The sequence below is a fragment of the Micromonospora sp. WMMD734 genome (assembly GCF_049178975.1).
Classification (GTDB): domain Bacteria; phylum Actinomycetota; class Actinomycetes; order Mycobacteriales; family Micromonosporaceae; genus Micromonospora; species Micromonospora wenchangensis.
Window position 1 is genome coordinate 6157844 of record NZ_JBMHMK010000001.1, and the last position, 454273, is coordinate 6612116.

The 454273-nt window shown below is 72.9% G+C and carries 426 protein-coding genes, 5 tRNA genes, 9 pseudogenes and 2 riboswitches (2 of these 442 cut by a window edge); of the genes and pseudogenes, 273 read left to right on the forward strand and 167 right to left on the reverse strand.

The window, feature by feature from the left end:
• The 5 genes in view from ACN267_RS26705 to ACN267_RS26725 are tightly spaced (at most 58 nt apart) and all read left to right on the forward strand, a layout consistent with a single transcriptional unit that may run on beyond the window.
• On the forward strand, positions 1 to 238 hold the 3' portion of the coding sequence (locus tag ACN267_RS26705; protein ID WP_421489928.1) for a CapA family protein. It extends 932 nt beyond the left edge of the window; only the last 238 of its 1170 coding nucleotides appear in the window; the start codon falls outside the window, past its left edge; the stop codon is at positions 236 to 238.
• A gap of 51 nt (positions 239 to 289) precedes the next feature.
• A complete protein-coding gene (gene nth / locus ACN267_RS26710) occupies positions 290 to 1078 on the forward strand; it encodes an endonuclease III (RefSeq protein WP_204957434.1) in 789 nt (262 codons plus the stop codon).
• Positions 1075 to 1770 carry a TlpA family protein disulfide reductase gene (locus ACN267_RS26715; RefSeq protein ID WP_421489929.1) on the forward strand — a complete coding sequence of 232 codons (696 nt, stop codon included), beginning with the start codon at positions 1075 to 1077 and terminating at the stop codon, positions 1768 to 1770. Before nth ends, ACN267_RS26715 begins: the two co-directional genes overlap by 4 nt.
• 28 nt (positions 1771 to 1798) lie before the next feature.
• Complete coding sequence (locus ACN267_RS26720) at positions 1799 to 2497, forward strand: NUDIX hydrolase (protein WP_421489930.1); 699 nt, start codon at positions 1799 to 1801, stop codon at positions 2495 to 2497.
• Positions 2498 to 2555: 58 nt separating this feature from the next.
• The gene (locus ACN267_RS26725) at positions 2556 to 3734 is read left to right on the forward strand and encodes a MarP family serine protease (protein ID WP_204957437.1); all 1179 of its coding nucleotides are present in this window, start codon (positions 2556 to 2558) and stop codon (positions 3732 to 3734) included.
• A gap of 50 nt (positions 3735 to 3784) precedes the next feature.
• On the opposite strand, the gene ACN267_RS26730 is transcribed toward ACN267_RS26725, so the two are convergent.
• The 4 genes from ACN267_RS26730 to eccCa all read right to left on the reverse strand — a co-directional run bounded on the left by ACN267_RS26730 (position 3785) and on the right by eccCa (position 10754).
• Positions 3785 to 4510: a phosphatase PAP2 family protein gene (locus ACN267_RS26730; RefSeq protein WP_204957438.1), complete on the reverse strand. Its 726-nt coding sequence runs from the start codon at positions 4508 to 4510 to the stop codon at positions 3785 to 3787.
• Positions 4511 to 4539: 29 nt separating this feature from the next.
• Positions 4540 to 5328 (reverse strand): phosphatase PAP2 family protein, encoded by a 789-nt coding sequence (locus ACN267_RS26735; RefSeq protein WP_204957439.1) that lies wholly within the window; start codon positions 5326 to 5328, stop codon positions 4540 to 4542.
• Between the two features lie 41 nt (positions 5329 to 5369).
• Positions 5370 to 6710, reverse strand: coding sequence for a type VII secretion-associated serine protease mycosin (gene mycP / locus ACN267_RS26740; protein ID WP_204957440.1), 1341 nt, complete (start codon positions 6708 to 6710; stop codon positions 5370 to 5372).
• Positions 6711 to 6785: 75 nt separating this feature from the next.
• The gene (gene eccCa, locus ACN267_RS26745) at positions 6786 to 10754 is read right to left on the reverse strand and encodes a type VII secretion protein EccCa (RefSeq protein WP_421489931.1); all 3969 of its coding nucleotides are present in this window, start codon (positions 10752 to 10754) and stop codon (positions 6786 to 6788) included.
• A 102-nt stretch (positions 10755 to 10856) separates the two neighbouring features.
• On the opposite strand from eccCa, the gene eccD reads away from it, so the two are divergent.
• Complete coding sequence (gene eccD, locus ACN267_RS26750) at positions 10857 to 12257, forward strand: type VII secretion integral membrane protein EccD (protein ID WP_204957442.1); 1401 nt, start codon at positions 10857 to 10859, stop codon at positions 12255 to 12257.
• Positions 12258 to 12322: 65 nt separating this feature from the next.
• Here eccD and ACN267_RS26755 read toward each other — a convergent pair whose 3' ends face one another.
• Positions 12323 to 12829: an inorganic diphosphatase gene (locus ACN267_RS26755; RefSeq protein WP_204927072.1), complete on the reverse strand. Its 507-nt coding sequence runs from the start codon at positions 12827 to 12829 to the stop codon at positions 12323 to 12325.
• Positions 12830 to 13341: 512 nt separating this feature from the next.
• Between ACN267_RS26755 and dacB the strand changes: the two genes are divergently transcribed.
• From dacB to ACN267_RS26775, 4 genes are all read left to right on the forward strand, one after another.
• Complete coding sequence (gene dacB / locus ACN267_RS26760; protein ID WP_374760068.1) at positions 13342 to 14850, forward strand: D-alanyl-D-alanine carboxypeptidase/D-alanyl-D-alanine endopeptidase; 1509 nt, start codon at positions 13342 to 13344, stop codon at positions 14848 to 14850.
• Positions 14851 to 14984: 134 nt separating this feature from the next.
• Positions 14985 to 16052, forward strand: a complete 1068-nt coding sequence (locus ACN267_RS26765) for a zinc-dependent metalloprotease (protein WP_281902289.1) — start codon at positions 14985 to 14987, stop codon at positions 16050 to 16052.
• A gap of 77 nt (positions 16053 to 16129) precedes the next feature.
• Positions 16130 to 17215, forward strand: coding sequence for a tRNA lysidine(34) synthetase TilS (tilS, locus tag ACN267_RS26770; protein ID WP_421489932.1), 1086 nt, complete (start codon positions 16130 to 16132; stop codon positions 17213 to 17215).
• Between the two features lie 9 nt (positions 17216 to 17224).
• On the forward strand, positions 17225 to 18853 hold the full coding sequence (locus ACN267_RS26775) for a gamma-glutamyltransferase family protein (RefSeq protein ID WP_421489933.1): 1629 nt from the start codon (positions 17225 to 17227) through the stop codon (positions 18851 to 18853).
• A gap of 22 nt (positions 18854 to 18875) precedes the next feature.
• On the opposite strand, the gene ACN267_RS26780 is transcribed toward ACN267_RS26775, so the two are convergent.
• Positions 18876 to 19838: a GlxA family transcriptional regulator gene (locus ACN267_RS26780; protein ID WP_281902294.1), complete on the reverse strand. Its 963-nt coding sequence runs from the start codon at positions 19836 to 19838 to the stop codon at positions 18876 to 18878.
• A gap of 150 nt (positions 19839 to 19988) precedes the next feature.
• Between ACN267_RS26780 and ACN267_RS26785 the strand changes: the two genes are divergently transcribed.
• The 4 genes from ACN267_RS26785 (at position 19989) to folE (ending at position 23884) form a co-directional block, all read left to right on the forward strand.
• Complete coding sequence (locus ACN267_RS26785; protein ID WP_169733054.1) at positions 19989 to 20126, forward strand: hypothetical protein; 138 nt, start codon at positions 19989 to 19991, stop codon at positions 20124 to 20126.
• Between the two features lie 99 nt (positions 20127 to 20225).
• The gene (hpt, locus tag ACN267_RS26790) at positions 20226 to 20801 is read left to right on the forward strand and encodes a hypoxanthine phosphoribosyltransferase (RefSeq protein WP_067302270.1); all 576 of its coding nucleotides are present in this window, start codon (positions 20226 to 20228) and stop codon (positions 20799 to 20801) included.
• Positions 20802 to 21179: 378 nt separating this feature from the next.
• Positions 21180 to 23186, forward strand: coding sequence for an ATP-dependent zinc metalloprotease FtsH (ftsH, locus tag ACN267_RS26795; protein WP_145922108.1), 2007 nt, complete (start codon positions 21180 to 21182; stop codon positions 23184 to 23186).
• A gap of 35 nt (positions 23187 to 23221) precedes the next feature.
• Positions 23222 to 23884: a GTP cyclohydrolase I FolE gene (gene folE / locus ACN267_RS26800; RefSeq protein ID WP_204958145.1), complete on the forward strand. Its 663-nt coding sequence runs from the start codon at positions 23222 to 23224 to the stop codon at positions 23882 to 23884.
• Between the two features lie 45 nt (positions 23885 to 23929).
• On the opposite strand, the gene ACN267_RS26805 is transcribed toward folE, so the two are convergent.
• Entirely contained in the window at positions 23930 to 24616 is a 687-nt protein-coding gene (locus ACN267_RS26805) for a hypothetical protein (protein ID WP_421490508.1), read from the reverse strand.
• 14 nt (positions 24617 to 24630) lie between these two features.
• Entirely contained in the window at positions 24631 to 27342 is a 2712-nt protein-coding gene (locus ACN267_RS26810) for an FtsK/SpoIIIE domain-containing protein (RefSeq protein ID WP_421489934.1), read from the reverse strand.
• Between the two features lie 358 nt (positions 27343 to 27700).
• On the opposite strand from ACN267_RS26810, the gene ACN267_RS26815 reads away from it, so the two are divergent.
• Complete coding sequence (locus tag ACN267_RS26815; protein ID WP_421489935.1) at positions 27701 to 28126, forward strand: hypothetical protein; 426 nt, start codon at positions 27701 to 27703, stop codon at positions 28124 to 28126.
• Positions 28127 to 28129: 3 nt separating this feature from the next.
• Here the strand turns inward: ACN267_RS26815 and ACN267_RS26820 are convergent, their stop codons facing one another.
• The 7 genes and pseudogenes from ACN267_RS26820 to ACN267_RS26850 all read right to left on the reverse strand — a co-directional run bounded on the left by ACN267_RS26820 (position 28130) and on the right by ACN267_RS26850 (position 37092).
• A complete protein-coding gene (locus ACN267_RS26820) occupies positions 28130 to 28732 on the reverse strand; it encodes a hypothetical protein (RefSeq protein WP_204927081.1) in 603 nt (200 codons plus the stop codon).
• Positions 28733 to 28745: 13 nt separating this feature from the next.
• Entirely contained in the window at positions 28746 to 29912 is a 1167-nt protein-coding gene (locus ACN267_RS26825; protein ID WP_421489936.1) for a M23 family metallopeptidase, read from the reverse strand.
• A complete protein-coding gene (locus ACN267_RS26830; protein ID WP_239484952.1) occupies positions 29909 to 30454 on the reverse strand; it encodes a hypothetical protein in 546 nt (181 codons plus the stop codon). Before ACN267_RS26830 ends, ACN267_RS26825 begins: the two co-directional genes overlap by 4 nt.
• Positions 30455 to 30458: 4 nt before the next feature.
• Complete coding sequence (locus ACN267_RS26835) at positions 30459 to 32411, reverse strand: MFS transporter (protein WP_204957452.1); 1953 nt, start codon at positions 32409 to 32411, stop codon at positions 30459 to 30461.
• A gap of 2 nt (positions 32412 to 32413) precedes the next feature.
• A pseudogene (locus tag ACN267_RS26840) lies at positions 32414 to 35017 on the reverse strand (ATP-binding protein); the annotation flags it as partial.
• Positions 35018 to 36401: 1384 nt separating this feature from the next.
• Positions 36402 to 36764 (reverse strand): hypothetical protein, encoded by a 363-nt coding sequence (locus ACN267_RS26845; protein WP_067302246.1) that lies wholly within the window; start codon positions 36762 to 36764, stop codon positions 36402 to 36404.
• 13 nt (positions 36765 to 36777) lie between these two features.
• Positions 36778 to 37092: a hypothetical protein gene (locus tag ACN267_RS26850; protein WP_088643869.1), complete on the reverse strand. Its 315-nt coding sequence runs from the start codon at positions 37090 to 37092 to the stop codon at positions 36778 to 36780.
• A gap of 355 nt (positions 37093 to 37447) precedes the next feature.
• On the opposite strand from ACN267_RS26850, the gene folP reads away from it, so the two are divergent.
• The 7 genes from folP to ACN267_RS26885 all read left to right on the forward strand — a co-directional run bounded on the left by folP (position 37448) and on the right by ACN267_RS26885 (position 42020).
• Positions 37448 to 38335: a dihydropteroate synthase gene (folP, locus tag ACN267_RS26855; protein WP_204957453.1), complete on the forward strand. Its 888-nt coding sequence runs from the start codon at positions 37448 to 37450 to the stop codon at positions 38333 to 38335.
• The gene (gene folB / locus ACN267_RS26860) at positions 38332 to 38691 is read left to right on the forward strand and encodes a dihydroneopterin aldolase (protein ID WP_204957454.1); all 360 of its coding nucleotides are present in this window, start codon (positions 38332 to 38334) and stop codon (positions 38689 to 38691) included. The genes folP and folB overlap by 4 nt, the downstream gene beginning before the upstream one ends.
• The gene (gene folK, locus ACN267_RS26865; protein ID WP_204957455.1) at positions 38688 to 39215 is read left to right on the forward strand and encodes a 2-amino-4-hydroxy-6-hydroxymethyldihydropteridine diphosphokinase; all 528 of its coding nucleotides are present in this window, start codon (positions 38688 to 38690) and stop codon (positions 39213 to 39215) included. The genes folB and folK overlap by 4 nt, the downstream gene beginning before the upstream one ends.
• Positions 39216 to 39234: 19 nt before the next feature.
• A complete protein-coding gene (locus tag ACN267_RS26870) occupies positions 39235 to 39759 on the forward strand; it encodes a DUF3180 domain-containing protein (RefSeq protein ID WP_281902317.1) in 525 nt (174 codons plus the stop codon).
• A gap of 100 nt (positions 39760 to 39859) precedes the next feature.
• Entirely contained in the window at positions 39860 to 41071 is a 1212-nt protein-coding gene (locus ACN267_RS26875; RefSeq protein ID WP_421489937.1) for an ABC transporter permease, read from the forward strand.
• A 77-nt stretch (positions 41072 to 41148) separates the two neighbouring features.
• The gene (locus ACN267_RS26880) at positions 41149 to 41454 is read left to right on the forward strand and encodes a hypothetical protein (protein WP_088643875.1); all 306 of its coding nucleotides are present in this window, start codon (positions 41149 to 41151) and stop codon (positions 41452 to 41454) included.
• 65 nt (positions 41455 to 41519) lie between these two features.
• Positions 41520 to 42020 carry a hypothetical protein gene (locus ACN267_RS26885; protein ID WP_204957458.1) on the forward strand — a complete coding sequence of 167 codons (501 nt, stop codon included), beginning with the start codon at positions 41520 to 41522 and terminating at the stop codon, positions 42018 to 42020.
• A 12-nt stretch (positions 42021 to 42032) separates the two neighbouring features.
• On the opposite strand, the gene ACN267_RS26890 is transcribed toward ACN267_RS26885, so the two are convergent.
• Positions 42033 to 43028 carry an ABC transporter ATP-binding protein gene (locus ACN267_RS26890; RefSeq protein WP_421489938.1) on the reverse strand — a complete coding sequence of 332 codons (996 nt, stop codon included), beginning with the start codon at positions 43026 to 43028 and terminating at the stop codon, positions 42033 to 42035.
• A gap of 2 nt (positions 43029 to 43030) precedes the next feature.
• Here ACN267_RS26890 and ACN267_RS26895 point away from each other — a divergent pair, with 2 nt between their 5' ends.
• The 4 genes from ACN267_RS26895 (at position 43031) to ACN267_RS26910 (ending at position 47618) form a co-directional block, all read left to right on the forward strand.
• Positions 43031 to 43717 (forward strand): ABC transporter permease, encoded by a 687-nt coding sequence (locus ACN267_RS26895; protein WP_204957460.1) that lies wholly within the window; start codon positions 43031 to 43033, stop codon positions 43715 to 43717.
• 81 nt (positions 43718 to 43798) lie between these two features.
• Positions 43799 to 44521, forward strand: a complete 723-nt coding sequence (locus tag ACN267_RS26900) for an ABC transporter permease (protein ID WP_204957461.1) — start codon at positions 43799 to 43801, stop codon at positions 44519 to 44521.
• Between the two features lie 152 nt (positions 44522 to 44673).
• Positions 44674 to 45678 (forward strand): glycine betaine ABC transporter substrate-binding protein, encoded by a 1005-nt coding sequence (locus ACN267_RS26905; RefSeq protein WP_204957462.1) that lies wholly within the window; start codon positions 44674 to 44676, stop codon positions 45676 to 45678.
• Positions 45679 to 45872: 194 nt separating this feature from the next.
• The gene (locus tag ACN267_RS26910) at positions 45873 to 47618 is read left to right on the forward strand and encodes a hypothetical protein (protein ID WP_421489939.1); all 1746 of its coding nucleotides are present in this window, start codon (positions 45873 to 45875) and stop codon (positions 47616 to 47618) included.
• A 39-nt stretch (positions 47619 to 47657) separates the two neighbouring features.
• On the opposite strand, the gene ACN267_RS26915 is transcribed toward ACN267_RS26910, so the two are convergent.
• Both ACN267_RS26915 and ACN267_RS26920 read right to left on the reverse strand, forming a co-directional pair.
• Positions 47658 to 48827 (reverse strand): NADH-quinone oxidoreductase subunit D, encoded by a 1170-nt coding sequence (locus ACN267_RS26915; protein WP_421489940.1) that lies wholly within the window; start codon positions 48825 to 48827, stop codon positions 47658 to 47660.
• Positions 48824 to 50008, reverse strand: a complete 1185-nt coding sequence (locus tag ACN267_RS26920; protein WP_421490509.1) for an SAM-dependent methyltransferase — start codon at positions 50006 to 50008, stop codon at positions 48824 to 48826. Before ACN267_RS26920 ends, ACN267_RS26915 begins: the two co-directional genes overlap by 4 nt.
• Before the next feature lie 46 nt (positions 50009 to 50054).
• Here ACN267_RS26920 and ACN267_RS26925 point away from each other — a divergent pair, with 46 nt between their 5' ends.
• From ACN267_RS26925 to ACN267_RS26960, 8 genes are all read left to right on the forward strand, one after another.
• Complete coding sequence (locus ACN267_RS26925; protein WP_421489941.1) at positions 50055 to 51335, forward strand: phytase; 1281 nt, start codon at positions 50055 to 50057, stop codon at positions 51333 to 51335.
• Between the two features lie 144 nt (positions 51336 to 51479).
• Positions 51480 to 52454: a Rossmann-like and DUF2520 domain-containing protein gene (locus ACN267_RS26930; protein ID WP_421489942.1), complete on the forward strand. Its 975-nt coding sequence runs from the start codon at positions 51480 to 51482 to the stop codon at positions 52452 to 52454.
• Between the two features lie 41 nt (positions 52455 to 52495).
• Positions 52496 to 53341, forward strand: coding sequence for a pantoate--beta-alanine ligase (panC, locus tag ACN267_RS26935; RefSeq protein WP_421489943.1), 846 nt, complete (start codon positions 52496 to 52498; stop codon positions 53339 to 53341).
• 31 nt (positions 53342 to 53372) lie between these two features.
• Positions 53373 to 53798, forward strand: coding sequence for an aspartate 1-decarboxylase (gene panD / locus ACN267_RS26940; RefSeq protein WP_204957468.1), 426 nt, complete (start codon positions 53373 to 53375; stop codon positions 53796 to 53798).
• 100 nt (positions 53799 to 53898) lie between these two features.
• On the forward strand, positions 53899 to 54804 hold the full coding sequence (locus ACN267_RS26945; RefSeq protein ID WP_204957469.1) for a septum formation family protein: 906 nt from the start codon (positions 53899 to 53901) through the stop codon (positions 54802 to 54804).
• 74 nt (positions 54805 to 54878) lie between these two features.
• The gene (locus ACN267_RS26950; RefSeq protein WP_204957470.1) at positions 54879 to 56576 is read left to right on the forward strand and encodes an L-aspartate oxidase; all 1698 of its coding nucleotides are present in this window, start codon (positions 54879 to 54881) and stop codon (positions 56574 to 56576) included.
• A gap of 56 nt (positions 56577 to 56632) precedes the next feature.
• A complete protein-coding gene (gene nadC, locus ACN267_RS26955) occupies positions 56633 to 57529 on the forward strand; it encodes a carboxylating nicotinate-nucleotide diphosphorylase (protein WP_204957471.1) in 897 nt (298 codons plus the stop codon).
• 71 nt (positions 57530 to 57600) lie between these two features.
• Entirely contained in the window at positions 57601 to 58359 is a 759-nt protein-coding gene (locus ACN267_RS26960; protein WP_088647577.1) for a type III pantothenate kinase, read from the forward strand.
• A 28-nt stretch (positions 58360 to 58387) separates the two neighbouring features.
• Here ACN267_RS26960 and ACN267_RS26965 read toward each other — a convergent pair whose 3' ends face one another.
• Positions 58388 to 59128 (reverse strand): class I SAM-dependent methyltransferase, encoded by a 741-nt coding sequence (locus tag ACN267_RS26965; protein WP_421489944.1) that lies wholly within the window; start codon positions 59126 to 59128, stop codon positions 58388 to 58390.
• 92 nt (positions 59129 to 59220) lie between these two features.
• Between ACN267_RS26965 and lysS the strand changes: the two genes are divergently transcribed.
• The 3 genes from lysS (at position 59221) to ACN267_RS26980 (ending at position 64142) form a co-directional block, all read left to right on the forward strand.
• Complete coding sequence (gene lysS / locus ACN267_RS26970; protein ID WP_204957473.1) at positions 59221 to 60729, forward strand: lysine--tRNA ligase; 1509 nt, start codon at positions 59221 to 59223, stop codon at positions 60727 to 60729.
• Positions 60730 to 60842: 113 nt separating this feature from the next.
• Positions 60843 to 61187, forward strand: coding sequence for a histone-like nucleoid-structuring protein Lsr2 (locus ACN267_RS26975; protein ID WP_168222573.1), 345 nt, complete (start codon positions 60843 to 60845; stop codon positions 61185 to 61187).
• 429 nt (positions 61188 to 61616) lie between these two features.
• Positions 61617 to 64142 carry an ATP-dependent Clp protease ATP-binding subunit gene (locus tag ACN267_RS26980; RefSeq protein ID WP_088647575.1) on the forward strand — a complete coding sequence of 842 codons (2526 nt, stop codon included), beginning with the start codon at positions 61617 to 61619 and terminating at the stop codon, positions 64140 to 64142.
• 203 nt (positions 64143 to 64345) lie between these two features.
• Here the strand turns inward: ACN267_RS26980 and ACN267_RS26985 are convergent, their stop codons facing one another.
• A complete protein-coding gene (locus tag ACN267_RS26985) occupies positions 64346 to 65251 on the reverse strand; it encodes an A/G-specific adenine glycosylase (RefSeq protein ID WP_281902355.1) in 906 nt (301 codons plus the stop codon).
• Positions 65252 to 65347: 96 nt separating this feature from the next.
• Here ACN267_RS26985 and ACN267_RS26990 point away from each other — a divergent pair, with 96 nt between their 5' ends.
• The 3 genes from ACN267_RS26990 to ACN267_RS27000 all read left to right on the forward strand — a co-directional run bounded on the left by ACN267_RS26990 (position 65348) and on the right by ACN267_RS27000 (position 67359).
• The gene (locus ACN267_RS26990; RefSeq protein ID WP_421489945.1) at positions 65348 to 65860 is read left to right on the forward strand and encodes a glycine cleavage system protein R; all 513 of its coding nucleotides are present in this window, start codon (positions 65348 to 65350) and stop codon (positions 65858 to 65860) included.
• Between the two features lie 55 nt (positions 65861 to 65915).
• Complete coding sequence (locus ACN267_RS26995) at positions 65916 to 66479, forward strand: peptide deformylase (RefSeq protein ID WP_204957476.1); 564 nt, start codon at positions 65916 to 65918, stop codon at positions 66477 to 66479.
• A 148-nt stretch (positions 66480 to 66627) separates the two neighbouring features.
• A complete protein-coding gene (locus ACN267_RS27000; RefSeq protein WP_421490510.1) occupies positions 66628 to 67359 on the forward strand; it encodes a hypothetical protein in 732 nt (243 codons plus the stop codon).
• An 11-nt stretch (positions 67360 to 67370) separates the two neighbouring features.
• Here the strand turns inward: ACN267_RS27000 and disA are convergent, their stop codons facing one another.
• The 4 genes from disA to ACN267_RS27020 form a co-directional block, all read right to left on the reverse strand.
• Complete coding sequence (gene disA / locus ACN267_RS27005; RefSeq protein ID WP_204957478.1) at positions 67371 to 68552, reverse strand: DNA integrity scanning diadenylate cyclase DisA; 1182 nt, start codon at positions 68550 to 68552, stop codon at positions 67371 to 67373.
• Between the two features lie 141 nt (positions 68553 to 68693).
• Positions 68694 to 70145, reverse strand: a complete 1452-nt coding sequence (gene radA / locus ACN267_RS27010) for a DNA repair protein RadA (protein WP_204957479.1) — start codon at positions 70143 to 70145, stop codon at positions 68694 to 68696.
• Positions 70146 to 70237: 92 nt separating this feature from the next.
• Entirely contained in the window at positions 70238 to 71035 is a 798-nt protein-coding gene (locus ACN267_RS27015) for a hypothetical protein (protein WP_421489946.1), read from the reverse strand.
• Positions 71036 to 71177: 142 nt separating this feature from the next.
• On the reverse strand, positions 71178 to 72017 hold the full coding sequence (locus ACN267_RS27020) for a UbiA family prenyltransferase (protein WP_421489947.1): 840 nt from the start codon (positions 72015 to 72017) through the stop codon (positions 71178 to 71180).
• Between the two features lie 46 nt (positions 72018 to 72063).
• Between ACN267_RS27020 and ACN267_RS27025 the strand changes: the two genes are divergently transcribed.
• The 4 genes from ACN267_RS27025 (at position 72064) to ACN267_RS27040 (ending at position 75933) form a co-directional block, all read left to right on the forward strand.
• The gene (locus ACN267_RS27025) at positions 72064 to 72822 is read left to right on the forward strand and encodes a methyltransferase domain-containing protein (protein WP_421489948.1); all 759 of its coding nucleotides are present in this window, start codon (positions 72064 to 72066) and stop codon (positions 72820 to 72822) included.
• Between the two features lie 44 nt (positions 72823 to 72866).
• Positions 72867 to 74033 (forward strand): acyl-CoA dehydrogenase family protein, encoded by a 1167-nt coding sequence (locus ACN267_RS27030; protein ID WP_421489949.1) that lies wholly within the window; start codon positions 72867 to 72869, stop codon positions 74031 to 74033.
• A 58-nt stretch (positions 74034 to 74091) separates the two neighbouring features.
• Complete coding sequence (locus tag ACN267_RS27035; RefSeq protein ID WP_421489950.1) at positions 74092 to 75153, forward strand: type III polyketide synthase; 1062 nt, start codon at positions 74092 to 74094, stop codon at positions 75151 to 75153.
• Between the two features lie 216 nt (positions 75154 to 75369).
• Positions 75370 to 75933 (forward strand): hypothetical protein, encoded by a 564-nt coding sequence (locus ACN267_RS27040; protein WP_204957485.1) that lies wholly within the window; start codon positions 75370 to 75372, stop codon positions 75931 to 75933.
• A gap of 9 nt (positions 75934 to 75942) precedes the next feature.
• On the opposite strand, the gene ACN267_RS27045 is transcribed toward ACN267_RS27040, so the two are convergent.
• Positions 75943 to 76674 carry a hypothetical protein gene (locus tag ACN267_RS27045; RefSeq protein WP_204957486.1) on the reverse strand — a complete coding sequence of 244 codons (732 nt, stop codon included), beginning with the start codon at positions 76672 to 76674 and terminating at the stop codon, positions 75943 to 75945.
• Positions 76675 to 77002: 328 nt separating this feature from the next.
• Between ACN267_RS27045 and ACN267_RS27050 the strand changes: the two genes are divergently transcribed.
• The 5 genes and pseudogenes from ACN267_RS27050 to ACN267_RS27070 all read left to right on the forward strand — a co-directional run.
• Entirely contained in the window at positions 77003 to 77488 is a 486-nt protein-coding gene (locus ACN267_RS27050) for a CarD family transcriptional regulator (RefSeq protein ID WP_007073334.1), read from the forward strand.
• A 54-nt stretch (positions 77489 to 77542) separates the two neighbouring features.
• On the forward strand, positions 77543 to 78238 hold the full coding sequence (ispD, locus tag ACN267_RS27055) for a 2-C-methyl-D-erythritol 4-phosphate cytidylyltransferase (protein ID WP_204957487.1): 696 nt from the start codon (positions 77543 to 77545) through the stop codon (positions 78236 to 78238).
• A 16-nt stretch (positions 78239 to 78254) separates the two neighbouring features.
• Positions 78255 to 78737 carry a 2-C-methyl-D-erythritol 2,4-cyclodiphosphate synthase gene (gene ispF / locus ACN267_RS27060; protein ID WP_088643252.1) on the forward strand — a complete coding sequence of 161 codons (483 nt, stop codon included), beginning with the start codon at positions 78255 to 78257 and terminating at the stop codon, positions 78735 to 78737.
• A 7-nt stretch (positions 78738 to 78744) separates the two neighbouring features.
• A pseudogene (locus ACN267_RS27065) lies at positions 78745 to 78942 on the forward strand (tetratricopeptide repeat protein); the annotation flags it as partial.
• A gap of 315 nt (positions 78943 to 79257) precedes the next feature.
• Positions 79258 to 80106, forward strand: a pseudogene (locus ACN267_RS27070) (hypothetical protein); the annotation flags it as partial.
• Positions 80107 to 80122: 16 nt separating this feature from the next.
• Here ACN267_RS27070 and ACN267_RS27075 read toward each other — a convergent pair.
• Positions 80123 to 81307, reverse strand: coding sequence for a homogentisate 1,2-dioxygenase (locus ACN267_RS27075; protein ID WP_204957488.1), 1185 nt, complete (start codon positions 81305 to 81307; stop codon positions 80123 to 80125).
• 95 nt (positions 81308 to 81402) lie between these two features.
• Between ACN267_RS27075 and ACN267_RS27080 the strand changes: the two genes are divergently transcribed.
• From ACN267_RS27080 to ACN267_RS27100, 5 genes are all read left to right on the forward strand, one after another.
• Entirely contained in the window at positions 81403 to 82275 is an 873-nt protein-coding gene (locus tag ACN267_RS27080; protein WP_204957489.1) for a hypothetical protein, read from the forward strand.
• Positions 82272 to 83468, forward strand: coding sequence for a fumarylacetoacetase (gene fahA / locus ACN267_RS27085; protein WP_421489951.1), 1197 nt, complete (start codon positions 82272 to 82274; stop codon positions 83466 to 83468). The genes ACN267_RS27080 and fahA overlap by 4 nt, the downstream gene beginning before the upstream one ends.
• 154 nt (positions 83469 to 83622) lie before the next feature.
• On the forward strand, positions 83623 to 83832 hold the full coding sequence (locus ACN267_RS27090) for a DUF397 domain-containing protein (RefSeq protein WP_204957491.1): 210 nt from the start codon (positions 83623 to 83625) through the stop codon (positions 83830 to 83832).
• A gap of 108 nt (positions 83833 to 83940) precedes the next feature.
• Complete coding sequence (locus tag ACN267_RS27095; protein WP_281902394.1) at positions 83941 to 84423, forward strand: SRPBCC family protein; 483 nt, start codon at positions 83941 to 83943, stop codon at positions 84421 to 84423.
• Positions 84424 to 84526: 103 nt separating this feature from the next.
• Entirely contained in the window at positions 84527 to 85774 is a 1248-nt protein-coding gene (locus tag ACN267_RS27100; protein ID WP_421489952.1) for a PQQ-binding-like beta-propeller repeat protein, read from the forward strand.
• 63 nt (positions 85775 to 85837) lie between these two features.
• On the opposite strand, the gene hisC is transcribed toward ACN267_RS27100, so the two are convergent.
• From hisC to hppD, 4 genes are read right to left on the reverse strand one after another with little or no spacing between them, the layout of a single operon-like run.
• Positions 85838 to 86941 (reverse strand): histidinol-phosphate transaminase, encoded by a 1104-nt coding sequence (hisC, locus tag ACN267_RS27105; RefSeq protein ID WP_421489953.1) that lies wholly within the window; start codon positions 86939 to 86941, stop codon positions 85838 to 85840.
• Complete coding sequence (locus ACN267_RS27110; protein ID WP_421489954.1) at positions 86938 to 88011, reverse strand: RDD family protein; 1074 nt, start codon at positions 88009 to 88011, stop codon at positions 86938 to 86940. The genes hisC and ACN267_RS27110 overlap by 4 nt, the downstream gene beginning before the upstream one ends.
• A 40-nt stretch (positions 88012 to 88051) precedes the next feature.
• The gene (locus ACN267_RS27115; protein ID WP_421489955.1) at positions 88052 to 88780 is read right to left on the reverse strand and encodes an RDD family protein; all 729 of its coding nucleotides are present in this window, start codon (positions 88778 to 88780) and stop codon (positions 88052 to 88054) included.
• 11 nt (positions 88781 to 88791) lie between these two features.
• Entirely contained in the window at positions 88792 to 89997 is a 1206-nt protein-coding gene (hppD, locus tag ACN267_RS27120; RefSeq protein ID WP_421489956.1) for a 4-hydroxyphenylpyruvate dioxygenase, read from the reverse strand.
• 139 nt (positions 89998 to 90136) lie between these two features.
• Between hppD and ACN267_RS27125 the strand changes: the two genes are divergently transcribed.
• The 6 genes from ACN267_RS27125 (at position 90137) to ACN267_RS27150 (ending at position 96475) form a co-directional block, all read left to right on the forward strand.
• A complete protein-coding gene (locus ACN267_RS27125; protein WP_204957498.1) occupies positions 90137 to 90625 on the forward strand; it encodes an Lrp/AsnC family transcriptional regulator in 489 nt (162 codons plus the stop codon).
• A 55-nt stretch (positions 90626 to 90680) separates the two neighbouring features.
• Positions 90681 to 90989 (forward strand): hypothetical protein, encoded by a 309-nt coding sequence (locus tag ACN267_RS27130; RefSeq protein WP_421489957.1) that lies wholly within the window; start codon positions 90681 to 90683, stop codon positions 90987 to 90989.
• On the forward strand, positions 90986 to 91384 hold the full coding sequence (locus ACN267_RS27135) for a hypothetical protein (RefSeq protein ID WP_421489958.1): 399 nt from the start codon (positions 90986 to 90988) through the stop codon (positions 91382 to 91384). The genes ACN267_RS27130 and ACN267_RS27135 overlap by 4 nt, the downstream gene beginning before the upstream one ends.
• A 224-nt stretch (positions 91385 to 91608) precedes the next feature.
• On the forward strand, positions 91609 to 93021 hold the full coding sequence (locus ACN267_RS27140; protein WP_204958148.1) for a PQQ-binding-like beta-propeller repeat protein: 1413 nt from the start codon (positions 91609 to 91611) through the stop codon (positions 93019 to 93021).
• 67 nt (positions 93022 to 93088) lie between these two features.
• The gene (locus tag ACN267_RS27145) at positions 93089 to 94756 is read left to right on the forward strand and encodes a fumarate hydratase (protein ID WP_204957499.1); all 1668 of its coding nucleotides are present in this window, start codon (positions 93089 to 93091) and stop codon (positions 94754 to 94756) included.
• Between the two features lie 318 nt (positions 94757 to 95074).
• Positions 95075 to 96475, forward strand: a complete 1401-nt coding sequence (locus tag ACN267_RS27150) for a class II fumarate hydratase (RefSeq protein WP_421489959.1) — start codon at positions 95075 to 95077, stop codon at positions 96473 to 96475.
• A 105-nt stretch (positions 96476 to 96580) separates the two neighbouring features.
• On the opposite strand, the gene ACN267_RS27155 is transcribed toward ACN267_RS27150, so the two are convergent.
• Positions 96581 to 96829, reverse strand: a complete 249-nt coding sequence (locus ACN267_RS27155) for a hypothetical protein (protein ID WP_204958149.1) — start codon at positions 96827 to 96829, stop codon at positions 96581 to 96583.
• A 647-nt stretch (positions 96830 to 97476) separates the two neighbouring features.
• Here ACN267_RS27155 and ACN267_RS27160 point away from each other — a divergent pair.
• The 3 genes from ACN267_RS27160 (at position 97477) to ACN267_RS27170 (ending at position 99164) form a co-directional block, all read left to right on the forward strand.
• Positions 97477 to 98289: a helix-turn-helix domain-containing protein gene (locus ACN267_RS27160; RefSeq protein ID WP_204957501.1), complete on the forward strand. Its 813-nt coding sequence runs from the start codon at positions 97477 to 97479 to the stop codon at positions 98287 to 98289.
• Complete coding sequence (locus ACN267_RS27165; RefSeq protein WP_307821045.1) at positions 98280 to 98492, forward strand: DUF397 domain-containing protein; 213 nt, start codon at positions 98280 to 98282, stop codon at positions 98490 to 98492. The genes ACN267_RS27160 and ACN267_RS27165 overlap by 10 nt, the downstream gene beginning before the upstream one ends.
• 90 nt (positions 98493 to 98582) lie before the next feature.
• Entirely contained in the window at positions 98583 to 99164 is a 582-nt protein-coding gene (locus ACN267_RS27170) for a GNAT family N-acetyltransferase (RefSeq protein ID WP_281902418.1), read from the forward strand.
• On the opposite strand, the gene ACN267_RS27175 is transcribed toward ACN267_RS27170, so the two are convergent.
• A complete protein-coding gene (locus ACN267_RS27175; RefSeq protein WP_204957503.1) occupies positions 99121 to 99669 on the reverse strand; it encodes a CGNR zinc finger domain-containing protein in 549 nt (182 codons plus the stop codon). The genes ACN267_RS27170 and ACN267_RS27175 overlap by 44 nt on opposite strands.
• Before the next feature lie 77 nt (positions 99670 to 99746).
• On the opposite strand from ACN267_RS27175, the gene ACN267_RS27180 reads away from it, so the two are divergent.
• From ACN267_RS27180 to ACN267_RS27190, 3 genes are all read left to right on the forward strand, one after another.
• A complete protein-coding gene (locus ACN267_RS27180; RefSeq protein ID WP_204957504.1) occupies positions 99747 to 100709 on the forward strand; it encodes an EamA family transporter in 963 nt (320 codons plus the stop codon).
• A 58-nt stretch (positions 100710 to 100767) separates the two neighbouring features.
• On the forward strand, positions 100768 to 101457 hold the full coding sequence (locus ACN267_RS27185) for an HAD family hydrolase (protein WP_204957505.1): 690 nt from the start codon (positions 100768 to 100770) through the stop codon (positions 101455 to 101457).
• 88 nt (positions 101458 to 101545) lie between these two features.
• Entirely contained in the window at positions 101546 to 103237 is a 1692-nt protein-coding gene (locus tag ACN267_RS27190; protein ID WP_204957506.1) for a S8 family serine peptidase, read from the forward strand.
• Positions 103238 to 103324: 87 nt separating this feature from the next.
• On the opposite strand, the gene ACN267_RS27195 is transcribed toward ACN267_RS27190, so the two are convergent.
• Complete coding sequence (locus tag ACN267_RS27195; protein ID WP_204957507.1) at positions 103325 to 104002, reverse strand: IclR family transcriptional regulator; 678 nt, start codon at positions 104000 to 104002, stop codon at positions 103325 to 103327.
• Positions 104003 to 104065: 63 nt separating this feature from the next.
• Between ACN267_RS27195 and cysS the strand changes: the two genes are divergently transcribed.
• Positions 104066 to 105481, forward strand: a complete 1416-nt coding sequence (cysS, locus tag ACN267_RS27200; RefSeq protein WP_204957508.1) for a cysteine--tRNA ligase — start codon at positions 104066 to 104068, stop codon at positions 105479 to 105481.
• Entirely contained in the window at positions 105481 to 106626 is a 1146-nt protein-coding gene (gene rlmB / locus ACN267_RS27205; protein ID WP_281902422.1) for a 23S rRNA (guanosine(2251)-2'-O)-methyltransferase RlmB, read from the forward strand. Before cysS ends, rlmB begins: the two co-directional genes overlap by 1 nt.
• Before the next feature lie 90 nt (positions 106627 to 106716).
• Here the strand turns inward: rlmB and ACN267_RS27210 are convergent, their stop codons facing one another.
• Positions 106717 to 107808, reverse strand: coding sequence for an ABC transporter ATP-binding protein (locus tag ACN267_RS27210; protein ID WP_088643228.1), 1092 nt, complete (start codon positions 107806 to 107808; stop codon positions 106717 to 106719).
• A gap of 366 nt (positions 107809 to 108174) precedes the next feature.
• On the opposite strand from ACN267_RS27210, the gene ACN267_RS27215 reads away from it, so the two are divergent.
• The 4 genes from ACN267_RS27215 (at position 108175) to ACN267_RS27230 (ending at position 109772) form a co-directional block, all read left to right on the forward strand.
• A tRNA-Thr gene (locus ACN267_RS27215) sits at positions 108175 to 108251 on the forward strand.
• Positions 108252 to 108419: 168 nt separating this feature from the next.
• On the forward strand, positions 108420 to 108824 hold the full coding sequence (locus ACN267_RS27220; protein ID WP_204957510.1) for a helix-turn-helix domain-containing protein: 405 nt from the start codon (positions 108420 to 108422) through the stop codon (positions 108822 to 108824).
• Between the two features lie 35 nt (positions 108825 to 108859).
• A complete protein-coding gene (locus ACN267_RS27225; protein WP_281902427.1) occupies positions 108860 to 109279 on the forward strand; it encodes a VOC family protein in 420 nt (139 codons plus the stop codon).
• 58 nt (positions 109280 to 109337) lie between these two features.
• Positions 109338 to 109772, forward strand: a complete 435-nt coding sequence (locus tag ACN267_RS27230; protein ID WP_421489960.1) for an ASCH domain-containing protein — start codon at positions 109338 to 109340, stop codon at positions 109770 to 109772.
• A gap of 18 nt (positions 109773 to 109790) precedes the next feature.
• Here the strand turns inward: ACN267_RS27230 and ACN267_RS27235 are convergent, their stop codons facing one another.
• Positions 109791 to 110477, reverse strand: a complete 687-nt coding sequence (locus tag ACN267_RS27235) for a hypothetical protein (RefSeq protein ID WP_281902433.1) — start codon at positions 110475 to 110477, stop codon at positions 109791 to 109793.
• A gap of 137 nt (positions 110478 to 110614) precedes the next feature.
• On the reverse strand, positions 110615 to 111157 hold the full coding sequence (locus ACN267_RS27240; protein ID WP_421489961.1) for a hypothetical protein: 543 nt from the start codon (positions 111155 to 111157) through the stop codon (positions 110615 to 110617).
• A 168-nt stretch (positions 111158 to 111325) separates the two neighbouring features.
• On the opposite strand from ACN267_RS27240, the gene ACN267_RS27245 reads away from it, so the two are divergent.
• Positions 111326 to 113713 carry a M4 family metallopeptidase gene (locus ACN267_RS27245; RefSeq protein ID WP_421489962.1) on the forward strand — a complete coding sequence of 796 codons (2388 nt, stop codon included), beginning with the start codon at positions 111326 to 111328 and terminating at the stop codon, positions 113711 to 113713.
• A 106-nt stretch (positions 113714 to 113819) separates the two neighbouring features.
• Complete coding sequence (locus tag ACN267_RS27250) at positions 113820 to 114584, forward strand: enoyl-CoA hydratase/isomerase family protein (RefSeq protein ID WP_204957515.1); 765 nt, start codon at positions 113820 to 113822, stop codon at positions 114582 to 114584.
• Between the two features lie 127 nt (positions 114585 to 114711).
• On the opposite strand, the gene ACN267_RS27255 is transcribed toward ACN267_RS27250, so the two are convergent.
• Together ACN267_RS27255 and ACN267_RS27260 are read right to left on the reverse strand one after the other, a co-directional pair.
• Positions 114712 to 115155 (reverse strand): HNH endonuclease, encoded by a 444-nt coding sequence (locus ACN267_RS27255; RefSeq protein WP_204957516.1) that lies wholly within the window; start codon positions 115153 to 115155, stop codon positions 114712 to 114714.
• Between the two features lie 330 nt (positions 115156 to 115485).
• Positions 115486 to 116454 carry a hypothetical protein gene (locus tag ACN267_RS27260; RefSeq protein ID WP_421489963.1) on the reverse strand — a complete coding sequence of 323 codons (969 nt, stop codon included), beginning with the start codon at positions 116452 to 116454 and terminating at the stop codon, positions 115486 to 115488.
• 223 nt (positions 116455 to 116677) lie between these two features.
• Here ACN267_RS27260 and adhE point away from each other — a divergent pair, with 223 nt between their 5' ends.
• Complete coding sequence (adhE, locus tag ACN267_RS27265) at positions 116678 to 119251, forward strand: bifunctional acetaldehyde-CoA/alcohol dehydrogenase (protein ID WP_421489964.1); 2574 nt, start codon at positions 116678 to 116680, stop codon at positions 119249 to 119251.
• Between the two features lie 32 nt (positions 119252 to 119283).
• On the opposite strand, the gene ACN267_RS27270 is transcribed toward adhE, so the two are convergent.
• Together ACN267_RS27270 and ACN267_RS27275 are read right to left on the reverse strand one after the other, a co-directional pair.
• Positions 119284 to 120810 carry an FAD-dependent oxidoreductase gene (locus ACN267_RS27270; protein WP_421489965.1) on the reverse strand — a complete coding sequence of 509 codons (1527 nt, stop codon included), beginning with the start codon at positions 120808 to 120810 and terminating at the stop codon, positions 119284 to 119286.
• Between the two features lie 58 nt (positions 120811 to 120868).
• A complete protein-coding gene (locus tag ACN267_RS27275) occupies positions 120869 to 121393 on the reverse strand; it encodes an MSMEG_6728 family protein (RefSeq protein ID WP_421489966.1) in 525 nt (174 codons plus the stop codon).
• A gap of 111 nt (positions 121394 to 121504) precedes the next feature.
• On the opposite strand from ACN267_RS27275, the gene ACN267_RS27280 reads away from it, so the two are divergent.
• On the forward strand, positions 121505 to 123298 hold the full coding sequence (locus ACN267_RS27280; protein ID WP_421489967.1) for an NAD-binding protein: 1794 nt from the start codon (positions 121505 to 121507) through the stop codon (positions 123296 to 123298).
• Here the strand turns inward: ACN267_RS27280 and ACN267_RS27285 are convergent, their stop codons facing one another.
• The 3 genes from ACN267_RS27285 to ACN267_RS27295 all read right to left on the reverse strand — a co-directional run bounded on the left by ACN267_RS27285 (position 123299) and on the right by ACN267_RS27295 (position 126032).
• The gene (locus tag ACN267_RS27285) at positions 123299 to 124531 is read right to left on the reverse strand and encodes an APC family permease (protein WP_421489968.1); all 1233 of its coding nucleotides are present in this window, start codon (positions 124529 to 124531) and stop codon (positions 123299 to 123301) included. It lies immediately after the preceding gene.
• 52 nt (positions 124532 to 124583) lie between these two features.
• The gene (locus ACN267_RS27290; RefSeq protein ID WP_421489969.1) at positions 124584 to 125099 is read right to left on the reverse strand and encodes a peptidoglycan-binding domain-containing protein; all 516 of its coding nucleotides are present in this window, start codon (positions 125097 to 125099) and stop codon (positions 124584 to 124586) included.
• A gap of 195 nt (positions 125100 to 125294) precedes the next feature.
• A complete protein-coding gene (locus ACN267_RS27295) occupies positions 125295 to 126032 on the reverse strand; it encodes a phosphatase PAP2 family protein (protein WP_421490511.1) in 738 nt (245 codons plus the stop codon).
• 144 nt (positions 126033 to 126176) lie between these two features.
• On the opposite strand from ACN267_RS27295, the gene ACN267_RS27300 reads away from it, so the two are divergent.
• Entirely contained in the window at positions 126177 to 127385 is a 1209-nt protein-coding gene (locus ACN267_RS27300) for a DUF4032 domain-containing protein (protein WP_204957522.1), read from the forward strand.
• A gap of 340 nt (positions 127386 to 127725) precedes the next feature.
• On the opposite strand, the gene nagA is transcribed toward ACN267_RS27300, so the two are convergent.
• From nagA to ACN267_RS27315, 3 genes are read right to left on the reverse strand one after another with little or no spacing between them, the layout of a single operon-like run.
• Positions 127726 to 128835 carry an N-acetylglucosamine-6-phosphate deacetylase gene (gene nagA, locus ACN267_RS27305; RefSeq protein ID WP_421489970.1) on the reverse strand — a complete coding sequence of 370 codons (1110 nt, stop codon included), beginning with the start codon at positions 128833 to 128835 and terminating at the stop codon, positions 127726 to 127728.
• Positions 128832 to 129770: an ROK family protein gene (locus ACN267_RS27310; RefSeq protein WP_421489971.1), complete on the reverse strand. Its 939-nt coding sequence runs from the start codon at positions 129768 to 129770 to the stop codon at positions 128832 to 128834. The genes nagA and ACN267_RS27310 overlap by 4 nt, the downstream gene beginning before the upstream one ends.
• On the reverse strand, positions 129767 to 130696 hold the full coding sequence (locus ACN267_RS27315; protein ID WP_421489972.1) for an SIS domain-containing protein: 930 nt from the start codon (positions 130694 to 130696) through the stop codon (positions 129767 to 129769). Before ACN267_RS27315 ends, ACN267_RS27310 begins: the two co-directional genes overlap by 4 nt.
• 197 nt (positions 130697 to 130893) lie before the next feature.
• Here ACN267_RS27315 and ACN267_RS27320 point away from each other — a divergent pair, with 197 nt between their 5' ends.
• From ACN267_RS27320 to ACN267_RS27340, 5 genes are all read left to right on the forward strand, one after another.
• Positions 130894 to 131679 (forward strand): DeoR/GlpR family DNA-binding transcription regulator, encoded by a 786-nt coding sequence (locus ACN267_RS27320; RefSeq protein ID WP_204957526.1) that lies wholly within the window; start codon positions 130894 to 130896, stop codon positions 131677 to 131679.
• A gap of 118 nt (positions 131680 to 131797) precedes the next feature.
• Positions 131798 to 132808, forward strand: coding sequence for an ABC transporter ATP-binding protein (locus tag ACN267_RS27325; RefSeq protein ID WP_421489973.1), 1011 nt, complete (start codon positions 131798 to 131800; stop codon positions 132806 to 132808).
• Positions 132805 to 133818, forward strand: a complete 1014-nt coding sequence (locus ACN267_RS27330) for an ABC transporter permease (protein WP_204957528.1) — start codon at positions 132805 to 132807, stop codon at positions 133816 to 133818. Before ACN267_RS27325 ends, ACN267_RS27330 begins: the two co-directional genes overlap by 4 nt.
• Before the next feature lie 179 nt (positions 133819 to 133997).
• Complete coding sequence (locus ACN267_RS27335) at positions 133998 to 134426, forward strand: DUF3263 domain-containing protein (protein ID WP_421490512.1); 429 nt, start codon at positions 133998 to 134000, stop codon at positions 134424 to 134426.
• Positions 134427 to 134559: 133 nt separating this feature from the next.
• Positions 134560 to 135072 (forward strand): GNAT family N-acetyltransferase, encoded by a 513-nt coding sequence (locus tag ACN267_RS27340; RefSeq protein ID WP_204957529.1) that lies wholly within the window; start codon positions 134560 to 134562, stop codon positions 135070 to 135072.
• Positions 135073 to 135169: 97 nt separating this feature from the next.
• On the opposite strand, the gene ACN267_RS27345 is transcribed toward ACN267_RS27340, so the two are convergent.
• From ACN267_RS27345 to ACN267_RS27375, 7 genes are all read right to left on the reverse strand, one after another.
• Complete coding sequence (locus tag ACN267_RS27345; RefSeq protein ID WP_421489974.1) at positions 135170 to 137503, reverse strand: AAA family ATPase; 2334 nt, start codon at positions 137501 to 137503, stop codon at positions 135170 to 135172.
• A gap of 112 nt (positions 137504 to 137615) precedes the next feature.
• Positions 137616 to 138287, reverse strand: a complete 672-nt coding sequence (locus tag ACN267_RS27350; RefSeq protein WP_421489975.1) for a hypothetical protein — start codon at positions 138285 to 138287, stop codon at positions 137616 to 137618.
• Between the two features lie 41 nt (positions 138288 to 138328).
• Positions 138329 to 139084, reverse strand: a complete 756-nt coding sequence (locus ACN267_RS27355; RefSeq protein WP_204957532.1) for a GTP-binding protein — start codon at positions 139082 to 139084, stop codon at positions 138329 to 138331.
• Entirely contained in the window at positions 139062 to 139529 is a 468-nt protein-coding gene (locus tag ACN267_RS27360; RefSeq protein ID WP_204957533.1) for a DUF742 domain-containing protein, read from the reverse strand. The genes ACN267_RS27355 and ACN267_RS27360 overlap by 23 nt, the downstream gene beginning before the upstream one ends.
• A complete protein-coding gene (locus ACN267_RS27365; protein ID WP_067305308.1) occupies positions 139526 to 139996 on the reverse strand; it encodes a roadblock/LC7 domain-containing protein in 471 nt (156 codons plus the stop codon). The genes ACN267_RS27360 and ACN267_RS27365 overlap by 4 nt, the downstream gene beginning before the upstream one ends.
• Positions 139993 to 142803, reverse strand: coding sequence for a nitrate- and nitrite sensing domain-containing protein (locus tag ACN267_RS27370; protein WP_421489976.1), 2811 nt, complete (start codon positions 142801 to 142803; stop codon positions 139993 to 139995). Before ACN267_RS27370 ends, ACN267_RS27365 begins: the two co-directional genes overlap by 4 nt.
• Entirely contained in the window at positions 142790 to 143977 is a 1188-nt protein-coding gene (locus ACN267_RS27375) for a hypothetical protein (RefSeq protein WP_204957535.1), read from the reverse strand. Before ACN267_RS27375 ends, ACN267_RS27370 begins: the two co-directional genes overlap by 14 nt.
• A gap of 370 nt (positions 143978 to 144347) precedes the next feature.
• On the opposite strand from ACN267_RS27375, the gene ACN267_RS27380 reads away from it, so the two are divergent.
• Together ACN267_RS27380 and ACN267_RS27385 are read left to right on the forward strand one after the other, a co-directional pair.
• Positions 144348 to 147218 (forward strand): alpha/beta fold hydrolase, encoded by a 2871-nt coding sequence (locus ACN267_RS27380; protein ID WP_421489977.1) that lies wholly within the window; start codon positions 144348 to 144350, stop codon positions 147216 to 147218.
• Entirely contained in the window at positions 147218 to 148120 is a 903-nt protein-coding gene (locus ACN267_RS27385) for an ABC transporter permease (protein WP_421489978.1), read from the forward strand. Before ACN267_RS27380 ends, ACN267_RS27385 begins: the two co-directional genes overlap by 1 nt.
• 86 nt (positions 148121 to 148206) lie before the next feature.
• Here ACN267_RS27385 and ACN267_RS27390 read toward each other — a convergent pair whose 3' ends face one another.
• Genes ACN267_RS27390 through ACN267_RS27400 form a run of 3 tightly spaced genes read right to left on the reverse strand, consistent with a single transcriptional unit; the run spans position 148207 to position 149311 of the window.
• A complete protein-coding gene (locus ACN267_RS27390; RefSeq protein WP_421489979.1) occupies positions 148207 to 148458 on the reverse strand; it encodes a hypothetical protein in 252 nt (83 codons plus the stop codon).
• The gene (locus ACN267_RS27395) at positions 148455 to 148718 is read right to left on the reverse strand and encodes a DivIVA domain-containing protein (RefSeq protein WP_204957539.1); all 264 of its coding nucleotides are present in this window, start codon (positions 148716 to 148718) and stop codon (positions 148455 to 148457) included. Before ACN267_RS27395 ends, ACN267_RS27390 begins: the two co-directional genes overlap by 4 nt.
• Entirely contained in the window at positions 148715 to 149311 is a 597-nt protein-coding gene (locus ACN267_RS27400; protein ID WP_421489980.1) for a hypothetical protein, read from the reverse strand. The genes ACN267_RS27395 and ACN267_RS27400 overlap by 4 nt, the downstream gene beginning before the upstream one ends.
• Before the next feature lie 243 nt (positions 149312 to 149554).
• Between ACN267_RS27400 and ACN267_RS27405 the strand changes: the two genes are divergently transcribed.
• Positions 149555 to 149785 carry a winged helix-turn-helix domain-containing protein gene (locus ACN267_RS27405; RefSeq protein WP_357536374.1) on the forward strand — a complete coding sequence of 77 codons (231 nt, stop codon included), beginning with the start codon at positions 149555 to 149557 and terminating at the stop codon, positions 149783 to 149785.
• 41 nt (positions 149786 to 149826) lie between these two features.
• Here the strand turns inward: ACN267_RS27405 and ACN267_RS27410 are convergent, their stop codons facing one another.
• Positions 149827 to 150999 carry a sensor histidine kinase gene (locus ACN267_RS27410; RefSeq protein ID WP_204957543.1) on the reverse strand — a complete coding sequence of 391 codons (1173 nt, stop codon included), beginning with the start codon at positions 150997 to 150999 and terminating at the stop codon, positions 149827 to 149829.
• Complete coding sequence (locus ACN267_RS27415) at positions 150996 to 151652, reverse strand: response regulator transcription factor (protein WP_204957544.1); 657 nt, start codon at positions 151650 to 151652, stop codon at positions 150996 to 150998. The genes ACN267_RS27410 and ACN267_RS27415 overlap by 4 nt, the downstream gene beginning before the upstream one ends.
• Before the next feature lie 125 nt (positions 151653 to 151777).
• Between ACN267_RS27415 and ACN267_RS27420 the strand changes: the two genes are divergently transcribed.
• The 4 genes from ACN267_RS27420 (at position 151778) to ACN267_RS27435 (ending at position 155418) form a co-directional block, all read left to right on the forward strand.
• Positions 151778 to 152320 (forward strand): hypothetical protein, encoded by a 543-nt coding sequence (locus ACN267_RS27420; RefSeq protein WP_204957545.1) that lies wholly within the window; start codon positions 151778 to 151780, stop codon positions 152318 to 152320.
• On the forward strand, positions 152317 to 153450 hold the full coding sequence (locus ACN267_RS27425) for a peptidoglycan-binding protein (protein WP_204957546.1): 1134 nt from the start codon (positions 152317 to 152319) through the stop codon (positions 153448 to 153450). Before ACN267_RS27420 ends, ACN267_RS27425 begins: the two co-directional genes overlap by 4 nt.
• A 28-nt stretch (positions 153451 to 153478) precedes the next feature.
• Positions 153479 to 154165 carry an ABC transporter ATP-binding protein gene (locus ACN267_RS27430; RefSeq protein WP_204958155.1) on the forward strand — a complete coding sequence of 229 codons (687 nt, stop codon included), beginning with the start codon at positions 153479 to 153481 and terminating at the stop codon, positions 154163 to 154165.
• Positions 154166 to 154242: 77 nt separating this feature from the next.
• Positions 154243 to 155418 carry an ABC transporter permease gene (locus ACN267_RS27435; RefSeq protein ID WP_204958156.1) on the forward strand — a complete coding sequence of 392 codons (1176 nt, stop codon included), beginning with the start codon at positions 154243 to 154245 and terminating at the stop codon, positions 155416 to 155418.
• A gap of 161 nt (positions 155419 to 155579) precedes the next feature.
• On the opposite strand, the gene ACN267_RS27440 is transcribed toward ACN267_RS27435, so the two are convergent.
• Positions 155580 to 157340 (reverse strand): hypothetical protein, encoded by a 1761-nt coding sequence (locus tag ACN267_RS27440; RefSeq protein ID WP_281902481.1) that lies wholly within the window; start codon positions 157338 to 157340, stop codon positions 155580 to 155582.
• Between the two features lie 974 nt (positions 157341 to 158314).
• Between ACN267_RS27440 and ACN267_RS27445 the strand changes: the two genes are divergently transcribed.
• Positions 158315 to 158764: a DoxX family protein gene (locus ACN267_RS27445; protein WP_281902483.1), complete on the forward strand. Its 450-nt coding sequence runs from the start codon at positions 158315 to 158317 to the stop codon at positions 158762 to 158764.
• A 48-nt stretch (positions 158765 to 158812) separates the two neighbouring features.
• Here the strand turns inward: ACN267_RS27445 and ACN267_RS27450 are convergent, their stop codons facing one another.
• Positions 158813 to 159556: a hypothetical protein gene (locus tag ACN267_RS27450; RefSeq protein ID WP_281902484.1), complete on the reverse strand. Its 744-nt coding sequence runs from the start codon at positions 159554 to 159556 to the stop codon at positions 158813 to 158815.
• 276 nt (positions 159557 to 159832) lie between these two features.
• Positions 159833 to 159968: riboswitch (SAM riboswitch) on the forward strand.
• A gap of 8 nt (positions 159969 to 159976) precedes the next feature.
• Here ACN267_RS27450 and thrC point away from each other — a divergent pair.
• The 3 genes from thrC (at position 159977) to paaN (ending at position 164470) form a co-directional block, all read left to right on the forward strand.
• Positions 159977 to 161263, forward strand: a complete 1287-nt coding sequence (thrC, locus tag ACN267_RS27455; protein ID WP_204957549.1) for a threonine synthase — start codon at positions 159977 to 159979, stop codon at positions 161261 to 161263.
• Positions 161264 to 161580: 317 nt separating this feature from the next.
• The gene (locus tag ACN267_RS27460) at positions 161581 to 162744 is read left to right on the forward strand and encodes a GNAT family N-acetyltransferase (RefSeq protein ID WP_421490513.1); all 1164 of its coding nucleotides are present in this window, start codon (positions 161581 to 161583) and stop codon (positions 162742 to 162744) included.
• Between the two features lie 52 nt (positions 162745 to 162796).
• Positions 162797 to 164470: a phenylacetic acid degradation protein PaaN gene (gene paaN / locus ACN267_RS27465; protein ID WP_281902489.1), complete on the forward strand. Its 1674-nt coding sequence runs from the start codon at positions 162797 to 162799 to the stop codon at positions 164468 to 164470.
• Positions 164471 to 164666: 196 nt separating this feature from the next.
• Here the strand turns inward: paaN and ACN267_RS27470 are convergent, their stop codons facing one another.
• Entirely contained in the window at positions 164667 to 165197 is a 531-nt protein-coding gene (locus ACN267_RS27470) for a GNAT family N-acetyltransferase (protein ID WP_204957551.1), read from the reverse strand.
• Positions 165198 to 165420: 223 nt separating this feature from the next.
• On the opposite strand from ACN267_RS27470, the gene ACN267_RS27475 reads away from it, so the two are divergent.
• The 3 genes from ACN267_RS27475 (at position 165421) to groL (ending at position 168972) form a co-directional block, all read left to right on the forward strand.
• Complete coding sequence (locus tag ACN267_RS27475) at positions 165421 to 165624, forward strand: cold-shock protein (protein WP_067305333.1); 204 nt, start codon at positions 165421 to 165423, stop codon at positions 165622 to 165624.
• Positions 165625 to 166398: 774 nt separating this feature from the next.
• Positions 166399 to 167070 (forward strand): hypothetical protein, encoded by a 672-nt coding sequence (locus ACN267_RS27480; protein ID WP_421489981.1) that lies wholly within the window; start codon positions 166399 to 166401, stop codon positions 167068 to 167070.
• Between the two features lie 279 nt (positions 167071 to 167349).
• The gene (gene groL / locus ACN267_RS27485) at positions 167350 to 168972 is read left to right on the forward strand and encodes a chaperonin GroEL (RefSeq protein ID WP_204957553.1); all 1623 of its coding nucleotides are present in this window, start codon (positions 167350 to 167352) and stop codon (positions 168970 to 168972) included.
• A gap of 111 nt (positions 168973 to 169083) precedes the next feature.
• On the opposite strand, the gene ACN267_RS27490 is transcribed toward groL, so the two are convergent.
• Complete coding sequence (locus ACN267_RS27490) at positions 169084 to 171606, reverse strand: S8 family serine peptidase (protein ID WP_421489982.1); 2523 nt, start codon at positions 171604 to 171606, stop codon at positions 169084 to 169086.
• A gap of 463 nt (positions 171607 to 172069) precedes the next feature.
• Here ACN267_RS27490 and ACN267_RS27495 point away from each other — a divergent pair, with 463 nt between their 5' ends.
• Positions 172070 to 173911 carry a glycerol-3-phosphate dehydrogenase/oxidase gene (locus ACN267_RS27495; protein WP_372445935.1) on the forward strand — a complete coding sequence of 614 codons (1842 nt, stop codon included), beginning with the start codon at positions 172070 to 172072 and terminating at the stop codon, positions 173909 to 173911.
• Positions 173912 to 173984: 73 nt separating this feature from the next.
• Complete coding sequence (locus ACN267_RS27500; RefSeq protein ID WP_281902497.1) at positions 173985 to 174479, forward strand: hypothetical protein; 495 nt, start codon at positions 173985 to 173987, stop codon at positions 174477 to 174479.
• Positions 174480 to 174494: 15 nt separating this feature from the next.
• Here ACN267_RS27500 and ACN267_RS27505 read toward each other — a convergent pair whose 3' ends face one another.
• Entirely contained in the window at positions 174495 to 175895 is a 1401-nt protein-coding gene (locus ACN267_RS27505; RefSeq protein ID WP_421489983.1) for an FAD-binding oxidoreductase, read from the reverse strand.
• Between the two features lie 35 nt (positions 175896 to 175930).
• Between ACN267_RS27505 and ACN267_RS27510 the strand changes: the two genes are divergently transcribed.
• A complete protein-coding gene (locus ACN267_RS27510) occupies positions 175931 to 176224 on the forward strand; it encodes a DUF4031 domain-containing protein (protein WP_204957556.1) in 294 nt (97 codons plus the stop codon).
• Between the two features lie 45 nt (positions 176225 to 176269).
• Here the strand turns inward: ACN267_RS27510 and ACN267_RS27515 are convergent, their stop codons facing one another.
• Positions 176270 to 176905, reverse strand: coding sequence for a metal-dependent phosphohydrolase (locus ACN267_RS27515; protein WP_204957557.1), 636 nt, complete (start codon positions 176903 to 176905; stop codon positions 176270 to 176272).
• A gap of 58 nt (positions 176906 to 176963) precedes the next feature.
• On the opposite strand from ACN267_RS27515, the gene ACN267_RS27520 reads away from it, so the two are divergent.
• Complete coding sequence (locus ACN267_RS27520; protein WP_374760102.1) at positions 176964 to 178223, forward strand: FUSC family protein; 1260 nt, start codon at positions 176964 to 176966, stop codon at positions 178221 to 178223.
• Between the two features lie 57 nt (positions 178224 to 178280).
• A pseudogene (locus ACN267_RS27525) lies at positions 178281 to 179796 on the forward strand (PrsW family intramembrane metalloprotease).
• 41 nt (positions 179797 to 179837) lie between these two features.
• Here the strand turns inward: ACN267_RS27525 and ACN267_RS27530 are convergent.
• Positions 179838 to 180005 (reverse strand): hypothetical protein, encoded by a 168-nt coding sequence (locus tag ACN267_RS27530; RefSeq protein ID WP_204924719.1) that lies wholly within the window; start codon positions 180003 to 180005, stop codon positions 179838 to 179840.
• 97 nt (positions 180006 to 180102) lie between these two features.
• On the reverse strand, positions 180103 to 180450 hold the full coding sequence (locus ACN267_RS27535) for a GroES family chaperonin (RefSeq protein ID WP_204924720.1): 348 nt from the start codon (positions 180448 to 180450) through the stop codon (positions 180103 to 180105).
• Positions 180451 to 180606: 156 nt separating this feature from the next.
• Between ACN267_RS27535 and ACN267_RS27540 the strand changes: the two genes are divergently transcribed.
• Complete coding sequence (locus ACN267_RS27540; protein WP_372445936.1) at positions 180607 to 181911, forward strand: AI-2E family transporter; 1305 nt, start codon at positions 180607 to 180609, stop codon at positions 181909 to 181911.
• 58 nt (positions 181912 to 181969) lie between these two features.
• On the opposite strand, the gene ACN267_RS27545 is transcribed toward ACN267_RS27540, so the two are convergent.
• Complete coding sequence (locus ACN267_RS27545; protein ID WP_204957560.1) at positions 181970 to 184150, reverse strand: ATP-dependent DNA helicase; 2181 nt, start codon at positions 184148 to 184150, stop codon at positions 181970 to 181972.
• Positions 184151 to 184291: 141 nt separating this feature from the next.
• Between ACN267_RS27545 and ACN267_RS27550 the strand changes: the two genes are divergently transcribed.
• The 4 genes from ACN267_RS27550 to ACN267_RS27565 all read left to right on the forward strand — a co-directional run bounded on the left by ACN267_RS27550 (position 184292) and on the right by ACN267_RS27565 (position 187636).
• The gene (locus tag ACN267_RS27550) at positions 184292 to 184798 is read left to right on the forward strand and encodes a DUF402 domain-containing protein (protein ID WP_204957561.1); all 507 of its coding nucleotides are present in this window, start codon (positions 184292 to 184294) and stop codon (positions 184796 to 184798) included.
• 81 nt (positions 184799 to 184879) lie between these two features.
• Positions 184880 to 185881, forward strand: a complete 1002-nt coding sequence (locus tag ACN267_RS27555; protein ID WP_239484959.1) for a PPK2 family polyphosphate kinase — start codon at positions 184880 to 184882, stop codon at positions 185879 to 185881.
• Positions 185882 to 186000: 119 nt separating this feature from the next.
• Positions 186001 to 186627: a DUF47 domain-containing protein gene (locus tag ACN267_RS27560; RefSeq protein WP_067311399.1), complete on the forward strand. Its 627-nt coding sequence runs from the start codon at positions 186001 to 186003 to the stop codon at positions 186625 to 186627.
• Positions 186628 to 186631: 4 nt separating this feature from the next.
• Positions 186632 to 187636: an inorganic phosphate transporter gene (locus ACN267_RS27565; protein WP_281902512.1), complete on the forward strand. Its 1005-nt coding sequence runs from the start codon at positions 186632 to 186634 to the stop codon at positions 187634 to 187636.
• A 52-nt stretch (positions 187637 to 187688) separates the two neighbouring features.
• On the opposite strand, the gene ACN267_RS27570 is transcribed toward ACN267_RS27565, so the two are convergent.
• Entirely contained in the window at positions 187689 to 188657 is a 969-nt protein-coding gene (locus ACN267_RS27570; protein WP_421489984.1) for a Gfo/Idh/MocA family protein, read from the reverse strand.
• Between the two features lie 136 nt (positions 188658 to 188793).
• Here ACN267_RS27570 and ACN267_RS27575 point away from each other — a divergent pair, with 136 nt between their 5' ends.
• Complete coding sequence (locus ACN267_RS27575; protein WP_204957564.1) at positions 188794 to 189714, forward strand: NUDIX hydrolase; 921 nt, start codon at positions 188794 to 188796, stop codon at positions 189712 to 189714.
• 641 nt (positions 189715 to 190355) lie between these two features.
• Here the strand turns inward: ACN267_RS27575 and pstB are convergent.
• The 7 genes from pstB to ACN267_RS27610 all read right to left on the reverse strand — a co-directional run bounded on the left by pstB (position 190356) and on the right by ACN267_RS27610 (position 197527).
• Positions 190356 to 191132 (reverse strand): phosphate ABC transporter ATP-binding protein PstB, encoded by a 777-nt coding sequence (gene pstB, locus ACN267_RS27580; RefSeq protein WP_145921987.1) that lies wholly within the window; start codon positions 191130 to 191132, stop codon positions 190356 to 190358.
• A 17-nt stretch (positions 191133 to 191149) separates the two neighbouring features.
• Positions 191150 to 192238, reverse strand: coding sequence for a phosphate ABC transporter permease PstA (pstA, locus tag ACN267_RS27585; RefSeq protein ID WP_204957565.1), 1089 nt, complete (start codon positions 192236 to 192238; stop codon positions 191150 to 191152).
• Positions 192235 to 193326, reverse strand: coding sequence for a phosphate ABC transporter permease subunit PstC (gene pstC / locus ACN267_RS27590; RefSeq protein WP_088643170.1), 1092 nt, complete (start codon positions 193324 to 193326; stop codon positions 192235 to 192237). Before pstC ends, pstA begins: the two co-directional genes overlap by 4 nt.
• Positions 193327 to 193368: 42 nt before the next feature.
• A complete protein-coding gene (gene pstS / locus ACN267_RS27595) occupies positions 193369 to 194472 on the reverse strand; it encodes a phosphate ABC transporter substrate-binding protein PstS (RefSeq protein WP_204957566.1) in 1104 nt (367 codons plus the stop codon).
• Positions 194473 to 194795: 323 nt separating this feature from the next.
• Positions 194796 to 195719: a mycothiol synthase gene (gene mshD / locus ACN267_RS27600; protein WP_421489985.1), complete on the reverse strand. Its 924-nt coding sequence runs from the start codon at positions 195717 to 195719 to the stop codon at positions 194796 to 194798.
• A gap of 27 nt (positions 195720 to 195746) precedes the next feature.
• A complete protein-coding gene (locus tag ACN267_RS27605) occupies positions 195747 to 196634 on the reverse strand; it encodes a polysaccharide deacetylase family protein (protein ID WP_421489986.1) in 888 nt (295 codons plus the stop codon).
• 176 nt (positions 196635 to 196810) lie between these two features.
• Complete coding sequence (locus tag ACN267_RS27610) at positions 196811 to 197527, reverse strand: winged helix-turn-helix transcriptional regulator (protein WP_088643167.1); 717 nt, start codon at positions 197525 to 197527, stop codon at positions 196811 to 196813.
• Between the two features lie 273 nt (positions 197528 to 197800).
• On the opposite strand from ACN267_RS27610, the gene ACN267_RS27615 reads away from it, so the two are divergent.
• From ACN267_RS27615 to ACN267_RS27635, 5 genes are all read left to right on the forward strand, one after another.
• A complete protein-coding gene (locus ACN267_RS27615) occupies positions 197801 to 198838 on the forward strand; it encodes a hypothetical protein (protein ID WP_204957569.1) in 1038 nt (345 codons plus the stop codon).
• A gap of 152 nt (positions 198839 to 198990) precedes the next feature.
• A complete protein-coding gene (locus tag ACN267_RS27620; RefSeq protein ID WP_204957570.1) occupies positions 198991 to 199770 on the forward strand; it encodes a DUF2993 domain-containing protein in 780 nt (259 codons plus the stop codon).
• A gap of 115 nt (positions 199771 to 199885) precedes the next feature.
• Complete coding sequence (locus ACN267_RS27625) at positions 199886 to 199963, forward strand: Ms5788A family Cys-rich leader peptide (RefSeq protein ID WP_323135737.1); 78 nt, start codon at positions 199886 to 199888, stop codon at positions 199961 to 199963.
• Positions 199964 to 200166: 203 nt separating this feature from the next.
• Positions 200167 to 201015: a sulfurtransferase gene (locus ACN267_RS27630; RefSeq protein WP_204957571.1), complete on the forward strand. Its 849-nt coding sequence runs from the start codon at positions 200167 to 200169 to the stop codon at positions 201013 to 201015.
• Positions 201016 to 201018: 3 nt separating this feature from the next.
• Complete coding sequence (locus ACN267_RS27635; protein ID WP_204957572.1) at positions 201019 to 201339, forward strand: DUF1416 domain-containing protein; 321 nt, start codon at positions 201019 to 201021, stop codon at positions 201337 to 201339.
• Between the two features lie 113 nt (positions 201340 to 201452).
• On the opposite strand, the gene ACN267_RS27640 is transcribed toward ACN267_RS27635, so the two are convergent.
• Both ACN267_RS27640 and ACN267_RS27645 read right to left on the reverse strand, forming a co-directional pair.
• A complete protein-coding gene (locus tag ACN267_RS27640) occupies positions 201453 to 201707 on the reverse strand; it encodes a hypothetical protein (protein WP_204957573.1) in 255 nt (84 codons plus the stop codon).
• Positions 201704 to 201928: a DivIVA domain-containing protein gene (locus ACN267_RS27645; protein WP_421489987.1), complete on the reverse strand. Its 225-nt coding sequence runs from the start codon at positions 201926 to 201928 to the stop codon at positions 201704 to 201706. The genes ACN267_RS27640 and ACN267_RS27645 overlap by 4 nt, the downstream gene beginning before the upstream one ends.
• A 521-nt stretch (positions 201929 to 202449) precedes the next feature.
• Here ACN267_RS27645 and ACN267_RS27650 point away from each other — a divergent pair.
• Both ACN267_RS27650 and ACN267_RS27655 read left to right on the forward strand, forming a co-directional pair.
• On the forward strand, positions 202450 to 202689 hold the full coding sequence (locus ACN267_RS27650; RefSeq protein WP_088643161.1) for a winged helix-turn-helix domain-containing protein: 240 nt from the start codon (positions 202450 to 202452) through the stop codon (positions 202687 to 202689).
• Positions 202690 to 202971: 282 nt separating this feature from the next.
• Positions 202972 to 203886: a pentapeptide repeat-containing protein gene (locus ACN267_RS27655; protein ID WP_421489988.1), complete on the forward strand. Its 915-nt coding sequence runs from the start codon at positions 202972 to 202974 to the stop codon at positions 203884 to 203886.
• A gap of 195 nt (positions 203887 to 204081) precedes the next feature.
• Here ACN267_RS27655 and ACN267_RS27660 read toward each other — a convergent pair whose 3' ends face one another.
• On the reverse strand, positions 204082 to 208464 hold the full coding sequence (locus ACN267_RS27660) for a S8 family serine peptidase (protein ID WP_421489989.1): 4383 nt from the start codon (positions 208462 to 208464) through the stop codon (positions 204082 to 204084).
• 300 nt (positions 208465 to 208764) lie between these two features.
• On the opposite strand from ACN267_RS27660, the gene ACN267_RS27665 reads away from it, so the two are divergent.
• Together ACN267_RS27665 and ACN267_RS27670 are read left to right on the forward strand one after the other, a co-directional pair.
• The gene (locus ACN267_RS27665; RefSeq protein WP_281902534.1) at positions 208765 to 209250 is read left to right on the forward strand and encodes a winged helix-turn-helix domain-containing protein; all 486 of its coding nucleotides are present in this window, start codon (positions 208765 to 208767) and stop codon (positions 209248 to 209250) included.
• Positions 209251 to 209365: 115 nt separating this feature from the next.
• The gene (locus ACN267_RS27670) at positions 209366 to 210142 is read left to right on the forward strand and encodes a hypothetical protein (protein WP_421490514.1); all 777 of its coding nucleotides are present in this window, start codon (positions 209366 to 209368) and stop codon (positions 210140 to 210142) included.
• A 13-nt stretch (positions 210143 to 210155) separates the two neighbouring features.
• On the opposite strand, the gene ACN267_RS27675 is transcribed toward ACN267_RS27670, so the two are convergent.
• From ACN267_RS27675 to ACN267_RS27685, 3 genes are all read right to left on the reverse strand, one after another.
• The gene (locus ACN267_RS27675; RefSeq protein ID WP_204958166.1) at positions 210156 to 212210 is read right to left on the reverse strand and encodes an amylo-alpha-1,6-glucosidase; all 2055 of its coding nucleotides are present in this window, start codon (positions 212208 to 212210) and stop codon (positions 210156 to 210158) included.
• On the reverse strand, positions 212210 to 212587 hold the full coding sequence (locus ACN267_RS27680) for an SCP2 sterol-binding domain-containing protein (protein WP_204957576.1): 378 nt from the start codon (positions 212585 to 212587) through the stop codon (positions 212210 to 212212). The genes ACN267_RS27675 and ACN267_RS27680 overlap by 1 nt, the downstream gene beginning before the upstream one ends.
• Before the next feature lie 74 nt (positions 212588 to 212661).
• Positions 212662 to 213036: a DsrE family protein gene (locus ACN267_RS27685; RefSeq protein ID WP_204957577.1), complete on the reverse strand. Its 375-nt coding sequence runs from the start codon at positions 213034 to 213036 to the stop codon at positions 212662 to 212664.
• 12 nt (positions 213037 to 213048) lie between these two features.
• Between ACN267_RS27685 and mtfM the strand changes: the two genes are divergently transcribed.
• Together mtfM and ACN267_RS27695 are read left to right on the forward strand one after the other, a co-directional pair.
• Positions 213049 to 213153, forward strand: a complete 105-nt coding sequence (gene mtfM / locus ACN267_RS27690; RefSeq protein ID WP_067315095.1) for a small membrane protein MtfM — start codon at positions 213049 to 213051, stop codon at positions 213151 to 213153.
• A gap of 114 nt (positions 213154 to 213267) precedes the next feature.
• A complete protein-coding gene (locus ACN267_RS27695) occupies positions 213268 to 213855 on the forward strand; it encodes an FABP family protein (protein ID WP_204957578.1) in 588 nt (195 codons plus the stop codon).
• 68 nt (positions 213856 to 213923) lie between these two features.
• On the opposite strand, the gene ACN267_RS27700 is transcribed toward ACN267_RS27695, so the two are convergent.
• Positions 213924 to 214766, reverse strand: coding sequence for an aminotransferase class IV (locus ACN267_RS27700; RefSeq protein ID WP_421489990.1), 843 nt, complete (start codon positions 214764 to 214766; stop codon positions 213924 to 213926).
• A gap of 91 nt (positions 214767 to 214857) precedes the next feature.
• On the opposite strand from ACN267_RS27700, the gene ACN267_RS27705 reads away from it, so the two are divergent.
• The 4 genes from ACN267_RS27705 to ACN267_RS27720 all read left to right on the forward strand — a co-directional run bounded on the left by ACN267_RS27705 (position 214858) and on the right by ACN267_RS27720 (position 218463).
• A complete protein-coding gene (locus ACN267_RS27705) occupies positions 214858 to 215262 on the forward strand; it encodes a Fur family transcriptional regulator (RefSeq protein ID WP_204958167.1) in 405 nt (134 codons plus the stop codon).
• Positions 215259 to 216371: a YgfZ/GcvT domain-containing protein gene (locus ACN267_RS27710; protein WP_204957580.1), complete on the forward strand. Its 1113-nt coding sequence runs from the start codon at positions 215259 to 215261 to the stop codon at positions 216369 to 216371. Before ACN267_RS27705 ends, ACN267_RS27710 begins: the two co-directional genes overlap by 4 nt.
• A gap of 185 nt (positions 216372 to 216556) precedes the next feature.
• Positions 216557 to 217384 (forward strand): 3-keto-5-aminohexanoate cleavage protein, encoded by an 828-nt coding sequence (locus tag ACN267_RS27715; RefSeq protein WP_421489991.1) that lies wholly within the window; start codon positions 216557 to 216559, stop codon positions 217382 to 217384.
• Between the two features lie 119 nt (positions 217385 to 217503).
• The gene (locus ACN267_RS27720; protein ID WP_421489992.1) at positions 217504 to 218463 is read left to right on the forward strand and encodes an asparaginase; all 960 of its coding nucleotides are present in this window, start codon (positions 217504 to 217506) and stop codon (positions 218461 to 218463) included.
• 16 nt (positions 218464 to 218479) lie between these two features.
• Here the strand turns inward: ACN267_RS27720 and ACN267_RS27725 are convergent, their stop codons facing one another.
• Positions 218480 to 219280: an alpha/beta fold hydrolase gene (locus ACN267_RS27725; protein WP_421489993.1), complete on the reverse strand. Its 801-nt coding sequence runs from the start codon at positions 219278 to 219280 to the stop codon at positions 218480 to 218482.
• Between the two features lie 111 nt (positions 219281 to 219391).
• On the opposite strand from ACN267_RS27725, the pseudogene ACN267_RS27730 reads away from it, so the two are divergent.
• The 4 genes and pseudogenes from ACN267_RS27730 to ACN267_RS27745 all read left to right on the forward strand — a co-directional run.
• Positions 219392 to 219988 (forward strand): annotated as a pseudogene (locus ACN267_RS27730) (helix-turn-helix domain-containing protein); the annotation flags it as partial.
• Between the two features lie 179 nt (positions 219989 to 220167).
• Positions 220168 to 220950, forward strand: coding sequence for a hypothetical protein (locus ACN267_RS27735; RefSeq protein WP_204957585.1), 783 nt, complete (start codon positions 220168 to 220170; stop codon positions 220948 to 220950).
• Between the two features lie 70 nt (positions 220951 to 221020).
• Complete coding sequence (locus ACN267_RS27740) at positions 221021 to 221335, forward strand: DUF2516 family protein (RefSeq protein ID WP_088643267.1); 315 nt, start codon at positions 221021 to 221023, stop codon at positions 221333 to 221335.
• On the forward strand, positions 221332 to 222219 hold the full coding sequence (locus tag ACN267_RS27745; protein WP_281902549.1) for an alpha/beta fold hydrolase: 888 nt from the start codon (positions 221332 to 221334) through the stop codon (positions 222217 to 222219). The genes ACN267_RS27740 and ACN267_RS27745 overlap by 4 nt, the downstream gene beginning before the upstream one ends.
• Here the strand turns inward: ACN267_RS27745 and ACN267_RS27750 are convergent.
• Entirely contained in the window at positions 222209 to 222919 is a 711-nt protein-coding gene (locus ACN267_RS27750; protein WP_421490515.1) for a DNA polymerase beta superfamily protein, read from the reverse strand. The genes ACN267_RS27745 and ACN267_RS27750 overlap by 11 nt on opposite strands.
• 58 nt (positions 222920 to 222977) lie before the next feature.
• On the opposite strand from ACN267_RS27750, the gene ACN267_RS27755 reads away from it, so the two are divergent.
• Complete coding sequence (locus ACN267_RS27755; protein ID WP_421489994.1) at positions 222978 to 223895, forward strand: SDR family oxidoreductase; 918 nt, start codon at positions 222978 to 222980, stop codon at positions 223893 to 223895.
• On the opposite strand, the gene ACN267_RS27760 is transcribed toward ACN267_RS27755, so the two are convergent.
• Complete coding sequence (locus ACN267_RS27760) at positions 223886 to 224881, reverse strand: helix-turn-helix transcriptional regulator (protein ID WP_204957589.1); 996 nt, start codon at positions 224879 to 224881, stop codon at positions 223886 to 223888. The genes ACN267_RS27755 and ACN267_RS27760 overlap by 10 nt on opposite strands.
• Positions 224882 to 224980: 99 nt before the next feature.
• On the opposite strand from ACN267_RS27760, the gene ACN267_RS27765 reads away from it, so the two are divergent.
• Complete coding sequence (locus tag ACN267_RS27765; protein WP_421490516.1) at positions 224981 to 225760, forward strand: EI24 domain-containing protein; 780 nt, start codon at positions 224981 to 224983, stop codon at positions 225758 to 225760.
• 52 nt (positions 225761 to 225812) lie between these two features.
• On the opposite strand, the gene ACN267_RS27770 is transcribed toward ACN267_RS27765, so the two are convergent.
• From ACN267_RS27770 to ACN267_RS27800, 7 genes are all read right to left on the reverse strand, one after another.
• Positions 225813 to 226862: a GNAT family N-acetyltransferase gene (locus ACN267_RS27770; RefSeq protein ID WP_421489995.1), complete on the reverse strand. Its 1050-nt coding sequence runs from the start codon at positions 226860 to 226862 to the stop codon at positions 225813 to 225815.
• Between the two features lie 444 nt (positions 226863 to 227306).
• On the reverse strand, positions 227307 to 228314 hold the full coding sequence (locus ACN267_RS27775; RefSeq protein WP_421489996.1) for a LacI family DNA-binding transcriptional regulator: 1008 nt from the start codon (positions 228312 to 228314) through the stop codon (positions 227307 to 227309).
• A 19-nt stretch (positions 228315 to 228333) separates the two neighbouring features.
• Positions 228334 to 229713 carry a GH1 family beta-glucosidase gene (locus ACN267_RS27780; protein WP_204957593.1) on the reverse strand — a complete coding sequence of 460 codons (1380 nt, stop codon included), beginning with the start codon at positions 229711 to 229713 and terminating at the stop codon, positions 228334 to 228336.
• Positions 229714 to 229771: 58 nt separating this feature from the next.
• Positions 229772 to 230605: a carbohydrate ABC transporter permease gene (locus ACN267_RS27785; protein ID WP_088646087.1), complete on the reverse strand. Its 834-nt coding sequence runs from the start codon at positions 230603 to 230605 to the stop codon at positions 229772 to 229774.
• Positions 230602 to 231588, reverse strand: a complete 987-nt coding sequence (locus tag ACN267_RS27790) for a carbohydrate ABC transporter permease (protein WP_204957594.1) — start codon at positions 231586 to 231588, stop codon at positions 230602 to 230604. The genes ACN267_RS27785 and ACN267_RS27790 overlap by 4 nt, the downstream gene beginning before the upstream one ends.
• A gap of 121 nt (positions 231589 to 231709) precedes the next feature.
• Positions 231710 to 233017 carry an ABC transporter substrate-binding protein gene (locus tag ACN267_RS27795; protein WP_421489997.1) on the reverse strand — a complete coding sequence of 436 codons (1308 nt, stop codon included), beginning with the start codon at positions 233015 to 233017 and terminating at the stop codon, positions 231710 to 231712.
• Between the two features lie 292 nt (positions 233018 to 233309).
• Complete coding sequence (locus ACN267_RS27800; RefSeq protein ID WP_421489998.1) at positions 233310 to 234071, reverse strand: maleylpyruvate isomerase family mycothiol-dependent enzyme; 762 nt, start codon at positions 234069 to 234071, stop codon at positions 233310 to 233312.
• A 71-nt stretch (positions 234072 to 234142) separates the two neighbouring features.
• Between ACN267_RS27800 and ACN267_RS27805 the strand changes: the two genes are divergently transcribed.
• Positions 234143 to 235234 carry a UDP-N-acetylmuramate dehydrogenase gene (locus ACN267_RS27805; protein WP_204957597.1) on the forward strand — a complete coding sequence of 364 codons (1092 nt, stop codon included), beginning with the start codon at positions 234143 to 234145 and terminating at the stop codon, positions 235232 to 235234.
• Between the two features lie 390 nt (positions 235235 to 235624).
• Here the strand turns inward: ACN267_RS27805 and ACN267_RS27810 are convergent, their stop codons facing one another.
• Together ACN267_RS27810 and ACN267_RS27815 are read right to left on the reverse strand one after the other, a co-directional pair.
• Positions 235625 to 236422, reverse strand: a complete 798-nt coding sequence (locus ACN267_RS27810; protein ID WP_421489999.1) for a class I SAM-dependent methyltransferase — start codon at positions 236420 to 236422, stop codon at positions 235625 to 235627.
• A 6-nt stretch (positions 236423 to 236428) separates the two neighbouring features.
• Positions 236429 to 237196, reverse strand: coding sequence for an SDR family oxidoreductase (locus tag ACN267_RS27815; protein WP_421490000.1), 768 nt, complete (start codon positions 237194 to 237196; stop codon positions 236429 to 236431).
• 182 nt (positions 237197 to 237378) lie between these two features.
• Here ACN267_RS27815 and mshA point away from each other — a divergent pair, with 182 nt between their 5' ends.
• The 3 genes from mshA to ACN267_RS27830 all read left to right on the forward strand — a co-directional run bounded on the left by mshA (position 237379) and on the right by ACN267_RS27830 (position 240160).
• Complete coding sequence (gene mshA / locus ACN267_RS27820; RefSeq protein WP_281902571.1) at positions 237379 to 238743, forward strand: D-inositol-3-phosphate glycosyltransferase; 1365 nt, start codon at positions 237379 to 237381, stop codon at positions 238741 to 238743.
• A gap of 60 nt (positions 238744 to 238803) precedes the next feature.
• Positions 238804 to 239319 (forward strand): YbjN domain-containing protein, encoded by a 516-nt coding sequence (locus ACN267_RS27825; RefSeq protein ID WP_204957601.1) that lies wholly within the window; start codon positions 238804 to 238806, stop codon positions 239317 to 239319.
• Between the two features lie 76 nt (positions 239320 to 239395).
• Entirely contained in the window at positions 239396 to 240160 is a 765-nt protein-coding gene (locus ACN267_RS27830; protein ID WP_281902573.1) for a hypothetical protein, read from the forward strand.
• Between the two features lie 1247 nt (positions 240161 to 241407).
• Here the strand turns inward: ACN267_RS27830 and ACN267_RS27835 are convergent.
• On the reverse strand, positions 241408 to 242751 hold the full coding sequence (locus tag ACN267_RS27835) for an MDR family MFS transporter (protein ID WP_421490001.1): 1344 nt from the start codon (positions 242749 to 242751) through the stop codon (positions 241408 to 241410).
• A 151-nt stretch (positions 242752 to 242902) separates the two neighbouring features.
• Here ACN267_RS27835 and ACN267_RS27840 point away from each other — a divergent pair, with 151 nt between their 5' ends.
• Positions 242903 to 243670, forward strand: coding sequence for a phosphoglyceromutase (locus tag ACN267_RS27840; RefSeq protein ID WP_421490002.1), 768 nt, complete (start codon positions 242903 to 242905; stop codon positions 243668 to 243670).
• 65 nt (positions 243671 to 243735) lie between these two features.
• Here ACN267_RS27840 and phoU read toward each other — a convergent pair whose 3' ends face one another.
• Positions 243736 to 244389 carry a phosphate signaling complex protein PhoU gene (phoU, locus tag ACN267_RS27845; RefSeq protein WP_421490003.1) on the reverse strand — a complete coding sequence of 218 codons (654 nt, stop codon included), beginning with the start codon at positions 244387 to 244389 and terminating at the stop codon, positions 243736 to 243738.
• A 212-nt stretch (positions 244390 to 244601) separates the two neighbouring features.
• Here phoU and ACN267_RS27850 point away from each other — a divergent pair, with 212 nt between their 5' ends.
• Together ACN267_RS27850 and ACN267_RS27855 are read left to right on the forward strand one after the other, a co-directional pair.
• Positions 244602 to 245912, forward strand: coding sequence for a sensor histidine kinase (locus ACN267_RS27850; protein WP_281902579.1), 1311 nt, complete (start codon positions 244602 to 244604; stop codon positions 245910 to 245912).
• Positions 245909 to 246592 (forward strand): response regulator transcription factor, encoded by a 684-nt coding sequence (locus tag ACN267_RS27855; protein WP_067314784.1) that lies wholly within the window; start codon positions 245909 to 245911, stop codon positions 246590 to 246592. Before ACN267_RS27850 ends, ACN267_RS27855 begins: the two co-directional genes overlap by 4 nt.
• 13 nt (positions 246593 to 246605) lie before the next feature.
• Here the strand turns inward: ACN267_RS27855 and ACN267_RS27860 are convergent, their stop codons facing one another.
• Positions 246606 to 247418: a hypothetical protein gene (locus ACN267_RS27860; protein ID WP_204957606.1), complete on the reverse strand. Its 813-nt coding sequence runs from the start codon at positions 247416 to 247418 to the stop codon at positions 246606 to 246608.
• Between the two features lie 73 nt (positions 247419 to 247491).
• On the opposite strand from ACN267_RS27860, the gene ACN267_RS27865 reads away from it, so the two are divergent.
• Together ACN267_RS27865 and ACN267_RS27870 are read left to right on the forward strand one after the other, a co-directional pair.
• Positions 247492 to 248436, forward strand: coding sequence for a Ppx/GppA phosphatase family protein (locus ACN267_RS27865; protein WP_204957607.1), 945 nt, complete (start codon positions 247492 to 247494; stop codon positions 248434 to 248436).
• 76 nt (positions 248437 to 248512) lie between these two features.
• The gene (locus tag ACN267_RS27870) at positions 248513 to 249319 is read left to right on the forward strand and encodes a sugar phosphate isomerase/epimerase family protein (protein WP_204957608.1); all 807 of its coding nucleotides are present in this window, start codon (positions 248513 to 248515) and stop codon (positions 249317 to 249319) included.
• A 197-nt stretch (positions 249320 to 249516) separates the two neighbouring features.
• Here the strand turns inward: ACN267_RS27870 and ACN267_RS27875 are convergent, their stop codons facing one another.
• From ACN267_RS27875 to ACN267_RS27885, 3 genes are read right to left on the reverse strand one after another with little or no spacing between them, the layout of a single operon-like run.
• Positions 249517 to 250065: a CGNR zinc finger domain-containing protein gene (locus tag ACN267_RS27875; protein ID WP_088646103.1), complete on the reverse strand. Its 549-nt coding sequence runs from the start codon at positions 250063 to 250065 to the stop codon at positions 249517 to 249519.
• 19 nt (positions 250066 to 250084) lie between these two features.
• A complete protein-coding gene (locus ACN267_RS27880) occupies positions 250085 to 251251 on the reverse strand; it encodes a glutathionylspermidine synthase family protein (RefSeq protein ID WP_421490004.1) in 1167 nt (388 codons plus the stop codon).
• Between the two features lie 2 nt (positions 251252 to 251253).
• Positions 251254 to 251529, reverse strand: a complete 276-nt coding sequence (locus ACN267_RS27885; protein ID WP_281902590.1) for a hypothetical protein — start codon at positions 251527 to 251529, stop codon at positions 251254 to 251256.
• A gap of 143 nt (positions 251530 to 251672) precedes the next feature.
• Here ACN267_RS27885 and ACN267_RS27890 point away from each other — a divergent pair, with 143 nt between their 5' ends.
• From ACN267_RS27890 to ACN267_RS27910, 5 genes are all read left to right on the forward strand, one after another.
• On the forward strand, positions 251673 to 252593 hold the full coding sequence (locus ACN267_RS27890) for a proline dehydrogenase family protein (RefSeq protein ID WP_204957611.1): 921 nt from the start codon (positions 251673 to 251675) through the stop codon (positions 252591 to 252593).
• A gap of 187 nt (positions 252594 to 252780) precedes the next feature.
• Positions 252781 to 252993 (forward strand): helix-turn-helix domain-containing protein, encoded by a 213-nt coding sequence (locus ACN267_RS27895; RefSeq protein ID WP_088646105.1) that lies wholly within the window; start codon positions 252781 to 252783, stop codon positions 252991 to 252993.
• Between the two features lie 206 nt (positions 252994 to 253199).
• Positions 253200 to 253301 carry a 30S ribosomal protein bS22 gene (locus ACN267_RS27900; RefSeq protein ID WP_007465623.1) on the forward strand — a complete coding sequence of 34 codons (102 nt, stop codon included), beginning with the start codon at positions 253200 to 253202 and terminating at the stop codon, positions 253299 to 253301.
• 118 nt (positions 253302 to 253419) lie between these two features.
• Positions 253420 to 254493, forward strand: a complete 1074-nt coding sequence (locus tag ACN267_RS27905) for an NAD-dependent epimerase/dehydratase family protein (RefSeq protein WP_204957612.1) — start codon at positions 253420 to 253422, stop codon at positions 254491 to 254493.
• Between the two features lie 155 nt (positions 254494 to 254648).
• Positions 254649 to 255503 (forward strand): lysophospholipid acyltransferase family protein, encoded by an 855-nt coding sequence (locus ACN267_RS27910; RefSeq protein WP_204958169.1) that lies wholly within the window; start codon positions 254649 to 254651, stop codon positions 255501 to 255503.
• 106 nt (positions 255504 to 255609) lie between these two features.
• Here ACN267_RS27910 and ACN267_RS27915 read toward each other — a convergent pair whose 3' ends face one another.
• The 3 genes from ACN267_RS27915 to ACN267_RS27925 all read right to left on the reverse strand — a co-directional run bounded on the left by ACN267_RS27915 (position 255610) and on the right by ACN267_RS27925 (position 258710).
• Positions 255610 to 256479 (reverse strand): HAD family hydrolase, encoded by an 870-nt coding sequence (locus ACN267_RS27915; protein WP_204958170.1) that lies wholly within the window; start codon positions 256477 to 256479, stop codon positions 255610 to 255612.
• 107 nt (positions 256480 to 256586) lie between these two features.
• Positions 256587 to 257450, reverse strand: coding sequence for a DUF5667 domain-containing protein (locus ACN267_RS27920; RefSeq protein ID WP_421490005.1), 864 nt, complete (start codon positions 257448 to 257450; stop codon positions 256587 to 256589).
• Positions 257451 to 257678: 228 nt separating this feature from the next.
• Entirely contained in the window at positions 257679 to 258710 is a 1032-nt protein-coding gene (locus tag ACN267_RS27925; protein ID WP_204957614.1) for an ECF subfamily RNA polymerase sigma factor, BldN family, read from the reverse strand.
• A gap of 708 nt (positions 258711 to 259418) precedes the next feature.
• On the opposite strand from ACN267_RS27925, the gene ACN267_RS27930 reads away from it, so the two are divergent.
• The 7 genes from ACN267_RS27930 to ACN267_RS27960 all read left to right on the forward strand — a co-directional run bounded on the left by ACN267_RS27930 (position 259419) and on the right by ACN267_RS27960 (position 266829).
• Positions 259419 to 259673, forward strand: a complete 255-nt coding sequence (locus ACN267_RS27930) for a glutaredoxin family protein (protein ID WP_145921833.1) — start codon at positions 259419 to 259421, stop codon at positions 259671 to 259673.
• A gap of 293 nt (positions 259674 to 259966) precedes the next feature.
• The gene (locus ACN267_RS27935; RefSeq protein ID WP_145921832.1) at positions 259967 to 260737 is read left to right on the forward strand and encodes a redox-sensing transcriptional repressor Rex; all 771 of its coding nucleotides are present in this window, start codon (positions 259967 to 259969) and stop codon (positions 260735 to 260737) included.
• Positions 260734 to 262125: a glutamyl-tRNA reductase gene (locus tag ACN267_RS27940; RefSeq protein WP_421490006.1), complete on the forward strand. Its 1392-nt coding sequence runs from the start codon at positions 260734 to 260736 to the stop codon at positions 262123 to 262125. Before ACN267_RS27935 ends, ACN267_RS27940 begins: the two co-directional genes overlap by 4 nt.
• Entirely contained in the window at positions 262122 to 263090 is a 969-nt protein-coding gene (gene hemC, locus ACN267_RS27945; RefSeq protein WP_421490007.1) for a hydroxymethylbilane synthase, read from the forward strand. The genes ACN267_RS27940 and hemC overlap by 4 nt, the downstream gene beginning before the upstream one ends.
• Positions 263087 to 264667, forward strand: a complete 1581-nt coding sequence (locus ACN267_RS27950) for a uroporphyrinogen-III synthase (RefSeq protein ID WP_204957617.1) — start codon at positions 263087 to 263089, stop codon at positions 264665 to 264667. The genes hemC and ACN267_RS27950 overlap by 4 nt, the downstream gene beginning before the upstream one ends.
• Positions 264668 to 264686: 19 nt before the next feature.
• Entirely contained in the window at positions 264687 to 265670 is a 984-nt protein-coding gene (gene hemB, locus ACN267_RS27955) for a porphobilinogen synthase (protein ID WP_204957618.1), read from the forward strand.
• A 541-nt stretch (positions 265671 to 266211) separates the two neighbouring features.
• Entirely contained in the window at positions 266212 to 266829 is a 618-nt protein-coding gene (locus tag ACN267_RS27960) for a helix-turn-helix transcriptional regulator (RefSeq protein ID WP_239484961.1), read from the forward strand.
• A 56-nt stretch (positions 266830 to 266885) separates the two neighbouring features.
• On the opposite strand, the gene ACN267_RS27965 is transcribed toward ACN267_RS27960, so the two are convergent.
• The 3 genes from ACN267_RS27965 to ACN267_RS27975 all read right to left on the reverse strand — a co-directional run bounded on the left by ACN267_RS27965 (position 266886) and on the right by ACN267_RS27975 (position 272854).
• Positions 266886 to 270158 carry a lamin tail domain-containing protein gene (locus ACN267_RS27965; RefSeq protein WP_421490008.1) on the reverse strand — a complete coding sequence of 1091 codons (3273 nt, stop codon included), beginning with the start codon at positions 270156 to 270158 and terminating at the stop codon, positions 266886 to 266888.
• 140 nt (positions 270159 to 270298) lie between these two features.
• Positions 270299 to 271315: a GNAT family N-acetyltransferase gene (locus ACN267_RS27970; RefSeq protein ID WP_281903376.1), complete on the reverse strand. Its 1017-nt coding sequence runs from the start codon at positions 271313 to 271315 to the stop codon at positions 270299 to 270301.
• Positions 271316 to 271387: 72 nt separating this feature from the next.
• Positions 271388 to 272854 carry a lytic murein transglycosylase gene (locus tag ACN267_RS27975; protein ID WP_421490009.1) on the reverse strand — a complete coding sequence of 489 codons (1467 nt, stop codon included), beginning with the start codon at positions 272852 to 272854 and terminating at the stop codon, positions 271388 to 271390.
• Between the two features lie 38 nt (positions 272855 to 272892).
• On the opposite strand from ACN267_RS27975, the gene ACN267_RS27980 reads away from it, so the two are divergent.
• Together ACN267_RS27980 and ACN267_RS27985 are read left to right on the forward strand one after the other, a co-directional pair.
• A complete protein-coding gene (locus tag ACN267_RS27980; RefSeq protein ID WP_421490010.1) occupies positions 272893 to 273120 on the forward strand; it encodes an FmdB family zinc ribbon protein in 228 nt (75 codons plus the stop codon).
• 169 nt (positions 273121 to 273289) lie between these two features.
• Positions 273290 to 276118, forward strand: coding sequence for an ATP-binding protein (locus ACN267_RS27985; RefSeq protein WP_204957622.1), 2829 nt, complete (start codon positions 273290 to 273292; stop codon positions 276116 to 276118).
• A 63-nt stretch (positions 276119 to 276181) separates the two neighbouring features.
• Here ACN267_RS27985 and ACN267_RS27990 read toward each other — a convergent pair whose 3' ends face one another.
• Positions 276182 to 276724, reverse strand: a complete 543-nt coding sequence (locus ACN267_RS27990; protein ID WP_421490011.1) for a phospholipase — start codon at positions 276722 to 276724, stop codon at positions 276182 to 276184.
• A 171-nt stretch (positions 276725 to 276895) separates the two neighbouring features.
• Positions 276896 to 278569: a family 10 glycosylhydrolase gene (locus ACN267_RS27995; protein WP_421490012.1), complete on the reverse strand. Its 1674-nt coding sequence runs from the start codon at positions 278567 to 278569 to the stop codon at positions 276896 to 276898.
• 462 nt (positions 278570 to 279031) lie between these two features.
• Here ACN267_RS27995 and ACN267_RS28000 point away from each other — a divergent pair, with 462 nt between their 5' ends.
• A complete protein-coding gene (locus ACN267_RS28000; RefSeq protein ID WP_281902608.1) occupies positions 279032 to 280534 on the forward strand; it encodes an amino acid permease in 1503 nt (500 codons plus the stop codon).
• A gap of 67 nt (positions 280535 to 280601) precedes the next feature.
• On the opposite strand, the gene ACN267_RS28005 is transcribed toward ACN267_RS28000, so the two are convergent.
• Complete coding sequence (locus ACN267_RS28005) at positions 280602 to 282113, reverse strand: alpha-N-arabinofuranosidase (protein WP_281902610.1); 1512 nt, start codon at positions 282111 to 282113, stop codon at positions 280602 to 280604.
• A gap of 127 nt (positions 282114 to 282240) precedes the next feature.
• Here ACN267_RS28005 and ACN267_RS28010 point away from each other — a divergent pair, with 127 nt between their 5' ends.
• A complete protein-coding gene (locus ACN267_RS28010) occupies positions 282241 to 283239 on the forward strand; it encodes a LacI family DNA-binding transcriptional regulator (RefSeq protein ID WP_421490013.1) in 999 nt (332 codons plus the stop codon).
• Positions 283240 to 283309: 70 nt separating this feature from the next.
• Here the strand turns inward: ACN267_RS28010 and ACN267_RS28015 are convergent, their stop codons facing one another.
• From ACN267_RS28015 to ACN267_RS28025, 3 genes and pseudogenes are all read right to left on the reverse strand, one after another.
• Positions 283310 to 284035 carry a methyltransferase domain-containing protein gene (locus tag ACN267_RS28015; RefSeq protein ID WP_204957626.1) on the reverse strand — a complete coding sequence of 242 codons (726 nt, stop codon included), beginning with the start codon at positions 284033 to 284035 and terminating at the stop codon, positions 283310 to 283312.
• A 185-nt stretch (positions 284036 to 284220) separates the two neighbouring features.
• Positions 284221 to 284466 (reverse strand): annotated as a pseudogene (locus tag ACN267_RS28020) (hypothetical protein); the annotation flags it as partial.
• Positions 284467 to 284504: 38 nt separating this feature from the next.
• A complete protein-coding gene (locus tag ACN267_RS28025; protein WP_421490014.1) occupies positions 284505 to 286142 on the reverse strand; it encodes an ABC-F family ATP-binding cassette domain-containing protein in 1638 nt (545 codons plus the stop codon).
• Positions 286143 to 286583: 441 nt separating this feature from the next.
• On the opposite strand from ACN267_RS28025, the gene ACN267_RS28030 reads away from it, so the two are divergent.
• On the forward strand, positions 286584 to 287354 hold the full coding sequence (locus ACN267_RS28030; RefSeq protein WP_204957628.1) for an ROK family protein: 771 nt from the start codon (positions 286584 to 286586) through the stop codon (positions 287352 to 287354).
• A gap of 92 nt (positions 287355 to 287446) precedes the next feature.
• A complete protein-coding gene (locus ACN267_RS28035) occupies positions 287447 to 287815 on the forward strand; it encodes a tetratricopeptide repeat protein (protein ID WP_088644718.1) in 369 nt (122 codons plus the stop codon).
• Between the two features lie 32 nt (positions 287816 to 287847).
• Here the strand turns inward: ACN267_RS28035 and ACN267_RS28040 are convergent, their stop codons facing one another.
• Positions 287848 to 288066, reverse strand: a complete 219-nt coding sequence (locus tag ACN267_RS28040; protein ID WP_421490015.1) for a hypothetical protein — start codon at positions 288064 to 288066, stop codon at positions 287848 to 287850.
• A 190-nt stretch (positions 288067 to 288256) separates the two neighbouring features.
• On the opposite strand from ACN267_RS28040, the gene ACN267_RS28045 reads away from it, so the two are divergent.
• Positions 288257 to 288451 carry a helix-turn-helix transcriptional regulator gene (locus tag ACN267_RS28045; RefSeq protein ID WP_067315487.1) on the forward strand — a complete coding sequence of 65 codons (195 nt, stop codon included), beginning with the start codon at positions 288257 to 288259 and terminating at the stop codon, positions 288449 to 288451.
• Between the two features lie 68 nt (positions 288452 to 288519).
• A complete protein-coding gene (locus ACN267_RS28050; RefSeq protein WP_067315484.1) occupies positions 288520 to 288774 on the forward strand; it encodes a Smr/MutS family protein in 255 nt (84 codons plus the stop codon).
• 6 nt (positions 288775 to 288780) lie between these two features.
• Here the strand turns inward: ACN267_RS28050 and ACN267_RS28055 are convergent, their stop codons facing one another.
• The 6 genes from ACN267_RS28055 to ACN267_RS28080 all read right to left on the reverse strand — a co-directional run bounded on the left by ACN267_RS28055 (position 288781) and on the right by ACN267_RS28080 (position 292855).
• Positions 288781 to 288891 (reverse strand): type II toxin-antitoxin system RelE family toxin, encoded by a 111-nt coding sequence (locus ACN267_RS28055; RefSeq protein ID WP_204957631.1) that lies wholly within the window; start codon positions 288889 to 288891, stop codon positions 288781 to 288783.
• Positions 288852 to 289043 (reverse strand): type II toxin-antitoxin system RelE family toxin, encoded by a 192-nt coding sequence (locus ACN267_RS28060; protein WP_204958237.1) that lies wholly within the window; start codon positions 289041 to 289043, stop codon positions 288852 to 288854. The genes ACN267_RS28055 and ACN267_RS28060 overlap by 40 nt, the downstream gene beginning before the upstream one ends.
• A complete protein-coding gene (locus ACN267_RS28065; RefSeq protein ID WP_281902619.1) occupies positions 289040 to 289420 on the reverse strand; it encodes a hypothetical protein in 381 nt (126 codons plus the stop codon). Before ACN267_RS28065 ends, ACN267_RS28060 begins: the two co-directional genes overlap by 4 nt.
• 120 nt (positions 289421 to 289540) lie before the next feature.
• Positions 289541 to 289990, reverse strand: a complete 450-nt coding sequence (locus ACN267_RS28070) for a GNAT family N-acetyltransferase (RefSeq protein WP_281902621.1) — start codon at positions 289988 to 289990, stop codon at positions 289541 to 289543.
• 63 nt (positions 289991 to 290053) lie between these two features.
• A complete protein-coding gene (locus tag ACN267_RS28075; protein ID WP_421490016.1) occupies positions 290054 to 290395 on the reverse strand; it encodes a type II toxin-antitoxin system HicB family antitoxin in 342 nt (113 codons plus the stop codon).
• Positions 290396 to 290458: 63 nt separating this feature from the next.
• On the reverse strand, positions 290459 to 292855 hold the full coding sequence (locus ACN267_RS28080) for a M28 family peptidase (protein WP_421490017.1): 2397 nt from the start codon (positions 292853 to 292855) through the stop codon (positions 290459 to 290461).
• 268 nt (positions 292856 to 293123) lie between these two features.
• Here ACN267_RS28080 and ACN267_RS28085 point away from each other — a divergent pair, with 268 nt between their 5' ends.
• From ACN267_RS28085 to ACN267_RS28115, 7 genes are all read left to right on the forward strand, one after another.
• Positions 293124 to 294341, forward strand: a complete 1218-nt coding sequence (locus ACN267_RS28085; protein WP_281902627.1) for a PP2C family protein-serine/threonine phosphatase — start codon at positions 293124 to 293126, stop codon at positions 294339 to 294341.
• Complete coding sequence (locus tag ACN267_RS28090; protein ID WP_421490018.1) at positions 294338 to 296182, forward strand: sensor histidine kinase; 1845 nt, start codon at positions 294338 to 294340, stop codon at positions 296180 to 296182. Before ACN267_RS28085 ends, ACN267_RS28090 begins: the two co-directional genes overlap by 4 nt.
• A complete protein-coding gene (locus tag ACN267_RS28095) occupies positions 296179 to 296631 on the forward strand; it encodes a response regulator (protein ID WP_088644726.1) in 453 nt (150 codons plus the stop codon). Before ACN267_RS28090 ends, ACN267_RS28095 begins: the two co-directional genes overlap by 4 nt.
• Positions 296624 to 297430, forward strand: a complete 807-nt coding sequence (locus tag ACN267_RS28100) for an inositol monophosphatase family protein (RefSeq protein WP_421490019.1) — start codon at positions 296624 to 296626, stop codon at positions 297428 to 297430. The genes ACN267_RS28095 and ACN267_RS28100 overlap by 8 nt, the downstream gene beginning before the upstream one ends.
• A gap of 260 nt (positions 297431 to 297690) precedes the next feature.
• A complete protein-coding gene (locus ACN267_RS28105) occupies positions 297691 to 298689 on the forward strand; it encodes a coiled-coil domain-containing protein (RefSeq protein ID WP_281902631.1) in 999 nt (332 codons plus the stop codon).
• Between the two features lie 36 nt (positions 298690 to 298725).
• Positions 298726 to 300279 carry a fused MFS/spermidine synthase gene (locus tag ACN267_RS28110; protein WP_421490020.1) on the forward strand — a complete coding sequence of 518 codons (1554 nt, stop codon included), beginning with the start codon at positions 298726 to 298728 and terminating at the stop codon, positions 300277 to 300279.
• A gap of 71 nt (positions 300280 to 300350) precedes the next feature.
• Positions 300351 to 302012 carry a protein kinase domain-containing protein gene (locus ACN267_RS28115; RefSeq protein WP_421490021.1) on the forward strand — a complete coding sequence of 554 codons (1662 nt, stop codon included), beginning with the start codon at positions 300351 to 300353 and terminating at the stop codon, positions 302010 to 302012.
• Between the two features lie 90 nt (positions 302013 to 302102).
• Here ACN267_RS28115 and ACN267_RS28120 read toward each other — a convergent pair whose 3' ends face one another.
• A complete protein-coding gene (locus ACN267_RS28120) occupies positions 302103 to 302771 on the reverse strand; it encodes a potassium channel family protein (RefSeq protein ID WP_239484964.1) in 669 nt (222 codons plus the stop codon).
• Positions 302761 to 304095 carry a TrkH family potassium uptake protein gene (locus tag ACN267_RS28125; RefSeq protein WP_421490022.1) on the reverse strand — a complete coding sequence of 445 codons (1335 nt, stop codon included), beginning with the start codon at positions 304093 to 304095 and terminating at the stop codon, positions 302761 to 302763. The genes ACN267_RS28120 and ACN267_RS28125 overlap by 11 nt, the downstream gene beginning before the upstream one ends.
• A 191-nt stretch (positions 304096 to 304286) precedes the next feature.
• Here ACN267_RS28125 and ACN267_RS28130 point away from each other — a divergent pair, with 191 nt between their 5' ends.
• Positions 304287 to 305420 carry a glycerophosphodiester phosphodiesterase gene (locus tag ACN267_RS28130; RefSeq protein WP_421490023.1) on the forward strand — a complete coding sequence of 378 codons (1134 nt, stop codon included), beginning with the start codon at positions 304287 to 304289 and terminating at the stop codon, positions 305418 to 305420.
• Between the two features lie 194 nt (positions 305421 to 305614).
• Positions 305615 to 305794, forward strand: a complete 180-nt coding sequence (locus ACN267_RS28135; protein ID WP_204957642.1) for a hypothetical protein — start codon at positions 305615 to 305617, stop codon at positions 305792 to 305794.
• Between the two features lie 164 nt (positions 305795 to 305958).
• Here ACN267_RS28135 and ACN267_RS28140 read toward each other — a convergent pair whose 3' ends face one another.
• Entirely contained in the window at positions 305959 to 306162 is a 204-nt protein-coding gene (locus ACN267_RS28140; protein WP_204957643.1) for a hypothetical protein, read from the reverse strand.
• Positions 306163 to 306392: 230 nt separating this feature from the next.
• Here ACN267_RS28140 and ACN267_RS28145 point away from each other — a divergent pair.
• The 3 genes and pseudogenes from ACN267_RS28145 to ACN267_RS28155 form a co-directional block, all read left to right on the forward strand.
• Positions 306393 to 307028: pseudogene (locus ACN267_RS28145) on the forward strand (DEAD/DEAH box helicase); the annotation flags it as partial.
• Between the two features lie 153 nt (positions 307029 to 307181).
• Positions 307182 to 308681 (forward strand): annotated as a pseudogene (locus tag ACN267_RS28150) (helicase-related protein); the annotation flags it as partial.
• A gap of 116 nt (positions 308682 to 308797) precedes the next feature.
• Positions 308798 to 309970 carry a hypothetical protein gene (locus tag ACN267_RS28155; RefSeq protein WP_421490024.1) on the forward strand — a complete coding sequence of 391 codons (1173 nt, stop codon included), beginning with the start codon at positions 308798 to 308800 and terminating at the stop codon, positions 309968 to 309970.
• 43 nt (positions 309971 to 310013) lie between these two features.
• Here ACN267_RS28155 and ACN267_RS28160 read toward each other — a convergent pair whose 3' ends face one another.
• Positions 310014 to 310430 (reverse strand): helix-turn-helix domain-containing protein, encoded by a 417-nt coding sequence (locus ACN267_RS28160; RefSeq protein WP_204957645.1) that lies wholly within the window; start codon positions 310428 to 310430, stop codon positions 310014 to 310016.
• Between the two features lie 217 nt (positions 310431 to 310647).
• Here ACN267_RS28160 and ACN267_RS28165 point away from each other — a divergent pair, with 217 nt between their 5' ends.
• On the forward strand, positions 310648 to 311085 hold the full coding sequence (locus ACN267_RS28165; protein ID WP_421490025.1) for a hypothetical protein: 438 nt from the start codon (positions 310648 to 310650) through the stop codon (positions 311083 to 311085).
• Between the two features lie 5 nt (positions 311086 to 311090).
• Here ACN267_RS28165 and ACN267_RS28170 read toward each other — a convergent pair whose 3' ends face one another.
• From ACN267_RS28170 to ACN267_RS28185, 4 genes are all read right to left on the reverse strand, one after another.
• On the reverse strand, positions 311091 to 312269 hold the full coding sequence (locus tag ACN267_RS28170) for a class I SAM-dependent methyltransferase (RefSeq protein WP_421490026.1): 1179 nt from the start codon (positions 312267 to 312269) through the stop codon (positions 311091 to 311093).
• Between the two features lie 136 nt (positions 312270 to 312405).
• Positions 312406 to 314124 carry a DEAD/DEAH box helicase gene (locus ACN267_RS28175; RefSeq protein WP_281902652.1) on the reverse strand — a complete coding sequence of 573 codons (1719 nt, stop codon included), beginning with the start codon at positions 314122 to 314124 and terminating at the stop codon, positions 312406 to 312408.
• A gap of 294 nt (positions 314125 to 314418) precedes the next feature.
• On the reverse strand, positions 314419 to 314646 hold the full coding sequence (locus ACN267_RS28180; RefSeq protein ID WP_088644741.1) for a DUF3107 domain-containing protein: 228 nt from the start codon (positions 314644 to 314646) through the stop codon (positions 314419 to 314421).
• A 66-nt stretch (positions 314647 to 314712) separates the two neighbouring features.
• Positions 314713 to 315351, reverse strand: coding sequence for a TetR/AcrR family transcriptional regulator (locus ACN267_RS28185; RefSeq protein ID WP_204957649.1), 639 nt, complete (start codon positions 315349 to 315351; stop codon positions 314713 to 314715).
• Positions 315352 to 315500: 149 nt separating this feature from the next.
• Here ACN267_RS28185 and ACN267_RS28190 point away from each other — a divergent pair, with 149 nt between their 5' ends.
• The 6 genes from ACN267_RS28190 to ACN267_RS28215 all read left to right on the forward strand — a co-directional run bounded on the left by ACN267_RS28190 (position 315501) and on the right by ACN267_RS28215 (position 324251).
• On the forward strand, positions 315501 to 318743 hold the full coding sequence (locus ACN267_RS28190; RefSeq protein ID WP_421490027.1) for a hypothetical protein: 3243 nt from the start codon (positions 315501 to 315503) through the stop codon (positions 318741 to 318743).
• Positions 318744 to 318789: 46 nt separating this feature from the next.
• Positions 318790 to 319827 carry an alpha/beta fold hydrolase gene (locus ACN267_RS28195; RefSeq protein WP_204957650.1) on the forward strand — a complete coding sequence of 346 codons (1038 nt, stop codon included), beginning with the start codon at positions 318790 to 318792 and terminating at the stop codon, positions 319825 to 319827.
• A 5-nt stretch (positions 319828 to 319832) separates the two neighbouring features.
• Positions 319833 to 320864: a DUF3152 domain-containing protein gene (locus ACN267_RS28200; RefSeq protein WP_421490028.1), complete on the forward strand. Its 1032-nt coding sequence runs from the start codon at positions 319833 to 319835 to the stop codon at positions 320862 to 320864.
• 123 nt (positions 320865 to 320987) lie between these two features.
• Positions 320988 to 321923 carry a DUF3152 domain-containing protein gene (locus ACN267_RS28205; RefSeq protein ID WP_421490029.1) on the forward strand — a complete coding sequence of 312 codons (936 nt, stop codon included), beginning with the start codon at positions 320988 to 320990 and terminating at the stop codon, positions 321921 to 321923.
• Between the two features lie 111 nt (positions 321924 to 322034).
• On the forward strand, positions 322035 to 323216 hold the full coding sequence (moeZ, locus tag ACN267_RS28210; RefSeq protein WP_204957652.1) for an adenylyltransferase/sulfurtransferase MoeZ: 1182 nt from the start codon (positions 322035 to 322037) through the stop codon (positions 323214 to 323216).
• 93 nt (positions 323217 to 323309) lie between these two features.
• Entirely contained in the window at positions 323310 to 324251 is a 942-nt protein-coding gene (locus ACN267_RS28215) for a prenyltransferase/squalene oxidase repeat-containing protein (RefSeq protein ID WP_204957653.1), read from the forward strand.
• A 33-nt stretch (positions 324252 to 324284) separates the two neighbouring features.
• Here ACN267_RS28215 and ACN267_RS28220 read toward each other — a convergent pair whose 3' ends face one another.
• Both ACN267_RS28220 and proB read right to left on the reverse strand, forming a co-directional pair.
• The gene (locus ACN267_RS28220) at positions 324285 to 325526 is read right to left on the reverse strand and encodes a glutamate-5-semialdehyde dehydrogenase (protein WP_204957654.1); all 1242 of its coding nucleotides are present in this window, start codon (positions 325524 to 325526) and stop codon (positions 324285 to 324287) included.
• 49 nt (positions 325527 to 325575) lie between these two features.
• Positions 325576 to 326733, reverse strand: a complete 1158-nt coding sequence (gene proB / locus ACN267_RS28225; RefSeq protein ID WP_281902661.1) for a glutamate 5-kinase — start codon at positions 326731 to 326733, stop codon at positions 325576 to 325578.
• Positions 326734 to 326746: 13 nt separating this feature from the next.
• Here proB and ACN267_RS28230 point away from each other — a divergent pair, with 13 nt between their 5' ends.
• Genes ACN267_RS28230 through ACN267_RS28240 form a run of 3 tightly spaced genes read left to right on the forward strand, consistent with a single transcriptional unit; the run spans position 326747 to position 330108 of the window.
• Positions 326747 to 327061, forward strand: a complete 315-nt coding sequence (locus ACN267_RS28230; RefSeq protein WP_204957656.1) for an MGMT family protein — start codon at positions 326747 to 326749, stop codon at positions 327059 to 327061.
• Between the two features lie 30 nt (positions 327062 to 327091).
• Entirely contained in the window at positions 327092 to 328663 is a 1572-nt protein-coding gene (locus tag ACN267_RS28235) for an MFS transporter (protein ID WP_421490030.1), read from the forward strand.
• Entirely contained in the window at positions 328660 to 330108 is a 1449-nt protein-coding gene (locus tag ACN267_RS28240; RefSeq protein ID WP_421490031.1) for a pyridoxal phosphate-dependent decarboxylase family protein, read from the forward strand. The genes ACN267_RS28235 and ACN267_RS28240 overlap by 4 nt, the downstream gene beginning before the upstream one ends.
• Before the next feature lie 43 nt (positions 330109 to 330151).
• Here ACN267_RS28240 and ACN267_RS28245 read toward each other — a convergent pair whose 3' ends face one another.
• Together ACN267_RS28245 and ACN267_RS28250 are read right to left on the reverse strand one after the other, a co-directional pair.
• Positions 330152 to 331357, reverse strand: coding sequence for a hypothetical protein (locus tag ACN267_RS28245; RefSeq protein ID WP_204957659.1), 1206 nt, complete (start codon positions 331355 to 331357; stop codon positions 330152 to 330154).
• Positions 331350 to 331898 carry a SigE family RNA polymerase sigma factor gene (locus tag ACN267_RS28250; RefSeq protein WP_374760075.1) on the reverse strand — a complete coding sequence of 183 codons (549 nt, stop codon included), beginning with the start codon at positions 331896 to 331898 and terminating at the stop codon, positions 331350 to 331352. Before ACN267_RS28250 ends, ACN267_RS28245 begins: the two co-directional genes overlap by 8 nt.
• A gap of 179 nt (positions 331899 to 332077) precedes the next feature.
• Here ACN267_RS28250 and ACN267_RS28255 point away from each other — a divergent pair, with 179 nt between their 5' ends.
• The gene (locus tag ACN267_RS28255; protein WP_204957661.1) at positions 332078 to 332638 is read left to right on the forward strand and encodes an NADH-quinone oxidoreductase subunit B; all 561 of its coding nucleotides are present in this window, start codon (positions 332078 to 332080) and stop codon (positions 332636 to 332638) included.
• 564 nt (positions 332639 to 333202) lie between these two features.
• Positions 333203 to 334519: a DUF2252 domain-containing protein gene (locus ACN267_RS28260; RefSeq protein ID WP_421490032.1), complete on the forward strand. Its 1317-nt coding sequence runs from the start codon at positions 333203 to 333205 to the stop codon at positions 334517 to 334519.
• Between the two features lie 16 nt (positions 334520 to 334535).
• On the opposite strand, the gene ACN267_RS28265 is transcribed toward ACN267_RS28260, so the two are convergent.
• The gene (locus ACN267_RS28265; protein ID WP_204957663.1) at positions 334536 to 335582 is read right to left on the reverse strand and encodes a glucose 1-dehydrogenase; all 1047 of its coding nucleotides are present in this window, start codon (positions 335580 to 335582) and stop codon (positions 334536 to 334538) included.
• 234 nt (positions 335583 to 335816) lie between these two features.
• Between ACN267_RS28265 and ACN267_RS28270 the strand changes: the two genes are divergently transcribed.
• Together ACN267_RS28270 and ACN267_RS28275 are read left to right on the forward strand one after the other, a co-directional pair.
• Positions 335817 to 336614: an NADH-quinone oxidoreductase subunit C gene (locus ACN267_RS28270; RefSeq protein ID WP_421490033.1), complete on the forward strand. Its 798-nt coding sequence runs from the start codon at positions 335817 to 335819 to the stop codon at positions 336612 to 336614.
• Positions 336614 to 337579 carry a complex I subunit 1/NuoH family protein gene (locus ACN267_RS28275; RefSeq protein ID WP_088644755.1) on the forward strand — a complete coding sequence of 322 codons (966 nt, stop codon included), beginning with the start codon at positions 336614 to 336616 and terminating at the stop codon, positions 337577 to 337579. The genes ACN267_RS28270 and ACN267_RS28275 overlap by 1 nt, the downstream gene beginning before the upstream one ends.
• Before the next feature lie 43 nt (positions 337580 to 337622).
• On the opposite strand, the gene ACN267_RS28280 is transcribed toward ACN267_RS28275, so the two are convergent.
• Complete coding sequence (locus ACN267_RS28280) at positions 337623 to 338939, reverse strand: S8 family peptidase (protein WP_204957665.1); 1317 nt, start codon at positions 338937 to 338939, stop codon at positions 337623 to 337625.
• 254 nt (positions 338940 to 339193) lie between these two features.
• Positions 339194 to 340240, reverse strand: coding sequence for a glutathione S-transferase family protein (locus ACN267_RS28285; protein WP_421490034.1), 1047 nt, complete (start codon positions 340238 to 340240; stop codon positions 339194 to 339196).
• 83 nt (positions 340241 to 340323) lie between these two features.
• Here ACN267_RS28285 and ACN267_RS28290 point away from each other — a divergent pair, with 83 nt between their 5' ends.
• Positions 340324 to 340746: an ester cyclase gene (locus tag ACN267_RS28290; RefSeq protein WP_204957667.1), complete on the forward strand. Its 423-nt coding sequence runs from the start codon at positions 340324 to 340326 to the stop codon at positions 340744 to 340746.
• Here the strand turns inward: ACN267_RS28290 and ACN267_RS28295 are convergent.
• Positions 340727 to 341302 carry a Uma2 family endonuclease gene (locus ACN267_RS28295; RefSeq protein ID WP_421490035.1) on the reverse strand — a complete coding sequence of 192 codons (576 nt, stop codon included), beginning with the start codon at positions 341300 to 341302 and terminating at the stop codon, positions 340727 to 340729. The two genes, ACN267_RS28290 and ACN267_RS28295, sit on opposite strands and share 20 nt — an antisense overlap.
• Before the next feature lie 130 nt (positions 341303 to 341432).
• On the opposite strand from ACN267_RS28295, the gene ACN267_RS28300 reads away from it, so the two are divergent.
• The 7 genes from ACN267_RS28300 to htpX all read left to right on the forward strand — a co-directional run bounded on the left by ACN267_RS28300 (position 341433) and on the right by htpX (position 349107).
• Complete coding sequence (locus ACN267_RS28300; protein ID WP_421490036.1) at positions 341433 to 342026, forward strand: NuoI/complex I 23 kDa subunit family protein; 594 nt, start codon at positions 341433 to 341435, stop codon at positions 342024 to 342026.
• Entirely contained in the window at positions 342023 to 342565 is a 543-nt protein-coding gene (locus ACN267_RS28305; protein ID WP_204957670.1) for an NADH-quinone oxidoreductase subunit J, read from the forward strand. The genes ACN267_RS28300 and ACN267_RS28305 overlap by 4 nt, the downstream gene beginning before the upstream one ends.
• 55 nt (positions 342566 to 342620) lie before the next feature.
• Positions 342621 to 343001, forward strand: a complete 381-nt coding sequence (gene nuoK / locus ACN267_RS28310) for an NADH-quinone oxidoreductase subunit NuoK (protein ID WP_421490037.1) — start codon at positions 342621 to 342623, stop codon at positions 342999 to 343001.
• On the forward strand, positions 342998 to 344911 hold the full coding sequence (locus ACN267_RS28315) for an NADH-quinone oxidoreductase subunit L (RefSeq protein ID WP_421490038.1): 1914 nt from the start codon (positions 342998 to 343000) through the stop codon (positions 344909 to 344911). Before nuoK ends, ACN267_RS28315 begins: the two co-directional genes overlap by 4 nt.
• Entirely contained in the window at positions 344908 to 346437 is a 1530-nt protein-coding gene (locus ACN267_RS28320) for a complex I subunit 4 family protein (RefSeq protein WP_421490039.1), read from the forward strand. Before ACN267_RS28315 ends, ACN267_RS28320 begins: the two co-directional genes overlap by 4 nt.
• A 55-nt stretch (positions 346438 to 346492) precedes the next feature.
• On the forward strand, positions 346493 to 348040 hold the full coding sequence (locus tag ACN267_RS28325; RefSeq protein WP_421490040.1) for an NADH-quinone oxidoreductase subunit N: 1548 nt from the start codon (positions 346493 to 346495) through the stop codon (positions 348038 to 348040).
• 188 nt (positions 348041 to 348228) lie between these two features.
• Positions 348229 to 349107, forward strand: coding sequence for a zinc metalloprotease HtpX (gene htpX / locus ACN267_RS28330; protein ID WP_204957674.1), 879 nt, complete (start codon positions 348229 to 348231; stop codon positions 349105 to 349107).
• A 59-nt stretch (positions 349108 to 349166) separates the two neighbouring features.
• On the opposite strand, the gene ACN267_RS28335 is transcribed toward htpX, so the two are convergent.
• Together ACN267_RS28335 and ACN267_RS28340 are read right to left on the reverse strand one after the other, a co-directional pair.
• Positions 349167 to 350387, reverse strand: a complete 1221-nt coding sequence (locus ACN267_RS28335; protein ID WP_204957675.1) for an MFS transporter — start codon at positions 350385 to 350387, stop codon at positions 349167 to 349169.
• Positions 350387 to 350524 carry a hypothetical protein gene (locus ACN267_RS28340; RefSeq protein ID WP_158224196.1) on the reverse strand — a complete coding sequence of 46 codons (138 nt, stop codon included), beginning with the start codon at positions 350522 to 350524 and terminating at the stop codon, positions 350387 to 350389. Before ACN267_RS28340 ends, ACN267_RS28335 begins: the two co-directional genes overlap by 1 nt.
• A gap of 188 nt (positions 350525 to 350712) precedes the next feature.
• Between ACN267_RS28340 and ACN267_RS28345 the strand changes: the two genes are divergently transcribed.
• A complete protein-coding gene (locus tag ACN267_RS28345) occupies positions 350713 to 351972 on the forward strand; it encodes an MFS transporter (protein WP_204957676.1) in 1260 nt (419 codons plus the stop codon).
• A 96-nt stretch (positions 351973 to 352068) separates the two neighbouring features.
• Here ACN267_RS28345 and ACN267_RS28350 read toward each other — a convergent pair whose 3' ends face one another.
• Positions 352069 to 352563 carry a YajQ family cyclic di-GMP-binding protein gene (locus ACN267_RS28350; RefSeq protein WP_088644769.1) on the reverse strand — a complete coding sequence of 165 codons (495 nt, stop codon included), beginning with the start codon at positions 352561 to 352563 and terminating at the stop codon, positions 352069 to 352071.
• Positions 352564 to 352711: 148 nt separating this feature from the next.
• Between ACN267_RS28350 and ACN267_RS28355 the strand changes: the two genes are divergently transcribed.
• Positions 352712 to 352795: transfer RNA gene (locus ACN267_RS28355), tRNA-Tyr, on the forward strand.
• A 63-nt stretch (positions 352796 to 352858) separates the two neighbouring features.
• Here ACN267_RS28355 and ACN267_RS28360 read toward each other — a convergent pair.
• The 12 genes from ACN267_RS28360 to ACN267_RS28415 all read right to left on the reverse strand — a co-directional run bounded on the left by ACN267_RS28360 (position 352859) and on the right by ACN267_RS28415 (position 363572).
• Positions 352859 to 354304: a tyrosine-type recombinase/integrase gene (locus tag ACN267_RS28360; protein WP_421490041.1), complete on the reverse strand. Its 1446-nt coding sequence runs from the start codon at positions 354302 to 354304 to the stop codon at positions 352859 to 352861.
• Positions 354301 to 354510 (reverse strand): helix-turn-helix transcriptional regulator, encoded by a 210-nt coding sequence (locus tag ACN267_RS28365; protein ID WP_282344959.1) that lies wholly within the window; start codon positions 354508 to 354510, stop codon positions 354301 to 354303. The genes ACN267_RS28360 and ACN267_RS28365 overlap by 4 nt, the downstream gene beginning before the upstream one ends.
• Positions 354511 to 354642: 132 nt before the next feature.
• A complete protein-coding gene (locus ACN267_RS28370; protein ID WP_421490517.1) occupies positions 354643 to 355362 on the reverse strand; it encodes a DUF3631 domain-containing protein in 720 nt (239 codons plus the stop codon).
• A 533-nt stretch (positions 355363 to 355895) separates the two neighbouring features.
• Positions 355896 to 356792, reverse strand: a complete 897-nt coding sequence (locus tag ACN267_RS28375; RefSeq protein WP_421490042.1) for a bifunctional DNA primase/polymerase — start codon at positions 356790 to 356792, stop codon at positions 355896 to 355898.
• Positions 356793 to 357323: 531 nt separating this feature from the next.
• Positions 357324 to 359525, reverse strand: coding sequence for a hypothetical protein (locus ACN267_RS28380; protein ID WP_421490043.1), 2202 nt, complete (start codon positions 359523 to 359525; stop codon positions 357324 to 357326).
• On the reverse strand, positions 359513 to 360838 hold the full coding sequence (locus ACN267_RS28385; protein ID WP_421490044.1) for a hypothetical protein: 1326 nt from the start codon (positions 360836 to 360838) through the stop codon (positions 359513 to 359515). The genes ACN267_RS28380 and ACN267_RS28385 overlap by 13 nt, the downstream gene beginning before the upstream one ends.
• Positions 360835 to 361044: a hypothetical protein gene (locus tag ACN267_RS28390; RefSeq protein ID WP_421490045.1), complete on the reverse strand. Its 210-nt coding sequence runs from the start codon at positions 361042 to 361044 to the stop codon at positions 360835 to 360837. Before ACN267_RS28390 ends, ACN267_RS28385 begins: the two co-directional genes overlap by 4 nt.
• A 16-nt stretch (positions 361045 to 361060) precedes the next feature.
• A complete protein-coding gene (locus ACN267_RS28395; protein ID WP_421490046.1) occupies positions 361061 to 361528 on the reverse strand; it encodes a Pycsar system effector family protein in 468 nt (155 codons plus the stop codon).
• Positions 361529 to 361623: 95 nt separating this feature from the next.
• A complete protein-coding gene (locus ACN267_RS28400; protein WP_421490047.1) occupies positions 361624 to 362484 on the reverse strand; it encodes a DUF2637 domain-containing protein in 861 nt (286 codons plus the stop codon).
• Complete coding sequence (locus tag ACN267_RS28405; protein WP_421490518.1) at positions 362484 to 362795, reverse strand: hypothetical protein; 312 nt, start codon at positions 362793 to 362795, stop codon at positions 362484 to 362486. Before ACN267_RS28405 ends, ACN267_RS28400 begins: the two co-directional genes overlap by 1 nt.
• 43 nt (positions 362796 to 362838) lie before the next feature.
• On the reverse strand, positions 362839 to 363201 hold the full coding sequence (locus tag ACN267_RS28410; RefSeq protein WP_420117491.1) for an RRQRL motif-containing zinc-binding protein: 363 nt from the start codon (positions 363199 to 363201) through the stop codon (positions 362839 to 362841).
• Entirely contained in the window at positions 363201 to 363572 is a 372-nt protein-coding gene (locus ACN267_RS28415; protein ID WP_421490048.1) for a DUF6284 family protein, read from the reverse strand. Before ACN267_RS28415 ends, ACN267_RS28410 begins: the two co-directional genes overlap by 1 nt.
• Positions 363573 to 364194: 622 nt before the next feature.
• On the opposite strand from ACN267_RS28415, the gene ACN267_RS28420 reads away from it, so the two are divergent.
• From ACN267_RS28420 to ACN267_RS28430, 3 genes are all read left to right on the forward strand, one after another.
• Entirely contained in the window at positions 364195 to 365061 is an 867-nt protein-coding gene (locus tag ACN267_RS28420) for a GntR family transcriptional regulator (RefSeq protein WP_421490049.1), read from the forward strand.
• Positions 365058 to 365753 (forward strand): HAD family hydrolase, encoded by a 696-nt coding sequence (locus ACN267_RS28425; protein ID WP_421490050.1) that lies wholly within the window; start codon positions 365058 to 365060, stop codon positions 365751 to 365753. Before ACN267_RS28420 ends, ACN267_RS28425 begins: the two co-directional genes overlap by 4 nt.
• A 131-nt stretch (positions 365754 to 365884) precedes the next feature.
• Complete coding sequence (locus ACN267_RS28430) at positions 365885 to 367510, forward strand: pentapeptide repeat-containing protein (protein ID WP_421490051.1); 1626 nt, start codon at positions 365885 to 365887, stop codon at positions 367508 to 367510.
• 318 nt (positions 367511 to 367828) lie between these two features.
• Here the strand turns inward: ACN267_RS28430 and ACN267_RS28435 are convergent, their stop codons facing one another.
• Positions 367829 to 368059, reverse strand: coding sequence for a GntR family transcriptional regulator (locus ACN267_RS28435; protein WP_204957678.1), 231 nt, complete (start codon positions 368057 to 368059; stop codon positions 367829 to 367831).
• Positions 368060 to 368257: 198 nt separating this feature from the next.
• On the opposite strand from ACN267_RS28435, the pseudogene ACN267_RS28440 reads away from it, so the two are divergent.
• Positions 368258 to 368524, forward strand: a pseudogene (locus tag ACN267_RS28440) (hypothetical protein); the annotation flags it as partial.
• A 302-nt stretch (positions 368525 to 368826) separates the two neighbouring features.
• On the opposite strand, the gene ACN267_RS28445 reads toward ACN267_RS28440, so the two are convergent.
• Positions 368827 to 369627 (reverse strand): hypothetical protein, encoded by an 801-nt coding sequence (locus ACN267_RS28445; protein ID WP_204957680.1) that lies wholly within the window; start codon positions 369625 to 369627, stop codon positions 368827 to 368829.
• A gap of 379 nt (positions 369628 to 370006) precedes the next feature.
• On the opposite strand from ACN267_RS28445, the gene ACN267_RS28450 reads away from it, so the two are divergent.
• The gene (locus ACN267_RS28450) at positions 370007 to 370549 is read left to right on the forward strand and encodes a DapH/DapD/GlmU-related protein (protein ID WP_421490052.1); all 543 of its coding nucleotides are present in this window, start codon (positions 370007 to 370009) and stop codon (positions 370547 to 370549) included.
• A gap of 101 nt (positions 370550 to 370650) precedes the next feature.
• Here the strand turns inward: ACN267_RS28450 and ACN267_RS28455 are convergent, their stop codons facing one another.
• The gene (locus ACN267_RS28455; protein WP_421490053.1) at positions 370651 to 371106 is read right to left on the reverse strand and encodes a hypothetical protein; all 456 of its coding nucleotides are present in this window, start codon (positions 371104 to 371106) and stop codon (positions 370651 to 370653) included.
• A 1333-nt stretch (positions 371107 to 372439) separates the two neighbouring features.
• Here ACN267_RS28455 and ACN267_RS28460 point away from each other — a divergent pair.
• The 57 genes from ACN267_RS28460 (at position 372440) to truA (ending at position 416417) form a co-directional block, all read left to right on the forward strand.
• Positions 372440 to 372586: a hypothetical protein gene (locus ACN267_RS28460; RefSeq protein WP_169733070.1), complete on the forward strand. Its 147-nt coding sequence runs from the start codon at positions 372440 to 372442 to the stop codon at positions 372584 to 372586.
• A gap of 63 nt (positions 372587 to 372649) precedes the next feature.
• The gene (locus ACN267_RS28465; protein WP_204957684.1) at positions 372650 to 375169 is read left to right on the forward strand and encodes a putative bifunctional diguanylate cyclase/phosphodiesterase; all 2520 of its coding nucleotides are present in this window, start codon (positions 372650 to 372652) and stop codon (positions 375167 to 375169) included.
• A gap of 96 nt (positions 375170 to 375265) precedes the next feature.
• Positions 375266 to 375338, forward strand: a tRNA-Thr gene (locus ACN267_RS28470).
• A 26-nt stretch (positions 375339 to 375364) separates the two neighbouring features.
• Positions 375365 to 375437 (forward strand) — tRNA-Met (locus ACN267_RS28475).
• Between the two features lie 132 nt (positions 375438 to 375569).
• The gene (gene rpmG, locus ACN267_RS28480; protein ID WP_013288652.1) at positions 375570 to 375737 is read left to right on the forward strand and encodes a 50S ribosomal protein L33; all 168 of its coding nucleotides are present in this window, start codon (positions 375570 to 375572) and stop codon (positions 375735 to 375737) included.
• Between the two features lie 135 nt (positions 375738 to 375872).
• Complete coding sequence (locus ACN267_RS28485) at positions 375873 to 376319, forward strand: MaoC family dehydratase N-terminal domain-containing protein (RefSeq protein WP_088644785.1); 447 nt, start codon at positions 375873 to 375875, stop codon at positions 376317 to 376319.
• Between the two features lies 1 nt (position 376320).
• A complete protein-coding gene (locus tag ACN267_RS28490; protein WP_204957685.1) occupies positions 376321 to 376713 on the forward strand; it encodes a MaoC/PaaZ C-terminal domain-containing protein in 393 nt (130 codons plus the stop codon).
• 127 nt (positions 376714 to 376840) lie between these two features.
• Positions 376841 to 376913: transfer RNA gene (locus tag ACN267_RS28495), tRNA-Trp, on the forward strand.
• A gap of 213 nt (positions 376914 to 377126) precedes the next feature.
• Positions 377127 to 377546: a preprotein translocase subunit SecE gene (secE, locus tag ACN267_RS28500; RefSeq protein ID WP_204957686.1), complete on the forward strand. Its 420-nt coding sequence runs from the start codon at positions 377127 to 377129 to the stop codon at positions 377544 to 377546.
• A gap of 38 nt (positions 377547 to 377584) precedes the next feature.
• Positions 377585 to 378307 (forward strand): transcription termination/antitermination protein NusG, encoded by a 723-nt coding sequence (nusG, locus tag ACN267_RS28505; protein ID WP_088644788.1) that lies wholly within the window; start codon positions 377585 to 377587, stop codon positions 378305 to 378307.
• 187 nt (positions 378308 to 378494) lie between these two features.
• Entirely contained in the window at positions 378495 to 378926 is a 432-nt protein-coding gene (gene rplK / locus ACN267_RS28510; protein ID WP_204957687.1) for a 50S ribosomal protein L11, read from the forward strand.
• Positions 378927 to 379005: 79 nt separating this feature from the next.
• The gene (gene rplA / locus ACN267_RS28515) at positions 379006 to 379722 is read left to right on the forward strand and encodes a 50S ribosomal protein L1 (protein WP_204957688.1); all 717 of its coding nucleotides are present in this window, start codon (positions 379006 to 379008) and stop codon (positions 379720 to 379722) included.
• An 83-nt stretch (positions 379723 to 379805) separates the two neighbouring features.
• Positions 379806 to 380630: an ABC transporter ATP-binding protein gene (locus tag ACN267_RS28520; RefSeq protein WP_281902719.1), complete on the forward strand. Its 825-nt coding sequence runs from the start codon at positions 379806 to 379808 to the stop codon at positions 380628 to 380630.
• Positions 380627 to 381313, forward strand: a complete 687-nt coding sequence (locus tag ACN267_RS28525) for a hypothetical protein (RefSeq protein ID WP_204957690.1) — start codon at positions 380627 to 380629, stop codon at positions 381311 to 381313. The genes ACN267_RS28520 and ACN267_RS28525 overlap by 4 nt, the downstream gene beginning before the upstream one ends.
• A gap of 302 nt (positions 381314 to 381615) precedes the next feature.
• Entirely contained in the window at positions 381616 to 382164 is a 549-nt protein-coding gene (gene rplJ, locus ACN267_RS28530) for a 50S ribosomal protein L10 (RefSeq protein WP_088644793.1), read from the forward strand.
• 54 nt (positions 382165 to 382218) lie between these two features.
• Complete coding sequence (rplL, locus tag ACN267_RS28535) at positions 382219 to 382608, forward strand: 50S ribosomal protein L7/L12 (protein ID WP_088644794.1); 390 nt, start codon at positions 382219 to 382221, stop codon at positions 382606 to 382608.
• Positions 382609 to 383198: 590 nt separating this feature from the next.
• Entirely contained in the window at positions 383199 to 386630 is a 3432-nt protein-coding gene (locus ACN267_RS28540; protein WP_204957691.1) for a DNA-directed RNA polymerase subunit beta, read from the forward strand.
• Positions 386631 to 386711: 81 nt separating this feature from the next.
• A complete protein-coding gene (locus ACN267_RS28545) occupies positions 386712 to 390602 on the forward strand; it encodes a DNA-directed RNA polymerase subunit beta' (RefSeq protein ID WP_088644796.1) in 3891 nt (1296 codons plus the stop codon).
• 112 nt (positions 390603 to 390714) lie between these two features.
• A complete protein-coding gene (locus ACN267_RS28550; RefSeq protein ID WP_421490054.1) occupies positions 390715 to 391083 on the forward strand; it encodes a hypothetical protein in 369 nt (122 codons plus the stop codon).
• Between the two features lie 641 nt (positions 391084 to 391724).
• Positions 391725 to 392096, forward strand: coding sequence for a DUF4190 domain-containing protein (locus ACN267_RS28555; RefSeq protein WP_145923052.1), 372 nt, complete (start codon positions 391725 to 391727; stop codon positions 392094 to 392096).
• 475 nt (positions 392097 to 392571) lie between these two features.
• Entirely contained in the window at positions 392572 to 392946 is a 375-nt protein-coding gene (gene rpsL / locus ACN267_RS28560; RefSeq protein WP_007465318.1) for a 30S ribosomal protein S12, read from the forward strand.
• A 1-nt stretch (position 392947) separates the two neighbouring features.
• Positions 392948 to 393418 (forward strand): 30S ribosomal protein S7, encoded by a 471-nt coding sequence (gene rpsG / locus ACN267_RS28565; protein ID WP_088647009.1) that lies wholly within the window; start codon positions 392948 to 392950, stop codon positions 393416 to 393418.
• Positions 393419 to 393493: 75 nt separating this feature from the next.
• The gene (gene fusA, locus ACN267_RS28570) at positions 393494 to 395590 is read left to right on the forward strand and encodes an elongation factor G (RefSeq protein WP_204924854.1); all 2097 of its coding nucleotides are present in this window, start codon (positions 393494 to 393496) and stop codon (positions 395588 to 395590) included.
• A 220-nt stretch (positions 395591 to 395810) separates the two neighbouring features.
• Positions 395811 to 397004, forward strand: a complete 1194-nt coding sequence (gene tuf / locus ACN267_RS28575) for an elongation factor Tu (protein ID WP_204924855.1) — start codon at positions 395811 to 395813, stop codon at positions 397002 to 397004.
• 354 nt (positions 397005 to 397358) lie between these two features.
• Positions 397359 to 397667 carry a 30S ribosomal protein S10 gene (gene rpsJ, locus ACN267_RS28580; RefSeq protein WP_007073037.1) on the forward strand — a complete coding sequence of 103 codons (309 nt, stop codon included), beginning with the start codon at positions 397359 to 397361 and terminating at the stop codon, positions 397665 to 397667.
• Between the two features lie 11 nt (positions 397668 to 397678).
• Positions 397679 to 398344, forward strand: coding sequence for a 50S ribosomal protein L3 (rplC, locus tag ACN267_RS28585; protein ID WP_088647006.1), 666 nt, complete (start codon positions 397679 to 397681; stop codon positions 398342 to 398344).
• Entirely contained in the window at positions 398341 to 399021 is a 681-nt protein-coding gene (gene rplD / locus ACN267_RS28590; protein ID WP_204957693.1) for a 50S ribosomal protein L4, read from the forward strand. The genes rplC and rplD overlap by 4 nt, the downstream gene beginning before the upstream one ends.
• Entirely contained in the window at positions 399018 to 399320 is a 303-nt protein-coding gene (gene rplW / locus ACN267_RS28595) for a 50S ribosomal protein L23 (RefSeq protein ID WP_067301418.1), read from the forward strand. Before rplD ends, rplW begins: the two co-directional genes overlap by 4 nt.
• 12 nt (positions 399321 to 399332) lie before the next feature.
• Positions 399333 to 400172, forward strand: coding sequence for a 50S ribosomal protein L2 (gene rplB, locus ACN267_RS28600; protein WP_204957694.1), 840 nt, complete (start codon positions 399333 to 399335; stop codon positions 400170 to 400172).
• A 12-nt stretch (positions 400173 to 400184) separates the two neighbouring features.
• Entirely contained in the window at positions 400185 to 400466 is a 282-nt protein-coding gene (rpsS, locus tag ACN267_RS28605; RefSeq protein WP_007073032.1) for a 30S ribosomal protein S19, read from the forward strand.
• A gap of 40 nt (positions 400467 to 400506) precedes the next feature.
• Positions 400507 to 400965 (forward strand): 50S ribosomal protein L22, encoded by a 459-nt coding sequence (gene rplV / locus ACN267_RS28610; protein WP_088647002.1) that lies wholly within the window; start codon positions 400507 to 400509, stop codon positions 400963 to 400965.
• The gene (gene rpsC, locus ACN267_RS28615; RefSeq protein ID WP_088647001.1) at positions 400965 to 401837 is read left to right on the forward strand and encodes a 30S ribosomal protein S3; all 873 of its coding nucleotides are present in this window, start codon (positions 400965 to 400967) and stop codon (positions 401835 to 401837) included. The genes rplV and rpsC overlap by 1 nt, the downstream gene beginning before the upstream one ends.
• 3 nt (positions 401838 to 401840) lie before the next feature.
• Positions 401841 to 402266, forward strand: a complete 426-nt coding sequence (rplP, locus tag ACN267_RS28620) for a 50S ribosomal protein L16 (protein WP_088647000.1) — start codon at positions 401841 to 401843, stop codon at positions 402264 to 402266.
• The gene (gene rpmC, locus ACN267_RS28625; RefSeq protein WP_013288628.1) at positions 402266 to 402502 is read left to right on the forward strand and encodes a 50S ribosomal protein L29; all 237 of its coding nucleotides are present in this window, start codon (positions 402266 to 402268) and stop codon (positions 402500 to 402502) included. The genes rplP and rpmC overlap by 1 nt, the downstream gene beginning before the upstream one ends.
• Positions 402499 to 402780 (forward strand): 30S ribosomal protein S17, encoded by a 282-nt coding sequence (rpsQ, locus tag ACN267_RS28630; protein ID WP_088646999.1) that lies wholly within the window; start codon positions 402499 to 402501, stop codon positions 402778 to 402780. Before rpmC ends, rpsQ begins: the two co-directional genes overlap by 4 nt.
• 100 nt (positions 402781 to 402880) lie before the next feature.
• Complete coding sequence (gene rplN, locus ACN267_RS28635; protein WP_007073026.1) at positions 402881 to 403249, forward strand: 50S ribosomal protein L14; 369 nt, start codon at positions 402881 to 402883, stop codon at positions 403247 to 403249.
• On the forward strand, positions 403246 to 403566 hold the full coding sequence (gene rplX, locus ACN267_RS28640; protein ID WP_194821781.1) for a 50S ribosomal protein L24: 321 nt from the start codon (positions 403246 to 403248) through the stop codon (positions 403564 to 403566). The genes rplN and rplX overlap by 4 nt, the downstream gene beginning before the upstream one ends.
• Positions 403566 to 404135 carry a 50S ribosomal protein L5 gene (rplE, locus tag ACN267_RS28645; RefSeq protein ID WP_204957695.1) on the forward strand — a complete coding sequence of 190 codons (570 nt, stop codon included), beginning with the start codon at positions 403566 to 403568 and terminating at the stop codon, positions 404133 to 404135. Before rplX ends, rplE begins: the two co-directional genes overlap by 1 nt.
• 1 nt (position 404136) lies before the next feature.
• Entirely contained in the window at positions 404137 to 404322 is a 186-nt protein-coding gene (locus ACN267_RS28650; RefSeq protein ID WP_007073023.1) for a type Z 30S ribosomal protein S14, read from the forward strand.
• A gap of 96 nt (positions 404323 to 404418) precedes the next feature.
• Entirely contained in the window at positions 404419 to 404826 is a 408-nt protein-coding gene (gene rpsH / locus ACN267_RS28655) for a 30S ribosomal protein S8 (protein WP_067301438.1), read from the forward strand.
• A gap of 16 nt (positions 404827 to 404842) precedes the next feature.
• Positions 404843 to 405385, forward strand: coding sequence for a 50S ribosomal protein L6 (gene rplF, locus ACN267_RS28660; protein WP_204957696.1), 543 nt, complete (start codon positions 404843 to 404845; stop codon positions 405383 to 405385).
• Positions 405382 to 405771 carry a 50S ribosomal protein L18 gene (gene rplR / locus ACN267_RS28665; RefSeq protein WP_110563093.1) on the forward strand — a complete coding sequence of 130 codons (390 nt, stop codon included), beginning with the start codon at positions 405382 to 405384 and terminating at the stop codon, positions 405769 to 405771. Before rplF ends, rplR begins: the two co-directional genes overlap by 4 nt.
• Before the next feature lie 33 nt (positions 405772 to 405804).
• A complete protein-coding gene (gene rpsE, locus ACN267_RS28670; RefSeq protein ID WP_088646996.1) occupies positions 405805 to 406419 on the forward strand; it encodes a 30S ribosomal protein S5 in 615 nt (204 codons plus the stop codon).
• Entirely contained in the window at positions 406419 to 406601 is a 183-nt protein-coding gene (gene rpmD / locus ACN267_RS28675; RefSeq protein ID WP_088646995.1) for a 50S ribosomal protein L30, read from the forward strand. Before rpsE ends, rpmD begins: the two co-directional genes overlap by 1 nt.
• The gene (rplO, locus tag ACN267_RS28680) at positions 406601 to 407044 is read left to right on the forward strand and encodes a 50S ribosomal protein L15 (protein ID WP_088646994.1); all 444 of its coding nucleotides are present in this window, start codon (positions 406601 to 406603) and stop codon (positions 407042 to 407044) included. The genes rpmD and rplO overlap by 1 nt, the downstream gene beginning before the upstream one ends.
• Positions 407045 to 407278: 234 nt before the next feature.
• Positions 407279 to 408607 (forward strand): preprotein translocase subunit SecY, encoded by a 1329-nt coding sequence (gene secY / locus ACN267_RS28685; protein ID WP_145921749.1) that lies wholly within the window; start codon positions 407279 to 407281, stop codon positions 408605 to 408607.
• Positions 408608 to 409261, forward strand: coding sequence for an adenylate kinase (locus ACN267_RS28690; RefSeq protein ID WP_421490055.1), 654 nt, complete (start codon positions 408608 to 408610; stop codon positions 409259 to 409261). It begins immediately after the preceding gene.
• A gap of 95 nt (positions 409262 to 409356) precedes the next feature.
• A complete protein-coding gene (gene map, locus ACN267_RS28695; protein WP_204957698.1) occupies positions 409357 to 410208 on the forward strand; it encodes a type I methionyl aminopeptidase in 852 nt (283 codons plus the stop codon).
• Positions 410209 to 410745: 537 nt separating this feature from the next.
• Positions 410746 to 411348 carry a DUF1707 SHOCT-like domain-containing protein gene (locus ACN267_RS28700; RefSeq protein WP_239484968.1) on the forward strand — a complete coding sequence of 201 codons (603 nt, stop codon included), beginning with the start codon at positions 410746 to 410748 and terminating at the stop codon, positions 411346 to 411348.
• A 251-nt stretch (positions 411349 to 411599) separates the two neighbouring features.
• Positions 411600 to 411821 (forward strand): translation initiation factor IF-1, encoded by a 222-nt coding sequence (gene infA, locus ACN267_RS28705; RefSeq protein ID WP_007073013.1) that lies wholly within the window; start codon positions 411600 to 411602, stop codon positions 411819 to 411821.
• Between the two features lie 93 nt (positions 411822 to 411914).
• Positions 411915 to 412028, forward strand: coding sequence for a 50S ribosomal protein L36 (gene rpmJ / locus ACN267_RS28710; protein WP_012184307.1), 114 nt, complete (start codon positions 411915 to 411917; stop codon positions 412026 to 412028).
• Positions 412029 to 412291: 263 nt separating this feature from the next.
• Entirely contained in the window at positions 412292 to 412672 is a 381-nt protein-coding gene (rpsM, locus tag ACN267_RS28715; RefSeq protein WP_088646990.1) for a 30S ribosomal protein S13, read from the forward strand.
• Between the two features lie 69 nt (positions 412673 to 412741).
• Positions 412742 to 413149 carry a 30S ribosomal protein S11 gene (gene rpsK, locus ACN267_RS28720; protein ID WP_030329919.1) on the forward strand — a complete coding sequence of 136 codons (408 nt, stop codon included), beginning with the start codon at positions 412742 to 412744 and terminating at the stop codon, positions 413147 to 413149.
• 14 nt (positions 413150 to 413163) lie between these two features.
• Complete coding sequence (gene rpsD, locus ACN267_RS28725) at positions 413164 to 413790, forward strand: 30S ribosomal protein S4 (RefSeq protein WP_067301470.1); 627 nt, start codon at positions 413164 to 413166, stop codon at positions 413788 to 413790.
• Between the two features lie 96 nt (positions 413791 to 413886).
• Positions 413887 to 414909 carry a DNA-directed RNA polymerase subunit alpha gene (locus ACN267_RS28730; RefSeq protein ID WP_007073009.1) on the forward strand — a complete coding sequence of 341 codons (1023 nt, stop codon included), beginning with the start codon at positions 413887 to 413889 and terminating at the stop codon, positions 414907 to 414909.
• A gap of 34 nt (positions 414910 to 414943) precedes the next feature.
• Positions 414944 to 415513: a 50S ribosomal protein L17 gene (rplQ, locus tag ACN267_RS28735; RefSeq protein WP_204957699.1), complete on the forward strand. Its 570-nt coding sequence runs from the start codon at positions 414944 to 414946 to the stop codon at positions 415511 to 415513.
• Between the two features lie 73 nt (positions 415514 to 415586).
• Positions 415587 to 416417, forward strand: a complete 831-nt coding sequence (gene truA, locus ACN267_RS28740) for a tRNA pseudouridine(38-40) synthase TruA (protein WP_421490056.1) — start codon at positions 415587 to 415589, stop codon at positions 416415 to 416417.
• Here truA and ACN267_RS28745 read toward each other — a convergent pair.
• Together ACN267_RS28745 and ACN267_RS28750 are read right to left on the reverse strand one after the other, a co-directional pair.
• The gene (locus ACN267_RS28745; protein ID WP_421490057.1) at positions 416414 to 417256 is read right to left on the reverse strand and encodes a TrmH family RNA methyltransferase; all 843 of its coding nucleotides are present in this window, start codon (positions 417254 to 417256) and stop codon (positions 416414 to 416416) included. The two genes, truA and ACN267_RS28745, sit on opposite strands and share 4 nt — an antisense overlap.
• On the reverse strand, positions 417253 to 418062 hold the full coding sequence (locus ACN267_RS28750) for a phytanoyl-CoA dioxygenase family protein (protein WP_204957702.1): 810 nt from the start codon (positions 418060 to 418062) through the stop codon (positions 417253 to 417255). The genes ACN267_RS28745 and ACN267_RS28750 overlap by 4 nt, the downstream gene beginning before the upstream one ends.
• A gap of 154 nt (positions 418063 to 418216) precedes the next feature.
• Here ACN267_RS28750 and ACN267_RS28755 point away from each other — a divergent pair, with 154 nt between their 5' ends.
• Positions 418217 to 418711 carry a GyrI-like domain-containing protein gene (locus ACN267_RS28755; RefSeq protein ID WP_421490058.1) on the forward strand — a complete coding sequence of 165 codons (495 nt, stop codon included), beginning with the start codon at positions 418217 to 418219 and terminating at the stop codon, positions 418709 to 418711.
• 79 nt (positions 418712 to 418790) lie between these two features.
• On the opposite strand, the gene ACN267_RS28760 is transcribed toward ACN267_RS28755, so the two are convergent.
• Complete coding sequence (locus ACN267_RS28760; protein ID WP_281902756.1) at positions 418791 to 419894, reverse strand: hypothetical protein; 1104 nt, start codon at positions 419892 to 419894, stop codon at positions 418791 to 418793.
• A 154-nt stretch (positions 419895 to 420048) separates the two neighbouring features.
• Between ACN267_RS28760 and ACN267_RS28765 the strand changes: the two genes are divergently transcribed.
• From ACN267_RS28765 to ACN267_RS28775, 3 genes are all read left to right on the forward strand, one after another.
• Entirely contained in the window at positions 420049 to 420654 is a 606-nt protein-coding gene (locus ACN267_RS28765) for a class I SAM-dependent methyltransferase (protein ID WP_204957705.1), read from the forward strand.
• A 41-nt stretch (positions 420655 to 420695) separates the two neighbouring features.
• Positions 420696 to 422375 (forward strand): ABC-F family ATP-binding cassette domain-containing protein, encoded by a 1680-nt coding sequence (locus tag ACN267_RS28770; protein WP_421490059.1) that lies wholly within the window; start codon positions 420696 to 420698, stop codon positions 422373 to 422375.
• An 86-nt stretch (positions 422376 to 422461) separates the two neighbouring features.
• Positions 422462 to 423424 carry an aldo/keto reductase gene (locus ACN267_RS28775; RefSeq protein WP_204957707.1) on the forward strand — a complete coding sequence of 321 codons (963 nt, stop codon included), beginning with the start codon at positions 422462 to 422464 and terminating at the stop codon, positions 423422 to 423424.
• Between the two features lie 156 nt (positions 423425 to 423580).
• On the opposite strand, the gene ACN267_RS28780 is transcribed toward ACN267_RS28775, so the two are convergent.
• Complete coding sequence (locus ACN267_RS28780) at positions 423581 to 424123, reverse strand: hypothetical protein (RefSeq protein WP_204957708.1); 543 nt, start codon at positions 424121 to 424123, stop codon at positions 423581 to 423583.
• Positions 424124 to 424198: 75 nt separating this feature from the next.
• On the reverse strand, positions 424199 to 430018 hold the full coding sequence (locus ACN267_RS28785; RefSeq protein ID WP_421490060.1) for a ThuA domain-containing protein: 5820 nt from the start codon (positions 430016 to 430018) through the stop codon (positions 424199 to 424201).
• Between the two features lie 337 nt (positions 430019 to 430355).
• Positions 430356 to 430465, forward strand: a riboswitch (TPP riboswitch).
• Here ACN267_RS28785 and thiE point away from each other — a divergent pair.
• The 7 genes from thiE to thiC all read left to right on the forward strand — a co-directional run bounded on the left by thiE (position 430460) and on the right by thiC (position 436230).
• A complete protein-coding gene (gene thiE, locus ACN267_RS28790) occupies positions 430460 to 431086 on the forward strand; it encodes a thiamine phosphate synthase (RefSeq protein WP_204957710.1) in 627 nt (208 codons plus the stop codon). (Overlaps the previous riboswitch by 6 nt.)
• On the forward strand, positions 431080 to 432150 hold the full coding sequence (gene thiO, locus ACN267_RS28795; RefSeq protein WP_421490061.1) for a glycine oxidase ThiO: 1071 nt from the start codon (positions 431080 to 431082) through the stop codon (positions 432148 to 432150). The genes thiE and thiO overlap by 7 nt, the downstream gene beginning before the upstream one ends.
• A gap of 10 nt (positions 432151 to 432160) precedes the next feature.
• Positions 432161 to 432361, forward strand: a complete 201-nt coding sequence (gene thiS, locus ACN267_RS28800; protein WP_204957712.1) for a sulfur carrier protein ThiS — start codon at positions 432161 to 432163, stop codon at positions 432359 to 432361.
• Positions 432362 to 432366: 5 nt separating this feature from the next.
• Complete coding sequence (locus ACN267_RS28805) at positions 432367 to 433137, forward strand: thiazole synthase (protein ID WP_421490062.1); 771 nt, start codon at positions 432367 to 432369, stop codon at positions 433135 to 433137.
• Positions 433134 to 433835: a thiamine phosphate synthase gene (locus ACN267_RS28810; protein ID WP_421490063.1), complete on the forward strand. Its 702-nt coding sequence runs from the start codon at positions 433134 to 433136 to the stop codon at positions 433833 to 433835. The genes ACN267_RS28805 and ACN267_RS28810 overlap by 4 nt, the downstream gene beginning before the upstream one ends.
• Positions 433832 to 434620, forward strand: a complete 789-nt coding sequence (gene thiD / locus ACN267_RS28815) for a bifunctional hydroxymethylpyrimidine kinase/phosphomethylpyrimidine kinase (protein ID WP_421490064.1) — start codon at positions 433832 to 433834, stop codon at positions 434618 to 434620. Before ACN267_RS28810 ends, thiD begins: the two co-directional genes overlap by 4 nt.
• Before the next feature lie 17 nt (positions 434621 to 434637).
• Positions 434638 to 436230 (forward strand): phosphomethylpyrimidine synthase ThiC, encoded by a 1593-nt coding sequence (thiC, locus tag ACN267_RS28820; RefSeq protein WP_421490065.1) that lies wholly within the window; start codon positions 434638 to 434640, stop codon positions 436228 to 436230.
• A 323-nt stretch (positions 436231 to 436553) separates the two neighbouring features.
• Here thiC and ACN267_RS28825 read toward each other — a convergent pair whose 3' ends face one another.
• The 4 genes from ACN267_RS28825 to ACN267_RS28840 all read right to left on the reverse strand — a co-directional run bounded on the left by ACN267_RS28825 (position 436554) and on the right by ACN267_RS28840 (position 440822).
• Entirely contained in the window at positions 436554 to 438692 is a 2139-nt protein-coding gene (locus ACN267_RS28825) for a hypothetical protein (protein WP_421490066.1), read from the reverse strand.
• 86 nt (positions 438693 to 438778) lie between these two features.
• Positions 438779 to 439087: a cupin gene (locus ACN267_RS28830; protein WP_204957717.1), complete on the reverse strand. Its 309-nt coding sequence runs from the start codon at positions 439085 to 439087 to the stop codon at positions 438779 to 438781.
• The gene (locus ACN267_RS28835; RefSeq protein ID WP_421490067.1) at positions 439084 to 440040 is read right to left on the reverse strand and encodes an LLM class F420-dependent oxidoreductase; all 957 of its coding nucleotides are present in this window, start codon (positions 440038 to 440040) and stop codon (positions 439084 to 439086) included. The genes ACN267_RS28830 and ACN267_RS28835 overlap by 4 nt, the downstream gene beginning before the upstream one ends.
• Entirely contained in the window at positions 440037 to 440822 is a 786-nt protein-coding gene (locus tag ACN267_RS28840) for an ABC transporter ATP-binding protein (RefSeq protein WP_204957719.1), read from the reverse strand. The genes ACN267_RS28835 and ACN267_RS28840 overlap by 4 nt, the downstream gene beginning before the upstream one ends.
• A 260-nt stretch (positions 440823 to 441082) precedes the next feature.
• Here ACN267_RS28840 and ACN267_RS28845 point away from each other — a divergent pair, with 260 nt between their 5' ends.
• Positions 441083 to 442114: an ABC transporter substrate-binding protein gene (locus ACN267_RS28845; protein ID WP_204957720.1), complete on the forward strand. Its 1032-nt coding sequence runs from the start codon at positions 441083 to 441085 to the stop codon at positions 442112 to 442114.
• Between the two features lie 101 nt (positions 442115 to 442215).
• Positions 442216 to 443079, forward strand: coding sequence for an ABC transporter permease (locus tag ACN267_RS28850; protein ID WP_281902781.1), 864 nt, complete (start codon positions 442216 to 442218; stop codon positions 443077 to 443079).
• 74 nt (positions 443080 to 443153) lie between these two features.
• Here the strand turns inward: ACN267_RS28850 and ACN267_RS28855 are convergent, their stop codons facing one another.
• Positions 443154 to 444335, reverse strand: coding sequence for an ABC transporter substrate-binding protein (locus ACN267_RS28855; protein ID WP_204957721.1), 1182 nt, complete (start codon positions 444333 to 444335; stop codon positions 443154 to 443156).
• Between the two features lie 279 nt (positions 444336 to 444614).
• On the opposite strand from ACN267_RS28855, the gene ACN267_RS28860 reads away from it, so the two are divergent.
• From ACN267_RS28860 to ACN267_RS28880, 5 genes are all read left to right on the forward strand, one after another.
• Positions 444615 to 444776: a hypothetical protein gene (locus ACN267_RS28860; RefSeq protein WP_168222566.1), complete on the forward strand. Its 162-nt coding sequence runs from the start codon at positions 444615 to 444617 to the stop codon at positions 444774 to 444776.
• Positions 444773 to 448042 carry a nitrate- and nitrite sensing domain-containing protein gene (locus ACN267_RS28865; protein WP_421490068.1) on the forward strand — a complete coding sequence of 1090 codons (3270 nt, stop codon included), beginning with the start codon at positions 444773 to 444775 and terminating at the stop codon, positions 448040 to 448042. The genes ACN267_RS28860 and ACN267_RS28865 overlap by 4 nt, the downstream gene beginning before the upstream one ends.
• Positions 448039 to 448446 carry a roadblock/LC7 domain-containing protein gene (locus ACN267_RS28870; RefSeq protein WP_030329975.1) on the forward strand — a complete coding sequence of 136 codons (408 nt, stop codon included), beginning with the start codon at positions 448039 to 448041 and terminating at the stop codon, positions 448444 to 448446. Before ACN267_RS28865 ends, ACN267_RS28870 begins: the two co-directional genes overlap by 4 nt.
• A 92-nt stretch (positions 448447 to 448538) precedes the next feature.
• Positions 448539 to 448901 carry a DUF742 domain-containing protein gene (locus ACN267_RS28875; protein ID WP_088647420.1) on the forward strand — a complete coding sequence of 121 codons (363 nt, stop codon included), beginning with the start codon at positions 448539 to 448541 and terminating at the stop codon, positions 448899 to 448901.
• Complete coding sequence (locus tag ACN267_RS28880; protein WP_204957723.1) at positions 448882 to 449505, forward strand: GTP-binding protein; 624 nt, start codon at positions 448882 to 448884, stop codon at positions 449503 to 449505. Before ACN267_RS28875 ends, ACN267_RS28880 begins: the two co-directional genes overlap by 20 nt.
• 102 nt (positions 449506 to 449607) lie before the next feature.
• On the opposite strand, the gene ACN267_RS28885 is transcribed toward ACN267_RS28880, so the two are convergent.
• The 4 genes in view from ACN267_RS28885 to ACN267_RS28900 are tightly spaced (at most 29 nt apart) and all read right to left on the reverse strand, a layout consistent with a single transcriptional unit that may run on beyond the window.
• The gene (locus ACN267_RS28885; RefSeq protein WP_204957724.1) at positions 449608 to 450696 is read right to left on the reverse strand and encodes a uroporphyrinogen-III synthase; all 1089 of its coding nucleotides are present in this window, start codon (positions 450694 to 450696) and stop codon (positions 449608 to 449610) included.
• Complete coding sequence (nirD, locus tag ACN267_RS28890; protein ID WP_421490069.1) at positions 450696 to 451043, reverse strand: nitrite reductase small subunit NirD; 348 nt, start codon at positions 451041 to 451043, stop codon at positions 450696 to 450698. The genes ACN267_RS28885 and nirD overlap by 1 nt, the downstream gene beginning before the upstream one ends.
• Positions 451040 to 453607, reverse strand: coding sequence for a nitrite reductase large subunit NirB (nirB, locus tag ACN267_RS28895; protein WP_421490070.1), 2568 nt, complete (start codon positions 453605 to 453607; stop codon positions 451040 to 451042). Before nirB ends, nirD begins: the two co-directional genes overlap by 4 nt.
• A gap of 29 nt (positions 453608 to 453636) precedes the next feature.
• Positions 453637 to 454273, reverse strand: partial view of an FAD-dependent oxidoreductase gene (locus tag ACN267_RS28900; protein ID WP_204957727.1) — the end only. It continues 797 nt past the right edge of the window; only the last 637 of its 1434 coding nucleotides appear in the window; the start codon falls outside the window, past its right edge; it ends in the stop codon at positions 453637 to 453639.

Genomic DNA, 454273 nt, shown 5'->3' on the forward strand with positions numbered 1-454273 from the left:
GCTCAACCCGACCGGCCGGCTCGGCTGGGGCGGGGTGCTGAAGGTCTCCCTCAAGCCCGACGGCAGCTTCGCCGGTGGCTCGTTCACCTCCACCCGGATGAGTTCGGTGGGCAAGCCAGGGCTGGACCCCGCCGGGCAGGGCCTCGGCCTGGTCAAGCAGCTCAGCACCAACGACTTCCCGCGTACCGCCGCCCGGTTCGACGGCAAGGGGAAGATCAGCCCGCCCGACGCCGGCTGACCGGGGGCGTGCTCCGGCGGCCCGTCGGGGCGGCGACGTAGGCTGGCCGGCGTGACCATCAGCTCTCCCGGCCGGGTCGAGACGGATCTCGGCCGTACCCGGCGTGCCCGGCGGATCGGCCGGGCGCTGACCGAGGCGCACCCGGACGCCCACTGCGAACTGGACCACACCACCGCGCTGGAGCTGGCCGTCGCCACGATCCTCTCCGCGCAGTGCACCGACAAGAAGGTCAACGAGGTCACCCCGAAGCTGTTCGCCCGTTACCCGACGGCGGCCGACTACGCCGGGGCCGACCGGGGCGAGCTGGAGGAGCTGATCCGGCCGACCGGGTTCTACCGCAACAAGACCGACTCGCTGATCAAGCTGGGGCAGGTCCTGACCGAGCGGTACGACGGCCGGGTCCCCGGCCGGCTGGCCGACCTGGTGACGTTGCCCGGGATCGGCCGCAAGACGGCGAACGTGATCCTCGGCAACGCCTTCGACGTACCGGGGATCACCGTCGACACCCACTTCCAGCGGCTGGTGCAGCGCTGGGGGCTGACCATCCAGACCGACCCCGTCAAGATCGAACACGAGATCGGGGCGATGTTCCCCAAGCGGGAGTGGACCATGCTCTCCCACCGGATCATCTTCCACGGCCGACGGGTCTGCCACGCCCGCAAACCCGCCTGCGGGGCGTGCACCCTGACCCGGCTCTGCCCGTCGTACGGGCTCGGGCCGACCGAGCCGGCCGCCGCCGCCAAGCTGCTCAAGGGGCCCCGCGCCCGGGAGCTCGCGGTCGCCGCCGGGGTCGACCCGGAGCTGGTGCCCGCGCAGGCCGCCGTTGCGGAGGCGCCGTGAAACCCCGGCTCGCCGCGCTGCTCGTCCCGGTGCTGCTGGTGCTCGCCGGCTGCACCGCCACCACCGGCCAGGAGGGCTCCGCCGCCGGCCCCACCCGCGCCGCGCGCCCCTCGCCGTTCGCCGACTGTGCCACCCTGACCGCCCCGACCGGCACCACCGCCGCCCCGTCCGGGTCCGCCGCCCGGTCCGGCCCGGCCGCCCCCACCGGGTCCGCCGGTGCCGGCGACGGCAGCGGTACGGCCGGCAGCCCGGCTGCGGCCGGCGGCGGCAGCCCCCTGCCCGAACTGGTGCTCTCCTGTTTCACCGGTGGTGCCCCGGTGGCGCTGCGTGACATCCACGGCCCGGCCGTGATCAACGTGTGGGCCTCCTGGTGCCCGCCCTGCCGCAAGGAACTGCCGGCCTTCCAACGGCTCAGCGTCCGCGCCGCCGGCCAGCTCCAGGTGATCGGGGTGAACAGCCGGGACAGCCGGGACGGCGCACAGGCCGTCGGCGAGGACTTCGGCATCCGTTTCCCGGTCCTGTTCGACCAGGGGGAGGCCCTGCAACGGGAGCTGCGCCGCACGGCGGTGCCGCTGACCCTGCTGGTGGACGCGCAGGGGCGGATCGCCCACACCGACACCTCCGGCGCGCTCGACGACATCCGCCTCGCCGACCTGGTCCACCGGCACCTCGGCCTGGCGGTGCCCGCGTGAGACCGACCGCCGGTGCCGGGCCGGTCCGATGAACCGCCGTCCACCGTCCTGGTTCGATCCACTGCTCGGCCGGCTCGGCACCGCCCGGGCCGAGGACTTCACCCGGCTGACCACCCCCGAGCAGGGCGGCCGGGAGAGCGCGGTGCTGGTGCTGCTCGGCGAGGAGCCCGGCGTCGGCCCCGACGTGCTGGTCCTCCAGCGGGCCGCCACCCTGCGCAACCACGCCGGCCAGCCGGCCTTCCCCGGTGGCGCGGCCGACCCGGGGGACGCCGACGCACGGGCCACCGCATTGCGTGAGGCCAACGAGGAGGTCGACCTCGACCCGGCCAGTGTGACCGTCCTCGCCGAACTGCCGAGGCTCTGGATTCCGGTCAGCGAGTTCGTGGTCACCCCGGTCCTGGCCTGGTGGCACAGCCCGCACCCGGTGCACCCCCGGGAACCGGCCGAGGTGGCGCACGTCGCCCGGCTGCCCGTCGCCGAACTGGTCGACCCGGCCAACCGGATGCGGGTCCGCCACCCCAGCGGCTGGACCGGCCCGGCGTTCTCCGTCCGGGGGATGCTGGTCTGGGGCTTCACCGCCGGGGTGCTCGCCGCGCTGCTGGAGATGGCCGGGTGGGCCCGCCCGTGGCCCCGCTCGCGGGTGGTCGACCTGCCGCCGTCCGGTGCCACCCCGGCCCCCTCCGCCGGCACCGACAGGGCCGACGAACTGGCCGGTCCGCTGACCTGATCATTACGTTCCGCAGCCGCAGCGCCGTACGGGTGTCCGGTGCACGTACCCTTGACCGGTGTCGGCCGTGGATCTCGTTCTGCTCCTGCTCATGCTCGTGTTCGCGATCAGCGGATACCGTCAGGGCTTCGTCATCGGGGCGCTGTCGTTCTCCGGGTTCTTCCTGGGCGCGCTCATCGGACTCCAGGTCGGGCCGATGCTCGCCCGCCAGTTCATCGACAGCGGGACGCGGGTGCTGGTCTCCCTGGTCGCCGTCTTCGGGCTCGCCGTCCTCGGCCAGGCGCTGGCCGGCTGGCTCGGCTCCCACCTGCGCCGCACGATCACCAACGACGTCGCCAGGCGGGCCGACGACATCGGCGGCGCGTTCGTCTCGATCCTCGCGGTGATGCTGGTGGCCTGGCTGGTCGCCGTGCCGCTGGGTTCCTCGTCGCTGCCCTGGCTGGCCGCCTCGGTCAAGAACAGCGCCTTGCTGACCGTGGTGGACCGGGTCCTGCCCGACCAGGCCCAGGAGTTGTCCACGGCGCTGCGCGACACCGTCGACACCAACGGTTTCCCCGACGTCTTCAACGGGCTGGGCCGCACCTCGGCCCGGCAGGTCGCCCCGCCGGACCCGGCGCTCGCCGGCTCGCAGGTGGTGGCGAACAGCCAGCGGGCGGTGGTGAAGGTGCTCGGGTCCGCGCCGAGCTGCTCGCGCCGGATCGAGGGTTCCGGCTTCGTCTACGCCGACGACCGGGTGATGACCAACGCGCACGTCGTCGCGGGCACCCGCTCCGTCGCGGTCGAGCTGCGCGGCGAACGGTACGACGGGGTGGTCGTCGTCTACGACCCGGACCGCGACCTCGCCGTGCTGCACGTGCCGGGGCTGCCCGGTCCGTCCCTGCGCTTCGCCGCCGGGCAGGCCGGCAGCGGGGCGGACGCGATCGTGCTGGGCTTCCCGCTCGACGGCCCGTACGACGCCCGCCCGGCCCGCATCCGTGACGTCGACCGGATCGAGGGCCCGGACATCTACAACGCCAGCAAGGTCAACCGGGAGATCTACACCATCCGGGCGCTGGTCCGCAGCGGGAACTCCGGCGGGCCGCTGGTCTCCTCCAACGGGCTGGTGCTCGGGGTGATCTTCGCGGCGGCGGCGGACGACCCGAACACCGGCTTCGCGGTGACCGCCGAGGAGGCCCGGCCGGTGGCGCTGGCCGGCGCGGAGCGTACCCGGGGAGTGGGCACCGGCGACTGCACCTGAGCCCCCGGACGTGGCCCGACGGCCGGGGCCGGGGCGTCGTCGCCGGGTGGTCAGCCGCCGGCCGGCGCGGTGGCCGGGGCGTCACCACCGGCCGGGGTGAGGCCGGGCAGCTTGGCCCGACCCCAGGTCAGCGACCTGTCGAGCACCGCCCGCGCCATGATCGCCACGCAGGTGCCGCCGTTGACGAAGGACGCCACCACGTCGCTCGGATGGTGCATCCCCCGGTACATCCGGGTCACCGCCACCCCGACCGGGACCAGCACCAGCAGCGTCCACCAGGTCACCTTGCCGGCGGTGCTCCGGGCCCGCAGCGCCAGCAGCAGCGCGATGCCGACATAGAGGGCGACCGACGCCGAGGTGTGGCCGGACGGGAAACTCGACGTCGGCGGCGAGACGTCCATGTGCTCCACCGCCGGCCGACGCCGGTCGATGGCCAGCGTGGTGAGCAGGAAGACCAGCGCCTGGGCGCTCACCGCCGCGCACAGGAACAGCGGCTCCCGCCAGCGGTGCAGCACCAGCCGGAGCACCAGCGCCACCAGCACGGTGACCACGACGATCAGCTGGGTGCTGGCCAGCGTGCTGAACACCAGTGAGACGTCGTTCCACCCCCCGGTCCGGTCGGCCGCCAGTTCGCGGTTGACCGCGTCCTCCACGGTGAACGGCCAGACGTCGTCGAGGACCCGGGTCACCAGCAGCCCGAGCAGGACCATGAACGAGAGCAGCAGGGCGACCGGAACGAGCACCCGCTTGGCGACCTGCGCAGCGATGGTGGACATGGCCGCCCAGTACCCGGAGCGCGGGGCCGCTACGCGTGCGGGTCGGTCTGCTCCGGCGCGACCCCGTCGACCGTGGCCCGGCCGTCGGGCAGCCCGACCCGCTCCCGCCAGGTACGGAACGCCGCCGCGGTGGCCGCCACCACCGCCACCCCGAGCAGGCAGCCGCCGAGCACGTCACTGACCCAGTGCACACCCAGCGCCACCCGGCTCAGACAGGTCACCCCGACGAGCAGCACGGCTACCGTCCACAGCGCCACCCGGACCGCCGGACGACCCCTGGCGAACGGCAGGAACACCAGCAGCAGCACCCCCGCCGCGAGGGTCGCGTTCAGCGCGTGCCCGGACGGGAAGGAGAACCCGGCGGCCCGCGCCACCGGATCGAGCAACTCCGGGCGGTCCCGGCCGACGAGCAGCTTCAGCACCGCCCCCAGCGCCCCGCCGACGGCCATCGTGGTGACCACCCAGAGCGCCAGCCGGCGGGCCCCGCGACGCCACAGCCACACCACCACGACCAGCGCGGCCACCCGCAGCGGTCCCGGCGAGGCCAGGTGCGTCCACGCCGTCATCCCCCGCACCCACAGCGGATGGTCGGCGGCGAACCGGTGCAGGGCGTCGGTGACCGCCGCGTCCAGGTCGTGCAGCGGCGGCCAGGCCCCGACCACCAGCACCGCCAGCAGCGCGAACGGCACCAGCACCAGGAACGCCGCCGCCGACGCCAGGGTCAGCCGCAACCCGAGCGAACGGTCCCGGTCCAGGCGGCGGTCCCGCCAGGACCGGGCCGACGGGGACACGGAGGTACGCGGACCGGAGGAACTCATGCGCCCTGCTCTACCCACCCGAACCCGCGCTCAGGCCCGGTTCAACGACTCCGCAGCCGGAACCGACGGACCATCATCGCGACCCCGGTGACCAGTGCGGCCACGACCGCGACACCCGTCCACAGCCGACGGGGGGCGTCCTCGCCGGCGGCACCGGCCGGCTGGGCCGTCCACCGGGTCTGCTGGCGGGGCGCGGCGAACCCGAGCGGGTCGCTGCCGGTGCCACCGGCGCGGGCGTCGTCGGCGGAACCGGGTGCCGGCCCGAACCCGACCACCCCGGGGGAGTCGTTGTCGTCCAGCGGGTTGTAGCCGATCAGCGGCACGTCGGCGGTGAGCGCGGCCACCGGGTCGACCCGGCCGTACCCGAAACGGTCGTCCCGGCCGACGGGGCCGATGTCCTTCGCGGTGCTCAGCAGCCGGTTCACCACGTCCCCGGCGGACATCTGCGGGTAGCGGGCGCGAACCAGGGCGGCGGTCGCCGTGACCAGCGGCGCGGCGAAACTGGTGCCCTGCACGCCCCAGTAGTTGCTCGGCGGGCGGGCCCCGACCAGACCGGTCGCCGGAGCGGTCAACGTAGTGGCGTGACCGGTGATCGAACCGGACCAGAGGTTCTCGCTGTCGCGTTCCAGACCGGCCACCGCGATCACCCCCGGCTCCCGCGCCGGGTACCAGACCTGCGAGGTGGTGGACGTGGCGACGTTGCCGGTGCAGGCGACCACCACCACGTCCCGGGCGAACGCGTAGTCCAGCGCGGCGGCCAGGGCCGGGCTGTCGCCGCTGCCGCCCAGGGAAAGGTTGATCACCCGGGCGCCGTTGTCGACCGCCCAGCGCACACCCTTGGCGACGATCATCGCGTCGTCGTAGCGGTTCTCGTCGTCGAGCACCCGGACGGGCAGGATGCGGGCGTCCGGCGCGAGCCCGACCACCCCCCGCCGGTCGTCGCCCCGCCCGGCGATCAGGCTGGCCACCGTGGTGCCGTGCCCCACCGGGTCCGGCTCGTCACCGCCGCCGGGGGAGACCAGGTCCATGCCGGGCAGCACCTGGCCGACCAGGTCGGGATGGTTGCCGTCCACCCCGGAGTCGATCACCGCCACCGTGACGCCCCGCCCGGTCGAGGTACGCCAGGCGGTCGCCGCGTTCAACTCGTCGAGCTGGAACTGGTCGTCGCGGACCCGGTCGGCGCGCGCCTGCACCGGGGCGAAGTCGGGCTCGGCCCGTGCCCCGACCAGGGTGGACGACGGCAGAGGCGCAGCGGACGCGGGCGGCGGGGCCGTGCCGAGCACGGTGACGGTGGTCGCCGCGACACCGAGCAGCGCCCGCCCGGCGAACCGGTGCAGCGCCGTCGGAGAGCCCTGCCGAACCCTGGTCACATCGTCAGCCATTCATCACGTGGGACACATGCTGCTCGGAGATTACCGGTTCCGGCTGCCGACACGGCACGTTCCGGCACACCCGGATCACGGTGGCGGAAGATGTGCCAGCTGAACGAGGCGGACCCCCTCGCGCCGGGTGACCAGCCGACCACGCCCCGCCGGCAGCGGACCGGGACGGACCGCGCCGACCAGCTGCCCCTCGTCGGGGCTGCCGCTCATCACCAGACCGGCGGTGGACAGCTCCCGCAACCGCTGCACGACCGGCTCGTACTGGGACCGGCCCGCGCCACCGCAGCGGCGGGCCAGCACCAGGTGCAGGCCGACGTCCCGGGCCTGGGGCAGGTGCTCCTCCAGCCCGCGCAGCGGGTTCGCCGGGCCGCTGGCCACCAGGTCGTAGTCGTCGACCAGGATGAACAACTCCGGGCCGGACCACCAGGAACGGTCCCGCAACTGGGCCGGGGTGACCTCCGGGCCGGGCAGCCGCCCGCGCATGTAACCGGCGACCGACTCGATCAGCTCGGTGGTGTGCGCCGCCGCCGTGCCGTACCCGATCAGGTGGTCGGTCTCGACCGTGCCGAGCAGGCTGCGCCGGTAGTCGACCAGGATCACCCGGGCCTGCTCCGGGGTGAACCGGGTGACGATCGAGGTGGCCAGCGCCCGCAGGAACGACGACTTGCCGCACTCGGCGTCGCCGAAGACCACGAAGTGCGGCTCGGTGGCGAAGTCGAGCAGCACCGGCCGCAGGTCCGCCTCGGCGATCCCGACCGGGAACGCCAGGCCGGTGCCGGCCGAGGTGTCCAGGTCGGCGTACGGCAGCACCGGCGGGAGCAACCGCACCCGGGGCGCGACCGGCCCCGACCAGGCACCCGCCACCGCCTTCACCAGATCTGCGGTGTCCCCGCCGGTGAGCTGCGGCAGGGCGGTCAGGAAGTGCAGGCTCTGCGCGGTGATCCCCCGCCCCGCCTGCTCCGGCACGCCGGCCGCCGCCACCCGCTTCACCACCGAGTCGGACGGGTCACCCAGGCGCAGCTCCAACCGGGACCCGAACAGGTCCCGGATGCCGGGCCGGAAATCCAGCCAGCGCACCGCGCTCGCCACGACGTGCACCCCGTAGGACAGGCCCCGGGTGGCCAGGTCGGTGATCAGGGGTTCCAGGTCGTCGTACTCGCCGCGTAGGGTGGCCCAGCCGTCGACGACGAGGAACACGTCACCGAACGGGTCGACAGGGGGCTGACCGGCGGCGGCCAGCTCCCGCCGCCGCTTGCGCCACGCCGCCATCGACTCCACACCCAGCTCGGTGAAGCGGCGTTCCCGTTCGGCGAGCAACGTGGCGACCTCCCCGACCGTCCGCCGGACCACGGTCGGGTCGGCCCGGCCGGCGACCCCGCCCACGTGCGGCAGTTCCCGCAGCGCGGTCAACCCGCCGCCGCCGAAGTCCAGGCAGTAGACCTGCGCCTCGGTCGGGGTGTGGGTGAGCGCCAGCGCGCAGACCAGCGTCCGCAACGCGTGCGACTTGCCGCTCTGCGGCGCGCCGACCACGGCCACGTGCCCGGCGGCCCCGCCCAACGCCAACCACAGCAGGTCGCGGCGCTGCTCGTACGGCTTGTCGACCACCGCCACCGGCACCTGGAGGCCGCCGTGCAGCTCCGGGTTGGCGAAGGTCAGCCCCCGTTCGGGGTCGACGCCGGGCGGGCCGAGCAGCTCGTCGAGGGCGGGTGCCAGGTCCAGCGGCGGCAACCACACCTGGTGGGCCGGCGGCCCCTGCCCGGCCAACCGGCCGACCAGCGTGTCGAGCAGGCTCCCCGACGCCTCCTCGACGACAGGTGGGGCCACCGGGGCGGCCGGTTCGGGCGCCGGCACGACATGGGTGGTGAAGGCGAGCAGCCGGGCCGCCCCACCGCCGCCCCCGACCGGACCGCCGTGCCGGCGCAGCGGACCGGACACGTACGCGGCCCGGAACCGCACCAACGGGTCGGTGCCGGCGCGCAGGTAGCCGTGCCCGGGGGAGCGGGGCAGCTCGTGCGCGTCAGGCACGCCGAGCACCGTGCGGGACTCCAGCGCCGAGAAGGTCCGCAACCCGATCCGGTACGACAGGTGGGTGTCCAGGCCGCGCAGCCGCCCCTCCTCCAGCCGCTGGCTGGCCAGCAGCAGGTGCACCCCGAGTGACCGGCCCAGCCGGCCGATCTGCACGAACAGGTCGATGAAGTCGGGCTTGGCCGAGAGCAGTTCGGAGAACTCGTCGCAGACCAGCAGCAGCGACGGCAGCGGGGCGAGCGGCGCGCCGGCCGTCCGGGCCCGCTCGTAGTCGCGCAGGCTGGCGAAGTTGCCGGCCCGGCGCAGCAGCTCCTGGCGGCGCATCAGCTCGCCGTTGATGGCGTCCACCATCCGGTCGACCAGCGGTAGCGCGTCGACCAGGTTGGTGATCACGGCGGCGGTGTGCGGCAGCCGGTCGAAGGAGGCGAAGGTGGCCCCGCCCTTGAAGTCGACCAGGACGAAGTTGAGCTGTTCCGAGCTGTGCGTGGCGGCCAACGCCAGGACCAGGGTGCGCAGCAACTCCGACTTGCCGGAACCGGTCGCGCCGATCAGCAGCCCGTGTGGGCCCATCCCGTCCTGCGCCGACTCCTTGAGGTCCAGCTCGACCGCGCCGCCGTCCGGGCCGACCCCGATCGGCACCCGCAGCCGGTCCCGGGGCGACCGGGGCAACCACCCCTGGTCGGCGGTGAACCCCTCCGGGTCGCCCAGCCCGAGCAGCTCGGGGAGGCCGGGCTCGGCCCCGGGGGCGGCCTCGGCGCCCCGGGCGACGGCGGCGAGCCGCAGCGGGGCGAGCCGCCGGGCGACCGCCTCCGCGTCGACCACGTCCAGCCGGTCGGCGGTGCCCACCTCGGCGTGCCCCTCGGCCGACCAGGAGTGCAGCCGGCCGGCGCGGATCTCCAGCAGCAGGGCGAACCGGTCCAGCAGGCGCGGCGGCGGGGTGTCCAGGTCGAGTACGGTGACCGCGTCGATGCCGCCGTCGCCGGTCAGTTCGGTGGCGTCGGTCAGGTCACCGCCGTCGAGGAGCACCACCACGTGCGGGCCGTCGGTGGCCGGCCCGGCCGGGCTGAACCGGGACCGGCTGGCCAGCACGTCGCCGAGGAGCCGTTCCAGGTCGACGGCGGAGCTGGTGACCAGCCGGACGGGACCGAGCGCGTCGACCCTGCTCGGGTGGTGGGCGTGCGGCAGCCACTTCACCCACTCCCAGTGCCGACGCCGTTCCGGGCCGGCGCAGACGGCGACGAGCAGCTCGTCGGGGGCGTGGAAGACGGCGAGCTGGAGGAGCATCGCGCGGGCCAGCGCCTGCGCGTCGGGCGAGCCGGTGCCGACGCTCTGCGCCGCCCCGCCGGGGCCGGCCGGCTGCCCACCCCGGACGAAGACCCGGGCGAAGCTGCGCAGCGACAGCGCCACCGGCAGGTCCGGCACCACCGAGTACGCGTCGAGGAACCGCCGCAGCGCCCCCGCGGTCATCGGTTCCAGCTCCTCCAGCGGTCGGGTGACCGGCGGCACCAGCGGGGTGGCCAACGTCTGCGGACCGACGGCGACCCGCACCACGCCGAAGTCGGGGTCGCCCGGCCGGCGTTCCCAGACCCGGTGACTGTCCACCGTCGACCAGAGCCGGCCCGGGTCGGGATGCCGGTAGTAGAGGCCGGCCCGCTGCTGCCGGGCGGTCTGCCGGACCCGTCGCCGCAGGGTGGTCAGGTGCCGCAGGTACTCCCGGCGGGCGGCCATCATCTCCGACTTCCCCGGGCTGCCGGTGGCGCTGCCCCAGGAGGTCATCAGCATCGCCACCGAGGAGAGCCCGAACATCGCGCCCACCACGTACGAGTAGGCGCCGCCGCCCCGGCCGAACATCATCGCCATCGCCACCGTGCCACCGAGCATCGGCAGCACCATCAGCGCCTGCTGCCAGCGTCCGCCGGTGACCACCGGGATCTCGGGCGGACCCGCCACGGGCAGCTCGCCGACCGGGATCTCCGGGGCGGGCCGGCGCGGTGGCCGCTTGATGACGACAGTGGACAAAAGCACCTCCCTGTGGCGCTCGGTAACCCGAACCTGGCTCATCGTAGGTAAAGTGCGCGTCGTCCGTCAGCCGCCGCTCCCGATCGATATGGAGTCCAGTCGATGACCATCGGGCTGGCCAGGGTCACCATCAGCGCGCCCGGGCGACGCGTCGACGTGGCCCTGCCGGAGCAGATCCCCCTGGCCGAGCTGCTGCCCGAGGTGCTCCGGCACGCCGGGGAGGGGCTGGCCGACGACGGCGAACGGCACGGCGGCTGGGTGCTGCGGCGTACCGACGGGGCGGTGCTGGTCACCGCGCAGCCGCTGCTCCCGCAGGGGGTACGCGACGGCGAGGTGCTGCACCTGGTGCCCGCCCACGACCAGTGGCCCGAACTGGAGTACGACGACGTGGTCGAGGCCATCGCCGACGGCGCGCGCCGCCGGGGTGCGGCCTGGTCGCCGGCGACGACCCGGGCGGCCGTGCTGGCCGGCGCGGCCGTCCCGCTCGCCGTGGGGCTGCTCGCCGTGCTGGCCGCCGGTCCGGGGCAGCCCGCCGCCTGGCCCGCCGCGGTCGCGGTCGCGCTGCTGCTCACCCTCGCCGGCACCGCCGCCTCCCGGGCGTACGGCGACGGCCCGACCGGGGCCACCCTCGGCGGCTACGCCCTGCCGTACGCCGCCGCAGCCGGTGCGCTCGCGGTCAGCTCGGGCGACCCGGTGGGGGCGTTCCGGCCACTGCCCTGGCTCGGCGCGCCCGAACTGCTCGCCGGGGCGGTGGCGCTGCTCCTGGCCGCCGTGCTGGGCCTGCTCGGCGTCGCCACCCGGCTGCGGGTCTTCGTGGCCGGCGCGACGGCCGGCACGGTGGGCACGCTCGCCGGTCTGGGCGGGCTGCTGCTCGACCCGGCCGGCACCGCCGCCGTGCTGCTCTGCGTACTGGTCTTCGTCCTCGGGGCGCTGCCGCTGCTGGCGATCCGGCTGGGCAAGGTGCCGCTGCCGCCGATCACCCTGCCGGCCGGCCCCACGGGCGGCCCGGACGGTGTACGGGACCTGCCGGACCGGGCCCGGGTGCACACGGCGGTGGCCCGCAGCGAGGAGATGCTGACCGGGATGCTGCTGGGGCACGCGGTCGCGGTGGTGGCCGCCGTGCTGGTGCTCGCCGCCGACGGTGGGCCCGCCGGACGGGTGCTGGTGGCCGTCGGCGCGGCGGTGCTGCTGTTGCGGTCCCGGACGTTCGTGGCCGTCCGGCACCGGGTGCCCCCGGTCACGGCCGGGCTGGCCGGGTTCGCGGTGCTCGGGGCGGTGCTCGCCGACCGGCCCGGTGCCCCCGGTCTGCTGGCGTTGAGCGGGGGCGGGCTGGTCGTCGCCCTGCTCGCCGTCGCCGCCGGCACGACGTACGCCAGGCGGCCGGTCTCGCCGTACCTCGGTCGGGTGGCCGACCTGAGCGACACCGCGCTGGTGGTGGCGGTGGTCCCGGTGGCCTGCGCGGTGCTGGACCTCTACGACGCGGCCCGGGGCCTGCTGGGTTGACCGCCGCCGGCCGGGCGACGACGAAGGCCCGGACCGTCAGGTCCGGGCCGCTCGCGGCAAGCCGGTCAGTGCGCGGTGCCGCCCTGCGCCTCGGCGTCGCGGGCCCGCTGGTAGGAGGCCAGCACCTCGGCCTCGGCCTCGACCCGGCCGACCCAGGTCGCGCCCTCGACCGACTTGCCCGGTTCGAGGTCCTTGTAGACCTCGAAGAAGTGCTGGATCTCCAGCCGGTCGAACTCGCCCAGGTGGTGGATGTCGCGCAGGTGCTCCTGACGCGGGTCCTCGTAGGGCACGCAGAGGACCTTGTCGTCGCCGCCCTTCTCGTCGGTCATCCGGAACATGCCGATGGTGCGGCAGCGGATCAGACAGCCCGGGAAGGTCGGCTCGGGGACCAGCACCAGCGCGTCCAGCGGGTCGCCGTCCTCGCCGAGGGTGCCCTCGATGAAGCCGTAGTCGGCCGGGTACTGGGTCGACGTGAACAGGGTGCGGTCCAGCCGGATCCGGCCCGTCGCGTGGTCCACCTCGTACTTGTTGCGGTGACCCTTCGGGATCTCAACCGTGACGTCGAAATCCATCTCCCACGCTCCCTCGTCTGCCCACGCTGGCTGAACGGAACCACTGACGTCCCCGGTGCGGATGAATGGCCACCCGTCGGCTCCGGACGCCGCATAGTCTTCGGACCGAAGTAGTGTCACCCAGGCGAGTTCGGCGGCGGGAGGAGGGGGTCGTGGGGAGGGAAGATTCACACTACCGCCCGGAGGGGCTTGACGGTCGGGGATCGGGCCGGTCCGTGACCGGCGGTGCCACCGGTCGGGTCTCGGTGCCCGACGCGAACGTCCCCCGTCGCCCCGAGTCGACGCCCGAACCGCCGGTCACCGGTCGGACCGGCGAGCACCCGCCACCGCCGGCCTGGCGTCCGCCGTCGGCAGCCGGTGACCGGCCGGCCGTCGGGTCCGCCCCGGTGTCGCCCCCGTTCCCCCCGTCCGGTGCCGCCCCGGCCGTCGGTTCCGCGTCGGTCGCCGGTTCCGCCCCGGTTGCCGGCTCTTCCCCGCACCGGGGCGCGGCCCCGGTCGTCGGCCGTCCGGACGTGGCGTCGCCCCCTGCGGAGCCGTCGGCCCGTCCCGGTTCCGCGCCGCCCGCCACCGGCGCGTCGCGTCGGCGTCGACGGTGGGTGCCGGTGGTGCTGGTCCTCGTGCTGCTGGCGGGTCTCGCCGGCGCGGCGGCGGTGCTCCGCCCGGGCCCGGTCGCCGGCTGGCTGGGCGCGACGAGCACCCCGTCGCCCTCCGCGCGTCCCCCCGAGCCCGACCCGGTGCCGGTGCTCGCCGGCCCCGACGCCGCCGCACCGGCGCCGACCCCCGCCGGGGTACGCGCCGCAGTCGAGCCGCTGACCGTTTCCGCCGCCCTGGGCAGCCGGGTCAACCTGTCGGTGGCCGACGTGGTCACCGGCGAACCGCTGTACGCCAAGGGCGGCGACGACGCCACCGTGCCCGCCTCGGTCACCAAGCTCGCCACCGGGGTGACCGTGCTCAAGGCGCGGGGTCCCGGCTACCGGATCGCCACCCGGGCGGTGGCCGGGGCGAGTCCGGGCGAGGTGGTGCTGGTCGGTGGCGGCGACCCGACGCTGGCCGTGGACAAAAACGGCTTCTACCCCGGCGCGGCCCGCCTCGACGCGCTCGCGACGCAGGTCAAACAGGCCCTCGGCGGCACCGCGCCGACCCGGGTGGTGGTCGACTCCACGCTCTTCCCCGGCCCGGTCCACGGCCCGGGCTGGGACGCGGACATCCCGACCGGCGGCTTCGGCGCGTCGATCACCGCGCTGATGACCGACGGGGCACGCCGGGACCCGGTGGGGGCGCGGAAGAACTTCGCCGACAGCCACGGTGCGGCCACCCGGTACGCCGAACCGGACCTGGCCGCCGGCCGCTCGTTCGCCCGGCTGCTCGGCCTGCCCGAGGGCGGGGTGGTCCGGGGCACCGCACCGGCGGACGGCGGCGCGACGGCGACCGGCGCGCCCGCGCCCGGCACCGAGTTGGGCAAGGTCGAGTCGCTGCCGATGGTCCGGCTGGTCGACATCATGATCACCGACAGTGACAACGTGATCGCCGAGGCCCTGGCCCGCCAGGTGGCCCTGGCCCGCAACCAGCAGGCGTCCTTCGCCGGTGGCGCGGCGGCGACGGACGAGGTGATCGGCGAGCTGGGACTGCCGGCCGACGAGATCAGCCTCGCCGACGGCAGCGGACTGTCCCGGAGCAACCGGATCAGCCCCTCGCTGCTCACCGACCTGATCGCGGTGGCCGGCAACGGCACCCACCCGGAGTTGACCGCGATCTTCGGCGGCCTGCCGGTGGCCGCCTGGTCGGGCACCCTCGGCGGTCGCTACGAGTCGACGGAGACCGCCGCCGGAGCCGGCGTGGTCCGGGCCAAGACCGGCACCCTGACCGGGGTGCACGCCATCGCCGGCCTGGTCACCACCCGCGACGGCCGGCTGCTCACCTTCGCCGTGCTCACCGACCGGGCCCCGGCGGGCGACCCGGAGGTGACCCGGGCGGCGCTGGACCGGATCGCCGGCGCGCTGGCCGGCTGCGGCTGCCGCTGACCGGCGGCAGCCGACCTGCCCGGTGGGCGCGGCCTGTCCGGACCGCCCCGCCGTGGGGTGCGTCCGGGTCGGCTGCCGGGCGGCCCGTCGCGCGCAGCCGGCCGGGGTGTCGCGGCGCGGGTACGGTGGGTGGCATGGCGCAGTTCGTGGACTGGGATCTGGCCGCCGCCACCGCGGGGGCGCTGAGCAAGTCGGGCCCCCGCGTGTCGTACGCGGAGGCGACCGGGGTGGTCGGCGATCTGCGCCGGCTCACCGACGAGGCGGCCGGGCACGTCGCCGACTACACGGGGCTGCGCCCACAGGTCAGCCACCCGCCGGTGCGGGTGGTGGACCGGCGGGACTGGGCGGCCACCAACATCGCCGGCCTGCGTGAGGTGATCACCCCGCTGGTCAGCCGGCTCTCCGGTGACAAGCCGCCAGGCGTGCTCACCGAGGCGGTCGGCTCCCGGCTCACCGGGGTGCAGGCCGGCACCGTGCTGGCGTACCTCTCCGGCCGGGTGCTCGGCCAGTACGAGGTCTTCTCGGCCGATCCGGGGCAGCTGCTGCTGGTCGCGCCGAACATCGTCGAGGTGGAACGCAAGCTCGGGGCCGACCCACGCGACTTCCGGCTCTGGGTGTGCCTGCACGAGGTCACCCACCGCACCCAGTTCACCGCCGTGCCGTGGATGCGGGCGTACTTCCTGGGTGAGGTGCAGGCGTTCGTGGACGCCTCGCAGGGCACCGAGCACCTGGTCGAGCGGCTGCGCCGGGGGGTGTCCACCCTGTCGGACGCGGTCCGCGACCCGGACAGCCGCACCAGCGTGCTGGACATCGTGCAGACCCCGGCGCAGCGGGCCGTGCTGGACCGGCTCACCGCGCTGATGACCCTGCTGGAGGGGCACGCCGAGTTCGTGATGGACGGCGTCGGCCCGCAGGTCATCCCCAGCGTGGAGCGGATCCGGGCGGGGTTCAACCGCCGCCGCGAGGCGGGCAACCCGCTGGAGAAGGCGATCCGCCGGCTGCTCGGCGTGGACGTCAAGATGCGCCAGTACGCCGAGGGCCGCAAGTTCGTGCACGGCGTGGTCGAGCAGGTCGGCATGCCCGGCTTCAACAAGATCTTCGGTTCGCCGCTGACCCTGCCCCGGCTCGACGAGCTGGGCGACCCGGCCGCCTGGGTGGCCCGGGTGCACGGGCCGGCCGGCGCCACCCCGACCGCCGGCTGACCCCGGTGGCCGGCCGGCCCACCCCCGCCGACCCGGTGACCGGGCCGCCCCCTGCCGCCCCGCCGACCGGGCCCGTCATGAAGGAGGCCGTGGTCGGGCGGCATGGCACCGGTGCCGCCCGCGGGCCGTCCCCCGATCCGGCGGTGGCCGCCGTCCGGGTCGCGGTACGCCGTGCCCTGGCCGGGCTCCCCGTCGACGGGCCGGTGCTGGTGGCGTGCTCGGGCGGGGCGGACTCGCTCGCCCTCGCCGCCGCCACCGCCTTCGTGACGTCCCGGCTCGGCCGACCGGCCGGTCTGGTGACCGTCGACCACGGCTTGCAGGCCGGGTCGGCCGGGCGCGCCGCCGCGGTGGCCGAGTGGGCCGCGAGAGTCGGCTTCGATCCGGTGGAGGCGGTGCCGGTGACGGTGGCCGGTCGTCCCGGTGGCCCCGAGGCCGCCGCCCGGCAGGCCCGCTACCAGGGGCTCTCGAACGCCGCCCGCCGGCACCGGGCCAGCGCCGTCCTGCTCGGACACACCCGCGACGACCAGGCTGAGACGGTGCTGCTGGCGCTCGCCCGGGGGGCCGGCCCGCGCGGGCTGGCCGGGATGCCCGCCCGGCGGGACCTGGCCGGGGTGCCGCTGCTGCGCCCCCTGCTCGACGTCACCCGGGCGCAGACCCGCGACGCGTGCGCGGCGCTCGGCCTGACCCCGTGGCAGGACCCGCACAACACCGATCCGTCGTACGCCCGGGCCCGGGTCCGCGCCGACGCGCTGCCGGCGCTGGTCGCGGCGCTCGGCGACGGGGTGGTGGACAACCTGGCGCGTACGGCCCGACTGCTCGCCGCCGACACCGCCGCCCTGGACGACCTGGCCACCGCCGCCCTCGGCACCCCGCAACCCCGGCCCGACGGGGTGGGGCTCCCCGTGCGCGACGGTGGGGGACTGTCGGTCGTGGCGCTGGCCGGGTTGCCTGGTGCGGTCCGCAGCCGGGTGCTGCACGCCTGGGCGCGGGAGCTGGGGGCCCCTCCCGGTGCGCTCTCCCACCGGCACGTGGACGCGTTGGACGCGCTGGTCACCGCCTGGCGCGGGCAGGGCCCGACCGCCCTGCCGGGTGGCGTACGCGTCGCGCGTCGGGACGGCCGGCTGCTCCCCGTCGACCTGGGCGGCCCCGCTGCGGTGCGGTAGACAGGGCTGATGGCGTACCCCCGCAGTGCCCTGTTCGCCCCGCACGGTGCCGTCTCGACCAGCCATCCGCTCGCGGCGGCGGCGGGCCTGGCCGTGCTGCGGCGCGGCGGCAACGCCGTCGACGCGGCGCTGGCCACCGCGATCACGTTGACCGTGGTGCAACCGCCGTCCAACGACATCGGCGGTGACCTGTTCGCCATCGTCTGGGACGGCGACCGGCTGCACGGCCTCGCCGCCGCCGGGCGGTCACCGGCCGGGCTGACCCGGGAGGTGGTGCTGGCCGCCACCGGCGGGGTGCCGGCGGAACCGGTTGCGGCGCTCGGTGGCGCGCAGGCGTCCGGGCCGGCGATGCCCGCCCGGGGCTGGTTGCCGGTGACCGTGCCGGGTGCGCCGGCCGGTTGGCGGGACCTGCACGACCGGTTCGGCGTGCTGCCCTTCGCCGACCTGTTCACCGACGCGGTCGGGTACGCCGAGCACGGCCACCCCGTCTCGGCCGGCACCGCCGCCACCTGGGCCCGCGCGCTGGCACAGCCGGTGCCGGCGGGCGCCGAGTTCACCGAGTTCGACCGGGTCTTCACGGTGGCCGGCCGGGCGCCCCGGCCCGGCGAACGCTGGCGCAACCCGGCGGCGGCCCGGACGCTACGCCTGATCGCCGCCAGCGGCGCGGAGGACTTCTACCGGGGTGCGGTCGCGCAGGCGCTGGACCGGCACGCGGCCCGTACCGGTGGCCTGCTCACCGCCGCCGACCTGGCCGGGCACACCTCGACCTGGGTCGACCCGGTCAGCGTCCGCTACCGGGGGCACGAGGTGTGGGAGCTGCCGCCGCCGGGGCAGGGGCTGGCGGCGCTGCAGGCGCTGGGCGTCCTCGACGGTCTCGACCCGGCCGCCGGCCCGGTGGACCGGGTACACCGGCAGGTGGAGGCGGTCAAGCTCGGCTTCGCCGACGCGCACGCCCACGTGGCCGACCCGGACCGTGCCGACGTGCCGACCGCCGGCCTGCTCGACCCGGGCTATCTGGCGGCGCGGCGGGCGCTGCTCACCGACCGGGCCGGCGACCCGGTGGCCGGTACGCCCGAGCGGGGCGGCACCGTCTACCTCTGCACGGCCGACGCGGGCGGTCTGATGGTCAGCCTGATCCAGTCCACCTACCTGGGGTTCGGTTCCCGGGTGGTGCTGCCCGGATACGGTTTCGCCCTGCAGAACCGGGGCACCGGTTTCCGGCTCGACCCGGGCCACCCCAACGTGGTGGGGCCGGTCAAGCGGCCCTTCCACACGATCATCCCGGGTTTCCTGACCCGCGACGGCGCACCGGTCGGCCCGTTCGGGGTGATGGGCGGGCACATGCAGCCGCAGGGGCACGTGCAGCTGGTCGCCGCGACCGTCGACGACGGCCGTGATCCGCAGGCCGCCCTGGACGCCCCCCGCTGGTACTGGCACGCCGGCCGGATCCTGCTGGTCGAGCCGGCCCTGGCGGCCGAGCCCGGCCTGGTCGCGGGGTTGCGCGCCCGGGGCCACGAGGTCACCGTCGCCGACGAGCCGTCCGTCTTCGGGTACGGCCAGGCGCTGTGGCGTGACCCGGCCGGCGGCTGGGTGGTCGGCGCGGAGCCCCGGGTCGACGGCGCGGCGCTGGGCTACTGACCCCCGGCGCGGCCCCGGCGGCTCAGGCGGTGGGGACCCGGTCGCGGAAGGTGGTGCGGTAGCCCTGCGGGGTGGTGCCGACCCGCCTGGCGAAGTGGTGGCGCAGGGCGGCGGCGTCGGGGAAACCCGAGCGGCCGGCGACGCTCTCCACGCTCAGCCGGGTCTCCTCCAGCAGCCGGCGGGCCAGCAGCACCCGTTGGTTGGTCAGCCAGTCGTGCGGGGTGGTGCCGGTCTCGGCCCGGAACCGGCGGGCGAAGGTCCGCGGTGACATGCCGGCGCGGGCGGCCAGCTCGTCCACCGTGGTCGGCCGGTCCAGGTGCCCCATCAGCCAGCTCAGCACCGGTTCGAGGGTGGGCGCGTCGGGGGTGGCCGGGATCGGCGCCTCGACGTACTGGGATTGGCCGCCGTCGCGGTGCGGGGGTACCACCATCCGGCGGGCCAGCCGGGTGGCGGTGACCGAGCCGTGTTCCTGGCGTACCAGGTGCAGGCAGGCGTCGATTCCGGCGGCGGTGCCGGCACTGGTCAGCACCGGCCCGTCGGCCACGTAGAGGTCGTTGCACCGGACCCGGGCCGAGGGGTGGCGGCGTTGCAGCTCGTCGGCGTACTTCCAGTGGGTGGTGCACTCCCGGCCGTCGAGCAGGCCGGCCGCGCCGAGCACGAACGCCGCCGAGCAGAGGCTGAACACGTACGCCCCCCGGTCGGCGGCGCGGCGTAGCGCGGCCAGCACCGCCTCGGGCACCTCACCCCCCTGGGTGTACGCGGGCACGGCGACCAGGTCGGCGTCGTCGACCGGGGCGAGGTCGGCGTGCGGGGTGAGGCCGAACCCGGAGGCGGTACGGACCGGGTCGCCGTCGGCGGTGCAGACGGTGAACCGGTAGCCGGGGAAGTCGTCGTCGGTGCGGTCGGTGCCGAACACCTCGGTGAGCACACCCAGCTCGAAGACGGCCACCTGGTCCAACGCGATGACGGCCACCGATCGAATCATGTGACGAGGGTAACCGGAGAGATGGCAGGAAATCGAGGGTGTGTGGCATGGCTGCCACTGTCCCGCCCTGGACCGCCGGCGGAAACTGGGATGAGTCCGGTGCGCACCGGCGGCGAAAACCACTCAGAACAGGAGAAAGTGAGCGCCGCCATGCAGTTCCTGTTGTTCCTGCTCTTTCTCGCCGCGCTGACCGCCGCCTCGGCGTTCGGCCTGACCGCCGACACCCGCGACTCGGCCGACTGGAAGCCCACCGAGGAGGGTCGCCGCTGGCGATCCCGCACCTGCTGAGGTGATTGATTCCGTTGTGCCGGAAAATTCGGGGCGGGACCGCGCCAAAAGCGGCGGCCCCGCCGACGCGGGCCCTCCGGCGTACGGCAGGCTAGGGCCATGGCTGACGGCTCCTGGTACGACGCCGACATCGATCACGTGATCATCTCCGAGGCGCAGATCCGCGAGAAGACGGCGGAGCTGGCCAAGCAGGTCTCGGCGGACTACGCCGGGGTCACCGACGGACTGCTGCTCGTCTGCGTCCTCAAGGGCGCGGTCATGTTCATGGCCGACTTCGCCCGCGCGCTGGGCCGGCAGGGTCCGCCCGTCGAGCTGGACTTCATGGCCATCTCCTCGTACGGCCAGGGCACCACCTCCTCCGGTGTGGTGCGCATCCTCAAGGACCTCGACCGGGACATCGCCGGCCGGCACGTGGTGGTGGTCGAGGACATCGTCGACTCCGGGCTGACCCTGTCCTGGCTGCTGCGGTACCTGGAATCCCGGTCGGCCGCCAGCGTCGAGGTGGTGGCCCTGTTCCGCAAGCCCGACGCGGTGAAGGTCACGGTGCCGGTCAAGTACGTCGGCTTCGACATCCCCACCGAGTTCGTGGTCGGCTACGGCCTCGACTTCGGTGAGCGCTACCGCGAACTGCCCTACGTCGGGGTGCTCAAGCCCGAGGTCTACGCCCGCGCCTGAGCTCTGCCCGGACCTGTCGTCGTCGAGCGGACGTTCAGCGGGCTCCCAGGCAGTCCGACTACGGTGGGTACTGGTGGCGTGGGACATCTCCGCGTCCGGGACCCCGACCCGCGTGACCGGGCGGTCGACGGTTCCGGTGCGCACGTTCCCCGGCACGCCGGCTGAAACCCCGGTTCGCCGTACGCGTAACTGCGGGGCTCGCAAGCTCCCGTGTCGCGTGCACGGTGTACCGTCGAATGACCGCGGTGCGGCAGTTCGCGCGCCTCGGGGTCGAGGCCGGCCCGCACGGCGGCTCGACGCCGCCCCCGGCGGCGACACCATTCAGACGGTCAGGACGTCGATCAGGAGGATGCGGGCGCCTCGGCGCTCGACAACAGCATGGAACGTACGCGTTTCTTCCGCCGACCGGTGGTCTGGATCATCCTGGTCATCCTCGGCGCCGTTGTGCTCAGTCAGCTGTTCACCGCTGGTCCCAGCTACCACCGGGTGGACACTTCCGTTGCGCTCGACCAACTGCACACCGCCAAGATCAACAAGGTCGTCTTCCAGGACAAGGAGCAGACGCTCCAGCTCAACCTGGCCGAGAAGACCAAGTTCGGCGACACCACGACCGACCGGATCGAGGCCCAGTTCCCCTACCAGGCCGGCGAGCAGGTCTGGAACGAGGTGCTGGAGGCCAAGGCGGCCAACCGGGTCACCGGCCCGGCCGACGCCAAGGTGTCGTCCGACAGCATCTGGGTGAGCCTGCTGGTCAACCTGTTGCCGATCGCGCTGCTCGTGCTCCTGCTGCTGTTCTTCATGTCGCAGATGCAGGGTGGCGGCTCCCGGGTGCTCAACTTCGGCAAGTCCAAGGCGAAGATGATCACCAAGGACACCCCGAAGACGACCTTCGCGGACGTCGCCGGGGCCGAGGAGGCGGTGGAGGAACTCCACGAGATCAAGGACTTCCTCCAGAACCCGGCGAAGTACCAGGCCCTGGGCGCCAAGATCCCGAAGGGCGTGCTGCTCTTCGGTCCGCCCGGTACCGGTAAGACGCTGCTGGCCCGCGCCGTCGCCGGTGAGGCCGGGGTGCCGTTCTACTCGATCTCCGGCTCCGACTTCGTCGAGATGTTCGTCGGTGTCGGTGCCAGCCGGGTCCGGGACCTCTTCGAGCAGGCCAAGGCGAACGCCCCGGCGATCGTCTTCGTCGACGAGATCGACGCCGTCGGCCGGCACCGCGGCGCCGGCATGGGCGGCGGCCACGACGAGCGGGAGCAGACCCTCAACCAGCTGCTCGTCGAGATGGACGGCTTCGACACCAAGGGCGGGGTCATCCTGATCGCCGCCACCAACCGGCCGGACATCCTCGACCCGGCGCTGCTGCGTCCGGGCCGGTTCGACAGGCAGATCCCGGTCGACGCCCCCGACATGGAGGGCCGCAAGGCCATCCTGCGGGTGCACGCCAAGGGCAAGCCGTTCACGCCCGACGTCGACCTCGACGCGGTCGCCAGGCGTACCCCCGGCTTCTCCGGTGCCGACCTGGCCAACGTGATCAACGAGTCGGCCCTGCTCACCGCCCGCAAGGAACAGCGGGCGATCACCAACGACTCGCTGGAGGAGTCGATCGACCGGGTGATCGCCGGGCCGCAGCGCCGGACCCGGGTGATGAGCGACCAGGAAAAGAAGATCACCGCGTACCACGAGGGCGGGCACGCGCTGGTCGCCTGGGCGCTGCCGCACGCCGCGCCGGTGCACAAGGTGACCATCCTGTCCCGGGGACGCTCGCTGGGGCACACCCTGGTCCTGCCGACCGAGGACAAGTACACCCAGACCCGGGCCGAGATGATCGACACCCTGGCGTACGCCCTGGGTGGCCGGGCCGCCGAGGAACTCGTCTTCCACGAGCCCACCACCGGGGCCGGCAACGACATCGAGAAGGCCACCCAGTTGGCCCGCGCGATGATCACGCAGTACGGCATGAGCTCGAAGCTCGGCGCGATCAAGTACGGCACCAGCGGGGACGAGCCGTTCCTCGGCCGCAACATGGGCCACGAGCGGGACTACTCCGACTCGGTCGCCGCCGAGATCGACGGCGAGATGCGGGCCCTGATCGAGCTGGCCCACGACGAGGCCTGGGAGATCCTGGTGGAATACCGGGACGTCCTGGACAACATGGTCCTGGAGCTGATGGAGAAGGAAACCCTCTCCACCGCCGACATGGCCCGGATCTGCTCCCGGGTGGTCAAGCGCCCGCCGATGGCCCCGTACAACGGCTTCGGCAAGCGTCTGCCCTCCACCGAGCCGCCGGTGCTCACCCCGGCCGAGAAGGAGAAGCTCAAGGCGCAGGCCACGGCCGACGGCATCTCCGTCGGCGGGGCCACGAACAACTCGGACGGTCTGCACTGAACACCGACGCCGCGGCCAGCCCCGACAACCCGGGGCTGGCCGTCTCGTCCACCGAGCCCGGTGACGAGACGTTGGACTACGTCGCCGCCCGGTTGATCAGCGGCAAGCTCAACGGTCGCCCGATCGAGGACACCATGGACCTCGGCCGGATCGAGAAGGCGGTCCGCGAGATCCTCATCGCGGTCGGCGAGGACCCCGACCGGGACGGCCTCCAGCAGACCCCGGCCCGGGTCGCCCGCGCGTACGCCGAACTCTTCGCCGGCCTGCGGGTCGACCCGTCCCAGGTGCTCAGCACCACCTTCGAGGCCAACCACGAGGAGTTGGTGCTCGTCCGGGACATCGACGTGATGAGCCTCTGCGAGCACCACCTGCTCCCGTTCCGGGGCAGCGCGCACATCGGCTACATCCCGGGCCCCGACGGCCGGATCACCGGCCTGTCCAAGCTGGCCCGGCTGGTCGAGGTGTTCGCCCGCCGCCCGCAGGTGCAGGAGCGGCTCACCTCGCAGATCGCCGACCTGCTGATGAGCAAGCTGGAACCGCGTGGCGTCATCGTGATACTGGACTGCGAGCACATGTGCATGGCCATGCGCGGCATCCAGAAGAGCGGCGCCAAGACCATCACCTCGGCGGTACGTGGCGTGCTCCAGCACGACGCGAAGTCCCGCGCCGAGGCGATGTCGCTGATCATCCCCCGCTGAACCCCCGCCTGGACGGCCCGCCGCCCCGCCGGGGGCGCGCCCCGGTCAACCGGCCAGCAACGCCAACGTGATCCCGGCGGCGGTCACCACCGCCGGAATCAAGCAGGTCAGCAACCCCAGCCGGGGCGTACGGTCCCACCGGCCGTCAGGCCCCGGCGGGAACAACCGACCCACCCCCACCCAGCCGGCCGCGAACGACACCGCCGGCAACGGCAGACCCACCAGCAGCGCCACCACGACCACCGGCCCGGTGCCGAGGGTCACCAGGAGCAGCAGCTGCACCAGCGGCACGACCAGCGCCAGTGGGCCGTACACCAGCAGGTTGCGCAACCGGGGCGGCCAGGCCGCCGACCGCAACGAACCGCGCGCCGCCAGCGCCGCGTCGGCACCCTCCACCCAGCCCTGGGCCGTCCGGAGGCCGGCCAGCACCGCCGCCGGACCGCCAGCCATCGCCCGGGTCGCCTCGGTCAGTTCCGGCGGCGTCGGGGTCAGCGAGATCGCCGGTACGCCCAACTCCCGCAGCCGGGCCTGCTGCGGCGTCAGGCGGGCACGCACCCCGTCCAACTCGGCACGGGCCCCCTCGACCGCCCGGGCCTGGTCGGCGGCGGCCGTCGCCGCGCCCCGGCGTACCCCGTCGAGCTGACGGGCGGCGGCCAGGTAGTCGGTCCAGGCGGCGGCCACCGACGGAGCCGGCCCGCCGCCGGCCCGCTGCCGGACCGGAGCCACCGTCACGGCGTCGTCGATGCTCACGGCCGATGTTCCTCCTCGTCGGCGAACGGCACCAGGACCGTGCCCCGGTCGTCGGTGGTGTCCCAGAGGACCACCCGGGCCGGCCGGGGCCGCCACTGCACCGGATGCCCGAAGAGCGCGGCGAGCTGCGCACCCGGTACGTCGACCGCCGCGACCGCCGTCAGCTTTCCCACCTCGCCGTCCGGCTCCACCAGCCCGGCCAGCGGCGGCACCGTCCGCCACCAGCCCAGCAGGTGCCGGCCCGCCGGCGGACCCTCCCGCAGCAGCGCACGCAGCCGGTCCACGGGCAACTCCTCCGCCGGGGGCACGTCCACCCCGAACACCACCAGGTAGGTCGGACCGGCACCCGCAGGAGCGGTCAGCAACCCCGGCCCGTCCACCGCCGACACCCGGTGGCGCTCGCCCAGCTCGGCGGCGAGGGCGGCGGCCAGCGGCGCGGACCCCTCGGCCAGCGGCGCGAGCACGAACTCCGCGCCACCCGGCGGATGGTGCGCGGCGGTGCTGCGCGCGGCCGTCGCCAGCAGCGCCGCCGCCCCCGGACCCGGCCCGAGGACAGCCAGGTTACGGCCGGCCACCGGGCCCAGCGGCACCGCAACGGTCGTCCGGGCCACGTCGACCGCCCGACCCAGCAGCGCCGCCGGTGCCCCGCACCCGCCGGCCACGGCGGCGCGCATCCGCGGATCGTTGCCCAGCAACGGCCGGGCCCAACCCGCGAACACCACAGGCGGTACGGCATCCTGCGGCCGTGCCGCGAACAGCCGGTGCCGCAGTTCCTGCACCACCTCCGGGGCGTCGTGTGGGTCCGGGAACCGGATCAACCGCTCGTGCCCGCGGGTCGCGCCGCGTGGGCCACCCAGCCCACCCGCGGTGTTGACCACGGCACTACCCACCGCCAGACCGGCGGCGGCGTCGTTGGTCGGCATCAGCACCGCACTGCCCCCGGCGAGCGCCACCCGCACCGGGAACTGCCCCAGCACCGAGTCCCGGGGGGCCGGACCCGCGCCGACACCCAGGTCACCCACGCCGGCCAGCACCAGGTGTACGCCGTACCCGCGACCCGACCGGGCCAGCCCGTCCAACCGGCTCAGCACCTCGGCAGCCACCGGATCCCGATCCGCCAGCAACAGCGGAAAGTTGTCGATGACGCAGACGACGCGCGGCAGCGCCTGATGCTCACGCAGCTCGGCGAAACGCTGACCACCGGCCCGCGCCGCCGCCTCCTCCCGGCGGTGGATCTCCGCCGCCAACTGATCGAAGAGGTCCCGCACGTACTCCGGGTCGGCGGCCATCCCCGCCGCGCGGACCTGCGGCACCCACGACCTGTCCCGCCGGGTCTGGAGGAACTCCACGAACGACTCCCCGGCACCCAGATCCACCAGGTACAGGGCCAGTTCGTCCGGACCGTACCGGGCTACCAGACCGAGCAGCGTGTTGGTCAGGAAGGCCCCCCGGTCCGCGTCCGACCGGCCGCTGACCAGCCAGTGCGGGGTCAACTCGGTGAAGCCCACGGTGACCGGCCGGCCGCCGGCGTCGCCCACGGTGGTGGACAGGCCGTCGACCGACGAGGACGCCCAGAGCGGCGCGTCCCCGGGCGGCAGCAACTCGGCGAGACCCAACCGGGAGCCCGCCTCGATCTGGTCGGCCAGCCGGCGGCAGACGGCCCCGATCAGCTCCGGGCCGGGGTCCTCGTCGACGAGGACGGGACAGTTGAGGCCGCCCGGCGGGTCGGTGCCCGGCCCGCTGAACGGGCTCCCCGGCGGATCACCCAGCAGCGCGTACGACGTGCGCAGCCGTACCGGGGTGGCCTGCGGCAGCGGTGGCCGGGCCGCCGGCCAGCCGGCGACCACCAGGTGCAGACCGGTGCCCCGACCCCGCTCGGCGAGCGCTGCGATCCGGTCCAGGTCACTCGGCCCGGACGACGCGGGCAGCCCGGCGATCACCAGCAGCAGCGTCCGGTCGTGCCGGCGGGGCCGGCCGGCCCCCGGGGAGACCCACTGCTCGGCCTCGGCGAGCACCGCCCGCAGCCCGGCCGCGTCAGTCGCCGGAGGCGGGAACAGGCCGGCGTCGGCCAGCGCGGTGAACGGGGCGAAAACGGTGCCGCTCCGGGTCTCCTGTGGTGCACCGTTGCGCGTTGCGGTGCTCGTGTTGTCGGTGACGGTGACGTTCCGGGGTTCGGCTCCTGCGGTGCCGGCTCTGCCGGTGCCTGGGCCGGGGCTGACGGTGGTGTCGTCCGTGCCGGTGCCCGCGGTGCCCGGTGCGGCGGTGCCGTCGACGCCCCGGACCAGCAGGCAGCCCGCCGGAGTGGCCGCCAGCAGACGCAACAACACGGCCCGGACGAGACCAGTCACCCGGGTGTCACGGACGTCCCCGTCGAGGGTCAGATGAGCCGAGCCGAGCAGCGGCACCAGCGCCGGGAAGCGCGCATCCTCCAACGGGGCCGCCGTACCGATCCGTACGAAGGGCGGATGCTCCTCACCACACGGGGCGTCGGGCGTCAGGTCCTCCAGGGCGTTCCCGGCCCAGCCCGGGGCGAGCAGGGCGGCGGCGTGCCGCAGGCGGGCCGCCAGCTCGTACTGTCGACGCTGGTCGGCGGGGGCCGGACGGATCTCGTCGAGGACCGTGACGGCAGCGGCAACGGTCGCAGCGGCCCGACGGTGCAGGGCTGCGGCGCGGTTCGTGCGAGCCTTGGGACCGGCCACCGCGTCCACCCCTCTTTCCGAGGCGCGTCCACCCCGCTGTTCGCGACGGGAAGCCTCCCCGACTGCAGACCGTATCCCAGCCCCCGCCGCTCCTCCGGGAAGCGCGGCGGCGGTGCGCCAGGCTTGTCGCAAATCGCGGCTAACTCTCACCTCCCGGGGTCGTCCTGTCACGATCCGCAGCTTCCGGGGCATTGGGAACGGAGCGTCCAGCCGATAGCCTCAGGGGGTGGAATCAGTGCAGCCCCCCGCCGGTTCCCAGGTGTCCCGAGTTCCGGCGCAGCGGACCCCACCGGAGCACTCGGCCCCCCCTGCGCCGCTGCCGGTGCCGCGGCGTCCGACCCGCCGGCTCCGGACCGTCCTCACCGTCGTGGCCGGGGTGCTGGCGTTGCTCTGCGTCGGCGGTGGGATCACCGGTTACGTGCTGTACGAGCGGGCCGCGACCCCGGACCGCAGCGCCCCGGACGTCGTCGTGGTCAGCTATTTGCAGGCTACCTTTGTGGCTCGTGACGACAATAGAGCGAAGCTCTTCACCTGTACCGGTTTACTGCCATCGGTTGATGATTTTCGAAACCAGATGGTGAGTCGGGAGCGGGAGCTGGATGCCGTCTTCTCGATCAATATCGAGGATGTCCACGTGACAATGACCAGCAAGTCGTCCGCTGCGGTACAGGTGGTCGTCAGGCGAAGTGCAACCATTGATGAGGTTCAGCAAAGCTTGGCCGACGCCTGGCGTTTTGAGGTCGTGGATCAAAAGGAGGGCTGGCGAGTCTGTTCAGGTGAACGCCTCAGATAGTTTTCATTCGATCCACAGTAGGTGGACGGGGATCTCCATCGTGGTGGGCGGCTGCCCACGCCAGGCCCAGCGGTACCACTCCAGTTCCGGCGTGACCCGGACGCAGATGTCGCCGTCGGCACCGGAGTAGGACTCGGTCACCGCACGCAGGTCGCGGTGTTCGACGGCGTCCTCGACGTGTACCACCCGTCGTCCGCTGACCGCGTCGGTCTCGAAGACCGGGGTGGGGGCCCGGTGGGTCGGCCCGTCCAACGAGACGAGCTGGATCCCCTGCTCGCGGACCGGTCCGGTGGGTGCAGGCCGGTCACCCAGGGTCTCCACCCAGACCCGTTCCACGGGGACGAGCGGGGCGAAGACCTCCACCTGGTCGGCCTCCGCCCGGTACCACTCGTGCTCGGGGATGACCGGCACGTAGGTCCGGCTGCCCTGCACCACCCGCTCGTCGGCGCGGAGGTCTCCCCGCCAACCGAGGCCGGGGAGCCCGACGAGGACCCGCCGGCCGCGCAGTTCGACCCGGCCGGTGGCGGGGACGATCTCGACCGGCCGTGGTGGAAGTGGTGCCCAGTCGGGCTGACCGGCGAACGGGTCCGGCAGTGGTCCGCTCATCGGGGCGACGGCCTCATGCCGAACCGTTCAGCGGCGCACCGCGCTGCCGCATGAACGGGACCGGGTTGATCCCCCCGGAGAAGCTGCGGTTGCTGTCGATGTGCACCTCGAAGTGCAGGTGCGGACCGGAGGAGTTGCCACTGCTTCCGACCAGCCCGATCACCTCCCCGGCCTTGACGAGTTGTCCGGGGGCCACCCGGGGCTTCTCGATCATGTGGCAGTACCGGGTGACGAAGCCGCCGGCGTGCAGGATGTCGACGAACCATCCGCACCCCCCCTTGCCGGGGAAACCGTCGACGTCACAGCTGCGATTTCCGCTGTGGTCCGGATCGCAGCGGGCCACCAGCACCCGGCCGGTGGCAGCGGCATGGATCTCGGTTCGCTTGCGGGCGCCGATGTCCACGCCGTTGTGTCGCGGTCGGCTGGCCGTGCGGAAGCCGGAGCCGACCCCGCCGTCGATCGGTGCGGTCCAGCCCGAAGCGGCGATGGTCCGCGCGGCGGCCCGGTCGCACACCGCCTGCTCGGCGATCTGGACCGTCCGGGCAGCCCCGCCAGCGAGCGCGTTGACGATCTGACTGGCGACCTCCTCGTGCTTGGCGTACGCGTCGGGGTAGGCGCTGATCTGCACCTTCTGCGCGGCCCGGGTCAGGGGCATCCGCTCCCAACCGTCGATCTTCACCAGTTTCTCGTAGAACTTGCGGGCCGCGTAGTCGGGGCTCATCCGTTGCGTGACGCTGCCCCAGCCGGCCCGCTGTTGAAAGAGACCGAGGGAGTCGTGGTCGGAGCCGACCCCCTCGTTCGGGATGCCGCGAGAGCCTGCGACGGTGCTGTTGGACAGGTTGCGCAGCGCCGACTCCTGCATCGCCGTGGCCACCGCGATCACCCAGCCCCGGGGTGGCACCTTCATATCCTGTCCGACCTTGATGATGACTGCCGCATTACGCATCTGTGTCTGTCCGTATCGCCCGAGCCGGGGGATGGTTCCAGACAATTTGACCTGGTGATCTTCTTCGCAGCTCATATCCGCAGCCGTCGGGGATTGCCGGGTGGTGCCCAGACTGGTCAGGAAGAAAGCAGCTGTTCCCCCGGTGCAACAGAGGAGTGACAGTAGGGCTATAGACAGCCCCAAGGCGAAACCCGTCCGGATCTTGCGGCGTGGTGATCTGGGCTTTGAATTCATTTTCGCTCCCAGTCCACGGCATCCACCAGCCATCGGCCATCGGGTGCAACCAGTTCGAGGCGAAGGATCCCGGCATCCAGTGGTATAACCACCTCAGCGAACGTTGCGTTTCGCGGTCGTACCTCTGGCTCGCCAGTAACGCGAGCTCGCGGGGCGCCATCAGGGCCTGCGCCGGCGAGTTTTTCCATCAATTCCGGTGTGGAAAACGGGTGCAATTTACTACGCCACTGGTCGGCCTCAGAGATTGTGTGGTCAAGCCATGCTGTGGTGAACCGGATTGCCGTCTGAGCAGGCGGTAGCTGGCCAGGGGCAACGACCGGGGCCTCCGGCGATGGCGCTCCTACGACCCCGTCATCACCCTCATCCGGTTCGACAGTGGTGATGGGTTCACGTGGCCTATTCAACCCCGTGTTGAATTCGCCTGGGCCAGCAACCAAGCGGGCTGCTCCGATTACTGCCAGGACCGACACGGCAAGCATGAGTGCGATGCCGATGCGAGAACGCAGTGCCCGGGTGACGAGGAAACTAAGTGCTCGCCGCATCGCGTCACCTGGCCTCGGAGCGTATACGGGGGCTGGGCTTCACGGGCGTCGGTGCCGGCGTGGCGGAGTCGGGTCGGTAGACCACGAAGGACGGGGTCTCCTCTGGCACGTCCGGCTCGGTCCAGCCCGCCGTGGCACGACGCCGGGGGCGGGGTGCGGCCGTGTGCCGGCTGTTCTCCCGCGTCGGTGGCTTCGCCTCGGTCTCGTCGGCGCGTTCACGTCCATCCGGGCGTTCCCGCTGCGCCGGCGTGCTGACCGTTGAGTGACTGGGGTCCTCCCGTCTGGCCTCGGGACGAAGGGTGGCCGGTTCCAGTCCGGCCCCGCGTCTGCGGGTGAGCTTCGGCTCGGCCGTACCGCCCGGCTCGGCCACGTCGATTCGGGCGGCGACGCGCATGTCCCGGAAGAACCGGCGATGCCACGACCCGGCCGAGCCGACCGCCTCGCTGCTGTCCTTGCCGCCGAGTTGGGTGATCCGCCGGTAGGGCCGCAGCAGCAACCAACCGACCACACCACAGAGCCAGACCAGCACCACCTGGAGCCAGCCCGGCAGGGTCGGAGTGCTCATGATCAGATCGACGGCGAACAGGTAGATCGCCGCTCCGGTGCCGAAGATGGCGATGTTGAACACAGCAGCGACCACGGCGTTCGCCAGCCGTCGCAGTCCAGCGCTGGCCGGGCGGAGCAGGCCAATCGTGCCCAGGATCGGCGCGGCGATCACCGCCCACCGGAAGATCATGAATCCGAGCAGCACCAACAGCGAGGCGGTGAGATCGAACATGGCGAAGAGCAACGAGGCCAGGACCGCGATGAACCCGGAACCGATCCGGTCCATGTCCCTTTTTCCTTGCAGATATTCGTACGCCTCGGGATCTTCTGCTTTGATCTGCTCGGAGACCTTCATCCACTGCTGCTTCTTCGCCTGAACCGTCGCATCGCGGGTGGCAGGGTTGCTGCGAATGGATTTGGCCTCACCCCAGGTCAAGGACCGGGCATCGTATAGGGCGGGGCCATATTTCTTGGCGGTTTCACTGTCGGCGGAGCCGAGGACGCCACGCAGCCAGTTGCGATAGAGCATGGTCTCCGCTGCGGTGTCACTCGCGCGGACAGCTGGAGGGCGGAGATCCTTACATCGGTCAGGATTGGGATCGATGCAACGGCCGGGCTCGGGATCCTTTGCTTGTGGTCCGACGGCGTCATGCACAACGCCGAGTGAGGCGATGAGCGTGCCGTCAGCTATATTGGCAGACTTCACCGGCCATGCTGCGAGCGCGGTTACGGCCACCATCACGAGTATTGCCCAGCCTGCGGTGGTCATTGCGTTGCTCATGTCGGACTGGCGAGAGCGCCATAGAAGATAGAGGCCCACTACGCACAGTGTGACGATTCCGAAGACACTGAAGACCTTTTGGTAGACAGCCTTGGTTGCCTTTTCTACAAGTGGGTCTGCCCAACCCCACATCGAGCTCGGATCCCAGGCGCGTTCACGCAGTGCGTTTGAGGCACCCACCACGGCCGTAGCGAACATGAATTCGCCGTTAGCCACTGTCGTGGTGAATTTGTAGTCTGCGTGAAGGACAGAGGCCCCGCACCCGAGGTCGTAAGTGTTGTAGTCGTAACCCGCGTAGCCGTAGAGGCTGTAGCGGCCGGCGACACCTCCCGCCGTCGCGGCAGCAGGCTCACTGGCAAACCAACCAGCGAGGCCAGAGTCAGGTGTACTGGGTGTAGGAGGTTCTAGGCAGGCGGCTCTGTCAGACGTAATGTCATCGAGCTTCTTGACGCAGGCGCGGAAGTCGGCCTGCCACTCCTTGGTGGTGCAGAGGTCGGCGGCCGCTTGTGCCGTCACGGGGGTACGGGCGTACGCCGGTGTGGCCCCGACCACCGGCCAGGCGATCGTGGCACCGGCGAGTACGCCGAGTGCGAGGAGGAGCGCCGTGATCCGTGCCCGGGCCCTCGCCATTGTCACGCCTCCAGATCAGCCAGGACGGTCGGCAGTATCCCGGCGGCCTGGGCGACCGCGGCGGGGGTGGTGTCGAGGTGATCCAGCAGCCCCTCGACGTACGACACGTCGACCCGGACCTTCTGCACCCGGCCGTCCACGTCCCGCATGACGAACTCGCGGAAGCCGAGCCGGGTGGCGGAGGTGGTGTCGACGGCGGACAGGGAGGCCAGGGTGGCCTCGTAGCCGTCGTCGACCGGCACCCGGAGCAGCCGGAGCGCCTCGGAGGCGATCTCGGTGTCCTCGGCGATGCGGCCGACGAAGACGGTGGAGACGAGGTTCTGGACGTCGAGGCCGAGGATGTCCTTCGGGTTCTGCGAGGCGACCAGGGCGGCGAGGTTCCACTTGCGGGAGTCCCGGGCGAGGCGGACCAGGAAGGACCGGCCGGAGCGCCAGCCCTCCATGAAGTGCGCCTCGTCCAGGCCGACGAGTTTGCGCGAGGACATCGACCCGCCGTAGCAGCGGCGGACGGCGAGCCGGTGCGCGGTGTGCAGCATCGGCAGCGCCAACGCCTCCTCGGCCGACCAGTACTCGCGTTCGATCTTGAGGTCGGGCAGGCGGAGGCCGGCCATGGTGATCACGGTGAGCGCCGCGCCCGCACCGAGCAGCCCCTCCGGCGGGCGGCCGAAGAAGAGCATGGCCAGCGGCATCTCGGCGGTGTCGAGCAGCAGGTGGGCCAGTTCCCGACCGGCGTCGTCGTCGAGCCCTTGCAGGCAGGCGACCACATCGTCCAGGGTGGACGTCTCCTCGGCCGGCACCTGGCGTACCGCGTGCCGGAACAGGGTGGCGGTGGACGCCTCCCGGGCGACCTGCGGCGGCACCAGCATCATGCAGATGTCCTGGACCAGCATGCGTCGTTCGGCCCGGGCGTTGGAGACGGCGATCTCGAACTCCCGGTCGCCCGCCGCCCCGGAGGTGAACTCGCTGCGCAGCGGGGTGGGGATGAGCGCGTACGGGGCCAGCGTCCCCGGCTCCGAACCGGTCAGGTTGAGCACCCGGGCGTACGGCTTGAGCTCCGGCATGGCGCAGAGCCGGGCCAGCGGACCAGACGGGTCGAGCAGGGTGACCTGCACGCCCCGCCGGGCGGCCAGGTAGCCGAGCGCGCCGAGCAGGGTCGACTTGCCACCACCGGGTTCGGCGACGAAGACGGCGAGCCCGGAGCGCTCGCGTACCTCCATCGGGAAGTGCAGGTCGAGGAAGACCGGCCGACGGCAGGTCCCGGCGGTACGCCCGATCAGGTCGCCCCGGCGGTCGCCGACGGTCGACGCCGCCTGGGGGAGTGCGGCGGCCAGCAGCGGCACCGGCATCCGGCGGACGTACCCGGTGTTGGCGATCGGTTCGCCGGGGATGAACTCCCGGGCCAGCCAGTCCTGGTTCTTCGGGTGTTGCAGGGAGATGCGCAGTTCCCGGGAGTAGAGCTGGATGAGCCGGCGGGCCCGTTCCATGCACTCCTCGCGGGTCCGGCCGCCCACGGCGATCCGGTGCCAGCCGTGTGCCCGGGCGGAGTCGACCGGTAGCCCGGTGGTCATCTCGTCGCCGATCACCAGCGCCCGCTTGGCGAGCCGTTCCAGCTCGGGCGGGGCGTCGATGCCGTGCTCGGCGTAGTCGAGCTGCTGCGACCGGATCATCCGCAGCCGGTGTTCGAGGTTACGGAAGGAGTCGCCGGAGCCGAGGATGTCGACCCGGGTGGAGATCTCCATCGGCCAGGGCAGCCGTTCGTGGAAGTGCAGCCACGGCTCGTGCCGTTCGGGGATCTCCAGCGGCTCCATCCGGCCGACCGCGAGCACGGCCACGTGCCGTTCCTCACCGGTCATCCGGTTGACCAGCTTGACGGTGGTGCCGTACGGGGTGCGGTACCGCTCGACCTGTTCGGTGAGGGCGAGCAGGTCGCCGCGTTCCCACCGGCCGTTGGTCACCGGGGAGAGCGCACCGGGCGGGGCCATGCACAGCGCCACCGAGCGGTAGAGCAGCCATTCCAGCTCCTGCGCGGTGACCCGCCTGCCCCGCATGCCGAAGCTGCCCAGTACCTCGTCGAACTGCTCGACGGTACGACCCAGCTTGCGGCGTTCGCCGTCGGCGGTGCCCTTGCCGAAGGCGCGCAGCAGGCGTTCGGTGAGGGAGTCGCCGAGGGAACGACGGGCGAAGGTGACCCCCAGGTAGGTCTGCCCCTCGGCGTGGTTGACCGACATCAGGTGCTGCTGGGCGGCGACCAGGTGGTCGGCCCAGCCCGGCGTGCCGGGGACGTCGGGCAGCGGCGACGCGGTGTGCGCGTCGATGGTGCGGGCCCACTCGTCGGCGGGGAACGGCCTGGTGGTGCGGCGCAGGTGCAGCCGGAAGCCGGCGAGGCCGGCGTACTGCTCGGAGATCGCGGAGAGCAGCGCCTCGCGTTCGGCGTCCGGGCGGAACGCCCACCGCACCTCGGGGAGCCAGTACCAGGCGGTGACCGTGTTGGGGGTGAACGTCAGGTGCCCGGCGATCTCGGTGATGGCCAGTTCGATCGACGGGTCCCGGTCCCCGAACTTGATCTTCGGTGGGCGTACCCGGACCGGTTTGGTCGCCGCGGTACGGCGGCTCGCCGCGCGTTCCCGGGGCGTGGCCAGTTCCCGGGGGCCGGAGTCCGCCGGCGCGATCCGGTCGGCGTCGACGGGTGCGGGCCGGGCCGGTTCGGCGGCCAGCGCGCCGGTCGGGGCGATCACGGCCTCCGCCCGGATCGGTTCGGCCGGCTCCGGCCAGCCGGGGGCGACGTCCTCCGGCCAGGCCGGTTCGGCCGTTTCCGGCCAGCCGGGGGTGGGCGCCACCGGGGTGGGCCGGGGCCGGGCGGTCAGCGTCGCGTCGCGTCGGGCCGACCCGGCGTTCTCCCGGCGCGCCTGTTCGGCGGCCTCGCGTCGGGCCTGTTCCGCGGCGTCCCGCCGGGCCTGCTCCGCCGCTTCGCGTCGGGCCTGTTCGGCGGCCTCGCGTCGGGCCTGTTCCGCGGCGTCCCGCCGGGCCTGCTCCGCCGCTTCGCGTCGGGCCTGTTCGGCGGCCTCGCGTCGGGCCTGTTCGGCGACGTCCTGTCGGATCTGCTCGTCGGCGTCCCGGCGCGCCTGTTCGGCGGCCTCGCGTCGGGTCTGTTCGGCCGCCTCCCGTCGGGCCTGCTCGGCGGCCTCGCGTTCGGCCTGCGCGGCGGCCTCCCGGCGGGCCGCGTCCGCCGCGGCCTGTTCGGCGGCCTCCCGGCGGGCCCGCTCGGCGGCCTCGCGCCGGGCGCGGTCGGTGGCCTCCCGGGCCCGTTCGGTGGCCTCCCGGCGGGCGCGTTCGGCCGCCTCCCGCGCGGTGAGCGGTTCGCCGGTGTCCCTGGGGAACAGGTCGGTGGGCACCCGGCGCGGTGGCCGCTGTGGTGCCTCGGCCCGGCGGTCGTCGGTCGGGGCCGCCGTCGACCGGTCGCCCTGCTGGTGCGGGACGCGGGTGCGCGCGGTGCGCCCGGCCGGTGGGGCCGCCTCGATGGCCGCCGGGGGGGCCTGCGCCTCGATGGCCGGCGGCGGGGTCGGCGCGGGGCTCGGTTGGTGCGGTACGGGGCGCTGCTCCCGGCCCGGACCCCGGCGTGCGGGGGTGCCGGGCGACGGGGCGGTGCCGGGGCGGGGGCCGCCACCGAAGAGGTCGAGGAAGGGGGAGTCGATGTCGGTGCCGTCACCCACCAGCATCGGCGCGGCAGGCGTCGGCTCGGCCTCAGGGGTGCCCCGGCCGGGGCTGGGCCGGGGGGCCTGGAACACCCCCACACCGCTCTGACCCGGGCCGGTGAGCAGGGAAGGGTCGTACGGCTCGTCGTCCCGCAGCTCCTCCTGGGGGTAGTCGAACGACCGCGCACGGTTACCGTGCGGGGCGCTGTGTCGTCCGGCCGGGAAACCCGGCGTGGAAGAGCGACTCATTCGACCGCCTCACCCGTGTGGTCCGACTGCCCGATTCGGGTACGCCCCGTCATGCCAGTTCCTCCCGGATCCTGATCCGGCTGCCGACCAGGCGGGGGTCCCGCAGTTCGGCGGCCGGTTCCCGGGTGCGTCGCCAGTCGGTGAGCGCGGTGCGGATGACCATCCGCGCCGGCCGGTCCGGGTCGACGTACCGGAAGATGAACGAGGTGCTCACGATGGCGAGCGCGATCTCCCAGGCGGGAAAGAGCTCGACCTGCAACGTGAACAGCCAGTGGATGAACATGTAGAGGGGTACGAGCAGCATGAACAGTCCGTACTGGGCGTACGGCAGGTGGACCGGAAGGGTGTAGCCGGGCGGCCCGAGGTAGACCAGGCGGGCCCGGTAGATGTCGTCGTCGGTGCGCAGCCGCATGTCTCGCCCGCGCCTATTCGAAGATCAGATCGATCAGGTAGTCACCGATGAAGAAGAGTGTTGCCGCGCCGGCGATGAAGGCCAGCCCGACGATCGCGATGGCCGAGCTGGTCAGCACCTTGGAGATCTCGCCCCGGCTGGCCCGGCCGATGAAGATGACGCCGAGCACGGCGAGCAGGATGGGCGCGATCTTGCTGGCGAAGAAGGTGACGACACCGTTGGTGTCGATGCCCTTGGGGGCCGGTTCGGCGAGTGGCGTCGTCGCCAGGGTGTGCAGCACCTGTGCGACGCCGGAAGACGTCGTCTCCATCAGCTCGAAGGCGATCACTGGAACCTCCCCATAACGCGGCCGGCGGTGCCGCGGTGGTGCAGTAGGCAAGCCTGGCGGGAATGTGCTCACTGTGCACGGCGTCGATGACGCGGCGCGGGTCTCCCACCACGGAGAGTGGCGAGATTTGGGGGGATTTTCCCGCTTCGGCCCTCCCTCCAGGCTTCGCCATCTCTTGATGCTGGGCAATTCCACAGCGTACGGGCCGCCCTCCTTTGCGACAAGCCGCGAAGAGTCGACCCGATTCGACCCGGAAGACCGATCGTACACCTGTTCCAACAGGCACGTCAGGGTGGCCGTGGAGGGGTCGGTGGGGGTGCCCGGAGCGGCCCGATGCGACCGGTACCGTCTAGTCGTGACCGATCTGGTACGGGCGCAGGCCCCGGTGGTGATGGGCGTCCTCAACGTCACGCCCGACTCCTTCTCCGACGGTGGCCGGTACGCCGACCTCGACGCCGCCGTCGCACACGGTGTGCGACTGCACCGCGAGGGCGCGCACCTGGTCGACGTCGGAGGCGAGTCCACCCGCCCGGGTGCCGACCGGGTCGACCCCCGCACCGAGGCGTCCCGGGTGCTGCCGGTGATCCGCGAACTCGCCGCCGCCGGGGTGCCGGTCAGCATCGACACCACCCGCGCCCCGGTCGCCGAGGCGGCCGTCGTCGCCGGGGCCGCCGTGGTCAACGACGTCTCCGGCGGGTTGGCCGACCCCGACATGGCCCGGGTGGTCCGCGACGCCGGCTGCCCCTGGGTGCTCATGCACTGGCGGGGACACTCCCGGGGGATGCGCGAGCTGGCCAGCTACACCGACGTGGTCACCGACGTCCGGGCCGAACTGGCCCAACGGGTCGACGACGCGCTGGCCGCCGGGGTGGCCGCCGACCGGCTGGTGATCGACCCCGGGCTCGGCTTCGCCAAGACCGCCGCGCACAACTGGGAACTCAGCGCCCGCCTGCCCGAACTGCTCGACCTCGGGCTGCCGCTGCTCTTCGGAGCCAGCCGCAAGTCCTACCTGGGCCACCTGCTCGCCACCCCCGACGGCACCCCCCGGGACACCGACGGCCGGGCCGCCGCCACCATCGCCACCAGCGTGCTCGCCGTCGCCGCCGGTGCCTGGGGGGTACGCGTGCACGACGTCCGGGGCACCACCGACGCGCTCGCCGTCTGGTCGGCCACCGGCCGCCCCCGGCTCGCCACCACCGGCAACGACCCGGCCCCCACCGGCCGGACGGAGGGAGGAACGTGACCGACCGGATCGTCCTGACCGGACTGCGGGCCCGGGGCCGGCACGGCGTCTACGACTTCGAACGCGCCCAAGGCCAGGACTTCGTGGTCGACGCCGAACTCGAACTCGACCTCGCCCCGGCCGCCCGCTCCGACGAGGTGACCGACACCGTGCACTACGGCGAGCTGGCGCAGCGGCTGGTCGCGGTGGTCACCGGTGAGCCGGTCAACCTGATCGAGACGCTGGCCGACCGGCTGCTCGCGGTCTGCCTGGCCGAGCCGCTGGTCACCGCCGCCACCGTCACCGTCCACAAGCCCGAGGCCCCGATCCCGCACACGTTCACCGACGTGGCCGTGACGATGCGGCGTACCCGGTGACCCGGGCGGTGCTGTCGATCGGCAGCAACCTCGGCGACCGGATCGACCACCTGCGGGCCGCGGTCGCCGGTCTCGGTGACGCGGTGCTGGTGGTCTCCGGCGTCTACGAGACACCCCCGTGGGGCGACGCCGACCAGCCGGCGTACCTGAACGCGGCGGTCATGGTCGCCGACCCGGCGGCGACCCCCGACGACTGGCTGGCGCGGGCGCACGCCGCCGAGACCGCCGCCGGCCGGGTCCGCGACCCGGCCCGCCGGTACGGGCCGCGCACCCTCGACGTGGACGTCGTCGCCGTCTGGGACGACGGCGGCCGGCCGGTGCTCAGCGACGACCCCGCGCTGACCCTGCCGCACCCCCGCGCCCACCAGCGCGCCTTCGTGCTCCGCCCGTGGATCGACATCGACCCGCACGGGCGGCTGGCCGGGCACGGCTGGCTCACCGACCTGCTCAACGCCGAACCGGTCGCCGGGGACGCCCTCGAACTGACCCCCCGCCCCGATCTTTCGTTAGAGTCGGACACATGAACCAGTGGAGCCGGCCGGTATGACGCCGTCCCGACCGCCCCGTGACCGGGAGCCCGACGGGTCGAGGATGGGCCCCACCCGGTTCTCGACCCTGTTGGTCGCCGTGCTCGCCGCCGCCGCCGTGGCCTGGTTGCTGATCAGCAGCTTCTACTACAGCGGCATCCCCCGGCTGCCCTGGCTGCCGGTGGTCACCCTGGCCGGGCTGGCCGTGCTGGAGGCGTACGCGGCGGTCAACACCCGGGGGCGGATCGAGCGCAAGCCCGGCCGGGAGCCGGTCAATCCGCTGCTGGTCGCCCGGTTCGTGGTGCTGGCCAAGGCGTCCGCGCTGGCCGGGTCGATCTTCCTCGGCTTCTACATCGGGCTGACCGGCTGGCTCTTCGTCGAGCCGACCAACGCCGCCATCGAGGACCGGCCGGCGGCCGGGGCGGGTGCCCTGGCCTCGCTGGCCCTGGTCGCCGCCGCGCTCTGGCTCGAACGCTCCTGCCGGGTCCCCGAGTCCGACGACGACGCTGACGACCCGGCGGACCGACCCGGGCGGCGCTGACAGGGGTTACGCCCGCCCCCGGCGCGCGGGTACGGTGCCTGGCGACCGGAACACAGTCAGCCGTCACCGGTGACGGCCGGTCACCTGGGAGGCGCGCCGCATGGTGTACGACGACCCGGGCCGGACCGCGTCGGCAGAGGTGCCCGCGACCGTACCCGAGAACGTCCTCGACGACCCGGAGCAGGGGGAACCCGGCCGGGACCGGCTCGGCGTGCACGTGGTCTGGGAGCTGGTGCTGCTGCTCGCCCTCGCCGCGTTGGCCTACCTGCTATGGCGGGACGACCCGGACGCGCTGCGTGGTGCCGGCCTGCGGCGGCTGCTCGTCGACGCGGTCGCGCTCGGCCTGCTCGTCCTCGCCGCCGGGCTGAGCCTGCGGACCGCCGCGGTGAATCTGGCGATCGGCCCGGTCGCGCTGGCCGCCGCGTTGCACTTCGCCGAGCAGGGTGACCGGGGGGTGTCCGCCGCGGTCGTCCCGGCCCTGGTCGTCGCCGCTCTGGGCGGGCTGGCCCTGGCCTGGGCGGTGGTGGTGCTGCACGTGCCCGGCTGGGCGGCCAGCCTCGCCGCCGCCGCCGGGGTGATCGTCTGGATCGAACGGCGGGACCTGCCGGTGGCGGTGCAGGCCGACTACGATCCCCGGCGCAACGCCTACTACCTGTTCGCCGGGTTGGCCGGGGTGGTCGTGCTGCTCGGCGCGTTCGGCGCGATCCGGACCGTACGCCGGCTGGTCGGCCGGTTCCGGCCGGTGGCCGACCCGGCCCGCCGACGCGGCATGGCCGCCGCTCTGGTGACCTCGGCCGGGCTGATCGCCTCCACCGTGCTGGCGATGCTCGCCGGGGTGCTCGTCGCCGCCAACGCGGAGGGCCCGGTGACGCCGACGTCGGGACTGGACTGGACGGTGCTCGCGGTCGGCGTGTCCATGTTCGGCGGCACCAGCGCGTACGGCAGGCGGGGTGGGATCTTCGGCGCCCTCCTCGCGGTCGGCCTGGTGGTGACCTACCTGGCCTGGGCGGACGGTGCCGGTGCGCCGACCGACAGGTGGGCAGTCGGCGGGACGGCACTGGCCGGTGGGCTGCTGGTCACCCGGCTGGTCGAGACGTACGGTCGGCCCCGCACCGTCCCGGGTGAACCGGTGGAGCTGCCGCCGGTGCGGGACGGGGCGATCAGCTCCGGTTGGTCGATGCCCCCGGGCGGGCAGGAGCGCAACTGGACCCCGGCCCTGCCGGAGCGGACGACCGACGACACCCCGCCCGACCCGTGGGAGGCCCCCCGCTGGCAGAGCGCGCCACCCCGCTGGGACGCCGGCGAGCGGTGAGCGCCCCGGCCCGGTGGGGTCGGCTACCGGGCGTGGACGACGGGCCGCCGACGATCTCGCCGGTTAGGCTCGCGGGCATGACCGAGACTCCTTCCGCCGGCACCGGCCACACCTTCGACCAGCTCGACGCCCTCTCCACCGAGGAGCTGCGCGAGCGGGCCTTCGCGCGGGCCCGGGAACGGCGGGACGTCGGGTTCTTCTGGTCGGTGCTGCGGCACCTGCCCAACGCCGACGAGGCCGCCGCGCTCGACGGGGCACCCAACTCGGTGGGGCCGACCATCGACGAGGCGGCGGCGCTGTGGCGGGAGCTGACCGGGCACGGCTACGAGGAGTCGGCGCCACTGCTGCGGGCGGCGTTCATCGACTACCTGATGAAGCACTGAGCGGCCGGCCCGCCGGCTGGCGGGAGAGGTTTGCCGGCCGTGGCGGGTCGGGAACTTCCCGCCGCATGGCCCTCACCCAACGCCCCCGCACCGTGCAGGGGTACGGCACCGCCGCCGGCACCGGCAGCCTCGCCGCGCTGATCCTCGTCGTCGTCTGTGGCAGCCCCTGGTACGTCGGCTGGGCCGAGGCCCACACCGATCCGAACTCCGCCGGGGGCTGGTACCTGCGGCTGCTCGCCTGGCCCGCCTGGCGGGTCGGGTCGACCGATCCGGAGCACGGGGTGCTCGCCACCGACCTGCGGGCCATCCTGCTGCTGCTGTTCGCCGCGGGCCTGCTCTACCTGCTGCCGGCGGGTCAGGTGGCCCGGGTGCCCGGGTCGGCCAGCCAGTTCTTCTCCGGTTGGGCCGCGTACACCCTGGCGGCGGCGGCAGCGACCCTGCTGGCGGCGCTGCTCACCGCGGACGGCCCGCTGCTGGCGGCCTTCGAGACCACCGGCACCGGGGCCGGCTACGGCTTCTTTGCCGGCTGGATCATCGGGCTGGCCAGCCTGGGCGGCCGGGCCTGACCCGCCGGGTGGCTAGCTGTCGGGCTGCCCGAGGTCGAGCACCCGGGCCCGGCTGAGCGTGCCGGCCGGCCGGCCGTCGGCGGTGACCACGACCGTGTCGGTGCCGGCGGTCAGCATCGCGGCCAGCGCGTCGTACGCCGAGCGGCCCAGCGGTAGTTCCGGCAGGGTGGCGTCGGTGGCCTCCCCGTCGAGCACCTCGCGGGTGACCGGGGTGACCGCGAGCCGACGGATGCCCCGGTCCGCGCCGACGAACTCCCGCACGAACGGCGAGGCGGGGGTGCCGAGCAGCGCCGCCGGGGTGTCGTACTGCTCCAGTCGGCCGCCCTCGGAGAGCACCGCGATCCGGTCGCCGAGCCGGACGGCCTCGTCGAGGTCGTGGGTGACCAGCACGATGGTCTTGCGGACCTCGGCCTGGAGCCGGAGGAACTCCTCCTGCAACCGGGTCCGCACGATCGGGTCGACGGCGGAGAACGGCTCGTCCATCAGCAGCACCACCGGGTCGGCGGCCAGCGCGCGGGCCACCCCGACCCGCTGCCGCTGACCGCCGGACAGTTCGTGCGGGTAGCGGCGTCCGAACTGGGCCGGGTCCAACCCGACCAGCTCCAGCAGTTCGCCGCTGCGCTGCCGGATCCGCTCCTTCGACCAGCCGAGCAGCCGGGGTACGGTGCCGACGTTGGTGGCGACCGTCTGGTGCGGGAACAGGCCGACGTTCTGGATGACGTAGCCGATCCGTCGGCGCAGTTTCACCGGGTCGACCCGGGTGATGTCCTCGTCGCCGAGCAGGATCCGGCCGCCGGTCGGCTCGATCAGCCGGTTCACCATCCGCAGCACCGTCGACTTGCCGCAGCCGGACGGGCCGATCAGCACCACGAGTTCGCCGGCCGGCACCTCCAGGCTCAGCTCGCGGACGGCGTCGGTGCCGTCCGGGTACCGCTTGCGGATGCCGTCGAGCGTGATCGAGGCGGCGCCGTGTCCTGCGTCGCCGGTGCCCCCGGGGGTAACGTCCACGTGTGTCCTTCCACCTGAGTTACCGGGCCGAGCCGGGTAATCCGTGGTTCTCCTGGCAGTACGTGCGGGACAACTCTGACACCATTCTCGCCGCGCTGCGCGAGCACGCCTCGCTGACCGGCCGGGCGGTGCTGCTCGCCGCCCTGGTCGCCCTGCCGCTGGCGGTGGTGGCCTACTGGTACGGGCGTCTCGCCGGGCCGATTCTCGCACTGACCGGCGTGCTCTACACGATCCCCTCCCTGGCCCTGTTCGCGTTCATCGCCCCCTACCTGGGCATCGGGGCGGTGACCGTGCTGACGGTGGTGGTGCTGTACGCGCTGCTGGTGATCGTCCGCAACGCGGTGGCCGGGCTGAACCAGGTGCCCCCCGAGGTGCGTGACGCCGCCGAGGGCATGGGGTACGGCCGGTGGGCCCGGCTGTTCCGGATCGACCTGCCGCTGGCCCTGCCCGGCATCCTCACCGGGGTACGCCTCGCCACGGTCTCCACCGTCGCGCTGGTCACCGTCGGGGTGGTGATCGGCCGGGGTGGCCTGGGGCAGCTGATCTTCGCCGGCTTCCAGAACAACTTCTACAAGGCCCAGATCATGACCGGCACCCTGCTCTGCGTCCTGCTCGCCCTGGTGCTGGACCTGATCCTGGCGGGCGTGGGCCGCCTGCTCACCCCCTGGCTGCGGAGCCGCCCCCGATGAGCGCGGCGCGGTGGAGCCCCGCAGTCACGACCAGGGGGCCGATCCGGTGAGCCCCGCAGTCACGAGCGAAAGGCAGACCCGGTGAACCCGGTGCAGCAGGCGGTGGTCTGGCTCAACGACCCGCTCAACTGGACCAACCCCGGTGGGGTGCTGGACCGGATCGGGGAGCACCTGAGCATGTCCGCCGCGGCGGTGCTGCTGGGCTGCCTGGTGGCCTGGCCGGTCGGCCTCTGGCTGGGGCACTCCGGGCGCGGCGGCGGCGCGGTCGTGCTGATCTCCAACCTGACCCTGTCCATCCCTACCCTGGCGCTGCTCACCATCCTGCCGCTGACCTTCCTCGGCTTCGGGCGACCGGCGGTGGTGGTGGCGCTGGCCGTGTTCGCGGTGCCGCCGCTGCTGGCGAACGCGTACACCGGGGTGCGGCAGGCCGACCCGGAGGCCCGGGACGCGGCGCGCGGGATGGGGTTGTCCGGGTGGCAGGTGTTGCGCCGGGTGGAGTTGCCGCTGGCGGTGCCGTACCTGGCCGCCGGGTTCCGGACGGCCGCCGTGCAGGTGGTGGCGACGGCGGCGTTGGCCTCGTTCGTCAACGGCGGCGGGCTGGGCCAGATCATCCGGGCCGGTTTCGGGCTGGACATCGCGGCCGGTGGCGGGCAGATCATCGCCGGCGGGGTGCTGGTGGCGGGGTTGGCGTTGGCGGCGGAGGGGGTGCTGGCGCTGGTCGAGCGGGCGGTGACCCCGCGACCGCTGCGGCGTACCCGGCGGGCGGCGAACCGACGGGCGGCGGACGCCACGGCGGGGAACTGATCCCGTTCCGTGACGATCACATGACGAAACTGGCTCAGGGTTTGTCGGTCGGCCCGGAAGGATATTGGCTGAACCCGCGGGCGGCGGCCGTCGCCCGTCGGATACGCGGCCGGCCCACTCCGGGTCGCGCCGGGACACGGAAGGCGGGCACGATGCGCGTACGGACACGGCTGGCGGTGGGCGCGGTGGGCGCCCTGACCCTGGCGGGTCTGTTGACCGGGTGTGGGGACGCCGGTTCGTCCGGCACCGACGCCCCGGAGCAGGGCGCCAGCGGTGCGGGCTGCGCCCCGGTCGCCGGTGACCAGCTCGTCGTTCTCGACGACGACAAGAAGCTCCAGAACACCGACAACATCATTCCGGCGGTCAACGCCAAGGTGGCCAACCCGCAGCTGCTCGCCGCGCTGGACAAGGTCTCCGCCGCGCTGGACACGCCGAAGCTGATCGCCCTCAACAAGGCGGTCGACGTGGACCGCAAGACGCCGAAGGCGGCGGCCGAGGAGTTCGCCTCGGCCAACGGGCTGACCACCGGCATCGCCAAGGGCCCGGGCGGGCAGATCGTCGTCGGCGCGGGCAACTTCTCCGAGAGCCAGACCCTGGCCGAGCTGTACAACATCGCCCTGACCGCAGCCGGTTACCAGGTCAAGGTGCAGCAGATCGGCAACCGCGAGCTGTACGAGCCGAGCCTGGAGAAGGGCGAGATCCAGGTCGTCCCCGAGTACGCGGCGACCATGGCCGAGTTCCTCAACACCAAGGCCAACGGCAAGGACGCCACCCCGGTCTCTTCGCCGGAGCTGGACAAGACGGTCAGCGCGTTGAAGTCCGAGGGTGACAAGGCGGGCATCACGTTCGGCACCCCGTCCTCGGCGCAGGACCAGAACGCCTTCGCCGTCACCAAGGCGTTCGCCGACAAGTACGCCCTGAAGACCATCTCCGACCTGGCGGCCAAGTGCTCCGGCAAGGACACCGTGCTGGCCGGCCCGCCGGAGTGCCCGCAGCGGCCGAAGTGCCAGGCCGGTCTGGTGGAGGTCTACGATTTCAAGGCCGGTTCGTTCAGCTCGCTGGACGCCGGCGGCCCGCAGACCAAGAACGCCCTGAAGACCGGCACCGCCAGCGTCGGACTGGTCTTCTCGTCCGACGGCGCGCTCGCCACCAGCTGAGCGTGATCCCGGTCGCGGTCGGCTGGTCCCGACCGCGACCGGGCCTGCCCCGCAACGGGCTGTTCGTGCCCCGCTGACCAGGCGGGATGCCGGTCCGCAGTGATCCGGTCGCGCCGACCGTACCGGCTGAGATCGGGGCAATTCTGCCCTGGGACCGTTCCCACTCCGCCTACATCTCGGTAGGCTGCACAGCCATGCCCTCCCCGGTCGTCTCCGAGAAGCGCAGGCCGCAACTACTGACCGTACTGTTCTGGATCGGGGTGGCGTTCGCGCCGATCGCCGCGCTGATCCTGCTGTTCGCCGACGGCAACGGCCCGCTGCGCCTCGCCGCGGTGCTGGCCATCACCGCCGTGGTGCTGATCGGCCTGTCCATCGCGTTGCGTGCCGACGGCGGTGTCCGGTCGTCCGACGAGACGGTGCTCGACGAGTTGGAGCAGCTCCGCCGCGAGCTGCGCAGCGAGATCGTGGCCGCCGCCCAGCGCGGCAACCAGGCGCTGGACCAGTCGCAGCGGGCCGAGGAGCAGGTCACCGCGTTGCGTCGCCGGTTGGACACGGCGGCCGAGCTGGCTGCCGCCGTCGCCGCCCCGCCCGCCGAGGATTCCGTCGCCGGTGCGGGCCGGGCCCGGGTCCCGGCCGCCGAGCCGGCACCGGAGGCCCCGGTGGGCCGGCGACGGGCCGCCGTCGAGGAGCCCCTGTCGGACTGGGAACACCCGGAGAGTTCCGCGCCGGTCGCGGCGGGTCGGGGGCGGGTCCCGGCCGATCGGGAGGCCGCCGAACCGACCGGCCGCCGCTACGCCCCGGAGCGTCCGACCGGGCAGGCCGGGGTGTACGGGGCGGCCACCCGGGAGCCGCGCGGCGGGGTGCCCGCCGCCGAGTCGACGTCCCGTCCGCTCGGGGTGGTGCGGCACACCGAGACCGTGCACGTGACCACCCGGCACACCGTCGTCGACGGCCCCGACCCGGCCGGCGGCTACGGCGGCGGGTACGCCGGCCGGTGGGCCTCGGGCGGGGACGAGTCGTCCTGGGCCGGTGGGGAGCCGGAGCGTTCCTGGTCGACGCCGGCCGAGCCGACCGGCCGGGGCTGGTCGGCCCGACCGGAGGACCGTTCCCGGGCGACCCGTCAGGCATCCCCTGACGACCGGGCCTGGCCGAGCGCCGCCGGCACCGGCTGGTCGCCGCCGGCCGCTCCCGGCCCCGGGTGGTCGACCCCGGGCGACGACCGGCCCGAGCCGGTCCGGCCGGAGTGGTCGGCGGCTGGCGGGGAGGCGGGTGCCTGGTCGGCGGGTGGCCGGTCCGACTGGGCGGAGGGCCGTACCGAGTCGCGCGCCGGTGACCGCCGGGCGCAGGACCGGGCCGATCCGCCGGCCCGTGCGGCGCGGGCCGGTGACCGCTGGGCCGACGTGCGCGACGAGGGACGGGCCCGGGAGGTACGGGTCGGGGAGCGCCGTGCGGAGGCGCGCGCCGACGGCGGCTACCACTACTCGGACCGGTGGGCCTCGGTGCGGCAGGAGGAGCCGTACCGGGACGGGACGGAACCCACCGGCGACCGGTGGGGTGGTGCTCGGCCGGAGCAGGCCGACCGTCCCGCGCTGCCGGCCGGCGGGGTGCCGGTGCCGCAGCAGTGGCGGGAGCCGGCGCGCAGCCACCGGCCGGCCGAACAGTGGCCTGACCACGTGACCCCACCGGCACCGGACCGGCCGGACGGGCAGTGGCCGGCCCGCGCCGAGCCGCAGCCCGCTCGTGAGTGGCCGGCGCGTGCCGACGACAGGCGGTGGGAGGGGCAGCGCGCCGAGCAGTGGCGGGACCGGGAGCCGGTGGTGTCGTGGCGCGACCCCGAGCCCGAGCCCGAGCCGCGCGAGCACCAGCAGTGGGCGGGCGGGCAGCGGTACGGCTACCCGCCGCAGGACGACGTCCCCCGCGCGGGCGGCCACTGGCGCTGACCGCCGGGGTGCACCGCCGACGGCAGGGTCAGTGGCGGTTCACTTGTCGATGTCGCCGACCACGAAGAACATCGAGCCGAGAATGGCGATCAGGTCGGGCACCAGGCAGCCGGGGAGCAGGGTGGCCAGCGCCTGCACGTTGGCGTACGACGCGGTGCGCAGCTTGAGCCGCCACGGGGTCTTCTCGCCCCGCGACACCAGGTAGTAGCCGTTGATCCCGAGCGGGTTCTCCGTCCAGGCGTAGGTGTGCCCCTCGGGGGCCTTGACCACCTTGGGCAGTCGGGTGTTCACCGGGCCGGTGAGCCGGTCGACCCGGTCCAGGCACTGCTCGGCGAGGTCGAGGGAGGCGTACACCTGGTCGAGGAGCACCTCGAAGCGGGCGTGGCAGTCCCCGGCGGTCCGGGTGACCACCGGCACGTCGAGCTGGTCGTACGCCAGGTAGGGGTCGTCGCGGCGCAGGTCGAGGTCGAGCCCGGAGGCGCGGGCGACCGGCCCGGACGCCCCGAACGCGGCGGCGTCGGCGGCCGACAGCACCCCCACCCCGACGGTGCGGGCCAGGAAGATCTCGTTGCGCCGGATCAGGTTGTCGAGGTCGGGCATCCGGCGGCGGACCTCGCCGATGGCGGCGCGGGCCCGTCCGGTCCAGCCGGCGGGGACCTCCTCCTTGAGCCCGCCGACCCGGTTGAACATGTAGTGGATCCGGCCGCCGGAGACCTCCTCCATGACCGCCTGGATGGTCTCCCGTTCCCGGAACGCGTAGAAGACCGGGGTGATCGCGCCGATCTCCAGCGGGTAGGAGCCGAGGAACATCAGGTGGTTGAGCACCCGGTTCAGCTCGGCCAGCGCCATCCGCAGCCAGGTGGCCCGCTCGGGGACCTCCATGCCCATCAGCCGTTCGACGGCGAGCACCACGCCCAGCTCGTTGGAGAACGCCGACAGCCAGTCGTGCCGGTTGGCCAGCACGATGATCTGCCGGTAGTCGCGCACCTCGAACAGTTTCTCCGCGCCCCGGTGCATGTATCCGACGATCGGTTCGGCGGCGACTACCCGTTCCCCGTCGAGCACCAGTTTGAGGCGCAGCACGCCGTGCGTGGAGGGGTGCTGCGGGCCGATGTTGAGCACCATGTCGGTGCCGAGCTGTTCCCCGCCGGCCCCGGTGCCGACGGTCAGCTCGCGCAGTTCACCGGTGTCCGTGGTCATGTCGGTCATCGTGCCATGAGCGCATCGACGGCGACGCCGACCGGCTGGAGCAGCCACCAGTGCCCGCCGAGCCCGGCCGGGTCGGTCAGCTCGGCCACCGCCGAGGCGGCGGCGAGGGCCCGCACGTAGCCGGCCGGGTCGGTGCCGGCCAGGCTCAGCGCCGGTCGGCCGCCGTCGGCCCCGAGCGCCCGCAACGCCTCCCGCTGCGACAGCAACGTGTACGCACACCCGGCGACCCGCGCGCCGGCGGCGGCGACGGAGTCCACGGCGACGTGCGCGGTGATGTCGCACGACCCGTCCGGCACCGGGGGGACCTGCCGTCCGTTCCGGTATCCGGTCAACGTTCCGCCCATCGGCCGCCGCTCGCGCAGGTGCCCGTAGTCCACGGCCAATGCCACCCCCCGCCGCACCCGCCCGACCACTCCACCCCAGGCGAGATCCCGCCCGCTGCCCACCTCCACCCGCCCCACCCAGGCCCGCTCCGCCTCCACCCCCGCTCCGGGCCCGGTGATCAAGAGGTTTGCGTCAACGGAAGGGCCCGAAGCTGACGCAAACCTCTTGATCACCGGGGCGGTCGCGGGGGGTGGGGGTGCGGGGGGTGGGGTGGGGGTTTGGGGTGGGGTGGGGGTTTGGGGTGGGGTGGGGTGCCAGGTGGTCAGCCAGGTGAGGTCCTCGGGGGTCAGTGGGGGGCCTGGGGTTTCCTCGCCGGTGCTCGGGTCCACCAGGTGGTAGCGCCAGCCGGTGACGGTGGGGACGGCCACGTCCAGGGGGACGTTGTCCAGCCATTCGGTGGCGGTCAGCAGGCCGGTGATTGCCCCCGGGGGCTCGGTCGTCCAGGCGATGGCGGGCGGCAGGTCCGTCGGGCGGGGGGCCAGTTCCACGGCCGTGAGGCGCAGGCGGTCAGACAGCGGCGTCGTAGCCGCGTCGGGCCCCGCCGAGCCGTGGGCGAGGGCGGCCAGGGCGCGCAGCAGCTCACCCCGGCCGGCACCGACGTCCACCACGTCGAACGGGGTGGGGAAGCCGAGGGCGGCGTCGAGGCGGGACACGAGCCGGAACACCGCCGCCGCGAACGCCGGGGAGGCGTGCACGCTGGTCCGGAAGTGGTCGGCCGGGCCGGACCCGGAGACGAAGAAGCCGTGCGGCCCGTAGAGGGCGGCGTCCATGGCGTCCCGCCAGCGAATCGCGTTCATCCCGTGTTCAGGGTCCGTCACCGTGCCGACCCTACGGTCTGCGGGCATGAGACGAATCGTGATCCCCGCGCTGGCGGTCGTACCGCTGCTGGTGACGACCACCGGTGCCGCCGCCGCGCCCGCCCGCCACGACGCGCCGCGTGCGGTCCGGGCGGTGGCCGAGACCCCCGCCCTGTTCGACGACGCCGCCGGTGGCGACGCCGACGCCGACGATCCGGCGATCTGGGTGCACCCGACCGACCGGGCCGGCAGCCTGGTGATCGTCACCGCCAAGAACGGCGGCCTGCGGGTGTACGACCTGAGGGCCCGGGAGCGGCAGGCGATGGCCACCCCGCCGGCCCCCGGTCCGGACGACGAGGCGGGCCGGTTCAACAACGTCGACCTGGTCAGCGGCTTCCGGTTGGCGGACCGGCCGGTCGACCTGGCGGTGGTCACCGACCGGGGGCGGGACCAGCTCCGGTTCTACCGGATCGACCCGGTGTCGCGGCGGCTGGTCGACGTGACCGCGCCGCAGCCGCCGTTCGCGTTCAGCCGGGACCAGGCGGAGGTGAACACCCAGCGCACCGCGTACGGGTTGGGCACGTTCACCGACCGGGACGGGGCCGCGTACGCGGTGGTGAGCCGGCGCAGCACCCCTGAGGTGGGGGTGTTCCGGCTGGTGGAGCAGGCCGGGCGGGTCAGCTACCGGCCGGTGGGGCGGCTGGTGCTGCCGTCGACGTTCACCCTGCCGGACGGCTCCGCCTGGTCGCCGTGCACCGACCCGGGGGACGGCCCGCAGGTGGAGGGGACGGTGGTGGACCCGGCCACCGGCGTGGTGTACCTGGCGCAGGAGAAGGTCGGCCTGTGGCGGACCCGACTGGTCGGTGGCCGGTTCGTGGGCGTCCCCCGGTCGGTGGAGCGGGTCCGCGAGTACGGCGTCCCGGCGGTCTTCGACCCGGCGGCCGACGACTGCGTCACCGACCACACCGCCGACCCGGGCTTCGGCGGGCGGATCGCCCAGGACGTGGAGGGCCTGACGATCATGCGCACCGGCCGGTACGCGGGCACCCTCGTCGTGTCCAGCCAGGGCGACGACACGTTCTTCACCTACGACCGGGTCACCAACCGGCCGACCGGGCGGTTCGCGGTGGTCGACGGCCGGTTCGACGGCGCGCAGGAGTGCGACGGGGCGGCGGTGACGGCCACGCCGCTGCCGGGCTTCCCCGGCGGGCTGCTGGTGGTGCAGGACGGCCGCAACACCCCGACGACGCCGGACGGGGACGACGGGGTACGCCCGGACAGCAACGTCAAGTTCGTCGACGCCGGGTTCCTGGCCGGACGGCGGTGAGTTGCCACACCGGGCCCCCGGCCGCCACCGGGGCGCCCGGTGCCGGCGGTCGGTGAACGTTTTCACACATCCTTGTTCGGGTTCCCTGCCCCCGGCGCATACTTGCCCTCGACCGGTACCCCCTTCGAGGACTGGATCGTTGCCATGAGCGCACCGCTGCGCCCGCGTCCGGCTGCCCCCGGCGTCGCCGTACCGCAGGGCCCCGTCGGACCCGGCGTCCCGTTCGTCCTTCCCGCGCAGCTCACCGTCGGTGTGGTCGGTGCCGGCCGGGTGGGGGCCGTGCTCGGCGCGGCGCTGGTCGCCGCCGGGCACCGGGTGGTGGCCGCCTCCGGCGTCTCCGGGGCGACCCGGGCCCGGATCGCGCTGCTCCTGCCGGACGCCGAGATCAGGTCGGCGACCGCGGTCGCCCGGGAGGCCACCGACCTGCTGTTGCTCGCCGTCCCCGACGACGCGCTGGCCGGTGTGGTCGCCGGGCTGGCCGACACCGGGGCGCTGCACCCCGGCCAGGTGGTCGCGCACACCTCCGGCGCGCACGGGCTGGCCGTGCTGGCCCCGGCCGCCGCCGTGGGTGCCCGGCCGCTGGCCCTGCACCCCGCGATGACCTTCACCGGTACGCCTGACGACCTGTCCCGGCTGGCCGGGATCTCGTTCGGGGTGACCGCCCCGGCGGAGCTGCGGGCGGCGGCGGCCCGGCTCGTCGCCGACCTGGGCGGGGTGCCGGAGTGGGTGGGGGAGACCGACCGGGTGCTCTACCATGCGGCGCTGGCACACGGCGCCAACCATCTGGTGACCCTGGTCAACGAGGCGGCCGACCGGCTGCGGGACGCCGGGGTGACCCAGCCGGAGAAGGTGCTGGCCCCGCTGCTGCGGGCGGCGTTGGAGAACGCCCTGCGGCTCGGTGACGACGCGCTCACCGGCCCGGTGTCGCGCGGCGACGCGGGCACCGTACGACGGCACCTGGTCCGGCTGGCGCAGACCGCGCCGGAATCCGTCGCCCCCTACCTGGCGTTGGCCCGACGGAGCGCGGACCGGGCGATCGCGGCGGGCCGGCTGCGCCCGGTCGACGCCGAGTCCCTGCTCGACGTGCTGGCAGGCGTCCACCGCGAGGTGGCGGCGTGAACCGGGTGCCGTGGGCCCGGCAGGCGAAGGAGGGCTGAGCAATGACGGAGCTGGTGCACACCCGGGCGGAGCTGGCGAAGGCGCGGGCCGGGCTGACCGGCACGGTCGGCGTGGTGATGACGATGGGTGCGCTGCACCCGGGGCACGAGACGCTGATCCGGGCCGCCCGGGAGCGGGCCGACCACGTGCTGGTGACGATCTTCGTGAACCCGTTGCAGTTCGGCCCGAACGAGGACTTCGACAGGTACCCGCGCACCCTCGACACCGACCTGAAGGTGTGCCGGCGGGCCGGCGCGGACCTGGTCTTCGCCCCGTCCGTGGCGGACATGTACCCGGACGGGCAGCCCGCGGTCCGGGTGAACCCGGGGCAGCTCGGTGAGGATCTGGAGGGGCAGAGCCGGCCCGGCTTCTTCCACGGGGTGCTGACCGTGGTGTTGAAGCTGCTCCAGCTCACCCGGCCCGATCTCACCTTCTTCGGGGAGAAGGACTACCAGCAGCTGACCCTGGTCCGCCGGATGGCCCGGGACCTGGACGTGCCGGTGGAGGTGGTCGGCGTGCCCACCGTCCGGGAGCCGGACGGGCTGGCCCTGTCCAGCCGCAACCGCTACCTGTCGGCGGACGAGCGGCAGGCTGCGTTGGGGCTGTCCGCCGCGCTGCGCGCCGGTGCGGAGGCCGCCGAGCGGGGTGCCGACGCCGGTGAGGTGCTGTCGGCCGCCAACCGGGCGCTGGGCGGGACGGCGGGCGTGCGGCTGGACTACCTGGTGCTCACCGATCCGGATCTGGAGCCGGGGCCGGTCACCGGGCCGGCCCGGCTGCTGATCGCGGCCTGGGTGGGCGGCACCCGGCTGATCGACAACCTGGCCATCGACCTCGCCCCCCGATCCTGACCACGCACCCCACCTGTCGAGAGGCACCACGATGCTCCGCACCATGCTCAAGTCGAAGATCCACCGGGCGACGGTGACCCAGGCCGACCTGCACTACGTCGGTTCGGTGACGGTGGACCAGGATCTGCTCGACGCCGCCGACCTGCTCCCGGGCGAGCAGGTGGCGATCGTGGACGTGACCAACGGGGCCCGGCTGGAGACGTACGTGATCCCCGGTGAGCGGGGCAGCGGCGTGATCGGCATCAACGGCGCGGCGGCGCACCTGGTGCACCCGCAGGACCTGGTGATCCTGATCTCCTACGGTCAGATGGACGACGCGGAGGCCCGGACGTACCGCCCCCGGGTGGTCCACGTGGACGCCGACAACAGGGTGGTTGAGCTGGGCGGCGATCCGGCGGCTGCGGCCCCCGGGACGGCCGGTGACCCGGTGCCGAGTCCACTCGCCGTCGTGGGCTGACCGGAATTCCGGTCTGTTACCGGAAGGTCATTTTTGGTTACCCTGGGCTGACCGTCGGATTGACGGTCGTCGGCTGGGGGAGGCCGCGTTGCGCCGTGCGATGAGGGTCCGCCGAGCGGTGACGCTCGTGATCGCCGCCGTGGCGGCGGGAGCGGTCCTGGCGGCCTGCGGCGCCCCGGGCGGCCTTGACGGCGATCTCACCGACGACTGGGCGGCCCTGCCGCCGGCCGGGCCGTTCACCCCCGCGGCAGGCGTGTGCCAGGTCGCCGACTTCACCGACACGGTCTCCCTGGCGGCGTACGCGCCGGTGGACTGCGCGGTACCGCACCGGGTGGAGACGGTGCACGTGGGCGTGTTGCCGGGTTCGCGGGCCACCGCGCCGGCCACCGGCTCGACGGAGCTGCGGGGCGCGTTCGCCGAGTGCGACACCCGGGCTGCCGGCTACGTGGGCGACGACTGGCGGGCCGGCCGGCTGCGGCTGGCGGTGGCGGTGCCGACCGCGCCGGGTTGGGCGGCCGGGGCCCGCTGGTTCCGGTGCGACCTGAGCGAGCTGAACACCGTCGAGGCGGCGGCCACCGTGGTCACAAGGACGGGCAGCCTGCGGGACGCGTTGAAGGGCCCCTCCCCGCTGCGGCTGGGCTGCCAGCGGGCCAAGAGCGGTGGTCGGGGTGCCGGGGTGCAGGTGCTGGTCCCGGTGGAGTGCGCGGCCGTGCACGAGGCGGAGTTCGTGGGCGTGTGGAAGGCCCCCGACCGGCCGTATCCGACCAAGGACGTCGACTGGCTGCCGATGTACGCCGGCTGCCGCGGCACGCTGGCCCGGTACGTGGGGGTGCCGAACGACACCAGCCTGCCCTTCCGTAGCGGGGTGGTGGTGCGTCCGCCCGGTCCTGGCCGGTGGCGGGTCGGTGACCGGGGGGTCCGCTGCTATCTGTGGTTGAGCGACCGGACGGTGACGGCCTCACTGAAGGGCGGCGGTCCGGCCGCCCTGCCGGTGCGGACGAAGTAGCGGACGGGGTAGCCGAAACCACTCGTCCCGCCCCCCGCCCCCCGTCGCGAGGATCGTTCGGGTTGACTGTGGTCATGGAACTTCGTCCGACCGTCGACCTGCCGGCCCTGCCCAGCCTGCTGGCTGCTCCCGCGCCCGGCTGGGTGGAGACCACCGACGTGATCGTGGTCGGCTCCGGGGTGGCCGGGCTCACCGCCGCGCTGCACCTGCGCGAGGCGGGCCTGCACGTCACCGTGGTCACCAAGGTCAACATCGACGACGGTTCGACCCGCTGGGCGCAGGGCGGGATCGCCGCCGTGCTCGACCCGGCGGACTCGCCCGCCGCGCACGCCCGGGACACCGAGATCGCCGGGGTCGGACTCTGCGACCCGGCGGCGGTCCGGGTGCTGGTGGAGGAGGGGCCGCTGCGGCTGCGGGAGCTGATGCGCATCGGCGCGGAGTTCGACCGCAACCCGGACGGTTCGCTGATGCTCACCCGGGAGGGCGGGCACCGGGCCGACCGGATCGTCCACGCCGGTGGTGACGCGACCGGGGCGGAGGTGCAGCGGGCCCTGCACGCGGCGGTCCGCCGCGACCCGTGGATCAGGCTGGTCGAGCACGCCCTGGTGCTGGATCTGCTGCGCGCCCCCGGCGACGGCCCGGACTCCCCCGGCCCTGCCTGCGGGATCACCCTGCACGTGCTCGGCGAGGGCAGTGAGGACGGCGTCGGCGCCCTGCTGGCCCGCGCGGTGGTGTTGGCCACCGGCGGCATGGGGCAGGTCTTCTCGGCCACCACCAACCCGGCGGTCTCCACCGGCGACGGGGTGGCGCTGGCGCTGCGGGCCGGCGCGGCCGTCACCGACGTCGAGTTCGTGCAGTTCCACCCGACCGCGCTGATCGTGCCCGAGCCGGCCCGGGTGCCCGGGGCCGGCCTGGCCCAGCAGCCGCTGGTCTCCGAGGCGCTGCGGGGCGAGGGTGCGCACCTGGTCGACGCAGACGGCAAGCGGTTCATGCTCGGCCAGCACGAACTGGCCGAGCTGGCCCCCCGCGACGTGGTGGCCAAGGGCATCCACCGGGTGCTGCTGGCCACCGGCGCGGATCACGTGTTTCTCGACGCCCGGCACCTCGGCGGCGACTTCCTCGCCGGGCGGTTCCCGACCATCGTCGCGTCCTGCCTGGCCATCGGGGTCGACCCGGCGACGGACCTGATCCCGGTCGCCCCGGCCGCCCACTACGCCTCCGGCGGGGTCCGCACCGACCTGCGCGGCCGGACCTCCATCCCCGGCCTGTACGCCTGCGGCGAGGTCGCCTGCACGGGTGTGCACGGTGCGAACCGGCTGGCCAGCAACTCGCTGCTGGAGGGGCTGGTCTTCTCCCGTCGGATCGCCGAGGACATCGCCACCGGGCTGCCCGAGCAGGCGCAGCCGGCGTCGACCGGCGCGTGGGTGGGCGGCGGGGGCGGGGTGCTGTCCGCCGATGGCGTGCCGGCGCTGCAACGGTCGATGACCCGGGGTGCCGGGGTGCTGCGGTCGGCGGCCAGCCTCGCCGGGACCGCCGCCACCCTGACCGGGCTGGCCGGGGACGCCGGCCGGGCGGGCACCGCCGGTTGGGAGGCGACGAACCTGGTCACCGTAGCGGCGACCCTGGTCGCCGCCGCGTACGCCCGGCAGGAGACCCGGGGCTGCCACTGGCGGGAGGACTTCCCGACGGCCGACGAGGGATGGCGCGGTCACCTGGTCGCGGCGGTCGGCACCCGGGGCGAGTTGACCGAACGCTGGGAGGCCGTGCCCTGACCACCCGGAGCGGGCCGGGTTTGCGAGCCCCGTAGTGGCGAACGGAAGGAAGTACATTGCGCGAACCGACGCGGCAGGCGTTGACGAGCGGTGGGCTGGACCCGGAACGGGTGCGGCGGGTGATCGTCGACGCGCTCACCGAGGACCTGGGGGCGGACTTCCGCGACGTCACCAGCGTCGCCACCATCGCGGCCGGGCAGACCGACACCGCCGACCTGGTGGCCCGGGAGGACGGGGTGGTGGCCGGGCTGGCGGTGGCCGCCGCGGTGTTCGAGCTGGTCGGGGAGGTGACGGCTGCGGAGCGTACCGTCGAGGTGGTCGTGGTGGCCCACGACGGCGCGCGGGTGGCCCGGGGTGACGTGCTGGCGACGGTGACCGGCCCGACCCGGCTGCTGCTCACCGCCGAGCGCACCGCGCTGAACCTGCTCTCCCGGATGTCCGGGGTGGCCACCCACACCCGGGCCTGGGCGGACGCCCTGGCCGGCACCAAGGCGACCGTGCTGGACACCCGCAAGACCACACCCGGCCTGCGGATGCTGGAGAAGTACGCGGTCCGCGTCGGCGGCGGCACCAACAAGCGGATGGGCCTGTACGACGTCGCCATGATCAAGGACAACCACAAGCTGGCCGCCGGTGGTGTCGGGGCGGCCTACCGGCGGGTCCGGCAGACTTTCCCGGAGGTGCCGGTGCAGGTGGAGGTGGACACCCCGGCCGAGGCAGTGGAGGCGGTCGAGGCCGGTGCCGACTTCCTGCTGCTGGACAACATGTCCCCGGCGACCCTGCGCGAGGTGGTCGCGGCGGTCGGCGACCGGGCCGAACTGGAGGCGACCGGTGGGCTGACCCTGGAGGTGGCAGCCGAGTACGGGGCGACCGGGGTGGACTACCTCTCGGTGGGCGCGCTGACGCACTCGTCGCCGATCCTGGACATCGCCCTGGACCTGCGCGAGCGGTGAACCGGCACAGGTCGCCGGACGCCGGCCCACTCCTCGCGTCCGGCGGCCCGGCCGGCGTCTAGGCTGCGTGCGTGCTGCTCTGCATCGACATCGGAAACACCAACACCGTGCTGGCGACGTTCGACGGCGACCGCCTGGTGCACTCGTGGCGGATCAAGACCGACGCCCGTTCGACGGCGGACGAGCTGGGGCTGATGTTCCGGGGGCTGCTGGCCGGTGACGCCGTCGAGATCACCGGGGTGGCCGCCTGCTCGACGGTGCCGGCGGCGCTGCGCTCGCTGCGGACCATGCTGGCCCGCTACTACGCCGACCTGCCGAGCGTGGTCGTCGAGCCCGGGGTACGCACCGGCGTGCAGCTGGCCATCGACAACCCGAAGGAGGTCGGCGCGGACCGGGTGGTCAACACGCTGGCCGCGTACACCCTCTACGGTGGCCCCTCGATCGTGGTGGACTTCGGCACCACCACCAACTTCGACGTGATCAGCGGCCGGGGGGAGTTCCTCGGCGGGGCGTTCGCCCCCGGCATCGAGATCTCCTTCGACGCGCTCGCCGCCCGCGCCGCCCAGCTGCGCAAGGTGGAGGCGAACAAGCCCCGCTCGGTGATCGGCAAGAACACCGTGGAGTGCCTCCAGTCCGGCCTCTACTTCGGCTTCGCCGGGCAGGTCGACCGGATCGTCGAGCGGATGACCGAGGAACTCGGCGAGGTCCGGGCGGTGATCGCCACCGGTGGGCTGGCCTCGGTGGTGATCGGCGAGTGCCGGACCATCACCCACCACGAGCCGATGATCACCCTGATCGGCCTGCGCATGGTCTACGAGCGCAACACCTGATCACGGCGGCCGGGCCGGTGGTGGCGGTTCAGCGCCGCCGGGCCCGGAAGACCAGCGTCTGGTACGACAGCTCGACGGTCGCCCGGCCGGCCAGGTCGGGGTGGGTGGCGAACAGCTCGCGCACTTCCCGGTCCATCCGTTGCCGCTGCTGCGGGGCGGCGACCAACCAGTGCGAGCGGGTACGCATCAGCCCGAGGACCTCGTCGGAGGTGACTGTCGTGCGGTGGGTGAACCGGCCCAGCTCGACCGGGCCGAAGGCCGCACCGAAGGTGGTCACCTTCACGGTCAGGTCGCTGATGCTCTCGCCCATCTGGGCGATCCGCCCCAGCTCGGCCACCCAGCCGACCGTTTCGTCCCGGATGTTCCAGATCGGGGCGAAGATGCCGTCCGGCTGGAGGACCCGGGCGATCTCGACGTGCGCGCGTTCCCGGTCGAACCAGTGGTACGCCTGCCCGACCAGCACCGCGTCCGCACTCGCGTCGGGCAGCGGGACCGCCTCGGCGCAGCCGGCGAGGGCGGTGGTCCCCGGGACGGCCGTGTCGAGCCGGGCCCGCATCGCCGGGTCGGGTTCGACCGGAGTGACCCGGTGGCCGAGGGCCCGCAGGTCACGGGTGAGCAGGCCGGTGCCGGCACCCAGGTCGACCACGTGCGCGTCGTCGCCCGTGCCGGCCAGCGCCCAGCGCAGCGCCTCGGCCGGATAGCCGGGTCGGAACCGGTCGTAGTCGGCGGCGATCGTGCCGAAGGAGCGTGCGCGGGTGTGGTCGACCATGGCGGGCAGGTTATCCCGTAACGGCCGCCCGGGGGCTTGAGTACGCTCATGGGCTGACCCCGCCGAAACTCCCGTAGCCGAGGAAGCGTGCCGTGACCGAGCAGAACGCCGTGCCAGTGGACCCCGCCGACGACCTTCCCGAGCAGATGAAGGTCCGCCGGGAGAAGCGGGACCGGATGCTCGCCGAGGGCGTCGAGCCGTACCCCGTCGGTTTTCCCCGGACCAGCACCCTGGCCGAGGTGCGCGAGCGGTACGCCGAGCTGCCCACCGACACCGCGACCGGGGACCGGGCCTCGGTCACCGGCCGGGTGATCTTCGTACGGAACACCGGCAAGCTCTGTTTCGCGACCCTGCGCGACGGTGACGGCACCGAGTTGCAGGCGATGCTCTCCCTGGACCGGGTCGGCGCGGAGCGGCTGGAGGACTGGAAGCGCCTGGTCGACCTGGGTGACCACGTCGGGGTCACCGGCGAGGTGATCACCAGCCGGCGCGGTGAGCTGTCGGTGCTCGCCGACGAGTGGGCGGTGACCGCCAAGGCGTTGCGTCCGCTGCCGGTGGCGCACAAGCCGCTGAGCGAGGAGGCCCGGGTCCGGCAGCGTTACGTGGACCTGATCGTCCGCCCGCAGGCCCGCCAGATGGTCCGGACCCGGGCCGCGGCGGTGCGCAGCCTGCGTGACTCGTTGCACGGTCAGGGATTCATCGAGGTCGAGACGCCGATGCTCCAGTTGCTGCACGGCGGCGCGGCGGCCCGCCCATTCGTGACCCACAGCAATGCACTCGGTACTGATCTGTATCTGCGAATCGCGCCGGAACTGTTTCTCAAGCGCGCCGTGGTCGGCGGGGTCGACCGGGTGTTCGAGATCAACCGCAACTTCCGCAATGAGGGAGTCGACTCGTCGCACTCGCCGGAGTTCGCGATGCTGGAGACCTACCAGGCGTACGGCGACTACGACACGATGGCCGAGTTGACCCGTAATCTCGTGCAGCAGGCGGCGGTGGCGGTCAGCGGCTCGACGACGGTGACGCACGCCGACGGGCGCGAGTTCGACCTGGGCGGGCAGTGGCGCTCAGTGACCCTCTTCGGGGTGCTTTCCGAGGCGCTCGGCGAGGAGGTCACGGTCCGCACCGACCGGGCCCGCCTGGTGGAGTACGCCGACAAGGTGGGGCTCGCGGTCGACCCGAAGTGGGGTCCGGGCAAGCTGGCCGAGGAGCTGTTCGAGGAACTGGTGGTGCCGGGCCTCCAGGCGCCGACCTTCGTGCGGGACTACCCCGAGGAGACCAGCCCGCTGACCCGGGCCCACCGCAGCGAGCCGGGCCTGGCCGAGAAGTGGGACCTCTACGTGCTCGGCTTCGAGCTGGGCACCGCGTATTCGGAGCTGGTCGACCCGGTGGTGCAGCGGGAACGCCTGGTCACGCAGGCGCAGCTGGCCGCCCGGGGCGACGACGAGGCCATGCGGCTGGACGAGGACTTTCTCCGGGCCATGGAGTACGGAATGCCGCCCGCCGGGGGTATGGGAATGGGAATCGACCGGCTCTTGATGGCGCTGACCGGCCTGGGAATTCGGGAAACCATCCTCTTCCCGTTGGTCCGCGCCGAGTAGCTCCCCGGTGGGACCTTTGCCGGGTCGTTACAGCGACCTATTGACGTGGCAAGCATCGGGCGGGTTATCGTGCTCCTATTGCAGGAGCACCCTGCTCGAAAGGAATGTGGGACGTGGCCAAGCAGATCATTCACAAGCTGGTCGATGACCTGGACGGCGGGGACGCGGACGAGACCGTCAAGTTCGCCCTCGACGGTGTTCAGTACGAGATCGACCTGTCGAACTCCAACGCCGACAAATTGCGGGATGTTTTCGCGCCGTACGTGGCCGCCGGTACCCGGGTCGGTCGCGGCGGTGTGGTCGTGGGTGGCCGGGCTGCCCGGGGCCGGGGCGGGGCGACCGCCGACCGCGAACAGAACAAGGCGATCCGGTCCTGGGCCAAGAAGAACGGCAAGGACATCTCCGACCGGGGTCGCATCCCGCAGGAGATCGTCGACGAGTACCACGCGACCCGCTGAGCGTCAGCGGCGAACCGACGCCGGGCCGGAGCACGTCTCCGGGCCGGCGTCGCCGTCTGCGGACGGGCCGGCGGGACCGGGCGGCGACCGCCGGGCCGGGCGGGAAGTTCTCCGGCCCCGGGGGCGTTGTCCACAGCCGGTGGAGACTTCGTCCACAGCCTGTGGACGACCCACGGGGCCCGGGGAGGGCGTTTGCACCCCGGGCGAATTTCGCTCTGCGCGTACAGCCTGGGGTGCCGGAACACCTCCTGAGCGCGGATGGTTGGTCAAAACGACGTCGGAACGGCTCGGTACGAGGAGACACGACCTCAGCGGAGTCGGTCAGCGGCGATAGAGTAAGGAGGCACGGACGCCCGTCCCGGACGTCCGAGCACCGGCCCCGCCAAGATCTCGCAGTCGAGGCGCACGGCACGTGAGGAGCACGAGGGCATGTTCGAGCGGTTCACCGACCGAGCGCGACGGGTTGTCGTCCTGGCCCAAGAAGAGGCCCGGATGCTCAACCACAACTACATCGGTACGGAGCACATCCTGCTGGGCCTGATCCACGAGGGTGAGGGTGTGGCGGCCAAGGCCCTGGAGAGCCTCGGCATCTCCCTGGAGGGCGTCCGTCAGCAGGTCGAGGAGATCATCGGCCAGGGCCAGCAGGCGCCGAGCGGGCACATCCCGTTCACGCCCCGGGCCAAGAAGGTGCTGGAGCTGTCCCTGCGCGAGGCGCTACAGCTCGGCCACAACTACATCGGCACCGAGCACATCCTGCTCGGGCTGATCCGCGAGGGCGAGGGCGTCGCCGCCCAGGTGCTGGTGAAGCTGGGCGCCGACCTCAACCGGGTCCGCCAGCAGGTGATCCAGCTCCTCTCCGGCTACCAGGGCAAGGAGCCGGCCGCCGCCGGCACCGCGCCGGGTGAGGCCGCGCCGTCGACCAGCCTCGTGCTGGACCAGTTCGGCCGCAACCTGACCCAGGCGGCCCGCGAGGGCAAGCTCGACCCGGTGATCGGGCGCGAGAAGGAGATCGAGCGGGTCATGCAGGTGCTGTCCCGCCGCACCAAGAACAACCCGGTCCTGATCGGTGAGCCAGGCGTCGGCAAGACCGCCGTGGTGGAGGGCCTGTCCCAGAAGATCATCAAGGGCGAGGTGCCCGAGACGCTCAAGGACAAGCAGCTCTACACCCTCGACCTCGGTGCCCTGGTCGCCGGCTCCCGCTACCGGGGTGACTTCGAGGAGCGCCTCAAGAAGGTGCTCAAGGAGATCCGCACCCGCGGCGACATCATCCTGTTCATCGACGAGATCCACACCCTGGTCGGTGCGGGTGCCGCCGAGGGCGCGATCGACGCGGCGAGCATCCTCAAGCCGATGCTGGCCCGTGGCGAGCTCCAGACCATCGGTGCGACCACCCTCGACGAGTACCGCAAGCACCTGGAGAAGGACGCCGCGCTGGAGCGCCGTTTCCAGCCGATCCAGGTGGGTGAGCCGTCGCTGGCCCACACCATCGAGATCCTCAAGGGCCTGCGCGACCGCTACGAGGCGCACCACCGGGTGAGCATCACCGACGCCGCCCTCGTGGCCGCCGCGACGCTTGCCGACCGGTACATCTCCGACCGCTTCCTGCCCGACAAGGCGATCGACCTGATCGACGAGGCCGGGGCCCGGATGCGTATCCGCCGGATGACCGCGCCGCCAGACCTGCGTGACTTCGACGAGCGGATCGCCCAGGTGCGCCGCGACAAGGAGTCCGCGATCGACGCGCAGGACTTCGAGCGGGCCGCCCAGCTGCGCGACAAGGAGAAGCAGCTCCTTGGCCAGAAGGCGCAGCGGGAGAAGGAGTGGAAGGCCGGTGACCTGGACGTCGTCAGCGAGGTCGACGACGAGCAGATCGCCGAGGTCCTGGGCAACTGGACCGGCATCCCCGTCTACAAGCTGACCGAGGAGGAGACCTCCCGGCTGCTGCGGATGGAAGACGAGCTGCACAAGCGCGTCATCGGCCAGGAAGACGCGGTCAAGGCGGTCTCGAAGGCGATCCGGCGTACCCGGGCCGGCCTGAAGGACCCGAAGCGGCCGTCCGGCTCGTTCATCTTCGCCGGCCCGTCCGGTGTGGGTAAGACCGAGCTGTCCAAGGCGCTCGCCGAGTTCCTGTTCGGCAGCGAGGACGCGCTGATTCAGCTGGACATGTCCGAGTTCCACGACCGCTACACGGTGTCTCGCCTGGTCGGTGCCCCTCCCGGTTACGTCGGTTACGACGAGGGTGGCCAGCTGACCGAGAAGGTCCGTCGTCGTCCGTTCTCGGTGGTGCTTTTCGACGAGATCGAGAAGGCCCACCCGGACGTGTTCAACACGCTGCTCCAGATCCTGGAGGACGGCCGGTTGACCGACGGTCAGGGTCGGATCGTGGACTTCAAGAACACGGTCATCATCCTGACCACCAACCTGGGCACCCGGGACGTCGCCAAGGCGGTGTCGTTGGGCTTCCAGCAGTCGGAGGACTCCGAGTCCACCTACGACCGGATGAAGCAGAAGGTCAACGACGAGCTGAAGCAGCACTTCCGGCCCGAGTTCCTCAACCGGATCGACGACACCATCGTCTTCCACCAGCTGCGTCAGAACGAGATCCTCTCGATCGTGGACATCATGATCCAGCGGATCGAGGGCCAGCTCCGCAACAAGGACATGGGTCTGGAGCTGACCGACAACGCCAAGAAGTACCTGTCCAAGAAGGGCTTCGACCCGGTGTTGGGTGCCCGTCCGCTGCGTCGGACGATCCAGCGCGACATCGAGGACAACCTCTCCGAGCGGATCCTGTTCAACGAGCTGACCCCCGGTCAGATCGTGGTGGTGGACTGCGAGGGCGACCCGGAGGACATCGACAAGTCGAAGCTGGTCTTCCACGGCTCCGACCGTCCGGCCGCAGTGCCGGACGCCGTCCCGGCCGACCTGGGTGGCGCCGCCACCACGGGCGAGTAGGCCCCGACGGGCCGGTAGGACATCGAGCACGAGGGCGGCGGCCCGGTGGCGTGAGCCACCGGGCCGCCGCCCTTTCCGCCTACCACCGGTCTTCCTCGGTGCACGCGGAGCCGCAGTCGCTGGTGACGGGCCGTGCGGGGCCTGCCCGGAGCGGGGGCGCGGTCAGCCGGGAAGCGGCCAGGCCGGCTGTTCCGGGGTCCGGGTCAGCCGGGAAGCGGCTGGGTGGCGGGGCCGTCCCCGATGAGCCGGAAGTGGTCCTCGCCGACCGGCTCCACCATGCCGTCCTTGACCAGCGCGGCGAGTGCCCTGGCCCGCTGCACGTCGTCGTGCCACACCTGGTCGAGCCGCTGGTGCGGCACCGGGCCGATGGCGTCCCGGAGCACCCCGAGCAGCAGCCCGCGTACCTGACGGTCGGTGCCGGCGTACCGCTGGATCTTGCGGGTCGGACCGGCGGGTGCCACCTGGCCGGAGGCCCGCCAGGCGCAGATCGACTCGACCGGGCAACCCGTGCAGCGCGGCGAGCGGGCGGTGCAGACGATCGCCCCGAGTTCCATGAAGGCGGCGCTGGCCAGCGCGGCGGCGGCCGGCTCCACCGGCAGCAGCTCCGCACAGGCGACCAGGTCGGCCGGGGTGGTGGCCGGGCCGGCATCCGGTGCACCGGCGACGGCCCGGGAGACGACCCGCCTGACGTTCGTGTCGACCACCGGGTGCCGCTGGCCGTAGGCGAACGCGGCGACCGCCCGCGCGGTGTACGTCCCGATGCCGGGCAGCGCCAGCAACTGGTCCAGCTGGTCGGGCACCCGCCCGCCGTGGCGTTCCACGATCGCCACCGCGCACTCGTGCAGTCGTACCGCGCGGCGGGGGTAGCCGAGCCGACCCCACATCCGGATCGCCTCGGCCGGGGTGTCGGCGGCGAGGGCGGCGGGATCGGGCCAGCGGGCCAGCCAGGAGTGCCAGGCGGGCAGCACACGTACCACCGGGGTCTGCTGGAGCATGACCTCGCTGACCAGGATCGGCCAGGCCCCGATGCCGGGCACCCGCCAGGGCAGGTCGCGGGCGTTCTGCTCGTACCACCGGCTGACCAGGGTGGTGAAGGTGGGTTCAGTCATCGCGCCGATGATGATGTCACGCGATGCCTTCCCGCTGGTTGGGCGGGCCGGGCGGGGCGTCGCCGGGTCGCCGGGCGGATCGGGCAGAATGCCCGGATGAGCGAGCTCGCGATCACCGTCATCGGTCGGGACCGGCCCGGCATCGTGGCCGACGTCGCCGAGGTGCTCGCCGGGCTCGGCGCGAACCTCACCGACTCCACGATGACCCGGCTCCGTGGTCACTTCGCGATGACCCTGATCTGTGTCGGCCCCGCCGCCGCCGAGGTCGAGGCCGCCCTGACCCCGCTGGCCGCCGACGGTCAACTTCTGGCCACCGTACGCGTGGTCACCCCGGACGGTACGGCGACGGCGGCGGGTGAACCGTACGTGCTGGCGGTGCACGGCGCGGACCGGATGGGCATTGTCGCGGCGATGACCAGGGTGATCGCCGAGGCGGGTGGCAACGTGACGGATCTGAGCACCCGGCTGGCCGGCACGCTCTACGTGGTGGTGGCCGAGGTGGATCTGCCTGCCGGCCGCGCCGACGAGCTGGCCGGCCGGCTCTCCCGAACGGCCGCCGACCTGGGGGTCGGGGTCTCCCTGCGCCCCGCCGACCCGGACCTCCTGTGAGCGCGAGGAGTGAGCCGGGGTTGCGAGCCCCGCAGTCGCGAACGGAGGCGAACCCGTGAGCGCGGAACCGTACCTCGGGCTGGGCGGCTGGACCCCGGCGGACCTGGGCGTGCCGGGGGAGGTGCGCCGGGTGGTCTGCGCCCCCGAGGCGGTGCTGAGCCGGCCGGGGCCGCAGGTGGATCCGACCGCCGAGGAGACCGTCCGGCTCGCCGCCGACCTGGTCGCCACGATGCGGGTGTCGCCCGGCTGTGTGGGGTTGGCGGCGCCGCAGGTGGGGGTGGGGGCGCAGGTGTTCGCGGTGGACGTGACCGGGCATGCCAAGGCGGTGACGGTGCACGGCACCTTCGTGCTCTGCAACGCCCGGGTGGTCGAGGCGAGCCGCTGGAAGCCGGGTCGGGAGGGCTGCATGTCGGTGCCCGACCTGACCGGTGACGTGAAGCGGGCCAGCCGGTTGGTGGTGGAGGGGGCGCTGCCGGGCAGTGGCACGCCGGTCCGGCTGGTCACCGACGGGTTCGAGGCGCGTGCCCTGCAACACGAGATCGACCACTGCGCCGGGCTGCTCTTCCTCGACCGGGTGGCTGGCGCGCACGCGGTCTACCAACGCAAGGTCTACCTGTGACCCGGCCGGTCGCCGCTCCGGTGGGGCCGGTTCCCGCTGCAGCGGGCCGGCCGACTGTCGTCAGTGGAACGTGGTTCGCCGCCCGGTGGCCGATACCCGGCGAGTCGTGGCCGGTCCACGTGCGCTGCGCCGCTACGGTGGGGGCATCATGCGTCTGACGGTCGGTCCCCTGCCTTCCGCCGTGTACTGGCGGCGTCGCGCCGTCGTACTCGGAGCGGGGCTTCTGCTCCTGGTTGTTCTGCTCTACTCGTGTGCCCGATCGGGGGACACCGGCGCCACACCGGGCGCCGGGGCCTCGTCGTCGGCTCCCGCCGCGGGCGCGGCCACACCGACGGCCGCCTCGCCGCCCGCCGGGTCCGCATCCCCGTCGGGTGGTTCCGATGCGGCGGGCCCGCCCGCCGGGCCGACCGCCGACCCGGACACGAGCAGCGCCCCGACCGCCGATCCGCCCGCCCCGCCTGTCAACCCGGCCCGGGTCGACGACGGCACCTGCACCGACAGTGAGATCGTGGTGACCCCGGTGGCGCTGCCTGCCGAGGTGAGCAGCGGTGCCCCGGTCGATCTCAGCCTCAAGGTCAGGAACAAGTCCCAGCGGACCTGTAACCGGGACGTCGGCGCGGACGCCCAGGAGTTGTTCATCAAGTCCGGCGCGGAGAAGGTCTGGTCGTCGGACACCTGCGGCACCGGCCGGGGTTCCGACGTGCAGACGTTCACCCCCGGCTTCGAGCGCTCCTACCAGCTCACCTGGAACGGCATGGACGCCAGCCGGTGCAAGCAGGGGGTGGCCGCAGGCCCCAACCCGCCGGCCGGCAACTACCAGGTCTTCGCCCGGGTGGGCACCAAGCTGAGCGAGCCGGTCAAGCTGGTCGTCACCGGCTGACCGGCCCCCGGTCAGACGTAACGTTCCAGGATGGACGCCTCGGCCAGCCGGGACAGCCCTTCGCGGACGCCCCGGGCGCGTGCGTCACCGACGCCCTCGACGGCCTGGAGGTCCTCCACGGTCGCCCCGAGCAGCCGCTGGAGGCTGCCGAAGTGCAGCACCAGCCGGTCGACGATGGACACCGGCAGCCGCGGCACCTTGGCCAGCAGCCGGAACCCGCGCGGGCTGACCGCCGCGTCGAGCGCGTCGGAGGCGGCCGGGTAGCCGATCGCCTTGGCGACCGCGACCAGGTCGATCAGCTCGGTCGCACCGAGCAGGTCCAACTCGACCAGCGCCTCGTCGAGGGTGCGCGACTTGCGGCCGGTGGGCAGGTAGTCCCGGATGACCAGGGTACGGTCGGCGTCGACACCGGCCATCAGCTCGTCGAGTTGCAGGGCGAGCAGGCGACCGTCGGTGCCCAGCTCGACCACGTACCCGGCGATCTCGTCGGCGATCCGCCTGACCATCTCCAGCCGCTGCACCACGGCGACCGCGTCGCGGACGGTGACCAGATCCTCGATCTCCAGCGCGGACAGCGTGCCGGAGACCTCGTCGAGGCGGAGCTTGTAACGCTCCAGGGTGGCCAGGGCCTGGTTGGCCCGGGAGAGGATCGCCGCCGAGTCGTCGAGCACGTGCCGCTGCCCGTTGACGTAGAGGCTGATGATCCGCATCGACTGGCTGACCGAGATGACCGGGTAGCCGGTCTGCCGGGCCACCCGCTCGGCGGTACGGTGCCGGGTGCCGGACTCCTCGGTCGGGATGGACGGGTCGGGCATCAGGTGCACCCCGGCCTGCACGATCCGGGTGCCGTCGCTGGAGAGCACCACCGCGCCGTCCATCTTGCACAGTTCACGGACCCGGGTCGCGGAGAACTCGACGTCCATCGGGAAGCCGCCGGTGCAGATCCCGTCGACGACCTTGTCGTAGCCGAGGACTATCAGTGCGCCCGTCCGGCCGCGCAGGATGCGTTCGAGCCCGTCGCGCAACGCGGTGCCGGGTGCCATCAGGGCGAGGTTGGCCCGCAGCGGGTCACCGGCGTTGCCGGTGGCCCCGGCCACGCTCACGCTGATCGGACGGGTGGGCGAGCCCACGGCGGCGGCGCGGGTGTGGGGCGTCGCGCCGGCAGGCTTGGCGGCGTCGCGGTCGGTCGGCACGGGCACAGTCTACGGACTGCCCTGCGGTGGGTGCTCCCGTGGTTACTGTGATGTGTCACGGCGTCGTCTTCCTCCACCTGCCGGACCTGCCGGACGTTGACCGGTATGGGCCGACCGGTACCCCGCCGTCGCCACCCTCGGTCACTCCGCGGATGCGCGGGCGACCGCCTGGAGCGCCGACCGGACGTCCGTGACCTCGGTCACCCGCATGTTCTCCGGGCCGGCGCCGGTGCTTTCCGGGCCGCAGCCGGGCGGCACCAGCGCCATCCGGAAGCCGAGCCGGGCCGCCTCGGCGAGCCGGCGGGGGACCGCGCCGACCCGGCGCACCTCGCCGGTCAGCCCGACCTCGCCGATCGCCACCAGGTGCGGCGCGATGGCCAGGTTGAGCCCGCCGGAGGCGACCGCCAGCGCGACCGCGAGATCGGCGGCCGGCTCGACCACCCGGATGCCGCCGACGGTGGCTGCGAAGACCTCCCGGTCGTGCAGGGTCAGCCGTTCGGTACGGCGTTGCAGCACCGCCAGCACCATGGCCAGCCGGGCCCCGTCGAGCCCCGAGACGGTACGCCGGGGCGACCCGGCCACCGTCGCGCCGATCAGCGCCTGCACCTCGGTCAACAGCGCCCGCCGCCCCTCCATCGCCACGGTGACGCAGGTGCCCGGGACCGGCTCGGAGTAGCGGGTGAGGAAGAGCCCGGACGGGTCGGCCAGGCTGCTGATGCCCCCCTCGTGCATCTCGAAGCAGCCGACCTCGTCGGCCGCGCCGAACCGGTTCTTGATTCCCCGGACCATCCGCAGCGAGGAGTGCTTGTCCCCCTCGAAGTGCAGCACCACGTCGACCAGGTGTTCCAGCACCCGGGGGCCGGCGACCTGACCGTCCTTGGTGACGTGACCGACCAGCACGGTGGCGATGCCGCGCTCCTTGGCGACCGCGACCAGGGCGGCGGTGACGGCCCGGACCTGGGTGACCCCGCCCTGCACCCCCTCGGTGCCGGTGGTGGAGATGGTCTGCACCGAGTCGAGGACGAGCAGGCCCGGCTTGACCGCGTCGAGGTGCCCGAGCACGGCGCTCAGGTCGCTCTCGGCGGCCAGCCAGAGCTGTTCGTGCAGGGCACCCATCCGCTCGGCGCGCAACCGGACCTGGCTGACCGACTCCTCGCCGCTGACCACCAGCGACGGGCTGCCGGCGCTGGCCGCCCACTGCTGCGCCACGTCGAGCAGCAGGGTGGACTTGCCGACCCCCGGCTCACCGGCCAGCAGGACCACCGCGCCGGGGACCAGGCCGCCGCCGAGGACCCGGTCGAGTTCGCTGACCCCGGTGGGGCGGGCCCGGGCCGGCGCGGCGCTGATCGTGGCGATCGGCCGGGCCGGCTCGGCCGGCATCCGGGAGCTGACCACCCGGCCGGAGACGACCGGCCCGGTGACGGTGGACTCGACCACCGAACCCCACTCGCCGCACTCCGGGCACCGCCCGACCCACTTGGGTGGCTGGTGGCCGCAGGCGTCGCACTCGTAGGCGGGGCGGGGCTCGCGGGCGGCCCGGCCCCGGGAGGTGCCGGCACCGCTGCGGGCGGGGGTCGATCGGGAGGTGGTCACCCCAGGACGCTAACCCCCACCGGTGACGAAAACACCGCCGGCGTGGTGGTCACCACGCCGGCGGTGTCGTCGGTGTCTGCGGGCCGGCCGGGTCAGCCGCCGTGGCCGGAGGTGCCCTCCTGGCCGCTCTCCTCGCCACCCTCGCGGTGCACGATCGGGGAGGGGCGGGCGGCCGGGCTCAGCGGCACGCCGACCGGGACCGGGGTGCTGACGGTACGGCCGTCGCCGAAGTCGAAGGTCAGGTTGACCTGCTGGCCGGTGCGCAACGCCTCGTTGAGCCCGATGAGCTGGAGGTGCTGGCCGTTCTGCACGTTGAGCTGTACGTAACCGAGCGCCGGGATCTCGATCCGGGCCGGCTGACCGGCCGGCGCGGACGGGCCGGCCGACGGCGAGGCCCCCTCGGACGGCGAGGCCCCCTCGGACGGCGACGCCCCCTCGGACGGCGAGGCCCCCTCAGATGGGGAGGCCCCCTCGGCCGGGGAGGCGCTGCCCGACGGCGACGGGCTCTCGGACGGCGACGCGCTCTCGGAGGGGGAGGCGGAGCCGGAGGGGCTGGCCGAGCCGGCGGCCCCGGTGAGCACGATCTGCCGGGCGCTGTCGGTGGTGACGGTGACGGTGACCGGGTCCCGGGTGTCGTTGTAGATCACGGCGTTGAGCGCGGCGTTCGCCCCGGCGGTGAGACCGTCCTCGCCCGGGTAGGCGACGTAGAGACCACGCACCTTGTAGGCGTTGTCCGACGTCTGGACGTTGACCCCCTGGACCGACGGCTGCTTGTTGGCGGTCTCGGACACCTGGCCCGCCCCGCAGCCCGTCGCCAGCAGGGCGGTCGCCCCCGCCAGGCCGGACAGCAGCAGGGTGGCCCGCCGGGAACCCCTGATCGAGCGCGTCACGTCGGTCCTCCTCGTCACGATCCCCACCCGGTGCGTGCCCCGGGCGTGGGGTGGTCATACCCGCGCAGACCGCGCTCCAGGGTAGTTGGGGCTGATCGAGGGCCGCACACGGACCCGGTGCCGCCACCCGGGCGGGTGCCGGTCAGACCACCCGACCGCTCGCCACCAGCAGCAGCACATCGATCAGGGCCACCACCAGCACCGCCCGGAAGGCCGCCACCGAGCGGCCGTCGCCCCGGGCGGTGGCGCGGCCCGCGTACCAGCCGGCGGCCGGCACCGCGACGGCCGCCGCGACCGCCGACCAGCCGACCCACGACGGCGGACCGGGTGGCCCGAGGACCAGGGCGACGGTGGCGGCGAGCAGCAGCCCGGCGGCGGCCAGCCGGCTGCCGGTGGCACCGAGGCGGTGCGGCAGCCCGCGCACCCCGGTCCGGGCGTCGTCGGCCAGGTCGGGCAGCACGTTGGCGAAGTGCGCCCCCGCGCCCAGGCAGGCCGCCGCGACGACCAGCCAGACCGGCGGCGCGGGCGCCCCCGGCAGGGCGAGCACCACGAAGGCGGGCAACGAGCCGAAGGAGACCGCGTACGGCAGCACCGAGACCAAGGTGGACTTCAGCGGCCAGTCGTAGAGCAGCGCCGAGACCAGGCCGACGGTGTAGCAGAGCGCGGCGACCGGGGTGGTGGTCAGCGCCAGCAGCGGGGTGGCGACCGCGGCCAGCGCGGCGGCCACCACCACCGTCCGGCGGCCCACCGCCCCGGCGGCGACCGGCTTGTCGGTACGCCCCACCGTGGCGTCCCGCCCGGCGTCCACCGCGTCGTTGGCCCAGCCGACGGCGAGCTGGCTGGACAGCACGGTGAGCACCACGGCGACCGTCCCGGCCGGACGGTGCCCAACCGCGACGGCGAGCAGCCCGGCCACCGTGGTCACGGCCAGGCCCGGTTCCGGATGACTCGCCTTGACCAGCCCTAACACCGTCCGCCACATAAGGGAAGTCTGGTCGTTACCGGCCGGTCGTGCCACGCTCGGTGCCATGGGTGACGGTCCGGTGTCCAACGGTGTAGGCGCGCTGCCCCCCAACGACCTCCGCCAGTACGACGATCTGGCCGGCGAGTGGTGGCGGCCCGACGGCGCGTTCGCGATGCTGCACTGGCTGGCCCGGGCCCGCGCCGCCCTGGTGCCGCCGGCGACCCGGCCCGGCGCGCTCCTGGTCGACCTGGGCTGCGGTGCCGGACTGATGGCGCCGCACCTGGCCGGCAAGGGTTACCGGCACGTCGGGGTGGACCTCACCCGGTCGGCGTTGGAGCAGGCGGCGGCGCACGGCGTCAGCACGCTGGTCGGTGACGCCACGGCGGTGCCGCTCGCCGACGGATGCGCCGACGTGGTGGCGGCCGGCGAGGTGCTGGAGCACGTGCCGGACTGGCGGGCGGCGGTCGCCCAGGCGTGCCGGCTGCTGCGTCCCGGCGGGCTGCTCGTGCTGGACACCCTCAACGACACGCTGCTGGCCCGGCTGGTCGCGGTGGAACTGGGCGAACGGCTGCCCACCGTGCCCCGGGGCATCCACGACCCACGGTTGTTCGTGGACGACCGGGAGTTGGTGGCCGAGTGCGGCAGACACGGCGTCGCCCTGCGGGTGCGCGGTGTCCGGCCGGGGCTGCGGGCGACGCTGGGCTGGCTGGCGCGGCGTACCCGTGGGGGTGCCGCCCGCGACGTGTCGCACGCCGGGCCCACGATCCGGCCGACCTGGTCGACGGCGGTGCTCTACCAGGGCCGGGGGGTCCGGCACGGGTAGCCGCCCCGGTTCGGGGTACCAGGAACACCCAGGAAGGGGACCGCATGACTGTGGACGCACCGGCGGTGGCCCGTCGGTTGGCACCGAGGTTCGCCGCCCGGGCCGCCGGGCACGACCGGGACGGCACGTTCCCGGTCGACGACTTCGCCGACCTGCGGGAGTCCGGGCTCTTCGGGCTGATGGTCCCGGCCGGGCTGGGGGGCGCGGAAGCCTCCTTCGCCGGGTACGCGGCGGTCGCCACCGAGCTGGCCCGGGGCAACGGCGCGACCGCGCTGGTGTTCAACATGCACGCCTCGGTCACCGGCGCGCTCGGTGCGGTCACCGAGGAACTGGCCGAGGCGCTGGGCGTACCGGACGAGGCGCTGGCCGCCCGGGACCGGCTGCTGCGCGCGGCGGCCGAGGGTGCCTGGTACGCGGTGGCGATGAGCGAACGCGGGGCGGGGGCGCGGCTGTCCCGGCTCAGCACGGTCTACGAGCCGGTCGACGGCGGTTGGCGGATCAAGGGGAGCAAGACCTTCTGCTCCGGTGCCGGGCACGCCGACGGCTATCTGGTGGCCGCCCGCAGCGCCGCCGACCCGTCGGTGGTCTCCCAGTTCCTGGTGCCCGCCGGGGACGGGGTGAGCGTGGAACCGACCTGGGACGCCCTGGGCATGCGGGCCACCTCGTCGCACGACCTGCACCTGGACGTGACGGTTCCGGCGGACCGGCTGCTCGGTGGGGTGGAGGGGCTGGCCCTGGTGGTCGCCCAGCTCATGCCGCACTGGCTGGTGGCCAGCTACGCCGCCGTCTACGTGGGGGTGGCCCGGGCGGCGGTGGACGCCGCCGCCGAGCACCTCACCGCGCGGGACCTCGGCGGACTGCCGGCGGTGCGGGCCCGGCTCGGCCGGGCGGACGCGGCGGTGGCGGCGGCGCAGCTGGTGGTGGCCGAGGCGGCCCGCCGGGTCGACGACGCCCCCGGCGACGCGGAGACCAACCGGTGGGTGTGGCGGGCCAAACTGCTCGCCGGCACCACGGCGGCTGAGGTGGCGGCGTCCATGCTGGAGGCGGCCGGCACCTCGGCGACCCGCCGGGGGCATCCGTTGGAACGGCTCTACCGGGACGCCCGCTGCGGCTCGCTGCACCCGGCGACCTCGGACGTGTGCGCCGACTGGCTCGGGGTGGCGGTGCTCGGGGGTGACCCGGACCGCGACGGAACGGCCCCTCGTTGGTGAGGGTGACGGGGGTCGGGGCGACCGCCGGACGGGCAGTGTCGACGAGAGGTGGGGACGGATGGCCGTGCCGTTGATCGCGGGGCTGGGGGCGGCACACCCGTCCGGCGCCGCCCAGGACGAGCTGTGGGCGGGCTACTTCGCGAAGCACTTCTCGGGTCCGACCCGGGCGCTGGCCGAGCGGATCTTCGCCAACTCGGGGGTGTCCCACCGGCAGGCGGCGGTCAACCCGCTGTTGGAGGACGTCTCCGACTGGCCTACCGACCGGCGGATGCGGCGCTACCAGGTGGAGGCGCTGCCGCTGGGCAAGGAGGCCATCGGTCGGGCGTTGACCGCCGCCGGGCTCGCGGCGAGTGACCTGGGGCTGTTCGTGGTCTGCTCCTGCACCGGTTACGCCACCCCCGGGCTGGACATCCTCCTCGCCCGGGACCTGGGCATGGCCCCGGACTGCCAGCGGATGTTCGTCGGGCACATGGGCTGTTACGCGGCCCTGCCCGGCCTGGGCGCGGCTGGTGACTTCGTGACCGCGCGGGGCCGGCCGGCGCTGTTGCTCTGTGCCGAGCTGACCAGCCTGCACATCCAGCCGTCCTCGGCCCGGATGGACACCCAGCAGATCATCTCGCACGCCCTCTTCTCCGACGCCGCGGTCGCCGCCGTGCTGGTCCCCGGGACCGACACCACCGGCCGGGGGTACGCGCTGCGCGAGGTCGCCTCGGTCACCGACACCTCCACCGCCGACCACATGACCTGGGACGTCACCGACACCGGCTTCCGGATGGGTCTGTCGCCGAAGGTGCCGCAGGTGCTCTCGGCGCACGTCCGGGGGCTGGTGGACGGCCTGCTGGCCCGGCACGGCACGACGGTCGCCGAGGTGGACGGCTGGGCGGTGCACCCGGGTGGTCCGCGCATCCTCAACGTGGTGGAGCGGGAACTGGCCCTGCCCGACGGCGCGCTGGCGGCCTCCCGGGCGGTCCTCGACGCGCACGGCAACTGCTCGTCGCCCACGGTGCTGCTGATCCTGGACCGGCTGCTGCGGGCGGCGGTACCGCCCCGGTGGATCGTGCTGCTCGCCTTCGGCCCGGGACTGACCCTCTACGCCGCCCTCCTCGAACGCCGCTCCTGAGCCACCCGCCACCGCACCCGGGCCGGCCCGGTCCGCCGCGGACCCGGCCCGGTCCGGCCCGCTTCGGACCCGGTCCGGCCCGGTCCGGAATCTGGCCGGCCCGGACCCGTCGCCGGCCGGTCGGGAACGCTCGGAGTGAGGTAGATGACCTGGTCAGGGCCGGTGGGGTCGGCGCTGCGCCAAGCGCCGCCGCCGGCTGCTGGTTACCCTCGCCGGGTGGGGATCGAGCGGGGCGGCGGTGATCGGCTGCGCGGTGCGGTACTGGCCGGCGTGGCCCTGCTCGCCCTGGTCGGGGGCGGCTGGTGGTGGTCGGCCACCGCCCCGGTGGTCGACCCGGCCGGCTCGGCGGCGACGGTGTCGCCGCAGGCGTCGGTCGGTGCGGAGGCCACCAGGCGGGTGGTGGTGATCGACGCCCGCACCGGGCGGCTGCTGGGCGCGACCGAGCTGCCCGGGACCTCCGGTGACCCGGACGTGGGGCTGCCGACGTTCACCGACACCACCTGGCGGGAGCGGATGACCCTGGTGTCCGGCCGGGCGCCGGTACGCCGGGAGTCGGCCCCGGACGGCGCACGGCACCTCTTCCAGTACCGCTGCTCGGGCGACGGGACGCTGCTGGTCTCGGTGCTGCACGACGATCCGCCGCAGCACCGGCGGACGGCCTGCGACGGCGAACTGGTCGCCTGGGAGCTGCACGGTCCGGACGGGGGCACCCGGTTGGAGTTCTCGGTGGTCGGGCCGGGCTCGGTCGAGCTGGAGGCGCAGGTCGTCGCCCTGCCCTGAGTGGCCCGGTCAGCCGGCGAGCCGGATCAGGTCGCCCCGGTAGTCGGCGGCGGCACCCAGCTCGGGTAGCACCCGGACGACCGTGCCGGCCCGGTCCACCAGCAGCGCCGGGGCGGCACCGGCCTGGGCGGGCAGGTGCACCGCGGCACGTAGCTCGCCGGCGGGGTCGGCGAGGGCGCGGACCGGCCCGCCGACCGGTGGCGCGGGGGTGACCTCCCGGCCGGCGGCGACGCTGACCACCTGCACCCCGTCGGGGGCGGCACCGGCGGCGGCGGCGACCTGCTCGGCGCAGGTACAGCCGTCGACCAGGATGATCATGGCGGGCAGCAGGCCGCGCAGCGGTACCGGCCGCTGGTCGACGTCGACCAGGTCCAGCGCGGGCAGCGACCGTCCGACCAGCGGCGTCGGCGTGCCCGCCTGCGGCAGGACGGTGGGTCGTTCGGTGCCCCGCGACGACCGGGGCCAGGTGACGGTGACCAGCCCGACGGCGGTGGCGAGCACCGCCACCAGGAGCATCAGCAGGGGCAGCCCGAGCGGTGGCCGCCCGTCGGGGCGGGCGGTCAACCCCAGCCGGCGACGCCACCGGCCGGACCGGGCCTGGCGGCGCAGTTCGCGGCGGAGTTGGGCGGCCTCGTCGGCGAGCGCGGACGCGTCGTCCGGCACCACCACCCGACCCCACTCCGGTGGCAGGTCGGGCAGCCCGTCGGTCGGACCGTTTCCCTCGGCGTCGGGCATGCCCATCGGACCCCCCGGTAAGCGGTGCGGCGAGCGGTGTGCGGTACCCCTCCAGCCTCCCGCACGGACCCTCCTGCCGCTAGACCTGGGCGGCCGGGACGCCGCCGGGCTACCATGGGAGGAGCGCACAGCTGGAGAAATCCGCGCTCCGATCACCCGTACCGGGTTGTCATCCGCTGCTCACGGAGCGTGTTTGAACCACTGGTTTGGCCGCCTGTCAAGCCGAAGCAACGCCTCTCACAGGGCCCCTGAGCTGCGCCAACGGTCAGGACGGCAGCGGGACATTGGTGCCTGAGCGTGTTACCCTAGACACAGCGAAAGGGGTTTCGAACCTATGGTTTTCAGCGTCGGCGAGACCGTTGTTTACCCCCACCACGGGGCCGCACTCATCGAGGCAATCGAGACTCGGGTCATCAAGGGCGAACCCAAGCAGTACCTCGTCCTGAGGGTCGCGCAGGGTGACCTGACGGTCCGGGTGCCGGCCGAGAACGCCGAGATCGTGGGTGTGCGTGAGGTGGTCGGCGAAGAGGGCCTGGGAAAGGTCTTCGACGTGCTCCGTGCACCGCACACCGAAGAGCCGACCAACTGGTCGCGGCGTTACAAGGCGAATCTGGAGAAGCTGGCCTCCGGCAACCCGCTGAAGGTCGCCGAGGTCGTCCGCGACCTGTGGCGTCGGGAGCGGGAGCGGGGCCTGTCCGCGGGCGAGAAGCGCATGCTCGCCAAGGCCCGCGACATTCTCGTCGGCGAGGTCGCGCTGGCCGAGAAGAGCACCAAGGACGAGGCGGAGACGCTGCTCGACAAGGTCCTCACCGAGGCCTGATCCCACCGCATCGTCGTACCCACCCCGCAGCGAAGAATTCCCGAGGACCGCGACGTGACCGCGCAGCTCAATCCGCGCGGTGACGTCGCGGTCCTCGTTCCTGCGGCCGGTGCCGGGGTACGGCTCGGGCCGGGCGGCCCCAAGGCGCTGCGGCTCCTCGGCGGCGAACCCCTACTGGTGCACGTGGTACGCCGGATCGCCGCCGCCCCGTCGGTGCACACCGTCGTCGTCGCCGCCCCGGCCGCCGAGGCCGACGCCGTCCGGCAGCTACTGACCCCGGTCGCCCCGGTCCTGGTGGTGGCGGGTGGTGCCGAACGTCAGGCGTCGGTGGCGAACGCGCTGGCGGCGGTGCCACCCGGCCCCGACATCGTGCTGGTGCACGACGCGGCGCGGGCGCTCACCCCGCCCGCGCTCGTCGAGGCGGTGGCGGCAGCCGTCCGGGCCGGCCACGACGCGGTGATCCCGGTGCTCCCCGTCAGCGACACGATCAAGCGGGTGGACGCTGCCGGCGTCGTCCTCGCCACCGTCGACAGGTCCGCCCTGCGGGCCGTGCAGACCCCGCAGGGTTTCCGCCGGGGGGTGCTCGCCGCCGCGCACGCCGCCGCCGGTGACCCGCTCACCGACGACGCCGGCCTGGTCGAGCAGCAGGGGGTGCCGGTGTTCTGCGTCCCCGGCTCGGAGTACGCGCTCAAAGTCACCCGCCCGTTCGACCTGACCCTGGCCGAGCACCTGCTGGCCGCCGGGCACTGACGCGTACCCTCGATTCATGATCGTTCCCAGGGTCGCCGTCGGCACCGACATCCACGCCTTCGCTGCCGGCCGGCCATGCTGGCTGGCCGGCCTGCACTGGCCGGGCGAGGACGGTCTGGCCGGGCACTCCGACGCCGACGTGGTCGCCCACGCCGCCTGCAACGCGCTGCTCTCCGCCGCCGGGCTCGGTGATCTCGGGGCGAACTTCGGGGTGGACCAGCCGGAGTGGGCCGCCGCCTCCGGGGTCACGCTGCTCACCGAGTCGGCCCGCCGGGTCCGCGCCGCCGGGTACGCGATCGGCAACGTCTCGGTGCAGGTCGTCGGCAACCGGCCCCGGATCGGGCCGCGTCGCGACGAGGCGCAGCAGGTGCTCTCCGCGGCGGTCGGCGCACCGGTCACCGTCACCGCCGCCACCAGCGACGGCCTCGGCTTCACCGGGCGGGGCGAGGGCCTCGCCGGCATCGCGGTGGCCCTGGTCTACGACGCGTCGGCCGGGTAGGGCCGCGATGACCGACGACGAGTCGCCGCTGGACGGCTACCGGCAGCGGGCCGGGCTCCTGGCCGAGCTGGGCCGCCACGACGAGGCCACCGAGGAGTTGGGCTTCGCGCTCGCCCTGGCCCCCACCGACCCGACCGCGTTGACGCTGCTGGCCCGGCTGCACCTGGCCGCCGGCCGCCCCGCTGAGGCACTCGCCGCCGCCGACGCGGCGATCGCCCCACCCCGCCCCGACACCCCACCGCTCCCCGCACCGCCGCACCCGCCTGTGCCCCGGGGGCCCGCCGTGCTCCCGGGGCCAGCCGTGCTCCCGGGGCCCGCCGTGCCGCCGGGGCCGGCTGCGCCCTCGGGCCCGGTTGACCGGGCAGGTGGGCCGGTGCCGGCCGGATCATGGGCGACGCCGGGACAGGCGGGCCCTCCGACGTCGCCCGACCCGTCCGGGTCGTCGCCGGACCGGCCCGCACCGCCGGTCGGCTCCGACCAGCCGGATGCACCCTCGTTCCCCGGTCCGGCCGGTGCACCCGCCCCCGCCGGTCCGGCCGGAGGAGCCGGCGCGCCCGGGGAGGCCGGGGCGAGGGTGCCGACCGCCGCGCTGGTCGTCCGGGCGATCGCCCTCGCCGACCTGGGGGAGTACGCCGAGTCGGCGCGTACCGCCGATCGGATCCTGGTGGCCGGGCCGGGTGACGCGTACGCCCAGCGGAGCGCCGCGGCGATCCTGGCCGAGGCGCGCAACGGCCAGCCGGCGCTGAACGCGGCCTGGCGCGGGGTGGAGCTGGCCCCCGACGAGCCGCAGGCGCATCTGGTGCTGGCCCTGGTCGCCGGCCGGCTGGAGTTGTTCGACCTGGCCGAGCGGGCCTACCGGGAGGCGTTGCGGCTCGATCCGGAGCTGGCCGAGGCGCGGCACGACCCGGGGGTGCTGCGGTTGGAGCGGCGGCGCTGGGTGCTGGCGCTGGAACAGGTGGCCGCGTTGGCGCCGGTGCAGCCGGCGCGGGCCGAGAAGCTGCCGCTCTGGGCCGGGCTGCGCCGGCTCGTCCTGATCGGCAGCGGCTGGTCGCTGGTGGCCAGCCTGCTGCTCGCGTTCCTGGCTGCCGGCGGCGCGGGGGCGAGTCGGGTGGTGGCGGTGCTGGCGGCGGCCGGTGGTGCGCTGCTGGCCTGGCGGTTGTCCCGGCGGGTGCCCGAGCTGGGCCGGGTGGTCCTGCCGGCGCTGCGCCGGGAGGACCGGGCGTTGGCGTTCGCCGTGTACGCCGTCCCGGCCGGCCCGGCCCTGCTGCTGCTGTTCGCCCTGGTGGGCAGCCCGTGGCCGCTGGTGCTCGCGATCGCCGTCGCGGTGCCGTCGACGCTGATCGCCGCCACCCGCGCGGGCGTCTCCTAGCCTCCAGGGCCCGGGGTCAGGGCTGGCGGTTCCAGGTCCAGGCGTAGCCCGGGTCCTCGCACTCGACGGCGGCGTCGCAGAGGTCGAGGGGGCGGAAGGTGTCGACCATGACGGCCAGTTCGTCGAAGAAGTCGACGCCGATCGAGCGTTCCGCCGCGCCGGGCTGCGGGCCGTGGGTGAAGCCGGACGGGTGCAGCGAGATCGAGCCCTGCCCGATGCCGGAGCCGCGCCGGGCCTCGTAGTTGCCGCCGGTGTAGAAGAGCATCTCGTCGGAGTCGACGTTGTGGTGGTGGTACGGCACCGGGATGGCGTCCGGGTGGTAGTCGACCTTGCGGGGCACGAACGAGCAGATCACGAAGTTGGGGCCCTGGAAGGTCTGGTGCACCGGTGGCGGCTGGTGCAGGCGGCCGGTGATCGGCTCGAAGTCGTGGATGGAGAACGCCCACGGGTACTGGTGGCCGTCCCAGCCGACCACGTCGAACGGGTGGTGGGCGTAGACGTGCCGGGTCCAGGCGGTGCCGGTGGCCGTCCGGGCGCGGTGGCGGACCAGCACCTCGACGTCGGTGCCGTCGACCAGCAGCGGCGTGTCCGGCCCCCGGACGTCCCGCTCGCAGTAGGGGGAGTGTTCGAGGAACTGGCCGCGTACCGACAGGTAGCGCTTGGGTGGGCCGATGTGCCCGGTGGCCTCGATGGTGAGCAGCCGGACCGGGGTGTCGCCGGTGGGGACCAGCCGGTGGACCGTCGAGGTGGGGACGACCACGTAGTCGCCGGCGACCAGGTCGAGCGCGCCGAAGGTGGACTCCAGGCGCAGGGTGCCCGCCTCGACGTAGAGGCACTCGTCGCCGGTGGCGTTGCGGTAGAGCGGGGACGGCCGGTCGGCCAGCACGTACCCGATCCGGACGTCGTCGTTGGCGAGCAGGTGACGCCGGCCGAGCACCGGGTCGGCACCCGCGCCGTCGAGCTTGTGGGTCTGTAGGTGGCGCGGCTTGAGCGGGTGGTTCGGCAGCCGGGTGTACCCGGGCGGGGTGAACTCTTCGGCGGCGACGATCGCGGTCGGCGGGTGCCGGTGGTAGAGCAGGGACGAGTCGGCGGAGAAGCCCTCCTGACCCATCAGCTCCTCGGTGTAGAGGCTGCCGTCGGGCTGGCGGAACTGGGTGTGCCGCTTGCGGGGCACCTCGCCGACGCTGCGGTAGTACGGCATGTCGCCTCCCGTATTGTCCCGATATCCGGCCGGTGGTGTCCGTTAATCGGACGTCGCTGTCCGTTCCTTGACAGCGTCCCGTAGATTCTTGTCTCGTGTCAACGCAGGTCCCCCGCCTCCTCGCCGGACTCGTCGACGACGCCGCCGTCTTCCCGCCCGGCAGCGCGACGCTGCCCGACGCGGTCGCGGCACACCGTGAACACCGCGCCTCCTGGTACGCCGACCTGGTCGGCCCGCTGCTGGTGCCCGCCTCCGCCGTCGACGCGTTGACCGGCCTGACCGACCCGGCGGAGGACTTCGTGGTCGGGTTGATCGGCGACACCGGTCCCGCCCGGCTGCCCGCCGCGCTGGGCCGCCTCGACGCCGCCGGCCTCGTGGTCCGGCAGGTCGAGGTGGCGGTCGCCCGACGTGGCGAGGACCCGCAGCCCGGTCTGGCCGAGCTGCTCCGGCTCGCCGCGGCGGACCCCGGTCGGGAGCCGGCCGTGCACTGGTACGCCGAACTGCCGCTGACCTTCGGGCTGACCGCCGCGCTGGACACCCTCGCCGAGGCCCGCGCGACCGGCCTGCCGATCGCCGCGAAGTTCCGCACCGGCGGACTGGCCGCCGAACTGTTCCCCACCCCCGTCGAGCTGGCCGCGGTGATCTGCGCCTGCCGGGACCGGGCGCTGCCGTTCAAGCTGACCGCCGGGCTGCACCACGCGCTGCGCCAGATCGACCCGGAGACCGGCTTCACCCACCACGGGTTCGGCAACGTGCTGGCCGCCACCCTCGCCGCCGCCGACGACGCCGAGGTGGACGCCGTGGCCGCGCTGCTCGCCGACACCGACCCGCTGCGGGTGGTCGAGCCGGCCCGGTCGGCCCGCGACACCGACCGTCCGCTGTGGATCGGGTTCGGCTCGTGCAGCGTGCGGGAACCACTGACCGATCTGATCCGGCTGGGGCTGGTGAACGGGGGATTCGACAGATGAGCTGGGTGACGGGCGCGGACGGCTCGCCGTACGGGGTGACCAACCTGCCGTACGGGGTGTTCCGGCACGACGGGCGGCCACCCCGGATCGGCGTACGCGTCGCCGACCTGGTGTTCGACCTGACCGGAGCCGAGGAGGCCGGGCTGGTCCTCGCCGCCGGGGCGTTGCGTCGGCCCACCCTCAACGACTTCATGGCGCTGGGCCGCCCGCAGTGGACCTCGGTCCGGCAGCGCCTCGTCGAACTGCTCACCGACCCGGCGCACCGGCCCGCCGTCGAGCCGCTGCTGCTGCCACTGGCCGAGGTCGAGCTGCTGCTGCCGTTCGAGGTGGCCGACTACGTCGACTTCTACTCCTCCGAGCACCACGCCGGCAACGTCGGGCAGATCTTCCGCCCCGGCCAGCCGCCGCTGCTGCCGAACTGGAAGCACCTGCCGATCGGCTACCACGGCCGGGCCGGCACGGTGGTGGTCTCCGGCACCCCGGTCGTCCGCCCGAGCGGGCAGCGCGCCACCGGCGAGGGCCCCACCGTCGGCCCGTCGGTACGCCTCGACATCGAGGCCGAGGTGGGCTTCGTGGTCGGCGTGCCGAGCGCGCTCGGCGACCGGGTGCCCACCGGCGACTTCACCGACCACGTCTTCGGGGTGGTGCTGGTCAACGACTGGTCGGCCCGGGACATCCAGGCGTGGGAGTACCAGCCGCTCGGGCCGTTCCTCGGCAAGTCCTTCGCCACCTCCGTCTCGGCCTGGGTGACCCCGCTGGACGCCCTGGCCGACGCGTTCGTGCCCGCCCCGCGGCAGGACCCGCCGGTGCAGGACTACCTGCGCCAGACCCCGCACCTGGGCCTCGACCTGCGGCTTTCGGTGGAGTGGAACGGTGAGCGGGTCACCGAGCCGCCGTTCGCCGGCATGTACTGGACCCCCGCCCAACAGTTGGCCCACCTGACCGTCAACGGCGCGTCCCTGCGGACCGGCGATCTGTACGCCTCGGGCACGGTCTCCGGCCCCGAACGCGGCCAGGTGGGCTCGTTCCTGGAACTGACCTGGGGCGGGGCCGAACCGGTCACCGTCGGTGGGGACACCCGCACCTTCCTCGCCGACGGCGACACCGTCACCCTGCGGGCCACCGCGCCCGGCCCGGACGACTCCACCATCGCGCTCGGCGAGGTCACCGGGCGCATCCTGCCCGCCCGCTGAACCGACGTCGGACGGTCGCACCCGCTGTCCGACCGTCAGGCGCTCCTGCCGCGTTTCTCCCACCGGATTCCGCCGTACGCCCCGCGCCGCCGTCTCCCGTCGGCGGCGCGGGGCGCGTCGGCGTGGCACGTCCCAGTGGAGAGGAGGTACGAGCATGAACGATCTCGTCGGCGCGGTGTGGCGCACCAGTAGCCGCTCGAACGACCAGGGGCTCTGTGTGGAGGTGGCGGACAACCTCGTCCGCACCCGGGCCGTGGTCGGGGTACGCGACTCCAAGGACCCGTCGGGCCCGGCCCTGGTCATCGGCCCACCGGGTTGGACGGCGTTCGTCGACGCCGTCCGGCAGGGGGCCTTCCGCCCCTGACCGGCCCCGTCACCGGCGTCCCACCCGGGACGCCGGTGACGGAAATTTCACCGTACGGCCCCCCGCCGGTCGCTCACCCGCCGTACGGTGGACGACACGGGAGGTGCCATGTCGACGGTCGCGGTCACCGCTGTCATCGAGGCGTCGGCCGTCGACGTGTGGGAACTCCTGACCGACCTGCCCGTCCGGGTCGACTGGCTCTGCACGGTCAGCGCCGCCGAGTTGCTCACCCCGGGGCCGTTCGGGCCGGGCACCGCCTGGCGGGACACCCGTACCCGCCCGGACGGCGGTGACCAGGTGGAGGAGTTCCTGGTGCTGGCCGCCGAGCCACCGCACCGGCTGGTGCTCGCCTCCCCGGGCAGCGGGGTGGACTACCGGATCACCTGGACCCTGCGCGCCGTGCACCGTCGCCGCCGCGCCTGCACCGCCGTCACCGTCGAACACCGGGCCCTGCCGACCACCCCGTACGGGCGGGTGATGGCGCTGCTCTTCGGCGGCCTGGCCGCCCGGACGGTCGAGGGCGCGATCCGGCACGACCTGACCGCGCTGGCCGCCACCGTGCGCAGCACCGGCCGGGCCACCGCCGCCTGATCCGCGTCCGGACACCGGCGGCCCGACTTCCTTCGCGCGACGCGACGCGACCTGACCGGTCCCCAGGAGGGATGCCTGGGTAGGGTGCCGGGCGGAGGTGGGCATGGGATTCCCGAAGGGACGGCGGCGACTCGTGGTCGCGGCCACCACGCTGCTCACCCTCGCGGCGGTCGCCGGCATCGGCTACCGGGTGCTCGCCCCCGCCGAGGTCGTCACGCCCGCCCGGGGCGCACCGCCGCCCGCCGGCACCCCGGCGGTCGGGGTGGTGGGTCGGCTGCCGGTCGCGCCGCTGGTGGTGGCGGGACGGCTGCGGGTCTACGCCGCCGAGCGTCAGCTCTACGCCGACCAGCCCGCCGACGGCCGCAACCGGGTCACCCCGTTCTGGTCGTACCGGCGCTGGCCGGCCACCCTCGACGGAGTGCTGGCGGCCGGCACGACGGTGCTCAGCCGCTGGTCGGACGGGAAGCTGGTGGCGCTGGATGCGCTCACCGGTACGGTCGCCTGGCGGGTCGACGGGCCGACGCCGTACGCCGTGGCCCCTGCCCGGCGCACCGGGGCGGCCACCGTCTGGGACCCGCGCGGCATCTCCGTCGCCCCCGCCCCCGGAAGCCGGACGGTGCTCGTCATCTCCGGCCGGAACGGCCTGCGCGGCTACGACCTCGCCGACGGGCGCGAGCTGTGGCGGGTCGACGACGGCCGGGACTGCCGTACCGACCTGGGCACCACCGCCGCCGGTCAGGTCTTCTCGGTCGACTCCTGCGCCGGCCCGACGACTGTCGAGTTCCGCGCCGTCGCCACCGGCACGGTGGGCACCCGCTGGCGGCCCCCGGACGCACCCGAGCGGTTCACCGTCACCCCGGTCGGCTGCCTCACCCCCCGGTCGCAGTGCCGGGGGCTGCGCACCGACGGCGGTGACGGCGGCCGGGGCTGGCAGGTCGGCCCGGGTGCGCCGATGGCCGCCCCCGCCCTGGACGCCGCCGACACCACCCTGGTCGGCGAGTTGGCCGTCGGCGACGACGGCGGGGTGCTCAAGGGCTGGGAGGCGCGCAGTGGCAAGGGCCGCTGGCAGCGCGGTGACCTGGGCCGGGTGACGGTCCTCGCCACCGAGGCGGGCCGGCTCTACGTGCTGACCGAACGCCGGGAACTGGTCACCCTCGATCCGGTCACCGGTGCCGAGCGGTCCCGCTTCCCGCTGACCCCCGGCCGGGACGGCATCGGCTGGAAACCGGGCCGGGCGTACGCGGCCGGCGGCTACGTCGCGGTGGAACGGCTGCGGGAGCGTGCCGGCCCGGACGACGACGACCAGGCGTACTTCCTGATGGCCGAGCCGGTGGTGCTCGCCGCGACCTGACCCGGCCCGACCGGCGTCCGGCCGCGCCCCGGCCGGTGGGCCGGGGCGCGGCCGGACGGTGGTTCAGGACAGGGCGGCCTCCGCTACGGCCAGGAAGGCGTCGTTCTCGGCCGGGGTGCCGATGGTGACCCGGACGCCGTCGCCGGGGAACGGGCGGACGATCACGCCGCGCGCCTCACAGGCCCGGCCGAACTCCACCGCCCCCTCACCCAGCGGCAGCCAGACGAAGTTGGCCTGGCTGGACGGCAGGTCGGGGACGAACTTGCGCAGTGCCGAGGTGACCCGCTCCCGTTCCGCCACGACCAGCGCGCAGCGGCGTTCGACCTCGTCGGCCTGGGCGAGCGCGGCCAGCGCCCCCGCCTGCGCCGCCGTGTTCGTGGAGAACGGGGTGACCACCTTGCGCACCGCGGCGGCCACCTCCGGGGCGCCGACCAGCCAGCCGATCCGCAGCCCGGCCAGGCCCCACGCCTTGGACAGGGTGCGCAGCACCACCACGTTGGGCCGGTCGAGGTAGGTCAGGCCGTCGGGCACCTGCGGGTCGGTGACGAACTCCCGGTACGCCTCGTCGATGACGACCAGCACGTCGTCGCCGACGGCGTCGAGGAAGCGGTCCAGTTCCGGCTTGTGCACGGCCGTGCCGGTGGGATTGTTGGGGTTACAGACCAGCACCATCCGGGTCCGGTCGGTCACCGCCGCGGCCATCGCCGCCAGGTCGTGCCCGTGCCCGGCGTCGTTGGGCACCCGCACGCTGCTCGCGCCGCTGGTCGCCGCGATGATCGGGTACGCCTCGAACGAGCGCCACGAGTAGAGCAGTTCGTCGCCGGGCAGGCAGGTGGCCCGGACCAGGTGCTCGGCCAGCGCCACCGACCCGCAGCCGGTGGCGATCCGGTCCGGGTCCACGCCGTACCGCTCGGCGAGCGCGGCGCGCAGCGCCACCACGCCCATGTCCGGGTAACGGTGCGACCCGGCGACCGCGTCGGTGACCGCCTCGACCACCCCGGGCAGCGGCCCGTACGGCACCTCGTTGCTGGCCAGCTTGATCGCCTCGGCCAGGCCCAGTTCGCGGGCCAGGTCGGCCGGGCTGCGCCCGGGGACGTAGTTCGGCAGGGCGTCCAGGTCGGCGCGGGTCAGCCGCAGCGGGGGCTGGTGCCGTCCGGTGTCGGTCATGGGGTGTCTCCCGGGGGCTCGGGGTCGGTGCGGTCGGTGGCGGTGTCGGAATCGTCGGTGCGGGTGTCCGGGTGGTCGGTGCGGGGCACCTGCACCACGACCGTCTGGGCCCGCTTGTCGTGCAGCGCCTGGCGCAGCGGGTGGTCGAACAGCGCGGAGACCGCGTCGACGAACTGGAGCAGCAGGCCGAAGCCGCAGCAGAACCAGAGCAGGGTGGGCATGCCCATGGTGCTCCACCGCCGGGTGGCCCGGCCGAAGCCGAGCGGCTGGTCGGCGTCGACGGGCACCGCCCGGATGCGCAGCAGCCGCTTGCCCAGGGTCTGCCCGCCGGCGGCCATCGTCGGCACCTCGTAGGCGAACCAGAGCGCGGTCGCGATGACCAGGATGGCGATCTGGAGGCCGCCGGCCTGCTCACCGATGGCGGGCAGCCCCTCCCGGGAGGAGTCGCCGGCCATCGCCCGCCGGACCGCCTCCCGCAGGTAGGGGGCGGTCTCTTCGAAGTACCGCCAGACGAACCAGCCGTTGACCACCGCGTTGAGCGCGAAGACGACCCCGAAGTCGATCAGCCGGGCGAGCAGCCGGGCACCGTAGCCGGCCAGCGGCACGCCGTGCGGCCTGGGTTCCGGCGGACGCCCCGGCCAGGTCGGGTACGGCCACCCGGGCGGTGGACCGCCGGGCTGCCCCACTCCCGGCTGGCCGGCCCAGGGCTGCCCGGTCGCGCCGGGCTGTCCCGTCCCGGGCTGTCCCGTCCACGGCTGACCGGGGCCGGGCTGGCCGGCGTCGGGTTGCCCGGCCCAGGGCTGGCCTGCGCCCGGCTGCCCCGCCCAGGGCGGGCCGGGTACGGCAGGCGTGCCGGGAGCGACCGGCGGGTGCTGGCCGGACACCGGGGTGGCCCCGGCGGGGGAGGTCGGGGCGGGCGGCTCGGCGGCGGGCTCCGGCTCGGGCGGGGGCGGCCCGTCGGGTGGCGTGGCGTCGACCGGGATCGGGGCGCCGATCCAGCCCTCGCCGTCCCACCACCGTCGGGTGGTCGGCTCGGCCGGGTCGACGTACCAACCTGGTTGCACGCTCACGGTCTCGCCCTGCGCTGTCCGGTGCGGTCGCTCTGCTCGCTCACCCGGCAACCTTAACGACGATGGTGCCGGCGAACTTGTCGTGGAGGCACTGCTGCCACGGCTTGTCCCAGAGCTGCCACAGCCCGTCGAGGTAGCTGAAGACGGGAATGACCGCCCCGCCGATCTGGTAGGCGGCCCACCGCTTGGCCGCGGCCGTACGGGTCAGCGTGGCGGCCGGGTCGAGCGGCACCACCTGGATCTTCATCACCCGCTTGCCGATGGTCTGCCCGGTCTTGAACATCATCTCGACCTGGTAGACGTAGCTCAGGGCGAACGCCACCACGAAGATCACGCCCTGCAACACCAGCATCGGAATCAGGAAGTTGGTGAACGGGTCGGAGGTGGCCCGGCCGTCGGCCGTGGTGGTCAGGTCGGGCAGGACCAGCTGGAAGAAGACGATGAAGGCCGGCACGATGAAGACCATGCTGGCCGCGATGAGCACCGCCCCGTCGATGAGCACGGCGAGCAGCCGGTCACCGAAGCTGGCCAGCGGCAGCCCACGCGGCGACATCCCGGGCGGCGGCATGCCGGGTGCCGGCGGCGGGTACCCGGGCATCCCGGCGTACGGGCCGGGTCGCGGGTAGCCGCCGGGCGGGGCGGCGTAGGGGCCGGGTTGCGGCGGCACGGCGTACCCCTGGGGGTGTGGGCCGGCGGGCGGGGCGAAGCCGCCGGCGGCGGGCCCGGGCCCACCGGCCGGCGGTGTCGGATAGCTCGGAGGTTGCGTCACGCGAGACAGTGTTACAAATTGCCGCGCGCTTCCTGCTCACGCTCGATGGCTTCGAACAGCGCCTTGAAGTTGCCCTTGCCGAAACCGAGCGAGCCGTGCCGCTCGATCAGCTCGAAGAAGACCGTCGGCCGGTCCTGCACGGGCTTGGTGAAGATCTGGAGCAGGTAGCCGTCCTCGTCCCGGTCGACCAGGATCTTGCGGGACTTCAGCTCCTCGATCGGCACCCGCACGTTGCCGATCCGGGCCCGCAGCTGCGGGTCGTCGTAGTACGAGTCGGGGGTGTCGAGGAACTCGACGCCGGCCGCCCGCATCGCGTCGACGCTGGCCAGGATGTCGTTGGTGGCGACCGCGATGTGCTGCGCGCCGGGCCCCTGGTAGAACTCCAGGTACTCGTCGATCTGCGACTTCTTGCGGGCCACCGCGGGCTCGTTGAGCGGGAACTTCACCTTCCGGGTGCCGCTGGCGACGACCTTGCTCATCAGCGCCGAGTAGTCGGTGGCGATGTCGTCGCCGATGAACTCCGCCATGTTGGAGAAGCCCATCACCCGCTTGTAGAACTCCACCCACTCGTCCATCCGGCCCAGCTCCACGTTGCCGACCACATGGTCGACGGCCTGGAAGAAACGCTTCGGCTGGAGGCCGGCGGCGATCATCGGCTGCCGGTCGACGATCGGGCCCCGGGCCACGAAGCCGGGCAGGAACGGGCCGGTGTAGCGGGACCTGTCGACGAGTGTGTGCCGGGTGTCGCCGTACGCGGCGATGGCGGCGAGCCGGACGGTGCCGTGCGCGTCGGTCACGTCGTGCGGCTCGACCAGGCCGGTCGCGCCCTGGGCCAGCGCGTGCGCGTACGCGGCGTCGACGTCCGGCACCTCCAGCGCGATGTCGTCGACCCCGTCGGAGTGCTTCGCGACGTGCTCGGCGCCGGCCGCGTCCGGGCGGACCGCGCCGGTCAGGACGAACCGGGCCGAACCGCTGGTCAGCACGTACTCGGCGTGGTCGCGGTAGCCCTGCTCGGGCCCCCGGTAGGCCACGCAGGTCATCCCGAACGCGGTGGAGTAGTAGTGCGCGGCCTGCTTGGCGTTGCCGACCAGGAAGTGCACGTGGTCGAGGCCCTTGACCGGGAACGGGTCACGGGTGATGTCGTGGTCGACTGCGCCGACGAGCGTGTCGACGTCGATGTTCTCGGTCGACTGGGGTCGGTCGATCGCCTGGGTCACGGTGGCCTCCCTCGGTTGCGGCCGGCGTCGTGGGCCGGTGGTCCGACAGCTCTTGCAGGGAGCATCGCGGGGCCGGGTTCACTGGGCAACCGTCACGTTTTCCGCTGGTCAGGTTGCGCAATCGGTAGGGTGTCCAGCCATGAATGCTGGACAGGGTGCACAGCTCGACGCGTTGGACGGCAGGCTGGTCCAACTCCTCGCCGACGAACCCCGGATCGGGGTGCTGGAATGCTCCCGCCGGCTCGGGGTGGCCCGGGGCACCGTGCAGGCCCGGCTGGACAAGCTGGTCGACCGGGGGGTGATCGGCGGATTCGGGCCGGAGATCCGGCCGGCGGCGATCGGGTTCGCGGTGACCAGCTTCGTCACCCTGGAGATCAGCCAGCGGCACGGCCACGACACGGTCACCGCCCACCTGGCGGCGATCCCGGAGGTGCTGGAGGCGCACACCATCACCGGGGCGAGCGACCTGCTCTGCCGGATCGTGGCGCGCTCCAACACCGACCTGCAACGGGTGATCGACCAGATCGTCTCGTCCGAGGCGATCCGCCGGGCCTCCACGATCATCGCGCTGGCCGAGCAGATCCCGTACCGCACGCTGCCGTTGCTGCGGTCCGCCGCCGGGTCCTGACCGGCCGGCGGCAAGTCGCACATCCGGCCGGTGCTACCTGGCGTATCGTTTCGGTATGACCGCACAGGTGAGGAAGCTGTCGATCTCCGTGCCGCCCGACGTCGCGGAACGTCTGGAGCAGGAACCGAACGCCTCGGCGTACGTCACGCAGGCCGTCCGGGACCGGATGCGGTTGGACGCGTTGGCCGCCGAGTTGGCCCACCAGGGCATCGAGGTCACCGAGCAGGGGGTGGCCGAAGCCCGCGCCCGGCGGGCTGCCGTCGACGCGGCCTGGCCGAATGAGCGGCGGCTGGCCGTCCGGGACCGGGTACGCCGACACCTGCTCGACGAGACGGCAGGCGGCACCCGGCAGTCGGTCGCGTGACCGGGGACGAGGACCGCCCGGTACGACTCCTGCTCGACCGGTCGGCGCTGCTCGCCTACGTCGCCGGCTCGGTGCACGTCGCCGAGCCACTGCACGAGGTCATCGAGGACCGTAACCGGTTCGGGGTCACTGCTGTCGTCGCCGCCGAAGCCCTGGCCGTCATCGACGATCCGAAGGACCGCGCCGCCCTGCACCGTCTCCTCGCCCTCGCCGCCTGCGTCGTGCTGCCCACCGACGGGAGCACCTGGCAAGAGCTGAGTTACTGGCGCACCTACACCGGTCGGGTCGATCTCGCCAGCACGGTCATGGCCAGCTTTGCGCACGACGCCTCGATCCTCACCGGGGAGGACCGCTACGGCCACGACGAACTCCCCGTCATCTATCTGCCTGAGTAGGTCTGTGGTCGTCTTCCCCGGCGGAGACGGCGGCGGCATCCTCAGGCAGGCCGCCCTACCGGGCCCGGCACCAGGGGTGTTTGTCGGGTTTGTTGCCACCGGACCCGGAGGCACCCGGGGTGCCGGGGAGAAAGCGGGGCGACACTCCGGCGCGGGGGCGGGGCGGGGAGGTGATCGTCGCTACGGTGTCCGGTGTGAAGGGCCTTGGCGGGGTGCGGGGAGGGCTGCTGCTCGGGCTCGTCATCGTGATCGCGCTCGCCGTCACCGGAGTGTGGAACCCCTTCCCCGGGGTGTGGGACTGGGTCGACCGCAGCGAGCCGATCTCCGAACCGGACGTGCTGTGGCAGCAGCGGGTCGGCGGCACCCCGAAGAGCGTCACCATCGTCGGCGACACCGTCGTGGTCGAGCAGCGTACCCGCACCGAGGTGCGCAGCCTCGCCACCGGCGCACCGCTGTGGGAACGCAAGGCGGACTGGTCGGCGGTGGCCGGCGGCGACCGCGACGCCGTCGTCGCCGTGGGCAAGCTCCTGGTCAAGGGGTACGAGCTGCTCGACCCCACCACCGGTGCGGTACGTCGACGCGACGGCGACGCGGTGGCCGTCTGGACGTACCGGAACATGCTGCTGGACGCCCGGTGCGTGGCCGCCACCGACTGCACGCTCAGCGCCTGGGACCCGCGCGGCACCCGCCCACTGTGGACGGCCTTCCTGCCCGGCGTCAGCAGCGGGCTGTTCGCCGACAACCCGGGTCTGCTCGGCACCCGGCGGCTCACCGCGCAGCGCATCGACGAGGGGGTGGCCGGGCCGGAGTCGGTGCCGCCGCTGCTCGGCTTCCCCGTCGACGGCCGGGTGCACGTGGTGGACACCGCCACCGGCCGGGTGGTGCAGGACGTCGAGCCGGGCCGGGACGAGCGGTTGTCGGTGGTCGGCGGCCGGCTGCTCAAGATCCGCGCGGTGTCGGTCGACGGCAGCTGCCAGTACACCGTCTCGGCCCGCGACCCGGCCACCGGGCAGGAGGTGTGGCGGCGCAGCGGGTTCAACCTGCGCACCGCCGACAGCGCCGGATGCGCGCAGCGGGAGGACCCGCAGGGGGCGCGCAGCGTGCTGATCGGGGTGGCCCCCGACGGGCGGGAGGCCGTCCTCGACGGCTACGACGGCCGGCTGCTGCTGGTGGACGCCGAGGGCGAGAAACTGCTCGCCGTCGACGACAGGTACGCCCTGGTCCGCAGCGCCGACAAGGAATCGGTGATCGCCCGGGAACTGGGCACCGGCAGGGCCCGCTGGACCCGGCCGGCCGGCGCGAAGGCGGGCGCGGCGCTCACCCCGTACGCGGCGGTGCTGACCGGGGACAAGCCGAACCGGCTGGTCGCCGTGGACCCGCGTACCGGTAGGGAACTCGTGGTGTTGCGGACCAGCGCCAACGCGCTCGCTGTCGGCCCGAACGGGATGGTCGTCGGCGAGGGGCGGGAGATCGGCTACGTCCGGTTCGGCGCGGGTGCCGGTGCGCCCCCGCCCGCCGCGCCCCCGGCCGGATCGGACGGTGGTGACGGGTCCGGCCCGGGGCGGACCGGCGGCGCGCCGGAGCCCGAGGACAGCTGCGGGCCGAAACGGGAACTCTGCGCCAACGGCAACGGGTGAGAGCGGCGTCCCACGACCCACCCGGCGGGTGTCACCGATCGCCCGGTCTGCCCTAGGCTTTTCCGTCATGAGCAGTGCCGCCGCGTTCTCGTACGCCCCCTTGCTGCCGACCGGTCCGGATCAGACCGAATACCGCCTGGTCACCGACGAGGGCGTCGACGTCGTCCACGGTCCGGGGGGTCGCCGTTTCCTGACCGTGGAGCCGGCCGCGCTGACCGCGCTGACCGCCGAGGCGATGCACGACATCGCCCACTTCCTGCGCCCGGCGCACCTGGCCCAGCTCCGGTCGATCATCGACGATCCGGCGGCTTCGCCGAACGACCGGTTCGTCGCGCTGGACCTGCTGCGCAACGCCAACATCGCCGCCGGTGGCGTGCTGCCGATGTGCCAGGACACCGGCACCGCGATCGTGATGGGCAAGCGGGGCCGGCACGTGCTCACCGACGGCGCCGACGCCGAGGCGATCTCGCGTGGCGTCTACCAGGCGTACACGCGGCTGAACCTGCGGTACTCGCAGCTCGCCCCGCTGACCATGTGGGACGAACGGAACACCGGCAGCAATCTGCCCGCCCAGGTCGACCTGTACGCCGAGGACCCGGACGGGCACCCCGACGCGTACAAGTTCCTGTTCATGGCCAAGGGCGGTGGTTCGGCCAACAAGTCCTACCTCTACCAGGAGACCAAGGCGCTGCTCAACCCGACGCGGATGATGCAGTTCCTGGAGGAGAAGCTGCGGCTGATCGGCACCTCGGCCTGCCCGCCGTACCACCTGGCGATCGTCATCGGCGGCACCAGCGCCGAGTACGCCCTCAAGACTGCCAAGTACGCCTCGGCGAAGTACCTCGACGCGCTGCCCACCTCCGGCTCGATGACCGCCCACGGCTTCCGGGACCTGGAGCTGGAGGCGGAGGTGCTGGAGCTGACCCGCAACTTCGGCATCGGCGCGCAGTTCGGCGGCAGGTACTTCTGCCACGACGTGCGGGTGGTCCGGCTGCCCCGGCACGGCGCGTCCTGCCCGGTGGCGATCGCGGTGTCCTGCTCGGCCGACCGGCAGGCGGTCGCCAAGATCACCCCGTCCGGCGTGTGGCTGGAGCGCCTGGAGACCGACCCGGCGCGCTACCTGCCGGACGTCACCGACGAGACGCTCGACGCCTCCGACGTGGTACGCGTCGACCTCAACCGGCCGATGGACGAGATCCGGGCCGAGCTGTCGAAGTACCCGGTGAAGACCCGGCTGTCGCTGACCGGCCCGCTGGTCGTCGCCCGGGACATCGCCCACGCCAAGATCGCCGAGCGGCTCGACGCCGGGGAGCCGATGCCCCAGTACCTGCGCGACCACGCCGTCTACTATGCCGGCCCGGCCAAGACCCCCGAGGGGTACGCGTCCGGCTCGTTCGGCCCGACCACCGCCGGCCGGATGGACGCGTACGTGGCGAAGTTCCAGGCGGCCGGCGGTTCCCAGGTGATGCTGGCCAAGGGCAACCGGTCGGGCCAGGTGACCCGCTCCTGCCAGCAGCACGGCGGGTTCTACCTCGGCTCGATCGGCGGCCCGGCGGCCCGGCTCGCCCAGGACTGCATCAAGCACGTCGAGGTGCTGGAGTACGCCGAGCTGGGCATGGAGGCGGTCTGGAAGATCGAGGTGGAGGACTTCCCGGCGTTCATCGTGGTCGACGACAAGGGCAACGACTTCTTCGCCGAGGTCACCAAGCCGGTCCTGACCGTGGGCCGCCGCTGACGAGCCAGTTCGCCCCGCACACGCCCTAACATCGCTGAGTGTCCCGACCGACGTACCCGATTCGTACGGCGCGGCTCACCCTGCCTCCGGTCACGCTCGACGATCTCGATGACGTGTGCTCCTGTCAGCGTCAACCGGAGGTCTTCGCCGATCATGGAGTTGTGGTGGGTAACAGAACGCCCGTAAGGCCCCCAAAGTCGGCACCACAACTCCATGATCGTCAAGCGGGCTCACCCCGTTCTGCTTGATCTTGTTCTGTCGTCCGTTTTCTCCTGAGCCTCGCTGCGAGCAGGGGGAGCGCGGGGCAGGATGGGACGGGTGACGACTCCAGACGCAGCGGGCTACCGGATCGAACGCGACTCGATGGGCGAGGTGGAGGTGCCCGCCGAGGCGTTGTGGCGGGCGCAGACCCAGCGCGCGGTGCAGAACTTCCCGATCTCCGGCCGGGGCATCGAGCCGGCCCAGATCAAGGCGCTGGCCCAGATCAAGGGGGCCGCCGCCCTGGTCAACGGCGAGCTGGGGGTGATCGGCGCGGACGTCGCCGAGGCGATCGCCACCGCCGCCGCGCACGTGGCCGACGGCGGGTACGACGACCAGTTCCCGATCGACGTGTTCCAGACCGGCTCGGGCACCTCGTCGAACATGAACACCAACGAGGTGATCGCCACCCTGGCCACCCGGGAGTTGGGCCGGGACGTGCACCCGAACGACGACGTGAACGCATCGCAGTCCAGCAACGACGTCTTCCCGTCCTCGATCCACCTGGCCGCCACCCAGTTCGTGGTGGAGGACCTGCTGCCGTCGCTGCGCCACCTGGCGGAGGCGTTGGAGGCGAAGGCGGCCGAGTTCGAGACGGTGGTCAAGGCGGGGCGTACCCACCTGATGGACGCCACCCCGGTCACCCTGGGGCAGGAGTTCGGCGGGTATGCCGCACAGGTGCGCTACGGCGCCGAGCGGTTGGAGTCGGCGCTGCCCCGGCTGGCCGAGCTGCCGTTGGGCGGCACCGCCGTGGGCACCGGCATCAACACCCCGCTGGGCTTCGCCGGCAAGGTGATCGAGAAGCTGCGCGCCTCGACCGGGCTGCCGTTGACCGAGGCCCGTAACCACTTCGAGGCGCAGGGGGCGCGGGACGCGTTGGTCGAGACGTCCGGCCAGCTGCGTACCGTCGCGGTCGGGCTCTACAAGATCGCCAACGACGTACGCTGGATGGGGTCCGGCCCCCGGGCGGGCCTGCGGGAGCTGCGCATCCCCGACCTCCAGCCCGGCTCGTCGATCATGCCGGGCAAGGTGAACCCGGTGGTCGCCGAGGCGGTGCGGCAGGTCTGCGCGCAGGTGATCGGCAACGACGCGGCGGTCGCGTTCGCCGGCAGCCAGGGCGACTTCGAGCTGAACGTCATGCTCCCGGTGATGGGCCGCAACCTGCTCGAATCGATCAAGCTGCTCTCCGCGTCCAGCCGGCTCTTCGCCGACCGGCTGGTGGCCGGCCTGGTCGCGGACGCCGAGGTCTGCCTGGCGTACGCGGAGGGGTCGCCGTCGATCGTCACCCCGCTCAACCGCCACCTCGGGTACGACGAGGCCGCCTCGATCGCCAAGGAGGCGCTGGCGAAGCAGGTCAGCATCCGGGAGGTGGTGATCTCCCGGGGGCACGTCGACTCCGGCAAACTCACCGAGACCCAGCTCGACGAGGCCCTCGACCTGCTCCGGATGACCCACCCCTGACCCGCGCCACCCTGCCTGACCCCGCCCCTGCTTGATCGACTCCTGTGGGCCGATGGAGCGGTGTCAGGCGGATTCGACAGCGCTACATCGGCTCTCGTGAGTGGATCATGGCTCGGTCGGTGGGCGGGTACGGGGAACCCAGGCGAGGAAGCGGGCGAAGAGGGTCGCCGGGTCGGGGCCGGTGTCGGGATAGAGGCGGTACAGGTCGGCGGTGGCGTCGTGCAGCACCGTGCAGAGGTAGATGTTGAGCGCGACCCGGTCGTGGGCGTACTCGGAGACGAGGGTGAGTCGGGCGGTCCCGCAGGGCCACGGCGCGGCGCACACCCGGCACAGCCAGAGCGGGCGCAACGGCAGGTGGGGGCGCGGATTCGCCGGCCCCGGCCCACCACGGCCGACGGGGTCGGGTGGTCCGCCGGGGCGGCGCGGCCCGTCCGGGCCGGCCGCCGCGCTCACCGGCGTCCCCGGTTGGCGCGCCATTCCTGGGCCAGCGTGAGCCAACCGACCCGCCCCACCCGGGGAAACGAGATGGTGGTGTCCTCCCACCCGGGCGGACCCGACCCGGTGCCCGGGGGTACCTCCGCTCCCGTGTCCGGGGTCGGATGGGCGTCCGGTCCGCTGGCCCGGTAGGGGGCCGGGTGGGTGGCTGGACCGGCGGACGGGGGAGTGGGCTGGGTGGGTTCGGTCGTTTCGGGAAGCCGGGCGGGTCGGAATCTGCGGGCAAGCCGGTGTCGCCAGGTGAGCCGGGGCATCGCGTCGCCTCCATGATGGGTCGGCTGGTCGTCTCCCCCGGCGGTGGGACCGCCGGCCGGGGAGCAGGCCGTCCCACCGCGACACCGGTCCGCCCGGAGGGAGAGCGGTCGATGTCGCACTTCACAGTCTGCTGATGAAACCACTACCGTGTGAAGGGTTGTTGTCGGCTTCCGGTCTTGTCCTGTGTCAGCGGCGTCCCTGGTCGGCGTGGTGTCGGAGTCGATCGTCGGCGCGGTGGAGGGCGGCTGGAGATGACGGACGGGCGGATGACGGCGGCGGCCTTCCTCGTCGCCGAGCTGCGGCGGGCCCGAACCCGGCGGGGCTTGAGCCAGGACGACCTCGCCAAGGCGGTCAACTACTCGGCGTCGATGGTCAGCGCGATCGAACTGGGCCAGCAGCCGCCCACCGCCAAGTACCTCGAACTGGCCGACAGGGCCCTCGACACCGGCGGCATCTTCAGCCGGATGCTCACCGACCTGGTCGCGCTCGACCGGGCCCGGGTGTGGCAACTCGGCTGGCGGGCACTGATCGAGCAGGCGCGCGCGGTCCGCTGGTACGAGCCGCTGTACGTGCCCGGTCTCTTCCAGACGGAGGCGTATGCCCGAGCCGTCTTCGAGGCCGGCGCGTTGCTCGACGGGCCCGAGGTGGAGCGGCGGCTGACCGACCGGCTGGAGACCCACGCGGTGCTGTACCGCGACCAGCCGCCGCAGGTGGTCGCGATCCTCGACGAGGCTGCCCTCCGCCGTCAGGTCGGCAACCGGAAGGTGATGGGTGAGCAGGTCGCGCACCTCGCGCGGGTGGCGACGGAGCACCCCCGGGTCCGGCTGCACCTGGTGCCGGGCACGGCCGGGGAGTACCCGGGGCTCGCCGGGGGTTTCGTGCTGGCGACCCTGCCCGACGGCGTGGAGCTGGGGTGTGTCGGCGGGCAGGTCCGCACCCAGGAGTTCACCGAGCCCGACGTGCTGATCCGGATGCGGGAGGTCTGGGAGTCGACCCTCGGTGAGGCGTTGCCCCCGGCAGAGTCCATCGAGTTGATGCGGGAGGTGGCGGAGTCGTGGAACTGACCGGTGCGGCAGGTCGTGCGGTTCCCGGGCCGACCGGCCCGACCTGGCGCACGAGCACCCGCAGCAGCCAGAACCACGACTGTGTCGAGGTGGCGAACCTGGTCGGGGTGGTCGGGGTGCGGGACAGCAAGGACCCGACGGGCCCGGTGCTCACCTTCCCGGCGTACTCCTGGCGGATCTTCGTGGCCGCGCCGCCGCGCTGACGGGACCGGCTCGCGGCGGACGGTCGCCGCAGGACCGGCCGCCGGGATAACTGGTCGACCGGGCGGCTCGCGGGCGGCATGATCCGGGGTGTGACCGGCTCGGACGGGGTGTTGCTGACGACGGCCCGGCTGCGGTTGCGCCGTTTCACCTCGGACGACGTGCCGCATCTGGTCGAACTGGACAGCGACCCGGAGGTGATGCGGTTCCTCACCGGCGGCCGGCCGACCCCGCCCGCCACCGTGCGGGACGAGCAGCTACCCCGGATTCTCGCCGGCTACGACCGCTACCCGGGGCTGGGCCGGTGGGCGGCTGAGGACACCATCGACGGTGCTTTCCTCGGCTGGTTCGCGCTCGACCCGTCCGACGACGGCACCGGGCCGGAGCTGGGTTACCGGCTGCGTCGGGCGGCCTGGGGGCGGGGCCTGGCCACCGAGGGGGCCCGCGCGCTGGTCGGCCACGCCTTCGACACCCCGGGGGTACGCCGGGTGTGGGCGCAGACGATGGCGGTGAACGTGCGCTCCCGGGCGGTGCTGGCGAAGGCCGGCCTGCGGTACGTCCGCACCTTCCACCTCGACTGGGCCGACCCGATCCCCGGAACGGAGCACGGCGAGGTGGAGTACGAGTTGCTCAGGGGCGACTACCGGCCGCCTTGCGGGCCCGGTACGCGCTGACCGCGACCCGGTTGCCGCAGCCCGCATCGCAGAACCGGCGGGACCGGTTCCGGGACAGGTCGACCAGCACGTTGGGGCATTCGGGGTGGGCGCAGTGCCGCAGCCGGCCCAGCTCGTCGCCTCGGACCAGGTCGGCGACGGCCATCGCCGCCTCGACGGCCATCCGGGTGGCCAGCGGGGCGTCCCGGGGCACCGCGTGCACGTGGTACGGCTCGTCATCGTGCCGGATGAGCTGCGGCAGCGCCCGGGACTCGCGGAGCAGGTCGTTGACCACGGTGACGACGGTGTCCGGGTCGTCGTCCCAGAGCCGGCGCAGCCGGGGGCGCAGGGCCCGGACGGCGTGCAGCTCGGCGTCGGTGCGCTCGTGCCGGCCGGTCCACCCGTTCGCGGTGACGAAGCGGTCCAGCGCGGCGATGTCGGGCAGCCCTTCGCCGTCCCGGCCGTCGGTGTTGACCAGGGCGGTGGCGGCGGTCAGCCCGCACTCCGTGTCATGGGCGAAAAGCAACTTGACCCCTGTCGTCGTCGGCGGCTAGCGTCACTGGCGTAAGCCTACTTTGCTGATGTCACGTCCGAGGAGCCCCGATGCCGCACCGACCCGTCGCCGGCACCGGCCTGGCCCTTGCCCTGCTCTCCGCCGTCACGTTCGCCACCTCCGGCATCTTCGCCAGGTCGCTGATCGGGGCCGGCTGGTCGGCCGAGGCGGTCGTGGTCGCCCGGGTCGGCCTGGCCGCCCTGGTGCTGGCCGTCCCCGCCGTGCTGGCGCTGCGCGGCCGGGCCGGGGTGCTGCGCCGCAACCTCGGCCCGGTCACCGTCTTCGGCCTGCTCGGTGTCGCCACCGCACAGGCGTGCTTCTTCAACGCCGTCCGCTACCTGCCGGTCGGGGTGGCCCTGCTGCTGGAATACCTCGGCATCATCCTCGTGGTCGGCTGGCTGTGGCTGGTGCACGGGCAGCGCCCCCGCCGGCTCACCGTCGCCGGCTCACTGGCCGCCCTGGTCGGGCTCGTCCTGGTGCTCGACCTGACCGGCACGGGCCGGCTCGACCCGGTGGGCGTGCTCTGGGGCCTCGGCGCGGCCGTCGGGCTGGCCGGCTACTTCGTCCTCGCCGCGCGGGTCGACGCCGACCTGCCCTCGGTGACCATGGCCAGTGGCGGGATGGCCGTCGGCGCGGCCGTGCTCGCCCTGCTCGGCCTGGTCGGGGTGCTGCCGCTGCGGGCCACCTTCGGCGCGGTCGACTTCGCCGGGCAGCGCACCAGCTGGCTCGTCCCGATCGTCGGGCTGTCACTGGTCGCCGCCGTGGTCGCCTACCTGACCGGGATCGCCGCGACGCGCCTGCTCGGCGCCCGGCTGTCGTCGTTCGTCGGGCTGACCGAGGTGCTGTTCGCGGTGCTCATCGCCTGGCTGGTGCTCGGCGAGCTGCCGGTGCCGGTGCAACTCGCCGGGGGTGCGCTGATCGTCGCCGGGGTGGCCCTGGTCCGCCTCGACGAGCTGCGCGCGGGCCGCACCGAACAGCCGGCGGCCCGGACGGAACAGCCGGCACTGACCTGAGCCGGGATGGTGGCCTGCTCGACGTGGCCGGGCGGGGGAACGTGAGAGGGTGTCGGGCATGCTCAGCGTGGTGGTGTTCGACGCCGACGAGACCCTGATCGACCTGCGCCCGGCGGTCACCGGCGCCCTGGTGGCCGTACTGGAGGAGATGCGTCGCCGGACCCCGGTGGCGGCCGGGGTGACCTTCGCCGAGGTGGAGTCCGACTGGCAGGCGGTGTTCGGGTCGATGACCGCCGCGCCGGTGATGGAGATCCGCCGGGCCGCGCTGGCCCGGTCCCTCGACCGGGCCGGGCTGGTCGGCCAGCTCGACGAGTTCGCCGAACTCTTCTTCACCACGCGCTACGCGCTCAGCCACCCGTACCCCGACGCCCTGCCGGCGCTGGCCGCGCTGCGCGCCGACTTCACCCTCGGGTACGCCACCAACGGCAACAGCCGCGCCGAACGCTGCGGCCTGCCCGGAGAGTTCGCCTTCGAGTTGTACGCCCACGAGGGCGGCCTGCCCAAGAAGCCCGACCCGGCGTTCTACGCGGCGATCGTCGCCGCCGCCGGGGTGCCGGCGCAACGGATCGCGTACGTCGGCGACTCGATCTCCCACGACGTGCTCGGCCCCCAGCAGGCCGGAATGCGTGGCATCTGGCTCAACCGACGCGGACTGGCCCTCCCCGCCGGGGTACGCCCCGACGCCGAGGTGGGCACGCTCACCGATCTGCCGGCGGCCCTGCGCAGCCTGCAACCGACGAATGCCTGATGCGGGACCAATTCGGATTTGTATCTGGCGGAATTCCCGCCAGTGCTATGGGATGGCGCCACGTCCCTCAACGAGAGGATCTGATGTGGTGAGCAAGCGCTTCACCGCCGGAGCCGTCGCGACCGCGGCGGCCCTGGCACTTACGGTGACCGGCCTGACCGTCCCGGCGAACGCCGGGCCGACCACCAGCCGGACGTTCACCGTGGTGGCCGAGGACGGCGTCTCTGCGGACGCGGCGATCGCCGCGATCCGTGCCGCCGGCGGCACCGTCGTGTCCCGTACGGACGACGTCGGTCTGTACCAGGTCACCAGCGACCGGGCCGACTTCGCCGGTCGGGTCACCGCCGCCCCCGCGCTGGTCGGCGCGGCCGAGCAGCGGGCCATCGGCCGCAAGCCCAAGCTGGACCGGGTCGAGCAGGAGAACCTGCTGACCCGGGCCGGGCAGGCGGCCAAGGCGAAGGGCAACGCCAACGGCAAGAAGCTCGACCCGCTCGACGACAAGCTCTGGGGCCTCGGCATGATCGGGGCCGACAAGGCCCGCAAGGTCATGCCCGGCGACAAGCGGGTCACCGTCGGCGTCCTGGACACCGGCGTCGACGCCAGCCAGCCCGACCTCGCGCCCAACTTCAACTGGGCGCTGTCCCGCAACTTCGCTCCGGACATCGTCGACATCGACGGTCCGTGCGAGGTGGCGAGTTGCCTCGACCCGGTCGGCACCGACGACGGTGGGCACGGCACCCACGTCGCCGGCACCATCGGTGCGGCGGCCAACGGCTTCGGCCTGTCCGGTGTCGCCCCGAACGTCTCGCTGGTGGAGCTCAAGGGCGGCCAGGACTCCGGATACTTCTTCCTCAACCCGGTCGTCAACGCCCTGGTGCACGCCGGCAAGTCCGGCCTCGACGTGGTGAACATGTCGTTCTACGTCGACCCGTGGCTCTACAACTGCACCGCCAACCCGGCCGACTCGCCCGAGTCGCAGGCCGAGCAGCGGGCTGTCATCAAGGCGATGAAGCGGGCCCTGAACTTCGCCCACAACAAGGGCGTCACCCTGGTCGGCGCGCTCGGCAACAACCACGAGGACCTCGGCGCGCCCCGCACCGACGTGTCCAGCCCGGACTACGGCGCCGACCCGTACCCGCGCCCGATCGACAACGAGAGCTGCTGGGACCTCCCCGCGGAGGGCCCGCACGTGATCGGCGTGTCCGCCGTCGGCCCGTCCGGCAAGAAGGCCGACTTCTCCAACTACGGCACCGAGCAGATTTCGGTCGCCGCGCCGGGTGGCTGGTACCGCGACGGCTTCGGCACCGACACCTACCGCACCGACGCCAACATGATCCTCTCGACGTACCCGAAGAAGGTGCTCCAGGAGGAGGGATCGGTCGACGAGAACGGCAACGTCGTGCCGGGCTTCGAGAACTCGGTGTTCAAGCAGTGCACCACCGCCGGTGAGTGTGGCTACTACACCTACCTCCAGGGCACCTCGATGGCGTCGCCGCACGTCAGCGGGGTCGCCGCGCTGATCGTCAGCAAGTGGGGCAAGAAGGAGGGCAAGGACGGCTACGGCCTGGCGCCGGCCAAGGTGGAGCAGCACCTCTACCGGACCGCCACCGAGCACGCCTGCCCGGAGCCGCGTCTGCAGAGCTACGCCAACGAGGGGCGGTCGACCGAGTTCGACGCGTACTGCGCCGGGTCGCTGAACTTCAACGGCTTCTACGGGTACGGCATCGTGGACGCCAACGCGGCGGTCCGCAGCCCGCTCAAGCCGAACGTCACCCCCTGACGTTCGACAGCACGGCCTGAACCGCTCGACGGAGAGGCCCGGACGACCCCTGGTCGTGCGGGCCTCTCCGCGCATCTGCCCGGCGGCTCAGGACAGGGCGGTGGCGATCGTCCGGGCGGCAGTGGTGACCTGCGGGCCGACCGTGTCGACCGGCAGCGGGGCCAGCGAGATCACCCCGACGCTCGCCTCCAGGCCGGGCACCCCGAGCACCGGCGCGGCCACCCCGTACGCCCCGGCCTGGAGTTCCCCGGCGGTGCTCACCGGGCCCGCGTGGCCGGCCCGCCCGGCGAGGACGGCCCGCCCGGCGGCCCCGCGCTCCAGCGGGTGCCGGGCCCCCGGCCGGTACGCCACGTGGAGCGACGTCCAACTCGGCTCGACCACGGCCAGGGCGACCCCCTCGCCGCCCTCCACCACGGTCAGGTGCGCGGTCGCCCCGGTCTGCTCGGCGAGCCGCCGCAGCGCCGGCAGGGCCCCCTCGGCCAGCAGCGGCTGGGCCCGTCGGGCCAGGTGCAGCACGCCGACACCGAGGCGCAGCCGGCCGTCGCCGCCCCGGCGCAGCATGCCGTGTCCGGTCAGCGCGCTCACCAGCCGGTAGACGGCGGCCCGGCCGATGCCGAGCCGGTGGGCGGCCTCGGTGACGGTCAGTCCGGCCGGCGCGTCGGCGACCAGGTGCAGCAGGCGCAGGCCCCGGTCCAGGGTCTGCGCCGTCTCGCCACCCGCAGGCGTCTGGTTGCCCGGCTCGCCGGGGGCCGCCGTCGTCTCCACAGCAGGCAGCGTACGACCCGGCTCGGGCCGACCCGGGACAGCACGGACAGCTACCCTGGTACGGTGACGCTACGCCTGTATGACACCGCCGCCCGATCGGTGCGGGACTTCGTTCCGCGGGAAACCGGCAAGGTGGGGGTCTACCTGTGTGGTCTCACCCTCCAGGCGCCGCCGCACATCGGTCACCTTCGCTCCGGCGTCAACTACGACGTGTTGCGGCGTTGGCTGTCGGCCGCCGGCTTCGAGGTCACCTTCATCCGCAACGTGACCGACATCGACGACAAGATCCTCGTCAAGGCGCAGGAGCAGGGCCGCCCGTTCTGGTCCATCGCGTACGCCAACGAGCTGGTCCTGGCCCGGTCCTACCGGGCGTTGAACGTGCTGCCGCCGACGTACGAGCCGCGGGCGACCGGGCACATCCCGGAGATGCACGAGCTGATCGCCAGGCTGATCGAGACCGGTCACGCCTACCCGGCCACCGACGGCTCCGGCGACGTCTACTTCGACGTGTCCTCCTGGCCGGCGTACGGGTCGCTGTCCGGCCAGTCGCCCGACGACATGCAGTCCGCCGGGGACGCCCCGGAGCGCGGCAAGCGGGACCCCCGGGACTTCGCGCTGTGGAAGGGCGTCAAGCCGGACGAGCCGGCCGACGCCTACTGGCCCTCGCCGTGGGGTCGGGGCCGGCCCGGCTGGCACATCGAGTGCTCGGCGATGTGCCTGCGGTACCTCGGCGCGGAGTTCGACATCCACGGCGGCGGGCTCGACCTGACCTTCCCGCACCACGAGAACGAGATCGCCCAGTCGCAGGCCGCCGGGCTGCCCTTCGCCCGCTGGTGGGTGCACCACGGACTGCTCAGCATCGGCGGCGCCAAGATGGGCAAGTCGCTGGGCAACGCCCTCGACCTCGACTACGTCGACTCGCTCGGGGTGCGTCCGGTGGAGCTGCGCTACTACTACGCGGCGGCGCACTACCGGTCCCGGATCGACTACTCGGAGGACGCGCTGCGCGAGGCCGCGGTGGCGTACCGGCGGATCGAGGGGTTCGTGCAGCGGGCCGTGGAGCGGGTCGGCGCGGGGCAGCTCGGTGAGTTGCCCGCCGGGTTCGTGGCCGCGATGGACGACGACCTGAACACCTCGGCCGCGCTCGCCGTCCTCCAGGCGACCCTGCGGGACGGCAACACCGCGCTGGCCGACGGCGACGATGTGACGGTCCGCACCACCCTGGCCGCCACCCGGGCGATGCTGGATATCCTCGGCGTCGACCCCCTCGACCCGGCCTGGACCGGTGGCGGTCGCGTCGACGACCTGCGGGGCGTGGTGGACTCCCTGGTCGCACTGGCCCTGGAGCAGCGCGCGCAGGCCCGCAGCCGCAAGGACTGGGCGGCTGCGGACGCCGTACGCGACCAGCTCAAGCAGGCCGGCGTGGTGGTCGAGGACACCCCGCAGGGCCCCCGTTGGACTATTGGAGAGCAGGACTGATGGCCGGCAACTCGCAGCGCCGTGGCCGGCGACTGACGTCGAAGGCGGGTGCCCCCAAGGGCTCCGGCGGCAAGAACAAGGACTCCCTCGCGGGCCGGGGCAAGACCCTGCCCGCCGACGAGCGGCCCTGGCACAAGGCGTACTCGGGGACCGAGAAGCTTCCCCAGCGCACCGCCTGGAAGCAGGACAAGGAGCGCCGGGCGGCAGCCGAGGAGGGCCGCGCTCCCAAGATCGGCCAGCCGGGCACCAAGGACACCACCTGGGGCAGGGGCACCCGGGGCGTGGCCCCCGCCCGAGCCGGCGGTGGTGGTCGGTCCGGCGCGGGTGGCCGGGGTGGCGCCGGTGCGGGCCGCAGCGGTCCCCGGGTCGCGCCGGGGCGCAAGTCCAACCCGTCGCGGGACAGCCCGGAGCTGCTGGTGGGCCGCAACCCGGTGCTGGAGTCGCTGCGCGCCCAGGTGCCGGCGACCGCGCTCTACACCGCGCTGGGCATCGACGCCGACGACCGGGTCAACGAGATCACCCGGACGGCCGCCGACCGGGGCATCGCCATCCTGGAGATCAGCCGGGCCGAACTGGACCGGATGACCGGCGGTGTGCTGCACCAGGGTGTCGGCCTCCAGGTGCCGCCGTTCGCCTACGAACTCTTCGAGGACCTGCTGGCGGCCTCCCTGGAGCAGCCCGCCCCGCTGTTGGTGGCGCTGGACGGGGTCACCGACCCGCGCAACCTGGGTGCGGTGATCCGGTCGGCTGCCGCGTTCGGTGCGCAGGGTGTGTTCGTACCGGAGCGGCGGGCCGCCGGAATCACCGCGACCGCCTGGCGGACCAGTGCCGGCGCGGCGGCGCGGGTGCCGGTCGCCCAGGTCACCAACCTGACCCGGTCGTTGAAGGCGTGTCAGGACGCCGGGTTCATGGTGGTCGGCCTGGACGCCGACGGCGACACCGACCTGTACGACCTGGAGGCCGCGGTCGGCCCGCTGGTCGTGGTGGTCGGCTCCGAGGGGCGCGGGCTGTCCCGGCTGGTCGGGGAGACCTGTGACCTGACCGTCAGCATCCCGATGATCTCCGACGTGGAGTCGTTGAACGCCAGCGTCGCCGCCGCCGTCACCCTCGCCGAGGTGGCCCGCCGCCGCGCTGCGGAAGGCTGATCCGGCGCGGGCACCCGGCCCGCCCGGGACGAGAACACGACGAAAGGGGCGGCCCGCCGAAGCGGACCGCCCCTTTTCCGTGCGGTGGGATCAGATGCGGTGGCCGGTGGCCGCGTTGAAGACGTGGCTGCGGCCGGCACGCGGCTTCACGAACACGGTGTCACCCATGTTCGGCATGTTCCGCCGGTCGGTGCGGACCACGAACCGCTCCTCGTGGCCCTCCAGCGCGGCGTGGCCGTAGACGTTCGCGTCCGAACCGAGGTCCTCGACCAGCTCGACCACGACCGGCATGCCGCCCTCGGTGGGGCTGACCAGGTCGCAGTCCTCCGGGCGGAAACCGACGGTGACCCGGTTGTCGCCACCCTCGCTGCGGGCCGCCTCGACCTGCTCGCGGGTCAGCGGGATGTGCATCTCGGCGAACGCCGCACCCCGCTCGTTCAGCGGGACGGTCTTGATGTTCATGGCGGGGGAGCCCATGAAGCCGGCGACGAACACGTTGGCCGGGGTGTCGTAGAGCGCCCGCGGGGTGTCCACCTGCTGGAGGACGCCGTCGAGCATGACCGCCACCCGGTGACCCATGGTCATGGCCTCGACCTGGTCGTGGGTGACGTAGACCGTGGTGATGCCCAGCTTGGCCTGGAGCGACGCGATCTGGGTACGGGTCTGCACGCGGAGCTTGGCGTCGAGGTTCGACAGCGGCTCGTCCATGAGGAAGACCTGCGGCTCGCGGACGATCGCCCGGCCCATCGCGACACGCTGGCGCTGACCACCGGAGAGCGCCTTCGGCTTGCGGCTGAGGTACTCCTCCAGCTGGAGCAGGCCGGCCGCCTCCTTGACCCGCCGGTCGATCTCGGCCTTGGGGGTCTTGCGCAGCTTGAGGGCGAACGCCATGTTCTCGTACACCGACATGTGCGGGTAGAGGGCGTAGTTCTGGAAGACCATCGCGATGTCGCGGGCCTTCGGCGGGAGGTGGGTGACGTCCCGGTCGTCGATGTAGATCGCGCCGTCGTCGACGTCCTCCAGGCCGGCGAGCATCCGCAGGCTGGTGGACTTGCCGCAACCCGACGGGCCGACCAGGACGAGGAACTCCCCGTCGCCGATCTGGAGGTCGAGCTGGTTGACCGCGGGGCGTTCGGTGCCCGGGTAGATCCGGGAGGCCTTCGCGTACGTGACCGTAGCCATGGTGGTGCGCTTCCTTTCACCGGCAGGAACGTGCCGGACGATCCGAGTGAAGGAGCTGTCGGCACCCACGGTGCCGACCCGCGGACGCCATCCGCAGGGCAGCCGTGGCCGACCCCGGGTGTCATCCGTGTCACTGCACGGTAAACGGGATTTCCATCCCTGCCAAGACGGGATACACCGAGTGGGACGGACGGCATACGCATTTCGGTCAGGCGGGCACGGCCGGGCATCAATCCCCTCGCCTGACGGGGCTCCGGCGCGTCGATTCGTCGGTGGTACGGGCATGAGATTGACGTTTTCCATGCTCGGGCACCCTGCCGGCCGGGATTTCCCGACGTCAGTCGCTATGCTGACCTCGCACCACGCGCCCCTGTAGCTCAGCTGGCCAGAGCACTCGCCTTGTAAGCGAGATGTCGCCGGTTCGATCCCGGCCGGGGGCTCCAATTCCACAGCACGGCCGCCACTGGCGTTGCCGCTTGTCGATCCGTCGGCGGTGCGCGGGCGCGGACGACCGTCCGTGCCGCCGTCCCCGCCCGTCGCGGGACCCCGCCGGCCGGGCCCGGCTGGGTAACCTGATCCGGCGCGAACGGGGACGACGGGGGCGGGGGCCGATGAGTCGTGCGGTGGAGCAGTCGAACCGGGCCATGCTGCGGGCCCGGGACGCGATGGACCGGGCATACGCCGAACCGCTGGACATCCCGGCGCTGGCCCGGATCGCGCTGGTGTCCGAGGCGCACTTCATCCGTACCTTCCGGGCAACCTTCGGCGAGACGCCCCACCGCTACCTGCAACGACGTCGGGTGGAGCGGGCGATGGCGCTGCTGGTGGAGACCGGCCGGGACGTCACCGACATCTGTTTCGCCGTCGGGTTCAGCAGTCTCGGCTCGTTCAGCCGCACCTTCCGGCAGATCGTCGGCGAGTCACCCAGCGAGTACCGCAGCCGCCGGTCGGCCGGCGACCCGACGGTGCCGAGCTGCTTCACCAAGGCCTGGACCAGGCCCAGCAGTTTTGGATAAGCAGCAGGTCAGCGGCCTGGCATAGCGTCTGCGGCATGACGATGAACGCGATCACCCGCTCCCAGCTCTATGTCCTCGACCAGGACGAGGCGCTCGACTTCTATGTCGGCAAGCTGGGCTTCGAGGTCAACACCGACCAGGATCTGGGCTTCATGCGGTGGCTGACGGTCAACGTGCCAGGCGACCCGCAGCGCGAGGTGCTGCTGGAGAGGCCCGGCCCGCCCGCGCTGGACCCGGCGACCGCCGAGCAGGTCCGGGAGCTGCTGACCAAGGGCGCGATCGGCGGGTGGCTGAGCATCACCACCGACGACGCGCACAAGACGTACGAGGACCTGGTCGCCAAGGGCGTCGACATCACCGACGAGCCGACCGAACGGCCGTACGGCATCGACTTCGGCATCCGTGACCCGTTCGGCAACCGGATCCGGATCGGCCAGATGTTCCCCCGGGCCTGACCCGGCGACGCCGGTATCGCGGGTGCGGGCGGCGTGGTCACCGGGCTACCGTCGCCCGGTGACCACGCCGAACGTTCCCGACCTGCCGAAATGCGAGTTCGCCTTCCCCGGCCCGCTGCGTGACCAGCTCGTCGCCGCCGTGCTCAGCGGGGCGAAGACCTCCACCACGGGCCTGCTCCAGGACTACGAGCGCGACGGCGAGCCGTTACCGGCGGTGGGCGACCGGTCGGTGGTGGTCGACTCCGCCGACCGGCCGGTCGCGGTGATCGAGGTGACCGGGGTGCGGGTGGTCCGGCTCGGCGACGTCGACCTCGACCACGCCCGCGACGAGGGGGAGGGCTACGACTCGGTGGCGGCCTGGCGGGCCGGTCACGAGGACTACTGGCACGGGCCGGACTACCTGGGCTGGCTGGGTGATCCCGGGTTCCGGGTGGACGACGACACCCTCGCCGTCGTCGAACGCTTCCGGGTGGTGCCGGGCGTCACCGGCTGACCCGGGGTGGCGGGCTGGTCAGCCGGTGGGCTGTTCCAGTTCGTCCCGGATGGTGATGAAGTCCTCCTTGCGGTCCGGCTGCTTGGTGGCGGTCAGGAAGACCACCACCCCGGCGACCTCGGGATCGGCCCAGGCGCAGGCGGTGAGGTGGCCCTGGTCGGCGGTCCGCCCGCGCCCGCACCGGGCCTCGCCGCCGTACCTGCCGAACTCCACCGACCGGGGCTTCGGAATCCGGTACGGCTTGAGCAGCCGGTCCAGCATGGCCTGCGGGTCGGCGACGGTGCCCGAGACGGCGCTCACCACGATCGTCTCCGGGGTGGGTCGACCCTGTCCGTAGACCCCCTCGACGGTGCTGGTGGCCGGGGAAGCCTCGCGGGTCAGCTCGTTGAGCCGGAACCGGGGCAGCCCGGCGGGCAGTGGCGTGCCCGTGCGGGGCAGCCCCAGCAGGGTGTCCGGGGTTCGCAACGTCCGCGCCACCGGTGTCGGAGTGGGCACGGAGGCCCGTTCGACGTCGGCGACCGCGCACCCCGTGGCCAGGACGGTGGCGACCACCGCCGGCAGCGACCCGATCCGGCCGAGCGTCCGGCGCAGGCCGGCCGGCCCGGACGCGCGCGGTAGGCCGAGGGGGAGGTGCGGGCGCGACGGGCGGTGTGGGACGGTCGGGTCGAGCGGGTGGCGCGGACCGGCGGGTCGTCTCTTCGGCACAACGCTCCTCGCACGAATCGGAGCGGGTAGGTTATCCGACCAGTGTCACCCCGGGCGGCTTCCGCCCGCGCGGGCCGCCGTGAGCCGCGCCACCGCCGACGCGACCGCTGGCCGGACGCGGGAAACGACCTTCGTGGTCAGCCGGTGGCGGTGGTCTTCATCAGCAGCGCGGCCAGTTCCCGCGTGGCGGCGGGTGGCTGCGGGCCGGTCGGGCAGTCGGTCCAGTCGACGTGGGTGGTGCCGACGGCGAGCTGATAGCGGTACGTGTCGGCGCAGCCGTCGTCGGACAGGACGCCGGCATGGTCGCGGGTTGCCGGGCCGATGAGCGTCCGGAGCCGGTCGAGCGCCGCCGAGTCGAGCCGGCCGGTACGCGTCGCGCCGGCCCGGTCGGTCGTGGTCCACCGGCCGTCGGGCTCGACGGTCACCGTGTCCCGGTTACCGGCGAAACCGCCGGAGCGGGTCAGGACGACCCGGTCCGCCCCGGTTCCCCGGGTGCCGGGGTCGCCGGGCGTGCCGGTCGCCGGGGCCCCGGTCGGGGTGCCTGCGGCGGCGGTCCCGTCGGAGGTCGGAGCGGTCGTGGCCGCTGGTGACGCAGGGGTTCCCGGCTCGGCCGCTGAGCAGCCGGTCAGTAGCGCGGCGGCGGTCGTGACGGTTGCCAGGAGCAGGGCGGGTGATCTCATCCCGATCGGACGTGCATCGACGTCAATCGGTTCCCCGGGTAGGGCCCCTCCTCCGTTCGGCCAGTGTCGTGTCATGGAACCGCTCCATCCCTTCTCTTTTCCCGGGTGTATCGCTATATCTACATGCGTGACTACCCCCGTCACATCTTTCCCTTGCCAGGAGGGCACGTGAAAAGACCCCTCGCCGCCGTCAGCGCAGTTCTGCTCACCAGCGGAATGCTGACCTGCGTCGCCACCGCAGCGCACGCGGCTCCCCCCGCCCCCGCCCCCGATGCCGCCCCCGCCGCCCGCGCCGAGAGCCTGCTGCGCAGCAACCCGGGCGCGGTCCAGGGCACCGGCGCGGAGGCGTACCAGGCGGTCCGCACCAAGGTCGACGCCAACGGTGCGGCACACGTCCGGTACACACGTACCTACCAGGGGCTGCGGGTGTACGGCGGTGACTTCGTCATTCACACCGCGCCCGACGGCACCCTCGCCGGCACCTCGGTCGGCCTGGCCGCCCCGCTGACCCTCGGCACCACCGCCAAGATCAGCGCGGCGTCGGCCGCCGCGACGGCCCGCAAGGCGTTCTCCGGCACGATCACCGAGGTGGGTACGCCGGAACTCTTCGTCGACGCCACCTCCGGCAAGGGCATGCTCGCCTGGGAGACCGTGCTGTCCGGCTGGAAGGCCGACCAGCAGACCCCGTCGAAGCTGCACGTCATCACCGACGCCAGCACCGGCCGGGTCGTCGGCGCGCACGACGAGATCGAGTCGGTGGTCGGCAGCGGCCAGGGCATCTACACCGGCTCGGTCAGCATCGACACCACGCTCTCCGGCAGCACCTACCAGATGATCGACCCGTCGCACGGCAACGGGCGCACCTGTGACATGAACAACGGCACCACCACCTGCACCACGTTCACCGACGCCGACAACGTCTGGGGCGACGGCACCAACAGCAACCGGCAGTCCGCCGGCGTCGACGCCCACTTCGGCGCGGCCAAGACGTTCGACTACTTCAAGAACGTGCACGGCCGCAACGGCATCTTCGGCAACGGCACCGGCGTGCCGAGCCGGGTCCACTACGGCCGCAACTACATCAACGCCTTCTGGGACGGCGCCCAGATGACCTACGGCGACGGCGCCAGCAACTCCCGGCCGCTGGTCTCCCTCGACGTGGCCGGCCACGAGATGAGCCACGGCGTCACCGAGGCCGTCTCCGGCCTGGTCTACTCCGGCGAGTCGGGCGGCCTCAACGAGGCCACCAGCGACATCTTCGGCAACATGGTGGAGTTCTACGCCGCCGCGCCGAGCGACCCGGGCGACTACCAGGTCGGCGAGAAGATCAACATCAACGGCAACGGCACCCCGCTGCGCTACATGTACAACCCGTCGCTGGACGGCTCGTCCGACTCGTGCTGGACCACCAGCACCAAGAACAAGGACGTGCACTACTCCTCCGGCGTCGGCAACCACTTCTTCTTCAACCTCGCCGAGGGCACCGGCGCCACGTCGTACGGCACCTCGCCGGTCTGCGGCTCCGCCCCGGCGGTCACCGGCATCGGCCGGGAGAAGGCCGAGAAGATCTGGTTCCGCGCCCTGGACGTGTACTTCACCTCCAACACGTCGTACGTCAACACCAGCACCCCGTCGAACACCGCCCGTGCGTACAGCCTGAAGGCGGCCACCGACCTGTACGGCAGCTGCTCCACCGAGTACAAGGCCGTCCAGGCGGCGTGGACCGCGGTCGCCGTCTCCGGCAGCGACGCCCCCTGCTCCTCGACCGGTAACGACTTCTCCGTCTCGCTCTCCCCGACCTCCGGTTCGGTGACCGCGGGCGGTTCGGTCGCCACCACCGTCGCCACCGCGACCACCAGCGGCACCGCGCAGACCGTCACGTTCTCCGCGTCCGGCCTGCCGACCGGCGCGACCGCGACGTTCAGCCCGGCCTCGGTGACCTCGGGTGCCGCGTCGACCCTGACCATCGCCACCTCGGCCAGCACCCCGGCCGGCAGCTACCCGGTGACGGTCACCGGCACCGGCGCGGTGGCCCACTCGGCCAGCTACACGCTGGTCGTGAGCAGCGTCGGTGGCACCTGCACCGCCGGCCAGAAGCTGGGCAACCCCGGCTTCGAGTCCGGCAACACGGTCTGGGCGGCCAGCACCGGCGTCATCGGGCAGAACGGCGCCAGCCAACCCACCCACGGCGGCACCTGGAACGCCTGGCTGGGCGGCACCGGTGGCACCCTGACCGAGACGCTCTCCCAGTCGGTGAGCCTGCCGGCGGGCTGCTCGACGTACAACTTCAGCTTCTGGCTGCACATCGACAGCCGGGAGGTCACCACCACGACCGCGTACGACAAGCTGACCGTGCAGGTGCTCAACTCCTCGGGCACCGTGCTGGCGACCCTGGCGACCTACTCGAACCTGAACAAGGCCACCGGGTACACCCAGCGCTCGTTCTCGCTGGCCGCGTACGCCGGCCAGAGCGTGACCCTGAAGTTCACCGGCACCGAGGACGCCTCGCTGCGGACGTCCTTCGTGGTCGACGACACGGCGCTCGACGTGTCCTGACCTGACCCCTGCGTCGGTGGGCCCGGCGGCCACCCCTCCTGGGTGGTCGCCGGGCCCGCGCCGTTATGGTCGCCGCACCGGTGACGCGACGAGAGGGGTTACGACGGTGTCGGACGCGGAGTTGACCGTCGGGGTGACCGGCGCGGTGGCGACGGTGACGATCCGTAACCCGGCCCGGCGCAACGCGATGACGCCTGCCATGTGGCGGCGGCTGCCGGTGCTGCTGGACGGGCTGGAGGCCGACCCGGCGGTCCGCGCCCTGGTGCTCACCGGCGCTGACGGGGCGTTCTGCGCCGGTGCCGACCTCGGCGACTTCGACGAGCTGCTGGACGCGAACGGGGACGCGGGCATCGCGGTCGCCGCCGAGGAACGGTTGGCCGCGTTCGCCAAGCCCACCGTCGCGGCGGTGCAGGGCCCGTGCGTGGGCGGTGGATGCCTGCTCGCGGTCGCCTGCGACCTGCGGATCGCCGCCCCGGACGCCCGGTTCGGGGTGCCGCCGGCCCGGCTCGGGCTGGTCTACCCGGCACCCACCACCAGGCGGCTGACCCGGCTCGTCGGCCCGTCCACGGCCAAGTTCCTGATCTTCACCGCCGAGCTGATCGACGCCGAACGGGCGCTGCGGGTCGGCCTGGCCGACGAGGTGGTCGACGACCTGCCCGGCCGGGTGTCCGCGATCACCGGGGCCATCGCCGCCCGCTCCCAGCTCAGTATCGCCGCCGCCAAGGAGATCATCGACGACCGGGCCGGACCGGCGAGGATCGCCTGGTGGCACCGCAAGGCACGCGACAGTGGCGAGGCCCGCGAGGGCGTCGCCGCCCACCACGAACGCCGCCCGCCCGACTTTCCCTGGTCGCCGGCCGCCGGTCACTGATCCGGTCCGCCCGGCTGCCACCGATGGCGGGGCCCGTTCCCCTGGGTGGGGCGGGGCGGTGGGGGCCGGCGGGCGTCGCGCCGGGGCGTACCCCGACGCGACCCCCTGTGCCCGCCGGCCGGTCCGGTCACCGCCCGGCGAGGCTCGCCCAGCTCGGCGTCGCCGGCGCCCGCCGCAGCGGCATGTCCGCCTCGGCCGGCGTCCGGTCACCCTTGCGCTGGTTGCACGGGTAGCAGGCGGCGGTGGTGTTCCGCCAGGTGTTGCCACCGCCGCGTGAGCGGGGCAGCACGTGGTCGACGGTGCTGGCCGGCCCGCCGCAGTACGCGCACCGCCCACCGTCGCGGCGCAGCACCCCCGCCCGGGACCAGGCCGGGCCGGCGCTGAACCGCCAGCGGGTGACGACGTACCGGACGAGCCGGACCACCCGGGGGACGGGGAAGACCCCGATCACCCGGTCCGGCTCGGCCTCGTGGATCTCGGCGACCCGACGGCACAGCATCCGGATCGCGTGTTGGACGGTGACCCGGTGCAGTGGGCCGAGGTCGGCGTTGATGACGAGGACGGCGTCCACCGGGCTCTCCCTTCGCGGTCGGTGGGTCGATCGGTCTGTCGGTCGGCCCGGACGACGAAGGCCACCCGGTCCACGGTGGGACGGGGCGGCCGGCACGTGCGGCACGCGTCAGTCGGGTTCCCCGTCCCGGGGGTGTTCGGCTCGGTCACCGTCGACGGGTAGCGTCGACCACGCGCTGGTGAGCTGCGGCGACGTCATGGCGTGCTCCCGGTTCGACTGGTTGGCCTTGCGCGGATCACGGTAGGCGCGGCGGCGCGGGCGGGCAACGCATTTCGATGCCACCCGCCGGCCGTGCCCTCCGCTTGCGAGCTGCCGGACCGGCAGACCTGGTTACGAGCGGACCGACCAGACGGTCACGTCGACCGAGGCCGGCGTCGCCTGGTAGCGGTTGTGGTCGATCCGGACGTAGTTGACCACCGTCGGGTCGCCCGGGTCGGGCTGGCAGTAGGTGACCGGGGTGGGTTCGAGCTGTTCGAGGTCGATGCTCGAATAGCGCTGCGCCTTCGGATTCCGGCAGCCCTCGTAGCTGAGGTCGGTCGGGTCGTCGGTCCAGTTGTAGAGGGCGAGCTGGTGGTCCTTCCCCTGGAAGATCAGGGTGCCCGCACCGGTGCCCCGCGCGACCCGGGGCTTCGGCAGGAAGTAGACCGAGTCCCCGTCGAGCAGCTTCCAGTGCGGCGCGTCCTTCGGCGGCACCCAGTCCCGTTCGACCGGCCCGGGGGCGGGCGTCGGCCGGGCCGTGGGGGTCGGGCCCGGGCCGGCCGTGGGCCCGTCCGGGCCGGGATCCGGGGTCGCCGGGGTGGTGGCGGGCGTCGCCCCGGACGGGTCGGGGGAGGGCGTCGGCCCGACCGGGGTCGCCGTGACGCCGGGGGCGGCCGACGCGGCGTCGACGGAGGTCGTGGGGGAGGCAGCCCGCGCGTCCGGGTTCCGGTCCGTCGGCCAGGAGAGCACGGTCACCGTACTGACGATCACCAGCAGCAGCGCGGCGATCCCGGCCGGCAGCCACCAGCGTCGCCAGCGGCGGCGCAACCCCGGGGCCGACGGAGTGGCGTCTGCTCCGGTCGGTGCGTCGGACGCGGGCGGGGTGGACCCCGGCGGCAGGGCGGCGGCGTCCGTCGCCGCCCGGGACAGTCGTGGGTCGATCGCGCTGAACAGGGACAACAGCCCGAGCGCGCTCGCGGCGAAGACGCCGGCCAGGCCCACCAGGGCATTGGCCTTGTCGACCCCGATCCGCCAGGCCAGCACCGCCACCCCGACGGCGGCCACGGCGAGCAACGTGTAGGCCCTTCGCGGTCCCGTCATGCGAATCATGGTGGACGGGGGCGACGGGGCGCGGTGTCGGGTAGGCGACGCTGCGTGCCCGCCGCGTGACATCGGGACCTTCGGTCGACCCGGAGGTGCCCGGGACGGGCGTGACGACGGGACCTTTGGCCACCGTCGGACGGGTCCTTGCGCCCCACCGCCGAGACGGCCGTCGATGGATGCTGAGGGTGTCCGAGACGCCGCCAACCGCCGAGGTGAAAGCATGTCGACCGAACTCGCCACCACGATCGACGCCCTGGTCGCCGACGGCCTCAAGGCCCTGGCCGACTACGACCGGTACGACCAGGAGCAGATCGACCACATCGTCGGCAAGGCGTCGGTGGCCGCGCTGGACCGGCACGCCGCCCTCGCCCAGCTCGCCGTCGCCGAGACCGGTCGGGGGGTGTTCGAGGACAAGGCGGTGAAGAACATCTTCGCCTGCGAGCACGTCACGCACAGCATGGCGAAGACCCGTACCGTCGGGGTGATCGCCCGGGACGAGATCAGCGGGATCGTCGAGATCGCCGACCCGGTGGGCGTGGTCGCCGGGATCACCCCGGTCACCAACCCCACCTCGACCACCATCTTCAAGGCGCTGCTGGCGCTCAAGACCCGCAACCCGATCGTCTTCGCCTTCCACCCGGCGGCGCAGCGGTGCAGCGTCGAGGCCGCCCGCACGGTACGCGACGCGGCCGTCGCCGCCGGGGCCCCCGAGCACTGCATCCAGTGGATCGAGGAGCCGTCGGTCGAGGCGACCACCGCGCTGATGCACCACCCCGGCGTCGCCACCATCCTCGCCACCGGCGGCAACGCCATGGTCCGGGCGGCCTACTCGGCGGGAAAGCCGGCGCTCGGTGTGGGCGCAGGCAACGTGCCGGCCTGGATCGAGGCGACCGCCAAGCTGAAGCGCGCGGTCAACGACATCGTGCTGTCCAAGTCGTTCGACAACGGCATGATCTGCGCCTCCGAGCAGGCCGTCATCCTCGACGCGGCGATCCACGACGCCGCCATCGCGGAGTTCCGCACCCTGCACGCCCACCTGGCCACCCCGGCCGAGAAGGCCAAACTGGAGGCGCTGCTGTTCCCCGCCGGCAAGCTCAACCCCGACGTGGTCGGCCGGACCGCCGCCTGGATCGCCGACGCCGCCGGGATCACCGTCGCCCCCGACACCTCGATCATCCTGGTCGCGGTCGACCGGGTCGGCCCCGACGAGCCGCTGACCCGGGAGAAGCTCTGCCCGGTGCTGGCCGTGCTCCGCGCCGACAGCCGCGAGCAGGGCCTGCGGTACGCCGAGCAGATGGTCGAGTTCCACGGCCTCGGGCACAGCGCGGTCATCCACACCGCCGACGAGGACCTGGTGGAGGAGTTCGGCCGCCGGGTCAAGGCGGTCCGGATCATCTGGAACTCGCCGGCCTCGCAGGGCGGCATCGGCGACATGTACAACGCGTTCCTGCCGTCGCTGACGCTGGGCTGCGGCAGCTACGGCCGTACCTCGGTGTCGGACAACGTCTCGGCGGTGAACCTGCTCAACATCAAGCGGATCGGCCGGCGGAACAACAACATGCAGTGGTTCAAGGTCCCGTCGAAGATCTTCTTCGAGGCGAACGCGATCCGCTACCTCGCCGAGATGCCCGACGTGCACCGGGTCACCGTGGTCACCGACGCCACCATGACCCGGCTCGGCTTCGTCGACCGGATCAACCGGGTGCTGCAACGCCGCCCCGGGCGGATCGCCCTGCAGATCATCGACGACGTGGAGCCCGAGCCGAGCGTCGAGACCGTCGACCGGGGGGCCGCGCTGATGCGGGCCTTCCGGCCGGACACCATCGTCGCCCTCGGCGGCGGCTCGGCGATGGACGCGGCCAAGGTGATGTGGCTGCGCTACGAGCACCCGGACGTGGTCTTCGACGACATGCGGGAGAAGTTCTTCGACATCCGCAAGCGCGCCTTCACCTTCCCCACCCTCGGCGCGCTGGCCCGGCTGGTCTGCGTGCCGACCACGTCGGGCACGGGCGCGGAGGTCACCCCGTTCGCGGTGATCACCGACCACCGCACCGGCAAGAAGTACCCGCTGGCCGACTACGCGCTCACCCCGACCGTGGCGATCGTCGACCCGGTGCTGACCGCCAGCATGCCGGCGACCATCGCCGCCGACAGCGGCTTCGACGCCCTCACCCACGCCATCGAGGCGTACGTGTCGGTGTACGCGAACGACTTCACCGACGGGCTGGCCCTGCACGCCATCCGGCTGATCTTCGCCAACCTGGAACGGGCGGTGGTCGACGCCGACCCCGAGGCGCGGGAACGGATGCACAACGCGGGCACCATCGCCGGGATGGCGTTCGGCAGCGCCTTCCTCGGCATCGTGCACGCCATGTCGCACACCCTCGGCGCGACGTTCCACATCGCCCACGGCCGGACCAACGCGGTGCTGCTGCCGCACGTGATCCGCTACAACGGCACCGTCCCGGCGAAGCTGTCCGGCTGGCCGCGCTACGAGAGCTACCGGGCCCCGGAACGGTTCGCCGAGATCGCCACCCAACTCGGCCTGCCGGCGGGCACCCCGGCGGAAGGGGTGGCGTCGCTGGCCGACGCGGTGGAACGGCTGCGCGACGCGGTCGGCATCGAACCGTCGTTCGCCGCGATCGGCGTCGACCGGGCCGCGTTCGAGGCGGCGCTGCCGCAGCAGGCCCTCAACGCCTACGAGGACCAGTGCGCCCCGGCCAACCCCCGGATGCCGATGCTCGACGACATGCAGCAGCTCATGCGGGACGCGTACCAGGGGACCGCGCGCTGACCGTCCGGCCCACCGGCCGGGCGGGCCCCCGTTCACTTCCCGGCGAGCAGTCCCCGGGGGCGGATGGAGCGGACCGGTTCGGTGGCCGCCCCCGCAGCGCGCAGGATGTGGTTGGCGGCGATGATCCCGGTCGCCGCCGACCGTTCCATCAACGCGCTGGGGAAGTCGGTGCCGATGCCGTCCCCGGCCAGGTAGAGGCCCTCGGCGTCGGTGCGTACCCCGGGGCGGCCGGGGTGGCTGCCCGGGGTGAACGCCGGGGCCTGCGCCTCGACCCGGGCGCGCAGCTCCCGCACCCCCAACCCGGCGACCTCCGGCCAGAGCGCGACCAACTCGGCGCGCATCCGCTCGGCCAGCTCCTCGGCCGGCACCCCCTCGTCGCAGGCGTACGCGTGCAGCTCCACCACCGCGCCGCCGGTGCGCTGCGCCCACCGCCGGGACTCGTTCTCCAGCCGGTGGTAGAGGGTCACCGAGTCCAGGGTGGGCTGGCGGGACACCCCGCTGAACACCGCCCGGTCGGCCCGGACGTCCCCGTCGAGCCAGTACCGCGCCACCGCGTACGGCGGGCCGGGCCGACCGAACGCGGGCATCCGCGCCACCAGCTCGGGTGCCACCGTGACCAGGCCGGGGGAGGCGGCGACCAGCGCCGCCAGCGCGGGCGGGTCGACGGCCAGCACCACCTGCCCGGCGGAGTGGACGGTGCCGTCGGCGGTGGTCACCCGCCAGCCGTCCGGTTCCCGGTCCAGCCGGGTGGCGGCGACCCCGGTGTGCACCCGGCCGCCGTGCTTCTCCACGTACCGGGTCAGCGGCTGCCAGATCGCCGTGGCGTAGTCCTCGTCGGGGCAGTCGAACGCCAACCCCTCCGGGTTGCCCAGCAGATAGAAGTGGAACTGGGCGATCATCTCGGCGGCCGACATCTCGGTCTCGTGGTTGAAGAACGAGTGCGAGAAGACCTCGAACAGCATCGCCCGCGCCCGGTCGGGCAGCTTCAGCGAGGCGAGCAGCGCGTCGGCGGTGGTGTCGTCGAACTCGGCGTAGGTGCGCACCGGGTCGTAGCTGAGCAGCGGCAACGCGGCGTCCCGGTCCATCGTGCGCAGGTCGGCCAGGCGCAGGCTGGGGCTGCGCAGCAGTAACGCCAGCAGGTTGGCCGGCGGGGCCGGGGGCAGCCGGCCGAACTCCTCGGTGGGCCACTGCGCGGACAGGATCGGATAGCCGGGGATCGGCTTGAGGAAACCGAGCGTCGGCTCGACCCGCCGCAGGATCGACCGCCAGTTGTAGTACTGCCGGAAGAACGCGTGGAAGCCGTGCTCGTTGACCTGGCTGCCGTCGGCGAGCGCCTCCGGCCACGCGCCGAGCCGGCCGCCCAGCGTCGGCGCGGCCTCCAGCACGGTGACGTCCACCCCGCGTTCGGCGAGCACCACCGCCGCCGACATGCCGGCGATCCCGCCGCCCACCACCACGGCCGTGGTCGGTCGGGCCACCCGGGGGGCGCCACCCCCGCCCGGGTCCACCACGTGCTCGCGTACGCCGATGAGCCGGCCCAGCTTCTGCGACAGCGCCATGTGCACCTTCCGACCCGAGGGACCCCCAGTCTGCCCGACCAGGCCCGATCCGGCCCGGTCAGACCGGTGCGGTGCCGCCACCGGAGTCGTCGGCGGGGTTCGGCCGACCGGCGGCGAGCGGGGGACGGTCGGACGGCGGCCAGACGTACTCCAGGTCGGACGGCACGTCGCCGAACTGCGGGCGGTAGTGCGCCGGGTCCTTGCGCAGCAGCGCCGAGCGGTGGCTGCGGTGCAGGTCCTCGCGGCCCAACCAGGGTGGCAGCTCACCGGCGGCGGCCAACTCCGCCTGGCTGCGGACCCGGCCGTGGCCCCGGGCGGCGGTCAGGTCGGTGACCAGTGTCGACGCGCAGGTGTCCGCCCGGCCCGCCGCCGACCAGACCGCGCACACGTCCAGCCCGTACCGGGTCAACGCCTCCTCGTAACCGGCCCACATCTTCACCGCCGGGTGGTTGCGCCAGCCGTAACCTGGCCGGGTCAGCCCGCGCAGCACCTGGAGCGCCTCGACCCGCTGCTTGCCCAGCCGCCGCTGGTCGAGGGTCCGCGCACTGGCCAGGAAGTCCGGGTACGGCAGGAACGTCTGCACGTCCGCTGCTCTACCCGCCGCCACGCCCACCATGCCTGCCCGCCCAACCGGTACCGTCCGGTGCGCTCACCAGGGCTGCGTGTCCGGCGACCGGATGGCTACCATCCGGGCATGGCCGAACCCCTGCGGGACCGGGCCCGGCGCGCGACCGGCTGGCGGTTACGGATGAACGGCGACACCCGTGGGCACTACGTGGTCTGCGGCGACGACCCGCTGGCGTACTGGGTGGTGCGGGCGCTGCTCGGCACCGACCCGGCGCACGGGCGGGTCCGGATCACCCTGGTGGTGCCGGAACGCCGCCGCTCCGAGGGCCCCGACGGGCGCGACGTCGACGGGGTACAGGTGATCCGGGCCGACCGGCTCGACGAGTCGACCTTCCGCCGGGCCGGCCTGGCCGGCGCGGACGGCCTGGCCCTGCTGCACCAGGACGACGTGGGCAACATGCAGGCCGCGCTCTGCGCGCAGGAGGTCGAACCCCGGCTGCGCCTGGTGGTCCGGATGTTCAACACCAGCCTCGCCAACGGCCTGCGGCAGCTCTTTCCCGACTCGGCGGTCCTCTCCGACGCCTCGATGGCCGCCCCGGCGTTCGTCGCCGCCGCCCTCGGTGAGGTGGCCCCGACCCACTTCCGGCACGGCGGTCGCACCCTCTACGTGGCCCGCCGCGCCGACGTCCGCCCCGCCGACGTGGTCTGCGGGCTGGCCGTCACCACCGATCCGGAACTGGTCCGGGTGCTGCCCGCCGACGAGCAGGCAGCCGACGTGGTGCTCGCCGAGGCGACCGGCCAGCCCGCCGGCACCGAGCTGGCGGCCCGCCGGCTGGTCCGGGCGCGGCGTCGCCGGCGACCCCTGGCGGTGCTGCTGCGGGCGGTCCGCAGCTTCGCCACCCGCAAGATCGGTATCGCGGTGCTGACCCTGCTCGGGGTGATCGCCCTGCTCGGCTGGCTCAACGCCCGTGCGGTCGCGGTGAGCTGGACGGAGGCGCTCTACCTGACCCTGGTCACCACGCTCAGCGGCCAGGACCCGGACGTCACCAAACCGGCCGCCGCCCAGATCATGCAGGTGGTGCTCAACCTGGCCGGGCTGGCGCTGATCCCGCTGATCACCGCCGTGGTGGTCGACGGCATCGTCAACGCCCGGTTGGCCCTGCACGCCGGGCGCATCCAGCCGGAACGCACCGGGCATGTGGTGGTCGTCGGTCTGGGCAACATCGGCACCCGGGTGATGGCCCAACTGCACGACTTCGGCGTCGAGGTGGTGGCGATCGACCGCAGCGCGGAGGCGCGTGGTGCGGCGCTGGCCCGGCGGCTGGGGGTACCCCTGATCGTCGGGGACGCCGCCCGCGAGGAGACGCTCCGTTCGGCCTCGGTGGAACACTGCCAGGCGCTGGTGGTGGTCTCCACCGACGACGGGGTCAACCTGCGGGCAGCGCTCAACGGCCGGGTGCTCAACCCGGAGCTGCGGGTGGTGCTGCGGCTCTTCGACGGCGACTTCGCCGAACGCATCCAGCGGGCGTTCGGCATCGGCATCTCGCGCAGCGTGTCCTACCTGGCCGCGCCGTCGTTCGCCGCCGCCCTGCTGGACCGGGCGGTGATCGCCACCATCCCGGTCGACCGGCACGCCCTGCTGGTGGTGGAGGTGCCGGTGACGGCCGGTGCGGCCCTGGACGGTCGCCCGCTCGGCGCGGTGGCCCGCCCCGGCGAGGTGCGCCTGCTGGCCCACTCCCGGCCCGGCCACAAGACCGACTGGCGGGCCGACCCCCGGATGGTGATCTCGGCGGGGGACCGGCTGACCGTGGTGGCCCGGCGGGCCGGGCTGAGCGCCCTGCTCAGCGAGACCACCCCGCCCCCGCCCCCGGCCCCGCCGCCGCCCGCCGGGGTGCCGGCCTCACGTGACCCGCAGGAGTGACTAGCGGGGGCGGACGGCGTACCAGAGCGCGCCGAGGGCGAGCACCCCGAAACCGGCGAGCACGCTGGCGGTGGGCAGGCTGACCGCGAGTAGCAGGCAGCCGACCAGCCCCGCCCCGGCGAGCGCCCGGGTGGGCAGCCGTCGGGTCGGGTCCCGGCCCAGCGTCCACGCGGCGGCGTTGGTGATCGCGTAGTAGACCAGCACCGTGCAACTGGAGAAGCCGATCGCGCCCCGGACGTCACCGAGCGCCACCACCGCGACCACCACGGCGGCCACGGTCAGCTCCGCGCGGTGCGGGACCCGGTGCATTTGGTGCACGGCGGCCAGCGCCCCCGGCACATCCCGGCGGCGGGCCATCGCCAACAGGGTGCGACCCACCCCGGCGAGCAGGGACAGCAGCACCCCGGTCACCGCCACCGTGGCCCCGGCCCGGACCACCCAGGCCAGGCCGGGCAGCCCGGCGACGGTCACCACGTCGGCCAGGGGCGCGACGGACGCGGCCAGCCGGTCGGGGCCGAGCACGCCTACCGCGACCACCGCGAGGACCAGGTAGACCGCCAGCACCACCCCGAGGGCCAGCGGCACCGCCCGGGGGATGGTGCGGGCCGGGTCGCGGACCTCCTCACCGAGGGTGGCGATCCGGGCGTACCCGGCGAAGGCGAAGAAGAGCAGGCCGGCGGCGGTCAGCACACCCCGGGCCGTACCGCCGCCCTCGGCGAGCCGGTCGAGCCGTACCTCCCCGGCGGCCAGGCCGGTCACCGCGACCAGGGCCAGCACCGCCAGCACCACGACCACCAGCACCTTGGTGGCGGCGACCGTGCGGGTGACACCGCGCAGGTTCACCGCGGTCACCGCGAGCACCGCGCCGACCGCGACCGGCCGGGCCTGCCCCGGCCACAGGTACGCTCCGATGGTCAGCGCCATCGCCGCGCAACTCGCCGTCTTGCCGACCACGAAACCCCAACCGGCGAGGAACCCGGCGAACGGGCCGAGCCGTTCCCGGCCGTAGACGTAGCTGCCGCCGGATTCCGGATAGCGGGCCGCCAGCCGGGCCGAACTGGTCGCGTTGCAGTAGGCGACGAACCCGGCCAGCGCCAGCGCCACCAGCAGCCCGGTGCCCCCGGCCGCTGCGGCAGCCGGGGCGAAGACCACGAACACGCCCGCGCCGAGCATCGCCCCCAACCCGACGACCACCGCATCGGGTACGCCCAACCGCCGGCTCAGTCGATCCACCACCGCAGGTTAGAGACCGGAGGTGAACGGGTGGTACCCGGCGCGCAGCCGGTCAGGAGCAGATGCTGAAGTTCGCGTAGGTGTACGAGAGGAGTTGCCACTCCAGGTCGGGGCCGAGGCTCATGTCCCACCTGCCGTCGGCGCGGCGATCGAAGTAGATGAAGTTGGTGCCGGCACCGTCGTAGTAGAACCACGACTCGTAGACGCTGAGCCGGGTTGCCGCCTTGGCCAGGGTCCCGGAGCCGACCACGCCGTCGCTGCGTAGGCCCCGGTCGCTCTGCCACTTCGTCGTGGCGGCGGTCGTGACCGGCCCGAACCGACAGTCGATTCCGGAGCGGTCGAGATAGCCGTCGGCCCACAGGATCATCTGCCACATGGCGACGACGTTGCTGTGCGGGCGCGTCGAGGCGGAGACGGGGCCCTCATCCGCCCAGTCGTCCGCCCATGCCCCCGCACCCGCGACGTACCCCTGGCTGACGGAAGCCGACGCCGGCGCTGCGGAAATGGCGGGAGCGCCGAGCATGGCGACGACCACCGCCGTCGCGACGACCCTGATGCGCAGAAACATGGGTATCCCCCTCTGACTGCCGGACGGGTTCCGCTGGACACAGGCTTGACGATTTCTCGTCCGTTGTCAGGCAGCCTTCCGTCGTCAGGAAGGCGGGAAGCGGACAGCTGGCCCGGGGCCGGGTGGGGCGACGCCCCCGCTCCGCTCTGCCGGGGCGAGGCGTCGGGTCCGCAACCGGACGACAGCGCGGCCCAGTTAGGCGTCGGCGGTGAACGGGCGATCCCGGCCGCGCAGCCGGGTCGGTAGCGGCAGGTCGTCCCAGGGGATCCGGCGCAGCAGCCGGTCCAGCAGCAGCCCCAGCAGCAGCCCGGCCACCGAGTCGGTCAACCAGTGCCAGCCCAGGTAGGTGGTGGTGCACAGGACCACCAGCGGCGGCACCACCCGTACGGCGGTGGCCAGCCGGGGTGGCATCCGCCGGCCGACGGTACGCAACAGCGGGACGAGCAGCAGGGCGAGCACGCCGTACCAGACGATCGCGTTGGCCACGTGCCCCGACGGGTACGACTGGGCGTAGCGCACCGGCAGGGCGTGCTGGAACAGCGGCAGGGTCTGCTCCGGCGACAGGAACGGCTCCTTCACGCTGGCGCTCGGGGCCGGGCGGGCCGTCCACACCTTGAGCGGCCCGATGGTCAACAGGGTGAGCGCGAAGGCGACCACCGGGGGCAGCAGCGGGCGCACCGAGCGGAACCGTACGGCCAGCAGCACCCCCAGGGCGGCGGCCAACAGCGTCAACGGGGTGCCCTGGCCGAGCAGGTTGAGCACCCGGGCCACCCAGTAGGCGGCGGTCGGCCGGTGTCCGTCGGCCCAGTCGGCCACCGCCCGGTCGACGCCGAACAGGTGGCCGGCGGCGAGTGCCCAGGTCAGCGCGACCAGGGCGGTGAGCAGCAGCAGGTCGTACCACCAGCCGGCCGGGCGGACCGGTCTGAGCCGCACTCCGCCGCGTACCCTCGTGGTTCGCTCCCGCACGCGATCACGCTACCGGCCGACCCGGTGGTCGGGACGGCACGGCCCGGGGTCGATGTGTGTCGAACCACGAAGGGAAGCGTCGGACGGGGGACACCCGGCACACTTGTCCCCGTGCGGATCACCTCGGCCCTCGTCGACCCGGCGCTGCTCGACCTTCCCTGGTCGACTCCGCTGGAACAGTGGCCCGCCCGGCACCTGGTGGCGCTGCCGCAGGGCATCTCCCGGCACATCGTCCGGTTCGTCCGCCTCGGCGACTACGTGTACGCGGTCAAGGAGACCGGGGAGCGGGTCGCCGAACGCGAGTACGACCTGCTGCGGGCGCTGGAACGGATCGACTTCCCGTCGGTGGAGGCGATCGCGATCGTGGCCGACCGGCAGGCCGACGACGGCACCCCGCTGGACCCGGTGCTGATCACCAGGCACCTCCAGTTCTCGCTGCCCTACCGGGCGTTGTTCTCCCGCACGTTGCGCCCGGAGACGATGGGCCGGCTGCTCGACGCCCTCGCCGTGCTGCTGGTCCGGATGCACCTGACGGGCTTCTTCTGGGGTGACTGCTCGCTGTCGAACACCCTGTTCCGGCGGGATGCCGGGGCGTTCGCCGCCTACCTGGTCGACGCCGAGACCGGCGCGCTGCACCGTTCGCTGTCCAACGGGCAGCGCGGCGAGGACCTGGAGATCGCCCGGGTCAACATCTTCGGTGAGGCGCTGGACCTCCAGGCGGCGGGGCTGCTGCACGACTCGATCGACCCGGAGGTGGTCTGCGAGGAAGTCGTGCAGCGCTACGAACGGCTCTGGCACGAGATCACCTATGAGCAGCAGGTCGAGCGGGAGGCCCGGCACGACATCGAGCGCCGGATCCGCCGACTCAACGACCTGGGCTTCGACGTGGCCGAGGTGGCCCTGTCGACGGTCGACGACGGGCGGTACCTGGTCCGCCCGAAGGTCGTCGACGCCGGCTACCACACCCGGCGGCTGATCCGGCTCACCGGCCTGGACGCCGAGGAGAACCAGGCCCGCCGGCTCCTCAACGACCTGGACGCCTACCGGGTGGAGAGCGACCTGACCGACGAGCAGCAGGCGGCGCACCGCTGGCTGACCGAGGTCTTCGAGCCGGTCGTCCGGGCGGTCCCCGCGCACCTGCGGCACAAGTTGGAGCCGCAGGAGGTCTTCGCGCAGATCATCGAGCACAAGTGGTTGCTCTCCGAGCGGGCCGGCCGGGACGTGGGGATGGGTCCGGCGGTGCAGTCGTACCTGGCCGACGTGCTGGTGCACCGCCCCGACGAGCAGGCCGTCCTGGGCGTCGAGGTCCCCACCGCCTGACCCGCCCGTCTTCCGGCCGCCCGCTCCACGTCCCACCTCGCTGCGCTCTGTCCCGTTCCGGTCGGGGACCGCACCGGGTCGACGGGATGACCGGCCGGCTGCTGCCGCAAGGAGGGATGTGTGTCGCGCGTCCTTTCGACCTGATGACGTTGACGACTCGGCACCCGTTGCGGCGCGTTCGCCGTACCGCACCTGGAGACCTTCCTCGTCGGGCACCGGCACCGTCGGGTGCCCGCGAGCCGTTCACGTCATCAGCTCGAAAGGACGCGCACGGCATCCCCGGTGCTCGCCGGTGCACACGTTGAGCAGGTCACCGAGGAGGACGGGGCGGCGACCCGGGTCAGTCGAGCCAGGTGCCGGCGCGCATCACCCGGACGACGGTCAGCTCGTCGTCGAGCACCACCAGGTCCGCGCGGCGGCCCGGCTGGAGCGCGCCGATCCGGTCGCCCAGGCCGATGGCACGGGCCGGGGTGGTGGCGGCCATGCGTACCGCGTCGACGATCGGGATGCCGGCGGTGACGGCGTGCCGCAGCGCCGCGTCCATGGTGAGGGTGCTGCCGGCGATCGCGCCGTCCCGGGCCAGCCGGGCCACCCCGTCGGCCACGGCGACCGGCTGGCCGCCCAGCTCGTACTCGCCGTCGGGCATCCCGGCGGCGGCCATGGCGTCGGTGACCAGGGCGATCCGCTCCGGGCCGGCCACGGTGGCGGCGAAGCTGAGCATCCCGTCGTGCAGGTGCACCCCGTCGGCGACCAGCTCGCAGACCACGTTCGGGGCCTCCAGCAGGGCCACCACCGGGCCCGGTTCGCGGTGGTGCAGCGGGCGCATCCCGTTGAACAGGTGGGTGCCGACGCTGGCCCCGGCCGAGACGGCGGCCCGGGTCTGCTCCCAGGTGGCGTCGGTGTGGCCGACGGCGGCGACCACCCCGTGCGAGGCGAGCAGCTTGATGGCGTCCAGCGCGCCGGGGCGCTCGGGGGCCAGGGTGACCATGCGGACCGTCCCGTCGCCGTCCGCGATGAGCCGGCCCAGTTCGTCGGTGGACGGGTCGCGGAGGAACTCCGGGTTCTGCGCGCCGCACCGGGCCGCCGACAGGTACGGCCCCTCGAAGTGGACGCCGGCCAGCACCCCCTCGCGGACCAGCGGCGCGAACGCGACGGTCGCCGTCCGCATCAGCTCGAACGGGGAGCTGACCAGGCTGGCCAGCAGGGTGGTGGTGCCGTGCCGCAGATGGAACGCGGCGGCCTCGCGGGCGGCGTCGGCGTCACCGGTGGTGAAGGTGTGCCCGCCCCCGCCGTGGGTGTGCATGTCCACGAAGCCCGGCACGATCCAGTGCCCGTCGCGCTTGGCCGGGTACTCGGCGACGGCGGTGATCCGCTCGCCGTCCAGCTCCACGCACCCCTGCCGGATCACGCCGGTCGGGGTCACCACCTTGCCGGTCACCCGCTGGGTCATCGTCTCTCCAGACTGTCGAGGGCGAGCAGGGCCGCACCGAGGCAGCCGGCCTCGTCGCCCAGGGCCGCCGCGACCAGGCGCGGCTCCCGATGGAAGGTCATCCGTTCGTGCAGGGCGGCGCGGAGCGGGTCGAGCAGCTGCCCGCCGGCCCGGGCCAGGCCGCCGCCGATGACCATGGTGTCCACGTCGTAGAGGGCCTGCCCGGTGGCGAGCCCGTCGGCGAGCGCCTCGACGGCCTCCCGCCACACCCGCCCGGCCAGCTCCTCACCGGCCGCCGCCCGCCCGGCCACGTCGGCCGCGCTCGCCGTCGCCCCGGCCAGTTCGGCGTAGCGGCGGGCCACGGCCGAGGCGGACGAGACGGCCTCCAGGCAGCCGGTCCGGCCGCAGCCGCAGCGCGGGCCGTCGGGGCGTACCAGGATGTGGCCGATCTCGCCGGCGGCACCGTGCGCGCCGACGGCGGCCGACCCGGCGACCACGTGCGCGGCGGCGATGCCGGTGCCGATCGCGACGAAGAGCACGTGCCGGGCCGCCCGTCCGGCGCCGAGCCGGGCCTCGGCGATCCCGCCCGCCCGCACGTCGTGGCCGAGCGCCGCCGGCAGCCCGAGCCGCGCACCCACCAGCTCCCGCAGCGGTACGTCCCGGAAGCCGACGTTGGCCGACCAGACCGCCACCCCGGCGGCCTCGTCGACCACCCCGGGCACGGCGACGCCGCAGGCCACCGGGATCGACCCGGCGGCACGCGCCCGGTCGGCCAGGCCCCCGGCGACGGCCAGGACGGTCTCCACCACGGCGTCCGGGCCGCGCCCGGCGTCGGTCGGATGCCGTTCGGCGTGCAGCACGCTGCCGTCCGGGCGGACCAGGGCGCACTTCATGCCGGTGCCGCCGACGTCCAGCGCGACGACGACCCGGTCGTCGCCCGGCGGCCCGTCGGTCATGCCAGCACCACGGAGCGGGTCAGGTGGCGGGGCGCGTCCGGGTCCAGCCCCCGGCTGGTCGCCAGGGCCACCGCGAAGCGTTGGGCGAGGATCAGGTCGGCCATCGGGTCGACCGGGGTCCGGCCGGCCGCCCAACTGCCGAGCACGGTGTGGCAGCCGTGGTGCCGGCTGTGCACGAACGCCGCCCCGGTGGCCGCCACGTCCTCCGGCAGGCCCTCAGGCAGCTCACCGAACGCCCAGACCAGCCGGCCGGGGCCGGCGATCGAGATGGGGCCGTGCCGGTAGTCCATCGCCGGGTACGCCTCGGCCCAGAAGGTGGCCGCCTCACGGCACTTCAGCGCTGCCTCCTGGGCCAGCCCGACCGTCCAGCCGCGACCGAGGAAGGTGGCCTGGTCGATGCGGGCCGGGTCGAGCGGCAGCGGGGCGCGGACGGCGACCTCGGCGTCGGCGGCCAGCGCCTCGACGTTGTCGCCGAGGTGGGCGCGGAGCAGGGCCAGGGCGGTGGTGGCGAACCGGGTCTGCACCACCGAACGCTCGTCGGCGAAGGGCATCGGCACGGCCGTGTCGGCGAACGTGACGGCGGGCGAGCCGGGGTCGCCGACCAGGACGGTGGTGGGGGTCCGGCCGCGTAGCGCGGCGAGCAGGTCGAGGACTTCGGTGGTGGTGCCGGAGCGGGTGATGGCGATCAGCCGGTCGTAGCGGCGGTCGGCGGGGAACTCGCTGGCCTGGAAGGCGTCGGTCTCGCCGTGGCCGGCCCGTTCGCGCAGCCCGGCGTACGCCATGGCCATGAACCACGACGTGCCGCAACCGACGACGGCGACCCGCTCGCCGGGGCGGGGAAGGGTGCCGGCGACGGTGCCGGCCAGTCGGGCCGCCTCCCGCCAGCAGTCGGGCTGGCTGGCGATCTCCGCGTCGACGTACGCCATGGGGAACTCCTCGCACAGGGGAGGGAGGTGCGCAATACGGCTCATTACCACCGTCTTTCGCGCGTTATTCTGCGCGAAACGAGGTGCGCGTGGCAACCTGCCCCCGGATCGCGCAGTCGATGGTTTTGCGTACCGGGAGTTTCGCGCACTACTGTGCACGCATTCGATCACCCTTCGTGCAGAGTCGGAGGCCCCCTATGGACCGGTACGCCAGGTGGAACGCTCTGCTCGAAATGCTCACCGACAGCGGTCGGGTCAGCGTCGAGGAGGCCGCCGAGCGGCTGGACGTCTCCCAGGCCACCATCCGCCGCGACTTCGACCAGCTCGCCCAGCAGCAGATGATCACCCGGACCCGGGGCGGCGCGGTCGCCAACGGTGTGTCCTACGACCTGCCGCTGCGCTACAAGACGGCCAAGCACTCGGCCGAGAAGCAGCGGATCGGGGCCGCCGCCGCCGCGCTCGTGTCGCCGGGCACCGTGGTCGGCCTCAACGGCGGCACCACCAGCACCGAGGTGGCCCGCGCCCTGGCCGTCCGGCCGGATCTGAACACCAACGCCGAGGGCGCCCAGCTCACCGTGGTCACCAACGCCCTGAACATCGCCAACGAACTGCTGGTCCGCTCCCGGATGAAGGTGGTGGTCGCCGGGGGTGTGGTGCGGCCGAAGTCGTTCGAACTGGTCGGGCCGCTCGGTGGGGCGTTGCTGCGCGAGGTCACCCTCGACGTCGCCCTGTTGGGCGTGGACGCGCTCGATCCGCAGCTGGGTGCCGCCGCCCACCACGAGGGGGAGGCGGCGATGAACAACCTGATGGTGGCGCGGGCCAAACGGGTCGTGATCATCGCGGACTCGTCCAAGCTGGGCGGTCACGCCTTCGCCCGGATCTGCCCGGTGGAGCGGGTGGAGACCCTGGTGACCGACTCCGGGGCGGCCCCGGAACTGGTCGATGCGTTCCGCGCCGCCGGAGTGGCCGTCATCTGTGCCTGAGTGACCCGTCGGTGCACCGTCGGTAGTAATCGAGCGCCGATGCATACCGGGTATTGCCCTCCCGGGTATACCGAGTATGGTGACCGCTGTCATCAGCCACCATCGGGGGAGGCGCAGCTTGTCGGCTGTCCTGGAGATCGAAGGTCTACGTAAGACGTACAAGAGCCGCCGGCGTGGGGTCCGCAACGCGCTGGACGGCTTCGACATGCGGGTGGAGGCCGGCCAGGTGCACGGCTTCCTCGGCCCCAACGGGTCGGGCAAGACCACCACCCTGCGTACCCTGCTCGGGCTGATCCAGCCCGACGGTGGGCGGATGGCCGTCCTCGGGCACGAGGTGCCCGGCGCACTGCCCACCGTCGCCGGTCAGGTCGGCGCGATCGTGGAGAGCCCGCAGTTCTTCCCGCACTTCTCCGCCCGGGACACCCTGTCCCTGCTGGCCGGGGCCGGCGACGTCCCCGCCGTACGGGTCGACGAGGTGCTCGAACTCGTCGGGCTGCGCGACCGGGCCGCCGAGCGGGTCAAGACGTACTCACTCGGCATGAAGCAGCGGCTCGCCGTCGCGTCCGCCCTGCTCAAGAACCCCAAGCTGCTGATCCTCGACGAGCCGGCCAACGGCCTCGACCCGGGCGGCATCCGGGAGATGCGCACCCTGATGCGCACCCTCGCCGAATCCGGGATGACGGTGGTGCTCTCCAGCCACATCCTCGGCGAGATCCAGCTCATCTGCGACGAGGTCACCATCATCTCGCTGGGCCGCCGGGTCGCCGCCGGTCCGGTGGAGCAGGTGCTGGCCCAGCACTCGCACGGCGGCGTACGGGTGCGGCTGGACGCCGCCGAGGACCTCTCCGCCGCCGCCGACCTGCTCGGCCGGGCCGGCGTCGCGGTCACCCGCCACCCGGACCACCTGATGCTGGCCGGCGTGGACAAGCCGGCCACGGTCAGCCGGCTGCTCGCCGAACAACACCTGTACGTCAGCGAACTGGCCCCGGTCTCGGTGGACCTGGAGAGCGTCTTCCTGGAGATCACCGCCACCGCTCCGGTCCCCGGTCAGCACCGCCAGGTCGACCAGTCCGCCACGATCGGCGAGCCGGGCCGCACCGCCGGCACCACGGGAGGGTGGGGCGCATGAGCCTGTACGTCACCGAACTACGTCGGCTGGCCAAGCGCCGGCTCACCCGGGTCATGCTGATCCTGCTCGTCCTCGGCCTGGCCGGCATCGTCACCGCCTTCACCTTCTCCAGCCAGAAACTCTCGCCGGCCGTGATCGCCCAGGCGCAGGCGGAGTCGGACGCGAACTTCCGCGACGCCCTCCGGGAGTGGGAGCGTTCGATCGCCGAGTGCGACGCGGCCAAGGCGCGTGGCGAGCAGACCGACGAGCGGTACGGCCCGAACTGCGGCCGGGACTGGAAGCCCACCGCCGAGATGTTCGACCCGAAGTGGAACCTGCCCTACCAGTTCGACTTCCGGGCCGAGTTCGGCAACTTCATCGCCATCTTCGCCGGGGCGGTGGCGCTGTTCGGCTTCCTGATCGGCGCCTCCTTCGTGGGGGCCGAGTGGAGCACCGGCGGGATGATGAACCTGCTGCTGTGGCGGCCGAAACGGCTCACCGTGCTCGGCACCAAGCTGGCCGCCGTGCTCACCACGCTGACCGGGGTGACGGTGGTGCTCGGTGCGCTGTGGACGCTGGCCTTCTGGCTGATCGCCAGCTTCCGGGGGACCACCGAGAAGGTCACCTCCGGGGTGTGGCAGTCCGCCGGGATCAGCGGCCTGCGGGCGCTGGCGATGATCCTCGCCGCCGGCGCGGTGGCCTTCGCCCTGGCGTCCCTGGGCCGGCACACGGCGATGGCCCTGGGGGTGGCCGTGGGCGCCGGGGTGATCAGTGAGATCGGCATCCGGATCGCCACGACGATCGCCGAGGTGCGCTTCGGTGACCGGTGGGTGCTGTCCACCTATGCGCTGGCCTGGTTCCAGAAGCAGTGGGCGCTCGTGGACTACCGCTCCTGCGAGCTCGTCCAGGGCGAGTGCACGCCCAAGGAACTGCTGGTGACCTGGCAGGACTCGGCGCTGGTGTTCGGCATCGGCACCGCCGTGGTGATGGTCGCCGCGTTCTGGATGATGCGCCGGCGGGACATCACCTGATCCGGGTGCCGCCCGGTTCGGGCGGCACCCGACCGTGACGGGCCCGGGTCGACCACGTGTCGGCCGGGCCCGTCCGTCGTCCGGAAGCGTCGCCCACCCTGGTTAAGCTGGGCTTCCCCGGCCGGCACGCCCGGTCGTCCACCCTGCCGAGGAGCGCCGTGCCGCCGCCCACCGACGCCATGCCGCCCACCGGCCCCACACCGCCCACCGGCCCCACACCGCCCACCGACGCCCGGTCCACGCCGCCGCCGGTGCCCGCACCCCGACCGGCTCCGGAGGGCGACCTGCCCGCACCCCGACCGACCCCGGACACCGACGTGCCGTCGCCCCGGTCCGGGCCGGAGGCCGGGTCGGCCGGTGCGCGGGGGGCGGCCGGCGACGAGCTGACCGAGCGGGAGCGGTCGATCCTCGCCTTCGAACAGCAGTGGTGGCGGCACGCCGGGGCCAAGGAACAGGCCATCCGGGACACCTTCGGGCTGTCCGCGACCCGCTACTACCAGTTGCTCAACGCCCTGCTGGACCGCCCGGCCGCGCTGGCCGCCGAGCCGCTGCTGATCGGCCGGCTGCGCCGGCTGCGCGCCTCCCGCGCCCGCAACCGCCGCCGCTGAGACCCGCGCGCACCGACAGCGGAGCGTGAGGTTGCCCGCTCCGATGGGACGACCGGCCGAGACCTGCGACCAGACCGCCAGTCACCGGCCAAAGAGGTGGACGACGGCCGCTACGGGCGGCAGACTGCGGCACGTGGCAGGCACGGTACGGCTGGAGCCGGTGGACGAGGCGAACCTGGAATCGTTGCTCTCCGTAGCGGCGGCCGAGGCGGAGCCGATTGACGTCATGCCCCCGGTCGACGCCCCCGCCGGCTGGTCGCTGGCCCGCCGGGAGGCGTTCCGGGATTTCCACCGGGCCAGCTTCGGCGGGCTGGACGGCCCGACCCGCACCCTGATGTTCGCCGTGTGCGCCGGCGGCGAGGTCGTCGGCATGATCCGGATGACCCGCTGCGACGCTCCCGGCGTGGTCGAGACCGGAATGTGGCTCGGCCGGTCGGCCCGGGGCCAGGGGCTCGGCGCGGCGGCCCTGCGGCAACTGCTCAACGCCGCGGCGGCGGCCGGCATGCACTCCGTCGTCGCCGAGACCACCCCGGACAACCTGGGGGCCGTCGCGGTGCTGCGCAACTGCGGCGCCAAGCTCCGCGAAGACGACCACAAGGTGTACGCGGAGATCTCACTCGACGCGACGCCCCCCGCCGCCGGCTGATCCTGCCGCCGGCTGACCCCGCCGTCGGCTGGCCCGGCCGAGGGCTGACCCCGCGGACCGCCGGTCCGCGCAGCACCCCACGGGCGACACAGCAGGATCAGCCTGCGTGCTTGTCGGCGTAGGCGGCCAGCCAGGCGACCTGCTCCGGGTCCAGGGAGGGGCGGACGCGGTCCCGGGCGGTGGCGACGTGCGCGGCGGTGACCGTGGCGGCCGACAGCGACTCCCGCATCGCGGCCAGCGCCGCCTCCCGCACCAGCGCCGCGCAGTCCGCTGCCGAGAAGCCGGTCAGCTCCTCGCCGAGCGCCACCAGGTCGACGTCCCCGGCGAGCGGCACGGCACGGGACGCGGCCCGCAGGATCTCCGCGCGGGCCGGGCCGTCCGGCGGCGGCACGTACACCAGCCGTTCCAGCCGGCCGGGGCGCAGCAGGGCCGGGTCGACCAGGTCCGGCCGGTTGGTCGCCCCGATCACCACCACGTTGCGCAGCGCCTCCACCCCGTCCAGCTCGGTCAGCAGGGCGGCCACCACCCGGTCGGTCGTACCGCCGTCGGTGGCCTGGCCGCGCACCGGGGCCAGCGCGTCCATCTCGTCGAGGAAGACCAGCGTCGGCGCGGCCTCGCGGGCCCGGCGGAACAGCTCCCGTACGGCCCGCTCGCTCTCGCCGACCCACTTGGACAGCAGTTCGGCACCCTTCACCGACAGCACGTTCGCCCGTCCGGTGCCGGCCAGGGCGGTCACCAGGTAGGTCTTGCCGCACCCGGGCGGCCCGTAGAGCAGCACCCCCCGGGGCGGCTGCACCCCCAGCCGGGCGAAGGTGTCCGGGTAGGTCAGCGGCCAGAGCACCGACTCGGTGAGGGTCTGCTTCACCTCGCCGAGACCGCCGACGTCGTCCAGGGTGACCGTCGCCAGCTCCAGCGTGGACGCCGCCATGGTGGTCGGCCGGACCACCTCCAGCGCCGCCGTGAAGTCGGCCATCGCCACCGTCGGCGTCTGCGCCGTCTTCTGCCGCAGCGCCGCCCGTACCCCGGCCTCGCGGACCAGCGCGGCCAGGTCGGCGGCGACGAACCCGGGGGTACGCCCCGCCACCTCGTCGAGCCGGACGTCCTCGGCCAGCGGGACCTGCCGGGTCAGCACGGTCAACTGCTCCCGACGCAGCGCCGGGTCGGGCAGCGGCACCGAGATCCGCATCGACAGCAGATCCGGCGCGCGCAACCCCGGGTCGACCGACTCCGGCCGCGAGGTGGTGCACACCACCGCCGTACCCGACCGGACGGCCCCGGCGAGCACCTGCCGGAACACGGTGGCCAGCGGCCCGGCGTCCTCGGCCGGGGCGAGCGCCTCCACGTCGGTGACCAGCAGCACGGTCGGCCCGTCCGAGGCCAGCTCGGCGACGGTGTCGCGCAGCCGTCGGGCCGCCGCGTCGTTGGTCAGCGCGGCGAGTTCCGGTGCCCACAGCGGGCGTACCCGGGCACCGACCGTCTTGGCCACCGCCCGCACCAGCGCCGACTTGCCCGAGCCGGCCGGCCCGCTGAGCAGCACACCGAGCGAGACCGTGGTGCCCAGCCGCCCCAGCACCTCCCGGTGGTGGAAGCCGAGGTCCAGCAGTTCGGTCAGCTGCTCGGCCTGGGCCCGCAGGCCGGGCAGTTCGTCCACGTGCGGCACGTCGTCGTCGTGCCCGGCCCCGCCGGCCTCCCCGGCCCCGCCGGCCTCCCCGGCCCCGCCGGCCTCCCCGGCCCCGCCGGCCTGCCCGGCCCTCTCGGCCTCTCCGGTCGGGCCCGTCGGGCTGTCGGCCGGAGCCGTCCCGGCGCGGCCGGCCGAGCCCGGCCCACCACCGGCCGGACCGGACGAACCGTGGGTGACCTGGCCGTGTTCCCAACCGACCACGGTGTCCATGGTGACCAGGCCACCGGTCTGCGGGTCGGCGGCGACCACGGTCAACAGGGTGCTCGTCCAGGCGTACCCGACGGTGTTGGCGAGACTGCGGCGGGCGGCCTCGACCAGACCGCGCACCGAGGCGTCGGGGAGCACGTCCTGGGGGAGCAGCGAGACGTTGTCACCCTCGGTGACGACCTTGCCGAGCAGGGCGAGCCGGAGCATCTCCGGGGACACCGCGGCGAGCACCGACACCGGGCCGGCCAGGGTCACCCGACGGGCCGAGGTCACCGGGGCGGGACCGACAGTCACCTGACCGCCGTCGCGTAGCCCGAGGTTGCCCAGCGTCAGGTCGTCGGCGTAGAGCAGAGCGGCGCTGGCGGTCGGCTCGGCGGGCGCGACGATCCCGGCGGTGACCCGCCTACCGGCCAGCCGCACCGGGTCCCCGGGGCGCAGGGCCAGGGCGGTGAGCACCTCCGGATGCAGCCGGACGATGCCACGTCGGGCGTCCAGCGCGGCCGGGCGCAGACTGGCGGTCAGGGTCAGATCCGGTGCGGGCATCGCCCGACAGTAGCCGCCCGCCGCCGCCGACGCCCGTGGTCATCCGGTACGACCGCCCAGGCCAGCCGCCCGGCCGGCCGGTGACGCGGGGTCCCGCGCCCCGGTCGTACCGTCAGGTGTCGCTGTCGAGCAGCGTCGGGTCCCGCCTGATCAACTCGGCGAGCCGGGCGGCCGGATCGACACCCGGCATCTCCCGGGCCGGTGTCCACGCCGGCGGAGTCCGGTCGGCCAGCGGCCAGGCCGGCGGCGGGGCGGCCGATGGGTCGACACCCGCCCGTGCCCCGACCTCCGGCCGCCCGTTGCGTGCCCCGTTCTCCGGTCCTTCGGTGCGGGGCCCGGTGCCCGGCCGCTCGTTACGGGCCGTGGGCTGCGCCTGCTCGATGCGCAGCGGGTACGTGCGTCCCGCGTACTCGACACGCAGCACCACGGTCAGCCCGGGACGGGCGGCCACCACCCGGCGGACGGCCTCGGCCACCTCCTCCACCGGGTCGCCGTCGGCGGCGGGCACCGGCCCGGCCCACCCGGACCCGGTCCGGGCCAGTTCGCCGGCCGCCGGCGTCGCGGATCCCGGCGCGGAGCGCGTCGGCTCGGTGGCGGCCGGCCCCGGGCGTGCCTGTTGCGTCGCTCCCGGCCCAGGGCTGGCCGGGGTGGTGGGCGGGTGGCCGGTGGCCCCGAAGGCCAGGGTCGGTCCACCGTCGTCGGCCTCCGGATCGGCCGACCGGCGGCGACGGGCCTCCTCACGGCGGGCCAACCGGGCCAGTGTCTCGTCCAGACCACCCCTCATCACGTCCCCCTCTCCGATGAAACGACCGGGCGTCGGTTCGGTCAGGCGCCCTTCTCCCGTACCGCCCGGTCCAGCGCCCGGTCCAGGACGACCAGCAGGGCGTCCCGCACCGACAGCCGTTCCCGGGCATCGAACTGCACCAGCGGCACGTGGTCACCGATCGCCAGCGCCCACCGGATCGCCCCCAGCTCGTGGGTCAGCCGGCCGTCGAAGGTGTTCACCCCGACCACGAAGGGCAGGCCGGCCCGCTCGAAGAAGTCGATCGCCGGGTAGCAGTCGTCCAGCCGGGAGCTGTCCACCACCACCAACGCGCCGAGCGCGCCCCGTGCCAGGTCGTCCCACATGAAACCGAACCGGTCCTGGCCGGGCGTGCCGAACAGGTAGAGCTTCAGGCTCCGGTCGATGGTCACGCAGCCGAAGTCCATCGCCACCGTGGTGGTGGTCTTCCCGCTGCGGGCCCCCGGGTCGTCCACCCCGATCCCGGCGCTGGTCATCTCGGCCTCGGTGGTCAGCGGAGCGATCTCGGAGATGGCACCGACCGTGGTCGTCTTGCCCACTCCGAACCCCCCGGCGATGAGCAGCTTGACCGGGATCGGCGGAGCGGTCGGCGGGCCGCTGCGGGTGTCCGTCGTCGGTGTCGCCGACGCCGCCGGTGGTCGGTACGGCGGTGGCGCGCCCAGGTGCTGCGGCACCGTCGGAGGGCCGCCCACGGGCTGTCCGTAGCGGGCGGAGGCACTGTTCGCGGCGAGCCCGCCGAGCGGGGCGACCGGCCATTCAGGAGATCGCACGGAGTCCATCAATCACTCGCAGGATGAGGTCGGGGTCAAATGCGTCGTCGACGACGCCGACGTGCACGTCGAGATGGCCGGCGGCCCGCAGGTCACCGACCAGCACCCGGGTCACGCCGAGTTGCAGCCGCATCCGGGCGGAGATCTCCGCCACCGAGATCGGCTCGCCGCACAGGGCGACGATCGCCTGCAACTCGGGGGCCAGCAGGGCCGCCACGGCGGCGGCCCGGCCCGGCCCGGACCGGGCGGTGACCTGGGTCTCCAGGCCGATCGCCGGGTCCGCGCCGGCCACCCGCCCGGCGGTCAGCACGAACGGACGAGGGCTGGCCGGGCGGTCGGCCTCCGGCTCGGGCGCGGGCGTCGGTGTCGCGTCGCCGATCGGAATCCGCAGGTAGGGGCGGACCCGGACCATGGGTTCGGGTTCCGGTTCCTCGCCGGCGGCGTCCCGGGTCATTGCTGAACGGCGTTCTTCAGCTCGGCGATGAGTCTCGGTGTCAGCGCGCCGCCGGCCCGGCCGGCGAAGAGCGTCATCTCGTACGCGACGGTGCCCAGGTTCGCCGACCGGTCGGCGATCACGCCCAGCACGGAACCGCTGCTGATCGCCGTGATCAGCAGGTAGCCGTCGGCCATGTCCACGATCACCCGGTTGAGCCCGCCGAGGGCGTACCAGCTGGCGGCACCCCCGGCCAGGCTGGTCATGCCGGAGACGACGGCGGCGAGGCGTTCCGCGTTGGACCGGTCCTTGATCGACGACATGGCCATCAGCAGCCCGTCGGAGGAGACCGCGATGGCCTCCAGGACGCCGGCGGTGCTGGAGGTGAACGAGTCCAACAGCCAGTTGAACGTGCGCGCCTCCGGGCTGAGGTCCCCGGCGGGATGGTTCTGGTAGTCGACGTTCTCGTGTACGTGCGGGCTGGTCACCGTGTCGTTCCTTCTTCAGTGCGGTGGTCGGTGCGGACTTCGCGCAGAGCGCGGGCGACGCCCGTCTCGAACGCGTTGATGAGATCGCGGACCTCGCCCGGATCTCCCGGATTCTGGCTGGGTGCCTGCCGGGGCGGTGAGACGACCAGGTTGGCGCCCGGGATCCGCCGGGTCAGCCGGGGCACCGCCGGTTCGGCGGAGGGCTGGGCCGCAGGGGGTCGGGTGGCAGCGGGCTGGGTGGCGGCGGGTCGGGCGGCGACGGGCGCGGCGGTCGGCCCGGCCTGTTCGGCCCGGTGCACCCCGGACTGGAACTGCTCGACCAGGGCCCGCGCGGCGTCCGGGTCGGCCCGGCTGCCGTCGACCGGCCCGACGACAGGTGCGGTGCGGGGCAGGCTGGCCCCGGGGACCCGCTGCCGGATGCCGGGCAGCGGGGCCGGTCGGTCCGCCGTGGGCGCGGTGGTCTGCCCCACCGTGGGGAGTCCGACGGCCTGCGGGACCGCCGGGCGGGGCGCGTCGGCCACCGGGGCGGTGCCCCGGGCCGGCGGCACCGTCGTCGTACCGGCCGGTTCGCCGGTGGGACGGGCCACGTCCGGGTCGCCGCCGGAGGTACGGGACGGCTCCTGGTCGGCCGGCGCGGTGCTGAACGCGTCCCAGGGGCCGGTGGCCGCCATGCTCCTGGTCGCCTTGCTGAGCAGCGTGGGATCGAACCCGGGCAGCGCCGTGGCGTCGACCACCGGCCGGGCCGACGCCGCGTCGACCGTCGGCCGGGCCGGACCGGCGTCGAGCACGACCGGCGTGCGGCCGGTCCGCAGGGGGACGTCGGTGCCGGGCCCGGTGGCCGGGCCGGTCGGTCCGGGTCGTTCCCGCGTCGGCAGTCCGGCCGGCGGGGTCGTCACGGGTCGTTCCCGCGACGGCAGCGCGACCCGGTTGACGGGTTCCCCGCCACGCCCGGTCGCGGGGCGGGCCAGGGCGGAGCCGGGGAGCGCCAGGCTGGCGGTCACCCCGCCGCCCGGGGTGGCGGCGAGTTCCACCGTCCAGCCGTGCCGGCGGGCGAGCCGACCCACCACGAAGAGCCCCAGCACCTCGGACGGGGCCAGGTCCAGCCGTTCCCGGCGGGTGAACCGGGCGTTCTCCTCGGCGAGCCGTTGCCCGCTCATCCCGATGCCCTGGTCGATGACGGCCAGCCGGGCGCCGTCGTCGGTCGTCTCGGCGGTGACCACGACCCGGGTGTGCGGCGGGGAGAACACGGTGGCGTTCTCCATCAGCTCGGCCAGCGTCAGCACCAGGTCACCGACGATCGCCGGTGCGGCGACGACCTCCGGCGGGACCTGTACGTCCACCCGGGTGTAGTCCTCGATCTCACCGAGGGCCAACCGGACCACGTCGGCGACCGGGACCGGTGCGACGTGCGCGTCGTCACCGGTCGCGCCGGAGAGCACCACCAGGCTGCCCGCGTTGCGGCGCAGCCGGCTGGAGATGTGGTCGAGCCGGTACAGGTGTTCCAGCCGGCCCGGCTCGGTCTCCTGCTGCTCCAGCCGGTCGATCAGGGCGATCTGCCGGCCGACCAGGTTCTGGGTACGCCGCCCGACGTGGCCGAACATCTGGGCCACGTTGCGGCGGCTGGCCACCTGCCGTTCCACCAGCCGGGCGGCGGTGTTCTGCACCCGTTCGAAGGCGCGGGCCAGGTCGCCGATCTCGTCCCGGGCACCCACGTCGACCGGGTCGAGGCGTACCGGTGGGGTGGTTTCGGACTCGTCGTCGGCGACCCGGACCAGTTCGGACTCGGCGACCCGGGCGACCCGGTCGGCGGAACGGGTGAGCCGGGTGAGCGGTCGGGCCACCGCCCGGCCGACCGCCATGGTGAGCAGGATGACCGCGATCAGGATGGTCACCATCAGCAGCGTCACCCAGTACGCCCCGGCGAGCGCCACCTGCCGGTCGGCGCGTACCTCGGCGGTGACGTCGGCGGCCAGTTTCTTCTCGACGAACTGGCCTAGCGTGATCATCGAGCCGACGGTGGGGAAGAGGGTCGCCACGTCCAGTGCGCCGATGGCGGTGGCCGGGTCGACGGCGCTCTGGTCGATGAAGTTCGGCCCGGTGCGGTTGGCGACCGCGATCTCCTCCAGGGTGAGCAGGTCGAGCTGCTCGGGGGTGACCAGGGCCTGGAGCCTGGCGCTCTCGTCGGAGAGGACGGCGAAGTTGGCCACGTAGGCGGTGACGGTCTGGGCGTTGGGTCGGGCGGCGACCAGCACGATCAGGGTGGCCCCGGCGCTGAGGCTCTCGCCGGTGCGCAGCAGGCCGTCCAGGGCGAGCACCTGTCGTCCGGCCGGGGTGCGGGTGTCCGCGTTGAGCCGCAGTCGCAGCGAGTCGATCAGGGCGGTGTTCACCGGCCCGTACCCGGCCATGAGCTGGTCGGGGCCGGTCTGCCCGGCAACCGCCGCCGTCCGCAGCGTGGCCAGCTGGCGTACCCCGTCGAGGGCGGTGTCGACCTCGGCGGGCAGGTCGTCGCCGAGGTCGGAGCGCAGGTCGGCGACCCGGTCGTCCACCTCGGCGATCTTTTGCACGAGGTCGGTGCGTTGGACCTGCCCGAGCAGCAGGCCGACGGCGAGCAGGCGTTCCTGCTGGAGGTGTTGCAGGATCGTGCCGACCCGGCTGGCGATCCGGACCCGGTCGGCGGTGTCGCCGGCCCGCTGGGCCTCGGTGGCGCGTTCCCAGACCACCGGCACCGTGAGCCCGGCCATGCAGAGCAGCGGGACGACCACCAGCAGGGCAAGCTTGCCCCGGATCCGCAGCCTACCGAGCAGCATCGAAGGGCCTCCACCTGTCGGGTTCGGTGCCCCGGCCGGCCGGCTGGAGCACCGGCCCGGCGGGCAGGCGACCGGGCGGCGTCGGCGGTTCCCATGGGGTGGGCGCGGTGGCGTCGGCGGGCTCTCCGCCCGGTGGGTTGCCCCGGCCCGTGGGGCGTTCGCGGCGGCGGGTCGGCAGCCAACCGCTCGCGCCGAGCGCCACCAGCAGCAGCCCGGCCACCCCACCGGCGGCGAGGATCAGTAGGGCGTCGCGGTCGAGCTGGTCGATGCGCTGCCGCAGCAGCCGGTCGATCTCGTCGAGCAGGACCGGCTGGAGTTCCCGGGCGGCGGTCTGCGCCTGGGTCCGGGCGGCGGCGAGTTTCGCCACGTCCAGCTCCTGGGTCCGGCCCCGGGGCTGGGACAGCGCCCCCAGGGCCTCGACGGCCCGCTGGTACTTGTCGAACGGGGTGAGCACGTCGGCGCCGATGTCGGCGCTCTCCGAGGTGTCGACCACCGTCTGAAGGTCGTTGACCAGGTCACCGGCCGGTTGCAGGGCGGCGAACCGGAGGGTGGCCAGCTCACCCACGGTGCGGGCCTGGTCGGCGGCGGGGCGTCGCTGTGCCAGCACGGCCAGGTCGACGAGGCGTCCGGCGGCGACCGTCGCCTCCGGCATCTCCTCGCCGACGCCGTCCTGCAGGAAGTACGAGTCGGAGCCGGGGTCGCGGATCAGGCCGGAGGTTTCGCGGATCTTGCCGTGCAGGGCGAGCAGCAGGTCGGTGACCTCGCCGTACGCGGTGAAGGCGGTTTCCGGGTCGGTGAGCGACCGGCTGGGCAGGCCCTCCAGTTTCGCCCGCAGGCCGGCCCACCGTTCGGTGCTGCGCAGTTCGCCGCCGACCCGGGCGTCGACCGCCGCGGCCGCCTCCACGGCTCGGTCCAGGGCGTCGCGGGGCACCGGGCGGGAGGCGACGGCGGCGGTCTGCGCGTCGACCAGCGCCTCGGTGACCGGGCCGAGGGCGCGCAGGTACTCGACGCCGAGCCGTTCCCGTTCGGCCAGCTCACGGTCGGTGTCCACGAGCTGGTGGCCCTGTACGACGAGGAACGCCACCGGCAGCAGCAGCGCAGTGGCGAGTAACAGCGGCAACAGGCGGCCCGGTGTCCTGGGCCGTCGACGGACCCGCGAGGCGGGAACGGTCATGGTTGTCTCCTCCGGCGGCGGCGCAGGGGGTCGGGGATGGCGTGACAGTTCGGTCCCGTGCGTCGGACCGAGAACCTAATCGACGGGTGATCCCTGGTCGGAGGTCTACGCGGGTCAGTTTTGCGTCACTTCGAGTGATGTGACGCAAGATTGACCTTCTCGTGACGCTGCGTACTGTTGTCACGGTGACATGCTCGTTTCCATAGCGATATCGCGCCTTACGCGTGAATTCACGTAATCCGAATTCGTTCTGCGTGAACGCCGGGTGACCTTGTGCGGTTTGCCTCCGCCGATCGCCGATCGGCTGGCCAGGACGGACGTACGGCGGATCTCAGCCAACGCTCAGCTTCCGGGCCGTACCGTGAGCCGAATGAAATCGCCGTTGTCGGCCGCCCGGCTTCGCCGTGCCCTGCCCACCGGTCGTCGAGCGGTCGCCGCGTCGGTGGTCGTCGTCCTGTTGGCGGCGGTCGTCGGCTGGGCGGTCTGGCCGGACCGGCCGGACTTCCGCACCGAGTCGACCATGCTCACCGTGCGCTCCGGGCCGGCCGGTGACGAGCCCGTCGACCTGGACACCACGTTCTACCTGCCCGAGGGCGCGTCGGCCGACCGGAAGGCACCGGCGGTGCTGCTGGCGCACGGCTTCGGCGGTACGAAGGACTCCGTCCGCGCCGACGCCGAGGACCTGGTGGGGCAGGGCTACGCGGTGCTGACCTGGACCGCGCGGGGCTTCGGCCGCAGCGGCGGGCAGATCCACCTGGACAGCCCCGACTACGAGGTACGCGACGCCCAGCGGCTGCTGGACTGGCTGGCCGCCCGCCCCGAGGTGCGTACCGACACCGCCGGTGACCCCCGGGTCGGGGTGGTCGGTGGCTCGTACGGCGGCGGGCTGGCCCTGCTGCTGGCCGCGCAGGACCCCCGGGTCGACGCGATCGTCCCCATGATCACCTGGAACGACCTGTCCCGCGCCTTCCTGCCGGAGAGCACCGGCAAGCCGGCCACCGAGGGCGTTTTCAAGAAGGGCTGGGCCGGCATCTTCTTCGGCGGCGGCGGCAGCGCCGGCTCCGGGCCGGCCGGGCTCTCCGGCAACACCGCCGCCGTCCAGCCGGAGGGCGCTCCCGCGTCGGCCGGTGCGCCCGGCCCGCAGCCGGGCGACGGGCCGGGCAGCCGGTCGCCGCGCGCCCCCGGGGCCGCCGCCGACCCGTCCTGCGGCCGGTTCGCCGCCGACGTCTGTGCCACGTACCTGCGGATCGCCACCACCGGGCGGGCCGACCAGGCGGCGGTGGACCTGCTCCGGCGTTCCTCCCCGGCCGACGTGCTGGGCCGGATCAAGGCCCCCGCCCTGTTGGTGCAGGGCGAGGCGGACACCCTCTTCCCGCTCACCGAGGCGGACGCCAACGCGCGTGGCATCGCCGCCGCCGGCACCCCCGTGCGGGTGGCCTGGTTCACCGGCGGCCACGACGGCGGCACCGGGCCGACCAGCGACTCCGACCGGGTGAAGTACCTGACCGTGCAGTGGCTGGACCACTACGTCAAGGGCACCGGCGCGGCCCCCGGTGACGACTTCACGTTCTCCCGGATCGCCGGCTTCGACGCCCTCGACCGGGGACTGGTCGCCACCGGTTACCGCACCGCCGACTATCCCGGGGTGACCGGGGACGCCCGGCGGGAGGTGCCGGTCACCGGGCCGGCGCAGCCGGTCGCGAACCCGCCCAACGGCAACCCGGCGGCGATCTCGGCGATCCCGTTCGCCGGTTCGCTCGGTTCCCTGCTCGACGGGGTGGCCGGCGACGTGCCCGGCCAGCACGCCCGGTTCGAGTCGACGCCGCTGGCCGAGGCGGTGGACGTGGTGGGCGCGCCCACCGTCACCGTCCGGGCCGCGTCGGCGACCGGCGAGGCGGTGCTGTTCGCCAAGCTCTACGACGTCGACCCGGCCGGCGCGGCGACGCTGCCCGACGGGCTGGTCGCCCCGATCCGGTTGACCGGGCTGCCGGCCACGATCGACGCCGCGCAGCCGGTCCAGGTCACCCTGCCGGCGATCGTCCGTCGGGTCGAGGCCGGGCACCGGCTGCGGGTGGTGCTGGCCACCGCCGACCAGGCGTACACCACGCCGACCGCGCCGGCCGTCTACACGGTGGCGGTCGACGGGGCGGTGAGCCTGCCGACGGTCACCGCCACCCCGATCCCGACCACCGCCACGGTGTGGCGCTGGGTGCTGGTCGGCCTGCTGGCCGCGATCCTGGTCGGGCTCGTCGTGGTCGTCGCCGTGGTCCGCCGCCGGCACCGCCGCCAGGACGACTCCGTCCACCCCGAGTACGCGGGCATCCCGCTCGCCGTCCGCGACCTGCGCAAGGAGTACGCGGACGGGTTCGTCGCGGTGTCCCGGGTGGACTTCGAGGTGCACCCCGGTCAGGTGATGGGGCTGCTCGGCCCGAACGGCGCGGGCAAGACCACCACCCTGCGGGTGCTGATGGGGCTGACCCAGCCGACCGCCGGGGAGATCTACGTCTTCGGGCACCGGCTGGTGCCCGGCTCGCCGGTGCTGTCGCGGATCGGCGCGCTGGTGGAGGGGCCCGGTTTCCTGCCGCACCTGTCCGGCCTGGACAACCTGAAGGCGTACTGGCGGGCCACCGGGCGGCCGTGGGCCGACGCGCACTTCGACGAGGCGTTGGAGATCGCCGGCCTGGGCGACTCGGTGCACCGGCGGACCAAGAACTACAGCCACGGCATGCGGCAGCGGCTGGCCATCGCGCAGGCCATGCTGGGCCTGCCGGAGCTGCTGGTGCTCGACGAGCCGACCGATGGCCTGGACCCGCCGCAGATCGCCGAGATGCGCCGGGTGCTCCAGCGGTACGCCACCGACGGCCGGGCGGTGCTGGTCTCCAGCCACCTGCTGGCCGAGGTGGAGCAGACCTGCACGCACGCGGTGGTGGTCAACAAGGGCCGGATCGTCGCGTCCGGCCCGGTGGAGGAGATCGTCGGCGAGTCGCCGAGCACCCTGTTCGAGGTGACCGACCAGGCCGCCGCGCGGAAGGTGCTGGGCCGCCTCGACGCGGTGCAGGTGCTGACCGCCGACGACGCCGGTGCTCTGGTGGTGGACACGAACGGGACCGCCCGCAGCGAGGTGGTGGCCGAGCTGGTCCGGGCCGGGATCGGGGTGGACCGGGTGGTGCCACGGCGTCGCCTGGAGGATGCGTTCCTCGCTTTGGTGGGCGAGAACTCTCGGGGAAGCGGTGACCGGTGATGGCAGGTTCTTCGGTGGGTTCCCCGTCGGGGGTGGGGGAGTTCGGGTCGGGTGGGGCGGCGGCCGGCTACCGGCCGGGGGCGACCCTGCCGTTCGGGGCGGAGTTCCGCCGGCAGGCGTCGCGGCGGCGTACCCAGTTGGCGCTCGGGTTCATGGTGCTGCTGCCGTTGATCATCCTGGTGGCGTTCCAGTTCGACTCCGGGGACGACGACGGCGGGGGCCGGGGCGAGTTCGCCAGCCTCGCCGACCTGGCCACCTCGGGCGGGCTCAACTTCACCCTCTTCTCGATCCTGGTGTCGGCGTCGTTCCTGCTGGTCGTGGTGGTGGCGCTGTTCTGCGGTGACACGGTGGCCAGCGAGGCGAGCTGGGGCAGCCTGCGGTACCTGCTGGCGGTGCCGGTGCCCCGGGCCCGGCTGCTGACGGTGAAGCTGCTGGTGGCGCTGGCGTACTCGGGGCTGGCGCTGCTGTTGCTGGCCGGTACGGCCCTGCTCGCCGGCACCCTGCGCTACGGCTGGTCGCCGCTGACCAGCCAGGTCGCCGCCGAGCTGACCCCGACCGAGGGGCTGGTAAGGCTGCTGGCGGTGCTCGGCTATCTGGCGGTGGTGCTGCTGGTGGTGGCCGGGCTGGCGTTCCTGCTGTCGGTGGTCACCGATGCCGCGCTGGGTGCGGTCGGTGGCGCGGTGCTGCTGTGGATCCTGTCCAGCATCCTGGACCAGATCACCGCGCTGGGGGTGCTGCGCGACTTTCTGCCGACCCACTACAGCAGCGCCTGGCTGGGCCTGCTGTCCACCCCGATGCAGACCGACGACGTGGTCCGGGGCGCGATCTCGGCGGTCAGCTACGCCACCCTGTTCTGGGGACTGGCCTTCTGGCGCTTCACCCGCAAGGACGTCACCAGCTGACCCCCGCCCGCTCGCCGTGGAGCAACGGGGTCGATGTTGCGCTATCGCCGCCGGCGGACACCGCGACATCGGCCCCGTTGAGTCGATCATTCCGCCGTCGGGGCGCACCCGCCGTCGTGGCCGGCGGTGCGACCGCAGCGGCCGGGGCCGCCGAGCGGGGCGTCGCACCAGACCCGGGTACGCACGGACTGCCGGTCCTCCGGCGACAGGGTCGTCTCGCCGAAGTCGACGGCGAGCACGTGCCCGAGCGAGCGACGCAACGCCATCGCCAGGGCGGCGACCTCGTCGACGCTGGTCAGCCTGGTCGGCAGGTGGATGATCCAGCACGGGTCGGTCATCGTGGCCACCACCTGTTCCGGGCGGCTCTCGTCCGGCGGCAGTCGGTGTGCCCTGATCCCCACCGTCGCAGCGCCACCCGGATGCGCTCGCCCTCGGTGGTGGCGGTCGCCAGGTCCCGGGTGACCCGTTCCAACTCGTCGGCGACCTGGTCGAGGAAGGCGTACACCTGCTCGGGGTCGAGACCACGCCACCGACGGGTGCCGAAGGTGACGGTGCGGACGTGCTGCGGCAGCAGCCGCCGCCCGGCTCGATAGATCATCCTGTGTCGCCCTTCCTGGCCGGTCGGGGTGCCGCACCCGACAACCCGTCGGTGTACGACCCCAGTGCGGCGACGGCAGCGGCCAGACACTCGGCCATCAGGTCGAGCTGCTCGGCGGCGTATCGCCACTGCCGCGTGGTCGTCTCGGTGTCGTGTCGCCCCGGTGGGGTGGTGCCCCCGGTGGAGTCGGTAGGCGTGGCCTCGGCGGGGGCTGCGTCGCGGAGCTGCTGGCCGGCGGCGGTGACCCGGCCCGGGAGGTGTCGAATCCGATCGGCTGCCGCACTCCACCGGCCACGGACGGTATCCAGCGTCTCCACGAGGTCGCCGATGGTGCCCGGCTCGACGTGCCCGGCGGCGACCCGCAGCCGGCGTATCCCGTCGGTGACCTGCTGGTCGACTTCGGCGGCCAGGTCGAGGGCGTCACCGCCGCTGCGTCGGGCCAGCCGGAGCGCCGGGTGGGTGCATCCCGCGCCGACGCGTTCCAGCAGCACCACCCCGGCGGCCACCCCGAGGTACGTCTCCCGCAGCTCGGCGGCGACCTGCTCGGCCGCCCGTAGCGCGCTGGCGACCGGCACCTCCGTACTCGTCTCCACCGTGTCTCCTCTGCCTACGTGGGTGCCGGGGCAGCGCGCCGACCAACCTGGAAGGGGCTCCAGTCGATCCGTACGCCCTGCCCCGGCCCTGTCCGGGTGTTCTCCCGGAGGGTGAACCGGCCCTGGTGCCAACCCGGGTGGCTCGGTCCCATGCTATTGCGCCTAGTGACATAGGTCAACCAAGCGCTTGAGGTGAAGTCGCAGAACGTGATCAGATGGGATTGCCAACCCGGGAGGATCACCATGCCCGCGATTCCGCTGAGCTATACCGACATTGCCGCCGACATCACCAGCCGGATCAGGGATGGCGAGTATGAGCCGGGGGCCAAGCTGCCCTCCTACTCGCAGCTCGCGGATCTCTACTCCGTCTCGTTCTCCACGGCTGCGCGAGCGGTGGCGCTGCTGCGTGACCGGGGTGTGGTCGTCGGTGCGCCCGGTCGGGGAGTGTTCGTCCGCGACACGGGCAACGCGTGATGCCTGACACGAGGGAGCGGGTTGGGAGCTTTGGAGTCGGGTCAGCCGGTGGTGGGGAGGGAGACGGTGACCACCAGGCCGCCGTCGGGGCGGGGGACGGCCCGCACCGTCCCGCCGTGCGCCCGCGCCACCGCCCGCACGATGGACAGCCCCAGGCCGAAGCCCCGCTGACCGGCGACCCGTTCCCGGTTGAGCCGGCGGAACGGCAGGAACATCGTCTCGATCTCGTACCCGGGCACCACCGGCCCGCTGTTGCTGACGGTCAGGGTGGCCCGACCGTCGACCACCGCCGTGGCGACCGAGAGCCAGCCGTCGGTGTCGACGTTGTGCCGGACGGCGTTCTCCACCAGGTTCTGGGTGAGCCGTTCCAGCAGCACCGGGTCGCCGGCCGTACGCGCCGGGGCCAGTTCGCGAGTGACGGCGAGCGTGGTGGACCGGCCGGTCTGCTCCGCGACGTGCCCGGCGATCTCGGCGAGGTCCACCTCGGCGTGTTCGGCCAGCGCGTTCTCCGAGTCGGCGAGGGTGAGCAGCCCGTCGATCAGCCGTTCGTGACGTTCGTTGACGGCCAGCAGGGTCTCCCCGAGCTGCCGGACCTCGGGTGAGGCGTCCGGCCTGGTGATCGCCAACTCCACCAGGGACCGGTTGATCGCCAGCGGGGTACGCAGCTCGTGTGAGGCGTTGGCGACGAAGCGCCGTTGCCCGTCGAAGGACCGGTCGAGGCGTTCGAGCATCAGGTCGAACGTGTCGGCCAGCTCCTTCACCTCGTCGGTCGGCCCGACCAGGGCGATCCGCTCGTGCAGCCCCCGGCCCGCGCCGTCGGCGCCGGCGATGCGGCGGGCCGTGCCGGTGATCTGCTGCAACGGCTGCAACGCCCGGCCGGCGACCAGCCAGCCGAAGGCGACCGCGGCGATGGTCACCACGGCCAGTGCCACCCCGCCCTGGGTGAGCAGCGAGTCCAGGGCGTCGCGGCGGGCGTCGTCCTGCACCTGTCGGACGATGGTGCGCAGGTGTTCGGCCTGGCTGGCGCTGATCTGGGTGCCCTGCGGCAGCGAGACCGACTCATTGCCGCCGCTGCCGCGCAGGTTGAACCCGAGCCCATGGGCGAGCCGCTGGTCGACCAGCACGTACGTCACGGCGAGCAGCACCGTGCCGGCGAGCAGGAACAGGCCGCCGTAGATGAGGGTCAGCCGGGCCCGGATGGTCGGTTTCCTCATCGGATCTGGTATCCCACCCCGGGCACCGTCTCGATGACCGGCGGGTCGCCGAGCTTGCGCCGCAGCTTCATCACGGTGACCCGCAGCACGTTGGTCATCGGGTCGATGTGCTCGTCCCAGGCGCGTTCCAGCAGGTCCTCGGCGGAGACCACCGCGCCGTCGGCGCGCAGCAGCTCGGCCAGCACGCCGAACTCCTTACGGGACAACGGCACGAAGTTCCCGTCCCGGGTGACCTGCAAGCGGGCCGGGTCCAGGACGATCCCGGCCCGGCTCAGCTTCGGCGGGGCGGCCGGGCGGGTACGCCGGGTCAGCGCGTGCACCCGGGCGCTCAGCTCGACGAACGCGAACGGCTTGGTGAGATAGTCGTCGGCGCCGATGGCCAGGCCGGCGACCCGTTCCCGCACGGCGGCGGCGGCGGTCAGCATCAGCACCCGGGTGTCCCGTTCGGCCCGGACCAGTGCCCGGCACACGTCGTCACCGTGCACGACGGGCAGGTCACGGTCGAGGACGACCACGTCGTAGCCGTTGACGCCGATCCGTTCCAGGGCCGCGTCGCCGTCGTACGCGACGTCGACCGCGAACGACTCCCGGCGGAGCCATTCGGCGATCGCGTCCGCGAGCAGCTTCTCGTCCTCGCACACCAGTACGCGCACCGTTCCATCCTCGCCTACGCCGGGATAACCACCGCGTTAACGCCACCGCTTATGCCCTGGATACCGCCTGAGGAGTTGAGTTATCCCTAATGCCGGCTCTCTGCCGGCCGGAAGGGAGACCGACGATGCGACGAAATCCGCTGAGCCTGCTGCTGGCCCTGCCGGTGGTGGCGGCCCTGGCCCTGAGCGGCTGCCAGTCCGACGGCGACGACGACCCCGGGGTGGCCACCGCCGGTGGTGGTGGCGCGGAGCCCTCGGTGTCCGCCGCCGGGCTGAGCGACGAGCAGCGCCAGCTCAAGTTCACCACGTGCCTGCGGGAACAGGGCCTCGACGTGCCGGACCCGGAGCCGGGGCAGAAGGGGCCACGGTTCGACTCGGGGGCGGACATCGACCTGGGCAAGGTGCAGGCGGCGCTCCAGGAGTGCCGCGAGTACGCCCCCAACGGCGGGCAACCCCGGCAGCTCGACGCCGAACAGACCGAGCAGGTCCGCAAGCTGGCCGGCTGCATGCGGGAGAACGGCGTGCCGGACTTCCCGGACCCGTCCGCCGACGGGCGCATCCAGCCCGGCAAGGCCAACATCGACCTGAAGGACCCGAAGGTGCGGGCCGCGTTCGACAAGTGTCGGGAGATCATGCCCAACCTCGGTGAACGCCGGAGGACGTCATGAGCACCACGGCCCGACCCGTCGAGTCGACCGCCACCGCACCCGACGAGCCACCGGCCCGGCGGCGACGCCCACGCGCCGGGGTCCTGCTCGGTGCGGTGGCGTTGCTGGTGGTGGCGGTGGCGGTCGTGGCGGTCACCTCCGCCACCGACGGCCAGGCCGACCGGTCGGCCGCCGTGGACCGGCCGCCGGCGACCGCCACCGTGACCCGGCAGACCCTGGTCGACCGGGAGACCAAGAACGGCGAGCTGGGGTACGGCACCCCGCGCGCCCGGGAGAGCCGGCTGGCCGGGACGGTCACCTGGCTCGCCGCGGGTGGCGCGACGGTCAAGCGGGGCAAGGCCCTCTACCGGATCGACGACGAGCCGGTGGTGCTGCTCTACGGCAGCCTGCCCGCGTACCGGATGCTGCGTTCCGGGGTCAGCGGCACCGACGTCAAGCAGTTCGAGCAGAACCTCGCCGCGCTCGGGCACACCGGCTTCGACGTCGACGAGGACTTCACCTCGGCGACCGCCGACGCGGTCCGCGACTGGCAGGAGGACCTGGGCCTGCCGGAGACCGGTCAGGTCGAACCGGCCCGGATCGTCTACGCCCCGGGCGAGGTGCGGGTGGAGAGCCACGGCGTGGAGGTGGGCGACACGGTGGGCGCGGGCAAGGTGGTGCTGTCCACCACCGGGACGGCCCGGCTGGTCACCTGCACCCTGGACGTCGAGGACCAGCGGCTGGCCCGCAAGGGCGCGAAGGTGACCATCACCCTGCCGGACGGCACCCGCAGCACGGGTCGGGTCGACACGGTCGAGACGGTGGTGCAGACGACGGCGGCGTCCGGCAAGGACCCGGAGACCGAGACCAAGATCGAGGTCACCGTCACCGGGGACGACCCGAAGGTGCTGGCCGGCTACGACAAGGCGGCGGTGGATCTCGGCCTGATCGCCTCGGAACGCGCCGACGTGCTCTCCGTACCGGTCGCGGCGCTGCTCACCCTCGCCGAGGGCGGTTACGGGCTACAGGTGGTGGAGGACACCGGCACCCGGATCGTCGCGGTGCGCACCGGCCTGTTCGCGGACGGTCGGGTGGAGGTCTCCGGCGAGGGGGTCACCGCGGGGCTGACCGTGGGGATGCCCGGTGACTGAGCCGGCCCGGCCCGCCGGCCCCGACCACGTGGTCGAGCTGCGCGACGTCACCAAACGGTACGGCGACACGGTCGCCGCCCTCGGCGGGGTGTCGATGACCGTCGACCGGGGTGCCCTGGTGGCCATCGTCGGCCCGTCCGGGTCGGGGAAGTCCACCATGCTCAACGTGATCGGCACGCTGGACCGGCCCAGCTCGGGCGCGGTCCACATCGACGGGTACGACGCCGCCCGGCTGTCCGACCGGGAGTTGTCCGCGTTGCGGGCCAGCCGGATCGGGTTCGTGTTCCAGCAGTTCCACCTGGCTGCCGGCGTACCCCTGGTGGAGAACGTGGCGGACGGCCTGCTCTATGCCGGGGTGCCCCGGCGGGAGCGGCGGCGGCGGGCGGAGGCGGCGCTGCGACGGGTCGGCCTGGGGCACCGGCTGGACCACCGGCCGCACCAGCTCTCCGGCGGCGAGCGGCAGCGGGCGGCGATCGCCAGGGCGGTGGTCGGTGAACCGCCGTTGCTGCTGGCCGACGAGCCGACCGGCAACCTCGACTCCAGCTCCGGTGCGGGGGTGATGGAGCTGCTGCACGAACTGCACGCGGCCGGCACCACCGTCGTGGTGATCACCCACGACCGGGAGATCGCGGCGAGCCTGCCCCGGCAGGTGCAGATGCGCGACGGGCTGATCGTGGCGGACTCCGCCGCGCCTACCGAAGGGGTGCTGCGATGACCACGACACCGGTGCGGCCGACCGGCGCGCGACGTCGGGGTGACGCCGGGCGGCCGGAGCGGCTGCGCCCGGCCCGGATGAGCCCGCGTGACGTGCTGCGGGTCGGCGGCGTGGGACTACGCACCCGGCCGCTGCGGGCGTTCCTGTCCGCCCTGGGCATCGCCATCGGCATCGCGGCGATGATCAGCGTGGTCGGCATCTCGTCGTCGTCCCGGGCCGACCTGGACCGGACGCTGGCCGCCCTGGGCACCAACCTGCTCACCGTCGCGCCGGGCAGCACCCTGTTCGGCGCGGACGCCCAACTGCCGGTCGAGGCGGTCGGCATGATCAGCCGGATCGCCCCGGTACGCCAGGTGTCGGCCACCGCGCAACTGGCCGACACCCCGGTCTACCGGTCGGACCGGATTCCGGAGGCGCAGACCGGCGGCCTGGGCACCCAGGCGGTGGAGCTGGACCTGCTCGACACCGTCGGCGGCTCGCTGGCCAGCGGGACCTGGCTCAACGAGGCCACCGCGCGGTATCCGGCCACGGTGCTCGGGTCGGTGGCCGCGCAGCGGCTCGGCCTCGGTGCGGCCGGGCCCGACATCCAGGTGTACGTCGACGGGCGGTGGTTCACCGTGATCGGCATCCTGCGGCCGGTCCCGCTCGCCCCGGAACTCGACTCGTCGGCGTTGGTCGGCTGGTCGGCCGCGACCACCTACCTCGGCCTGGACGGGCATCCGACCCGGATCTACACCCGCTCGGCCGAGCAGCACGTCGAGGCCGTCCGGGCGGTGCTGGCGGCGACGGCCAACCCGGAGCAGTCCAACGAGATCCAGGTCTCCCGGCCGTCGGACGCGCTCGCCGCCCAGCAGGCCACCGACGAGGCGTTCACCGGCCTGCTGCTCGGGCTCGGCGCGGTGGCGTTGCTGGTCGGCGGGGTGGGGGTGGCCAACACCATGGTCATCTCGGTGATCGAGCGGCGGGCCGAGATCGGGTTGCGGCGGTCGCTGGGCGCCACCCGGGGGCAGATCCGGACCCAGTTCCTCGCCGAGTCGCTGCTGCTGTCCGCCCTGGGCGGCGTCGGCGGGGTGCTGCTCGGCGGCCTGGTCACCGCCGGTTACGCCAGCTCGCAGGGGTGGCCGACCGTGGTGCCGCTCTGGGTGGTGGCCGGCGGTATCGGGGCGACCATCGCCATCGGTGCGTTGGCCGGGCTCTACCCGGCGATCCGGGCCAGCCGGCTCTCGCCCACCGAGGCCCTCGCCACCCCGTGACGGCCCCGGGCCCGCCCGGCGGCACCTCGCCCGGTGGGCGACGTGCCGCCGGGTGACCCCCGATCCGCGCGCCACACCCGTGCGGGCAGGTGGCGTGCGGGCGGTGCGGCCCGGCGGCCGGTGGAACCCCGGGCCGCCGGGCCACGGTCAGCCGGCCGGCGTCACCGGCGGCTGACCCGGATCAGCTCCCAACCCCCCTTGGGGACGCCGGGCGTCGGGTCGGTACGCAGGTTCATCGGGTTCGCCATCCCGACGTAGAGCGTGGTCCCGTCCACGATCATCGTGCGTACCCCCTGGTTGAGCGGGTTGCCGAAGCCTCCGGTGTCGACCGCGCGGGCGGGTTGGTCCGACCCGTCGAACGCCCAGAGGTCCGAGCCGAAGGTGGGCGGGGTGGTGGTGGCACCGGCCGGCGGCGTCGGCATCTGCCCCTCCAGCGAGATGTAGGCGAAGTCCATGGTGCCGATGTAGAGCCGGCCGCCGGCCACCGCCATCTTCCAGGCGTACAGGTTGAACGGGTCGCCGAAGCCGGAACCGCCGTAGACCGGGGTCACGCCGGTGGGTGCCGGCGCCCAGGCGCCCACGCCGTTGTTCGCGGCCGGGTCGAAGGCCGGCAGCGTCGACTCGCCGTAGAGCGTCTCGATCCGTTCGTGGGCTCCGCCGAGGTTCTGGCCCCGGAAGACGGCGAACGCCCGCTGGGTGTTCTGCACGGTGGCCTGGAGCTGCGCCGGGGTGCGCGGCGGGTACACCGAGACGTGCAGGGCGGTCGCCTGCAGCGGCACGTGCATGGTGCCCCAGTAGAGCTGGCCGCCGAAGGAGGCGAGCCCACCGAGGGCGTACGCCCGGCGGACCACCGGGTCCGGCTCGTACTCGGCGGCCGACCAGACCTGCGTCCAGTTTCCGGCGTCCTCCGGGTTGAGGCCGGGGGTGCCGACGGCGAGCAGCGGGCTCCGCCAGATGCTGGCCAGGTCGTTGACGTCCTCGGCCGGGGGTGCGAGTGGGGTGCCGCTGTCGCCGGGGGCGGTGGCCACCGTGCTGACCGGGGACGGCGCGACGGAGCCCTCGACGACCGCCTTCGGCCAGGTGGAGACGTAGAGCCGGCCCTGGTGTTCGGTCAGGTCGGCGACCTGGGTGGGCAGGTCGGCGACCTCGGTGAAGCTGAATGGGGTGGTGCGGTCGCCGGTCCAGCGCAGCACCTTGCCCGCCTCGCCGCCGTTGATGCCCACGCCGACCCCGGCGTAGAGCACGCCGGCGGCGACCACCCAGTGCCTGATGTTCTCGTACGCGGAGAGGTTGGTCGAGCCGAGGTACCGGCCGGTGATGCCGTCGAAGGCGAACACGTTCACCCCGCCGAGCACGCTGGGGCCGGCGAGCAGTACGACGCCCTGGTGGGCGGCGGCGCTGCGCAGCCCGGCCGTGGTGTTCAACAGGTTGGCGTCCGCCGGGGAGGCCGACGTGATGTCGGCGGTGCGCTCGGTGAGCCGTTCGGTGGCCAGGTCGTAGGTGTAGACCTCGGGTGCGCGGTGGTCGCCGAGGGTGGCCGGCCAGGCCGGATTGTTCCGGGCCGGCTGGCTCTGGTTGAACTCGCAGACGTAGTCGTCGTTGAGGATCGGTTCCCGGACCTGGTAGCCCTTGGGCTTGAGGCAGAGCACGTTCGCTCCGGTGCCGAACCAGAGCCGGCGGCCGGCCTGGGCGAGCCCCCAGACGTACGACTGGTTGACCTTGGGTTGTCCCTCGGCGCAGGGCGGCCCCGGAGGGTAGTCGACCCCGACACCGGCGAAACACTCGTCGGCGGCGGCCTTGGCGAGCAGCCGTATCGATTCGGACGGGGTGTCGGCGCTGGCCGGGGTGGCGAGAACGGGTAGCAGAATCAGCGTGCCGAATGCGGCCAGAAGTCGTGACGGCAGGAGTGGTCGACGTCGCACGGTGGTCCTCTCCGTGAATGCTGGTCGAGGTGGCGTCAGCCGGGACGGGGAGTGGGCAGACCGCTCTCGACCAGGGCGAATGGATAATCGACGTGACGCGCGGAATCGCAGCACCGGTCGCCCGGGGTGCCTCGTACGACGGAAATAGGAAATTGTCGACACGGGCATCACGGGCCGATGGGTGTGGTGTGGACGGCTGATGAACAGGGGGGTGGGTCCGCAGTTCCGGGCGTAACGTGGTGACGAGGCTAACGTATTACGTAGGTCGATGTCGTGGTACTGGTTGTTAAGGATTATTGAACTGCCCGGGGGGTCGGCCGGGGCGCTGGGTGGCGGCTCGGAGGTGCCGCAGGATGCCCGGGGGTGGCGTCGCGAAAATTGCTGATGGGTCCGGCTTTCGGGGTGTCCCGGGAATATCGCGCCAACCGGTTGCTGTCGTCCGAAGCCGGCGCACGGGCCGGGGCGGACGGTCCCGGGTGTCGGCCGCCGCCGGGGTGGCCGGCTCGCTCCACGCCTGTCGGCGCGCTCAGTGAACGTGCACGTCGCACGGTGTGGTGCGGGAGTGTCGGCCGGGAGCGTCGGTCGGGGAGCCGCGCCGGCTGCGTCGCGGCGGGAGGTGGTGGTCGGGGTCGGATGGTTCCACCGCCCGTTGGGCGATGCGCCCGCCACGGGTCACGCGAATTGTGCGCATATTCATTTACCATAAACGGGAGGTATGAACTTGATGACAGTTAATTAATAGTTAACAATCATTATGTTCCGTGCCGCGCCGACGGCCCCGCGGGTGGTCGGCCCGGGGTGTGGGGGCGGGGTGGGGGTCGGTCGGCCGGCGTCGGCCGGCGGGCGGTGACCCGGGGTGTGGAAGGTGGGGTATTGTCTCGCGACGGGATCTTCCCAGTAACAAAGAATTTATCGATTTAAGTGCTTCGATGCCTCATCATGGGTGGGAAGTAATCCCTTCCATGGAGGTTCCCATGAACGTCTCTCGGCTCGGCGGGCCGACCCTGTCCCTGTACCGCATCGTCATCGGCCTGCTGTTCATGCTGCACGGCCTGTCGTCGGTCTTCGGGTTGTTCGGCGGCAACCCGATGACCGGCAAGGCCGTCCCGCTCGGCACCTGGCCGGGCTGGTGGGCCGCGCTGATCCAGCTGGTCTGCGGCGCACTCGTGCTCGCCGGTCTGTTCACCCGGCCCGCGGCGCTGCTCGCGTCCGGCTCGATGGCGTACGCCTACTTCGTGGTGCACCAGCCCGAAGGGCTGCTGCCGATGCGCAACGGTGGGGAACTGTCCGCGCTGTTCTGCTGGTCGTTCCTGCTGATCGCGGTGCTTGGCCCGGGTTCCTGGGCGCTCGACACGCTGCTCGGCGGCCGGCGTTCCGACGCCCCGGCGACCCCGGTGTCCGAGCCCAGCTCGGTGCCGGTCTGACCCACCGATCCGGGTCGCCGGGGCAGGTGGCCCCGGCGACCCGTCCGGTCAGGGGTTGTAGGGGGCGTCGGAGTGGCTCACCTCGGTGAGCGTGCTGCCGGAGAGCTTGTAGACCGACGTGCGCCTGATGTCCAGTTCGGCCATGCCCCGGCTGGGGCTGCGGGTCAACCAGACGACGGTGGCCCGCCGCCCGGCCACACTGATCGACACGACCGGGGTCCGGTCGCCGAGGTCGGTCAGCGCCCGGAACACCGGCAGGCCGCCGCTGTTGCGCCACACCGCGACGGTGTAGAAGGTGCCGCTGCCCCCGGAGTTGACCGAGACCACACCGACCGCGTCGTCCGCGCCGTCGCCGTCGAGGTCGCCGATGCCGCAGGGCTTCTGGAGCGTCACGGTCGCGCCGTCCTCGCCCGACCACTGCCCCTCGGTCAACGGCAGGTAGTCCGGGTAGCCGTTGTAGGGCGTCTTGCTGCTGCCGAGCTTGGCGCCCGCCAGATGGGCGCAGGTCAACGGAGCCTTGACCACAGGTGCCGGGGCGGTGGTGGTGGCCGCCGGGGCGGTGCCGGAGGCGCTCTTCTGCTGCGGGGCCGGCTTGGCGCTGGTGGGCATCGGGTCGGGCGTGGTCGCGTTCAACACCGAGGCGGTGGAGGGCTCGGTGGACGGGCTGACCGTGGGCGTCGCCGCCTCCGTCGGGCCCTGCTCACCCCCGCACGCGGTGAGCAGGCAGACCAGGGCGAGGCTGGTGAGGCTCAACGGGATCCGTCGCATGGCCGGGGGGTCCTCTCTCGACATCAGGTGACCGCACCGTACTGATCGATGGCAATATCGGTCATCGGCTCCACGGGCGGCCCGGGTCGGCCTGTCGGAGCGCGGTCAGGGGCCGACCGGGGGGCCGGCGTACGGCTTTCCCGGCCCGGTGCGTACGGCCGTGTTGAGCTGGAAACTTCCCCGAAACAAGGGTGCCGGCCGGGGTGCCCGGCCGAGGTCCGGCAGCGGGGTGGCTCACACCGTGGGAAGCCGGCTGGGCGAAGGCCGCGAAGCTGCCTAGACTCGGTCCCACAACTGCATACCTCATCCAGAGGGGCTGAGGGATACGGCCCGACGACGCCCCGGCAACCACCCCGCGCGCTCATCGCTGAGCGTCCGGCGGGGCAGGTGCCAATTCCGTCCCCGCCGCAGGGTGCGATGCGGGGAAAGATGAGAGGAATCGACATGACGTCGACGCTCGCCGCCCCCGGTATCGACACCACCGCCAGCCCCGCCCGCGCGCTGGTCTGCCGCGCCTGTTCCGCCCGCTACCCGCTCGCCGCGCAGCACGCCTGTCACGAGTGTTTCGGCCCGCTGGAGGTCGACTACGACACCGCCGCGCTGGCCCGCGTCACCCGGGAGCAGATCGAGGCCGGCCCGCAGAACATCTGGCGGTACGCCGCCCTCCTGCCCGCCGGCCAGGACCCGGCCACCCGGGTCACCCTCGACCCCGGGCTGACCCCGCTGGTGGCCGCGCCCAACCTCGCCGCCGAGCTGGGCATCAGCGCGCCGCTGTGGGTCAAGGACGACAGCGCCAACCCGACCCACTCGTTCAAGGACCGGGTGGTCTCGGTGGCACTCACCGCCGCGAAGGCGCTCGGCTTCGAGCGGTTCGCCTGCGCCTCGACCGGCAACCTGGCCAACTCGGTGGCCGCCCACGCGGCCCGCGCCGGTGCGCCCTCGGTGGTCTTCATCCCGGGCGACCTGGAGCAGGGCAAGGTGATCACCACCGCCGTCTACGGCGGCGACCTGGTCGCCATCGACGGCTCGTACGACGACGTGAACCGGCTCTGCGGTGAGCTGGTGGAGACCGACGAGTTCGAGGACACCGCCTTCGTCAACGTCAACGTCCGGCCCTACTACGCCGAGGGCTCCAAGACCCTCGGGTACGAGGTGGCCGAGCAGCTCGGCTGGCGGATCCCGGCCCAGGTGGTCATCCCGATGGCCTCCGGCGAACTGCTCACCAAGATCGACAAGGCGTTCACCGAGCTGGTCGAGATCGGCCTGGTCGAAGCGCCGGCCGGGGGCTGGAAGGTGTTCGGCGCCCAGTCGGCAGGTTGCAACCCGATCGCCGCCGCCCTGCACGCCGACACCGACACCATCACCCCGGTCCGGCCGACCGGCATCGCCAAGTCGCTCAACATCGGTGACCCCGCCGCCGGCCTGTACGCCCTGGAGGCGGTCCGGCGCACCGGCGGCTGGATGGAGTACGTCGACGACGACGAGATCCGCGCCGGCATCCGGCTGCTGGCCCGCACCACGGGCGTCTTCGCCGAGACGGCCGGCGGGGTGACCGTGGCGGTGCTGCGCAAGCTCGTCGAGTCCGGTCGGCTCGACCCGACCGCCGAGACGGTCGTCTTCAACACCGGCGAGGGCCTCAAGACCATCGACGCGGTCGCCGGTCAGGTCGGCCCCACCCACCGGATCAAGCCGTCCCTGCGGGCCGCCCGCGACGCCGGCCTCCTCGCCTGAACCCGGCGCGCCGCCCGCACCCTGCGTGGTCGGCCCCGTGCGCGTGTCGATCATGGGCGCTGGGCGGCCCGAGTGGATCTCTGGGTGACCGGGTTTTCGCGGTGGGTGGTGAAAACCCACCGGGAAGGACTTGACGGCAGGAACCGGGCGGCGGAAGATGCTCCGTGCGGGAGGGCTTTCGCCGGAGACTTTTCAAGTTCTTGCGACCCAACGCCGGAGGCGTTGTGCGAACGTCCCTCCCGACCAACGTGAACCGGGGGCCAGCGGAAATCCGCTGGCCCCCGATGTCGTCCACGGGAAAGACTCGCGGCGTGGCCCTGGACATCGCAACGATCGACCGGACCGATCAGCCCACCCTCGACGCGGCCTACCGGATCGCGGCCACGGTCGAGGCGACGGAATCGCCCGACCTGCCGCCGCTGTGCCGGCGACGGTTCGAGGCGGCGCTGTGGCACCCGATGCCCGGCATCGACACCAGGTGGTCGGTGGCCCGGCTCGACGGGGTGCCCGTCGGCTGGGTCCGGATCAACCTGCACCTGCTGGACAACACCGAGAACGCCAGCATCGAACTGGCCGTGGATCCGGCGTACCGGCGGCGCGGAGTGGGACGGGCATTGGCCGCCCACGCGCGGCGGCTGCTCCGGGAGGCCGGTTGCAAGCGGGTGGTCGGCTCCGCCGTGACCCCGCTACCGGACGGGCCGGGCGGGGCGATCCCGGGCGGGACGACGCCGGTCGGGCCGGGTGCGTCGGCGTCAGGCGGTCCGGGTGGGACGACACCCGATGAGCCGGGTGCGTCGGCGTCGGGTGGCCTGGGCGGGCAGCCGTCGGCCGGAGCGGCCGGGGCCACCCCGGTGGGGGAGTTTCCCGGGGCCGCCTTCGCGGCGGCGCTCGGCGCCCGGCCGGCGCTGGTCGACGTCCGCCGCCGGCTCGACGTCACCGCGCTCGACCGGGACCGGCTGGCGGCGCTGCGGGCCAGGGCGCAGTCGACCGCAGCCGGCTACCGCACCGTCCGCTGGCACGGCCACCCGCCGCCGGAACACCTCGCCGACCTCGCCTACCTGGAGGGTCGGCTGCTGGCCGACGCACCCCTGGGCGACCTGGAATGGGAACCCGAGCGGATGGACGCCGAGCGCCTCCAGGGCATGGAGCGGGCGCTGGACGCGCGGGGCGTCCGCCGGTACAGCGTCGCCGCCGTGCACGGGGCGTCCGGCCGGTTGGTCGCCTGGAGCGTGCTCAGCCTGGCCGCGAACACCACCCGGCACGCCTGGCAGCAGATCACCATCGTCGACCCGGCCCACCGGGGGCACCGGCTCGGCCTGCTCTGCAAGGCCGAGAACCTCGAACACACCCTGGCGTACGAGCCGGAGCTGGGCGCGGTCGACACCTACAACGCGGCGGCGAACAGCCACATGATCGCGATCAACGAGCAGCTCGGGTTCCGGCCGGTGGCCGGGTCCACGGAGTGGCAGTTGACCATCTGAACTGTGACACGCCCCTACTGATCTGGTCGTGATCTGTTGCATGATGGCGGGCATGACGGAGACCCCGCACCCGCTGTACGACAGGCACGCCGACACCCTGCACCGCGCGCTGACCGCGATCACCGAACGCGGGTACTGGTCCGCCTACCCCGAATCGCCCAGCCCCCGGGTGTACGGCGAGACCGCCGCCGCCGACGGCAGGGCCGCCTTCGAGGCGTACCTCGGTGGGGACTTCCCGCTCGACCAGCCCGGCGCGGGCGACCGGGTGGCCACCGAGACGAGCCCGTTCGGGGTGGCCCTGGACGTGCGCTACCCGCACCCGGGCGCGGACGAGGTGGTCGCCGCCGCCTCCGCCGCCCTGCCGGCCTGGCGCGACGCCGGCCCACAGACCCGGGCGGGAGTCTGCCTGGAGATCCTCGCCCGGCTGCACAAGCACATCTTCGAACTGGCCAACGCGGTGCAGTTCACCAGCGGCCAGGCGTTCGTGATGGCGTTCCAGGCCGGTGGCGCGCACGCACTGGACCGGGCCCTGGAGGCGATCGCCTACGCGTACGCCGAGATGACCCGGCACCCGGGGACGGCCGGCTGGGAGAAGGCCGCCGGCAAGGGCGACCCGCTGCGGATGACCAAGACGTTCCACGTGGTGCCGCGCGGGGTGGCCCTGGTCATCGGTTGCAACACCTTCCCGACCTGGAACTCGTACCCCGGGCTGTTCGCCTCGCTGGTCACCGGCAACCCGGTGGTGGTCAAGCCGCACCCCCGCGCGGTGCTGCCCCTGGCGATCACCGTGAAGTACGCCCGGGAGGTGCTCGCCGAGGCCGGCTTCGACCCCGACCTGGTGCTGCTCGCCCCCGAGGCCCCCGGCGAGAAGCTCGCCTCCACCCTGGCCCTGCACCCCGCCGTGAAGATCGTCGACTTCACCGGTTCCACCGGGTACGGCGACTGGCTGGAGGCCAACGCCCGGCAGGCGACCGTCTACACCGAGAAGGCCGGCCTGAACACCGTCGTCATCGACTCCACCGACGACTTCGCCGGGATGTGCCGCAACCTGGGCTTCACGCTGACCCTCTACAGCGGACAGATGTGCACCACCTCGCAGAACATTCTGATCCCCGCCGCCGGCATCGACACCGACCAGGGGCACAAGAGCTTCGACGAGGTGGCCGCCGGCATCGCCGCCGCCGTCGGGAAGCTCACCGCCGATCCGGCCCGGGGGGTGGAGCTGACCGGCGCGATCGTCAACGACGGGGTGTTGGAACGCCTCGACGAGGTCACCAAGGTCGGTGAGGCGGTGCTGGAGTCGCGTACCGTCACACACCCGGCGCTGCCCGACGCGGTGGTCCGGACGCCGACCATCGTCAAGCTCGCCGCCACCGACACCGAGGTCTACGGCCGGGAGTGGTTCGGGCCGATCTCGTTCGTCATCGCCACCGACTCGACCGCGCACGGCCTGGAGATCCTCCGGTCCACCGTGGGCGAGTGCGGCGCGCTGACCGCCGCCGTCTACTCCACCGACGAGGCGGTGCTGGACGCCGCCGAGGCCGCCGCGATCGACGCCGGGGTGCACCTGTCGGCCAACCTCACCGGCGGGGTCTTCGTCAACCAGTCCGCCGCCTTCTCGGACTTCCACGGCAGCGGCGCGAACCCGGCCGCCAACGCCGCCCTCACCGACGGCGCCTACGTGGCCAACCGCTTCCGCATCATCCAGTCCCGCCGCCCCGCCTAAACCCCACCCCGCCCGCCCCGCCCCACCCCGTCCGTCCCGCCCCCGTCCGGCCAGCCCCGGTGATCAAGAGGTTTGCGTCAGATCCGGGCGGCTGGTTGACCTGAACCTCTTGATCACTTGACCTAAACCTCTTGATCACGGGGGAGGCCGGGCGGGGCGGGGGAGGGGGAGGGGAGGGAGGGGGAGGGGCGGCGGGTCAGGCGGGGCGGCGCATCTGGAGTTCGTTGAGGGCGGGGATCTTGGGGTGCGGGACGCGTACCCCGGTGTCGGTGAAGCCCAGGCGACGGTAGGCCCGGCAGGCCCGGTCGTTGCCGACCACCACCTCCAGCATGAGCTGTGGCCGGCCGCAGGCGCGCGACCAGGCGGCGACCTCGTCGATCAGCGCGCCGAGCAGGCCGGTACCCCGCCACGTGGGGGTCACGTAGACCGCGTAGACCACCGTCAGGCCCGGCTCGTCGGGGGAGATGGTGCCGCCCGCGTGCCCGACCAGCCGGCCGCCGGGGTCGGCCACGAACTGGGCGGTGTGGCACCCCTGGGAGACGTACGCGACCCGGGCCGCGTAGTCGGCGTGCGGGCGGGCGGCTGCCTCGGCGACCGTCTCCAGGAAGGCCAGCGGCGCGTCCGCGAGCATCTCCAGCCGCAGCGCCCGCATCCGGGCCGCGTCCTGCGGACGCACCCGGTGCACGGGGGCCGTGCGGGTCGCCGGTGGGGCCGGGGCAGAGGTCATGCAGGCATGCATACCGCAGCGACGTTCACCGATGGGTGACCGGGTCGATACCCGTCTGATTTGCCCCTATTTGTGGTCGTGCGCTGTCGTCACTCCTCGTGTAGCGTGCGATTTCGGTCACCGATTCAGCGGCCCTCACCGACCGCCGGAACGGTGGCTCTCCGCTGTCGGCCCGCCGGCAATCCGGAGTTGGGGAACGCCGCGCAGAGTGAGGAAGTGCACCGTGGCACAGGGCACCGTCAAGTGGTTCAACTCCGAAAAGGGCTACGGCTTCATCGCCGTCGACGGCGGGCAGGACGTCTTCGTCCACTTCTCCGCCATCGAAATGGACGGCTACAAGGCGCTCGACGACGGTCAGCGGGTGGAGTTCGAGATCGCCCAGGGCCAGAAGGGCCCGCAGGCCGAACGGGTCCGCGTCATCGCCTGACCTCCTCGCCGGTCCCGCCCCTCCCCGGTGACGGGGCGTACCAGGTCCCGCCCCAGGGCCGCCCCCGTGGCCGGGGGTTCCTACCTCCGGGCCGTCCCCGGCGGTCGGGCGGGTCTCACCTCCGGGCCGCTCCGGTGGTCGGGGCGGGTTCGGGCCCGTCGGGCCGTCCGGGTGGCGGCTGGCGGCGCAGGCCGGTGCCGGGAAAGATCGTGAACCGTCCAGGCGTCCCGCTGAGGAGGGTTCATGTCCGACCAGTCGCCTTCGGGCCCGCCCGACCCCGCTGCCGGGTCCCCGGGCGGCCCGTGGGGGCAACCGCCTTCGGGCACGCCCTCCGGCCAGCAGCCCTCGGGCACACCCTCCGGGCAACCCGCCTGGGGCACGTCCCCCGGGCAGCCTGGCTGGGGCACGCCCTCCGGGCAACCCGCTTGGGGCACGTCCCCCGGGCAGCCTGGCTGGGGCGCACCGTCCGGGCAGCCCGGGTGGGGTCAGCCCGGTTGGGGTCAGCCCGGGGTCGGGCCGCCTGGCTGGGGCCAGCCGCCTGCCGGCAGCCTCCCGCCGGGGGTCGGTCCGTACCCCGGCCAGGGTGGCGGTCCTGCGCCGTACGCCGGCCGGTGGGGCCCGGAGGACCCGCTGGTCAACCCCCCGTACGCCGGCCTGGAGGGGTGGTTCGGCAGGTGTGCCGGCGCGGTACGACGCAGCTGGCGGCCCCTGCTGCCGTTGCTGCTGCTGACCCAGGTCGTGCCGGCGGTGGCGGTGTCCCTACTCTCGCTCGGCATGGGACCCGACGCGACCGTGCTGCCCGCCGACGGCTCGTTGCCCGAGGACTACCTCAGCGACCTGGTGATCTACGGCGTCTCGGTGTTCCTGGTCGCGCTGGCGTTCGGGGTGGTGCAGGGCATCGGTTGGGCCGGTGGCACCTGGGTGGTGACCCGACAGGCCGCCGGCCAGCCGGCCGACCTGCCCGGCGCGCTGCGCTACGGCGCGCGCCGCTGCCTCGGCCTGTGGGGCTGGATGCTGGTGCTGGGCGTGCTCATCGGCGTGGGGTTCTGCCTCTGCCTGCTGCCCGGCGTCTACCTGGCCCTCGCCCTCGCCCTGGCCGGCCCGGTCTACCTGTTCGAGGGGCAGAACCCGGTCGGCCGCTCGTTCCGGATGTTCCACGACCGGCTGGGCATGGTGCTCGGCCGGGTGGCGCTGGTCGCACTGGCGGTGCTCCTCGGCAGCGTGCTCGGCGGGGTGGTGGAGTCGGTCGGCACCGTGCCGTTCGGCACCGACCCGTTCACCGCGCCGGGCACCGCCGTGGGCGCGGTGGCGGTGATCCTGGTCAGCGCGGTGCTGGTGCTCCCCGCCTACCTCGTGCAGCTGGTCGGACTCGTCGTGACGTACGCCGAGCAGCGGGCGCAGGAGGGGCCGGTGAACGTCACGCGACTGGTGGCGGAACTCGGCTGACCGGCCCCATCGTGCTTGCACTCGGCAGGGGAGAGTGCTAAACAAGTCATTGGCACTCGCATACGATGAGTGCCAATGGTCGGGGCGGTAGGGCCACGGTCACACAGGCGTCTCGATGGCGTCGGCGTGGCACATGGCCGGTCGTCGCGGGCTGTCCGGCCCGACCGAGGAGGACGTCGTCGTCGCCAGGTGGCGACGTCCCCAAGGTGCGTACACCAGGCGGCCCGTCCGGGGCACAACACCCGGGTGGCCCGTGAGTGTCCAGGAGGACAACGCCGTATGGCCAAGATGATCGCGTTCGACGAAGAGGCTCGCCGCGGCCTCGAGCGGGGCATGAACCAGCTCGCCGACGCCGTGAAGGTGACCCTCGGCCCCAAGGGCCGCAACGTGGTGCTCGAGAAGAAGTGGGGTGCCCCCACCATCACCAACGATGGTGTGAGCATCGCCAAGGAGATCGAGCTCGAGGACCCGTACGAGAAGATCGGCGCCGAGCTGGTCAAGGAGGTCGCCAAGAAGACCGACGACGTTGCCGGTGACGGCACGACGACGGCGACCGTCCTGGCCCAGGCCCTGGTGCGCGAGGGTCTGCGCAACGTGGCCGCCGGTGCCAACCCGATGGCCCTGAAGCGGGGCATCGAGGCTGCCGTGTCCAGCGTCTCGGAGGAGCTGTCCAAGCTCGCCAAGGACGTCGAGACCAAGGAGCAGATCGCCTCCACCGCCTCCATCTCCGCCGGTGACAGCACCGTCGGCGAGATCATCGCCGAGGCGATGGACAAGGTCGGCAAGGAAGGCGTCATCACCGTCGAGGAGAGCAACACCTTCGGGCTGGAGCTGGAGCTCACCGAGGGCATGCGCTTCGACAAGGGCTACATCTCCGCGTACTTCATGACCGACCCGGAGCGTATGGAGGCCGTCTTCGACGACCCGTACCTCCTGATCGTCAACAGCAAGATCTCCTCGGTGAAGGACCTGCTCCCGATCCTGGAGAAGGTCATGCAGTCGGGCAAGCCGCTGCTGATCATCGCCGAGGACATCGAGGGCGAGGCCCTGGCGACCCTGGTCGTCAACAAGGTCCGGGGCACCTTCAAGTCGGTCGCCGTCAAGGCGCCGGGCTTCGGTGACCGCCGCAAGGCCATGCTCGCCGACATCGCCATCCTCACCGGTGGCCAGGTCATCAGCGAGGAGGTCGGCCTCAAGCTCGACGCCGTCGGCCTCGACATGCTGGGCCGCGCCCGCAAGGTCGTGGTGACCAAGGACGAGACCACCATCGTCGACGGTGCCGGCGACGCCGACCAGATCCAGGGCCGGGTCAACCAGATCCGGGCCGAGATCGACAAGAGCGACTCCGACTACGACCGCGAGAAGCTGCAGGAGCGGCTGGCCAAGCTGGCCGGTGGCGTCGCGGTGATCAAGGTCGGCGCGGCCACCGAGGTCGAGCTCAAGGAGCGCAAGCACCGCATCGAGGACGCCGTCCGCAACGCGAAGGCCGCCGTCGAGGAGGGCATCGTCCCGGGTGGTGGCGTCGCGCTGGTGCAGGCCGGCAAGACCGCCTTCGACAAGCTGGACCTGACCGGCGACGAGGCCACCGGCGCGCAGATCGTCAAGATCGCGCTGGACGCCCCGCTGCGGCAGATCGCCGTCAACGCCGGCCTGGAGGGTGGCGTCGTCGTCGAGCGCGTCCGCAACCTGGACGCCGGGCACGGCCTCAACGCCGCCAGCGGTGAGTACGTCGACCTGCTGGCCGCGGGCATCATCGACCCGGCCAAGGTGACCCGGTCGGCGCTGCAGAACGCCTCGTCGATCGCGGCGCTCTTCCTCACCACCGAGGCCGTCGTGGCGGACAAGCCGGAGAAGACCCCGGCCGCCCCGGCTGGCCCGGGTGGCGGGGACATGGACTTCTGAGTCCAGTTCCAACCCCGAACGGGGCGGGCCGCGCGAGCGGTCCGCCCCGTTCCGTGTCCACGGCCCGTACCCACCACGGCCCGTGCCGGCCCACCCCGGTGACGGGAGCGATCAGCGGCGGGCGGCCCGCACCGCCGCGTACGCGTCGACCAGCCCGGCCCCGCTCGACGCCGTCACCGGGCCGCAGCTGAGGTCGGCGGGCCCGGCCGGCTGCGCCGTGTCCCGCAGGATGTTCCGGGTCCGCGCGAGATCCCCGACCAGCGCCGGATTCGCCGACCACATCAGCGCCACCACGCCCGCCACCTGCGGGGTGGCCATCGAGGTGCCGTCCAGCGTGGCGTAGCCGCCGCCGGGCATCGCGGACCTGATGCCCTCCCCCGGGGCGACCAGATCCGGCTTGACCACCCCACCCGCGACGGGACCCCGGCTGGAGAACTCGGCGACCACCCGGTCCCGGTTCACCGCCCCCACCGTCAGCACGTCCGCATACGGGGCCGGCGGGTCGACGATCGACCCGCAGTCCGGGCCGGTGTTCCCGGCGGCAGCCACCACCAGGATGCCCGCCGCCTCCAGGGCGGCGGTCGCCGGACGCAGCGCCCCCGGATCGCAGCCCTCCACCGGTGGGCACCCCCACGAGTTGGTCAGCACGTCCGGGGCGCGCGCCGGGCGTCCGTCGGTGAAGGGGTCACCGCCGACCGGGAACGGTGCCAGCATGAACTGGAGACAGTCCAGGTAGTGCGCCGGGCTGCCCAGGTTGCGATCCAGGTTGACGCAGCCCACCCACTGCGCGCCGGGCGCCACCCCGATGCCGTCCCGCCCCACGGCGCTGCCGGCGGTGTGGGTGCCGTGGCCGCCGGAGTCGGCGGGGGAGCGGGTGTGGTTCCACGGGTCGTACCAGGAGTCGTCGCCGCCCCGGAAACCGGCGGCCAGCGCCGGGTGGGTGCCGTCGACCCCGGAGTCCGAGCTGCCGACCACCACCCCGGAGCCGGTGACGGACAGCTCCGACCAGACCCGGTCGGCCCCGATCATCCGCAGGTTCCACTCCGGCCCGGTCGGTGCCGGCTGGTCGCCCCGACTGACCGGGGCGGGTGCGGGCAACGGGCGGAGCCGCTGGCTGACCAGCACCCGGGCCACCTCAGGGCGGCCGGACAGCCAGGCCCGCACCGCCGGCCCGCCGTCGGTTTCGATCGCGTTGACCAGGTAGTACGGCGTGGGGTCGAGGCCCAGCCGGTTCAGGTCCCGGCGCAGCCCGCCCTGGGTGCGCTCGGCGGTGGCGACGAGCCTGCGGTACACCTCGGCGGTCCGCGCCTCCCGGCCCGCCCGGCCGGGCGGGCCGGCGGGGATGTCGGAGAGGTCAGCCTGCTCGCGGAGTACCACCAGCAGCCGTTCGCCGTACAGGCCGGGCTGACCGGCGGCCACGTCGACCACCCCGACGGTGAGCAGCAGGACGGCCGCGCCCGACGCGGCGACCAGCCGGCGCGGCGCACGCCCGCGCGGCCTGGCGAGCAGCACCCCGTACCCGATGGCCAGCAGGACCGCGACGGCGAACCCGACGCCCGAGGCGACCATGACCCAGTACGGGACGTCGCGGGTGGTGGCCAGCAGGACCGAGATCTCCTCCGGGTCGGTGAGCGCCAGCGGGCCGAACACCGCCAGGCCGACCAGCCAGCGCACCGGTGCCGGCCCGGCGGGCCGGCCGGCCCGCCGGGCCGCCACCTGGCACGCGCCCAGCGCGAACCCGACGGGCGGGACGAAGAGCAGCGCGGGAAGTTGGACGCCGGAGTGGCCGGTGCCCGCGCCGACCAGCAACAGGACCACGCCGGCGACCAGGCCGCCGACCAGCACGGTACGGGCGGCCCGGGGTGGCCCGTCACCGGTGAAGGGGGCCCAGAACCGGTCGTCGAGCAGTGCTCCGGCGAGCAGACCGACCGCCGTCGCGGCGAGCGCGGCGAGCACCGTCTCCAGCAGGCCGCCCAGCGCGCCGAACCGGACCCACGGCAGCAGCAGCGCCAGCCCGGCGGCGACCGCCAGCAGGGTGACCGCCTGCGGCCGGCCGACCCCGCCACCCGGTCCGCGACCGTGGTCGGTCTGCTGGCTGCGCTGCCGGTGACGGTCGGCGGGTGTGGCGGGCCCGTGCGTGGGGTCGGTGCCCTCGGGGGCGGTGGTCGGGGCGGGCATGGCGGCGGCCGGCTGGGCCGGGGCGGGCAGCCGGGCGGCCAGCAGCGCGAGCAGCGTCGCCGTCGCGGCCAGCGCGGCCAGGTACGCCTCGTGGTGGACCTGCGGCAGTGCCCGCAGCGACCCGAGGGCGACCAGGGCGAGCGCGGCGGCGAGCCAGACCCGGCCGGTGACCCGGACCCGGGGGGAGCGGGGGAGCAGGGCCAGCAGCAGCGCGGGCAGGCCGACCAGCAGGGCGGTGGCCAGGCTGAGCGCCGGCCAGAGCCACGCCTGCCGGTCCCAGCCCGCGGCCACCTGCAACTGCTCGACCGACCAGCCGACCGCCTGGAGCAGCACGGCGAGGGTGACCGTCCAGCCGCCGGCGAGGGCGGCGGCCACCACCGGCCACGGGCTCGACGGACGGGCGGCGGCGCTCGGCGGGAAGCCGTAGCCCGGCGGAGGTGGTGTGTCGGCCAACATCCGGAAACAGTACGACGTACGGCGCCGTCCGTCGGCGGTGCCGGTCCGACGCCGGTCCCGCCCGCCGCTGCTTCCACCTCCCGCGTTCCGTCGTTCTCCCCGGTCGCCGACTCCGTCCCGTGGTCACGGAAAGTGACGGAAGGTGGGGTGTGGACGCTACCTTGCGGATCCTTTGCTCTGCTGCCCTGGACGCAGCGGTCACTGAAAGTGCGCGTCGCGTGGAGAGCAGCAGAGCAAAGGGGCCGAGGGAGGGAGGTGGAGTGTGGGCGGGAGATGCGGCGATCGGGCTGGTCGCGGCAGTGGGGGGCGGTGTGCGAGGAGGGGGGAGTCGACGGGAAGCTGATTACGGAGCGTAATCTAGCCGATCCGGGTGGGTGTTGCTCAGCGTAACCAGGTGGGCGGCGGGGAATCTGGCCGGTTCCGGGCCTGCTGCGGGCGGGACCCGGCGGGTTACGGTGGACGGGTGCGTGACCCCAATGTGACCCGATCCGCCGCCGGTCAACTCTCCCCGCAGCGCCGCGCCGCCGACCTGCGCCGGCTCCGGGCCGAGCGGTTCGACGTACTGGTCATCGGAGGTGGGGCGACCGGGGCCGGGGCCGCGCTCGACGCCGCCTCCCGGGGGCTCAAGGTCGCCCTGGTCGAGGCCCGCGACTTCGCCGCCGGCACCTCCAGCCGGTCCAGCAAACTGATCCACGGCGGCCTGCGCTACCTGGAACAGTTGGAGTTCCACCTGGTCCACGAGGCGCTGACCGAGCGAGGGTTGCTCGCCACCCGGCTCGCCCCGCACCTGGTCCGGCCGGTCCCGTTCCTGATCCCGCTCCCCGCCGGGCGGGGGCTGCGCGACCTGCCGGCCCGGCTGTTCCGCCGCTCCTACTACGGGGCCGGGGTGGCCGCCTACGACGCTTTCGCCGGGCTGTTCGGCACCGGCCGGGGGATGCCGCTGCACCGGCACCTGACCCGTGAGGGCGCCCGCCGGGTCTTCCCCAGCCTGCGGGCCGACGCGCTGGCCGGGGCGATCCGCTACTACGACGGGCAGGTCGACGACGCCCGGCTGGTGGTGACCCTGGCCCGCACCGCCGCCAGCCTCGGCGCGACCGTGGTGAGCAGCGCCCGCGCCGTCGGGCTGGTGCGGCAGGCCCGCGAGGTCACCGGGGTCCGGGTCCGTGACCTGGAGGCGCCCCCCGGCTCCCCGGACGCCGAGTTCGAGGTACGCGCCCGTACCGTCATCGCCGCCACCGGCGTGTGGAGCGACGACATGTCCCGGATGCTCAACGACGTCGGGCTGCGCCCCGGGGTGCGGGTCCGGGCCTCCAAGGGGGTGCACCTGGTGGTGCCCCGCTCGGCGATCACCGGCGAGACCGGGCTGATCGTGCGCACCGCGACCAGTGTGCTCTTCGTCATCCCCTGGGGCGGGCACTGGATCATCGGCACCACCGACACCGACTGGCGGCTCGACCGCTCCCACCCGGCCGCCTCCGCCCGCGACATCCAGTACCTGCTCGACCAGGTCAACCTGGTGCTGGACCGGCCGCTGTCCAGCGCCGACATCGAGGGCGTCTACGCCGGGCTGCGTCCGCTGCTCGCCGGTGAGGCCGACTCCACCTCCAAGCTCTCCCGGGAACACGCCGTCTTCGAGCCGATGCTCGGACTGCTGCTGGTGGCCGGCGGCAAGTACACGACCTACCGGGTGATGGCCGCCGACGTGGTCGACCGGGCCGCCCACCGGCTCGGCGGCGTACGCCCCTCGCGCACCGCCGACCTGCCGCTGCTCGGCGCCGACGGCTACGCCGCGATGTGGCGGGACCGGGCCGACCTGGCCCGCCGGCACGGGGTGCCCGTCGGGGTGGTCGAACACCTGTTGGAGCGGTACGGCACGCTCACCCTGGAGGTGCTGGCGCTGATCGCCGCCGATCCGCTGCTCGCCTCGCCGCTGGCCGGCGCACCGGAGTACCTGGCCGCCGAGGTGACCTACGCCACCCGCTCCGAGGGGGCGCTGCACCTGGAGGACGTGCTGACCCGGCGTACCCGGATCTCCTTCGAGACGACCCACCGGGGTCTCGACTCGGCCGGGCACACGGCGGAGCTGATGGGGGCGGTGCTCGGCTGGGACGCGGCCACCCGGGAGCGGGAGATCGCGCACTACCGGGCCCGGGTCGAGGCCGAGCGGGAGTCGCAGCTCATGCCGGACGATGCGACCGCCGACGCGGCCCGCCTCGGTGCCCCCGACGTGCGGGGTTTCGCGGCCGACCGGGGTGCCGACGGGGTGGAGGACGGCCCGCTGCACCTGCCGACATCGTCGCGCTGACCGGACCCGGGGCGGCGGTGCGGGGCCGGTCGGCCGGTTCCCGATGGCAGCGGGGTGGGATAGGTTCCGGCCCGTGGTTCCCCCTCAGTGGTCACGCGCGTTCCTCGTCCCCGCCGTCATGACGGTCACCCTGACCGGCTGCGCGCTGGTCGACCGGCAGGGCGGGTCCACGGCGGAGGGTCGGGGCGGCACGACAGCGCCGGGGGCGACCCGGGTCAGCCTGATGCAGAAGCTCGGCGAGGACGGTCCACTACGCTCGCTGACCGTCGAGCCGGACGGCCGGTGGGAGTGCGCCGACTGCGCCGGCGACGGGGTCACCTCGGCCGGTTCGCTGGACCCGGAACAGGTGCAGCGGTTGCACCGGCTGCTGGCCGACCCGCGGCTGGCCCAGGAGACCGACCAGGCCCGCCGGTACCGGGCGACCTGCATCGACGCGTTGACGTCCAGCCTGCTCACCACGGCTGGTCTGATCACCTCGCAGGACTGCCCGGGTGAGGAACGCCCGGCGGTGGCCGGCGAGATCCTGCTCCTGCTCACCCAGGCCACCCCGGCCGAGCCGACCCGCTGAGCCGAGCCGGCCCGCTCAGAGCACCTTGCCCGGGTTGAACAGCCCCGCCGGGTCGAGCGCCGCCTTGATCGCCTGGTGCACCCGGACGCCGACCGGGCCGATCTCCCGGGCCAGCCAGTCCCGCTTGAGCAGCCCGACGCCGTGCTCGCCGGTGCAGGTGCCACCGAGTTCCAGCCCGAGCCGGATGATCTCGTCGAAGGCCCGTCGGCCCCGCTCCAGGCTCGCCGGGTCGGCCCGGTCCACCACGATGTTCGGGTGCAGGTTGCCGTCACCGGCGTGACCGACCACCCCGATCGGCACCCCGCACTCGTCGGCGATCCGGGCCACCCCGTCCAGCAGCGTGGCGAGCGCCCCCCGGGGCACCGCCACGTCGTCGATGATCAGCCCGCCGTTGCCGTCCGGGTAGGTGTCGACGGCGAACTTCTCCATCGCCGGGTGGGCCAGCCGGCGGGCCTGGAGCAGCGCCGCCGCCTCCACCGCGTCGGTCGCCGCGTAGACCTCCTGCGCGCCGGCCGCCGTGCAGACCCCGGCGATCCGGGCCAGGTCGTCCGCCGCCCGGGGGCCGGTGTCGGCGGCGGCGAGCAGCAGCGCCTGCGCATCGGTCCGCAACCCCATCGGCCGGTACGCCTCGATCGCCCGCAGGTGCGTCCGGTCCAGCAGTTCCAGCAGGCTCGGGGTGAGGCCCTGCGCGGCGATCCCGGCCACCGCCGTACCCGCCCCGGCGGTCGAGTCGAAGACCGCCACCATCGTCAGCGACTCCTCCGGCGCGGGCCGTAGCGCCACGGTGACCTCGGTGATCACGCCGAGGGTGCCCTCCGCGCCGACGAAGAGCCGGGTCAGGTCGTACCCGGCCACGCCCTTGGCGGTACGCCGGCCGGTGCGCAGCACCTCGCCGGAGGCGAGCACCACCTCCAGCCCGAGGACGTACTCGGTGGTCACCCCGTACTTGACGCAGCACATCCCGCCGGCGTTGGTGGAGACGTTGCCGCCGATGGTGGAGGACTCCCAGGAACCCGGGTCGGGCGGGTAGTACAGGCCCTGTTCCCGCACCGCGCGGGCCAGCGTGGCGTTCACCACGCCCGGCTGCACCACGGCGATGCGGGCCACCGGGTCGATCTCCCGGATCGCGGTCATCGCGACGGTGCTCACCACCACCGCGCCGTCCACCGCGTTCGCCGCGCCGGCCAGCCCGGTCCGCGCCCCCTGCGGCACCACGGGTACGCCGTGCCGGGCCGCCGCCCGGACCACCACCACCACCTGTGCCGTGTCCCGGGGGCGGACGACCACCAGCGGCGTGCCGGCGGCGCAGAGGTCCGCCTCGTCGCGCCGGTGCAGCCGGAGCAGATCCGGATCGGTGAGGACGGCCTCGTCGCCGAGAGCCGCCCGCAGGTCGTCGAGGAGGAGGGAGCCAGCCATGCGGCCGAGGCTAACCGGCGGCTAGATTGGCCGCCATGCTGTACCTGGACCGGCCCGCCTGGCCGTGGCGCGGTCGGCTCTGGTCGCACCTGATCAGCGACGTCTCCCCGGCGGAGCTGCACGTGTTCGCCGAGATGCTCGGGGTGCCCCGGCGCGGATTCGACCGGGACCATTACGACATCCCCGCCGACCGGTTCGCCGTGGCGGTGTGGCTCGGTGCCCGGGTGGTGCCCAGCCGGGAGATCGTCCGCCTGCTGTACGCCGCCGGCCTGCGCCGCCCCAAACACCTCAACCGCCCCGACCTGCCCGGGGACCTCGCCCGCCGCTGACGCCGGTCGGCCCGCACCCCGGGGTGTCGACGGTCGGCCGGCAGGTCAGCGCAGGGACGTCAGCTCGCGGCGGAGGTTGGCGCGGGCCGGTGCCTCCCACCGGGCGGCCAGCGGGGGCAGCCGGAACAGGGTCGGCAGGGCGAGCAGCCCGTCGAGCACCCGGGCCCGGCCGGCACGGAAGTCCGCCTCGGGCACGTGCGCGTACTCGGCGCGGATCGCGGCGGCGTACCCGTCGTACACCTCGGGGGGTGTGGCCAGGACGGCCAGGTCGGCGTCGCAGAGCAACGCGCCGTCACGGTCGCCGGGCGCGGTGCGGTGCCCGGCGGTGAGCAGCACCAGCCGGCGGACCTCGGCCACCGTGCCGGCCGGCACCCCCAGCCCGGTGAGCAGGTCGCCGGCCAGTTCTGCGCTGGCCCGTTCGTTGGCGTCGGCGGCGGCGCGCGGGTCGTAGACGGCGTCGTGCGTCCAGGCGGCGAGCGCGACCCGTTCCGGCCGGTCGGCCAGGTCGGCGTGCCGGTCGACCAGGTCGAGCACCGCCCGCAGGTGGTGCTCCGTGTGGTAGCGCCGGTGCGGTTCCCGCCAGCGGTTGAGCAGGTCGACCCCGGCGGCGGTGAGCGCCGGCCCGGCGGCGGCCCCGGCGGCGAGCGCCGCCGCCACCCACCTGTCGATCAGCTCGGTCACCCGGACGATTCTGCCGCAGGGATGAACCGGTGTGGCGCGGGTAGTCCCCGCCATGGCGCTGGCCCGGGACCGACGACCGTCACTGTTGCATCGGACCGGGCTGCGTGACGCCGGGGACGACGTCGACACCGCGCGGATCGCCGAGGCGGTGGCCTACCTGCGCCACCGGGGCCGGGCCACCCTGCGCGACCGGCTGCACCAGGTGCACCTGGCGATGGGCCTGGCCGTGCAGGCGGGGCTGGCCGCCGCGCTGGCCTGGATCGTGTCGCACCACCTGCTGGGCAACCCGCAACCGGTCTTCGCACCGATCTCGGCGGTCGGCACCCTGGCCGCCTCGGTCGGCCAGCGGCTGCGCCGGACCGTGGAGCTGATCGTCGGGGTGGCGGTCGGGGTGTTCCTCGGCGACGTGCTGATCTACTTCCTGGGCACCGGAGGCTGGCAGCTCGGGCTGGTGGTGACCGCGGCGATCGTGCTCACCACCTTCTTCGGGGCCAGCGTCGCGGTGGTGATCCAGGCCGCCGCGACCGCCGTGCTGATCGTCACGCTGAGCCCGTCCACCGAGGATCTGGAATTGCCCAGGTTCGTCGACGCGTTCGTCGGCGGCGGCATCGCCCTGCTGGTCACGGCGATCCTGCTGCCGCTCAACCCGCTCCGGGTGATCAACCGGGCGGCCCGGCCGGCGCTCGACCTGCTCGCCGACCAGCTCGACGTCTGCGCCCAGGCGTTGCGTGACCGGGACCGGAGCGCCGCCCAGCGGGCGCTGGACCGGCTCCGCGAGAACAAGGAGGAACTGGCCACCTTCACCGAGGCCATCGAGGGGGCGAAGGAGACCAGCACGCTCTCCCCGGCCCGCTGGCACCGGCGCAGCGAACTGACCCACTACGCCGAGGCGGCCGACCCGATCGACCGGGCGATGCGCAACAGCGGCACCCTGATCCGGCGCGCGGTCACCATGATCGAGGACGACGAGCCGGTTCCGGAGCCGATGCCCGACGCGGTGGTCCACCTGGCTGAGTCGGTCCGCCTGCTGCGCCACGAGTTCGCCGCCGGGGACGAGCCGGAACGGGCCCGGGAACGGTCGCTGCGCGCGGTCAGCGAGGCCGGCCGGGCGTACGACCAGGGGGTCGGGTTCTCCGGCAGTGTGGTGATCGCCCAGGTGCGTACGACCGCCAGTGACCTGCTGGTCGCCTCGGGCATCGAGCAGGAGGACGCCAACCGGCTGGTCCGGCAGGCGTTCGGCGACAAGGACAAACCGGGCGGCGGCCCGGCGGAGCAGCACGCCGCCCCGAAACCCCCGACCGCGCCGCCGCTGGGCTGACCCGACCGCGCCGTCCCTGGGCTCGTCCGACCGCGCCGCCCCCGGGTCGCCCCGGCCGTGGACCGTGCCGTCGCGCACCGGGAGAGCCCGGCCGAACGGGCCGGGGATGACTACGCTGATCCACATGGCCGACACCCCGCCCGGCGGGCCCCCGCTGACGCCCGCGCCCGCCGTACCGTCGCCGGACGCCGCCGCGCCCCGGATGCCGCTGCGCCGGCTCGGCTGGCGGCGGGTCCTGGTGCTGGCCGGGGTGGTGCTGCTGATCGCGGCCTGCGCGGTCTACATGCTCTACACGCTCGGCTCCAACCTGGGTCTGGACGCGCTGCTGGTCGGGGTGACCGCGGCGATCCTGCCGGTGCCCGTCCTGGTCGCCTGCTTCCTCTGGCTCGACAGGTACGAACCCGAACCGCTGAAGTACCTGATCTTCTGCTTCGCCTGGGGCGCGTTCGTTTCGACCGCCGCGTCGCTGACCGTCAACAACACCTTCGCCGCCCTGTTCAAGGACTGGGGGGTCTCGTCGTCGCTGACCGGGGTGCTGGTGGCCCCGTTCATCGAGGAGCTGACCAAGGCGCTCGGCCCGATCCTGCTGCTGATCTTCCGGCGCAAGGAGTGGTCCGGGATCACCGACGGCCTGGTCTACTGCGGGCTGTCCGCCGTCGGGTTCGCCATGGTGGAGAACATCCTCTACCTGGGTGGCCTCGGGTACGCCTCGGGCGTCGACCAGTGGGGGCCGGCCACCGGTGTCCGCAACGTCATCGTCATCTTCATCTCCCGGATCCTCTTCTTCGGCTTCGCCCACCCGCTGTTCACCTCGATGACCGGGGTGGGGCTGGGCATCGCCGCGCGCACCGCCGACCGGCGGGTCCGGGTGCTCGCCCCGGTCGCCGGCCTGCTGCTGGCGATGATGCTGCACGGCACCTGGAACCTGATCCCGACGCTGGTGCAGGCCACCGGCCAGGCGGTGATCTTCTTCTACGGGATGGTCGCGGTGATGGTGCCGATCTTCTTCGGCATGGTCGGCTTCGCGGTCTGGCTGCGCGCCTGGGAGGGGCGGCTCACCGAGCGGACCCTGCCCGACTACGTGCGGGCGGGCTGGTTGAGCCCGCCCGAGGTGGCCGCCCTGGGCAGCCTGGGCCGCCGGCACGCCGCCCGCACCTGGGCCCGGCGGGTCGGCGGGGACGCCGGGCTGCGCGCGATGCGCGGCTACCAGTTCGCCGCGACCCGGCTGGCGCTGCTGCGCGACGGGATGCGGCGTGGCCTGGACCGCAAACCGGCGGAGCGGGAGAACACCCTGCGGGAGGAACGGCAGCTGCTGGAGACGATCGCGGCGTACCGGTCGTTCTTCGTCGGCCGGGACCCGCAGACGCCGGTGGGGGTCTGGGACGGGCAGCGCTACCACCTGCGGTTCCCCGACGGCACGCAGCGGGTCGTCGACGCCCCGGACTCGCCGGTGGTGCCGATCCCGGTGGTGCTGGCCCCGCCGCCGCCCCCGGCGTACCCGGCCGGCTACGGCCCGCCCGGCTGGTACGGCCCCCGCCCGGCCGCCCCCTGGCCGCCCGGCGGCGGACGCTGACCGGCCCGGCCGGGCGCTGACCGGCCCGGCCCCGGGTGGGGTCAGGTCATCAGGGTGGTGAGGAAGTCGCCGAGGCCCTGGGCCATCGCCATCAGGGCGGCCCCGATCCCCTTGAACATCTGGGCCGCCCCGTCCGGGCGGAACGCCATGAAATAGATCAGGAAGGCGACGCTGCCCCAGAGCAGCACCTTCTTCACGAGAACCGGCATCGTCCCTCCCCAGGGCACCTGGACGTGCCTGGCTTCCCGCCGGGAAGCGGGACAAACCGGTAGGCCGCCCGGGACGACTGCCGGGGAGGGACCGGACCTACAGGTAGAGGCCGGTGCTGCCGGTGGACTCGCTCTCCACCCGCTCGGCGGCGACGGCGTGCACGTCCCGCTCGCGCAGCAGCACGTACCCCCGGCCGTGCAGTTCGACCTCGGAGCGGTCGTCCGGGTCGAAGAGCACCCGGTCGCCGGCCACGACGGCGCGTACGTGCGGACCCACCCCCACGGCGGTGGCCCAGGCCAACCGCTTGCCGACGGCGGCGGTGGCCGGGATGACGATGCCTGCGGTGGAACGGCGTTCGCCCTCGCTGCCGTCCACCTTGACCAGCACCCGGTCGTGCAGCAGGCGGATCGGCAGGCCGGTGTCGAGATTCGGGTCGGCGGTCACGCCAAGACGCTACCGTGTGGGCCGGTGGCGTCCGTGCGGTGGTTGAGCCGATGCGGCGCGGGGCAATGAGTGGCGGAACTGCCCTACGGTGGCGGGCGTACGGACGTACCCTGTCCGGGCCGTCGCCACGGGCGTCCCGGTGTCGTTTCTCAGGAGGTGCGCTTGAGCCGCTTCGAGCGGGTACGCGGCCGACTCCGCCGTGCCTACGAGTCCGGACGGGAGTCGGTCCGCGCGGGACGCGCCGATCCGGTCGACGCGCCCGAGGGGGCCGGAGTGGCCACCCCCGCGTTCCCCGGTCCGCCGGCCGCCCCGTCGGCGACGGTGGTCGGGGTCGAGCCGCCGGCGGCCATGCACAACTCCACCTCCAGCCGGGACGACGCCGACGTGCCGCACGCGCTGCGGATCGCCGCCGCCTGGTCGTGGCGGTTGATCGTGATCGGTGTGGTCACCTGGGCGCTGCTGAGGATCGTCGGGACGATCAGCATCGTGATCATCCCGCTGGCGGTGGCGCTGCTGCTCTCCGCGCTGCTCGCCCCGGCGGTGGGCTGGCTGCTGCGGGCCCGGTTCCCCCGCTCGCTGGCCACCGCCGTGGTGCTGGTCGGCGGCCTGGTCGCGGTGTTCGGCACGCTGACCCTGGTGGTCAACGAGTTCATCCAGGGTGTGCCGGAGCTGAGCGAGAAGTCGTCGCAGGGCGTGCGGCAGATCCAGGACTGGCTCAAGACCGGCCCGCTGCACCTGTCGGACAGCCAGCTCAACCGCTACATCGAAGAGGCACAGGGCTGGATCAACGGCAACACCGAGAGGTTCACCAGCGGGGCGCTGGCCACCGCCACCACGCTGGCCGAGGTGTTGACCGGCACGGTGCTGGTGCTCTTCGCCACCTTCTTCTTCCTGCGTGACGGCAGCCGGATCTGGCGGTTCCTGGTCCGCCTGCTGCCGGTCGCCGCCCGGTGGAAGGTCGACGACGCCGGTCGGGCCTCCTGGGCGACGCTCGGCGCGTACGTGCGGGCCACCGTGCTGGTGGCGTTCATCGACGCGGTGGGCATCGGCATCTTCCTGGTCGTCTTCGACGTCCCGTTCGCGTTCCCGCTGGCCGCGCTGGTCTTCCTCGGGGCGTTCATCCCGATCGTCGGCGCGTTCCTCTCCGGGGTGGTGGCGGTGCTGGTGGCGCTGGTCGACAGCGGCCCGGTGACCGCCCTGATCATCCTGGGCGTGGTGATCGGCGTGCAGCAGGTCGAGGGTCACCTGCTGCAACCGTTGATCATGGGTCGGGCGGTGGCCATCCACCCGCTCGCGGTGATCATCGGGATCGCCGCCGGGGTGGTGCTCGCCGGCATCACCGGCGCGCTGGTCGCGGTGCCGCTGATCGCGGTGCTCAACACCGCCGTCCGCCGACTCGCCGCCCGCAGCGTGCCGGACACCCCGCCCGACGCCGTGGTGGTCGCCTCCCAGGCCCCCTGACCCGGACCGGCCCGCCGCCCGTTCCCCGCCGGGGGAGCGGGCGGTTGCCGTGCGGGGGTCAGGCCTTGGCCAGGCGTTCCAGTGCGCCCCGGGCCACCTCCGGCCGGGTGGTGTACCAGAACGGGGGCAGCGAACGGCGCAGGAACGGCCCGTAGCCGCGCGCCGTCTCCAGCCGCGAGTCGAGGACCGCGACCACCCCCCGGTCGCCGGTGGCCCGGATCAACCGGCCCACCCCCTGCGCCAGCCGGACCGCCGCGATCGGCACGCTGACCGCCGAGAAGCCGGACCCGCCGCCCGCGTCCACCGCCGCCGCCCGGGCCGCCGCCAGCGGCTCGTCGGGGCGCGGGAACGGCAGCCTGTCGATCACCACGAGCTGGCACGAGTCGCCCGGCACGTCCACCCCCTGCCAGAGCGACATCACCCCGAACAGGCAGCTCGACCGGTCGTCGCGGAACCGGCGCACCAGCAGCGGCAGCGCCTCCTCGCCCTGGAGCAGCACGGGCAGGTCGGTGCGCGCCCGCAGCAGCTCCGCCGCCTGCTGCGCGGCCCGCCGGGAGGAGAACAATCCGAGAGTACGACCACCGAGCGCGCCGACCAGCCGCAGCAACTCCTCACCGGCCGCCTCGGGCAGCCCGGAGACGCTGGGCCGGGGCAGGTGCGCGGCGACGTACAGGATGCCCTGCCGGGCGTAGTCGAACGGTGAGCCGACGTCGAGCGACGACCAGCCCGGCCCCGACGTGGCCGGCACCACGCCGGTGGCGGCCCGGCTGCCCGGGGCACTCGCCACCCCGCCGGCATCCGGCCCGGGGCCGCCGACGACCCCTGTCGAACGGCCGGCGGTGGCGGTGGCCAGCGCGGCGGCGGCCGGGGACGGCGGGGCGGGCGGCGGGGCCTCCAGGCCGAGCGCCCGGGCCACCGTGTCGAACCGGCCGCCCAGCGCCAGGGTCGCCGAGGTGGCGACCACGGTGCGCTCGTCGTACAGGTGGGTGGCGAGGGTGCCGGCGACGGACAGCGGTGCGACCACCAGCGCCCGGCGGCTGCCGTTGTCCGGCTTCTCCACCCAGGCGACGTCGTGGTCGGCCTCCTCCAGCAGCCGCTGCGCGGTGCTCGACAACTCGTCGAGCACCGCCTTGGCCTGCTGCTTGCGGACCGGGTCCGGATCGTCGGCCTTGATGTCGCCGATCGCGTCCAGGGCGGCCCGGGTGGCCGCGTCCAGCAGCGTGCACGCCTCCCGCAGCGGGCCGGGCAGGCCGCCGGTGAGCCGCCCGGCCGGGGCCTCGGCCAGCCCGACGGCGAGCGCGTCGCCGGCCTCGGTGAGCCGGTCGGCGACGTCCGGCCGCAGCAGCGGGCGGGCGCGGCGGGCGGACCTGTCGATCTGCTCCGGCACCAGCTCGGCCTGGGCGGCCGAGGAGACCCGGTCGGCCAGCTCGTGCGCCTCGTCGACGATCAGCAGCTTGTGCGGCGGCACGATGTGCCGGCCGGCCAGCATGTCCACCGCGAGCAGGCTGTGGTTGGTGACCACCACGTCGGCCTCCCGGGCGCGGGCCCGCGACGCCTCGGCGAAACACTCCTGCCCGAACGGGCAGCGCGACGCCCCCACGCACTCGCGGGCCGGCATCGAGACCAGCCGCCACGCCTGGTCGTCGACGCCCGGGTCCAGCTCGTCCCGGTCGCCGGTGTCGGTCTTCTCGGCCCAGTCGCGCAGCCGCTGGATCTGCTTGCCCATCCGGCCGGCCTCGCCGAGCCACTTCGTCCCGCCGGCGGGCCGCTCGGCGGGGGCGTCGAAGAGGGTGTCCTCCGGCTCGTCCTCGGTGGAGTTGTCCAGCCGGGCCAGGCAGAGGTAGTGGTGCCGCCCCTTGAGCACGGCGAAGGTCGGGCGGCGGCCGAGCAGCGGCTCGACCGCGTCGGCGAGCCGGGGCAGGTCGTGCTCGACCAGTTGGGACTGCAACGCCAGGGTGGCGGTGGAGACCACCACCGGCCCGTCCACGGTCAGCGCCGGGGCGAGATAGCCCAGCGACTTGCCGGTCCCGGTGCCCGCCTGCACCAGCAGGTGCTCGCGGGCGGCGACGCTGCGTTCGATCGCCTCGGTCATCTGCTGCTGGCCCGGCCGGGTCGCGCCGCCGGGCACCGCGCCGACCGCCGCCGCCAGCAGCTCGGTGCCGCTCGGCCGGCCACCGCGCCGTCGGCCGGAGCGGGCCGCGGGGGTGCTGGGGCCGGCGGCGGTACGGGGCGGAGTCACCGTGCGACGGTACCCGCCGCCGCCGACAGTGGACGCGCCCCCGCCTCCCCGCGTGGCGCGGTCACCGTCCGGATTGTCGTGACCTCGGACCGGTCAACTCACTGCGGCGGGGAGGGGCCGGAATCGGCTAGGGTGCGATTCATGCCGAGCGACGTGGTCCGCGTGATCTACCGCAAGTACGACGGCAGCGCCCACCGCGACTACCCGGCCCGCCGGCTGGCCGAGGACGACCTCGGGGTGTGGCTGGGGGTGACCGAGGGCACCGCGTCGGTCTACCACGGCCGGCCCTCGGTGGAGCAGATCCCCTTCGTCCTGCTGGTGCCGCACCACGCCTGGTGGACGGGCATGTTCAACCCGCCGCCGAGGACCAGCGAGGTCTACTGCGACATCGCCACCCCGGCCCGCTGGGAGGGCGACGACACCGTCCACCTGGTCGACCTCGACCTGGACGTGGTGCGCCGCCGGAGCACCGGCCTGGTGGAGCTGCGCGACGAGGACGAGTTCGCCGAGCACCGGGCCCGGTTCGGCTATCCGGACGACGTGGTGGCGCAGGCGCAGGCGGCGGCGGCGAAGCTGCTCACCGCCCTCGGTGACGGCACCGAGCCGTTCGCCTCGGCGTACCGGAAGTGGCTGGCCCTGGTGGTCTGACCTGGGCGTGGCCTGACCGACGCGGGTTCCCCCACCGATGCCCGGGAGGCGGCCGGTGCGGCGGTGGGCGAGGATCGGGGGATGCGCGCAGACGAGCAGACGGAGGTCGTCGTACCCGAGGGGGCGACGATGCGGCAGTTGTTGCGGGTGCCCGGCGGTGGCGGCCCGGTCGACCTGGGGGCGGTCGATCCCCGGGCCACCCCGGGCCTGCCCGCCGTGGCGGGCCGGGGCGGTGCCCGTAAGCCGTGGGCCCGCCGGCAGGTGGAGCTGGTCGGCGCCGGGCTGGCCCGGCAGCAGGAGATGCTCTTCGCCACCGCGCGGGCCGCCGGCGAACCGGGCCCGTCGGTGTCGGCTCCCGCCCGGGACGGGGCGCGGCTGGGCCGGGGCCGGCCGGGTCGGCTGCTGCTGGTGCTCCAGGCGATGGACTGCGGGGGCAAGGACGGCACGGTGAAGCGGGTGGCCGGCGCGATGAACCCGCTCGGCCTGCACATCCGTTCGTTCGGCCCGCCGACCCGGCAGGAGTTGCGGCACGACTTCCTGTGGCGGGTCCGCCGGGCGCTGCCCCCGCCCGGGTACGTCGGGGTGTTCAACCGCTCGCACTACGAGGACGTGCTGGTGGCCCGGGTCGACGCCCTGGTGCCGGAGCACACCTGGCGGGCCCGCTACGACCAGATCAACGCGTTCGAGCGGGAGCTGACCGACGGCGGGGTGACCGTGGTCAAGGTGCTGCTGCACATCTCGCCGGACGAGCAGGCGCAGCGGTTGTCGGAGCGGTTGACCGATCCGACGAAGTACTGGAAGTACCAGCCGAGCGACCTCGACTCCCGGGCCCGCTGGGACGACTACCAGGCCGCGTACGCGGAGGCGCTGGGGCGGTGCGACACGGACGCCGCGCCCTGGTTCGTGGTGCCGGCGGACCGCAAGTGGTACCGGGACTGGGCGGTGGCGCACCTGCTGCGGGAGACGTTCGAGGGTCTTGATCTGGGGTATCCGGCTGCCGGTTTCGACGTGGAACGGGAGCGCCAGCGGTTGGCGAGTGGCGGTGGTGACGGCCGAGGTGAACAGCAGATGAACGAGCGGTGAATCGGGTCTGACCAGGGGTAGGCCGGCGGAGACCCGCTCCGGCGGGGTACCTAGCATGCATCAGCGGACGCCCCCTGGGGCGGCGGCCACCCTTCCACCGACACGACGAGGTCCGTGCTGTGAAGTTTTCCTTCCGTCCCACCGAGGGCGCCTTCTACGAGCTCTTCACCAGGGCAGCGCAGAACCTGGTGAAGGGCACGGAGCTGCTCAACGAGCTGGCCCTGCCCGGCGTCGACGTGCAGTCGGTCAGCGAGCGGTTGACCGAGGTCGAGCACGACAGCGACCAGATCACCCACGATCTCTACAAGAAGATCAACTCCACCTTCATCACCCCGTTCGACCGGGAGGACATCTACCGGCTGGGCTCGCTGCTCGACGACGTGATGGACCACCTGGAGGCGGTCGGCAACCTGCTCTACCTCTACGGGCTCACCAAGCTCCCGTCGCTGCCGCGTGAGCTGCACGAGCTGGTCAACGTGCTCGACCTCCAGGCCAAGCTGACCGCCGAGGCGATGCCCCGGCTGAAGTCGATGAAGGATCTCGAGGACTACTGGATCGAGTGCAACCGGCTGGAGAACGACGGCGACCAGGCGTACCGGATGCTGCTGGTCCGGCTCTTCTCCGGCGAGTACGACGCGCTGACCGTGCTGAAGATGAAGGAGGTCGCCGACGAGCTGGAGGCCGCCTGCGACGCCTTCGAGCACGTGGCGAACACAGTCGAGACCATCGCGGTCAAGGAGTCCTGATCCTGTGAGTCCCGAACTCATCGCCGTGCTGGCGGTGATCGCGGTGGCCCTGGCGTTCGACTACACCAACGGCTTCCACGACGCCGCCAACGCGATCGCCACCAGCGTCTCCACCCGGGCGCTGACCCCCCGGATCGCCCTGGGCCTGGCCGCGGTCGGCAACTTCGTCGGCGCGCACTTCGGCGCGGGGGTCGCCAAGACCGTGGGCGACGGCCTGGTCACCCTCCCCACCGGGGTGGGCAGTCTCGGGGTGGTCTTCGCCGGGGTGCTCGGCGCCATCGCCTGGAACCTGATCACCTGGTACTTCGGCCTGCCGTCGTCGTCCTCGCACGCGCTGTTCGGCGGGCTGGTCGGGGCGACCCTGCTCTCCACCGGCGGGGTGGTGCAGTGGGTCACCATCGGCGAGAAGGTCATCCTGCCGATGGTGCTCTCCCCGATCATCGGGCTCACCCTCGGTTACCTGCTGATGCTGGCCATCCTGTGGACGTTCCGCAAGGGGCAGCCGGCCAAACTCAACCGGGGCTTCCGCTGGGCGCAGACCGCCTCGGCGGCGGCCATGTCGGTGGGCCACGGCATGCAGGACGCGGCCAAGACCATGGGCATCGTGGTGCTGGCCCTCTACACCGGCGGTTTCCAGGACGACAAGACGCACATCCCGGGCTGGGTCTTCTGGACCTCGGCGACCATGCTGGCGCTCGGCACGTACGCCGGTGGGTGGCGGATCATCCGGACCCTCGGCCGCAAGATCATTGACCTGGGCCCGCCGGAGGGTTTCGCGGCCGAGACGGTGGCCAGCGCGGTGCTCTACTTCAACGCGCTGGTGCTCAAGGCCCCGATCTCCACCACCCACACGATCACCTCGGCGATCATGGGGGTGGGCGCGACCAAACGGCTCTCCGCAGTCCGCTGGAACGTGGCCGGCAACATCGTGCTCGCCTGGATCATCACGTTCCCGGCCGCCGCGCTGATCGCCTGCCTCACCTACCTGCTGGTCCGCCCGCTGTTCTGACCGTCGTCGCGAGGGGCACCCCGGTCCCGGGGCGCCCCTCGCGACGACGTGCTCAGGCGTAGTCGACGCCGATCCGGCCCCGGATGTCGTCCAGCAGGCCCATCACCTCCAGGGTGACCGCGTGCGGCACCAGCGGGCTCTCGGTCAGCCCGGCCGCCAGGCACCGCTGCACCTCGGCGGCCTCGTACTGGTAACCGCCGCCGGTCGGGTCGTCGGTGAGCGTCTCCGGCTCGGCACCGGCCCGGTGCAGCACCGCCGAACCCGGCCGGAAGAACGGTTCGGGCAGCTCGATCCGGCCGGTGGTCCCGGTGATCGCGGCGGTCAGCGGGGTCGCCCCCACCATGCCGCAGCCCAGCGTGGCGACCGCGCCCGAGTCGTACCCGAAGACGATGCCGGTGTTCTCGTCCACCCCCTCCGGGCTGAGCTTCGCCCACGCCTGCACGTGCTGCGGCACGCCGAGCAGCAGGTGGGCCAGGCTCACCGGGTAGACGCCCAGGTCCAGCAGGGCGCCACCGCCCAGCGCCGGGTTGCGCATCCGGTGCTCCGGTGGGAACGGCCCGGCCACCCCGAAGTCGGCCCGCACGCTCGTGACCTCGCCGATCGCCCCGGCCCGGACCAGCTCGACCAGGCGCAGGATCAGCGGGTTGCAGCGCATCCACATGGCCTCCATCAGGAAGACGCCCCGGGCCCGCGCCAGCTCGACCAGCTCGGTGCTGGTGGCCAGATCAAGGGTGAACGGCTTCTCCAGCAGCACCGCCCGCCCGGCCTCCAGGCAGATCCGGGCCGCCTCGTGGTGGGCGGCGTGCGGGGTGGCCACGTAGATCGCGTCCAGCCCGTCGTCGGCCGCCAGCTCCGCCCACGAGCCGTGGGCCCGGTCGGCCCCGTAACGGCCGGCGAACTCCTCGGCGCTGCCAATGGTCCGTGACCCGACCGCGACCAGCTCGGCCCCCGGCACCAGCCGGAGATCCTCGGCGAACCGGCCGGCGATGTGGCCGGTGGACAGAATCCCCCAACGTGTCATGCCGCTACGCTAACCCGCCGCTGGTCGCCCGCCGGTGGCCCGAGGCCGTCCTCCCGCCCCGGGGTCCGGGGTCCGCCGCCCGGGGCCGGGGTCGTCGACCCGGGGGCGGTCCGGGCGGCGGGGCTAGGCTCGGCGCATGACGATCGACGGCACCGGTTTCCCCGCCCCGCCGGCCCTGGTCGAGCACGCCCGCCGGTTCCACGCCGAGGGCGGCACCCCGGCGACACCCCGGGTCGCGGCCACCGTGCTGCTGCTCCGCCCGGCCGGCACCGACTTCGAGGTGTACGTCATCCGCCGGGTCGCCGCGATGGCCTTCGGCGGGGTGTACGCCTTCCCCGGCGGCGGGGTCGACCCGTCGGACTCCGAGGCGCACCTGGACTGGGCCGGGCCCGACCCGGCAACCTGGGCGGGCCGCCTGGGCGTCACGCCGGACGCCGCCCGGGCGGTGGTGTGCGCCGCCGCGCGGGAGGTCTTCGAGGAGGCCGGGGTGCTGCTTGCCGGCCCCGACCCGGACACCGTGGTGGGTGACGTCAGCGGTGACGACTGGGAGGCCGCACGGCAGGATCTGGAGGCACGCCGTCGGGGCTTCGCCGGGCTGCTCGCCGAGCGGAAGCTCACCCTGCGGTCCGACCTGCTGCTGCCGTGGAGCCGGTGGATCACCCCGGAGTTCGAGCCGCGCCGCTTCGACACGTACTTTTTCGTCGCTCTGCTGCCCGCGGGGCAGCGGACCCGGGACGTCTCGGGCGAGGCCGACCACACCATGTGGATCCGCCCGGCCGACGCCCTGGCCCGCGCGCGGGACGGTGAGCTGGCCATGCTCCCGCCCACCCTGGTCACCCTGGCCGAGGTGGCCGCCGCTGCGGCTGGTGACGGTGTGTCGGCCGGCGGCGTCGCCGCTGGCGGCGGTGATGGTGCCGGCGGTGATGGTGCCGGCGGCGTGGCTGCTGGCGGTGGCCTGGCTGCGGTGGCGCGTGCCTCGGCGGCCCGGGACGCGGCCACCCCGGTGACCCCCCGCCTTCACGTCGCCGAGGACGGCACCCCGCACTTCATCGCCTGACCGGCTATGTCCCGCGTCGGGCAGGGGGCCGAGCGGCCGCCGCCCCTGCCGTGCCCGCCCCTGCCGCGCGTCCTCACCGCACCCGCTCCGGCTGCGCCCGGCCCTCCCGCGCCTGGCCTTCCCGCGCCTGGCCTTCCCGCGCCTGGCCTTCCCGCGCCTGGCCTTCCCGCGCCTGGCCTTCCCGCGCCTGGCCTTCCCGCGTCGGGGTCCGCCGTGCCTGGCCTTACCGCGCCTGGCCTTACCGCGCTCGGCCTTCCCGCGTCCGGGTCCGCCGTGCCTGGCCTTACCGCGCTCGGCCTTACCGCACCCGGGGTCCGCCGTGGGCGGCCCCGCCGCGCCCACCGAGTGGGTTCACCTCGGATCCTTTCGAGCTGATGACGTTGGCGACTCACCGGCACCCGCCGGTGCGGGCGGCGGTTCGCCGTGCCGTCGGGCGGGGGCTTCTCAGGGCGATGGGACCGGTGAGGTCGCCGGACAGGCGAGTCGTTGACGTCATCAGGTCGAAAGGGCCCGCTGGAGTGTTCCTGGACCGCATCATTCCGCCGCGTCGGCGGTCGCCCCCGCAGGGACGCCCCGGCGCAGCGAACGTGCGGACCGGACCGGCTGGACCGGCCCGTAAAGACCGGACCGGTGGGCGGGGGTCAGCCGAAGCGGCCGGTGATGTAGTCCTCGGTCTTCTTCTGGCCGGGGTTGCTGAAGATCTTCTGGGTGTTGTCGTACTCGATGAGCCGGCCGGGGTCGCCGGTCTTCTCGATCGAGAAGAAGGCGGTGCGGTCGGAGACCCGGGCCGCCTGCTGCATGTTGTGGGTGACGATGATGATGGTGAACTTGTCCTTGAGCTGGAACATCAGGTCCTCGATGGCCAGCGTCGAGATCGGGTCCAGCGCCGAGCAGGGCTCGTCCATCAGCACCACCTGCGGCTCGACCGCGATGGTGCGGGCGATGCAGAGCCGCTGCTGCTGACCGCCGGACAGGCCCGCGCCGGGCTTGCCGAGCCGGTCCTTGACCTCGTCCCACAGGTTCGCCGCGCGGAGCGCCTTCTCGGCGGCCTCGTCCAGGATGGACTTCCGGCGGACCCCGTTGAGCCGCAGCCCGGCCACCACGTTCTCGAAGATGCTCATGGTGGGGAACGGGTTCGGCCGCTGGAACACCATGCCGATCATGCGGCGGACGGCGGTCACGTCGACGTCGCGGTGGTAGACGTCCTGGCCGTCGATGGTCAGGCTGCCCTCGACCCGGGCGCCCGGCAGCACCTCGTGCATCCGGTTGATCGACCGCAGGAAGGTCGACTTGCCGCAGCCGGACGGCCCGATCAGGGCGGTGACCGTCTTCGGCTCGACCGTCAGGTTGATGTTCTCGATCGCCTTGAAACCGCCGTAGTAGGCGGTCACGTCGGTGGCGTCGATGCGCTTGGCCATGGTGGTACCTCCGGGGTTCATCGGCCGAGCCGGTTGCGGCGGGCCAGCAGCTTCGCGGCGACGGTCAGGACGAGCACGAGGACGACCAGGGTCAACGCCGCGGTCCAGGCCCGTGCCGGGGAGTACTTCGACGCCTCGCCGGCCTGCTGGTAGACGAAGAGGGCCAGCGACGACTGGTTGTTCTCGAACGGGTTGAAGTTGATCGCCGCGCCGCCACCGGCGACGAGCAGCACCGGGGCGGTCTCACCGGCGGCCCGTGCGATGGAGAGCATGATGCCGGTGACGATGCCGGGCAGTGCGGTCGGCAGGACCACCCGCAGGATGGTCTTCCACTTCGGCACGCCGAGGGCGTACGCGCCCTCCCGCAGCGGCGCGGGGACCAGCCGCAGCATCTCCTCGGTGGAACGGACCACCGTGGGCAGCATCAGCACGCTCAACGCGAGCGCGGCGGCGAACCCGGAGAAGCCGGGCTGCCCGTCGTTGAACCACGGGGACACGATCAGCACCCAGAAGGCCAGCACGAACAGGCCGGTGACGATGGACGGGATGCCCGTCATCACGTCGACGAAGAACCGGATGGTGAAGGCGAACCGGCCCCGGCCGTACTCGACGATGTAGATCGCGCAGAGCACGCCGAGCGGGACGGTGATCGCGGTGGCGATGCCGACCTGCTCCAGCGTGCCGACGATGGCGTGGTACGCGCCGCCGTTGGCGTCCCGGGCCCCGATGTTGTTCATCGAGCTGCCGAAGAAGTCACCGTCGAGCCGGGCGGTGCCCTTGCTGACCAGCGTCCACACCACCGAGGCGAGCGGCAGCACGGCCAGCACCAGGGCGGAGTGGATCAGCGCGCTCCAGAACCGGTTGCGGGCCGAGCGCCGACCCTCGACCGCGTTCGCCGCGACGAAGAGACCGGTCAGGTAGAGCACCGCGCCGAGCACCACGACCAGGACCGGGCCGCCGAGGTCGACACCGTAGACGAGGCCGGCGGCGACCAGCAGGGCCAGCACCGCCAGGGCGGGGGCGGCGTACCCGGGCAGACGGCGGGCCCGCAGGCTGTCTGGCTGGGCCGGTGGGCGGGAACGGCGGGGGGTGAGGGTGGTGGTCATGCGGCCGACTCCGTGAACTCGCGGCGGCGGTAGATGATCGCCCGCGCGGTGATGTTGACGACCAGCGTGATGGCGAAGAGCACCAGGCCGGAGGCGATGAGCGCACCCCGGCCGGTCTCGTTGGCCTCCGCGAACCGGTTGGCGATGTTCGCGGCGATGCTGTTGCCGCCGTTGGCGAGGATGTTGAACGAGATGGCGTACGTCGAACCGAGGGTGAGCGCGAGCGCGATGGTCTCGCCGAGCGCCCGACCCAGGCCGAGCATGACGGCGGCGATGATGCCCGGCCGGCCGTACGGCAGCACCGCCGTGCGCAGCATCTCCCAGCGGGTGGCGCCCAGCGCGAGGGCGGCCTCCTCGTTGGCGGTCGGGGTCTGGAGGAACACCTCGCGGGAGAGCGAGGTGATGATCGGCAGCACCATGATCGCCAGGACCAGCGAGCCGAGCAGGATCGAGTTGCCGTACGGGCCGTCGCCGAAGATCGGGATCCAGCCGAAGTACCGGTTCAGCCAGGCCGACAGGTCGGCGACCGGCCCGACGAGGTAGTCCCGCCCCCACAGGCCGAACACCACGCTCGGCACGGCGGCCAGCAGGTCGATCACGAAGCCCAGCGCGGTGCCGAGCCGCCGGGGCGCGTAGTGCGACAGGTAGAGGGCGATGCCCAGCGCCACCGGCACCGCGACCAGCAGCGCCAGCAGGGCGGTGAGCACGGTGCCGAAGGCGAGCGCGCCGATGCCGAAGGTGGGTGGATCGTCGTTGGGGAACCACCCCTCGAAGGTCCAGAAGTTCGCACTGTTGGCCCGTAGCGCCGGCACGGCCTTGGCGATCAGGAAGACCGCGATGGCCGCGATGATGACCAGCACGGCGACGCCGGCGGCCAGGGTCACGCCACGGAACGCCCGTTCCGCGCCGAACGCGCGGGCCCGGGGCAGCCCGCCGCCTCCGCCGAGGCCACGGTCGTCATCGGGGGTACGGGGGCTGACTGGTGCCTCGGCCACACGCGCCGAGGCACCGGCGGACCGCTCGTGACCCAGGGTCACGGGGTGTCCGCCGGTGCCGGCGTGTGCCGAGCGGTGAGGGGTTTCACCCATCTGCTCGCTCGCTTCGACTTGAGGTGATGTCGCTCGGGATGGTCAGGCCAGGTTCTTGACCGCGGCCTCGACCTTGGTCCGGACCGAGTCGGGCAGCGGGGCGTAGCCCAGCTCCACCAGTTCGGCCTGGCCCTCGGTGCTGGCGGCGTGCCCCAGCAGGCCCTTGACCAGCGGCAGCTTGTCGGCGGCGATGCCCTTGCTGCACACGATCTCGTAGGTCACCAGGACGATCGGGTACGCCCCGGCCTCCTTGGTGGCGTAGTCGATCGACATCTTGAGGTCGTCGCCCTGGCCCTCGATCTTGGCCCCGGCGATGGTCTTGCCGGCCGACTCGGCGGTCAGCTCGGTGTACTCGCCGGCCCCGTTCTGCACCTTGGCCTTCTTCAGGCCGGAGTTCTCGGCGTACGACCACTCGACGTAGCTGATCGTGCCCTCGGTGCTCTTGACCTTGGAGGCGACCCCGTCGGACTTGGGGGCGCCGAGGCCACCGGGGGCCTTCCACGCCTTGTTGTTGCCGAAGGTCCACTCGGCCGGCGCGGTCTTCGACAGGTACTTGGTGAAGTTGTCGGTGGTGCCCGACTCGTCGGAGCGGTGCACCGTCTGGATCGGCGAGGCCGGGAGCGTGGCGTTCGGGTTGTCGGCCTTGATCGCCGGGTCGTCCCACTTGGTGACCTTGCCGGCGAAGATCTGCGCCAGGGTGGTCGGCTTGAGCTGGAGGTTGTCCAGGCCACCGACGTTGTAGACGACCGCGACCGGCCCGATCACCATCGGCAGGTTGAGCGCCGCGCCGCCGGTGCACTTGGCGTCGGCCTGCGGCTGCTCCTCCGGCTTGAGGGCGGAGTCGGAACCGGCGAAGTCGGCGGTGCCGGCGATGAACGCCTGGATGCCCGCGCCGGAGCCGGTCGACTCGTAGTTGATCGTGGTGCCGCTGCACTTCTGCTGGTACGCCTTGATCCACTCAGCCATGGCGTTCTTCTGCGCGGAGGAGCCCTGCGCGTTCAGGGTGCCCTTGCCACAGTCGGCCGCGCTGGCCGAGCCGGAGGCGGAGGCGCTGGCCGGCTCGTTGTTGTCCGAGCCGCAGGCGCTGAGGCCGAGGACCGCGGTAAGAGCGAGGCAGGCAATGGCGCCGTGCCGCTGGAGCTTCACCTGAGGGGTTTCCCTTCACGTCTTTGGTCAGGTCGCCCGGATGGGGCCCGAGTGCCGGCGCTGACCGGCTGACACGAAAGCTAGAAGTGCCAGGTAGACGGTTCGCCGGTCGGAAGTGAACGGAGCATGAACAGCCCCGGCCGGGAAGGTGACCGCTGCCTGAGGCAGGGTTGTCCGTTAGGTGAACTGCCGTCCCGGTATCCGCATTGATGCGATATATCCGGGCAGCCGTTATCCGCGCGTGGCCCCGCCGTTACCGCACGGAGACCGCACCGGTCGTGCCTCGGCAGGTCACCGGACGGGGTGGAGGGGACGGGGCGGCGTCAGCCCAGGTGGTAGTTGACGTGCCCGCACCAGCGGGCGAACCCGAGCCGTTCGTAGAGCGCGACGGCGGCGGTGTTCGACTCGTCGACGTAGAGCATCACCCGGTCCAGCCCGCGCCGGTCCCGCAGGTAGGCCAGGCCGGCCGTGGTGAGTGCGCGGCCCAGGCCGCCGCCGTGGGCGTCCGGGTCCACCCCCACCACGTAGACCTCACCGGTACGGGCCGAGCCCGGCCGCTCGTGCACCTTGGTCCAGTGGAAGCCGAGCAGCCGCCCGGCGGCGTCGACGGCGAGCAGGAAACCGTCCGGGTCGAACCACGGCTCGGCCTGCCGGGCCCGCAGGTCGTCGATGGTCCACCGGCCCTGCTCGGGGTGCGTGGCGAAGGCGCGGGCGTTGAGCGCGAGCCAGGCGTCGTCGTCCGCACCGGGGCGGAAGGACCGCAGCGTCACCCCGTCCGGCAGGCGGGGCGGTGGCACCGCAGCGGTCAGCGGGCGGCGTAACTGCCAGAGCACCCGGGCCCGGGTGAAACCGAGGTCGACGGCGAGCGCCGCGGCGGACGGGTGGTCACCGTGCGCCCAGGCCCGCAGCGGGCCGGACGCCGCCGCGAGGACGCCCCGGACCAGCGCCCGCCCGGTGCCCCGTCGCCGGAAGGCCGGGTGCACCACCAGTTCCACCCCGACCCCGGACTCCGGCTCGGTGGTGTCCAGGTGGGCGTAGCCGGTCAGGGTGCCGTCGGTGGCGCGGGCGGTCAGGTGCCCGGCCGCCGCCTGCGGGTCACGCAGCCGCAGCAGGGTGTGCTCGTCGAACGGATCGGCCCCGTCGGCGTCGCCGCCGAGCCGGGCCAGGGCCAGCACCTCGGTCGCCTCGGCCGGGGTGAGGCGGTCGGTGCGGACCACCCGGTCGGCGTTCGGTTCGACGCTGCTCATCCCGCCACCGTAGTCGGCGTCGCCGGCTCAGTTGGCCCCGCTGGTCGGTAGCGCCTCTAGATGGAACCGGCCGGTCAGGTCGGGCAGCAGCCGACGCAGCGCGTCCACCGTGCCCTGCCGGTCGCCACCGGCGTCGTGCATGAGCACGATCGCGCCCGGCCCGGTGTCCCGGGAGACCGCCGCGATGATCTTCGCGGCCCCGGGGACCTGCCAGTCGTTGGGGTCGACGGTCCAGTGCAGCGGGGTCATCCCCAACCCTTCGGCGACCGACACCACGGGGTACGTCCAGGCCCCGCCGGGCTGCCGGAAGTAGCTGACCGGGGCGTCCGGCACGGCGGCGTGGATGGCCGCGTTGGTCCGCAGCAGGTCGGCCCGGATCAGAGCGGTGGATCGCTTGCCGAGCAGCACGTCATGCTGCCAGGAGTGGTTGCACAGGGTGTGCCCGTCGGCCACGATCGCCCGGATCAGGTCCGGGTGGTCCTGGGCGTTCTCGCCGACCACGCAGAACGTCGCCTTGACCCCGTACGTGCGCAGCACCTCCAGCACCTGCGGCGTGTACGTCGGGTCGGGGCCGTCGTCGAAGGTCAGCGCGACCTCGCCGGTGCCGGTGCTGGCGTGGCTGCCGAACGGGCCGTCTCCGCCGCTGGCGGGTTGCGCCGCGTCCGGGTCGGCCCCGGCGGTGGGGCTGCCGGCCGGGGTGGTCCCGTCGGGGCTGGTGCCGTCCGTGGTGGCGGGCGGCGCGGCCGGGTCGGCGGGTTGCTCGCCGTACTGGGCCCCCGCGATCTGCGTCGTGCCGAGGGGCTGGCGGGGCGGGTCGGGGGTCATGCTGCGGCCGAGCGCGTACGCGGACCCGAGCAGGGCGGCCAGCACCAACGTGACGACGCCGATGGTGCCGCCGGTCGACCGGGTACGCATCAGCGCCACCGTCGGTCCGGATCGCGGGACGATCCTCGTGTCGCCCCCGTGGTCAGTGCACGCACCGTAGCCCCTCTCACCCCTGCTGATTCCGGCACCAAGAATAGAGCCGACAACAAGGGCAAAAGGGGCGTATCGGAAATAGTCCTATCGGGGTGCGGTGGTACCGCCCGGAATCAGACCGGCAACGGGGCGGGCTCGGACTCGGGCAGCGACCGGGACGACGGCGGGACCACGAACTTGTAGCCCACCTGGCGGACGGTGCCGATCATCGACTCGTACTCCGAGCCGAGCTTGGCCCGCAGTCGCCTGACGTGCACGTCCACCGTCCGGGTGCCGCCGAAGTAGTCGTAGCCCCAGACCTCGCGCAGGAGCTGGTCCCGGGTGAACACCCGGCCCGGGTGCTGGGCGAGGAACTTGAGCAGCTCGAACTCCTTGTAGGTGAGGTCGAGCGGCCGGCCCTTCAGCTTCGCCGCGTAGGTGTCCGGGTCGATGTTCAGCTCGCCGGCCCGGATCGAGCCGCCGGCGCCGGAGGTGGCGTTGCTCAGCCGGCCCACGGCGAGCCGCAGCCGGGCCTCCACCTCGGCCGGACCCGCCCCGGCCAGGATCACGTCGTCGACGCCCCAATCGGCGTTCAGGGCGATCAGGCCGGCCTCGGTCACCACCGCGACCAGCGGCACGCCCAGCCCGGTGGCGTGCAGCATGCGACAGGTGGCACGAGCCTCGCTCAACTCCGACCGGGCGTCGACCAGCACCGCGTCCGGGCTTGGCCCGGAAACCAGGGTGCGGACGTCACGCGGTGCGGTACGGACCGAATGCGGCAACAGGTCGAGTGCCGGCAGCACCGCCGAGGGCTCACCTGCGCGCGCGGTCACCAGCAGCAGGAGCTCCACACGATCACCTCCGTCCCGGCGGCCCTTCGGCCGCACGCGACCAGCTGCCCCGCGGGTGGGCAGGGCGCTGAGAACTTGCGTGGGTCCCGGCGTCGCTGACGGGCGGGTAACAGCCTGAGCGTAACCGATTGCTCCGCTGTCACCCCGGCGTCCTTTCCTGTTTGTCGGATCTGCCCGTGATCACCGGTCAGGTTTTAACGTCGCCGAAACCGTGATCCCCGTCCGGCACCCCGTGATCCCCGCCGAACCCCGTCGGTCTGGCACGATCGGGGCGTGTTTCCCTCCACCTCGCCCGAGACCGGCCGTGACCCGTGGGCCGACGACGCCCCCGACGGCCCGGCGGACGGGCCCGCACCCGGGCCCCGCCCCGCCCCGGACGACGACCCCGGAAGCCGACGCGAACGCGGCCCGCGCCGGTTCCGCAAGGGCGGCGCACCGCGTCGCAGCGAGGACGACGAGGTCGAGCCGGACGAGGAACCGGTCGAGCCGGTCGAGGTACGCCGGCAGCTCTCGCTGACCGTCGCCGGTTTCGCCGCGCTGCTCGGCGTCGGCCTGGTGCTCGGCGCGCAGACCGCCGGCCCCGGGCACCGGCTGCCGTTCGCGATCATCGTGTTCGGCGTGCAACTGCTCTTCGTGCTGGCCTGGACGATGGCCATGCGCCCGCCCGCGCTGCTGCTGGTCGCGCTGACCAGCGGCGTGGTCGCCGCCGGGGCCGACATCGCCGCCGTGCAAACCGACGTCGCCGGGCTGGCCCCGCTCGGGTACGTGGCGCTGGGCGGGTTCCTGGTCGGGGTGCTCGGCCAGCTCGTCCGCCGGGTGGACCGGGTGCGGGTGACCGACTCGCTCGGCACCACCCTGCTCATCGTGGTCGGCGTGGTGGCGTTCGCCACCCTGATCACGCTCAGCCGGATTCCCGCCGGCACCCAGGCGATCACCGTCTGCCTGGCCGCCACCGGCGTCGCCCTCACCGTGGCCCGGCTCACCGATGCCGTGCTCGCCTGGCCCCGGCTCGCGCCGCAGGTGCCCCGGGGGGCCGCCGGGGTGGTCGTCGGCGCGATGGTGGGCACCCTCACCAGCGCCCTGCTCGGCAGCTACCTGGTCGGCTTCACCCCGACCAGCGCCGCGGTGATCGGGCTGGTCAGTGCGGCCACCGCCGTGCTGGCCGACCTCGCCGTCGGCTACGCCGAGGCGGGCCGGCTGATGGCCGGCGAGCCGCCCACGATGTGGATCGCCCGGCACATGCAGGGTCCGCTGGGCGGGTTCGCGCTTGCCGCTCCGGCGGCGTACGCCATGTGTGTGCTCTTTCTCTGATCCTCCGACGCCGGCCGGGGCCGCTGACGGCGGTGGGGCGCGCGGCGCGATTGGGCGCGGCGGCGCTCGGGTAGTAGCGGTGCGCCGCGGGCGGCGGCATCGATGACAGGCACGTCGCGTACCCGCGACGGCGACGAAGGACGGAGACGGGCGTGGCGCAGACGTACGAGGAGCGGCCCCGGCGGCGCGGGCGCAGGTGGCTCGTCGTACTGGTGATCCTGGTGCTGATCCTGGGCGGATTGCTGGTGGTGGCCGACCGGGTGGCGGCCGGGCTGGCCGAACGCGCCATCGCCGACCAGGTGCAGCAGGCGATCACCGACCAGGACGCCAGTTCCGCGCCGCCCCAGGTCGACGTGGGTGGTTTTCCGTTCCTCACCCAGGTCGTCGACGGCCGGTACGAGCGGATCTCCATCGTGCTGACCGACGTGCAGGGCTCGGTGGAGGGCAACGCGGTCAGCCTGCCCCGGCTCGACGTGGACGCCCGTAACGTGCGCGCCCCGCTGGACACGATCCGTTCGGGGCAGGGCGAGGTGGTGGCCGAGACGGTGGCCGGCACCGGCACGGTCACCTACGACAGCCTGGCCAAGCTGCTGGACCGGCCGGGCCTCAAGCTCGGTGAGCAGAACGGCAAGCTGGCCGTCACCGCGCCTGTCGACATCCTCGGCCAGAAGCTCACCGTCACCGGCACCGCCGACGTCACCGTGGCCGACGACGGCAAGGTGTCGCTGAAGTTCAGCGACCTGAACGCCCAGGGGCTGCCGGCGGTGCCGCTGGCCCGGACCCTGCTGAACAACTACGCCCGGGGCATCTCGGTGGACGTGCCGCTGCCGTCGCTGCCGTTCCAGCTCAACGTGCGCAAGGTCGAGCCGCGCCCGGAGGGGCTCACGGTGACCGCCGACGCGAAGGACGTCCCGATCAACTCACCGAGCTGAGTCACCGCTCAGCCGTGAACGCGGACCCGCCGGGCGTTGCCCGCCAGGTGGGCAGACGTCCCGCATGTTGGTCGTGAGCTGCCACTCTCCGATACGGCTGGTAGGCTCCGAGCTCATGGGGACGCACCTCACCAAACGGCGCGCGGTCGACCTGTGCCGCGTGGCCACCTGCCTGTGTCGCTCCGTCATCTGACGGCGGGGCTGTCTCCGGCCGCCCAGCGGCCACCGCACCCAGGGTCCTTCCGACCTTCGGTGCCAACCCTCCGAAACGCCCGGCAGCGGCGCCGTCGCACGAACCCGTGATCCGTTCCTCTATGGGTCCCGCGCATGGTGCGACATCACCGATCTCCACCACCCGCGCTGGCTCACCACCCATCCTCACCAGGGAGTGATCTGATGAGTCGCGACACCGCACTCGTCTCGGCCGAGTGGGCCGAGAAGAACCTCGACGCCCCGGGCGTCGTCTTCGTCGAGGTCGACGAGGACACCTCGGCCTACGACACCGGCCACATCGCCGGCGCGATCAAGCTCGACTGGAAGACCGACCTGCAGGACCCGATCCGCCGGGACTTCGTCAACAAGGCGCAGTTCGAGGCGCTGCTGTCCGAGCGGGGCATCGGCAACGACGACGTCGTGGTCCTCTACGGCGGCAACAACAACTGGTTCGCCGCGTACGCGTACTGGTACTTCAAGCTCTACGGCCACCGCGACGTCAAGCTGCTCGACGGCGGTCGCAAGAAGTGGGAGCTGGACGCCCGCCCGCTGGTCACCGACGCGGTGGAGCGGCCGAAGACGCAGTACGTCGCGCAGGAGCCGGACACCTCGATCCGGGCCTTCCGCGACGAGGTCGTCGCCGCGATCGGCACCAAGAACCTGGTCGACGTGCGCAGCCCCGACGAGTTCGCCGGTCGGCTGCTGGCCCCCGCCCACCTGCCGCAGGAGCAGGCGCAGCGGGCCGGTCACATCCCCACCGCGATCAGCGTGCCGTGGTCCAAGGCGGCCAACGAGGACGGCACCTTCAAGTCCGACGACGAGCTGCGCAAGATCTACGCCGACGCCGGGCTGGACGACGGCAAGGAGACCATCGCGTACTGCCGGATCGGCGAGCGCTCCTCGCACACCTGGTTCGTCCTCCAGGAGTTGCTCGGCCACTCCAACGTCAAGAACTACGACGGTTCCTGGACCGAGTACGGCTCGCTGGTCGGTGTGCCGGTGGCCCTCGGCGACGAGCCCGGGGAGGCCTGAGCCATGACTGCTCCCACCGCCGCCGGCTGCGCCGCGCCGGACCAGTCCGCGCCCCTGCCGGCCAGCCTGGACCTGGAGAAGGAAACCGTCATCACCGGCCAGGTGCTGGCCGGGTCGGGCGAGCCCGTGCCGGGCGCGTACGTCCGGCTGCTCGACTCGACGGGTGAGTTCACCGCCGAGGTCGTCACCTCCCCGACCGGCCAGTTCCGGTTCTTCGCCGCGCCGGGCAGCTGGACCTTGCGGGCGCTGTCCCGGCACGGCAACGGCGACACCGCCGTGACCGCCAGCCGGGGCGTCAACGAGGTCTCCGTCACGGTGGCCTGACCCACGCTCACGATCGGCCCGGGGCCGGTCACCCCACCCGGGGTGACCGGCCCCGCGCCGTAGCCCTCTCCGGCACCTCGCGCCGGCACCGCCCCGGTCGCCCGGCGGGCGCGTCACGAGGTGCAGCCGCCCTGGTGGTCGACCCGCCGGACGCAGCGGCGACGCCCACCGAGCCGTCGGTCGCAGAAGACCTGGTGCTGCGGTTCCGACCCGCCCTCCTCGGAGACGGTCGTCTCGCCCAGCACCAGCTCCGGCAGGAACGCCAGCGACCGGCCGATCGCGCCGGCCAGCAGCCGCGCCGCCGGCAGGTCGTCGGCAGCGACGGTCAGGTGTACGACGAACCGCTCGCGTCCGGTCGCGGCGGTCACGCCCGCACCACCCGGGGCGCGAACCGGGACTGCCAGTCGCGCAGCGCACCCTTGATCCGTGCGTTCTCCTCCCGGGTACGGGCCAGCTCGGCGTGCAGCACGGCCAGCTCGTCGGCGACCCGGTGCAGGAACCTGTCCACCTCGCCCGGGTGCAGCCCGTTGCGGGACCTGCCGAACCACTGCTGCCGTACCTGGCTCGCGCAGAGCGGCCGGTACGCCACCGGTCGGTGGTGCTTCGCCGGTTGTTGGTGGTTTGCCGCCGGCCCATGGTGGTGCCCAGTGTTCGGCCGCCCCGGCGGTCCGGACCGCCTGACGGGACGGTTGCCGTTCCGGCTGCTGGCGGGATGGCTGGCCGGGGGCCGGTTAGTGACCCGGTGTCGGGCGGACAGCCGCTCGACCGCCCCGGGCTGCCCGGCCATTCTGGGCCGGTCGTTTGTCACGGGCAGGTCGGTTGCCGTCGACCGGTTCCGGCGGAACAGCCGGAGGAACCTGCACACGATGGGACCACCTCTCCGCAGGGGGCAGCGGGGGATCGTGCTGCCGTGGAAGGTGGCCGGGGCGGGCGGTTTCCCTTCCACTGCACCCACCCCGGCCGGGGGAGAGCCCTGCTCGTTGCCACGCGAGGAGCGCTCGCCGACCAACTTATTTGAGGAACTTGAAAGAGTCAACGACCGGTTGCAGTGCGTAGTTGCATGTCGTGATGAGAGCGTGATCGAATCGCGGGTGCCACGCGAGGAGTGTCATGCCTGCGACCCCGGACTACATCCGGATCTCCGACGAGATCGTTGCCGACGTCAGGTCGGGTAAGTACAAGCCGGGGGACAAGCTGCCCTCGATCAGCGAGCAGTGCAGCCGGTTCAACGTCAGTCCGTCGACGATCAATCTGGTCAACGTGCGGCTGGAGGCGCTCGGGGTGATCAGCCGCCACCAGGGCAAGGGCATCTACATCACCGACCCGGCGACCTGGCTGCGCAAGCCCTGACCGGTAGCTGACGGTTCAGCTACCACCGCCGTGACAGGGTGATCGCATGTGTTCGGAGAGTGGCCCACACCGCGTTTAATGGTGCCTGTGTCCACGGATGCCGATCAACCGCCTGCGCGAGGTCCACGCAGTGGTGTGCCCGCATCGAGACGGCCGTGGCGGGCTGCGGGTCAGCCGCCGACCAGGAACAGGGCGCTACGCCCCTCCCTGCCTGCGACGACCCGGCTGGAAATCGTCCCGGCCGGCAAGGTCGACGTCGTAGCTGACCCCTGGCAGCGGCTGGTGGCTGTCGGCAGCATCCTGTCGGTGCTGTTCGTGGCCATCGGCCTCTATCTCACCAACGAAGCCAACCGGGAACAGCAGCGGCTCACCGCGCAGGGGCAGATCACCGACCGGTTCTCCAAGGCCATCGAACAACTCGGCCAGGCCGGCGCGGAGAAGGTCGACGTGCGACTGGGCGCGATCTACGCACTGGAACGCATCATGCGTGACTCGGCTGCGGACCAACCCGCCGTCGTCGACATTCTCGCCACGTTCATCCGGGTCCACGCCCCCGTGCCGGCCGCTCCGACGCCCTCCCGCTCCCCGCGAGGCTCCCTGACCCGGACCAACCCGCCGGTTGACATCCAGGCCGCGCTGACCGTGCTCGGCCGCCGCGACAGCGCCCGCGACGGCACAGTCGGTGCGGGTGAAGGGGACCCGAGTCCCCGCCGGTTGAATCTCTCCGGCGCGGACCTGAGCGGCGCGGACCTCAGCGGTGCAGACCTGCTCCGCGCCAACCTCCAAGGGTCGCACCTGCTCGGCGCGGATCTGAGCAACGCGAATCTGGCCAACGCGAATCTGGGTGAGGCGGACCTGAAGGGTGCGGACCTGGGCCACGCGAATGTGCGGGACGCGGTCCTGCTCCGGGCGGATCTGGAGGGCGCGATCCTGGAAGATGTGGATCTGGGGGGTGCTTACCTGGGCGTCGCGAACCTGGGCGGCGCTTACCTGATCCGCGCGGACCTGAGCGGCGCGAACCTGAGCTACGCGATCCTGAGCGGCGCGAACCTGAGCGATTCGGACCTGAGCGGCGCGATCCTGTTCGGGGCGGATCTGAGGAGCGCCGAACTGCTCAATGCTCGGCTGAGATGTGCCAAAACGAATGACAACACGCGGCTGCCAGTAGGGGTGGTCATTCCGACATCGTGCTCCTGATGAGCGGTGCCCACCGCCGCACACCGGAATAGCTCAACCATTGGGCCGGCGTAGCGGTATCGGAGCGGGCGGATACCGCTACATCGGCCCAATAGTGTCGATCACGACGGACGCCGCCCGCCGGGGCGGGGGAAATGGCGGTGGCCGCCGACCCCGGGCGGGGTCGACGGCCACCGGGTGGGGCCGGTCAGCCGGTCAGAGGCCGGATGCCCGGACGCCCGCGCAGGTCGACGTCGGGGTCAGCCCGAAGTTGAGCGTGCCGACGATGCCTGCTTCCACGACGGTGCGCTGGACCTGGGGCACCCAACCGTCCTTGGCCACGATCGCCTCGTACCTGCCCTTGGGCAGCCACCAGGCGTAGCGGCCCTGGGCGTCGGCGGTGAGCGTGACGCCGGTGGTCGAGTTGACCAGGTTCAGCCGGATCGTCGCCGGGACGCCGACGGTCTGGCCGCCGCAGGTCACCCCGGTCACCGTGCCCTGGATCTTGCCCCAGTTGTTCGGTGGCGAGACGTTCATCTCGACGCCCACCGACGACACCGGGTACGGCGTGTTCGAGGTGAGCCCCAGCTCACCCGAGTACGCCCCGGGCTGGAGCACCCCGGCCGCCGCCGTGGCGGTCAGCGTGACGGTGACCGTCTGGGACGCCCCCGGGGCGAGCGTGAAGCTGGTCGGCGCGGTGGACAGCCACGGCAGGTCGGCGGCGTCCGAGCAGCCCTCCAGCCCGCCGAGCCGTTCGCTGTCCGCCGAGCCGACGAACGAGCTGGGCGAACCACCGATCTTGTACGCCCCGCAGGCGGCGGCGCCCCGGTACCTGCTGAACTGGGCGTTCGGCAGGTTCTTCCAGGCCCCGGCGACCGGGTCGAAGCCGAGCGTCCGGTTGGTGACCGACGTCGAGCCGCCCGTCACCCCGCCGGCCAGCACCAGCATGCCGCCGGCCGACGTGTACTGGGAACCCCACAGGTCGACCGGGAGGTTCGGCAGCGCGCTCCAGGCGTCCGCCGTCGGCTCGTACCGCCAGGTGTCGGTGTACTCGTCGGCGGCGACCCCGCCCGCGCAGTACACCTGGCTGCCGATCCCGCCGCAGGACACCCAGGAGACCGGGTGCGGGTACGCCGCGCCGGTGCGGAACGTGCCGCTACGCGGGTCGAACACCACCAGCTTGTTGCTCTCCGTGCAGGTGCTGTCGACGCAGCCGCCGACCAGGTACACCTTGCCCCCGGCCACGGCGGTGCCGGCAGCTGCGGCGGGTGCCGGGTTGACCGCCCCGGCCAGGGTGCTCCACGCCCCGGTGGCCGGGTCGAAGACGTCCACCGTCGGCTCGGCACCGGCACCGTCGCCCCAGCCGCCGAGGACGTACAGCTTGCCGCTGATGCCCACGGCCGACGGCTTGGACCGGGCGTGCGGCAGGTCGGGCAGCGCCGTCCAGACGCCGGTGGCCGGCTCGAACACCCAGGCCTTGCGCTCGTTGCCGGTGTCGCCACCGCCACCGACCGAGTAGACCTTGCCGTCCAGGTTGGCCGCCGCGTTGTCGTAGATCGCGGCGGGCAGGCTGGCGATCCGGGCCCAGGCGTCGTCGGCCTGCGGCGCGGCGTCGACGTTCCCGCCGCCGTACCGGGCACCGTCACGCCCGGTGCTGATCCCCTTGACCACCTGTTCCCGCAGCGGTGCACCGCCGGTGGACAGCACCTCGAACCCGCCACCGCGTTCCAGCAGTTCCACGGTCGCCGGGGCGGAGCCCGTGTTGCGGACCGTCACCTTGGCGGTGCGGGTGCTGCCGTACGGCTGGTGGGCCTCGATCGTGGTGGTGCTGACGGTGAGCCGCCCCGCGGCCAGGGCCAGGTCGGCCCGGCGGGTGCTGTCGGCCACCACCGTCACCTGCTGGGTGACCGGGGTGTACGGCGGCTTGGCGGCGGTGAACGGGTGGGTGCCGGTCAGCCCCGAGAAGAGGTGGTAGAAGCCGTCCGGCAGGTTCGGGTCGTCCGGGGTGGCCGCCGAGACGGCCGTGTCGGTGGGCCGGTCGACGCTGGTCACCGTCACCCCGTTGACCGCCGCGCCGGTGTTGCGGTCGGTGGTGTTGCCGACCACCAGGCCACCCGGCACGGGGGTGCAGTCCCGGTTGACCAGCTGGACGTCGTCCACCTGCCACCACCAGGCGAAGGTGCCCTTGAACCGGAAGCGCACCAGCGCCCCGGTCGCACCGGCCGCCGGGGTCAGCGGCACCTCCTCGACCCGGGGGCCGCGCCGGCTCGCCGTCTGGTGCCAGACGTTCGTCCAGCTCGTCCCGGCGTCGGTGGAGACGTCCACGTCGGCGGTGTCACTGATCCCGACCGCCCGCCAGTCGCTGCGGAAGCGCAGCAGCGGCGCGGCCGAGGCCGTCAGGTCGACCGGTGGGGCGATCAGGTCGGTGTCCTGGGTGTTGCCGGTGCCGAGCTTGTCGCTGTCGATGATCGCGAACCCGCCGGTGCCGCCGGTCAGGTTGCCCCGCGCGCCCGGGTCGTTGAAGACCCAGCCGCCCTTGTCGGTGCGGTTGCGCACCGTCCACCCCTCGGGCGCGGTGGTGCCGTCGAAGCTCTGCGACAGCAGCGGCGCGCTGAGGCTGCCGGTGTAGCCGGCGGCGACACAGGCCGCCTCGACCGGGACCGGGACGTCGGCCGTGGTGGCCGTCGACCCGACGGTCAGGTCCTTGGTCACCGTCCGGTAGCCCGGGTACTTGGCGGTGACGGTGAGCTTGTAGTCGGTGTTGCCGGCCACGGTGAACGAGTACCGGCCGGTCACCGGGTCGGTGAAGACGGGTCCGCCGGGGCGGCCGGCGACGTCGATCGTGGCGTACAGCGGCCAGCCGTGCCCGGAGCCGTCGGTGACCCGGCCGGAGACGGTGACCGTCGGGGTGGCCGTCAGGGCGAAGTCCCTGGTGACCGTGCCGTCCTCCGGGACGGTCACGGTGTCGGTCGCGGTGCGGAAGCCGTACGCGGACACGGTCAGCGTGGTCTCACCGGCCGGGACGGTCAGCGAGTAGCTGCCGTCGGTGCCGGTGGTGACGCTGCGCGCGCCCGTGGCGACGGTGGCACCCGCCACCGGGTCACCGCCGGCCGCGTCGGTGACCCGGCCGCTGACCTGGCCCACCGGCCCGCGCGGGGCCTGCCGGACCGCCTCGTACGCGTTGAGCCGACCCTCGCCGAAGACGTTGTTGTCGGCGGCGGTGCCCCCGCAGTTCGTCGCGTCGACGTCGGTCGCGGTGCGGTCGAGCAGCGCCTCGGTGCCGGCGATGTCCCCGCGCAGGCTGGGCGCGGCCGACCAGATCAGGGCGACCGTGCCGGCGACGTGCGGGGCGGCCATCGAGGTGCCGTTGAACGACGCGTACCCGTTGCCGGGGACGCTGGAGCGCACGTTGCTGCCGGGCGCGGCGATGTTCGGCTTCAGCCCGGCCGGGTCGGTGGAGTTACCCCGACCGGAGAAGCTGGAGATGGCGTTGTTCACGTCGTACGAGCCGACCGCGTAGGCGTTGGGGTTGTCGCCGGGGGAGCCGGCGCTGCCGCAGGCCGGGCCGTCGTTGCCGGCGGAGAAGACCGGGAACATGCCGGCGGCCCGCCAGGCGGCGACGGTCTGCTGGTACCACGGGTCGCCGCCGTCGCCGCCCCAGGAGTTGTTGACGATGTCGGGACGCAGATCGGGGCGGGGGTTCTGCCCGTTGAGGTCGGTCGGGGCGAGCACCCACTGGCCGGCGGCCAGCAGCGAGGCGTCCGAGCAGCTGTTGGTCTCGCAGCCCTTGGCGGCGATCCACTTGGCGCCGGGGGCGACCCCCACCTGGTTGGCGGACCCGTCGGTGCCGACCATGGTGCCCATGGTGTGGGTGCCGTGGTCGTTGTTGTCGCAGGGGGCGTCCTGCGGGCAGATGCCGGCCGGGTCGTACCAGTCGTAGTTGTGGTCGAAGGTGCCGCCACCGAGGTTGCCCCGGTAGGAGTTGACCAGCGCGGGGTGGTCGAACTGGACGCCGCTGTCGATGTTGGCGACGACCAGGCCCTCACCCCGGTCGCCGAACTCGTCCCAGACGCGGGGTGCGCCGATGTTGGTCAGCCCCCATTCGACGGCGTCGGTGCCGGCGCGGGCGGCGGTGCTGCGGACCGGACGGATCAGCGGGTAGCTGCGGGTCGGGGCGATCCGCTCGACCTCGGGCCGGGCGGCGATGGTGTCCAGCAGCGCCCGGTCCCCGGTCACCCGCAGCGCGTTGGCGATCCAGTAGGCGGTGTAGCTGGCCTTCCGGTCGTCGAGCACGGCCCGCAGGTCGCGCTGGGTCCGCTCGGCGGTGGTGGTGAGCAGCCGGTGCACCTCGCCGGCGCGGGCGTCCGGGCTGCGCAGCCGGGCCGCCTGTGCGAGCGGGGCCTGTTCGCGCAGGTAGACCAGGAAGGTCTCGGTGCCGTCGGCGAGTCCGTCGAGTACCTGCCGGTCCACGGTGGCCCGGGGCGCGGCCGGTGCGGCCCCGGCGGGTAGTGCGGGCTGGGCGGTGAGGCCCAACAGTCCGGCCGCGAGCGCGGCCACCAATCGCCACCGGGACGGTCGTCCGGTCGGTCGTCTGAGCACGCTGTTCCTCCCCACGTCGGCGGGCCCGATCGGTTCGGGCCCGGCCGCGTGTGCCGGGTCACGGCCACGCGGAGCGGTCGGGGAGGCGGCAGGTGGTGGGTGCTGGTAAGCCGGCCCCCCACGGCCGCTGTGCATCATGCTCAGCCGGAGAACCATGCTGATCAATGGATCGGGTCGGTCAGTATTTGGTCAGTAACCGGGCGCCACGCTGACCGTTAGGCTGACTTCAGCCGCACCGGCACCTGTCGTGGGCAGACGGGCGTCGGGGGCGGGCGGCGGGTGCGGTCCTGGGGAGGACGGGTGACCGGTGTCGACATCCCTTTCGTGGTCTGTGTCAGCGCTGACGTCGCGGTCCGGGAGCGGGTGGTCCGCCGGCTCGACGACCTCGGCCCGGTGGTGATCTGCGCCGACCTGGCCGAGTTGCGCGCCATGCTCTTCCCGACCACGCCGGTGCCGGCCCCCGCGCCCCCGCCGGAGCAGGTCCCGGTGCGCTGCGGCGACCTCGTCGTCGACCCGGCCCGCCACCTGGTCACCTGGCGGGGGGAGCCGCTGGCGCTGACCCGGCTGGAACGGGCACTGCTGGCCCGGCTGGCCGGCGACCCCGGGTCGGTGTGGAGCTACGAACGGATCTTCGGCTCGGTCTGGGGCGGCACCTGGCTGGGCGACGCGGCCATCCTGCACTCGGCGGTCAAACGGCTGCGCCGCAAGCTGCGCGAGGTGGCCGGCGGCCCGCAGGTGCAGACCGTACGCGGCGTCGGCTACCGGCTCGCCGTACCGTGCGCCTGACGTCCGGACACCGGCGGGCGGGCCGGCGGCGGGGGCGTGACACGATGGCCCGGTGAACGGTGCCGTCCAGCAGGGGTACGCCCCACCGACCGGTCCGTCCGCACCGCGCCGCCGGCTGGCCTGGCTGGTGGCCGTGACGGTGGCCTGGGCGGTGGTGGTGGGCGGGCTCACCTGGTGGTCGGCCCGGCACGATCCGCCAACGGTCAAGGAACAGCGCACCCTCGCCGAGGCCGGGCCGGTGGTCGACCGGGCGCTCGGTGAACTGGTCGCGGCGGTCGGCGACGGCGCCTGGGCCATGACCGGCCCGCAGATCGAGCGCGGCTGCCGGATCACCCCGATGGCCGACGGCGCGACCCTGAGCCGGGGGCTGGACGTGCTGGTCGCCGAGGGCGGCGAGCGGGCCCTGCTGGACCGGGTCGCCGAACGGCTGCCGGCCGGCTGGCGGGCCGGGGTGCGGGCCGGCGCGTCCGGTCCCCGGCTACGCGCCGACGCCGGGGAGTTCGTCGCCGTGCAGGGCCGGGTCACCAGCGGCGGCCGGGTCCGGTTCACCGCCGACAGCGGGTGCCGCCCGGTCGGCGTCGGCTATCCGCAGCCGTCGGCGGCCCCCGCCGATGCGACGCTGGACGCCGCGCTGCGGGCGCTGGGCCGCCCGGCGCGCTCCGCCCCGGAACAGGTCACCGCGCCCTGCCCGGGCGGCGGCACCGCGCGTACCGTCGCCGTCTCGGCCGGCGACGCGCCGGTCGCGCTGACCGGCCTGCGTCCGCTGGCCGCCGGCCCCCCGGTGGCCGACCTCCCCGAGGTGTACGCCTACCGCAGCGGCCCGGCCACCGTGCTGGCCGACGGCACCGGCGCGCAGGTGCGGGTCGCCGCCTCCACCGGCTGCCCCGGCTGACCCGCCCGGCCGGTCAGTGCCGGGGTCCGTGCTCGCGTGGGGTGCGGCTGCGGCCGAGGGCGTCGACCCGCCCCCACCGGCCCGGGATGTCCAACAGTTCGACCCGGCCCATCCCCTCCGGCACCAGCGGGTCGATGATCAGATGTTCGCCCTGCGGTTCCAGGCCGAGGATCACCCGCAGCAGCAGCAGCGGGGTGCCGGCCGACCAGGCCTGCGGGCTGCACGCCGTCGGATACTGCACCGGGTAGTCGGTGAGGGTCCGTTCGTAGCCGGCGAACGCCTCAGGTAGCCGGCCGCCGAAGAACCGGGAGGCGTCGAGCATCGCCTCGCAGATCCGCCCGGCCTCCTCCCGGAAGCCGTACCGGCTCAGCCCCCAGGCGATGAACGCGTTGTCGAACGGCCACACCGTGCCGACGTGGTAGCCGATCGGGTTGTAACGGCCCTCGCCGGTGGCCAGGGTGCGTACCCCCCAACCGGAGTAGAGCCGGGGGCCGAGCAGGTGTTCGGCGATCCGGGCCGCCCGGGGCTCGTCGACGATGCCGCTCCACAGCAGGTGGCCGATGTTGGAGGTGAGCGAGTCGACGTGCCGGCCGTCCGGGTCCAGGGCGACGGCGAAGTACTCCTTCTCCGGAATCCAGAAGTCCCGGTTGAAACGCTCCTTGAGCGCCGCCGCCTCCCGTTCCAGCCGGTCGGCGTACTCGGGGTCGTTCCAGAACAGCCGGGCCATCCGGGCGCCGCGCCGCTTGGCGTCGTAGGCGTACCCCTGGATCTCGCAGGTGGCCCGGGGGAAACCGGGCAGCCGGCCGTCGGCGTAGGAGATGGCGTCCCAGGAGTCCTTCCAGCACTGGTTCTCCAGGCCGGTCTCCGGGTTGCGGCTGCGGTACCAGACGTACCCGGTGCCGAGCAGGTCGCCGTAGGTGTCGATCCAGTGCAGCGCGGCCCGGACGGGGGTTTCCAGTTGCTTGACCAGCGTCGCGTCCCCGGTCCACCGCTCGTACTCGTCGAGCAGGATGACGAACAGCGGGGTCGAGTCGGCGGCCCCGTAGTAGGGGGAGTGCGGCTGCTCCTCGAAGCCGGCGGTCTCGCCGTACCGCAGCTCGTGCAGGATCTTGCCGGGTTCCTCGTCGCGGAAGTCGTCGAGCCGGTGGCCCTGGAGCCCGGCCAGCATCAGGATCGTCGGCGGCACCAGTTCCGGCAGGAACGGCAGCACCTGCAACGAGGTGAGCATGCTGTCCCGCCCGAACAGGGTCATGAACCAGGGCAGACCGGCCGCGAGCAGCCGTACCCCCAACGTGATCGACTCGTACCGGAGCGCGGCCAGGTCGTGCAGGCTCTGCCGGTACGCCCCGGCGAGCGGCTCGCAGTCGCAGCCGAGCTGCGGTGCCCGGCTGACCAGTTCCTCCTGTTCGGCGCGGATGACCGACGGCCCGCGTACCGCCCCGAGCGCGGTGATCGCCCGGACGTCCTCGCCCCGCGCGCCGTGGATGATCGGCGTCACGGTCAGCCGGGTGTTCCACTCGGAGTGCGGCGCGACGGTGATCGACCAGGTCATCCCGGCCTGGTCGACGTGGGCGTCGGTGCTGCTGGTGATCGTCGCCTCGCGGTGGAACGCCTCGCGCCGGTAGGTCAGCCGCAGCGCGTTGTCCCCGGCGACGGCGCTGGTGCGGCCCTTCTTCGGCCGCTGGTGTTTGATCTCGAAGAGGTCGGCGAAGTCGGAGCCCATCTCCAGCCGCAGGTCGAAATGCATCTCCCGGCCGGAGTGGTTGAGCACGGTGAGTTCCTCGGTGAAGTTGCCGCCGATCGACCGGGTACGGATCATCGACACCTTGGCGTCGAGGTAGTGCGTCGGCTCGCCCGGGACGAGGAAGAACCGGGTCTGGTAGGAGTGCGCGTCGTCGACCGAGAGGGCGTGCAGCCGCTCGCCGTCGAGGGTGAGCAGCCAGGTGGACAGGAACCGGGTGTCGAACGAGAACAACCCGGTCGGGAAGTCGAACGACGGTTCGACGTCCCCGCGCCCGTCGCAGACCAGGAACGTGTTGCCGTCGAGGATGCTGACCCGTTGCTGCATCACGTCCGCCCGGTCTGCTCACGGGCGGTCTCCCGGGGGTCGCGCACCCCGGGCGGGGCGGGGAAGAACTGCCGGAACACCAGGAACAGCATCACGTTGCCGCTGAACGTGGACTCGTTGCGCAGCACCGCCGAGACCCCCTGGGCCCGCCCGGTGACCAGCCGTTCGAAGAGGTCCGAGCTGCTGCTCCAGATTGCGTCCGCCGGGCCGGTGGCCCGTTCCACCACCGCCCGACCGGGGCTGATCCGCACCAGCCAGTGGTCGGTGTGGTCGTCGTCGACCAGGTCTATCTGGAGTGTTCCGGTGACCGGGGCACGCAGCACCGCCGGGGCACGTGCCGGCAGTGCCGCGAAGAACTCCTCCGTCGCCCGACTCACCTCCGCATGGTAGGCAAAATGCCTACAGACAGGGGCAACATCGGCACCGCCCGGTGCGGGCAGGTGTGGCCGGGTCAGTAGACCAGGGCCTGCGCGCCCTCGGCCATCGCCTCCTCGACGAAGACGGCCGCACCGGCGATCCGGACACCGGGCAGCACGTCGTCCGGGCCGATGTCGCGGCGGGCGGCGCACTGCGTGCAGGCGGTGACCCGGCCGCTGGCGAGGATGACGTCAAGCAGGTCGTCGAGCGGTGCCGAGTGCGGCAGGGTGAACTGCCCGGCCCGACCGGGCACGGCGAACCAGGTTGACTCACCGGTCAGCCAGAGCGACACGGTCACCCCGGCGGCGGCGGCCGTGGCGGCCACCGTGAACGCCTGCGCGCACCGCTCCGGGGCGTCCGCTCCGGCGGTGGCCTTGACGACGAGAGTGCGGCCCATGCCGCCCAGCATAGGATGACCATGATGGTTACCGAGATCGGGTTCGTCAGCCTGCTGGTCGCTGGCCTGGGCGCGCTCGCCGGTGGCCTGGTCTACCTGGCCGTACGCCTGTCGAGAGGTAAATGGTGAGTGCGAGGAGTGAGCCGGGTTTGCGAGCCCCGCAGTCGCGAACGAAGGTGATCCGGTGAGCGCGAGGAGTGAGCCGGGTTTGCGAGCCCCGCAGTCGCGAACGAAGGAGATCCGGTGAGCGAGAATCCCCTTCAGCCGCCGTGGTTGAACGCGCCGCCGGTCGAGGAGTACCCGTACCAGGAGAGCCACGATCTGCGGGTCGGCCCGAAGCTGCACCCGTCGCTGGACGGGCTGCTGCCGTACGTCGGGGTGTGGCGCGGTCGGGGCCGGGGCGGGTTCCCCACCATCGAGGACTTCGACTACGCCCAGGAGATCCGGATCAGCCACGACGGCCGGCCGTTCCTGTTCTACGAGTCCCGGGCCTGGCTGCTCGACGACCAGAGCCGTCCGGTCCGTCCGGCCGGGCGTGAGGTGGGCTGGTGGCGTCCGGTGCTGGACGGTGAGCGGGTCACCGACGAGTTGGAGGCCCTGATGACCGTCCCGACGGGGATCATGGAGCTGCACATCGGCAAGCGCACCGGCACCCAGATCGAGTTCGCCACCGACGCGGTGGTGCGTACGGCCACCGCCAAGGAGGTGACGGCTGGTGCCCGGCTCTTCGGCATCGTGGAGGGGGCGCTGCTCTACGCCCAGGAGATGGCGGGCATGGGCCACAGCCTCTCCCCGCACCTGTCGGCCCGGCTGATCCGGGTGGCCGGCTGACGTCTCGGGTGAGCCGAGGTTGCGGTTACCGCGAGCGGGGATACCGCAACCTCGGCCCGTCGTGTGGATCACGTGAAGCCCAGCAGCTCCCGGAGGCGGGGGGTGTGCGGGGAGGGCGGGCGGGGCGTGCCGTCGAGGGTCCTGACCTCGACCAGGCCACGTACCGACGAGGTCAGCCAGACTCCGGCGGCGGCGTGCAGCCCGGCCGGGGTGACCATCCGCTCGGCCGGGGTCAGGCCCAGCTCGGCGGCCTGGTCGAGCAGCCGGCCGCAGGTGGTGCCGGGCAGGATGCCGGTGCGCGCGGCCGGGACGGTGCACAGGGTGTCGCCGTCCAGCCAGACGACGTTCGCGCCGGGTGCCTCCAGCAGGTAGCCGTCGGTCGAGACCCAGAGCACGTCGTCCACGCCGTTGCGGGCGGCCCAGCGGCGGGCGGCGCTGTTGGTCGCGTACGAGATGGATTTGATGCCCGTGGGCAGCCAGGACAGTTCGGGGCGGGCGGTGGCCGGCACCCCGAGGGGCAGGGTGGCGACGGTGACCCCGGTGTGGCGTAGCCGCTTCGCGGCGGCCGGCACCTCGGCCAGGGTGGCGTAGACGGTGGGCAGCCCGCCACCCTCCGGTCCCCGGGTGCAGACCAGGCGCAGCGCGCCCTCGACCCCGGCGGGCCAGCCGTCGACGACGGCGTCCAGCAGGTCCACCAGGACCGCGTCGGGGGGCAGCGGGAGTTCCAGGGCGGCGGCGCCGGTGCGCAGCCGGGCCAGGTGGGCCGTCCGCAGCCAGGGGCGTCCGTCGCGCAGGTGCATGGTCTCGAACAGCCCGTCGCCGTGCAGCGCACCCAGGTCGTCCCCGCGCAGCACCGGCTCCGTCGCGGGGACGACGCCCCGGCCGAGCACGGCGATCCTCGATGCCACCACGACCGTCGAGCCTAGCGGCGGCACGACGCGGCCGGGCGCGGGCCGGCGGCCGAACTATGATCGGACGGTGTCCGAATCCTCGCTGGCGGAAATGCTCCGCTCCCGTGGGTTGCGGCTGACGGCGCAGCGGCAACTGGTCCTCCAAGCCGTGCTCGACCTGGGGCACGCCACACCGGAGCAGGTGCACACGGCGGTCCGGGAGGTGGCCGCCGGGGTCAACATCACCACCATCTACCGCACGCTGGAGCTGCTGGAACGGCTCGGCCTGGTGACCCACACCCACCTGTCGCACGGCTCGCCGACCTACCACGCGGCGGGTGAGCACCAGCACATCCACCTGGTCTGCCGCGAGTGCGGCGCGATCGACGAGATCGACCCGGAGCTGATGCGCCCGCTGGCCGACCAGCTCGCCACCGGGCGGGGCTTCCGGGTGGACATCGGGCACGTGGCGCTCTTCGGCGTCTGCGACAACTGCGAGGACGGGGAACCGACATGATCGACATCGGGGGGGCGGTCGCCGTCGAGGCGATCGACGAGGCCAGCCGGGACCAGCCGGACGCCGAGCACCGGGCGGCCGGGGTACGGGGCGTCGCCGCGCACTACGGTGACCCGCTGCGCGAGCAGCGCACCCTGGCCACCGGGGTCGGTCTGGTGGACCGCTCGCACCGGGGCGTCGTCGCCGTCTCCGGTCCGGAACGGATCGGCTGGCTGCACACCCTGACCAGTCAGCACCTCGCCGCGCTCGGCCCGTGGCAGGGCACCGAGCTGCTGGTGCTCAGCCCGCACGGGCACGTCGAGCAGCACGCCATGGTGACCGAGGACGGCACGACCACCTGGCTGGACACCGAGCCGGGGATGACCGCCGGCCTGCTGACGTACCTGGAGAAGATGCGGTTCTTCAGCCAGGTCGAGACCCACGACGCCACCGCCGGGCACGCGCTGCTGTCGCTGGTCGGGCCGCAGGCCACCGACGCCGTCGCCACGCTCGGCGTGACCGGGCTGGCCGCACCCGAGGCGCTCACGGTGCCGGGTCCGAAGTTCCGCTCCGGCGAGCTGCCCCCCCGCCCCACCATCCGGTACGACGCGCAGCCGCTGACCGGTGGCGGCTGGGCCCGTCGGGTCCCGCTCGGGGTGGACCTGCTGGTGCCCCGGCCCGCCCTGGACGGGGTCGTCGCCGAGCTGCGTGCCGGCGGGGTGCCGGCGGCCGGGCTGTGGGCGTACGAGGCGGTACGGGTGGCCGCCCGACGGCCCCGGGTCGGGGTGGACACCGACCACCGGACCATCCCCGCCGAGGTGGGCCTGATCGCCCCGGCGGTACACCTGGACAAGGGCTGCTACCGGGGGCAGGAGACGGTCGCCCGGGTGCACAACCTGGGTAAGCCGCCGCGTCGGCTCGTCCTGCTGCACCTGGACGGGGTGACCACCGACCAGCTTCCGGCGGCGGGCACCCCGGTCACCCTAGACGGCCGGACGGTCGGCTTCGTCGGCACCGCCGTGCACCACTACGAACTGGGTCAGGTCGCGCTGGCCGTGGTCAAGCGCAACCTCGCCGACGACGCCCGGCTGTCGGTGGGCGACACCGCCGCCGCCATCGACCCGGAGTAGCCGACCCGGGGTGCCGACCTGGGGTGGCCGACCCGGGGTGGCCGACCCGGCGGACGGCAAGGATGCCCCTCCGCCGCCACACGGGCGGGAATTCCTTCGCGTATTTCGCTTCGAGCGTGCGGTTCTTCCTGTCCTGCCTGGCTGCGCCATCGACCTGGGGCGGTCGGGACGGCTACCATCCCGGCATGACGACAGGGACGTTGATCACGGTTGCCCCGACCGGCGCGGAGTCGGCCAAGGCGGAGGTGCCGGCGCTGCCGGTGACCCTCGACGAGTTGCTGCTCACCGCCAAGGAGTGCGAGGCGCTCGGCGCTTCCGTGATCCACGTCCACATCCGGGACGACGCGGCCCGTCCCACCCTCGACCAGGGACGGCTGCGGGAGACGGTGGCGGCGCTGCGCGAGGGCACCGACCTGATCGTGCAGCTCTCCTCCGGCGGCGCGGTGACCGACCCGGAGGCCGACCGGCTGGCCGTGCTGGACGCCGCCCCGGACATGGCCTCCTGCACCATGGGCACCGTCAACTTCGGCGACGACGTCTTCCTCAACCGGTGGGAGTTCATCGTCGACCTGCACACCCGGATGCAGGAACGCGGCATCCTCCCCGAGTACGAGATCTTCGACCTCGGTCACCTCGCCGCCCTGTCCCGCCTGCTCGACCGGTACGGCCTGCCGCACGGCGGGCACGTGCACGTCGACTTCGTGATGGGTGTGCCGGGTGGCATGCCGGGCACCACGGCCACCCTGGTCGCCGCCCAGCAGATGCTGCGGGACCTGCCGGCGGGCACCACCTTCTCGGCCACCGGCATCGGCCGCAGCACCATCCCGGTGATGCTGGCGTCGCTGTCCACCGGCGGTCACCTGCGGGTCGGCATGGAGGACACCGTGACGTACGCCAAGGGCCGCCCGGTGGAGTCCAACATGCAGCTCGTCGCCCGCGCGGTCGGGTTCGCCCAGCTCGCCCAGCGCCCGCCGCTGACCACCACCGAGGCCCGCCGGCTGCTCGGCCGGTAGCCCGCCGCCCGGCCCGGCGTCGGTAAGCCGTACCCGGCCCGGCGCTCCCTACCCCGGTGGCTGACGCCGCAGGTCACCCGGGTGTCGGCCGCTCCGGCCCCCGTCGGTACCTTCCCAGGGTGGCCAAGACGTACGAGGGTGGCGAGCCGGTTGCCGAGGTGGTCCGGTCGGGGTTCGTGGAGGGTGTGCACCGGGGCTCGGCGGTGGTGCTCGACGCCACCGGCGCCCCGGTGGCCGGGGCCGGGGACGGCACCTCCCCGATCTTCCCCCGGTCGGCGAGCAAGCCGTTGCAGACGCTCGGCATGCTCCGGGCCGGCCTGACGACGACCGACCCGGCCGACGTCGCGCTCGTCTCGGCGAGCCACGCCGGTGAGGAGTTCCACCTGGCCCGGGTGGCGGCGCTGCTGCGCTCCGCCGGCCTCGACCCGGAGGCCCTGCACTGCCCGCCCGACCTGCCGTTCGGCGAGGCCGCCCGACAGGCCGTGCTCCGGGCCGGCGGTGGCCCGAGCCGGCTGGCGATGAACTGCTCCGGCAAGCACGCCGGGATGCTGTTGACCTGCCTGGCCGCAGACTGGCCGCTGGACGGGTACTGGCGGCCGGAACATCCGTTGCAGCGCCGGCTGACCGCCACCATCGAGGAGTACGCCGGTGAGCCGGCGGCAGCGGTGGGGGTGGACGGCTGCGGTGCGCCGGTGCTGGCGATCTCGCTGACCGGGCTGGCGCGGGCTTTCCTGCGGTTGGTGAGCGCTCAGCCCGGCTCCCCGGAGCGCACCGTCGCGGACGCGATGCGGGCGTACCCGGAACTGGTCGGCGGCACCGGGGCGGACGACACCCGGCTGATGCGGGGCGTACCGGGGATGCTGGTGAAGATCGGCGCGGAGGGCGTGATCGCCGCCGCGTTGCCCGGTGTCGGCGCGGTCGCTGTCAAGATCGACGACGGGGCCACCCGGGCCCGGACGCCGGTGCTGGTCTCCGGGCTGCGCCGGCTCGGCGTACAGGCCCCCGTCCTGACCGAGTACGCCGAGCTTCCCCTGCTGGGTGGGGGCCTCCCGGTCGGTGCGGTCCGTTCCGTCTGGTGACCCGCCCCCGCGACTGTCAGGGGAGGAAGGCGCGGAGGGCGTCGGCGACCGGGGCCGGGCGTTCCAGCGGGACCAGGTGGGCCGCGTCGGGCACGTCGGGGAGGCGGTGGGCGTCCGGGGCCTCGGCGGCGATCCGGTCGGCCAGTCCGATGATGTCCGGGATGTCGACGGCGCCGGCGGTGACCAGCACCGGCATCCGCAGCTCGCCGAGCCGGTCGATGGCGGGCGGGTCGAGTTCGACGACGTCGACCGCGCTCAGCGCCTGCTCGGCGGCGAGGGCCCGGCGGTCGGACTCCTCGGCGGCGGCGATGAACGCCGGGTCCAGGTCCTCCGGGCGGCGGTACGGCCCGACCACCCAGAACCGCACCTCACCTGCCGCGCTGGCCGCGAGATCCGTCTCGTCGACCTCACCGACCAGGGTGTCCCACAGTTCCTCGGTCTGCGCCGACCACTCGTGCCCGGACACGGCGGTGCCGAACAGCGCCAGCGCCGACACCCGCTGCGGGTACGCCAGCGCGGTGTCGATCGCCACCGCCCCGCCGAACGAGCACCCGACCAGGGCGGCCTGTTCGATGCCGAGCGCGTCCAGCACCGCCCGGACGTCGTCGTGGTGGGCGAAGGACTCCGGCGGCAGCGCGGAGTCTCCGTAGCCGCGCAGGTCCAGGCAGATCACCCGGTGCCGGTCGGCGAGGGCGTCCCGTACGCCGTGCCACATCCGCCGGTCGGCGATCCCCGCGTGCAGCAGGAGCACCGGGCTGCCGCTGCCCGCTTCGTCGTACCCCAGGGTGGTGCCGTTGACGGCGATGTTCGTGGTCACGCCGAGCAAGGTACGGACCGGACATCGGGTGCCGCAACGCGGTTTGTTACCTCGCTAACTCTGGCTAGCGTTTTGCTTGCTGGAGCTAGCGGCGCGGACTACGGTTGGGGTATGGCCGCACCCAAGGATCTACCCGACGTCGGCGGATTCATCCGTGACCTGCGGCGGAACGCCAAGATCTCGCTCCGCCAACTCGCCGAGCAGGCGGGGGTGAGCAACCCCTACCTCAGCCAGATCGAGCGGGGGCTGCGCAAGCCCAGCGCCGAGGTGCTCCAGCAGTTGGCCAGCGCGTTGCGGGTCTCCACCCCGGCGATGTACCTGCGGGCCGGGCTGCTCGACGACAAGGAGGGTCAGGGGGTGCTCGCCGCCATCGCGGTCGACCCCGACCTCACGATGGCCCAGAAACAGTCCCTCAGCCAGATCTACGAGACCTTCCGCCGGGAGAACACCCGCCTGGCCGAGGCCGAAGCCGCCACCAACCCGCCCGCCGAGGACGAGCCGGTGGCCGCCACCGACGAGGCCCCCGGCACGGCTCAGCCGGTCGTCACGGACCGGACCGCCGCCATGGCGGACCGACCGGTCACCAACCCCGGACCGGCCACGCCGGCCCCGGCGGGTGGCCCGTCCGCACCGGCCGTGCCGACCGAGGCGGCAGCCGGGATCACCCCGGCGGCCACCGGCCCGGTCACCCCGGAGGGCACCCCGACCGAGGCCGTCCTCGAATCGGTCGCCCGCACCGAGGCGGGCACCGCCCCCGCCCCGGGCAGCGCCGCCGACAGCGTGGCGGCACCGGAGTTTCCGGCCACCGGCACCCGCACCGGCCGGGTGGACGCCGCACCCACGACCAGCACCAGCAGGGCCGCCGGAGCGGCCGAGGAGGAGTTGTCATGACCCAGCCGAAGACCAACCGCATCCCTGCCCCGCTCTACGCCGCCGCCGGCGCCGGAGAGCTGGCCTACCAGCAGCTGCGCAAGCTGCCCAGCGTGGCGACCGAACTGGGCAACCGGGTCGTCGCCGACGGCACCAAGGTCGTCGCCGAGCTGGGTGGCCGGGCCGTCGTCACCGGGGTCGAGCTGCGGCAGAAGGCCACCGAGACGTTCCGTACCGCCAACCTGACCGCCACCGGCCTGCGTGAGCGGGTCGCCCCGACCGAGCTGAACCTGGACAAGCTGCGCGCCGAGCTGAACCTGGACAAGCTCCGCGCCGAGCTGGACCTGGACAAGCTGCGGGCCGAGCTGGACCTGGACCGGCTGCGCGGCGCCGCCACCCGCAACGCGGCCGTCGTGGTCGCCGGGGCGCAGGCCGCCCAGGAGCGTGCGCTGGCCGCCTACGGTGCGTTGATCGCCCGGGGCGAACGGGTGGTCGGTGCCGGGGTGCTGGAGGCCGCCGAGACCGTCAACGCCGACATCGAGGCGACCGACGCCACCGTGCGTACGGGGACCACGCAGGACGCCACGACCGGCCCTTCGGACGTGACCGCCACCGACCACACGCCGACCCCGGCGGACGTGGCCGAGGTCGTCGAGGCCAAGCCGGTCGCCGCCAAGCCTGCCCGGACCCGGGTCAGCAAGGCCGCCAAGGCCACCAAGGCGGCGGCGACCGGGTCGACCACGACCGGTACGCCGGCGAAGCCGAAGACCACGAAGCGGACCCGCCCGGCCGCCGAGTGACGGTCGCCGACACCGGCCCCGGGGGCGTCCTGACGGACGTTTCCGGGGCCGTCGGCATATGCTGGCCGACATGGCCATCGCCGCGCCGATCTTCGTGTTCCACCTCGTCTACGTGATCGACCTGGTCCTGCTCGTGTTCGCACTGGCGGTGCAGGGCATCTCGCTGGTGCACGCGTTCACCCAGCGCTCGGACGCCTTCCCGGCGATCGGGACCCTCCCCAAGGGTGGCTGGATCGCCATCCTGGCCGTCTGCATGCTGCTCACCCTGCTCGGTTTCGGCGCGCTGAGCATCTTCGGGCTGATCGGCATCGCTGCCGGCCTGATCTACCTGCTCGACGTCCGGGTGGGGCTGCGTGACCTGCACGACGGCAAAGGGTTCTGGTGAGGGGTTTCCGCTGGCCGCCACCGCCGGACGGCGGACCCCGCACCTGGGGCCCGGGGCCGGGCGCGCCGCGCACCGGGCGACCCGCCCTGCCGGAGCCGGAGACCGAGCTGGTCGCCACCCCGCACGACGTGCAGTTGGAACGGCTGGTCACCGGCGTCGGTGACCCGGTCACCGTGTTCGCGCACGGATTCGGCAACGGCATCGCCACCACCCGCCCGTTCGGCAGCGCGGTCGCCGGCCGCCGGGTCTTCTTCCAGTTCCGGGGCCATGGCCGCTCCGACGCGCCGCCCGGCCCGTGGAGCTACCTCGACCTGGCCCGTGACCTGCGGGCGGTGGCGGACCTCAGCGGCGCCACCCGGGCGTTCGGGGCGAGCCTCGGCGCGGGCGCGCTGTGCCGGCTGCTCGCCGAGAGCCCGGACCGGTTCGACAAGCTGGTCTTCCTGCTGCCCGCCGTCCTCGACCGGCCGCGCGGCCCGATCGCCCAGCAGCGGCTGGCCGACCTGTTGGCGGCGGTGTCCGGCGGCGACGCCTCGGCCGTGGCGGACGTGGTCGCCCTGGAGCTGCCGCCGTCGGTCCGCAACACCCCGGCCGGCTGGGCCTACCTGCGGCAGCGGCTCGACCAGTTGCTCCGCGACGGGCTCGCCGCCGGGCTGGCCGACCTGCCGGAGCAGTCCCCGCTGGCCGACCTCACCGCGCTGGCCGGGGTGACCGCCCCGGCCCTGGTGATCGGCTGCGTCGGGGACGACCTGCACCCGACCCACATCGCCGCCGAGCTGGCCGATGCGTTGCCGCAGGCGACCCTGCACGTCTACGACCGCCCCGGGTTCGCCTGGACCGACCGCGCCGACCTGCGGGACCGGATCTCCACCTTCCTCAACGACTAGCGTCGGCGTCCGCCGTCGGCAGGTGGGCGGCGCGGACGGCACGCAGCCAGCGTTCCACGGTGGCCTCGTCGGGCCGGTCGGGCAGCGGGGTGCGGAGCCGGTCGAAGTCCCGTTCCGCCTCGGCGACCAGCGCCTGCGCCTCGGCCAGCGCGCCGCCCGCGACCCGCTCGCCGAACGCCCGGAACCACTGCGGGTCCGCCAGCCGGATCTCCAGCACGCCGGTGGCGTAGAGGGTGCGCCCCTGGTGCAGCAGCCGGGCCAGGTGCCGGGCGTGCTTGGCCGAGCGGCGTCGGCCGCCCACCGTCGCGTCCCGGGTGGTCAGCTTGCGGAACTGCTGGCTTGCGTACCCGAGGTAGGCGTCGCGGACGCGCGGTGCGCTGAGGAACGCCGACCGGATGGCGACCAGGCGGTCACCGAGTTCGGTGCGGGTCTCGTAGCAGTCGTCGGGGAGCCAGATCAGCTCGGTGGCCGTCGGGTTGCCGCTCAACGCCAGCCGGGCGTACTTGCCGGCCTCGTGCAGGGTGACGTCCGGGTCGGTGGTGACCACCGACTCCCGGGGCGGACGCAGGCCGTGGAAGGCGACCGTCGGGGCGGCGAAGACGCCGATCCGGTCGACGTCGGAGCCGGGGCCGGCCAGTCCGTAGGCGACCGAGCCGACGATCCCGGAGAGCAGCAGGTGCATGCCGGGAGCATGCCGGATCGAAGCGTCGCGTGAAACCGGACTTCGGTTGTCAGGTATCACTGCCACCCTCGACGGTATGACGACGACACCGTTGGACGGAAAGGTCGCGCTGGTGGCCGGCGCGACCCGGGGCGCGGGCCGGCAGATCGCCATCCAGCTCGGCGCGGCCGGGGCGACGGTCTACGCCACCGGCCGCAGCAGCCGGGCCGGCCGCTCCGAGCTGGACCGTCCCGAGACCATCGAGGAGACCGCCGAGCTGGTCACCGCCGCCGGGGGCACCGGCGTCGCGGTCCGGGTCGACCACCTCGTGCCCGAGCAGGTACGCGACCTGGTGGCCCGGATCGACGCCGAACAGGGCCGGCTCGACGTGCTGGTCAACGACGTGTGGGGGGCCGACCCGCTGATCACCTGGGAGAAGCCGGTCTGGGAGCAACCGCTGGACGCCGGGTTCCACACCCTGCGGCTGGCGGTGGACACCCACATCGTCACCAGCCACTTCGCGTTGCCGCTGCTGATCCGCCGCCCCGGCGGGCTGGTCGTCGAGATCGGCGACGGCACCCGGGCGTACAACGACACGCACTACCGGCTGTCGGTCTTCTACGACCTGGCGAAGGTGTCGGTGACCCGGCTCGCGTACAGCTGGGGGCACGAGCTGGCACCGCACGGGTGCACCGCCGTGGCGCTCACCCCCGGCTGGATCCGGTCCGAGGCGATGCTGGAGCACTTCGGGGTGACCGAGGAGACCTGGCGCGACGGCGCGGCGAAGGACCCGCACTTCGTCATCTCGGAGACGCCGGCCTTCGTCGGGCGCGCGGTCGTCGCCCTGGCCGCCGACGCCGACCGGGCCCGCTGGAACCAGGCGTCCGTCTCGGCCGGCGAACTGGCCCGGGTGTACGGCTTCACCGACCTCGACGGCAGCCGCCCGGACGCCTTCCGCTACCTCAGCGAGGTGGTCGAGGCGGACCGGCCCGCCGACCCCACCGGCTACCGCTGATCCGGGGGCCCGGGGGCGACGCCGTAGAGGGTGGCTGAGCGGGCCGCCGCGTCGACCAGGCGGGCCCGTAGCTCCGGCGGGTCGAGCACCTCCGCCTCCGGACCGAAGGCGAGCAGCTGGGCGTACGCCACCTCGACGGACTCGACGGGCAGCCGGGTCACCACCCACCCCTGCCCGTCGGGTGCGCCGGCCGCGGCCAGCGCCTCCTCGTACGCGAAGGGGGTGTCGGCGAGGAACCGCAGCCGGCGCAGGCCGACGGGGCTGACCCGCACGGTGACCCGCTCGGCGAGCATGCCCCGCAGGAACGCCTCGGCCTGCTCCCGCCAGTAGCCGCCCAGGTCGAAACCGTCGTCCCGGACGAACGTCGCCGGGTCGGGCACGACGTCGACCACCCGGTCCACCCGGTAGGTACGCATCGCGTCACCGACCCGGCCGACGAGATACCAGGTGCCGCTCTTGAGCACCAACCCGTACGGCTCGACCCGCCGGGTCACCTCCCGTTCGCCGCGCCGGTACCGCAGCACCACCACGCCGTCCCGCCACACCGCGCGGGCCAGTTCGGCCAGCCAGCGGGGCGGGGTGGACTCCCGGAACCAGCCGGGCACGTCCAGGTGGAACCGTTGCCCGGTGCGGGCCGGGGCGTCGCGCAGGCTCGGCGGCAACGCGGCGAGCACCTTCAGTTCGGCGGACGCCACCGCGTCGGCCAGTCCCAGGTCACCGGCGGGGCCGGGAAGCCCGGCGAGGAAGAGCGCCTCCGCCTCGTCGCGGGTCAGCCCGGTCAGCCGGGTCCGGTAGCCGCCGAGCAGCCGGTACCCGCCGGCGCGTCCCCGGTCGGCGTAGACCGGCACCCCGGCGGCGGACAATGCCAGCACGTCCCGGTAGACGGTCCGCTCGGACACCTCCAGCTCCCGGGCGAGTTCGGCGGCGGTCATCGTCTCCCGGGCCTGCAACAGCAGCACCAGGGAGATCAACCGGGCGGCGCGCACCCCTGCATCCTGCCGGCCCGACCCGGCGCGCGGCGTCACCGGGTGTCCGGTGGCGATGGCGTACGGCCGATAGGCTCTGCGGTCGTGAACGGACCCCGTATGATCGCCGCGCCGGTGACCGGCGCCACCCGTCGCTTCTTCGGCGGCGTGGGCCTGCTCCTGCGCGGCCTCGGCCTGTACGTCCGCAGCCCGGGGCTGATGCTGCTGGGCGTGGTACCGGCGCTGCTGTCCGCCGCGCTCTTCGTCGCCGCGTTCGCCACCCTGATCTATTTCGTGGACGAGCTGGCGGCGTGGGTGACCCCGTTCGCCGACGACTGGTCGGACACCCCGCGCAGCCTGGTCCGGGTGATCGCCGGGCTGGCCTTCCTCGGGCTCGGCGGGCTGCTCACCGTGGTCGGGTTCACCGCGGTCACCCTGGTCATCGGTGACCCGTTCTACGAGAAGATCTCCGAGCGGGTGGAGGACCGCCTCGGTGGCACCCCCGGCGCGGTGGAGGTGCCGTTCGGGGCGTCGTTGCGGCGCAGCGTCGTCGACTCGCTGCGGCTGATCGGGCTCTCGGTGCTGTTCGGCATCCCGCTGTTCCTGGCCGGTTTCATCCCGGTGGTCGGGCAGACCGTGGTGCCGGTGGTCGGCGCGGCGGTGGGCGGCTGGCTGCTCGCCGTGGAGCTGGTCGGTGCGCCGTTCTCCCGCCGGGGGCTGCGCCTGCCGGATCGGCGGACCCGGCTCAAGGCGGACCGGGCCACCTCGCTCGGCTTCGGCGTGGCGGTCTTCCTGTGTTTCCTGATCCCGCTCGGTGCGGTGCTGGTGATGCCGGCCGCCGTCGCCGGGGCCGCGCTGCTCGCCCGCCGGTCGCTGGGCCAGCACATCGAGGAGAGCTGACCCGTGGCTGCCCGGCGGCCCAGCGGCCCGACGTGCCTGGCCGGACCTGAGGTCAGGGCAGGTCGCGCAGGCAGGACCAGGCGGAGGCCACCGGCCGGTAGCCGAGGCGGGTGTTGACCGCCAGCATCGGCGCGTTGGCCTCGTCGTTGGAGGTGTAGGCCGTGCGTACCCCGCGACCGGCGGCGCGGTGCAGCGCGGCCTGCTTGGTCAGCCGGGCCAGCCGCCGACCCCGGTACTGCGGCCTGGTCGCGGTGAAGTCGGACCACATCCGGTCGCCGTCCCGCTTGACCAGGCTCAGCGCGACCAGCGTGCCGTCGACCTCGGCGACCGTGCCGGCTTCCCGGTCCAGTCCCGGGTTGTCCCAGCACTCCGACCGCCACAGGGAGTAGCTGGTCGCGTCCACCGGCACGTCGCCCGGCTCGCCCACCGCGGCGGCGGCGTCGAGGAGGTGGACCTGGTACGGGTCGAGCCCGGCGAGGGGGAGCAGGCGTACCCCGGCGGGCGGCTCGGGCATCGGCGGAGCCGGGTGGAGGTCGAGCGCCGAGTAGCGCAGCTCCCGGCTGGGGGTGAACCCGTGCCGGCGGGCGTACGGCAGGGAGTCGGTCTGCACCCAGGTGCGCACCCGACGGACCCGCAGCGAGCACAGGTGGTCCAGTGCGGCGGTGAGCAACGCGGTGCCGATGCCCCGGCCCCGGTGCTCCGGGTGCACGTGCAGCGTGGAGACGTCCCCGAAGTCCGGCACCGAGGTGTGCGCGTTCCGGTAGGCCGAGGCCCAGCCGACGATCAGGCCGTCCGCCTCGACCACCCAGGCCGTCCAGTCCTCCTCGGGCGGCGGTTGGGCGATCATCTGCCGGGTCGACGCGATGCCCCGCACCAGGTACGGATGGACCAGCGAGCGCAGCGCCACCACGCCGGGCGCGTCGTCGGGCTGTGCGGTGCGGATGCGCCACCCCGCGCCCGGCTGCCCGGTGGACCGCGCGGAGGGGCCGTGGGCGGGCGGGACCGAGGGCCGGCGCTGCTCGGCGGTGCCGGTCGGTGCGGTGGGTCCGGTCGGCTCGGCGGTGCCGGTCGGCGCGGGCGGCGATGCGGCAGCGTCAGGCATGCCCGCGAGCGTAGGCGCGGGCCGGTGTGGCGGGCGACGGCTTTTCCGCACCCAGATGCTCGCTACTCTGAGCGACGGCAGCCCCCGGATCGGCCCTTCTTCACCCTCCGTGACTTCAGGCTCGCCCCGACATGTCACCCTCGCTTCCTTTGCTCTGCTGCCGTGGAAGCGACAGAAGCCTGAGCTGCTGTTTCACTGCGGACACTCGGCGGTCGTCGCATCAGCCCGGTCACGCTAGGTACCTGTCGCGCGGATGGCAGCAGAGCAAAGCGGCTGAGCGGGAGAGGTGGAGGGTCGACGAAATATCGCTGAGAGTGACGAGGTTGTCGATGTTCAACCGTCGGGTGCGGTGCCCGGAAGGGCTCGCGGCAGCACAGTGGGCGGACGGCACCGTGGGTGGGAGCGCGGCGGGCAGGGAGCGCGGCGGACGGGACCGGGGCGGGGTCAGGCGGACTGCCTGATCACCAGCTCCGTCGGCAGCACCACCGCCCGCTCCACCTCCGCACCATCGGCCAGGGCCAGCAGCAGCCGGGTCATCTTCCGGCCCAGTTCGACGATCGGCTGCCGCACGGTGGTCAGCGGCGGCTCGGTGTAGGCGGCCGTCTCGATGTCGTCGAAGCCGATCACCGCGACGTCGTCCGGCACCCGCCGGCCCGCCTCGTGCAGCGCCCGCAGGGCCGCGTGCGCCATCAGGTCGGAGGCGGCGAAGACCGCGTCCAGATCGGGGTACGCGGCGAGCAGCCGACGCATCGCGAGGGTCCCCGACTCGCGGGTGAAGTCGCCGTACTCGATCATCTGGGGCAGGCCGGCGGCGACCACGGTGTCCCGGTAGCCGGCGAGGCGTTCGATGCCGGCGACCATGTCCTGCGGGCCGGCGATGGTGGCGATCCGGCGACGACCGTTGTCGATCAGGTAGCGGGTCGCCGTGGCGACCCCGCCGATGTGGTCCACGTCGATGTAGGGCACGTCGGCGGCGTCCAGCGGCCGGCCGCTGCACACCACCGGGATGCCGAGGCGGGCGAGCCGGCCGGGCAGCGGATCCTCCCCGTGCAGCGAGGCGAACAGCACCCCGTCGACGTGCCGGCCGGTGGTGTAGCGGGCGACCCGGTCGTGCCCGGCGGGCGAGCCGGCGAGCATCAGCACCAGCTGCTTGTCGGCCGCCTCCAGTTCCTGGGCAGCGCCCCGGATGAGCCCGGGGAAGACCTGGTCGTCGGAGAAGACCCGGGTGGCTGCCTCCGGCAGCACCAGGGCGACCGAGTCGGTCCGCTGGGTGACCAGGCTGCGGGCGGCCAGGTTCGGCACGTACCCCAGCTCGGCCACCGCCCGACGGACCGCCTCCTGGATCGGTTCGGCGACCGTGGTGGAACCGTTCACCACCCGGGAGACCGTCGCCCGGGAGACGCCGGCCTGCCGGGCGACCTCCTCCAGGGTGGGCCGCTGTGCCGCCGTCATACCCGCCACCACCACCTCGTCACAGCCCGTTCCGGGAGATCACCTCCTGGTACCACCGGGCGCTCGACTTCGGGGTGCGCCGCTGGTTCAGATAGTCGACGTGGACGATCCCGAACCGCTTCCGATAGCCCTCGGCCCACTCGAAGTTGTCCAGCAACGACCATACGAGATAGCCGCGCAGGTCGACGCCGCGGGAGATGGCCTCGTGCGCGGCCCGTAGGTGCCCGTCCAGGTAGGCGATCCGGTCGGCGTCGTGGATCCGGCCCGCCGCGTCGGCCGCCGGGCTGCTGCCGTCGTCGGGGAACGCGCCACCGTTCTCGGTGATCATCAGCGGGAGCCCCGGGTAGTCGGCGGCGAGCCGCACCAGCAGCCGGGTCAGCCCGGCCGGCTCGATCTGCCAGCCCATGTCGGACACCGGCCCGGTGGCGGGCAGGAACTCCACCGCCCCCTCGGTGCCCGGGTAGGCGCTGCTGCCCGCCCCGTCCGGGCGGCCCGCGACGTAGGTGGGTGAGTAGTAGTTGATCCCGAGCAGGTCCAGCGGCGCGGCGATGATCTTCTCGTCGCCGTCCCGGACGAACGTGGGCTCCACCATCCGGGCCACGTGTTCGAGCATGTCGGCCGGGTAGCCGGCGCCGGTCAGCGGGTCCAGGAAGATCCGGTTCTGGAGGCCGTCGACCAGACGTACCGCGGCGGCGTCGGCGGCGCTGGCCGGGTCGGCCGGCGCGACGTCCGCCGGATTGAGGGTGATCCCGACCGTCCGCGCGCCCGCCGCCCGCAGCGCCCGCGCCGCCAGCCCGTGCCCCAGCAGCAGATGGTGTACGGCCCGGAACGCCGCCCCGGCGTCCCGCTCGCCGGGAGCGTGCACCCCGTTGCCGTAACCCAGGTAGGCCGAGCACCACGGCTCGTTGAGTGTCGTCCAGGTGCGGATGCGGTCGCCGAGCCGGGCGTGCACCGCCAGGGCGTAGTCGGCGAAGTGTTCGGCGGTCTCCCGACTGGCCCAGCCGCCCCGGTCCTGCAAAGCCTGCGGCAGGTCCCAGTGGTAGAGCGTGACGATCGGGTCGATGCCCCGGTCGAGCAGCGCATCGGTCAACCGGTCGTAGAAGTCCAGGCCGCGCGGGTTGACCGGGCCGGTGCCGTCCGGCCTGATCCGGGGCCAGGCCACCGAGAACCGGTACGCGGCCAGCCCCAGCTCGGCCATCAGCGCCACGTCGTCGGCGTACCTGTGGTAGTGGTCGCAGGCGACGTCACCGGTGTGCCCGGCGAACACCTTGCCCGGCGTACGGCTGAAGGTGTCCCAGATGGACTCGCCGCGACCGTCGTCGCGGGCCGCCCCCTCGATCTGGTACGCGGCGGTCGCCGCGCCCCACACGAAGCCCTCCGGAAATCGAACATCGTTCACGCGGCCTTCTCCTTCGTTCGCGACTGCGGGGCTCGCAAACCCGGCTCACTCCTCGCGCTCACGCCTTAACCGCACCTTCCATGATGCCGCCGATGATCTGGCGACCGAACACGACGAACACCAGCAGCAGCGGCAGCGTCGCGATCGCCGTGCCGGTGAACACCTGCGACATGTCCTGGTAGTAACCGTCGGAGAGGGCCCGTAGCGACAACTGCACGGTGGGGTTCTCCGGGTCGTTGAGCACAGCGTACGGCCAGAGGAAGTCGTTCCAGGTCGTCATGAACGTGAGCAGGCCGAGGACGGCGGCGGCGGGGCGCAGCGCGGGCAGCACCACGTTCCAGTAGATCCGCAGCGTGTGGCAGCCGTCGACCCGGGCCGCCTCGATCAGCTCGGTGCTGACCGCCTGGGCCGCGTACTGGCGCATCATGAACACGCCGAACCCGGTGACCAGGGCCGGGACGATCACCGCCGGCAGCCGGTCGTTCCAGTTCAGCTTGGTCATCAGCAGGTACAGCGGGATGACCCCGAGCTGGGTGGGCACCATCATGGTGGCGACGATGACCATGAGCAGGGCGTTGCGGCCCCGGAACCGCAGCTTGGCGAAGGCGAACCCGGCCAGCGTGGAGAAGAGCACCACCGAGAAGGTGACGCTGACCGCGACGATCGTCGAGTTGACCAGGCCGGTGAGGAAGTGCGCGTCGGGGTTGGCGAACAGCCGGGTGATGTTCGCACCGAGGTTGCCGCCGGGGGTGAGCGGTGGCGGCACCTGGCCCATCGCGTCGCTGCTGCGGCTGGCGACCACGAACATCCAGTAGATCGGGAAGATCGACAGCAGGGCGGTGAGCGTCAGCGCCGGGTAGGTGAGCCGGCCGGCCGACCAGATGCGGGTCATCGGTCCCCCTTGCGGGCGCCGCCGCCGAGCCGGCGCAGGATCAGTACGTTGATCGCCGCGACCACCGCGATCAGGGCGAAGAGCAGCCAGGCGACGGCTGAGCCGTAGCCGAAGTTGTAGTGCGGGGCGAAGGCGTTCTCGAACATGTACATGGTCATCGTCTGGGACTCGCGCAGCGGCCCGCCCCGGATCGCGTTGGTGCCGGAGTTGAACAGCCGGGGCTCGGTGAACAGTTGCAGCCCACCGATGGTGGAGATGATCACCGCGAAGATGATCGTGGGCTTGAGCAGCGGCACGGTGATCGACCAGAACTGCCGGGCCCGGCCGGCCCCGTCGATGGAGGCAGACTCGTACAGGTCGCGGGGGATGGCCTGCATGGCGGCCAGGAAGATCAACGCGTTGTAGCCGGTCCACCGCCAGTCGACCATGGCGGAGATCGCCGTCCAGGCGGCGAACCGGTTCGCCTTCCAGTCGATCGCGTCGACGCCGACCAGGTCGAGCAGCCAGTTGATCATGCCGAACTCGCGGCCGAACAGCACCGCGAAGACGATCGCCACCGCCGCCGTCGAGGTGACGTTGGGCACCAGCACCGCCATCCGCCAGGTGGTCCGCGCCCGCAGCCGCCGGTTGAGCAGATTGGCCAGCCAGAGGGCGGCGAGCAGCTGCGGCACCGTGGAGATGACGAAGATGCCCAGCGTGTTCACCACCGAGTTCCAGAAGTCGGCGTCGGCCAGCAGCTGGGTGTAGTTCTGCGCGCCCACGAAGGCCGGGTCCACCCCCAACAGGTCCCAGTCGTGCAGCGACACCCAGAACGTGTACGCCAGCGGATAGAGCCCGAAGACCGCGAAGAGCAGGAAGAACGGCGTCACGTACAGGTAGGGCGAGTACCTGACGTCGAGCCGGGCCAACCGGTGCCCCCGCTCCGGCGGTCTGCTCCGGGTCGTCACCGCACCCGGCGGCGGACCGTCAACCTGAACAACCATCTCCCGCAGCTCCCTCTCTCCGCGCCCACCCGGTCCCCGCCTGCCGGGTCCGTCCGGGGCGGGGTGGCGGCGTCCCGGCGTGCTGACCCCGCCACCTCGCCCCCGGACGGACCCGGGCGGGTTACTTGGCGGCGGCCTTCTTCGCGTTGGCGGTGGCGTCGGCCCAGCCCTGGGCGGGGTTGCGCTGGCCCAGTTCGACGGTGCGCACGGCGTTCTCCACCTCGGTGCGGACGGCCTGGTTCTTCGGCCCCATGTAGACCGGCTTGAGGCTCTTCGCGCCGGCGGCGAAGATCGTGCCGACCGGGGCGTCGGAGAAGTACGCGTTGGTCGAGTTGACGATCGCCGGGTCGTCGAGCGCCTGCGGGGACGACGGCAGCGGCCCCTTCTCCTGGAACGCGCCGATCTGGCCCTTGGCGCTGGTCAGGAACTTGGCCAGCTCGATCGCCTCGGCCTGGTGCCGGCTCTGCTTCGGCACCGCCAGGTAGGAGCCGCCCCAGTTGCCGCCGCTGCCGGGCACCTGGGCGATGTCCCACTTGCCCTTGGCGTCCGGGCCGGCGTTGCCCTCGATCACCCCGGTCATCCAGGCCGGGCACGCGATGGTGGCGAACTTGGCCTGCTTGAAGGCCGACACCCACTCCTCCGACCAGGCCCCGTACCGGCCGGAGAGGCCGGAGTCGATGATGTCGACGGTGGTGTCGTACGCCTGGCGTACCGCCGGGTTGCTGTCGACCACCAGCTTGTCGGCGGTGTCGTAGTAGCTGTAGCCGGTGGTGTTGCCGGCGGTCTGCAACAGGATGGTGTTGAAGGTGTTGGTGGCGGCGTCGAGGAAGGCCGCGCCGGTGTTCTTCGCCGTGAACTGCTCGCCGACCCGCACGTAGTCCTGCCAGGTGGGCCAGAGCTCGGACACGGCCTCCCGGTCGGTGGGCAGGCCGGCGGCGGCGAAGAGGTCCTTGCGGTAGCAGATCGCCATCCCGCCGACGTCGGTGCCGAGGCCGATGAGCTGCTTGCCGTCGGCGGTCAGCCCGCCGTTCCACTTCCACTCCAGGAAGTTGCCCTTGAGCTCGGCGGCCCCGTGGTCGAGCAGGTTGACGAAGTTCTGCGGGTTTGCCTTGTACTCGACCAGCAGCCCCTCCTCGATGGCGACCACGTCACCGGCGCCCTTGCCGGCGGCGAGCCACTGGGTGAGCTTGGGGGAGTACTCGTCGAGGTTGCCGCCGGTGCCCCGCTCGACGATCTTGACGCCGGGGTGGTCGGCCTCGTACTGCCGGTAGAGCTTCTCGTAGCCGAACTGGCCGAACACGTCGACGGTCAGCGTGACCGGGCCGCCGTCGGCGGCCTCGTCGTCGCCGCCGCAGGCGGTGGTGCCGAGCAACGCGGTGACGGTGACCAGGGCGACCGCCGTGAGGCGGCGGCGGGAGATGACACCCATGGGTCGGGACCCCTCTCAGGTCGGGTGGTGGGGTGTGGACCTGCGTATGAGCGGGCCGCGCGGATCGTCGGCCCGGATTCGATCTCGATGAGAGAGCGCTCTCACGACAGGGTGGTAGGTCGATGGGTTCCTGTCAAGAGAGCGCTCTCTCGAACCTCGTCGCGGATGCCGGGGCCGGCCGTCCCGGGGTCTGCACCGCAACGCCGGAAGCAGCCGCCCGGAAACGCCGAGAGCGGCCGTCCCGGGTGGGACGGCCGCTCTCGGTACGGCGACGCGCGGTCGCGGGTGGGCGTCAGCCGACGCGCAGGCCCTCCAGCAGGGAACGGTCCCCCGCAACGCCGAGGGTGTCGAAGCTGACCCGGCCCCACAGCGCCAGCAGCAGGTCGCTCGCCGACCCGGTGACCTGCACCCGGGCGTGGTGGTCGTCGTGCCCGAAGACCGTCGCGGTGTCCAGCAGGGCCACCCCCTCGCCGCGCATCCGCAGGTACCAGTCCTGGGCGGCGTCGGTCGCGGTCAGGTGCACCACCCCCTGCCACTGCCCCCGGTTGCGCCGACGGCCGGACGGCAGCCAGGTGTCCAGCACCTCGCTGACCCCGTCGGCGGCGAGCTTCGCCTCGATCGGGTCACCGGCGGCGATGGCGAGCTGGGCATCCCACCTGTGCACGGCGGTCTCGTGCGCCATCCGCCGGGGCCAGAACCCGGCCTTCTTCGGCTGCGGCGCCCAGTTCCACGCCGGGGCCTCCGGGTCGAGCGCGTCGAACAGGGTCATCAGCTGGTCGTACTGGTACTGCCAGAGCTGGAGGGGGGACACACCGGCGGGCATCTCGGCGGTGTCGTCGGGGCGGGCCGGCTGGGCGGTGTCCCCGGAGCCGACGAAGGAGTGCACCCAGTGGTAGAGGCCGGCCAGGTGCAGGGTCAGGTCCGCCACCGTCCACCCCGGGCAGGACAGCACCGGTGTCTCCGGCGGGGCCTCGGCGACGGCCGCGGCGAACGCCGGGCCGTCGACCCGGAGCGCTCCCATCCAGAAGTCCTTCGTGGCGTGCAGTCTGCTCATCGCAAATCCTCCCCGGGGTGACCCGGCGACCAGTGGGTGCCGCGGCTACCCCTCAGCCTAGGGTGAAAGGCGTGTCAGACGTCTACGCCAAACCGACAACGGACGCCGAACCCGCCGATCCGGCCGCCCTGGCGGAATACACCACCCTGCGCCTCGGTGGCCCCGCCGCCCGCTGCGTCGCCGCCACCAGCGCCGACGAGATCGTCCACCGGGTCCGCGAGGCGCACCGGCGCGACGAGCCGGTGCTGGTCCTCGCCGGCGGCAGCAACGTGGTCGTCGGGGACGCCGGCTTCCCCGGCACCGTCGTGCTGATCCGGTCGCGGGGCTTCGCCGTGGTCGCCGAGGACACCGACACCGTCACCGTACGGGTCGAAGCCGGCGAACCCTGGGACGACCTCGTCGCCGCCACCGTCGGCAACGGCTGGTCCGGCCTGGAGTGCCTCTCCGGCATCCCCGGCTCGGCCGGCGCCACCCCCATCCAGAACGTCGGCGCGTACGGCCAGGAGGTCGCCGAACGGATCACCGGCGTCCAGGTGTACGACCGCGCCGAGGACCGGCTCACCACCGTCGCCGCCGCCGACTGCGGCTTCGCGTACCGGGGCAGCATCTTCAAGTACAGCGACCGCTGGGTGGTGCTCTCGGTCGACTTCCGACTGGACCGTTCGCCGCTGTCCGGGCCGGTCCGCTACGCCGAACTGGCCCGCTCGCTCGGCGTCGAGGTCGGCGACCGGGTGCCGCTGGCCGCCGCCCGGGACACGGTGCTGACCCTGCGCGCCGGCAAGGGCATGGTGCTCGACACCGCCGACCCGGACACCTGGTCGGTCGGCTCGTTCTTCACCAACCCGGTGCTCGACCGGGCGGCGTACGACCTGCTGCGCGAGCGTGCCGCCGACATCGGCGAGCCCCCTTCCTGGCCCTGCCCGGGTGACCTGGTGAAGGTCAGCGCCGCCTGGCTGATCGACAAGGCGGGCTTCGCCAAGGGGCATCCCGGGCCGGGCGGCACCGCCATCTCCGGCAAGCACACCCTGGCCCTGACCAACCACAGCGGCACCGCCCGCACCGCCGACCTGATCGCCCTCGCCCGGGAGATCCGCGACGGCGTGCACACCCGCTTCGCCGTCCCCCTCCACCCCGAACCCGTCCTCATCAACTGCACCCTCTGACCCCCCCTGCCCCGCCCCGCGCCGCGTCCGCGCTCGTGTCCGCCCGTGTTGATCAAGAGCTTTACGTCATCCCTGCCCGCCCCCATGACGCAAACCTCTTGATCGCCGGGCCCCACCCTCGGCGGGACGGGTGGCGTTGAGGTGGTCGGTGGTCGGTGGTCGGCGAGCGTGATCAAGAGGTTCGGGTCATTCTCGGGCGGCTGGATGACGTAAACCTCTTGATCACCCCTGCGAGGCCCGTTGGGGCGGGGCAGGTGGGCAGGTGGGTCGGGTGATCAAGAGATTTACGTCAGGCTGCTGATCGAATTTGACGTAAAGTTCTTGATCAACACAAACGGGGCGGGTGGGCGCGGGCGGGGCGGCGCGGGTGGGTGCGGGTGGGGAGTGGGGTCAGGTGGGGGAGATGGTGGGCCAGGGGAGGGTGAGTTCGCCGTGCCGCCAGCGGTGGGGGCGGTCGAGGACGGGCCAGCCGGCGGACCGCAAGGTGCCGACGGCGGTCAGCCACCGTTGGCGGGGACCGAACGGGGCCAGCCCGGCGGCGGCGTGCCAGGCGTTGTCCAGGGCGCGGAGCAGGGCATGGATGCGTTCACCCGGCACGTTGTGGTGGATCAGCGCCTTCGGTAGGCGCTCGGCCAGCTGGGCCGGGCCCTCCAGCGTGGTCAGTTTGGCGGCCAGGGTCAGCGTCCGGGGGCCGGTGGCGTCGATCAGCAGCCAGCCGGCCAGCCGACCCAACTCGTCGCAGGTGCCCTCCACCAGAACCCCGTCCGGGGCGAGCCGGTCGGTGACCGTCCGCCAGGCGTCGGCGACCTCGCGCTCGTCGTACTGGCGGAGCACGTTGAACGCCCGGACCACGGTGGGCCGCAACCCGGCCAGTTCGAAGCCGCCCCGGGCGAACGTCAACCCCGGCGGGTCGGCGGCCGGCGCGGCGGCGGCCACCCGTACCGGATCGATCTCCAGCCCGACCACCCGGACGTCGGCGCGGACCCGGGCGGCCAGCCGGTCGCGCAGTTCGACGGCGGTGACCGGGGTGGCGCCGTAACCGAGGTCCACCACCAGCGGGTCGGCGGCGGCCCGTAACCGGTCACCGCAGGTCTCGACGATCCAGTTGTCGACCCGGCGGAGCCGGTTGGGGTTCGTCGTTCCCCGGGTCACCACCCCTACCGGCCGCTGCCGGCCCCGGTCAGCCATCCCGGGTCACTGCCCGACCCGGTGCACCTTGTGCTGGGCGGCCTGGGCCAGCGGGCGGACCACCAGCCGGTCCACGTTGACGTGGTGCGGGAGGGTGGCGCACCAGGCGACGCACTCGGCGACGTCGGCGGCCACCAGGGGCTGCGCCACCCCGGCGTAGGTGGCGTCGGCCTTCGCCGCGTCCCCGCCGAAGCGGTTCAGGCTGAACTCCTCCGTCCGGACCATCCCGGGGTCGATCTCCACCACCCGGACGGGCCGGCCGCACAGCTCCAACCGTAGGGTGCCCGCCACGGCGGTCTGCGCGTGCTTGGCCGCGCTGTATCCGCCGCCGCCCTCGTACACGGTGAAGCCGGCGGTGGAGGAGACCATCACGACCGTCCCGGCGCCGGAGCGCTCCAGGGCCGGCAGCAGGGCCTGGGTGACCCGCAACGTGCCGAGCACGTTCACGTCGTACATCCACTGCCAGTCGGCGACCGAGCCGGTCTCCACCGGGTCCAGCCCGCGTGCCCCGCCGGCGTTGTTGACCAGGACGGTGACCGGCCCGGGGGCGTCGTCGGCGGCGCGGGCCAGCCCGGCCACCGACTCGTCCGAGGTGACGTCGCAGGCCACGGCGGTGGCGCTGCCGCCGGCCGCCGCGATCTCGGCGACCAGCGCGGCGAGCCGGTCGGTGCGGCGGGCGGCGGCGAGCACGTGGAAACCCTCGGCGGCGAGCCGGCGGGCGGTGGCCGCGCCGATCCCGCTGGACGCCCCGGTGACGATCGCGACAGAGGTCATCACGCCATTCTCACCCTGGCGACGGGACCGGCCGCCCCGGGTCCGGTGATGAGGTCCGTCACGCCCACGGCCCGGGGCGAGGCATTTCCGAAGCCCGATGGGGAAGATTGCATCCGGCGTGCAGGTTGACGGAGGAGCGCCGGTCGTGCGGGACGGCATCAACCCTGACAGAGGGAGCGGACGTGGCGGATCAGCACACCGGTGTCGGGCGTCAGCGAGGTGCCCTGCCGTGGCCCCGGCCCCGCCGGATCGCCACCCTGTCGGTGCACACCTCGCCGTTGCACCAACCGGGCACCGGTGACGCCGGTGGCATGAACGTCTACATCCTGGAGGTCGCCCGGCGGCTCGCCGAGGCGAACGTCGAGGTGGAGATCTTCACCCGGGCCACCTCCGGTGACCTGCCCCCGGTGGTGGAGATGGCCCCCGGCGTGCACGTCCGGCACGTCACCTCCGGCCCGCTGGAGGGGCTGACCAAGGAGGAACTGCCCGGTCAGCTCTGTGCCTTCACCGCCGGGGTGCTGCGGGCCGAGGCGGCCCGCCCGCCGGGCCACTACGACCTGATCCACTCGCACTACTGGCTCTCCGGGCAGGTCGGCTGGCTGGCCAAGGAGCGCTGGGGGGTGCCGTTGGTGCACACCGCGCACACCCTGGCGAAGGTGAAGAACGCCCAGCTCGCCGCCGGCGACCGGCCGGAGCCGAAGGCCCGGGTGATCGGCGAGGAGCAGGTGGTCGCCGAGGCCGACCGGCTGGTCGCGAACACCCGGGCGGAGGCCACCGACCTGGTCGACAGGTACGCCGCCGACCCGGCCCGGGTGGCGGTCGTCGAGCCGGGGGTGGACCTGGCGCGGTTCCGGCCCGTCGTCGGGGACCGGGAGGTCGCCACCCGCGCCGCCCGTCGCCGGCTGGGCCTGCCCACCGATGGGTACGTCGTCGCGTTCGTCGGCCGGATCCAGCCGTTGAAGGCCCCGGACGTGCTGGTCCGCGCGGTCGCCGCGTTGCGGGAGCGCGATCCGGTCCTCGCCGACCAGGTGACCGTGGTGATCTGCGGCGGCCCGAGCGGCAGCGGCCTCGACCGGCCCACCTCGCTGATCGAGCTGGCCGGGTCGTTGGGGGTCGCCGACCGGGTGCGTTTCCTGCCGCCGCGCACCGGTGACGACCTGCCCGCCCTCTACCGGGCGGCCGACCTGGTGGCGGTGCCCTCGCACAACGAGTCGTTCGGGCTGGTGGCCCTGGAGGCGCAGGCCTGCGGCACACCGGTGGTCGCCGCCGCCGTGGGTGGTCTGGTGACCGCCGTCCGGGACCAGGTCAGCGGCGTGCTCGTGCGCGGCCACGACCCGGGCGACTGGGCCCGTACGCTGGCCCGGTTGCTGCCCGACCGGGCCGGCCGGGAGGCGCTGGGCCGGGGGGCTGCCCGGCACGCCCGCAGTTTCTCCTGGGAGCGCACCGTGTCCGGGCTGCTCGCCGTGTACGGCGAGGCGGTCACCGGGCACCGGGAGCGGTTGGCGGCCCGGCTTGCCGACGGGCCGGCGCTCACCGGCTCCTGGTGACGGGGTGCCCCGCCCGGCGTCGTCGGGTGGGGCGGCCACGGCGGCCGTAGAGTGGGTCCGATGAGCGCGAAGAGCGAGCTGGCGGCCCTGATCGAGGCGGTCTGCACCGAACGGGAGCTGGACTGGGAAGCCACCGGTGAGGGCTCGTACGCGGTCACCCTGCCGGGCACCCACAAGCTGAAGACGATCTGCAACCTGATCGTCGGTGAGCACGCGCTGCGGGTCGAGGCGTTCGTGATGCGTCAACCCGACGAGCGGCGTGAGGAGCTGTGGGCGTGGCTGCTGCAACGCAACGCCCGGATGTACGGGGTCGCGTTCTCGATCGACGCGGTCGGGGACGTCTACCTCACCGGGCGGGTCAATCCGTCGGCCGTCGACGCCGACGAGTTGGACCGGCTGCTCGGCTCGGTGCTCAGCTACGCCGACGAGTCCTTCGACACGATGCTGGAGATCGGCTTCGGTAGTTCCATCCGCCGGGAGTGGGAGTGGCGGGTCAAGCGGGGCGAGTCGACGGCGAACCTGGCCGCCTTCGCCCACCTGTTCACCCCGTCGTCAGGTGGTTCGGACCGGTCCTGACGGGTATGCCGCAGCGCTGCGGCGCGGCAGTGTGGGACCCGCCGCAGGCCGAGGACGGACTGTCGAGGAGCGTGTCATGGCTCAGCGGAACAGCTCAGGTCGCGGCGCGACGGCGACCAGGACCACGCGTCAGGCCGGCAACCGGACCCCGAACACGCCGGGCATCTCCGAGTCGGAGATCTCCCGGATGCGGGTCGACGACATCCGGGGTCAACTGCGCCGGCGGGGGGTCTCGGGGATCTCCGCGTTGCGCAAGCCGGAACTGGTGAAGACGCTCGCGCGGACGTTGCGCGCGGAGGGGCGGGCCGGCGGTGCCGCCCGACGCAGCACCGGCCCGTCCGGCCGGGCGCCGGCCCGCAAGACGCCGGCCCGCACGGGCACCGCCGGGGCGGCGAAGGCCACCGCGTCGCGGGCAGCGGCGAAGGCGACGCGGGCGAAGGCGACGCCGGCGAAGGCCGCCCGCGCCACCGGTGTCCGCACCGGGCGGTCCACCTCCCGTTCGGTACGCTCCGCGCAGGTCATCACGTCTCCGGCGGACCGTCCGGAACGTCCGGGCCGGAGCCTGGTGACCACCAACCACCAGGTGATCCGGAACTGGGCCGCGGCCCGGGGGGCAAAGCCGGCGACCATTGCGGGCACCGAGCGCAACGGCCGGCCGGGGGTGCTCACCTTCGACCTGCCTGGTTACCGGGAGAATCGTCGGCTGCGCGTGGTGAGCTGGGACGACTGGTTCCGGACGTTCGACGGCCGCAGGCTGAACCTGATCTTCCAGGAGCAGTTGCGGAACGGCCGGCAGAGCAATTTCTTCCGCACCGAGTCACCCGATCGGGAAGCCGGCTGAGGGGTTTACCGGAATGGCTGCCGGGTAGCCGCGTGTTGGCAGTCACGGAGCCCGGAGCAGCGGCACCGAGCAGGGACGGTAGGTGTTGTGACCGGCGAGACAGTGCTCGAAGGTTGAATCCGGAATCCGGGCGAACTAACTTTATTGCACCGCGTCACGCTCGGAAACGTTCGGGGGAGCGGCGGATCGATCAGATCCGTGCACCGAGCGAGACGCAAATCGGGTGGAGCACGCCGTTGGGGGACGGTGCCACCCGGGAACCGGCGGCGCGAGCGGGCGACGCTTACGGGGGTGAGGGTCGCCCGCCGCCGCCGGGCAGGCGGTACGAGCGCCCACCGCGACCATCGGGTCGCCGGTGGGCGCTCTGCCGTTGTGGCTTCTTTCGTCGCTCCGCAGCCCCGTCGCTCCGCGGCCCTGCTCCTCCTCGGCCCTGCTCCTCCTCGGCCCTGCTCCTCCTCGGCCCCGTTCGGCCGACCGGGCAAGCAAGCTCCATGGTGTCGCGGAACGTGGTTCCAGCCCTCGGCCCGGAGGACCGGATGGCCCGAGCGCGTCCTTTCGAGCTGACGTCGTCAACGATTCAGGCGACCGGCGACCGGCGACCGGCGACCGGCGACCGGCGAGGGGCGACCGGCGACCGGCGAGGGGCGAGCGGCGACCGGCGAGGGGCGAGCGGCGACCGGCGAGGGGCGAGCGGCGACCGGCGACGGCAACCGGCAACCGGCGACGGCGACCGGCGAGCGGCGAGGGGCGAGGGGCGAGCGGCGACCGGTGATGCGTGACTCGTGACTCGTGACAGGCGACAGGACCCAAGCCCTCATCGAAGAGGGCTGCTGCACCCGGGCGGCGGGCGGTGGGTGCTGGGCGGCACTCGTGCCGACGTCGAAGCCGGTGTGAGTCGCTGAGGTCATCAGGTCTAAAGGACGCGCTCGGTGTATGTCTGCCCCGCCCAGCTACGCGATGACCTGCGGCACTTCGGGTCGCCGGGGTTCCGGCGGATCGGATCCGGGCGGGCAGGGGCGGGTCCGGCGGGCAGGGGTGGATCCCGGTGGGCAGGGGCGGGCCCGGCGGTCCCGGCCGGATGGTCGTCCTGGCAGGTGGTCGTCCTGACAGGCGAAGTCCGGCCGGGTGGGGTTCGGTCGGGTGGGATTCGGTCGGGTGGGATTCGGTCGGGTGGGGTTCGGTCGGTGCGGGCGGGCAGGGGCCGATGAAGCAGCCCAGGGGGGTGGGGTCGGCGGCGGTGGGCGTACTCAGGCGGGGGTACGGGCCGTGACCGGCTCGGCGGGTGCGCTCCGCACCCCGGCCTCGGCCGACGGCGGGGCCGGCGGCGCAACTGCGGCGACCGGCACGACCGGAGTCCCGGGGCGGCGCAGGCGGGCCGCCCGACGTTCCCGGGCCGGCCCGGACAGCAGGTGGGCCAGCGCGGTCGCCGCGCCGATCCCGGCGCAGCCGAGCCAGAGCGTGGCGTTGCCGGCGTGTTCGCGCACCAGCCCGCCGAGCAGCGGGGCGACCGCCCCGGCCACCTGCCAGGACAGCGAGAACACCCCCTGGTAGCGACCGCGCAGTTCGGCAGGGGAGAGTTCGGCGATCAGGGTGGCGTTGGACGGGGAGTTGAGCATCTCGCCGAGCGTCCAGATCAGCACGGTGAGCCCGAAGAACCAGGCGGCGTCGGCGAACGCGGTCAGCCCGAAGCCGACGCCCATCACCACCGAGGCGAGGGCGAGCACGTGCGACCGGCTCCGTCCCCGGATCAGCCGGGGGACGAAGAGCTGCCCCACCACGATCAGCACCCCGTTGAGCGCGATCACCGAGCCGTAGGTGGCGGGGGACAGACCGGCGTCGCCCATCGCGATCGGCAGCATCGAGAGGTGCTGGAGGAAGACCAGCGCGCCGAACAGGTTGAGCACGACGAAGCCCAGGAACACCCGGTCGGCGGCGATGGTGCGCAGCGCACCCACCCGGGGCGGGCCGCTCGTCGCACCCTTGACGGCGCCGGTCGCCGGGGCGCGGCGGGTCTCGCCGACCTTGACGAAGATGATCAGCGCGGTGACCAGCGTGGTGGCCGCGTCGACCACGAACAGCAGCAGGTAGCCGGCCTCGGCGGCGAGGCCGGCGAGCACGGCGGCGCAGGCGAAGCCCAGGTTGATCGCCCAGTAGTTGAGCGAGAACGCGCGCAACCGGTCCCGCTCCGGCACCACGTCGATCATCATGGCCCCGAACGCCGGCCGGGCGGCCTCGGCGAACGTGCCGAGCAGCAGTGCGCCCACCGCGACCGCCCAGAGCGGCCGGGCGAAGCCCAGCGTCAGCATCATGGTGGCCGCGCCCAGGTGGGCGGTGAGCAGGGTGGGCCGCCGTCCCCACCGGTCGACCAGGGTGCCACCCACGGTGGTGCCGACCGCGCCGCCGACCCCCCACAGGCCCATCACCAGGCCGGCCTGGGCGGCCGAGAAATGGCGGGCCTGGGTCAGGTAGATGGCGAGGAAGACCAGCACGAACGAACCGAGCCGGTTGATCAGCGTGCCCGTCCAGAGGTACCAGAAGGTCCTCGGTAGCCCGCCTGTGGTCTCCCGGAACCAACCCCGCACCGTCCGCACGCCCGCGCCCCCGCTCAGGTAATGACCGCTGTCCTTGAAGCGCCTTACAACCTAGTTCCGGGGTCGGACACCGGTCATCCGTTTTTCCACGTGGTGGTCGTCACCACCACCGCCCGCGTGTCCCCGGACGCCGTGCGGCAGGATGATCGGCATGACTGCGAGCGAGGGGCCCACCGTCGGGACGCTGGTCCTGCTGCGGCACGGCGAGAGCGACTGGAACGCGAAGAACCTCTTCACCGGCTGGGTCGACGTCGACCTGACGGCCAAGGGCGAGGCGGAGGCGCGTCGCGGCGGCGAACTGCTGCGCGAGCACGGCCTGCTGCCGGACGTGGTGCACACCAGCGTGATGCGCCGGGCGATCCGCACCGCCGAGCTGGCGCTGAACGCCGCCGACCGGCACTGGATCGCGGTGCGTCGGTCGTGGCGGCTCAACGAGCGCCACTACGGCGCCCTACAGGGCAAGAACAAGAAGCAGACCCTCGACGAGTACGGCGAGGAGCAGTTCATGCTCTGGCGTCGCTCGTATGACACGCCGCCGCCGCCGATCGCCGACGACGACGAGTTCTCCCAGGTCGGTGACCCGCGCTACGCGCTGCTGCCGACCGAGCTGATGCCGCGCACCGAGTGCCTCAAGGACGTCGTGGCGCGGATGCTCCCGTACTGGTACGACTCGATCGTGCCGGACATCCTCGCCGGCCGCACCGTGCTGGTGGCGGCGCACGGCAATTCGCTGCGTGCCCTGGTCAAGCACCTCGACCAGATCTCCGACGAGGCGATCGCCAAGCTGAACATCCCCACCGGCATCCCGCTGCGCTACGACCTCGACCCGCAGCTGCGCCCGCTCACCCTGGGCGGGACCTACCTCGACCCGGCCGCCGCCAAGGAGGCTGCCGCCGCGGTCGCCAACCAGGGCCGCTGAGCTGACGGAAGGACCCCGGCCCGGCGGAGCTCGCCGGGCCGGGGCCCTCTCTCACGCGGTGCGGGTCAGCCCGCGGCGGGAGCGGTCTCGCCGGTGATCAGGTAGACCACCCGCTCACCGGCGTTGACCGCGTGGTCGGCGAACCGCTCGTAGAACCGGCCGAGCAGGGTGGCGTCGATGGCGGTCTCCACCCCGTACGGCCACTCGTCGCCGAGCAGGATGCCGAACAGGCTCTTGTGCAGGTCGTCCATGACGTCGTCGTCGCGGTCCAGTTCGGCGGCGATGTCGGCGTCGGGGGTGGCCAGCACCTTGCCGATCTTCTCGGCCATCCGGTCGGCGACCGAGGCCATGTCGGTGAAGACGGGCCGCAGCTCGGCCGGCACCGCCGGGGAGGGATGCCGGCGCAGCGCCGTCTTCGCCACGTGGTCGGCCAGGTCGCCCATCCGCTCCAGGTCGGCCGCGACGTGCAGCGCGGTGATCATCGCGCGCAGGTCGGAGGCGACCGGCGCCTGCCGGGCGAGCAGGTCGCAGACCCGCTCCTCGACGTGCTGGTAGAGGTCGTCGATCTCGGCGTCCCGCGCGATCACGGCCTCGGACGCCTCGCGGTCGGCGGTCAGCAGGCCGCGGGTGGCCTGGCGCATCGCGGCGCGTACGCCGTCGGCCATGTCCACCAGCAGTTGGCTGACGATCTGCAGGTCGGCCCGGAACTCGTCGCGCATCGTCACTTCCTGGGGTCGGTGCCGCCGGTGGTCGGGGGGACCGCTGGCGTACGGGTTGAGCAGGTGCGGAACCCACCGTAGGCGGGGGCGACGGGAGCCCAGATGAACCCGGATGAACGACGCGGGGCCCGGGAGTGAATTTCTCCCAAAGCGAGAGTGGTTCGTCCTGTTATGGGCGATAGCCAGGTTAACAATGACCCTACGATCGCCGGGTGGAGTGGGCGGTGGCGATCGTGGTGGCCCTGGTGACCGGACTGGTCGCCGGGCTGCTGCTGGCGCGCCCCGTCCAGACCTGGCGGCGTCGCGCGACGCCGTCCGGGGGCGAGGGCCCCCACGGGGACCTGGGGAGGCGTGCGATTCCCGACGACCAGTCCGGCGGGCTGAGCGGGCTCGGCCGCAAGACCATCGACTCGCTGCGCGCCGGTGTCGTGGTGCTCGGCCCGGACGACGTTCCGGTGCTGGTGAACCCGGCCGCACGGGCGATGGGACTGCTCCGTACCGGTGCCACCCCCGGCTCCATCGCGGCCCACCCGCTGATCCGTACCCTCGCCGGGCAGGTCCGGCGGACCGGGGTGCGCCGCGAGATCGAGCTCGACCTGCCCCGTGGCCGCGACAACGCCGGGGAGAACCCGCTCGGCGTGCACCTGCGGGCGATGGGCATCGGCGGCGGGTACATCGCCGTCGAAGCCGCCGACGTCACCGAGTCGCACCGGCTCGCCCGGGTCCGGCGGGACTTCGTGGCCAACGTCAGCCACGAGTTGAAGACCCCGATCGGGGCGCTGCAACTGCTCGCCGAGGCGCTCGTCGACGCCACCGAGCCGGCCGACGGGGCACCCGACCTCTCCGAGGACATGCTGGCCGCCCGCCGGTTCGCCGAGCGCATCCAGCACGAGTCGACCCGGCTCGGCCGGCTGGTGCAGGAGCTGCTGGAGCTGACCCGGCTCCAGGGCGCCGAGCCGCAACCCGCGCCGGAACCCGTCGCGGTCGACTGGGTGATCGCCGAGGTGCTCGACCGGACCCGCACCTCGGCCACCGCCCGCCGGGTCCAGGTGGTCACCGAAGGACAGCGGGGCCTGACCGCGTACGGCAGCGACAGCCAGCTCGCCACCGCCGTGTCCAACCTGGTGGAGAACGCGATCACCTACTCCGGCGAGGACACCACCGTGCGGGTCGTCACCCGGGCCGACGACGACCACGTCACGGTCTCCGTCACCGACCAGGGCATCGGCATCGCCCCCACCGACGTCGACCGGATCTTCGAACGGTTCTACCGGGCCGACCAGGCCCGGTCCCGCGCCACCGGTGGCACCGGCCTCGGCCTGGCCATCGTCAAACACATCGCCAGCAACCATGGCGGCCGGGTGGAGGTGGCGAGCACCCTGGGTGGGGGGTCGACGTTCACCCTCCGGCTACCCGCCAGCCCACCGGACGCCCTGGAGTCGCTACTGCCGTCCGCTGGTATCGAGCCCGGCCCGACCGTCCCTGCGCCGGGCCTGACCGTAGGAAAGGAAACACCCCGTTGAGCCGCGTACTGGTGGTCGAGGACGAGGAGTCGTTCTCCGACGCCCTGTCGTACATGCTCCGCAAGGAGGGTTTCGAGGTCTCCGTCGCCGCGACGGGCACCTCCGCCCTCACCGAGTTCGACCGGACCGGCGCGGACATCGTGCTGCTCGACCTGATGCTCCCGGAGATGTCCGGGACGGAGGTCTGCCGGCAGCTGCGGCAGCGCTCGCACGTGCCGATCATCATGGTGACCGCCCGGGACAGCGAGATCGACAAGGTGGTCGGGCTGGAGATCGGCGCCGACGACTACGTCACCAAGCCGTACTCGCCCCGGGAGCTGGTGGCCCGGATTCGGGCGGTGCTGCGCCGGCAGAGCCCCGAGGTGACCGAGTCGGGTGCCCCGACGCTGGCCGCCGGCCCGGTCCGGATGGACATCGAACGGCACGTGGTGACCGTCGACGGGGCGGCCGTGCAGCTCCCGCTCAAGGAGTTCGAGCTGCTGGAGCTGCTGCTGCGCAACGCGGGCCGGGTGCTCACCCGGGGGCAGCTCATCGACCGGGTCTGGGGAGCCGACTACGTCGGGGACACCAAGACCCTCGACGTGCACGTCAAGCGGCTGCGTTCCAAGATCGAACCGGAGCCGTCCGCGCCCCGGTTCATCGTCACCGTGCGCGGGCTGGGCTACAAGTTCGAGCCGTAGGCCGGCGCACCGTTCACCCCTGCGGGCTGGCCGGGTGCGGGGCGATCTGACCCTGGCCCAGCCGGGCCGCGCACAGCTCGGCCAGCTTCGCGTACGCGGGCGCGCCGACCAGCGCGGTCAGCTCCGGGCCGTACGACAGGTACATCGGCTCGGTGCCGACGTGCGCGTCGGTCGACGAGGTGCACCACCAGTCCAGGTCGTGCCCGCCGGAGCCCCAACCCCGCCTGTCGAACTCGGCGAGCGTCGACACCAGCACCTTCGTGTCGTCGGGGCGGGTGGTCCACTCCTGGTCCCGACGGATCGGCAGCTGCCAGCAGACGTCCGGCTTGTACTCCAGCGGGTGCACCCCGTCGCGCAGCGCCTGGCCGTGCAGCGCGCACCCGCCCCCGCCGGGGAAGTCGGCGTCGTTGAGGAACACGCACGGGGCGTCCTCGCCCCGGGTGGCCGTCCGCCGGGCCGGGTTCTTGCCGTCGATCGTGTCGGTCGCGGTCCAGTTCTTCGTACCCTTGCGGAAGTGCTGCCAGGTCTGCGGGGTGAGCCGCTTGACGGCCGCCCGGACCCGCTTCTCGTCGTCGTCGTCGGTGAAGAACGCGCCGTGTGAGCAGCAGCCGTCGGTGGCCCGCCCGGCGACGATGCCGTGGCAGCCCCGGCCGAAGACACACGTCCAGCGGGACAGCAACCAGGTGAGGTCGGCGCGCACCAGATGCCGCTCGTCGGCCGGGTCGACGAACTCGATCCACTCCCGGGGAAAGTCCAGCCCGACCTCCCGGCTGCGGGGGTCGTCCGGGTCGTCCACCAGCACGTGCAGCTCCACCTGGCTCGTCACCCGGACCAGCGTACGCGTGAGTGAACCGGCCGGCCGGCGTGCCGTCGAAACGTGGCGGCCCTAGGGTCTTCTCATGCGGCTCGGTGTGCTCGACGTCGGTTCCAACACGGTGCATCTGCTACTGGTCGACGCGCACCACGGCGCGCACCCGTGGGCGGCGCACTCCGAGAAGGTGGTGCTGCGGCTGGCCGAGCAGCTCGGCCCCGACGGCGCGCTCACCCGGGCCGGCGCCGACGCGCTGGTCGAGGCGGTCGGGGCGGCCCGTGCGTCGGCCACCGCGTTGGCCGCCGACGACCTGCTGGCCTTCGCGACCAGCGCGGTGCGCGACGCCACCAACGCGGCCGAGGTGCTGACCCGGGTCCGCGAGGAGACCGGCGTACGGCTGGAGGTGCTGTCCGGGGCGGACGAGGCGCGGGCGACGTTCCTCGCGGTCCGGCGCTGGTTCGGCTGGTCGGCGGGGCGGTTGCTGGCGATGGACATCGGCGGCGGCTCGCTGGAGCTGGCCGCCGGCATCGACGAGGACCCGGAGGTGGCGGTGTCGCTGCCGCTGGGCGCCGGCCGGTTGAGCCGGGACCGGCTGCACGTCGACCCGTCGGGGCTGACCCCGCCGACCGCCGAGGCCGTGGAGGAACTGCGCGAGTACGTCGACGCGCAGCTCGACCCGGTGGTGGAGAAACTGGCCGGGGTGGGCTGGGAACGCCCGGTGGCCACCTCCAAGACGTTCCGGACGCTGGCCCGGCTGACCGGGGCGGCCCCCTCCTCGGCCGGCCTGTGGGCGCGGCGCAGCCTCACCCGCACGGGGCTGCGGCAGGTGCTGGGGTTCGTCAGGCACATCCCGCCGGCCCAACTGCCCGAGCTGGAGGGGGTGAGTGCCGGCCGGGCCCACCAGCTGCTGGCGGGGGCGGTGGTGGCCGAGGCGGTGCTGCGCCGGCTCGACGTGCCGGCGGTGGACATCTGCCCGTGGGCGCTGCGTGAGGGCGTCATCCTCAGACGGTTGGATCAGCTCGAACCGATGTGACGTACGCCGGTCGTTGCGCGGCTTTTGCCGCTGCTCGTCCGGAACTGTGGTGGCGGCCCCGGTTACCCTCGGGGATGTGACTTCCCGCGTCCCGGTGCTCCTGTCCAGTTCCTCGGTCTTTCCTGAGCGGACCGCGGCGGCGTTCCAGCTCGCCGCGGCACTCGGCTACGACGGGGTCGAGGTGATGGTCTGGACCGACGCCGTCAGCCAGGACGCCGGCGCGCTGCGTGGGCTCGCCAAGCACTACGGCGTCCCGGTGCTGTCGGTGCACGCCCCCTGCCTGCTGGTCACCCAGCGGGTGTGGAGCCCCGACCCGTGGGTACGGCTGCGCCGGGCCGCCGAGCTGGCCGACACGCTGGAGGCGCCCACGGTGGTGGTGCACCCCCCGTTCACCTGGCAGCGCGACTACGCCCGCAACTTCGCCGACGGGCTGCACACCGTCGCCGACCGGTTCACCGGGCTGCACTTCGCGGTGGAGAACATGTACCCGGTGCGGATGGCCGGCCGGCAGTTCGTGCCGTACGTGCCCGGTTGGGACCCGACCGAGGTCGGCTACCCCGCGTACACCCTCGACCTGTCGCACTGCGCCGCGTCGCACAGCGACCCGCTGGCGATGGCCGACCGGATGGGTGCCGGCCTGGCCCACGTCCACCTCGGCGACGGCACCGGCGAGGGCCGCGACGAGCACCTGGTGCCCGGCCGGGGCACCCAACCCTGCGCCGAACTGCTCCGTTCCCTGGCCGGACGCGGCTTCACCGGCTCGGTCGCGGTGGAGGTCACCACCCGGGGCGCCAAGAGCCGCGCCGTCCGCGAGTCCGACCTCCGCGAATCCCTCGCCTTCGCCCGAGCCCACCTGACCGCCCCCACCCCCCTCAACGCCTAACCCCCACCCCCGCCCTCTCCCCCCTCCCGCCCCGCCCCCGCCCCCCGCCCCCCGCCCGCTTCACCCCGGTGATCAAGAGGTTTGCGTCATGTTCGGGCGTGAATCTGACGTAAACCTCTTGATCAACTGACGTAAACCTCTTGATCACCGAGGCGGCGCGGCAGGGAGAGAGGGAGGGGGAGAGCGCGGGGGAGGGGTCAGGGGACCGGGGTGAGGGTGGGTTGTTCGGCGGCGCGTTTGCGGGCGCGGTGGGCGGCCACGTGGGAGCGGGTGGCGCAGCGCTCCGAGCAGAACCGGCGGCAGCAGTTCGACGAGGTGTCCAGGTAGACGTTGCCGCAGCGTTCGTCGGCGCAGACCCCGAACCGGGCGCTGCCGTACTCGCAGAGCCACACCGACAGGCCCCACGCCGCGCCGGCCAGGTATTCGGCGCTGACCGACGCGCCCCGGCTGGTCACGTGCATGTGCCAGTCGCTGGAGTCGTGGCCGGAGATGCGCGGCTGCACCGGGAACGCCTCCAGCAGGGCGTTCAGCTCGGCCACCGCCTGGGCGTCGCGCCCCGAGGTGCCGTACTCGAAGACGTCGCGCAACCGCTTCTGCGCCCGTCGGAAGACCGCCAGGTCCCGGTCGGCCACCTCGTCGCGCATCCACGCGTTCTCGTCCGGAATGAGGGCCCGCAGGTCGTCGAGGTCGTCCAGGTGGGCGTTGACGAGGTCAACCCCGGTCCTGGCGTACGCGTCGAAGTTCACCCGACCAACGGTAGTCGACTCACGCGGCACGCGGCGCGTCGATGTAGTGCGGCAGGAAGCGCGCGTAACCGTCGGTGATCAGACTTTCGCTCTCCCGGATGCCGACGCCTGCCGACTCACCGTCGACGATCCAGCTGCCCAGCACCGTCCGACCCCCGTCGAACTGCGGCAACGGCCGGAACTCCTGATAGCAGAAACCCTCGTCGCCATAGATCCCGGGATTGCTGATCTCCGTGTCGCCGGTCACGATGCGTACGGAACCACCCTCCCGGCCGAGCAGCGGCTTCGCCACGTACTCCGGCATCCCGCGCGGCGAGTCCAGGTACGCCGGCAGCAGGTACTCGTGCCCGGGGAACAGCTCCCAGAGCACGGCCAGCAGCGCCTTGTTCGACAGCAGCAGCTTCCAGGCCGGTTCGATCCAGGTGGTCGGCGTGCCCGGCTCCAGGGCCGGCCGGCCGTACGGCTCGGCCAGCATCCACTCCCACGGGTAGAGCTTGAAGCAGGTGGTGACCGGCCGGTCGGCGGCGTCGACGAAGCGCCGGCCGTCCCAGCCGACGTGCTGGATCGGCAGCAGCGTCACGTCCAACCCGGCCTGCCGGGCCGTCTCGGCCAGGTAGCCGGCGGTGATCTGGTCCTCGCCCGACTCCTCCTCGTTGGACCAGCACACGTGCACCCGCCGGTCGTGCAGCCCGGCCCCGATCTTGGCCCACGCCCCGACCAGCCGCTCGTGCAGGCTGTTCCACTGGTCGGCGTCGGGCCGGGTGTCCTCCAGCCAGTACCACTGCACGATGCTCGCCTCGACCAGGGCGGTCGGGGTGTCGGCGTTGTACTCCAGCAGCTTCGGCGGCCACGAGCCGTCGTAGGCGAGGTCGAACCGGCCGTACAGGGTGGGTGGGCGCTCGTGCAGCGACCTGGCGACCGCCTGCGCCGCCCACGCGGGGATGCCGAACTCGGCGTACCGGTTGCGGGCCACCACGTGCTCGGCGGCGGCCACCGACATCCGGTGCAGCTCCTCGGTCGCCTCCTCCAGCCGCAGCACCTCGTCGAGGTCGAAGGCGTACGCGGCGGACTCGTCCCAGTACGACATGATCTCGCCGTCGGGCAGCTCGGTGTCGACGTACACCAGGCCCTGGGTACGGATCACCGCGTCGGAGTCCGGGCGGGGGGTGACCCGCTCCCGGCGCACCGTCAGCCGCCGCAGGAGGCGAGATGGGTGCCGAACCCGCCGCGTTCCGGCAGCGCGCCGGCCACCGGGTCGGGTGCGGCGGCCCGGGGGTCGATGCCGACGGTCGGCACCTGCATGGCGAGCGCCACGGTGTCCCCGCCGCCGATCGGCCCGAGGGCGCAGTCGTCATCGTCGTCGTCGGAGGTGAGGTTGCAGCCGGACAGGGCGAGTGCCAGCGCGGTGAGCGCGCCGAGCTGCACGGAGGCCGACCGCAGCCGGCGGCGGGGGTGTCGTTCCACGTTCATGGTTGTAACTGATCCACGCCACCGGCGCGTCCCCTGACCGGCCCATGACGCGGCCCGGAACCGGCCCGCCGCCGTGGCCGGAACCGGTCCGCCCCGCCGCCGGGCGCGGTCCCACGGCCGGGCGTTACGCTCGGCTCATGCTCCGTTCCGTCATCCTCGCCGCCTCCCGGTCATCCCAGGTCGAGCGGCTCGTCGCGACGGCCCCGTTCACCCGGGACGTCGTCCGCCGGTTCGTCGCCGGCACCGGCACCGACGACGCGTTGCGCGCCACCCGCGAACTCGTCGCCGACGGCCTCCGGGTCACCCTCGACAACCTCGGCGAGGACACCGTCACCGCAGAGCAGGCCACCGCCACCCGGGACGAGTACCTCGCCCTGCTGCGGGCGCTCGACGCCGCCGGGCTCGCCCCGGCCGCCGAGGTGAGCGTGAAGCTCTCCGCCCTCGGCCAGCGGTTCGACGAGCAGTTGGCCTACGACAACGCGCGGGCGATCTGCGCGGCGGCCGACCAGGCGGGCACCACGGTCACCCTGGACATGGAGGACCACACCACCACCGACTCGACCCTGGACACGCTGCTCAAGCTGCGTAAGGACCACCCGTCGACAGGCGCGGTGCTCCAGGCGTACCTGCGGCGGACCGAGTCGGACTGCCGGGAGCTGGCGGGTGCCGGGTCGCGGGTCCGGCTGTGCAAGGGCGCGTACGCCGAGCCGGAGTCGGTGGCGTACCAGTCGGCCCGCGAGGTCGACAAGTCGTACGTGCGCTGTCTCAACGTGCTGATGTCCGGGGCGGGCTACCCGATGCTGGCCACCCACGACCCGCGCCTGATCGCCATCGGCGAGGACCGGGCCCGCTGGTTCGACCGGGGGCCGGGCGAGTTCGAGTTCCAGATGCTGTACGGCATCCGCCCCGAGGAGCAGGCCCGGCTGGCCGGCGAGGGCTACACGGTACGCACCTACCTGCCGTACGGGGAGGACTGGTACGGCTACCTGATGCGTCGTCTCGCCGAGCGCCCCGCGAACCTGGTCTTCTTCGGCCGGGCCCTGGCCTCGAAGAAGTAGGCCCCGGGCCGGCCCGGAAACACCGGGTCACGACCGGGTGAACGACGCCTGCGGCGCGGTCAGTTGTGGGAAGGGATCGCGCAGGTCACAGCCGTCCCGCTACCGTACTGGTAACACGCGCGTTGCCGGCCCGTTCGGGAGCTCCGTCGGGTGGCGCGCGCCGGGCATGGGATGGGTCGGGTGAGCCATGGCCGGGTCGCAGTCCTCCGACGGTCGGCTGTCGGATGTCAGGTTCCTCACGGTCGCCGAGGTCGCCTCGGTGATGCGGGTCTCCAAGATGACCGTCTACCGCCTGGTGCACAGCGGTGAACTCACCGCCGTGCGGGTGGGCCGGTCGTTCCGGGTGCCCGAGCACGCGGTGCACGACTATCTGCGGGGGGCGTTCCAGGAGACCGCCTGAGCCCGCCGATCGCGACGTAACGGGCATCGACGGGGGCGCGTTGGTCCTGCTGACGCTCTCCGGCTACCCTGGAGCCCGATCTGACCGTGCGCCGGTGCGCCCCGACGCCACCAGGCTGGTCCAGGTCCGTTGTCCGTAAGCGGCCACCGGCGTCACCATCTCGACGCCGAGGGTCCGTCCCGAACGTTGCATTGAAAGGCTGTCGTATGGGCTCGGTGGTCAAGAAGCGCCGCAAGCGCATGGCTAAGAAGAAGCACCGCAAGCTGCTGCGCAAGACCCGCGTCCAGCGTCGCCGTCTCGGCAAGTGACCGACGCCGGGTCACCCCCGGCGTCCGGCACCACTTGCCATCTGTCGACCCCCGGAGGCTCAGTGATCAGGCCGCGGACATCCCGGCTCGATCTCGCCTGCCGGTCAGGGCGTGCGCGATGACCCCCGGTGGCACCCCAGGTGCTCCGGGGGTCGTCGTCGTGACCGGGGTCGGTCGCTACCTCGGCGCGCACGTCGCCGCCCGGCTCGCCGCCGACCCCCGGATCGAACGGGTGATCGGCATCGACCCGGCCACCCCCGGCCCCGAGTTCGCCGGCCTGCTCGACCGGGTGGAACGCATCCGGCTGGACCTCGACTCGCTCGGCGGTCTGCTGGCCGACCTCGACGTCGCCGCCGTGGTCCACCTCGCCCTGGTCACCGCCCCCGACCCGCAGCAGGGCGGTCGGGCGGCGATGAAGGAACAGAACGTCATCGGCACCATGCAACTGCTCGCCGCCTGCCAGCGGGCACCCCGGCTGCGCAAGCTGGTGGTCCGGTCGTCGACCGCCGCCTATGGCGCGTCCTTCCGCGACCCGGCGGTCTTCACCGAGGAGACCGAGCCCCGCGAGGTGCCGCGCGGCGGTTTCGGCCGGGACATCCTCGACATTGAGGGGTACGTGCGCGGCTTCCGCCGCCGCCGGCCCGACGTGACCGCGACGGTGCTGCGGTTCGCCCCGTTCATCGGCTCCACCGCCGACACCACGCTCACCCGCTACTTCTCCCGGCCGGTGGTGCCCACCGTCTTCGGCCGGGACCCCCGGCTCCAGTTCGTGCACTTCGACGACGCCCTGGAGGTGCTGCACCGGTCCGTCGCCGAGGACCATCCGGGGACGTACAACGTGGCCGGGCCGGGGGTGCTCTCGCTGTCCCAGGCGATCCGCCGGGCCGGCCGGGTGGCCGTGCCGGTGTGGGAGCCGGGGCTGTCCGGGGCCGCCGCGATCGCCCGTAACCTCGGCTTCGGCCGCTACGGCCTCGACCAGGTCGACCTGATCGTGCACGGCCGGGTGGTCGACACCCGCCGGCTGACCCGGGAGTACGGCTTCACCCCGCGCACCACGGCGGCGGCGTTCGACGACTTCATCCGGGCCCACCACGGCGGTGTCGTGGTCACCCCGGACCAGCTCGCCACCGCCGAGCAGCTGGTGCTGGAGAGCATCCGGCAGGTCCGCTCCGCCGTCCGGGAACGTACGTGACCGCGCAGAACGGCCACCGCCGGCTCACCACGTCACCCACCCCCGCCTCGCGCAACGGGTCGGGCCCCGACCCGACCGTCCCCGCGACGCCCCGTCCCACCCCGGCCACCCCGGGTCCGGCCGCCTCCGGTCCGGCGGGTGGGCGCTCGCCGGGGGTGGAGCGGCCCGGTGACCCGTGGGACCGTCGGGTCGCCTCCGGGCTGGCGTTCCTGCGCCGCCGCCTGGCCGGCCAGTACGAGGTGGACGAGTTCGGGTTCGACCCGGAGCTGACCGGGGCGGTCTTCCACCCGCTGCTGCGGCTGCTCTACCGTGACTGGTTCCGTACCGAGGTCACCGGCCTGGAGCACGTGCCCGCCGACGGCGCCGGCCTGGTGGTGGGCAACCACTCGGGCACGGTGGCCCTGGACGCGCTGATCCTCTCCGCGGCCCTGCACGACCAGCATCCCGCCCACCGCTACCTGCGGTTGCTCGGCGCGGACCTGGTCTTCCGGATGCCCGTGGTCTCCGAGCTGGCCCGCAAGACCGGCGGTACGGTCGCCTGCAACCCGGACGCCGAGCGGCTGCTCGGCAACGGTGAGCTGGTCGGCGTCTTCCCCGAGGGGTTCAAGGGCATCGGCAAGCTCTACTCCGACCGTTACAAGCTGCAACGCTTCGGTCGGGGCGGCTTCGTCTCGGCGGCGTTGCGCACCGGCACCCCGATCGTCCCGGTCGCCATCGTCGGCGGCGAGGAGATCTATCCGATGCTGGCCGACATCAAGCCGCTGGCCCGGCTGCTCAAACTGCCCTACTTCCCGGTCACCCCGACGTTCCCGTGGCTGGGGCCGCTGGGCATGGTGCCGCTGCCGAGCAAGTGGCTGATCGAGTTCTGCCCGCCGATCCCGACCGCCCACCTGACCGACTCGGCGGACGACCCGCTCGTCGTGTTCAACCTCGCCGACCAGGTCCGGGAGACCATCCAACAGACCCTGCACCAGCTGCTGGAACGCCGCCCCGACCCGTTCGGCCCCTGAGCCCACGCCGCCGACCGCCCGGTCCCCGGGGCAGTGCTGCGCGGCCCGGTCCCCCGGGGCAGCGGTGCGGCGAACCCGGCCCCCGGCAGCGGTGCGGCGGTCCGGGTCAGGCCGGGCGGCGACGTCGGTGCAGCGCCCGACCGGCGGAGACCGCGCCGGCCAGCAGCCCGAGCGCGGCCGTCGACGGTACGGCGATCCGCGCGGCCCGGCGACCGGTGCGGAAGTCCCGCACCTCCCAGCCCCGTTCCCGGGCCACCCGCAGCAACGCGCCGTCCGGGTTGACCGCCACCGCGCGTCCCACCGTGGTGAGCATCGGCAGGTCGTTGCAGGAGTCGCTGTAGGCGGTGCAGCGGGGCAGGTCGAGCCCTTCGACGGTGGCGAGCTGGGTGACCGCCTCGGCCTTGGCCGGCCCGTGCATCAGCTCGCCCACCAGCCGACCGGTGTAGGCCCCGTCGACCACCTCGGCGACGGTGCCGATCGCGCCGGTCAGGCCGAGCCGGGCGGCGATCACCCGGCCGATCTCCACGGGCGCGGCGCTGACCAGCCAGACCCGCTGCCCGGCGTCGAGGTGCCGTTGGGCGAGCCGACGGGTACCGGCCCAGATCCGGGGTGCCATCAACTCGTCGAAGATCTCCTCGGCGAGCCGTTCGACGGCGTCGACCCGCCAGCCCTCGACGAAGGCGAGGGCGGCCTGCCGGGCCTGCGACATGTCGCCGGCGTGCTCGGTGGCCAGCAGCCGGTACCGGGCCTGCCGCCAGGCGAACCGGGCCAGGTCACCGGTGGTGAAGTAGCGGCGGGCGGCAAGCCCCCGGGCGAACCAGTAGATCGACGCGCCGCGCATCATCGTGTTGTCGACGTCGAAGAACGCGGCGGCGCGGGAGTGGGTCGGCGTGGGCCCGGTGGCCGTCGCCTCCGCCCAGCCGGTGGTGTGCCCGTGGGCGTCGGTGCTGACCGTGACCCTGCGGGTGTCGGCCATCATGGCACCTCCCTGCGACGAGCGGCCCTGCGTGATCGAGCCTAGTCCGGCGCGGACCGTGGCCGACCGGCCGGCGCGGGAACTGTGGTGTGCGGCTCCGTCGCCGGTCAGCGGTAGGTCGGGCAGGTGCCGGGCACCGGGCCGAGGGCGTCGCTGCCGACCGGGGCAGGCAGCGCGCAGGCGAGCGCGGTACGCAGCGCGTCGGAGCGCTTGCGGATGGCGTCGAGCAGGGCGAGGGACTGCCGGGTGCGGTCCCGCTCGGCGACGCCGGCCCCGTCGAGCAGGCCACCGACCGCCCGGCGCTGCCCGCTGACGAAGGTGTTCACCGCGTCCAGCGCCGCCGGATCGCCGTGCTGCACGGCACCGCCGGTGAGCAGTCGTACGCCCTGGCGGGTGTCGGCGTCCATGTCGTCGAGGACCGCGCTGAACCCGGTCGCGTCGTCGCGGAGCGTGGCCGCCTCGTCGAGCCGGGTCCGGGCGAAGTCGAGGAAGAGTTGCCCCCGGCTGACGTCCGAGCTGGCCAGGGCGAGCTGGGCGCGTTCGGTGGAGCGCTTCATGCCGTACAGGGCGTCACCCGGCACCGCGTTCTCGCTGGCGGCCGAGATGCCGGAGACGGCGACCGCCCCGGCCGCGATGCCGACCAGGATGGCACCCCGGGCCCGGGCCCGTCGGGCGGTCGCCCCGCCCAGCAGGGAACCCCGGCCGGTGGCCTGCGGTGTGCCGTCGGTGACCGCCTCGGCGGTGTGCTCGCGTTCGGCGGTGGCCACCAGCATGGCCCGCAGGCCGGCGCGGAACTCGACGTCCACCTGGATGTCGGGTCGTTCGGCGACGAGTCGCTGCCCGACCGCCACGAGCCTGGTGAGCTGGTCGTCGGCACGGGACCGGACGTGGTGGCGTCGGCCGCCGTTGGCCTCGTCGAGAAGCTGGGCGAAGCGTACGGCCCGACGACGGGAGAAAAGGTCGCTGTCCACCGCAGGCACCCCCTCTCGCTGGTCACGGCCGGTCGGCCGCGGTGGTCCACGCGACCGGCGGCGGCGTGCACCGTCGTACCAGGGTCGTGGTCGGCGGCGCTGCTCCGGACCGGGACGGGTCCGGGGGCGCCGGACAACCACCGGCCGCACCCGGAGAAACGCTCCGTGCCGGGCCCCGGTTACGGGGCGGTCGGGAGCGAAATCACGAAGAGTGATCGTCGCTGCAGGTCAGGGCTGGAATCCGTCCGGCAGCAGCCGGGCCAGCGCGCGGACCGCGCGGTACTGCAACGCCTTGATCGCTCCCTCGTTCTTGCCCATCGCGCGGGCGGTCTCGGCCACCGAGAGGCCCTGGAGGAAGCGGAGCACGATGCACTCCTGCTGCTCCGGGTTGAGCCGGGTGACGGCGGTGAGCAGCGCGACGTTGGTGATGTGCTCGACCACCGCGGCCTCGGGGCTGCCCTCCGGCCCCCGGTCCTCCCGGTCGGCGTCGAGCACGTCGCCGGTGGTCACCTCCAGCCGGTAGCGGCCGGACTTGAAGTGGTCGGCGACCAGGTTGCGGGCGATGGTGACCAGCCAGGCGCCCAGGTCGCGGCCCTGCCAGGTGAAGCTGCCGATCCGTTTGAGGGCGCGCAGGAAGGTGTCCGAGGTGAGGTCCTCGGCCAGTTGCCGGTTGCCGACCCGGAAGTAGACGAACCGGAAGACGGTGTCGACGTACCGGTCGTAGATCAGGCCGAACGCCTCGGCCTCGCCGGCCTGGGCCCGTTCCACCAGGGTCCAGACCTCGGTGGCCGGGTCGGAGGGGTCGGGGCGGCTCGGGAAGCCGGTGGGGGAGGTGCCGGCAGGCGTCGCCGCGGTGCCGGGCGGCTCGGCGGCCGGCGCCGGCGGCGGCCCGTCGGGTACGGCCGGGATCAGGGCGGTGTCGTCGGCGGGCACGGCCGGGATGACGGCGGTGTCGTCGGCCGGCACCACCGGGATCACGGCGGTCTCCCCACCGGCCGGGTCGGTGACGGCGGGAGGCTCACCGACCCGTCGGGTCTGCGTCGGCATCGGGGGCCGGGAGTGGGAGGTCACCCGGCCGGCCGGCGTGGCGTTGCCGCCGGGGGCGGCGGGCCGGGGGGCCGCCTCGTTGGGGTGCGGACGCTGGTGCGGCCGGCGGGGCGTCGCCTCCGGGCGGGCCGGGTCGAGCCGTTCGTTGACGGTGGCCCGGGGCGTCGGCCCGGTCAGTCCGGTGGGACGATCCGGGTAGCCGAAGGCGGTCACCGGGCCTCCCCGCAGCGGGTCACGACGGTGACCGGACGGCGGTGGACGGCCGCCGTGCCGGGTCTGCCCCGGACGGGCAGGGCCGTGTGGGGGGGTGCCGACGCGCGGCAGATCCCCTTGAGGTGCTGGTCCAATGCGCGCACAGGCACGGGGGCCTCCTCGGGCTGAGGGGTGTCGACTCACGGCAAATGGGGTGAGCCGACCCGAGTGATGATAGGGCCAACGTCACCCGCGTGTGCCAAGTCCGTTACACAGGGCCAAAGTATTTGCCCGGCTCGCCGACCCCTGGCGGACCGGTTGTCCGTCGTGGTCGGTTGACTTTCACGTCACGGCTTGTTCCCTGGTGGAAATTGCAGCCCAGGGGGGTGGTGGAGGGCCGCCGGGGCCCCGCGCGTCCGGTCCGCCGGGCAGTGTCCACAGGTCCGCCCGGCGCGGCTGCGCGGGTGGTTGCGCCGGCCCCGATCGGGTGGTCCGGTCGACGGTGCGTGACCGTCCGGTGTGTGGGCCTGGCCGGGCGGCCGACGGCGTGTCAGACTCAGCCACCGCGCGACCGGCTCGGCCGTCCCGGGTGTGCCGCACCGGGGGACGGGCGAGACTGGGCGGGTGGGCCCGGCCCGCCGCCGGGCATCCGGCACCGGTGCGCAGCGGTCCGCCACCGTGCGCATCCCCGTCGCGGCCGACTCCGGCCGCCCTCACCCGGAGGTCCCGATGTCCACTGCCGCCCGGCTCGCCCTGATCACCCGGCCCGGTTGCCACCTGTGCGAGGACGCCAAGGCCGCGCTGGACCGGGTGGTGGCGGTCACCGGGGACCGGTGGGTGGAGAAGGACGTCACCGGCGACGTCGAGCTGGAGCGCGAGTACGGCGACCGACTGCCGGTGGTGCTGCTCGACGGCAAGGAGCACGGTTACTGGCGGGTGGAGGAGGAGCGGTTGCTGCGCGACCTGACCACCCCCCAGCTCTAGGGTGGCGTGGATCACGCTGGGTCATCGAGCGAGCGCGATTGGTGAGAGAAGTCGGGATTGCGCAATAATCGCGCGGCGGCACCGCTGGCGTGCCCGATCGATCTTGTGGGATGGGGGAGCAGGTGCAGGGCGGCCGCGATTCAGCAAGATCGCGATTTGTGCACGTCTTCACAAGCGCCTACTCTGTAGTTTCGACGCGCCCTGCTAGCACGGCCGGCTCGCCCGGTCACCGGCGGGGGTCCCCCAACGGGCGGGCACCGGAGCCGGCCGAGGATCGCACCGCACGGAGTCTCATGAGTCAGCACCGTCACCCTGGCGCGCCCGGCCGCGCCGGTGCCGTACCGGCGCTCCCGGACCTCCCGGAGGCGACCGTCGCACGGCTCCCCGAGTATCTCCGCGCCCTGCACAACCTCGCCGACGCCGGCCACGAGACGGTCTCCAGCGAGGGGCTGGCCGGGGCGGCCGGGGTCAACTCGGCCAAGCTCCGCAAGGATCTCTCCCACCTCGGCTCGTACGGCACCCGGGGGGTCGGCTACGACGTCGCCCTGTTGATCGACCAGATCGAGTTCGTGCTCGGGCTCACCCAGCGCCGGGCGGTCGCCCTGGTCGGGGTGGGTAATCTCGGTCACGCCCTGGCCGGCTACGACGGCTTCGCCAGCCGGGGTTTCCGGATCGCCGCCCTGTTCGACGCCGACGCGTCGCGGGTCGGCGAGATGATCAACGGGCTGGTCGTCCGGCACGTCGACGAGCTGCCCCGGGTCGCCGCCGAGGAGGCGATCTCGATCGGCGTGATCGCCACCCCCGCGCCGGCCGCCCAGGCGGTGGCCGAGCAGCTGGTCGCCGTCGGCGTCACGAGCATCCTCAACTTCGCGCCGTGCGTACTCTCGGTGCCGGACGGGGTCGACGTGCGCAAGGTCGATCTCGCCATCGAGCTTCAGATCCTGTCCTTCCACGAGCACCGCAAGGCGTCGTTGACCGCGCTGCCCGCCGCCGGCGGCTCCGCCCTCACCGCCCTGCCCGGCGGGCTCGCGACCCCCGACACCCAGGAGGCGATCGGCACGTGAAGCTGCTCGTCGTCGGCGCGTCCTACCGCACCGCTCCCGTGGCGACGCTGGAGCGGTTGGCGGTCGCCCCCGCCGACCTCACCCGCACCCTGGACCGCCTGGTCGCCCAGCCGTACGTCGCCGAGGCGGTGCTCGTCTCCACCTGCAACCGGGTGGAGGTGTACGCCGCCGTGTCCGGTTTCCACGGCGGTCTCGGCGACGTCTGCGCCGTCCTCGCCGAGCAGGCCGGCGCGCCGCCCGCCGCCTTCGCCAGCCACCTCTACGTGCACTACGACTCGGCCGCCGTCGACCACGTCTTCCGGGTCGCCGCCGGGCTGGACTCGATGGTGGTCGGCGAGGCGCAGATCCTCGGCCAGCTCCGCGACGCCTACCACTGGGCCTCCGGCGCGGACACCGCCGGGCGGCTGCTGCACGAGCTGATGCAGCAGGCGCTGCGGGTCGGCAAGCGGGCGCACGCCGAGACCGGCATCGACCGGGCCGGCCAGAGCGTCGTCACCGCAGCCCTGGACCTCACCGCCGAACTGCTCGACGGCGACCTCGCCGGCCGGCCGGCCCTGGTGGTCGGGGCGGGCGCGATGGGCGCGCTGAGCGTGGCGACGCTGTCCCGCCGGGCCGCCGGGCCGCTCACCGTCACCAACCGGGGGGCCGACCGGGCCGTCCGGCTGGCCGAGTCGTACGGCGCGAACGCCGTCCCGATCGCCGGACTCGTCCCCGCGCTCTCCACAGTGGACATCGTAGTGGCCGCCACCGCGGCCACCGAACCGGTCCTCACCGTCGACGTGGTGACCCAGGCGCTCGACCGCCGCGACCCCGACCGTGGACCGCTGGTCCTGCTCGACCTCGCCGTGCCCCGCGACGTCGCCCCCGAGGTGGCCGGGCTGCCCGGCGTCGAGGTGATCGACATCGACCGGATGGCCACCCTGCTCGCCGACGGCCCAGCCGCCACCGACGCCGCCGAGGTCGGCCGGATCGTGACCGCCGAGGTCGAGGCGTTTCTGAGCTGGCTGCGCGGAGCCGACGTGGCACCCACCGTGGCCGCCCTGCGCGGTCGCGCCGACGACGTGGTCACCGCCGAACTGCGCCGGCTCGCCCAGCGTCGCCCCGACTTCAGCGACGACCAGCGTGCCGAGGTGGCCCGCACGGTGCACCGGGTGGTGCAACGGCTGTTGCACCAGCCCACCGTCCGGGTCCGCCAGCTCGCCGCCGAGCCGGGCGGCGACCAGTACGCCGCGCTGCTGCGCGAGCTGTTCGACCTCCAGGTGCCGCAGACCTCCGGGGTCGACTCGGTGCCCGACGTGGTCGAGACCGTCGACGGCCGTGGTCCGTTCGGGGGCGCCGACGCGCCGGCGACCGACACCGACCAGCCGTCCACCGGAGGTGAGCGATGAGTACCCCCCTGCGCCTGGGCACCCGGGGCAGCGCCCTGGCGATGGCCCAGTCCGGCCACGTCGCCGAGGCGGTCACCGCGGCGACCGGCCGCGCCGTCGAGCTGGTCGAGGTGGTCACCGCCGGGGACCGGTCGTCCGCGCCGGTGCAACGCCTCGGCGTCGGCGTCTTCGTCTCGGCGCTGCGCGACGCGTTGACCGCCGGCACCATCGACCTGGCCGTGCACTCGTACAAGGACCTGCCCACCGCCGGGGCGAGCGGGCTGCACGTCGCGGCCGTGCCACCCCGGCAGGACCCGCGCGACGCGCTGGTCGCCACCGGTGGGCGTACCCTCGCCGAGCTGCCGGCGGGGGCCGTGGTCGGCACCGGGGCGCTGCGCCGTATCGCCCAGCTGCACGCCCTCGGCCTGCACCTGGAGGTCACCCCGATCCGGGGCAACGTCGACAGCCGGCTCGCCCGGGTGCTCGGCCCGGACGCCGACCTCGACGCCGTCGTCGTGGCGCGGGCCGGGCTGGCCCGGCTCGGCCGCACCGACGTGATCACCGAAACGCTCGACCCGATGCTCATGCTGCCCGCGCCCGCCCAGGGCGCGCTGGCCGTGGAGTGCCGGGCCGACGACTCCGACCTGGTCGAGCTGCTCGCCGTGCTCGACCACGCACCGTCGCGGGCCGCGGTCGTCGCGGAACGCGCGTTGCTGGCCACCCTGGAGGCCGGGTGCTCCGCCCCGGTCGCCGCCTACGCCGAACTCGCCGAAGGCGAGAACGGTGACGAGATTTACCTGCGCGGGGCGGTGATCAGCCCGGACGGTTCGCGAGACCTCCGGCTGTCCCGCACCGGAACGCCCGCCGACGCGGCGGAGATCGGCAAGGCACTCGCCGCCGAACTCCTCGAACTCGGCGCCGACTCGATCCTCGGCCACGAAGGAAGCACCGGCCCGGGGACCCAGCAATTTGGGAGCACAGAATGACCCGCACCCGTAAGCCCGTCGGCCGCATCGCGTTCGTCGGCGCCGGACCCGGTGACCCGGGCCTGCTGACCCGCCGGGCCCACGACGCCCTGGTCGACGCCGACCAGGTGGTCTACGACCGGGGAGTCCCCGAGACGCTGCTCGACGTGGTCCGGGCCCAGGCCCGGTCCGACGCCCAGTTCAGCCCCGCCGAGGGCGTACCGGGCGACGTGGCGAAGATGCTCATCAGCGCGGCCCGCTCCGGGCTCAACGCGGTGCACCTGGTCGCCGGCGACCCGTTCGGCCACGACTCGGTGGTCAAGGAGGTGCAGGCGGTCGCGCGGACCGCCGCGCACTTCGAGGTGGTGCCGGGCGTCGGCCAGGCCGAGGGCGTCGCCACCTACGCCGGGGTGCCGCTGCCCGGGGTACGCACCGCCGCCGACGTCGAGGACGTCGGCACGCTGGACTTCGACGCGCTCGCCGCCGCCGTCGGCCGGGGGTCACTGGCCCTGGCCGTCGACGCCGGTGACCTGGCCGCCGTGCGGGACGGCCTGCTGGCCGCCGGGGTGGACGGCACCACCGGGGTCGGGGTGACCGGCGACGGCACCGGCGAGACGCAGTACACCACCACGTCGAGCGTGGACTCGTTCGTCGCGGCGGCGCTCGGCTTCACCGGCCGGGTGGTGCTCACCGTCGGCGAGGGCGTCGGCCAGCGGGACCGGCTGAGCTGGTGGGAGAACCGCCCGCTGTACGGCTGGAAGGTGCTCGTTCCCCGGACCAAGGAGCAGGCTGGCGCGATGAGCGCCCGGCTGCGCGCGTACGGGGCGATCCCGTGCGAGGTGCCGACCATCGCGGTCGAGCCGCCGCGCACCCCCGCCCAGATGGAGCGGGCGGTCAAGGGGCTGGTCGACGGCCGGTACGCCTGGGTGATCTTCACCTCGGTCAACGCGGTCCGGGCGGTCTGGGAGAAGTTCGCCGAGCACGGTCTCGACGCCAGGCACTTCGGCGGCGTCAAGATCGCCTGCATCGGTGAGGCCACCGCCGACGCGGTACGCGCCTTCGGCATCCAGCCGGAGCTGGTGCCCGCCGGGGAGCAGTCCTCCGAGGGGCTGCTGGCCGAGTTCTCCCCGCACGACGAGATCCTCGACCCGGTCGGCCGGGTGCTGCTGCCCCGCGCCGACATCGCCACCGAGACGCTCGCCGCCGGGCTCACCGAGCGTGGCTGGGAGGTCGACGACGTGACCGCGTACCGCACGGTCCGGGCCGCCCCGCCGCCCGCCGAGATCCGCGACGCGATCAAGTCAGGCGGGTTCGACGCGGTGCTCTTCACGTCCTCCTCGACGGTGCGCAACCTCGTCGGTATCGCCGGGAAGCCGCACGCGCGTACCGTGGTTGCCGTCATCGGGCCCAAGACGGCGGAGACCGCGACGGAGTTCGGCCTGCGGGTCGACGTGCAGCCGCCGCACGCCTCGGTGCCCGACCTGGTCGAGGCGCTGGCCGCCTACGCCGTCGAACTGCGTGAGAAGCTCGCCGCGATGCCGGCGAAGCAGCGTCGGGGTTCGAAGGTGCAGGGGCCGACCGCGCTCAGGTTCCGCTAGCCGTACTGGGAGGCCCCTCATGCCGTACCCCGAGATCCGGCCCCGCCGGCTGCGTCGCAACGCGGCCGTGCGGCGGCTGGTCTCCGAGACCCGCGTCGACCCGGCCGAGCTGGTCGTGCCGATGTTCGTCAAGGAGGGGCTGACCGAGCCACGGGCCATCGCGTCGCTCCCGGGGGTGCTCCAGCACTCGCGGGACTCGCTGCGCAAGGCGGCCGTGGCGGCGGTCCAGGCCGGGGTCGGCGGGATCATGCTGTTCGGGGTGCCCGAGCGGCGGGACCCGACCGGCTCCGGCGGCACCGACCCGGCCGGCATCCTCAACGTCGCCATCCGCGACGTGGTGGCCGAGGTCGGCGACGCCACCGTGGTGATGAGTGACCTGTGTCTCGACGAGTTCACCTCGCACGGTCACTGCGGGCTGCTCACCCCCGACGGCGGGGTGGACAACGACGCGACCCTGGCCGCGTACGCCGAGATGGCGGTGGCCCAGGCGGACGCCGGGGTCGGCATGGTCGGCCCGTCCGGGATGATGGACGGCCAGGTGGGCGTCGTCCGCCGGGCGCTGGACGCCGCCGGCCACGCCGACGTGGCGGTGCTGGCGTACGCGGCGAAGTACGCCTCCGCCTTCTACGGCCCGTTCCGCGACGCCGTCGAGTCGGCGCTCGACGGTGACCGGCGCACCTACCAGCAGGACCCGGCGAACCTGCGGGAATCGTTGCGCGAGGTCGAGCTGGACGTGGCCGAGGGCGCCGACCTGGTGATGGTGAAGCCCGCGCTGCCCTACCTCGACGTGGTGGCGGCGGTCCGGGCCGCCGTGGACGTCCCGGTCGCCGCCTACCAGGTCTCCGGCGAGTACGCGATGGTCGAGGCGGCCGCCGCGAACGGCTGGATCGACCGCGAGCGGGTGATGCTGGAGACGCTCACCTCGATCCGTCGGGCCGGTGCGCAGATCATCCTCACCTACTGGGCGGTCGAGGCCGCCGAGCTGCTGCGCCAGCGCTACTGATCGCGGGGGCGGGCTGCGGACGCCGTGGCCCACGCCCGTGGCCGTGGCTCCTCGCCCACGCCCCTGCACCTGGCTCCCCGGCCCCGCCGCCGTCGGCGGGCGCCTGCTGCCGGCGTGGCTGGTCCCTCATCGGCGTCGACCGCCTGCTCGGCGGTCAACCGATCTGGTTACTCTCCGCACTTTTCGGCTCCCCCTCCACCACCCTGGTTCACACGCTTTGCTCTGCTGCCCTCTATGCGACGCTTACCGTGGGTGCCTGTCGCCGATTCGGCAGCAGAGCAAAGCGTGCGAGGGGGAGTAGGGCTGGGTGGAGAGAGGTTGGGCGTTTCCGCTGTTCAGGCTGTTTTTGCGGATCTTGGTGATGTGGATCCCTGCCCGAGGTGACATGACTCACGGTAATTGACGGGTCGGGTCGGTGAAGTGACCCTGTGTAATCGATGCCGGGTCGCAAATGAAGCGGGTTTTCCACAGGCCTGGGCGTTGTCCACAGGTGATGACGGCGGGATTGCGACGGGGTTCGGCCGGGCGCGACGGTGGCGACATGACCGACCCCGCGCCGCCGCACCGACCTGGCACCCACCCCACTCCGGTCCCCGCGGCTCCCACCGCCCCGGACACCCGCCCGGCTGCCACCTCCCCTCCGACGCCGGACGGGGAAGGGGACGAGCCGCCGACCTTCCTCAGCACGCCCTACGACCTGCCGTGGCCGGCGGCCGGGATCGTGCGGGCGGTCCGGCGGCGTGCCGACGCGAGTCAACGGGAACTGGCGCGCTGGGCGGGGGTGCATCACGGCACGGTGGGGCGGATCGAGGCGGGTGCGCTCACCCCGAGCATCGCCCTGCTGCGCCGGATCATCGCGGCGGCCGGTTTCCGGCTGGCCGTGGTCGACGAGTTCGGTCGGGTGCTCACCCCGATGCGGGACCGCGACGACGCCCGGGACGGTGCGGGCCGCCGCTACCCGTCGCACCTGGACACGATTCTGGACCCGGAACCGGGTGAGTGGTGGGCGGACGTCTACGGGCTCGCCCGGCCACCGGAGACGTTCTACCGTAACCGGGCCGTCCGGGACGCGATGCGCCGCCGGAGCCAGTGGGAGGTGCGGGTGGCGAAGTACCGCAACGTGCCACCGCCGCCCCGGGTGGTGCGCCCGCCATGGTGACGGCCCGCCGATCCGGCGGGAAGCCGGACCGACGGGCCGTCGGAGGTACGCGACGCTCAGTCGTCGTCGGTGATGGTGCCGATCGCCAGCAGGTCGGCGAACCGCAGGTTCAACGGGCCGGCCACCGCGAAGGCGATCTTCTCGTCCGGCTCCCGCTTCTGGTCACCGCGAACGGTCACCGGGAACGCCAGCGAGGTCTGCCCGGCGGGCAGGGTCCGGCAGCCGACGTACGGGGTGAAGTCCAGCACCACCGTCGCGGTGAGCCCCACCGTGGCGGCGCAGAGCGTGGTCGGCTGGGACAGCGGACGGGACACGGTGACCTGGAACGTCATCGTGCTGGTGCCCCGGTCGCCCTCCACCACGGTGGCGTCGGCCACCCGCAGCGACGGCTGGCTGCGGAACCGGGCCACCTGCGGGTCGTGGTCGCTGGCCCCCCGGGTGCCGTCCCCGGTGAACTCCGCAGGCCAGTCCGCGTTGACGTGCGCGGCCCGGATCTGCACCAGGTCGGCGTGCAGCGCGTCGTTGACGAACAGGTTGTCCAGCGTCTGCGCCGACCCCTGGAAGCTGTACGAGTACGCCGCCGACGGCACGTCGGCCACCAGGTCGTCCCAGAGGTTACGCAGGCCGGCGCGGTAGAGCGGGCCGAGCTGGTCCGACGGGGTCGGGTTCGCCCCGGTCGCGATCGGGTCGTCCGGGCGGGGGAAGACGTTCAGGTCCCCGCCGTACACCACCCGGGCGTCCGGGTCGGCCGCCTCGATCGCGGTGACGATCGCCGCCCCGTACGCGGCCTGCTCGGTGCGCTGCCCGACCCGGGTGTCCGGCCCGGACGAGTAGTGGTTGCTCAGCGCGTACAGCAGGTAGGACTCCGACCCGCCGGGGGTCGCCTTCACCACGAACTTGCCGAGCTGCGGGGCCCGGGTGAAGACGTTGTTGCCGTCCTTGCCGGTCGAGGTGTCGGTGTCGGCCGGCAGCACCGCGTTGAGCGCCTTCGGGTTCTGCACGTCCGCGTTGGACGCCAGCCCCGCCGACCGGTACTGCACGGTGGGCGCGGAACCGAGCAGCGGGTCGGTGGCGCTCGCCCCGGCCAGCGACAACCGGTCGGTGCGGTACAGGAACGCCGAGGTGATGCCCCGGGCGTCCGCGCCGGTCCGGTCGTACGCCGCCGCGTAGGCGGGACCACCGGCGGCCCGCACCGCCAACGCCAGATCCTGGAGGGTGTCCGGCGCTCCGTCGGCGTTGTCGGTGGTGCCACAGACCAGGCTGCCGCCGGAGACCGAGCAGATGTCCTGGTCCTCGGCCTCCTGCACCAGGATCAGATCCGGGGCGTGCAGGTCGGTGCGGATCTGCGCGGCAAGCTCCGACAGGTGCTCCCGGTATTCGGCCTCGCTCGCCGGCACGTAGTCGAACGGCGGGGACACCCCCGGGCAGCCCGCGTTGCCGGTGAAGTCGCAGCCGTCGAACGGGTCGTCGCGGAAGTCGTACAGGTTCTCCACGTTGTAGGTCGCCACCGCGACCTCCCGGGCCCGGTCCGCCGGGCGCGGCGGGTTGTTCGCCGCCGGGTCCACCCCGGCGGTCAGGGCCAGCGACTCCGGCTGCACGCTGAACTTGCTGAAGCCGTACGACACCGCGCCGAACGCGTCGGCGGTGAGGGTGTCGAAGGTACGGGCCGGCGGGAGCAGCGCCGTCGAGTCACCGGCGGTGGCCTTCACGCCGCCACCGCCGAGCAGGATGCGCTGCCCGTTGCCGTTGTCGAAGACCTGCCCCGGCACGTCGTCCAGCGGGTGGGCGTCCCGGAAGACCCGGCGGGCGTACGGGTCGGTCCGCTTCAGCAGCGGGTCCGCCCGGTCCACCACCCACACCTCGGAGTCGGCGGTGGAGCCGAACACGTCCCGGGGACCGGTGACGCCGGAGCCGCTACGGACCCGCAACCGGGCCCCCTCGTGCCGCTCCCAGAACCGGTCGGCTGCCGCCGCGTCGGCCGGCGGGACGGCGTCGTCCACGGTCACGGCGGTGTTCACGTCGAGCCCGGTGTCGAGTCGGCGGACCAGCGAGGCACCGGAGAGCTGGGTCTGGTCGAAGTACTCCGACACCCGGCCGCGCAGCACCACCTCGTCGCCGACGGTCGGCGCGTAGCCGCCGATCAGCGTGGTGAAGGATCCCATGAAGACGAAGATCCCGTCCGAGCTGAGCGGGTCGCCGTCCTCGGTGCCGGTGCGGCTCTGCAGGTAGAAGCCGTACTGGTCGGCACCGGCCGAGGTACGGGCCAGCGACTTCTGGGTGATCACGCCCCGCACGTCGTACAGCAGCGGGCTGGTGCCGGTGCCGGAGGGCGGGGCGAGCGGCGACCGGTCGGTACGCGGGTTCTCGTCGTCGCGGGTCGGGCCCTGCACCTGGCCCACCGACAGCACCCCGTTGGCCTGCACGGTGAGCGAACAGGTGGCGGTGCCGCCGTCGGTGTCCGTCGCGGTCACGGTGACCGTGTACGTGCCGGCGGGCAGGCCGGTGGCGGTGACCGTCGCGGTCGCCGTGCCACCCGGCGCGGTCGCCGGGGTGAACGCGGTACGGCTGATCGAGCCGCCCGCCGGGGCCGGGGCGACCGCGGTGACCGCCAGGTCGACGACCGTGTCGTCCGGGTCGGTGCCGGTGACCTCCCGGGTGCCGGTCGCGCCGGCCTCGATGGTCAACGTCCCGCCGCAGGTCAGCACGGCCGGCTGGTCGACCGGGCCGCCGCCGTCGAGAGTGTGCGCGCCCAGCCCGTCGAAGGTGTCGGTGGGGTAGCCGGCCCACTGGGCGGCCGGGTCGAACGCGTCGGACGGGTCGGTGTCCCCGCTGGACACCGACGGCAGCCGGCGCAGCGTGTTGTCGGCGGTGCTGGTCAGCCCGCTGCCCCACTCGCTACCCGGGTCGACGCCGACCTGCCCGATCGCGTCGAGCACGACGGCACCCCGACGCAGCACGATCGCGTCGTCGCCGTTGAACAGGCTCGCGCCGGTGGTCTGGTCGGCCTGGGCGAGGATCGCCGGGCCGGCCGACGCGGCGGCGAAGACGAACACGTCCCCGGCGGCGACGGTGCCGGTGAGGGCGATCGTGGTGGCCGTGGTGGACCCGTTGAAATAGAGCTGGAGCTGGTAGCCGCCGGCGGTCAGGTCGACCGCTGCGCCGGTGCCGTTGTACAGCTCGATAGCCTTGTTGTTGGACGAGCCTTCGACGTACTCGGAGATGAACAGGTCGGTGGGCGCGGCGGTGGCCGCGGTGGGAGCGACGCCGAGCACCGGTACGGCGACGACGGCGACGGTGGCGAGCGCGGCGAATCTGCGGCGCAGGCGCATGGGGCCTCCACGATGGGTGGACGGGAACCAACGCACGTTAAGGTGCGTCGCTGTCCGCCGTCCATCCCCCGGGCGGCGATGTGGTGAATTCGCGACAGTGCTGCCCGACGCCCCCGACCGGATGCCGCCGGCCGCCCTGCTCAGCGGTGGGTGTCGAGCCGGTGCACCAGTTCGGCGACGTCCACGCTGTACTCGCACCAGTCCCGGTCGGGCTGGTAGCCCAGCTCGGCGTTGACCTTGAGCATCACCTCGTTGGCCTGGGTGTTCCAGGTCTGCACCTCGGTCAGCTCCGGCTCGGCGGAGCGCAGCTCCAGCAGCATCCGCGCCTTGATCGCCCGGTCGATGCCGTTGCCCTGATGGTCACGCGTCACGATGGTGTCGTACTGGTCGGCGCGGGTGGGGTGCTGGACCGGCACCACCACCTCGGTCAGGCCGGCCACCGTGCCGGTGCGCTCGTGCAGGGCGAGCACGATGTACGGCTTCATGCCCCGCCGGTGCAGCGTGTCGAGGCTGTCCCGCAGCCGCTGCGGATCGTACGAGCTGGGGCGCAGCTCGCCGTCCTCGACGTCGCGGACCTCGGCCTTCGCCCGGGCGTACGCCTCGATCAGGTCGTCGGACGGCCCACCCGGGTAGAACTCCAGGTGGTAGCCCGGGTCGACGGCGGCGGCCATCTCGGTCAGCGCCGTCCAGTCGACCGTGCCGAGGTCGAGCACGCTGCGGGTCTCGACGTACTCGCGGGTGAAGCCCAGCGACGAGTAGAAGCCGATCGCCGGGGTGTCGCCGACCACCTCGACCCCGATCGACCGGAAGCCCTCCTGGTAGACCCGGCGGGCTGCGGTGCGCACCAGTTCCCGGCCCAGCCCGCTGCGACGGACCGCCGGGTGCACCAGCACCTCCAGTACGCCGATGTCACCGAGCAGCAGCACGTGCACGTGCCCGAGGATCGGGGCGGGGCCCCCGTCGGCCGGCGGATCGGCGTGGGCCACCCAGGAGATGCGTCGTTCGCCGGGCATCACCTCGGAGAGGTACTCCCGCAGCGAATCCTCCCGCCACGGCGGGTCCTGCGGGAGGTCGGCCGCGAGAACCGCGTTCAGCGTGTCCAGCACGGAGCCGATCTCGGCGGACGACGCGGTTCGGGGGTCCCATTCGCGCACCATCACGCGTCTAGCTTGCCGTCAACGGCTCTTCGGGGGAAGTGTCCGGTCCGCCAATGTATGCGAACGATCACCTCACGTACGGCTTGCGCGCCCGTACTCCTGGGCCTTGTCGAAGACGTCCTGCGCGTAGCGGCGTACGTCGTTGTAGGAGAGGATGGCCCCCCACCAGTCGCCGGGGATGGTCATGTTCCGGCCGCCCTGGCACAGGTAGTTCCCGGCGGCGAGGGCCGCGTCGTCCAGATCGTGCGGGTCCTTGCGGCCGTCGTTGTCGGCGTCCGCGCCGACCTGCTGCCAGGTGGTCGGGATGAACTGCATCGGCCCGATCGCCCGGTCGTAGACGGTGTCCCGGTCGAACAGCCCACCGTCGGTGTCCCGGATCAGGGACCGCCCGCCCTTGCCGTCGAGCGGATCACCAATGATTTCCGGTGTGGCCCGGCCGTCCGGCCCGAGGGTCGCGCCGTTGGCCTGCCCGTGCCGGGATTCCACGTAGCCGATCGCGGCGAGCGTGGTCCAGCTCAGCTGGCAGCTCCGGTTCGTCTGGGCGAGCACCAGCTCGGCGTAGCCGTACGCCTGCATGGCGATCGGGGAGACGCCCGCCTTGCTGCCGGTGACCCGGGCCCAGTCGCCCAGCGCGTCGGCGGGCCGGCCGGCGGCGGGCGGTACGCCCGACCCGCTCGGCACGGCCCCGGCCGACGGGAAGCTGCCCAGCGGCAGGGTGGGGGTGACACCCGGGAACACCGGCACTCCGGTGGTCGCCCCGGCCGACGGGGCCTCGGGGCCGGCGGAGGCGCTGTCGTCCACGGCCACCGGCCGGGGTGCCCGGACCGCGCTCGGCACCACCACCGCACCGACCGCGGCGGTCGCCGCGACCAGCGCGAACAGGAACAGGCCGGGGAGGGTCAACCGGCCGCTGGGCCGGCGCGACCAGGCCCGGGTGGCCCGGGTCGCTGCTCCCACCGCCTGCCGGGGCGGCGGCAGCCGGACGGCGTGGGCGAACGGCACCCGCCGCCGCCGACCGGTCTTCACCCCGGCTGCGGCGCTGTCGCCCGTGCCGCTCTCCCCGGTCCCGTCGGTCTTCGCGGCCGGCTCGGTCTTCTCCGCGGCCGGCTGGGTCTCCGCGGCCGGCTCGGTCTTTGCGGCCGGCTCGGTCTTCGCGGCCGGCTCGGTCTTCGCGGCCGGCTCGGAAACCTCCCCGGCGTCGGCGTTTGCGGTCCCGTCGGTCCTCGCGGCCGGTCCGGCGGGCTCGGTCCCTGCGCCGGGGGCGGCCGGCTCGGCGGGCCCGGTCCCGCCGCCCGGGGCGGCCGGCGCATCGGACCCGGGACGGGCGTCCGTCCCGGCGGCCGACGGAGGAGCAGCGGCCGGGGGAGGACCGGCGGCGGGTCCGGCGGCCGGCGGGGTGAGGGTGTCGTGGCGGGGTCGGCGGGGCCGGGGGAGCCAGCCGCGACGCGGAGCGGGAGGCACGTCCTCGGGCGGGGTCGCTGCGCGCAGGGGCCGTTCCGTCGAATCTTCGCCGCTCACCACTGTTTGAGTATCACCCATGTCGGCCGGGGAGTCAGGTCCGGCCGTAGGGTGGGCCCATGCCCCGGTACGAGTTCCGCTGCCGCGCCTGCGGCGACACCTTCGAGGTCAACCGACCGATGGCCGAGGCCGGTGCGCCGGCCGACTGCCCCCAGGGTCACGCCGACACGGTCAAGCTGCTGTCCACCGTGGCGGTCACCGGACGTGGGGGCGGCTCCGCCGCCGGCGGCGCCCCGGCGGGTCCCGCCGCCGGCGGTGGTTGTTGCGGCGGCGGCTGCGGCTGTTGACCTGGCCGGCCACCGACCGCACCGCAACCGGCCCGATGTAACGGTTCGGCGGGCCGGTACGCCGGGATGAGTGACCCCTTGGGTCTGATATCGCCCGACCGTTCTTACGATGCGTGACCGGTCGACCATAGGGCAGCATGAACCCGACGTCAGGGGCGGAGGTCCACGCATGTCGCCACGGATGCACCTCCCGAGCGGTTGGGTGACCTTCGTCTTCACCGACATCGAAGGTTCCACCCGGTTGGCCCAACTGCTCGGGTCCGACTACCGCCCGGTGCTCTGGGAGCACCGCCGGCTGCTGCGCGACACCCTGGCCGCGACCGACGGCGCGGAGTTGCTCACCGAGGGGGACTCGTTCTTCCTCGCCTTCCCGGACGCGTCGGCGGCGCTGACCGCCTGCCTGACCGCGCAGCGGGCGCTGTCCACCCACGACTGGCCCAACCCGGAGGCCGCGCCGAGGGTACGGATGGGACTGCACACCGGCTTCGCCGAGCCCCGCGACGGCGAGTACGCCAGCCCCGAGGTGCACCGGGCCGCCCGGGTGGCCGCCGCCGCGCACGGTGGGCAGGTGCTCTGCTCGGCGTCGACCGAGCGGCTGGCCCACCCGCTGCCCGCCGGGGCCACCCTGATCGACCTGGGCCTGCACCGGCTGCGGGGCTTCGACGACCGGGAACGGCTGTTCCAGCTCGTCGCGCCGGGGCTGGAACGGCAGTTCCCCCGCCCGAACACCGCCGAGGCGCTGGCGCACAACCTGCCCACCCAGGTCAGCTCGTTCGTCGGCCGGGAGACCGAGCGGGTGGAGCTGGACCTGCTGATCCGCCGCCAGCGGCTGGTCACGGTGGTCGGCGCGGGTGGGGCCGGCAAGACCCGGCTCGCCGTCGAGGTGGCCTCCGGCCAGGTGGAGGCGTACCCGGACGGGGTGTGGTTCGTCGACATCGCCACGGTCACCGACCCGGGGCTGGTGGCGTTCGCCATCGCCGCCGTGCTCGGGGCCCGGCCGGAACCGGGCCGCCCGATCCTGGACACCCTGGTCGAGTACGCGGCCGTCCGGCGGATGCTGGTGGTGCTGGACACCTGTGACGCCCAGCCGGCGGCCTGCGCCGAGGTGATCTCGCGGCTGCTCGCCGGGGGCAGCGGGCTGCGGGTGCTGGCCACCAGCCGGGAGGCGTTCGGTCTGCCCGGCGAGGTGGTGTGGCGGATTCCGCCGCTGGCGGTCGACCCGCAGCCGGGGCGTACCGAGAGCGACGCGGTGGCGCTGCTGCTGGACCGTACGGCGGCGGCCCGGGGCGGGCGGCCACCGGAGTGGACCGAGGCCGCGGACCTGCGTCGGGTGGTGCAGCGGTTGGACGGGTTGCCGTTGGCGATCGAGCTGGCCGCGGCCCGGTTGCGGGTGCTCTCCGCCGGCCAGTTGGCGGCCCGGCTGGACGACATGCTGGGCACCCTCGACGCCGGTCGGGGGGTGCCGGAGCGGCCCCCCGAGCGGGGCTGGGCGGGCAACCAGCAGGACACGGTGGACCTGGTCGCCGCGGCCTCCGGCCAGACGCCGCCGAGCCCGGCGCACCGGGCGGTGCAGCGGTCGGCGACCGAGCGGCACCTCACCATGCAGGCCACTGTCACCTGGTCGTACCGCACGTTGGGGCCCCGCGCGGCCCGGCTGCTGCACTGGTTGGCGGTCTTCACCGGGCCGGTGGACCTGGCCACGGTGGAGTGGTTGATCGGTGACGACCCGCTCGACCCGCTGTCGGTGCTGGTGGACAAGTCGATGGTGCTGGCCGAGCCGCACGCCTCGGGCAGCACCTACCGGATGCTCGACCCGATCCGGGCGTACGCGGCGCGTCGGCTGGTCGAGACCGGTGAGGAGCAGGCCGCCCGGGACCGGCACGTGGCCTGGGCCCAGCACGCGCTGCACCGGGCACACCTGGGGGCGGACGGCCGACCGGTCACCCTGTCGCTGTACGCGGTCGACCCGCTCGCCGGTGAGCTGCGCTCGGCGCTGCGCTGGTCGGCCACCAGGGGCAGCGCCCGCGCCGGGCTGCGGCTGGCCGGTGGGCTGGACCAGTGGTGGCGCGAGCGCGGGCTGTCCCGGGAGGCCCGGCTGTGGCTGTTCCGGCTGTACGGGCGGATCGCCGAGACCGGCGAGGCGATTCCCGAGGCGGAGCTGGCGGCGGCGTACCACCTGCACTCGCTGCACGCCGGCGCGGACGGCGAGTTCGCCGAGGAGCTGCGGTTCTCGCAGCGTGCGGAGGCGGCGGCCCGGCAGGCCGGCGACGCGGGGCTGCTGGCCCGGGTGCTCGCCGGGCGGGCCGTGCCGCTCGTCGACATGGGGCAGTTCGCCGAGGCGGAGCGGGTCTGCCGGGAGGTCATCGACTGGGCGGGCGAGTTGGAGGTCAGCGGGGACGCCCTGCTGGCCGTCTACAACCTGGCCGAGCTGCTGTGGCGGCGGGGCGCGTTGACGGAGGCGGCGGAGCTGCTCGGGGCGGCCCGACCGGTGGAGGCGGCCCGGCCGGTGGAGCGGGGCTACCGGTCGGTGGACATGCTGCTGGGCATGGTGGCGTTGGCCCGGCGTGACCTGGTGGCCGCGCACGAGCACCTGCTGGTGGCGTTGCGGGCCCGGATGGGGCACGGCTACCACGGGCGGGCCTGCGACACGGTGAACGCGGTGGCGGTGCGGTGCGCGTTGGGCGGGGAGCCGTTGACGGCGGCCCGGCTGTTCGGTGCGGCCCAGGCGACCCGGGCGCGGCTGCGCGGCACCCCGGGCATCTACGGCACGTACTGGCTCCAGCAGCAGGCCGAGCTGCGGCGCATCCTCGGTGACGCGGCCTTCGACGCCGCCTACGGCGAGGGTGGTGAGCTGGGCCTGGAGGAGGCGGCGGCGTTGGCGTTCGCGGTGGAGCATCCGGACCTGGCGGCCGACTCGATCCGGTTCCGGGCGACCGGCCCGTTGACGCCCAGGCCGGTCCACCACCGTGAGGCCGACCGTCGGGAGGAGTGGGCCTGACCTGTGGTGCCGTCCGGGGAACCCTGGACGGCACCACAGGTCGGGTGTCGGCCCCCGGCGGGGTCAGCCGCGCCGGGCGGCGGCCCGCTCGGCGTCGGCCTTCATCCGGGCGGCCCGGTCGAGGTCGGCCTGCGAGACGGCGGCGACCGAACCGAAGATGCTGACCGCCTGGTAGTACGTCCAGGCCAGGCTGGTGCAGGCCGGCCGGACGACGGAGTTGTAGGTGGCGCAGACCCGCTTCAGGTCCTCGTAGAAGGCGCTGTCCAGGCGGGACTTGTTGGCCGAGAAGATCCCCATCGCCTTGTGGTTGCGGTAGCCGAAGTCGTGCCGGTAGCAGGCGAGGTTGAAGGTGAAGCCGAGCGGGTTGTCCGGGCTCGACGAGCAGTAGTCGGTGGACCAGTCGAAACCGTAGTCGGCCCAGGCGGCCTGGTTGAGGCGGCCGGAGTTCCAGGCGTTGTAGCTGCTGGCGCTGGTCTGGGTCCAGCTGCTGAGCACGCTGAGCTTCTGCGAGGTGCTCACCGCGGCGGACGCGGGCGAGCCGACGCCGAGCACGCTGAGCAGGGCGAACGCGCCGGCGGCGAGGGCGGTGGCGAGACGACGGGACACGGGTTCCTCCGCGGGATGGGCGGTACGGTGCGTCACCGGCTGGTAACCGGAACTCGATCAGTCTCGATCAATATCCGGTCGGTGGGGCGGGGCGGAGGCGACGTATTGGTGACATGCGTCGAAACAGACGAATGCCCCGGGCGTCGCGACGCCCGGGGCGTCCGCGTCCGGTCAGCGCACCACCCGGGCCGGCGAGGCGGCGCTCTCGTTCCACGCCCGGTCCAACGCGGTCACCTGGTAGGTGTACGCCCGGCCGGGCTCGGCGGTGTCGTCCACCCAGGACTGCTGCTGCCCCGGGGCGGCCCGGACCGTGCCGAGCAGGTGCGTGGCGTCGGCCCGGTCGCACCCGTCGACCGGCCCGAGCCCGTCGAAGCGGTAGACCGCGTACGACGTGGCGGTGCCCGGCACCGGCTGCCGCCAGCGCAGCCGCACCCCGTCGGCGGTCCGCTCGGCGCGGGTGAGCACCGGGCGCGGCAGCGGCTTCGCCGGCAGATGCGCCATGGTCGGCACCAGCGCCGGCCGGGAGTAGTGCGCGGCGGCGTAGCGGCTCGTCGCGCCCAGCCGGTCGGCCCGCACCTGCACCGCCGAGAAGTGCACGTTGCCGAGCACCTCCGGGTACGCCCGGTTCAACGTCAGGTGATCCGACAGTTCCTGCGGGTTCATCCAGTACGTGCCGTACGCCGGATCGCCGCTCTTGTAGTCCGCCTGGCCGACGTAGAGCTGCACCCGGGTTCCGCGTACCGTCTGCGCCCACCACGGCACCAGCCGGGCGTAGTCGGCGGCCGGATACTGGCCGATGTACCAGTAGAGCTGCGGCACGATGTAGTCGATCCACTCCTGCTTGACCCACCTGCGGGTGTCGGCGGAGATGATGTCGTACGACTGGCTGCCGGTGGTGTCCGAGCCGGCCGGGTCGACGCTGGCGTTGCGCCAGATGCCGAACGGGCTCACCCCGAACTTCACCCACGGCTTCACCGCCTTGATCCGGGTGCCCGTCTCCTGGATCAGCAGGTCGATGTTGTCCCGCCGCCAGGCCGCCCGGTCGGTGAACCCCCGGTGGTACGCGGCGAACGTGGCGTCGTCGGGCACCTGGTAGCTGCCGCTCGGGTACGGGTAGAAGTAGTCGTCGAAGTGCACACCGTCGATGTCGTACCGGCGTACCGCGTCGAGCATCGCGGTCTGGACGAACTCGCGGACCTGCGGGACCCCCGGGTCGTAGTAGAGCCGGCTGCCGGCGACGCCGGCCGGCGGGTAGGCGAACGTCCACTCCGGGTGCTGCCGGGCCGGATGCCCCGGGGCGAGCTGCCCCAGGTCCGCGCCCGCGCCCCCGGGCGCCGGCATGGAGATCCGGTACGGGTTGAACCAGGCGTGGAACTCCAGGTTCCGCAGGTGCGACTCGGCGACCAGGAAGGCCAGCGGGTCCCAGCCCGGATCCTGTCCCCGCACCCCGGTCAGGTACTCCGACCACGGCTCGTACGGCGACGGCCAGAACGCGTCGGCGGTCGGCCGGACCTGCACCACGACGGCGTTGTGATGCAGCCGCTGCGCCAGGTCGAGCCAGCCCCGGTACTCGGCCTGCTGGGCGGCGATCCGGTCGGGGGCGGTACGGGAACCCGCGCTCGGCCAGTCGATGTTCACCACCGACGAGATCCACATCGCCCGGAACTGCCGCTTCGGCACCGCCGGATCGACCACACAGGCGTCACCCGCCGTGGCGCTGCCGGCGGCCGGCCCGACCGCCGCAGCCCCGCCACCCCCGCCGGTGGCCGCTGCCGGCCCGCTCGCCGCGAGCCCACCGACCACCACCAGCACCAACCCGACCACACCGATCCCGAGCCTTCGCACCACACTCTCCCCCTCATCCGGTCCCGCCCTCACCCGCCGCCACCCCTCCCCCTCCCCCTCCCCCGCCCCCTCCGCCTCCCGCCCTGCCACCTCCCCCCGGTCCCTCCGGCGTCCCGCCCCCGGTGATCAAGAGGTTTGCGTCAGTTGATCAAGAGGTTTGCGTCACCTGATGCGCTCGGATTGACGTAAACCTCTTGATCACCGGGGATGGCGGGGACGGCGGGGGTGGGGGAGGGGAGAGGGGGAGGGAAGGGTGGAGGGAAGTGGCGGGGTGGGTGGGGGGATGGGAGGAAATTTTCATACTTGGGGTTCTGGTGCAAGGGGTGGGACGCGGGTGGGGGTGACCGAAAGTGGTTGGTGGGAAACCGGGTGTGGATGGGGGCGTGGTGATTGGGGCGGGGTCGGGGTGGGTAGCAACGCCCGGCACCGGCTGTCAGCAGGGCGGTCGCGGTGGTGGGAGGGGTGAGCGCAGTGTCCGTGCTGCGAACCAAACCGATCAGGGACGTGGTTGCCCAGGGCAACGCCGACGGCAGTGACGGCACCCCCGGTCTGAAACGACGACTCGGGGCCCGCGACCTCACCGGCTTCGGCATCGGCATCGTGATCGGCACCGGCATCTTCACCCTCACCGGCATCGAGGCGCGCGACAGCGCCGGGCCGGGTGTGGTGATCTCGTTCGCCATCGCCGGGGCGGTCGCCCTGCTCGCCGCCCTCTGCTACGCCGAACTGGCGTCCAGTGTGCCGACCGCCGGCAGCGCCTACACCTACGCGTACGCCACGATGGGCGAGATCGTCGCGTGGATCATCGGATGGGACCTGCTGCTGGAGTTCGCGCTCGGTGCGGCGGTGGTGGCCCGGGGCTGGTCCGGTTACCTCGCCGAACTGTTCGGCCTGCCGAGCACCTGGTTCGCCGAGGAGGGCAGCGTGGTCAACCTCGGGGCGATCGGCATCGTGCTGCTGCTCGGCGTGGTCGCCATCGTCGGCATCCGCGAGTCGGCCCGGATCACCAACCTGCTGGTCCTGGTGAAGGTCGGCGTCTGCGTCTTCGTCGTGGTCGCCGGGCTGTTCTTCGTCAAGGCGGCCAACCTCACCCCGTTCATCCCGCCTGCCGAGCCGGCCGGTGCCGGCGACGACGGGATCAAGCAGCCGGTCACCCAGGCGCTGTTCGGGCTGGAACCCTCAGTCTTCGGTTTCGTCGGGGTGCTCACCGCCGCCGCCGTGGTCTTCTTCGCGTACACCGGCTTCGAGGCGGTGGCGAACCTGGGTGAGGAGACCCGGCGGCCCAAGCGGGACCTGACCCTGGGTCTGTTCGGGACCCTGCTGATCTCCACCGCGCTCTACATCGGCGTCTCGCTGGTCGTGGTCGGCATGGTGCCGTACACCGAGATCGACCGGGGTGCCCCGATCGCGGCGGCCTTCAACGCGGTCGGCGCGGGTTGGGCCGGGGTGCTCGTCTCCATCGCCGCCGTCGCCGGCCTGACCAGCGTGATCCTGGTCGACCTGGTGGCCATGGGCCGGATCGGCTTCGCCATCTCCCGGGACGGCCTGCTCCCGCCCGCCGTGGCGAAGATCCACCCGCGCTGGGGGACCCCGTACCGGATCTCGGCGGTGATGACGGTCGTGGTGGCGGTGCTCGCCGGGTTCCTGCCGCTGTCGGCCCTGGCCGACCTGGTCAGCATCGGCGCGCTCTGCGCCTTCATGATCGTCTCGATCGCGGTGCCGATCCTGCGCCGCAAGCGCCCCGACCTGGAGCGGCCGTTCCGGGTGCCGTTCTCCCCGGTGCTGCCGATCTTCACCGCGCTGGCCTGCCTGTACCTGACGCTCAACCTGTCGGTCGAGACCTGGATCAGGTTCCTGATCTGGATGGCGCTCGGCGGCGTCGTCTACTTCTGCTACGGCTACCGGCACAACCGGCTGGCCGTCCGGGAGGCCGAGGAGCACGCCAAGGAACCCGCCTCCGCCTGACCGCCCGGCGGGTGCCGGCCGGGACCACCGGCCGGCACCCGCCCCGCCGTCGCCGGACCCGGCGGGGTCAGGGGTGCGGCGCGAAGCGCAGCAGGTTCCAGGAGATCCCCGGCAGGCGTACGGTGCAACGGTCGCCGTCGACGGTGCCGGTGGACAGCTCCCGGGGGGCCACCCGGTCCGGCTCGGCCTCGGTGTTGACCGCATCCGGGTCGTCCCCGGCGACGAGGGCGAGGTGCCGCACCGGGTGCAGCCCCGACAGGCCCCGCAGGTCGATCTCCAACGGGAGGTCGTCGGTGCCCCGGTTGACCGCGAACACGGTCAGCGCGCCGGACTCCTCGTCGTGCAGCGCGACGGTGTCCAGCACCGGCACGTCGCCGTACCGTTTCGTGGTGTAGTGCGGCGCGACCGGCTCGGTGCGCAGCACGGTGCCGGTGGCGTACCGGGCGGTCAGGGCGAACGGGTGGAAGATGCTCTGCCGCCAGGCCGGCCCGCCGGTGCGGGTACGGATCGGGGCGATCACGTTGGCGAGCTGCGCCTGGCAGGCCACGCCGACCCGGTCGGCGTGCCGGAGCAGGGTGATCAGCAGGTCACCGACCACCACCGCGTCGACGGCCGTGTAGTCGTCTTCGAGCAGCTCCGGTGCCTCGACCCAACCGCGCCCGTCCAGGTCGCCCTGGACGCGGGACTGGTACCAGACGTTCCACTCGTCGAAGGAGATCTTCAGCTTGCGGGTCTGCCGCAGCCGGGCGGCCACGTGATCGGCGGTGGCGACGACCTCGTCGATGAACTGGTCCATGTCGACGGCCGAGGCGAGCAGGCTGTCCCGGTCGCCGTCGGTCGGGTCGTAGTAGGTGTGCGCCGAGACGTAGTCGACCTGCTCGTAGGTGTGTTCCAGCACGGTCGCCTCCCAGGAGGCGAAGGTGGGCATGCCCCGGCCGGAACTGCCGCAGGCGACCAGGCTGATCGAGGGGTCGATCAGCTTCATCGCCCGCGCGGTCTCGGCGGCGAGCCGGCCGTACTCCTGCGCGGTCTTGTGGCCGACCTGCCAGGGGCCGTCCAGTTCGTTGCCGAGGCACCACAGCCGCACCCCGTAGGGCTGCTGCGCGCCGTGTGCGCGGCGCAGGTCGGACAGCCGGGTGCCGCCCGGGTGGTTGGTGTACTCCAGCAGGTCACACGCCTCCTGCACACCCCGGGTGCCGAGGTTGACCGCCATCATCGGCTCGACCTGCGCGGCGGTGGCCCAGGCCATGAACTCGTCGAGGCCGAAGGCGTTGGTCTCGATGGTCTTCCAGGCCAGGTCGAGCCGGCGGGGGCGGTCGGTGACCGGGCCGACGCCGTCCTCCCAGCGGTAGCCGGAGACGAAGTTGCCGCCGGGGTAGCGGACCACGGTGACGCCCAGTTCCCGGGTCAGCTCCAGCACGTCGCGGCGCAGGCCGAGCGGGTCGGCCCTCGGGTGCCCCGGCTCGTGGATGCCGCCGTAGACGCAGCGGCCCAGGTGTTCCACGAAGGAACCGAAGAGCCGGCGGTCCACCGGGCCGATCGTGAAGGCCGGGTCGATCGTCATCCGCGCTGCACGCACGGGCCCACCTCTTCCCTGAGCTGGTCGGAGCGACTGCGGTCGATGCACCGCCCCGCGTTTGTATACCGTTGTCGCCAACGTTGTAAAGGATCTGTCGCGGGCCACCGACACGGGAGGGAACGGGCACGTGCGCCACCGCCTCAAGGACGTCGCCGAGCGGGCCGGGGTGTCGGTCAAGACCGTGTCGAACGTGGTCAACGGCTACCAGCACGTCCGCCCGGACACCCGGGCCCGGGTTGAGGCCGCCATCGCCGAACTCCGCTACCGACCCAACCTGTCGGCCCGCAACCTGCGCAAGGGGCGTACGGGCGTGATCGCCCTCGCCGTGCCGGAGCTGGACGTGCCCTACTTCGCCGAGCTGGCGCGGCACGTGGTCACCGCCGCCGCCGGCCACGGCTGGACCGTGCTCATCGACCAGACCGGCGGTGGCCGGGAACGGGAACGGGTGGCCGCCGCCGGCATCGGTGACCACATGATCGACGGATTGATCTTCAGTCCGCTGTCGCTTCCGGCCGACGACCTCGTCGGGCTGGAACTGCCGATGGTGCTGCTCGGCGAGCGGACGGACCACGGCCGGGCCGACCACGTGATGATCGACAACGTGACCGCCGCCCGGGAGATGACCGCCCACCTGATCGGTCTCGGCCGCCGCCGGATCGCCGCCGTCGGCGCGCAACACACCCCCGGGGGTGCCGGTGCCCGCCTCCGGCTGGCCGGCTACACCGCCGCCCTGGGGCAGGCCCGCATCCGGTACGACGAACGCCTCGTCGCCGACACACCGGCCTGGCACCGCGCCGACGGGGCCGCTGCCGTGCGCCACCTGCTCGCCTCCGGCGTCCGCCCGGACGCGGTCTTCTGCTTCAGCGACACCCTCGCCCTCGGCGCGCTGCGCGCCCTGCACGAGGCCGGCCTGCGGGTCCCCGCCGACGTCGCCGTCGCCGGCTTCGACGACATCGAGGACGGTCGGTTCAGCGTCCCCACCCTGACCACGGTCAGCCCGGACAAGGAACGGATCGCCCGGCTCGCCGTCGACCTGCTCGCCGGCCGGCTGGCAGGTGAGCGGGACGCGCCCGCCCGGGAGGTCACCGCCCCGCACCGGCTGTCCTTGCGGGAGAGCACCGCCTGACGCCGTCGTCCGCCCGCGCTACCGGCCCCGGCGGCTGCCGTTTCGCCGCTGCCGTCGGGGTCCGGTTCGGTCAGTCGAAGAAACGGGCCAGGTGGGCCGGGGACACCGGCGGCGCGTCGGCGGGCAGCGGGGTCAGGTCGGCGAAGATCGACGCGCCGTCGCAGCCGGCGTGCAGCGGATACCAGCGCGGGGTCCCCGGCGGGCGCTGACCGCACACCCCCTTGATCGTCTGTACGTCCAGCAGCCGGACGTGGGTCGGGTCGGCCACCGCGTTGACATGCCCCCACCAGGGGCTCATCACGTGCAGCACGCCACCCGGCCGCAACACCCGGTGGCACTCGTCCAGCAGCGGCAGGAAGTCGATCAGGTGCTCCAGGATGTGCACGGTGAAGATCACGTCGACGGAGTCGTCGGCCAGCGGCAGCGACCCGGACAGGTCCGCCACCGCGTCCACCCCGGCGGCCGGGAAGATGTCCAACCCGAGGTTCGTCGGGTACTGCTTCTGTCCGCCGCAGCCCAGGTCCACCACCACCGGGTCCCGGCCGTCGACCCGCACCCGCCCCCACACGCCGTACACCCCGGCCAGCCGGCCGACCAGCTCGCGGACCAGCCGCAACTGCTCCGGTCCCGGCACCTCCCCGCTCAGGTGGGCGACCCCCCGGTCGAACCGCACCTCGATGCCGAGCCCGCGTAACCGCTCGTCGTGGTGGGCCTGCTCGGCCCAGGCCGCTTCGAGGAACCCGTCGAGCGCCCGCAGCCGTTCGGCCGAGGGCGGTGCCTGCGCCAGCGCGACCATGGCCACCTCCCGCCGGCCGTTACCCGCTTCCCGGCCCGGCACACCACCCGATCTGTTTCGCCAGCGCCGCCCGGGTCAGCCGTCACCGCCGACCGGGTCAGCCGCCGGCACCCGGGTCAGCCGCCGGCACGTCGGGTGGGCCGGCCGACGGCCCGGATGCGCTGCCGGGGCGCACCTGCCGCCTTCGGCCGCTTGAGGTGGTAGCGGTGCAGCTCGTTGTGGCCCTCCAGGGACGGGTCCTCGCTCATCCCGACGAGTTCCCAGCCCTGGTCACCGGCCCGGTTCAGGTGGGCCAGCGCGGTGTCGCCGTAGGCGGTGACGTCGGTCATCGAGCCGTCCGGGCCGTACCAGACGAAGACGACCTCCCAGCTGAGGTCGGAGGCGGTCGGCTGGCGACGGCGCACCAGCAGCGCGTACTCCCATCTGAGCATGACCCCATTGTCACCCGGCGGTCGGCGGGTGACGCCGATCAGTCCTCGGCGATCCGCCCGTCGGCGACCCGCAGCCGCCTGTCGACGCTGACCGCCTCCAGCATCCGCCGGTCGTGGGTGACCAGCAGCAGCGTCCCCGGATAGCCGGCCAACGCCGACTCCAACTGCTCGATGGCCGGCAGGTCGAGGTGGTTGGTCGGCTCGTCCAGCACCAGCAGGTTGACCCCCCGGCCCTGGAGCAGCGCCAGCGCCGCCCGGGTCCGTTCGCCCGGCGACAGCGTCGCCGCCGGCCGCAGCACGTGCGCGGCGCGCAGGCCGAACTTGGCCAGCAGCGTCCGCGCGTCGGCCGGTGCCATGTCCGGTACGGCGGCCCCGAACGCCTCCAGCAGCGGCTGGTCGCCGAGGAACAGCCCCCGGGCCTGGTCGACCTCGCCGACCACCACCCCCGGGCCGAGCGCGGCGTGCCCGGCGTCGAGCGGCAACCGGCCCAGCAGCGCGCCGAGCAGGGTGGTCTTGCCGGAGCCGTTCGCCCCGGTGATCGCCACCCGGTCGGCCCAGTCGATCTGGAGGTTCACCGGCCCGAGGGTGAAGTCGCCCCGGCGGACCACCGCGTCGCGCAGCGAGGCCACCACCGCACCGGCCCGGGGCGCGGCGGCGATCTCCATCCGCAGCTCCCACTCCTTGCGGGGCTCCTCGACCACGTCGAGGCGTTCGATCAGCCGTTCGGTCTGCTTCGCCTTGGCCGCCTGCTTCTCCGTGGCCTCGGTCCGGAACTTCCGGCCGATCTTGTCGTTGTCGGTGGCCTTGCGGCGGGCGTTCTTCACGCCCTTCTCCATCCAGGCCCGCTGGGTGCGGGCGCGGGCCTCCAACGCGGCCCGGGTTTCGGCGTACTCCTCGAAGTCGGCGCGGGCGTGCCGGCGGGCCACCTCCCGCTCCTCCAGGTAGGCGCCGTAGCCGCCGCCGTAGTGCCGGACCTGCTGCTGCGCCAGGTCGAGTTCGAGCACCCGGGTCACCGTCCGGGTCAGGAACTCCCGGTCGTGGCTGACCAGCACCGTGCCGGCGCGCAGCCCGGTGACGAACCGCTCCAGCCGGTCCAGGCCGGCCAGGTCCAGGTCGTTGGTGGGTTCGTCGAGCAGGAAGACGTCGTACCGGCTGAGCAGCAGGGACGCCAGCCCGGCGCGGGCCGCCTGGCCACCGGACAGGCCGGTCATCGGGTGGTCCAGGTCGACGGTGAGCCCCAACTCGGCGGCGACCTGCTCGGCGCGTTCGTCCAGATCCGCCCCGCCGAGGTCGAGCCACCGCTCCAACGCCCCGGCGTACGCGTCGTCGGCACCGGCCGTGCCCGCGGTGAGCGCCCCGGTGGCCGCCTCCAGGGCGGCCTGTGCCCCGGTGACGCCGGTCCGCCGGGCCAGGAAGTCGCGGACCGTCTCGCCCGTCCGCCGTTCCGTCTCCTGCGGCAGGTAGCCCACCGAGGCTCCCGGCGGGCTCAGCGTGACACCGCCCTCCTCTACCGGCTGCACCCCGGCCAGCGTGCGCAGCAGCGTCGACTTGCCGGCCCCGTTGACCCCGACCAGCCCCACCACGTCACCGGGGGCGACCACCAGGTCGAGGTCACTGAAGAGCACCCGCTCCCCGTGCCCGGCGGCGAGTCCCTTGGCGATCATCGTGGCGCTCATGAGGTCCCGAGCCTAGCGTCCGTCGGTCCGGGGCGGGGACACCGCGCGGCCCGGCCCCGGCTGCCGGCCACGGCGGGCCCGGTGACCGACCTCGGTGGCTGGCCTACCGCCGCCGTCCGGCCGCCGGCCCCGGTGGTCGGCCCTGCCGCCACGGCTGCCGGACCACTGCGGCCTCGGTGACCGGTCCGGGGCCGCCCGGGTGGGGTGCCCGGTGCGGGGACCGGGGTCCGTGCGCCAGATCGTGGAGAGTTCTTGCGGCTATGGCGACAAGAACTCTCCACGATCCTGCGCTCCGGCCGCATCCGTCGGTCACTGTCGCCCGTCACCACCTCCGTCAGGTCTTCCGGCCGGCGGGTGGGTCGGCGGTCGGGCTGCCGGCCCGGTCGGCGAAAGATGAGGGAGGGGCGGGAGGAACGGTGGCGGGTGGGGCAAGGTGGGGGTGTGGGATTGACGTTCGCGGTTGACTGCGGGGGCGGCGGCATCAAGGGCTCGGTGCTGGACGGGGACGGCACCCTGCGGGCACCGGTGATCCGGGTCGACACCCCGTACCCGTTGCCGCCCGAGCTGTTCGTCAAGACGCTGCTGGAGTTGGCCGGCCGGCTGCCCCCGGCGGACCGGGTCACGGTGGGGATGCCGGGCATGATCCGGCACGGGGTGGTGGTGGCCACGCCGCACTACGTGACCCGGTCCGGGCCGCGTAGCCGGGTCGACCCGGACCTGCTCGCCGCATGGTCCGGGTACGACGCGCGGCGGGCGGTCACCGAGGCGTTCGGGATTCCCGCGCTGGTGCTCAACGACGCCGAGGTGCACGGTGCCGGGGTGGTCGCCGGGACCGGCTGTGAACTGGTGCTGACCCTCGGCACCGGGCTGGGCAGCGCGCTGTTCGACGGTGGGCGGCTCGCCCCGCACCTGGAGCTGTCGCACGCCCCGGTCCGCTGGGGCACCACCTACGACACGTACGTCGGGGAGCCGGAGCGGCGGCGGCTCGGCGACGCCTTCTGGTCCCGGCGGATCCGGCAGGTGGTGGACGGGCTGCGGCCGGTGTTCCGCTGGGACCGGCTCTATCTCGGCGGCGGCAACTCGCGGCTGATCCGCCCCGAACAGGTGGCCCGGATGGGCGACGACGTGGTGATCGTGCCCAACACGGCCGGAATCGTCGGCGGTGTCCGGGCCTGGCAGTTGACCGGCGAACGGGACGAGCCGGCCTCCTGAGCCACAAGTCGACCCCCAGGAACACTCGCGGTACGCCCGGTGTTGTGCCAGCGTCGGAGCAATGGCGACGTGACGCGAGGGGGTGGGTCGGGATGGATCTTCTGGCGGAGTACCGACGGGCGACCATGTACTTCGAGATGGGTGACCCGAGCGGAGCGGTCCGGCTGCTGGAGCCGATCGTGGCGGCCGAGCCCGGCAACTCCTCCGTACGTCAGCTGCTGGCCCGGGCGTACTTCCAGACCGCCCAGCTCGGCCGCGCCGAGGAGCAGCTGCGGGAGCTGGTCGACCGGGACCCCAGCGACCACTACGCCCACCACGTGCTGGGCCGGACGCTGGAGCGGCTCAACCGCTACCCGGACGCGCTGCGGCACCTGCGCATCGCGGCGGCCATGCACTCGACCAACGACGACTACGTGACCGCGCTGCGCCGGGTGGAGAGCCGGGTCGGCAACGGTCGCTGACGTCTGACGACACCGGGCCGGGGGAGGGGTTCTTACCCTTCCCCCGGCCCGGTTCCGCGTCTGGTCCAGGCCAGGAAACGGTCGAACAGCTCCGCCGGGGTGGGTACGGCGTTCGGGTTGAGGGTGACCAGGTCGCCGGTGGCGTCGAACAGCATCCCGGCCATGTGGACGGACAGCCCCACCCGGTCCCGCCGGTATTCGAGGATCAGCAGCAGCCGGGCGGGCTGACACGGCCACGGAGCCGCGCACACCCGGCACAACCAGAGGGGCCGCATCGGTACGTGTGGCCGTACGGCCCCGCCTGGGCGGGCATGCACCTGGGAAACGTTCAGCGGTTTCACCGTCTCAGGGTGGCCGCTACGCTACCCCCTAGTCAAGGCCCTAGTAGGGTCTCGCCCAACTAGGGCCCACCCTAGTGGGGACGTGTCTAGCCTCCCGTTCATGGGCCGGCATCTCATGGGCGCGTACGAGATTCGGATGAGGCTGGGCGTGAGCAGGCAACGCGTCGAGCAGTTGATGAAGCGCCCCGACTGGCCGAAGCCCTACGAGTCGCTCGCCACCGGTCGGATCTGGCGTACCGAGGACATCGAAGCCTGGATCCGTGAGCACCGGCCGAACCTGCCTGACGAAGCCTGAGCCTCGTCCCGACGCGTGCCGGCCTACGATGGGCCTGCCATGGCGGCTGCGCAGGTGGGGGAGGCGGGATGAAGCTCAAGCTGGACCTGCACGACATCTTCAACAAGGGTCACGACATCGACCGTGCCCTGCGCGGGATCATGGACGAGGCGGTGGCGAAGAAGGCCACCCTGGTCGAGATCATCCCGGGTAAGGGGTCCGGCCAGCTCAAGAAGAAGGTGCTGCGCTTCCTCGACCAGAAGGACGTCAAGCAGCTCTACCACCGGGTCGAGAAGGACTCCAAGAACTTTGGCCGCCTCTTCGTCCACTTCCGCTGGAAGTAGCCAGCCCTAGAAGGACCGGTATACCTCTCTCCGGTGGGCGATTCGCACGACTGCTATCAAAGCCTGGTCATCCAGGATCAGGTAGACGATCCGAAATCGCCGACCCGGATGCGCCACTTGGTATCGCCACCGGACAGCTTCACGCAGCCGGCGGGCCGAGGGTCAACTGCCAGCTGATCGATCGCGGCAGCGATCCGGACCTGGGTGGGGCGATCGAGCTTGGCCAGTTCGCGCGCCGCAGCATTGGTGAGCTCGAGCTTCCATGTCACAGGTCGAGCTCCCGCTTGACCGCGCTCCACGGCTGCGTCGACTCACCAGCACGCATCGACGCCAGTGCGTCGTCGCATGCCTGGGCGTCCTCCTCGTCGATCACCTGTTCCATGATCTCGTCGAGCCGCGCAAGCTCCTCACGAGCCGAGGCGCGCAGAGCGGGTGTCCGGTTCGGGTTTCTGGCCACCGCTCCCAGATACTGTCTGATCTTCTCAAGACCCTGCGGATCGAGCGCCGTCGGTGGCCCCATCGCCGCCACCCGCTGCCCCTGACGAGTCAGGTAGACGACGTTGCCATCCTCAGCCGCCTCGACGGCCTCGGACGGCGGACCGGCATGAGGCGGAACCTCATACTCGAACGCGTGTGCGGCGGTCATGGAGGTCATGGTAACGCTGGACTGCCCCGGAGCCGGACAACCAGCTGAGGCGGTGTCGGCTGGAATCCGTCAGAGGGTTGAGTCAGCCCAGCCGGGTGACCCGCTCCTACATCCTCATTGTCAGAGGTTCAGGACGGCGACCGTCTCCCCGTCGCTCTGCTCACCCGTCGGCCGGAAGCCCAGCTTCAGATAGAAGCCCTCCGCCCCGCCCTCCCGGGGAACCCAGGTGACGTACGCCCGGTTGCCGCCCCGGGCGCGGATCTCCGCGCACACCGCCTCGACGGCGAACCGCCCGTAACCCTTGCCCTGGGCGTCGGCCGCGATGTTGAGCCGCCATAGACCGGACCGGACGTCATCGGGGTTGTCGCCCCACGCGTAGTCGAGGAAGGCCATCAGGAAGCCGACCAGCCGGTCGCCGTCGAAGATCAACCTCGGCCAGGCGATGTCCGGGAAGACGTACGCCTCGGCCAGTGACTTGACCACCGGCCCGACCAGATCCTCCTGATCGGGGCGCACCGACAGTTTGAGCGCCGCCTCGTAGTTCTCCGGGGTGACCTTCTCCAGCCGCATCCTGCGGACCGTAGTCCGCCCCGCCGGTCCGGGCGACCGGTTATCCGGGCCATCCCACCGTGTTCAGGCTGCCGACAGCTTCCGTACGACGTACTGGTTGAGGCTCATCCCGTCTTCTGCGGCATGGATGGCCAACTCGCGGTGCAGGCTTTTACCGACGCGCACGTTGAACTTGCCCGAGTAGCTCCGATCGGCAAACGGCTCGGGTACTTCCTCGCCCTGCTGCTCCAGGTCCGCGACCACCTCGCTCAGCAGGTCCTGAAGCCCTTGCAGGGCTTCGATCTGAGAGGGTGCCAGCCAGGACAGCGAGGGAAACTCGGCGCAGGTGGCGACGAACTCGTTGTCCTGGGCCGACCACGTGACGCGATAGGAGTAGTGACTCACCTCGGGGCGAACGTCCTGCATCACAAGGCCTCCCACGCTCCAGACATATGGTACCGCCTGTGGTGCTATAGCGGCAGGCGCTCGTCAGAGCGGATACGTGCGGGCGACCGCCAACATCTCCGAGGTGTGCGACCCCACCACCCCCACCCCCGCCGGCCGCTCCCGGAACCCCGGCAGCCCCGCCAGCCCGTCGCTGGCATCCATCGCCCGCAACGCCACCTGCCCCGCCCGTGGCCGCACGGTCAGGGTGATCTCGACCCCCTCGGCAGGCGGGGCGTGGAACACGATGCCGAAGCCCCACCGGTCGGCCTTCGCCTCCTCGACGGTCGGCTGCCGCCCGACCGGCACCTCACGCCCGGCCACCTCGGCCCGGGTCACCTCGGCGGTGGTCGCATCCACATGCAGGGTGGCCAGCCGGACGGTGCGCTGGGGAAGCAGTCGCAGCCGCAGGGTGCGCAGCCCACCGGCGGTGGTGTCCGCCAGCACCCGCACCGTCGGCGCGGGCAGGTTCGCCGCCGGGGCCGGGCCGCCACGCAGGTCCGTCTCCCCCAGTCCGGGGAAGTCGTCGAGCGAGGCGGGGCCGTCGACGTACCCGTCGGTCCAGGGCCGGGGGGCGGCCTCCCGGCTGACCCACCGGGCGGTGCCGGTGTCGGCGTCCAGGGCGTACATCAGGTGGGTGGGCACGGGGTGGTCGGCGTCGAAACGGTCGACCGCCAGGCCGACCCCGGCGAACACCGTGGCGGCGAGCGCGGCGGCGACGGCCGGCAGCGCGCCGAGCCGGCGGGCGCGGGCGGCGACCATGCCCCGCTGGCCGCCGGCCGCCGGGTGCAGCAGGTCGAGCAGCGGCAGCGCGGCCAGGCCGAGCAGTACCGCGAACAGCGCCGCCACCCCGCCCATCGCCATCCCCAGCGCGGGGAAGAGCAGCACCACGGTGGGCAGCAGGATCACCACGGCGACCGCCCCGGCCAGGGTCGTCGCGACCACCGGCCACGGGCCGTCGATCCGGGTACGCAGTGCCACCAGGCCGGCGATCACGCCGGCCAGCGCCGGCAGGGTGGCCAGGTAGGCCCCGCCGGGCACCAGCGCCGCCAGCACCACCCCGAGCAGGGCCAGCCAGCCCAGCCCGCCGACGGCCAGCGCCGCCGGGCCGACCCGGCGGCGGGTCAGCGCGTACCAGGCGAGCAGGATCGCGGCGGCGAGCGCCACCACCGCCAGCCGGTACCAGACCGGCCGGTACGGGTCGAGCAGTTCGGCGTAGCCGGGGCGCAGCGCGGTGATCCCCGCCCACAGCAGTTGGGCGGCGACCGGGGCGGCCACGATCGGCACCAGCGCCAGCCCGAACCCGGCGGCCAGCCGACCGGCCCCGGCCCGGCCGGTGCGCCGGACCAGCCAGCCCAGCGCCAGCACCCCGAGCACCGCCAGGGCGGCCAGCGGCCAGGTCAGCCAGCCGGGATAGCGGACCAGCCCGCCCGGCACCGGGAAGTAGGTGGCGTCGTGACCTGCGCGCAGCGCCGTCAGGTCGGCGCGGCCGAACTCCCGGGCCAGCCCGAGCGCGTTGTCGCCGTGCATCTGGAGGCTGCCCCGGTCCATTGCCGCCGGGGTGTCCAGCGGGGTGTGGTAGATCGCGCCCCCGTCGATGTACGCCGCGTTCAACCCGACGAAGTCGTTGTCGAGGAACGCGGTGAAGTCGGTGTCGTTGGGCAGCGCCCGGTAGATCTCCACCGCGAACGAGGTGCCCACCGGGTGCGGGGCGCCCCGGCCGAAGGCGGCCACCAGCTCGGCGTTGTTCCGGGACGTCTCGAACATGATCACCGGCCCGGTGGAGCCCCGCGCCTCCAGGTTGAGCACCACCCCGCCGTCGGCGGCCAGCGGGTGGCTCGCCGCGAACGCCGCCGCCCCGCACAGGCACGCCTCCTCGGCGTCGGTCAGCACGAACACGATGTCGTTGCGGGGCCGGGGGCCGGCGGCCAGCGCGCGGGCCACCTCCAGCACGGTGGAGGTGCCGGCCGCGTCGTCGTTGCCGCCCGGGCCGGTCTGCACCGAGTCGTAGTGCGCCACCAGGAAGACCCGGCCGGTGGAGGCGGTCCCGGGCAGCCGGGCCACCACGTTGCGGACCCGGGCGAAGGTGGCCCCGCCGGCCGCCCCGCTGAGCTGCCCGGCCTCCGGGGCGACGGTGTCCTGCACCTCGGTCTCCAGGCCCAGCCCGCGCAGCGCCCCGACCAGGTGCTCACGGACCTGGTCGTGGGCGGCGCTGCCGGCCGGATGGGGGCGCTGCGCCACCGTCTGCACCGTCCGGTACGCCCGCCCGGCGCTGAACTCGTCGGCCGGGGCGTCGACCGGCCGGGGCGTCGGGGTGGCCAGGGTGACCAGCACGACCGCGCCCACCGCGACCAGCGCCAGCAGGGCGGCCAGGGCGGCGGGTGGACGACGCCGGGGGCGGGCCAGGGCCCGGTCGGCGGCGGAGGCGGGGGGTGCGCCCACGGGAACTCCTCGAAGGTGGTGCGGAGGTGGTGCACCATCCTGCCCCGGCGGGGCGCGGCCGGGGCGTACCGGAACCGAACCGTGACGCGCGGCGCTGAGCGGACGCTCACCTGGTGACGGCCTTGCCCGGGAACGCCCGGACCGGGCGGACCGTGTTGTGTGCGACCGTTGTCTAATACAGGATCAGCAGGGCACTCGGAAGGAGCCCGACATCACCAGCGAACTCCCGCGTCTCGCGGCGGTGACCCGGTCGCACCGGGGGCCGGGCATGGCCGGGCCCTCCGTCGTGCCGTACCCGCACGGCGGGCTGGGGCCGCACCCCAACCTGCCGCCGGGTGAACGGCTGCGGGTGCTGCTGGTCGAGGACGACGAGGGCGACGCCTTCCTGGTCGGTGAGCTGCTCGCCGAGACCAACTCGATGATCGACCTGCTGGTCGCCACCAGCCTCAGCGAGGCCCGGCAGCGCATCGCCGGGGTCGACTGCGTCCTGCTCGACCTGGGCCTGCCCGACGCGCAGGGCCTCGACGGGCTGCGTCGGGTGCTGGAGATGTCCAGCGGTGCGGCCGTCTGCGTGCTGACCGGCCGCTCCGACGAGCACCTCGGCATCGTCGCGGTCGCCGAGGGCGCCCAGGACTACCTGGTCAAGGGCCAGGTGGACGGGGTGCTGCTGACCCGCGCCCTGCGTTACGCGGTGGAACGCAAGCGGGCCGACGAGAACGCCCGCCGGCTGCGCGAGATCGAACTGCGCCAGGCCGAGTCGGCCCGACTGGAACGGGGCCTGCTGCCCCAGCCGCTGATGAGCACCGACGAGGTGGCGGTGCACACCTTCTACCGGCCGGGCCGGCACGCGGCGCTGATCGGCGGGGACTTCTTCGACGTGGTGCAGACCCAGCCGGACCGGGTCGACCTGATCGTCGGCGACGTCTGCGGGCACGGCGTGGACGAGGCCGCCCTCGGCGTCGAGCTGCGGGTGGCCTGGCGGGCGTTGATCCTGGCCGGGGTGCCCGACGACGAGGTGCTGCCCGCGCTGGAGCAGGTGCTGATGAGCGAGCGCCGGCTCCAGGAGATCTTCGCCACCGTCGCCACCGCCCGGCTCGACCTGGCCGCCAACCGGGCCACCGTCCGGCTGGCCGGCCACCCGCCGCCGCTGCTGCTGTCCGGCGGCAAGGTCGCGCCGGTCCCGGCCCGGGGTGGCCTGCTGCTCGGCGTACGACCCCGCCGTCCCGTCGCGTTCGACCTGGAGTTCGACACCGATGACTGGTCCCTGTTGATGTACACCGACGGCCTGATCGAGGGGCGGGTGGGTGACGGCGACGAGCGGTTGGACGTCGACGGGCTGACCGGCCTGCTCCAGGAGCGCGCCAACCACGCCGTGCCGCTGGCCGAGCTGCCCGCCTGGCTGGTCGGTCGGGCCGAGCAGATCAACGGCGGGCCGCTCGCCGACGATGTCGCCATGCTGCTGGTCACCCGGGGCGGTGGCCGGTGAACACGTACCGCCGGGGGTGGACCCTGCGTCGCCGGGTGCTGGCGCTGCTGGCCGTGGTGGGCGTGCTGCTGGTCGGGCTGGCCGTGGCCGAGGCGGCGGTGGCGGCGAAGAACCGCGCCTACACCGACACGCTGCTCACCCGGACCGGCCCGCTGCGGGTGCAGGGGCAGGAACTGCTCAACGTGCTGCTCGACCAGGAGACGGGCGTCCGTGGGTACGCGGTCAGCGGCAACCGCGCCGACCTGGCCCCGTACGAGCAGGGGGTGCGGCAGGAGCGTGACGTGGCCGCCACGATCGCCGACCTCGGCCGTGACTACCCGGCGATCGTGGATGCGCTGCGCACGGCGCAGCAGCAGGCGGCGGACTGGCGGCGGACGGTGGCCGAGCCGGTGATCGCGACGACCGGCAGCAGCGGCACGGCCGCCGGCCAGGCGTTGATCACCGCCCAGGCGCGGCAGCAGTTCGACGAGATCCGGACGTCGGTGGGCGACCTCCAGACGGCGATCCTGGCCGAGCGGGAGCGGGGCGCCCGGGACATCGAGCGGACCGGCAACATGCTGGTGATGCTGCTGATCGTCGCGGCGGTGGTGGTCGTCCTCGCCGGCACCCTGATGCTGCTCTCCCTGGAGCGGATGGTGATCCGGCCGCTGACCGGCCTGGCCCAGCAGGTGCGGGAGGTCGCCGCCGGTGACTACCAGCACCACATCGCCGGGTCGGGGCCGCCGGAGTTCCGCCGGCTCGCCGACGACGTGGACGTGATGCGGCAGAAGATCGCCAAGGATCTGGCCGAGGTGCGGGCCGCCCGGGAGAACATCGAGTGGGTCAACAGCCAGTTGCAGAAGCAGGCCGAGGAGCTGACCCGCTCCAACCGTGACCTGGAGCAGTTCGCCTACGTCGCCTCGCACGACCTCCAGGAGCCGCTGCGCAAGGTGGCCAGCTTCTGCCAGCTGCTCCAGCGTCGGTACGCGGGGCAGCTCGACGAGCGGGCCGACCAGTACATCGCCTTCGCGGTGGACGGCGCGCAGCGGATGCAGCGCCTGATCAACGACCTGTTGGCGTTCTCCCGGATCGGCCGGCTCACCACCGGCTTCGTCGACGTCGACCTGAACCGGGTGATGGCCGACGTGGCCAGCCAGACCGAGCCGGGCCGCCAGTACGCCGACGCCGAGCTGACCTGGGGCGAGCTGCCGGTGATCCGGGGTGAGGAGCCGCTGCTCACCAACCTGCTGGTCAACCTGGTCAGCAACTCGGTGAAGTTCCGCCGGCCGGACGTCGCGCCGAAGGTGCGGGTCTCGGCCCGGCTGGTCGGCGACGAGTGGGAGATCACCTGCGCGGACAACGGCATCGGCATCGAGCCCGAGTTCGCCGACAAGATCTTCGTGATCTTCCAGCGGCTGCACGCCAAGGACGCCTACCCTGGCACCGGCATCGGCCTGGCCATCGTCAAGAAGATCGTCGAGTACCACGGCGGTCGGGTCTGGGTCGACACCGACCAGGCCGAGGGGACCGCGATCCGGTTCACCCTCCCGGCCCGGCCGGAGGACGTCGAAGCGGCGAAGGCGGCCGCCGAGGCGGGCCCGGCGACGGCGACCGGTGAGGACGCCCCGGCAGGGCCCGACGGAGACGTCCCGGCAGGATCCGACGGGGACGTCCCGGCAGCGCCCGACGGGGGCGGCACGGCGACGACGTCCGACGACGCGTCCCGCCCGGCCGGGGACGCCGAGCCGGCTGACCGACCGACGCCTGTCGGCCGGCAACCGGACGGCACGCAGGACGAGGACCCACCCGGCGGGCCGCCGGGGCACGGCACCACGGGTGGCACGAAGGAGAGGGTCGGATGACCGCGCCGGCGGACGGCAAGAGCCCGATCGAGGTCCTGCTGGTCGAGGACGACCCGGGCGACGTGCTGATGACCCAGGAGGCGTTCGAGGAGCACAAGCTCCGCAACCGGCTGACGGTCGTCTCCGACGGCGCCGAGGCGCTGGCCTACCTGCGGCGCGAGGGTCGGTACGCGGACGCGGTGACCCCCGACCTGATCCTGCTCGACCTGAACCTGCCCCGCCGGGACGGCCGGGAGGTGCTGGAGGAGATCAAGAACGACGAGGAGCTGCGCCGTATCCCGGTCGTGGTGCTGACCACCTCCCAGGCCGACGAGGACATCCTGCGCAGCTACCAGCTGCACGCCAACGCCTACGTGACCAAGCCGGTGGACTTCGAGCGTTTCATCTCGGTGGTCCGGCAGATCGACGAGTTCTTCGTCAGCGTGGTCAAGCTGCCGCCGCGTGGCTGACCACCTGCTCGACGACGTCGACACGCTGCTGCGGGAGACCGCGGCGGGCGTGGTGTTGCCGCTGTTCCGCAAGCTGGACGACGCCGACGTCACGGAGAAGGCACCGGGCGACCTGGTCACCGTCGCCGACCAGCGGGCCGAGGAGCGGATCTCGGCGGGGCTGCGCCGGTTGCTGCCGGGTTCCCTGGTCGTCGGTGAGGAGGCGGTGGCCGAGGACGGGTCGCTGCTGCGTCACCTGCGCGGCGACGGCGACGTGTGGGTGGTCGACCCGATCGACGGGACGGGGAACTTCGCCGCCGGACGGCGACCGTTCGCCCTGATGGTGGCCCTGCTCTCCGGCGGTGAGCCGGCCGCGTCCTGGGTGTTCGACCCGCTGGCCGGGACGATGGCCGTGGCCCGCGCCGGGGCCGGCACCCGCCTGGACGGCCGGCCGGTCCGCGAGAACCCCGTCCTGCCGTCGGATCGGCTGCGCGGCACCGCGATGGTCCAGTACCTGCCCCGGGCCACCCGGGACCGGGTGGCGGCCGGCCGCAGCCGGATCGGGGAGCTGCTGCCCGGCCAGCACTGCGCCGGGCGGGAGTACCTCGACCTGCTCACCGGCGACCAGCAGTTCGTGATGTTCTGGCGGACCCTGCCGTGGGACCATCTCCCCGGTGCGCTGCTGGTGCGCGAGGCGGGTGGGGTGGCCCGACGCTTCGACGGCACCGACTACCACCCGGCCGACGACGGCACCGGCCTGCTGGTCGCCTCCGACGAGCAGACCTGGCACGAGGTCCGGGCCGCCCTGCTCGGCGACTGACCGCCGGTCCGGTTCCGGGACGCGGCGGGCCGCGCCCCCGGCTCCACCGCCTGAGGGATCGACGACGGTGGACCCTCGGCTACCGGCTCGACACTCCCGGTCGAGGGTCGCCGTCCGGTGCCGGCGCGGGCCTGGTGACCGGGCGTGATTGCGGTAATGTGACCGGCGGTCTCCGCCCCCAGGCCGCCAACCGGGGCCGGCGGGACCGCCGCCGCACCGGCCCCCGGTCGGGCGTCGGCGGCAGAGGGAAGGACACCTCCGTGCCCAGGACCAACCTGACCCGGCCGTTGACCGTGCTGCTCGCCGCGGTGGCGCTGCTGCTCGGCGTCGGAGCGGTGCCCGCCTCGGCGGAGCCCGGCGAAGGTGGCACCAAGCAGCTCAAGGACGCGTTGACGGCGGCGGCCAAGGGGCACATCGAGGCCAAGGCCAAGCTGGACACCTCCAAGCGGCGGCAGGCCGCGCTGGCCGCCCAGCTCAAGGAGGTCGAGGGGCGGCTGGGCGCGTTGACCGCCCAGGTGGGCGAGGTGGCCGCGCAGTCGTACCGGGTGGGCCGGTTGACCCCCACGTCGATGCTGCTCAACACGGCCAGCCCGGAGGCGTTCCTCAAGCGGGCCGCCGACCTGGACATGATGGCGCAGCGGGACGGCAAGCAGCTGCGTGCCCTGGCCGAGGCCCGGCAGACCGCCGCCGAGGCCACCATCGCGATCGACGCCGAGGTCCGCGAGCAGCAGAAGCAGCTCAACACGCTGGCCAAGAAGAAGCGGGACGCCGAGCGCGCCCTGGCCACGGTCAGCTCGGGGAGCAGCGCCGGTTTCAGCGGCGGGTCGAGTTCGGCGAAGCCGGCCCCGCGCAACTCCGACGGGTCGTGGCCTGGCGAGTCGTGTTCGGTGAACGATCCGACCACCTCCGGCTGCATCACCCCGCGCACCCTGCACGCCATGCAGCAGGCCAAGGCGGCCGGCTACAAGCGCTACGTGTCCTGCTACCGCAGCGGCGGGGGCGGCGAGCACCCCAAGGGTCGGGCCTGCGACTTCTCGGCCGCCACCAGCGGCTTCAAGGACGAGACGGCCACCGGCGGGGACAAGGCCTACGGTGACAGCCTGGCCAACTACTTCAAGAACAACGCCAACCGGCTCGGTGTGCTCTACGTGATCTGGTACCGGCAGATCTGGATGCCGAACACCGGCTGGCGGGCCTACAGCGGGTCGGGCAGCCCGGCCGCCGACCACACAAACCATGTTCATCTTTCGATGTACTGACCGTTCGCCCCAGGAACGGGACGTAGCATCGCGACGGTGAGCAGCTCATCGTCCGACGTCGTGACCGTTCCGACGCCCTCCGCGCCGACCTCCTCCCGGGCCCTGCCCAACGGGCTCGCCGCGTTCCTGGTCTTCTTCGCCAGCGGCGCGGTGCTGGTGCTGGAGACGGTCTCGTTGCGCCTGGTCGGTCCCTACGTCGGGGTGACCCTCCAGGTGACCAGCTCGGTGATCGGCATCGCGCTGGCCGCCATCGCCTACGGGGCGTGGACGGGCGGCTGGCTGGCCGACCGTCGGGACCCGCGCGGGCTGCTCGCCCCGGCGCTGATCCTGGCCGGCATCGCCGCCGCGGTCACCCTGCCGGTGGTCCGGTACGCCGGTGAGCTGCTGCGTGGCGGTGCGGTCAGCGGCATCCTGCTGCTCACCGCGTTGGCCGTGTTCGTGCCGGCGGCGCTGCTGTCGGCGGTCACCCCGCTGGTGGTGAAGCTGCAACTGTCCGACCTGCGGCGTACCGGGCAGGTGGTGGGCCGGCTCTCCGGGATCGGCACCCTCGGCGGCATCACCGCCACCCTGGTCACCGGGTTCGTGCTGGTGGCGGCGCTGCCCAGCACGGTCATCCTGATCGGGCTGGCGGCGGCGCTCGGCGTGGTCGGGCTGGCGCTCGGGGTCTACCTGCGCCGGCAGGAGACCGGCGGGCTGCCCGGCCCGACCCGGGCGAAGGCCGCCCTGGCGGTGCTCGGGCTGGTCGCGGCGGGGCTGAGCGCGGTCGCGCCGAACCCGTGTGACGTGGAGACCGCCTACCACTGCGCCCGGGTGGAACGTGATCCGGACCGGGCCAGCGGGCGCACCCTCTACCTCAACTCGGCCCAGCACTCGTACGTCGACCTGGACGACCCGACGCACCTGGAGTACGAGTACACCCAGTGGATCGGCGCGGTCGCCGACGTGTCCGCCCCGAAGGGGCAGCGGCTGGACGCGCTGCACCTGGGCGGGGGCGGGTTCACCATGCCTCGCTACCTGGGCGCCACCCGGCCGGGCACCGACAACGTGGTCTTCGAGATCGACGGTGAGCTGGTCGACCTGGACCGGCGGGAGTTGGGCGTCCGGACCGGGCCGGGGCTGCGGGCGGCGGTGGGCGACGCCCGGATGCTGGTCGGCGGCGAGCCGGCGGACAGCCGGGATTTCGTCGTCGGCGACGCCTTCGGGCACCTGGTGGTGCCGTGGCACCTGGCCACCCGGGAGATGGCGGCGGAGGTCGACCGGGTGCTGCGTCCCGGCGGCATCTACGTGCAGAACGTCATCGACTACCCGCCGGGCCGGTTCATCAGGTCGGAGCTGGCCACGGTGGCCGCCGAGTTCGAGCACATGGCGCTGGTCGCGCCACCGGAGGCGATCGCCGGGCAGCAGGGCAGCAACTTCCTCATCGTCGCCTCGGACGCCCCGCTGCCGCTGGAGGCGCTGCGGGCCCGGTTGGGCACCGTGACGAAGATCCCGGACCTGCTCGCCGGCAGCGAGGTGACCCGGTTCGTCGACGGCGCGCTGGTGTTGACCGACGACTACGCCCCGGTGGACCAACTGCTCGCGACCGCCTGATCGGGTGACTTTCCTGACCGATTACGACCATCGAGGTGTAGGCCGGGCCGTCCCGGGCAACTCGGTCGACCATGGGTGCAGGAGTCCGGAACGCCGCCCAGCTCCTCGGTGAGCGGTACCGGCTGATCGAGCAGCTCGGCGCGGGCGGCATGTCCGTGGTGTGGCGCGGCTACGACCAGGTGCTCGGCCGTCAGGTCGCGGTGAAGGTGCTCGCCTCGCGGCTGGCCAGCGACCGGGCCTTCCGGCACCGGATCAGGATCGAGGCGCAGGCCGCCGCGCGGCTCTGCCACCCCAACATCACCAACGTGTACGACTACGGCGAGTCGGAGCAGGTCGGCCTGACCGTGCCGTACGTGGTGATGGAGCTGGTGGACGGCGGTCCGCTCACCGCGCGGCTCGGCCGCGACGGGCAGCTGCCCTGGCGGGAGGCGGTGACCATCGGTGCCGAGGTGACCTCGGCACTGGCCACCGCGCACGCCCGGGGGGTGGTGCACCGGGACGTGACCCCGGGCAACGTCATGCTGACCGCGACCGGGGTGAAGGTCGTCGACTTCGGCATCTCGGCGCTGGTCGGGGAGAGTGAGAAGGGGCCGGACGGCGCGCTGCTCGGCACCCCCGCCTACCTCGCCCCGGAGCGCCTCGACAACGGCCAGGTCTCCCCGGCCACCGACGTGTACGCCGTCGGGCTGCTGCTCTACCGGATGCTCACCGGGCGGTTGCCCTGGCAGGCCAGCACCACGACGCAGATGCTGCGGGCGCACATGTACCACGATCCGGAGCCGATGCCCCCGGTCCGCGGGCTCCCCGACGAGGTGGTCGAGCTGGTCGGCCGCTGCCTGGCCAAGCGCCCCGAGGACCGGCCGGCGACGGCCGAGGTGGCGCGTACCCTCGCCGCGGCGGCCGGGATGGTCGCGGCGGTGCCCGTCTCGCCGGCACCCGGGCGAATGGACCCGGCCCTGCTCGCCAACGCCGGCACCACGATCCTGCCCTGGTCGGCCGACACCGACGCGTTGCCGTTCTCGGGGCGTACCCGCACCCGCCGGGCCGCTGCCCGCCGCCGCCGGATCGAGGCCGGGGTGGCCGCCGTGAGCCTGGTGGCCGTCACCGCGGCCGTCTGGGGGGTGACCTCGCGCAGCCCGGCCAGCGGCGGCGTCGACCGGCCCACCGAGGCCCGGATGGGGTTGCCCGAGACCATCCCGTGCGAGGTCGAGTACGCGCTGCGCAGCGACTCCGGCAGGGACTTCGCCGCCCAGCTGACGCTGACCAACACCGGTCCCCGGGAACTGCGGGACTGGACGATGAGTTTCGCCTTCCCCGGCCAGCAGACCGTCACCACGACCACCCCCGAGGTACGCCAGGAGGGCCGCCTGGTGCGGGTCACCCCGGCGGCCGGGCGGGCCGCGCTGGCCCCCGGCGCGTCGGAGAAAGTCGCGCTGACCGGCCGCTACACCGGGGGCAACCCGCTGCCGCTGGAGTTCACCGTCGGCGATTCGAGCTGCGGGGTACGGGTCTCCGGGGTGGCCGGCAGCGCGCCCGTGGTGAAGCCCCCGGCGGCGAAGAAACCGGCGGCCAAGCAGCCGGCGGCGAAGAAACCGGCGAAGACGTCCGGCAAGGGCGGTTCCGGCGCGGCCGGGCCGGCGAAGCCGAAGCCGAAGGCCGAGAAGCCCGCCAAGGGGCCCGGTCCGGCGGCGGGCAAGGGGCCGGGTGGGGCACCGGGAAAAGCGGGAACGTGACCGGGAAGGGAGGCAGAGGCGCAGGTGGCGGTCCCGGCAAGGGGCCCCGGGGCTGAGGCCGGGCCCGGTCGCGGCGGGCGGACGGCGCGGTCAGCGTAGGGCGGCGAACTGCTGCACCCGGGCGATCCCGCCCTCCACGATCAGGACGCTGCCCGGCCCGAGCACCGTGTCCGGGTCGGCGTACCGGAAGCGTTCCCCGGCCGGTTTCGCACCGACCACCATCACCCCGTAGCGCTCCTGCACCGCCAGGTCCCGCAGCCGGTGACCGACCAGCGGCGGAGGCACCGGCACCTTGGCGATGGCGAAGTCGTCGCCGAACTCCATGAAGTCGAGCATCCGGCTGACGATCAGGTGGGCCACCCGTTCCCCGGTCTCCGCCTCCGGGAAGACCACGTGGTGGGCGCCGACCGAGGCCAGGATCTTGGCGTGCTTGCGGGACGTCGCCCGCGCCCACACCTGCGGTACGCCCACCTCGGTCAGCGCCAGCACGGTGAGCACGCTGGCCTCCACCGAGGCGCCGATGGCGACCACCACCCGGGTGAAGTCGTCGATGCCGAGCTGCCGCAGCGCCTGTTCCTCGGTGGCGTCGGCCTGCACCACCCGGTCCAGCACCGCCGACCAGCGCTGCACCCGGTCGGGGTCGCGGTCCACGGCGAGCACCCGGTGGCCGAGCCGGGTCAACGACCCGGCCAGGTGGCAGCCGAACCGGCCCAGCCCGATCACGGCGATGTCGCCGTCGCCTTCGTCCCTAGCCGACAACGGGTTGCTCCTTCGGGTAGCGGTACAGCCGGCGTCGGGTGTTCAACGCGATCGCCGAACCGAGGGTGAGCGGGCCGATCCGCCCGACGTACATCAGCACGGTCAGTACCAGTTGCCCCGACGCGGGCAGGTGCGGGGTGAGCCCGACGGTGAGGCCGGCGGTGCTGAACGCGGAGGTCACCTCGAACAGCGTCGCGTTGGACCGGACGTCGGTGGTGAGCACGGTCAGGCCGAGCGTGCCGACGGTCACCAGGGCGACGCTGAGCAACGCCACCGTCAACGCCTGGCGTTGGCTGGCCACCGCGATCCGGCGGCGGCCCACGGTGACGTCCGGTTCCCCGCGCAGCTCCGCCCAGATGACGAAGCCGAGCAGGAAGAACGTGGAGACCTTGATCCCACCGGCGGTGCTGGCGCTGCCGCCGCCGATGAACATCAGGGCGATGAGCAGGGGGTAACTTTCCTCGCGGAGGGCGGCCACGCCGATCACGTCGAAGCCACCGGTACGGCTGAGCGCGATCTGGGTGAACGTGGCGAGCAGCTTGCCCGGGGTGTCGTAGGTGCCGATGGTGAACGGGTTGTCCCACTCGGTGACGAGCAGCCCGACGAAACCCCCCGCCACCAGCACCACGCTGCCCCAGACGGTCAGCTTGGTGGACACCGCCCAGCGGCCCGGCCGGCGACGCTGGCGGAACGCCTCGAACAGCGCGGGGAAGCCCAGCCCGCCGACGATCGCGCCGAACGCCAGCGGCAGCGCCACCCACGGGTCCCGGGCGAACCCGACCAGCCCGTCGGTGTACAGGGTGAAACCGCCGTTGTTGAACGCCTGGATCGAGTGGAACGCCGCCGACCACAGCGCCCGGCCGGGGGAGTAGTCGTAGGCGAGCCGGAGCCGGGCGGTGATCACCGCGGTCATCACCAGCTCGCAGCCGAACACCGTGCCGGCGATGCGCAGCAGCAACCGGCGCAGGTCGGCCGGGCCGTACTCGGCGGTCTCGGCCTGCACCAGCAGCCGGTTGCGCAGCCCGAGCTGCCGGGTGACCGCCAGGCTGACCAGGGCCGCGCCGGTGAGGATGCCCAGCCCGCCGACCTGGGTGAGCACGGTGATCATCACCAGCCCGAAGCCGTTCCAGTAGTTCGGGGTGTCGGTGACCGCCATCCCGGTGACCGACACCGCCGAGGTGGCGGTGAACAGCGCGGTGACCAGCGGGGTGAACCGGTGCGCGCTGGTGGCCCAGGGCAGCATCAGCAGGCCGGTGCCGATCGCGATCGTCACCAGGAAACCGAACGGCACCAGCCGGACGGGGTGACGAAGGAACCGGCGCACCAGACAATCCTGTCGATTCCGGCGGGACCGGGCCGGTGAATCGCGTATCCCGGCCCGGTCCCGGTTTCCCCGCAGGGTTCACCTGACGGCCAGTCGGCGACCAACTGGCCGTCAGCCGCGCCCGGTCTGCTGTGAGCGCCCGTCGGGCGTACCGGCGCTCGGCCGGGTGCCCCTCGACCAAGGAGATCGCGTTGCGACGTACCCTTTCCGCTCTCGGCGTGGCCGGCGCGCTGCTCGCCGTGGCCGTCGCCGTTCCGGTGGCCGTTCCCGGCGCCGCCTCGGCCCGCGAGGACGACGCGGACCGCGCCGACCGGGCCACCCACCGGCCCCTGGTGATCGCCCACCGGGGGGCCAGCGGCTACCGCCCGGAACACACCCTGGAGGCGTACCGGTTGGCGATCCGGATGGGCGCCGACTACATCGAACCCGACCTGGTCTCGACCCGGGACCGGGTGCTGGTCGCCCGGCACGAGAACGAGATCTCCGGTACGACCGACGTGGCGGCCCGCCCGGAGTTCGCCGGCCGCAAGGCCACCAAGACCATCGACGGGGTGCCGGTCACCGGCTGGTTCACCGAGGACTTCACCCTGGCCGAGCTGAAGACGCTGCGGGCCAAGGAGCGGCTGCCCCAGGTGCGGGTGGCGAACACCGCGTTCGACGGCCGGTTCGCGGTGCCCACCTTCCAGGAGGTGCTGGACCTGGCCCGCGCCGAGTCCAGAGCGCGGGGCCGCACCATCGGCGTCTACCCGGAGACCAAGCACCCCACCTACTTCGCCTCGATCGGGCTGCCGCTGGAGGAGCCGCTGGTCACGGTGCTGCGCCGCAACAAGCTGACCCACCGCGACGACCCGGTGTTCATCCAGTCCTTCGAGACCGCCAACCTGCGCACGCTCGACCGCATGATCGACGTGCCGCTGGTCCAGCTCCTCGACGCCACCGGCCGGCCGTACGACTTCACCGCCGCCGGTGACCCCCGCACCTACCAGGACCTGGCGACTGCCGCCGGCCTGCGCGGGATCGCCAGGTACGCCGACGGGGTCGGGCTGAACAAGAACCTGATCATCCCCCGGGACGCCACCGGCAAGCTGCTCGCCCCGACCACGGTGATCCGCGACGCGCACCGGCACCAGCTGCTGGTGCACGCCTGGACGTTCCGGGCCGAGAACCAGTTCCTCCCGGTCGACTTCCGGATCGGCGCCGACCCGAACGCCCGGGGCGACATCACCGCCGAGTACGAGCTCTTCCTCGGCCTCGGCCTGGACGGCGTCTTCGCCGACCAGCCGGACACCGCCGTCGCCGCCCGCGCCGGCCTCCCCGCCCGCTGACCGCCCGCTGACCTGCCCGCACCCGGTCGGGTCCGGTCGGTTCCGGTCGGGTCCGGTCGGGCGCTTGATCAACTCAGTGTCGCCGAGGTAGCGGTGTCCCGTCGCCCGGGACACCGCTACCTCGGCCCACGGGAGTGGATCAATCGCCCAGGCGCGATCCCGGACCGGCCAGGAGTCGCTTTGGCCGCGTACACATGGTCTCGATCGTCCGGGGCGTACGGAACACCACCGACCTCCAGACCGAATGCCGGCTCGCCGCGATGAACCAGTCGTTGGTTGTCCCCACGGTCTTCCTGCCCGCCCAGCCCGAACTGGCGGCGATGTCGTCGACCGCCGTACGCACGCTCGGTAAGTCGCTGCCGCGACCGGGGTAGCGCGAACACCGGACGGCCGGGGCGCTCCGACTGTGGAGAGTTGTTGTCGCCTGGGCCGCAACAACTCTCCACAATCCAACGGCACGGGTGGGCAGGCCGCCGGATACCGCTCCATCGGTTCAGGGGAGTGGCGTGCCCCAGGATCTCGGGCTCGGGAGTTCCGATCAGAGACTTCCGCCCCCGGTGCTGCGGAGGTTGCTGCCGTCCGTCGGGTTCCGGTGGTCGTCCAGGCGGCGGCGGGCCTGCTCCGATGCCGTCAGGTCACGTACCTGCCGGTCGCCGTCGGTCACCGCCCGGCGGCCGCGACGCCACCATGCCACGGCTGCGAGAGCCACGAGTACGACGACGAGGATGATGAGCCAGCGCATGTCTGCCTCCAGCGGGTGAGGGCTCTGCCACTCAGAGTGGACCCTCGGGTCAAGCGCCCGGAGTTGCCATGGGGCGGAGTCGCCGTGGGCGGGTTACCCACGCCCACCTCCCACCCGGTCGCCCCGGTGATCAAGAGGTTCGCGTCACCCGAAGAGCGGTTCATGACGTAAACCTCTTGATCAACCGCGTGGGAGGTCGGGGTGTCCGGCCGGGGTGGTAGGAATGCCGGATGAGTGGGGATCGGGCGGCGGTGCGGGAGCGGGCCGAGGGGGTGCTGCGGCGGCTGGCCGGCGCGCACGCCCGGCTGCGGGAGGACCAGTGGCGGGCCATCGAGGCGCTGGTGGTGGACCGGCGGCGGGTGCTCTGCGTGCAGCGCACCGGGTGGGGCAAGTCGGCGGTCTACTTCGTGGCCACCGCCCTGCTGCGCGAACGCGGTGAGCACGGGCCGACGGTCATCGTGTCGCCGCTGCTGGCGTTGATGCGCAACCAGGTGGAGGCGGCGGCCCGCGCCGGCATCCGGGCCCGCACCATCAACTCCGCCAACCTCGACGAGTGGGACGAGATCACCGCCGAGATCCACGCCGGCACGGTGGACGTGCTGCTGATCAGCCCCGAGCGGCTCAACAACCCCGACTTCCGGGACGCCGTCCTGCCGAGGCTGGCCGCCACCACCGGGCTGCTGGTGGTCGACGAGGCGCACTGCGTGTCCGACTGGGGGCACGACTTCCGGCCCGACTACCGCCGGCTGCGTACCTTCCTGGGCAACCTGCCGGAGCGAACCCCGGTGCTCGCCACCACCGCCACCGCCAACGAGCGGGTGACCCGGGACGTCGCCGAGCAGCTCGGCACCGAACCGACCCCGGGCCCGCCCGACCGCGCCAATCATGCCGACCGCGCTGATCATGCCGATCAGGTCGATCACGCCGGTCGAGACGTATCGTCCGGGTCGTCGGCCGACCTGGCCGGATCCCCCGCCGGTCCGGTGGCGGCACCCGACCGGGCCGCGCGCCGGGCCGACGTGCTGGTGCTGCGGGGCACCCTGGACCGGGAGTCGTTACGCCTCGGCGTGCTCGACCTGCCCAGCCCGGCGCACCGGCTGGCCTGGCTCGCCGACCACCTGGACGCGCTGCCCGGCTCGGGGATCATCTACACGCTCACCGTCGCGGCGGCCACCGAGACCGCTGAGTTCCTCCGTGCGCGCGGCTGGTCGGTGGCCTCCTACACCGGCCAGGCCGATGACGCCGACCGTCGCGCCGCCGAACAGGACCTGCTCGACAACAAGATCAAGGCGCTGGTGGCGACCAGCGCGCTCGGGATGGGGTTCGACAAGCCCGACCTCGGTTTCGTGGTGCACCTCGGTGCGCCGCCCTCGCCGATCGCCTACTACCAGCAGGTCGGCCGTGCCGGTCGGGCCGTCGAACACGCCGAGGTGCTGCTGCTGCCCGGCGTCGAGGACGCCGCGATCTGGCGCTACTTCGCCTCACTCGCCTTCCCGCCCGAGGAGCAGGTGCGTGCCGTGCTGGCCGCCCTGCACACCGACCGGCCGCTCTCCACCCAGGCCCTCGAACCCCTCGTCGACCTGCGCCGGACCCGCCTGGAGTTGATGCTCAAGGTGCTCGACGTCGACGGCGCGGTCCGCCGGGTGCGCGGGGGGTGGCTCGCCACCGGCGAACCCTGGACCTACGACGAGGCCCGGTTGCGCCGCGTCGCCGAGGCCCGCACCGCCGAGCAGCAGGCCATGCGCGAGTACGCCGCGACGCCCGGTTGTCGGATGCGGTACCTGCGGGACTGCCTCGACGACAGCGGGGCGGACGACTGCGGCCGGTGCGACCGTTGCGCCGCGCCCCTGTTCACCGCCGACGTGTCCGGCCCCGCGCTGACCGCCGCACAGACCTTCCTCGGCCGCCCCGGGGTGCAGATCGCCCCCAAGAAGCTCTGGCCGACCGGCCTCGACGCGGTCGGCGTACCGCTGAAGGGGCGGATTCCGCCGACGGAGCAGGCGCTGCCCGGTCGGGCCGTGGGGCGGCTGTCCGACCTGGGCTGGGGTGGCCGGCTCCGCGCCCTGGTCGGCCCTGGCACGGCCGACGGCCCGGTGCCCGACGACGTCGTGACGGCCGTGGTGGAGGTGCTGAAAGCCTGGGCGCACGGCGACGACCCGTGGCCGCGTCGCCCGGCCGGCGTGGTCGCGGTCGGCTCCCGCAGCCACCCGACCCTGGTCGCCTCGCTCGTCGAGCGGATCGCCACGGTCGGCCGGCTACCGCTGCTCGGCGCGGTCACCCCGGTCGGCCCGGCCGGGGGCGGCGGGCCGCGCGGCAACAGCGCCCAGCGGGTACGCGCCCTGCACGACGCCTTCAGCCTCCCCGACGAGGTGGCCGGGGCGCTGACCGTCCTGGACGGCCCGGTGCTGCTCGTCGACGACCTGGTCGACTCCGGGTGGACGATGACGATGGCGGCCCGCCTGCTGCGCCGCTCCGGTGCCCCCGACGTCCTCCCGCTCGCCCTCGCCGTCGCCGGCTGACCCGGCCCGGGTCGGCGGACCGGGCGGATAAGTTCCCCGGCCGGCCCTGGTGCGACCGCCGCCACGGTGTCCGGCCGTCGTCCCGGTGCCGTCGGGGTCGGCGGTACGGTGAGCGGATGGCCGACCAGCGATCCGTCACCCGGCCCGCTGGCCCGGCAGCCGGCGGCGGACCGGCCCCCGACCAGGGCACCCCGGAGCCGGTGGACCAGCCGGCCCGGGAGGCCGACGCAGGCATCGGCCGACCGACGGGCCAGCAGGGGCGCGGCAGTGACGCGGGCAACGCACACCCGGTGGACCGGCAGGAACCGGGCGGCGCGGAACCCGGCGGATGGACCCTGTCAGGCGGGACTACGACCGGGGACGGGGCGTCGACGGTGGGGCCGGACCGGGCCACGCTGCGGCTGGCGCTGGTGGTGGGCGGTCTGGTGCTGGCCGTCCTGCTCGGTTTCGGGCTCGGCCGGGCCAACGGGCGGCCGACCGAGCGTACGACGGCGACCGCCGCGACGGCCGCCGGTGACCACACCCACGCTCCGGGCACCGGCGCACACCAGCACGACGGCAGCGGCGGGGACTCCTCAGGCGACGCGGCCACCGGCCTGTCCGTCAGCTCCGGCGGTTACACACTCGTCCGGTCGGGCGGGGAGTTCGTCGCCGGGCGGGCCGGTGAACTGCGGTTCCAGATCCGTGACGCGCAGCGCCGCCCGGTCACCCGGTTCGCGGTCGTGCACGACAAGCCTATGCACCTGGTGGTGGTACGCCGCGACCTCACCGGATTCCAGCACCTGCACCCGACGATGGCCGCCGACGGCACCTGGTCGATCCCGCTGACCCTGCCGCAGCCGGGCGTCTGGCGGGCGTACACGGATTTCACGGCGGTCGCCGACGACGGCCGGCAGACCCCGGCGACGCTGGGCGTGGACCTGGTCGCCCCGGGGGAGTACGCGCCCCGTCCGCTGCCCGCCCCGGCCAGCCGGGCGGCCGTCGACGGGTTCACCGTCGACTACGAGGGCACCCCGCAGGTGGACGCCGCCGTACCGCTGCGGTTCACGGTCCGGGACCCGGCGGGACGACCCGTCGCCCTGGAGCGCTACCTCGACGCGTACGGGCACCTGGTCGCCCTGCGCGAGGGGGACCTGGGCTACCTGCACGTGCACCCGGGCCCGGGGCCGGCCGCCGACACGGTGACGTTCTGGCTGACCGCACCCGGCCCCGGCAACTACCGGATGTACCTGGACTTCCAGGTGGCGGGCGTGGTGCGGACCGCGGAGTTCACCCTGACCGTCCGCTGAGAGCAGCGGCCCGGGGAGCCGGCCGGATCGACCGGCGCGGCGGTCAGCCGGCGCGGCGGACCGGACGGCGGGCCAGATAGCGCAGCAGGTCACGGATGTGGTGCTTCTCCTCGGCGGGCACCGTCGGATCGGCCAGCCGGTCGAGGATCACCCGGACGTCGGCCTCCACCGGGCCGTCGTCGGCGCGGCGGCGGGGGGCGGGCCCCGCGTCGGGCAGGCCGAGCGCCCGGAAGGCCGCCGCGACCGGCAGGTCGAGGGCGGCGCAGAAGCCGCGTACCTTGGCCAGTTCGGGGTAGTCCTGCCAGTCGCCGGCGAGCCAGCGGAAGACGGTGGACCGACCCACACCGGTGTGGGCAGCGAGATCGCTCACCGTCCAACCCCGCTCGTCACGGGCGTCGTCGATGGCCCGTCGCACGAAGCGGGCGAACGCCATCTGGGGTGAAACCTCTGTCGAACCCATGCCTGTGAGATCGTCCTCTTCGGGTGGGAGCCGGGGTGTCCGGTACGCCCCCCGAGGGTAGTACGACGGCGGTCCGGTGCAATTCCCCGTACCGGCCGGCTGAGTCCCCGTCCGGCCTCTACGCGGGGCGGCGGCACAGTTCGTGACACAGCGTCAGTTGTCGTAGGTCAATCGAACCCGACGGGTTCGTCACCTGTCGCATCCGGTGAGGAGCAGCATGGCCGAGTCCGACCGTCCGGCGTCGCACCGTCCCGGTGCGGTCAGCCTCTTCTTCGTCGTCAAGGCGGCCGTGTTCGCCCTGGGTTTCTGGGGCTGGCTGCTGGTGCTGGTGTTCACCGGTGACGAGGCGACCGGGGCGCACGTGCTGGCCGCCGCCGGTGCGGTCACCACCACCCTGGTGGGGGTGCTGCTCGGCGTCCGGCTGGCCCTGCAACGCAGCGCCGCCGTCAGGCACGCCGAACTCAAACGGCTCCTGGTCGACATCTCCTGGAACGCGTTCGCCGCCGCCGGCAACGCCGAACTGTCCGGCACCGTGGTGCCGTTCCCTGCCGCGCCCGGCGACGACGAGCGGAGGCCGCGGGAGCGGATCTCCTCGATCGTCGACCGCAGGCCGGGGGAGCGCCCCGGCAGCCGCGGCGGCGACCGGCGGCGCTGAACCGCTCAGCCCCGCACGCTGTCCGCCGCGCCGTCCCCGGTCGGGTCGGCCAGCAGCGTGGCCAGGCGCGGGGTCACCTGCCACTGGTCGACCAGCTGCCGGTACTCGGCCGCCTGCGGGTCACCGCCGCCGGTGCCGGTCCGGCGGGCCCGGATCAGCAGGTTCCGGGGGGTGTGCCGGGAGTCGACGAACTCGACCACCTCGGCCCGGTAGCCGTGTGACCGCAGCAGCCCGGCCCGCAGCGCGTCGGTGAGCACGTCGGCGAAGCGTTCCCGCAGGATGCCCTGCCGGGTCAGCAACTCGTACGGTGCCGGGGCCGGCCGGGCGCGCAGCTGCGCCGCGAGGTCGTGGTGGCAGCACGGCGCGGCCAGCACCCACCTGGCGTCCCAGCGCACCGCGCGGGCCAGCGCCTCGTCGGTGGCGGTGTCGCAGGCGTGCAGGGCGAGCACCAGATCGGGGGTGGGCTCCACCACCGCGTCGGCGATCGTGCCGGCCACGAAGGTGACCCGGTCGGCCCAGCCGAGGCGCTCCGCCAGCTCGCTGTTGCGCTGCCGCTGGTCCTCCCGCACGTCCACCCCGACCAGTTCCACGTCGAGCCCGCGGGCGGTCAGGTAGCGGTAGGCGGCGAAGGTCAGGTAGGCGTTGCCGCAGCCCAGGTCGACCACCCGCAGCCGCCCGGTGAGGTCGTCGGGCAGGGTGGCGGCCAGCGCCCGCAGGAAGGCGTCCACCTGCCGGCGTTTCGCGGCGTTGCCGCCGATCTCCGCGAAGATCGGGTCGCCCGGGTCGAGCAGGTACTCCTTGGCCCGGTCGTGGCCGTCGGCGGGCGCGGCCGGCCGGCTGGCCGCCGCCCGGTGCACCTGCGCCTCGCCGGACTTGGTCACCCGGAGCTGGAGGGTCGCCCCGGCGGTCTCCACGTGCCAGTTGCCGAAGGGCTCGGCGAGCAGCGCGTCGACCGCCGCGTCGGCCTCCGCGCCCGGCGACACGTTCCGGGTGTACGGCCGTGCGCCGTCGGACGTGGCGATCTGCAACCGGGGGCCGGCCTTGAGGGCGACCGGGCGGAGTTCGGCGCGTACCACCGAGGGGCGCTGGCCCCGACGGCGGCCGGCGGCGACGGCACGGGTCAGGGCGGGGTCGAGCAGCAACGCCCTGACCTCGGTCAGGGCGGCGTCCAACGGTTCCGGCATGGTCCCATCATCCTTTCCCACCCGGCCCTCGCCGCTCCCGGCCCGCCCCGGGCAGGGAGGGCGATGTGCCCACCGGCGCAGACGGGACATCCCCCGGACCGTCGGACGGCCGGGGGATGTCGGCGGTGCTGTCGGGTCAGTCGGCGGTGGCCTCGGCCGGCGCGTCCGCGCCGGAGCCGCCCCCACCGCGCCGGCGACGGCGGCGACGCGGCCGGCCCGGCTCACCCTCGGTGGCCGACCCGGCGGCGACGGCGGGCTCGCCGGTCGGGCCGGTGGCGGTGTCGGTGGACCCGGCGGTGGTCACCGTGGTCGACTCGCCCCCGACGACCTCGCCGGCCCGGCGGCGACGCCGGCTGCGTGGGGTACGCGGGCCTTCCTCGGCGGTCTCCACGGGCGTTCCGGCGGCGTCCGGCGCGTCGGAGTCGGGGCGACCCCGACGCCGGTCACCGCGTCCGCCGCCCCGGCCGCTGCTCTCGCCGCGTCCCCGGGTCTCGCCGCGTCGGCCGCCCCGGCCACCGCTCTCGCCCCGGCGGGACCGGCCACCCAGGTCCTCCTCGACCTCGGCGGAGAGCCCGGCGCGGGTCCGCTCGGCGGTCGGCAGGGTGCCGGTCATCTCGGGCGAGATGTCCAGGTCGGTGTAGAGGTGCGGGGAGGTGTGGTAGGTCTCCGGCGGCTCCGGCATGTCGAGCCCGAGTGTCTTGTCGATGATCCGCCACCGGGGCATGTCGTCCCAGTCGACGAAGGTGACCGCGACCCCGGTCGCCCCGGCCCGGCCGGTACGACCGATCCGGTGGGTGTAGGTGTCCTGGTCCTCGGGGCAGTCGTAGTTGATGACGTGGGTGACGCCGCTCACGTCGATGCCTCGGGCGGCCACGTCGGTGGCGACCAGGGTGTCGATCTTGCCGGCCCGGAACGCGCGCAGCGCCCGTTCCCGCGCACCCTGGCCCAGGTCACCGTGCACCGCGGCCACCGCGAAGCCCCGGAAGTCGAGGTCCTCGGCGACCCGGTCGGCGGCCCGCTTGGTCCGGGTGAAGATCATGGTCAGCCCGCGCCCCTCGGCCTGGAGGATCCGCGCCACGATCTCGATCTTGTTCATCGAGTGGGTGCGGTAGGCCAGCTGCTGGGTCTGCGGGGACGGGCCGGTCTCGGCGGTGTGCCCGGCGTGGATCGTCACCGGCCGGCGCAGGAACCGCCGGGAGAGGGTGACGATCGGGTCCGGCATGGTCGCCGAGAAGAGCATGGTCTGCCGGTCCTCCGGCAGCATCGCCAGGATCTTCTCGACGTCGTCGAGGAAGCCCAGGTCGAGCATCCGGTCGGCCTCGTCGAGCACCAGCGCGCGGACCCGGTCCAGCCGCAGGTGCTTCTGCTTCTGCAGGTCCATCAGCCGGCCCGGGGTGCCGACCAGGATCTCCACGCCCTTGCGCAGCGCGTCGATCTGCGGCTCGTACGCCACCCCGCCGTAGATCGGCAGCACCCGGACGCCCCGGGTACGGCCGGCGGCGGCCAGGTCCTTGGCGACCTGGATGCCCAGCTCGCGGGTGGGTACGACGACCAGGGCCTGCGGCACGCCGTCGCTGCCCTCGGCCGGGGCGAAGACCCGCTCCAGCAGCGGGACGCCGAACCCGAGGGTCTTGCCGGTGCCGGTGGGTGCCTGACCGATCAGGTCGGTGCCGCGCAGGGCGATCGGCAGCGCGTACTCCTGGATCGCGAAGGCGCGCGTGATGCCCGCCGCAGCCAGGGCCTCGACGGTCTCGGGCCGCGCGCCGAGCGCGGCGAACGTGGGGGCCTCCGGGCGGACCGGGGCGGTGGGGGCCAGTTCCTGGCCCTCCAGCTGGTCGAGAATCTGTTCGCTCATCTGGATCTGGGGGTGCCCTCTCGTGGTGCGCCCCGTGGTGTCCTCAGGGCGCGGTCGGTATGGCGCGGGCCACGCGATCGGCGGCGGAAAATCGCCGTGTCAGACCGGGCCGCACGCGCGCCGTGGGCAGGACTTCGATCAGATCGGCGCCCACGGCAACTACCTCATCCTACCCGAGCGGGTGGGTACACGCCCCTGACCTGGATGGCCGGCTTTTCGGCAGGGGTGAAAAATGTGACCCGCGTCACCGGGTCGCCCTGCGGCGGGCCGTGCCCGCCGCAGGGTCGGACCGGTTCAGCGAACGGTGAAACCGACCGCGCGGGCGGACGCCTCGGCGATCTCGACGTAGGCGACCTTGGTGACCGGCACGATGACCCGTCGACCCTTCTCGTCGGTCAGGGAGAGCGTCCCCTCCGCCTTGGCGAAGGCGTCGGTCACGATCTGCTCGATCTCGGCCGGCGACTGCGCGCTCTCCAGAACCAGCTCGCGCGGCGCGTACTGCACGCCGATCTTGACCTCCACGTGTGCCTCCTCAGGTGGGCGAGATAGCCGCCGTTGGGAAGGCTATCCGATCTCGGAGCCGGATGTTCAGGCCGACTCACCCTGGAGCGGGAAGCTCGCGATACCCCGCCAGGACAACGCCGCGACCAGCGCCTCCGCCTCGGCCTTCGGCACCTGCCGGCCGCCGGCCAGCCAGAACTGGGCGGCCGTCTCGGCCGCGCCGACCAGGCCGGAGGCGAGCAGCTCGGCGTGCGCCCGGCTGACCCCGGTGTCCGAGATGATGGTGTCGGTGATCGCCGCGATACAGCCCTGCTCCACCCGCTCGACCCGCTGCCGGACGGCCGGGTCGTTGCGCAGGTCGGATTCGAAGACGAGTCGGAACGCCTCGCTCTCGTGGTCGACGAAGTCGAAGTACGCGCGCACCGAAGCGCCGACCCGCTCCTTGTTGTCGTTCGTGCCGCGCATCGCTTCGTGCACCTTGGCGACGATGGCGTCACAGTGCGTGTCGAGCAGCGCCAGATACAGATCCATCTTTCCCGGGAAGTGCTGGTACAGCACGGGCTTGGAAACCCCGGCCCGCTCGGCGATGTCGTCCATCGCGGCGGCGTGGTACCCCTGCGCCACGAACACCTCCTGAGCCGCCGCGAGTAGCTGCTTACGGCGTGCTGAACGGGGCAGCCGGGTGGGCCGGCCGGCAGTCTGCGCACCGTTCCCCACAGCGGTCATGGGAACCTCCGAGTTTCGTCATTCCAGCCGGCACTTTTACCCCGTACCGGTCAGGGCACTCACCCCGGCCCCGGAATTGGCCCGCCGCTGTAACTTATCGCCACTGTCACCACACGGTAGCCTCAGCGGGGGCGACCAAGGAGCGCGCGGTGAGTGAATCAGGGCAACCCGGTGCCGCCACCCCGGGAGAGCACGGCGACGGGACGGGTCAGCACGACGACCTGGCCCGCTCCGCCAGTGGGTGGGCACCTGCGACCGGGTGGTCCGGCGGCGTCGACGCCCCGGGTTACCGGGAGACCGGGTCGCCGTGGAACCGGCCCGACCCCGCCGGCGGCTGGGGTGGTCAGCCGTCCCGGCACGGTGATCTACCTGCGCCGTTCGCCGCCCCGTCGACAGACGAGGAGTCCCCGCGTAACGGTCGGGTCCACCGCAATGGTCACGACTCGGCACCGGATTTCCCGGCGCCGCTGCGGCGCCCGGTGAGCGCCCCGCCCGGCGGGCCGGGCCACCCCGCCGACCCCCGGGTCACCGACGGTGACCGGCTGGTCGTGCCGGCCCCCCGGCCGGCCTCCCCGGCCGGGCCGCAGCACGACCCGGAGGCCGCCCGGCATTCCTCGGACGATCCCGCCGCACCCCGGCCGGCCCACCGGCCCGCAGGCGACCTGCCCACCTCGGCCCCACCGGCCGTGCAGGTCCCCCCGGTGGGCACCGCCGCCTCCGGCTTCGAGGTGCCCCCCGGCTTCCACGCGCCCGAGCGGGGCGGCACCGGTTCCCCGGGCGACGACCCCCGCGACCGCTTCTCCGCGCCTGACGGGCCACGCGGGGCCGACCGCCCCGAGCCCACCGCCGACACCGGGCCGTCCGGGACGGACCAGCGGGGCGTCGGTGCGCGCGGTGCCGGGGAGCCGCCGTCCGGCGAGCGCCGGGCGACCGCCGGGCCGGACGAGCCGGACTGGTCCGGACCGAGCTGGAACCGCCCGAGCTGGGGCGGGACCTGGGGCCCCTCCTGGTCGCGGGACGAGGAACCACCGGTCGGCCGACGTACCCGTGCCGAACGCGCGGCCGAGTGGTCGGCCGAGGCCGCCCGCCCGTACGAGCCGGTGCGCGCCGAACCGGCCCGGCCGTACCAGCCGGTGCGCGCCGAGCCCGCCCGCCCGTACGAGCCGGTGCGCTCGGAGGTGCCCCGCCCGTACGAGCTGACCCGAACCGAACCGGCCACCCCGCCGGCCCTGCCGGAGCCCACCGCCGAGCGGTCCGGGCGGGAACGGCCGGCCGCCGAGCGGGTCGCCCCGGGAACCCCGGGCATCGACCACCCCGAGCGAGCCTGGTCCGGGCGGAGCGGGGAGTACCCCGTACCGGACTGGTCCGAGCGCGCCGACCGGCCGGAGCGGCACGAGCCCGCCGATCGCGCCGAGCGGGACCGTGCCGACCGTGCCGGTCCGGACTGGTCCGGGCGGGGCACCCGACCGGAGCGGGACTGGTCCGACCCCGCCGGGCGGGACTGGGCCGACCGGTCCGAGCGGGACTGGTCGGACCCGGCCGGGCGCAACTGGCCCGGTCCCGGCGAGCGGGACCGGTCGCCTGCCGAGCCGCCCGCACCGCAACGGCTGCATCCGGCCGAGCCGCCCGTGCCGCAACGGCTGCATCCGGCCGAGCCGCCTGCACTGCAACGACTGCACCCGGCCGAGCGGCCCGGATGGTCGACGGGGAGACCCACCGAGGTGCCCCCGCCCCCGCGGGACGTGCCTGTCGTTCCGCCGCCGTCGCCCCGGGACGAGCCCGCCGCCCGCGACGAGCCGGGCGTGGTGCCACTGACCCGCGACGAGCCCACCGGCCTGCGCCAGGACCGGGCCGCCCCGCTGCCGGCCGCCGTCCGCGCCGAGCAGCCGTTCCGGCTCCCGCGCGACGAACCGTCGCCCCGCCCGGCGACCTCCCCGGCCGGCCGCGCCGACCAGCCGTTCCGGCTCCGGTCGGTGCCGACCGAGCCGGCCACCGCCACCGACCTGCCCGGCCACCCGCCGGAGCCCCTCCCGACCGCCGGTGCCCCCGCCACGAGCGGGCCACGCCGGCTGGACCAGATCCCCGCAGCGCCCGCCCCGACGAGCGCACCCCCCTACGCGGCCCGCCGATCCGCGCCCGATCCGCTGACCACGACCGAGCCGGTGGTGGACGGACGGAGACCGGACCGGGGCACGGCGGTGCTGCCGCAGCGCGTCCCCGCCGAACCGGACGTGCCCGTCGTGCCGGAGCCGCCAGCCGTGGAGCCCCCCGCCGAGACCCCGGAACTCGCCCGGATCGCCACCCACCTGCGCCGCGACGACGAGCCGGCGCCGCTGCGGGAACGCCCCGAGGGCTTCGACGTCAACGCGATCCTGGACGCCGTACGTGAGGTGGCCGGGGTCCGCGACGCGGCGTTGCGGCGTACCCCGGCCGGGGCGCACAGCCTGCGGCTCGACCTGTCCGACGGGGCTGACCCGGCGGAGGTGAGCCGGCTGGTGGCCCGCCTGCTCCAGGAACGGATGGGGCTCGCCGCCGCACCGCAGAGCCTGTCCGGTGAGCCCAGCGCCGCGGTGCCGCCGCCGATGCGCCGCCGTACCGGCGAACCCCGCGTGGTCGAGCCGGCCGCCGGCCTGCCGACCCCGGCGGAACGGCCGGCAGGTGACCCGGCCCGGTCGGCGGCGGAGCCCCCGGCCGCCCGGCCCGCCGTGGAGCGACAGGCCACCGGGGTACGCGCCGACGCGGCGACCGGCGGCCCGGCCCGCGACGCCGAGGACCCGCCGGCCGAGCAGTCACCGACGGCGTCCGGGGTGCCCCGGCGACGCCGACAGTCGACCCCGCACCGGGGACGGGCCAGCGTGGAGGAGACCCTCCCGGGCGCGCTGCCGCCCACCGGCAGCCCGGCGACGCTCAACGCGTCGTACTCGGGCGGGCAGATGACCACGACGGAGACCGCGCCCTCGCGACCGCTGGACACCGGCGGCGTGCCGGGGCCCCGGGTGGTCATTGACCACGTCCAGGTGAGCACCTTCGGTCTGGACGCCAACGTCGAGGTACGCCTGCTCACCGCCGGTGAGCCGGCCGCCGGGCACGCCACCGGGCCGGCCGTGGACGGGTACGTCCTGCGGCTGTGCGCGGTGGCCGCCGCCGCGGCGGTGGACGAGTTGCTGCGGCACGCCGAGCGCACCGCCGAACGGGGGCGGTGCTTCGTCGAGCACGCCGCCGTGGTGCCGTTCGGCAACTGCGAGGTGGCGACCGTGGTGGTGCTGCTGGTCTGCGACGGCTGGGTGGAGCAGTTGGCCGGGTCGGCGTTGGTCTCCGGGGACCCACGCCAGGCGGTGGTGCGGGCGACCCTGGCGGCGGTCAACCGTCGCCTCGAAGCGCTGCTGGCCTGACCGGCCACATTGTCGGTACGGGGCCGGAACGGGAACACTTGGCGGTATGAAACGCGCCGCCCTCTGGCCCGAGGAGCACCTGCCCCCGCACCGGCTGCCCCCGCCCTGGCCCGGCCGGCCGGTACGCCTCGACGGCACGGTCACCTACGTCCGGGACACCCCGGCCACCGGACCGGACGCGGAACCGGCGCTGTACGTGCACGGGTTGGGCGGTTCGTCGCAGAACTGGACGGACCTCGCCGGTCTGCTCGCCGAGCGCCTCGACGGGCAAGCGATCGATCTGCCGGGCTTCGGGCGTAGCGAGCCGGGGCTGCGGTACACGATCCCGGCCTTCGCCGACCGGGTGGTGCGCTGGATCGAGCACTCCGGCCGGGGGCCGGTGCACCTGTTCGGCAACTCGCTGGGCGGTGCCGTCTCGGTGTACGTCGCCGGTCGCCGGCCGGACCTGGTGCGTACCCTGACGCTGATCTCGCCGGCGCTGCCGTTCCTGAACTTCGGCCGCTCGTTGCAGGGGCGGATGCTGCCGCTGCTGGCCATTCCGCGCGGGGAGCGGCTGGCCGCCTGGCGGCTCGCCCAGCTCGCCCCGGAGGTGATGGCCCAGCAGGCGATGGAGGCGTGCGTGGCCGACCTGAGCCGGATCAGCGAGCAGCGCCGGCAGGAGGCGTTGGAGGAGATCCGGGTCCGCTACGACGCGCCCCACTACGCCGCCGCGTACGTGCGCACGTTCCGGGGGCTGGTGGCCAGTTTCCTGCGGTCGTACCTGCCGGGGCCGGAGTCGCTGTGGCGGATCGCCGCCGGCATCGGGGCGCCCACGCTGGTGGTCGGGGGGATGAAGGACCGGTTGGTGGACGTGCGGGTGGCCCCGCAGACGGCCCGGGTCATCCCGGACAGCCGGCTGATGATGCTGGCCGGCGTCGGACACGTGGCGCAGTTGGAGGTGCCGCGTACGGTGGCCCGCGCGGTGCTGCACCTGCTGGCCGAGTCGACGCCGGGCCCGTCGGCGCAGCGTCCCGCGACCCTACCCGGTGATGACGCGCCGGGGTCCGGTGATGACGGAAGGTGGCTTCCCGGCATGGCATCCTGACCCGGATGTCTGCGCTCCCCTCCCGTGACCCGCGTCCGATCCTCCTCCCACGGCCGGCGTCCGGCACCGCCCGCTGGCGTCCGACCGCGCTGGTGGTCCTGCTGCTGGTGGTGACCTCCGGCGGGCTGGCCGTCGCCACCCCGCCGCCGGCTGCCGGCCGGCCCGTCGCCGGTCCGGCGACGACACCGGGCGGCCCGAACGGTTACGCGCCGGGCCCGGCCGGCCTGCCCGGCGTACCCGCGTCCGGTGTGACCGCCGGATCGCCCGGTGCCACCGGGGCGTTCGGTGCCGGGGCAGCGTCCGGTGCGGGTGGGCCGGTCGTCGGGGCCGGGCCGGTCGTCGGGGCCGGGCCGGTCGGTGCGCCGGGCGGGGTCGGGTCGGCCCGGCCGGTACCGGCCGGTGCCGTGATCCCGGCGGGGACCGTGCCGCCGTTGGCGCTGTCGGGCCCGGTGCCGGCGACGGGCCGGGGCACCTTCCGCTACGACGACCGGGCGGGGGCGACGCTGGGCCGGTCGGGCGGCCTGCGGCGCTACCGGGTGGCCGTGGAGGACGGCTCCGGCGAGGACGTGCGTGCCTTCTCGGACCAGGTGCAGGCGGCCCTGGCCGGGCCGGGGAGTTGGGTGGACGGCGGCCGGTTGCGGCTGCGCCGGGTGCCGGGGAACGCGTCTGCCGACTTCACCGTGCAGTTGGCGACCCGCGGCACGGCGGGGCGGCTGTGCCGGGCCGGGGGTGTGGACATCAGGGTCGGTGGCGTGCCGTACACGTCGTGCCGCGCGCCGGGGAAGGTGATCATCAACCTGGACCGGTGGCGGACGTCGGTGCCGCACTTCGTCCGGGCCGGGGTGCCGCTGTCGGTCTACCGGACGTACGTGGTGAACCACGAGGTGGGGCATCAGTTGGGGCACCGCCACGAGGGGTGTCCGGGGGCGGGTCGGCCGGCGCCGGTGATGCAGCAGCAGTCGCTGTTCCTGCGGGGCTGCACCGCGAACCCGTGGCCGTACCTGGACGGTCGCCGGTATGCCGGCCCGGCGCTCTGAGCTCCCGGTGGGGGTGTCCGGGCCTGGTGCCGGCTGTCGGACGGTTATCGGAGAAGTGAAACATGTTCTCGTAGTTTGCGGCAATAGCAGGTTTATGCCCGATTAGTCTGCCATGCTGGCCGGGTGAGCACCGAGTCCGCCGAGCGCCCGGAGCCGCCGGACTCCGGCCGGCCCGACCGGCGTCACACCGACCCGTACGCCGCCGACCCGTACCGGGCCGGCCCGCGTCACGCCGACCCGCGCGCCGCATGGTGGCACGGCGAGCCGGGCGTCGGGCCGCGCCGCAGCCGGCGGATGCGCCGGCGTCGTCGACGGGCCGCCCTGCTCGGCCTGGCCCTGCTCGGCGCGGGCGTGGGCGGGTTCGTCACCCTCCACCCGGAGCGCGGCCCGAGCCGCCCCGAGCAGGTCGCCGGGCGGGTGGCCGACGGGTCCGGCGGCGGCCGGCTGCCCGACGGGGTACGCGCGGAACGGACCACCGTCGCCTACCCGCGCAGCGGACCCGGCCGCTTCACCGCCGCCGACGGCCGCTCCGAGGTGTACGGCTTCGACGGGCCGTTGCACCGCTACCGGATCGAGGTGGAGCAGGAAACCGGGCAGGACGTGGCCGCGTTCGCCGCCGCCGTCGACGCGACGCTCGGCGATCCGAACAGCTGGATCCGCTCGGGCGAACTGCGGTTCCAGCGGGTGCCGGAGGTCGCCGCCGCCGACTTCACCATCTATCTCGCCACCCCGGCCACCTCCGAGCGGATGTGCGCCGAGGGTGGGCTGGACACCGAGGGCTACACCTCCTGCCGGCTGCCCGGTCGGGTGGTCATCAACCTGGCCCGCTGGATGGAGGCGGTGCCGGACTACGGGGCGCCGCTGTCGGTCTACCGGACGTACGTGGTCAACCACGAGGTGGGGCACGAACTCGGCGAGGAACACCAGGCCTGCCCCGGCCCCGGCGAGCCGGCCCCGGTCATGCAGCAGCAGACGTACGGGCTGGACGGCTGCGTGGCGAACGCCTGGCCGTACGTCGACGGCTCGTTGTACGCGGGCGATCTCGTACCCGGCAGTTGAGATATTCCCGCTCCCGTATGTCGGACGGGGTGTCACTGCTCATGGCCGAAGGGTGGCCGGTCGAGCAACAATGGCTCGGTTCGCCATCAGCCGATCACCGGGGAGTCCACCGTGTCGTTGCCCCCGCTCGTCGAACCCGCCGCCGAGCTGACCGTTGACGAGATCCGTCGCTACTCCCGTCACCTGATCATCCCCGATGTGGGGGTCGAGGGGCAGAAGCGGTTGAAGAACGCCCGGGTGCTCTGTGTGGGTGCCGGTGGCCTCGGCTCGCCGGCCCTGATGTACCTGGCCGCCGCCGGGGTCGGGACGCTCGGCATCATCGACTTCGACACCGTCGACGAGTCCAACCTCCAGCGCCAGATCATCCACGGCGTCTCCGACATCGGCCGGTCCAAGGCCGAGTCCGCCGCCGCGTCGATCCGCGAGATCAACCCGCTGGTCCAGGTGGAGATCCACAACACCGCCCTGGACCGGGAGAACGTCCGGGAGATCTTCGCCCAGTACGACCTGATCGTCGACGGTACCGACAACTTCGCCACCCGGTACATGGTCAACGACGCGGCGGTGCTGCTCGGCAAGCCGTACGTCTGGGGGTCGATCTACCGGTTCGACGGCCAGGCGTCGGTCTTCTGGGCCGAGCACGGCCCCTGCTACCGCTGCCTCTACCCGGAGCCCCCGCCGCCCGGCATGGTGCCGTCCTGCGCCGAGGGCGGCGTGCTCGGCGTGCTCTGCGCCTCGATCGGGTCGATCCAGGTCAACGAGGCGATCAAGCTGCTCGCCGGGGTCGGCGAGCCGCTGGTCGGCCGGCTGATGGTCTACGACGCACTGGAGATGGAATACCGCAAGATCAAGATCCGCAAGGACCCGAACTGCGTGCTCTGCGGCGAGAACCCCACGGTCACCGACCTGCTGGAGGACTACGAGGACTTCTGCGGCGCGGTCTCCGAGGCGGCCCAGGAGGCGATCGTCGACTCGACCATCACCGCCACCGAGCTCAAGGAGTGGCAGGACGCCGGCAAGGACATCTTCCTGGTCGACGTCCGGGAGCCCGCCGAGTACGAGATCGTCCGGATCCCCGGCTCCACCCTGATCCCCAAGGGCGAGATCATCTCGGGTGAGGCGTTGGCGAAGCTCCCGCAGGACAAGCAGGTGGTGCTGCACTGCAAGTCCGGGGTCCGCTCGGCCGAGGCGCTCGCCGCGCTGAAGGCGGCCGGGTTCCGCGACGCGGTGCACGTCCAGGGCGGGGTGCTCTCCTGGATCAAGCAGATCGATCCCTCACTGCCCGCGTACTGACCTGGGCCGGGGCCGTGGGGCGGTGCCGAACCGCCCCCGGCCTCGACCGATTCCCCGAGGCGGGATCGCGTTCGCGCCGGTAGCGTCAGCGCCGTGGTGGACTTGGATGCCGCGGTCGGCTTCGTCGTGGCGCACGGCGACGCGGTGGACCGCGCCCGACTGTCCCGGCTGCGCACCGGTGCGCCGGTGCCCCCCGACCTGCTCGACGCGGCCGAGGTCGGGCAGACCCCCGACGGTGGCTGGCCGGCCATGCTCGGCGGTGACGTGCCCTCCATCGACGCCACCTGCTTCCGTCTCGCCGAGCTGGACGACCTCGGCGCGCTCGGCCGGCCGGCGGCCCGGCACGCCCTGGACTGGCTGGCCGCCCGGCAACTGCCCGACGGCGGCTGGGACGAGGACCCGAGGCTGGCCGGCAGCGCCCCCGAGTGGGCCACCCCGGGCGACCCGGAGGCCCGGCTCTACCTCTCCGCCAACGCCGCGTTCTGGCTCAGCGTCGCCGGTCGGGACGCCCGTGCCGCCGGCCCGCTGGACCACCGCGTCGGCGGCGCGTACGCCGGGGTGGTGCAGGCGGCGGCGCAGGCCCTGGCCGGGCAGCTCGCCGCGGACGGCAGCTGGCCGTCGTTCCTGGCCGCCGGCTGGTTGAGCGCGGCCGTGCTGCACCGCCAGCAGCTCTACTACGAGTCGGCCCGGATCCAGGCGGTGCTGGCCGAGCGGATGCCGCAGCTCTCCCCGGCCGACACCGCCGCGCTGGCGGCCACGCTGCGCCGGGTCGAGGTGGGCGAGGAGCAGTGGGTGCTGGTGTCGGCCCGCAAGCGGCTCGCCGAGACCCAACGCAGCGACGGCGGCTGGGACAGCGACGACGGCCACCAGTTCGACGTGCACACCACGCTCACCGCGATCCGCGCCTGCCGCCCGATCGGCCCGGTCCTCCCACTCGCCCCGATGGGCTCGCCGGTGACGCCACCCGGCTCACCTGTCGTGCGCCGGGTCCGGCCGGTCCCACCGCCGACGGACGACGAGCCCGGCACCTGGTGACCCCGGCCCCGGGCGTGGCGGGGGCCGGGCGGCTCAGCGCAGGTGACCGTCGCCGGTCACCACGTACTTGGTGGAGGTCAGCTCGGGCAGCCCCATCGGGCCCCGGGCATGCAGCTTCTGGGTGGAGATGCCGATCTCCGCGCCGAAGCCGAACTCGCCGCCGTCGGTGAACCGGGTGGAGGCGTTCACCATCACCGCCGCCGCGTCCACCCGGGCCACGAACTCCCGGGCGGCGGCCTGCGAGTCGGTGACGATCGCCTCGGTGTGCCCGGTGCCGTAGCGGCGGATGTGCGCGACCGCCGCGTCGAGCGAGTCGACCACGGCGACGGAGATGTCGGCGCTGAGGTATTCGGTGGCGAAGTCCTCGTCGGTGGCCGGCACCACGGCGGGCGAGTACGCGGCGACCTCGGGGGAGCCGTGCACGGTCACCCCGGCCTCGGCGAACGCGGCCAGCACCGCCGGCAGGAACGCGTCGGCGACGTCGGCGTGCACCAGCAGCGACTCGGCCGTGTTGCAGGTGGACAGGCGCTGGGTCTTGGCGTTCAGGGCGATCGCCACCGCCTTGGCCTGGTCGGCGGCGGCGTCGACGTAGACGTGGCAGTTGCCCACCCCGGTCTCGATCACCGGCACCGTCGACTCCTCGACCACGGTGCGGATCAGCGACGCGCCGCCGCGCGGGATCAACACGTCGACCAGGCCCCGGGCCCGCATCAGCTCCTTGACCGAGTCCCGGGAGCCGGCGTCGAGCAACTGCACCGCGTCGGCGGGCAGGCCCGCCCCGGCGACCGCGTCGCGCAGCACCGCCACCAGCGCCGCGTTGGAGTGCGCCGCCGAGGACGACCCGCGCAGCAGCGCCGCGTTGCCGGACTTCAGGCAGATGCCGGCCGCGTCCACGGTCACGTTCGGCCGCGCCTCGTAGATGATCCCGACCACCCCGAACGGCACCCGTACCTGCCGCAGCTCCAGCCCGTTGGGCAGGGTCGAACCCCGGACCACCTCGCCCACCGGGTCGGGCAGCGCGGCCATCTCGCGCAGCGCGTCGGCGATGCCGGCCACCCGGCCCGCGTCGAGGGCGAGCCGGTCCAGCACGGCCGCGCTCAGCCCGGCCTCCCGCCCGGCCGCCAGGTCCGCCGCGTTCGCGGTGAGGATCTCCGGCGTACGCGTCACCAGCGCGTCGGCCATCGCGTGCAGCGCGGCATCCTTGACCGTACGGGTGGCCACGGCGAGGGCCTCCGCCGCGTCCCGGGCCCGCCGGGCCTGCTCGACGACGCTCATTGCGTACTCCTTCGGATCTTCGGAAGCGCCCGCGCGGGGACGCCTGACGTCACAGCAGCACCAGGTCGTCGCGGTGGACGACCTCACGTTCGTACGCCGGGCCGAGTGCCGCGGCGAGTTCTCCGGTGGAGCGGCCGAGCAGTCCGGGCAGCTCCACCGCGTCGTAGTTGACCAGGCCCCGGGCCACCGACGCCCCGTCGACGTCGACCAGGTCCACCGGGTCGCCTGCGGTGAACGTGCCGTCCACGGCGGTGATCCCGGCCGGCAGCAGCGACTTGCGCCGGCCCACCACGGCCTGCACCGCGCCCGGGTCCAGGTGCAGCCGGCCCCGGGGGGCGGTGGCGTGCGCCAGCCAGAACAGCCGGGCCGCCGGGCGTCGCCGGGCCGGGTGGAAGAACGTGCCCACCGGCTCCCCGGCCAGCGCGTCGCCGGCCAGCGGGGCGGCGGTCAGCACCACCGGGATGCCGAAGCCGGTGGCGATCCGGGCCGCCTCGACCTTGGTGACCATGCCGCCGGTGCCGACTCCGGCCCGGCCGGCCCCGCCGATGTCCACGCCGGCCAGGTCGGCCTCGCCGCGTACCTCGGTGATCCGAGTGCTGCCGGGGCGGGTCGGGTTGCCCGTCCAGAGCGCGTCGACGTCGGAGAGCAGCATCAGCAGGTCGGCGTCGACCAGGGCGGCGACCAAGGCGGCCAGCCGGTCGTTGTCGCCGAACCGGATCTCCTCGGTGGCGACCGTGTCGTTCTCGTTGACGATCGGCACCGCCCGCAGGTCGAGCAGCTTGCGCAGGGTGCGGTACGCGTTGCGGTAGTGCGCCCGTCGGGTCACGTCGTCGACGGTGAGCAGGACCTGCCCGACGGTGAGCCGGTGCCTGGCGAAACCGGCCGCGTACCGGCCGATCAGCAGGCCCTGGCCGACGCTGGCGGCGGCCTGCTGGGTGGCCAGGTCGCGCGGGCGGCGGGGGAGCCCGAGCGGGGCGAGCCCGGCGGCGATCGCCCCGGAGGAGACCAGCACCACCTCGCGGCCGGCGGCGGCGAGCGCGGCGAGGGCGTCCACCAGGGTGTCCACCCGGGCGTCGTCCAGGCCGCCGGTCGCGGTGGTCAGCGAGGACGAACCGATCTTGACGACGATCCGTCGGGCCTGGGTGACTGCTTCACGCACCCGCCCATTCTGCGCGGTCGGTGCCGGCGGACCCCGTCGCGTTCCCATATCCTGGCCGGTCGTGACGCCTGAGGAGTACGTGGAGGCGGTGCTCGCGCTGGTCGAGCGGATTCCGCCGGGCCGGGTGATGTCCTACGGGGCGATCGCCGACGCCCTGGCCGAGCGGTCCGGACGGGCCTCGGCCCGGCTGGTCGGCTCGATCATGGCCCGGCACGGTGGCGGGGTCCCCTGGTACCGGGTGGTGAACGCGGCGGGTCGGCTGCCACCCGGGCACGAGGCGCGGGCACGGGCCCTGCTGCGGGCCGAGGGCTGCCCGTTGCGGGGGGCCGGGGTGGATCTGGATGCCGCCAAATGGTGGCCGGATGAGGGGCGGTGACCCGGCGGTAACGTGAGTAACATTCGGCCGATGGACGCGCCGCCGGCCGGGCCCGGCTCCCCACCCGCCGGTCCGCCCGGGTCGGCGAGCGATCCGCCTGCGTCGATCGCCGGGCTGTCCGGGTCGGCCAGCGGTTCGTCCGGGTCGGCCGGTGGGACGCCCCGGTCGGCTGGTGCCGGCGGGGGCGGATTGTCGCGTCGGGTGCACGCCGGCTACGCGCTCGGCTCGTTGGCCACCGGGGCGTTCGGCACCGTGCCCGGCCTGCTGCTGCTGCCCTACCTGACCGACACGCTCGGGGTGGCCGCCGGGCTGGCCGCCCTGCTGGTGCTGCTACCCAAGGCGTGGGACGTGCTGGTCAACCCGGTCGCCGGACGGATCTCCGACCGCACCCGTTCCCGCTGGGGGCCGCGCCGACCGTGGCTGCTCGGTGCCGGGCTCGCCCTGGCGGTGCTCTTCGCCGCCATCTTCGCCGCGCCCTTCGGCGTCGGGCCGGCCGCCGGGGCGTACGTGGCCGTCGCGTTCCTCGCCACCGCCACCGCGTTCGCCTTCTTCCAGGTGCCGTACGTGGCGATGCCCGCCGAGCTGACCGACGACGCGGCGGAGCGTACCCGGCTGATGGGCTGGCGGGTCGCGGTGCTGGCGCTGGCCATCCTGATCTCCGGCGCGGTGGCCCCGGTGGTGGTGACCGCCGGCGGCGAGGGGGTGGCCGGGCACCGCTGGATGGGGGTGTTCGTCGCCGCGCTGATCGCGCTCGGCGCGCTCGGCGCGTTCCTCGGCACCCGTGCTGCGGCGACCGGCACGGTGACCGCCACCGAGCCGACGCTGCGCGCCCAACTCGCGGTGGTCGCCGCGGACCGGCCGTTCCGGGCGCTGCTGCTCTGCTTCGTGATCCAGTCCGCCGGGGTGGCGACCATCCTGGCCGGGGTCAGCTACTTCGCCGCCCAGATCCTGCGCGACCCGACCACCGGGCCCACCGTGCTGTTCGCCTGCTTCGTCGGGCCGGCGCTGCTGGTGATGCCGCTGTGGACCCGGCTCGGCGCGCGACTGGGCAAGAAGACCGCGCTGGTGGCCGCCTCGCTGCTGCTGGCCGCCGGCGCGGCGGCCCTGGTGGCCGCGCCGGTGCTGCCCGCCGTCGTCGTCTACGCGGTGGTCGCGCTCCTCGGCGTCGGGTACGCCGGCCAGCAGGTCTTCGCGCTGGCCCTGCTCCCCGACTGCGTGGCCGCCTCCACGGCGCGCACCGGCCGCCGCCAGGCCGGCGTCTTCACCGGCCTCTGGACTGCCGGGGAGACCTTCGGCCTGGCCCTGGGCCCCGGCATCTACGGCCTGGTCCTGGCCCTCTCCGGCTACGTCTCCTCAGCCACCGGCACCGCCGCCCCCCAAACCCCCACCGCCCGCCTAGGCGTCCTCCTCGGCTTCACCGCCGTCCCCGCCCTCCTCATCGCCCCCGCCACCCTCCTCCTCCGCCCCCACCCCTACCTCCCCCCACCCCCACCCACCCCGCCTCCCCCCACCCGCCCTCCCCCCTCCCACCCCGTCGATCATGGAGTTGTGGCGGGGACAAAAGCCGCGAAAACCCACGGAAAGGCCACCACAAGTCCATGATCGACAAGAACGGGGTGCCTGCGGAGCGGGTGCTGGACGAGATTCGGCGGTTGCGGGTGGGGGATCGGCCGGTGCACGGGGGGCGGTTGTTCGCCTATGTGTATGACCCGGGGGTCGGGGGGCTCGACGAGTTGGGGGCGGCGGCCTACGCGGAGAGCGCGCATGTGAACGGGCTCGATCCGACCGCCTTCCCGTCCCTGTTGGCGATGGAGAACTGGCTGGTGGGGGCGGCCGGCGGGCTGCTCGGAGGTGGGCCGGGCAGCGCCGCACCGGACGTGGTGGGCAGCGTCACCAGCGGCGGCACCGAGTCGCTGATCCTGGCCGTCAAGGCCGCCCGGGACGCCCGCCCGGAGCTGACCGCACCCCGGATCGTGGTGCCGGCCAGCGGGCACGCCGCCTTCGCCAAGGCCGCCCACCTGCTGCGGGTCGGCCTGGACACGGTTCCCGTCGACCCGGTCACGCTGCGCCCGTCGGTGGCGGACATGGCCGCCGCGATCGGCCCGCAGACGGTGCTGGTGGCCTGCTCCGCCCCGTCGTACGCGCACGGGGTGATCGACCCGGTGACCGGGATCGCGCAGGTGGCGGCGGCGGCCGGGGTGCGGTGCCACGTGGACGCCTGCTTCGGCGGCTGGACCCTGCCCTACCTGCGTCGCCTCGGCGTGCCGGTGCCACCGTTCGACTTCACCGTCGACGGGGTCACCTCGATCTCCGTCGACCTGCACAAGTACGCGTACGCCCCGAAGGGGGTGTCGGTGCTGCTGCACCGGGACCCGACGCTGCGCTCCCCGCAGTACTTCGCGTACGCCGACTGGCCCGGCTACACCATGGTCAACCCGGTGCTCGCCTCCACCCGATCGGGTGGCCCGATCGCCGCCGCGTACGCCACGCTGCGGCACCTCGGCGACGACGGCTACCTGCGGTTGGCCGCCACCACCCGGGACGCGGTCGGCACCCTGGCCGCCGCCGTCCGCGGGGTCGACGGGCTGCGGCTGATGGCCGAACCCGAAGCCACCGTGGTCTGCTTCACCAGCACCGACCCGGCGCTCGACCTGTTCGTCCTGGTCGACGAGCTGACTGCCCGGGGCTGGCACACCCAGCCCCAGCTCCGGTACGCCGACCTGCCCGTCAGCGTGCACCTCACGGTGACCGCCTCGGTGGCCCCCCGGGTGGCCGAATTCGGCCCGGACCTGGCCGACGCGGTGGCCGCCGCCCGTCAGGCCGGGCCGGTCGAACTCTCTGCCGACCTGGTCGCCCTGGCCGGCTCGTTGACCCCGGAGGCGCTCACCCCGGACCTGATCGGTGGACTCGCCGCCGGCCTGGGGCTCGGTGCCGGACCGCCGGACCGGATGGCGGTGGTGAACACCCTGCTCGACGCCGCCCCCGCCGCGCTGCGGGAACGGCTGCTGGTGGAGTTCGTCGGCCTGCTGCAACGCCCCACCTGGTGACCCGGGCGTCCCGGCCGGCGCTCGGGCCGGCCGGGACGGCTGGTCACCGGTAGCGCAGCGGGGTGACGTTGTCGTACTCGACGACCTCCGCGACGACCCGGTGGTCGGCGTCCAACGCGCTGGCGGTCAGTTCGGCGGTGCCCGCGCCGGGCGGGTCGTCACCTGCCACCCGCAGGCCCAGGACGAGCCGGATCTCGGCACCGGGTGCCAGCCCGGCCACCTCGCAGCGCACCGGCCCGCCGGTCGTCCCCGGGGCGCTCCGGCAGGCGGCCCAGCCGTCGCCGTCCGGACGCAACGCCGCCGGCAGGTCGAACCGGAGCGCCACCGACCGGGCCGGCGCGGTGCCGGTGTTGCGGACCCGCACCGTCGTGCTTCCGGTACGGGAGCCGTCCGGCGCGACGCCGAGCACCAGTTCGGTGGCGGTGACCACCAGGTTCACCTCGTGCGGGTTGGTCGGGAAACCGGTCGGACCGGAAACCTGGCGGAACGAGCCGCCGTCCCAGCGGTAGCCGCGCCACTGCCGCTGCGACCACTCACCGGCCCAGCCGCCGCCCGGGTAGATGTCGCCGACCTGCACCCGGACCACCCCGTCGCCGCGTACCTGCACCCCGATCAGCCACTGGGGCCGCTCCCGGGCGCTGACGACCACCCGCCCGACGGTGACGATCCGGCCGGCGGTGCCCCGGTCGAAGGCCACCACCTGCTGCCAGCCGTGGGTGCCGAAGACGCACTGCACCAACACCACCGTCTCCTGCGCCCCGTCCCCGTCGACGTCCCCGTGGGCGAGGGCGAGCAGGGCGTTCCTCCCCTCCTGGCCGTCCGCGGTCAACCGGACGCCTGCGGTAGGGCAGGCCGCACCGGTCGGCCAGGTCGGCAGCGTCACCGGGGTGGCCAGCAGCTCGCCCCGGCTGATCCGGCCGTCGGGCGGGGTCGCCGTCGGGCCCGCGCCGGTCGGCGGAGGGCCACCGGTCGGGGTCGTCGGCGCGGTCGGCGTCGGCGTGCCGGTGGCGTCGGGGGTGGGCAGCACCGGGCCGGGCCGGGGCTCCGGGCGGTGCAGCGCGACGTAGCCCAGGGTCGGACCGGTGAGCAACGCCAGCGCCGCCGCGACCAGCGCGGCCCACCGGCGACGGCGGCGCAGCCGCACGGTCCGCCGGATGGCGGCCGGGCCCGGCACCACCACCGAGTCCAGCACGGTACGGCGGTAACGGGCGAACTCCTCGGTCGGGTCGAGAATCTCCGAATCAGGCATCGCGCACCTCCCCGGTGCTCTCCCGCAGTTGCGTCGCCAACGCGGCCCGGCCCCGGTGCAACCAGGACTTGACCGTCCCCTCGGCGACCCGTTCCTGGGCGGCGATCTCGCCCACCGACATGTCGGCCAGGTAGTGCAGGACGACCGCCCGGCGCTGCTTCGCGGGCAGCTGCGCCAACGCGACGTCGAGCGCCACCCGGTCGGGCGTCGGCCCAGCCACGTGCGTCTCCCGCTGCCGCGACAACCACGCCTGGGCGGTCCGCAGCCTCCGCCACCGGTGGTGGCCGAGGTTCCAGGCGACCTTGCGGACCCAGGCCAGCGGATCGTCGTAGCCGGACACCCGGTCCCATCGCGCGTACGCCCGGCAGAACGCCTCCTGCACCAGGTCCTGCGCCTGCCCGAGGTCGCCGGTGTAGGCGGTGAGCTGCACGACCAGCCCTCGGAAGTGGGCGTGGTAGAACCCGTCGAAGCTCAGCTGCCCGGGTGCGGTCGCGGGGTCGGGTGGCGGATCACCGACCCGCGCGCTTCTCGTCACAGTCACTCGTCCTCCCCGTGGTCGCCGGCGGCCCGCATCCCGCACCCGGGCCGTCGTCACACCGGTAAGAGCCCGCTGCCGGCGCACGGGGTTGCGTCCGTGGGCTGTGGTTGACTGTCCAGTGGGAGACAGCGCAGCGGCCACGGCGACGGATGGGCGTCGACCGGCCGGACGAGGAGGCGGTCGTGCAGTTGCCGGGAGTGCTCGGCGAGCCGATCCGGTTCGTCCTCAACTGGGGTCGTCGCTACTCGCTCTGGGTGTTCAACTTCGGCCTGGCCTGCTGCGCGATCGAGTTCATCGCCACCAGCATGGGCCGGCACGACTTCATCCGGCTCGGCGTCATTCCGTTCGCGCACGGGCCCCGGCAGGCCGACCTGATGGTGGTCTCCGGCACGGTGACCGACAAGATGGCCCCGGCGATCAAGCGGCTCTACGACCAGATGCCCGAGCCGAAGTACGTCATCTCCTTCGGGTCCTGCGCCAACTGCGGTGGCCCGTACTGGGACTCGTACTCGGTGACCAAGGGCGTCGACCAGCTCATCCCGGTCGACGTCTACGTGCCCGGCTGCCCACCCCGGCCGGAGGCGCTCCTGCACGGCATCCTCCGCCTCCAGGAGAAGATCGCCGCCGAACAGTCAGGCATCGGCGGCGTCGACCGCACGGACCCGCTGGCTTCGCCCGCCGACGCCCCCCGCCCGGTCGAGTCCCTGACCGCCCCCCCGGTCCGCCCTCCGACCCCTTCCTGACCCGCTCCCGCCCCACCCTGCCCAGCTGCGCCCAACCCCGGCCCCGCTGGGCCCCACCGCACCCCCGCTGGGCCCCACCGCACCCCCGCTGGGCCCCGCCGCACCTCCGCTGGGCCCCGGTGATCAAGAGGTTTGCGTCAAATCCGCGCCCGACACTGTCCAAAACCTCTTGATCACTGTGCCGGATGCGGGCTGGAGGCCGGATGCTGGCCGGGTCAGCCGGGGTGGCCGAGGTCAAGGTGGTGCCGCAGGTGCGTGGCCGATCCGGACCGGTGACCAAGCCGGTCCGGGCCGGTGACCAAGCCGCCCCGTCGCGGTGATCAAGAGGTTCGCGTCACCATTCCGCGTGAATCTGACGCGAACCTCTTGATCAACTGACGTAAACCTCTTGATCACCGAGACGGGGCGGGGTGGGGCGAGGCGGGGCGGGCAGGTTGATCACCGGGGCCGGGCGGGGCGAGGCCGGGCGGGGCGGGGCGAAGCAGGGCAGGGCGGGGCGGGGTGGGACGGGTTGGGGAGGAGGGGCCCGAGGGTGGGTGGCGGGTAGGGGTTAGCGTGCGTTTCATGACCGACTCCGTGGACCGGCGGTCCACCTTCATCGTCGACGTACTGACCGATGAGTTCGGCGCGTCGATGGCGCTCGACCCGGCGGCGTTCCGTCGCAAGTTCCGCAAGATGGCCGCCTCCCCGTTCGCCTTCTACCGGGGCAGCGCCTCGTTGTTCTACGCCGACCAGCGCGGCGACTTCGCCGACGACGCGTTCCTCGACGAGCAGACCAGCCGGGTGTGGATCCACGGCGACCTGCACGCCGAGAACTTCGGCACCTACATGAACGCCTCCGGCCGCCTGGTGTTCAACGTCAACGACTTCGACGAGGCGTACGTCGGGCCGTTCTCCTGGGACCTCAAACGGCTCGCCGCCAGCGTGGCCCTGATCGGCTACGCCAAGGCCCTGTCCGACCGGGCGATCGGCGAGCTGGTCACCGGCTTCGCCCGGTCGTACCTGACCGAGTTGCAGGCCATCGCCGCCGGTGGGGACGACGCGATCGGCTCGATCACCCTCGACAACGCCGACGGGGTGCTGCGCCGGGTGCTCCAGGAGGCCCGGCTGAACACCCGGGTCGACCTGCTGGCCGCGCAGACCACCGTCGACAACTACGAGCGGCGGTTCTCCCTCGGCGACGGGGTCTTCGAGATCGACGGCGAGACCCGCAAGAAGGTGTGCGCCGCGTTCACCGCGTACCTGGACACCCTGCCCCCCTCGACGGCCCGACTGCGACCGGTCGCCACCCAGATCAAGGACGTGGTGCTGCGCAAGGGCGTGGGCATCGGCTCGGCCGGGCTGCCGTCGTACAACCTGCTGCTGGAGGGGCACACCGAGGCGTTGGAGAACGACGTCGTCATCTACATGAAGCAGGCGCAGGTGCCGGCGGTGGCCCGGCACATCGACGACGAGCGGGTCCGGGGCTACTTCCGGCACCAGGGGCACCGCACGGCCGAGTCGCAGCGGGCATTGCAGGCGCACGCCGACCCGTGGCTGGGCTTCACCGAGCTGGACGGGGCCGGTCAGCTCGTCGCCGAGGTCTCCCCGTACGCCGCCGACCTGGACTGGTCGGACGTCAACGAGCCGGACGAGCTGGCCGGGGTGCTCGCCGACCTGGGTCGGGCGGTGGCCCGGATGCACTCGGTCGCCGACGACGAGTCCAGCCACGACCTGGTGGACTACTCCACCGAAGAGGCGATCGTCGCGGCGATCGGCGACGACACCGACGGCTTCGTCGGGCACCTGGTCGAGTTCGCCCACGCGTACGGCGTCCGGGCCCGCACCGACCACCAGCTCTTCGTCGACCTGTTCCGCAACGGCCGGCTCCCCGGCATCTGAGCCGGCCCGTCGGGCGTCACAGCCCGAACTCCAGCACCACCTTGATGTCGTCGTCGGCGTGGGCGTACGCCTGTGCGTACGCCGACACCGGCACCCGGCGGGTGATCAGGGCGTTCAGCCAGGACTGGTCGGCCCGGGCGAGCGCCTGGGCGGCCAGGTCCCAGTGCCGTCGGTTGGCGTTGACCGAGCCGAACACCACGTTGTTCTCCAGCACCAGCGCCCGGTTGAGCGCCCCGGCGTCGAAGTCGATGGTCCGGCCCCCGCTGGACACCCCGGTCAGGCAGACGATCCCGGCGGGGCCGACCTTGCACATGGCCTCCAGCACCACGGTCGGCGCGCCGGTGCACTCGACCACCACGTCCGGCTCGAAGTCCAGCTCGTCGACCGGCACCGTGTGGTACGTCGCCCCGAGCGCCCGGACCAGGTCCGGTTTGGGGCCGGTGGTGTTGCGGTCCAGCACGTGCACCGACAGGCCACGCTGGATGGCCAGCAGGGCCGCCAGCAGCCCGATCGGCCCGGCCCCGGTGACCAGTACGGTCTGCGGTTTCCACTCGGCCCGGGTGCCGATCTGCGCGATGTGGTCCCACGCCTTCGCCACCACGCTCGCCGGCTCCAGCAGCATGCCGACCGGGGCGAGGACCGGGTCCAGCCCGACGGCGAACTTCGGTTGCACCCGCCACCGTTCCCGGGCGAAGCCGGGCAGCCCCTTGATCCCGTGCTCGGTGTACCGGCCGTTGCGGCACATGTCCCACTCGTCGACGGCGCAGTTCGGGCAGGGCACCGGGTCGGGATGGCGGACGATGCCGGCCACCAGGTCGCCGGGTTGCAGGGTGCCGGACGGGTCCTCCAGCACCCGGCCGAGGGACTCGTGGCCGAGCACCAGTTCCCGCTGGCCGGGCGGGGCCTCGCCGTAGTCCCCGGAGATGATCTCCTGGTCGGTGCCGCAGATGCCGACGGCGAGCGCCTCGACCAGGATGGCGCCCTCCTCGGCCAGCGGCTCCGGCCAGTCCTGCACCAGCCGTAGCGAGTCGCGGACCCCGGGAGTCACCGTCACAGCGCGCACAACCCCCATCTTTCCCCGCCCCGCCCCGCCCTGCCGGCCAAAGCGTCAGATGCCCGCCCCGCCCTGCCCGGCGACGCGCCGGACGAGGCCCGCCGGAACCGTCGTACGACGCCCGCCGGAACCGTCGTACGACGGGGCGCGGGGCCGTCCGTTCACCTCATCCAGGTGTCCGCCGGGCGCGTACGACCGGGCGGGCGGGCCCGGCGTCGGGGCGGCGGCCATAGGATCAACCGCATGACTCCGGAAGAGGTCGGTCGGCGGGTGGTCGCGCTGCTCACGCCGGTCGAGGCGACCGCGTCGGTGTCCGGCGGGCAGGCCCACGCCCGGGCCACCGTCGACGTACCCCCGGCGGCCTGGGCGGACACCCTCCGCGCGGTACGCGACGACGCCGAGCTGGCCTGCGACTTCTTCGACTGGCTCTCCGCCGTCGACGAGCTGGCCGACGGGTTCGACGTCGTGGTCCACCTGTGGTCGACCCGGCACCGGCACGGCGTGCTGCTGCGTACCCGGGTGCCGAGGCAGACGCCGACGGTGGCGTCGGTGGTCGACGTCTTCCCGGGCGCGGCCTGGCACGAGCGGGAGACCCACGAGATGTTCGGTGTCGACTTCACCGGCCATCGGGGCCTGGCCCCGCTGCTGCTGCCGCCCGAGTTCGAGGGGCATCCGCTGCGCAAGGAGTTCGTGCTCGCCTCCCGGGTCGCCAAGCCGTGGCCGGGGGCGAAGGAGCCGGGCGAGTCCGAGGCCGGCGGGGGTCGCCGGGCGGTCCGCCCACCCGGGGTGCCCGCTCCGGGGGAGTGGGGCGTGGTGCCGGCCCCGGCCGGCCCGGTGACGGTGGGTGACAGGGCTGCGGCCCGCGCGCCCCGGGAGCGGCCGGCCCGGCCGGCCCCGGAGGCCCGTCCGCCGCGTACCCCCGGCCCCGGCGCGGCAGGCGACGACCCGGCGGCCACCGCCCGCCCGGCCCCCGACGGGCCGGGGACGAGCGACGGCCCGGCGCGCGGTGACCAGGCTGGCGACGAGGGGGGTACGGCCTGATGCCGACCTGGTTGGAGCTGGTGATCCGGATCGGCGGGGTGCTGGTCGCGTTCCTGACCCTGCCGCTGATCGTCGGCCAGGCCGAGCACAAGGTGATGGCGCACATGCAGGGCCGGCTCGGCCCGATGTACGCCGGTGGCTTCCACGGGTGGGCGCAGCTCGTCGCCGACGGGATCAAGTTCGTCCAGAAGGAGGACATCACCCCGCGTGAGGCGGACCGGGCGGTGTTCCGGTTGGCGCCGGTGGTGGCCCTGGTGCCCTACCTGCTGGTGCTGCTGGTGATTCCGCTCGGCCCGGACGACCTGGTCGGGCAGCCGCTGGACATCGGCCTGTTCTTCGTCCTGGCGGTGGTCGGGGTCGGTGTGGTGGCGGTGCTGATGTCGGCGTGGGCGTCGGCCAACAAGTACAGCCTGCTCGGTGGGCTGCGCGGGGCGGCCCAACTGCTGGGCTACGAGCTGCCGCTGGTGTTGGCCGCCGCCTCGGTGGCGGTGGCGGCCGGGACGTTGAGCCTCGGCGGGATCGTCGAGGCGTGGCAGCCGTGGTGGCTGCTCTGGCAGGCCCCGGCCATGATCGTGTTCTTCGTGGCCGGGCTGGCCGAGATCCGGCGGCCCCCGTTCGACATGCCGGTCGCCGACTCGGAGCTGGTCTTCGGCTACATGACCGAGTACACGGGCCTGCGGTTCGCGTTCTTCCTGCTCGCCGAGTACGTCGGGATCGTGGTGATCGCCGCGCTGACCACCGTGCTGTTCCTCGGCGGCTGGCAGGGCCCGTTCGCCGACGCCCAGCTCGGCTGGCTGTGGACCCTGCTGAAGGTGTTCGCCGTCTCGTTCGTGATCATCTGGCTGCGGGTGTCGTTCCCCCGGCTGCGGGAGGACCAGCTCCAGCGGCTGTGCTGGCTGGTGCTGGTGCCGGCCGCGCTGGCCCAGCTCGTCCTCACCACCGCCGTCCGTCTCACCCTGAACTGAGCGTCGGCCCGGAGGGGCCCCGGACGGGGCCCCTCCGGCGCGCTCACGGCGCGGCGTAGAGCAGGCGGTTCGGGGAGCCGGTCCCCGGGTTGACCACCTTGCCGGTGGTGGCGGCGCTGATCAGTGCGCTCTTGGCGGTGGCGAGGGTCGCCGTCGGGTTGGTCTGCCGGTAGCGGGCCAGCCAACCGGTGACGTGCGGGGCCGCCATCGAGGTGCCGGACCAGCCGCTGGCCACGGCGGTGTTCGAGGCGATGCCGGCGGAGGTGATGTCCACCCCCGGGGCGAAGATGTCGACGCAGGTCCCGTAGCTGGAGAACGAGGCCCGGTTGTCGTTGATGTCGGTCGCCGCGACGGTGATGCCCCGGCTGGACCGGGGGCCGTTGGTGCAGGCGTCGGTGTTGAAGTTGTTGGCGATGAAGACCGGGTACACGCCGTGGTCGATCAGGTTCTCGATCGAGGTGTTCGCCGAGGTGCCGTAACCCTGGAGGCTGAAGTTCGCCACCGAGGTGGTGGCGTGGTTGGTGGCCAGCCAGTCGACGCCCTCGATCAGGTCGGTGCTCCACCCGGAGTTGTCGCACTGGAGCACCCGGACCGCCCGCAGCGTCACCGACTTGGCGACCCCGTAGGTGGTGCCGCCGATGGTGCCGGCGACATGCGTGCCGTGGCCGTGGCAGTCGTTGGTGCCGTTGCCGTCGCCTACCGCGTCGTAGACCCCGGCGGCGCGGGTGCCGAAGTCGACATGGGTGGCCCGGATGCCGGAGTCGACGATGTAGGCGGTCACCCCGGAACCGGTCGTGGTGTAGCCGAAGCTGTTGCTCAGCGGCAGGTTGCGCTGGTCGATGCGGTCCAGCCCCCACGACGGCGGGTTGCTCTGCACGGCCTGGGTGGACGCGCCGCCGGCCTGGGCCCGCTCGGCGCGGGCCGTCGTCGGGCCGGTCCGGTCCGGGGTGGTGCTGGTGAGCCCGCCCTCGATCCGGGTGTCCCGCTCGACGTACTGAACGGCCGGGTCGCTGCGGACGGCGGCGAGGGCGGCCGGGGGCAGCACGGCGGCGTACCCGTCGAGGACCTGGGTGTAGCGGTTCAGCACGGTGCCGCCGGCCCGCTCGGCGACGGCGGCCGACTGGGCGGTGCGGGCGAGGCGGGCGGTGCGCTCGCCGCTGACCGGCTTGTCGTCCAGGACGACGATGTACCGGTCCGGCGCGGCTTCCCCGCTGCCGGTCAGCAGCGGCGCGGGTGCGGTCCGGCCGGGGCCGGGGGTGACCGGTGCCGCGACGGCGGCGTTGGTGGTGGCGGCGAGCGCGCCGGCGAGAACACCGGCGAGTACGCCCAGACGTGCGGTCCTGCTACCCAGCTTGCGCAAGGCTCGTTCCTCCTCGAAGGGGGAGTCCGTAGTGGACTGGTAGCCCGCCGACGGGAATCGCGGCGACGGACGCCCCCTAGTCGAACAGGTCATATTGACCATCGTGTTAACTCTTGAACGCTGAGGGTGAATGTGTGGCAGCTCTCGGTGTCCGCTGTCGACCGTGGTTCCGCGCGTGCGGGGATGGCTCAGTGGGGGCACGGCGGTGCGCCCCCGATCCGGTGGGCCGGGCGGGGGCGCGTGGTCGGGGTGGCTCAGCCGATCGGGGTGTGTTCCGGCGGCACCTGCTCGCCGGGCGGCGGGGGCGGCGGGGGCGTGCCGTCGCCGAACGGCCGGCCGCCGAGCGCCTCCCGCCCGTGTGGGCTGAGCCAGTTGACCAGGTCCGGGCCGAGCGGCACCACCCCGGTCGGGTTGATGTCCCGGTGCACCTCGTAGTAGTGCCGCTTGATGTGGTCGAAGTCGATGGTGTCGCCGAACCCGGGGGTGGTGAACAGGTCCCGCGCGTACGCCCACAGCACCGGCATCTCGCTGAGCTTCTGCCGGCTGCACTTGAAGTGGCCGTGGTAGACCGGGTCGAACCGGGCCAGCGTGGTGAACAGTCGCACGTCGGCCTCGGTGATGGTGTCGCCGACCAGGTAACGCTGGTTGGCGAGCCGGTCGCTGAGCCAGTCCAGCCGGTCGAACAACCGCCGGTACGCCTTGTCGTACGCCTCCTGCGAACCGGCGAAGCCGCACCGGTACACCCCGTTGTTGACGTCGGCGAACACGACCGCGTTCACCTCGTCGATCTCGGCGCGCAGGTGTTCCGGGTAGAGCTGCGGGGCGCCCTCACGGTGGTACGCCCCCCACTCGGTGGACAGGTCCAGGGTCATCTGCGCGTAGTCGTTGGTGACCACCTGACCGGTCGGCACGTCGACGATCGCCGGCACGGTGATCCCCCGGTCGTAGTCGGGGTAGCGGGCGAAGAACGCCTCGGCCAGGCGCTCGATGCCGAGCACCGGGTCCCGCCCGCCCGGGTCCAGGTCGAACGTCCAGCTCCGGGCGTCATGGGTGGGCCCGGCCACCGCCATCGGCAGCGCCTCCTCCAGCCCGAGCAGCCGCCGTACGATGATCATGCGGTTGGCCCACGGGCAGGCCCGGCTGACGACCAGCCGATAGCGGCCCGGCTCGACCGGATAGCCGTCCCGCCCGTCGGCGGTGATCCGGGTGGCGATGTAGCGCTGGTCCCGGGTGAACTCGCCGCCCGGCTCGACGTACTTGCCGCCGGTCTGGGTCGCCGTCCTGCCGTTGCTCTCCGCCATGGTGTCGCCCTTCGTCCGCTTCGGCTCCCATCATGGCGGGTCCGGCGTCCGGTGGCACGGTAACGCGGGCCTAGGCTGCCCACATGATCGACGTGGCGGCGGTGGCCCGGCGGTTCGTGGCCGACGTGTGGAACGCCGGCCGCGAGGAGTCGGCGTACGAGTTGGTGGCGCAGGAGTGCCCGGGGCTCGGCGGCACCGGCCCGGCGGCGGTGCTGGCCTGGCACCGGGACCGCCGGGCCGCCTTCCCCGACCTGCGTTACAAGCTGGTGGACGTGGTGGCGGCCGGGGACCGGGTGGCGCTGCGCTGGCGGGCCGCCGGCACCCAGGCGGGGCAGTTCGGCCCGGTGCCGCCGACCGGGCAGGTGGTCAGCTATTCCGGGGCGACGTTCCTACGCTTCGACGCCGCCGGCCGGATCGTCGACGTGTGGAGCGTCAACGAGCTGTTCCAACTGCTGCAACAGTTGGGTGTGGAGATGCTGCCGCCGCTCACCGACGCCGGGGCGTGATCCGGGCGATCGACAGGTTCACCGGGAACGGCTCACCGGTGTCGACGAACTTCGTCCACCGCCCGGTCTCGGTGTAGACCTCGTTCACCGCGTCGATCTTGTAGGTGTGCACGACCAGACCGTCGTCCTCCACCTCGATCCGCCAGTAGAACGGGATGCCGGCCTGCGCGTAGAGGGTCGGCTTGAGCACCCGGTCGATGGAGCGGGTGCTGGGGGAGACGATCTCGACGGCCAGCACCACCTCGTGCGGCTCGTACCGGGACGGTTCGCGGGCGGCGGCGGTGGACGTGGTCACCAGGACGTCGGGGATGAACGAGCGGGTCCGGTTGATCCGCACCTCCACGGCCTGGGTCACGTCGTAGTCGTCGGGACACTCCTCTTCGAGCGCGACCATCAGGCGGCCGGCGATGGTCTGGTGGACACGGGTGGGGGAGGGGGACACGATCAGCACTCCATCGAGAAGTTCGCGGCGGCGGCCGTCCTCGGGCAGCGCGTCCAGATCGTCAGTCGTCCAGCCGCCCTCCGGCGGATGGTCGTTCTGCAGCGCGGCGGTCATCGGTCGGTCCTTCCCGGTGCGTCGTTCTCCCCACCCGTGAGGGTAACGCCGGCAAACGCCGGGTGGTGGTCGCGCACGCCGTGGCCACAGGGCAGGATGACCCCATGAGCGAGCGAGTCGGGGCGACACGGTGAGCGAGCACGGCGGGGGCACCGGCGGCGGGCTGGTGAAGGGGCTGGCGGTCACGTTGAAGACGATGACCCGCCGGTCGCACACCCAGCAGTACCCGGACGTCGCCCCCGAGCTGCCGCCCCGCTCCCGGGGCGTGATCGCGCTGCTGACCGAGAACTGCACGGTCTGCATGCTCTGCGCCCGGGAGTGCCCCGACTGGTGCATCTACATCGACTCGCACAAGGAGGAGGTGGCGGTGGCCGGCGCGGCCCGTCCCCGCCAGCGCAACGTCCTCGACAAGTTCGACATCGACTTCTCGCTCTGCATGTACTGCGGCATCTGCATCGAGGTCTGCCCGTTCGACGCCCTCTACTGGTCGCCCGAGTTCGAGTACGCCGAGTACGACCTCAAGGACCTGCTGCACGACCGGGACCACCTCGGCCAGTGGATGGCCACGGTGCCGCCGCCACCCGCGCACGACCCGCACGGCGAGCCGGCCAAGGAGGAGACCACCGCCGCGCGCAAGGCCGCCGCCCCGACCAGCTCCGCCGCCCGCCCCACCGTGGTACGCCCCGAGCCCGGCCCCGCCGACGACGGAGGTGCCTCCCGGTGACCGGTGCGGACGTCCTCCTGCTCGCCCTGGGCGCGGTGGCGGTCGGGTCGGGGGTGCTGGTGGTCGCCACGAAGCACCTCGTCCGGGCCGGCCTCTACCTGGTGCTCTGCCTGGGCGCGCTGGCCGGTGACTACCTGGTGCTCACCGCCGAACTGGTCGCCTGGGTGCAGGTGTTGATCTACGTGGGCGCGGTGGTGGTGCTGCTGCTGTTCGCGGTGATGCTGACCCGGGCCCCGATCGGGGCGTCCGACGACCTGGACCGTCCGGGTTGGCCGGCCGCGCTGATCGGGGCGGGCACCGGGCTGGGCCTGACGGCGCTGCTGGTCGACGCGTTCCGCTGGTCGACGGTGGAGCTGCCGGCGGCGGGTACCGCCGAGGGCATCGGCGAGCAGGTGTTCCGCTCCTGGGTGCTGCCGTTCGAGGTGCTGTCGGTGCTGCTGCTGGCCGCCCTGGTCGGCGCGGTCATCCTGTCCCGCCCCGACATCGGCCGCCGCCCCGACGCCGCCCCCGCGCAGTCGCGAACAGAGGTCATCCCGTGAGCGCGAGGAGTGAGCCGGTTTTGCGAGCCCCGCAGTCGCGAACAGAGGTCATCCGGTGAGGCCGGTCATCCCGTACGTCACCGCCGCGCTGCTGTTCGGCCTAGGCGTCTACGGCGTGCTGCGGCGACGCAACGCGGTGCTGGTGCTGATGGCGGTGGAGTTGATGCTCAACGCGGTCAACCTGATCCTGGTCACCGCCGACACCACCGTGCGGGCGGTGCTGCCGCACTCCGGGCAGGTCTTCGCGTTGTTCGTGATCGTGCTGGCCGCCGCCGAGATCGGCGTCGGGCTGGCCATCGTGCTCCAGCTCTACCGGCTGCGGGCCAGTGTCACCGTGGACGACGTGCCGTTGACCGAGCCGGCCGGGGGCCGGGCGGGGTCGACAGGTGACGTCGAGGCCGGGTCGGCCGGCGCACGGGCGGAGGTCGGGCGGTGACCGGGCTGCTCGGGGCGGCACTGCCCGTCGTACCCCTGGTTGCCGGGTTGCTCGGGTTGCTGCTGCCGCCGGCACCGCAGGGCGCGACCGGCGGGGAGGGCGCGGCCCGGCGGGCGGCGATCGGCCTCGGGGTGGCCGGCGCGGCCGGCGCGTTGCTGGTCGCGGTGCTGCTGCTGGTCCGGGTCGGCGACCCGGTGGAGACCAGCACCAGCTGGATCGATCTGGGTGGGCTGCGGGTCACCCTCGGGGTACGGCTGGACGGCGTCGCCGCGCTGGTCGCGGTCGCGGTGGCGGCGGTGGCCCTGGCGGTGCAGGTCTATTCGGTGGCCTACCTACGGCGCGGCCCGCACGACGACGTCGAGGTGGACCACCGCTATCCGCCCTACGCCGCGCAGATCAGCCTGTTCACCGCCGCGATGCTGGTGGTGGTGGTCAGCGGTGACCTGATCCTGCTGCTGGTCGGCTGGGAGGTGATGGGCCTCTGCTCGTACCTGCTGATCGCCCACGACCGTCGGCTGCCCGAGGCGCCGGCCGCCGCGATGAAGGCGTTCCTGGTCACCCGGGTGGGTGACGTCGGGTTCCTGCTCGGCATCGCGCTGCTCGGCGTCTCGGCGGGCAGCTTCCGGATCGCCGACGTGCTCGCCCACGACCACTCCACCGGCGTGTTGACCGCCGCCTGCCTGCTGCTGCTCGCCGGGGTGGCCGGCAAGAGTGCCCAGTTCCCGCTGCACACCTGGCTGCCGGACGCGATGGCCGGCCCGACGCCGATCTCCGCGCTGATCCACGCCGCGACCATGGTCGCCGCCGGGGTGTACGCGGTGACCCGGCTCTACCCGCTGTTCACCCGGGCCCCGGTGGCGCTGGCGGTGCTCGGCGTGCTCGCCTCGATCACCCTGCTGCTCGGGGCGCTCGCCGCCACCGCCCAGGACGACCTGAAGCGGGTACTCGCCTGGTCGACGGTCTCCCAGCTCGGCTACCTGACCGGCGCGCTCGCCGTCGGTGCCCCGGCCGCCGCACTGTTCCACCTGCTCACCCACGCCGCGTTCAAGGCGCTGCTGTTCCTCGCCGCCGGTGCGGTGATCCACGCCGTCGGCACCACCCTGCTGTCCCGGATGGGTGGGCTGCGGCGCAGCATGCCCATCACCTTCGGGTGCACCCTGATCGGTCTCGGCGCGCTGGCCGGGGTGCCGCCGCTGTCCGGGTTCTGGAGCAAGGACGGCGTGCTCGCCGCCGCCGAGGCCGCCGCGCTCGACGGCACCGGTCCCGCTCCGACCTGGGTAGGGTGGCTGGTCTGGCTGGCCGGGCTGCTCGGGGTGCTGCTCACCGCCGCGTACGCCACCCGGCTGCTGCTGCGCGCCTTCTTCGGCGAGCCCCGGCTGCCGCTGTTGCACCCGCACGACCCCCCGGCTCTGATGCGTTGGCCGGTGCTGCTGCTGGCCGTCCCGGCCGCGCTGCTCGGGCTGGCCGGCTTCTGGACGCCGTTCACCGACCGGCTGCGCGGCACCGCCGCCGACGTCGAGCTGGTCCACCTCGCCCCGGCGGTGCTGCTGCCGCTCGTGCTGCTGCTGGCCGGGGCGGGGCTGGCCTGGGCCGGTTGGCGGCGGGACCCGGCCGCCGATCCGGCCCGCGCGCTGGGTCCGCTGCGGCCGGTGTTCGCCCGCGCCTTCCGCCTCGACGACCTGCAAAACACCCTCGTGGTACGCCCCACGACGGCGCTCGCCCGGGTGACCCGTACCGGTGACGAGGTCGGGGTGGACGGCCTGGTGGAGGGGGTCGGCCGGGGCACCTCGGCGCTCGGTGCCGGGCTGGCCGCGCTGCACCGGGCGGCGCTGCCCCGCGCGACGGCGGCGGTGCTGGCCGGTGCCCTGCTGATCGGCCTCGCCGCCGCCCTGATCGGAGTCTCCTCATGACGGTGGGGCAGGTGTTGCTGGTCGCGGTGCTGGTACTGCCGGCGGCGGGGGCGGCGCTGGTTGCCGTGCTCCCCGGTGAGCGGGCGGCCCGGCTGCTGGGTACGGCGGTCGCCGGGCTGACCCTGGCCGGGGCGGTGCTGCTGGTGCTCGGGGACCACGGCTGGTTCGGCTACGGCCCGGCACCGGCCGTGCAGCCCTGGCACGAGGTCGACCTGCCCTGGGTGCCCGGCCTCGACCTGCGCTTCCACCTCGGCGTGGACGGCATTTCCTGGCCGCTGGTGGTGCTCACCGCCCTGCTCACCCTGCTCTGCTGCGGCTACACCGTGCGTCGGGTGCCGCAGGGGCGGGGGAGCGGCCGGGCGCTGGTGGCGTTGCTGCTGGTGGTCGAGGTGGGCATCCTGGGCACCTTCCTCGCCCTCGACCTGGTGCTGTTCTTCGTCTTCTTCGAGGTCGTCCTGCTGCCGATGTACGCGATCATCGCCGGCTGGGGCGGCACCGGCGATGATCTGCCGGCACGCGACGCGGCCCGCGCGGCGGCCCGCAAGTTCGCCCTCTACACGCTCTTCGGCTCGGTGCTGCTGCTGGTCGGCGTGTTCGTGGTGGTGGCCGCCGCCGGCACCGCCGACATCGTCGCGCTGACCGGCGGGGTGGGGCTGTCCCGGGGCACCCAGTTGACCGCGTTCGCCCTGCTCGGGTTGGCGTTCGCGGTGAAGGCCCCGCTGTGGCCGCTGCACACCTGGCTGCCCGACGCGCACACCCAGGCCCCCACGGTCGGCAGCGTCATCCTCGCCGGGGTCCTGCTCAAGATGGGCACGTACGGCCTGATCCGGGTCGCCGTCGGGGTGGCTCCGGAGGGTGCCCGCTGGGCTGCGCCGATCCTCGGGGTGCTGGCCGTCGCGGCGATCCTGGTCGGCTCGCTGGTCTGTCTGGCCCAGGACGACCTGAAGCGGCTGATCGCCTACTCCAGCGTGGGGCACATGGGGTTCGTGCTGCTCGGGGTGGCGACGCTGACCGCCACCGGCATCCAGGCGGCGCTGATCGGCAACGTGGCGCACGGGGTGATCACCGGGCTGTTGTTCTTCCTCGCCGGCGCGGTCAAGGACCGGGCCCACACCGGGGCGCTGGCCGAGTTGTCCGGGCTGCGGGAGACCGCGCCCCGGCTGGCCGGTCTGCTCGGCTTCGCGGCGGTCGCCTCGCTCGGGCTGCCCGGTCTGGCGGGCTTCTGGGGTGAGGCGTTCGCGGTGGTCGCGGCCGTCGAGCGGGGCGGGCCGCTGTGGACGACGCTGGCGGTGCTGGCGGCGATCGGCGGGGCGCTCACCGCCGCGTACTTCCTGCGGTTGCTGCGTCGGGTCACCCACGGTCGGCCCAGCCCGGTGGTCGGCCGGTTCACCCCCGCCCTGGCCGGGGTGGAGCTGGCCGCCTGGGTCCCGCTGGTCCTGCTCGCCCTCGCCGTCGGCCTGCTGCCCACCCTTGTGCTCGGCTACGCCACCGGCCCGGTGGACGCCCTGGTGGGGATCGTCCGGTGAGCGCGAGGAGTGCAGCGCAGCGGAGCCCCGCAGTCGCGAACGAAAGGTCCGACTCGTGAGTGTGGTGCAGAGCGTCGACAACGTGGCGTTGCTGCCGGCGTACCTGGCGGCCGGCACCGCCGTACTCGTGCTGCTGGCGGATCTGCTGGTCGGCCGGGCCGGCGCGACGGTGGCGGTGGCCGGCACGGGCGTCGTCGCCACCGGGGTCGGTGCGGTGGTGGTGGGCGCGGCCGGCACCCGGCGGACCTTCTGTGTGGGTGCCGACTGCTCGTGGGTGTTCGACGGCCGTGCGGCCCTGGTCGCCGGGGTCTTCGCCCTGCTCACCCTGGGGGTGCTCGGGCTCTCCGGTCCGCTGCTGCGCGGCGGTCCGACGCCCGTCGGCGAGTACTGCTTCCTGCTGGCCTGCTCGATGACCGGCGGCGTGGTGCTGGGCGCGGCCGGTGACCTGATCACCCTGATCGTCGCCCTGGAGACCCTGACCCTGCCGCTGTACGTGCTGGTCGGCCTGCGTCGGGGCAGCCTGGCCAGCGCCGAGGCGGCGGTCACCTTCTTCGTGGTGAGCGTGGTGGCCACGACGGTCACCCTGCTCGGTGCGGCCCTGCTCTACGCGGCGACCGGCGGCCTGCACCTGGGTCGGCTCGGCGGGCTGCTGGCCGACGCGCCGGACGTGCCGCTGGTCCCGGCGGCGGTGGCGCTGGTGGTGCTCGGGCTGGCCTTCAAGGTGGCGGCGGTACCGTTCCACGCCTGGGCGCCGGCGACCTACGACGGGGCGCCGCTGCCGGTGGCGGCCTACCTGTCCACCGCGTCGAAGCTGGGCGGGGTGGTGGCCCTGCTGGCGGTGGTGCAGCGGGCGCTGCCGGCCGAGGTGACCGGCCCGGTGCTGGCCCTGCTGGCGGTGCTCACCATGACCGTGGGCAACCTGGTGGCGCTGCGCCAGCGGCGTACCGTCCGGTTGCTCGCCTGGTCGTCGGTGGCCCAGGCCGGCTACATCCTGGCTCCGTTGGGGGTGCTGGCGTCGACCGCCGGGCGCGGCGACGACGTCCGGGCCGGGGCGTACGCCGCCGCGGTGGCGTACGCGGTCTTCTTCGTGGTGGTGGAGCTGGCGGCGTTCGCGGCGCTGGTGGCGTTGCGCCCGGCCGGTGCGGACGGCGGCGCGGTGGCGGACCTGCGTGGGGTGGCCCGGCGGAGGCCCTGGGCCGGGGCGGCGTTCGCGCTGGCCCTGGTCGGGCTGGCCGGCCTGCCACCCGGGCTGGCGGGGCTGTTCGCCAAGGTGACAGTGGTCCGGGCGGTGCTGGACGGTGGGGCCGGCTGGCTGGCCCTGGTGGTGGCGCTGAACGCGGTCATCGGACTGGCCTACTACCTGCGCCTCGCCGCCACCCTGTACGCCGACCCGATCCGGGTGCCGACCGGTCCCGCCGGGGAGCCGGCTGCGGCCGGTTTCCCTGCCCGAACCGGGCAGCCGACCGCGCCCGTCGGGGGCGCGCCCGGGGTGACGCCCGGCCGGGTGGCCTGGCCGGTCTCCGTGGCGTTGGCCGGGGCGACCGCGTTGGCCGTGGTGATCGGCTTCGCCCCCCAACTGGTGCTGGATCTCGCCTCCCGCTGACCGGCCCGCTCGGAGCTTCCGCCACCCGCTGACCTGGTGTCCCGGGTCGTCCCCGGTTGTCCGGTGCGTTCAGCGGGTTCACAGCTTCTGTCAGTCAACTGCCAGTCATGAGCTGGATGGTTGACGGGTACCGGTGACGTTGTACCGGTCAGCGGGTCCCGCGTGACCCGCGCACCGAAGGAGCGATCGTGCATCACAACCGTCTGAAGACCGCAGCGCTGCTGGGCCTGCTGACCTCGCTGATCCTCGCGGTCGGCTACTGGTTCGGTGGGAGCGGTGGCCTCGTCGTCGCCGTCGTCGTCTCGTTGCTGATGAACGGCGTGACCTACTTCTTCTCCGACAAGCTCGCGTTGCGCTCGATGCGGGCGCAACCGGTCAGCGAGGCCCAGTTCCCCGAGCTGTACCGGATGGTGCGTGAGCTGGCCACCGAGGCCCGGCAGCCGATGCCCCGGCTGTACGTGAGCCCCACCTCACAGCCCAACGCGTTCGCGACGGGTCGTAACCCGGCCAACGCGGCGGTCTGCGTCACCCAGGGGATCACCGAGATCCTCGACTACCGCGAGCTGCGCGGGGTGATCGGCCACGAGCTGTCCCACGTCTACAACCGGGACATCCTGATCTCCAGCGTGGCGGCCGGACTGGCCGGCATCATCACCATGCTGGCGAACCTGGCGTTCTTCATCCCGCTGGGCGGCAGCAACGACGAGGACGGCCCGAACCCGGCCGTGCTGCTGCTCACCATCATCCTCGGCCCGATCGCGGCCACCGTGATCCAGTTGGCGATCAGCCGCAGCCGGGAGTTCCAGGCCGACGCCTCGGGCGCGCAGCTCACCCGGGACCCGTTGGCCCTGGCCAGCGCTCTGCGCAAGATCCACCTGGGGACCCAGGCCCGGCCGCTGCCCGCCCAGGGCCAGCTCACCAGCACCGCCCACCTGATGATCGACAACCCGTTCAAGCGGGGTGGCGGCATCGCCGCGCTCTTCTCCACCCACCCCCGGATGGAGGAGCGGGTGGCCCGGCTGGAGCAGATGGCCCGCAACTCCGGCCCGGTGCAGTTCCAGCGCTGACGGTCACACCCACCGCGCCCGCGTCCACACCCTGGCCGCGGGCGCGGTCATATCCACGGTCAGGGGGTTCGGCCGGTCGGCTGTGCGCCGGCCCCGGCCGGCAGCTGGTCGGGGCGGGTCAGCAGCACCACGACCAGCAGCAGCACCCCGGCCAGCAGGTAGGCCACGGCCGGCCCGAACAGCGCGGCGGCCGACCCGAGCAGGAAGATCCCGCAACCTGCCACCACGATGTTGGCGGCCACGATGGTCGCCTCCACCTGCCCCATCCGTTCCACCGGGGCCAGCCGGGCAAAGGTGGCCTGTGCGCCGATCAGCCACCCCCCGCCCGCGCCGATCAGCGCGTTGGCGCAGGCCAGCGCCCACACCGGTGAGTGCGTGGCGACCAGCAGGGCGGCCAGCAGCAGCGCCCCGGCCAGGGCGGCGGCCACGGTGACCTGCCCGGTCAACCGGCCCAACCAGGTGCCCCGCCCCAGCACCAGCACGAAGACCGCGCCGCCCAACGCCGACGAGGCCAGCACCACGGGCCGCCAGGCCCCGTCGGCGAGGTCCGGGGTGAGGGTCTCGGGCAGCGCGCCGGAGACGACCGTGGCGAGGGTGAGCAGGGCCACCCCGCGCAGCACCGGGTGCCCGGCGATGGTCCGCAGGCCGGCGGTGGCCGGTGGGCGTGGCCCGCGCCGCCGCTGCTGCCCGGTCGGCAACCCGGCCAGCACCACCGCCGCCACGAGAAACGAGACCAGGTCGATCAGGAGCGCCACCCGGGGGCCGAGGGCCACGGTGATGCTCGCCCCGGCCAGCAGCCCCACCACCTGGCCGACCTGGTTGGCGAAGGCGGACAGGCCGAACAGCGGCAGCCGCAGCGGGGCGTCCACCGACTCGGCGGCTACCGCCACGTTGACGCTGGAGTAGGCGGCCCGGACCGCACCGAGCAGGCCGGCCGCGACGATTGCCGGCACCGGCCGGGGCACCGCGAGGGGGACCGCGATCAGCACCGCACCGGCCACCGAGAGCCAGACCAGCAGGGTGCGGCGGGCCGGCACGTCCAGCCAACCGCTGAACACCGTGGCGACCAGCAGGGCGGGCAGGGCGCGGGCCGCGTACACGGCGGCCGGCCCGAGGACCGACTGCGTCTGGTCGTAGGCGAGCAGCAGCAGCGCGGCGAGCCCCACGAAGTCGCCCAGCTCGGAGATCCCCCGGGCGGTGACCAGCCGGGAGGCGACCGGATGGCGGAACAGGGCCAGGTAACCGGGGGGCGGTGAGAGCCGCTCGTCGGCGTCGGTCATCAGGTCGTCGGTTCCGCTTCCTCGACCCCGTTCTGCTGGTGACCGGGGCTCTCCCGGAGCACCGGCGCGGCTGCCCGGTGGCGGCCGCCCCGGGACGCCGGGCCGGGCCGGCGGCGTTCGGTCGTCGTGCCGACCATTGGACCTCCTACGACATCGGGGGCGATCCAGCGGTGTATGTATCTGGGTCGATCAGCAAGTTACCCTCTCGCCGCCACCGGGTCAGCGACCCCGGGTGTGAGTGAATCGACCATTCCCGGAGCGACCTGCGGCGTTAGGGTCTACAGGGTTCTGAGTCGTTACCTGATCGTCTCCTGGGAGGTCCGCCGTGTCCGCACTGCGCCAGTACCTGGGCGTCTGGCGGATTCCCGGCGCCCCACTGCTGCTGCTCCTCGGTGTCGTCGGCCGGCTCGGCATCGGCATGACACCGCTGGCGTTGCTGCTGGTCGTGGAGCAGGTCACCGGCCGGTACTCCCTCGCCGCCGTGGCCGGCGGGATCTATGCGCTGTCCGGTGCCGCGCTCAGCCCGGTCGCCGGCCGGATCGCCGACCGGGTCGGACCCACCCCGGTGCTGCTGGTCACCGCCGTGGCCCACCCGCTGGCCCTGTTCGGGCTGCTCGGGGCCAGTCGCGCCGAGAACGCCGACCTGCGCCTGATCTACCTGGCGGCCGGGCTGGCCGGGGCCACCTACCCGCCGCTGACCGCCGCCATCCGGGGAGCCTGGAACGACCTGACCGCCCCGGCGACCGGCCGCTACCAGCTGCGCAACACCGCACTGGCCGCCGAGACGTCGCTGTTCGAGGTCGTCTTCGTGCTCGGCCCGCTGCTGGTGGCCGGGTTCGTCCTGGTCGCCGACGCCGCCGCCGCGCTGCTCGGTGCGGCAGTGGTGACCCTGGTCGGCACCGGCGGGGTGGCGCTGGGCCGGGTGATGCGCGCCTGGCGTCCGCACGCCCGCGAGCACCACGCCCGAGGGCTCGGCCCGCTGCGGGTGGGCGGCTTCCCGGCGCTGCTGGTCTGCGTGGCGAGCCTCGGCATCGCGTTCGGCGCGGCCGGGGTGATCGTGCCGGCGTTCGCCGGCAGCCAGCCCACCGACGACCCGCAGAGCCTGGCCGGCCTGCTGCTCGCCGTCTGGGGGGTGGGCAGCGCCGTGGGCGGTTTCTGGTTCGGGGTACGCCGCCCGGCGGCCAACATGACCCGCCAGTTCGCCTGGCTGCTCGCGGCGGTGGCCGGCACCCTGGCGATCTTCGCGGTGATGCCCGGTCCGGTGTCCCTCGGCATTGCCCTGGTGATCGGCGGGGCCACCATCGCCCCCGCGTTGACCCTGGAGAACACCCTGGTCGGGCGGATCACCCCGACGGGCATGCTCAACGAGGCGTACACCTGGGTGGTGACCATGTCGGTGGCGGCGAGCGCGGCCGGCGGCGCGGTGGCCGGCCTGATCGTCGACCACGCCGGCGGGGTGCCCTGGGCGTTCCTGTTCGCCGCCGGGGCGGTCGGCGTCGGGGCCGCCGTCGCGGCGCTGCCCGGCGGCCCGATCGCCCGCGCCGAGGCCGCCGCCGTCCGCGCCGAACACCCCGTCACGGTCTGAACGGGGTACGCGGCCCCGCTGTCTTCCGGGGTCCGTGCGTGTGCCGGGCGGCCGTCCCCGTGGGGGACGACCGCCCGGCCGTGCCTGCCTACCGGGTCAGCGGTAGTTGGTGAACTGGAGGGCCACCCCGAAGTCCTCGCCCTTGAGCAGCGAGATGACGGCCTGGAGGTCGTCCTTCTTCTTGCCGGTCACCCGGAGCTGGTCGCCCTGGATCTGCGCCTGGACGCCCTTCGGGCCCTCGTCGCGGATCTTCTTGCTGATCGCCTTGGCCTTCTCCGACTCGATGCCCTGGATCACCTTGGCATCGATCTTGTAGACCTTGCCCGAGGCACGGGGGTCACCGGCGTCCAGGGACTTCAACGAGATGTTCCGCTTGACCAGCTTCTCCTTGAACACGTCCAGGGCGGCGCTGACCCGCTCCTCGGTCTCGGCCTGGAGGCTGATCGCCTCCTCACCCGACCAGGAGATCTCGGCGCCGGTGCCACGGAAGTCGAACCGCTGGGCAAGCTCCTTCTCCGTCTGGCGAAGGGCGTTGTCGACCTCCTGCCGGTCGACCTTGCTCACGATGTCGAACGACGGGTTCGCTGCCATGCTGATGCTCCTGCTTGTCCGGCGGTCTGTCAGGGTCGTCGCGGTGCTGACCAGCCCCACGACCCTCTGACGGTACCCGGTTGCCATGCCCCCGGGGGCGACCGCTATCCTTGCTCCGCTGCCGCGTTACGACACGGCGGTGTGCCCTGGCGGGTTGCCCGAGCGGCCAATGGGAGCGGACTGTAAATCCGTCGCGAAAGCTACAGAGGTTCGAATCCTCTACCCGCCACCAGGTGCACAAAGTGGCCCCTGACCAGCGTGAATGCCGGTCAGGGGCCACTTTCGTGAGTCTCACTCAGTCCTGCTCTGACCCGCTCAATCTCGCCTGTCGCGTCGTATTCGCGTCGGCGTTTTCCGCACCTCCCAGCGCGGCCTCGATCCGGCGGCGGGCGGCTTCCTCCTGGCCGTAGACGCACTTCGCGTAGACCCGCATGAGGACGTTCACACTGTGCCCAGCCCACTCGGCGACCTGGGTAGCCGGCACCCCCGCATTGAGCCAGAGCGACACGGCAGCGTGCCGCAGGTCGTACGGCCGGCGAGCCAGCGGGGAGCGCTGCTGAGCCGGGGTGAGCACCTTTGCCCGCGCATCACGCCACGCCTTCCCGTAGGTGTTGTTCGGGATCGGCTGGCCGGCGGTAGGCACGTATCGCCCGCCGGGGCCGCGCCGGGTCACGAACAGCTTGCCGTTCGATCCGGGCGGGTACTCCGTAACGTGGTGGTCGAGTAGCCGCACGAGCGGCGGCGGCACCGGAACGTCCCGCGTGGCTGCCTTGGCGCGGTGCTTCAACTCCCGGTCTTCGGTGGTGTCGTCTCCGTCGCCCCAATCGCGGCCGACGGCCACCGTCGAGCCAGTGAGGTGCAGAACGCCCCACCCCCCGCGCTGGGCAGGCCGCTCGTATTCGTCTTCCCGCAGGTGAAGCACCTCCTCGGGGCGCAGGGCGGCGTAGTACATGCATCCGAAGAACGCTTCCAGCTCGGGCACCGAGCGCCCCACCTCGGCGAGCAGTGCTCGCGCCTGATCGGGGTTGACCACCGCCCCCCGGTCGACCTCATCGGCCGTCTTCGGCGCGGTCCAGCTCACCAGAGACAGCGGGTGCGCGTCGAGTAGCCGCAGCTCAACGGCGTACTTCAACGCCCCGGAGAAGACGGCCCGCTTACGGGCGATCGTGCTGGCCGACGCGGCGGCACCGTCCATCCGCAGGGCAAGCGTGTCGAGAGCCTTCCGCACCAACGCGGCGTCGGCGAGCGCGGACAGGTTGACGGTGTTGGCTTTGAGCCAGCGCACGGCGGCGGCGAGGTCGGCGGGCGGTTCCCCGGCGTCTCGGCGTGCCTTGTTGAACACCCACCCGTAGAGCGCGGCCCGTAGCGCCTTATCGCTGGGCACACCTCGGTCGGTCGCGAGCAGTGCCGGGGTGACGGTGGCCAGCGTCTCAGCGATGCCCTTGCGGTGCTTGGCCGACGAGCGGGGCCACTTCATGTCGACGTAGGCCACAGCGTGGTCGAACCACGTCCGGGTGTTGAGTGCTCGCGCCATCGGCTCGGGCAGGCCGCTGACCTGATCGAACGCGACGCCTTCCCGCTGCGCAACGATCAGCTTGGCGCGGAAGCTCTCAGCAAGAGCGCGCGTCGCGTAGGTCTTCCGGAACGGCTTCTTCGCGACGAACCAGCGAACGGAGTAGCTGGGCTTTTTCTGGCTGCGGTTCGGGAGGATGCTCCACACCCGGACGTCATAGCTGATCAAGCGGCCTCCTCGTGGTCGTCAATCCAGTTGTCCAGGTCGCGGCGGCGGACGTAGAGGCTCCCGTTCGGGTACTTGATGGTTCGGGGGGCGCGGCCGGTGGCCTTCCAGCGGAAGAAGGTCGACCGGGGTACGCGGAGTTCGTCCAGGACTTCGGCGAGGGTGAGCAGGTTTCCAGTGGGGGTGGTGCGCTTCGGTCGGCTGGTCACGGTTGGCTGTCCTTCCTCGGTGTGGAGGTCGGTGCGTCGCTGGGTGGTCGGGGTTGCCTGGGGTAGCCGTCCCAGCCGTCCCAGCCGTCCCGTTGCAGGTCAGGGCTGGGACGGCTTGGGAGCTGGGACGGCTTAAGCCGTCCCAGCGGCAGGGTGGGCGGTGGTGGTGTGGGACGGCTTGAGCCGTCCCAGGGGGATAACCCGTCCCGGGGCTGAGCTGGGCGGGGACGGCTGGGACGGCTGGGACGCCTCCGCCGGGGGTACGGCTTCGGGGCCGGGGCAGTAGCGCTGCCAGGCGTCGGTGAAGTCGGCTTGGTAGTAGCCCTTGACCTGCCCGTGGGGCGGCCCGAACCGGATGTTCGTGGACCGGATCTCGTACTCGGCCAGGAGTTGACCGAGTTTCATCGCGGTGAGGCCGGTGCCGCTCTTGCCGTACTCGGCCCACGGCGCTTCGGCGTCGGCACGCAGGTGGTCCAGCAGGACGCTGCTGGGGATACCGGGACGGTTCTGGGTGTCGGTCACCCCGGCGGTGCGGAAGATCGCGCGGCAGTCGGCCAGGAGCCGAATCCGGTCGGAGGGAACGGCGGCCCCGTCGCGGAGCGCGGTGAGGGTTTCACAGGCACGGCGTGCCCGGTCGGGCCAGGGTCCACCGGCCAGGTCAGCGACGGCCACCAGGGGTTCCCAGGTGTCGGCGGCCCGGTCCTCTACGGGCATGGGGGGTTCCGCGGCTTCGAGGGTGGGCAGGTTCGCGCGTAGCCAGGTGGTGAGGGTCCGGGCCAGGGTCCGCAGGGCCGGGCCGTCGCGGCGGTGCCGGTAGGGGGCGACCTGCTCGCCGGGGGCGCGGCGGCGCATGCGGATGACGACGGCGCGGTCTTCGATGGTGTCGGGCATCGCGCCGATGCCGGCGAGGGCGGCCATGGCGAAGGTGGGGATCTTCTCCAGGCTGCGGGTGTTGTTGTCCCACCGGATGGCGGGCCGGTTGCGTTGGTGGCCGGCGTTGAGCAGTCCGCGTAGGTCTTCGTTGCCCTCGGCGGCGGCCCCGAAGATGGTGTCGGCTTCGTCGACGAGCAGGGTGGGCGGGTCGTCACTGCCGATGGCCCGGTAGACGGCGGCGGGGCTGGCGTTGACGGTGATCAGCGGCGCGTAGCAGGTCGCCTCTACGACGTCGAGCAGTCGGGACTTTCCGCACCGCTTCTCCGGGGCGCGGATGACCAGGCGGGGGGCGTGTGCCCATGCGGGTTGGGCGTGGCTGGCGGCGATCCACAGCGTGACCGCGTCGGCGGCTTCCACCGAGGGCAGGATCACGTACTTGGTGAGGCAGGCGTGTACCTGGTCGAGGATCGCGGCACCGTCTACGGGCTGATCGATGGTGCTGGTCGGTGGGTTCATGCGGCGATCCCTTCGGCGCGGAAGCCCCCGGTGATGGCGGCGCGGATGTCTCGGTCGGTCTGCTCTGCTTGGTGGCCGGCGGTGGTGAGGGCGGCGACGGCGTCGTGGTGGTTGATGGCTCCGGCGGTGACCATGCGGGCGACGCCTCGGGCTGCCCCGTAGAGGGTGGTCCGGCGGCTGCCCTCCGGTGCGGTGGCGACCGCGTGCAGGTGTGCGGCCAACAGCCGGTCGGGATGGGAGATGCCTTCCGCCTCCCGGGTGCTGGTCGGTTCGTGTGCCGGGACCGGGGTCGGTGCGGGCGGGGCCGGTCGGCAGGCGTCAACCAGGGCGGGGGGCATCTCCTGCATCTCCCGGCGTGGCGCCCACTGGTACGGGCGGCCCGTGCGTGGGTGCACGCTCGGGGGCAGCACCACGTAGCCGCCGTCGGCTTTGACATCGATGCCGGGGCCGAGTCCCTGCCCCGGCTTGCCCTGACTGCACTGCACCGGCTGTCCGGGGTGCCGGTAGTACAGGTGCAACCCACCCGACCCGGTCACTACATAGGCCGTAGGCGGCAGCAGCCCAGCGGCGATGAGCGCGTTCATCGTGTCTCGTCCGCCGTGGGCGGGGTCGACGTCGACCACGACGGTGCCGGAAGCGGCACCGGTACGCAAGGCGAGCTGCCCGGTAGGGACAGCGCCCACGATCGCGGCGACCCGATCCGGGTCGGTGCTCGCGGCGTAGAAGCCGTGACAGGTCAGGCAGGAGCAGGTGTCCCGGTCGTGGTCGGGGCCAGCGTCGGCGCAGGGCTGGCAGTTGGCGACGGGTCGTTTCGACCGGGCGAGCATGAACACCGGCCACCCGCGTGCGGCGTAGGTCAGGGCGGGGACGACCAGCGAGGATGTGTCAGGCATGGCGCTCCTCTCAGGTTCGTGCAGGGACGTCGATGAGGGTTCGGGCCGTCCGGCCAGCGCGTTGGGGGTGTGGGCCGGGCAGCGGGGCCCTTGCAGGTAGGGGCGGACACCATCGGGGTGGTGGCAGTAGCGCCGTTCCGTACCGATCCAGTGCCCGCACCGGGTGTCGAGCAGGTTCATCAGCCGGTGCCACTCCTTCCGGTGTGGCGGTGGAGGGCAGCGTCAGACGGGTGCCGGCCACTCAGGAGTGAGCGCGCGAAGCGCCCCGTTGATGACTGTCAGTAGCCGCGTGTGGGCGTGCGGGATCGCGCCGGAACGGGTTCGGCGTGGGGTGTGTGTGGGGCGTGTCAGGCGTGTGAGGGAAGGGGGGTCCGGGGGCCGATTTCCGGGCCGTAGCCCCCTGTTGTGGTGTGTGGGTCACACGCCTTCATGGGCAGGTCAGCGGGTGGGACGTGGGGTGGGACGGGGCGTGTGGGTCACACGGTTGTGTGGGGGTGTTGGTGTGTGACCCACACGCCGGTTTGTGTGGGGTCAGGCGGCGCGCTGCCCACCGGCCCGGTAGGCGTCGATGGCCTCACGCAGAGTTGCGGCGAGGTATCCGGGCTTGACGGCGTCGCCGATGCGGACGCTGCCGGTGGCGTTGTGCCGCTCCACCCCGACATCCCGTAGCAGCCGGTTGAGTTCGGTGCCGAGGGTGGCCGGGTCCATGTCGAGGCGGGCGGCGAGGTCTCCGGTGTGGATGCGCCCGCCGTTGGCCTCCGTAGCGTCGAGAGCGCGGGTCAGCAACTCCGGCACTGGGTTGGGGTTGAGGTGGTTGAGGGCGGTGGTCATGTCGATGCCGAGTTCGGTCACGTTGCGGGCCGCGATGGTGCGGAAGCGATCGAGGGCGGCGTCGAGGGTGTCTCCCGGGATCGGGTCGAACAGGTGGGCAATGTCCCCACCGGTACCGCCGTTGGTGGTGCCGGTGGCCGGTGCTGACGTGATCGGCGGGGTCGGGTTGGTGGTGCTGGTCGGGGTGATGGTGATGGGGTCGGTGAACAGGGTCGGCATGGTGCGCGTCCACCGGTCGGCGTACGCGCGGGTGCCCTTGACCGCGACCTTGCCGGCCAGCTGCTGCGACACCGCGTCGAGGTCGGGCCGCCAGGGGGCGACGGCGACGGCGGCGGCGTCGATGCGGGCCGGGTCGGTGCGGTAGCCCTTGAACGGCATCGGCGCGGCCTCGCCGGGGGTGCCGGCGAGCAGGAACCCCGTTCCCTGGTAGGGGGCGGCTTCGGCGTCGATGTTGTACTTCCAGCCGAACAGGTAGTTCAGTTCCTTGTCGTCGGTGACCCGCATGCCGATGCGGATGCGGGCTTGTTCCTTGATGGCGATCGGCAGGTAGTCGTCGGTGGCCCGCAGCGCGCAGCACAGGGTGCGGACTCCGGCGGCACGTCCGGTGTCGCTGATCTGGGCGAGCATGTTGACGATGTGTGGCGGGATGGTCTTGATCTCGTCCACGACGATCACGATCTCGGGCAGGTCCGGGCCGACCGGGATCTTGTCGTCGTTCGCCGCGCGCATGCGCTGCTGGTAGGCGGGTTTGCGGCCGTTGATGATCTCGATCGCGGCGCGGACCATGATCTCCGCTTCCCCGATGCTGGTCGCCACCCAGTCGACGGCGGGGCGGGGTGCGCGTCCTTCGGCGTAGGGGGTGACCCACGGTCGGGATAGGCCACCACCGGCGAGGTCGATTTGCCACACGAGGGTGTCGACGCAGCGGACGAGTTGGGTGTTGATGGTCTGGAGCTGGTTGGTTTTGCCGCTGTCGGTCTGTCCGACCAGCACTCCGCAGGCGTAGCGCAGGTTGATGACGGCCTGTTCGCCGTTGCGCAGCGGCCCGATAGCAAGGGGGTTGTTGATGGACAGAGGGCTGTAGTCGTCGAGGTGGTGATCCTGGGACAGGGCGTTGACGGTGGAGACGTGCAGCAGCACGGCACCGCGGCTGTCTCCTGGCTCTACCGTCACCTCGCAGCCGTGGGGGAGTCTCGCGTCGGCGGCGAGTCCTTCGGTGCGGCGGGCGATGTCCCGCCACGTCGCCCCACCCGTCGGGAGGTCGGCGTCGAGGGTGAACCCGGTGCGGGTCGGCCAGCCCTGCACGTTCCGGACGGTGACCTTCACGTCGGTGACCCGGGCGATGCGGGCTTCCCACGCGGCGGCGAGCCGGTCCCGGCGGGCGGCGGCGTCGACCAGGGCGGCCCGCTGCTGCGCGGCGTCGGCCCGGCGGCGGCGGGTGCGGCCGATCGCGGTCGCGGCGGTAGCGAACCCGGCCGTGCCGGCGGCCAGGGTGCCCAGTGCCCACCCGGACCACACGGCGTCGGTCATCAGGGCGGTGGTGGCCCAGGTACCGGGCATCATCCAGCAGCAGCCCCGCCACAGCAGCCGGTGCCCGGGAAGGTCGTCGACCATGCCGGCGGCGACGGCACCGGCAGCGCCGAGCGCCCCACCGATCGCGGCGAACGGACCCGGCACATCGGCGGCGGCGGCGATCCCCGCCGCGCCGAGAGTGGCCCCGGCGGCGTTGAGCGCGCCCCACGCGGGGTGGGGGTGCCGCCAATGCCAGGTAGACAGGGCATAGGTGAGCCAGTGCCCAGCCCGCCCCCGGGCCGGCTTGGTCGGGGTGCTGGTGGGGGTGGCCCCCGGCGCGGGGGCCGGGGGCACGATCGGACTGTCGGTGGTGGTCATCAGACGTTCCATTCCTGCTCGTTGGTGCGGGGGGCTTCCCGCCGGGCGAGGTCGCGTTCGTGGACCTTGCGGAACACCGGGGCGATGGTTTCGGCGGCGGCGATCGTGGCCCGCTGCACCTGGTACAGCGCGGCGAGGGCTTCGACCACGCGCGGGTCGACGGGCCGTTCGGCGTGGGTGCGCAACGCCATCGCCTTCAACCCCTCAGCGATGTCGAGCATCGCGGCGGGCATCTGCGCCAGGTGCGCCCCGAACTCGTACATGTCGTCGGGGGTGTAGCGGGACGCGGCGGACCGGAACTCCGATGCCGCGCCGGGAAGGGGGAACTGACCCATCAGTGCACCTCCTGCGGTGATCTCCTGCGACCCGACCAGCACGGCCGGGCCGTCGCCGTTCGTGGTGGTGCCGGCGGCTTGGGTGCCGTCGGCAGGCTTGACCTCGGGGCTGTCGGCGTTGGGTTTGGTGGCGGTGTCGATGGCCTTGCGGGCTTCCTCCGCCCGCCGGGCCGCCTCATCCGCGCTGCCGACCGGCTTCGGGGACGACTTCCGGCCGTTCCTGCCCCGAGAACCGGTCCCCGTGAGGGGACGGAATCCGGGATCGCTGATCACGTGCGGCTTCCGACCCTTGCCCTTGCCGGACCGGCCGAACAGGCCCCCACCACCGGGGGAGCCCTTCCCGCTGCCGCCCGGCTTGCGGCCGAACAACCCGCCCCCGGTGCCGCCGCCGCTGCCCTTGCCGGGCTTGCGTCCGAACAGGCCACCACCGGCAGAGGGCTTGTTCTTGCCGGACCGACTGAACGGGCCACCAGCGGTCGGCTTGCCGGTGCCACCGTGCTTGCCACCCGGCTTACTGCGACCGAACACCCCGCCGCCGCTGCCCTTGCCGCCGCCGGGCCTGTTCCGACCCCGGCCACCGGCCGTGCCGCCGCTACCGGCGGCGGTGCGGCGGGAGGGACGGGCCGACTGCCCGGTACGCCCGGTGCCGTCACGGCGTGCCCGGTCCCGCCTGGCCTTCCGGTCGGCCACGGCGAGTCCGGCGGCGGCGGTCGCGGCAGCGGCCAACAGCAGCGCACCGAACCCGGTCGCCCCGGCCCACACCGCCCCACCACCCACCGCCGCCATATCGGCGGCGCTGAGCAGCAGCGCCCCACCGGGAAACCCGACCGGCCCGTCATCCTCGGCCGGGCCGCTCGGGTCGTCGTCGGCAGGCTGGCCGGTCGGTTCGTCGGCCTCGGACAGCGGCAGGTCGTCGCCGGCCGTCTCCGGGCTGGTCGGCTCCGGGGCTTCCTGCTCTACCGGGGCCGCCTCGATGGTGTCGGTGCTCATCGCGGACCAGCCCACGACCGCAGCACCCACCGCATCACCACGTAGCCGCCCGACCCGACCAGCAGGATCAACAGCAGCCACGCGGTGAGCTGCGCGTCACGGGCCATGCCGTACCCGGCCGTGAACACCCCGACCGGGACACCCACGGTGGTGGCGGCTACCCGACCGGCCCGCGTACCGGCGGGCGGGTTTGCGTGCTTGAGCATGTTGCTACCTCCCAGGTCAGGCGACGACAGCGAGAACAGCGGTAACGGCGGTGCCGACCAGCCCGGCCACCAGCAGATCGACAGCGGTACGCACCCGCCGGTACTTGCGCACGGCCGTGCGGGACAGCCACACCAGGTGGTGCGCCCGTTCGGCGGCGGCGGACAGCGGCGGCGCGGTGGCCTCGGTCATGAGGTCCCCCGGCGCGGCAGCGGCGTAGCGGACCAGGCCGTGACCACCGCCCAGGCACGGCCGGACCGCACCGGCCAGCAGCCCTACCGCCGTGCCGACCAGGGCGACGGTGGTCACCCCGGCGGCCAGCGCGGGGGCGGGCAGGTCGGTGCGGGCGAGGATCGCCACGCCGACCGTCACGGCCGCTCCGGCGACGGCCATCAACGTGGAGGCTTTGCTGTCGGCGCGGGCGAGTTCGGTGCGGACTTCGGTGATCCGGTCGGTGAACCAGGCCGGATCGGGTACTGGCACCATCAGAGGTGCCCTCCTCTCATATGAGGGGTTGGGTGACCGGACCGGCGGCACAGCACGGGTTTCTGAGGCCATTGGGGCTGTGCCGCCGGGCGGGGTCAGGTACGGCTGCGGCGGCTGGTCACCAGCAGCGCGGCGGAAGCCATGACCATCAGCCCGTCGACGGCGAGGGGGCCGATGGCGATGGTGAGCGGGTCTTCGCCGAAGTGGGCCAGCAGTCCGGACAGGTGCCGGTAGGACACGACGGCGGCGACCACCGCAACCGGCAGCACACCCGCGACCCGGGCGAACACGGAACTTGCCCCGTTGCCCCAGGGGATGCGGGTCAGGATCTCCACCGTCACGAACAGGGCCACCGGCCAGAACACCGACAACGCCACCGCCAGAGGCGACGGCGACCACCCCGGGCCGGGTGCCCATCCGGCGGGTGCGCCGTCGGGCGGGTTCGGGAGGTAGGTGTGCGCCACGTTCGCGGCGATCGACACCACCCCGCCCAGGATCACCCCGACGTATGCCCACCCCCGACCCGTCGGACGGGCGGCGGTCGGGGTGGTGGTGATGTTGGAACCCGGGTCTGCGGCGGGTGCTGCCTGCCCCGACACCACCTCGGGAACCTCGGCCACGTCCAGGGCAGGGGCCGGTGTGGGCGGGGCGGGCGGCACCGGGTCCGTGGGCGCGTCCGGGGCGGGCGGGTCGGCGTCCGGGTGCGGGTCCAGGTCGACCGTCGGCGAGTCGGCGGCGTCCGGCGCGGGGGTGCTGCCGGTCGGGGTGGCGTCCGGGTCGACCGTGGGGCGGGTCAGCCGGTCGATGATGGCGTCCGCCTTCGGACCACCCACCCGCAACTCGGTCTTGATCCGGTTCCGCGACGGCACCGTACCGAGACGGGCGACCAGGGCGCGTGCCTCCGGCATCAACTCGTCTACCGACCGGGGGTAGATGCTCAGCGTCGGCGCGGTCATCAGGCCACCGCCAGCGCGGCGAGCCGGTCAGCGGTCGACGGGTCGAGCGGCCCGGTGGTGTCGGTGAACTCGCGGGCGTAGGCGAAGAACTCCCAACCGTGCCACGTCGGATAGGCGCTCATCGCCCGGTACGGTCGGCCGTCCTTGTCGGTCCCCTGGTACTCGCGGGACAGCAGGTCCGGGCTGTTCAACCCGGCCAGGTGCAACCACGACTTCAACTCGGCGACGCTGTCGAAATCGACGGTCAGCGACCTACCGTCGGAACGGATGCGGATCTCGGTCGGGTCGGCCAGCAGAATCAGCTCAGCCAGGACGGCACGACGGTTCTTCCGGTCACTCACTGCGGAACCTCTTTCAACACAGGGGAGAGCAGTCGGTGCACTCTCCGAGGGATCGCGGGATGTAGTAAGGGCGCACCTGGCCGCAGGTCGGGCAGGTACGGCGGGCCAGCAACGCGGCGGCGATGGCACGGCGCTGGGCGGGGGTGGCGGTGCGCTTCGGCCGGGCCAGGTCGACCCGGTAGAGGTAGGCGGCGCGGGTGCCGCCGATGCCACGCCAGAGGACCTGGGCGGCGATCGGCTGACCGGCGGGCCGCAGGCCGGCGGCGCGGAGTTGACGGCGGGTGGCGTAGCCGGGCGGGGCACCCTGCCACCAGTAGGTGGGGATGCCGTACCGGTTGCCGTCCGGATCGTTGTAGGCGGCCCGGATGCGGGACATCAGACTGCGCGAGGCAGGCCGGCCCGGCAGCCGCTGTCGGTGCGGTGGAGAACCTGCTCGCCACCGCAGCCGGGGCAGCGCACGATCTCGCAGTCGTGGCCGCAACCGGTCCGGCCGACCACCGCCAGGTGGTGAGGCACGCACCCGTCGGCGTGCCAGGGCGGGCGAACCGCCGTCGTGGCGGCGCGGGTGACGCGAGCCTCGGCCCGGCGCAGTCGACGCCAGTCCAGCGGCGAGGGGCCGCCCCGGTCGTCGGCGTAGAACAGGCTGATCTCAGCGTCGAGCACGTCCAGCTCAGCGGCGATCAACGGCCACTCAGCGTCGATCGCGGCCAGGTCAACCGGGGTCGGGTCCATCTCGGCGGGGGTCACTTCGATCGGTTCCTCTCGGTACGGCGAGAACGCGACGGCTGCGGGCAGGCCCGGCAGCGGCTCTCGTCAGGGGCCAGCGGAGCGAGCGCCCCGCACGCCGTGCAGGTCCGCCAGATAGCGCGGCTCTTGCTGGTGACACGCACACACGCAGCGATCACGGACATAGCGGGATCACCTCTCCCACGGGGGTAGGTCAGGACGGGTAGGTGGCGCGGTCCGGGCGTCACACGGACCAGCAGCAGAGCGCCGGGGCTGGGGCCGCGCCGTGACAGCGCGACCCCGCCCACAGCGGGGATCAGAGGCAGAAGCAACCGCGCGCCAAGATCAGCCCACTCGGCCCGCTCGCTCGGGATCTACCGAGGTCGGCCACCATGTGGATCAAGGCGGGCATACCGCAGACGGATCAAACGCGGCGCTTCTGCTGTGAAGTTCTCAATGAACGACCACACAACCGGCCCGTGGGCGTGCGGCGCGGCGCGCGCCAGCCTTCCCCGGCTTCCGTTCGGCTTGCCCCGCCTGGCTAGCCAGGTAGGACGTGATGAACCTAAGCCGGCTTGGCTAGTCAGGTCAAGGGGGCGCGGCGAACTTTCCTGACTTGGCTAGTCAGCGCTACCGTGAGGGGGTGAGCGAGAACCTTGACTTCCTCGGCGAACTGGACCCCGACGACCCGAAACAGGCTTCGCAGCAGATCGCGAACAAGCTGCGAGCGGCCATCCTCACGCGTCGCCTCGCGCCCGGTGACAAGCTGCCGTCACAGCCCGACCTGGCCGCCCGGTACGGCGTTGCGCGGGAGACAGTCAAGCGAGCCTTAGACCTACTCCGGGCGGAACGGCTGATCGTGTCCCGGCAGGGCAGCGGCGCGTTCGTTCGTGCGCAGACACAGCGAGCGGTGGAGCTGCGGCCCCACATCGAAGCGGCTTTCGAGAGGGCGCACGTCACCATCGACTTCGCCGGGTTCTCGGGCGAGACGTTGCGAGACGCGCTTGCCGAAGCGCTCGATAAGGTGCGGGTAGGAAGGCTCGCGCCGGAGACGATCGCGGTACGGGTGCTGATCTCTGACATGACGATGCCCATGGCGCTGCCCGCTCGGGCTGAGACTCAGGCGGATGATTCGGCGGTACGAGAGCGAGCCGAGCGCATTACGCGCCGGGCGGCAGACGGCATCATCGACCAGGTGGCCGAGCTGGGCGACCTCGGCCTGATCCGCTCAACCACGGTAGAGGTACGGATGCACCGGGCATCTCCCCTGTTCAAGCTCTACATCTTGAACGGGGAAGAGGTCTTCTACGGCTTCTATCCGGTCGTTGAGCGCACCGTCTCGATCAAGGGCGAGCCCATGGCGATCTATGACCTGATGGGCAAGGACGTGCCGTTGTTTCACTATGCCGTGACCGACGATGACACGTCTCACGGCACGCAGTTCGTGGAGGCCTCCCGCCAGTGGTTCGACTCGGTGTGGTCGACCATCGCCTACCGGTACGACGGATGAGCGCCGACCTTGGCCGGCTGTTCAGCGGGGTCGGCGCGGTGCTGCTCGACTTCGATGGACCGGTGTGCAGCATCTTCGCCGGGTACCCCGCTCCGCAGGTTGCCGCCGAGTTGGTGGAGGTGCTGCGGCGACGCGGTGTCGACGTGCCTCCTGATCTAGCTGGGGAGCCCGATCCGCTTGAGGTGCTGCGGCGCACCGGGGCGGCCGGCAACTACGGCACCACCTGTGCGGTAGAGGATGCACTCTGCGCGGCTGAGCGCCGGGCCGTAGAGACTGCCGAGCCAACGCCGTACGGCCGTGAGGTCATCGTGGCTGCCCAGCAAGCCGGGATGCCGGTGGCGGCCGTCAGCAACAACTCAGCCGGGGCTGTATCCGCCTACCTAGCTGCGCACCGGCTCGCCGGGTACGTCTCGCCGGTCGTCGGCCGGGCGTACGCAGACCCGGACCGCATGAAGCCCAACCCGGAACCAATCCTGCAAGCCGTGCGTGCCCTTGGTCAGTTGCCGGCCCGGTGCGTGCTGGTCGGCGACTCGCTGTCGGATATCGAGGGCGCGCGGGCCGCTGGAGTAGCGGTGATCGGCTACGCGAGTCGGCCGTCAAAGGTCGATGCTTTCCGGCTCGCCGGGGCGGGCGCGGTGGTTACCAGCATGGGCGAGATTGCCGAGGTTCTGATCGACCGGGCTGAGGGCTGAAATCGGGAGGGCCTGCATCTGGTCGTTTGCTTCGATCGACTACGAAGAGAGACGTGGAGCGCGAAAGTCGATCTCTGTCCCCGGTGCCTGGCGGCATTGGAGTCCCACCACTTCCACCAGCGGATAGTCCGGTGCCGGCGCTTCGGCTATGGAGCATCCGCCGGTCGATTGCGCTGGTCATCGCAACTGCGGTGCTGGTGGTTGGAGCCCTGATCGCTGGAGCGCTTTGGTACGCCGGTTGGCCGAGCCTCCACCGGGCCAGCACCGTCACGGCTGCCACCCTGTTTGACCTGCTGAAGCTCGTCTTTTCGGTGGTGGCGGGTATTGGGGGCGTCGCAGCTCTTGTCGTGGCGTACCGACGGCAGCGCGTTGCCGAGCACGCCAACAAGCTGGCCGAGTTCGCCCATGGGCTAGCGCACGCCGCTGACCTACGCGCGGAGGCTGCCGAGGGCCGGGCCAAGATCGAAACCGACCGAAACGGGATCCGGCTTTTCAACGAGCGATTCGCCAAGGCTTCCGAACAGCTCGGCTCGGACAAGGCGGCAGTGCGATTGGCCGGGGTCTACGCCATGGCCGGGCTCGCAGACGACTGGCGAGACGGTCGCCAGACCTGCATCGACGTTCTCTGTGCATACCTCCGCATGCCCTACACCCCTCCTCAGGAGGCATCAAACAAAGCACTGCCGGCGCAGGCCAACGACGATGCGTCGGCGGCAACCTCGGAGGCTGCTCGGGCCGCTCGCGAGGAGCGGGAGGTGCGTCATACCGTCATTCGACTCATCGGCAGGCATTTACGGCTTGCCGAGGAGGATGCGAATTCTTGGCGCGGCTTCGACTACGACTTCACCGGCGCTGTTTTCGACGGAGGTGACCTCTCTGGCGTGACGTTCAGCACCGAGCGGGTCTCGTTCGACGGGGTGACGTTCGGCGGCGGGCGGGTGTCCTTCGACGGGGTGACGTTCGGCGGCGGGCGGGTGTCCTTCGACGGGGCGACGTTCAGCGGCGGGGAGGTGTCCTTCGACGGGGTGACGTTCGGCGGCGGGCGGGTGTCCTTCGACGGGGCGACGTTCAGCGGCGGGCGGGTGTCCTTCGACGGGGTGACGTTCGGCGGCGGGGAGGTGTCCTTCGACGGGGCGACGTTCAGCGGCGGGGAGGTGTCCTTCGACCGGGCGACGTTCAGCGGCGGGGAGATGTCCTTCGACCGGGCGACGTTCAGCGGCGGGGAGGTGTCCTTCGACGAGGTGAAGTTCAGCGGCGGCGGGTCGGTGTACTTCGGCATGGCGACGTTCGGCGGCGGGGAGGTGTCCTTCGACGGGGCGACGTTCAGCGGCGGGGGGATGTACTTCGGCATGGCGATGTTCAGCGGCGGGCGGGTGTCCTTCGACGGGGCGACGTTCGGCGGCGGGGAAGTGTCCTTCGACCGGGCGATGTTCAGCGGCGGGCGGGTGTCCTTCGACGGGGCGAAGTTCAGCGGCGGGTCGGTGTACTTCGGCATGGCGACGTTCGGCGGCGGGCAGGTGTCCTTCGGCATGGCGAAGTTCAGCGGCGGGGCGGTGTACTTCGGCATGGCGACGTTCAGCGGCGGGGCGGTGTACTTCGGCATGGCGACGTTCGGCGGCGGGCGGGTGTCCTTCGACCGGGCGAAGTTCAGCGGCGGGGAGGTGTACTTTGACGGGGCGGATCTGGACTACCCCCCGGAGTTCGACCGATGGCCGGACGGACACCCGCCAGAAGGGCTACACCTGCCCCACGGGTGAGGTTGCGTCGTATCTGCGTCGCGATCCTGCCGATACGGCCCATCTGGCCAGGTCAGGGCTCTGAGCATGGCGCTCTGTAAATCCGTCGCGAAAGCTACAGAGGTTCGAATCCTCTACCCGCCACCAGGAGCACGAACGGCCCTGTGAACAGCGGAAACGCTGACCACAGGGCCGTTCTCGTTGATCTAGCCGAGTCCAGTGCGGTCTAGCCGTCTACGAGCCTCCACGGGAACATGGCGGGAACGCTGATCATGGTCCGGTGTCTATCCGTGGTGCGGCGGCTACGTCCGCGTTGATCGCTGCTGAGCGGGCACCGGCTCAACGAGCCTTGACGAACGCGCCTTTGCCGGGCACCACGTAGATCAGGCCTTCTTCGACCAGCACGCGCACCGTGTGCAGGATGGTGCCGCGCGCCAGGCCGTATTCCTGTTGGAGTCGGGCAACGCTCGGTATCGGCCGGTTGGGCACCAGGTCGCCGCGCTCAATCCGCTCGCGCAGGATCGCCGCCAACTGCTGATACAGCGGCACTGGCCCTTCGGGGTCAATCACGTCTTGACGGTAGGTGGGCAGGGATGCCGCTGGTCAGGCTTGGTAGACCATGGACCACCATGTACCGGTTGGGATAGGGTGTGTCTATCCCGCTGTGCTGGTCGTGGAGGCCCGAACCCGCCCCGGTGCGGCGGTCCCCCTGCCCGGCCGGTCTCCTCCGACACCGGTCGGGCAGGGCCACCGCAGGGAGGGAAGAGCATGTTTCCTGACGCACGGGGCCTTCCCCGTCTCCAGCCCCCGACGCCGGGTGAGGAACTGCTGATCAGCCGGGAAGCGTCGGTGCAGTTCGCGCGGACACCGGCGTTCGTGTTCCGGGTGATCTCGGTCTGCCCCCGGCCCACCTATGACGGCTGGGCGTGGGTGACCGGCTACCAGCTCGACGGCCAGGGCCAGGCCGTCACCAAGCGGGAGATCTTCGTACGGCTGGCGGGCCTCAAGCGGGTCCGTCGTTCTGATGGGCGCCTGACGGCGGGCTCGGCTTTCGTGTCACGGCCGAACACCCGGTGGACACTGCCACGTGAGCGCCTTTGACCTGACCGCGCCGGTGATGGCGACGCGCAGACCATCAAGATCCATGGCCGACAGTGAAGCACCTCAACTCTGGTTGAGGTCAACGGGAACCTCCCGAGATCGGGCATTCGCTCATCGGCAGATCCGAGCATCCCACGACGCACCGATGCGCCCCTAGGTTCATTGCGCTGCCGCGCATCACGTGGCGGAGAGGCTCGCACGTCAGTTGTCGGGCCGCAGCAGCGCGCCGGCACGCACTACAGGCGACAAACCACCGCCGTGGCGTCGTCTCGGTGCTTGTACCTCGGCCAGATCACACCATTGGGATCGCGGTCCTCAAATTCACGGGTGGCCGCAATCAGGGCGGATGGGCCGTGTTCGTAGGTGAAGGTAAGTAGCCTGGGCCAATCCATAGCGCTGAAATCGGTAACAAGAAGAGCAGCCCCATCTGACAGCAGGGCAGCGCCACGCACTTCGACCACAAATCCGGACATGGCATGCGCAGCGGCCGACGGGTCAACCTGCGCCACCCAGTAGCCACCGGGACGATTTCTCACCTGTTGCTGTTCACGAATCAGCGTGAAAAGCGCCTCCTTATCGCTCTTGTCTTTGCTGGAAATGGCGGCCCTTGCACTATCCGACGCGAAGGCATCAACCGACTTGTCCTGTACTACCAGCGGCCCACCACTGACACGGTCGAGCACTATAATCGAGTCCGAGAGAACAAGATACTCCAGCGACTCTCCTGCATGCCTCACCATTGTTACCGTCGTGCACGGGGAGCCGGGGTGGGCGAGGTCGCAGGAGTCGCGATGCATGGCTGCCACTGCATCGATGGACTCCGCCAAGACTTCCTCCAAGCCTCGACCAGAGTCGCCCGCGAGCCACAACAGCTTGCTTCCGAGCTGGTGCACGTACCAAGGAGTCCCATGCACGCAGCCGGTCTCTGACGCCTCAGAGAGTCCGTCAAGAACTACGGCAGCGCTCGTCGTGGCTCCGGCCCAGTCCTCGTTGGGCTGGTCGGCTTTGGCCGGGCTGGTTGCCATGGTGACTTGCATCAGCGTCCTCTACACATCCAGGGTGATGATCTGATTCGGCGGGAGGTGTCGAGGGGTCGACTTCCGACTGGATGATCACCAGGCTGGGTCGGCTATTCGGACCACCCAGATACAAGGATGGCTGATCGATGTGAAGTTTGGGTTATCTCGATTTCGGGGAAGCGTTTCCCGGTCAGGGTGACTCCGGAGAGGGTCAGGGTGGCACCGGCCATGATCCGGTCGTGACGGCTTCGCGCGCAGAAAAGCCATCCGAGATTCACGGCGACGACAGGCCGGAGTCGACCCGGGCGTGCCGGCTGGTGCGGGCACCTGTGCGCCGGCCGATGAGCGGCGGCGGCCCGCAGGGTCGGGTACGGGGAACGTCGGCGAGGATCGCGGGATGTCCGACGACAACTTCATGCGTATCCACAGCCCCGAGTTCCAGGCGATGGCGGCGAGGGTGCTGCGGGCTACCGAGTTGACCTCCCGGCTGAACGTGCTGCCCTTCGACGACGAGGCCGGGCGGGCGGAGCTGTTAGCGCAGCTCCTCGGCCGGCCGCTGCCGGCGCGGGTCACCATCTATCCGCCGTTCTTCACCGACCACGGCCTCAATCTGGAGATCGCGGAGCGGGTGTTCATCAACCAGAACTGCACGTTCCTCGACTATGCCGGCATCCGGCTCGGCGAGGGCGTCATGATCGGCCCGAAGGCCACCTTCATCACCCTCGGCCACCCGGTCGACCCGGTGCAGCGGCGGGAGTGGCTGACCGGGGCGCCCATCGACGTGGCGGAGAACGTCTGGATCGGGGCCGGCGCGACGATCCTCCCCGGCGTCCGCATCGGCCGCGACGCCGTGGTGGCGGCCGGCGCGGTGGTCGCCGACGACGTCCCGCCCGCCACCCTGGTCACCGGCCCCAAAGCGGGTGTACGCCGCCAGTGGTGACCCCCGCCCGCCTCGCTACCGGGCCGAGGTAGCGGTATCGGGGCGCGGCGGATACCGCTACTCGGGCCCAGTTGCGTGGATCATCGCGACGCCCGTCCCGGTCACAGAGGCCGCGCCGACTCCGGCGTGGCCTCGTGGCCGGGCAGGCCGTGGGTACGCCGCCGCTGCTTCATCTCCGCCTCGTAGAGGTGCCGCCGGCCGTCGACCAGCTTCTCCCGGGCGTACCGTTCGATCTCCTGGAACGTGGCGTAGTAGCCGTCGTCGAACTCCTCCACGATCTGGAACGTCCACCGGCCGGGCAGCAGGTTACGCCCCAACAGCTCGTGTTCGACCCGGTCGGCCACCTCGTCGTGCCCGGCCCCGCGCAGCAGCTCCACCACCCGGTCCAGGGTGAGGTCCGCGCCGCCGACGAGCTGGTGCGCGGAGTAGAGGTGCCCACGCACCCGGTGGATCGTCTCCAACGCCTCACTCAACTTGCCCAACGCCTCGACCGTCGCGTCGTCGACTCCCGCCGGCCGTGCGTGCTCCTCGTCTATCGCATCGTGCTGACCTGCCATAACCCCCGACATACCCCCATACCGCCCCAGGTATCCCATGGTCTCGGTGCCAGCAGCGCGGCCGGCGGAGTGCGCGGGAACACCGCAGACGCCGGGGGCGGTCGTTCAGGCGGGGGCGGTGGCTCAGCCGTCTCCCGCTGTGCCGCCGAGCAGCTGCCGGGCCTCCGCGACGACATCCGCATCGACTTCCGCAACCGCATCGTCCGGGTACGGCTGCCCGTCGTGGACGACGGCCTCGACGATCTCGTACGCGTACTCCAGGTCGATGAGCCCGGCCGCCAGCGGAGTCCCGTCCCGGGTGATGAACCCGTACGCCAGGAGGTGAGGGCGCGGGCGGTGATCGTCCGGTCGAGCAGTCGGCGGGCCATGATCCGGACGGCTTCGTCCTCACCCGCCCGGCTGCCCTCCGGAAAGAAGGTCAGTGAGGGTTCCGCCAGTGCGTCGCCGAGCCACCGACGTAGTTCGTCGCTCCCGCTGCCGGGAGTGGGGGAGATACCCGCCAGGATACGAAGCGTCGGGGTGTCCACGCCCGCTACCAGGCAGTCGCAGGCGGCCCCGATCACCCCGCCCGGCGTGCCCGACCCGACGCTCCACAGGACGGCGGCCTCCTGGAGGCGGGCCAGCGCATCGTCGGGTCGCATCGGTACATGGTCCGCTGTCCGGCCGGCGGTGTCTCGGCGATAACGCCCGCGGCAACCCGCCGCACCGTTCGCAGTGGCCGGCGCGCGGTCAACCAGTCGACAAGGTCGGCCAGGCAGCCGCGGCGTCGCCGACGGTCACCGTGCGTCGGATCCCAGGTACGGCTGGGGCGTCCGTTCCTCGATCACCGGCGTCGCCGGTGTCTGCGATGTCATGGATTCACGACATCATCGGGGTACGACATCACGGGGTCCGACCGCCTCGGCGGGTGTTTCACCTGCTCGCGCCGGCTCGCCACCGTACGCGTGTTTTGTCGTTGATCTGGTGCGGAGTCCGTCGACTCCCGACAGGCCGCTTCCGTACCTGACGAAATGAGCTATGGTGATCGATGTGACGGTTCCGGGAGCAGTCGTCGCGACCCTCGAATCCGACGGTCGCCCTGCCACCCGGACAGCGGCCTCGCGCCGTTAAGATCGGGTTTGCGTCGATAGTGACATTGGGCGATTCGTGGAGGCTGTTACCCGTCCTGGTGCCGCTGATCTGGCACGGGGAGGCGACGGTGGTGGTCCGAACGGCGGAACCTCTCCGCTGCTCGGACCAGCACCGCTCTCCCCGCTTTTCTGGGTACCCGAGGTGTGGCACGATCGTGGAACCTCCACCATCCCCCGTGAACACTCTCTCGACAGGAGCAATCATGTCTGGTCGAAGGCTGGGCCGGCTGTTTGGCTCGCTCCTCGTGCTCGCCACCATCCTGGGTGGACTCGCCGTCGCCGGCGTCCAATCCATCGACGGCAGCGCGCAAATGGCGGACGTCGTCTGGACGATGGGCGGCGCGCGCTAAGCCCCCGCGTCGTCCCCGCTCCCGGTGTCCTGGGGGTGACGTCTCTCAGGGAGAGGGTGGCGCATGGCCAGCCGAGATCAGCGGCGTAAGTCCACCGAACGCGCCTGGTTCATCACCGCACCCCTGGCCCTGCTGGCCATCGTCTTCAGCACCGCGATCGGTGTCCTGCGTCCCGAGTTCGGGAAGTGGGGCCTGGCGTTCGTTCTCTTCGTGGCGATGACGGGGATCAGCATCCCGGTCCTCAACGTCATAGTCCGACGGCAGTCCGTCGGGGTGACGTTGACCGAGGTGCCCCTCGTCGTCGCGCTCTTCTTCCTGCCACCGCTGATCGTGGTGCTCATCTACACGCTCTCCGTGCTGATCTGGAGTGCGTCACACCGGTTCGCCCCGGCCAAGCTGTGGTTCAACGTCGCGAAGGCGGCGGCGGCCACCTCATTGGCCGGGCTGCTCCTGCTGGCCCTGCCCCCGCTCGAGGGGGTGGGGCCGGGCACCTGGGGCATCCTGTTCCTGGCGGTCAATACCATCACCCTGGTCAGCCTGCTCTCGGTGGCCGGGGTGCACGTGCTGCTCCAGGGCTGGCAGGCCGGCCGGGAGGCGCTGCGGACCGCGCCGTCGGTCTTTCTCACCACCTCGATCAACGCCTCGGTGGGCCTGCTCGTCCTGATCGCGTTGAAGACCACCTGGTGGTCGGTGCTGCTGCTGGCCGCGTTGTTCGCGGCGTTGTTCCAGGTCTACCGGTCCTACTCGCAGTTCTTCCGGCAGCACCGCACCCTGACCGGCATGTACGACCTGACCCGGTTGCTCACCAACAGCGCCGAGGGCGCGATCGCCGACATCCTGCTCGACCGGGTGCGGGGCCTGATGCAGGCCGAGTACGCCACCCTGTGGCTGCCCGCCCAGCGCCGGCACCCCGAGGTGCTGCTGACCGCCCGGGTCGACACCCCCGGCCTGCTCGACGTCGCACCCACCCCGACCGTTTTCCGGGAACAGGCCCGCGAGCTGGGCAAGACGCTGTCCATCGGGCGGTTGCTCGGCGACGACACGGCGTTGCGCCGGGAGGTCGGCGCGCAGCAGGTCAAGGACGCCATCGTGGTGCCGCTGCGGTCGGGCCAGGCGGTGATCGGCACCCTGGAGGTGACCAACCGGCTCAGCGACATCGGCCACTTCACCACCAGTGACATCCCGGTCTTCGAGACGGTGGCCGCGCACGCCGCCGTCGCCCTGGAGAATTCCCGGCTGGTCGACCGGCTGCGCCACGACGCCTACCACGACGCGCTGACCACACTGCCCAACCGGCGGCGGATCACCGCCGCGCTGGCCGAGGCGGTCAAGATCAGGGCGCCCGGCGAGGTGGTCGCCGTCCTCCTCTTCGACGTCGACGGCCTGCGTCAGGTCAACGAGTCGCTGGGCCACGCGGCGGGGGACAAGGTCCTCGTCGAGGTGGCCGACCGGCTGCGTGCCTGCGCCCCCTCGTCGGCTCTGGTGGGCCGGGCCGGCGGGGACGAGTTCCTGGTGACGCTGCGGCTGGAGAACGCCGAGGCGGCCCTGGAACTGGCCGCCCAGCTCCGCGAGCAGATCCGCGACGAGATGGTGTTCGACGCGCTCACCCTCGACGTGGACACCGCGGTCGGGGTGGCGGTGCACCCGGATCACGGCAGCGACGCCGCCGTGCTGTTGCAACGGGTCGACCTGGCGGCCACCGCGGCCAAGGCGGTGCCGGGCAGCGTCCAGTTGTTCAACCCGGCGCTGGAGTCGCGGTCGCTGCGCCGGCTCGGGCTCGCCGGTGACCTGCGCCGCGCCCTCGACGAGGGGGAGCTGGAGGTCTACTTCCAGCCGAAGGTGACCCTGCGGGACCGCCGCCTGCTCGGGGTGGAGTGCCTGGCCCGCTGGGAGCACCCGGCGCACGGCACGGTCTCCCCGGAGGACTTCGTCGCGGTCGCCGAGCACACCGGGCAGTTGGGCCGGCTCACCGAGTTCGTCCTCCGTGAGGGGCTGCGCCGCAGCCGGGACTGGAGCCACACCGGGCAGCCGTTGGCGGTGGCGGTCAACATCGCCGCCCGTTCGCTGACCGACCGGCACTTCCCGGACCGGGTCGGCGAGCTGCTGGCCGAGTACGGCGTCCCACCGCAGCTGCTGACCGTCGAGATCCCCGAGGCGGCGGTCCTGGACGGCACCGAGCGACCCATTCCCACCCTGCGCCGGTTGCGGGACCTCGGCGTCCGGCTGGCGGTCGACGACTTCGGCACGGGCAACTCGTCGCTGGCCCAGCTGCGCCGGCTGCCGGTGCACGAGGTGAAGGTGGACCGGTCGTTCGTGCAGGGGATGGCGACCGACCCGGGGGACCTGGCGATCGTGAACGCGGTGGTGTCGCTCTCCCAGCAGTTCGGCCTGGCGGTGGTGGCCGAGGGGGTGGAGAGCGAGCTGACCCTCGAACTGCTCCAGGACATCGGCTGCGAGATCGGGCAGGGCTTCCTGTTCAGCCGACCGCTGCCGTACGAGCGGCTGGAGGCCTGGTTCGGTGCCCAGACCGACCCGGAGGTGATCGGCCCGGACGCGCTGCCGAGGCTCCGCGTCGTGCCCTGAGCTGCGACGACGCGGTACGGGGGGATCCCATTTCACCCCCGGCGCGGTGCCGTGTAATGTATCCCCTGCGCGACGCCCTCCGGGGTGATCGGGTAGGCCCCCTTAGCTCAGTCGGCAGAGCGTCTCCATGGTAAGGAGAAGGTCTACGGTTCGATTCCGTAAGGGGGCTCAGAGGGTCCGGCTGGACCCGCCTGCGGCGGTGTAGCTCAGATGGCAGAGCAAGCGGCTCATAATCGCTGTGTCGCCGGTTCAAGTCCGGCCACCGCTACTCTCGTCCTCCGGGCTCATCCCCGGTGGTCGGTGGGACGGGCGCCACTGGCGCCCGCTTTGCATGTCCCGGCGTTGTCCGCGTAGGCTGATGCGCTGTAGTTGATATCCGTAGCGAGGAAGGCACTCCGCCGTGGCGAAGGCGACCGATGTCCGGCCGAAGATCACTTTGGCGTGTGTGGAGTGCAAGGAGCGCAACTACATCACGCGCAAGAACCGCCGCAATGACCCGGACCGCATCGAGCTGAAGAAGTTCTGCCCCCGGGACGGCAAGCACACGGTCCACCGCGAGACCCGCTGACCTGCGGCCGGCAGTAGGCCGGCCCGGTCCGCAGCAGCTTCACCCCGGACGCCGATCCGCATGGCTGGCGTGGCCTTTCACGGTCGCCCCGCCCGTACGGGTCGGCGTTCGTGTGTCCCGTGTAGGTTCGGCGGCATGTCCCTGGACCCGTCCTTCGTCGGCCGGACGTACCCGCCGACCGCCCCCTACCAGGTGGGCCGAGAAAAGATCCGCGAGTTCGCTACCGCCATCGGCGCCACCGACCCGGCCCACCACGACCCGGCGGCGGCCCGTGCGCTCGGCCACCCGGACGTGGTCGCCCCGCCCACCTTCCCGGTCCTGATCACCATGGCCGCCAGCCAGCAGATCGTGGACGATCCGGCGCTCGGGGTCGACTACAGCCGGGTGGTGCACGGCGACCAGCGGTTCGCCTACACCCGGCCGGTGGTGGCCGGTGACGAGCTGGTCTGCGTGAACACCATCGAGGAGATCAGCTCCCGCAGCGGGCACGGCTTCCTCACCACCCGCACCGACGTGACCACCGTGGCCGGTGAGCCGGTGGTCGCCGTCTGGTCCAAGCTCGTCGTCCGTGGGGAGTCCTGACGTGGAACTGTCGACCCGTACGTTCCGGGTGACCCGGGCGGACCTGGTCCGCTACGCGGGCGCCTCGGGGGACTTCAACCCGATCCACTGGAGCGACCGGACCGCCACGAAGGTGGGGCTGCCCGGGGTGATCGCGCACGGCATGTTCACCATGGCGCTCGTGGGTCGGGCGGTCGCCGAGTGGGCCGGCGCGCCCGACGCGGTGGTCGAGTTCGGGGTGCGGTTCACCAGGCCGGTGGTCGTCCCGGACGACGACGAGGGCACCGAGATCACCGTCGACGCGGTGGTCAAGGAGGTCACTGAAGCCGGTCTGACCAGGCTCGATGTGACCGCCAGGTGCGGCGGCGAGAAGGTCCTGTCGCAGGCGCGGGCGCTCGTGCGGACGGCCGGCTGACAGGTCGTCGGAACGGACCGGGCGGGACCGGTTGGGAAAGTCGGGGCGCTACCCGTACACTGGTCCGCCGTGGGGCAAGTGACCCCTGCTCGGCCGCGCAGGCCGGGTGGGGCGAGCGTTGCCGCACAGGGGTGTAGCTCAATTGGCAGAGCAGCGGTCTCCAAAACCGCAGGCTGCAGGTTCAAGTCCTGTCACCCCTGCGCCTCAGGCCTGACCGTTCCCGTGGGTCGCGCCGCCGCAAGGCGGCGTCCGGCCCGTGGTGGTGGCATCGGCGGGGTGGCTTCGAGGCGACTCGGGGCCCTTCGTCCGGTCCGCCGGCCGCGGCCCGTCGCGGGACGGTTGGTCCGGCCGGCGTGACCAGCGCCGCGTACGCCTCCCGGCGTACGAACCGACATCCCGCGACGGAGGGCGAAGTGGCCGAGAGCAAGCGGCGCGGCGAGGACGCCGGCGACGACGGTCTGCGCGACGAGCGCGACGAGGTCGTCGACGAGGTGACCGCCGACAGCGACGCCATCGACGACGACGCCACCGACGCGGACGAGCCGGTATCCCGGGGCGGCACCGCGACCCGGTCGCGGACCCGTGCGGGCGCCGCCGACAGCAAGCCGAAGACCCGCTCCGAGACCGACCGGGTGGGGCCGTTCGCCCGCATCGCGCGTTTCTTCCGCGAGGTCGTCGCCGAACTGCGTAAGGTCATCTGGCCGACCCGCAAGGAGCTGCTGACCTACACGGCCGTGGTGGTCACCTTCGTCGCGGTGATGCTGACCATCGTGGGCCTGCTCGACTTCGCCTTCGCGAAGGGCGTGCTGTGGGTCTTCGGCAGCCCCAGCTGACCGGCCGACTGAGCCGATAGTGACGGAAGTGAGCAAGCGTGCCTGAGTACGACGAGACCGCCGAGACCACGGACGACCAGTCCACGGTCGCGACGGCGGCGAGTGACGAGTCGGTCGAGGCCGCCAGCGAGCCGGAATTCCCGACCACGGAGCCGGAGCCGGACGAGGACTACGACCCGGTCGCCGAGCTGCGCCAGAAGCTGCGCTACGCGCCCGGCGACTGGTACGTGGTGCACTCGTACGCCGGTTACGAGAACAAGGTCAAGACCAACCTCGAGACCCGGATCACCTCCCTCGACATGGAGGAGTTCATCTACCAGGTCGAGGTGCCGACCCGGGAAGAGGTCGAGGTCAAGAACGGCAAGCGTTCCCAGATCCAGGCCAAGGTCTTCCCCGGCTACATCCTGGTCCGGATGGAGCTGACCGCCGAGTCCTACTCCTGCGTGCGCAACACGCCGGGGGTCACCGGGTTCGTGGGGGCCACCGACCGGGCCGACCGGCCGGCGCCGTTGAGCCTCGACGAGGTGCTCAAGTGGCTGGCCCCGGCGGTGGAGACCGAGCAGAAGAAGGCCAAGCCCGAGATCAAGGTCCTCGACTTCGAGGTGGGCGACTCGGTCACCGTCACCGACGGGGCGTTCGCCTCGCTGCCGGCGACGATCAGCGAGATCAACGCCGACCAGCAGAAGCTCAAGGTGCTGGTGTCGATCTTCGGCCGGGAGACCCCGGTCGAGCTGAACTTCAACCAGGTCGCCAAGATCTGACGTTGTACCCCGTCGCCGGCGGTGGGCCACGGCCCGCCGCCGGCGACGTCGTTCCGCCCCGGCGCGGACCTCGGCGCAGAGGGTCGCCGGGCGCTGCGCTACCCTTGAATGTCGTCGCTGTGGCACCGCGCTGACCGTGCGCGCCCGTGGCCGGCACCTTTCCCAGTTCCAAGCCCCAGGAAGTGACATGCCTCCGAAGAAGAAGCTCGTCAAGACGTTCACGCTTCAGCTGAAGGCGGGCCAGGCGACCCCGGCGCCGCCGGTGGGCCCCGCGCTCGGTCAGCACGGCGTGAACATCATGGAGTTCTGCAAGTCCTACAACGCGCAGACCGAGTCCCAGCGGGGCGACATCGTCCCCGCCGAGATCAGCGTCTACGAGGACCGCTCCTTCACCTTCGTCCTGAAGACCCCGCCCGCCGCCCGGCTGCTGCTCAAGGCCGCCGGTGTGGAGAAGGGCTCCGGCGTGCCGCAGAGCCAGAAGGTCGGCTCGGTGAGCCAGGCCCAGGTGCGCGAGATCGCCGAGAAGAAGATGGTCGACCTCAACGCCAACGACGTCGACCAGGCTGCGAAGATCATCGCCGGTACCGCCCGGTCGATGGGCATCGTCGTCAACGACTGACGTCCGTCAGTCCCCAGACCAGTTCGTGGGAGGGCGCGCGTCGACCGCGGCCCGCCAGAGACCACAGGAGTAGCCCGAGATGCAGCGCAGCAAGACGTACCGCAAGGCCGCCGAGGCGATCGACAAGTCGAAGCTCTACACCCCGGCCGAGGCGGTCAAGCTCGCCAAGGACACCACCAGCGCCAAGTTCGACGCCACGGTCGAGGTCGCCATGCGCCTCGGCGTCGACCCCCGCAAGGCGGACCAGATGGTCCGCGGCGTGGTCAACCTGCCGCACGGCACCGGTAAGACCGCCCGCGTGATCGTCTTCGCCGCCGGCGCGAAGGCCGAGGAGGCCGTCGCCGCCGGTGCCGACGAGGTGGGCACGGACGAGCTGGTCGCCCGGATCCAGGGCGGCTGGCTGGACTTCGACGCGGCGATCGCCACGCCGGACCAGATGGCCAAGATCGGCCGGATCGCGCGGATCCTGGGCCCGCGCGGCCTGATGCCGAACCCGAAGACCGGCACCGTGACCATGGACGTCACCAAGGCCGTCTCGGACATCAAGGGCGGCAAGATCACCTTCCGGGTGGACAAGCACTCCAACCTCCACCTGATCATCGGCAAGGCCTCGTTCTCGGAGACCCAGCTGATCGACAACTACGCCGCGGTGCTGGACGAGGTGCTCCGCGCCAAGCCGTCCGCGGCCAAGGGCAAGTACCTCAAGAAGGTCACCCTGGCCACCACGATGGGTCCGGGCGTCCCGATCGACCCGAACGTGGTGAAGAACCTCCAGGAGACCGCCGTCGAGGGCTGATCCCGACCGCTCCCGCGCAGGGGCCCCGCCACGCACCGTGGCGGGGCCTCCGCCGTGTGTCGGGCTGTGGCAGGCTCACCCCCATGCGACTGGAGGACGTCCGGCTCCGGTACCGCCGGAGCGGCCCCTGGGTGTTGCGCGGCGTCACGGCCCGCCTCGACCCGGGCGAGGTGGCGGTGGTGCTCGGCCGCAACGGGGCCGGCAAGTCGACCCTGCTGCAGCTCTGCGCCGGGGTGCTGCGGCCGGTCCGGGGCCGGGTGGTCGACCGTCCCCACCGGGTCGGCTGGGTGCCCGAGCGGTTCCCCGCCGACCAGCCGTTCACCGTGACCCGCTACCTCACCGCCATGGGCCGGGCCGCCGGCCTGGGCCGGGCCGACGCCGACCGGGCCGTCGACAGGTGGACCGACCGGTTGGGCCTGACCCCGTTCCGTACGGTCCGCCTGCCCGACCTGTCCAAGGGCACCGCGCAGAAGGTCGGCCTGGCCCAGGCGATGCTGCGCACCCCCGGCCTGCTGGTCCTCGACGAGCCCTGGGAGGGGCTGGACGCAGCCGCCCGCGGCCTGGTCCCGGAACTGGTCGACGAGGTGCTGGCGGCTGGGGGAGCGGTCCTGGTCAGCGACCACCGGGGCGAGACGGTCCGGCTGCCCGGGGCCCGGCACTGGACGGTCGCCGACGGTCTGCTCACCGACGAGCCGGCCACCGGTGACGCGGCCGTCGCCGTGGTCGAGGTCGCGGTGCCGGCCGCGCGGGTGGCCGGCACCGTCGCCCGGTTGCGCGCCGACGGCCACCGGATCCTGCGGGTACGCGAACCCGCCGGCACACCCCCACCGGCACCCGTCCCACCCGTCGGGGCCGGGTCGGCGGGCGAGCCGGCGCGGGACGGCCGGGCGGGGGAGGGGGCCCGGTGAGCGCGCTGGTGCGGATGCGGTTGGCCGGTTTCCTGCGTACCGGACGGGCGCTGGCGCCGCTGCTGGCCGGCCTGCTGGCCCTCGGCATCCTGTACGGCGGCGGCCGGGCCCGCCCGGCGGAGGCGTACGGCGTCAGCGCGGTCGTGCTCTTCCCCGTGCTGGCCTGGCAGACCAAGATCCTGCTGGACGTCGAACCGGACGTGCAGCGCCGGCTGGCGCAGGTGCTTGTCGGCCCGGTCCGGGAGCGGTGCGCCGGGCTGTTCGCGGCCGTCCTCGCCGGGCTGGGCACGGTGCTGGTCGCGCTGGTCTTCCCGTGGCCGGTCGGCGGGGTGGCCGCGCCCGGTCCGGGTGATCCGCCGGTGGTGGCGGCGTTGGCCCTCGGCCTGTGGGCGCACCTGCTCGCCCTGCTGCCGGCGGTGGCCCTGGGCGCCCTGGCCAGCCGGGCGCTCACCCGCAGCGCCGGGTACGGCGTGGCCGTGCTCGCCGTGGGCGCGGTCGGCACCCTCGCGCTGGGCCTGCGCGGCTCGGTGGCGCCCTGGCTGGTGCCGCCGGTGCTGGCCACCGCGCGGGCGCTCGCCGGTTCCCTGCCCGCCGGCACCGCGCTGCTCCTGTCGGCCTGGGCGCTGGTGTGGGCGGGGGTGGCGTTGGCCGGCTACGTCCGGTGGCGGCGGGTCCGTCCGTGAGCAACGGAGGGCGATTTGGTGATGGCCGGGCCGTCGCGTAACCTGGTGCGGTAGTTCCACCCAGAGACCGCTGGTCACCGTGCCCCGGCACGGTCGAAGGCTCCGCGACGACGGGCGACCCGCGCAGGGCGGTAAGCGTAATACGGTTCCTTTCCGTGGTCCGCCGACCATGGTGATCGGTCCGGTCCTCGCCCCGCGCGCCCTGCGCCGGGGCTTTTTCGTTGTCGTGAGGCCTCCGGCGTCGTCGCAGAGTTTCGTGCCGCGCGACGGCGACCAGCTCCGAGTAACGAGAGAGGAGGGACATGGCGGACAAGCCGATCCGGGCCGACAAGGCCACGGCCGTCGCTGAGCTGACCGAGAGCTTCCGTACCTCGGGCGCCGCGGTGCTCACCGAGTACCGTGGTCTGACGGTTTCCCAGCTCACCCAGCTGCGGCGCTCGCTCGGCAAGGAGACCACCTACACGGTTGCGAAGAACACGCTGGCCAAGCGTGCCGCGACCGAGGCGGGCATCTCCGGCCTCGACGAGCTGTTCACCGGTCCTACCGCGCTGACTTTCGTTTCGGGCGACGTCGTCGAGGCGGCGAAGGGTCTTCGCGACTTCGCGAAGGCCAACCCGAAGCTCGTCATCAAGGGCGGTGTGTTCGAGGGCAAGGCCATTTCCGCGGCCGAGGTCACGAAGCTCGCCGACCTGGAGTCCCGTGAGGTGCTGCTGGCCAAGCTGGCCGGCGCGATGAAGGGCAACCTGAGCAAGGCCGCGGCCCTGTTCCAGGCGCCGCTCTCCAAGGCCGCCCGCGCGGCGGCCGCCCTGGCGGACAAGAAGCGCGAGCAGGAGGGCGCCGAGGCGGCCTGAGGCCCCCCGGCGCACCACGTTCTTTAATTTTCATTGCGAGAAAGGACGCCAGACATGGCGAAGCTCAGCACCGACGAGCTGCTCGACGCGTTCAAGGAGATGACGCTGATCGAGCTCTCCGAGTTCGTGAAGCAGTTCGAGGAGACCTTCGAGGTCACCGCCGCCGCGCCGGTCGCGGTTGCCGCCGCGGGTGGTGCCGGTGGCGCCGCCGCCGCGCCGGTCGAGGAGGAGAAGGACGAGTTCGACGTCGTCCTGGAGGCCGACGGTGGCAAGAAGATCCAGGTCATCAAGGTCGTGCGTGAGCTGACCGGCCTGGGCCTCAAGGAGGCCAAGGACGCGGTCGAGTCCGCGCCGAAGGCGATCCTGGAGAAGGTCAACAAGGAGACCGCCGAGAAGGCCAAGGCCAAGCTCGAGGGTGAGGGCGCCAAGGTCACCCTCAAGTGACCTGAGGTCGACCCCTGGGGTCGACAGTGGCGCGTGTCCGGCTCGGGTGAGTCGCGGCACACCACGAACTGAACGGGCGGTGATCCGATACACGGATCACCGCCCGTCCTGCTTGGTGACTCCGGGTATCAGTGGTGTGAGCAGGGTGTTCGCACTCGTGGTGCGACATCGTGGTGACGCCGTGGGTAGCCCGTCCGTGGGAAACCCGTCGAGCAGGCGCTTGGAGCCTCTTGACGTGGCCCCGGCCTGCCAGGCACGCTGACACCAGCAAGACCTTCCGCGCTTGCGACGGCCCCCTCCCGGTAATGGCTGCGGCAGCACCAGCAGCCGCTCCACCCGGGCGGTCCGACAGGAACGTCGTGTTCCGAGCGGCCCGGTGTGACCCCGTTCTCCGGGGTCCCGTGGCGCGTTCCGCGACGACCTGCGGGATGGGCTGGACAGCGGTTAGCCTCTCGGCTACACTGCTAGTTTGCGCTGCCTTCCGACTTGACCCCTGCTCGGAAATGTCCGGTTACGGATATTTCTGGTGGGGTCATTGGAGTGCACGCGTACCAGCCGTTCTGCAGCACCGGTCCTCGGAAGGACGCATCTTGGCAGCTTCCCGCCCTGCGAAGACCAGTCGTACGTCGAGCGCTTTCGCGCCCCGCCGAGTTTCTTTCGGCAGGATCACCGAACACCTCGAGGTCCCCAACCTCCTCGCCATCCAGAACGAGTCCTTCGACTGGCTCGTCGGCAACGAGGCTTGGCAGGGCCGGTCGGCGGACGACCCGCACGCACGCTCGGGTCTCGCGGAAATCCTCGACGAGATCAGTCCCATTGAGGACTTTTCCGGCACCATGTCGCTGTCCTTCTCGGCACCGCGCTTCGACGAGGTCAAGGCCTCGATCGAGGAGTGCAAGGAGAAGGACCTGACCTACTGCGCCCCGCTGTTCGTGACGGCGGAGTTCACCAACAACACCACCGGCGAGATCAAGAGCCAGACGGTGTTCATGGGTGACTTCCCGATGATGACGCCCAAGGGCACGTTCATCATCAACGGCACCGAGCGCGTCGTGGTCAGCCAGCTCGTCCGGTCCCCGGGCGTCTACTTCGACAAGCAGCCGGACAAGACCTCCGACCGCGACCTCTCCAGCGTCAAGGTCATCCCCAGCCGGGGTGCCTGGCTGGAGTTCGACATCGACAAGCGCGACACGGTCGGCGTCCGCATCGACCGCAAGCGCCGGCAGGCCGTCACGGTCCTGCTCAAGGCCATCGGTTGGTCCGCCGAGCAGATCCGCGAGAAGTTCGGCTGGTCCGAGCTGATGATGACCACGCTCGAAAAGGACCACATCGCCGGCCAGGACGAGGCCCTGCTCGACATCTACCGCAAGCTCCGCCCTGGCGAGCCGCCGACCCGCGAGAACGCCCAGACCCTGCTCGACAACCTCTTCTTCAACCCGAAGCGGTACGACGTCGCCAAGGTCGGTCGGTACAAGTTCAACAAGAAGCTCGAACTCGACGTGCCGATCACCACCGGCACGCTCACCGAGGACGACGTCGTCGCCACCGTGGAGTACCTCTGCCGGCTGCACGCCGGTGAGGACGGCTACGAGGCCGACGACATCGACCACTTCGGCAACCGTCGCCTGCGTACCGTGGGCGAGCTGATCCAGAACCAGGTCCGGGTGGGTCTCTCCCGGATGGAGCGGGTCGTCCGTGAGCGGATGACCACGCAGGACGTCGAGGCGATCACGCCGCAGACCCTGATCAACATCCGCCCGGTGGTGGCGGCGATCAAGGAGTTCTTCGGTACGTCCCAGCTGTCCCAGTTCATGGACCAGACCAACCCGCTGGCGGGCCTGACCCACCGGCGGCGGCTGAGCGCGCTCGGCCCGGGTGGTCTGTCCCGGGAGCGGGCCGGCTTCGAGGTCCGCGACGTGCACCCGTCCCACTACGGCCGGATGTGCCCGATCGAGACGCCGGAAGGCCCGAACATCGGCCTGATCGGCGCGCTGTCCACCTTCGCCCGGGTCAACCCGTTCGGCTTCATCGAGACGCCGTACCGGAAGGTCGTCGAGGGTCGGGTCACCGACCAGATCGACTACCTGACCGCGGACGAAGAGGACCGGTTCGTCAAGGCCCAGGCCAACGCGCCGCTCAAGTCCGACGGCACGTTCGCCGAGGACCGGGTGCTGTGTCGCCGTAAGGGTGGCGAGACCGAGGACGTGGTCCCCGGCGCCGTCGACTACATGGACGTGTCGCCGCGGCAGATGACCTCGGTCGCGACCGCGATGATCCCGTTCCTGGAGCACGACGACGCCAACCGCGCGCTGATGGGCGCCAACATGCAGCGCCAGGCGGTGCCGCTGGTCAAGGCGGAGTCGCCGCTGGTCGGCACCGGTATGGAATACCGCGCCGCGGTCGACGCCGGTGACGTGGTGGTGGCCGAGGTCGGTGGCGTGATCGAGGATCTCTGCGCCGACTACATCACCATCCACCAGGACGACGGCCACCGCCGGACGTACCTGCTGCACAAGTTCCGCCGCTCCAACGCCGGCTCCTGCGTCAACCAGAAGCCTGTCGTCTTCGAGGGCGACCGCGTCGAGGCCGGCCAGGTCATCGCCGACGGTCCGTGCACCGACGAGGGCGAGATGGCGCTCGGACGCAACCTGCTGGTCGCGTTCATGTGCTGGGAGGGCCACAACTACGAGGACGCGATCATCCTGTCGCAGCGCCTCGTGCAGCAGGACGTGCTCACCTCGATCCACATCGAGGAGCACGAGGTCGACGCCCGGGACACCAAGCTCGGCCCGGAGGAGATCACCCGGGACATCCCGAACGTCAGCGAGGAGATGCTCGCCGACCTCGACGAGCGCGGCATCATCCGGATCGGCGCCGAGGTCGTCCCCGGCGACATCCTGGTCGGCAAGGTCACGCCGAAGGGCGAGACCGAGCTGACCCCGGAGGAGCGGCTGCTGCGGGCGATCTTCGGTGAGAAGGCCCGGGAGGTCCGGGACACCTCGCTGAAGGTGCCGCACGGCGAGACCGGCACGGTCATCGGGGTGCGGACCTTCTCCCGCGAGGACGGCGACGAACTGCCGCCGGGCGTCAACGAGCTGGTCCGGGTGTACGTCGCCCAGAAGCGCAAGATCCAGGACGGCGACAAGCTCGCCGGCCGGCACGGCAACAAGGGTGTCATCTCGAAGATCCTGCCGATCGAGGACATGCCGTTCCTGGAGGACGGCACCCCGGTCGACATCGTGCTGAACCCGCTGGGTGTGCCGTCCCGGATGAACATCGGCCAGGTCCTGGAGACCCACCTCGGGTGGGTGGCCAAGACCGGCTGGAGCGTGGACGGCGACGACACCGAGTGGAAGCGTCAGCTCCGCTCGATCGAGGCGCACGAGTCCGAGCCGGACACCAACGTGGCCACGCCGGTCTTCGACGGTGCCCGCGAGGAGGAGATCTCCGGTCTGCTCGCGTCGACCCTGCCCAACCGGGACGGCAAGCAGCTGATCGGTTCCTCCGGCAAGGCGCAGCTGTTCGACGGTCGTTCCGGCGAGCCGCTGCCCGACCCGATCGCGGTCGGCTACATCTACATCCTGAAGCTCAACCACCTGGTCGACGACAAGATCCACGCCCGGTCGACCGGTCCGTACTCGATGATCACGCAGCAGCCGCTGGGTGGTAAGGCGCAGTTCGGTGGCCAGCGCTTCGGTGAGATGGAGTGCTGGGCGATGCAGGCGTACGGCGCCGCCTACGCCCTGCAGGAACTGCTGACGATCAAGTCCGACGACGTCCTGGGCCGGGTCAAGGTCTACGAGGCGATCGTCAAGGGCGAGAACATCCCGGAGCCGGGCATCCCGGAGTCGTTCAAGGTGTTGCTCAAGGAGCTCCAGTCGCTGTGCCTGAACGTCGAGGTGCTCAGCAGCGACGGGGTGGCCCTGGAGATGCGCGAGACCGACGACGAGGTGTTCCGGGCCGCGGAGGAGCTGGGCATCGACCTGTCCCGGCGCGAGCCGAGCTCGGTCGAAGAGGTGTAAGTGGTGCGGGTCGGGGGCCGGCTGTCCGGCTCCCGACCCCGCCCGTGATCTAGCTGTAAAGACGACGACATAGGGGACATAGTGCTCGACGTCAACTTCTTCGACGAGCTGCGCATCGGCCTCGCGACCGCGGACGACATCCGCCAGTGGTCGCACGGTGAGGTCAAGAAGCCCGAGACGATCAACTACCGCACCCTCAAGCCGGAGAAGGACGGGCTCTTCTGCGAGAAGATCTTCGGTCCTCAGCGGGACTGGGAGTGCTACTGCGGCAAGTACAAGCGGGTCCGGTTCAAGGGCATCATCTGTGAGCGCTGCGGCGTCGAGGTGACCCGTTCCAAGGTCCGTCGGGAGCGGATGGGGCACATCGAGCTGGCCGCTCCGGTGACCCACATCTGGTACTTCAAGGGCGTGCCGAGCCGGCTGGGCTACCTGCTGGACCTCGCCCCCAAGGACCTCGAAAAGATCATCTACTTCGCCTCGTACGTCGTGACGAGCGTGGACGCCGAGGCGCGTCACCGTGACCTCTCGACGATCGAGAACGAGATCCTCGCCGAGAAGCGGCAGTCCGAGAACAGCCGCGACTCGGAGATCGAGAAGCGGGCCGCCAAGCTGGAGGCCGACCTGGCCGAGCTGGAGGCCGAGGGCGCCAAGGCGGACGTCCGGCGCAAGGTCAAGGAGGGCGGAGAGCGCGAGATGCGCCAGATCCGCGACCGGGCCCAGCGCGAGATCGACCGCCTCGACGAGGTCCTCGACACGTTCCGCAAGCTCGACTCCAAGCAGCTGGTCACCGACGAGCTGCTCTACCGCGAGCTGCGTGACCGGTTCGGCGAGTACTTCACCGGTGGCATGGGCGCCGAGGCGATCAAGGCGCTGGTCCAGAACATGGACCTCGACGCCGAGGCTGAGAACCTCCGCGAGACCATCCGCTCCGGCAAGGGCCAGCGCAAGATCCGCGCGCTCAAGCGGCTGAAGGTCGTCGCGGCGTTCCTGAACACCCGCAACTCGCCGCTGGGCATGGTGCTGGACTGCGTCCCGGTCATCCCGCCGGACCTGCGCCCGATGGTGCAGCTCGACGGTGGCCGCTTCGCGACCTCCGACCTGAACGACCTGTACCGCCGGGTGATCAACCGGAACAACCGGCTCAAGCGGCTGATCGACCTCGGCGCGCCCGAGATCATCGTCAACAACGAGAAGCGGATGCTCCAGGAGGCCGTCGACGCGCTGTTCGACAACGGCCGTCGTGGCCGGCCGGTCACCGGCCCGGGTAACCGCCCGCTCAAGTCGCTGTCCGACATGCTCAAGGGCAAGCAGGGCCGGTTCCGGCAGAACCTGCTCGGCAAGCGCGTCGACTACTCCGGCCGTTCGGTCATCGTGGTCGGCCCCAAGCTGAAGCTGCACCAGTGCGGCCTGCCCAAGCAGATGGCGCTGGAGCTGTTCAAGCCGTTCGTGATGAAGCGGCTGGTCGACCTCAACCACGCGCAGAACATCAAGTCCGCCAAGCGGATGGTCGAGCGGCAGCGCCCGGTCGTGTGGGACGTGCTGGAAGAGGTCATCGGCGAGCACCCGGTGCTGCTCAACCGCGCGCCGACGCTGCACCGCCTGGGCATCCAGGCCTTCGAGCCGCAGCTGGTCGAGGGCAAGGCGATCCAGATCCACCCGCTGGTCTGCACCGCGTTCAACGCCGACTTCGACGGTGACCAGATGGCGGTGCACGTGCCGCTGTCGGCCGAGGCCCAGGCCGAGGCGCGGATCCTGATGCTGTCGTCGAACAACATCCTCAAGCCGGCCGACGGCAAGCCGGTCACCATGCCCACCCAGGACATGGTCATCGGTCTCTACCACCTCACCCACCTGACCCCGGGTGGGATCGGCGAGGGCCGGGCGTTCAGCTCGGACGCCGAGGCGCGGATGGCCTTCGACGCGGGCGAGCTGCACCTGCAGACCCCGGTCAAGATCCGGCTGCGGGACGTGATCGGTGTCGACAACGGCAACGGCGCGGAGCCCTGGGTGGCCCCGGAGGGCTGGGTCGAGGGTGAGCCGCTGACCGTGGAGACCACGCTCGGCCGGGTCCTGTTCAACGAGACGCTGCCGCAGGGCTACCGCTTCGTGAACTACGAGATCCGCAAGGGCCAGCTCTCCGCGATCGTCAACGACCTCGCGGAGCGTTTCCCCAAGGTGGCGCTGGCCGCCACCCTGGACGGGCTCAAGGAGGCCGGTTTCCACTGGGCCACCTGGTCCGGCGTCACCATCGGCATGGAGGACGTCATCGCTCCGCCGCGCAAGCGGGAGATCCTGGAGCGGTACGAGAAGGAAGCCGACCGGATCGACAAGCAGTACCAGCGTGGTCTGATGACCGCCGAGGAGCGTCGCGGCGAACTCATCGAGATCTGGACCAAGGCGACCAACGAGGTCGCCAAGGAGATGGACACCGCGCTGCCGCAGGAGAACCCGCTGTGGAAGATGATCAACTCGGGCGCCCGCGGTAACCTGCTCCAGCTCCGGCAGATCGCGGCGATCCGTGGTCTGGTGGCCAACCCGAAGGGCGAGATCATCCCGCGACCCATCAAGGCGTCGTACCGGGAGGGTCTGTCCGTGCTGGAGTACTTCATCTCCACGCACGGTGCCCGTAAGGGTCTGGCGGACACCGCGCTGCGTACCGCCGACTCGGGTTACCTGACCCGTCGTCTGGTGGACGTCTCGCAGGACGTCATCATCCGCGAGGAGGACTGCGGCACCGACCGGGCGATCCCGATGCAGATCGGCGAGCGTCTGGAGGGTGGCCGGCTGGTCGTCCACGAGCACGCCGAGACCAGCGTGCACGCTCGTACCCTGGCCGACGACATCAAGGGGCCGGACGGCACCGTGGTGGCCCACCGGGGTCAGGACATCAACTCCATCGGGGTCGACAAGATCGTCGCCGCCGGGGTGGAGACGGTCCGGGTGCGCAGCGTGCTCACCTGCGAGTCGAAGCTGGGCGTCTGCGGTGCGTGCTACGGCCGCTCGCTGCCGACCGGCAAGACCGTGGACGTCGGCGAGGCGGTCGGCATCATCGCCGCCCAGTCGATCGGTGAGCCGGGCACCCAGCTGACGATGCGTACCTTCCACACCGGTGGTGTCGCGGGTGAGGACATCACCCAGGGTCTGCCGCGTGTCCAGGAGATCTTCGAGGCGCGTATCCCGAAGGGCAAGGCGCCCATCGCCGACACCCCGGGCCGGATCCGGATCGAGGACGGCGAGCGATCCCGGAAGATCATCGTGGTGCCGGACGACGGCAGCGACGAGATCGTCTACGACAAGATCTCCAAGCGGGTCCGGCTGCGGACCCACGACGGGGACCACGTCGAGGTCGGCGAGAAGCTCACCGAGGGCACCATCGACCCGCACGAGCTGCTGCGCATCCTCGGCCCGCGCGCGGTCCAGGTCCACCTGACCCAGGAGGTCCAGGAGGTCTACCGGTCGCAGGGTGTGCTCATCCACGACAAGCACATCGAGATCATCATCCGCCAGATGCTCAAGCGGGTGACGGTCATCGACTCCGGCTCGACCGAGTTCCTGCCGGGTGTGCTGGTCGACCGGGCGCTGTTCGAGTCGGAGAACCGCCGGCTCGTCGGCGAGGGTGGCGAGCCCGCCGCCGGTCGTCCGGTGCTGATGGGTATCACCAAGGCCTCGCTGGCCACCGACTCCTGGCTCTCGGCGGCCTCCTTCCAGGAGACCACCCGGGTGCTGACCGACGCGGCGATCAACTCGCGCAGCGACTCGCTGGTCGGCCTCAAGGAGAACGTGATCATCGGTAAGCTCATCCCGGCCGGTACCGGCATCAGCAAGTACCGCAACGTCCGGGTCGAGCCGACCGAGGAGGCGAAGGCCAAGGTCTACTCGATGACCGGCTACCCGGAGACCGACTACGGCTTCGGGCCGGCCAGCGGCCAGGCGGTTCCGCTTGACGACTTCGACTTCGGGTCGTACCGCTGAGCACCAGTTGACGAGGAAGGCCCCCGGCGCGACGCCGGGGGCCTTCCTCGTCACGGGGCCGGTGCCGGCGGGAAGTGTCAGGTACGGCCGGAGGGCGGGCATGATGGTGGGCATGACGACCGCTGCGGGGCAGGTGCCGTTGGCGCACCAGCCACCACGTCATCCGCTCGACCCGGACCCGGTCCGCGCCACCAAGGCCCGGGCCGTCTTCGCGCTCGGGTTGATCGGGGCGTTGACCGGGCTCTTCGTCGGCGGGGTGGTGCCCGCCACGATCGCCCTCCAGTTGGCCCGGCAGGCCCGCCGGGAGGCGTACGCCTCGGGTGGGTTCCTCACCGGTGCGGCCTGGCTGCGGCGGGGGGAGCGGTTGGCCTGGGTGGGCCTGGTGCTGGTCGCGGTCGCGGTGGTGACGCTGGTGGTGATCGGCGTGGTCCGGCTGGCCGGGTCCCCGTACGGGCAGGACTTCGCCCCGAACGTCGACTGACCCGTCGGGGTGATGATCCGGCAGGGGGCACCCGCGGTGCGCGGCGGCGGTAGCCTGGCCGGTGTCCGTCGCGTGACGGTGGACCCAGATCGCGACAGGAGGACCCCGTGACGGAACCGGCGTCGCCGTCGGGAGGCGACCCGGGCGGACCGCCCGTCGGCTCCCCGGAGCCGGCCGCGCCCGGCACCGACGCCGGGACGACCCGCCCGCCCGACCCGTGGGCCGCCGGCCCGTGGGGCACGCCGTCCGAGCCCGGCCCGGTGCACGGCGCCGGCATCCCGCCGGAGGCCACCCCCCTCGGGTACGCCCCACCGCCGATGTCCGGGGCCGGCGGCACACCATCGGGTGGCGGGCCGGCCGGTGCCGCCCCGTTCAGTGCTGCCCCCTCTAGTGCTGCCCCGTTCCGTGGTGGGCCGCCCGTCGGCGGGCCGTTCCTCGGGGCCGGGGGACCGTCGGCCGGGCCGTCGCCGTATCCGGGGCCGTCGCCGCACCCCGGCCCGGGTGGAGCGATGGTGGCGGCCGGGGCGTACCCGGGTCAGCCGGCGGCCGGGACGGGCTGGCCGACGCCGTCGGGGCACGGACCGGGGCCGCTGCCACCACCGCCGCCGGAGGCCCCGCGCGCACCCAAGCGGGTCGACGCCGTGCCCGGCACCCCCTTCGGGGTGGTGCACCTGGACGTGCCGGCGGTCACCTCCGGGCCGGCGGTGGGCTCGTTGATCGCCGGCATCGGGTCGATCCTGGTGTCGTTCCTGGTGATCTGCTTCGGCGTCGGGGGAGCGCAGCTCGGCGGCGCCTGGGCGGCCGGCGCGTTCACCGTGCCGGGGGTGCTGGCCGGTACGGCGGCGATCGTCGCCGGGCTGCTGGCCCGCCGGCAGATCCGCCGGGCCGCGCCACCACCGGCGGTGCGGTTCACCGGTCGGGGCCTGGCGACGGCCGGGATCAGCTGCGGCGGGGTGGGGCTGGTGCTCAGCCTGCTGGGCCTGGGGCTGGCGTTGCTGGTGCAGTTGGCGTGACCCCCGTCGCCCGGGGGTGACGGGCTGCGACGCGCGGCAGCCGGTACACTGGACAGCCTAGGGGCCCGTCACGGGCGAGCAGGCAGGGCGCACGGCGCGACCGACGGAGTTCTGAGACCCGGCGGACCAGCCCGTTTTGACCTGCGAGGCTGTGGTAGGTACTCTTTCCCCTTGCGCCCGGGCATGCCTGGGCGACTCGTGCGTGCGCGGGATCCGGATTGATCCGGAGATCGAGCGGCCGTACGACACAGTCCACAGGACCCGGCGGGCGGACGACCACGCGCCGGTGACAGAAGCCGGTGCCACCCGCGCGAGCGACGGCACCGGGACCGCGAACCGGGCGACACACCCGACCGCGGGTACCGGGACCGCCGCGAGGCGGACCCGGTCGGAATGTAGGAGAGTCGGCCACCAGGTCGGCTAACGAGCAGACGGCGCGGTCGCGTGACGCGGCCGAAGGGAGCGGAGAAACCCGGTGCCCACCATTCAGCAGCTGGTCCGAAAGGGCCGCCAGGCCAAGACGACCAAGACCAAGACCCCGGCGCTGAAGGGATCCCCTCAGCGGCGCGGTGTGTGCACCCGCGTGTACACCACCACCCCCAAGAAGCCGAACTCGGCGCTCCGCAAGGTCGCGCGTGTCAAGCTCAGCAGCCAGATCGAGGTGACCGCCTACATCCCGGGCGTGGGTCACAACCTTCAGGAGCACTCGATCGTGCTCGTTCGCGGCGGCCGGGTGAAGGACCTCCCCGGCGTGCGTTACAAGATCGTCCGCGGCTCGCTGGACACCCAGGGTGTCCGCAACCGCAAGCAGGCGCGCAGCCGGTACGGCGCGAAGAAGGAGAAGAGCTGACATGCCGCGTAAGGGACCCGCTCCGCGGAAGCCGCTGGTCGCTGACCCGGTGTACAACTCGCCGCTGGTCACCCAGCTGGTCAACAAGATCCTGATGCGCGGCAAGCGGCAGCTCGCCGAGCGCATCGTGTACGCCGCCCTGGAGGGCTGCCGCGAGAAGAGCGGCACCGACCCGGTCGTCACCCTCAAGCGCGCGATGGACAACGTCAAGCCGACCCTGGAGGTGCGCAGCCGCCGGGTCGGTGGCGCCACCTACCAGGTGCCGGTCGAGGTCCGTCCGGCCCGGGCGACCACCCTCGGTCTGCGCTGGCTGGTCACGTACTCCAAGGCCCGCCGCGAGAAGACCATGGTCGAGCGGCTGATGAACGAGCTGCTCGACGCGAGCAACGGTCTGGGCGCCGCCGTCAAGCGGCGCGAGGACACCCACAAGATGGCGGAGTCCAACAAGGCCTTCGCGCACTACCGCTGGTAACAGCCTGGTTCCGGCGCCGGACCGGCGCCGGAACCGCCACCGGTCGAGTCGAGACGACGATAAGTAGGGATTGAAGTGGCCGCCGCAGACGCGCTCGCCAACGTACGCAACATCGGCATCATGGCGCACATCGATGCCGGTAAGACCACGACCACCGAGCGGATCCTGTTCTACACCGGTATCACCTACAAGATCGGTGAGGTCCACGAGGGCGCTGCCGTCATGGACTGGATGGAGCAGGAGCAGGAGCGTGGTATCACCATCACCTCCGCTGCCACCAAGTGTGAGTGGAAGGGCCACACGATCCAGATCATCGACACGCCCGGTCACGTCGACTTCACGGTCGAGGTCGAGCGGTCGTTGCGGGTGCTGGACGGTGCGGTCGCGGTCTACGACGGCGTGGCCGGCGTGGAGCCGCAGACGGAGAACGTCTGGCGGCAGGCCGACAAGTACCACGTCCCGCGGATGTGCTTCGTCAACAAGCTCGACCGTACGGGCGCGGACTTCTTCCGCTGCGTCCAGATGATGATCGACCGGCTCAACGCCACCCCGCTGGTGCTCCAGATCCCGATCGGGCTCGAGGGCGACCACATCGGTGTCGTCGACCTGATCGGCATGCGCGCCCTCACCTGGCGCGGGGAGACCCAGAAGGGTGAGGACTACGCCATCGAGGAGATCCCGGCCGACCTGGCCGACTCCGCGGCCGAGTGGCGCGAGAAGCTGATGGAGACCCTGGCCGACGTCGACGACGCGGTGATGGAGAAGTACCTGGAGGGCGAGGAGATCTCCGTCGAGGAGATCAAGGCCGCCATCCGGCGGGCCACCATCGCCAGCAAGGCCAACCCGGTGCTGTGCGGCTCGGCGTTCAAGAACAAGGGCGTGCAGCCCATGCTCGACGCCGTGGTCGACTTCCTGCCGTCGCCGCTGGACGTGCCGGCCATCGAGGGCACCGCGACCGACGGCGAGACGCCGTTGCAGCGTAAGCCGTCGAAGGCGGAGCCCTTCTCCGGCCTGGCCTTCAAGATCCAGACCGACAAGCACCTCGGCAAGCTCACCTACGTCCGGGTCTACTCCGGCGTGGTCGAGACCGGTAACCAGGTGGTGAACTCCACCAAGGACCGCAAGGAGCGGATCGGCAAGATCTACCAGATGCACGCCAACAAGCGGGAAGAGCGCGGCTCGGCCCAGGCTGGCGACATCATCGCGGTGCAGGGTCTCAAGCAGACCACCACCGGTGACACCCTCTGCGACCCGGCGAACCCGGTCATCCTGGAGTCGATGACCTTCCCCGAGCCGGTCATCGAGGTGGCGATCGAGCCGAAGACCAAGGCCGACCAGGAGAAGCTCAGCACCGCCATCCAGCGGCTGGCCGAGGAGGACCCGACCTTCCGCGTCAAGCTGGACGAGGAGACCGGTCAGACGGTCATCGCCGGCATGGGCGAGCTGCACCTGGACATCCTGGTCGACCGGATGCGCCGCGAGTTCAACGTCGAGGCGAACATCGGCAAGCCGCAGGTGGCGTACCGCGAGACGATCCGCCGCAAGGTGGACAAGATCGAGTACACCCACAAGAAGCAGACCGGTGGCTCCGGCCAGTACGCCCGCGTCATCGTGAGCATCGAGCCGCTGCCGCTGGACAACGAGTCGCCGACCTACGAGTTCGCCAACGCCGTCACCGGTGGCCGCATCCCCCGGGAGTTCATCCCGTCGGTGGACGCCGGTGCGCAGGACGCCATGCAGTACGGCATCCTGGCGGGCTTCCCGCTGGTCGGTGTCAAGCTGACCCTGCTGGATGGCCAGTACCACGAGGTCGACTCGTCCGAAATGGCATTCAAGATCGCCGGCTCGATGGTGATGAAGGAGGCGGCCCGCAAGGCCGACCCCGCGCTCCTCGAACCGATGATGGCCGTTGAGGTCACCACTCCCGAGGAGAACATGGGTGACGTCATCGGCGACCTCAACTCCCGCCGTGGCATCATCCAGGCGATGGAGGAGCGCAGCGGCGCCCGCATCGTGAGGGCCCTGGTGCCGTTGTCGGAGATGTTCGGCTACGTCGGCGACCTGCGGTCGAAGACCCAGGGCCGGGCAAGCTACAGCATGCAGTTCGACTCCTACGCCGAGGTGCCGCAGAGCGTGGCGAAGGAGATCATCGCCAAGGCGACGGGTGAGTGACGCTCACCTGCTGCTGATCCGGTGAGCCGGGGCCGGTCGCGGACGGGAGTCCCGCCCGCGACCACCTCGGTCGGGTTGTGTGAATCCGGGCCTGTAGGCTTCATCGCCGCAGAACCCACCAAGCTCTCCGGCCGCAGGCCGGAAAGGCTGTCGACAGAGTCCTAAGCGCCGTCCGGCGCGCCGGGGCGAGAAGAACCAAGAAGTCCACAGGAGGACACCAGTGGCGAAGGCGAAGTTCGAGCGGACTAAGCCGCACGTCAACATCGGCACCATTGGTCACATCGACCACGGTAAGACGACGCTGACGGCGGCCATCACGAAGGTCCTGCACGACCAGTACCCGGACCTCAACCCGTACACGCCGTTCGACGAGATCGACAAGGCGCCGGAGGAGAAGGCCCGCGGTATCACGATCTCGATCGCACACGTCGAGTACCAGACCGAGGCGCGGCACTACGCGCACGTCGACTGCCCCGGGCACGCCGACTACATCAAGAACATGATCACCGGTGCCGCGCAGATGGACGGCGCGATCCTGGTGGTCGCCGCGACCGACGGCCCGATGCCGCAGACCCGCGAGCACGTGCTGCTGGCCCGTCAGGTCGGTGTGCCGTACATCGTCGTGGCGCTCAACAAGAGCGACATGGTCGACGACGAGGAGCTCCTGGAGCTCGTCGAGCTCGAGGTCCGCGAGCTGCTCTCGGCGCAGGAGTACCCGGGTGACGACCTGCCGGTCGTCCGGGTCTCGGCGCTGAAGGCCCTCGAGGGTGACCCCGAGTGGACCGGCCGCCTGCTGGAGCTGATGAACGCGGTCGACACCGCGATCCCGCAGCCCGAGCGGGAGACCGAGAAGCCGTTCCTGATGCCGATCGAGGACGTCTTCACGATCACCGGTCGTGGCACGGTCGTCACCGGTCGCGCCGAGCGCGGCATCCTCAAGCCGAACGAGGAGGTGGAGATCGTCGGCATCCGCGAGAAGTCGCAGAAGACGGTCTGCACCGGCATCGAGATGTTCCGCAAGCTGCTCGACGAGGCCCGCGCGGGCGAGAACGTCGGTCTGCTGCTGCGTGGCATCAAGCGCGAGGACGTCGAGCGCGGCATGGTGGTCGTCAAGCCGGGCACCAGCACCCCGCACACGGAGTTCGAGGCGACGGTCTACATCCTCTCCAAGGAGGAGGGCGGCCGGCACACCCCGTTCTTCCAGAACTACCGCCCGCAGTTCTACTTCCGTACCACCGACGTCACCGGTGTCGTCACCCTCCCCGAGGGCACCGAGATGGTCATGCCGGGCGACAACACCACGATGGCCGTCAAGCTCATCCAGCCCATCGCGATGGAGGACAACCTCAAGTTCGCGATCCGCGAGGGTGGTCGTACGGTCGGCGCGGGTCGCGTCACCAAGATCATCAAGTGACCCAGGTAACCCCGATTAGCGTCGCCGCCGGTCGTGCGGCATACTAGTCAGGTTGCGTAACGACGGTTAGTCGCCCGTGTCCGGCGAAAGCTGGACCTCCGGGAAGACCAACAGTCGCGCGTAGGGTGGTTGATCGCCCCTGGCGGTCAACCACCCTCGCACGGCGTCCAGATCGCTGTGATGCGATCGGCGCCTTGACCCACCGCGTGGTCAGAGAGTCGCTCCGGAGTCCCGGGGCGGAGCCTGGTCCGAGGGCGCGACACGCCCGACCGCGGGGGTCGGCGAAGTGGGCCTGTGCCAGCCGGTACAGGTGCCCGCAACACAGCGGCATCGAGAGAAGGAACAGAAGCCACCATGGCGGGACAGAAGATCCGCATCCGGCTCAAGGCCTATGACCACGAGGTCGTCGACTCCTCGGCGCGGAAGATCGTCGAGACGGTGACGCGCACCGGGGCGCAGGTCGCGGGCCCGGTGCCGCTGCCCACGGAGATCAACCGTTTCTGCGTCATCCGCTCGCCGCACAAGTACAAGGACTCGCGCGAGCACTTCGAGATGCGTACGCACAAGCGGCTGATCGACATCATCGACCCGACCCCGAAGACGGTCGACTCGCTCATGCGCCTCGACCTGCCGGCTGGCGTCGACATCGAGATCAAGCTGTAGGGACCGGACAAATGGACAGGCAAGTCAAGGGGATCCTGGGCGCAAAGCTCGGCATGACCCAGGTCTGGGACAACAACAAGGTTGTCCCCGTGACCGTGGTTCAGGCCGGCCCCTGCGTCGTCAGCCAGGTTCGTAGCGCCGAGAAGGACGGTTACTCCGCGGTCCAGCTCGCCTACGGCACGATCGACCCGCGCAAGGCCAAGAAGCCGCTCGCCGGGCACTACGCCAAGGCGGACGTGGCGCCGCGCCGGCACATCGTCGAGCTGCGCACCACCGATGCCGCGGACTACTCGCTCGGCCAGGAGGTCACGGTCGAGGAGTTCCCGGTCGGCGTGGTCATCGACGTCACCGGCAAGACCAAGGGCAAGGGCTACGCCGGCCCGATGAAGCGGCACGGCTTCCACGGTCTGCGGGCCAGCCACGGTGTCGAGCGCAAGCACCGCTCGCCGGGCTCCATCGGCGCCTGCGCGACCCCGGGTCGCGTCTTCAAGGGCACCCGGATGGCGGGCCGGATGGGTGGCGTGCGCTACACCGTCCAGAACCTGACCGTCCAGGCGGTCGACACCGAGAACAACCTCCTGCTCGTCCGTGGTGCCATTCCCGGCCCCAAGGGCGCGCTGGTCCTGGTCCGCACCGCGGCCAAGACGAAGGCGAAGAAGGGCGGTGTGGCCAAGTGACCACCGTTGACGTCCTCAACGTCGAAGGCGCCAAGAGCGGCTCCGTCGAGCTGCCGGCCGACATCTTCGACGTCCAGGCCAACATCGCGCTGATGCACCAGGTCGTGGTGGCTCAGCTCGCGGCGGCCCGGCAGGGCACCCACAAGGCCAAGTCCCGTGGCGAGGTCTCCGGCGGCGGCAAGAAGCCGTACAAGCAGAAGGGCACCGGTCGTGCCCGGCAGGGCTCGATCCGCGCGCCGCAGTTCGCCGGCGGTGGCGTGGTCCACGGCCCGGTGCCGCGCGACTACAGCCAGCGGACCCCGAAGAAGATGAAGGCCGCCGCCCTGCGTGGCGCCCTCTCCGACCGGGCCCGCGCCGGCCAGGTGCACGTCGTCGAGACCTTCGTCTCGGGCGAGAAGCCGTCGACCAAGGCGGCCCTGGCCACCCTGGCCAAGCTGACCGGGGCCCGGCGGGTGCTGGTCGTGCTGAGCAGCACCGACGAGCTGAACTGGGTGTCGCTGCGCAACGAGCCGCGGGTGCACCTGATCGAGTCCGGCCAGCTCAACACGTACGACGTGCTGGTGGCCGACGACGTGGTCTTCAGCAAGGACGCCCTGGACGAGTTCCTGGGCGTGCCCGCGGAGGCCGGCCCTGCGGCCGAGTCCGCCGCCGAGACCACCGAGGAGGGTGGCAAGTGAGCACGATCGCCGACCCGCGGGACGTCATCGTCGCGCCGGTCGTCTCGGAGAAGAGCTACAGCGAGCTGAACCGGAACTGGTACACCTTCCTGGTGCACCCGGACGCGAACAAGACCGAGATCAAGATCGCTATCCAGCAGATCTTCAACGTCCGCGTCCTGACGGTCAACACGCTCAACCGCCAGGGCAAGCGCAAGCGCACCAAGACCGGCTTCGGTCAGCGCAAGGCGACCAAGCGGGCGATCGTGAAGCTGGCTGACGGTGACCGTATCGAGGCCTTCGGCGGCCCGGTCAGCTGAGGGGTGTAGACAATGGCTATCCGTAAGTACAAGCCGACGACGCCGGGCCGACGCGGCTCCAGCGTCGCCGACTTCGCCGAGATCACCCGGTCCACGCCGGAGAAGTCCCTGCTGGCCCCGCTGCCGAAGAAGGGCGGACGCAACGCCCACGGCCGGATCACCGCCCGGCACCACGGCGGCGGCCACAAGCGGCAGTACCGCCTGATCGACTTCAAGCGGGTCGACAAGGACGGCGTGCCGGCGAAGGTCGCGCACATCGAGTACGACCCGAACCGCACCGCGCGCATCGCGCTGCTGCACTACGCCGACGGCGAGAAGCGCTACATCCTCGCGCCGAAGGACATGAAGCAGGGCGACCGGGTCGAGTCCGGGCCGGGTGCCGACATCAAGCCGGGCAACAACCTGCCGCTGCGCAACATCCCGGTCGGTACCACGATCCACAACGTGGAGCTGCGTCCGGGCGGCGGCGCCAAGCTGGCCCGTTCGGCAGGCGTCGGCATCCAGCTGCTCGGCCGGGAGGGCGTCTACGCGACCCTGCGTATGCCGTCCGGCGAGATCCGGCGGGTCGACGTGCGCTGCCGTGCCAGCGTCGGCGAGATCGGCAACGCCGACCAGTCGAACATCAACTGGGGCAAGGCCGGCCGGATGCGGTGGAAGGGCAAGCGCCCGACCGTCCGTGGTGTCGCGATGAACCCGGTCGACCACCCGCACGGTGGTGGTGAGGGTAAGACCTCCGGTGGTCGCCACCCGGTGAACCCGCAGGGTAAGCCCGAGGGCCGCACCCGTCGTAAGGGCCAGCCGAGCGACCGGCTGATCGTCCGCCGCCGCTACGCCACGCGTAAGCGCGGCTGAGGGAGATAGAGCATGCCTCGCAGCCTGAAGAAGGGCCCGTTCGTCGACGACCACCTGCTCAAGAAGGTGGAGACGCAGAACGACAAGGGCTCGAAGAACGTCATCAAGACCTGGTCGCGCCGTTCGACGATCATCCCCGAGATGCTCGGGCACACGATCGCCGTGCACGACGGACGTAAGCACGTCCCGGTGTTCGTGACCGAGGCCATGGTCGGGCACAAGCTCGGCGAGTTCGCGCTGACCCGCACGTTCAAGGGTCACGAGAAGGACGACCGGAAGAGCCGCCGGCGCTGACGCCGCGGGCATACGGATAGAGGAACAAGGGGTTACAGCGATGCCAGGAAAGGGCGACGCTCCGGTGCTTCCGGGCGCGCGGGCGGTTGCGCGACACGTGCGCATCTCGCCGATGAAGGCGCGCCGGGTGGTCAACCTCGTCCGCGGCCTGCCCGCGAAGGAGGCGCTCACGGTGCTGCAGTTCGCGCCGCAGGCGGCGAGCGAGCAGGTGTACAAGGTGCTCGCGAGCGCGATCGCCAACGCGGAGAACAACGAGCGGCTGGACCCCGACGCGCTGCTCGTCAGCGAGGCGTTCGTCGACGAGGGCCCGACGATGAAGCGGTTCCGGCCGCGGGCGCAGGGCCGGGCGTACCGGATCCGCAAGCGCACCTGCCACATCACCGTGGCGGTCGAGGCGGTCGCGCCGGCCGCGCCGAAGAAGTCCGCGGCGAAGAAGGCGGCGCCGGCGCAGCAGGCCGAGCCCGCGGCGACCGAGAGCAAGACGGAGGGTGCCGAGTAATGGGTCAGAAGGTTCACCCCACTGGGTTCCGGCTCGGCATCTCGACCGACTGGAAGTCCCGCTGGTTCGCCGACAAGCTCTACAAGGACTACATCGGCGAGGACGTCAAGATCCGCCGGATGATGTCCAAGGGTCTTGAGCGGGCCGGCATCTCCAAGGTCGACATCGAGCGGACCCGGGACCGGGTCCGGGTCGACATCCACACCGCCCGGCCGGGCATCGTCATCGGCCGTAAGGGTGCGGAGGCCGACCGGATCCGCGGCGAGCTGGAGAAGCTCACCGGCAAGCAGGTGCAGCTGAACATCATCGAGGTCAAGAACCCCGAGTCGGACGCGCAGCTGGTCGCCCAGGGTGTCGCCGAGCAGCTCTCCAGCCGGGTCAGCTTCCGTCGGGCCATGCGCAAGTCGATGCAGTCGGCGATGAAGAACCCCGTCTGCAAGGGCATCCGGGTGCAGGTCTCGGGCCGTCTCGGCGGCGCCGAGATGAGCCGGACGGAGTTCTACCGCGAGGGTCGGGTTCCGCTGCACACGCTGCGGGCCAACATCGAGTACGGCTTCTTCGAGGCCCGTACCACCTTCGGCCGGATCGGCGTGAAGGTCTGGATCTACAAGGGCGACGCCGTGCCGGGCCGGGAGGCTCCGGCCGAGGCCGGTCCGTCCCGCCCGCGTCGTGGTGAGCGTGGCGACCGGCCCGAGCGGCCGCGTCGTGGCCGGTCGGGTTCGTCGGGTACGACCGCCGGCGGTACCGAGGCCGGCCGGGCTGCCGCGACCACCATCGCGCAGCAGGCCGAGACGCCGAGTGGCGAGCCGGTCGACAGCTCCGCTGTCGCCGCAGCCGCCACCCAGCCGGCAGAAACGCAGCAGGAGGGCTGACAGATGCTGATGCCGCGCAAGCCCCCGAAGGGCTTCCGCAAGCCGCACCACCCGGACCGCCACGGCGCGTCCAAGGGCGGTAACCGGGTGGTGTTCGGCGAGTTCGGAATCCAGGCTCTCGAGCCGGCGTACGTGACCAACCGGCAGATCGAGTCGGCACGTATCGCCATGACCCGGCACATCAAGCGTGGCGGCAAGGTGTGGATCACGGTCTTCCCGGACCAGGCCCTCACCAAGAAGCCGGCCGAGACCCGGATGGGTTCCGGCAAGGGCTCGCCCGAGTGGTGGGTCGCGAACGTCAAGCCGGGGCGGGTTCTCTTCGAGATGTCCTTCCCCAACGAGCAGATCGCGCGAGAGGCGATGCGTCGCGCGATCCACAAGCTCCCGATGAAGTGCCGCATTGTTACGCGCGAAGTGGGTGAATCCTGATGGCAGCGGGCGTCAAGCCCTCCGAGCTGCGTGAACTCTCCGAGGAGGAGCTGGTCACGAAGCTGCGCGAGGCCAAGGCGGAGCTGTTCAACCTCCGCGTGCAGGCCGCGACCGGTCAGCTGGACAACAACCGGCGGCTGCAGGTCATCCGTCGGGAGATCGCCCGGATCTACACGATCATGCGTGAGCGCGAGCTGGGTCTCTCGGCCGCGCCGACTGAGGTGACTGCATCATGAGTGAGACCGAGAACACCGCCACCACCGTGCGGGCCCGCCGTAAGGTCCGTGAGGGCCTGGTGGTCAGCGACAAGATGGACAAGACCGTCGTGGTCGAGGTCGAGGACCGGGTCAAGCACGCGCTGTACGGCAAGATCATGCGCCGTACCAGCAAGCTGAAGGTCCACGACGAGCAGAACGCTGCCGGCATCGGTGACCGGGTCCTGATCATGGAGACCCGGCCGCTGTCCGCCACCAAGCGTTGGCGGATCGTGGAGATCCTCGAGAAGGCCAAGTAGCGAAGGCTCGAGCTCGGCCGGTTTCGGTCGGGCGCAGGTTCCGCCAGGCTCCGGCCGTCCGCGAGGGCGGCCGGAGAACCGGCAGACATAGGAGATAGACGTGATTCAGCAGGAGTCGCGACTGCGCGTCGCCGACAACACGGGTGCCCGGGAGATCCTGTGCATCCGGGTTCTCGGTGGCTCCGGTCGGCGCTACGCGAGCATCGGCGACGTCATCGTGGCCACCGTCAAGGACGCGATCCCGGGTGCCGGTGTCAAGAAGGGCGACGTGGTCAAGGCCGTCGTCGTCCGCACCGCCAAGGAGAAGCGGCGGCCGGATGGCTCGTACATCCGTTTCGACGAGAACGCCGCCGTCATCATCAAGGACGGCGGGGACCCGCGCGGCACCCGTATCTTCGGCCCGGTGGGCCGCGAGCTGCGGGACAAGCGGTTCATGAAGATCATTTCCCTCGCGCCGGAGGTGTTGTGACCGTGAAGGTCAAGAAGGGCGACACGGTCATCGTCATCGCCGGCAAGGACAAGGGCGCCAAGGGCAAGGTCATCGCGGCCTACCCGCGGCAGGACAAGGTCCTCGTCGAAGGCGTGAACCGGGTCAAGAAGCACACCCGTGTCAGCACCACCCAGCGCGGCGCCAAGACCGGTGGCATCGTCACCCAGGAGGCCCCGATCCACGTCTCGAACGTGCAGGTCCTGGACTCCGACGGGAACCCGACCCGGGTCGGTTACCGGTTCGACGACAACGGCCAGAAGGTCCGCATCGCGCGTAGCACCGGTAAGGACCTGTGATGACCACGGCTACCGAAACCAAGACCCTGCCGCGCCTCAAGGAGCGGTACCGCAACGAGATCGTGGCCAAGCTGCAGGAGCAGCACAACTTCGGCAACCCCATGCAGGTGCCGCGGCTGGTCAAGATCGTCGTCAACATGGGCGTGGGCGAGGCTGCCCGCGACGCCAAGCTGATCGACGGCGCCGTCCGCGACCTGGCCACGATCACCGGCCAGAAGCCGCAGGTGCGTCGGGCCACCAAGTCGATCGCGCAGTTCAAGCTGCGTGAGGGCATGCCGATCGGCGCGAAGGTGACCCTGCGCGGCGACCGGATGTGGGAGTTCCTCGACCGGTTGCTGTCGATCGCGCTGCCGCGTATCCGTGACTTCCGCGGCCTGGACGGACGCAAGCTCGACGGGCACGGCAACTACACGTTCGGCCTGACCGAGCAGTCGGTGTTCCACGAGATCGACCAGGACCGGATCGATCGCCAGCGGGGCATGGACATCACGGTGGTCACGACCGCCACGACCGACGACGAGGGCCGGGCGCTGCTCAAGCTCCTGGGCTTCCCGTTCAAGGAGAACTGAGATGGCCAAGAAGGCGCTGATCCTCAAGGCCGCCGCGAAGCCGAAGTTCTCGGTTCGCGCGTACACCCGCTGCCAGCGGTGCGGGCGTCCGAAGGCGGTCTACCGCAAGTTCGGCCTCTGCCGGGTGTGCATCCGGGAGATGGCCCACCGCGGTGAGCTGCCCGGCGTGTCCAAGGCTTCCTGGTAATAGCCCGGCGCGCTCCGCGCGTCAGCTGAACTGTCTCTTCGCCGTAGGCCCCGGGCCGTGCCCGGGGAACCCCGGCGAGAAAGGTTGACGAATTTCATGACGATGACCGACCCGATCGCAGACATGCTCACGCGTCTGCGGAACGCCAACCAGGCGTACCACGACCGGGTGACGATGCCCTACTCGAAGATCAAGGCGAACATCGCCGAGGTCCTCAAGGCCGAGGGTTACATCGCCACCTGGTTGGTCGAGGAGCCCGAGGAGGGCGCCGTCGGCAAGCGACTGGTCGTCGAGCTGAAGTACGGCCAGAACCGGGAGCGGAGCCTGGCCGGCATCAAGCGCGTGTCCAAGCCCGGCCTCCGGGTGTACGCCAAGTCGGACGGGCTCCCGCGGGTGCTCGGCGGGCTGGGCGTGGCGATCATTTCGACGTCCCAGGGGCTGCTCACCGACCGGCAGGCCCGCAAGCGGAGCGTTGGCGGGGAAGTCCTCGCCTTCGTCTGGTAACGGGAGACAGGTAGAAATGTCGCGTATTGGACGTAAGTCGATCCCGGTGCCTTCCGGCGTCGACATCACGATCGAGGGCCAGACCGTCAAGGTCAAGGGCCCCAAGGGCGAGCTGGCGCACACGCTCGCCGAGCCGATCTCCGCGGAGCGGGGCGAGGACGGCCAGCTGCACGTCAACCGGCCGAACGACGAGCGCAAGGCCAAGGAGCTGCACGGCCTGAGCCGTACCCTGGTCGCCAACATGATCGTCGGGGTGACCGAGGGCTACCGCAAGAGCCTGGAGATCGCCGGCACGGGTTACCGGGTCACCGCCAAGGGCAAGGACCTGGAGTTCGCGCTCGGGTTCTCGCACCCGGTCGTGGTGCAGGCACCGGACGGCATCACCTTCACGGTGGAGCGGCCGACGCTGTTCCACGTGGCCGGCATCGACAAGCAGCAGGTCGGTGAGGTCGCCGCCAACATCCGGAAGATCCGCCCGCCGGAGCCCTACAAGGGCAAGGGTGTCAAGTACCAGGGCGAGGTCATCCGCCGCAAGGCCGGAAAGGCAGGTAAGAAGTGAGCGCCACGCTGCTCAAGCGCCGCCGCGGCGTCGCCGCCAAGCGCGCCGTCGGCCGTGCGCGTCGGCACTTCCGCGTCCGCAAGAACGTCAGCGGCACGGCCGAGCGTCCGCGCCTGGTCGTCACCCGTTCGCTGCGCCACATGGTCGCCCAGATCGTCGACGACACCAAGGGTCACACCCTGGCGTCGGCGTCGACCCTGGACGCCTCGCTGCGCGGCACGGAGGGCGACAAGAGCGCCCTCGCCGGCAAGGTGGGCGCCCTGCTCGCCGAGCGGGCCAAGGCCGCCGGCGTCTCCAAGGTCGTCTTCGACCGCGGTGGCAACCGGTACGCGGGGCGGGTCGCCGCGCTTGCCGATGCCGCCCGCGAAGCCGGGCTCGAGTTCTAGAAACCCCGTCACGAGAGATAAGGAAGGCTGCTGATGCCAGGTCAACAGCGCCGTGGCGGCGGGTCCGGTGGCAACGAGGGTGGTCGCCGCGACAACCGCCGTGAGGGCGGCCGCGGAAACGCGCCCGTCGAGAAGACCCCGCACCTCGAGCGGGTCGTCGCGATCAACCGCGTCGCCAAGGTCGTGAAGGGTGGTCGTCGCTTCAGCTTCACCGCCCTGGTGATCGTGGGCGACGGCGACGGCACGGTCGGCGTGGGCTACGGAAAGGCCAAGGAGGTGCCCGCGGCGATCGCCAAGGGCGTCGAGGAGGCCAAGAAGCACTTCTTCAAGGTGCCGCGGATCGGCCAGTCGATCCCGCACCCGATCCAGGGTGAGGCCGCGGCCGGTGTGGTGCTGCTCAAGCCGGCGTCCGCCGGTACGGGCGTCATCGCCGGTGGCCCGGTGCGTGCCGTGCTGGAGTGCGCGGGCATCCACGACGTGCTCTCCAAGAGCCTCGGCTCGTCCAACCCGATCAACATCGTGCACGCCACGGTGGCGGCGCTGAAGGGGCTCGAATCCCCGGAGGCCGTCGCGGCCCGTCGTGGCCTGCCGGTCGAGGACGTCGCGCCGGCCGCCATGCTGGCGTCGCGGGCGGGGGTGGCGTCCTGATGGCACGCCTGAAGGTCACCCAGATCCGGTCCGAGATCGGGCGGAAGCAGAACCAGCGGCACTCGCTGCGTTCGCTCGGCCTGAAGCGGATCAATGACGTGGTGGTCAAGGAGGACCGTCCCGAGATTCGGGGCATGATCTTCACGGTCAGCCACCTCGTGAAGGTCGAGGAGGTCGAGTAATGACGATCAAGGTTCACCATCTCCGTCCGGCCCCGGGCGCCAAGACCGCGAAGACCCGCGTGGGTCGCGGTGAGGGCTCCAAGGGCAAGACCGCCGGTCGCGGCACCAAGGGCTCCAAGGCCCGCAAGAACATCTCGGCGGCGTTCGAGGGTGGGCAGATGCCCATCCACATGCGCCTGCCGAAGATGAAGGGCTTCAAGAACAAGTTCAAGGTCGTCTTCCAGGTGGTCAACCTGGACCGGCTGGCCGAACTGTTCCCCAACGGCGGCCAGGTCGGCCCGCTGGAGCTGGTCGAGGCCGGCGCGGTCCGCAAGGGCCACCCGGTCAAGATCCTCGGCACCGGCGACCTCGGTGGCGTGACCCTCCAGGTGTCGGCGCAGGCGTTCAGCGCGTCGGCCAAGGAGAAGATCACCGCTGCCGGCGGCTCGGTCACCGAGCTGTAAGACAGGCAGACCATGGCGCCCGCTCAGTTCTTCGTGACTGGGCGGGCGCCCTGGTCTACCCGGAGCGTGTTCGCCGGGTAACATCGGATTCGGTTTATGTAGCCGGGCACACCTGCCCGGAGCGGGATCGGGCTGTTAGAGTCCCTTCCCAGCCATGGATATCGGGCACTCGCCCGGCACCCACCCCACCCGCCAGGGACCACCACCGGGCGGCCCGCGCGCAGGAGGAAGAAGTTGCTGTCCGCCTTTCTCAGTGCGTTCCGTACGCCTGACCTGCGCAAGAAGCTGCTGTTCACAGTAGGCATCATCGCGGTCTACCGGCTCGGCGCCACTCTGCCCAGCCCCGGCGTCTCGTACGGCAACGTGCAGAAGTGTCTCGACAGTCTGCAGGGCCAGAACACGGGCGTGCTCAACCTGCTCGACCTGTTCTCCGGCGGCGCGCTGTTGCAGCTCTCGGTCTTCGCGCTGGGCATCATGCCCTACATCACCGCGTCGATCATCCTGCAGCTGCTGACGGTGGTCATCCCCCGGCTGGAGCAGCTCCGCAAGGAGGGCCAGGCCGGCCAGGCGAAGATCACCCAGTACACCCGCTACCTGACCCTCGGCCTGGGCATCCTCCAGTCGTCGGCGTTCGTGGCGCTGGCCCGTTCCGGCCAGCTGTTCCAGAACCGCTGCGACCAGTTCCCGATCGTGCCCGAGGGCACCGGCATCCCGGACTGGCTGACCCTCGGCATCCTGGTCATGACGATGACCGCCGGCACCGGCATGGTGATGTGGCTCGGCGAGCTGATCACCGACCGGGGCGTCGGCAACGGCATGTCCGTCCTGATCTTCACCTCGATCGCGGCCCGGCTCCCCAGCGAGGGCTGGAAGATCAAGACCAACGAGGGCTGGGGCAAGTTCGCCCTGGTGCTCGCCCTGGTCCTGGTGGTCATCACCGCGGTCTGCTTCATCGAGCAGGCGCAGCGCCGGATCCCGGTGCAGTACGCCAAGCGGATGATCGGCCGGCGGATGTACGGCGGCACCTCCACCTACATCCCGCTGAAGGTGAACCAGGCCGGTGTCATCCCGGTCATCTTCGCCTCGTCGCTGCTCTACCTGCCGCAGCTGGCGCTCCAGTTCTTCGACCAGAACGACCCGGGCAAGACCCAGGCCTGGATCCAGAACAACATCGTGCAGGCCGACGCCCCGCTGCACATCGTGATCTACTTCCTGCTGATCATCTTCTTCACGTACTTCTACGTGTCGATCACGTTCAACCCGACCGAGGTCGCGGACAACATGAAGAAGTACGGCGGCTTCGTGCCGGGCATCCGCCCCGGCAAGCCGACCGCCGACTACCTCGACTTCATCCTCAGCCGGATCACCCTGCCGGGCGCGCTCTACCTGGGTATCGTGGCGGTCCTGCCGAACTTCTTCTTCATCTGGCTGAACAGCCAGCAGTTCCAGAACTTCCCGTTCGGCGGCACCGCTGTGCTCATCATGGTCGGCGTCGGTCTGGAGACCGTGAAGCAGATCGAGAGCCAACTCATGCAGCGGAACTACGAAGGGTTCCTGCGGTAGATGCGACTCGTTCTGGTTGGCCCGCCGGGCGCGGGCAAGGGCACACAGGCGGAGTTCATCGCCGCACACCTCTCGGTGCCGAAGATCTCGACCGGTGACATCTTCCGGGCCAACGTCTCCCAGGGGACGCCCCTGGGAGTCGAGGCGAGGCGGTACATGGACGCGGGCAAGCTGGTCCCGGACGAGGTGACCATCAACATGGTCCGGGACCGGCTTGCCGAGCCGGACGCCTCCGAGGGCTTCCTGCTCGACGGCTTCCCGCGCACCACGCCGCAGGCCGCCGCGTTGGACAAGCTCCTCGCCGACCTGGGCACCGCGTTGGATCTGGTGCTGGAGCTGGTCGTCGACGACGACGAGGTGATCCGGCGGCTCTCCGGCCGGCGTACCTGCCGGGGCTGCGGCAAGATCTGGCACGTCGAGTTCGACGCGACCACCAAGGACGGCATCTGCGACAGGTGCGGCGCCGAGCTGTTCCAACGCGACGACGACAAGCCGGAGACCATCGCCGCCCGGCTGCGGGAATACGCCGAGAAGACCGCGCCGCTCGTCGACTACTACGGCGCCCAGAACAAGCTGGTCGGGATCGACGCCACCGGCCCCGTGGAGGACGTCACCGTCCGCGCGATCGACGCGCTGCGCTCGTACGGCGGCTGACCTCCCGCCGGGGCCCGGCGGATAGAGTGCGAACAGCGGGGTACGCGACGTGCCCCGCTGTTTCGCTGTGCAAGGCAACGAAAGGTGACCGCTCCATGCGCCGTGCCCAGCTGGACATCCAGCTGAAGACCCCTGACCAGATCCAGAAGATGCGGGCCGCCGGCCTGGTGGTCGCCGAGGCCCTGCGCCGGATGAGCGCTGCGGTCGCCCCCGGGGTGAGTACGGCCGACCTCGACGCCATCGCCGAGGCGACCATCCGTGAGGCGGGCGCGATCCCGTCCTTCAAGGGCTACCACGGCTTCCCCGCCTCGATCTGCTCGTCGGTCAACGAGCAGGTGGTGCACGCGATCCCCGCCGCCGACCAGGTGCTCCGGGACGGCGACCTGATCTCCATCGACTGCGGTGCGGTGCTGGACGGCTGGCACGGCGACGCGGCGGTCACCGTCGGGGTCGGCGAGGTCGACCCGGCGCTGCTGAAGATGGCCTCGGTCGCCGAGGACGCCATGTGGGCCGGGATCGCCGCCGCCGCGCGGGGTGCCGCGAACGGCCGTGGCCGGCTCACCGACATCTCGCACGCCGTCGAGACCGCCGTCCGTAGGGGCGGCCGGTACGGCATCGTCGACGGTTACGGCGGCCACGGCATCGGCACCGAGATGCACCAGGACCCGCACGTGCTCAACCACGGGCGGCCCGGCAAGGGACCACGCCTGGTGCCGGGCATGGCGCTGGCGATCGAGCCGATGATCACCATGGGTTCCCCACGTACCGTGGAGTTGTCCGACGGGTGGACCGTGGTCACCCGGGACCGGTCGATGGCGGTGCACGTCGAGCACTCGATGGCACTGCTGGAGGACGGGGTCTGGGTACTGACCGCGTTCGACGGCGGGCGGGCGCGGCTCGGCGACCTGGTGACCGCCCGGCAGCCGGCCGACTCCCCGGCCACCTGACCCCGTCGCCGCAGCTTCCCCTCCCCACGCGGTTCCCGTCGCCTACGGGTCGGGAGCGTGTCCGGACGGGGCGTGGGGGTGTGCCTGGGCCGGTGGTGCGGGTCATCGCGGCCCCTTTCCCGGCGGAGCCGGTGCCAGGCTAGACGAGTACGGGTCCTTTCGACCTGATGACGTTGACGATTCGAGCGTCGTCCCGGGGAAGGACGTGAATCCGACCGTTGCCCGGGAGACGTACGTGAATCGCTGACGTCATCAGGTCGAAAGGACCCGAGGACAGATGTGGTGGGGGAGGGATGCCACCGGTGAGAGCGGGGTGGCTCGTCGGATGGGAGCCGGGGTCGGCATGATCCTCGCCCGCCGCCCGCCGCCCGCCGCCCGCCGCCCGCCGCCCGCCGCCCGCCGCCCGCCGCCCGCCGCCCGCCGCCCGCCGGGGGACGGGTGGTCGGGTGGTCGGGCAGCCGGCGCGGCAGCCCGCCGGGACACCGGGGGCGGTTGCAGGTTCGGCGGCGGTGGCCCCGTGGTGTCATGCTTGCCGACATGGAGGGGCGAGCCGGCGAGCAGGGGCGGGACCGGATGCGGGCGGCGGACGCCGACCGGGAGGCGACGGCGGAACGACTCCGGGTCGCCCTGGAAGAGGGCCGGCTGGACCTGCACGAGTACGACGAGCGGCTGCAACAGACGTACGGGGCGAAAACGTACGCGGAGCTGGATACCGTACTGGTTGACCTGCCGAGGCCGGCGTCCGCGCAGCGCTCCGCGCTGACCCCGCTCGGCCCGCAGCCGCCGCCGGTGTCCGGACCCGGGGCGTCGGTGCCCGGCGGGGAGGTGCCGCCGGGGCCGCCGGTGACCGGGGAAACCGCGGTCGGGAAGTCGGCGCCGACGGGTGCCGCCGCCGGCCGGTGGCCGGTGGCGGTGTGGGGGCCCTGGCTGCGGGTGGCGGCCCTGCTCACCGCGATCTGGGCGATCTCCTCGGTCGGCAGCCGGGAACTGCTGTTCTACTGGCCGGTCTGGGCGCTCGGCCCGTGGGGTGTCCTGCTGCTCTTCCGCACCACCGGTGGCTTCGCCGGTGCCGCTCCCGCGCGGGACCGCCGGCGGGCGGCCCGCGCCACCCGGCGACGCAGGCGCCGGCCCGACCGCTGACGGCCGGGTGTTGCGCGGGGTGGTGCCCGGTTTCGTCCGGGTGGGTGACACCACGGGTGGCCGGTTTGGCGACCGCCAGTGGGCGGGCGTACACTTTCAGATCGGCGCACAGCGTCCACTCCGGCATGCCCGCCACGCGCTTCGGTGGGAGCCCGGAGCCGCGGCTGGCGCGGGTCCCCGATGACCGTCGGATGGCCCGTGTAAGACGTTGTGGGTCGTCCGGAACAACCGACGTCAGGACAGCGGAGTACATGCCGAAAAAAGACGGAGCCATCGAGATCGAGGGTCGGGTCATCGAGCCTCTGCCGAACGCCATGTTCCGGGTGGAACTCGCGAACGGCCACAAGGTGCTGGCTCACATCAGCGGCAAGATGCGGCAGCACTACATCCGCATCCTGCCGGAGGACCGGGTCGTCGTCGAACTCTCGCCGTACGACCTGACCCGCGGGCGCATCGTCTACCGCTACAAGTAAAGCCTGACGGCGGCCGGGAAGTCCCCGTGTCCGTCTTCGACGTCCGGAGTCGTGGTCACCGCGTCGCCGGGCCGGATGGGAAGTAAGGCAACCGTGAAGGTCAAGCCGAGCGTCAAGAGGATCTGCAACAAGTGCCGGGTTATCCGCCGGCACGGCCGGGTCATGGTGATCTGCACCGACCCGCGCCACAAGCAGCGCCAGGGCTGATCCGAGCCCGCTCTCCGCATGACGGAGGGCGGTGGACCGGTCCGGGTCGCGCAGATCCGACGACAACACGTCACCAGCTCGTCCCAGCCGCGGAACGTACGCACGCGTACCTTCTCGTGGCCAACCCCCGGTCGGAGGCCGGGGCCCGCTCGGGCAGCGGCCGTCCGGTCGCCGGCGCACGACGCGCCGGAACCGGAACAGGTCGGTAGCGGGGTGGGACGGGTCCACACCTCCGCCACACATCACGAGGAGTACGCCCGCACATGGCACGTCTAGTCGGCGTGGATCTCCCCCGCGAGAAGCGGATGGAGATCGCGCTCACCTACATCTTCGGGGTCGGTCGCACCCGCGCCCAGGAGACGCTCGCCGCTACCGGCATCTCGCCGGACAAGCGCGCTCGGGACCTCACGGACGAGGAGCTCGTTCAGCTCCGCGACCACATCGAGGCGAACTACAAGGTTGAAGGCGACCTGCGCCGCGAGGTCGCCGCCGACATCCGCCGCAAGGTCGAGATCGGCTGCTACGCCGGTATCCGGCACCGCCGGGGCCTGCCCGTGCGCGGTCAGCGGACCCGCACCAACGCGCGGACCCGCAAGGGCCCGAAGCGGACCGTGGCCGGCAAGAAGAAGCCCGGCAAGAAGTAATTCCCACGCCGGCGCCCAGGCCAAGAGCCAGCAGCCGATCGAGAACCCATACAGGAGCGCAGAAGACTTATGCCACCGAAGGCTCGTGCCGGAGCCGCAGTCAAGAAGGTCCGGCGCAAGGAACGCAAGAACGTCGCCCACGGGCAGGCGCACATCAAGAGCACGTTCAACAACACCATCGTGTCCATCACGGACCCGACCGGTGCGGTCATCTCCTGGGCCTCCGCCGGCCAGGTGGGCTTCAAGGGCTCCCGCAAGTCGACCCCGTTCGCCGCGCAGCTGGCCGCCGAGGCCGCCGCGCGCCGGGCGATGGAGCACGGCATGCGCAAGGTCGACGTGTTCGTCAAGGGTCCCGGCTCCGGCCGGGAGACCGCCATCCGTTCGTTGCAGGCCGTCGGGCTGGAGGTCGGCCAGATCGCCGACGTCACCCCGCAGCCGCACAACGGGTGCCGTCCGCCGAAGCGTCGCCGGGTCTGAGAGGTTAGAGAGAGATGGCTCGTTACACCGGTGCTGACTGCCGCCGTTGCCGGCGGGAGAAGATGAAGCTGTTCCTCAAGGGCAGCAAGTGCGATGGCCCGAAGTGCCCGTTCGAGTCCCGGCCGTTCCCGCCCGGGCAGCACGGCCGTGGCCGCACGAAGGAGACGGAGTACCTGCTCCAGCTCCGCGAGAAGCAGAAGGCCCGTCGTGTCTACGGCGTGCTGGAGAAGCAGTTCCGCGGGTACTACGAGGAGGCCGTGGCCAAGCAGGCCAAGACCGGTGAGGTCCTCCTGCAGATCCTCGAGTCGCGGCTCGACAACGTGGTCTACCGGGCCGGGTACGCGCACTCCCGGGACATGGCCCGCCAGCTTGTCAAGCACGGTCACTTCACCGTGAACGGCAAGAAGGTCGACATCCCGTCGTACCGCGTCAAGGAGCACGACATCATCGAGGTCCGGGGCAAGAGCAAGGAGCTCACCCCGTTCATCGTGGCGCAGGCCCAGGCCGGCTCGAAGACCGTTCCGGCGTGGCTGGAGGCGATCCCGAGCCAGATGAAGGTCCTGGTGCACTCGCTCCCGGCCCGCCAGGTGATCGACACCCAGGTCCAGGAGCAGCTGATCGTCGAGCTCTACTCCAAGTAAGGGCTCGTTGCGGTGGCCCGTCCTGCGGGGCGGGCCACCGGAACAGTTTGTGTCGCGGACGTCATATAGCGGGCGTCCCGGAAGAGAAGAGAAGAAATGCTCATCAGCCAGCGACCGTCTCTCTCCGAAGAGTCGATCAACGAGACCCGCTCCCGGTTCACCATCGAGCCGCTGGAGCCCGGCTTCGGCTACACCCTGGGCAACTCGCTGCGGCGTACGCTGCTGTCGTCCATCCCGGGTGCCGCGGTCACCTCGATCAAGATCGACGGTGTGCTGCACGAGTTCACCACGATCCCCGGGGTCAAGGAGGACGTGGTCGAGCTCGTCATGAACATCAAGGAGCTCTGCGTCAGCTCCGAGCACGACGAGCCGGTCAGCATGTACCTGCGCAAGCAGGGGCCGGGCGACGTGACCGCCGGTGACATCCAGCCCCCGGCCGGTGTCTCGGTGCACAACCCCGACCTCAAGCTCGCCACCCTCAACGGCAAGGGCCGGCTCGACATGGAGCTGACCGTCGAGCGGGGTCGCGGCTACGTGACGGCGGCGCAGAACAAGCAGGCCGGTGCCGAGATCGGCCGGATCCCGGTCGACTCGATCTACTCGCCGGTGCTGAAGGTGACGTACCGCGTCGAGGCGACCCGTGTCGAGCAGCGGACCGACTTCGACCGGCTGATCATCGACGTCGAGACCAAGCCGTCGATGGGCCCGCGTACCGCGCTGGCCTCCGCCGGTTCGACGCTGGTGGAGCTGTTCGGGCTGGCCCGGGAGCTGGACGAGACCGCCGAGGGTATCGACATCGGGCCGTCCCCGCAGGACGCCCAGCTGGCGGCCGACCTCGCCCTGCCGATCGAGGAGCTGGACCTCACCGTCCGCTCCTACAACTGCCTCAAGCGCGAGGGCATCAACTCCGTTGGTGAGCTGATCGGGCGTACCGAGGCCGACCTCCTCGACATCCGCAACTTCGGTCAGAAGTCGATCGACGAGGTCAAGATGAAGCTCGCCGGGATGGGTCTGGGGCTGAAGGACTCGGCCCCGAACTTCGACCCGGCACACGTCGTGGACGCCTTCGGCGAGGCCGACTACGACACCGACGACTATCGCGAGACCGAGCAGCTCTAGTCCGCGCTGCCGCCACACCTGAGGAGCACCAAGCATGCCCACGCCCACCAAGGGCCCCCGCCTCGGCGGCAGCCCCGCGCACGAGCGGCTGATGCTGGCCAACCTGGCCACCGCGCTGTTCCAGCACGGCAAGATCCAGACCACCGAGACGAAGGCCCGGCGGCTGCGTCCGCTGGCCGAGCAGCTCATCACCAAGGCCAAGCGGGGCGACCTCGCCTCGCGGCGGCGGGTGCTGGGCGTCGTCAAGGACAAGGACGTGGTCTACTCCCTGTTCGACCAGATCGCGCCCCGGTACGCCAACCGCAACGGTGGCTACACCCGGATCGTGAAGACCGGCCCGCGCAAGGGTGACGCCGCTCCGATGGCGATCATCGAGCTGGTGGAGGAGCTTCAGGTCGCCGAGCCGAAGGCGAACAGGAAGACCGCCGCCCGCAAGGCCGCCCAGCAGGACAAGGTCGAGGCGCTCGCCCCGGCCGAGGAGACCCCGGCGGCCCCGGCCGACCAGGACTCCGAGGCGCCGGTCTCGGCGTCCGGTGACACCGCCGCCGCCCGCGAGGACAGCGACGAGGCTACCGAGACCGAGGCCACCGAGAAGAAGGCCTGAGCAACGGCAGCACCGTCGGGCCCGGCACCCCTTCCTGGGGTGCCGGGCCCGATGTCGTGAAGGAAGGTACGAGGTGGACGAGCGGATCCGGCTGCGGTTGCACGTCGCGTACGACGGCACCGACTTCTCCGGCTGGGCCGCCCAGCCGACCCGGCGCACGGTGGCCGGGGTGCTGGTCTCGACCCTGGACCTGGTGCTCGGAGCGGGCACCGTGACCGGCCTGACGGTGGCCGGGCGCACCGACGCCGGGGTGCACGCCACCGGGCAGGTCTGCCACCTCGATCTGCCCGCCGCCGTCTGGGCGGAGCACCGGGAACGGCTGCTGCGCCGATTGGCCCGGCTGCTCCCCGGTGACGTGCGGGTGCGGGCGATGACGGAGGTGCCCGCGGACTTCGACGCCCGCTTCTCGGCGACCTTCCGCCGCTACGAGTACCGGGTGACCGACGCCCCGTGGGGTGCCGAGCCGCTGCGGCGACGGGACACCCTCGCCTGGCCCCGGGCGTTGGACCCGGCTGCCCTGAACGTCGCGGCGGCCGGCCTGGTGGGGGAGCACGACTACGCAGCGTTCTGCCGGCGCAAGGAGAACGCCACCACGGTGCGCGAGGTGACCAGGCTGGACTGGCGGCGGGACGCCGAAGGGATCCTGGTCGCCACCGTGCAGGCCGACGCGTTCTGCCAGGCGATGGTGCGCAGCCTGGTGGGGGCGATGCTGACCGCCGGGGACGGCCGCCGGCCGGTCGACTGGCCGGCCGGGCTGCTCGTGCGGCGGGACCGCGCAAGCGAGGTGACGGTCGCCCCGGCGCACGGGTTGACCCTGGTGGCCGTCGGCTATCCGGACGACCCGGCCGACTACGCCGACCGCGCCGACCGGACCCGCCGCCTGCGGCTCCCGGTGGAGTCCTAGCCGGTCGGCTGGTGCTGCCGGCTGGCGGCGGCGCTGCGCTGGCGTGCCGACTCGTAGAGCACGACGGTCGCGGCGGCCGCCGCGTTCAGGGAGCTGGCGGCCCCGGACATCGGGATCCGGACGAGTTGGTCACAGGCTGCACGCCAGCCGACGCTGAGACCTGAGGTCTCGTTGCCGATCAGGATCAGCGTGGGCCGGGTGAAGTCGTATCCGGCGGCATCGACGGGGGCGTGCTCGTCGGCACCCACGATGCCGAGGCGGACACCACCGGCGTGCAGGTCGGCGACCCAGGACAGCACCGCCTGGTGTGCGGGTGCCCGGACCACGGGCAGCGCGAACAACGAGCCGGTGCTCGCCCGTACCGCCTTCGGGTCGTACACGTCGGCGGCGTGGCCGGTGACGATGACGCCGGACGCGCCGAAGGCGTCCGCGGACCGGATGAGCGTCCCGATGTTGCCGGGGCTGGTGGGCCTGTCGAACACGACGGTGAGCATGGTCGGCCCGACCGGGATGCGGCCCAGGTCGTCCTCCGGCAGGGCGACCACGGCCAGCAGTTCCGGCACCGTGTCCGTCTTGCCGCCCAGCTCGTGCATCAGGTCGGGGGCGACGGCGTACCGCTCGGCGCGGACGGTGTCCAGGGCTCTGCGGGCCCAGCCGGACAACTGGACGTCGGCGTCGTAGAGCAGCTCCCGGATCTGCCAGCCGTGTTCGACGGCCATCGCGATCGGGCGTACGCCCTGCACGAGGAACTCGCCGCGCCGCTGCCGCTTGGTCCGGTTGTGCAGCAGCGCCTCCCACTGCTGGAACCGCGCGTTGCGGCCACTGACCCGCCCGCTCACGACTGTTCCCGCCTCCCCGCTACCTCGGGATCGGGGGTCTCCTGCCCGAGTCCCCGGCGGATCGCGATCTCCACGGGCGAGTACGCGCCGTCGGCCCGTTCCAGTTCGTACGGTGCCGCCGGCAGCAGCGGCGGCTGGGCCATGAAGCGGGGCCGCGTCCCGTGGTGCGGCTGCGCCGCGTGCACCAGGAACGGATGGCAGAGGAAGACGTCACCCGGGGACCCGGTGGCCAGCGCGACCGGCCGGTGGTCCGACGCCGCCACCAGCTCGGGCGCGAGGTCCAGCCCGCTCGCCCCGTCCTCCCCGTACCGCTGGAGCACCTTCGGCACGTCGAGGTGCGAGCCGACCCTGATCCGGGTCGGGGCGTCCCCGGCACCGACCTCGCTGAACAGGAACAGCATCAGCAGGGCCCGACCCTGGGAGCGGATGTTCGTGAAGTACCAGCTCGCGCCCTCCGGCAGATAGCTGCCCTCGATGTGCCAGCCCGCGTCGTCCGGCTCGTCCGGGTGCGGGAAACGCAACGGGAAGGTGCCCAGTGAGTAGCGCGGCTCCCAGCGTCCCGCGCCGACGAGCAGGTCGTACGCGTGGTGCAGGTACGGGGAGTTGGGTGCGGCGGCGAACGGCCCCTGCGCCATGCCGGGCACCCAGTGCACGGGCTTCGTCCAGGTGGCCGGGTCGTCCGGGTCGCAGCCGGTCTCCCGCCACAGCAGCCGCGCGCAGTCCGCGGCCACCCGTGGCGCGACGGCTCCCGCCACCTTCACGAAGCCGTCGTGAAGGAACCGGGATACCAGTGTGGTGTCGTCCATGCGCCCATCGTGGGGCGGCACCGGGCCCGGTCGCCCGACACTTTCCGTTCCGCTTCGGTCGGGTGTGCCGCACCGGTGCCGGCCACGATACGAAGGGTCGGGTCGCCCGGTACGACGGCTCAGGTTCCGCCGCAGCGCCGAAGGGAACGAACGCATGGAAACCCGCATCGTCGGCCGTCCCGCATTCCGGCTCGTGGGGCACGCCACCCGGGTTCCCCTGATCCACCGGGGCGTCAACCCGTACATCCAGCGGCACGTCGCGGCGCTGCCGGCGCGGGAGCACCTGCGGCTGAAGGCGCTCGGCGACACCGAGCCGGCCGGCCTGCTCGCGGTCTGCGCCGACCTCGACGCGGACTTCGACGAGGGCAGCGAGTTGACGTACCTGCACGGGGTCGCCGTGTCACGGGGCACGCCGGTCCCGGCCGATCTGGACGTCATCGAGGTCCCGGCGGGCCGTTGGGTGGTCCTGCGGGTGGTGGGGCCGGATCCGCAGGTCCTGCAGGAGACCTGGGCCACCGCCGTGACGGGGTGGTTCCCCTTCAACCCGTGGCGGCTGCGGCCGGGGCCGGAGATCGTCGCGGTGTCCGCGGGGACGGACAACCCCGGCGGTACGGCCCGGGAGCTCTGGCTGCCCGTCGAGCCGGCGTAGCGACCGGTCCGCCGCCGCAGCCGGGTCGCCCGGCATGACGCGGGCCCGGCCGGAGTGGCCGGGCCCGCGTCGACGGTGGTCAGTCGCCTGGCAGTTCGTCGGTGTCCGGGTCGTCGCCGCGCGGGGTGGCGGTGGGTGTCCGGCTCGTCCCGGCGGACGGGGTCGCCGCGGGGCCGGTGGCCTTCGCGGTGGGCTGGTCCACACTGACGCCGGCGGCGCGGCGGTCCAGCACCCCCTTGTCCAGGTGCAGCTCGATCAGGTCGTAGATGATCTCGCGGACGGCGCGGTCACCGGCCGGGACGGCACCGGCGTCGTCCCGGGTGACCAGGCAGTAGGCGACGTAGTGGCCGCGTACCTGCCAGGCGACGCGGGCGGCGGCGGTGGCGACCGACTCGGTGTCGTCCCCGGCGGGCATCCCCCGGAACCGGCCGCGCCGGTCGTCGAGCAGCGGTCTGATCCGGTCCCGGACGCGTTGCGCGGTGGCCAGGTCGGTCAGGTTGAGCAGGCCGGCGGTGAGCAGGTGGTCGCCGTCGGGGGAGCGCAGGGTGGCCCGGACGACCTGGCTGCACCCGAGGGTGACCAGCAGGTCGGCGATCTCGCCGGTGGCGGCCACGGCGCAGTTCGCGCCGGACTGGGTCTTGAGCACCTGGTACTCGTGCCTGTCGACGCCGACGACCAGGGTCTTGTCGGGGAAGACCTCCTTGGTGGTCAGCGGCTGCCTGTCGACGTCCCGGGTGTCCAGGGGGCCGGCGGCGGTCGGGTCGGTCGGGGCGGTGCTCGCCGACGCCGTGGGTGCGGCCCCGGTCTGCCCCGGATCGTCGGTGGCGGAGCGGTCGATGAGCAGCAGGGCCCCGCCGATGCCGCAGAGGCCGAGCAGCATCAGCACCGCCGCCCCGCCGACGGCGATCTGCCAGAGCCGACCGCCCCGGGCGTCACCGGAGCGGCGGGACCGGGACCGCTGTGGCGTGGGCGTCGGGGCGGGCACCTGGACGGCGGAGCGGATCGGGACGGGATCGGCCTCCGGCGGTGCCGGCCGGCTGGTCCGGGGCAGGGAGGGTGCCGGGAAGCGGGACGGGGAGGGACCGGCCGGTGCGGTCGGGCCGGGTTGGAACAGCGGCAGGTCCGCCCCGGGCCGCGGGTTCTCCTCAAACGCGTCCTCAGCGGACTCGTACCGATATACCATGTCGCCCAGAGTAGGGTCCATTGCCCCTTTAGGGGATAAAATCAGGAAATACTGCGCGGCGCGTCGGATGCCCCAGGCCGTCCACCCCGGCGTACCGCCGGGCACACCGACCGCCGACGACGGGACCGGTACGGGCCGGTGGAACAATGCCCCGGTGACCGGCGACCACTACTTCACCCCGGAGCCCAGCGCCCCGGCCCAGCCCCGCGAGGTCGAGTTCCACGTCGCCGGGCGCGACTACACACTCGCCTCCGCAAGCGGGGTCTTCTCCGCCACCCGGCTCGACCCCGGCACCGCCGTCCTGCTGCGCAAGGCCGAGCTGCCGACCGCCGCCACCGGTGGCCACCTGCTCGACATCGGCTCCGGATTCGGTCCGATCAGCTGCGTGCTGGCCGACCTCGCGCCGACCGCCACCGTCTGGGCGGTCGACGTCAACGAGCGGGCCCGCGCGCTGACCGCCGCGAACGCCGTCCGCCTCGACGCCGCCGACCGGATCCACGCCGTCGCCCCGGACGAGGTGCCGACCGACGTCACCTTCACCCAGGTCTGGTCCAACCCGCCGATCCACATCGGCAAGCCCGAACTGCACGCCCTGCTGCGCCGCTGGCTGCCCCGGCTCGCCCCGGACGGCGTCGGCTGGCTGGTGGTGGCCCGGCACCTGGGCGGCGACTCGCTGCACCGCTGGCTGCTCGACGAGGGGTTCGCGGTGACCCGGCAGGCCAGCCAGAAGGGCTACCGGGTGCTGCGGGTCACCAGGTAATCCGGTGTCGCCCGCCCCCGCGCCTCGGGCAGGATGCCGGCGTGGGATACGTGGACGTGGCAGCGGTCGGGCACATCCTCCCGGACGGTCGGGAACTCTTCGCCGACGTGTCGTTCCGGGTCGGTGAGGGGGCCAAGGTCGCCCTGGTCGGGCCGAACGGCGCCGGCAAGACGACGCTGCTCCGGATGGTCGCCGGTGACCTGCCGGTGCGTACCGGCGCAATCGCCCGCTCCGGTGGGCTCGGCGTGATGCGGCAGTTCATCGGCATGATCGGCGACGAGTCGACGCTCGCCGACCTGGCCCTGTCGCTGGCCCCACCGGCGTTGCGCGCGGCCGGCCGCCGGCTCGCCGACACCGAACGGGCCATGCGCGACGCCGAGCTGCGCGGCAAGTACAGCACCGCCGCCGGCAAGGCCCAACTGGCGTACGCCGACGCGCTGGCCGCCTGGGGCGAGGCCGGCGGGTACGACGCCGAGGTGCTCTTCGACACCGTCACCACCACCGTGCTCGACCTGCCCTGGGACGCCTCCCGGGACCGGCCGGTGCGCACCCTGTCCGGCGGGCAGCAGAAGCGCTTCGCCCTGGAGCTGCTGCTGCGTGGCCCCGACGAGGTGCTGTTGCTCGACGAGCCGGACAACTTCCTCGACGTACCGGGCAAACGCTGGCTGGAGCAGCGGCTGCGCGAGTCCACCAAGTCGGTGCTGTACGTCTCGCACGACCGGGAACTGCTCGCGCACACCGCCGACCGGGTGGTCGCCGTCGAAGGGGGTAGCGCCTGGGTGCACCCGGGGGGCTTCGCCAGCTGGCACGAGGCCCGCACGGCCCGGCACGCCCGCCTCGACGAGCTGCGCCGCCGCTGGGACGAGGAGCACCAGAAGCTGCGTGAGCTGATGCTGATGTACAAGCAGAAGGCCGCGTACAACGACGGGCTCGCCTCCCGCTACCAGGCGGCACAGACCCGGCTGCGCAAGTTCGAGGAGGCCGGGCCGCCGCCCGTACCACCGAAGGACCAGGACATCCGGATGCGGCTGGCCGGCGGACGGACCGGCAAGCGCGCGGTGATCTGCGAGCAGCTGGAGCTGGACGGCCTGACCTACCCCTTCGACCTGGAGCTGTGGTACGGCGACCGGGTGGCGGTGCTCGGGGCCAACGGCACCGGCAAGTCGCACTTCCTGCGCCTGCTGGCCCGGGGCGGCACCGACCCCGACCCGGCCAACGGCCCGGTGGACGGGGCCGCCGCGCTGGCCCCGGTGGCGCACGGCGGGGTGGTCCGGCTGGGTGCGCGGGTGCGCCCGGGGCACTTCTCGCAGACCCACGACCGGCCGGAGCTGATGGCGAAGACCCTGGTCGAGGTGCTGTGGCGCGGTGACGAGCACCGGGACGGGATGGACCGGCACGCGGCGATGGCGGCGCTGAGCCGCTACGAGCTGGCCGCCCAGGGTGACCAACGCTTCGGCACCCTCTCCGGCGGCCAGCAGGCCCGGTTCCTGGTGCTGCTGCTGGAGCTGTCCGGGGCGACCCTGCTGCTGCTGGACGAGCCGACCGACAACCTCGACCTGGCCTCGGCGGAGGCGTTGGAGGCGGGAATGGCGGCGTTCGCCGGTACGGTCGTGGCGGTCACCCACGACCGCTGGTTCACCCGGTCGTTCGACAGGTTCGTGCTGTTCCGGGGCGACGGTGACGTGGTGGAGACCCCGGAGCCGGTCTGGGACGTGGGCTGAGCCGCCTACGCGGAACGTGAGGCGACGACCACGACCGGTCACCGGGCGTGGTCGTCGCCGGTCGGGGCCGGTCCGGCCGGCATAGGGTGGATCTCGTGACTGAGATGACCTACCGCCGGCTGGGCGACTCCGGGCTCGTGGTGTCCGTGGTCGGCGTCGGCTGCAACAACTTCGGCCGCAAGCTCGACATCGACGGCACCCGGGCGGTGGTCGACGCCGCGCTCGACGCCGGGATCACCTTCTTCGACACCGCCGACATCTACGGCGAGCCGCCGGGCGGCTCGGAGGAACTGCTCGGGCAGGCCCTCAAGGGCCGGCGGGACGACGTGGTGCTGGCCACCAAGTTCGGCATGTCGATGGGCGGTCGCAACGGCCGCGACTTCGGGGTTCGCGGCTCCCGGCGGTACGTGGTGCGGGCCGTCGAGGCGTCGCTGCGCCGGCTCGACACCGACCACATCGACCTCTACCAACTGCACGAACCCGACCCGGACACTCCGGTCGACGAGACGCTCGCCGCGCTGGACGACCTGGTCCGCGCCGGCAAGGTGCGCTACCTGGGCAACTCCAACTTCTCCGGCTGGCAGATCGCCGACGCGGACTGGACGGCGAAGACCCGGGGGCTGACCCGGTTCGTCAGCGCGCAGAACCACTACAACCTGCTCCACCGGGACGCCGAGGTCGAGATCATTCCGGCCTGCGAGCGGTTCGGCCTGGGCCTGCTGCCATTCTTCCCGCTGGCCAACGGGCTGCTCACCGGCAAGTACCGGCGGGACACCGCCCCACCCGCCGGCAGCCGCCTCGCCGGTGGCGGCCGGTACGCCGAGCGGCTCGCCGCCGCCCGCTGGGACACCATCGAGGCGCTGGAGACGTTCGCTGCGCAGCGGGGTCTCACGCTGCTCCAGGTGGCCATCGGTGGGCTGGCCGCCCGACCGGCGGTGGCCTCGGTCATCGCCGGCGCCACCACCGCCGAGCAGGTCCGGGCGAACGCCGCCGCCGGCACCTGGCAGCCCACCGACGACGACCTCGACGCCCTGGACGCCCTGCTCTGAGCCGACGGTCGGGCGGGGAGACGGGTCCGGGCCGGTCGGAGGCTGACCTGCCCGGACGAGTTCCGGCCTGGCAGGGCCGACGCTTCGGCCCCGGACACCGGTGGGTGTCCGGGGCCGATCGGTCGTCGGTGGGTGGCGGGAACCGGTGCCGGGGCGTCAGCCGCCCAGACCGGCCGGCTGGTCCCCGGGTCCGAGGTCGACCCGGCGACGACGCCACAGCAGCGCCGCCGCGGCGACGACCACCACGAGTCCGCCGGCCAGCCACGGCCACCACCGCACCCCGGCCGGATCGGTCCGGTCCGCCGGGCGTTCAATGGCGACCGGTGACGGCGACTGGGCCACCCGGGCCTGCACCTGCGCCGTCGCCGTGCTCTGGTACGGGGCGGGGGCGCTGACCGTCACCCGCCAGTCGCCGGGGGAGAGCAGCGGGCCGCTGCTGTAGAAGCCCTGACCCTCCCCGGCCGGCTCGATCTGCACCGGACCCGCCGTCCGGCCACCCTCGCCCTCAGCGGTCAGGGTGAGCCGGACCAGCTGGTCCAGCCGGTGCCCGTCGGCGTACACGGCCATCACGGTGACCCCGCCGGCACCGTCACCGGCCACGGTCAGCTTGATTTTCCCGCCGTGCGCCGCCGCCGGGCCCGCAGGCAGGGCCACCAGGACCGCCACGACCAGCGCGGCAAGGGCTCTCAAGCTACGCATCGACGTCTCCTTCCGATATGGAGGGGGCCGCCCCCACCGTCGGTGTCGACGGTGGGAGCGGCCCCGTGGTGCTCCTTACAGCGAATCGCCCTCGGCGATCCGGGTGGGGTCGGCACCGAGCCGGCCGGCCCCGTCGACCGACTTGTTGTCGTTCGCCTTGACGCCGGCCTTGGTGGCCGCGCCACCGAGCCGGACGATCATGGCGTCGGCGTCCCGGACCAGCACGTCCCGGACGTCGGTGTCGGTGACCACGGCGGTGTCGGTGGCCAACGCCTTGAAGGCGGTCAACTGCTGCACCGCCCGCTTGTCGTTGCCCGCCGCCTCGGACTCCCGCACCGCGTCCAGCTTGTTGGACAGCTGGCGGTGCGCCTTGGTGGTGAGTCGTCCGGTCGCCTTGAACCGGTCCAGCAGGTTCTGCATGTCCCGGAACGAGGTGGTGACGAAGAACCGGACCGTCGAGGTGGTGGAGTTGCCCGCCTTGTCGGTCGCGGTCACCGTCAGCTCGTGCAGGCCGAGCGGCAGCTCGTACAGCGCCTGCAGGGTGCCGCTGGCGTACGCCCGGCCGTCCAGCACGCCGGAGGTCGTCTTGATGCCGGAGGTCGGGTCGACCGCCTGCCACGAGATCCGGACGTCCTGGCTGTCACCGTAGAGCTGGCCGTCGGCGATGCCGGAGACCAGCAGCGTCGGCTTGGTGCCGTCGATCTTCACGACCGCCGACTTGAGCGCCTCGACGTTGCCGGCGGCGTCGGTGGCCCGGTACAGCAGCTCGTGCGTGCCGTCCCCGGTCACCTCGACCGGCGTGGTGTACGCCGTCCAGGCGCCGCCGTCGAGCGACCACTCCAGCTTCTTCACCCCGGAACCGGCGTCGGTGGAGGTGATCACCACCGGGACGGTGCCGTTGTGCCAGCCGTCGTCGTTGGCCGGGGCGAACGACGCCGAGCTGACCGGCGCGGTGGCGTCGATCTTCACGGCGACCTTCTTCGTCGCCTCCACGTTGCCTGCCGCGTCCGTCGACCGGAACCGCACCTCGTGCGTGCCGTCCCCGGTGACCTGCACCGGCTCGGTGTACGCGGTCCAGGTGGTGGCCCCGTCGAGCTGGTACTCGGTGCTCGCCACCCCGCTACCGCCAGCCTCGTCGGCCGCCGCCAGCGTCACCGTGACCGGGCCGGTGTACCAACCCTCGGTCGGGGTGCCGGAGACGGTGGCCGTGGTCACCGGGGCGGTCGTGTCGGCCGCCTTGGTGGAGAGCCGGAAGTAGTCGAACGAGGCCGTCTTGGAGGTGGCCGCGTTCGCGCCGAGGGTGAACAGACCGACCTTCGGGGTGGCCCCGACGGCGGTGTTCGTCAGCGTCTCGAACGTCGTCCACTCCTGCCCGTCGGCCGAGTACGACGCGGTGAAGGTGTCACCGGCGCGGGCCAGCCGCAGGTACCACACCGCCGAGGTCAGGTTGGAGACCTGCGGCTGCGGGTTCTGCGTCACCCCGGCGACCTCGCCACGGAACTCGATCCGCCGCGACGGGGTCTGACCTGCCTGGTTGTCCACGATGAAGTCGAACTTGACGTAGTTGTCGTCGTCGGCGTGGACGATCAGACCGGCCTGCTGGTACTGCTCGGCCAGCGCGCTGCCGTCGACCTTCGTCTCCAGGGTCCAGTCGCCGCTCGGCGCGGTCTGGAGGATGAAGTTCGTCGGCCCGGTGTTGCTGGTGCCGTAGATGTCACCCTTCGGCACGTCGATCTTCAGCGCGCCGTCGGCCACCCGGTAGGCGGCCGGGTCCTCCCGGAGCACCGCGTTCCACCGGCACTTGTCCAGCGTGGTGCCGGTGAACTCGTCCGACGGGTCCACCGGGCCGGCCGGGGCGTCCGGCGAGACCACGAACGAGTCGAACACCGCGTCCACCACCGGGGCGGTGGTGGCGCCGTTGAGGGCGAGCAGACCGATCCGCGGGTTGGTGATGCCGGCCAGCGCGGCGGACCGGCCGACCGGGGTGAACGTGGTGCCGTCGGTCGAGAACTGCGCGGTCAGGTTGGTCCCGTCGCTGATCAGCCGCAGCCAGATGGTGTCACCGGCCGGGGCGGCCACGGCGTCCGCCGAGTCGTTACGCGGCGTACCGGCGGTCTCCCGGATGAACTCCACCTTGCGCGAACCGCCGTAGAGCAGGTCCACCTTGGCGTAGTTGTCGTCGTCGCCGTAGATCAGCAGGCCGGCCTGCTGGTAGTCGGCGGTGACGGGCACGGTGACCTTCGTGGTGGCCTGCCAGGCCCCGCTGGGTGCGGGCTGGAGCACCAGGTTGGTCGCGTCGTTCCGGGAGCCGTACAGGTCACCGGAGGCGGTGGGCAGTCGCAGCGCCCCGCCGGAGACCGAGTAGAGCTGGTTCTCCCGGACCACCGACCAGCGGTCCTTGTTCAGGCTGTTGCCGGTGAACTCGTCCGACCGCGCGCCGAGGCACGAGTTGGTCGGCGCGTCCACCTTGACCGGGACGGTGGCGTAGGACTTCGCGCCCCGGCTGTCCGTCACCGTCAGGGTGGCGGTGAAGGTGCCCGGGGTGGTGTAGGTGTGGGTGGCGTTCAGGGTCGTCGCCGTCCCACCGTCACCGAAGTCCCAGGCGTACGTCAGCGGGGTGTCACCCTCGGTGTCGGTGGCCGTGCCGGTGAAGGTCACGGTGACCGGCGCGGTGCCGGTCGCCGGGGTGGCGGTGGCCGTCACCTGCGGCGGCGCGTTGTCGGTGACGCCCCGTCCGATGAAGTCCATCCAGTTGACGTTGAACAGCGAACCCGCGCCACCGGCCGGGTCCTTGGCGACGAAGTACAGCGCGCCCTCCGCACCGGCCGTCACCGGCGCGGTCACGTCGACGAACTGCTGCCAGCCGCCCGTGCCCGGCACGGTGGCCGTGGCCACCACCGGACCGTCGACGGCACCGGCGTGCACGTCGATCCGGCCGCCCTGGACCTCGGAGGCCACCCGGAACCGGATCTGCTCGACCCCGGTCAGGTTGGCCGGGACGAGCGACCACCAGTCGCCGTCCTCGATGAAGCCGATGTTCTGGCCGCCACCGGCGGGGTCGGTGGTGGTCTCCTTCTGCACGCCCGGGTCACCGCCGCCGGTGCTGCCCGGGGCCCGCCCGGTGGCCGTGAAGTACTCGGCCTGCTTGCGCTTGGGCTGGAGGATCTCGATCGCCCGACCGGTCAGCGGGCCGGCGCCGCCGGTGCCGCCGTCGTCGGTGTAGGTGGCCTCGAAGACCGCGAAGACGTTGGCCTCCGCGCCGTGCCCGGACGCCAGCGAGGTCTGCACGGTGCCGGTGCAGCCGGTGTGCTGCTCCAGCGGGTGGGCGTGCTCGTCGTGGCCGAGCAGCACCTGCAGCTGTACCCGGTCACAGTCGACGGTGCCGTCCTCCGGGTCGGTCACCTTGATCGTGTACTTGACCTGGTCGCCCCAGTCGAAGAAACCGCCGCTGGGCGGGAACTCGATGGTCACCGTCGGGGCGGTGTTGCCGACCGTCACCGGCACGTTCGCCACGGCGGTGCGGCCCTTGGGGTTGGTCACGGTGAGCTGCGCGGTGTAGTCGCCGGCCGCGGTGTAGGTGTGGGTGGGGTTGGCCTCGGTGGAGGTCTGCCCGTCACCGAACTTCCACGCGTAGGTCAGCGTGCCGCCGTCCGGGTCACGGGACCCGGCGCTGGAGAAGTTCACGGTCAGCGGCGCGGCCCCGGAGGTGGGGTCGGCGCTGGCCTCGGCGATGGGGGCGCGGTCACCGGCGGTGTAGTCGATCCGGTAGACCCCGGAGTCGTCGTTGTTGCCGCCGAACCCGGTGCCCCACTCGATCATGTAGAGCGCGCCGTCCGGACCGAACTCGAAGTCCATCGGGCGGATCATCGGCATGCCGGTGAGCAACTGGTTGATGTCGACCAGCGTCTTGCCGTCCTCGCTGACCTGCATCGTGTACATCTTCGACTGGTTCCACTCGCCGAGCAGCGCCTTGCCGTCGTAGTACGCCGGCCACTTGCGGCTCGACGTGCTGTCGGCGTCGTAGCGGTAGACCGGGCCGCCCATCGGGGCGCCGCCGCCGCCGATCTCGGGGAAGCGCGGGTCGCCGGCGTAGCCGTAGTCCACCGTCGCCGCGATGGCCGGCGGCAGGTTGGTCAGGCCGGTGTTGTTGGGCGAGTCGTTGACCGGCGCGGCGCAGTCGAACTTCGCCCCGCTCGGCCCGGACGGGAAGGTGTAGTCGTTGTACGCCTTGTTGTTGCCGGTGCAGTACGGCCAGCCGTAGTTGCCGGCCGTGGCGACGATGTTCCACTCCACCAGACCCTCGGGGCCCCGGTTCGGGTTGGCCGCGGAGGCGTCCGGCCCGTAGTCGGCGACGTAGAGGGTGTCGGTCTTCTGGTCGACGCCGATCCGGAACGGGTTACGGAAGCCCATGCCGAAGATCTCGGGACGGGTCTTCGCGGTGCCCGGGGCGAACAGGTTGCCCGCCGGGACGGTGTAGGTGCCGTCGTCCTCCGGGTGGATCCGGATCACCTTGCCGCGCAGGTCGTTGGTGTTGCCGGCGCTGCGCTGCGCGTCGTAGTCCTGCCGGCCGGCCCGCTCGTCGATCGGGGTGAAGGCGCTGGACTCGAACGGGTTGGTGTTGTCGCCGGTGGCCAGGTAGAGGTTGCCCTGCGAGTCGAAGGTCATGCTGCCGCCGGCGTGGCAGCAGGTGTTGCGCTGGGTGTCGACCTGGAGCACGACCTTCTCGGTGGCCTTGTCGATGGTGTCACCGTTGACGGTGAACCGGGACAGGTAGTTGCGCGGGGCGCCACCGGCCGGTGCGTAGTACAGGTAGATCCACTTGTTGGTGGTGAAGTCCGGGTCGAGGCGCAACCCGAGCAGGCCGTCCTCGTTGCCGGTGAACACGTCCAGCCGGGTCGCGGTGACCGTGTTGCCGGTGTCCGGCTTCACGATCTGCACCCGGCCGTCGCGCTCGGCGTAGAACACCCGGCCGTCCGGAGCGATGTCCAACTCCATCGGGTTGTTGGTGTTGCTGTCGAGGGTGACCTTCTCGAAGTTCGCGGTCTTGGTGGCGCCGCAGTCGGCGTTCTCGACCCCGGCCGCGGTGCGGATGCCGCCGAGCAGGTGGCTGAGGAACTCCGGCTCGGTGTACGACGCCTGGGTGTGGCCGCCGCCGGTGTACCAGGAGCGACCGCCGTCGTAGTCCTGGCACCAGGCGGTGGGGTGGTCGGCGCCCATCGCGCCGGCACCCGGGCTGTAGGACTTCTCGTCCAGGCTGGCCAGCACGTGCACCTTGGAGCGCGGGTTGGTGCGGAAGTTGTACCACTCGTCGAACCGGGACCAGCGGTCCGGCAGGTCGGCGGTCGACGGGTGCGCGGGGTCCTCGACCTTGACGGTGGCCTGCTGGTTGGCCGGGTGGCCGGAGAAGTACGCGCCGACCAGGTTGCCGTACCAGGCCCAGTCGTACTCGGTGTCGGAGGCGGCGTGCACGCCCGCGTAGCCGCCGCCGGCCTTGATGTAGCGCTCGAACGCGGCCTGCTGGGTGGCGTCGAGCACGTCACCGGTGGTGGAGAGCCAGATCACCGCCTGGTACTTGGCCAGGTTGGTGTCGTTGAAGGCGGCTCCGTCCTCGGTGGTGTCGACGGTGAAGCCGTTCTCGGTGCCGAGCTTCTGGATCGCGGCGATGCCGGCCGGGATGGCGTCGTGCCGGAATCCGGCGGTCTTGGAGAAGACCAGGACCGAGAAGGGTTCGGCGGCGGCTGCCGCCGGTGCCGGTGCGGCCTGTGGCAGGGCCGCCGCGGCGGGAGCGGCCTGGGCGGCGGTGCCGCCGATCAGGCCGCCGGCAAGTAGGGAGAGGGCCAGTAGACCGGCACCCAGTGGGCCGCGACGTGCGCGGCGATGGCGGGATGGAGACACTCCATGCTCCTTTTGTCCGTGCTGGACAGTGGTGGGGGCATGGGGACGACTCGCCGCAGACCGTCCCCGGTCGGATCGGTGTGGGCCCGCCGAGGTCCGCACCAGTGGCGATCAGGTGCGGGCCACGCCGAGGCTCCGCACCGGAATAATGTCGATCGGTTGAACAAATTAGCGCCGCTGGATTGGTTTCCGGCAAGGCATGAGCATGTAACGATTCGGTATCGGCGACTCGCTTTTCCGGCTTATGTGGATACAAGCCCACAACCGTACGCATCGATGGTCATGGATCAATCTAACACCCCTTGGCGGATCAGCGGATCTGTCGTACGGTCACAGACACGTGACCCACGGGAGCCCGGTACACCGGGCTGAGAGGGGGGCTGAGAGCCCCCGACCGTCGAACCTGATCCGGGTAATGCCGGCGCAGGGAGGAGAGTTGCCGTGCCGTCCCTCGGCCGACTGCATCTGATCACCGACACCCGCCCCGGGTGCGACCCGCTCGCCGTCGTGCGGGCCGCCCTGCCGGTGGCCCGCGCCGACCTGGTCGTCCAGGTCCGGGTCGACGACGACACCACCGACCGGCAGGCCTACGACCTGGCCCGACGGGTGCGCGCGCTCTGCGTGCCGTACGGGGCGACCTGCCTGGTCAACGACCGGCTGCACGTCGCCCTCGCGGTGGACGCGCACGGCGGCCACGTCGGCGCGGACGACCTGCCCGTCGCGGCGGCCCGCCGGGTCCTCGGCCCCGACGCCGTGCTCGGCGCGACCGCCCGGGAACCGGACGCCGCCGCCCGGGCGGTCGCCGCCGGAGCCAGCTACCTGGGCGTCGGCCCGTGCCACCCGACCGCCACCAAGACCGGCCTGCCCGACCCGATCGGCCCGGCCGGGGTCCGCGCCGTCGTCACGGCAGTCGACGTGCCGGTGATCGCCATCGGCGGGATCACCGTCGCCACGGTTCCGGCGCTGCGGGCCGCCGGGGCGTACGGGGTGGCGGTCGTCGGGGCGCTGTCCACCGCCGCCGACCCCGGCCGGGTCACCGCCGAACTGATCGCGGCGCTGACGTGCTGACCCGGCCCGACGTCGCCGTCGTGGGCGCGGGGCCGGTCGGGTTGGCGATCGCCTGGCGCTGCGCCACCCGGGGCCTGCGGGTGGCCGTGCACGACCCGGCCCCCGGCTCCGGCGCGTCCCGGGTCGCCGCCGGGATGCTCGCCCCCGTCGCCGAGGCGTACTTCGGGGAACGGGAGCTGACCGGGCTGCTCACCGAGTCCGCCGCCCGCTGGCCGGGCTTCGCCGCCGAGCTGGCCGAAGCCACCGGAACGGAGTTCGGGTACCGCACCGACGGCACCCTCGTCGTCGGGCTGACCGGGGACGACCTGGCCGAGGCGCGCCGGCTCTGGTCGTACCAGCAGGGGTTGGGGCTGCCGATCAGCGCGCTGCGGCCGTCGCAGCTGCGGGAACGCGAACCGGCGCTGACCCCCCGGCTGCGCGGCGGCGCGGTCGCCCCCGGCGACCACCAGGTCGACCCGCGCCGACTGGTCGACGCGCTGCGGACCGCCGCCGTCCGGGCCGGCGCGACCCTGCTGCCCGGCGCGGTGACCCGACTGGCCGAGGTGGACGCGCCGGTCGTCGTGGTCGCCGCCGGCTGTGGCACCGCCGCGCTGACCGGGCTGCCGGTCCGCCCGGTCAAGGGCCAGGTGCTGCGGCTGCGCGCGCCCGATCACCGCCCGCCCGGCTTCCGGCACGTCATCCGGGGGCACGCCGACGGCGAGCCGGTCTACCTCGTCCCCCGCGCCGACGGCGAGGTGGTGCTCGGGGCGACCGTCGAGGAGCGCGCCGACACCGAGGTGACCGCCGGGGCGGTGCTGCGACTGCTCCGCGCCGCCGTCGACCTCGTCCCCGAACTCGCCGAGTACGCGCTGACCGAGGCCACCGCCGGACTACGCCCCGGCACCCCGGACAACGCGCCGATCCTCGGCCCGCTGCCCGACCGGCCCGGCGTGCTCGCCGCCACCGGACACCACCGGCACGGCATCGTGCTCACCCCGGTCACCGCCGACCTGATCACCGACCTGATCGTCACCGGTCGGCCGGACCCGCTGCTCACCCCCTACACCGCCGACCGGTTCCACTGAGGAGGACAACGTGCGACTGATCGTCAACGGCGTCGGACGCGAGTTGGCCGGCGGCACGACCGTCGCGGACCTGGTCGCCACGGTCACCGGGCAGCGGCGCGGAATCGCCGTCGCGGTCAACGGCGAGGTGGTCCCCCGGGGCGGCTGGCCGGCGACCGTGCTGCGCGACGGCGACCGGGTCGAGGTGCTCAGCGCCGCCCAGGGCGGGTGACCCGGATGCCCCTCACCATCGCCGGACAGACTTTGCCCTCCCGGCTCATCCTCGGCACCGGCGGCGCGGCCAACCTGCACGTGCTGGAACAGGCGGTCCGGGCCTCCGGCACCGGACTGGTCACCCTCGCCCTGCGCCGGGTCGACACCGCCCCCGGCACCGCAGGTGGCCTGCTCGACCTGCTCGACAGGTGCGCGGTGCGGCTGCTGCCCAACACCGCCGGCTGCTACACCGCCGCCGAGGCGGTCAAGGTCGCCCGGCTGGCCCGGGAGGCGTTCGACACCGACTGGGTGAAGCTGGAGGTGATCGGCGACGAACGCACCCTGCTCCCGGACGGGGTGGAGCTGCTGCGGGCCGCCGAGGAACTCGTCGCCGACGGATTCGTCGTGCTGCCGTACACCTCCGACGACCCGGTGCTGGCCCGCCGGCTGGCCGACGTCGGCTGCGCGGCGGTGATGCCGGCCGGTGCGCCGATCGGTTCCGGACTGGGGATCACCAACCCGCACCACATCCGGCTGATCCGGCAGAGCGTCGACGTGCCGGTGATCCTCGACGCCGGGATCGGCACCGCCTCCGACGCGGCGCTCGCCATGGAACTGGGCTGCGACGGGGTGCTGCTGGCCAGCGCCGTCACCCGGGCCGCCGACCCGACGGCGATGGCCACCGCCATGCGGTACGGCGTACGGGCCGGGCGGCTCGCGTACACCGCCGGGCGGATCCCCCGGCGCTTCCACGCCCTTGCCTCCACCCCCGACGACGGAAGACCCGACCTGTGACCCGCCCCGCCACCCCGCACGGGGTGGTGCTGCTGACCGACCGGCTGGTGGCGCGCGGGGACCTCGTCGACGTGGTCGCGGGGGCGGTGCGCGGCGGCGTGCGGTGGGTGGTGCTGCGGGAGAAGGACCTGCCCCGCGCCGACCGGGCCGCGCTCGCCGTTGACCTGCGGGCCGCCCTGACGCAGGTCGACGGCACCCTGATCGTCGCCGGCCCCGACCCGCTCGACGACGGCTCGGACGGCTCCGACCCGCTCGGCCCGGACCCGGGCGGTGCCGGTGGGGCGGTGCATCTGCCGGCGGCCGGGCCGTACCCGCCGCCTGCCCTGCGGCTCGTCGGGCGGTCCTGTCACGACGCTGCGGAGTTGGCCCGGCTCAGCACCGAGCACTACGTGACGCTCTCGCCGGTCTGGACCACCCGCAGCAAACCCGGCTACGGCCCACCCCTGCACCCGGACGGGCTGCGCCGGCTGGTCCGGCTCAGCCCGGTGCCGGTCCTCGCCCTGGGTGGCATCGAGACCCCGCAGCAGGTGACGGCCTGTGCCGAGGCGGGCGCGGTCGGGGTGGCGGTGCTCGGCGCGATCATGCGGGCCGCCGACCCGGCCGAGGTCGCCGCCACCCTCACCAGCGCCTTCCCGTCGACCCGCCGGACGACGGACCGTATCCCGGTCGGCGGGGCGCGGCCTGAGGAGACGACATGACACCGACGACAGTGCTCACCATCGCCGGCTCCGACTCGGGGGGCGGCGCCGGCATCCAGGCCGACCTGAAGGTGTTCGCCGCCCTCGGCGCGTACGGGACCAGCGTGCTGACCGCCGTCACCGCGCAGAACACCCGGGGCGTGGACGCCGTGCTGCCGCTGCCGCCGCGCACCGTCACCGAACAACTCGACAGCGTGCTCGCCGACTTCGCGGTCCGGGCGGTGAAGACCGGGATGCTCGGCACCCCGGCGGTCGCCGACGCGGTGGCCGAGGCGGCGAAGGCGGGCCGGCTGCCGCACCTCGTCGTCGACCCGGTGCTCGTCGCCACCAGCGGACACCGGCTCGGGGTGGTCACGGCCGTCGAGCGGCTGCTGCCGTACGCCCGGGTGGCGACGCCGAACTGCGCGGAGGCCGCCGCCCTCACCGGAGGCCCGGTGACCACGGTCGGGGAGATGGTCGCGGCGGCGCAGGCCCTGGCGGCCGGCGGGCCCGAGTTCGTGGTGGTCACCGGCGGCGACGTCGACGCGGCCGGCGAGTCGGTCGACGTGCTGGCCGGCGGCGGCACGACCACCCTGCTGCGCGCCCCCCGGGTGGACACCCGGCACAGCCACGGCACCGGCTGTTCGTTCTCGGCGGCGATCGCCGTCCGGCTGGCCGCCGGCGACCCGGTGCCGGTCGCGGTCGCCACCGCCAAGGAGTACGTCACCCGCGCGCTGACCGGCGCGCGGGGTTGGGAACTGGGCGCGGGACGCGGCCCGCTGGACCACTTCGGCTGGTCCCGATGACCAACAGGGAGGCTGTCATGCAGGCACGTCGCAAGGTCTACGTCGAGGGGTCCCGGCCGGACGTCCGGGTGCCGTTCGCGGAGGTGGAGCTGGCCGGGGACAACCCGCCGCTGCGCCTGTACGACACCTCCGGCCCCGGCTCGGACCCGCAGGTGGGGTTGCCGCCGCTGCGCGGGCCGTGGATCGCCGCCCGGGGGGACGTCGCACCGGTCCGGGGCGCCGGCACCCCGCTGGCCGGCGTCGACGCCAAACGCCCCACCCAGCTCTGTTACGCGCGGGCCGGCGTGATCACCCCGGAGATGGAGTTCGTGGCGGTCCGGGAGGGCCTGCCGCCGGAGTTCGTCCGGGACGAGATCGCCGCCGGGCGGGCGGTGCTGCCGCTCAACGTCAACCACCCCGAGTGCGAGCCGGCGATCATCGGCAGGGCGTTCCTGGTGAAGGTCAACGCGAACATCGGCACCTCGGCGGTGACCTCGTCGGTCGCCGAGGAGGTGGAGAAGCTGACCTGGGCCACCCGGTGGGGCGCGGACACCGTGATGGACCTGTCGACAGGCAAGCGGATCCACGAGACCCGGGAGGCGATCGTCCGCAACTCGCCGGTGCCGATCGGCACCGTGCCGATCTACCAGGCGTTGGAGAAGGTGGGCGGCGACCCGGTCAAGCTGAGCTGGGAGGTGTTCCGGGAGACCGTCATCGAGCAGGCCGAGCAGGGTGTGGACTACATGACGGTGCACGCGGGGGTGCTGCTGCCGTACGTGCCGCTGGCCGTCGACCGGGTCACCGGGATCGTCTCCCGGGGCGGCTCGATCATGGCGGCCTGGTGTCTGGCGCACCACGAGGAGAACTTCCTCTACACCAACTTCCGGGAGCTGTGCGCGATCCTCGCCCGGTACGACGTGACGTTCTCCCTCGGTGACGGGCTGCGCCCCGGCTCGATCGCCGACGCCAACGACGAGGCCCAGTTCGCCGAGCTGCGTACCCTCGGTGAACTGACCCGGATCGCCTGGGAGTACGACGTGCAGGTGATGATCGAGGGTCCCGGTCACGTGCCGATGCACAAGATCAAGGAGAACGTGGACCTCCAGCAGGAGTGGTGCCACGAAGCGCCGTTCTACACCCTCGGCCCGCTGACCACCGACATCGCCCCCGCGTACGACCACATCACCTCGGCGATCGGGGCCGCGATGATCGGCATGTACGGCACCGCGATGCTGTGTTACGTCACCCCGAAGGAGCACCTCGGGCTGCCCGACCGGGACGACGTGAAGGCCGGGGTGATCGCGTACAAGATCGCGGCGCACGCGGCCGACCTGGCCAAGGGGCACCCCGGCGCGCAGGCCTGGGACGACGCGCTGTCCAAGGCGCGGTTCGAGTTCCGCTGGGAAGACCAGTTCAACCTGTCGCTGGACCCGGAGACCGCGCGTTCCTACCACGACGCGACCCTGCCGGCGGAGCCGGCGAAGACCGCCCACTTCTGCTCCATGTGCGGCCCGAAGTTCTGCTCCATGAAGATCACCCAGGAGCTGAAGGAGTACGCCGCCCAGGGCATGCAGGCCAAGTCGGCAGAGTTCCGCTCCACCGGCAACCGCGTCTACCTCCCCCTCGCCTGAGCGACCCGGGCAACGACTCGGCCCCGCTCCACCCGCTCTGCCCCGCTCCACCCGTCCTGCCGGCTCCACCCCGGTCTGCTCCGGTGATCAAGAGGTTTGCGTCAGATTTGCGCCGGCGGATGACGTAAAGCTCTTGATCACCGCGCCCCTGGGCCGTGTCGGTGGCTAAATATCCGGTTCGTCGGGGTTTGGTGCTGTTGATCAAGAGGTTTGCGTCAGGTTTCGCCTGCGGGTTGACGTAAAGCTCTTGATCACCGGGGCAAATCGGGGGCGGGGCGGGGCAAATCGGGGGGGCGGGGCGGGGTGGGGTGGGGTGGGGTGGGTCAGTCGTGGTGGTGGTGGCGGCCGGTGGTGCGTAGTGAGCGTCGGCCGCTCTCCCGGTCCGGTTCGTTGTCGGCCAGGGGCTTGCTCAGGCCGGTGACCCAGTCGACGTATTCGTCGTCCGGCGCCGCCGACGTCCGGTCGGCCTCGTCCGTCGGAGCATCCTGCGGGGAGCGGTTACGCCGGAACAGTCCCCGTCGGCTGCGGGCCTTCCCGGTCGGCTCCGGAGCGCTGCCGCCGTCCGGAGCGGGATCGGCCTGGTCAGGATCGACGGAGGGACCCTCCGACGGTGCGGTGCCGGTGGACTCCTCCGGCTCCCAGCGGAGACTGACAGGCTTCGGAGCACCCGGCTGCCCGGCGGGTGCGGGAAACGGCAGGGTCGCTCGGGCCGGTCCGGGTCGGTGGGCATCGGTCGGCTGGTCGTCCCCGCCGTCACCGGATCCTGCGCCGGGCGAGGGCTCGGGTGGCCCGGCGGGGACCACCGCAGCTCCGGTCGCGGTGGACCGGGCATGGCTGGCCCGCTTCGCCCGGGGCTTGGGCGTGGCCGCGGGCTCGTCCCCGGCACCTGCCGGCCCCGCTGCGCCGACCTCACCGCCGGTCTGTTCGGCCGGTACCGCCATCCGCTGGCCGGAACGGCCTCGCGGCGACCCGGTCCGGTCCGACCCGGTCCGGTCCGACCCGGTCCGGTCCGACCCGGCCTGTGCGGGCGACGTCGCACCCGCTCCGTGCCCGGCCGGCCCGTTCGGGGCCGCTGGCGTCAAGTCCCCGGTCGGCTGGTCCGGGCCCGGCGTGGTGTGGGGTGCGTGCCGGTCGGCGACCGTGGCGGCGGGGTCCGGCCAGTCCCAGTGGGCCGGGTGGCGACCGGTGCCCGGCGCGTCGGGCGACGGCCACCCCGCCGTGCCCGGCACCGCCGGCACCCCGCCGACCCCCGGCGTGGTGTCGGCCGGGGCGCCGGAGACGGTGGCCCTCCGCGGTGCGGTGGCAGCGGGCCGGTCGGCGGCCCGGGAGCGGGTGACGTCCGGCTGGTCGGGGAGGAGGGGGCGCGTGGCGGCGCGCCGCTCACCGGCGACGCCCCCCACCCCGCTCAGGTCCACGGTGACCGGCTCGTCCCCGCCGGTGCCGGCCAGTTCGGAGCCGGTGAGGACGGTGCCGGCCGGGTCGGTGCTGGTCCGGGTGGCCCGGTCCGGGCCGGAGCCGGCCGGGTCGGTCACGGCCGGGTCGGTCACGGACGGCAGCGGGGCGAGGATGTCGGTCGGTTCGATCGCCGTCTCGCCGTTGCGGCGGGCGGAACGGGTGGGCAGCAGCGGCCAGCGCAGCAGAGTGGCGGCGACCGAGCCGAGCGCGCCGGTGACGACCGCGATCACCGCGCCGTAGTACGGGGCGAGCTGGTACCGGTCGACCTGGTCGCCCGGCCCGGCGGTCAGGTAGGCGAAGGCGAGCAGCACCGGCCCGGCCACCCCGGCCGCCCCGCCGATCAGCCGGGGGTGTCCCCGTCGCCGGGCCAGTCCACCGGTCACCGCGCCGGCCACCAGCGCGATCACGGGCAGCAACAGCATCGCCACCCGCTGTGCCCGGTCCGGTCCGAGCCACGAGGGTTCCAGCACCCCCAGGCGTACGGTGCGCAGCGGCTCGCTGGACAGTACCGCCGGTGCGACCGACAGGAGCGCGACCAGCCAGATCGTCCCGCCCAGCAGGGCGACGTTCCAGCCCAGCGGGGGGCGCAGCAGGACGGCCGACGCGGCGCCCGCGCCGACCACCGCCCCGGCGACCGCGCAGATGCCGACCGCCCAGACCGGGTCGACGGCGTTCAGGTCGGCGGCCCGGGCGGGCTGCATGCAGAGTGGGGCGACGACCAGCGCGCCGAGCGCGGCGACGCCGGAGATCGCGAGCTGGACGGGGGTGCCCTCGGGCAGCCCCTCGCGCCGGGCGAGCCGGCCGGTGAGGACCGCGCCGACCACGGCGGCGGTCACCGCGAACCAGCCGACCCAGGCGAGCTGGGCCGGCCAGCGGTTGACGTCGGTGAAGTCGCCGGTGAGTCGGACGATGCCGAAGCCGTACGCGATGCCGAGCTGGCCGGCCCCGGCCAACATGCTCACCCCGAGTGCGGTGAGCAGCAGTTTGCCCCACGTCCGAAAGGCCATGTGGCGCACGTTACGGCCCGGTGCCCCCGATCGCCACTGCGGCGCGGCGTGCCCGTGACGACCTGTTACCCAAGCTCTACCAGCGACTACTTCAACTCGACCAGGCGGGCCAGGTAGGTCGTCTCCCCGACGTTGGTGAGCATGTGGACGGCACCCGGGTCCCGGTAGACCACGCCGCCGGTGGGTTCGTCGGCGTCGATCCGGGTGCCGTCGACCGTCTGCACCACGTTCTTCGCGCCCTCGATCGCCACCACCAGGTACGGGTGGTCGTGCCGGTGCAGCGGTTGCCGCTCGCCCGGGGCCAGCCGGATGTGCCAGACCCGCACCCGGTCGTTCTCGAAGACGATCTCCTGGCCGACCGGGCCGAGTTCGAGGTCGTGCGTCACGTCGGTCATCGGGTTCCGTCCAGTTGGGGGAGTACCTCGGTGGCGATGAGCTCCAGGTGGTCGAGGTCGTCGAGTTCGATCAGCCGCAGGTGGACCCGGGTGGCACCGATCGCCGCGAACTCGCCGATCCGGTCGACGAGCTGGGCGGGGGAGCCGACCACCGGGTCCTCCGGGGGCAGGGCGCTCTTGACATGCAGCGGCGCGGCCCGACGGTGGGCTTCGGCGTCGGTACGCCCGATCGCCACCACGATCCCGGCGGAGAGCACCAGCGGCGCCCGCCCCGACTCGGCCCGGCCGGCCCGGTCGCAGGCTTCCCGCACCCGGTCGTACGCCTCGGCGGTCTCCCCGACCGACGTGAACGGCATGTTGAACTCGTCGGCGTACCGGGCGGCGAGGTCGGGGGTGCGCTTCGGTCCCCGGCCGCCGACGATGATCGGCGGGCCTGGTTGCTGGACCGGTTTGGGCAGGGCCGGGGCGTCGACGAGGCGGTAGTGCTCACCGGCCCAGCTGTAGGTCTCGCCGACCGGGGTGCGCCACAGCCCGGTGACGATCTCCAACTGCTCGGCGAGCCGGTCGAAGCGTTCGCCGACGCCGGGGAAGGGGATGCCGTACGCGATGTGTTCCCGCTCGTACCAGCCGGCACCGATGCCCAGGTCGACCCGTCCGCCGCTCATCTGGTCGACCTGGGCGACCATCAGGGCCAGCGGGCCGGGCAGCCGGAAGGTGGCCGAGGTGACCAGGGTGCCGAGCCGGATGCGGGAGGTTTCGCGGGCGAGCGCGGCGAGGGTCAGCCAGGCGTCGGTGGGGCCGGGCAGCCCGGGTTCGTCGCCCATCGCCCGGTAGTGGTCGGCCCGCAGGAACGCGTCGAAGCCGCCGGCCTCGCAGAGCCGGGCGAACCGGAGCTGGTCGTCGTAGCTGGCGCCCCGGTGCGGCTCGGTGAACACTGCCACCCGTACGGTCATCGTCCCTCCACCCCGGCTGTCGCCGGCAGGTCCCGTTCCATCAGCAGTTCGTGCAGGTCGGCGCTGACCCGGGCGACGTCGGCCAGGTGTGCGTTGCGGCCGAGGGTGCGGGGCCGGGGGATGTCCACGTCGACGATCCTGCGGATCCGCCCCGGGCGGGGGCTGAGCACGACCACCCGGTCGGCGAGCAGCACCGCCTCGTCGATGGAGTGGGTGACGAAGACGACTGTCGCCCCGGTCTCCATGTGCACCCGTTGCAGCTCACCGGAGAGTTCCTCGCGGGTGAGCGCGTCCAGGGCGGAGAAGGGTTCGTCCATCAGCATCACCCGAGGTTGGCCGATCAGCGACCGGCACAGTGACACCCGCTGCTGCATGCCGCCGGACAGTTCGTGTGGCAGCCGCTTCTCGAAGCCGGCCAGGCCGGAGAGTTCCAGCAGTTGGCGGGCGCGGTCGCGGTGTTTGGCCCGGCTCCAGCCGAAGATCTCGGCGGGCAGCAGCACGTTGTCGAGCACGCTGCGCCAGGGGAGCAGGGCCGGCTTCTGGAAGAGCATGGCGACGTCCCGGCGGGGCCTGGTGATCCGGCTGCCGGCTACAGTGATCTCGCCACCGCTGACCGGAAGCAGCCCGGCGATCATCCGGAGCAGTGTCGACTTGCCACATCCGGAGCGGCCGAGCACGGCGACGAACTCGCCCTCGGCCACGTCGAGATTGATCCCGCGCAACGCCTCGACCCGCCCGGAACGGCCGTCGAACGTACGCGACACATCGGACAGTCGGATCATCGCCGTCGGTCTCCCCTGATTCGGCGGTCAGGAATCCGACAAGGATATCCCCAGCGTGTTGGCCGCTCACTGTCCGGGGTGGAGTGGAGTTGTTTCCGTTCCGCAACCCGATCCGCCTGGTGTGGTGACGGTGGGTGTCTCGTACGCTGTGCCAGCGAAGAGTCCCTTCACGACGGCGGCTCGGTGCCCCCTCACGCCGTGCCGCCGACCGACAACCCCCTCCGGGTACACCGCCCGGTCGGAAAGGACATGGTGCACAGATGACAAGGCTGACCCGCACGGTCGCCGCGGCCACCCTGGCCACCGCCCTCGCCCTGGTCTCCGCCTGCAGTGGCGGGTCCGACTCGGCGGACGCAGCAAAGACCGGCGACGGCTCGTCGCTGGAGAAGGTGACCTACCTCACCTCGTTCGGCAACTTCGGTCGTGACTCCTACGCCTGGGTGGCGAAGGACAAGGGCTTCTTCAAGGAGGCCGGCTTCGACGTGGAGATCAAGCCCGGTCAGGGCACCGGCGCGGTCATCCAGACCATCGTCGGCGGCCAGGCCGACTTCGGCCCGATCGACCTGACCGGCGGCCTGCTCCAGGTCGGCAACGGCCAGGCCAAGGACTTCGTGGCGGTGGCCGCGATCCAGCAGCGCACCATGGCCGCCATCGTCTCGGTCGAGGGCAAGAACATCGCCACGCCCAAGGACCTGGAGGGCAAGAAGCTCGCGGACACCCCCGGCTCCGTCGTGCGCAACCTCTTCCCGACCTACGCCCGGATGGCCGGGGTGGACTACACCAAGGTCACCTGGGTCAACGACCAGGCGCAGAACCTGATGGGCACGCTGGCCTCCGGCCAGGTGGACGGGATCGGCCAGTTCGTCGTCGGCCAGCCGACCGTCGAGGCGGTCACCAAGAAGAAGCCCGTCGTGCTGCCGTACAGCAACGTCATGCAGGACCTCTACGGCAACGCGCTGATCACCTCCAGCAAGATGGCCAAGGAGAACCCGGACAAGGTGAAGAAGTTCACCGCAGCCCTGCTCAAGGGCCTGGAGTACGCCCTGGCCAACCCGCAGGAGGCGGCCACGATCCTGAAGAAGAACGTGGACGCCACCAACCCGGCCGCCGCCGCTGCCGAGCTGCAGCTGATGGCCGGCTACGTCCGCTCCAGCAACTCCGGCACCGCCATCGGCACCCTGGACAGTGACCGGGTCGCCAAGAGCATCGCCATCCTCCAGGGCGCCGGCGCGCTCAAGTCGAACATCACGCCGGACCAGATCATCAACTTCGACCTCGTACCGAAGGCCTGACCGGCACCGACGGTGCCACGGGGGTGCGACCCAGCGGTTCGACCGGTGGGGCGCACCCCCGTCGTGTGCCGGCCCACGCGCCGGCAGGAGAGGAGGACCCTGTGACGGAGTCGATGACCCGTCCCGTACCCGGGTCGGCCGGACCACCGACCGCCGTGCCGACCGTGCCCCCGACGCCCCGCCGGTCACCCTGGTCCCGGATGCGCCCCGCGACGGTCGGCCTGCCGCTGCTCGGCCTGGTGGTCACGCTGGCCGTCTGGTGGGCGGTCACCTCCGGGCTGCACCTGGTGCACCCGGCGTCCCTGCCGCCGCCACAGGCGGTCGGGAGTTCACTGACCGCGTCGGCGGACGTGCTCCTCCCGGCGCTGGGCACGACCACCCTGATGACGGTGCTCGGCTTCCTGCTGTCGGCGGTCGCCGGGGTGCTGATCGGGATGACGCTGGCCGCCTCCCGGCGGGTCGAGCGGATGTTCGCCCCGCTGCTGGTGGCGATCAACGCGGTCCCGAAGATCGCGTTGGGGCCGCTGCTGGTGGTCTCGGTCGGCTGGGGGACCAAGCCGATCCTGACCATGGTGTTCCTGCTCTGCTTCTTCCCGATCGTGCTCTCCACCGCCACCGGCCTGACCACCACCCCGGCGGACCTGGCCGAGCTGGCCCGGTCGTTGAACGCCTCCTGGTGGCAGTCGTTCCGCAAGGTCCGGTTCCCGGCCGCGCTGCCGCAGATCTTCGTCGGGTTGAAGGTGGCGATGCCGCTGGCCGCGATCGGCGCGGTGATCGGGGAGTTCTACTCCGACAAGCCGGGTCTGGGCTACCAGATCCTCCAGTACAACGGCGTCGGCGACACGGCGACCGCGTGGGCGGCGATCGTGCTGATCGCCGCCATGAGCATCCTCCTCTATTCGGCGTTGTCCCTGGTGGAGCGGCTGGCCCTGCCCTGGGTCCGGGCCACCACGTCGGCCCGCTGACCCGCTCCGGGGCGACCCCCGACGCCACTGACGGGCCGACCCCACCTGGGGGCCGGCCCGTCAGCGTGTGGTGGTCAGCCCGCCAGCCGCCACCGCCCACCGCGCGCGACGAGCGTGGTCAGCGCCTGCGGCATCAGGCCGGAGTGGTTGTCCGGGGTCATCCGGATCGGCCCGGACAGACCGTCCAACTGGGACGTCTCCAGCACGTCGCGCAGGCCGTCCCGGTTGACCTTGCCGTCGGGGCCGCCGGAGCGCAGCGCCGAGTCGGCGATCAGCTGCACGGCGTCGGCGGCGAACGACGACAGTCCGTTGTAGCCGCCGAACCGGGCGGTGTAGTCCTGGAACCACTGCCGGCGGGCGGCCTTGGCCGGGGTGGTGGCGATGACGTCGTCGATCACCATGGTCTGCGTGAAGATCATCGTGGCCCGTTCGGTGGCCTGGCCGGAACCGCCCAGGAAGAGGTCACCGGCGGCGGCGGCGTCGAAGAAGAGCGACCCGCCGTAGCCGGACTGGTCGGCGGCGGTGGCGGCGAGGGTGGCCTGCTCCGGCGGGGTCCAGATGATCAGGGCGGCGGGGTCGCGGTTGGTCAGCCGGCGCACCGGTGCGGCCAGTTCGGTGTCGGTGGTGCGGACCGCCTCGGCGCGCACCCGCTTGATGGTGGTCTTGCCGAACTCGGCGTCCAGCGCGGTCAGACCCTCGCGGCCGTAGTCGTCGTCGCTGTGCAGGACGCCGACCTCGGTGATCCCGCGTCGCCGCAGTTCGGCGGTGAGCGCGGAAGCGTTGTCGGCCGCGTTCGGCGCGAGCTTGAACACGTACCGGCGTTCGGTGACCGGGCTGGCGACCGTGCCGGACGGGGCGAGCGCGATGGTCGGGATCTTCCGCTCGTTGATGGTGCGCACGGCGTCGACGGCGCACTGGTTGCAGCCGCCCATGATGATGGCGTTGACCGTGGCGTCGTTGCTGAAGTCGCCGATGTTGCGCAGCGATTCGGCGGCGTCGGAGCGGTTGTCCTTGACCACCAGCCTGACCTTCCGGTCGCCCAGGGCGCCGGACGCGTTCAACTGGTCGACCTTCAGTTCCAGGGCGCGCTGGTACGCCTTGCCGACCGGTGCGGCGGCACCGGAGAGTTCGAGGTCGGCGGCGATGGTGATCGGGCTGCTGTCCTTCTCTGCCGCGCCGAACGAGCAGCCGGTGAGCGTGGCGGCCAGCACGGCCGATGCGAGCGCCACGATGGTCGCGGAGCGGATGGGGCTCAACTCAGTCCTCCAGGTGCGGCGCGGGCGAGGCCCGGTCACCGCCGCTAGTCCGTCCTCAGTGGAGAAACGGGATTGTGTGCCGTACGGTGTGCGCGAAAGCCTGCAAAACCTTGCCAATGCGGGGGCGTGCGGTCAAGCGCGATGCTGACGGCGGTTTCGGGACGCGAATCTCACATTGTGGGGACATCAGATATTTACCCATGCTCACTCATCAGAGGCGAACGAACACTCTGGAGTGACATGCCCTGTTCAGGGGTGGCCTGCTCAGCAGGGAAAATGGTGACCAGCGCACTGGTCGACCGATTCCTGTCCGAACGCGGCTTCCCAAACAGGATCTTCTCTGATGAAATCGCGGCCGTGCCGCGCATGGCGCTGTCCGTCGCACCAGGCGCGGGTCGGCGGGTCAGGCGTGTGGAAGATACGACGGAGGCGATGTCGTGAGCACCGGACCGACGACCCTGCCCGAGCCAGGCGAAAGCGCCGGACCCGAACGGGAGCGCCGACTGCCCCGGTTGCGGGATGCGCGCATTCGTTCCAAGCTCGCCCTGATTCTGGTCGTACCGGTAGCCGCGGTCATCGCGTTGGCGACAATCCGACTCGTCTCCACTACCGAGGGTGCGGTCGACGCGACCCAGATCCGGTCACTGACCGCACTGTCCATCGACGTCTCCGCACTGACACAGGATCTGCACAAGGAACGGATGGCGGCCGCCGCCTACCTGGCGAACCCGCAGCTGCGTCCCGACGACTACAACCTGCGGGTGCGGGCCACCGGCGAGCGGATCAACGCGTACCGGGCCGAGCGGGCCGACCTCGGCGAGGTCCCGTCCGCCGTGCGGGACCGGCTCAAGGTGATCGACGACCACCTGCGCACGCTCGACGCGACCCGGCAGGAGGTGCTCGACCGCCGGCAGATGCCCGTCGCCGAGGCCACCCTGCGGTACGGCGTGATCCTCACCGACCTGGTCTCGTACGGCGACACCCTGGCCCAGATGCCCGGCCAGGAGAGCCTGGCGGACGCCCGCCGCGCGGTGGCCGCGTTCAGCCGGGCCAAGTCGGCCGTCGCCGAGGAGGAGGCGGTCGCCTACACCGCGCTGGTCGGCGGACGCCTCGACGAGGAGCAGTTCTCCTCCTTCGTGGCGACCCTGACCAGCCAGCAGGAGGCGCTGCTCGGCTTCTCCCTGGCCGCCGACCCCACCCAGCGTGCGCTGGTCGACAGCGCGGTCTCCGGTGACGCCGTCGGCCTCGCCGACCGGGTGGCCGCCGACATCACCCGCTCGGTCGGGCAGCGCAGCCCGGTCAGCGCCGGCGACGCCAGCGCCGCGATCGGCGCGGTCAACGACCTGATGCGGTGGACCGAGATCCAGCTCCAGGACACCCTGCTCGCCCGCTCCGAGCAGGCCCGCAGCGACGTCATCCAGCAGGCCGTCATCGAGACGGTGCTGGTGCTGCTCACCCTCATCGTCGCGATCACCCTCGCGGTGGTGCTGGCCCGCTCGCTCAACCACTCGCTGCGCCGGCTGCGGGAGGGCGCGCTGTCGGTGGCCAACCACGACCTGCCGGACGCGGTCAAGCGGCTGCAGAACATGGGCAGCGTCGGTGACGGCGGTGTCGAGGAGATCGTCCGTCAGGTGCGGGACCCGATCCGGTTGACCAACCGGGACGAGGTCGGCCAGGTGGCCCTGGCGTTCAACGTCGTGCACCGGGAGGCCGTCCGGGTCGCCGCCGAGCAGGCGGCCCTGCGGACCAGCGTCTCGGCGATGTTCCTCAACCTGGCCCGGCGCAGTCAGACCCTGGTCGACCGGATGATCGGCGAACTGGACGCGATCGAGCGCGGCGAAGAGGACCCGAAGCGGCTCGCCCAGCTCTTCGAGTTGGACCACCTCGCCACCCGGATGCGCCGCAACGACGAGAACCTGCTGGTCCTGGCCGGTGCCGACTCGGCCGTGCCGCGTCGCGACGACGCGCTGCTGGTCGACGTGCTGCGCGCCGCCCAGTCCGAGGTGGAGCTGTACAACCGGATCGAGTTCGGCACCGTCGACACCGACATCTCGGTCGCCGCCCACGCCGTCAACGACGTGGTACGGCTCGTGGCCGAGCTGCTGGACAACGCCACCCGCTTCTCGCCGCCCACCACCACCGTGGTCGCCGACGGCCGGCGCATCCGCGACTACGTGCTGATCCAGATCGAGGACCGGGGACTCGGCCTCACCGACGAGCAGCTCGACTCGCTCAACCGCCGGCTGGCCGCCCCGCCGACCGTGGACGTGGCCGCCTTCCGACTGATGGGTCTGGCCGTGGTCAGCCGGCTCGCCAGCCGGTACGGCATCCGGGTGGAGCTGCGCCGCAACGTCGAGGGCGGCACCGTCGCCCAGGTGACGCTGCCCAACGCCACCGTGGTGCTCCCCGCCCACCGGGGCCGGGACCAGGCGATCAGCCGGCCCCGCCAGCCGCTGGCGGTCGAGCAGCCGCCCGCCCCCGCCGGTCTCGGCGGTGCCCTCAACGGGACCCGCAGCGCGGCGGCGACCCTGACCGACCAGTGGCGCAACACCCCGCCCGCCCCGGCCCCCTGGCAGCCGCCGGTGGATGCCCGGGACACCGCTCCCGCCGTGCAGTTCGGCGGCCCGGTCTCCGCCCCGCCGTTCGCGCCGCTGCCCACCCCGGCGACCGCCGACTCCGGGTTCAACGCCTTCTCCGCCGGCAGCCCCACGGTGGCGAACCCGACCATCGACCCGCTGCCCCGGCGGGCCACACCGGCCGAGCCCGCCCCGGTCCTGCCGGCCGGCCCGGTCGCCGGTGCCGCACCGCACCCGACGGAGTCGTACGGCGCGGGGGCCATGCCGTTCGCCGGCGCACCCGCCGTCACCCCGTACGCCGGGGCGCCCGCCGCCACCCCGTACGCGGGGGCACCGGCGGCGACCCCGTTCGCCCCGGCCGCCGCCGCGTCGTTCGCCCCGGCCGCACCGCCGGCCGCGTACGCCGCTCCCGCCGCGCAGCCGTACACCGCGCCGGCCACCTCGTACACCCCGCCGGCCCCGTCGACGCCGGTGGTGGCCCGCCCGGACCGGCCGGCCGACTCGCCGATCTTCCGGGAGATGGAGGCGGTGTGGTTCCGGTCCCACGGCGACGACGCCACCGCGATCTTCACCCGCCCCCGGTTCGACGAGGAACCGCCGGCCGCGCCGGCCCGCCCGAACGGCGCGACCGCGCCGTCGCGCCCGCCGCTGCCCACCCGGGTGCCGACCGCACCGACCGCCGCCGGCACGCCTACCGTCACGCCGGCACCCCCGGAGGCGCCAGCCGCCCCGGCGGCCCCGGAAGCGCCAGCCGCCCCGGGTCCCGTACCGCCCGCCGCCACCGCGTCGCCGGCCTACGGCACAACCCCGCCGGCCGCCCCCGAGGCCCCGCCGACCGGGCCGGAAACCGATCCCGACGCGTGGCGGACGGCGGCCGACGAGGGCTGGACCCGGGCCAGCCAGGCGGCCGAGCCCGCCAACGCCGGCACCACCCGGTCCGGCCTGCCCAAGCGGGTGCCCCAGGCGCAGCTCGTGCCCGGCGGGATCGAGCCGAAGAGCGGCCGGGACCGTAGCCGCCGCACCCCCGACGAAGTACGCGGCCTGCTCTCGGCCTACCACCGCGGCGTCCAGCGCGGTCGTACGGCGGGTGCGGACCTCAACAGCACCTCGACCAAGGAGACGAACCGATGAACAGGCCAGCTGCCATGCAGGACATGGGTTGGCTGCTCACCAACTTCGCCGACAGCGTGGCGGGTATCGCCCACGTGGTGGCGGTGTCCGCGGACGGGCTGCTGCTCGCCTCCTCGCGGGACCTGCCCGCCGACCGGGCCGACCAGCTCGCGGCGATCACCTCCGGCGTGGTGAGTCTGACCGAGGGTGCCGCCCGGATGTTCAGCGCCGGCGGGGTGCTGCAGACAGTGATCGAGATGGACAGCGGCTACCTGTTCCTGATGTCGATCAGCGACGGCTCGTCGATGGCGGTGCTCGCCGCCCGCAGCTGTGACGTGGGTCAGGTCGGCTACGAGATGGCGCTGCTGGTCGAGCGGGTGGGCGCGGCGCTGGTGCCGCTGCCCCGGGACGCCGTGCGCTCGTAGCCACGGTCGGCGGGTGGGCCGGGCGCGACCGCGTCCGGCCCGAGTGACGAAGCATCCGGGCCCGGTCCCGGGCGGGAGGAGGTGATCGAGGGATGGACCCCAGGCGGGACCCACGTGGAGCGCTGGTACGTCCGTACGCGGTCACCCGGGGCCGCACCGAACCGAGCCGGGACATCGCGTTGGAGGCGGTGCTCAGCTCCAACGCGACCCAGGTGGCCGAGTCCCGTTTCGCCGGACACGACAAGTACCGCATCGCCACCGTCTGCGAGGGTCGGGCGCAGTCGCTGGCGGAGATCGCCGCGTACACCCGGATGCCGCTGGGCGTCGCCCGGGTGCTGATCGCCGACCTGGTCGCCGACGGTCTGCTCACGCTACACACTGCCGCTCCCGCCGAGGGGTTCGAGGAGCGGATGGAAATCCTTGGAAGGGTGCTAAGTGGACTTCGCAGGCTATGACCCCGCCGGGTCGCGCCAGAGCCGGGGAATCGTCTCCGCGAAGATCGTGGTCGCGGGTGGCTTCGGCGTGGGCAAGACGACCCTGGTCGGGGCGATCTCCGAGATCACTCCGCTGACCACAGAGGCGCTGATGACCGCCGCCGGTGTCGGCATCGACGACCCGTCGAAGGTGCCAGGCAAGGAGACCACCACGGTCGCCATGGACTTCGGCCGGATCACCATGGCGCAGGACCTGATCCTGTACCTGTTCGGCACCCCCGGCCAGACCCGGTTCTGGTTCATGTGGGACGAGATCATCAGGGGTGCGGTGGGTGCCGCCGTCCTGGTGGACACCCGCCGGATCACCGACGCCTTCGCCCCGCTCGACTACTTCGAGAACCGCAAACTCCCGTACGTGGTCGCGCTGAACCGGTTCGACGGCTCGGACCTGTACGAGCCGGACGAGGTCCGGGAGGCGCTGGCCATCTCGGCGGACGTGCCGCTGGTGATGTGCGACGCCCGGGACCGTGAGTCGGTCAAGCAGGTGCTGGTGACGGTGGTGGAGCACGCCATGATCAGGCTCCAGGCGGAGCACGGCCGGGGCTTCCCCACCCCGGTGGGCTGAGCCGACCCGTGACCACCCGGCCCGCCCCTCCGTGTGACGGTGGGGCGGGCCGTCGCGTTCCACGCCCGCCACCCGGTCCGCGTCCACCGTTACGGGTCCGGGTCACTCCACCCGTAGCCGGTAGCCGCGCTTGACCACGGTCTGCACCACCCGGGGTGCCCGCAGCCCCACCCGCAGCCGGGCCACCGCCATCTCCACCGCGTGCTCATCGGCCCCGCGGGGCAGCGTGCGCAGCAGTTCGGTCCGGGACAGCACCCGGCCGGGTCGGGTGGCCAGCGCCCGCAGCACCGCCATCGGGGCGGGGGCCAGCGGGCGCAGTTCACCGTCGATGACGGCGGCGTGCCCGCGCAGGGTCAGCAGGTGTCCGGCCGCCTTCACGGTGACGGTACGGCGGGGCAGTTCGTCCACGATGGTGCGGACCAGTGCGCCGAGCCGGGCGCGGCTCGGCGCACTGACCGGCACCCCCCGCCGGACCAGGGGTTCGGCGGTGACCGCGCCGACGCAGCTGACCAGCACGTCCCCGCGCAGCGCGGCGAGCACCGCCTCGGTGCGATCCCCGGCGGCGCGCAGCAGCGCCTCCGCCGCCGCGGCGGAGGTGAAGGTGACGGCGTCGACCAGCCGGCCGGCGACCAGGTCGATCAGCCGGTGCAGCGGGGCCGGATCGGTCGGCGGGGCCCACCGGTAGACGGGCACCTCGATCACGGTGGCGCCGGCCGCCTCCAGCGCCTCGGTGCACTCCGGCTGCCGGTCGCCGTGCAGCTGCATGGCGATCACCTGCCCGGCCACCCCGCGCCGGCACAGGTGCTCCACCACCTCCTCGCAGCTCTCCGAGGCCGGCGACCACTGGTCGTGCAGGCCGGCGGCCCGGATCGCGCCGCGCGCCTTGGGGCCGCGGGCCACCACGTAGGCCCGGGACAGCACGTTCTTCAGCGGCTCGGCCAACCCCCAGCCCTCGGCCGCCTCCAGCCAGCCGCGCATGCCGATGCCGGTGTTGGCCATCAGCACGTCCGGTGGCCGGTCCAGGCAGGCCCGGGTGGCGTCCCGCAGGTCGGTGTCGTCGGACAGCGGCACGATCCGCAGGGCCGGGGCGAGCACCACCCGGGCACCGCGCCGCTCCAGCAACGCGGCCAGTTCGTCGCGTCGCCGGTCGGCGGTCACCCCGATGGTGAAGCCGGCCAGTTCGTCCCGCATCACTCCTCCTGTCGCAGCCGCACCTCGACCAGGCCGTCCCGGCAGCGGACGTCGTACCGGGGCAGGGTCACCCCGGGCATGTCCAGGCAGAGCCCGGTTCGCAGGTCGTACACCTGCTTGTGCAGGGGGGAGGCGACGGTGGGCACCCCGCCCCGGCTGCCGACGATGCCCCGCGACATGACGTACGCGCCGCTGAGCGGGTCGAGGTTGTCGACCGCGAACAGCTCGTCGTCGATCCGGAAGATCGCCACCTGGACGCCGCCGACCAGGGCGGCGACGCCCCGTTCGGGTTCCAGCCGCTGCAGTGGGCAGACCGGGGTCCAGGCGGCGGTGACGGTGTCGCTCATCGCCGCACCTCCGGCAGGCCCAGGACGACCGGCTGCCGGCGTCGGGCGGGTGCCCCGTCGGGTGGCGTGCCGCCATCGGGTGGCGCGGTCCCAACGGGACGGGTGTCGCGCGTCGGCACCGGCTGGCCGCGTTCCACGGCGAAGGTGATCGACGGGTCCGGCACGTCGGGGGCGTTGACGAACGAGGTGAACCGGCGCAGCCGGTCGGGGTCGTCGAGCACGTCCCGCCACTCGTCGGAGTAGGAGGTGACGTGTCGGGCCATCGCCGCGTCGAGTTCGGCGCAGAGCCCCAGCGAGTCGTCGACGATCACCGAGCGGAGGTGTTCCAGGCCGCCGTCCATCGCCTCGATCCAGGCGGAGGTGCGTTGCAGCCGGTCGGCGGTGCGGACGTAGAACATCAGGAACCTGTCGATGAGGGTGATCAGTTCCTCGGTGCCCAGGTCGGTGGCGAACAGGTCGGCGTGCCGGGGCCGGAAGCCGCCGTTGCCGCCGAGGTAGAGGTTCCAGCCGGTGTCGGTGGCGATGATGCCGAAGTCCTTGCTGCGCGCCTCGGCGCACTCCCGGGCGCAGCCGGAGACGGCGGACTTGAGCTTGTGCGGGGCGCGCAGACCCCGGTAGCGCAGTTCCAGTGCGACGGCCAGGCCGACCGAGTCCTGCACGCCGTAGCGGCACCAGGTCTCGCCGACGCAGGACTTCACCGTGCGCAGCGACTTGCCGTACGCGTGGCCGGACTCGAAGCCGGCGTCGACCAGCCGCCGCCAGATCTGCGGTAGCTGCTCGACCCGCGCGCCGAACAGGTCGATCCGCTGCCCGCCGGTGATCTTGGTGTAGAGCTGGAAGTCGCGGGCCACCTCACCGATCACGATGAGCTTGTCCGGGGTGATCTCGCCGCCCGGGATCCGGGGCACCACCGAGTAGCTGCCGTCGCGTTGCAGGTTGGCCAGGAAGTGGTCGTTGGTGTCCTGCAACGACGCCTGCTCGCCGTCGAGCACGTGCCCGGTGCCCAGCGAGGCCAGGATCGAGGCCACCACCGGCTTGCAGACGTCACACCCCCGGCCCCGGCCGTGTTCGGCGACGAGCTGCGAGAACGTCCGGATACCGCGGACCCGGACGATGTCGAACAACTCCTGCCGGCTGGCGTCGAAGTGCTCGCACAGGGCGGTGGACTGCTGCACCCCGGCCGCGTCGAGCAGAGACTTGAGCATCGGCACGCAGGAGCCGCAGCTCGTCCCGGCCCGGGTGCACGCCTTCAACGCCGGCACGTCGCAAGCCCCGCCGGCGATCGCCGCGTCGATGTCGTCCCGGGTCACCGCGTTGCACGAGCAGACCTGCGCCGCGCCGGGCAGCGCGGTCACCCCGCCGCCGCCCTCGCCGGCCGGGGCCAGCAGTGCCAGCGGGGGAGCGGGCAGCGGCCCACCGACGCTGGCCCGCAGCGTCGGATAGGCGCTCGCGTCCCCGACCAGCACCCCACCGAGCAGCGTCCGTGCGTCGTCGGAGAGCACCAGCTTCGCGTACGAACGGGTGGCCGGGTCGGTGAACGTGACGTCCAGGCAGCCAGGGGTGGTGCCGTGGGCGTCGCCGAACGAGGCCACGTCGACGCCGAGCAGCTTGAGTTTGGTGGCGCTGTCCGCGCCGGGGAAGGTGGCCGCGCCACCGAGCAGCCGGTCGGCGACCACCTCGGCCATCGCGTACCCGGGGGCGACCAGGCCGTGACAGGTGCCGTCGACGGCGGCGCACTCGCCGACCGCCCAGATCCGCTCGTCGTCGCTGCGGCAGGCCCCGTCGACCAGCACTCCGCCGCGGGGGCCCAGCGGCAGACCGGCGGCGCGGGCCAGCTCGTCGCGGGGCCGGATGCCGGCGGCCACCACGACCAGGTCGGCGTCGACCGTGCCGCCGTCGGAGAGGTCCAGCGCGGCGACCGTGCCGTCCGGGCCGGGCCGCAGCGCGGTGGTGCCCACCCCGAGGTGGGTGGTGACGCCCAGTTCCTCGACGTAGCGGCGCAGCATCGCCCCGCCCGCCTCGTCGACCTGCACCGGCATCAGCCGGGGTGCGAACTCCACCACGTGGGTCCGCAACCCCAGCAGGCGCAGCGCGTTGGCGGCCTCCAGCCCGAGCAGGCCACCACCGATGACCGCCCCGGTGGATCGGCCCCGGGCGTGCGCCCGGATCGCCGCCAGGTCGTCGAGGGTGCGGTAGACGAAGACGCCGGGCAGGTCGGTGCCGGTCACCGGCGGGACGAACGGGTACGACCCGGTGGCCAGCACCAGCGCGTCGTACGGGTGCTCGGCAGTTGCGGTGGTCACCACCCGCCGGCGGCGGTCGATCCCGGTGACCGGGTCGCCGAGGCGCAGTTCCACCCCGTCGTCGGGGGTGTGCAGGTTCAGTTCCTCGGCGCTGACCCCGTCGAAGAACGCGGACAGCCGCACCCGGTCGTAGGCCGGGCGGGACTCCTCGGCGAGCACCGTCAGCTGCCACCGCCGGTCGTGGTCGCGGGCGCGCAGCGCCTCGACGAACCGCTGGCCGACCATGCCGTTGCCGACGACGACCAATCGTTGACGGGTCATCGGTTCACCTCCTTGTGGTGTCGTCACGGTCATCGGGTCGTCCCCACCGAGTCCGCCTCGGACAGCCAGTCGACGATCCCGCCGACGGCCTGCCGGCAGCCACCGCAGCCGGTTCCGGCCCGGGTCGCGGCGACCACCTCGTCGACCGTCCGGGCCCCGGAGCGCCAGCAGCGGACCAGGGTGCCCTTGTCGACGTCGTTGCACTGGCAGACGGTCGCCGCGTCCGGCATCAGCGCCGGGGAGGCGACGGGGGCGGCGGGAGCGCCGAGTGACCGGCCGAGCAGCAGTGCCCGCCGGTCGGTGGGGACCGGGGCGCCCCGGTCGAAGAGCTGCACCACCGTTCCGACCGACGGGTTGTCGCCGAGCAGGATCGCGCCGGTGAGCCGGTCGTGGTGGATGCGCAGCCGGGCGTACGTCCCCCGGGCCGGGTCGCTGAAGGTCAGCTCCTCACCGGGGCCGCCGGCCGGGTCGCCCATCGCGGCCAGGTCGATCCCGGCGGCCTTGAGCCGGGTGACCACCGGCCGGGGCCGGTAGCGGGCGGCGGGGTCCTCGCCGGTGAGCAGCCGGGCCACCACCCGGGCCTGCGCCCAGGCGGGTGCGACCAGCCCGGTCGGGCCCGTGCCGGGCGGGCGGGCACAGTCGCCGATCGCCGAGATCGCCTCGTCG

Bases quoted from the DNA above. Each gene is read 5' to 3' on its own strand.
- ACN267_RS26720 (WP_421489930.1), top strand. From the start codon at position 1,799: ATGAACCGCCGTCCACCGTCCTGGTTCGATCCACTGCTCGGCCGGCTC.
- ACN267_RS26730 (WP_204957438.1), bottom strand. From the start codon at position 4,510: ATGTCCACCATCGCTGCGCAGGTCGCCAAGCGGGTGCTCGTTCCGGTC.
- ACN267_RS26735 (WP_204957439.1), bottom strand. From the start codon at position 5,328: ATGAGTTCCTCCGGTCCGCGTACCTCCGTGTCCCCGTCGGCCCGGTCC.
- mycP (WP_204957440.1), bottom strand. From the start codon at position 6,710: ATGGCTGACGATGTGACCAGGGTTCGGCAGGGCTCTCCGACGGCGCTG.
- eccD (WP_204957442.1), top strand. From the start codon at position 10,857: ATGACCATCGGGCTGGCCAGGGTCACCATCAGCGCGCCCGGGCGACGC.
- ACN267_RS26755 (WP_204927072.1), bottom strand. From the start codon at position 12,829: ATGGATTTCGACGTCACGGTTGAGATCCCGAAGGGTCACCGCAACAAG.
- ACN267_RS26765 (WP_281902289.1), top strand. From the start codon at position 14,985: ATGGCGCAGTTCGTGGACTGGGATCTGGCCGCCGCCACCGCGGGGGCG.
- tilS (WP_421489932.1), top strand. From the start codon at position 16,130: ATGAAGGAGGCCGTGGTCGGGCGGCATGGCACCGGTGCCGCCCGCGGG.
- ACN267_RS26775 (WP_421489933.1), top strand. From the start codon at position 17,225: ATGGCGTACCCCCGCAGTGCCCTGTTCGCCCCGCACGGTGCCGTCTCG.
- ACN267_RS26780 (WP_281902294.1), bottom strand. From the start codon at position 19,838: ATGATTCGATCGGTGGCCGTCATCGCGTTGGACCAGGTGGCCGTCTTC.
- ACN267_RS26785 (WP_169733054.1), top strand. From the start codon at position 19,989: ATGCAGTTCCTGTTGTTCCTGCTCTTTCTCGCCGCGCTGACCGCCGCC.
- hpt (WP_067302270.1), top strand. From the start codon at position 20,226: ATGGCTGACGGCTCCTGGTACGACGCCGACATCGATCACGTGATCATC.
- ftsH (WP_145922108.1), top strand. From the start codon at position 21,180: ATGGAACGTACGCGTTTCTTCCGCCGACCGGTGGTCTGGATCATCCTG.
- ACN267_RS26820 (WP_204927081.1), bottom strand. From the start codon at position 28,732: ATGAGCGGACCACTGCCGGACCCGTTCGCCGGTCAGCCCGACTGGGCA.
- ACN267_RS26825 (WP_421489936.1), bottom strand. From the start codon at position 29,912: ATGAATTCAAAGCCCAGATCACCACGCCGCAAGATCCGGACGGGTTTC.
- ACN267_RS26830 (WP_239484952.1), bottom strand. From the start codon at position 30,454: ATGCGGCGAGCACTTAGTTTCCTCGTCACCCGGGCACTGCGTTCTCGC.
- ACN267_RS26835 (WP_204957452.1), bottom strand. From the start codon at position 32,411: ATGGCGAGGGCCCGGGCACGGATCACGGCGCTCCTCCTCGCACTCGGC.
- ACN267_RS26845 (WP_067302246.1), bottom strand. From the start codon at position 36,764: ATGCGGCTGCGCACCGACGACGACATCTACCGGGCCCGCCTGGTCTAC.
- ACN267_RS26870 (WP_281902317.1), top strand. From the start codon at position 39,235: ATGACGCCGTCCCGACCGCCCCGTGACCGGGAGCCCGACGGGTCGAGG.
- ACN267_RS26875 (WP_421489937.1), top strand. From the start codon at position 39,860: ATGGTGTACGACGACCCGGGCCGGACCGCGTCGGCAGAGGTGCCCGCG.
- ACN267_RS26880 (WP_088643875.1), top strand. From the start codon at position 41,149: ATGACCGAGACTCCTTCCGCCGGCACCGGCCACACCTTCGACCAGCTC.
- ACN267_RS26885 (WP_204957458.1), top strand. From the start codon at position 41,520: ATGGCCCTCACCCAACGCCCCCGCACCGTGCAGGGGTACGGCACCGCC.
- ACN267_RS26905 (WP_204957462.1), top strand. From the start codon at position 44,674: ATGCGCGTACGGACACGGCTGGCGGTGGGCGCGGTGGGCGCCCTGACC.
- ACN267_RS26910 (WP_421489939.1), top strand. From the start codon at position 45,873: ATGCCCTCCCCGGTCGTCTCCGAGAAGCGCAGGCCGCAACTACTGACC.
- ACN267_RS26915 (WP_421489940.1), bottom strand. From the start codon at position 48,827: ATGACCGACATGACCACGGACACCGGTGAACTGCGCGAGCTGACCGTC.
- ACN267_RS26920 (WP_421490509.1), bottom strand. From the start codon at position 50,008: ATGAACGCGATTCGCTGGCGGGACGCCATGGACGCCGCCCTCTACGGG.
- ACN267_RS26925 (WP_421489941.1), top strand. From the start codon at position 50,055: ATGAGACGAATCGTGATCCCCGCGCTGGCGGTCGTACCGCTGCTGGTG.
- ACN267_RS26930 (WP_421489942.1), top strand. From the start codon at position 51,480: ATGAGCGCACCGCTGCGCCCGCGTCCGGCTGCCCCCGGCGTCGCCGTA.
- panC (WP_421489943.1), top strand. From the start codon at position 52,496: ATGACGGAGCTGGTGCACACCCGGGCGGAGCTGGCGAAGGCGCGGGCC.
- panD (WP_204957468.1), top strand. From the start codon at position 53,373: ATGCTCCGCACCATGCTCAAGTCGAAGATCCACCGGGCGACGGTGACC.
- ACN267_RS26945 (WP_204957469.1), top strand. From the start codon at position 53,899: ATGAGGGTCCGCCGAGCGGTGACGCTCGTGATCGCCGCCGTGGCGGCG.
- ACN267_RS26950 (WP_204957470.1), top strand. From the start codon at position 54,879: ATGGAACTTCGTCCGACCGTCGACCTGCCGGCCCTGCCCAGCCTGCTG.
- ACN267_RS26965 (WP_421489944.1), bottom strand. From the start codon at position 59,128: ATGGTCGACCACACCCGCGCACGCTCCTTCGGCACGATCGCCGCCGAC.
- ACN267_RS26980 (WP_088647575.1), top strand. From the start codon at position 61,617: ATGTTCGAGCGGTTCACCGACCGAGCGCGACGGGTTGTCGTCCTGGCC.
- ACN267_RS26985 (WP_281902355.1), bottom strand. From the start codon at position 65,251: ATGACTGAACCCACCTTCACCACCCTGGTCAGCCGGTGGTACGAGCAG.
- ACN267_RS26990 (WP_421489945.1), top strand. From the start codon at position 65,348: ATGAGCGAGCTCGCGATCACCGTCATCGGTCGGGACCGGCCCGGCATC.
- ACN267_RS27000 (WP_421490510.1), top strand. From the start codon at position 66,628: ATGCGTCTGACGGTCGGTCCCCTGCCTTCCGCCGTGTACTGGCGGCGT.
- ACN267_RS27020 (WP_421489947.1), bottom strand. From the start codon at position 72,017: ATGTGGCGGACGGTGTTAGGGCTGGTCAAGGCGAGTCATCCGGAACCG.
- ACN267_RS27025 (WP_421489948.1), top strand. From the start codon at position 72,064: ATGGGTGACGGTCCGGTGTCCAACGGTGTAGGCGCGCTGCCCCCCAAC.
- ACN267_RS27030 (WP_421489949.1), top strand. From the start codon at position 72,867: ATGACTGTGGACGCACCGGCGGTGGCCCGTCGGTTGGCACCGAGGTTC.
- ACN267_RS27035 (WP_421489950.1), top strand. From the start codon at position 74,092: ATGGCCGTGCCGTTGATCGCGGGGCTGGGGGCGGCACACCCGTCCGGC.
- ACN267_RS27045 (WP_204957486.1), bottom strand. From the start codon at position 76,674: ATGGGCATGCCCGACGCCGAGGGAAACGGTCCGACCGACGGGCTGCCC.
- ACN267_RS27050 (WP_007073334.1), top strand. From the start codon at position 77,003: ATGGTTTTCAGCGTCGGCGAGACCGTTGTTTACCCCCACCACGGGGCC.
- ispF (WP_088643252.1), top strand. From the start codon at position 78,255: ATGATCGTTCCCAGGGTCGCCGTCGGCACCGACATCCACGCCTTCGCT.
- ACN267_RS27075 (WP_204957488.1), bottom strand. From the start codon at position 81,307: ATGCCGTACTACCGCAGCGTCGGCGAGGTGCCCCGCAAGCGGCACACC.
- fahA (WP_421489951.1), top strand. From the start codon at position 82,272: ATGAGCTGGGTGACGGGCGCGGACGGCTCGCCGTACGGGGTGACCAAC.
- ACN267_RS27090 (WP_204957491.1), top strand. From the start codon at position 83,623: ATGAACGATCTCGTCGGCGCGGTGTGGCGCACCAGTAGCCGCTCGAAC.
- ACN267_RS27095 (WP_281902394.1), top strand. From the start codon at position 83,941: ATGTCGACGGTCGCGGTCACCGCTGTCATCGAGGCGTCGGCCGTCGAC.
- ACN267_RS27100 (WP_421489952.1), top strand. From the start codon at position 84,527: ATGGGATTCCCGAAGGGACGGCGGCGACTCGTGGTCGCGGCCACCACG.
- hisC (WP_421489953.1), bottom strand. From the start codon at position 86,941: ATGACCGACACCGGACGGCACCAGCCCCCGCTGCGGCTGACCCGCGCC.
- ACN267_RS27125 (WP_204957498.1), top strand. From the start codon at position 90,137: ATGAATGCTGGACAGGGTGCACAGCTCGACGCGTTGGACGGCAGGCTG.
- ACN267_RS27130 (WP_421489957.1), top strand. From the start codon at position 90,681: ATGACCGCACAGGTGAGGAAGCTGTCGATCTCCGTGCCGCCCGACGTC.
- ACN267_RS27145 (WP_204957499.1), top strand. From the start codon at position 93,089: ATGAGCAGTGCCGCCGCGTTCTCGTACGCCCCCTTGCTGCCGACCGGT.
- ACN267_RS27160 (WP_204957501.1), top strand. From the start codon at position 97,477: ATGACGGACGGGCGGATGACGGCGGCGGCCTTCCTCGTCGCCGAGCTG.
- ACN267_RS27180 (WP_204957504.1), top strand. From the start codon at position 99,747: ATGCCGCACCGACCCGTCGCCGGCACCGGCCTGGCCCTTGCCCTGCTC.
- ACN267_RS27185 (WP_204957505.1), top strand. From the start codon at position 100,768: ATGCTCAGCGTGGTGGTGTTCGACGCCGACGAGACCCTGATCGACCTG.
- rlmB (WP_281902422.1), top strand. From the start codon at position 105,481: ATGGCCGGCAACTCGCAGCGCCGTGGCCGGCGACTGACGTCGAAGGCG.
- ACN267_RS27210 (WP_088643228.1), bottom strand. From the start codon at position 107,808: ATGGCTACGGTCACGTACGCGAAGGCCTCCCGGATCTACCCGGGCACC.
- ACN267_RS27220 (WP_204957510.1), top strand. From the start codon at position 108,420: ATGAGTCGTGCGGTGGAGCAGTCGAACCGGGCCATGCTGCGGGCCCGG.
- ACN267_RS27225 (WP_281902427.1), top strand. From the start codon at position 108,860: ATGACGATGAACGCGATCACCCGCTCCCAGCTCTATGTCCTCGACCAG.
- ACN267_RS27240 (WP_421489961.1), bottom strand. From the start codon at position 111,157: ATGAGATCACCCGCCCTGCTCCTGGCAACCGTCACGACCGCCGCCGCG.
- ACN267_RS27260 (WP_421489963.1), bottom strand. From the start codon at position 116,454: ATGACGGGACCGCGAAGGGCCTACACGTTGCTCGCCGTGGCCGCCGTC.
- adhE (WP_421489964.1), top strand. From the start codon at position 116,678: ATGTCGACCGAACTCGCCACCACGATCGACGCCCTGGTCGCCGACGGC.
- ACN267_RS27270 (WP_421489965.1), bottom strand. From the start codon at position 120,810: ATGGCGCTGTCGCAGAAGCTGGGCCGGCTCATCGGCGTACGCGAGCAC.
- ACN267_RS27280 (WP_421489967.1), top strand. From the start codon at position 121,505: ATGGCCGAACCCCTGCGGGACCGGGCCCGGCGCGCGACCGGCTGGCGG.
- ACN267_RS27290 (WP_421489969.1), bottom strand. From the start codon at position 125,099: ATGTTTCTGCGCATCAGGGTCGTCGCGACGGCGGTGGTCGTCGCCATG.
- nagA (WP_421489970.1), bottom strand. From the start codon at position 128,835: ATGACCCAGCGGGTGACCGGCAAGGTGGTGACCCCGACCGGCGTGATC.
- ACN267_RS27310 (WP_421489971.1), bottom strand. From the start codon at position 129,770: ATGACCGACGGGCCGCCGGGCGACGACCGGGTCGTCGTCGCGCTGGAC.
- ACN267_RS27315 (WP_421489972.1), bottom strand. From the start codon at position 130,696: ATGGCGTACGTCGACGCGGAGATCGCCAGCCAGCCCGACTGCTGGCGG.
- ACN267_RS27320 (WP_204957526.1), top strand. From the start codon at position 130,894: ATGGACCGGTACGCCAGGTGGAACGCTCTGCTCGAAATGCTCACCGAC.
- ACN267_RS27330 (WP_204957528.1), top strand. From the start codon at position 132,805: ATGAGCCTGTACGTCACCGAACTACGTCGGCTGGCCAAGCGCCGGCTC.
- ACN267_RS27335 (WP_421490512.1), top strand. From the start codon at position 133,998: ATGCCGCCCACCGGCCCCACACCGCCCACCGGCCCCACACCGCCCACC.
- ACN267_RS27345 (WP_421489974.1), bottom strand. From the start codon at position 137,503: ATGCCCGCACCGGATCTGACCCTGACCGCCAGTCTGCGCCCGGCCGCG.
- ACN267_RS27350 (WP_421489975.1), bottom strand. From the start codon at position 138,287: ATGAGGGGTGGTCTGGACGAGACACTGGCCCGGTTGGCCCGCCGTGAG.
- ACN267_RS27355 (WP_204957532.1), bottom strand. From the start codon at position 139,084: ATGGACTCCGTGCGATCTCCTGAATGGCCGGTCGCCCCGCTCGGCGGG.
- ACN267_RS27360 (WP_204957533.1), bottom strand. From the start codon at position 139,529: ATGACCCGGGACGCCGCCGGCGAGGAACCGGAACCCGAACCCATGGTC.
- ACN267_RS27370 (WP_421489976.1), bottom strand. From the start codon at position 142,803: ATGCTGCTCGGTAGGCTGCGGATCCGGGGCAAGCTTGCCCTGCTGGTG.
- ACN267_RS27375 (WP_204957535.1), bottom strand. From the start codon at position 143,977: ATGACCGTTCCCGCCTCGCGGGTCCGTCGACGGCCCAGGACACCGGGC.
- ACN267_RS27380 (WP_421489977.1), top strand. From the start codon at position 144,348: ATGAAATCGCCGTTGTCGGCCGCCCGGCTTCGCCGTGCCCTGCCCACC.
- ACN267_RS27385 (WP_421489978.1), top strand. From the start codon at position 147,218: ATGGCAGGTTCTTCGGTGGGTTCCCCGTCGGGGGTGGGGGAGTTCGGG.
- ACN267_RS27390 (WP_421489979.1), bottom strand. From the start codon at position 148,458: ATGACCGACCCGTGCTGGATCATCCACCTGCCGACCAGGCTGACCAGC.
- ACN267_RS27395 (WP_204957539.1), bottom strand. From the start codon at position 148,718: ATGATCTATCGAGCCGGGCGGCGGCTGCTGCCGCAGCACGTCCGCACC.
- ACN267_RS27405 (WP_357536374.1), top strand. From the start codon at position 149,555: ATGCCCGCGATTCCGCTGAGCTATACCGACATTGCCGCCGACATCACC.
- ACN267_RS27410 (WP_204957543.1), bottom strand. From the start codon at position 150,999: ATGAGGAAACCGACCATCCGGGCCCGGCTGACCCTCATCTACGGCGGC.
- ACN267_RS27420 (WP_204957545.1), top strand. From the start codon at position 151,778: ATGCGACGAAATCCGCTGAGCCTGCTGCTGGCCCTGCCGGTGGTGGCG.
- ACN267_RS27425 (WP_204957546.1), top strand. From the start codon at position 152,317: ATGAGCACCACGGCCCGACCCGTCGAGTCGACCGCCACCGCACCCGAC.
- ACN267_RS27435 (WP_204958156.1), top strand. From the start codon at position 154,243: ATGAGCCCGCGTGACGTGCTGCGGGTCGGCGGCGTGGGACTACGCACC.
- ACN267_RS27445 (WP_281902483.1), top strand. From the start codon at position 158,315: ATGAACGTCTCTCGGCTCGGCGGGCCGACCCTGTCCCTGTACCGCATC.
- ACN267_RS27450 (WP_281902484.1), bottom strand. From the start codon at position 159,556: ATGTCGAGAGAGGACCCCCCGGCCATGCGACGGATCCCGTTGAGCCTC.
- thrC (WP_204957549.1), top strand. From the start codon at position 159,977: ATGACGTCGACGCTCGCCGCCCCCGGTATCGACACCACCGCCAGCCCC.
- paaN (WP_281902489.1), top strand. From the start codon at position 162,797: ATGACGGAGACCCCGCACCCGCTGTACGACAGGCACGCCGACACCCTG.
- ACN267_RS27470 (WP_204957551.1), bottom strand. From the start codon at position 165,197: ATGACCTCTGCCCCGGCCCCACCGGCGACCCGCACGGCCCCCGTGCAC.
- ACN267_RS27480 (WP_421489981.1), top strand. From the start codon at position 166,399: ATGGGACCCGACGCGACCGTGCTGCCCGCCGACGGCTCGTTGCCCGAG.
- groL (WP_204957553.1), top strand. From the start codon at position 167,350: ATGGCCAAGATGATCGCGTTCGACGAAGAGGCTCGCCGCGGCCTCGAG.
- ACN267_RS27490 (WP_421489982.1), bottom strand. From the start codon at position 171,606: ATGTTGGCCGACACACCACCTCCGCCGGGCTACGGCTTCCCGCCGAGC.
- ACN267_RS27505 (WP_421489983.1), bottom strand. From the start codon at position 175,895: ATGGCTGGCTCCCTCCTCCTCGACGACCTGCGGGCGGCTCTCGGCGAC.
- ACN267_RS27510 (WP_204957556.1), top strand. From the start codon at position 175,931: ATGCTGTACCTGGACCGGCCCGCCTGGCCGTGGCGCGGTCGGCTCTGG.
- ACN267_RS27530 (WP_204924719.1), bottom strand. From the start codon at position 180,005: ATGCCGGTTCTCGTGAAGAAGGTGCTGCTCTGGGGCAGCGTCGCCTTC.
- ACN267_RS27550 (WP_204957561.1), top strand. From the start codon at position 184,292: ATGCCGAGCGACGTGGTCCGCGTGATCTACCGCAAGTACGACGGCAGC.
- ACN267_RS27555 (WP_239484959.1), top strand. From the start codon at position 184,880: ATGCGCGCAGACGAGCAGACGGAGGTCGTCGTACCCGAGGGGGCGACG.
- ACN267_RS27570 (WP_421489984.1), bottom strand. From the start codon at position 188,657: ATGACACGTTGGGGGATTCTGTCCACCGGCCACATCGCCGGCCGGTTC.
- ACN267_RS27575 (WP_204957564.1), top strand. From the start codon at position 188,794: ATGACGATCGACGGCACCGGTTTCCCCGCCCCGCCGGCCCTGGTCGAG.
- pstB (WP_145921987.1), bottom strand. From the start codon at position 191,132: ATGGCCAAGCGCATCGACGCCACCGACGTGACCGCCTACTACGGCGGT.
- pstA (WP_204957565.1), bottom strand. From the start codon at position 192,238: ATGACCACCACCCTCACCCCCCGCCGTTCCCGCCCACCGGCCCAGCCA.
- pstC (WP_088643170.1), bottom strand. From the start codon at position 193,326: ATGGGTGAAACCCCTCACCGCTCGGCACACGCCGGCACCGGCGGACAC.
- mshD (WP_421489985.1), bottom strand. From the start codon at position 195,719: ATGAGCAGCGTCGAACCGAACGCCGACCGGGTGGTCCGCACCGACCGC.
- ACN267_RS27605 (WP_421489986.1), bottom strand. From the start codon at position 196,634: ATGCGTACCCGGTCGACCGGCGGCACCATCGGCGTCGTCACGTTGGTG.
- ACN267_RS27625 (WP_323135737.1), top strand. From the start codon at position 199,886: ATGGGGACGCACCTCACCAAACGGCGCGCGGTCGACCTGTGCCGCGTG.
- ACN267_RS27630 (WP_204957571.1), top strand. From the start codon at position 200,167: ATGAGTCGCGACACCGCACTCGTCTCGGCCGAGTGGGCCGAGAAGAAC.
- ACN267_RS27635 (WP_204957572.1), top strand. From the start codon at position 201,019: ATGACTGCTCCCACCGCCGCCGGCTGCGCCGCGCCGGACCAGTCCGCG.
- ACN267_RS27650 (WP_088643161.1), top strand. From the start codon at position 202,450: ATGCCTGCGACCCCGGACTACATCCGGATCTCCGACGAGATCGTTGCC.
- ACN267_RS27675 (WP_204958166.1), bottom strand. From the start codon at position 212,210: ATGCAGCAACGGGTCAGCATCCTCGACGGCAACACGTTCCTGGTCTGC.
- ACN267_RS27685 (WP_204957577.1), bottom strand. From the start codon at position 213,036: ATGCTGGGCGGCATGGGCCGCACTCTCGTCGTCAAGGCCACCGCCGGA.
- mtfM (WP_067315095.1), top strand. From the start codon at position 213,049: ATGGTTACCGAGATCGGGTTCGTCAGCCTGCTGGTCGCTGGCCTGGGC.
- ACN267_RS27705 (WP_204958167.1), top strand. From the start codon at position 214,858: ATGCTCCGCTCCCGTGGGTTGCGGCTGACGGCGCAGCGGCAACTGGTC.
- ACN267_RS27710 (WP_204957580.1), top strand. From the start codon at position 215,259: ATGATCGACATCGGGGGGGCGGTCGCCGTCGAGGCGATCGACGAGGCC.
- ACN267_RS27715 (WP_421489991.1), top strand. From the start codon at position 216,557: ATGACGACAGGGACGTTGATCACGGTTGCCCCGACCGGCGCGGAGTCG.
- ACN267_RS27735 (WP_204957585.1), top strand. From the start codon at position 220,168: ATGACCCAGCCGAAGACCAACCGCATCCCTGCCCCGCTCTACGCCGCC.
- ACN267_RS27740 (WP_088643267.1), top strand. From the start codon at position 221,021: ATGGCCATCGCCGCGCCGATCTTCGTGTTCCACCTCGTCTACGTGATC.
- ACN267_RS27755 (WP_421489994.1), top strand. From the start codon at position 222,978: ATGACGACGACACCGTTGGACGGAAAGGTCGCGCTGGTGGCCGGCGCG.
- ACN267_RS27765 (WP_421490516.1), top strand. From the start codon at position 224,981: ATGATCGCCGCGCCGGTGACCGGCGCCACCCGTCGCTTCTTCGGCGGC.
- ACN267_RS27770 (WP_421489995.1), bottom strand. From the start codon at position 226,862: ATGCCTGACGCTGCCGCATCGCCGCCCGCGCCGACCGGCACCGCCGAG.
- ACN267_RS27775 (WP_421489996.1), bottom strand. From the start codon at position 228,314: ATGACGGCGGCACAGCGGCCCACCCTGGAGGAGGTCGCCCGGCAGGCC.
- ACN267_RS27785 (WP_088646087.1), bottom strand. From the start codon at position 230,605: ATGACCCGCATCTGGTCGGCCGGCCGGCTCACCTACCCGGCGCTGACG.
- ACN267_RS27790 (WP_204957594.1), bottom strand. From the start codon at position 231,588: ATGGTTGTTCAGGTTGACGGTCCGCCGCCGGGTGCGGTGACGACCCGG.
- ACN267_RS27795 (WP_421489997.1), bottom strand. From the start codon at position 233,017: ATGGGTGTCATCTCCCGCCGCCGCCTCACGGCGGTCGCCCTGGTCACC.
- ACN267_RS27800 (WP_421489998.1), bottom strand. From the start codon at position 234,071: ATGAGCAGACTGCACGCCACGAAGGACTTCTGGATGGGAGCGCTCCGG.
- ACN267_RS27810 (WP_421489999.1), bottom strand. From the start codon at position 236,422: ATGGCTGACCGGGGCCGGCAGCGGCCGGTAGGGGTGGTGACCCGGGGA.
- ACN267_RS27815 (WP_421490000.1), bottom strand. From the start codon at position 237,196: ATGACCTCTGTCGCGATCGTCACCGGGGCGTCCAGCGGGATCGGCGCG.
- ACN267_RS27825 (WP_204957601.1), top strand. From the start codon at position 238,804: ATGAGCGCGAAGAGCGAGCTGGCGGCCCTGATCGAGGCGGTCTGCACC.
- ACN267_RS27830 (WP_281902573.1), top strand. From the start codon at position 239,396: ATGGCTCAGCGGAACAGCTCAGGTCGCGGCGCGACGGCGACCAGGACC.
- ACN267_RS27840 (WP_421490002.1), top strand. From the start codon at position 242,903: ATGACTGCGAGCGAGGGGCCCACCGTCGGGACGCTGGTCCTGCTGCGG.
- phoU (WP_421490003.1), bottom strand. From the start codon at position 244,389: ATGCGCGACGAGTTCCGGGCCGACCTGCAGATCGTCAGCCAACTGCTG.
- ACN267_RS27865 (WP_204957607.1), top strand. From the start codon at position 247,492: ATGCGGCTCGGTGTGCTCGACGTCGGTTCCAACACGGTGCATCTGCTA.
- ACN267_RS27890 (WP_204957611.1), top strand. From the start codon at position 251,673: ATGCTCCGTTCCGTCATCCTCGCCGCCTCCCGGTCATCCCAGGTCGAG.
- ACN267_RS27895 (WP_088646105.1), top strand. From the start codon at position 252,781: ATGGCCGGGTCGCAGTCCTCCGACGGTCGGCTGTCGGATGTCAGGTTC.
- ACN267_RS27900 (WP_007465623.1), top strand. From the start codon at position 253,200: ATGGGCTCGGTGGTCAAGAAGCGCCGCAAGCGCATGGCTAAGAAGAAG.
- ACN267_RS27905 (WP_204957612.1), top strand. From the start codon at position 253,420: ATGACCCCCGGTGGCACCCCAGGTGCTCCGGGGGTCGTCGTCGTGACC.
- ACN267_RS27915 (WP_204958170.1), bottom strand. From the start codon at position 256,479: ATGGCCGACACCCGCAGGGTCACGGTCAGCACCGACGCCCACGGGCAC.
- ACN267_RS27930 (WP_145921833.1), top strand. From the start codon at position 259,419: ATGTCCACTGCCGCCCGGCTCGCCCTGATCACCCGGCCCGGTTGCCAC.
- ACN267_RS27935 (WP_145921832.1), top strand. From the start codon at position 259,967: ATGAGTCAGCACCGTCACCCTGGCGCGCCCGGCCGCGCCGGTGCCGTA.
- hemC (WP_421490007.1), top strand. From the start codon at position 262,122: ATGAGTACCCCCCTGCGCCTGGGCACCCGGGGCAGCGCCCTGGCGATG.
- ACN267_RS27950 (WP_204957617.1), top strand. From the start codon at position 263,087: ATGACCCGCACCCGTAAGCCCGTCGGCCGCATCGCGTTCGTCGGCGCC.
- hemB (WP_204957618.1), top strand. From the start codon at position 264,687: ATGCCGTACCCCGAGATCCGGCCCCGCCGGCTGCGTCGCAACGCGGCC.
- ACN267_RS27960 (WP_239484961.1), top strand. From the start codon at position 266,212: ATGACCGACCCCGCGCCGCCGCACCGACCTGGCACCCACCCCACTCCG.
- ACN267_RS27965 (WP_421490008.1), bottom strand. From the start codon at position 270,158: ATGCGCCTGCGCCGCAGATTCGCCGCGCTCGCCACCGTCGCCGTCGTC.
- ACN267_RS27970 (WP_281903376.1), bottom strand. From the start codon at position 271,315: ATGGTGCGCGAATGGGACCCCCGAACCGCGTCGTCCGCCGAGATCGGC.
- ACN267_RS27975 (WP_421490009.1), bottom strand. From the start codon at position 272,854: ATGGGTGATACTCAAACAGTGGTGAGCGGCGAAGATTCGACGGAACGG.
- ACN267_RS27980 (WP_421490010.1), top strand. From the start codon at position 272,893: ATGCCCCGGTACGAGTTCCGCTGCCGCGCCTGCGGCGACACCTTCGAG.
- ACN267_RS27985 (WP_204957622.1), top strand. From the start codon at position 273,290: ATGTCGCCACGGATGCACCTCCCGAGCGGTTGGGTGACCTTCGTCTTC.
- ACN267_RS28015 (WP_204957626.1), bottom strand. From the start codon at position 284,035: ATGGTCGCGCTGGCGCAGGCACCGCCCTCGGCCGAACGGCTGCGGGCG.
- ACN267_RS28025 (WP_421490014.1), bottom strand. From the start codon at position 286,142: ATGAGCGCCACGATGATCGCCAAGGGACTCGCCGCCGGGCACGGGGAG.
- ACN267_RS28035 (WP_088644718.1), top strand. From the start codon at position 287,447: ATGGATCTTCTGGCGGAGTACCGACGGGCGACCATGTACTTCGAGATG.
- ACN267_RS28045 (WP_067315487.1), top strand. From the start codon at position 288,257: ATGGGCCGGCATCTCATGGGCGCGTACGAGATTCGGATGAGGCTGGGC.
- ACN267_RS28050 (WP_067315484.1), top strand. From the start codon at position 288,520: ATGAAGCTCAAGCTGGACCTGCACGACATCTTCAACAAGGGTCACGAC.
- ACN267_RS28065 (WP_281902619.1), bottom strand. From the start codon at position 289,420: ATGACCGCCGCACACGCGTTCGAGTATGAGGTTCCGCCTCATGCCGGT.
- ACN267_RS28070 (WP_281902621.1), bottom strand. From the start codon at position 289,990: ATGCGGCTGGAGAAGGTCACCCCGGAGAACTACGAGGCGGCGCTCAAA.
- ACN267_RS28075 (WP_421490016.1), bottom strand. From the start codon at position 290,395: ATGCAGGACGTTCGCCCCGAGGTGAGTCACTACTCCTATCGCGTCACG.
- ACN267_RS28085 (WP_281902627.1), top strand. From the start codon at position 293,124: ATGGCCGGGCCCTCCGTCGTGCCGTACCCGCACGGCGGGCTGGGGCCG.
- ACN267_RS28095 (WP_088644726.1), top strand. From the start codon at position 296,179: ATGACCGCGCCGGCGGACGGCAAGAGCCCGATCGAGGTCCTGCTGGTC.
- ACN267_RS28115 (WP_421490021.1), top strand. From the start codon at position 300,351: ATGGGTGCAGGAGTCCGGAACGCCGCCCAGCTCCTCGGTGAGCGGTAC.
- ACN267_RS28135 (WP_204957642.1), top strand. From the start codon at position 305,615: ATGGTCTCGATCGTCCGGGGCGTACGGAACACCACCGACCTCCAGACC.
- ACN267_RS28140 (WP_204957643.1), bottom strand. From the start codon at position 306,162: ATGCGCTGGCTCATCATCCTCGTCGTCGTACTCGTGGCTCTCGCAGCC.
- ACN267_RS28155 (WP_421490024.1), top strand. From the start codon at position 308,798: ATGGCCGACCAGCGATCCGTCACCCGGCCCGCTGGCCCGGCAGCCGGC.
- ACN267_RS28160 (WP_204957645.1), bottom strand. From the start codon at position 310,430: ATGGGTTCGACAGAGGTTTCACCCCAGATGGCGTTCGCCCGCTTCGTG.
- ACN267_RS28165 (WP_421490025.1), top strand. From the start codon at position 310,648: ATGGCCGAGTCCGACCGTCCGGCGTCGCACCGTCCCGGTGCGGTCAGC.
- ACN267_RS28170 (WP_421490026.1), bottom strand. From the start codon at position 312,269: ATGCCGGAACCGTTGGACGCCGCCCTGACCGAGGTCAGGGCGTTGCTG.
- ACN267_RS28175 (WP_281902652.1), bottom strand. From the start codon at position 314,124: ATGAGCGAACAGATTCTCGACCAGCTGGAGGGCCAGGAACTGGCCCCC.
- ACN267_RS28185 (WP_204957649.1), bottom strand. From the start codon at position 315,351: ATGACCGCTGTGGGGAACGGTGCGCAGACTGCCGGCCGGCCCACCCGG.
- ACN267_RS28195 (WP_204957650.1), top strand. From the start codon at position 318,790: ATGAAACGCGCCGCCCTCTGGCCCGAGGAGCACCTGCCCCCGCACCGG.
- ACN267_RS28200 (WP_421490028.1), top strand. From the start codon at position 319,833: ATGTCTGCGCTCCCCTCCCGTGACCCGCGTCCGATCCTCCTCCCACGG.
- ACN267_RS28220 (WP_204957654.1), bottom strand. From the start codon at position 325,526: ATGAGCGTCGTCGAGCAGGCCCGGCGGGCCCGGGACGCGGCGGAGGCC.
- proB (WP_281902661.1), bottom strand. From the start codon at position 326,733: ATGGGAACGCGACGGGGTCCGCCGGCACCGACCGCGCAGAATGGGCGG.
- ACN267_RS28235 (WP_421490030.1), top strand. From the start codon at position 327,092: ATGGACGCGCCGCCGGCCGGGCCCGGCTCCCCACCCGCCGGTCCGCCC.
- ACN267_RS28240 (WP_421490031.1), top strand. From the start codon at position 328,660: ATGATCGACAAGAACGGGGTGCCTGCGGAGCGGGTGCTGGACGAGATT.
- ACN267_RS28245 (WP_204957659.1), bottom strand. From the start codon at position 331,357: ATGCCTGATTCGGAGATTCTCGACCCGACCGAGGAGTTCGCCCGTTAC.
- ACN267_RS28260 (WP_421490032.1), top strand. From the start codon at position 333,203: ATGACCGACTCCGTGGACCGGCGGTCCACCTTCATCGTCGACGTACTG.
- ACN267_RS28270 (WP_421490033.1), top strand. From the start codon at position 335,817: ATGACTCCGGAAGAGGTCGGTCGGCGGGTGGTCGCGCTGCTCACGCCG.
- ACN267_RS28275 (WP_088644755.1), top strand. From the start codon at position 336,614: ATGCCGACCTGGTTGGAGCTGGTGATCCGGATCGGCGGGGTGCTGGTC.
- ACN267_RS28285 (WP_421490034.1), bottom strand. From the start codon at position 340,240: ATGGCGGAGAGCAACGGCAGGACGGCGACCCAGACCGGCGGCAAGTAC.
- ACN267_RS28290 (WP_204957667.1), top strand. From the start codon at position 340,324: ATGATCGACGTGGCGGCGGTGGCCCGGCGGTTCGTGGCCGACGTGTGG.
- ACN267_RS28295 (WP_421490035.1), bottom strand. From the start codon at position 341,302: ATGACCGCCGCGCTGCAGAACGACCATCCGCCGGAGGGCGGCTGGACG.
- ACN267_RS28320 (WP_421490039.1), top strand. From the start codon at position 344,908: ATGACGGTGGGGCAGGTGTTGCTGGTCGCGGTGCTGGTACTGCCGGCG.
- ACN267_RS28335 (WP_204957675.1), bottom strand. From the start codon at position 350,387: ATGACCGACGCCGACGAGCGGCTCTCACCGCCCCCCGGTTACCTGGCC.
- ACN267_RS28340 (WP_158224196.1), bottom strand. From the start codon at position 350,524: ATGGTCGGCACGACGACCGAACGCCGCCGGCCCGGCCCGGCGTCCCGG.
- ACN267_RS28350 (WP_088644769.1), bottom strand. From the start codon at position 352,563: ATGGCAGCGAACCCGTCGTTCGACATCGTGAGCAAGGTCGACCGGCAG.
- ACN267_RS28370 (WP_421490517.1), bottom strand. From the start codon at position 355,362: ATGCGCCGCCGCGCCCCCGGCGAGCAGGTCGCCCCCTACCGGCACCGC.
- ACN267_RS28375 (WP_421490042.1), bottom strand. From the start codon at position 356,792: ATGCCTGACACATCCTCGCTGGTCGTCCCCGCCCTGACCTACGCCGCA.
- ACN267_RS28380 (WP_421490043.1), bottom strand. From the start codon at position 359,525: ATGGAACGTCTGATGACCACCACCGACAGTCCGATCGTGCCCCCGGCC.
- ACN267_RS28385 (WP_421490044.1), bottom strand. From the start codon at position 360,838: ATGAGCACCGACACCATCGAGGCGGCCCCGGTAGAGCAGGAAGCCCCG.
- ACN267_RS28390 (WP_421490045.1), bottom strand. From the start codon at position 361,044: ATGCTCAAGCACGCAAACCCGCCCGCCGGTACGCGGGCCGGTCGGGTA.
- ACN267_RS28395 (WP_421490046.1), bottom strand. From the start codon at position 361,528: ATGGTGCCAGTACCCGATCCGGCCTGGTTCACCGACCGGATCACCGAA.
- ACN267_RS28400 (WP_421490047.1), bottom strand. From the start codon at position 362,484: ATGACCGCGCCGACGCTGAGCATCTACCCCCGGTCGGTAGACGAGTTG.
- ACN267_RS28410 (WP_420117491.1), bottom strand. From the start codon at position 363,201: ATGTCCCGCATCCGGGCCGCCTACAACGATCCGGACGGCAACCGGTAC.
- ACN267_RS28425 (WP_421490050.1), top strand. From the start codon at position 365,058: ATGAGCGCCGACCTTGGCCGGCTGTTCAGCGGGGTCGGCGCGGTGCTG.
- ACN267_RS28445 (WP_204957680.1), bottom strand. From the start codon at position 369,627: ATGCAAGTCACCATGGCAACCAGCCCGGCCAAAGCCGACCAGCCCAAC.
- ACN267_RS28450 (WP_421490052.1), top strand. From the start codon at position 370,007: ATGTCCGACGACAACTTCATGCGTATCCACAGCCCCGAGTTCCAGGCG.
- ACN267_RS28455 (WP_421490053.1), bottom strand. From the start codon at position 371,106: ATGGCAGGTCAGCACGATGCGATAGACGAGGAGCACGCACGGCCGGCG.
- ACN267_RS28460 (WP_169733070.1), top strand. From the start codon at position 372,440: ATGTCTGGTCGAAGGCTGGGCCGGCTGTTTGGCTCGCTCCTCGTGCTC.
- ACN267_RS28465 (WP_204957684.1), top strand. From the start codon at position 372,650: ATGGCCAGCCGAGATCAGCGGCGTAAGTCCACCGAACGCGCCTGGTTC.
- ACN267_RS28485 (WP_088644785.1), top strand. From the start codon at position 375,873: ATGTCCCTGGACCCGTCCTTCGTCGGCCGGACGTACCCGCCGACCGCC.
- rplK (WP_204957687.1), top strand. From the start codon at position 378,495: ATGCCTCCGAAGAAGAAGCTCGTCAAGACGTTCACGCTTCAGCTGAAG.
- rplA (WP_204957688.1), top strand. From the start codon at position 379,006: ATGCAGCGCAGCAAGACGTACCGCAAGGCCGCCGAGGCGATCGACAAG.
- ACN267_RS28520 (WP_281902719.1), top strand. From the start codon at position 379,806: ATGCGACTGGAGGACGTCCGGCTCCGGTACCGCCGGAGCGGCCCCTGG.
- rplJ (WP_088644793.1), top strand. From the start codon at position 381,616: ATGGCGGACAAGCCGATCCGGGCCGACAAGGCCACGGCCGTCGCTGAG.
- rplL (WP_088644794.1), top strand. From the start codon at position 382,219: ATGGCGAAGCTCAGCACCGACGAGCTGCTCGACGCGTTCAAGGAGATG.
- ACN267_RS28550 (WP_421490054.1), top strand. From the start codon at position 390,715: ATGACGACCGCTGCGGGGCAGGTGCCGTTGGCGCACCAGCCACCACGT.
- rpsG (WP_088647009.1), top strand. From the start codon at position 392,948: ATGCCGCGTAAGGGACCCGCTCCGCGGAAGCCGCTGGTCGCTGACCCG.
- rpsJ (WP_007073037.1), top strand. From the start codon at position 397,359: ATGGCGGGACAGAAGATCCGCATCCGGCTCAAGGCCTATGACCACGAG.
- rplC (WP_088647006.1), top strand. From the start codon at position 397,679: ATGGACAGGCAAGTCAAGGGGATCCTGGGCGCAAAGCTCGGCATGACC.
- rplB (WP_204957694.1), top strand. From the start codon at position 399,333: ATGGCTATCCGTAAGTACAAGCCGACGACGCCGGGCCGACGCGGCTCC.
- rpsS (WP_007073032.1), top strand. From the start codon at position 400,185: ATGCCTCGCAGCCTGAAGAAGGGCCCGTTCGTCGACGACCACCTGCTC.
- rplV (WP_088647002.1), top strand. From the start codon at position 400,507: ATGCCAGGAAAGGGCGACGCTCCGGTGCTTCCGGGCGCGCGGGCGGTT.
- rpsC (WP_088647001.1), top strand. From the start codon at position 400,965: ATGGGTCAGAAGGTTCACCCCACTGGGTTCCGGCTCGGCATCTCGACC.
- rplP (WP_088647000.1), top strand. From the start codon at position 401,841: ATGCTGATGCCGCGCAAGCCCCCGAAGGGCTTCCGCAAGCCGCACCAC.
- rpmC (WP_013288628.1), top strand. From the start codon at position 402,266: ATGGCAGCGGGCGTCAAGCCCTCCGAGCTGCGTGAACTCTCCGAGGAG.
- rpsQ (WP_088646999.1), top strand. From the start codon at position 402,499: ATGAGTGAGACCGAGAACACCGCCACCACCGTGCGGGCCCGCCGTAAG.
- rplE (WP_204957695.1), top strand. From the start codon at position 403,566: ATGACCACGGCTACCGAAACCAAGACCCTGCCGCGCCTCAAGGAGCGG.
- ACN267_RS28650 (WP_007073023.1), top strand. From the start codon at position 404,137: ATGGCCAAGAAGGCGCTGATCCTCAAGGCCGCCGCGAAGCCGAAGTTC.
- rpsH (WP_067301438.1), top strand. From the start codon at position 404,419: ATGACGATGACCGACCCGATCGCAGACATGCTCACGCGTCTGCGGAAC.
- rplF (WP_204957696.1), top strand. From the start codon at position 404,843: ATGTCGCGTATTGGACGTAAGTCGATCCCGGTGCCTTCCGGCGTCGAC.
- rpsE (WP_088646996.1), top strand. From the start codon at position 405,805: ATGCCAGGTCAACAGCGCCGTGGCGGCGGGTCCGGTGGCAACGAGGGT.
- rpmD (WP_088646995.1), top strand. From the start codon at position 406,419: ATGGCACGCCTGAAGGTCACCCAGATCCGGTCCGAGATCGGGCGGAAG.
- rplO (WP_088646994.1), top strand. From the start codon at position 406,601: ATGACGATCAAGGTTCACCATCTCCGTCCGGCCCCGGGCGCCAAGACC.
- ACN267_RS28690 (WP_421490055.1), top strand. From the start codon at position 408,608: ATGCGACTCGTTCTGGTTGGCCCGCCGGGCGCGGGCAAGGGCACACAG.
- map (WP_204957698.1), top strand. From the start codon at position 409,357: ATGCGCCGTGCCCAGCTGGACATCCAGCTGAAGACCCCTGACCAGATC.
- ACN267_RS28700 (WP_239484968.1), top strand. From the start codon at position 410,746: ATGGAGGGGCGAGCCGGCGAGCAGGGGCGGGACCGGATGCGGGCGGCG.
- infA (WP_007073013.1), top strand. From the start codon at position 411,600: ATGCCGAAAAAAGACGGAGCCATCGAGATCGAGGGTCGGGTCATCGAG.
- rpsM (WP_088646990.1), top strand. From the start codon at position 412,292: ATGGCACGTCTAGTCGGCGTGGATCTCCCCCGCGAGAAGCGGATGGAG.
- rpsK (WP_030329919.1), top strand. From the start codon at position 412,742: ATGCCACCGAAGGCTCGTGCCGGAGCCGCAGTCAAGAAGGTCCGGCGC.
- rpsD (WP_067301470.1), top strand. From the start codon at position 413,164: ATGGCTCGTTACACCGGTGCTGACTGCCGCCGTTGCCGGCGGGAGAAG.
- ACN267_RS28730 (WP_007073009.1), top strand. From the start codon at position 413,887: ATGCTCATCAGCCAGCGACCGTCTCTCTCCGAAGAGTCGATCAACGAG.
- rplQ (WP_204957699.1), top strand. From the start codon at position 414,944: ATGCCCACGCCCACCAAGGGCCCCCGCCTCGGCGGCAGCCCCGCGCAC.
- ACN267_RS28750 (WP_204957702.1), bottom strand. From the start codon at position 418,062: ATGGACGACACCACACTGGTATCCCGGTTCCTTCACGACGGCTTCGTG.
- ACN267_RS28755 (WP_421490058.1), top strand. From the start codon at position 418,217: ATGGAAACCCGCATCGTCGGCCGTCCCGCATTCCGGCTCGTGGGGCAC.
- ACN267_RS28760 (WP_281902756.1), bottom strand. From the start codon at position 419,894: ATGGTATATCGGTACGAGTCCGCTGAGGACGCGTTTGAGGAGAACCCG.
- ACN267_RS28780 (WP_204957708.1), bottom strand. From the start codon at position 424,123: ATGCGTAGCTTGAGAGCCCTTGCCGCGCTGGTCGTGGCGGTCCTGGTG.
- ACN267_RS28805 (WP_421490062.1), top strand. From the start codon at position 432,367: ATGCCCCTCACCATCGCCGGACAGACTTTGCCCTCCCGGCTCATCCTC.
- thiD (WP_421490064.1), top strand. From the start codon at position 433,832: ATGACACCGACGACAGTGCTCACCATCGCCGGCTCCGACTCGGGGGGC.
- thiC (WP_421490065.1), top strand. From the start codon at position 434,638: ATGCAGGCACGTCGCAAGGTCTACGTCGAGGGGTCCCGGCCGGACGTC.
- ACN267_RS28825 (WP_421490066.1), bottom strand. From the start codon at position 438,692: ATGGCCTTTCGGACGTGGGGCAAACTGCTGCTCACCGCACTCGGGGTG.
- ACN267_RS28830 (WP_204957717.1), bottom strand. From the start codon at position 439,087: ATGACCGACGTGACGCACGACCTCGAACTCGGCCCGGTCGGCCAGGAG.
- ACN267_RS28835 (WP_421490067.1), bottom strand. From the start codon at position 440,040: ATGACCGTACGGGTGGCAGTGTTCACCGAGCCGCACCGGGGCGCCAGC.
- ACN267_RS28840 (WP_204957719.1), bottom strand. From the start codon at position 440,822: ATGATCCGACTGTCCGATGTGTCGCGTACGTTCGACGGCCGTTCCGGG.
- ACN267_RS28845 (WP_204957720.1), top strand. From the start codon at position 441,083: ATGACAAGGCTGACCCGCACGGTCGCCGCGGCCACCCTGGCCACCGCC.
- ACN267_RS28870 (WP_030329975.1), top strand. From the start codon at position 448,039: ATGAACAGGCCAGCTGCCATGCAGGACATGGGTTGGCTGCTCACCAAC.
- ACN267_RS28875 (WP_088647420.1), top strand. From the start codon at position 448,539: ATGGACCCCAGGCGGGACCCACGTGGAGCGCTGGTACGTCCGTACGCG.
- ACN267_RS28885 (WP_204957724.1), bottom strand. From the start codon at position 450,696: ATGCGGGACGAACTGGCCGGCTTCACCATCGGGGTGACCGCCGACCGG.
- nirD (WP_421490069.1), bottom strand. From the start codon at position 451,043: ATGAGCGACACCGTCACCGCCGCCTGGACCCCGGTCTGCCCACTGCAG.
- nirB (WP_421490070.1), bottom strand. From the start codon at position 453,607: ATGACCCGTCAACGATTGGTCGTCGTCGGCAACGGCATGGTCGGCCAG.